The following is a 451,460-nucleotide window of genomic DNA, read 5'->3' on the forward strand; positions in this document are numbered from 1 at the left end:
CGCTGTCGTCGAGGTCGGCGGCGGGGACGGACGTCGCAGTGGAGAGGGAGACGGTGTCTGTGTTCGTGTCGGAGAGCGTCATGGCGCCACCGTAGGGACGCCTCGAGCGCCGGTCACGCCCTCCTGTCACAGGCCGTCATCCGTGCACTCCGCCGCGTCGGGCCGACGAGAGCTCAGCGGCCGCGGCCCCGCTCCCCACTGACCGGCTGTGCGCCGAGGACTCGCGGTTCCAGGTCTCCACCCAGTCCGGCGGCGACGAGGTCCGCGGGCGGTCGCCCGACCAGCTCCAGCACCTCCTGCACGTCGACCGACCCGCCGGAGGCGCGCAGGAAGCGGGCGCGGACGATCGCGTCGGCGATAACGGTGTCGCCGCGGCGGAACACCTGCTCCATGTAGATCCAGCGCTCGTCGTAGCCGATCACGCGGGTGGCGAGCTCGAACCTCTGCCCGAGAGTGAGAGAGCGGCGGTAGGTGATGGTCTGCCCGGCGACCACCGGATACCAGCCGGCGTCGGTGATCCGCTTCCAGAAGCCGGAGCGGAGCATGAGGTCCATGCGGCCCAGATCCATGATGGAGAGGTAGCGGCCGTTGTTCATGTGGCGCCGCACGTCGAGATCGGCGAGGTTCACGCGGAAGCTCGCATGGGAGGTGTCCCAGATGCCGAGCGGGGACTTCGCGCGCACGCGCAGGAAGAACAGCAAAGATGCGGAGGTACATGTTCATGGCGGCTCCCTCCCGGGGCACGTCTCGGCTCGTCGTCGACACCTGATGACCACAGAGTAACGTGCGGTCGTCGTCCCACCGCACCCCAGCCCGCGCGGGCATTCCCCCGGCAGTCCCGCCCAGGGGCGAGAGGCCTCGCGCTACTGTTGTCCGGTGACCTCCAGCTCCACTCGTGCCATCAACGACCGCATCATCTGGGTCGACTGCGAGATGACCGGGCTCGACAAGCGGCGTGATGCGCTGGTCGAGATCGCCGTCCTCGTGACCGACGCCGATCTGAACATCCTCGGGGACGGCGTCGATGTCGTGATCAAGCCCCCGGCCGAGGCGCGCAGGGCATGGATCCCTTCGTGGTGAACATGCACACCGTCTCCGGCCTGCTCGAGGAGCTCGACGGCGGCATGACCCTCGCCGAGGCAGAGGCGCAGTGCCTCGCCTACGTCAAGGAGCACTGCCCCGAGCCGGGGAAGGCGCCGCTGGCGGGCAACAGCGTCGGCACCGACCGCGTGTTCCTGGACCGCGACGTGCCCGAGTTCGCCGGCTGGCTCTCCTATCGCACCATCGACGTCTCGAGCCTGAAGGAGCTGGCCAAGCGCTGGTTCCCGCGGGTGTACTACAACATCCCCGCCAAGCACGGCGGCCACCGCGCGCTCGCCGACATCCGCGAGTCGATCCAGGAGCTGAAGTACTACCGCGAGGTCTTGCTGGTCCCCGAGCCCGGCCCCACCACCGCACAGGCCCAGGAAGCCGCGCGCCGCTTCGAGCGCGCGAGGCCGCCGAGACCGCACAGGCCGCGGCGGCGCCCGCGCCTGCCCCGCACGTGCCCTGGCTCGACCGCGCCTCGCACCGCAGCTGGCTCGAGGCCGAGGCCGACGAGCCGCTCGTCTTCGGCTCCGAGTCGGTGCGGGAGGACGGCGGCTTCGCCTGGCTGGACGAGACCGGCGCCCCGGACCTCTCCCGCCCCTCCGAGCTGTGGATCACCTGCCGGATGACGCACGCCTTCGCGCTCGGCCACCTGCTGGGCCGCCCGGACTTCGGCCGCTTCGCCGACCACGGCATCGCCTCGCTGCGCGGCGTCTTCCACGACGACGAGCACGGCGGCTGGTTCGCCTCGGTCGAGGGCGGCCGCACCGTGGACGACTCCAAGCAGGCCTACGCCCACGCCTTCGTGGTCCTCGCCGCCTCCTCCGCGACCGCCGCCGGCCGGCCCGGTGCGAAGCAGGCTGCTGGACGAGGCGCTCGCGGTGCTCGATACGAAGTTCTTCGACGAGCGCTCCGGGATGAGCGTGGACACCTTCGACCGCAGCTTCTCCGAGTGCGAGGAGTACCGCGGGATCAACGCGAACATGCACACGGTCGAGGCGCCGCTGGCCGCGGCCGACGTGACCGGGCAGCGGCGCTGGCTGGACCGTGCCGTCGGCATCGCGACCCGGGCGATCGACGAGTTCGCGCGCGCCAACGACTGGGCGCCGCCCGAGCACTTCGACGTGGAGTGGTCGCCGCCGCTGGACTACAACCGCGACCAGCCCGCCCACCCGTTCCGCCCCTACGGCGCGACGATCGGGCACTGGATCGAGTGGTCCCGCCTGGTGCTCCAGGCCCGCGCCTCGCTGATCGCGCTGGACGGCGAAGCGCCGGAGTGGATGCTCGAGGCCGCGACCGCCCTGATGGAGAAGTCCGCCGCAGCCTTCGGCGCCGACGGGAAGCCCGGCTGGGTCTACACCGTAGACTGGGACGGCGCGCCCGTCTCCTCCGAGCGGATGCACTGGGTGGCGGCGGAGGCCGTCGCCGCGGCCGCCGTGATGCACCGGGTCACCGGGGATCGCATCTGGGCCGAGCGCTACGAGCAGTGGTGGGAGTACATCTCCACCTACCTGCTCGACCCCGAGGAGGGCTCGTGGTTCCACGAGCTCGACGCCGCGAACGAGCCGCAGGGCGTGACCTGGCCGGGCAAGCCCGACATCTACCACGCGCGCAGTGCGTGCTGATCCCACGCCTGCCGGTCGCACCCGCGCTGTCGGCGGCGGCCGCGCGACGGGCCGCTGGACAGCGACCTCTGAGCAGGTGTCCCCGCCCGTGACATGACGACGCCGCCGGTGCTCGCACCGGCGGCGTCGTCATGTCCGGGGCGGCTCGGGCCGCGCTGATGAAGGACTCGGGGGTCAGCTCCGCTCGAGCCGCTCGACGGCGGCCTCCATGCGCTCGACCTTCCCGTCGAGCTCGCCGTCGTGGCCGGGGCGGATGTCGGCTTTGAGCACGAGCGAGACGCGCGAGCCGTAGCGGCCCGCCTCCTCGGTCGCGCGCCGCACGACCTCCATGACCTCTCCCCACTCCCCCTCGATCTCGGTGAACATCGAGGAGGTGCGGGTGGGCAGGCCGGAGTCGCGCACGACCCGCACCGCGGCGGCGACCGCGTCCTGCACGCTCGCGGCGTCGGCCCCTTCCTCGAGGTCGCGGGCGAGGGCCGGGTCGGAGGGCGTGCCGGTGGGCTGGACGGAGAAGGCGACGATCATGGGGTCAGTGTCTCCCCGCCGACCGCGACAGGACAACGTGGGCCCAGCACGAGCCCGGAGGCCGATGCAATGCGTCTCACACCGCTGGCACCCGCTCACGTGAGGAAACCACCCCGAGGAGCAGGTATGCTTAACTCTCGTTGCAGGCCGTCAGGTCGCACATGGTGGGCGTAGCTCAGTTGGTAGAGCACCGCGTTGTGGTCGCGGTGGTCGCGGGTTCAAGTCCCGTCGTCCACCCCATGTGAAGTCTCGGGACATCGTTCGCAGATGTCTCGGGACATCGTTCACGAAGCAGGGCCCCGGTTTTCTCCGGGGCCCTGCTTCTTCGGCTGGTAGCCGCGGGTGTGGTCGATGGTGAACTCGGCGAGGACGGTTCCGGTGTCGAGGTCGGCGGCGAGGACGTCGTCGTGGTCGTCGTGGTCGATGAGGCGTCGGACGGGTCGTCCTCTGTGGGCGCGGTCGTGGCGCCGAAGCCGTTCATCGACCCGGCCAAGGAACAGCCGAAGGCCGATGTCGCGGCGCTCGCCGGGGAGGCCGCCGCCGGCGGCTGATGCGCTCGAGGCCGCGCCGGCGCCGGGCCTGATCGCCCCGCACGTGTTCACCTTCAACTCCCCGCGGGAGACCGCCGCGTGGTGGCGGGAGCGGGAGCGGCGAGCCTGAGCCCGGAGCCTGACGGGCGCCGGCTCGTCGGCCCGGACGCCGGCCCGGCCCCCGCGGCCTGTCGCGTCCGTCGGCGGCGCGCGTCCACGTCACACCCAGGGCTTGCTGGCAGGATTGGCTCCCCGCACCAGCATCCGCGAGGAGAGTCAACGCATGGACGCAAGCACCGTCACCGCAGGACCCCGCCGAGCGCAGGGTCCGCGAGCTGGTCACCGCGCGCACCGAGGGCCGCATGCCCACCCCGGCGGAGCAGGAGGAGATCACCGGGCGGCCGCGGCAGGTGTACGAGGAGTTCATCGCGCTGCGGATGCACTACCAGTTCGGCATCGACGAGGTGCTGACGAAGGTGGAGATCCTCCGCAAGGAGTTCGAGCAGATGCACGACTACTCCCCCATCGAGCACGTGCGCACCCGGCTGAAGTCGGTGGAGTCGCTGATGGAGAAGGCGCGCGCACCGAGGGCGAGATGACGGTGCGCGCGATCCGCGAGCGGATCCACGACATCGCCGGCATCCGCATCACCACGAGCTTCGTCGCCGACGCCTACTGGATCGCGGACATCCTCGCCGACCAGGGCGATCTCGAGGTTCTCACCGTCAAGGACTACATCGCCTCCCCCAAGCCCAACGGCTACCGCTCCCTGCACCTGATCGTGCAGGTGCCGGTGTACCTGTCCACCCATGTGGAGCAGGTGCCCGTCGAGTCGCAGATCCGCACGATCGCGATGGACTTCTGGGCCAGCACCGAGCACAAGCTCTCCTACAAGTACGAGAAGAACCTGCCGCCCGCGGCGCGCGCCGAGCTCGACGACGCGGCCCGGGTCGCGCACGAGCTCGACCAGCGGATGGAGCGGGCGCGCAGCGAGATCCGCCCGCAGGCCGCGCCCGGCGGGAGCGGCGGCCTGTTCCCCGGCAGGCCCGGCCCGGCCGCGCCGCCGACGGACGGCGACGCGGCCGGCTGAGCCGACTCAGCCGCGGCGCATCCCCTGGCGGAAGGCGCGACGGTACTGCGGCGGGATGATCTCGCCGTCTCCGCGCAGGGCGAGGGCGGCGTCCAGACCCCAGTTCGGCTCGCGCAGGAAGGCGCGGCCCACGCGCACCGCGTCGGCCTGCCCGGTGGCGAGGACGTGCTCGGCCTGGAAGGGGTTATCGAGCATGCCGACCGCGGAGACCGGCACCTCGGTGTGCTCGCGCAGGTGCGCGGCGAGCGGGGTCTGATAGCCGGGGCCGACAGGGATGCTGGTTCCCTCGGGCGCACGGCGTTGCCGCCGGAGGAGACGTCGACCATGTCCACGCCGTGCTCGCCGAGCCAGGTGACGACCTGGGTCGCCTGGTCGAGGCCGAAGCCGCCCTCGACCCACTCGGTCGCCGAGATGCGCACCAGCACCGGCATGCCGGCGGGGACCGCTCCGCGCACCGCGTCCACGACGCGCGCAGGAGGCGCGCGCGGCCGGCGAGCTCGCCTCCGTAGGAGTCGGTGCGATGGTTGCTCAGCGGCGAGAGGAACTCGTGCAGCAGGTAGCCGTGGGCGGCGTGGATCTCGATCATGTCGAAGCCCGCCTCGACGGCGCGCCCGGCGGAGGCGACGAAGGCCTCGACGACCTCATCGATCCCCGCCTCGTCCAGGGCGGTGGGCTCCGTGAGCTGGTCGTAGGCGATCGCGGAGGGGGCCAGGGTCTCCCAGCCGCCGTGGGCACCTGCGATGGAGGCGCCGGGGTGCGGGGTGCCCCACTCGGGCTCGGTGGAGGCCTTGCGCCCGGCGTGGGCGAGCTGGATCCCGGCCGCCGCGCCGAAGGAGTGGATCAGGTCGACGATCGGGCGCGCGCCTCGCGCTGGGCGTCGTCCCACAGGCCGAGGTCCTGCGGGGAGATGCGCCCCTCGGGGACCACGCCGGTGGCCTCGAGGATCACGGCGCCGGCGCCACCGCGGGCGAAGGAGCCGTAGTGCATGAGGTGGTAGTCGGTGGCGACGCCGTCGCCGGCGGCGACGGAGTACTGGCACATGGGCGGCACCCAGATGCGGTTGCGGACGGTGAGGTCGCGCAGGGTGATCGGGGCGAGCAGGTGCTGGGACATGGAGGGGCCTCCGTGGGTCGGGGTCGGTCGGGCCGGCGACGCTCCGTGCGGGGCGCCGAGCGCGGCGACGCCCGCGACGCTAGTGCGGCCCGACATGCGCACGCCAATAGCGGGACCTATGGGAGGTATCCCTCCTCCTATGTCGTGAGGTCATCGGCGCGGCTATCCTCGGCGCTGTGACGACCTCCACTCTCGCCCCCGTCCAGGACCTCAACCTGCTGCGCACCTTCCTCACCGTGCATCGGGCGGGCTCCTTCACCGCGGCGGCCCCCGCGCTCGGGCTCACCCAGCCCACTGTCACGGCACAGATTCGCGAGCCTCGAGGAGCGGCTGGGGCGCCAGCTCTTCCAGCGCCTGCCGCGCGGGGTGGAGCCCACAGCTTTCGCCCGGGAGCTCGCCGAGCGGATCTCCGGGCCGCTGGACGATCTCGACGTGGTCGCGGGCGGGAATTGCGAGCTCGACGGGCGCACCGCCCCGGTGCACCTGGCGGGGCCCCGGAGTCGCTGTGCTCGCACGTCGCGCCCGCGCTCGCACCGCTGGTGGCGGGCGGGGTGCGCGTGCACGTGGCGACCGGGGAGGACGAGGAGCCGCTCGAGCAGGCTGCGGGAGGGCCGGCACGACCTGCTGATCACCGCCCAGCGGCCGCGCGGCCGGGCACTCTCGGTCACGAAGCTCGCGGAGGAGGAGCATCTGCTGGTCGCCGCCCCGGCCTGGGCCGGACGCGTCCAGGCGCGAGGGGAGGGCGTGCCGGTCTGCGCGGCGCTCGAGGCGGTCCCGCTGGTCTCCACGGCCGACGACATGCCCGTGGTGCGCCGGTACTGGCGCACCCACTACGGCAAGCAAGCATCCGGCGGTGGGCCCGGCGCTGACGGTGCCGTCCCTGCACGCAGTGATCGCCGCGGTGCGGGCAGGGGCCGGCTACTCGGTGTCGCCGCGCTCGCTGTGCGCGGCGGACCTCTCCTCGGGATCGCTCGTGCGGCTCGAGGAGCCGGAGCACCCGCGCACCACGACGATGTTGCTCGTGCGGCGCCCCGGCGCCGAGCAGAACTCCGCGACGGGGCAGGTGGCGGAGGCACTGCTGCAGGCGGCTCGGACGGCGGAGCATCCTCGCCTCGCGCCCGCGTGACCGGGGACACCCGGTCCATACTGGGGGCATGACGAGGAACACCGATCGACGACGCGTCCTGATCACCGGAGCGACCGGAGGGATCGGCTCCCACCTGGCCCGCACACTGCCGGATGACTACGAGCTCGTCCTCCACGGGCGTGACCCGGACGAGGCACCGCCGGGGAGGCGCCTGCGCCTCGCCGACCTCGGGGACCTCGAGGAGGTGACGGCGCTCATGGACGGCGTCGACACCGTCGTGCACATGGCCGGCGCCTCCTCGCCGGAGTCGAGCTGGGAGGCGGTGCTCGAGGCCAACATCGTCGGCGTGCGCAACGTGCTCGAGGCGGCGCACCGGGCCGGCGTGCGGCGCGTGGTGCTGGCCTCGTCGAACCATGCCTTCGGGATGTACGACCGCCACGAGCTGTGGCCGGTCTACCCCGACCAGCCGCCGCGGGCGGACTCCCTGTACGGGGTCTCGAAGGTCTTCGGCGAGACCCTCGGCCGTTTCTACCACGACGAGCACGGCCTGGACGTGGTCTGTCTGCGCATCGGCTGGTTCAGCGAGGACCCGCTCGAGGCGGAGGAGGAGATCCTGCGCGCCATGTGGCTCAGCCCCAGGGACTGCACCGAGGTGGTGCGGTGCGCGATCGAGGCGGAGGTCCGCTTCGGGCTCTACTACGCCATCTCCGACAACCCCGACCGCCGCTGGTCGATGACGAACACCCATCTCGAGCTCGGCTACCGTCCCCGAGACGCGTGGACCTCCCTGCCCGGCGCGCGGGAGAACGTCGTCGAGGGAGGCGCCCCGGTGCGGGACTCCTGGCCGCGCGGTTCATGAGCGGCGCCCAGGAGCCGCGCTCCTCCCCGCCCCTCGTCCCTCTCCCCCGCAGGCCGGGTCGGCCGCACACACGGCGATGCCGTCGACATCGGAATCATCCGCGTCGGAGTCCTCGGCGACGGAGCCATCGGCGATGTCGTCATCGGCGATGCCGCCGTCGACGCCGTCGGGCCGCTCGGCGACCGCCGTCCGCGCGGCCCACGGCACACGGGTCGCCGTCGCGCTCCTCGTGCTGGCGGCCCTGCTCACCAGCACCCACACCGCGATCCGGGACGGCTCCCTCGCTCAGCACCTCTCCTTCTTCACGAACCAGTCCAACCTCGCCTTCGCCGTCCTCTTGCTGGCCGGGACCGCGCTGTCCCGGCGACGGCGACCGCCGTGGTGGGACGACCTGCGCGGCGCGGCCGCGTTCTACCTCGTGATGACCGGGACCATCTACGCGCCGCTGGTCGCGCCGCTGGACGAGAGCGCTGCGCTGGGACATCGGCTGGACGGGGATCGTGCTCCACCGTCTCGCCCCGGTCGCGGCGCCGCTGGACTGGCTCCTGACCCCGCGGCGCCGCACCCCGTCGGCCCGGCGGGTCCTGGCATGGCTGGTGTATCCGATCGTGTATCTCGTCGCGACCTGGGCGCGCGGGGCGTGACCGGCTGGTACCCCTACGCCTTCCTCGACCCGACCGCCTCGTCCTGGCCGCAGGTGCTCGCGACGACCGGGGTGGTGCTGGTCGCCTTCCTCCTGTTCGCGGCGCTCGTGCACCTGGCGGAGGCCCGGGCGCGCAGGCAGGAGGTCCCGGCCGGGCCCCCGCAGCGCTCCCTAGGGTGAGGTCAGTCGTGGCCCTCGGCGAGGAGCGAGGCGAGCTGGGCGATGCCGGCGGAGTCGCCCTGGACGGCCACGCGCCGCTCCTCGCCCTCCAGGTGCGCGAGGGCCTGCTCGCGCCCCCAGGCCCACAGGTCCAGCGCCTGCGCGGTGCCGGCGGCGCGGGCCCGCGGCAGGTCGCCGGGAGCCTGCCCCTCGGGCAGGAGGCGGCCGACGGGGGCGTCGAACTCCTTCCCGTCACGGGGCCGGGTCCCGCTCCAGCGGCTGATCTCCAGCATCCGTGCGGTGCCGCCCTCGGGGGCGATCTCGACGACGGCGACGGGGCGCGTCTCGGCCCAGTCGGGGATCCACTCGAAGCCGGCGGGCCACATCACCTCGAGCACATGGGCGAGTCCGTCGGCCGCGACCTGCCGCGGAATCGGGGTGACGGGGCGGCCGGCGGTGAGCTCGGCGTCGACGCGATGGATCGTCGCCTCGTGGGTCTGCATGCGGCGGGTGATCCCCACGCCCTGGACGGCGGGGTACCAGAACCAGGCGGGTTCGTCGTCGGCGCGGGCGGAGAGCTGGGACAGCGGCGCCTCGGTCGCGCTCGCGCGGCGGGCGAGGAGGGCGTCGCGCTCGGCGGGCCGCGCGTCCTTGCCCTCCTCGATCGCCATGACCTGCTCCTCGGTGGTCGCGCCGGACTCGAGGATCGCGGCCCAGAACTCGTGGACCTCGGCGAGGTGCCACAGCAGGTCGTCGGCGGTCCAGCCGGGGCAGGTGGGAACGTTCTGCTCGGGGTCGACGGAGGTGAGGGCGGCGACGGACCGCTCGGTCTCCTCGCGGATGTGGGCGACGGAATCGATGTTCATGGCCCCATCGAAGCATTCCGGGGTGACGAACGACACCCCGTCTCCCCGCCGGGACCTTGAACGCACATACCCCTTGAGGGTATGAATGGAGGTAGTTCGATACCCCTCGAGGGTAGACCCGGATCAGTACGAGGAGAGTTCCATGAGCGCGACCACGATCGACTTCCAGGTCTCCGGCATGACCTGCGGCCACTGCGAGATGTCCGTCCGCGAGGAGGTCGGCGAGGTCCCCGGCGTCACCGGCGTCGAGGTCAGCCATGAGACCGGCCTGCTCCGCGTCGGCTCCGACGCGCCGGTGGACGAGGCCGCCGTGCTCGCCGCCGTCGAGGAGGCCGGCTACTCCGCCGTCCGCGCCTGATGAGCACCAGTAAGGCCCCGCGACCGCTCGACGCCGGCATCGAGCTCGAGATCGGCGGCATGACCTGCGCATCGTGCGCGAACCGCATCGAGCGCAAGCTCAACAAGCTCGACGGCATCAGCGCGTCCGTGAACTACGCGACCGAGAAGGCACGGGTCATGGCGCCGGAGGGCTACGACCCCCAGCGGCTCGTGACCACGGTCGAGCAGGCTGGCTACACCGCCGCCCTCCCCGCCCCGCCGACGGAGCGCGCCGAGTCCGAGGACGAGGAGAAGTCGGAGGATCCCGAGTCGCGCTCCCTGCGCCGGCGCCTGATCGGCGCCGCGCTCCTCACGATCCCGGTGATCGTGCTGTCGATGGTGCCGGCGCCGCAGTTCACGAACTGGCAGTGGCTCGTCCTGACGCTCGCCTCCCCCGTCGTGGTGTGGGCGGCCTGGCCCTTCCACCGCGCCGCCGCGATCAACCTCCGCCACGGCGCCACGACCATGGACACGCTGATCTCCGTCGGCGTGACCGCCGCCTATCTCTGGTCGCTGTACGCACTGTTCCTCGGCACTGCGGGGATGCCGGGGATGACCCATGAGTTCTCGCTGACGATCGGCCGGACCGACGGCGCGGCGAACATCTACCTAGAGGTCGCGGCGGGGGTGACCATGTTCATCCTGCTGGGCCGCTATCTCGAGAAGCGCTCGAAGCGCCAGGCCGGCGCCGCGCGCGCGCCCTGCTGGACATGGGCGCGAAGGACGTCGCCGTGCTGAAGGGCGGCGCCGAGGTGCGCGTGCCCGTCGGCGAGCTCGCCGAGGGCGACCTCTTCGTGGTCCGGCCCGGCGAGAAGATCGCCACCGACGGCGTCGTCGAGCAGGGCGACTCCGCCGTGGACGCCTCGATGCTCACCGGCGAATCCGTGCCTGTCGAGGTGGGCGAGGGCGACGCCGTCACCGGCGCGACCGTCAACGCCGGCGGCCGGCTCGTGGTCCGCGCGACCCGCGTCGGTGCCGACACCCAGCTCGCCCGCATGGCGCAGATGGTGGAGGACGCCCAGTCCGGCAAGGCCGAGATCCAGCGCCTCGCCGACAGGGTCTCGGCCATCTTCGTGCCGATCGTCTTCGTCATCGCACTCGTCGTCCTCGCCGCCTGGTCGCTGACCGGGAACGGCGCCGAGGCCGCCTTCACCGCGGCCGTCGCCGTGCTGATCATCGCCTGCCCCTGCGCGCTCGGCCTCGCCACCCCCACCGCCCTGCTGGTCGGCACCGGCCGCGGCGCCCAGATGGGCATCCTGCTCAAGGGGCCCGAGGTGCTCGAGTCCACCCGCCGCGTCGACACCGTGCCGCTGGACAAGACCGGCACGGTCACCACCGGGAGGATGACCCTCACCGAGGCGGTCGCCGCCCCCGGCACCGATCTCGACGAGCCGCTGCGCCGCGCGGGCGCCGTCGAGGACGCCTCCGAGCACCCGATCGCCCGTGCCATCGCGCAGGGCGCGGCCGCGCAGATCGCGACGGGGGCCGACGGCTCCCTGCCCGAGGTGACCGACTTCGAGAACCTCGCCGGTCGCGGTGTGCGCGGCACGGTCGAGGGCGTCGAGGTCCTCGTCGGCCGGGAGATCCTGCTGGACGGCGCCGCGATGCCCGCCGAGCTCGCCGCCGCGAAGGCCTCCGCGGAGGCCCGCGGCGAGACCGCCGTGGTCGTGGTCTGGGGCGGCGAGGCGCGCGGCGTGCTCGTCGTCGCCGACACCGTCAAGCCCACCAGTGCCGAGGCCATCACCCAGCTGAAGGGCCTCGGGCTCACCCCCGTCTCGCTCACCGGCGACAACCGCGCCGTCGCCGAGCACATCGCGGCCGAGGTCGGGATCGACGAGGTCATCGCCGAGGTCATGCCCGAGGACAAGATCGCCGAGGTCACCCGCCTCCAGGAGCAGGGGAGGATCGTCGCGATGGTCGGCGACGGCGTGAACGACGCCCCGGCGCTCGCCCAGGCCGACCTCGGCCTCGCGATGGGCACCGGGACCGACGTCGCGATCGAGGCCGGGGACATCACCCTGGTGCGCGGCGACCTGCGCTCCGCCGCCGACGCGATCCGCCTGTCCCGTCGTACCCTCTCCACCATCAAGGGCAACCTGTTCTGGGCCTTCGCGTACAACGTCGCGGCCATCCCGCTGGCGGCGCTGGGCCTGCTGAACCCGATGCTCGCCGGAGCCGCGATGGCGTTCTCCAGCGTGTTCGTGGTCGGCAACAGCCTGCGCCTGCGGTCCTTCCGCGACCGTGCACTGGAGACCCCGCAGGCGTCGGCCTCCGCCGCGACCGAGAACCGTCAGAAGGTCGCGGCCTGACCGCCCGCTCCGCTCTCCCCGACCGCCCGCCCCAGGAGGACCCCATGACCACCATCGATCCCACGGCCGCCGCCGACGGCACCGCCGAGGCGGAGGCCCCCTGACGGACGCCGCGGAGGCCGGTGCCGCCGAGGGCCACGAGCACCATCATGGCTACATCTCCGACAAGTCCCGCTATCTCGCGCGCCTGAAGCGGATCGAGGGCCAGGCCCGGGGCCTGCACCGGATGGTCGACGAGGAGAAGTACTGCATCGACATCCTCACGCAGATCTCCGCGCTGAAGAGCGCCCTGGACGGCGTGGCGATGGGCCTTCTGGACGACCACATGCGGCACTGCGTCCTGGACGCGGCCCGCTCCGGCGGCCCCGAGGGCGAGGAGAAGCTCAAGGAGGCCTCTGCCGCGATCGCCCGGCTCGTGCGCTCCTGACAGGACGGCGACGCCGGCGATCAGCACCCGGTCCACGCCCAGGTTCCGGAGCCTCAGGGCGAGGTCGGTCCCGAACCAGGCCTCTCACGGGGTCGGGCTCCCTCCCGTCACGGCGAGGGTCTCCCCGAGCACGTAGCTGGACTCGGAGGAGGTGAGGAAGACGTAGGCGGGCGCGAGCTCGGTGGGCTGGCCGGCGCGGCCCAGCGGCGTGCTCTTGCCGAACTCCGGCGCCGCCTCCTTGGGCTGTCCGTCGGAGACCTGGAGCGGTGTCCAGATCGGGCCCGGCGCGACCGCGTTGACGCGGATGCCGCGCGGGGCGAGCCGCTGGGCGAGCCCCTTGGTGAAGTTGTTGATCGCCGCCTTGGTGGAGGCGTAGTCCACGAGCGTGGGCGAGGGCTCGTAGGCCTGGACCGAGGTCGTGTTCACGATCGTGGAGCCGGCGGGGAGGTGCTTCAGCGCCGCCTTGGTGATGCGGAACATCGCGTGGATGTTGACCGCATACGTGTCCTCCCACTGCTGGTCGTCGATCTCCTCGAGGGACTCGACCGCGATCTGCCGGCCCGCATTGTTCACGAGGGCGTCGAGACCGCCGAGCCCTTCCACCGCGTCCTCGACGAGCCGGCGGCAGAAGTCCGCATCGGTGAGATCGCCGGGCAGCGCAGCACGACGTTGCGCCCTGCCTCCCGGATGACGCCTGCGATGTGCTGGGCGTCCTCCTCCTCCTGGGGGAGGTAGTTCAGGGCGACGTCGGCCCCCTCCCGGGCGAAGGCGATCGCAACCGCAGCGCCGATGCCCGAGTCGGCGCCGGTGATCAGCGCGCGACGGCCCTCGAGGCGGCCGGTGCCGCGATAGGACTTCTCGCCGCGGTCGGTGCCGGGGATCAGCTCGGCATCCAGTCCGGGCTCGGGCTGGTCCTGCTTCGGCGGGGAGATGTCGGGGAAGCGCGTGACGGGATTGGTGAAGGTGAGCTGGTCGGCCATGGGTTCTCCTCGGTATAGCTGACAGTTTCCGCGGCGGTGCGCCGGGAGCGGTTCAGGGGGTCGTCGTCGGGGCGGAGGCGATCGTCGGGTCGAGGACGACCTTGATGCGACCGTCGTGCTTGCGCTGGAAGAGGTCGTAGCCCACGGCCGCCTCCTCCAGAGGAAGCCGGTGGGTGACCAGGTCGCCGACGCCCAGGGGATCCGCGGGGTCCTCGACCAGCGGCGCAGCGCGTCGGTCCAGACCCGCACGTTGCACTGGCCCATGCGCGGCTGGAGCCGCTTGTCGAACATCGTCAGCGGCGGCATGGGGCTGGCCGCGCCGCCGTAGACCCCCGAGAGGGAGACGGTCCCTCCGCGGCGCACGAGGTCGATGGCGGTGTGCAGGGCGGCGAGCCGGTCCACCCCGGCGCGCTCCATGAGCGGTCGCGCGACCGCGTCGGGAAGCTTGCCGGCGAGCGTCTGGGCGAGACCGGCGACCGGACTGCCCTCGGCCTCCATGCCCACGGCGTCGACGACGGCGTCAGGCCCGCGCCCCTGGGTGCGCTCGCGGATCTCGCCCACGGCGTCCTCGTTCAGGTCCAGCACCTCGATGCCGTGACGCTCGGCCATGGCCCGGCGCTCGGGGACGGGATCGATGCCGAACACGCGCGCCCCCAGGTGGCGCCCGATCCGGGCCGACAGCTGGCCGACAGGTCCCAGGCCGATCACCGCGAGGGTGCGGTGCGCCGGGACACCGGCGTACTGCACGGCCTGCCACGCGGTGGGGAGGATGTCGCTGAGGAAGAGGTAGTTGTCGTCGGGCGACTCAGTGCCGACCTTCATCAGACCGTAGTCGGCGTGCGGCACCCGGAGGTGCTCGGCCTGACCACCGGGGACCTGGCCGTAGAGCTTCGAGTAGCCCAGCGGCGCGGCTCCCATGCCGCGCTCGGTCACCTGGGTGGTCTCGCACTGGGAGGGGAGCCCCTGCCCGCACATGGCGCAGTGCCCGCAGGAGATCGTGAAGGGGACGACGACCCGGTCCCCGGGGCGCACCCCGGTCACCTCGGAGCCGACCTCCTCGACGATCCCCATCGGCTCGTGCCCGATCACGTCGCCGGGTGTCATGAACGGTCCGAGGACCGAGTACAGGTGGAGGTCGGAGCCGCAGATCGCGGTCGAGGTGATGCGGACGATCGCGTCGGTGGGTCGCTGGAGGATCGGGTCGGGCACGGTCTCGACGCTCACGTGCTCGGTGCCCTGCCAGGTCACTGCTCTCATGGTCCCGCCTTCCGGTGGTGATCTCGGGGTGTGGTTCCACGCTAGGGGCGCCGTCGGTCCCCGTCCGCAGTGTCGACCGAAAGGACTGCGCAGGCGGCGGCTCGGGAACGGGGGCGATGACGACGTCGTGCACCTTCGAGTCGGGCTCGTCGATCCGGTCGCGGCCGCGGCGATCCGGTCGAGGGTGTCCTGAGTATCCGCGGGGAAGCCGCCCTGGCGACCGGCCAGGGGGCCGTCGCCGCCGCGACGAGCAGCAGCGCCGTGGGCCGTCGGGGACTGGTCATACCCGCGCCTCCCTCTCCTCGTGCACTCCGTGCGCGTCGCCGCGCACCGCTCGTCTCCGCACCGCTGTCCTGTCCCAGGGCGCGACTCGATGACCTCGACCCTACTCAGCGCGGTCCGCGCCGGGCCGTCCGATCGGTCCACGCCTCCGGCCTGCAAGGGCGCCGTGGCCGGTTGACCGTCATGGCGACGGGGCATGGGATGGGACACGCAGGTGCCGTCCTGACGACTGTGCCGCACGACCGATCGACGGACGACCGGAGAGAGGGACGATGATGCACCATGCCGACGGCGGTGGACGGATCACCGGGACGAAGGACAAGAACTGCGACCCGATCTGGTTCGCGGAGCAGTGCCCCTCCAACGCCCTGCGACTGGAGACCTACCGCGCCGACGCGGAGGAGACCGGCGACACCGAGCTCGCCGACCTTTTCGGCAAGGCGCAGAGCGACAGCACGAAGGGTGCGGAGCTCGCCGAGGACCTGCTGGCACGGCGTCTCGGCGCCCGCTGACCCACCCACCCGCGGCGGCCCGCCGCACCCTCCGGAAGGAGGAGCCATGCTCGATCACGCCGACGACGACCTCTCCCTGAGCACGATGCAGACGCTCCTGCTCGAGAGCAACGACATCCAGGGTTTCCTCCAGGACTTCACCGATCTGCTCGCACGGCGCTCTCGCTGGGCGGTCCCGAGCGCTGGTGCGCGGTGAGCCTGCTGAGGGATCGCAAGGCCGCCACCGCGGCCTCCTCGAGCCCTCAGGCCCTCGCGCTCGACGAGCCGCAGAACAGCTTCACCGACGGGCCGTGCATGACCGCGATCCGAGAGAACGCCGTGATCCGGGCGGGCGACCTGCGCGACGACGACCGCTGGCCCGCCTACGCCGCCGCCGGCGCTCGAGCAAGGGGTCAGAGCCGTGCTCGGCCTCCCCTTCCACCTCGGCGACGAGGCGAAGGCCGGCCTGAACGTGTACTCGGCCACGCCCCACGACTTCGACCCGGCCACGATCGAGACGATCGTGCTCCACGTCGAGCAGGCCTCGAGCGCGCTGCGGCTCGCGGTTCGGCAGGCCCTGCACTCCGATGCGGCCCGGGACCTGCGCGCGGCGATGGAGTCCCGCACGGAGATCGACCTCGCGGTGGGGATCCTCATGGGCCGCAACCGGTGCGGCCAGGAGGAGGCCGTCGAGATCCTCAAGACGGCCTCGAACCACCGCAACGTCAAGTCATGCGCGACCTGGCGACGGATCTCATCGCCTCCGTCAGCTCCGCACCCCCGACGACGTCGTTCGAGACGTAGGAGCGGTTCGTCCCCGGGTGGGCTAGGCTCCGGGTGAGGTCTAGCAGGAGGCCTCTCCGCCAGCGTGCACGAAACGGCCTCCTCTCATGCCCCACTCCCTCTCCGTGACGGTCCATGTCGATCTGGACCTCCACGAGGTCGTCCTCTCCATCGCCGGATGCCTCACCGCCAGGACCTACGACTCCGTGCTCTCCGTCGTGGCCCAGGCCCGCGGTCTCGAACCCGCTCCGCGCCTCACCCTGAACCTCCTGGACATGCAAGACATCGACGTCGATGGGCTCCTCCCCCTGCGTCAGGCGATCGACCTCGCCGATCCCGAGCAGGCGGTGCCCCTGAGCATCAAGGCACCTGAGACGCTCCCGTCGTGCCCGCTCAGCTCCGCCGCCCCGAGGGCCGACGGCTCGGACTCGCCGACGCTGCAGCTCCACCGGCGGACCGATGCCTCGGCGACCGCTGGATCCGACGATCCCCGACGGCTCCCGTCCGCCGCGGCGAGCCCGACGATCCTCAAAGAGCGCGCCCGTCGGGGCATCGCACCGCGCAGCAGGCGGGAGGAGATCCTCGCCGGGGCCACCGAGATGTTCGCCGAGCACGGCTATCACGGGGCGAGCCTGCGCGACATCGCCGGCCACATCGGGATCTCCCATCCGGGGCTCATGCACCACTTCCCCTCGAAGGACAGCCTGCTCCACACGGTCATCGACTCCCTCGAGGACCGCACGCAGCGGACCCTCGAGGAGGTCGAGCGGCTGAGCGCCGAGCCGGAGGCGCTCATGCAGGAGCTCGCGGCAACCTGGCACCCGGGGGCCCTGCACGTGCGGTCGCTGGCCACGCTCGCCGCCGAAGCGGTCAGCGGCGATCACCCGGGACGCTTCCGCATGGCGCGGCCGCGACGCGTGCACGAGAACATCTTCGAGCAGTGCTTCACCGCCTACGGCGAGCAGGGGATGCTTGCGCCGGGGCCTCGATCCCGGCTTCGCCGGCAGGGCGCTTGCTCGGACTCGTGCTGAACCTGGCCGTCCGCGAGAAGACGGTGCGGGCGATGCAGGGTCCGACCCATGACGACGGTCCCGTCCAGGAGCTCGCCCGGATGATGCGCTCGTTCCTCTCGAAGGACGTCGTGGGCTGACTCCGTGGGGCCGCGTCGGGCCTCGTCGGGAGCCGCGTGGTCGCCCGCCCCGGGTGGTCCACTCCGAGGGTGTTCCCCGGCGCGGTCCAGCCGGGCTGGTTAGAGTGACCGAGGCCGCTCACTCCGCGAGAAAGTCACCGATGCCTGCACCCTCCGCCCTCACCGCCACCGCCCTGCACGCCGGCTACCCCGGCGAGGTCGTGCTCGAAGGTGTCGACCTCGAGCGCGCGCCGGGCAGGGACCGCTGGGCCTGCTGGGGGCCTCCGGCGCGGGCAAGACCACGCCGCTGGCCACCCTCGCCGGGGAGCACCGCCCCAGCTCCGGCCGTGTCCAGTGGGAGAGCCGGGACGTCTCGCGGTCGCGCGGCAAGGACAAGCGCCGCTTCCGCGCCGCCGTCCGCTTCGTGTCCCAGTACGCGATGACGATCACCGATCCGCGCGAGACCGTCGGCTCCCGCCTCCAGCTCGCCGCGAAGGAGGCCCGCAAGGGCGGCCGCACCCACTCCGTCTCTCCCGCCGAGATGCTCGAGAGCGTCGGGCTCGAGGAGCATTTCCTCCCGCGCACCATGCGCACCCTCTCCGGCGGCGAGATCCAGCGCGTCGCCCTCGCGACCGCGCTGTCGACCAGGCCCGAGCCGCTCGTCCTGGACGAGCCGCTGACCGCCGTGGACCCCAATACCCGCGCCCGCCTCGTCCGCTCCCTCGGCGCGACCATCGACCGCCTCGGCATCGGCGCGCTCATCGCCTCCCACGACATCGAGCCGCTGCGGCGGCTGTGCCCCGAGATCGCGGTGCTCGGCCGGGGCCGGATCCTTGCCCGCGGCCCGCTGGCCGAGGTGCTCGCCGATCCCGAGGACGAGGAGATCCGCGAGCTCGTCGCCGCGCATCCCGTGGCAGTGCAGCGCTTCACCTGAGCGTAGCGTCGCCGGCCCCATGCCCCTGCTCGCTGGCCCTCGTCGACGCCCCTCGCTGTTCCCTCGCTCACAGCACGGCCTCTCGAGTTGGACAGCGGGCGTCGCGGGGGTAAAGTTCCTGTCTGTCGGCGCCATTAGCTCAGTTGGTTAGAGCACTGACTCTTAATCAGCGGGTCCGGGGTTCGAGTCCCTGATGGCGCACCCGAGGAAGAAGCCCCACCGGTCATCCGGTGGGGCTTCTTCGTGTGCCGGAACAGTCCGAGGCCATCGAAGAGGTCGCCCACGGACACATCGAAGTAGTCCGCGACCGCCTCAACCTCGCTGGCCTTCCACATCGCCTCCCCCTTGAGCTTGGCGAAGAAGCGGGTCTTGCCGATCCCGATGATGGGCGCGAGGTCGACGGCGCGCACGCCGCGTCCAGCCGCAAGCGCTCGCACTGCAGCCACGAGGTGTTCACGAGGCTGTTCGCTGATGCCGCGGCGGGATCACCGGACGTGATGACGGCACGCGATTTGGAGCAGACCACCGCCGCGGACCTGGCCCGTGACGAGGTCGCTTACTACCTCTCCTGCCCAGGAGAACGTTCGTGGTGGCGCGTCGCACAGACTCACGATGGCGAGATCGTCGGGCTGGCTATCCCCCCGCCACCCCGACCAACCGAAACGTGGGGTACCTAGCCGTGCTACCACAGCGGCGCGGCCACGGTTACGTAGACGAGATCCTTGAGTACATCACCCGATTCCATATCGGGGATGGAGCTCGACGAATTACCGCGACCACAGATGCGGTCAATACCCCGATGGCGGCGGCGTTCGACCCGGCCCGGTTACAAGCTGGTCGAGGTGCGCATCGACCTGGAGCTGTCCCCGATGCACTGACCGGCGACGACGGCACCCGCCAGCGGGCGAGGACTATTCTTCGCAGACCCCGCGGATCATCCGGTTCGGCGAAGAGTTCGCCGCGTGTCCTATGAATGTTCGATACCTCTCGACAGGCGATCAGCAGGCCAAGAACCTCGAGCTCGCGGTGGGCTAGCCCGTGCAGGTCCTCGCAGGGTGAGAGCACGACGACCAGGCTCAGGTGGCGGGGAGCGTCTTGAGGCATGCCCAGAGCCATGACGCGCAGGTAGCCGCCGGGTTCGGTTGGCGCGGGCAGCAGGAACGAGGTCTGCGGCCCGCCGAGCATCGCGCGGGGCCGCGGCCAGTACTGGCGAGCGGGGGCGTAAGGCGGGGTGGTCGGGCGGCCCGGGCAGGGCCATGACGTCTCGTGACCGGCTGGGCCCTGACCTCATTCCCCAGCATCCGCACCGACCTGCGCAACACCGGCACGAACGTGGTGGACCAAGAGGCGGCACGAGACGGGAACCTGGCCACCAGCCGCTCACCCGATGATCTCTTCCCTCTGTTCCGCCGTGGGAGTACTGTCCAGTCCACCGACGCCGGAAACTGCTCGTGAGCAACCGGGTACGCCACATGGCGAAGGAGAGGGGCTGACTAGCGGCTCGACACCCGGCACCTCGGTACCCGCAACCCTCCTGGAGGCAGGTAGCACATGAGACGAGCAATGGTCATTGTGGTCCTGGCCGGCGCGCCCGCCGGCGGGGTCGTGGCCCGCCGCGCTGTTCAATCGACGCCCGAATTCGCCGGCGAGGAGTCCACGGGGCGCTGGCACAGCGTCACGCTCAACCGCGACCAGGAAGAGGTCATGCCGAACGGGCAGCTGCCCGGTCCGTTGGCGGGATTGGGCGACCTCGTCGACCTCCAGGTCCGGCCGGCCCCCGGCGGAAAGGGCACCGAGCTCGCCGCCCGGGCGCGGGTGCCAGAGCCGACCGGCCCGCGTGCGGCCGCGGGCCCGAGTCAGCGGCCACGATCCGCGCCAGCAGGTCCGGTCGACAGCCAGCACCGGTCGCGGACGCGCCGGCCCTTCGAGGATCTCAGCCCACGTCCCACCTCAGGACAACCAGAAGGAAGTGATCGCGGATGCGACGGATAACGCCGCCGAGCGGGGAGTCCATGCCTGTGCTGGGCCAGGGCACCTGGGGCTGGGGTGAGGACCCCGGCCGCCGCGGCGACGAGGTCGCCGCGCCGCACGCCGGCCTCGAGCTGGGCATGACGCTGGTCGACACCGCCGAGATGTACGCCGACGGCGGCGCGGAGGAGGTGGTCGGTGAAGCATTGGCGGGTCGCCGCGACGAGGCATTCGTGGTCAGCAAGGTCCTTCCGTCCCACGCCTCCCGTTCCGGCACGATCGCGGCCTGCGAACGCGACCTGAAACGCCTGGGCACCGATCGGATCGACCTCTACCTGCTGCACTGGCAGGGCAGGTACCCGCTGGAGGACACCGTCGCGGCTTTCCAACAGCTCGTCGAGGACGGGAAAATCCGTTACTGGGGCGTCAGCAACTTCGACCACCGGGCCCTCGCCGACCTGCAGGACGTGCCGGGCAGCAGCGGGCTGGCCACGGATCAGGTGCTGTACAACCTGTCGCGGCGAGGACCGGAGTACGACCTCCTGCCGTGGTGCGCCGACCACCAGTCGCCGGTCATGGCGTACTCGCCGATCGAGCAGGGCCGCATCCTTCACGACACGACGCTGAACGACGTCGCGGCCCGTCACAGCGTCAGCGCCGCGGCGGCGGCCATCGCCTGGGTCTTCGCGCCGCGACTCGCTCTGCACGATCCCCAAGGCGAGCGACCCAAAGACGTGCGAGACAACGCCACAGCACTGGACGTGGAGCTGACCCGCGAAGACCTGGATGCTCTGGACCGTGCGTTCCCGCCCCCGAGCGGACCGCGACCACTAGAAATGCTGTGACCCTGACCAAGGGGCGCGGCCGGTCGGTCCGGGCGCAGCGCTCCGGAGAGCGCGGCAGCACCGTCGGTGAGGGTGGGAGTTGCCGGGCTTGAAAGGGGATGATTTCGCGGATGTCAGAGAACTCTGAGCCGGACAGCGAGGCCGACGCGCGGGACAAAGGTTCATTCGCCGCTGATCTGGTCGGCCGTCCCTCAGCGGCCGGGACGTGCAACCCTGTGAGCCGGAGATCGGGCGACGTCAGGGCCGAAGGCCAAGCACGATGCCGAGGGCGGCACCGAGCAGGAGGCCTGCTCCGGCGGTGATCAGCACACTGCCGGTGAGGGGCGACGAGGATGCCGATGGACAGCGCGAAGCCGATGATCATTCCGAAGGGCGACCATGTGGCGTCGAAGGGGCGGCGTTTCTGCGGCATCGTCGAACTCTCCAGTTGAGTCCCGCATAGTGGTGTAGCGCGGTGGCCCCGTGATCGTCTCTGACGAGGACGCGGCCACCGTGTGATCCTTCGAGTCAACCTTCCACAGAATCCTCGAACGGAGTCATCACGATGACCGCTCCTCATATTGTCGACCCTCACGGCCTGCTCGGTGAAGCCCTGGCCGAAGCCTCCCCGGATCTGATGCGCACGATGCTGCAAAGGATCATCAACGAGCCGCTGTCCGCGGACGCTGACGCGGTCGCCGGCGCGGAATACGGTCGACCCAGCCCCGAGCGGGTCGCTCAGCGCAACGGCTACCGCCACCGCGACCTCGACACCCGCGTCGGCACGATCGACGTCGCCGTCCCCAAGCTCCGCACCGGCACCTACTTCCCCGAGTGGTCGCTCGAGCGCCGCAAACGCGCCGAATCCGCCCTGATCACCGTGGTCGCGGACTGCTACCTCGCCGGCGTCTCCACCCGCCGAATGGACAAACTCGTCAAGACCCTCGGCATCAACAGCCTCTCGAAGTCCCAGGTCAGCCGCATGGCGGCCGATCTGGACGAGCACGTCGAGCAGTTCCGCCACCGCCCCCTGGACGAGGCCGGGCCGTTCACGTTCGTCTCCGCCGACGCACTGACGATGAAGGTCCGCGAGGGCGGACGAGTCATCAATGCCGTCGTCCTGCTCGCCACCGGCGTCAACGGCGACGGCCACCGCGAAGTCCTCGGCATCCGGGTCGCGACCAGCGAGACCGGCGCGGCCTGGAACAGCTTCTTCGCCGACCTGGTCGCCCGCGGCCTGGGCGGAGTCCGCCTGGTCACCTCCGACGCGCATGCGGGGCTGGTCGAGGCGATCGCCGCTCACCTGCCCGGAGCGTCCTGGCAGCTGGCCGCCGCACCCACTACGCCGCGAATCTGATGAGCATCTGCCCCAAGGGCATGTGGCCAGCCGTGAAAGCGATCTTTGCACAGCGTCTATGACCAGCCCGACGCCGCGGCCGTGAATGCGCAGTTCGAGCGTCTGCTGGACTACGTCGGTGAGAAGCTCCCGGCCGTGGCCGAGCACCTCGATGCCGCCCGCGCAGACGTCCTCGCGTTCACCGCGTTTCCGAAGGATGTGTGGGTCCAGATCTGGTCGAACAACCCCACCGAGCGTCTGAACCGCGAGATCCGCCGCCGCACCGACTCGGTGGGCATCTTCCCCTCCCGCGAGGCGATCGTCCGCCTCGTCGGCGCGGTCCTGGCCGAGCAGACCGATGAATGGGCCGAAGGACGCCGCTACCTCGGCCTCGACGTCCTGGCCCGTTGCCGCCTCACCCTCACCACCAATCCCGTGAACGAGGTGAGCACCGATGCACTTCCCGCGCTGACAGCCTGATCCCTATCGCCGAAGGATCGCTACACCACTTCCGGGGACTTGACCAACTCTCCGTTCTGTCGGCTCTCTGCGACGTGATCGACCTGCCTCCGGACGATGGCCTTCACGCGGTGGGCACAACAGACGAGGAGGCGTGGGGCCGTCGGACATGTGGCGAACTGACGTCCGGTAGAGGCACTGTCCGCGAGCAGTGTCGCAACGTGCGTCACGTCGGCGACCAGAGCGTTCGGGCCGGCTCAGCCTTGTGTCCCTCGACCGTAGGCCGACCGGCGGACGATGCCCAGGCCGTGAACCGAATGGAAGGGCGAGCGGCGGAGAGCCTCCTCCATGCGGCGTCACGCGACCTTCGCACGCCTTCACGCGCCTCTCGGGTGCCAGCACCGTCCGCCCACATCCCTCCCTCCGCACGGAACGGGAACAGCTCGAGGTCGACCATGCGGTGAAAGGTGAGACCGTCGGACCGATGGTGCCGCCCGAGCCACAGAGACCATCGGCGGCGCGGGGACCAGCGCCGGTCCCCTAGACTCGGACCTCCCAAAGGAAGTCAGCGCGAGGGCCGGGGAACGGCCCACAGCGGAGGAGGTCAGCGTGAGGATCGCGGTCACCGGTGCTACCGGAGTGCTCGGTCAGGAGGCCGTCGAGGCGCTCGTCGCCGCCGGGCACGAGGTCACAGGCATCACCCGCCGCGATTCCGGTGTACCGATCGTCGAGGGCCGCGGCGGTGCCGCCGTGGTCGCCGACGTCTTCGACGCGACCGACCTCGCCCGCGCCTTCCGCGGCCATGACGTCGTGATCAACACCCTCGCCCACGTGCCCGTCGGCATGGCGGGCCTGCGCCCGCTCGCCTGGCGCGAGGACGACCGCCTCCACCTCGAGGCCTCCGTCGCGATCGCGAAGGCCGCCGCCGACGCGGGCGTGCGCAAGCTGATCCAGGAGTCCTCCGTCTTCCTCTACCCGGACAACGGCACCGACTGGATCACCGAGGACCAGCCGCTGTCCGTGCGCAACCAGGCGTTCCGCCCCCGGGTGCGGGAGATGCGAGCGGCGGTGGACTTCGCGACCTCCGGCCGCGGCGCCGTGGTCCTGCGCCTCGGCCAGCTGTTCGGCCGCGACCCGCAGACCACCCATGCGCTGAAGGCCACCCGCGAGGGCGACCCGATCCTGCTGGGCAAGCCGGAGAACTACATCACCCTGCTCCACCACACCGATGCCGGTCTCGCCTTCGTCGCCGCGCCGCGGGCCGACAGCGGCTTCTACAACGTCGGCGGCGAGCCGATCACCCGCGGCCGCTGGGCGAAGGATCTCGCGATGGAGGCCGGGGTCGAGACGCCGGCAAAGTTCTACCCCGAGATCACGCAGGCGATCGTCGGCACCCGGCTCGAGGTGCGGCGGCGCTCGCTGCGCGTCTCCTCGGTGCGGTTCATGTCCGAGACCGGATGGCGGCCGACGGTGGGCCCGTCGACGAAGGGCTGGTCGCGCCGCTGAGCGCGCGGGCGCGGTCGTCGGCAGAAGCGCATGGGCAGCAGCGCGATCGCGCGCCGACCAACGCCTGATCCTCCCGCCGACCAGCGCCTGATCGCGCCGTCGCCGACGCCGACCGGACCGACCGCTCAGAGCTCGCGGATCACCTTCGCGGGGCCGCCGACGGCGAGGTCGCGCGCCGGGACGTCGCGGGTGACCACGGACCCCGCCCCGATCACGGAGTCCTCGCCGATGGTCACGCCTGGCATGATGATCGCTCCCCCGCCGATCCAGACGTTGTCGCCGATGGTGATCGGCTCCGCCGCCTCCCAGCCGTCCCGGCGCGGCCCGGGCTCCAGCGGGTGGATCGGGGTGAGCGGCTGGATGTTCGGGCCGAGCTGGCGGCTGCGGCCGATGCGGATGTCCACGACGTCCAGGGCCGTCAGCCCGAAGTTCACGAAGGTGCCCGCCCCGATGTGGAGACGGTCGCCGTAGTCCACCTGCAGCGGCGCGCGCACGTGCGCGCCCTCGCCGAGGGTCCCCAGCGGCTCGCGGAGGATCTCCTGCGCCCCGTCGGGGTCGGCGGGGTACTCACGGCCGAAGCGGTCGGACTCCTCCAGCGCGTGGCGGTACGCGGCCTGGATCTCGGGGTCGTCGGCGCGGTACCAGTCCCCGGCGAGCATCCGCTCGAGCGGGGCGCGGGGGTCGTTCTCGTCGATCTCGAAGCGCTTCATCGTCCCAGGATAGGGAACCTGCGCGGCGCTCAGCGGGGCAGGCGCATGCCGAGGCTGGGGTCCGCGTCGACGAAGCCGAGGGAGCGGTAGAGGCGCTGTCCCGGCGGATCGGCGAGCAGGCTGATGTACGGATGCGGGGGCGCGGCCCGCTCGATCCGGTCGATGAGGTCCTCCATCACGGCCCGCCCGAGGCCGCGACGCTGATGGTCGGGGTCGGTGGCGATGTCGGCGAGGTGGAAGTACCAGGTGCCGTCGCCGAGGGTGCGGCCCATGGCGGCGAGGCCGCCGTCGGCGGTGCGGATCGTGGTCCAGGCCCAGCTGTTCTCGAGTGCGCCGGCCGCCTGCTCCGGGGTGCGGGGGCTGAGCCCCGCGATCTCGCGCAGACGGACGTACTCCTCGCTCCTCGGTGCGGCGTGCTCCAGGCGGTAGCCGTCAGGGAGTGCGGCCGGGCCGGCGGCGCCGGGCCCGTCGTCGGCGCCGGCGGCGGGGCTGTCGGGGTCACGATCGGTCATGGGGCGATCCTGCCAGGTCCGACGGCGATACTGGGACCATGGCCAACTCCCCCGCTCCCCTGCCCGACGACGCCCGCCGCCCCTGCGGGAGCGGTGACGTGCTCGGCGCCTGCCGCGGGCCCGTCGCGCGCGGCGAGCGTCGTGCCCCGACCGCCGTGGCGCTGATGCGCTCGCGGTACACCGCCTTCGCCGTGCGGGACCTGGAGCACCTGCGCGCGCTGGCACCCCACCACCGCCCCCTCGCGGGAGGATCTCGCCGCCTCGCTCGCCGTGGAGGTGCGCTGGCTGCGGCTCGAGATCCACCGGGCCTCGGCCGGCGGGCCCTTCGACGATGCGGGGACGGTGGAGTTCACTGCGATCTCGAAGGGGCCCCACGGCCGGTCCGTGCGAAGACGAGCTCTCCCGCTTCGTGCGCGAGGACGGGATGTGGCTCTACCTCGACGGTCAGGTGGACTGAGCCCCGACCGGACGGTCCGAGCGAGCGCGGACGCGACGGCGCCCCGGACCCGCTCGGGGTCCGGGGCGCCGTCGATGCCTCTCGGCCGGGTGTCAGCGCCGGCGGCGGCGACCTTCTTCTCGGCCCGCTTCGCGGCCTCCTGCAGGATCGCGCCGAGCTCGGCGGCCTGCTTCTCCGCCCCCTTGGAGCGGGGCAGCGAGGACTTCTTCACGGACTTCGCGGCCTTCTTCGCGGAGCGCTCGGTGTCGCGCGTCGCGCTTCCTTCATGGCCGCGGCGACCTTCTCGCCCCGCGTCGGCTCGCGCCGCGAGCGGGCGACCAGCACCGCGATGCCCGCGCCGAGCACGACCACGCCGATGACGCCGCCCACGACCACAGGAAGGGTCGAGTCGGACTTTTCGTCACCGGCGGACGAAAAACCCTTGACCGAGCCGACGAGCTCGTTCTTCCAGCGGGTCACGGCGTTCTTCGGGTTCACGCGGTCGATCAGCTCATCGATGTCGGACGCGAGGTTGTCCTGACGCCGATAGGCCTCGTCGCGCATGTCGTCCAGGCTCTTCTTGTCTGCCACCACTGCCTCCGGGTTGATCAGGGTCTGCTGTGCAGATCGTATCGTGATCGAGGGTACGGGTCGGACGATCAGCCCTTGGTGCGGGCCAGGAAGTCGTCGGCGCCGCCGACGAGCTCCACGTGCCCGGTCTCCACGTCGGCCGTCGCCATCTTCGCGACCTCGGCCGCGAACTCCTCGACCGAGTACAGCTTCCCGGCCGCCTCGCGGCGCCGCTCGAGGGCGCCCGGACGCGCGCGGTCCAGCGGCGTCGCCGTGACGGTGCCCTCGATCATGTCGCCCGAGACGACGACGAAGGTGACGCCCTTATCGCGCATCTCCGGGAGGCGCTCGGTCAGGGCGGTCTCGCCGGCGCGCTTGGAGCGGGCGACCTGCTCGTACTCGGGCATGGTCTCGACGTCGTCGATGAAGTGGGCCTGGTGGCTGGTCACGAACACGACGCGACCGCCCGCGGGCAGATGCGCGAGGCCGGCCTCGAGCGCGGCGACCTGCGCATCGCGGTTCAGGCGCATGGCGTAGTCCTCGCCGAGGTCCTTCTCCATGCCGCCGGACGCGTTCAGCACCAGCAGGTCGAGCCCGCCGAAGCTCTCGATCGCGGCAGACATGAGCGCCTCGAGGCCCTCGGCCGTGGTGAGGTCCGCACCCACGGCGACGGCCTTGCCGCCCGCGGCCTCGATCTCGGCGACGACCTTGTTCGCCCGCGGCGCCTTCTGGCGGTAGTTGATCACGACGTTCGCGCCCTCAGCGGCGAGCGGCTTCGCGGTGGCCGCACCGACCCCGCGCGAGGATCCGGTGACGACGGCGGTCTTGCCTGCGAGGGCGCTCATGGGGAACTCCTGAGAGGTCGGGGATCGGTGTCCGTGAAAGGTGGGGCGCGCTGTGCCGACCGGGACCGGTCCGGGCGTGCGCCTCCGACCGTCCGAGCCTACCGGAGCACGTCGACGAGCCGGTTCGGGCGCACCGCGACGCGCCAGCTAGGCTGGCCCGGCGCGCGAGTGGCGGAATTGGCAGACGCGCTGGATTTAGGTTCCAGTGCCCGAGGGCGTGAGGGTTCGAGTCCCTTCTCGCGCACGCATGCTTCTGGCTGTGACCAGCATCGAAGGGTCACCGTTGGGCCCTTCGGGGGTGAGGTGGGCACGGATTGGGCACATCGCCCCTCCGGGTAGGTCTGTCCTACCCCTCCCCCACCATGGCGGCATGATCATGAAAGACTGGCTCCGAGACCTCGAGCGGGAGATCGACCGACGCGTCACCGCCGCGGCTCGGCGAGGACACCTCGTCACTGCCGACGAGCCGCTCGAGACCCGAGTCGCACCGAACGGCGAGCTCGTCCACTTCTCGATCCGCGGGATCCTCGAGGAGGGCGACGGGTCGCAGGACCCGGGCTGGATGGAACCCGCGTGAGCCACGAGCTCTACCTCGCGCACCAGCGCGCCGTGCAGACGATCCACGGCATCGCGATCCGGTACCGGCTCGCACTCATCGGCCCCCGGATCGATGTCGCCCACTCCGAGCTCGATCCGGCCCTTCCTGAGCATTCGATCCGGGTCCGTGCCGGCGACGACGAGCCGCTGATTGACTCCGCCGACTGGGTCGGACGCCGCGCCGAGCTCGACGCGCACGACCTCGTGTGGTCGCTCGAGCACGTCGACCTCCGCGCCGCCCGGCCCCGGCCTGCGCGCGCCGCTACGACGAGGCGTGGATGGTGGAGGGAGGCGGACCCCGCCCGGCGGTGAGTACGATCGCCCCACTGCACTGCCGACCAGGAGTGAGCATGGACCGAGACAGCCTGATCAAGTACATCAACGCCACCATCGCGAGCGGCGACGCACAGACGTCCGCGCTGGACTACGACGTCGAAGCGATCGCGGACGAGCTCGAGCAGCAAGCTGGGCCTAGCACGGGCGAGAAGGTCGAGGCACCCGTCTTCTGGGCGACGATCCAGAAGCACAAGAAGAACGCATGACCATCACCGCGCCCGGCACGCCGCGCCGGGGAAACCCCGTCGGCATCGCCTCGCTCGCGTTGGGGATCCTGCTTCTCCTCGCCGGTCTCGGCGCCCAGACACTCAGCCCCGCTCTCCCTTTCTTGCTGGAGCGCACCGGCATGTCGTACCAGGCGATCCCTTACCTGTTCGGCATCCCGCAGGCCGTCATCGCCACGATCGCCACCGCGCTCGGCGTCGTCGCGCTTGCCCAACAGCAATCCGTGAGAGCTTCTGGCCAGGTTCGCGGTTGCTCGCGACGCGAACGACGTCGTCACGGAACTCCTGGGGGTAGGGAGCGAGCATGATGCACATCCTTCCCTGCAACGCTTCTCAGCGCCACAGATCATGTGACACCTACCCGCGCATCAGTCCCCCCTGTCGCTGAACCTCGCCCTGCTCGCGGCCGGTGGCTGGTACCTCACCGAACGCGGAGCCCGTCCAGTCGTGGAAGACCTGGGAATCGTCGACGAATGGCGACCGGCCTTCGAGGTCTACGCTCCCGAGCGGTTCACCGGACTCGGGGCGAGGCCACGGTGCTGATCGGTGATTCCCAGATCGAACGGGGCTCTGGTAAGAGGTGCTCGATGCCCCAGTCGCCGTGCGGGGCCAGGGCGGCATGCTCCTCGACGAGGTCACCGCCACGGTGCCCGACACTGTCCACGGCGATGCGGAGCGGGTGATTGTCTGGGCGGGATCGAACGACGTCCTGCACGAGCGGACCACGGACGACGCTGGGCAGGACATAGGCGAGCTCCTCGCGGCCGTCGAGGTCGCCGCCCCGGGCGCCGAGCTGGTCGTTTTCCCTGCCGCCGCTGGAGTGGGGCGACGTCACCGCGACGAACACCGCGCTCGAGGCCGTCACCGAGAGGGCCGGAGCGACTATGCTCGACCTCACCCCCGCTCTCGACGGGCGGCTCGCCTACGACGGCGTGCACCGCACCGGGGCCCGGTACGAGACCGTTGCGGAGGCGCTCGCCGCCCTCTGACCAACGGGCCGCCCGGATCGTCGGCCGGCTGGTCCAGTCTCGTCAGGGTCGACCATGCACGTCCTCGGAGCCCCACGCGATAGCCTCGGCCTGCGACCGCACACGGCTCGAGATCGAGGAGAGCGCCCCATGACCCTGTTCGGGCTCGTCCGCCACGGACAGACGGACTTCAACCTGCAGAACCTCTTCCAGGGGTCCTCGGACATCCCGCTGAACGACACCGGGATCGCGCAGGCTCACGCCGCCTTCGACCGGTCGCCCGCCGTGGACTGGGACGTGGTCATCACCTCGCCGCTGCGCCGCGCCGAGCAGACCGGGCGCATCATCGGCGAGGACCACGGCATCCCCTTCGGCGGCACGGAGCCGCGGCTGGTCGAGATCGACTGGGGCGCGGCCGAGGGACAGCCCGTCGAGGAGATGGAGGCCCGCTATCCGGGTCGTTCGTTCCCGGGCCGCGAGGACCATCAGGCCGTCGCCGACCGCGGCTACGACGCGCTCGAGGACCTCGAGACCCGCTACCCCGGCCAGAAGGTGCTCGCTGGTCGCGCACGGCACCCTGATCCGCTTCCTGCTCTCGGGCATCATCGAGCGCCCGCGCCCTCGATCCCGAACGCGACGCTGTCGCTGATCGAGCTCGAGGACACCACCTGGCGGGTGCGGATGATCGCCGGCGAACAGGTCGACCACGCCGTCGAGGTGCCCACCCGGGCGCAGAACCCCCGCTTCATCGTCGACAAGGCGCGGCTCGCGCCGCACACCACCGCCGGCGCCATGGGCGCCGTCACCACCGCACCGATCCCGGGAGGGAACGCATGAGCGACCGCACCGCCGTGGACTCCGAGGGCTCCTGGTTCGATCCGGAGCGCATCTCCGACCTGCGCCGTCACCTGCCGATCACCTACGTCGACGTGGTGCCGGTGCGCACTGACGTGGACGGGGCCGTGGCCGAGGTGGGGTCGCTGCTCGCGCGCCTCGGGCGCCGGCCAGATCGTGCGTTCGATCGTCTCCGGCCGGGTGCTGATCCACGAGACGCCGCGCGAGGCGATCGCCCGCCACGTCGAGAAGGACCTCGGGACGATGGCGATGCCGCGCGTCCCCGTCTCCCCCGTCCCGTTCACGGTCGCGGAGTACTTCCCCACGCCCGGCGTCTCCCCCTTCCACGACCCGCGCCAGCACGCGATCTCGCTGGCCTACGTGGTCCCGATCGACGGGGAGACCGCCCCGCAGGAGGACGCTCTGGAGCTGTCCTGGTTCGGGGTGGACGAGCCGCTGGGTGACTCCTCCCCGCTCGACGAGATGGACGGTGGCCGCGACCTGCTGGTGCGCCGGGCGCTGGCGTACATGGGCGCCGCCTGAGCGGCATCGTCTGAGCAGCCGCCCGTCCTGGGACCCTGCTCGGCCCCGCTGGCCCCGCCCGGCCTCACTCGAGCCGCGGCCCCCTCGACGTGATCGAGTGGCAGATCTCGACCGGATCAGCTCGATGAATCCGGTCGAGATCTGCCACTCGATGCGCGAGATGATCGCAGCCGCCGCAGCGGACCGCCATGGCGCCGCCGCGGCATCGCCGTGAATCCGCCGAGGGTCGCATCTGGACCGCCATCAGGCAGTCGTGGCGGTCCAGCTGCGCAGCGCTCGGTGTCGGCCAGGGCGGGTCGGGGCCGGGTGGGCCGGCCAGGGTGGGGCCGGTGCCGCCCGGGCCGGGGCCCGGGGCTCAGCCCAGCAGGCGGGCGACGTGCGGGGCGATCGCGCGGAACGCCTTCCCGCGGTGGGAGATCGCGTCCTTCGCCTCGGCGGTGAGCTCGGCGGAGGTGAGCTCCTCGCCATCGGGCAGGAACAGCGGGTCGTAGCCGAAGCCGCCCTCGCCGCGTCGCTCCCGCAGCAGCGTACCGGTCATCTCGCCGCGCTCGACGTGCTCGGCGCCGTCCGGGCCGACGAGCGCCGCCGCGCAGACGAAGCGGGCGCCGCGATGCTCGTCGGGCACGTCGGAGAGCTGGGCGAGCAGCAGGTCGTTGTTCGCCTCGTCGTCGCCGTGACGGCCCGACCAGCGGGCCGAGAAGATGCCCGGGGCGCCGCCGAGCACGTCGACGGCCAGGCCCGAGTCGTCGGCGACGGCGAGCGCGACCCGGTCGCCGACGCGGCGGAGCGGGCCTTCAGCAGGGCGTTCCCCTCGAAGCTCACCTCGTCCTCGACCACATCGGGCGCCGCGATCCCGGCGGAGGAGATCACCTGCTCAGGGGCGAGGCCGGGCACGGCCGCGGCGAGGATCCGCTGCAGCTCGCGGAGCTTCTTCGCGTTGTGGGAGGCGAGGATGACCCGCGCCCCGGCGGGGAAGACCCCGGAGGCGGCGCTCATGCCTGCGCGGCCAGCACGTCGCGCTGGATCTCGGCCAGGCGTGCGCGCCCGGTGGTCGCGAGGTCCAGCAGGGTGCCGAGCTCGGCGCGGTCGAAGGGGGTGCCCTCGGCGGTGCCCTGCACCTCGACGAAGCCTCCGGTGCCGGTGACCACGACGTTCATGTCGGTGTCGGCGGTGACGTCCTCGCGGTACTCGAGGTCCAGCGGCGGCCGTCCCTCGACGATGCCGACGCTGATGGCGCTGACCGTGTCGGTGAGCACCTCGGACGCGGCAGGCAGATCGGTGTGGCGCTTCGCCCAGGAGACCGCATCGGCCAGCGCCACGTAGGCGCCGGTGATCGCGGCGGTGCGGGTGCCGCCGTCGGCCTGGAGCACGTCGCAGTCGAGCTGGATGGTGTTCTCGCCGAGGGCGTCGAGGTCGATCACGGCGCGCAGGGAGCGGCCGATGAGGCGGGAGATCTCGTGGGTGCGCCCGCCGATCTTCCCCTTCACGCTCTCGCGCGGGGAGCGGGTGTTCGTGGCCCGCGGCGGCATCGCGTACTCGGCGGTGACCCAGCCGGAGCCGGAGCCCTTCTTCCACCGCGGCACGCCCTCGGTGAAGGACGCGGTGCACAGCACACGGGTGCGGCCGAACTCGATCAGCGCGCGCCCTCGGCCTGGTCCTGCCAGCCCCGGGTGATGCGCACCTCGGCCTGGTCCTGCCAGCCCCGGGTGATGCGCACCTCCCTGGTCGGGGGTGCGGCCGTCGACGCGGTCGCCGACGAAGGTCTCGGTCTGGGGGCTCACGGGAGCCGCCTCCTCAGTGTGGGTCAGGCGGTCACCTCGAGGATATCGGCCGAGCGGACCATCGTGATCGGGCCCGAGTGGACCTCCTGCGCCTCCGCGAGCGGGATCGCCGGATCGGTCCAGGCCGGGATGTGGGTGAGCGCGAGATGGCCCACCCCGGCGCGGGCGGCGGCCTCCCCGGCGCGGCGCCCGGTCAGGTGCACGCCGGTGAAGCGGTCGTCGCGGCCCTCGATGTAGCCGGCCTCGCACAGGAACAGGTCCGTGCCGCGTGCCAGGTCGTCCAGCGCCTCGCACTCGTCGGTGTCGCCGGAGTAGGCGAGGACGGCGTCGCCCGCGGTGATGCGGAAGCCGTAGGCCTCCACCGGGTGCCGCACGGCGCGGGTCTCGATCGAGAAGGGCCCGATCGTGAAGCGGTGCCCGTCGGAGAGCGGGTGGTGCTCGAACGGGGAGCAGGTCACTCCGTCGGGCACGTTCCCCTCGCGGCTGAGCACCGCGGAGAGCCGGTCCGGCGGCCGGGGCCGGGGCGTGGATCGGCAACTGGCCCAGGTCCGTGCGGGAGTGGTAGGCCCAGAACACCTCGAGACCGGTGAGGTCGAGGTAGTGGTCGGGGTGGAGGTGGGAGATGATCACCGCGTCGAGATCGGCGGGGTCGATCACGCTCTGCAGCGGCCCGAAGGCGCCGGAGCCGAGGTCCATCAGCACCCGCCAGGTGCGTCCCGCCTCGTCCTCGTGCTCGAGGAGGTAGCTGGAGGCGGCACCCTCGGGGCCGGCGAAGCCGCCGCAGCGACCGATGACGTGGACCCTCATGCGCTCACCACCGGCAGCGAGCCGGTCATGTCCAGGGTGGGGCCGAGGAAGCGGCGCGAGAGCGGCCGCGAACTGCTCGCCGCCGCGGCCCTCGGCGGTCTGGGAGAAGACGTGCCGCGGGGAGCGGTCGGTCTCGCGCAGGGCGTCCGCGGCGTGCGGCTGGCGGAACACGTCCAGCGCCGTCTCCTCCGCGGAGGAGACGAGGGTGACGTCCGGACCCATCAGGTAGCTGATAGGACCGGCGAGCATCGGGTAGTGGGTGCGACCGAGCACGAGCGTGTCCACGCCCGCCTCGCGCACCGGAGCGAGGTACTCCTCGGCCACCTCGAGCACCTCCCACCCGCTGACCACGCCGTTCTCGACGAACTCGACGAAGCGGGGGCAGGCCTGGGTGATCAGGTCGAGCTGGGGGGCCGCGGCGAAGGCGTCCTCGTAGGCGCGGGAGGTGACGGTGCCCTGGGTGGCGATCACGCCGACCCTCCCGTTGCGGGTCGCGGCGACGGCGCGGCGCACGGCCGGCTGGATCACCTCGATGACCGGCACGTCGTAGCGTTCGCGCGCATCGCGCGCGACGGCGGCCGACGCGGTGTTGCAGGCGATCACGAGCATCTTCACGCCGTGCTCGACGAGATGGTCCATGATCTCCAGCGCCAGCGAGCGCACCTCGGCGATCGGGCGGGGGCCGTAGGGCCCGTGCTCGGTGTCGCCGATGTAGAGCGACTCCTCCTGCGGCAGCTGATCCAGCACGGCGCGGGCGACCGTCAGGCCGCCCACCCCGGAGTCGAACATCCCGATCGGCGCGTTGTTCATCCCGGCAAGGCTAGTGCGGACAGATGTCCAGGGCAGTGACGGCGCGCTCACTGCGTGCCGTTTCACAGTTCGTCCACACCCGGCACGCGACCGGACGACCCGTCAGTCCAGGGCTCGCAGCAGGCTCTCCTGGAGCCAGCTCAGCGACTCGTACACCGCGATGACGATGTCGGAGCCGACGTGCTCCTCGTCGCCGGTGGAGCCCGCACCCTCGACCCGCTCGCCGATCTGCTGGAGCATCCGGACGGTGTCGAAGTCGCCGTCGCGCCGCAGGCCGAGCCGGTCGGCGAGCACGATCCGCACGTCGTTCAGTGCGCGCAAGCATCGACATCGCCTCGTCCTCGTCCAGGACCACCTCGCTGTGTCCTCCCCGGCCGCGTCGAGGATCCTCATCACGCGGCGGAGGTCGGCGAGCTTCGCGTCGGCCAGATCGCGCTGGCCCAGGCGTCGGTACTCCTCGGCGAGCGCCGGGTCCTCCGACGCCGCGGGGAACAGGCGCCGCACGGCGGAGTCCGAGGGGGTGCGGGCCTCGCGGCCGGCGAACTCGGCCTCGAGCCGGCGCAGCGGGTCCTCGCTCTCGGCGGCGCGGCGCGCCGCGTCCCCGCCCTGGTCGATGCCGAGGTCCCCGCGGATCAGGTCCGCGGTCTCCTGGGCGACCTGAGCGATGATCGCCTTCTCCTCGCCGTCGAGGCGGCAGGCGAGGGAGCCGTCGGGTCGGCGTCGGAACGCATGCGCCATCAGCCCTCCCCCGCCTTCTCGATCGTGGACTGCAGTCCGAAGGAGTGCATGGCCTGCACGTCGGTCTCCGCCTTCTCGCGCGAGCCGCGGGAGACGATCGCGCGGCCCTCCTCGTGGACCTGCATCATCAGCCGCTCGGCGACCACGCGGGAGTACCCGAAGTAGCGGCGGAAGACGAACACGACGTAGCTCATGAGGTTCACCGGGTCGTTCCAGACCACGGTGCACCAGGGGCCCTCGGTCTCGAGCGTGGTGCGCTCCTCCGTCGCGGCATCGGTGCGGGTCCGCGTCCGCGGGTCCGCCCGCGGCAGATCGACCGGCATGCACATCCCTCCTGAGTCTCGCCGCTGCCCGGGGCGCCGGGTGGGCGGCGCACCGAGTCTACGGGGCGCGCCGCCTCCCCTGCCCGCCCGCCACGCACTACGGTGGACACCGTGACTTCCGCCCTGCTCACCGACCTCTACGAGCTGACGATGCTGGAGGCGGCCCGGGATGCGGGGACCGCCTCCCGCCGCGCGTCTTCGAGGTGTTCACCCGCTCCCTGCCCGCCGGGCGCCGCTACGGCGTGCTCGCCGGCACCGGCCGCGTGCTCGACGCGATCGCGGACTTTCGCTTCGACGACGCGGACCTGCGCTACCTCGCCTCCACCGGCGCGCCGCGGGAGGACACCCTCGACCATCTCGCGCGGCACGAGTTCACGGGCGACGTCTTCGGGTACCAGGAGGGTGAGCTGTTCTTCCCGAACTCGCCCGTCTCGCGGATCGAGGGGACCTTCGAGAACGCGGTGATGCTGGAGACGGTCGTGCTCTCGATCCTGAACCACGACAGCGGCGTCGCCTCCGTCGGCTCGCGCATGGTCACCGCCGCGCGAGGCCGTCCCCTGATCGAGATGGGCGGGCGGCGCGTGCACGAGGACGCCGCGATCGCCGCGACCCGCGCCGCGTACCTGGTCGGCTTCGCCTCCACCTCGAGCCTCGCCGCGGGCGCGCACTACCGCATCCCCGCCGCGGGCACCTCCGCGCACGCCTTCACGCCGCTGTTCGACAGCGAGGAGGACGCCTTCCGCGCCCAGCTCACCACCCAGGGCGCCGGCACCACCGTGCTGGTGGACACCTATGACGTGGAGTCCGCGGTGCGCACCGCGGTGGAGATCGCCGGCCCCGGGCTCGGGGCGGTGCGGCTGGACTCCGGCGACCTGGCCGAGCAGGCCGGACGCGTGCGGGAGCCGCTGGACTCGCTCGGCGCGACCTCCACGCGCATCACCGCCACCGGCGACCTCGACGAGCACCGGGTCGAGGAGCTGAAGGATGAGCCGCTGGACGGCTACGGGATCGGCACCCGCCTGGTGACCGGCGGCGGGCACCCCGCCCCCGGCTTCGTGTACAAGCTCGTCGAGCGCGAGGGCGCCGACGGGCAGATGCATCCGGTCGGCAAGCGGTCGACGGACAAGGCGACCCTCGGGGCGGGCAAGGCCGCGTACCGGATGGTCGTCGGCGGGCAGGCCCGGGCGGAGCTGGTGCTCCCGGGCGAGGCGGAGGTCGCGGAGTTCGAGCGGGAGCTGACGGCGGAGCTGATCTCCGGCACGTCCAACCCTGACTGGGCCCGCACCTCGCTGCGTCCGCTGCAGGTGCCGCTGATCGAGGCCGGCGAGGACGTCGCCCCGAAGCGCGCCCCCGCACGGCTCGAGGCCGCCCGCGAGCGCCACGCCGCCTCCCTCGCGGAGCTGGGCCTCTCGGCCGACGACGGGCCCGACGGCGAGATCGCGATCCCGACCCTCACCGACGGCGCGGAGGCCGCCCGCGTCCTGCGCTGAGCGCGCGGGCAGGGTCGGGAGTCGGCAGGGGTCAGCGGCGGCCGACGAACCAGCCGCGCACGATCGAGATCCGCTCCTCGATCTGCTCGGCGCTGGCCTGCGCGACGGCGGGCCCGCCGCGCGCGAGCGCGCGGCGTGTTGTGGACCGAGCCGTGCGGGGTGCCGGACTTCTTCGCCCACGCCGAGACCAGGGAGCTGAGCTCCTTGCGCAGGTCCATGAGGCGGCGGTGGTCGACCACGCCGGGGGTCGTCGGGCGCTGGTCCGCACCGCTCTTCTGGCGTCGGGCCTCTTTGCTGGGCCTGCTGCTGCTGGAGCACGACCCGCATCTGGTCGGCGTCCAGCGGCCCGGGGATGCCGAGGAACTCCTGCTCGTCCTCCGAGCCGATCATGCCGCCGGCGCCGTACTCGCCGCCGTCGAACAGGACCCGGTCGAAGGAGGCCTCCGACTCGAGCGCCTCGAAGCTCATCTCGAGCTGGTCGCTGGCCTGCTCGGGCCGGTTGGCCTGCTCGATCAGCGACTCGTCGAGCCCGGTCTCCTCGTCGCCCGTCCTCGGCCGACGGTCCAGGACGTGGTCGCGCTCCTCCTCCATCGCGGCCGCGTGGGCCATCAGGATCGGGACGGTGGGCAGGAAGACGCTCGCGGTCTCGCCGCGGGTCCGCGAGCGCACGAAGCGGCCCACGGCCTGGGCGAAGAACATCGGGGTGGAGGTCGAGGTGGCGTAGACGCCGACGGACAGGCGCGGCACGTCCACGCCCTCGGACACCATGCGCACCGCGACCATCCAGCGGTCGTCGGAGGCGGAGAAGTCCTCGATCCGCTTGCCGGCGCCCTCGTCGTCCGAGAGCACCACGGTGGGCGCCTGACCGGTGAGGTCGTGGAGGGTCGCGGCGTAGGCGCGGGCGGCCTTCTGGTCGGTGGCGATGACGAGCCCGCCCGCGTCGGGCACATGGCGGCGCACCTCGGTCAGGCGCCGGTCCGCGGCCGAGAGCACGGACTGGATCCACTCCCCCTTGGGGTCCAGGGCGGTGCGCCAGGCCTGCTGGGTGATGTCCTTGGTCTCGAGCGCGCCGAGCTGGGCGGAGACCTCGTCGCCCGTCTTCGTGCGCCAGTGCATACGCCCGGAGTAGGTCATGAACAGCACGGGGCGCACGACGTGATCGCGCGCGCGCCTCGCCGTAGCCGTAGGTGTAGTCCGCCTTCGATCGCGCGAAGCCCTCCGCGTCCTCCTCGTAGGTGACGAAGGGGATCTCGGAGTCGTCCGAGCGGAACGGCGTGCCGGTCAGGGCCAGGCGCCGCGTGGCGGGGTCGAAGGCCTCGCGCACCCCGTCGCCCCAGGTCCGGGAGTCGCCGGCGTGGTGGATCTCGTCGAGGATCACCAGGGTGCGGTCCGCCTCGGTGCGGGCGCGGTGCGGCGCCGGGTGCATGCCGATCTGGGCGTAGGTCACCGCGACGCCCTGGTATTGGTCGCCGTGCGCGCCCTGGGAGTTGGCGAAGTTCGGGTCCAGGGAGATGCCCACGCGCGCGGCCGCGTCGGCCCACTGGGTCTTCAGGTGCTCCGTCGGGGCGACGACGGTGACCCGTCGGACGGTCCCCTCGGAGAGCAGACCCGCCGCGATCTGCGGCGCGAAGGTCGTCTTGCCGGCGCCCGGGGTCGCGACGGCCAGGAAGTCCTTCGGCGCCCGGTTCCGGTACATCTCGAGGGCCTCGGCCTGCCAGGCGCGGAGCTTGGGGACGGTGCCCCAGGCGGCGCGCTCGGGGTAGGCGACGGGGAGCGTCCTCGCCGCCGCCTCGGAGGGCTGGCGGGGGTCGCTCTGGGAGAAGAAGGAGGGAGTGGTGTTCACGGCGTGGACCACCGTACCGCCGGGGACCGACGACCCGCCCACCTGCCCGATGTGAGGAAGTCCGCGGGGACGGCGCGAGGGCGGCGCCGCCTCTCGGCGCACCGCCCTCGCGGCGGATTCCTGCAGGGCAGGGTCTCAGCGGCGACCGCCGAAGAAGCCGCGGAAGCCGCCGCCACGGCCGGAGCCGCCCTTGCCTCCTGTGCCGTCACCGCCGTCGTTCGGCTCGCGGATCCCCTCGTAGATCTCCTTGCACTCCGGGCACACCGGGTACTTCTCGGGGTCGCGGCCGGGCACCCACACCTTGCCGCACAGAGCGATCACGGGCGTGCCGCCGAGCGCTGCCTGGGTGATCTTGTCCTTGCGCACGTAGTGCGCGAACCGGTCGTGGTCGCCGTCGTCGGTGGTCTGCTCCTGCTCCTGCACCTGACGGTCCATGACGGCGGTGGGCGCGGCTCCCGGGTCATCGGAGTAGGGGTCCATGCGGGACGGATCGGACGTGGAGGACATGGAGGTCATGACAGCCTCCCTCGCTTTCTGCCTCGGTCGCGGGCGTGCTCCTCGAAGCCTAGCGGCCCCGCCTCCGCGGGGACAGGACACGACCCTGGGAGACTGCGTCCATGGATGCCGTGGCCGAGTTCTTCCGGAGGATCCCCGTCGAGATCGTGCGGGTCGGCGGCTCCGTGCCGTGGCGGACCGGCCTGCTCGGCCTCGCGCTGGTGCTCAACATCGGCTTCTTCCTGCCGATGTCCCCGGGCGGGATCGGCCTGCCGGGGCTGGACAAGGCCGTGCACCTGCTCCTCTTCGCGGCCACCGTGTTCACCGCCGGACGGGTCCTCGCCCCCGCGCGGCGCTTCCCGATCGGCTGGGTGGTGGTGGCCGCGCTGGTCCACGCCCTGGTGGTCGAGCTCGTCCAGCACGCCGCGATCCCGGGTCGCTCCGGCGACCCGTTGGACGTCCTCTTCGACGTGGTCGGCATCGCGCTCGGCCTCGGGCTGTGGGCCGGCGAGCGGATCGCCGCGCCGCGCCGCCGCCGAGCGCGAGGTGGAGCCGTCGGCCCCGCCGCTCGAGGCGCCCGCAGCGCTGAGGGGCCGTGGATCCCAGCGGCCCCAGCATGCGGCGGGGTCAGCCGTTCAGCGTGATCTCGTCGGCGTAGACCGCCGTCATCGTCCCGGTGATCGTGTCGATGGTGCCGGCCTCCTCGCGGGCGACCCGCTCGACCTCGCTCGCGACCGCCTTGGTCACCCCGTCGTGGAAGACGCTGGGGACGATGTAGGTGGGGTTGAGCTCCTCGGCGCTGACGACGTCGGCCAGGGCGTTCGCCGCGGCCAGCAAGCATCCGGTCGCTGACCCGGGTGGCGTGGGCGTCCAGCGACCCGCGGAACACGCCGGGGAAGGCGAGGACATTGTTGATCTGGTTGGCGAAGTCGCTGCGCCCGGTGGCGACGACCTCGGCGTGCTTGACCGCCTCGGCCGGGTCGATCTCCGGGGTGGGGTTCGCCATCGCGAAGACGACGGCGCGGTCCGCCATCGTCGCGACGTCCTCGGCGGAGAGGATGTTCCCGGCGCTGACGCCGATGAACACGTCGGCGCCTGCGACCGCGTCCTGCAGAGTGCCGGTGAGCTGGCGCGGGTTGGTGACCTCGGCGATCCAGGGCAGACGCCCCTCGAGCTTCTCGCGGTTCTCGTGGATGATGCCGTCGATGTCGGTGACGATGATGTCGCGCGCACCGGCCGCGCGAAGCAGGCGCAGGATCGCGGTGCCCGCGGCGCCGGCGCCGGAGAGCACGATCCGGGCGGTGGAGATGTCCTTCTCCACCACGCGCAGGGCGTTGCGCGGCGCGGCGACGACCACGATCGCGGTGCCGTGCTGGTCGTCGTGGAAGACGGGGATGTCGAGCTCGGCGCGCAGACGGTCCTCGATCTCGAAGCGGCGCGGAGCGGAGATGTCCTCGAGGTTGATACCGGCGAAGACAGGCGCGATCGCCTTGACGTGGTTGACGATGTCGTCGACCGAGTGGGCGTCCAGGCAGATCGGGAACGCGTCGATGTTCGCGAAGCGCTTGAACAGGGCGGCCTTGCCCTCCATCACCGGCATCGCGGCGAGCGGCCCGAGGTCGCCCAGGCCCAGGATCGCGGAGCCGTCGGAGACGACGGCGACGGTGTTGCGCTTGATGGTCAGGCGGCGCGCGTCCTCGGGGTTCTCGGCGATCGCCTTGACCACGCGGGCCACGCCCGGGGTGTAGATCATCGAGAGGTCGTCGCGGTGGCGGATCGGGAGCTTCGACTCGACCGTCAGCTTGCCGCCCAGGTGGGCGAGGAAGGTGCGGTCCGAGACCTTGCCGAGCTCGACGCCCTCGAGCTCCTTGAGCGACTCGACGACCTCCATCGCGTGGTCGTGGCCGCTGGTGAGCACCGTGATGTCCGCCCGCATGCGCTCGGGCCCGGAGGCGGAGACGTCGAGCGCGGTGACCGTCGCCCCGTGTCGCTCGATGCGGCCGGTGATGTCGCTGACCGCTGCGGAGCGCGCCGCGAACTCCAGACGGACGGTGATGGAATAGCTGACGGATGGCATCGGTGACATGGAGCACAGCCTAGCGCGCTCGACCTGCTCGGATCGACCGCGCGACCTGCAGGTAAGGACGGTCGCCCGGAGGGTGCGGCGGCGGCCGTTGCGAGGATGGGGAGTTCTGCCGATGGTGCGATGTCGGGAACCCTGCTTGAGTGTGCGTGGACGGGCAGGCGCCCGTGCGCCGCCGAGCGTCGAGGGGCTGTCCTTCTCCGGGTCACGCCGGCGGTCCAGGGTGCGCAGACTAGTGCGAACGGGGACACGGATGCGTGAGCGGGATGTGCGCCGCACGGGGCGCGGAGTCATCGTCGGCCGTCGTCGGGCGGCGACCCTCGCTCTCGCGACCGTCCTGCTGGCCGGTCGCGGCGGCGACGCTCCCCTTCCCCCGTCGGAGGCGGTCGCGACCTACGAGGCGGTGGCCGAGGACCTCCTCGCCGCCACGACCTCGGTGCGTGCGATGAGCTGGGAGCGGGGCGGGCAGGAGATCCTCGAGCCCGGCGCCGAGGACTGCCGCTACCAGGCGGGGATCTGGCAGGCCGACGGCAATCTCTACCCCGTGCCTGGACAGGGCATGGACTGGGATCCCTGGCGGGAGGCGCTCGACCCCGTCCTCGAGGAGCACGGCTTCTCGTCGCTGGGCCGCGAACGACACAGCGGCGCCGTCACCTGGCTGGAGGCCGACGGCGAGCACGGCGCACGGGTGCGGCTGACCGCCCAGGGCGAGTCGCGGATCACGGACATCCGCGTGGACGCCGAGCCGTGCGAGGACTCCGCCCTCGGGCTCTGACCATCACGACCCGGCGGCTCCTGGTCCAGGACCGCCGGCTGGAACGGGCCTCAGTCGGTGTACGCGGCGACGTCCCCGGCGTACCGGGCCCAGAGCGTCTGCGCGGCGGGGATCTGCTCGGCGTAGCGCTCCGGGTGGGCGGAGATCTGCACGGCCTGCGCGGCCTCGCCCGGCGCCCACTCGTGGTAGTCGGGGGCGAGGTCCATCAGGCCGGGGGCCTCGGAGTGCTCGCCCAGGCCCAGGAACGCGTCGATCGCGCGCTTCTTGTGGCGCACCTCGTCGTAGGTGCCCCAGCCCATCGAGGGGCGTTGCTGGAACAGGCCGCCGGAGTCGAGGTCGACGGCGGGCTCGTAGTTGCGCGACCAGGACTCCACGATCGCGGTCGCGAGGGTGATCGTCGCGGCCCGCTCGTCGAGATCGTGCCCCTTGATCACCGCAATGATGAACTTCGCGTTCTCGACCTGCCACTCGTCCATGGCGTCCAGGAGGAAGCCCTCGCGGGTCTCGGGACGGGTCATGAACTCCTCGGTCCAGACGTCCTCGGCGCGGGCGGGGGCGATGGAGCCGAGCGCGGCGAAGGAGGAGAGGCCGACGGCGCCGGCGAGGAGCAGGTGACGGCGGGAGAGCGCGGCGGACGCGGAGACGGGCATCGGGGTTCCTTCGGTGCGGAGGGCTCCGGGCTCGTCGAGCTCTCGGAGCGGGGCGCTGACAACGTAACGAGGCATCCCGGATCCTGTGAAGGGCACCAGAAGCTCCCGGACAGCGCTACGGCCTGCGGTTTGATCTGCGCATGACCTCGCCATGGAAGTCCGTGGCACGGAGCTCGTCGCGGCGTCGGCCCCGGTCGTGCGCTCTCCTGGACGCCTGTCACCGCGACTCGGCGCGGAGCGAGGAGCGGGCTCGTCGGCCCGTGAGGATCGTTCGGTAAATCTTTCGTAGAACGTCCCGCTGACACCCAGGGAGGGACTCAGGTCACGCGGAGGTCACGGCGTGGAGGCGCCCGTCACCACTCGGGGCGCGCGGCGGCGGGGACGGTCGACGCGCTCAGGCGGTGAGCTCGGCGATCGCCTTACGGATCCGCTTGTCCGAGACGGTCTGCGCCGTGCCGAGGGTCTGCGCGAACAGGCTCACCCGCAGCTCCTCGAGCGACCAGTCGATCTCCTGCACATCGGGCTCGGCGCGGCGACGGGCGGAGAGCTTCTGCTTCTGCGCGGCCCAGTACTGCTCGAGGTCCCCGATCTGCCAGGCGAGCCGCTCGTCCCTGCGCGGGTTCTCCGGCGCCTTCTCCAGGCGGTGCAGATCGGCCTGCAGGTAGCGGGAGAGGTCCCCGAGGTGCGCGATCCCGGTGCGGGAGATGAACCCGTCGCCGAGCAGGGACGCGGCGTGCTCGCGAATCTGCGTGAGATGCGAGAGGACCGCGAGGGAGGTGGCCCGGCCCAGCTCGCGCTGCAGCTTCGCGTTCACGGCGAGCGCGGCGGCGGCGTCCTTCACGGCACCGGCGGCGAGCTCGTCGTGCCTCTGCCGCACGGTCTCCAGCAGCTGCTCGTACTCCGCGCGGGTGCGCACCTGGGCCCGCCCCGCCAGGTGCACGGTCGCGGCACGGGAGGCGTCGGCCAGGAGCGCGGCGGTGGAGGCGTAGTCGGAGCCGGAGACGGCGAGCTTGGTGGGATTGGGCAGGGCGTTCAGCACGCGAGAGAGGTCGGTGCCGATCTCCCGGTCGATCAGCGCGATGACGCCCTCGCGGTGGGCGAGGGCCTGCTCGTCGGCCGCGGCGAGGACGGCGAGGTCGACCCGCTCGAGCCGCCCGTCCTTGCCGCGCCGGGCGACGACGGACGGGTAGCCGGTGACCTTCAGACCGCCGACGGTGGACTCGTGGACGGCCGGCACACCGCCTGCGGGGAAGCTGGGCAGGTCGGTGCGCGCGATCTCGGTGGACTGGTTCGAGACGGTCGTGTCCACGCGCTTCTTCAGCCGCCGCTTCAGCGCCTCGAGGTCATCGCCGGCGCCGACCTCACGGCCCTTGCCGTCCACGACCCGGAAGTGCATCCGCAGGTGGGCGGGCGACTTCGTCAGGTCGAACTCGGGGCCGTACAGCGGCAGGTCCTCGGGCACGCCGGGCAGGGCCACGAGCTCGTCGGCGACCGCCTCGACGAACGCCTCGCCGCCGTCGGGGTCGTCGTCGTGCAGGGTCCCGGCAACGGCCTTGGCCCGTTCAGGGGCGGGGACCAGGTGGCGGCGGATCGGCTTCGGGAGGGAGCGGATCAGCTCGGTGACCAGCTCCTCGCGCATGCCGGGCACGAGCCAGTCGAAGCCGCGCGGTGCGAGGCGGTTCAGCACCGCGAGGGGGATCGTGGCGGTCACGCCGTCGGCGCCCTTCGCCCCGACCTCGCCGAAGGAGTAGCTCAGCGGGAGGGTGATGTCGCCCTGCACCCAGGTGTCGGGGAAGTCGGAGCGGATCGCCTCGGTGACCTCCTCGTCGGCGGCCAGCAGGTCCTGCTCGGTGAGGGTGAGCAGGTCCGGGGTCTCGTGGCGGGCCTTCTTCCACCAGGTGTCGAAGTGTCGGCCGGAGACGACGTGCTTCGGGATCCGCGCGTCGTAGAAGGAGAAGAGCCGCTCGTCGGAGATCAGCAGGTCGCGGCGTCGGGTCTTCGCCTCGAGCTCCTCGAGTCGGGCGATCAGGGCGCGGTTGTCGCGGAAGAAGTGGTGGCGGGTGCGCCAGTCCCCCTCGATCAGGGCGTTCTGGAGGAAAATGTCGCGCGCGGCCTCGGGGTCGATGCGGCCGTAGCCGACGACGCGGTCGGCGACCAGCGGCACGCCGTACAGCGTCACCTTCTCGTGCGCCATGGCGGAGGCGCGCTTGGAGGACCAGTGCGGGGCGGAGTGGGAGCGCTTGACGACGTGCGCACCGGTCTCCTCCGCCCAGGCGGGGTCGATGCGGGCGGCGGTGCGGCCCCACAGCCGGCTGGTCTCCACGAGCTCGGCGACCATGACGTAGTCGGGTCGCTTCTTCGCCAGCGTCGAGCCGGGCCACAGCGCGAAGCGTGCGCCGCGGGCACCGGAGTACTCGCGGGTGCGGTCGTCCAGCAGGCCGACATGGCTGAGCGGACCCCGCCAGCAGCGCCTGGTGGATCGCCTGCGGGCTCGCGTCGTTGTCGTTGCGGGAGAGACCGGCGTCCTTGGCCATGTCCCGCGCCTGGGCGTGCAGGTCCCACCATTCGCGGATGCGGAGGTAGTGGAGGTGCTCGGCGCGCACCTCGCGGCGGAAGGCGCTGGAGGAGAGCGCGTCGCGCCGCTCCTGCAGGTGGTTCCACAGGTTCAGGAAGGAGAGGAAGTCGCTGGTCTCGTCCTCGAAGCGCTTGTGCTTCTCCCTGGCCTGCTTGCTCCTGCCCGAGCGGCCGCTCGCGCGGGTCCTGGATCGACAGGGCCGCGACGATGATCAGCACCTCGCGCGCCGCGCCGAGCCGGCCGGCCTCGATCAGCATCCGCGCCATGCGCGGGTCCAGCGGGAAGCGGGCCAGGGTGCGGCCGACGCGGGTGAGCCGGCGACCGCCCGGTGCGCGCTCGTCGGGCTCGATCGCGCCGAGCTCCTCGAGCAGGCGCACGCCGTCGGTGATCGCGCGGGAGGCCGGCGGCTCGACGAAGGGGAAGGACTCCACGTCGCCGAGGCCGAGGCTCGTCATGAGCAAGACGACGGAGGCGAGGGAGGTGCGCAGGATCTCCGGCTCGGTGAACTCGGGCCGGCCCTCGAAGTCCTCCTCGGAGAAGAGGCGGATCGCGATGCCGGGGGCGGTGCGGCCCGAGCGGCCGGAGCGCTGGTTCGCGCTGGCCTGGGAGATCGGCTCGATCGGGAGGCGCCGCACCTTGGTGCGCTGGGAGTAGCGGGAGATGCGCGCGAGCCCGGAGTCGATGACGTAGGTGATGCCGGGGACGGTCAGGGAGGTTTCGGCGACGTTCGTCGACAGGATGATGCGGCGGTAGGTGCCGGCCTTCGGCGGGGAGAAGATCTTCTGCTGGTCCTGGGCGGAGAGCCGGCCGAACAGGGGCGACACCTCGACGGGCAGGGCGGAGCGGCCGCGGGTGCCGCGTGCGAGATGCTTCTCGAGGGAGTCGGAGATCTCGCGGATCTCGCGCTCGCCGGGGAGGAAGACGAGCATGTCGCCGGGGCCCTCGGCGGCGAGCTCGTCGACCGCGTCGGTGATGGCCTCGGTGAGGTCCCGTTCGATGGAGTGGATGTCCTCGAGCTCGTCGTCCTCGTCGACGTCGGCCTCGAGCACGAGGGGGCGGTAGCGGATCTCCACGGGATAGGTGCGGCCCGAGACCTCGATGATCGGGGCGGGCTCCTTCTCCCCGAGGGCGCGTCGCGGCGAAGTGCTCGGCGAAGCGCTCGGGGTCGATCGTGGCGGAGGTGATGATGACCTTGAGGTCGGGGCGCCGCGGGAGGATCTGGCGGAGGTAGCCGAGGATCACATCGATGTTCAGCGAGCGCTCGTGGGCCTCGTCGATGATGATCGCGTCGTAGCGCTTCAGGAGGCGGTCCCGGCCGATCTCGGCCAGCAGGATGCCGTCGGTCATCAGCTTCAGGCGGGTGCCGCGGGAGGTCTCCTTCGTGAAGCGGACCTGGTAGCCGACGGTCCCCTCGCCGAGCTTCTCCCCCAGCTCGCTCGAGATGCGCTGGGCGACGGAGCGGGCGGCGATGCGTCGCGGCTGGGTGTGGCCGATGATCCGGCCGTCCTGCCCGTAGCCGAGCTCGAGCAAGATCTTCGGGATCTGGGTGGTCTTGCCGGAGCCGGTCGCACCGGCGATGACCACGACCTGGTTCTCCGAGATCGCCTTCTGGATGTCCTCGCGGCGCTGCGAGACGGGCAGGTCTCCCGGGTAGGTGATCCGCGGCCCGGGGGCAGGGGCCCGCTCGGCAGGGTGCGGGGCGGACGGATCGGGGTTCGAGGAGGTCGTGGTCATGGCGGGGCCACTCTACGTGGGCGGCCCCGCCGCCGTCGTGCCGATTCCGGGCCGCGGCGACGGGGCCCACAGCGGGACGACGGGCGCGACCGGGATCATCGCCGACGAACGGACCTCCGGCGCCGGCGCACAGCGGTACCAGCCGCGGCCGTCGCCGCCCGCCCTGCGCGCGGACCGGGAGCCTGTCGACCGTGAACTCCTGCATGTCCGACCGGGTGGAACCAGTGGTGTCCCTGTGCTCGAAGGCGGTGATCGCGATGCCGTCGGCCACGGCGCCCGCCTCAGGAGGGGGCGTCGCGCGGAGTGCTGACCTGGGCGTTGTGCACAACCCAGGGGCGCGTCGTCGCCCACCGGGCAGGATCCGGGGCATGAGATATCGGATCGGCTTCTGGATCGGGCCCGCCCCCGTCGACGACGAGTCGGCGTGCGCGGACCTGCACATGCACCTGCACACCGCCGGGCAGTTCGTCGGCTCGCCCACGCCTCCGCCGCCACCCACTCCTCGGCTCGCGCGCTTCACCGCGGCCGTCCTCGAGGAGTTCCCGGCAGACCTCGCGGACCCCCGGTCCCCGTGGAGGGACGAGGACACCGCGGAGGCCGCGCACGGTCAGACCTTCGCCCCGGTCCTGTTCGGGCCGGACAGGAAGGTGATCGGGCGGCTGACCCAGCTCGCGCACGAGCACGGACTGCAGGCCTTCGACCTCGCCGCCCATCGCCTGCCGCGCCTCGAGGACGTCGTGGAATGGGAGGACGGGCCCTGGATCACGGGCCCGCTCGGCGGCCACTGGGACGAGCCCGAGGCCTTCGCCTGCCGCGGGCCGGAGATCGCCCGGGAGAGGCTGGGCCTCGCTCCTTCAGCCCATGTGCTGGCGGGCACCGGAGAGGACAGCCCCTGAACGGCGTCGGCCGGCGCTCGAAGGCTCCGTTCGGTCCAGCAGGTGCGCGCGACCCCGGTCAGCTCGCGAGCGGCCGCCGCCCGATACGTCCGAGCGAATGCCCCTCGGGATAGACGAGCACGAGTGCGAGCGCCATGCGCACGGCCCAGGCCCGGGCACGTGCCTGCGGCGCCTCCCAGATCGCGTCGTCCTCGATGCCGGTCCAGGCCGCGGAGGTCCGATATGCACCGAGCAGCTCGGTCGCAGACCGGGAGGGGTGGAGCAAAGAGGCCGCCCAGATCGCTCGCCGGGTCGCCGCGGGTGGTGTCGCCCCAGTCGATGAGGGTCACCGCGCGCGGGGAGGTTGGCGACGGGACCACGACGTTGCCCGGATGCGGGTCACCGTGCGACAGCGGCTCGCGGCCCTGCCATTCCTCGGCGTCGATGCCCGCCTGCCATGTCCGAGCGGCGCGGCGCGCGGCGTCCTCGTCGAGACCCGCCCGCTCGAGATCGGTCGCGAAGAACTCGGCGCGATTCACGAGCGGCACGCCGCGCACCGGGTTCCTTCCCACCTCGGGGGCGGGTCCGGAATGGATCGTCGCCAGCATCCGGGCCAGGTCCTCGGCGACCTCCTCCTGCCTCGCGACGTCGGACTCCGCGGCCGTCACCCCGTCGATCCACTCGACCGCGACGGCGTCCTCGGCCGTCGCGATCACGCGCGGCAGGTCCATCGGGAGGGTGGTGCCGAGCCCCCGCAGGCGGCGCAAGACCGTCACCTCCCGACCGAGCGGCTCCCGGGAGATGCGGCGTCGCGCGATCCGCGCACGAGAGGCGCGCCGTCGAGGGTCCCGATCGGCCACAGCACGTTGTCCCAGCCCTCGCCGCGGGGACGCTTCCCGATCGCCCAGCTGATCCGCTCGAGCTCGACGCCCTCCTCGGGCCGCGACCACGCGCAGAGCGACTCCACGCGGCGCAGGTCCACGGGCAGGTCGGCAGGAGGGAGGACGGGGGCGATATCCGGCGTGCCGGTCATCCGCCCACCGTACCGGGCAAGGCCTCGCCCGGACGGGCGTTCTCCGACGTCGCCCGTGGCGGTGGATGCGAAGTCCCCCTGGTCGCTGGACGACGTGGAGCCGCTGGCCGACGCGCTCCTGGTCGGCGTCGGCCCCTCGCGCGACGTCGCGCCAGCGGTCCGCGGCACATCGCCCGGCGACGAGCCCCGGACACGAGAAAGGCCCCCTCCCCCGCGCGTCTGCGCAGGTGAGGGGGCCTTCGTCGGTGAGTGCGATGGTGGAGCCGGCGGGAATCGAACCCGCGTCCGATAGTGCGGAGCCAGGGCTTCTCCGGGCGCAGTCCGTGTTGGCGTTTTCTCAGTCCCGACGATCCCACGGACACGTCGTCGACGGACTCAGTCACTCTGAGATGTTCATCCTTCCCCGGTGACCAGGGTCGGCGCGAGTGGCTCCTTAGATGATGGAACGATCCGGGTCAGGAGCACCCCCGGGGTTCCAGACTGCTAACGCTGATCAGGCGGCGAGAGCGAAGTCAGTGCGCTTGGGTTCGGCACTTATTGGTTTCCAGAGGACGTTAACGAGATGACTCTGGATTCTCGGCCCGCTTCCCCTTGCTGGACAACTACCGTCGAAACCGATCGGCCCCTGGCGTGGGAAGGCATGACTATCGTGACGGCGCTCTGGCCGTCGTCGCACTCACTCTTCGGTTGTCAAACACCCACGTGCGCCCCTCGGGAGGAACGCTGTGGACCAACTCTACCGCGAGTGCCGGGCGATCTGAAGCGGATATCTCTCAGCTCACGGCGAAGTCCGCTCCTCGCCAGGACCGCTCCTGCCTCCTCCTGGCGCGTGCGCCGCGGAGCTGGACCACGGGCCGCACCGGCGGGGAGGATGGGGCGATGAGCGGCTTCGAGGCCGCCGGCACGCGCATCAGCATCGATCCCGAGACCCTGCGCGAGATCGTGCTGGACCCCGCGGCGCTGACCGAGTGGTGCGCGGCGCACCCCACCGATCCTCGAGCCGTGGCGTTCCTGCGGATGCTGGGGAGGCTGGACGAGGCGGCGATCGCGGGCCGTCAGGCGCTCGAGGCGCCGGGGCTCTCCCCGTGATGCGGGCCGTCCGTCGCACTCGGTACGCGCACGTGCCGCAGTGGCAGGGCGCCTTCGTCGCGGCGGAGGAGCAGCTGGACCTCGCCGCCGAGGAGACAGGGCTGGAGGACCCCACCTCCCCCTCGTCCCTCTCAGCGCTCGCCTCCGTGTTCCAGCACCGGGCGAAGTGCAGGTTCGAGCACGCCCTCGCCGAGCGGCCGCGACCAACGGCCCCGGGCGGCGGGGAGGCTGTGGGAGGCGGCGCTCGAGGATGCGGCGGGCGCTGTACATGCGGGAGCGGCTCGGCGTCGCCGCCGAGGACGTCATCGAGTCCAGTCGGCAGACGGTGCGCCGCCTGGAACGGCGTGATGTAGCCGGCTGACCGGCCACCGACTGACGGACCGGCCGATCGGGTCGTCCCCCTCGCGGGGACGATGGCCTCTCAGGCGGTGAGGGCGGCGCTCAGGCGAGCTCGCGGTGGCGCATGGCGCGCCGCGCCTCGCGCAGATCCTGCTTCTCGCGCGGCGTCTGGCGCTTGTCCCATTCCTTCTTGCCGCGGGCCAGACCGATCTTGACCTTCGCGTGGGAGCCGAGGAAGTACATCTCCAGCGGCACGATCGTGAAGCCCTTCTCGCGGGACTTGCTCGCGAGCTTCTCGATCTCCTGCTTGTGCAAGAGCGGCTTGCGCTTGCGGCGGGCGGCGTGATTGGTCCAGGTGCCCTTGACGTACGGGGCGATATGGGCGTTGTCCATCCACACCTCGCCGGCGTCGACGTAGCAGTAGCCGTCGATCAAGGACGCGCCCCGGTCGCGCAGCGACTTCACCTCGGTGCCGGTCAGGACGATGCCGGCCTCCCAGGTCTGGTCGATGAAGTAGTCGTGCGGCGCCCGCTTGTTCGAGGCGATGAGCTTCTTCTGGGGTCCCTCGTTCGCGGCGGCCTGCTTCTTGTCGGCCTTCTTCGCGGACATGGGTCCTCCTTCTCTCCGTCTCCGGATCTTTGCACTGGTGATCGCGGCCGCGATCGGACGTCCCAGCCTACGACGTGGCCGCGCAGGATCGCGACCGGTTTCTCAGCGGGCGCACTCCCGGACGGCCCGGCAGGGCGACGGTCAGAGGAACTTCGCGGGGTTGACCGCGTTGCCGTCCTCATGGGTCTCGAAGTGGAGGTGGCGGCCGGTCGAGGAGCCGGTGGTGCCCACGTAGCCGACGGTCTCCCCCGCCGAGACCTGCGCCCCGACCGGCTTCGCGAAGCCCTGCAGGTGGTGGTAGGAGGTCGTGACCAGGCGACCGTTCATGATGCCGTGGCTGACGATGAGCTTGTTGCCCGCGCCGCTGTTGTGGGTGCGGGCGATGACGCGACCGGAGTGCGCGGCGCCGACGGGCACGCCGCAGGCGACGGGGAAGTCCACCCCGGCGTGCGCCTTCTTCGTGCCGTAGATGGGGTGCACGCGCCAGCCGAAGTTCGAGTTCAGCCGTGCGTTGACGGGGTAGACCCAGCCGCCGCCGGTGTTCGCGGAGCCGGCCACCGGGGCGCTTCCGCCGCTGCTCTTCTGCTGCTGCTGGGCCTTCAGCTTCTCCTCGCGCTCGCGCTCCTGCTTGGCGAGCTCCTCGATCTCGTCGTCGAGGGTGGAGTCGCGGGTCTCGAGGGACCTCTGGTCGCCCTCGTACTTCGTCTTCTTCGCCTCGAGGTCGTCGCGCTGGGTCTTCTGCGTCTCGTACAGCGCGTCGAGCTCGTTCTTCGCCTCGGTCGCCTCCTCCTCGGCGACACGGGTGCGCTCGAGCGCCTCCTCCGCATCGATCTTGAGTCGCTTGATCTCCTCGCGCACGGCCGACAGGCGCTCGGCGGAGTTCTCGGTGACGGACTGGTCCGTGCGCGGCGTGTCCAGGCGGGTGCCCTGGGAAGCCATCGTGATGCGGTAGTTCATCGAGCGGTCCACCGCGTCCTGCGGGGAGCTGTTGCCGACGTACACCGACGAGGGGCTGGGCATCCCGCCGCCCTTGTATGCGGACAGCGCGACCGTGGCGAGCTCGTCGTCGCTGCGGTCGACCTCCTCCTGGCCGGTCTCGACCTCGCCCGAGAGGCGACGCTCCTCCTCCTCGGCCTCGGTGAGGCGCTCGCCGACCTTCCGGTCCTCCTCCTGCGCCTCGCCGAGCGCGACCCGCGCGTCCTCGAGGTCCTGCTGGGCCTGCGGGATCAGCGGCTCGGTCTCCGCGAGCGCGAGATAGGTGTCGGCGAGATCGTCGTTGACGTCGTTCAGCTCGATGCGGAGGTCCTCGAGCCGCTGGTCGACCTCCGCGCGCTCGGCGATCTTGTCGTCCTTGCTGCCCTCGGCGGAGGCCGGGGAGAGAGGACCGGTGAGCATGCCCGCGGCCAGGATCGCGGCGGCGGCGAGGAGGCTCAGGGGGCGGCGCAGACTTCTGGAGGACATGCTCACACCTTCAGGTAGCGGTTGAGGGAGACCACCGACGAGGCGATCGACAGCACGGCGCCGAGCACGACCAGCAGGGGTGCGGCCCAGACGAGGTCCGCGGTGGAGACCGTGATCAGCCGCTCGCCGAGGGTCGGTGCGAGCCAGCCCTGGACGAGATGGTGCAGGCCCAGCCACAGCATCCCCGAGGCGATCAGGCCGCCGATGATCGCGGCGACCGCCCCCTCGAGCAGGAAGGGCAGACGGATGAAGAGGTTCGAGGCGCCCACCAGGCGCATGATCGCGATCTCGCGGCGCCGGCCCGCGACCGACATGCGGATCGTGGTGGCGACCAGCAAGACCGCGGCCACCAGCATCAGCACCGCGAGCCCGAGCGCGAAGAGCGTGGACTGGTTCAGCACGTCGATGAAGGGGGCGAAGGTGCTCAGCAGGTCCGTGACCTCGTCCACGCCGTCGCGGCCCTGGAAGAACTCGACCACGGCGGCGGAGTCGTCGGCGTCGCTGAGGGTGATGTGGAAGGAGACCGGCATGTCCTCGGCGGTGAAGTTCGAGACGAAGGACTCGCCGGCGAACTGCTCCTGGTAGATCGCGAGCGCCTCCTCCTGGTCGCGCTCCTCGACGGAGGCGATGTACGGGGAGAGGACCTCGCCCTCGAGCGCCTCGCGGACCGAGTCGATCTGGGCGTCGGTCGCGGCGCCGCCGGCGCAGGAGGACGCCGTCGAGTGCGGGGAGCACAGGAAGATCGTCACCTGGGACTGCTCGACCAGGGTGGACTTCATGTCCATGATCTGCTTCTGCATCAGCACGCCGGTGCCCACGAAGGTCAGCGACACGGCGGTGACGATCACGACGGAGATGACCATGGCGATGTTCCGCCACAGGCCGGTGAGGATCTCGCCGAGGATGTAGCGGGCCCTCATCGCAGCTCCTCCTGGTCCTGGTCGAAGTCGCCGGTGAAGTCCTCGGACTCGCGCACCCGGCGGGCCTCCCGCTCGTCGATCAGGTCCTCCTCCAGCACGTCCCGCGGGACCGGGCGGTCCTCGGCCGACGGGTCGGCGTCCGACGCGTCGGTGCCGGACGGATCGGTGCCCGCGTCGGCCCGAACGGGCCCGTCGGCCTCGCCGGAGCGGTCGGCTCCGGCGGGGCCGACGTGCTCCTCGGCGCTCTCGCGCTCGGCGGCGGCCGGCTCGGGCGCCCCGTCCCAGTCGGCGACGAGCTCCTCGTCGTCCAGGGGGTGCTCCTCGCGGTGGGTGGAGTCGTCGGGCAGGTTCCCGGAGATCTCGCTGACCGGGGCGGGGGTCTCGTAGCCGCCCTGCTCCTCGTCGCGCACCACCTTGCCGCCGACCATCTCCACGACGCGGCGGCGCATCCGGTCCACGGCGGCGCGGTCATGGGTGGCCATCACGACGGTGGTGCCTCGCTCGTTGATCTCGGCGAGCAGATCCAGGATGCCTTCGGCGGTGGCGGGGTCGAGGTTGCCGGTGGGCTCGTCGGCCAGCAGGATCGAGGGGCGGTTGACGTAGGCGCGCGCGATCGCGACGCGCTGCTGCTCACCGCCGGAGAGCTCGTGCGGGAGCCGCTTGCCCTTGTCCTCCAGGCCCACCATCTCGAGCATCTCGGGGACCAGACGGCGCACCACCTTACGGGGCGTGCCGATCACCGCGAGCGCGAACTCGATGTTCTGGTAGGCGGTCTTCGAGGGCAGCGACCGGAAGTCCTGGAACACCATGCCGATGTCGCGGCGCGGCGCCGGCACCTTCCAGGACGGGATCCGGGAGAGGTCCTTGCCGGCGACGTAGACGGTGCCGCGGGTGGGGGCGACCTCCTTGAGCACCATCCTCATCAGGGTCGACTTGCCCGAGCCGGAGGCGCCGACCAGGAACACGAACTCCCCGCGGGTGAACTCGATGTCGAGGTTCTCCACCGCGGGGTGCTGGCCACGCATGTACGTCTTGGTGACGTCGTCGAAACGGATCACTGCTCGCCTGTCACATCAAGGGGAAAGTCTGGCGCTCCCAGCGTAGGGGCGCACGGTCGTATTTCCACGGCGCTGTGGACAGGGGTCGGGTCAAAACCTGGTCAAGCCCGGGGTGGGACCGGTCACCAGGGCCGGCCGCACGGCAACGGAGTCAGTCCTGCGCCGTCTCGACCGATCTCCTACCGGCTCGTCCCTCGCCAGTACGTCGATCAGTCCTGCGCCGTCTCGACCGATCTCCTACCGGCTCGCCCCTCGCCAGTACGTCGATCAGTCTTGTTTCTTGCCCTGCTCGGCGCGCCAGCGGATGCCCGCGTCGATGAAGCCGCTGATCTCGCCGTCGAAGACGGCGGAGGGGTTGCCCTCCTGGTACTCGGTGCGCAGGTCCTTCACCATCTGGTACGGGTTCAGCACGTAGGAGCGCATCTGGTCGCCCCAGGACGCCTTGACGTCGCCGGCGAGCTCCTTGCGCTCGGCGGCCTCCTCTGCCTTCTTCAGCAGCAGCAGGCGCGACTGCATGACGCGCGCGCCGCGGCGCGGTTCTGGATCTGGGACTTCTCGTCCTGCATCGACACGACGGTGCCGGTGGGCAGGTGGGTCATGCGCACCGCCGAGTCGGTGGTGTTCACCGACTGGCCGCCCGGACCGGAGGAGCGGAACACGTCGATCTTCAGGTCGTTCTCGGGGATCTCGATGTGGTCGGTCGACTCGATCAGCGGGATCACCTCGACCGCGGCGAAGGAGGTCTGGCGGCGGCCCTGGTTGTCGAAGGGGCTGATGCGCACCAGGCGGTGGGTGCCGCCCTCGACGGAGAGGGTTCCGTAGGCGAAGGGGCCGGCGACCTCGAAGGTCACCGACTTCAGCCCCGCCTCCTCGGCGTAGGAGGTGTCCATGACCTTGGTGGAGTAGCCGTTGTTCTCGGCCCAGCGCAGGTACATGCGCATGAGCATCTCGGCGAAGTCCGCGGCGTCCACGCCGCCGGCGCCCGCGCGGATGGTGATCACGGCGTCGCGCTCGTCGTACTCGCCCGACAGCAGCGTGCGCACCTCGAGCTCATCGAGGGTCTTGTGGATGCTGGCCACCTCGGCCTCGGCCTCGGCGAGGGTGTCGGGGTCGTCCTCTTCGGCGGCGAGCTCGACCATCACCTCGAGGTCCTCGATGCGGGAGGCGAGCTCGGAGATGCGGCGCCGCTCGGACTGGGCGTGGGAGAGCGCGGAAGAGACCTTCTGGGCGTTCTCGACGTCGTCCCAGAGGTCCTGGGCGGAGGCCTGCTTCTCCAGGTCCGCGATCTTCTTATCGAGGGCGTCGACGTCCGTCACCTGCTCGATCGAGGACAGGGTCGAGCGGAGCCGGGGGATCTCTTCGGAGAAGTCGATGGAAGCCACGATCGGGGAGTCTACGGCAGAGGGCTCGATGCGGCCTGGGAGTCGCCGAGGAGAGCGGGCAGGGCGCGTCCCATCTCACGGCCCACCTCCTCCAGAAGCGCCTCGCCGCGCGCGATCGCATCGGGCACCTCGGCGGCGCGGGAGACGAGGTCGAAGGCCTGGTCGATCCCGGCGGAGGCGAGCTCCTGCTGATCGAGGGTGACGGCGCCGGCGACGGCGAGGACGGGCAGTCCGGCCGCGGCGGCGCGGCAGGCGACCTCGGCGGGGCCCTTGCCCTGGAGGGTCTGGACGTCGAGCTTCCCCTCCCCCGTCACCACGAGGTCGGCGGTCTCGAGACGGGCGTCGAAGCCGGCGAGCTCGAGGACGACGTCGGCGCCGGAGCGCTGGATCGCCCCGAGCAGCAGCAGGGCGAAGCCGACGCCGCCGGCGGCCCCGGCGCCTTCGGCACGGGCCGTCTCACCGCTCGGGTCCAGCGGCGCCGCGGCGGCGGCGAGGGTGCGATCGGCGGCGGTCACGGCCTCCGGTCCGAGTCCCTTCTGCGGTCCGTAGACGGCGGCCGCCCCGTCGGCGCCGAGCAGGGGGTTGGCGACGTCGTTCGCGGCGATCAGGGAGGCTCCTTCGAGGGCGGCGATCGCCGGTGCGAGGTCGGCGCTCGTCAGAGTCTCGAGGCCAGCGAGGCCGGGGGCGATGTCCTCGCCGTCGGCGGTGAGCAGGCGCGCACCGAGGGCCTGCAGGAGTCCGGCGCCGGCGTCGGTGGAGGCGGCGCCGCCGAGGCCGACGACGATCTCGCTGGCTCCGGCGCGGACGGCGGCGAGGATCAGCTCGCCGAGCCCGCGGGAGGAGGCGTCGCGCGGGGCGAGCTCCTCGCCGGGCAGTGCCTTCAGGCCGACGGCGTCGGCGAGCTCGAGCACGGCGGTGGTGCCCTCGAGCGCCCAGACCGTCTCGCGCGGTGTTCCGGTCGGGCCGGTGATGGTCGCGCGGCCGCGCGGTCGCTCCGGCGGCGAGGGCCGCGTCGACCGTGCCGTCGCCGCCGTCGGCGATCGGGCAGGCGGTGATCTCGGCGTCCGGGGCGGTGGCGGCGATCCCGCGGGTGAGGGCGGTGACGACCTCGGCGGCGGTGAGGGAGCCCTTGAACTTGTCGGGGGCGAGGAGGAGGCGGGTCATGCGGTGCTCGCGATCTGCTCGACGGTGAGCGGCGGGTGGGACATGGCGAAGGCTCGTGCGACGGTGGCGGACGTCATGGCGCTGGCTCGGATCCTACGGACGTGAAGTGGTTGCTGCTCCCCTGCCCGCGACTCGGACTCCCGATGACCTGGGCAAGCCGACGGCATGGCCGGACCGGCGGCACGGTCGAGAGGCCGGCACGAACCGGACGGAGGCGGCTCACCGCGCCCGGGCCTCACCCAGCACGGTCAGCGGGATCGAGGTGCCGGTGCCGCGGGTGAACCAGCCGACCAGCGGAGGGTTCGTGCGGGCGGCGAGGATGACGTGAGCGGTGCCGTCGGCGTCGACCGTGACCGCCTGGATGTGGATGTCTTCGGTGCTGGTGGTGTCGTAGGGATAGGTGCGCAGGTGCTCCTCGGCGGCGTCGCGGGCGGAGCCGGTGTGGATCGCGGGGCCGTCCCCGTCGGAGTAGATCCGGGCGGGATCCACGGCCTGGGAGGCGGCGAGGGCGGCGCTGTCGGCGGCGTGCTGGAGGCCGTTGCGCTCCAGTCGCACCCCGGTGATCGAGGTGCCGACAGCGATCACCATGAGGATCACGACGAGCACCCCGGTGGTCAGGATCGTCATCGAGCCGCGCGCGTCCGCCCACCGCTCCCGCAGGGTCGCGATCGGCCGACCGACACCCGCGGCGAGCGGGGCGGCGGCCGCGCGGAGCAGGAAGGGACGGCGGCGCCGCTCCTGCTCGGGCCCGGACCTCACAGGTCCGCCCGGTACTGGTCGACGGGCACCGCGTGAGAGGCGCCGACCGCGACGGGGCCGGTCTCCCCGAGGATCGGTCCCAGCCCCGGCACGGGGACGGGGATCCGCACCCGTGCGGTGACGACTCCTCCCGCGGTCGCGCAGGGGTCCTCGCTGCAGCTGAGCTCGACGACGTCACCCGGCGGGAGGCCGTGGTCCCCGAGGACCAGCTCCATGTGGCGGGAGGCGCGGGCGGCGGCGCGATCGGGGTCGGGCTCGGTCGCGTGGATGCGCGCGGCGTCGCGGGCGATCGTATCGGCGGCGAAGGCCGCGGCCTGCACGTTGCCGAGGGTGAGCACGAGGTAGAGGGTCGGGATCAGCGGCGCCGCGGCCAGCACCACGAACTCGACCAGGGCATTGCCCCTCTCGTCCTCGAGCCGGTGTCGGAGCCCGTCCGGAGCGGCGGGAAGCAGGAGGCGACGGAGTCCTCTCACCATGCCTCCTCGTCCACGGCCCTGCCCTCGACGCTCAGCGCGCCGGCGGGGCCGATCAGCCCCACTAGCGGGAGCGTCGCGTCGACCTGCACACGGATGGTCCCGTCGTCCTCCTGCACGGCGGTGGCCTCGGCCTCGAGCCCTCGCCCGAAGCGCTCGTCGACGAGCCGCTGCGCCCGTTGGGCGCCGTCCTGAGGGGTCGATCCGGCGAGCGCGGCATGGTGCGCTCCCTGCACGGCGGCGTCGACGAGGGTGTTGCGGGTGTGGACGATCAGCGCCGCCTGGATGACCAGCGGCGCGATCATCACGATCAGCACCGCGACCATCGGGAACTCGGCCACGGCCGCCCCGTCGTCCTCCCGCGGCCGCGCCGCGAGATGCCGTTCCCGTCCGCGCCGACGTCTCGGCCGATCGCGGCAGGGCAGGTCGATCGCCTTCACCGCCGCGGGAGCGGGGGCGCAGGGACGGGGCGGGGCCGGGCGGCGCATCAGCAGAACGGTTCGCGGTGAACGGACGTGGTCAGAGGTCGCCGCCGAGGAAGGGCGCCATCGCGTTCTCGAAGATCTGCACGATCTGGTCGGAGGCGACGGCCCAGAGAGCGACGACGATCCCGGCGGTCATGAGCGTGATCAGCACCCAGCCGGGGACGTCGCCCTGGTCGGAGGCCAGCCGCGCCAGGAGACGGTCGCGGAGACCGGCGCGCTGCGAGGCGGGGCCCGTCGTGCCGGGCTCAAAGCGGTGGTGACGCGGTCGGGTGCGGGTGTGGAGTCGGGTGCGGTGGACGGTCATGTCGGCCTCCTCGGCGGACGGGTCCGGGACAGGTCCCGGGCGGGTGCGGATCGGAGCGGTCGGGGGATCGAGGGACGGAGGACAGGGCGACCCCGGTCGGGGGCGGGATCAGGACGGTCATCGAGAGCGGGATCGAGGGCGGGGCCTCAACCGGGGACGGGCCTGGCGGGCGCTCACAGGGAGATCTCCAGCACTGCGAGGCCGGGGAAGATCGCGAAGAGGATCACCAGCGGCAAGACGAAGAACACCACCGGGACGAGCATCGCGATCTCCCGCTGCCCGGCCATCTCCATGAGGTCGCGCTTGGCGTTCTCGCGGGCGTCCTGCGCCTGGGCGCGGAGCACCTCGGCGAGCGGTGTGCCCCGCTCGATCGCGATCGAGACGCCCTCGCCGAACCGGCTGAGGGACTCCAGCGGGGTGCGCGCTCCGAGCGAGGCGAGGGCCTGCGAGACGCTCGAGCCGGAGCGGATGTCGGCGATCGTCGCGGCGAACTCGTCGGGCGCGCGCGCCCGTCGAGGTCCGGGCGACGCGCTCCATCGCGGCGATCGGGCTCTCGCCCGCGGCGACGGCGAGGGCGAGCAGGTCAGCGACCGTCGGGAACTCGCGCGCCATGCGGGAGGCGCGGCGCTTGATCTCGACTCCCAGCAGGTAGTCGCGCAAGAGCACGCCCAGCGGCGCGCCGAGAGCGACGATGAACAGCCCCAGTACCGCGCTCGCGTCCCGCGGCGACGATCGCGGCGACGGCGAGGGCGATCCCGAGCACGAGGCCGACGGCCCCGAAGACGACCTGCTCGATGCGGAAGGAGTCGGTGGAGGTGCGTCGGCCCGCCAGGCGCAGTCGCCGCTCGAGCCGCTCGGCGCCGCCGGTGAGCCGTTCGAGCAGTCCCAGTCCGCGCGTCGCGACCGGGCGGAAGAGGTTCTCCACGACGATGCGGGCCCGGCTCCTGCTGGTCGGCGCCGCGAACAGGGAGGAGGTCCGCGAGCGGCGCAGGTACGGGTCGACTCGCCGGCCGAGGTCCCGCGTTCGCAGCCAGGGAAGCGCGTGGCGAGCAGGTAGAGGCCGGTGCCGAGCATGAGGCCCAGCAGGATCCCGGCGAGCAGGGACATGCTCATCGCAGCACCCTCTCGTCCTGCGGCGGCTGCGCGATCATCAGCATCACCCGGTAGGCGATCAGCGAGACCACCCCGCCGACCACCACCAGGACCATCCCGGCCGCGGAGTCGTAGGCCTGCGCCGCCTCGGGACGGGTCGACATCAGCGCCAGCACGATCCACGGCGCGACGAGCGCGAGTCGGGCGGCGTTCACGGTCCAGGACTGGCGGGCCTCGAGCTCGGCGCGGGTGCGGGAGTCCTCCCGCAGGAACGCCGAGAGGGTGCGCAGGAGCGAGCCGAGATCCGTGCCGCCGACGTCACGGGTGATCCGCGCAGCGCCTCCACGATCCGGTCGCCGACGGGATCGGCGAGGCGCACCTTGAGCCGGTCGAGGCAGGCGGCAAAATCTCCGCTGGCCTGGTAGTCCAGGGCGAACTCGGAGAACGCGGGCCGAAGCTCCTCGGGTCCCTTCCGGCTCAGCTGCACGAGCGCCTCAGGCAGCGAGAGTCCGGCGCGGATGGCGGAGTTGATGTGGTCGACCGCCTCGGGCCACACCTCCCGCATCGCGGTGGTGCGCCGCCGCGCCGCCGAGCGCAGCACGAGCACCGGCAGAACCGAGCACAGCGACCCGATCGTCAGCGCCGGGACGAGCGCACTGGAGATCGCCCACAGCGCGGCGGCGACCACGAGCCCCAGCCCGGCGCTGAGAGCCGGCACGGCGAAGAGGAGGCACCGAGTCCAGCCCCACCTTGATGAGGTCGTCGCGCAGGCGGTCCATCCCTCGAGAGATTCTGCCGGGGCGCGGGACGGCTCCCTCCTGCTCCCACAGCGACCACCAGATCGACAGCAGTCCGAGCCCGGCGACGAGGCCGAGGAACGCTCCATCCGTCATGCCGCGCTCCTCCCTCCGAGCGGCTCGGCGAGATCGTGACCCGCACGGGCGAAGCGCTCGGCGTGCGGAGGATGACCGTCGCCGCGGACCAGCCGGTCCCCGCGCAGGGAGAAGACGTCGGTCACCTCGATGACCTCCTCCTCGACCCGTCCGCTGAGGCCGACGATCTCGCGCACGCGCCGTCGCCCGTCGGCGAGGATGTCGAGGTGGACGACGAGGTCGATGGCGCTGGCGACGGTGGGGACCACGAAGCGGCTGGAGACGTTCTCCCCAGCCAGCAGCGGCGGCGTGCACAGCTTGGTGACGGCGTCCCGCGCAGAGTTGGCATGGATCGAAGCGAGGCCGGGCAATCCGCTGTTCAGGGCGATCAGCATGTCGAGCGACTCGGCCTCGCGCACCTCGCCGACGATGATGCGGCTGGGCCTCATGCGCAGAGCCTCCTTCACGAGGCGGCGCATCGAGATCTCGCCGGTCCCCTCGAGGTTCGCCTGGCGGGTCTGCATCGCGACCACGTCCCGCAGGGCGAGGTTCAGCTCGAAGACCTCCTCGATCGTCACGACCCGTTCGCGGGCGCCCATCGACTGGGCGAGGCGGCGCAGGAAGGTCGTCTTCCCCGCCCCGGTCGCCCCGCTCGTGATGACGTTCAGGCCGGAGGCGATCGCGGCGTCGAGGAAGTCCGCGGCCTGCTGGTTGAGGGAGCCGAGGGCGACCATGCCTTGCAGGTCGTGGGCGCGGGCGACGAACTTGCGGATGTTGATCGCCCAGTGCGTGCGGGTCACCGAGGGGATGACGACGTGCAGGCGCGACCCGTCCGGCGCGAGCGCGTCGACGAAGGGGCTGGACATGTCCAGGCGGCGGCCGCTGGAGACGAGCATCCGCTCGACGATCCCGCGGACCTCGTCGTCGGTCAGCACGATGGTGGTCAGCTCGCTGCGCCCGTTCCTCGCGACGAACACCTGGGAGGGCGAGTTCAGCCAGATCTCCTCCACGCCCGGGTCATCCAGCATCTCCTGCAGCGGGCCGAAGCCGCCGATCCTCGCGGCGACCTGCGCGACCATGGTGTCGTCGTCGTGCGAAGACGGGCACCTCGCCCGAGGACGAACGACGGTCGTAGTCGGCGACGACCTCCCGGATCAGCGGCTCCAGCTGATCGGCGTGCACGTCCAGGCCACGGCGCCTGATCAGCTCCCGCGACTCGGCCTCGATGATGGTGGCGGCGTCCAACGTCTTCCCTCCCCCAGCCCTACCGCCCGGTCCCTCCACCGCGCGGCGATGTGACGCAGGTCGCGACACGCGTGTCACTCTAAGGGGAAATCACCCGGCTCGCCGCGCCAATCCAGGGAATGTGGACAACTCTCCCCGCCCGCTCCCATGGCAGGATGACAGCAGTCCACGAGCCGACTCTCACCCAGGAGCTTCCCATGGCCGAGACCACCAGCACGGGCGAGGACGCCCCGAAGCTGTCCCGCCCCACCCTGAAGTACATGGCCAAGCGGGTGATCGCCGAGTTCACGCGCGACGGCGGCACCGATCAGGCCGCGAAGCTCACCTACTTCATGGTCCTCTCCATCGCGCCGACGACGCGCTGGCGCTGTTCTCGCTGGCGACCCTGCTCGCTGGCGGGGATCAAGGACCAGATCGCGGGACTGCTGGTGGACCTCGTCAATCAGGCGGCAGGCGGCGGCGAGCTCGGGGCGGAGGATGCGATCGAATCGACCGTGAACTCCCTTCTCGGCTCCGCGACCGGCGGCACGATCGCCCTGATCATCGGTATCGGCACGGCCCTGTGGTCGGCCTCGGCCTATGTGAAGGCCTACGGACGGGTCGCGAACCAGATCTACGAGGTCCCCGAGGGCCGCGGCCCCATCCGCATGAACGGCACCATGCCGCTGCTGACCCTCGCACTGATCCTGGGCATCCTGCTGGTGATGGTCTCGCTGCTGCTCAGCGCCTCCCTGGTCGAAGGTCTCCTCGGCCCGATCGCCTCGAGCATCGGGGCCCAGGGCGTGCTCACCTTCCTGCTGGACTCCTTCCTGCCGATCTGGGCGTTCGCGAAGTGGCCGGTGATCCTGGTGATCGCCTTCGCGCTGATCTCGCTGCTGTACTGGGGCGCGCCGAACATCGACAAGCCCTTCCGCTTCATCTCCCCCGGCGGCGTCTTCGCGATCGTCGGCATCGCGGTCGCGGCAGTGGCGCTGTCGATCTACATGGGCACCGTCGCCGGCTACTCCAGCTACGGCGCGATCGGCGGCATCATGGCCGTGCTGTTCGCGCTGTGGATCATCAACATCGTGATCATCCTCGGCGCCGAGGTCGACGCCGAGTACGAGCGGGCTCGCGAGCTCGAGGCCGGCAAGCCCGCCGAGGACTCCCTGGCGCCGCCGATGCGCGAGTCCTCCGGGGCGGAGAAGGCCGAGGAGAAGCGGGAGGCGATCGTCGACGAGGGCCGCGACATCCGCCTGCGCAATCTCCACCACGACTCCGACGCCTACACCGGCGAGGACGCCCGCCTGACCCCGCGCCACGGCGTGCCGGTGGTCGATGGCGAATCGGAGGCCGACGGGAAGTCCACCGAGAAGGACTCCTGAGATGTGCGGGCGCTTCGCCTTCTTCCAGGAGATCGATCCGCCGCTGGACGATCTGGGGGCCGTCGACCTGGAGGACCCGCGCCTGCGCTCGCGCTGGAACATCCCGCCGACCGCCCCGATCCATGTGGTCACCGAGTCGATCGACAAGGAGACCGGTGAGGTGCTCCGCGCGCTTCGGGTCGCCCGCTGGGGTCTCGTCGCCGCCCTTCGCGAAGGACGAGTCCTTCTCCTCGCGCACCTTCAACGCCCGCCGCGAGACCGTCGGCGAGAAGCCCAGCTTCCGCGGCGCCTCGGCCGGTACCGGGCGATTGTCCCGATGGACGGCTACTACGAGTGGGTGCGCGATGAGAAGGGCAGGCGCAAGCGACCGTACTTCATCGCCCCGGCCGACGGCTCCAGCCTGTACATGGCGGCGCTGGTCTCCTGGTGGAAGGGTCCGGGTGTCCACGAGGGCCCGGCCGCGACCGAGGACGGCGCCTTCCTGCTCTCGACCACGATCATCACCCGCGCGGCCACCGGCGATCTCGCAGGCATCCACGACCGCACCCCCGTGATGTCGCGCCGCGAGGAGGTCGATCCGTGGCTCGACACCGCGATGGACGACCGCCACGCCGCGGCGGAGTGGATCCTCGACGACGCGCACCTGCTGGAGGACGCGACCCTCGAGGTGCGCGAGGTCGACCCGGCCGTCGGAAAGGTCGGCAACGACGGTCCCGAGTCGCTCGAAGGGCCGCAGCGACTGCTGTGACCGCAGCGTCACGGGGCCAGGACCGTCCGGACGCGAGAGCCGCACGTGTGACGGGCCCCGCAGGCACACCGCCCTTCCGTCCGACTGCGGTCTGACGCCGCGGCACCGCCCCGCCCGTACCCTCGGGGACATGACCGGCCCGTCTCCCTCCGCCCCGCCCCCGGAGCCCGCGCCCGCCCCCGGGCGACCGCCGCGCGCCCCCGTGGGCACTCTGGTGCGCGCGGCGGCCAGCACGACCCGTTCCGCTGGATCATCGAGAACCCCGGCACCGTCGACCTCATCGGCTTCGGCACGGCCGCCGCCCTCATGTCGCTGTTCGGCGCCGGCACCGGGGGTGCCGGCTGGTGGATGCTGTTCTCGGTCCCGATGGTGCTCGCGGGGGCGGTCTGCCGCACCCGCCCCCTGCTGGGCGTGATCGTGATCGGCGTGCTCGCCGTCTCCCACGTGCTGGTCGGCATCCCCGTCGTCGCGGGCGACGCGATGACCTTCTACGCCATGTTCTGCGCCGTCGCCTACGGCGGCACGGCTGTGCACCTGATCGGCGTGGCCGCCGGGATGCTCGGGGTGCTCGTCCAGGCGAGCTGGTTCGGGATCGTCGCGGCGTTCGGCGAGTACGGCGACCTCGGCCAGGGCGCCATCACCTTCGTCGGCCTGGGGATCATCGGGACCATCACGATCATCGCGATCTGGGCCCTCGCCAACCTGCAGCGGGCCCGGGTGCGCCAGCTCGCCCTGACCCGCGACCGGGCCGAGCAGGCGGTGCGCGAGCGGGAGCGGCGCACCGCGCTCGCCGTCGCCGACGAGCGCGCCCGCATCGCCCGCGAGATGCACGACGTCGTCGCCCACTCCCTCTCCGTCATCATCGCCCAGGCCGACGGCGGGCGCTTCGTCGCCTCCCAGAAGCCGGAGAAGGCCGTCGAGGTGCTCGGCACCATCGGAGAGACCGGCCGCGCCGCGCTCGCCGACATGCGCTCCCTGCTGGGCGTGCTACGCCAGGAGGACGAGACCAGCTTCGGCCCGCGGCCCGGTCCCGAGCAGGCTGCCCGAGCCGCTCGAGCGCGTCCGCGCCGCGGGCCTCGAGGTCGACCTCGAGTCCGAGGGCTCCCTCGACCAGCTCCCCCCGTCGGTCGGCATGTCCGTGTTCCGCCTGGTGCAGGAGGCGCTGACCAACGTGCTCAAGCATGCCGGGCCCGGCGCGAGCGCCTCCGTGCGCCTGGTCCGAGACGCCGAGGACCTCGTCATCGAGGTCGTCGACGACGGCCAGGGCACCGATCCGACGTCCGACGGACTCGGCCACGGCCTGACCGGGATGCGGGAGCGGATGAGCCTGCTCGGCGGGACGCCGCAGGCCGGGCCGCTCCCCTCCCGCGGCTACCGTGTGCGGGCGACCGTGCCGCCGCCCGCCGACCACGGCACCCCCGGCGAAGCCGACGGCCCCGCCTCCCCCTGCACCACCACCGACCCCGGCACGTCCCCCGGCCCCGCGGCCGACGACCCTCGAGGAGAGACCCCATGACCGAGACCGCCGACCGTCCCCTGCGCGTCGCCCTGGTGGACGACCAGCCGCTGGTGCGCACCGGCTTCGCCATGGTCATCGACTCCCAGGACGACATGGAGGTCGCGGCGCAGGCCACCGACGGCGCCGAGGCCGTGCGCGAGCTGTCCGCCCGCACCGTCGACGTGGTGCTGATGGACGTGCGGATGCCGCGGATGGACGGGATCGAGGCGACCTCGACGCCGCTGGAGCATCTGCCCGTCGAGCGGGCCCCGAAGATCATCGTGCTGACCACCTTCGATCTCGACGAGTACGTGGTCGCCGCGATCCGCGCCGGGGCCAGCGGCTTCCTGCTCAAGGACGCCCAGCCCGAGGACCTCCTCGGCGCGATCCGCACGGTCCACCGCGGCGATGCGGTGATCGCCCCGTCGGCGACCCGCCGGCTCCTGGAGCGGGTGGTCTCCACACCCGAGCCCGCCGAGCAGGACACCTCCGTGCTCGAGGACCTCACCGAGCGCGAGCGCGAGGTGCTCACCCTGATGGGACGGGGCCGTTCGAACCGCGAGATCGGCGCGCGGCTGTTCGTCGCCGAGGCGACGGTGAAGACCCATGTGGGGCGGGTCCTCGCCAAGCTCGGCGCCCGCGACCGGGTCCAGGCCGTGATCATCGCCTTCGAGACCGGGCTGGTCACCCCCGGCGAGCAGTGAGCCGCAGGCACCGCCGGGCCCCGGCTCGCGATGCCCTCCCTCACGCGCCGCACGGCCGGCGGTCGCGGCCGCGTCATCCCTGGGTATGACGGCCTCCCCTCCTCGGTCTCCCCCGGTCCGCGAGGCCGCGACCGGGGGCTGACGACCGCGGGGCCCGCGCTCGGGAAGCATCGGGATCGACATCATGACCCCGTCGCGAAGGACTCCCGATGACCACCGCCGCCCAGGCCGCTCCCCCGCCCTCCGCCGAGACCTCCGGTGACCCTGTCGCGCGCGCGCCCGCGCCGTGACCCGCACCTACGGCGCGGCGCCGGCACCGTCACGGCGCTGGACGCCGTGGACCTCGACATCGCCCGCGGCGCCTCCACCGCGATCATGGGCCCCTCCGGCTCGGGCAAGTCGACGCTGCTGCACGTGCTCGCCGGCCTCGACGAGGTCACCTCCGGCTCGATCGAGCTCGAGGGCACCGAGATCACCTCGCTGCGCGACGACGCCCTGACCCGTCTGCGCCGCGAGCGGATCGGCTTCGTGTTCCAGTCGTTCAACCTGCCGCCGATGCTGACCGCGGAACAGAACATCCTGCTCCCCCTCGAGCTCGCCGGGACCCGCGTGGACCGCGCCTGGCTGGACACCCTCACCTCCGCCTTCGGGATCGCGGACCGGCTCGACCACCTGCCCTCGCAGCTCTCCGGCGGACAGATCCAGCGCGTGGCGATCTCCCGCGCGCTGGTCACCTCCCCGGCCGTGGTCTTCGCCGACGAGCCCACCGGCAACCTCGACTCCCGCACCACCGAGGAGGTGCTGGACTTCCTGCGCCTCTCGGTGGACGAGTTCGGTCAGACCGTCGTGATGGTCACCCACGAGCGCGACGCCGCCGAGCGCGCCGACCGGATCCTCACCCTCGCCGACGGCCGGATCGCCTCCGACGAGGACCTGCGCGGGACCCGCACCGCGCGCTCCGCACCTCAGGGGCAGGAGCGGCGCTGATGGCTCGCTCCACCGTGAAGCTGACCCCGGTGCGCCGCCACCTCGCCGCGGTCGTCACCATCACTCTGTCCTGCGCCTTCGTCGCGATCATGGTGCTGGCCGGGAACCTGATGCAGGCCTCCCTGCGCTCCCAGGCCTCCCAGATGTACGAGGGCGCGGACCTTGAGATCCAGCGCGAGCTGTCCGACGAGGACTGGGCCTCGCAGGAGCCGCTTCCGGCCCCCGAGGTCGAGGGCGCCAAGGCCGTGTGGCCCGCGCCCCGAAGCTATCTCGAGGCGAGCTCGACGAGCGGCGCCGGGTTCTTCGAGGCCACGATGCTCCCGCCCGGCCAGGAGGACTCCCTCGAGGAGGGCTCCGCCGCCGGCACCGAGTCCGAGATCGTGCTCTCCCGCTCCGCCGCCGACGTCCTCGAGGCGGGGATCGGCGACCCGATCACCGTGCAGGGCTCCGGCCCGGCCACGGGCGAGGACCCCGCGCAGGAGGCGGAGCGGACGCTTACCGTCTCCGGCATCGCCGCCGACCCCGCCGGCGCAGTCTTCGGCGGCACCCCGCGCCTGATGCTCCAGGACGTCAACGCCGCCGCCCTGCTCGGACCGACCGCCGGGACGACCACGGACACCTGGCTCGCCACGGTCCCCGACGGCGAGGACCCCGCCGCGGTGGCCGAGGCCGCCTCGGCCACCACCGCCGAGGGGATCACCGTGCGCGGCGTCGAGGAGGCCGAGGAGGAGGCCGCCGGCTCCTTCATGCAGGGCTTCGGAGCACTCGGGATGATCCTCGGCGTGTTCGTGGTGATCGCCCTGTTCACCAGCGCCGTCGTCATCGCGAACACCTTCGCGGTCACGCTCGCGCGCGCGCACCCGCTCCCTCGCGCCGCTGCGCACCCTCGGCGCGACCCGCGCCCAGGTCCGCTCCGTGGTGTCGCGCGAGTCGCTGCTGGTCGGACTGCTCGGCGCGGCGGCCGGCGTGGTCGCCGGGCACCTGCTGGTCCAGGCCGCGCTCGCGGGCGCCGCCGGGCTCGGCTGGCTGAACGGCGTCGCCCCGGTGCCGGTGAGCCTGTGGTCGGTGCCGCTGCCCTTGCTGGCGGGCGTCGCGATCACCGTGCTCGCGAGCCTCGCCCCGATGCGCTCCGCCACCCGGGTCGCGCCGGCGCAGGCGCCGCGCCCGCGACCGCCCGCCGTCACCCGCGGGCTCGGGGTACGCGGCGTGCTGGGCCTGGTGGCCGTGGTGCTCGGCGTGGCCGCGCTCGTCGGCGGCACCGCGCTGGCTCTGAACGGGGTCGCCGCCCTCGGCATCCTCGCCGCGATCGTCGGCGGGGTGCTGAGCTTCACCGGCGTGATGCTCGTGCTCGTCACGCTCACCCGGCCCCTCGCGGCCCTCGCTGCCCGTCTCGGGGCGTCGCTGGGCGGGTCGCCCGCCCGGATCGCCGGGGCGAACGTGGCCCGCAATCCGCGCCGCGCCGCGGCGACGATCGCGGCCCTCCTGATCGGCACCACGCTCATGACGATGATGACCGTCGGCGCCCGCACCGCGGAGGCGACCCTGACCTCGGAGCTCGACTCCCGTCGGCCGATCGACCTGGTCCTGTCCGCGGAGGCGATGCCCGAGGACGCCGCCGAGCAGGTCGCCGCGATCGAGGGCATGGATGCCGCCCACGCCGGGGAGCGCGGGGACGTCGAGGTCGGCGCCGACGAGCCGATGACCCTGTACTCCGCGACCCCGGAGACGGTGCGGGAGGTCTCCCACCGTCCCGAGATGGCCGACGAGCTCGCCGACGGCACCGTGCCGCTCGGCCAGGAGCGGGCCGAGCGCTTCGGGGTCCACGACGGCCAGGTCCTCTCCCTCGTGGGGGCCGACCGCCAGAGCCACGACCTGCGCGTCCAGGTGGACGCGAACCTGCAGATGTCGCTGGTGACCCCGGCGACGCTCGAGCGGCTCCTCGGGGAGGGGACCACCCCGGTCGTGCTCGCGGACTTCGCCGATCCCGGCACCGCCGAGCGCGAGGGGATCGATGTGTTCGAGCTGATCTCCTCGGTCGACGAGCTCTCCGCCTCCGAGGGCTTCGAGGGGGCGAGCAGCGATCCCGGCGGCGCCGAGCGGGAGTCCTATGCGCAGATCCTCGATGTGCTCGCTGGGCATCACCGTGGCGTCGCTCGCGGTCGCCGTGGTCGTCGCCCTGGTCGGGGTCGCGAACACGCTCAGCCTCGGCGTGGTCGAGCGCACCGGGGAGAACGCGCCGCTGCGCGCCCTGGGCACGACGCGCCGGCAGATGCGGGCGATGCTCGGCTGGGAGGGCGTCGTCGCTCGCCGCGGTCGGCGCCGTGCTGGGGCCGCTGATCGGCTCCCTCTACGGCGTGCTGGGGATCATCGCACTGCTCGGCTCGACCTACCCGGTCTCCATCACGATCCCCTGGGACCGCCTCGTGATCGTGCTGGTGCTGGCCCTCGCCGCCGGGGCGCTGGCCTCGGTCCTGCCGGGCCGCGCCGCCGCGCGCACCGCCCCGGCCGCCGCCCTCGCCTCCGCGGAATGAGGCGCTGAGGGCTCACACGGCCGACGGCGCGGGCACGCGCTCAGCGCCGCGGGGCCCGTCGGACGACCGCCGTCCGACGGGCCCCGACCGCTGTCGGAGGCGGATCCGCCCGCACAGCGCGCTCGACGGGCACGAGTCGGTCGCTCCCCGGACGGGCCCGCGCGCCCCGGACGAGGAGCGGCGGAGCGGGAGCGGCCCGGCGGGACTCAGTCCAGGCGCGAGGGCAGCGGCGTGGAGCGCACCAGCCGCGCGAGCACCACGAAGGTCGCGATCGCGAGGACCAGCGCGATCACGCCCTGCCAGACCATGCCGGAGCTGATCATGCCGGCCCCCACCAGAGCCTGGAACATCTGCCAGGTGATCCCGAAGCCGATCCCGAACCGGCCCTTGGCCAGCACGGAGCGGGCGGCGAGGGCGGTGCCCGCGGCGAACAGCGGCAGGAAGATCCCCAGCCCCACCCCGAGTCGGGCCGTCATCCCGCCGCCGGAGGCCGCCACGAAGCAGAACGTGGCCGCGGCCGCCATCACGAGCGTCTCGACGCCGAGCAGCAGCGCGGCCCGCGGGCGGGTGCGCGGACCGGGGTCCTCGGCGTCGGCGGGACGGGTGCTGTCGGGCGCGGTGGGCATGGGGGCACTGTATCCGCCGCGGCTCCCGTGCGATCTCTAGCGCCCGTGACATCTCGAGCGCCTGGTGGCAACGGCTTCGTGCCCGGCATCACCTCCCGATCGCGACTTCTCGCGACGGTGTGGGAAGTGCCACCAGGCCCGGCGGTCCAGGCTCTTGTCGAGGTCGTCAGGAGCCGCAGAGAATGGAGAACGGCTCGTCCCGCCGAGGCCGTCCGGTGCACAGCGCACCCGGCCGAGCGTCGACGGCCGCAGAACCCGAGAACGCCCCACAGGGAGCGACCCTCGCCGCGTCTCGCCCCTGCGGGGGCAGGGCGCGACGTCCTGGAAAGAGAGAGTGACGATGGACTGGCGCCACCGTGCCGAGTGCCTCAACCATGATCCCGAGCTGTTCTTCCCGATCGGGAACACCGGACCGGCGATCACGCAGATCCAGGAGGCGAAGGCGGTGTGCCAGAAGTGCGACGTCATGACGGCGTGCCTCAAGTTCGCCCTCGAGTCCGGTCAGGACTCGGGCGTCTGGGGCGGCCTGTCCGAGGACGAGCGCCGCTCCCTCAAGCGCCGCAACGCGCGCGCCCGCCGCGCCAGCTGACCCCTCGCCTGCGGCGCGCCTCCTCAGCGTCGCAGGCCGCCCCCGGGGCCGTGCCGCGAGCGGCTCCCCGGGCGGCCCCGCGGGCCACCTCCGCAGCAGTGCCGTCGGCCTCCCCCTGGGCCCTCGCCGAGCACCCCGGGGCTCCGTCCCTCCCCCTCAGATCGTGAGCGGGTCGAGGTAGACGTCCACGATCGCGCGGGTCCCGCCCTCGCCTCGGTCCTCCCAGGTGAGCGTGCCGCCGAGTCGCCCCTGCACCAGCGTGAGGGCGATGTTCGTGCCGAGGCCGGTCGGCTTCGCCGCTCCCATGCCGTTGCCGTCGTCCTCGATGCAGATCACCAGATGGGACCCCGTCCGCTCGCTGCGGATCGTGAGCGTCCCGCCGGTCTCGGAGAGCCCGTGCTCGACCGCGTTGGTCGCCAGCTCGGTCACCACCAGGGCGAGCGGCGTCGCCTCCTCGGCGCGGATCGTGCCGACCCGTCCGATCTTCTCCGTGCGCACCTCGACCTGCCCGTCGGTCAGACGCGGGTCGCCCGCCCGGTGCACGGTCGCGCTCGCGGCGTCGACGGCGAGGCGCAGGCACCGGTCGATCACCTCGTCGAAGTGGACCGCCTCCTCCGAGCCCTGCAGCAGCGACTCGTGCACGAGCGCGATCGTGGAGACGCGCCGCATCGCCTCGGCGAGCGCCTCCCTCGCCTCGTCGGTCTTCATCCGCCGCGACTGCATCCGCAGCGGCGCCGCGACGGTCTGGAGGTTGTTCTTCACCCGGTGGTGGACCTCGCGGATCGTCGCGTCCTTGGTGATCAGCTCCCGCTCCCGGCGCCGCGGCTCGGTCACGTCGCGCACCAGGATCACGGCGCCGGTGCGCTTGCCGGCATCGGTCAGCGGCACGGCCCGCAGGGACAGGGTGCCGCCGCGGGCCTGCATGTCAGAGCGCCAGGCCGCCCGCCCCATCAGCACCAGCGGCGGCGACTCGTCCACGGGGCCGCGGGACTGCGGCACCTCGGTGGACAGCTCCGCGAGGGTGGTCCCGGTCATGTCGCCGGCGATCCCGAAGCGGTGGAAGGCGGAGCGGGCGTTCGGGGAGGTCCACTTCACCACTCCCGCCTCGTCGAGCTCGACGACGCCGTCGCCCACGCGGGGCGCGCCGCGGCGGGGCGGGATCGGTGCCCCCTCGATGGGGAACGCGCCGTGCTGGAGCATCGTCAGCAGGCGCGCGCCGAGCCGGCGCTGGTGGGTCTCGTTGTCGCTCGGGTCGTTGTCGGACTCGGGCGCCTCGGCGGCGAGGACGGCCAGGGTGCGGCCGTTCTTGCGGACCGGGACCATCACGCCGGTGGCGCCGCGGCCCTCGCGCTCGATCCGGGTGGGCTCCTCGGAGGGCTCGCCCCCGGCGAGCGACCGGGCGATCTCGGCGCCCTCGGCATCGTCCGCGCCGTCGACCCCGACGGTGCGGACGGTCCCGACGGGATCCTCGTAGTAGACGGTCGATCCGGTCGCCGGGCGGCAGTGCGCGACGGCGAGCGGGCCGTCGTCCTCCGCCAGCCACAGCACGAGGTCGGAGCGCAGCAGATCGGACAGGAGGTTCCAGTCCCCGACGAGGTGCTGGAGCCAGTCCGCCTCCTTCTCGGTGAGGGCACGGTTGTCGGCGAGGAACTTGGACAGGCTCGGCATGGGCCCAGGATATGCGTCGGCCCGGGTGCGAGCGCGAATCGCCCGCCCGGCCTGCTCTAGGCTGACGCGGACATCTCCCGAGGGAAGGACCCCGATGAAGTCGCGTGAGACCCTGCACCTGCCCCTTCCGGCCCGTTCGGCCGCCGCGATGTACGCCGACCCCGAGTACGCGGCGATCCGCCGGGAGACGCTCGGTGCGAACGAGGCGTCCTCGCACATCGAGGGCGATCCCGCCGGGGCGTTCACGGTCACCACCGAGCTGGTGCGCCCACGGACCGGGTCCCGGACATCGTCCGCCCCTTCGTGGGCGCCTCCGTGACGGTGAAGGAGGTCCAGTCCTGGTCCGGTCCCGAGCCCGACGGCTCCCGCACCGGCACGATGCGCCTGGACGTGGTGGGGACCCCTGCCGGCCTGACGGGGACGCCGCGCCTCGCGCCCCTGGACCAGGTGCGCAGCGACGTCGAGATCGACGGGGACCTGGTGGCGAAGGTTCCGCTGCTGGGGTCCAAGATCGAGAAGGCCGCCGTGCCGTACGTGTCCACGGTGTCGCGGGCCGAGGAGCGCTCCGCCGCGGCCTACCGGGACCGCTCGGGCGCCTGAGGCAGGGCGTTCAGCCGGCGGCCTCGGCCCCGTCGAGATAGGCGAGGGCCTCGCGCGCCTCGACGACGTCGAACCACAGCAGGGCGGGGTCGGTGTCGTCGGCCTCGGCCGCGGCGGCGTCGAGCTCGGTGACGTGGAAGCTCGCGATCCGCGCCGAGGCGGGGGTGCCCAGGAGGACGCCGAAGGCTCCTCCGTCGGCGGCGTCGCCGATCGCCGCATCCGGCACGTCCAGGGCGATCACCATCGCGCGCGCGTCGGGGATCCGGCGCCGTAGGCGACGTGGACGGCGTCCTGCGGCGCCTCGTACTCGAGGTCCTCGAGATCCTCGCCGGGGAAGTCCCTCTCGGCCGACGCGGTGACGGCCCAGGCCGCACGTCCCGCCGGGAGCTCGAGGCGAGTGCTCGCGAGCTCGAGGGAGGCACGATCCGTTGCGGTCAGCGGCAGGTAGATCCTCATGCCGTCATCCTCTCACCGGCGGGCACGCTCGAACACGCGCTCCCTCCATCCGCGCGCCGGTGCCGGGGATGCTCCCGCCTCCGACTCTCCGCCGGCTCCGTCGTCCTCGGCGGCGGGGACGAGCATCGAGGCGGCGATGTCGCGCAGCCCGCGGCGCAGGGGCGAACGGGGCGCGGCCTCGCTGAGCGGCGCGCCGTCCCACACGGCAGTGCGGCAGGCGACGGCGTCGTCGGGCAGCAGGTGCAGGGAGTCGACCTGTATGCGGGAGGCGATCAGGTCGCGCGACCGGTCGCCGGGGACCGGCGCACCGACCCGGTTGACGATGACGTGCGGCTCCTGCACGCCGAGCTCCTCGAGGCGGCTGTGGTCCCGCAGCGGCCGAGTAATGCTCACGGGATCGGCGCCGACCACGGCGATCACGGCATCGGCGGCCTCGAGCGTGCTGAGGGCGGCGGAGTTCCGCTGCGGCGCGGCGGTGTCGTAGCTGAGCTCCTCGTCCTCCTCCAGCACGGGGCCGATGTCGGCGATGACGGTCTCGCTGCGGCGACGCGGCGCGTTCCACACCCCGTCCATCGCCCCGCGCCGCGGCTCCGCCCACCGGCCGGGCACGCCGATGCCGGAGAGCAGGCGCAGGTGGGGCCGCACGACGGGCAGGAGCGCGTCGAGGGCCTCCTCGGTGAGGGTGTCGCGGTCGTGGGCGCGGGCGGCGGCGACCAGTCCGGGCGCCTCGTCGAGCACGCCGAGGAGCTGGCTCAGGGAGGGGCCGTAGGTGTCGGCGTCCACGAGCACCGTGCCGTGCCCGGCCAGGGCGGTCTCCGCGGCGAGGTTCGCCGCGATGGTCGAGCGCCCCGGGGCGCCGGTCGGCCCCCACACGGCCACCAGGCGTCCCGCCTCCTGCGCCGGCTCCGCGGCCGCCTCCTGCACCCAGTCGTCGTGCTCCTCCCCGCCGGAGACCGCGTCGGTGACCGCGGCGAGGATCTCGTCGATCGGGGCGTCGGAGCTCAGCACGTGGCGCAGGCCCACGGTGGTGGCCTCGGACTCCTCGCGGGAGCGCGGCCCGATCACCGCGGCGCCCCGGAGCATCGTCGCGACGGCGTCGCGGCTGAGCCCTCGCACGGAGAGGTCCACGAGGACCACGTCCCCGATGCCCGCGGAGACGACCGCGAGGGTCTCGGTGAGATCCGCGCAGCGGCGCACGACGCGCGCGGGGCGGGAGCGGTCCATCGCGAGGTCGTGGACGATGCGGACCTCGTCGCTGCCCGAGGCGCACAGGACGATGTCGATCACGGCGTGACCCCGTGGGCGCCGGGCACCCCGATCACGTCGAGGCGCTCGTCCTGGGAGAGGACCTCGAGCACCGCGGCGAGGTCGTCGGCCGGCACGAGGACCTCCACCGACATCGAGCGCATGCCCAGCGAGCTCCCCTCGTCGATGCGGCGCACCACGGCGTCGGGCACGAGCGGCTCGGCCTCGCCGGTGCCGCCGTCGTCGACCGACGGCGAGGTGTGCCACAGCTCGACGGAGGAGCCCGGCACCACGGACTCGGCGACCGTCGCCTCCACAGGGATCACCACGGGTCGCAGCGGCACGTCCTGGCTCTGCCCCACCGCGGAGACGGGGACCAGCTCCCCCGCCTGGACGGTCTGCGTGGCGACCGCGCCCTCGGGGATCGCCTCGAGGGTCCCGACGTACTGCTCGCGGTGGTCGCCGAGCCGGAGCTCGACGGTGGCGAGGTCGGCGCTCTCCAGCGGATCGCCCGGCACGATCGGACCGCGCGCCACGAGCACGGACGTCGTGGCGGAGAGCCGGGAGACGAGCAGCGCCCCCATCAGCACGCTCGCCAGCACGAGCACGATCCCGACGATCAGCCGAGGATCCTTCCATCTCGGCGCGCGGCCTCATCACCGGTGCAGTGGCCCCCACAGCTGTCCCCCGTCCCCCTCGTCCGTCCCCTGGTTCTCGGCACGCTCGCGGCGCGCCTTCCGGGAGATTACGGCAGTCGGGGCCTGGATGGGGGCGGTCCGCCCCGACTGTGGACAACCGGCACGGCGCGTTCGTCCACAGCTCCCGCCGCCTGTCAGCTCGGGGATGAGAGACTGGGGCGACCCGCTCGTCCCGGACCGGAAGGATCGTCGATGCCGCCACGCTTCGTCCCGCTCTCCGATGTCGCGGAGATGCTGTCGATCTCGGCCTCGCAGGCGTACGCCCTCGTGCGCTCCGGCGAGCTGCGCGCGATCAAGGTGGGCGGCCGAGGCCAGTGGCGGGTCGAGGTCACAGAGCTCGAGTCCTACATCGAGCGGAGCTACCGGCGCACGGAGGCGCTGCTCGAGGAGGAGCGCGCACTCGAGCGCGACGCGTCCGAGGGCCGCCCCTGACCGTCCGGGCAGTGGCCGACGACCGCTCCTGAGCCGGCTCAGGACGTTCCCCGGCCGCCAGTCCTCCACCGTGCCGCACCCGTCCGCCCGGGCCGGCGCCGCACCGGGTCCGCTCAGCGCGGCGAGACCGCGAGCAGGGACGACATGGTCACCGTGAGCCGGGCGGAGCCGGGCACGCCGCTGGACTCCCCCGTCGGCAGCGACAGCACGTCCAGCGCATCCGCGCCGACACCGGCGATCCTGCCGAGCACGGTGCCCGCGGTCGTCTCCAGGCGCACGACGCTGCGGTCCCGTGCGATCTCGCGCAAGACCGACCCCAGCCCCAGCGGCGAGCGCAGCGACTCCTCCGCCGGCCGGGCCCGCGAGGAGAGGCCCTCTACGATGCCGATCGCGGCGAGCGGCACCACGGCGCGCTGAGCGGTGCGGGTCTCGCGCAGCGAGACCCACTCGGCGCCGACCTCCTCCACTGCCCCCGCCAGGCGCGGCCCGATCCGACGTGCAGGGTGAGCTCGCGCCGGCCCGCACCGCGGAGCCGGTCGGCCAGGGTCAGCTGGGCGCGCTCGGCACGCGCGAGATCCTCGGAGACGGCCCGCGGCTCCTCCTGCTCGTGGTGCTCTAACCGTCCCTCGAGGTCCTCGAAGATCCTCTCGAAGCGCATGGGCCCACTGTAGGGCGCGCCGGACGACGGCCGGGCCCGGACGGCACATCGGGGACGAGAACTCGTCCGGGCGGGGACGCGGACCGGTCCGCCGGGACCGGGATCGTCCCACCGGGACCGGGGCGCGTCCTCCGGAAGAGGCGACCTCCCCTCCACAGCCGGCCCGGATCAACACCGCCACCTCGAACAGTTGCGGCCTGCATCACATCGGGCTACCTTTCCTCGTATGCGATCCAATCGCATCAAACTGCATCAAACGACATCATCGGGAAGAACGGCGAACGGGGAGACCGACGCCGCGGAGCATGAGGCGAGGGGAAGGCCATGGGGGACCTGGGACGGGAGCAGGCGGCACAGGGAGCGGGGGCCTCGTCGCTGGGCGCCGTCGCCGCCGCCGGAGGTGCGGTCGCGATGACCAAGGCGGCGAGGACGCTCGGGAGCACCGCTGGCGGCGCTCACGGCGAGGAGCGGCTGATCGGCTGGGTGCTCGTGGGGCTGGCCGGCGCGGGGGCACTGCTGTGCCTGTACCTCGCGCTGATCTGGGGGCTCGCCGCCGCGGTCCTCCTGGCCGGCCCCGCGGGGCGGACCGGCCGCATGCTGCCGCCGGCCCTGCGGGTGCTGGCCCCGCGCCTCGCCCGTCGCGTGAGCATGGGCGCCGCGGTCGCCACCGCCACCACCGGGCTGGTGCTCGGTCCGGCGCTGGCCAGCGAGCGGCTCCAGCTCGAGGAGAGCGCCCCTGCCACGTCCCAGACCTCGCAGGAGCTCCCCGGTGATGAGCCGGCCACGCCGGGGCGCGAGGCGCCCCAGGAGGCCGGAGCCGGGGAGCCCCTCCCCTCCCTCGGCTGGGGCGAGGATCCCGCGACCGCCGCCGAGGAGCCGGCGACGAGCCCTGCCCCGGACGGGGAGAGCGACGAGGCGCCGACGACCGCGCGACCCTCCGACGAGGGCACGCCGCAGGAGACGGGAGCCGAGGGGACCGAAGCGTCAAAGGGGGCGCAGGAGTCGCCGCACTCCGAGAGCCCCGCCGACGAGGCGTCCCCGGACAGCTCCGAGACCCCCGACGGGACAGGTTCCCCGGACGGCTCGGAGGCATCGGACACCCGGGTGGACCCGGCGAAGGACTCCCCCGACGAGCCGCCCGCCGCGGGCTCGACCCCGTCGGCGACCGGGAGCACTCAGCCGTCCGCGGGCGACGACGAGGCCGCGGGCGATGCAGGGGGCGATGCGGACGCACCGCCGCCGAGGACCGTGGTCGTCCAGAAGGGCGACACGCTGTGGTCGCTGACGGACGACGTGCTCGGCCCCGGACCGGACGATCCCGCGCCGCTGGCGGAGGCCTTGCCGCTCGCTGCACGAGCAGAATCGTGACGTGATCGGCGAGGATCCCGATCTGCTGGTCCCCGGCCAGGTGCTCACCGTGCCGGCCTCCCTCGACGAGGAGGCCCGGTCATGAGCACCACCGATCAGCGCCCCGCCGACGCCGCCCTCCGGGCCGCCTCCCGAGCACCCGAGGATCCTCTGATCGTGGAGCAGATGGTCGCACCGGTGGCGCGCCGGGCCGTCGAGATCATCCGGGACATGCGGCCGACGAACGCGCTGTCGCGGCTGGTCACGCCCGAGATCGCGCAGGTCCTGTCGCGTCGGGCGGCGCTGACCCGCCGTCTGCGGGCCTCGACGGGATACGCCCCGCCCCGGCGGCTGCAGGTCACGGGCGTGCGCACCTGCGTGGTCAACGAGCGCACGGTCGAGGCCAGGCGCGCGTCGCGCGCGAGCCGGACCGTGCCCGCTTCCTCGCCATGCGCTGGGAGTCGCGGCACTCCGGATGGAGGGTGACCGTCCTCGAGATCGGCTGAGACCCGAGATCGGAGGAGAAGAGCCCCGGGCCACGTGGCCCGGGGCTCTTCCGTACGACGTCGGCGCGATCAGCCCTTGCGGCGGCGGCCCGAGCGGCGCGCGCCCGGTTCAGGCCGTCGCCCTGCGGAGCGCCCTCGGGCTTGTCCGAGACCGTGTTCGCAGCGGTCCCGTCATCGCCGCGCGCACGGCGACGGCGCTGAGCGCGGGTGAGCGTGCCGGAATCCTGGACGTCGCTGCCCTCGGCGGAGCTGTAGCGCGGCTGGCGCTCGTTCGGCCCGTCATCGAGCCCCTTGGCGCGCAAGCACCACGGAGCTCTCCGCCTTCAGCTGGTTCTCGGCCTCCGCGCCGTCCGCCTCGGCGGAGCCGGTGGCCTCGAGGCCGGCGTGCTCGGAGGTGGTCGCCTCGGCGTCCGCGTCCTTCTCCCCCGTCGCCGCCGACGCAGGCTCCGCCCCGGCCTTCGCGCCGGCACCGGCCTCGACGGCGGCCCCGGCCTTGGCGCCGGTCCGGAGCAGCAGGTCCGAGACGGCCTGGGGGACGACGGGCTTGGCCTTCTCGACCTGGACCTCGAGGTTGTAGACGTAGCCGACCACGTCCTCCTTCACCCCGGCCATCATGTCGTTGAACATGAGGTGGCCCTCGCGCTCGTACTCGATGAGCGGGTCGCGCTGGGCCATGGCGCGCAGTCCGATGCCCTCCTTGAGGTAGTCCATCTCGTAGAGGTGCTCGCGCCAGCGGCGGTCCATCACCGACAGCAAGACACGGCGCTGGAGCTGGTGCGACCCCTCCTCGCCGAGCTCCTCCTCGCGCTTCTCGTAGGCGACCTTCGCATCGGCGAGGATCTCCTGCTTGAGCTCGCTCGCCTCGAGGTTCTCCTTGCCGCCCACCTCGTCGATGACGTCCTGCGGGGTGAGGGAGACGGGATAGGCCGCACGCGCCGCGCCCCACAGCTCCTCGAGGTCGACGTCCTCGCCGGGCTTGCCGGCGGTGTGCGCGTCGACGGTGCCGCCGATGACCTCCTCGATGAAGCGCTCGATGTGCGCATCGAGCTCCTCGCCCTCGAGGATGCGCGCACGCTCCTCGTAGAACTTCTTGCGCCGCTTGGTCAGGACGTCGTCGTACTTCAGGACGTTCTTGCGGATCTCGGCGTTGCGGGACTCGATCGAGTTCTGCGCGCGCTGGATCGCGCCGGAGACCATCCGCCCCGTCAGCGGGATCGACTCGTCCACGCCGCCGCGGGCGAGCAGCGACTCGGCGGCGCCGGAGTTGAACAGGCGCATCAGGTCGTCCTGGAGCGAGAGGTAGAAGCGGGACTCCCCGGGTCGCCCTGTCGGCCGGAGCGGCCGCGCAGCTGGTTGTCGATGCGGCGCGACTCGTGCCGCTCGGTGCCCAGCACGTACAGACCGCCGAGCTCGACGACCTCGTCGTGCTTGCTCGGCGACGGCCTGCTTCGCGCGCTCGATCTCCTCGTCCCAGGCGGCCTCGTAGGCCTCCGGGTCCTCCTCGGCGTCCAGGCCGCGCTTCTCGAGCTCGGCGTGCGCCATGAACTCGACGTTGCCGCCGAGCATGATGTCGGTGCCGCGGCCGGCCATGTTGGTCGCGACGGTGACCGCGCCCTTGGCGCCGGCCATCGCGACGATCGCCGCCTCGCCGGCGTGGTTCTTGGCGTTGAGCACCTCGTGGGCGACGCCCTGGGCGTTCAGCGGCTTCGAGAGGTACTCGGACTTCTCCACGCTGGTGGTGCCCACGAGGACGGGCTGGCCCTTCTCGTGCCGCTCGACGATGTCCTCGACGACCGCGTCGAACTTCGCCTTCTCGGTGCGGTAGATGCGGTCGGCCTGGTCCACGCGCTGCATCGGGCGGTGCGTGGGGATCGGGACCACGCCGAGCTTGTAGGTGTTCATGAACTCGGCGGCCTCGGTCTCGGCCGTGCCGGTCATGCCCGAGAGCTTCTCGTAGAGCTTGAAGTAGTTCTGGAGGGTGATCGTGGCGAGGGTCTGGTTCTCCGCCTTGATCTTCACCCCCTCCTTCGCCTCGATGGCCTGGTGCATGCCCTCGTTGTAGCGGCGGCCGGCGAGGATGCGCCCGGTGTGCTCGTCGACGATCATCACCTCGCCGTTGAGGACCACGTAGTCCTTGTCGCGCTTGAACAGCTCCTTGGCCTTGATGGCGTTGTTCAGGAAGCCGATCAGAGGGGTGTTCAGCGACTCGTAGAGGTTGTCGATGCCGAGGTGGTCCTCGACCTCGTCGATCCCCGACTCGAGCACGCCGACGGTGCGCTTCTTCTCGTCGACCTCGTAGTCGCGGTCGCGGCGCAGGTGGGTGACGACCTTCGCGAACTCGCTGAACCATTTGTTCGCGTCCCCGGAGCCGGGGCCGGAGATGATCAGCGGGGTGCGGGCCTCGTCGATGAGGATCGAGTCGACCTCGTCGACGATCGCGAAGAAGTGGCCGCGCTGGACCCGCTCCTCCGGGGAGAGGGTCATGTTGTCTCGCAGGTAGTCGAAGCCGAACTCGTTGTTCGTGCCGTAGGTGATGTCGGCGGCGTACTGCTCGCGGCGCTCCGCCGGGGTCATCCCTGACTTGATCACGCCGGTGGTCAGGCCCAGGGTGCGGAAGACGCGGCCCATCAGGTCGCTCTGGTAGCCGGCGAGGTAGTCATTGACCGTCACGACGTGCACGCCCTTGCCGGCGAGCGCGTTGAGGTAGGCGGGGAGGGTCGCGACGAGGGTCTTGCCCTCACCGGTCTTCATCTCGGCGATGCGGCCGCGGTGCAGGGCGGCGCCGCCCATGATCTGCACGTCGTAGGGACGCTGGCCGAGGGTGCGGTGCGCGGCCTCGCGCACGGCCGCGAACGCCTCGACCTGGATGTCGTCGAGGCTCTCGCCGTCCTCGAGACGCCGCTTGAAGTGGTCGGTCTCGGCGCGCGGCTCGTCATCGCTGAGCTCCGAGAAGACGTCCTCCGCCTCGCCCACGCGCTTCGCGATGGATTCGAGCCTGCGGACCTCCCGGCCTTCGCCGGCGCGCAGGATCTTGTCGAAGAGGTTGGCCACTCGTGTGCTCCCGTAGATGGTGGGGACGTCCCCATGGACGGCTGATGCCCGACCCATCGTAAGCGTCGTCGCCCGTGGAGGAGAGCACCTGCGGGCCTCCTCACGCACCCGGGCGGCGTCGGGCGGGCCGCGGCGCGGGACCTGCACCGCTCCGCGCGGCGGGTTCAGCTCGCCGCGATCCCGGCGGCGAGGGGGCGCGAGAGCTCCCCCGTCCCCTCCCCGGTGCGCACCTCGACGGCGTCGAGGCCCCGCCAGCGCGCGGCCCGGTCCAGCTCCTCGGCGAGCGCGGCGACGACGCGGTCCGTGCCGGGCCGCCGCCTGGCGGGCAGGTGCGGGAGCGGTTCGGCAAAGACGCCGCGCACCTCCAGCACCCCGCGCTCGCGGTCCGCGCGCAGGTCGGTGCGCGCCGGGATCACGTCCCCGAGCAGGAGGAGCAGGGAGTAGTAGCCGGTGGTGCGGCGCGGGGCGGGGGTGTAGATGCCGATGCGGTACTCGACGTCGAAGAGCCGCTCGAGCCGCGGCCGGTGGAAGACGATCGGATCGAAGGGGCTGACCAGGGCGGTCGTGCGCAGCGGGCTCGGGCCGGGCGCGTCGCGGTGGAGGAGCATGGTGCGGGCCCCTGCGGGGTGGGCGACCTCGACCTCGGTCAGCTCGCCGCGCGCGAGCATCTCGTCGATCGCGGGCCGCACCTGGCCGATCCGGAGGCGGAAGTAGTCGGCGATCGCGCCCGGGTCGGAGACCCCGAGCGAGCGCGTGGCGAGAGCCGTCAGGCGGGCGACCGCCTCCGCCTCGGGGACGGGCGGCTCCTCGCGCGGGGGCGCCGGCGTGTAGAGCCGCTCGAACTGGGAGTTGCGGCCGACGCAGTCCAGCTCCCCGCTGCGGAAGAGGTACTCCACGGCCCACTGGGCGCGGGTGCGCCGCCATCCCCAACCCTCGCCCCGCTCGGTGTCGCCGAGGTGGCGGGAGAGGGCCGCCGCGCTCGCGGGGCCGATCTCGGCCAGCGCCTCGCGGACCTGGGGGAACAGGTGCGGGGAGGTGGTGGCGATCTCGCGGATCACACCCCAGTCCCTCTCGGAGGTGGCGCGGCGACGGAAGTCCAGCAGGGAGTGCACCTCCTCGGTCGTGAACGCGGCCTCGTGGGCGAGGGTCTCGCGGACCAGGCGGGAGCGGCCGGGCCGGGAGGCGCGGTCGAGGACCGCGGGGTCCCAGATCCCGGTGCGGGTGAAGACGGGCAGGTGATGGGCGCGGGCGAAGACGCTCACGGAGTCGATCTGCAGCAGGTGCGTGCGCTCGAGGGTGCGGACGAGGGCACGCCGGCTCGCCGCGACCTGCGGCATCGTCGTCCGGCGCGCCCCGCCCATCCCCTGGGCGCGCGGCGCGATGCGGCGGGCCGCGCTCCAGCTCAGCGCATCGGCCACGGCGCGCTCCGTCCCCCGTGCCCCCGATGCGGTCCTCGGCCGCGCCGCACCCGCCAGCCCCCGCATCGCCCCGAGGGCGGCGGGTGGTGTCCCGGGCGGACGGACGGGCGGGAGGACATCTCCCGATGCCCTCCCGCCCTCTGGAGCAGGTCCCGGATCAGGACGCAGTCTGCTCCCCGTCGAGCTCGATCACGCCGTAGCTCCAGCCCTTGCGGCGGTAGACCACCTTGGGGTTGCCGGACTCGGCGTCGACGAACAGGAAGAAGTCGTGGCCGACGAGCTCCATGTGGTAGAGCGCGTCGTCGACGCTCATGGGCTTGGCGGTGTGCTTCTTCTCGCGGATGATCACGGGGTCGCCGGCCTCGGCCAGGTCGGCCTCGCGGGTCTCGCCGGGCTCGGGGGCCTCGGTGCTCTCGGCGGCCGGTTCATCGGCCGGTCGCAGCGACTCGGGCATCTCCTGGTCCGCGGGCATGGTGCGCAGACTCGCGCCGGTCTCCTGGTGGGCGCGGTCGCGTCCGCGGCGATGGTCCTTGCGCCGGTCACGGGCGCGACGGAGTCGTTCGAGGAGCTTGCCGTAGGCGATGTCGAGCGCGCCGTAGAGGTCGTCGGCACGGGCCTCGGAGCGGATCACCGCGCCGTTCTCGTGCACGGTGAGCTCGACCCGGTCGCTGAGCTCGGCCTGACGGGGGTTCTTCTCCTGCGAGACCTCCACGTCGACGCGCGCGCCGCGGGAGCGAACTGGGTGACCTTGTCGAGCTTCTCGGTGAGATGACGGCGGAAACGATCCGGGACGTCCATGTGACGTCCGACGACATTGATCTCCATGAGTGGTTTCTCCTCCTGTCCGGGTGCGGCCGCTCGGAGCCCGGCCGCGATGGCTCTTGGTCGGGGTGCGCACCTCCTGATCGAGGACTGCTCGCCCATGTGTGGCGAGGAACACCAAGCATGCCACGTTTCCCTCGGTGTTTCCTGGCCATCCATCCCGAGGTTCCCCTCCGTGCGTCTGTGCTCATCCGGGGTTGTCCGCTTCGTCCGATCCGGGGACCCCGGCGGCGGCGTCGGGCATCCGTGCGGAGGCGATCACGACGGCGCCGAGCACCTCGATCCCCTCTGCGTCGAGCGCTTCGTGCATGCCGCGCGGCCTGGACCCGGTCGTGACGACGTCGTCGACGATGATCACGGGCCGGTCCAGGGCGCGGGCGCGTCGCGCCTGCGCCGGATCCAGGCGGATCCTGCGCGACCGTCTCGCCCGTGCGCCCCGTCCCTCCTGTGCGGTGGTCGGGGCGGCGCGCAGGAGCGACCCGCACCCGGCGCCCTCTCGGTCCAGCGCGCGCACGAGCTCCCCGGTGTGGTCCTCCCCGCGTCGCGCAGCCGGGCCGCGGGGCGGGAGGGCACCGGGACGAGGAGCGGCTCGGCGGTCCCCACATGTTCGGCGAGGCTCCGCACCGCGGGGACGAGGCCTTCGGCGAGGGCCCCGCACAGGTGCAAGATCCCGCCGTTCTTCCAGGCCAGCACGAGTCGCTGCAGGGCGCCTCCGTACTCGCCGAGCGCGAGCACGGGCAGCGAGCGCGCTGTGGTCGACTCCCGCGGGGAGGAGCCGACCGTCATGCCGCTGCTCGCGGATCCGCGCGGCGCTGAGCACCTGCGCCGCATCGCAGCAGGCGTCGACCCGCGGCGGCGAGGCCCTCAGCAATGCCGCGCAGTCGGGGCAGAGCCGGGTGCCGTCCTGGCCGCAGGGGCAGCTGCGCGGTGCGACGAGGGAGCAGGTCTGCGCCGCGATCTCCGCGAGCAGGGCGAGCGCTCGCTCGCCGCGCCCCGTCTCCGGGGCCGGCCGCGCCCGATGGGTGGCGCGCTGTGGTGCTCGGCTGTGCATGGCCCGATCCCAGCCGAAGGGCCGGGGTCGCACCAGCGACGGCGTCGCGCGGTGGACGCGGACGCGCTGGGGAGGAACGGTCGACGGCGTCGCCAGGCACGGCGAGCGCAGCGGCTCGGCGACCGGACGGGCGGCTCCGCCTCCGCGGGCGGGGGTTGAGAACAGGAGCAGGGTCGCGGCCGGGCTCAGTAGAAACCGGGGTCGCGTCCGGTCACCTCGACGTTGCGCCAGCCCTCGCCGTCGGTGCGTCGCAGGTTCCCCTCCGCGTCGGCGGCCCAGACCGTCTCGGCCACCACGGAGCCCGTGAGCCGGACGGTGTCCGAGGGCGGGGACGGCGGCGGCTCGATGTCGCCGGAGAGGTCGAGCAGACTGGGCGCGCGGCTGACCGTCGCCGGGATCGGTCCCGAGCACCGCGACGGTGCCCTCGTCGTACCAGCTGACCTGCCGCACGTCGGCGAGGAAGGTGCGCACCAGGATCGGCTCGGTGAGGGCGGAGGGGGTGCCCTCGGCATCCCTCACCACGGCGCACAGCTCGAGCCTGCCGTCCCCCGCCTCGTCGGAGAGCACCAGCATCCGGGTGTCGTCCGGGGCGACGTCCAGGGCGCGCACCTCGCGCTCCGCGAGCCAGGGCGCATCGACTTTCGCGTCGTGCTCGGCGCCCCGTCCGGACAGGGCCAGCGGCGCGCCCGCGCTCGAGCCGACGGAGCTCCACACCCATCCGGCGCCGTCGATCCGGGGCGGGACGAAGCCGGTGCCGGTCGCGGCCTCGCGCAGCGGGACCGAGCCGTCGGTCGAGGCGATCAGCAATTGCGCCCCGTCGAGGTCGCGGGCGGCGGCGAGCACGCCGTCCTGGGCGATCGCCGGGCTGGCGATCTCGAGAGGGGCGAGGTCCGGGACGAGCCGCGGCGGCGGGTCCGCACTGCTGGGATCGGCCAGGGAGATCACGCCGGTGGCGCCGGCGGCGATCGGGCGGTGCCCCGGCAGCGCCCGCTCCACGCGGCCGTCCTCCTCGAGCGACAGCTCCCTCCCGTTCTGCACGAGCCGCACCACGGAGAGGCCGCGCAGCGAGCGCAGCGAGGACTCCAGCTGGGACAGGGCCAGACGTCGTGATTCCTCGGCGAGGCCCGTGATCGCCGGAGGCACCTCGACCTGGGCGGTGCCGTCGGCGCCGCTCTCCACCTCGGCGTCCGGGATGCCGGCGCCGCGGGGGATCTGGTCGCCCACCGCCCCCTCGAGGAAGCCCGCCGGTCCTGCGACGAGGCCTTCGAGCACCGCCGCGGCGCCGCGGCGCGCGGCGACCAGCGGTGGTCGGGCACGAGGTGTCGCTCCCGTGCGTCGAGGAAGTACAGCCGCGCCGGGGAGTAGAGGGTCTCGAAGGCCGCCTCGGAGAGGAAGATCCCGTCGGGCACCTCGCTGAGGCGCCACTGCCCCTCGACCTCCTCCACCGCGACGGCGAGCTCCTGCGGAGTGGGGCCGGCGAGCGCGCGCCGCGGACCCCGCGGGCGTCCACCACGGCGACGGCCTGGAGCCCGAGCACCAGGCGTCCCTCGCTCTCCTCCCGCACCTGCGGCTCCTGGTCGCCGGAGTAGATCGTGATCCGGGCCTCCGGGTCCCAGCTCGCGCTCGCCTCCTCGGTGAGATAGGCGCGGGCGACCGCGAAGTCGTCCTCCGAGCCGACGCCGGCCTGGACGAATCCCGCGAGCACCTCCTGCGCGGTCGCGTCGTCGGCCGGGGGCAGTGCGCGCACGTAGGGCGCTCCGGGACGGGAGCCGCCGGAGAGGGTGCGGCTGTCGATCCCGGAGTCGACGGGGATGCGGGCGCACCCCGCGCCGAGGCCCAGCAGGGCGGCGGCGCCGAGGGCGTGCAGGACGGTGCGGCGGTCGGGGCTCATCGTGCTCCTCCCTCGTTCTCCGCGGCCGGGGCGTCCTCGATCTCGGACTCCTCGGCGGAGGACTCTTCGCCCGTCGCCCCACCTGCGGGGTCCTCCGTGACGGGGTGGTCGAGGTCGGGGCTGTCGAGATCGGGCAGCAGGTCGGGGCCGATGCGGATCTCCCCGGTCGGCGTCGGGGAGACGGCGGCGTCGGCGAGGGCACGGTCGAAGGGCCGCTCGAGCCGCGCGGGGAGCGGACCAGCTCGGTGCCGGGGCGGCGCGGGAGCGTGAGGCGGAAGACCGCGCCCTCGCCCTCCTGACCCCAGGCCTGCGCCCATCCGCCGTGCAGGTTCGCGTCGGAGACGGAGATCGACAGCCCCAGCCCCGTCCCGCCGAGGGTGCGGGCGCGGGAGGGGTCCGCGCGCCAGAACCGGTCGAAGACGCGCCGGGCGTCCTCCGGGGAGATCCCGTGGCCGAAGTCCTGCACCACCACCGCGACGGCGTCCTCGTCGCCCGCGGTCTGGACCAGCACCGGCGCACCGGCCCCGTGCTCGATCGCGTTGGTGAGCAGGTTGCGCAGGATCCGGTCCACCCGGCGCGCGTCGACGACCGCGGTGGTCGATCCCTCGCCGAGCCGCACGTCCAGCAGGCGCCCGCGCGCCCCGGCGAGCGGACGCACGTCCTCGACCGCCTGCGTGACCAGGGCGTTCATATCCTCCCGCAGGGCCTCGAGCTCCGCCGCCCCGGCGTCGAAGCGGGAGATCTCCAGCAGGTCCGCCAGCGGCACCTCGAAGCGCCGCACCTGCGCGGCCAGCGGCTCGGTGGTGCGCTGCGGCTCCCCGGCGGCTCCTCCCGGCGCGAGTCGAGCACCGAGGAGGCCATCCGGATCGTGGTCAGCGGGGTGCGCGGCTCATGGGAGACGTCGGAGACGAACCGCTGCTGGACCCGGGAGAGCTCGGTGAGGTCGTCGACCTTCTGCTCGAGGTCGCGGGCCATGTCGTTGAAGGACACGCCCACCCGCGCGAGCTCATCGGCGCCCGCGACCTCGACACGGCTGGTGAGGTCCCCGGCGGCCATCCGCTCTGCGGCGCGGGCGGCGCGCTTGAGCGGAGTGGTGACCATGCGCGCGATGACGATCGCGATGCCGAGGATGAGGCTCAGCAGCACGAGCCCGCCGCCGAGGATCACCCGCTGGACGAAGGCGAGGGTCTCCTGCTCCTCCTGGAGGGAGTAGATGAGGTAGAGGTCGTAGGAGCCCGCGCCGGGCACCACCACCCGGGTGCCGACGAGCGCCGCGGGCGCGGTCCGCCCGGTCTCGTCCTCCCTCCCGATCGAGCGCCAGGAGACGGCATCGGGTCGCGCGGCGACGGCGGCCGCGAACTCGTCGTCGACCTCGTCGAAGAGGGTCCGGTCGGAGGAGGCGACCGGGAAGACGGTCCCCGTCGTCTCCACCGGCACGAGCGCGACCTCGCGGCGGTCACCGCCTCCCTGCCCGCCCGTGGACTGCACGAACGCGCTGACCGCATCCTGCTGCTGGGTGCTGGTCGCGCCGGAGAGCTGGGCGAGGGACTCCCCAGCTCGTCGCGCACCTCGACCGTCTCCTCGAGGACCCGGTCGCGGCGTCGCTCGTAGAGCCCGTCAGCGATGACGGTGGAGAGATAGGCGCCGACGGCCAGCGGCGCCAGCGTCGACAGCAGCGTGGTGACCAGCACGACCCGCAGCGCGAGGGACCAGTTGCGCGGGTCCGCGGCCTGCCGGAGACGGTCGCGCCGGGGCGCCGGGGGCCGGGCCCCCTCCGGAGCGCTCACCGCGGCGCGGGCACGCTCAGGACCCGCTCCCCGCACGGTAGCCGACCCCGCGCACGGTCACCACGATCGAAGGGTTCTCCGGGTCCTGCTCGACCTTCGAGCGCGGCCGCCGCACGTGCACGTTGACCAGGCGCGTGTCGGCGCTGTGGCGGTATCCCCACACGTCGCGCAGCAAGACGTCACGGGTGAAGACCTGCCAGGGCTTGCGGGCCAGCTGGGTGAGGAGGTCGAACTCGAGCGGGGTGAGGGAGATCAGCTCCCCGTCCCGGCGCACCTCGTGGCCGTCGACGTCGATCGAGAGGTCGCCGATGGTCAGCTCCTCGGTGGTGGGCGGCTCGACGCGGCGCACCCGCGCCTTGATCCGCGCCACCAGCTCCTCGGGCTCGAAGGGCTTGGTGAGATAGTCGTCGGCGCCCGCCTCGAGCCCCTCGACCACGTCGGCGGTGTCGGTGCGGGCGGTGAGCATGATGATCGGGACCCCCGACTCGCGGCGGATCCGGCGGCACACCTCGATGCCGTCCATCCCGGGGAGCATGAGGTCCAGCGGCACGAGGTCGGGGCGCAGGCGCGGGAACGCCTCCAGGGCGGAGGCGCCGTCGGGCGAGGTCGCGACCTCGAAGCCCTTGCCGCGCAGGACGATCCCGACCATCTCGGCGATCGCCTGATCGTCGTCGACCACGAGGATCCGTGAAGGCGTCGTCATGGGGGTCATTGTGCCACCGGACGGGGCCGACGCCGGGGAGCCCGGCCGCCGGGGTGTCCGGGCGGCGACCTCGCGGGCGCCCCGAGCACCGCGCCCCGCCCCACGACGCCCCCTCCCGTGACGCCCGGTCGCCGGAAGACGCCGGGGTGTCGACGTTCGTCGTATCGGCGGCGGGGCCACCCTTCCGTAGGGTCGGCCCCAGCGACCCTGCTCGACCCGGGCCGCCACGGGGACGAGCACCAGAGGATGGAGGAGCACCGATGAGCAGTCCGTGGACCGCCCCCGGGGCGGAGGTCCCGAGCGAGCCGACAGGCCCGGGAGGCTCCGGCGGCCCCGGCGGCTGGGGGCGACCGACCCCCTCCGCGCCCGACGGTCCCGCGGGGCCGGGAGGTCCGGCCCCGACGGGCGCGCCGCGGCGCGAGCTGGTGCAGTCCGTGCCGCTGTTCCCGCCGCGGCCGCTGGGGCTCGGCGAGATCCTCGGCGCGGCCGTGCGTATCTATCGCCTGCGCACCCGTGCGGTGCTCGGCGTCTCCGCCGCGGTGTACGGCGTCGCCTTCGTGCTCATCACCCTGTCCACCGGGGCGGGGATGATGCCGATGATCGGCGACATGCAGGCCGCGATGCAGGATCCCACCGGCTCGAGCGAGGTCCCCTTCACCGGCACCGTCGGCGACATCGTCCTGACCGTGGTCACCAGCGTGATCACGGGCCTCGTCACGATGGTCGCGGCCTCCCTGGTCACGGTCGCCCTGACCCCCCTCGCGCTCGGCGAGGCGACCGGCACGCCGCTCCCGACCTCCGAGATGTGGGCGACGATGCGGCGCCGGGGCCTGCCCGCCCTCGGCGTCAGCCTGCTCATCGCGCTGATGTCGACGATCCTGTTCACCGTGCCCTTCGCGCTCGGGCTGGCGCCGATCCTGATCGTGCAGGAGCCGGGCTGGCTGACGATCCTCCCTATCCTGCTCGGCACGATCGTGGGCCTGCTGGCGATGCTGTGGCTGTGGGCGCGGACCGTGCTGGCGATCCCGGCGCTGGTCCTCGAGGACACGGGCGTGCTCGGCGCGATCCGCCGCGGCTTCGCGCTCACCCGCGGCAGGCGCCTGTGGCGGGTGCTCGGCATCGCGGTGCCGCTGTACGTGCTGTACGGGGTCGTCACGTACACCGTCTCCGGGGTGTTCGGCATGGTCGCCGCCATCGCATACTTTGCGATCCTTCTGGTCAGCGCCGGGGAGGCGGTGGTGCTGGGCGTTGCTCTGCTGACCATCCTCTCGATGCTCGGCACGTATCTGGCGACCTTCCTGCTGGCTCCGTTCCTCTCCGCCGGGTACACCGCGCTGTACGCCGATGTGCGGATGCGCGACGAGGCCTGGGACGTGGAGCTCACCCGCCGGGCCCGTGACGCCTGGGCGGCGGACGGGGCCCGATGATCCCGGCCGCACCGCGGCTCGGCCCCGACGAGGCGCGCGAGCGGATCCTCGAGGAGCTCGCGAAGGACGAGTACGACGACTCCCCCGGCTTCGTCGCCTGGTCGCTCGGCGCGATCGAGGACTGGCTGGCGCACATGGTCGACGGCGTCGACGGGTCCTCGGCCGCGCAGACCGTGATCGCGGTGCTCGCTGGCGCTGGTGCTCGCCGCGGTCGTGGTGCTGGTGCCGCGGCGCACCGGCCTGCTGCGCCGCGCGCCCCGCCCTCGCCGTCGACGCGGCGCTCGACGCCGAGCCGGTGCTCAGCGGGGAGGAGAGCGCGCGGCGCCGCCCGCGACGCGATCGACGCGGGACGCACCGACGACGGGACCGTGCTCGCGCCGCGCGCGCTCGTGCGCGACCTCGAGGAGCGCACCCTGCTGGACGTCGCGACCGGCATGACCGCCCACGAGGCCGCGACCCGTGCGGCGCTCACCTTCCCCGACCTGCGGGGCCGGCTCCAGCGAGGGGCGGACGCCTTCGACACGGCCGCCTACTCGGTGCGGAGCGTCGGGGTGAAGCCGGCCGAGGACATGCCGCGCCTGGCCGAGTACATCGCCGAGACGTCCCCCGACCTCTCCGCGCTCGAGCAGGCCGGGACGGGGACCCCCGTATGAGCGCCCTCGTACCGACCGAGCCCGCCGCGGCCCGCGGCGCGGCGGGGACGGACGCCGCCCCGCCGGGAGCGGGCGCTCCCCGTGGCGCCGTACAGGAGCGGCGACGCCCCTGGCTCGTCGCCGCCGTCGTCCTCGCGGTGATCGCCGCGGTCCTCGTCTCCGTGGCGCGGGGCCTGTACCGCGACGGCCCGCTCGAGCCCGACGCCCCCACCGGTCAGGGCGCGAAGGCCGTTGTCCAGGTGCTCGGCGACCTCGGCGTCGAGGTCGAGACGAGGCGGCACACGGCCGACGCCGCCGAGGACCTCCGAGCGGGCGGGACCGTGCCGCTGACCGCGCCGAAGAGCCTCAGCGGCGAGCGGCTCACGATGCTCTCGGAGGCACGCGAGGAGGGCGGGGGCCGGCTGATCGTGCTCCGGCCCGACTTCGTCGCCCTCTCGTATCTCACCTCCGGCATCATCCCCACCGGTGCTCTTCGCGAGCAGACGCGGGTCGAGGCCGGCGCGGCCTGCGGCGACCTGTCCCACGGCGCCCGCGTGCTGGAGTCGCCCGATGCGGAGGACGCCCTGGACGGGCCCGCCTCTCTGTACACCGCGACCGACGCGGGGGCTTCGACGTGCTTCGAGGCGGAGGGCGGCGCGCTCGTCGCCGAGTCCGACGGGGTGCTCGTGCTCGGCGACCCCGACCTGCTCACCAACGACGGCGTGGGCCGGGCCGACAACTCCGCGCTGGCGCTGAACACCCTGTCCGCCTCCGAGGAGCTGACCTGGTACGTGCCCTCGGCGACGGATCCCCAGGGGGCCTCCTCGCCGTCGCTCGTCGACCATCTGCCCGGGTGGATCGGTCCGGTCGCGGCCTGGCTCGTGCTGGCCGCGGTGCTGGCGCTGATCGCGCTCGGCCGACGCCCCGGCCCCGTGGTGATCGAGCCGCCGCCGGTGACCGTGCGCCCCCAGGAGCTGGTGCTCGGCCGGGCACGGCTCCTGCAGCAGGCCTCGGCCCGCGATGCGGCGGCCGCCTCCCTGCGCGCCGCCGCGGCGGGCCGGCTCGCCGACCGTCTCGGGCGCGCCACGAGTCCGCGCTCGACGGGCTCCTGGCGGCGCTGGCCCCGCACGTCGAGGAGTCCCCGGAGCAGCCTGCGCGCCCTCCTCGGCCCCGCCCCCGTCACCACCGACCGCGACCTCGTGCGCCTCGCCCACGACCTCGACCGTCTCGAGAAGGAGATCGACCGATGACCGACCCCGTCCCGCCGCGTCCCGACGCCCCCGGCGCCGGCGCGCCCCAGCCCTTACCCGCCCCGCAGGGAGACGACCTCCCCGATGCCTCGCCCGCCGCCCCGTCGGCCCCCGTGGTCGACGTCGACACCCGTGCTCAGCCGCAGGGGCTCGCCGCCGAGATCCACAAGGGCGTCGTCGGCCAGGACGCGGCGATCACCAGCCTCGTCGTCGCCCTGCTGTGCCGCGGGCACGTGCGCTCGAGGGCGTGCCGGGCGTCGCGAAGACCCTGCTCGTGCGCTCGCTCGCGGAGGCGCTCGACGTGCGGATGCGCCGCGTGCAGTTCACCCCGGACATGATGCCCGGCGACATCACCGGTTCCCTCGTCTACGACAACTCCACCAGCGACCTCGTCTTCCGCGAGGGTCCGGTGTTCACCAACCTGCTTCGCTGGCCGACGAGATCAACCGCACGCCGCCGAAGACGCAGTCCGCGCCGCTGGAGGCGATGGAGGAGCGGCAGGTGACGATCGACGGGGCGAGCCGCCCCCTGCCCGATCCGTTCCTCGTCGTCGCCACGCAGAATCCGATCGAGTTCGACGGCACCTACACCCTGCCCGAGGCGCGACTGGACCGCTTCCTGCTCAAGGCCGTGATGCCGCCGCCCGAGCGGGAGGTCGAGGTGGACGTCCTGCGCCGCCACGCCGACGGCTTCGACACCACAGATCTCGCCGCCATGGGCCTGCGCGCCGTCGTGGACGTCCCCTCCCTGCACCGCGCCCAGCGAGACGTCGCCCGCGTCGCCGCGGAGGATCCCGTCGTGCAGTACATCGTCGACGTGTGCCGGGCGACGCGCCGCTCCCCCAGCTTCACCCTCGGCGTCTCCCCGCGCGGCGCGATCGCGCCGCTGCGCACCGCCCGCGCCTGGGCGTACCTCTCGGGCCGGGACTTCATCACCCCCGACGATGTGAAGGCCATGGCCCCGGCGACGCTCTCGCACCGCGTGCGGCTGACCACCGAGGCCGAGCTGGAGGGCACCCAGGTCGAGGCCGTGCTCGCCGCGACCCTCGCCTCCGTGCCGGTCCCCCGCTGAGCGCCTCATGAGGATCTCGTTCACCCCGCGCGCGGCCCTGGCCGCCCTGCTCGCGCCGCCCGTGATCGTGCTGTGGCCGCTGTGGTGGGTGGTCCTGATCCTGTTCGCGCTGTGGACGCTCGTGGTCCTCGCCGATGCGCTGGCCGCCCCGGCCCCGCGGCGGATCCGGGTGCGTCGCGAGGCGCCGGCGCAGGTGCGTCTGGGCGGCACCGTCCCCGGGCGCCTGCCTCGCTGACGAACACCACCGCGCGCCGCGCACGGCTCGAGGTGCGCGACGCCTGGAACCCGACCGCGGGCCTCGCCTCCCAGCACAGCCGCCTCGACCTGCCCGGCCAGGAGCGGCGCGCGATCGCCCAGTCCTTCACCCCCACGAGACGCGGCGAGCACAGCTCCCGGCGGCTGCTGATCGGCTCGCTCGGCCCCCTGGGCCTCGCCCGCCGCGCCGCCCGCGTCCCGGCGCCCGGACGGATGCTGGCCCTGCACCCCTTCGGCTCCCGCAAGCACCTCCCCTCCCGCGTGCAGCGGCCGCGGGAGATCGAGGGGCTCGCCGCGATCCACCAGCGGGGACAGGGCACCGAGTTCGACTCCCTGCGCGACTTCGTGGACGGCGACGACGTCCGCTCGATCGACTGGCGGGCGACCGCGCGCCGGCGCGGCGTCGTGGTGCGCACCTGGCGGCCCGAGCGGGACCGTCACGTGCTGATCGTGGTGGACACCTCCCGCACCTCCGCCGGACGGCTCGGCGAGGCGACGCGGCTGGATTCCGCCTTCGACGCGGCGCCGCTGCTGACGGCGCTGGCCGGGCAGGCCGGGGGCCGGGTGGACCTGCTGTGCGTGGACCGGATCCCGCACGTCTCGGTGCTCGGCTCCACCCGCACCAAGGTGCTCCACGACATGGTCGCCGCGACCGCGGCCGTGGAGCCGGCGCTGGTGGAGACGGACTGGGAGCGCGCCGCGGCCGCGATCGAGTCCCGCACCCGCCGCGGCTCCCTCGTCGTGCTGATCACCCCGGTGGAGGCGCAGGTGCTCCACTCCGGGCTGCCGCCGGTCGCGGCGCGCCTTGCCAAGGACCATCCGCTGGTGCTCGCCTCGGTCGCCGATCCCGCGCTCGAGGAGCTCGCCGCCGGTCGCAGGGACCTCGAGTCCGTCTACCGGGCCGCCGCCGCGGAGCGCGCCCGCTCCGAGCGCGCCGGGGTCTCCCATGCGCTCGAGCGGGTGGGTGCCCATGTGGTGGACGCCCCGCCGGACCGGGCCCCGCAGGCTCTCGCCGACGCGTATCTCTCCCTCAAGGCCGCCGGCCGGCTCTGATCCGGCGGGGATCGCGTTCCAGAGGCCACTTCGCCCTCACCGTCACCGTCACCGTCACCGTCACCGTCACCGTCACCGTCACCGTCACCGTCACCGGGAGGATGGTCAGCCACGGGCGCTGGGCGTACTGGTACGTCTATATCGTCGTACTGGTACGCCCAGCGCCACTACGTGACCATGCCGCCGCCGTGTGAGAACGGGACGGGGCGGGGTGAGCCGCTCAGACCGTCCCGGCGATGTCCCGCGGCTCGCGGACGATCAGCCGGTAGGTGTGCCAGTGCTTGGGTCCGGCGAAGGAGCGCCCGTCGTGCTCCTCCTCGTCGAGCGCGAGCACCTCGAGCCCGGTGAGCGGCTCCTCGAGATCCGCTCTGGTCAGGAAGGTGCCGTCCGTCCCCGCCCAGTCGTCCCGGTCGCCGAAGAGGTCCACCGCCAGGACGCCGTGCGGCCTCAGCGCAGAGCGAACGGCTCCCCACAGCCGCGGGAACGCCGCCCGGGGCACGAAGGACAGCGTCGCGCAGGACAGCACGAGGTCCGCGGGAGGGATCGGGAACGGGACGGCGAGGTCCGTCGTGGTGTGGGTGATGTCCAGCGTCCGTGCCATGCGGGCCATCCCGGCCTCGACGCTGACATCCGCGTCGAAGGTGTGCACGCGGAAGCCGCTGTCGGCGAGATGGCGGGCCTCGATTCCGGCACCGCTGCCGAGCTCGACCGCGACGAGCCGGTCATCGGGCGCCGTCCGAAGCGAGCGCCCGGGCTCCTCGAGCACGAGCGCGCGGCGCGCACTGCAAGAGGCCGCACCGCCCGGCCGTCCTGGGCCTCGTTGTAGGCCGCGAAGTCACGGTCGGCGCCGCGCCGCTGCATCCCCCGAGACTAGAGGACGTGCCGTCTCGCCCCGTCGCGCACGGCCACGAGGCCCGAGCGGCGGTGACGGGCGCACGGCCACCAGGCCGCGCGGGCGGCGCACGGCCACGAGGCCGCACCGTCGGTGCTCGGCCACCAGCCCTGGCCGCCGTCACAGGGCTCGGCCCTCAGGCGGCGATCACCGGGCTCCGCGCTCAGGCGGCGGTGGCGACGCGGGAGCCGACGAGCTCCTCGGAGAGGTCGCCGGTGATCCCGGCGCGATGCGCCTGGCGGCCCCGCACGAGCATGTACGCGAGGAACGCCAGCCAGGCCGCGGCGCCGACCGCGATCCGGAGCGCCGGCGGCAGGGAGCTCGGCGTCACGAAGGCCTCGATGAACCCGGCGACCAGCGGCACGGGCACCAGCCCGATCGCGACGGTGACCAGGGAGCGGGCGGCGTGGGAGAGCGCCCACAGTCGCGGCGGCGGGCCGGGGCGCACCCAGGCCCAGAAGGTGCGCGACCCTGCGCCGGCGCCGACCACGATCGCGGTGATCTCCAGCAGGCCGTGCGGGAGGATGAACACGAAGAAGGTGTCCAGTCCCCCGTAGGCGCCCAGCACCCCCGCCGACAGACCGACGTTCAGCCCGTTCTGCAGCAAGATGTAGACCGGCCAGAACCCGGTCACCCCCAGCACCACGGACTGCACCGCGATCCACGCATTGTTCGTCCACACCCGGGCGGCGAAGCCCGAGGCCTCGCCCTCGAAGTAGTAGGCGACGAAATCCCGCTGCGCCAGGGCGCGCTCGCTGCGCCTCCGGCACCACGAGCTCGCGCGCGGTCGCATCCAGGCCGAAGTACAGCCCGGAGACGAGGGAGGAGAGCAGGAAGATCGACGCCGCGAGCGCGACCGTCCAGCGGGCCTGGAACAGCGCCGAGGGGAGGTCCTCCCAGAAGAAGGTGCGCGCGTGCTTCCACAGCGGGACCCGCGCCCCGGTGATCCGCGACCGGGCGCGGTGGACCAGGAGGGAGAGCCGGGAGATCAGCGCGGGATCCGGCACGGTGGAGCGGACCGTGGAGAGGTGGGTGGAGACCTCCTGGTAGAGCGCGAGCGGCTCGTCGATGCCGCCCGCATCGAGGGTGCGGGCGCGGGTGAGCTCCTCGAGACGGTCCCACTGCGGCCGGTGCACGGCGATGAAGGCGTCGGTGTCCACGCAGACAGGGTAGGCGTCGACCTCCCCCGTCCACGGCCGACGAAAGTCGGGGTCGGCCCGGCCGGAAGCCGACGCTCGACGCTGACGGCACCTCCTCGCTCCTGCCAGGATGGGGCCATGGCACTTTCAGGCACTGCGGCGGCCGTCTCCCCCTCGAGCCGCCGCGACGCGCTGATCACCGGCGATGCGGTCCTGCTCGACCTGCGCACCGCCTCCTTCGCGACCCGCATCGTCTCCGCCGTGATCGACGGGGTGCTCGCAGCTGACGCCGCTGATCGGCGGGATCCTGTCGATCGCGTGGTTCGCGGACCGCGCCGCCCTGGACGACGGCTTCCTCGCCGCCGGCATCCTGCTCGCCTCGGTGCTGGCCTACGTCGGCTATCCGGTGCTCAGCGAGTCGCTGCTGCGGGGACGCTCCGTGGGGCGGCTCGTGATGGGCACGCGGGTGGTGCGCGACGACGGCGGCCCGGTGCACGTGCGCCAGAGCGTCGCGCGCGGTGATGGCGATGTTCGAGATCTGGTCGACCACCGGCGCCGTGGCGCTGGTCTGCTCCGTGATCGACCGCCGCTCGCGCCGGATCGGGGACCTGCTGGCCGGGACTATGGTGATCCAGGAGCGCATGCGCACTCATCCCCCGCGCCGCATCGAGGTCCCGCTCTCGCTGCGCGACTGGGCGCAGGCGGCCGACGTGGGCCGGCTCCCGCCGCCGCTGCTGCAGGACATCCGCGCCTTCCTGCCCCGGGCCGGACAGATCAACGCCGAGTCGCGCCATCAGCTCTCGCGGGATCTGCTTGCGCCGTACGCCGCCGCATGTCGCGCCCGCCCCGCCGCCGGGCACTCCGCCGGAGGAGTTCCTCGCCGCGGTGCTCGCCGAGCGCTCACGACGGGACGAGATGCGGATGCGCAGGGCGCAGGAGCGTCAGCAGGAGCTGGCCGCCGAGGTGCGGGCGGTGCCCTTCTCGGCCTGATCAGTCGGCCGACGGCGCCTCGGCGCGACCGGCGATCAGCACCGGGATCCCGCCCTCGACCGCGTGGACGCGCCCGCAGCGGTCGCACTGGAGGGCGGCGTCGACGTCGTGCGGCTCCCCGCCGCAGTCCGGGCGGGCCGCGCGCCGCCCGCACCCAGCCGGGCACGTCGGCGCCGCTCGCCCCGGCCGGGAGGCGCGCGGGAGCGACCTCGGGGGCGGGACCGGGGCCCGTCTCCTCGTCCTCCTCGCCGAGCACGAGCACCCGGATCCGCTCCAGCACCTGCTCCATCGTCGTCCGCTCCTGCGCCTCGACGTTCAGGCGCAGCAGCGACTCGGTCTGCGAGGAGCGCAGCGAGAGCCACCAGCGCTCGGCCGGGGCGAGGTGCTCGTCCCAGTGGTGCACGGAGAGCCCGTCGAGCTCGTCGATCCGCGCGGCGGGCAGCGACTCGGCGTGGGCGCGCACCCGGGCGGTGGCCGCGACCGCGTCGTCGACGGGGAAGTTGTGCTCGCCGCCGCCGGCGTACGGGGAGTGCTCGGCCACCAGCGCGGAGGCGGTGCCGTCGTTCTCCGCGAGCGCGGCGAGGACGTGCGGCGCGGCGAGCATGCCGGAGTCGGCGAAGAAGAAGTCGCGGAAGTAGTAGTGGGCGGAGTGCTCCACCCCGGCCACCGCGTCCTGCTCGGCCATGATCCGCTTGATGCCGGCGTGGCCCACGGGGGTCAGCAGCATCTCGCCGCCCGCCGCCGCGATGACCTCGTGCACGTGGCGGGAGGCGACCGCGTTGACGGCCACGCGGGGGCGCTCCTCCCCGCGGCGCGGGCGCGGGCGATCTCGCGCGAGGCGATCAGCGCCCCGATCGCCGAGGGCGGGACCGGGGTGCCGGTCTCGTCCAGCACGACGCAGCGGTCCGCGTCGCCGTCGAAGGCGAGGCCGAGGTCCGCACCCTCGCGGCGCACCGCCTCCTGCAGATCGCGGAGGTTCTCGGGCCGCAGCGGGTCGGCCGGGTGGTGGGGGAAGGTCCCGTCGAGGCCGAAGTGCGGCTCGATCAGCTCCACCTGCTCGAGCGGGCCGAGCACGGCGGGGGCGGTGAGGCCGGCCATCGCGTCGGCCGCGTCGACCACCACGCGCAGTCGCCGGCCCGCGGGCAGGTCGACCAGACCGTGAAGGGTGCGGGCGTAGTCCTCGAGGGTGTCGATCCGCTCGGAGCGGCCCTCGCCGCGCACGGGGATCTCCCCGGCGGCGAGATACGCCTCGGCGCCCCGGCGCACGTCCTCGAGCCCCGAGTCCCGGCCGACGGGCCGCGCGCCGGGCAGGCACAGCTTCATCCCGTTGTCACGGGCGGGGTTGTGGGAGGCGGTGATCATGAGCCCCGCCGCGCGGTGGAGGCCGGAGGCGCAGTACAGCTGGTCGGTGGAGGACAGGCCGGCGTCGGCGACGATCGCACCGCGGCGCACGGCGCCCTCGATCACGGCGCGGGACAGCTCCCGGGAGCTCAGACGCATGTCGTGGGCGACGATCAGCTCGGGCTCGGCCAGGACGTCAGCGAAGGCGGCGCCGAGCGCGCGGGCGATCTCGGCCGTGAGTCGCTCGCCGGCGACGCCGCGGATGTCGTTCGCCTTGACGATGGCGGACAGGTCGTGGGTCGTCTCAGTCATCGCTGTTCCTGATCACGTGGAGGTGGCGGTCGCGCTCGGCGGGACGGCCGGCGGCGCGGCCGCCGGCGTCGCGGGGATCGTGGCGCCCGGCGCGCGACGTGCCGCGGGGAGCGGCGTCGGGGGTGCCGACCGGGCCATGCGGAGCGGGCGCGACGGGGCCGCGCACGGCATCGGCGAGGGCGACGAGGTCGTCGCTGACGTCCTCGCCGCCGGCGACCCGCAGCGACTCCCAGCCGCGCGGCGGGGTCATGCGGGCGGCGTGCTCGTGGCAGAGGTCGTAGGCATGGGGCTCGCTGAGGCGGGAGAGCGGGCCGAGCACCGCGGTCGAGTCCTGGTACACGAAGGTCAGAGAGCTGACTGCCGGCGCGAGCAGGCGGTCCGGGAGCATTCACGAGCTGGCACGCTCAGCAGTGTACGCAGGTCGCGGACCCGGCGGGCGCGGCGCGCCCGTGGGAGGGGAGGGCGGGGTCCGGCACTGCGGAGGCGGGGCTACAGTGCACGGCATGGACCTCGAACCCGGCCGTGCCCCCGCCCCACGAGGACCGCTCGGCCCGCGTCGCCGCGACCGCCGCGGCCGCGGTCGGCGCTGGGACCTCATCCCCCCGCACCTGCCCGGCCATCGCACGCGCCGGGAGCGCTTCGACGATCTCGTCGCCGATGCGGGGGCCGCGCTCACCGAGCGGTTCCCCCGGCGTCTCGCGCACCTGCAGGTGCTCGTCGAGGAGGTGCCGTCGGCGGATCCGGCGCCCTGGGAGGAGGCCCAGGTGGTGCTGGGCCGAGCGGTGCCGGGCACCCGCGAGCACCCGCCGCGCGTGATCGTCTACCGCCGGCCGCTGGAGACGCGGTGCGTGACCGCGACGGAGCTGGAGATGCTGGTGCGGCAGGTGCTGTCCGAGCAGATCGGCTCGCTGCTCTCGATCGCGCCGGAGGACGTCGACCCGGAGGCCTGGGACCTCTGAGCCGCCGCGGGACCGGCGCGGCGCGCGCACCGATCGACGGGGAGTCAGCCCGGGCGCTCCGCGCGGCTGTCGCGGACGGGCGGCCGCGGAGCGGCTGTCGCGGAGCGGCTGTCTCCGGACCGGGAGCGCCCCTCAGTCGGTGAGGACGACCTGGACGCTGTCGACGTCGCCCGCGTCGGGCAGGACCGGCAGTGTGGAGAGCGAGACGCCGCCCGCCCCGTCGGACTGGCGGCGCGTCCAGCTCGCGTGGACCGCGCCCGGGACCTCGGGCACGATCGACAGGGCCGCGGCGCCCTCCCCGCCGAGGCGGAGCCGCTCGTGGGTGAGAGTGCTGGTCGCGCCTGCGGCGAGGTCCACCGCGATCGGCTCCCCGGCCGCCCCGTCGGCGCCGATCGGGACCACGGAGACCTCCGTGTCCTCGCTCGCGGTCAAGGTGAGCGCGCCGGTCGCGCCCTGCCCCGGCAGGGCGCTGACCGCATGGGTTCCCAGCGCCGGTGCGGGGGCGACGAGCGTGAAGTCCACCGGTGCGCCGACGGTGTCGCCGGGCAGGTCCTTCCCGGTGCGGACGGCGCGCGTGACGGCCTCGAGCGGGCCGTCCGCGGAGACCTGCACCGCGTAGGTGCCGTCGGCGAGCCCCTCGAGGGCGGTGGGCACGACGGCGCCGGCGGGGACCTCGATCTGCGCGGGCGATGCCCCTGAGGCGGCGCCGTCCGCGCCCAGGACCTCGACGTCCGCGGTGACGGTGGAGCCCGAGGGGTTCGAGAGCACGAGGGCGGGCGCGGTCCCGGCGACGTCCACGCCGGGCATGACCAGCTCCTGCGCGGGGGCGGGCAGCGGATCGAGGATCTCGGCGCCGCCGGGGGTCAGCCCGTCCCGCTCGGTGGTCTGCACGTGCAGGGACAGGGGCGCGCCGAGCACGGAGACGTCCACGCCGACCGCGTCCTCCCCCGGCACCACGGACTCCAGCGGCACCCGCTCCTCGTCGCCCGGCGCGACGACGACCTGGTGCGTCCCTCCATCGCCGCGGGCCCGTCGGCGGTGCGCGCCTGGACCGAGGCGGTGGCGGGGCGGTCGGAGGGGTTGGAGAGCACGAGCACGGAGCTGTCCCCGGTCTGCGTGGAGACGCCGAGGAAGGACGCCTCGGTGGTCGGCTCCGCGCGCGGGACATGGACAGGGAGCGGAAGTCCCCGGACGCGGTCCAGGTGCCCTGGACGGCGTCGGCGACGGGACGACCGCCCTCTGAGGTCTGCGCCGTGACCTGGGGTGCGGTGCGCACGTGCCGCAGGGTCTGCACCGCGATCCCGAGATCCGTCGAGGCGGCATCGCCGGACAGCTCCTCGCCCTCGGCGTCCGCGGCCGTGACCGCGGGGGCGGGCACGGCGCCCGCGGCGTCCTGTCGGGTGCTGGATCCGCTCACCTCGCCGAACAGGACGGAGGAGGCGGGCTCTGCCGCGACGGTGCGCAGGGAGACCGACGGGGTAGGCGGGGTGACCGCGAGCGCGGCGTCCCCGCCCGTCTGCGGCGCCTCGTCGGGCACCTGCAGCGGACCGTGGCAGGCGAGGTCGCGGGGGTCGGGGCTCGCCGTGGCCCGTACGTGCTCGGCCGCGGCGGGCTCGCGGTCCGGGGCGAGGGCGAGCGCCCCGCCGGCCAGCGACAGGGGGACGATCGCGGCGACGCCCAGCAGCAGGCGTGCGGGCCGTCCGTGCGCGGTGCGCGCCCGTCCCGCCCCGCGGGCGGTCCCGGTGCGGGCCTCGGCCTCGGCCTCGGAAGCGTGCTCAGCCATACATCTCCTCCGCGGTGCGGGTGCGGACCCGCCAGGGGATCGCGATCAGCGCGGTGGCCGCGGTCGCGCCGTACAGCAGCGAGCCGCCAGAGCGGTCGGGCGGGCTGGTGGCGGTGGATCTCGAGCTCGCCCCCGGCCCCGGCCGGGACGGTGAAGCCCTGCGCCCAGCCGTCGACCTCGACCGCGGCGAGCTCGGTGCCGTCGAGGCTCGCGCGCCAGTCCGTGTCGTGCCGCTCCGAGAGCACGACCATGCGCTCCTCCTCGGCGGGGGCGATCTCGCCCTGCGCGTCCACCACCCCGCTGTCCAGGGCGATCGGCTCCTCGCCGCCGGTGACGACGGCGCGCGGCAGGGCGTCGATCACGCGCCAGGTCCCGCCCTCGGAGCCCTCGGTGACCTTCTCGAGCGGCGGGGAGCTGTCGAGGGCGCTCATCAGCTCGGGCCGGCTCTCGCGGTCCCCGTGGACCACCACGTAGGCGATCGCGGGATGGGCGAGGTCCGTGCCGTCCTGCGCGCCGCCGGAGAGCATCGCCGCCACCTCCTCGCGCGCCGCGGCGGAGGCGGGATCGTCGTCGACGGGCTCGCCGGCCAGCGCCGCCTCGACGTGGCGGGCGTCGACGAGGGCGGAGTGCTGGATCACGGTGTCCTCGCCGTGGACCACGAGGCGGGCGGCGACCGCGCCGTCCTCGGCCTGGTCCAGCACCAGCACCCGGGAGCGGGCCTCGGTGCGGCCCTGGTCGGCGGCGGCCGCGGGCACCTCCCCGCCCTCCACGCGCCCGATCTGCGGCGCGCGGGGAAGCGGCGCCATCCCGCCGACGACGGTGAGCAGGCAGGCCGCGGCGGTGACGGCACCGATCACGGAGGTGAGCAGGCGCCGGAGGCGCGAGTCGCGCTCCTGACGACGGGCGAGGGTGTCGAAGGTCGCCGCGGCGCCGAGAGCGAGGCAGAGCAGGGCCGCGCTGAGCAGGGCGTGCAGCGGCGGGGTCAGCACCTGCCCCTGGCCGACGGAGGTCCCCGTGGAGCGGGCCGCCAGCACGGCGAGCGCGCAGACGGCGGCGGCGAGCAGGCTCAACCGGCCCGCGAGGCCGGCCGCACCGCGCGCAGCAGCGGGGAGACCAGGGCGCCGAGCACCACCGGCGCGACCGGCGGCAGCACCAGGAGTCCGGCGGCGCCCTCGCCGAGCATCCCGGCGAGCGGCGCGGCGAGGTCGGGAGCGACCGGCCAAAGTCCCAGCAGGTCCCGGGCGCTCGCCCCGCCCGCCGTGGCCGGCACGCCGGCGACGGCCAGCAGGGTGCGGGGATGGCCGAGATAGGTGGGCAGGTAGGGCGCGTGGAGCGCCAGCGAGGGCAGCAGCACCCACAGCAGGCGCAGGCGCCGACCGGGCGCGGCGATCGCGACCAGTGCCAGCGCCGGCGCGACGAGCGGCACCAGCACCGGCCGCACCGCCCCGATCACCAGCAGCAGCAGACCGCCCGCGGCGGCCGCGGAGACGGAGGCCTGGGAGACCTTGTGGGACAGGCCGATCGCCCGGCCGATCGCGAGGGCCAGCGACGGCGAGCAGCACGTGCACGGTCAGCGGCGGCCACGCGCCGACGGCGAGGGCGGTCAGGAGCGAAGGGGCGAGCGCCCACACGCAGGCGAGCACGAGGCGGGCACCGACCGCGCGGGTGATCGCGCCGGAGGCCCACCAGGCGGCGACCGCCGCGGCCGGCACCGCGGCGAACACCAGCACCTCGACGAGCAGGGAGCCGCGCGCCGGGCAGGTGCCCGAGCAGGCGCACGAGCGGGTCGCCGGGCCCGCGGTCACCGAGTCCGCCAGGGACCCAGGTCGACCAGGCCGCGGCCCAGCGGTCGGCGGCGGCCTCCGGCACGGCGCGCAGACCCGCGCCGGCGAGCTCGCCGCGGCCGAACAGGCTCCGCAGCGAGAACAGGCCCAGGATCGAGGCGCCGAGCACCACCACCGCGGTCCACACGATGTGACGGCCGTAGTCGGCGTCGTCCAGCCCGTGCCGGGTCCCGGCGATGCCCCAGGTGGTGCGGCGGATCTGGCGGCGACGGTCGTCGTCGGCGAAGAGACGGGTGCCGACGTCGTCGAGCCAGCGCCGCAGGCTCGCACCGCGCGGGAGGTAGAGCGGGGCGAGGCGTCGCCGGGGCACGCGGGCGCGCCGGCGGTCGCGGGCGCCGCGGCGGAGGACGCGCCGCATCCGCGGCAGGGCGGCGAGGACGGCGCGCGGCTCCATCAGCGCGGTGCGCGGCGCGGTCGCCGCGAGCGCCCCCGCCATCCGCAGGAGGGTCTCGAGCGGGAGGAGCAGGAGGGTGAGCGGCGCGTGCAGGAGCGAGCGGTGCTTGAGCACCGTGAGCAGGCGTCCGGTGCGCTGGTCCTGGAGACGCTCGAGGACGGGCCGGGTGGGATGGGGGTGCAGTATCCGGGCGGCGGACTGCACCGCGACCCGCTCCCCGGAGCGCCACACGCGCTGGCACAGGTCGATCTCCGCCCAGGGGGCGGGGAGGTCGGGATCCAGGCCCCCGAGCTCGCGCGCCGTCTGCTCGCGGATCAGCATGCCGGGCGGCGGCACGGCGAGGACGTCCTGGCGCCAGTCGGCCTGTCCCTGGTCGATCTCGCCCGGGTCCACGCCGGTGATGATGCGCCCGCCGTGGGTCAGGGTGATGCCGACGTCGACCAGGGCGTCCGCGGACTCGGCGGTCGGCGGGAGGTCGGCACCCGGCTCGGCATGGCGCACCCGCTTCGCGCCGACCACCGCGGTGGTCGGGCACTGCCGGACGCTCTCGAGCTCGCGCTCGAGCGCGTCGAGGGGGGGATCTCGGGGTCCTCGAGGAACCACAGCCAGCTCTCCGCGGGGGCGCCCTCGGCGCGACCCGCCCGGCGGCCGCTGCGGGGGCCCTCCTCGCGCGACCGCTCGGGCACGAGGGCGAGCGCCTCCGCGCGCTGGGTGCGCTCGCGCTCGAGGGCGTCGACGTCGACGGGGCGGGCACGACGGCCAGCCCGACGCGGGGAGGACTTCGCGGCGGGCGCCGGCGCGTCGACGGGGACGAGGGTGCGCTCGTCGCGCGCCGCGAGAGCGTCGAGGACCTCCTCGACGGCGGCCGCACGGCCGGGGAGCGAGGGATCGGGGCGGGCGGGGACGTCGACGAGACGGTCCACCTCGCCCGCGGCGGTCAGTCTCTCGAGCGCGGCGCGCACGTCCTCGTCGAGATCGGAGGGGACGGCGACGACCACCCGGTCCGGGAGCCGGGTCTGGGTGGTCAGTGCTGCGTGGAGCGCATCGTGGGTTCCCGCGGTCGTCGCCCCGCTCAGCAGGACGACCGCGGTGACATGGCGCTCGTTCACCGGGTCAGGATGTCAGACCACCCGGCGCTTGAGCTTGCGTCGCTCGCGCTCGGAGAGACCGCCCCAGATGCCGAACCGCTCGTCGTTCTCGAGCGCGTACTCGAGGCACTCGGCACGCACCTCGCAGGAGACGCACACCTTCTTCGCCTCGCGGGTCGAGCCGCCCTTCTCGGGGAAGAACGCCTCCGGGTCCGTCTGCGCGCACAGGGCGCGTTCCTGCCAGCTCAGCTCTGCGTCGTCGGAGTCCTGCCCGGCGAGGTCGAGCAGGGACAGCTCTGCACGCGCGTCGTCGTCGACTCGTTCCTCGTCCATGGCCACCACTCCTTCCACTGCTGTGTTGACCTGTCATGACCAGCGAAGGCCTCTTTCGGCCCCTAAAGTACACCGGTGTAGTTATGGTGCGTCAAGCGGCGTCGGCGCGTCGCCGTGCACATCACGGCACCATCAGCGCGCCGTTCCTCGTCCACGACTCCCTCCGCCCGCCGCCGGAGCCTCACCCCGGGAGGTCCTCGTGCCCACCACCCCGCCCGCCGCCCCAGGCCCGCTGACCGTGCTCCCGCTGACCGGGCTCGGCGAAGTGCGCGAGGGCGCGGACCTGCCGGCTCTGCTCGCCGAGGCGCTCTCCCCGCTCGGCCCGCGCGAGGGGGACGTGCTGTGCGTCTCGACGAAGATCGTCTCCAAGGCGCTCGGCCTGCGCGTGGCCCCCGAGGAGCGCGACGCGGCGATCGCCCGCGCGGCCGTGCGCACGGTCGCCCGGCGACTGCACACCCGCGTGGTGACCTCGGTGGTGCAGATCCCCTCGGGACCGGTCATGGCGGCCGCCGGGGTGGACTCCTCGAACGCGCCCGACGGGCCGCCGCTGCTCGCCCGAGGACCCCGACGCCTGCGCGCGGGAGCCGCGCGAGGGCCTGCGCGCGCGACTCGGGCTCGAGCTCGGCGTGGTCCTGACCGACACCTCCTCCCGGATCTGGCGCGTGGGCGTCTCCGACATCGCCCTCGGTGCGGCCGGCGTCGCCTCCCTCGAGGACCTGCGCGGCGGGACCGACGCGGGCGGACGGGCGCTGACGGTGACTGTGCGGAACCTCGCCGACGAGCTCGCCGCCGCCGCCGATCTCGTCAAGGGCAAGGCCAGCGGCGTCCCCGCCGCGCTGGTGCGCGGCGCGGACGGGGCGACCGCCGCGGACGTGCCGGCCCGGGAGCTGTCCCGCACAGGGAGCGAGGACTGGTTCCGCCGCCCGAGCCTGGAGTCGGTGTGGGTCGCCCTCGGCCTCGCCCCCGAGCAGGAGCCCGTCGCGCGGATGTCCCCCGAGCCCGCCGCCGAGCGGATCGCACGGGCGCTCGAGGTCGCCACCCTCCCCGCCCCGGGCACGGCCCGTACCGGGCGCGCGCCACGACGGTCCGGGAACCTTCAGGCGGGGTGCATATCGTGGTGGAGCGCGCGGACGCCTCCACGACATCGCTGATCGACGCCGCGGCTCTCGCCGAGCGGATCCGCACCGCCCTCGGCGCCGAGTCCCTCGGCGAGGCCCTGCCCGAGGTGCCCGTGCGGCTCGTCCCCGACCCCGAGGAGGACCCCCGATGAGCACCGCATCGACCACCGCGACCTCGCTCCTGCTGGCACCGCTCGAGGCGCTGGGTCCGCCGCCGGCGCTCGCCTGGCACGGGGAGGCCTCCCGCATCGAGCTCTCCGGCCATGTCCTCGCCAACTGGGTCATCAAGGCGATCGGGCACCTCCACGACGAGGTCGCGCTCGAGCCGGGTGACGTGGTCGTGCTGGATCTCCCGCCCCACTGGAAGCGGCTCGTGCTCGCCCTCGCGGCCTGGTCACTCGGCGGGGAGGTCGTCACCCTGCCGCGCCGCCTCGCCGGGGACGGGCCGAGGGCCGGTCAGGACGCGCCGGAGGGGACGGAGGATCCGGCGCCGGAGGACGTGACCGCGGAGGCCCTGCCCGAGCGCGTCGAGGATCCCGGCGTGGTGGTCACCGACCGGCCCGGCTCGGCCCTCGCGGGCTCCGCGGACGAGGTGCTGGCCGTCCAGCCCGTCTCCCTCGCGCCGCGCTACGACGGGGAGCTCCCGCCGCTGGTGCGCGACTGGGTGCTCGAGGTGCGCGGCGGCTCCGACCGGCTCTCCGTGCCCCTGCCGGACTGGTCCGGCCCCTCCCCCGCCGCGAGCTCCGAGCGTTCCCCGCGCCTGCTGGTGGAGGGCGACGGGCTGGGCGTCGTGCCGCGGTCGCTCGAGGCCTGGGCCGCGGGCGGCGGCGTCGTCGGCCCCGCCGCCTCGGTGACGGACCATCGCGCCGCCGAGGAGGGCGTCACCGCCCGCGCCTGATCCCTCCCCGCCCGGTGGCGACCGGGCCGGGCGGGTCAGCTCGCGCGGAGGGTGGCGACGGCCCGGCCGGGCTCGCCGTCGAAGATGGTGCGCCCCTTCTGCATCACCACGATGCGGGTGCAGAGCCGCTCGAGCATCTCGAGCTCGTGGGAGACGACGATCATCGTGCGGCCGGCGGCCTGCGGCTCGCGGATCCGCTCGAGGCACTTCTTCTGGAAGGGCTCGTCGCCCACCGAGAGGATCTCGTCGACCAGGAAGATGTCGGGGTCGGTGTGCACCGCGACGGAGAAGGCCAGGCGCAGGAACATGCCCGAGCTGTAGTACTTCACCTCCGTGTCGATGAACTCCTCGATCTCGCTGAACGCGACGATCTCGTCGAAGCGCTCCTCGAGCCGCTCCCGGGACATGCCGAGGATCGCGCCGTTGAGGAACACGTTCTCGCGTCCCGAGAGGTCCGGGTGGAAGCCGGCGCCCACCTCGATCAGCCCGGCGACGCGGCCGCGCAGCAAAGCACCCGGCCGGCATCGGGGAAGAGCACTCCGGAGATCGTCTTGAGCAGGGTCGACTTGCCCGAGCCGTTGAAGCCGATGAGCCCGACGGTCTCGCCGGCGTGGACGGTGAGGTCCACGTCGTCCAGCGCCATGAAGGTGTCGGCGAGCTTCTTGCGGCCGCAGGGCGGAGAACACCAGCTCCTTGAGGGAGCGGTCGTGGCGCAGGGAGAAGCGCTTGGAGACGTGCTCGATGCGCACCATCTCCCGGTCGGTGGGGACCGCCGCGGACTGCGGGACGTCCTCGATCTTCGGGCTCATCGCGGCCCTCCTCTCACAGTTCCTGGGCGAAGCGCCGCTTGGAGCGCTCGAAGACGATCGTGCCGAGCACGAACACCACGGCGGCGATCAGCGGCCCGGCCCACCACAGGCCGAAGGGCTCGCCCGGCGTCACGAGGGTCTCGCTGCCCGGGACGCCGGAGGCGATCTCGTCCACGACCGGGCTCGAGTAGCGCCAGAACGCCGTGTGGAAGAGCCGCACCACGATCGTGAGCGGGTTGAGCTGGTACAGCCACCACCAGATCGTGCCGTCGATCTGCCGCCGCACCATGTCGATGCGGTACAGCACCGGGGACAGCCACGTCGCGACCATGATGATGAGGTCTACGAAGTTCTCCACGTCCCGGAAGGCGGCGTTCAGCGCGGCGGTGAGCATGCCCAGCCCCATGGTGAACACCAGCAGGATGAGCATGCCCAGCAGGAAGGCGACCGCCGCCGTGGGCGAGGGCGACCAGCCGTTGACCAGCGCGCCGATCACGAGCACCAGCGGCTGGGGCAGGAAGTGCACCAGGGCGACGAGCATGCTCGCCCAGGGGAAGAGCTGGTTGGGCATGTAGATCTTCGAGACCAGCGCGGCGTTGCCCGTGATCGAGCGCGTCGCGTTGCCGAACACCTCGCCGAACAGATTCACCACGACGATCCCGCTGAAGAGGTAGACCGCGTAGGCCGGGGTGCCCTTGTTCAGCTCGAGGAACACGCCCATGGCCAGGTAGAAGACCATGAACTGCACGGCCGGCTTGACGTAGCTCCAGACCATGCCGAGCACGTCGCCGCGGTAGCGGACCCGCGCCTCCTTGCGCACCAGCGGCTTCAGCAGGAACCGCTCCAGGAACGGGTTCAACCAGCCGGCGTCCTGCCCCGGGGCGCGCCAGCCCTCGGCCTGCTCGGCGGCGGTCGGGACCCGGCGCGACCGGCCGCCGGACGTCGCCGTCACGCGGAGGTGCTCTCGGACGGCGCGTCGGGGCGCTCGGAGGACTCCTCGACCGCGTCACGGTCGTCGATCCCCGGGCGCACCGGGGCGGGGTTCGCCGCGAAGGTGCGCTCCCAGGCGGGGAAGGACGTGATCTCGTCGGCCGCGGCGCGGTACTCGTCCCGCAGACGGTTCCACTGGCGGTAGAGGTCCAGGTGGGTGCGGGCGGAGCGGGCGAGCATCGTGCGCACCTGCTCGGGCCGGCGCTTGTACCAGGCCACCTTGGTGCCCTCGGCATTGGAGACGACGGCGCTGTCGTAGTGGCTGAGGGTCCACCACTTCGCGTCCTGGTGGGCGACGAGCGCCTGCGGATGGCGACGCGCCTTCTCCGTCGGTCGCGCGAGCGCCTGGCGGCCCATGGCCTTCACGGTCCAGGCGGGCAGCAGCGCACGGTGCGGCGCGGAGAAGGCGCGGCCCTTGTGCGGCGGCTTCGAGACCTGCACGTCCGGGAACGAGTCCGCGTCCGGGCGCGTGACGGAGTCGTCGTGCTCCTGCGCCATCTGCCGCGGCTCGGGCGCCTTGGTGCCGATCTCGTCGTGGAGCACGCCGGGGCCGCGCAAGACGTCCGCCTGGGCGTACAGACGCGCGGCCTGCGTGTAGTACTGCATGGAGAGCAGGTGCTTGACGTCGATGCCCTGGGACTCGGTGAGCACGCGGCCGCCCCGCTCGTAGCCAGAGTGCAGCAGCGCGGTGATGATGCGGTTGCGCTCGTGGAAGTAGATCTGCCAGTCCAGCGCGTCGTTCTTGTCGGTCCAGGTGATGTGCCAGACCGCCGCGCCGGGCAGGGACACGGTCGGGTAGCCGGCCTTCTTCGCGCGCGCCCGTACTCGGCGTCGTCCCACTTGATGAACACCGGCAGGCTGAGCCCGATCTCCCGCACGGTCTCCGTGGGGATCAGGCACGTCCACCAGCCGTTGTAGTCCACGTCCGCGCGACGGTGCAGCCACGGGGTCGAGCGCAGCGGGCCGGCGGCGAAGTCGTGGCCGATGGTGCTCTCCGGGATCGTGACTTTGGGCTGGATCGCCCACGGGTCCACGCTCTCGCCGAAGGCGTGCAAGACGGAGCGGTTGTTCAGGTCGAACATGTGCGCGCCCACCAGCACCGGGGTGCGGGTGAAGTCCGCGAAGGTGAGCATGCGCGCAGCAGCGACTCGGGCTCGATGTCGAGGTCGTCGTCGCTGTTGATCACGTAGGTGGAGGAGCCGTTGGTGGAGGCCTCGTACATGCCGCGGGAGAACCCGCCGGAGCCGCCGATGTTCCCCTGCTCGATGATCCGCGGCTGGTCGCCCATCGCCTCCTGCAGCGGGGCGAGCTCCGCGTGGTCGCGTAGCCGGTCCGAGCCCTGGTCCACCACGTACATGACGTCGAGCTTCTCGCGCAGATCGGGATCCTTGCTGATCAGCGAGATGTTGTCGAGGACGTAGGAGACCTTGTTCATCGTCGTCATGGCGATGGAGAAGGTGCCCTCGGTGCGGGCGTCGGAGGCGTCGGCCGTCCACTCCGCGCCGAGGATCGTCAGCGGTCGCTCCCCGGTGATGACGTCGAACCAGTACCAGCCGCCGTCGCCGAAGGCGGTCAGCGGGAGCGTGAAGCGAGAGGTGCCCTCCGTCTGGACCGAGACCATGTCCTGGCGCTGGATGGCGCCGCGGGCGTTGGAGCGGTAGACGATGATCTGGCCGGAGCCGCGGGTGGAGACCGACAGCGTCACCTCGCGCACCGGGGTCCAGCGCCGCCAGTAGCTGGCCGGGAAGGCGTTGAAGTAGGTGCCGAAGGAGCGCAGCGACTGCTCGGGCACGTACAGGCCGAACCGGGTGCTGAGCTCGTCGATCTTCGGTCGCCCGGTGGTCGGGGCCGGGGCGGCGTTCGCGGAGGAGTTCTCGTGGGACTCCACCGGGGCGCCGCCGAGCCCGAAGGCGGCGGCGTGGGCGCCCGAGCGCGCCGCGTGGGACTCCAGGTACAGGGGGATGACGTCCGGGGCGGGCGAGAGCGGCATGATCAGCCGCTGCAGGACTCGCTGCGGTGCCTGGTCCGCGGCATCGCTCCGGATCGCGCTGGGGGTGGTGCTCACGTCGTGGAACTCCTCGTCGTCCGCGGGGTCAGCCGCGAAGAAGGTCGGGCGCGACTTGTTGTCGGCCATGGACAGGGCGGAGCCGATGGCCATGTGCATGTCGAGGTACTGGTAGGTGCCCAGCCGCCCGCCGAACAGGGTGCGGGGCTCGGCGTCGGCGCGCTTGCGGTACTCGAGCAGGCGCTCGCGATCCGTGCCGGAGCTGATCGGGTAGTACGGCTCGTCCCCGGACTCCGCGAAGCGGGAGTACTCGCGCTGGATGACCGTCGCGTCCTTGGTGTAGTCGCGCTCGGGGTGGAAGTGGCGCGGCTCGATGATGCGAGTGTAGGGCACCTCGGCATCGGCGTAGTTCATGACGGAGGTGCCCTGGAAGTCGCCGACCTCCAGGTGCTCGGTCTCCAGGTCGATGGTGCGCCAGCCGAGCTCGCCGAGCTCGTGGTCGAAGTAGCGGTCCACCGGGCCGGTGTAGACCACGGGGATGTTCCCGCGCACGGCGTCGCGGTTCAGCGGCTGGGAGGTGTCGAAGTAGTCGGTGTCCAGGAGCACCTCGATGTCCGGGTGGTCCGCCATCCGCTCGAGCCACGCGGTGTAGCCCTGGGCGGGCAGGCCCTCGTGGGTGTCGTTGAAGTAGCGGTTGTCGTACGTGTACCGCACCGGGAGGCGGGAGATGATCGAGGCGGGCAGGTCCTTGGGGTCGGTCTGCCACTGCTTGCCGGTGTAGTTCTTGATGAACGCCTCGTAGAGCGGGCGACCGATCAGCGAGATGCCCTTGTCGTTGAGGTTCTCGGGGTCCTTGCCGGCGAACTCCCCGGCCTGCTCGGCGATCAGGGCGCGCGCCTCGTCGGGCGTGTAGGCGGCCTGGAAGAACTGGTTGACGGTGCCGAGGTTGATCGGCATCGGGTACACCACACCCTGATGGGTCGTGTACACCTTGTGCTGGTAGCCGGTGAAGCTCGTGAAGCGGTTGACGTACTCCCACACCCGGTCGTTCGAGGTGTGGAAGAGGTGGGCCCCGTACTTGTGGACCTCGATGCCGGTGACCGGATCGGCCTCGGAGTAGGCGTTGCCGCCGATATGGGAGCGGCGGTCGATGATGGTCACCTTGGCGCCGTGCTCGGCGACCGCGCGCTCGGCGATGGTCAGTCCGAACAGGCCGGAGCCGACGATCAGGAGGTCAGGAGTCGACACAGGGGGTCCTTTCGATGCTGGCGGGTTCTCCGCCGGGGACTCGATCACACTAGCGGAGGCGCGACCGGGGGACGGCTCCCCGCCTCGGCGCGCCGGATCGTGTGGCAGTGGTCATGCGGTGCGGCCGTCGTGCTCGACGAAGCGCCGGTAGGCCAGGCGACGCGCCCATCCCGGGGCGAGGCGGTAGACGCCCCGCTCCCCCACGTTGCGCAGGAAGCCGGTGGGGGTGGTCACGCGGTCCTTCACGAAGCGGCGCCGCAGGCGCAGGTCGCTCGCGAAGAGCCGCCACCCGCCGCGACGGGCGAAGAGGTGCTCGTCCACGCGGTAGTCCACGAGCACGTCCGGGAGGTTCGCCATCCTCGCCCCGCCCAGCATCATCCGCTCCCAGAGCCAGTAGTCCTCCAGCAGCGGCAGGTCGCGGTAGCCGCCGACGGCGAGCACCGTCGAGCGGCGCGAGCACCATCGTGGGGTGGTGGAAGGGGCTGTGCCGCGGGAGATAGGCGGTGATCTCGGCGTGGGTCAGGGGGCGTGTTCGCAGCGGTCCCTCGCCAGGGGCGATGCGGTCGCTGAACTCGCGCATCGCCCCGCCCAGCAGGTCAAGGCCCTCGGCCTGCATCCGCGGGATCTGGAGGGCGAAGCGCTCGGGGCGGCACAGGTCATCGGCGTCGGCGCGGGCGACGAGCTCGTACGGGGAGCTTTCGAGGCCGTCCTGGAGCGCGGCCGCGACGCCGCGATGGGCGCTGTGGCGCGAAGACGGTCGCCGGGCCGTGGGCACCGGCCTCGACACGCTTCACCAGCTCCTCGAGCTCTGGCGTGAGAGGGCCGTCGACCGTGAGGATGAGCAGGTCGGGGCGGAGCCGCTGCCCCTCGGTGGCGGAGACGACGGCCTGCTCGACCCGCTCGCCCCGGTCCTTCCCCCACAGCGGCATGAGCACCGCGAAGGGCTCGGCGCGCTCGGGGCGCCCGGCGGGACGGGCCGGGCGATCGTCGGCAGTCCGGCCGACGGGCCCGTCGCCCCGCGCGTCGCCGACGGGCATGTCGGTCCCTCGGTCGCCGGCGGTCACGGCGGACTGCGCGGGATCGGTCACCGGCCGGCCGCCCGTTCGATCGCGCGGATATCCGCGCGGCCTCGCCGTCCGCGGCGAGCACCGCCGCGGAGGGGCGGGGGCCGCGACGCGCGCCGCGAGCACGCCGCGCGACCCCACGCCGGCCACGTCGCCGCGGTGGCGGGCCAGCACGCCGAGCCAGCCGAGCGCGGTGCGCCCGCCGTGCAAGACCCGCTCGAGGGGGCTGAAGGAGTCGGTGCGCAGCGGCGCCCACAGGCGGTTGCGCACGTCGTAGTAGAAGCGGGCGCCGGGGCTCGTCTGGGCGTTGCCGAAGCGGGCGGTGCGGTGCTCGACGACGGAGGACGGCACCTGCGGCCCGCGGCCGTGCCGCGGCGAGGCGCCCGGTGTGCTCGAAGTCGTCGGACCAGATGAAGTAGTCCGCGTGGGGCAGGCCGAGACGGCGCACGTCCTGACCGTTCAGCAGTGCGGAGACGTAGCTGGCGGTGCGGATGGGGCGGCCGCCGGCACGGGCGGCGTCGCGCTTCTCGCGGGCGCTCGCGCCGAGGCGGGTGCGCTGGGTGTTCATCGGGTGGTCGCGGCCGTCGGTCCACACCGCGCGCGAGCTGAGCACGCTCAGCCGCACCGGCGAGTCGCCGAGGGCGTCCAGCGGCGCGATGAGGGCGCCCGGCCGGGGCACCGTGTCGTCGTCCATCACCCACACCCAGTCCGCGTCGTGGCGCACGAGCGCGCGGGCGATCCCGGCGGCGAAGCCGCCCGCCCCGCCGACGTTGCGGTGCAGGTGGACGACGTCGGCGCCGAGGGGGTGCTCGTCGGCCACCCGGCCGCTGGCGTCGCTGGAGGCGTTGTCGATCACGACGACCGCATCGGGCCGGCGGTCCTGCGCGGCGAGGCCGTCGAGGCACTGGGCGAGCAGCTGCTCGCGGTTGTAGGTGACGACCACGGCGACGACGCGCTCGCTGAGCGCCTCGGGATGGGCGGCGCCCTCGACGTGTCCGGGCCGGCCGGCGGTCTGACGGGTCTCGTCCGCGGGTGCGGTGTCGCTCACTGCGCCTCCTGCTGGGGGTTCCGTGCCGCCTGCGCGGCGCGACCCCAGTGTACGGAGGCGCCGCCTCCCCTCCGCGACGCCCGGGGGACGGAGCTGTGAAGGTTCTCGGGAGGTTCTCCGAATCCTGACCCGCTCCCCCGCGCCCCTCGGGCGAGCCGGACGCCGCGCCCGCTACTCTGGCGAGCGCCGCAGGCCCGGAGCACCCCACCGAGCACTCTCCCCATGCCCGGATCCGATCTGCCGCAGACCGCCGGGGCAGGGTCCCGGCCGGGAAGGAGACCGCTGTGAGCGACCAGCGACCGCCCCGCTCCCCGCGTCCGGGCGGGCCCCGCCGCCCCAGCGGGCACCGCGCCCGCGCCGGAGGCGAGCGCCCGTGCGGTGCCGCGCCGCGCCGACGGCGCCCCCGCTCCGCGCCCCCGCGGCGAGGGCCAGGGGCCCCACCGCTCCTCCGGACACGCGGGCCAGGCCGGAGGCTCCGGCCGCAGAGGCGATGCCGCAGGTCCTGCGCCGACCCGTCCCCTGCCGCGTGTCGAGGGGTCCACGGGTGCCAGCGGTCCCGGGGCGCATCCCGAGGACGCGCGCGCCGGAGCGTGGGGCGAGCGACCCGCAGCCCGTGCACGACGGCCGCGGACACGGCGGCCCTGCCGGGCCCGGCGGTCCGCCGCGCACCCGGCGCCGCCGGTCCCGGATCCCGCGCCCGATGCGGCTCGGCGCGACCCTCGCGGTCTCGCTGCTGGTGATCGTGCTGGGCTGGGGCGCGGGCCTCACCCTCTGGGCGAACAGCCGGATCGAGCACGTCGATGCGCTCTCCGAGGCGGAGAACACGCCCGGGACCACGTATCTCATCGCCGGCTCCGACAAGCGCGACGGCGAGGCCGTGAACGCCGACGGCACCGAGGGCGCCCGTACGGACACGATCATGCTCCTGCACAAGGCGCGGGGCGGGAAGAGCTACTTGATCTCCCTGCCCCGCGACACCCTCGTGGACATCCCCGGGTACGGGGGCTACAAGCTCAACGCCGCCTACTCCTTCGGCGGCGCTCCCCTGCTGGTCGAGACCGTCGAGGAGTTCACGGGGCTGACGATCGACCACTACGTCGAGATCGGCTTCGACGGTGTCTCGCAGGTGGTCGACGCGGTCGGCCACGTGAATCTGTGCATCGACCAGGACGTGGACGACGAGAAGTCGGGGCTGAAGATGACGGAGGGTCGCCACGACGTGGGCGGCGAGCAGGCCCTCGCCTTCGTGCGCGCCCGCTACTTCGACCCGACCGCCGACATCGGCCGCCAGGCCCGCCAGCGGCAGTTCGTCTCCGCGCTGATGGACCGCGCCACCTCCCCCGCCGTGCTCGCTGAACCCGATCACGCAGGTGCGTCTCGCGGGCGCCGGCTCCGGCGCGCTGACCACCAGCGACGGCACCGGCATCGTGGACGTGGCCCGGATGGCGCTGACCGCCCGCTCCGCGATGGGCTCGGGCTCGCTGTCGATCCCGATCGAGGATCCCGAGTACCAGACCAACAACTCCGGCGTCGCGATCCTCACCGACGACGAGGACATCAGGGCGTTCTTCGAGTCGGTGGCCGACGGCACGGCCGAGCCCGAGCCGGCGGAGGGGTGAGCCGAGGGCGCGTGCGAGAGCGCCCTTCACGACGAGGAGCGGCCGACGCCCCAGGGGACGTCGGCCGCTTCCTTGTCATGGGTCCTTGCGGGCCGGGTCCGTGCCCCGTGGGGCGCCGGGCTCAGCGGAAGAGCATGTCGATGACGATGTTCACCGAGTTCAGCACCGCCTGGCCCTTCGAACGGGAGTAGTCGGTGTAGAGAATGTGCACCGGGTGCTCGGCGACGGTGAGCTTGTGGCGGCCGATCTCCTCGACGATCTCGGAGGCGTGCGCCATCCGGTTCTGCTCGATGGTGATCTTCTCGCACGCCTCGCGGCCCAGGACCCGCGACCCGTTGTGGGCGTCGGTGAGCTTCACCCCGGAGGTCAGGTTCGAGTACCAGACCGCCCCGCGCGAAGACCATGCGCTTGATCAGGCCGGGCTTGGTGCGGTCGTCGAGGAAGCGGGAGCCGAGCACGATGTCCACGCCCTCCGCATCCCGCTTGACGATCATCTCCGCGGCGTCGTCGACCTGGTGCGCCCGTCGGCGTCGAAGGTCACGATCTGCCGCATCTGCGGGTCGCGCGCCGCGTAGTCGATGCCGGTCTTCAGCGCCGCGCCCTGGCCCATGTTGTAGGGGTGGCGCACCACGGCGGCCCCGGCCTCCTCGGCGATCCGGGCCGAGCCGTCCGCGCCGCCGTCGTCCACGCAGACCACGAGCGGGTAGCGGGAGCGCAGGTCACGGATCACATCGCCGATGACGACGCCCTCGTTGAACAGCGGCACGACGAACCAGGTGCAGTCGGCCCCGGGCGCGTTCGTGGCGCGCGAGGGGTCAGGGCTGTCCATGGGTTCTCCTCGTGTGACGGAGCATTCGGCGGCCGGGAGGCGCACGCCCGAGGAGGATACCCTGTTGGGGTGGACACTCTGCTCGAAGCGCTCGGCCCTGCCCTCGGGGTGAGCGGGCGCACCTTCATCATCCAGCCGCTGCTGGTGGCGGGGATCGTGGCGATCGTCGCGTGGCTCTTCGTCAAGCGCGGCGCGAAGCGGCTCGCCGTCCGGCGGTCGCTCGTCATCGCCTTCGCCGTCTTCGCGGCGCTGACCGTGCTGTTCCCCACGATGCTCACGCGCGTGGCGCACATGGTGGGGGTGGGGCGCGGCGCCGATCTGCTCCTGTACGCGACGGTCCTGGTGTCGCTGGGCTTCCTGGCCCTCCAGGAGGCGCGGACGAAGAACGCCGAGAAGCGCACCACCTATCTGGCCCGACGGCTCTCCCTCGACGAGGTGGAGCCGGCCGTGCAGTACCGGGAGCGCTCCCTGCGCGAGCACGACGGATGACGGGCACCGCGAGCCTCCTCCTCGTCGTCCTGATCGTCCTCGCCGCCGCGTACGTCCCCGGCTATCTCGCCGTCCGCGCGCTGGCCGGCTCCCGTCTGATCGCCCTCGCGTTCGCGCCGGCGATCGGGACCGCGGTGGCCGGGATCGGCGCGATCATCGCCTCCATGGCGGGGGTGGCCTGGACGCTGCTCCCCTTCGCGGTCCTCTCCGCGCCGCTGGTGCTCCTCGCCCACCTCCTCGCCCGGCGCGGGGTGCGCCTCCCCTCGACGGTGCTCGACGGCCCGTCGCTCGCCCCGCGCCCGCTCGCGGCGCACCTGGGCTGGGCCGGCGCGCTCGTCGCCGGGCTCGCGGTCGCGGTGGTCCCCATCGCGCGGCAGGCCGGCGGCGCCGACGCCGTGCTGGAGCGCTACGACACGCTCTACCACCTCACCGCGCTGACCCACATCCGCGAGACCGGCGACGGCTCGAGCCTCACCCTGAACGCGGTGACCAGCGGACCCGGGCACCGTCCTCCTATCCCGCGGCCTTCCATGACCTGGCCGCGCTGGTGCCCGGCGTCGACATCCCGATCGTGCTGAACGGCTCCGTGCTCGCGCTCGCGGTGGTGCCGTGGGTGGTGGGCCTCGCGCCGCTGGCGCGGACCCTGTTCCCGCAGGTGCGGTGGGCACCGCCCGCCGTCGCGCTGGTCGCCGCGGTGATCCCCGCCAGCCCGCTGAACCTGTGGATCCATCTCTCCCCCGTCCCGAACCTCACCGGCTTCGCCGCCCTGACCGGGGCGCTCGCCGGCGCGGTCGCGCTCTGGCACGCCCTGACCGGCCCGGTGCGCGCCCGGACGGGCCTCGACGAGAACGCCTCGGTCTCCGTCCTGCAGTCGGCGTCCTCCCCCGCCGTGCGCGACGCGCCCGACGGCTCCGCCGACGCGGCCCCGGTGTGGCCTGCGATCGGGGCGGCGCTCGGGGTGGTGGGGTTCTCCGGGATCGGTCTCACGCTCATGCGACCGAACGTCGGGGTGATGGCGCTGATCCTGATCGCGGTGCTGACGATCGTGACGGGGCTTCCCCTGTGGCACACCTGCCGGCGCCTCCTCGCCGTGCCGGTCCTCGCGCTCGCTGCCCGTCGCGGTGCTGACCTACACCCCGCTGGGCGCCCGGGTGACGGGCTTCTCCGGCGGTCTGCAGGTGCCGTGGTGGTCGGCGCTGGGCGAGGTGGGCCTCGGCCTGCTGACGGTGTGGCCGATGGCGTTGGGGACGGTGATCGCGGTGCTGTGGTGGCCGGGCCTGGTCTCCACGTCGCGCGGCCCGCTGCGCTGGCTGGCCGCGGCCTGGATCGTGGTCGCCGTGATGTACCTCGACGCCGCGGTCGACTCGCCGCTGAACCTCTCGGTCCTCTTCTTCCGCGGCCAGGACCGGATCGCGATCCCGCTCGCGATGCTGTCCGCGCCGCTGGTGGTGCCGGGGTCGCAGGCCTGGGCGCGCCTGCTGCGGCGCTCCCTGCCGCTGGGCGGGCCGACCGTCCGTGGCCGCGCCGTGGTCGCGGTGCTGGTCGTGCTCGCGACCCTCGCGGCCCTCGGCTCGGTCCCGCCGCGGCTGGACAACGCCGAGAAGAACCTCGCGGCGGAGTATCCCGGGCGGGGCCGCTTCCTCCAGGCCGACGAGCTCGAGGCCTTCGCCCGCATCGCCCCGGAGCTGGACCCGGACCTGTCGATCCTGGCCAGCCCGTACTCGGGCGCGGCGCACATGTACTCGCTGTACGGGCTGAACGTCCATCTGCCCGTCGCGGGCACGGCGCTGACCGACCAGGACCGCGCCGCGATCGCGGCGGTCCCCTACGCCGACCGGTGGACCTGGCGCGCCGGACCCTCGCGGATGCGGGGATCGGCTACATCTACCAGGAGCGGCGACCCTACCAGTACGACCCCGCCTTCAGCGCGATCGAGCAGGGCGGGGAGTCCCTCGGCACCGTCCTGTTCGAGACGGACCACTCGCGGCTGATCCGGATCGAGTGCGATCCGACGCCGTGACCCCGCCCCGTCGCTGATCCCGACGGAGCGCCGACCCCTGCACGGGGCCTGCCGCCGCCCCGCTCGCCGGCACGGACGGCGAGAGGGCGCCACGGCTCGCAGCCCGTGGCGCCCTCTCCGCATCTGCCGGGCCTCCGTGGGGTCAGCCGGCGACGGCCTTCCGGGTCACCTCGATGACGCGCTCGACGTCCTGGTCGGTCAGGCCCGGGAACATCGGCAGCGAGATCTCGCGGCGGTAGTAGTCCTCCGCCACGGGGCACATCCCGCGCTGGTAGCCGAGGTCCTCGAAGACCGGGTGCCAGTAGGCGGGGATGTAGTTGACCTGCACCCCGATGCCCTGCTCGCGCATGGCCTCGAAGATGGCGCGGCGCCGCTCGGCGGGGACCCGCAGCGGATAGAGGTGCCAGGCGGGCGCCGCCCCTCGGGCACGCCCGGGATGTCGACGCCCTCGAGGTCGCCGAGCGCCTCGTCATAGGCCTTCTTCACCTCGGCGCGGCGGGCCACGAACGCATCGAGGCGTGCGAGCTGGCTCGTGCCGAGCGCGCACAGCACGTCCGGCAGGCGGTAGTTCAGCCCGAAGCTGTGGACCTCCTGGTGCCAGGGGCCCTCGTCGGGATAGCGCCGCACCGCCTTGTCGCGCACCAGGCCGTGGTTCTTGAACGCCCGGGCGCGGGCGGCGAGCTCCGCGTCGGCCGTCACGACGGCACCGCCCTCGGCCGTGGTGAGGTTCTTCGTCGGGAAGAACGAGTAGGTCGTGAGGTCGGCGAGGGAGCCCACCGGGGCGCCGTCCTGGGTGGAGCCGATGGAGTGCGCGGCGTCCTCGAGGAACAGTGCGCCCTGCCGGGAGGCGATCTCGCGCAGGGCCGTGGCGTCGACCGGCACGCCGGCGTAGTCGACGCCCGCGATGACCTTGGTCCGCTCGGTGACCGCGGCCTCGACGGCGGCGGGGTCGAGGTTGCCGGTGGCCGGGTCGACGTCCGCGAACACGATCTTCGCACCGTGCAGGGCGGCGCCCGCGGCGGTCGCGACGAAGGTCAGCGGGGTCGTGACGACCTCGTCGCCGGGCTCGATGCCGGCGGCGGCGTAGGCGACATGCGGCGCGGCGGTGCCGGAGGTGACCGAGACCGCGTGCTCCACGCCCGCGCGCTCCGCGATCGCCGCTTCGAACCGGTCGACCTCGGGGCCCGTGGTCAGCCAGTCGCTGCGCGCGGCGCCGCCTCGACGGCCGCGATGTCGTCGGACTCGATGGACTGACGGCCGTACGGCGCGACCTCAGATCCCTCCCTCGATGATGTCCGCGATCTCCTGCTGGGTGTACCACTGGTCGTTGGAGTCCGAGCGGAAGAAGAACCCGGGCTCGACCGGCACGGCGCCCTCGGGGGCCTTGTAGCCCCAGGTCGCGAGGTCGGGCTGGATGATGAAGTACTTGCCGTCCTCGATGATGACCGCGCGGCGGCCCTCCTCGGGGCTGATCATCTCCTCGTGGAGCTTCTCGCCGGGGCGCAGGCCCACGTCGACCATCTCGGCGCCGGGCACGACGGCCTGTGCGAGGTCGGTGACCTTCATGGAGGGGATGCGCGGCACGAGCGGCTCGCCGCCCTGCATGAGCTCGAAGGTGTCGATGACCATCTGCACGGCCTGCGGCAGGGTGATGAAGAAGCGGGTGCAGGTCATGTCCGTGATCGGCGGCTGGCTTGCCCTCCTCGCCGAGGCGGCGGAAGAAGGGGATGACCGAGCCGCGCGAGCCCATCACGTTGCCGTAGCGCACCACGGCGAAGCGGGTGTCGTAGCTCGCGGCGTAGTGGTTGCCCGTGATGAAGAGCTTGTCGGCGGTGAGCTTGGTGGCGCCGTAGAGGTTGATCGGGCTGGAGGCCTTGTCGGTGGACAGGGCCACGACCTTCTTGACGCCGGCGTCGATGGACGCCTCGATGACGTTCTGGTCGCCGAGGATGTTGGTCTTGACGAACTCGAAGGGGTTGTACTCCGCGGTGTCGACCTGCTTGAGCGCGGCGGCGTGGACGACGTAGTCCACGTCCTTCAGCGCACGGGCGAGGCGGCGCTCGTCGCGGACGTCCCCGAGGAACCAGCGCAGGCGGGGGTCGTTGCCGAACTGGTTGCGGACCTCGTACTGCTTGAGCTCGTCCCGCGAGAAGACGACGACCCGTCGCGGGTTGTGGTTGTCGAGCACCTCACGCAGGAAGGCCTTGCCGAAGGAGCCGGTCCCACCGGTGATGAGGATGGAGGCACCGTTGAGGAGCGACATGCAGATCTCTTTCGTCGACGGGGTTGGGGCGGCGCGCGGGCGACCCAGGACGCGCGTGCCATTATGGCACGGTGACCGATACACGAACCGTCGCAGTGATCCAAGCTCGGACAGGTTCCTCCCGCCTCCCCGGGAAGGTGCTCCGGCCGCTCGGCGGCCGACCGGTCCTGGGGTGGATGGTGCGGGCCGCCCGCGCCGCCAAGGGCATCGAGGACGTGGTGGTGGCGACGTCCACCGCCCCCGGGGACGACGCCGTCGCCGAGCTCGGCGAGGAGCTGGGCGTGCAGGTGGTCCGCGGCAGCGAGGACGACGTCCTCTCCCGCTTCGTGCTCGCCCTGGAGGAGACCGGGGCCGATGCGGTGGTGCGCCTGACCGCGGACTGCCCGCTGGCGGACCCCTCGCTGATCTCCGCCGTGGTGGGGCTGTGGAAGACCGATCCGTCGCTGGACTACACCGCGACCACGCTGGTGCGCACGCCGCCGCGCGGACTGGACGTCGAGCTCGCCTCCCGGGAGGCGCCGCTGACGGCCGATGCGGAGGCCGAGAGCTTCCACCGCACGCACGTCACCTCCTATCTCTACGACTCCAAGCGCTACTTCCGCACCATGGGCCTGGTCGTCCAGCCGGCCGCGAACGACCTGCGGGTGACCCTGGACACCGTCGAGGACGGCGAGATGCTCGACGCGGTCGTCGCCGAGCTGGGGGATCGCGCCCCGGCATGGCACGAGGTGGTGGACCTGCTGCGCTCGCGCCCCGACATCACCCGGATCAACGCGGGCGTGCGCCAGAAGAAGCTGGCCGACGGATGACCCACGTCGCGATCCGGTGCGACGCGACCCCGTCGGGAGGCATCGGCCACCTGGTGCGGGCGCTCTCCGTCGCCGACGCCGCCCGCGCCGCCGGGCACACCGTGGTGGTCGCAGGCTCGATCGAGGCACCGCTCGCCCGGCACCTGCTGGCCGAGTCCGGTCTCGAGGTGACCGCGGCGCCCGAGGACCTCGGGATCCTCGCCGCCGAGCAGGGCGCGAGTGTCGTCCACGTCGACGACTACACGATCGGGGCCGACGCCCGGGACCAGGTGCGCGCGGGCGGCGCGCCGCTGTCCTCGATGGAGGACGGCGCCTTCGGCCGCCGTCCGGCCGACGTCGTCGTCGACTCCACGATCCGCGCCGAGCGGGTCGGCCGCCCCGAGGACGGACGGCGGCGGCGAGGTGCTCCTCGGCATCGCCTACGCCCCGATGCGCGCCGAGGTGCGCGCCGCGCGGGAGAAGCGGGTCGACGAGGACCACGACGTCAGCCGCGGCGCCCGGGTGCTGATCGTCATGGGCGGCACCGACGCGACCGGCGCCGCCGGGACCCTCGCCGCCGTCTGCGCCGCGGCAGAGGGCGTCGCGCACGTGAGCGTCATCGCGCCCGAGCACGGCTGGGACGCGGTCCGGGCCGAGGCCGGGGAGGACGTCGAGTCGCTCGCCCCCTCCCCCGCCTTCCTCGAGCGGGCGAGCGCGGCGGACCTCGTGGTCAGCGCCGCGGGCACCACGGCCTGGGAGCTGGCCTGCATCGGGGTGCCGAGCCTGCTGGTCGCGGTGGTGGAGAACCAGCGCGCTGGCTACGAGGCCGCCCTTGCCGAGCGGATCGCCCGCGGGCTCGGCACCCTCGAGCAGGTGCGCACCGACCGCCCTGCGGCGACCGCGGAGGTGCAGCGGGCGATCGCGGACCTGCGCGCGATGCGCGCTGGACCTTGGTTGGGCGGGAGAAGGTCGACGGTCACGGCGCGGAGCGGATCGTCGCCGCCTGGGACGCGGCGCTCGCGCGCCGGATCGGAGCGGCGGAGACGCCGGTCGCGGCGCGTCCCGCGACCCCGTCGGACTCGCCGCCGCTGCTGCGCTGGCGCAACGACCCGGAGACCCGGAAGGTCTCCCGCGACTCCGCCCCGGTGCCGTGGCAGTCCCACTCCACCTGGTACGCGCGGACCCTGGAGAACCCGTCCCGCGAGCTGTACGTCGTCGAGCGGGGCGGCGCGCCCGTCGGCACCGTGCGCTTCGACGCGCTGGAGGAGGCGCCCGCGGGCGAGGAGTGGGAGGTGTCCATCACCCTCGCCCCCGAGGCGCGCGGCCACGGGCTCTCCCGTCCGGTGCTCGCCGCCGGCGAGGCGGCCTTCGGGGCGCGTCACCCCGGCGCCGTCGTCGTCGCCGCGATCCTTCCCGACAACCTGCCGTCCCAGCGGCTGTTCGCCGGGGCCGGCTACGTGCTCGATCCGGACCGCGACGACGGCGAGTTCGACGTGCTGGTCAGACGAGATCCCAGCTGAGCGGCGTTCCGCGCTCGACGTCCTTCGCGAAGGTGCGGCCGAGGACCACGTCGAGATAGCGCGGCTCGAGCCCGCCCGCGGGGCGGATCGAGCGGACGTTCTCCGCGGTGATCTCCTCTCCGGCACGCACGTCCTTCACCACGAACAGCGAGCGGCGCAGGCGCTGGGACTCGGCCTCGGACGTCGTCGGGCCGACGTGCACCTCGCCGAGCGCGAGCCAGGCCGCGTAGGACTCGTCGACCAGGGCCTTCAGCTCCTCGGGCTCGAGGGAGAAATCGGAGTCTACGCCGCCGTCGGCGCGGCGCGCGTGACGTGCTTCTCGAGGATCGCGGCGCCGAAGGCGACGGCCGCGACGCTCACGCCGATGCCCTTGGTGTGGTCGGAGAGGCCGCCGACGACCTTCCAGGTGTCGGCGAGCACCGGGATGGTGCGCAGGTTCGACGCCTCGGCGGTCGCCGGGTAGGAGGAGGTGCGACCGAGCACGGCGATCTGCTCGTTGCCCTCGGCGCGAAGGGTCTTGACGGCGAGGTCCACGTCGCCGGCATCGGCGGCGCCGGTGGAGAGGATCACCGGCTTGCCGGTGCGGGCCACCTTGCGCGCAGCAGCGGGATGTCGCCGATCTCGAGCGACGCGATCTTGTAGACCTGGGCGCCGAGGTCCTCCAGCAGGTCGACGGCCGTGTCGTCGAAGGGGCTGGAGAACGGGATCATGCCGTGCTCGCGGGCGCGGGCGAAGATCGCCTCGTGCCACTCCCACGGGGTGTGCGCCTCCTGGTAGAGGCTGTAGAGGTTCCGTCCGCCCCACAGGCCGTGGCTGTCGGTGATGCGGAAGGCGGGGCCGTCGGCATCGATGGTGATCGTGTCCGCCGTGTAGGTCTGGAGCTTGATCGCCGGGGCGCCGGTCTCCGCGATCGCGTCGACGATCGCGAGGGCGCGACCGAGGTCGCCGTTGTGGTTGCCGGACATCTCCGCGGCTACGAAGGGGGCATGGGTCTCGCCGACCTGGAGGTCGCCGATCCGCAGGGACTTGGGGGTACCGTTCTGGCTGAAGGACATGCGCCGATCGTACTGGAGCAGGTGGCGGCGCCCGCCCGTCAGCTGTGCAGGGTCTCGCGGACGAGACGCTCCAGCCGGGTCCGGCACTCCGCGAGGACGAGGTCGACGCACTCCTGGTAGGGGGCGGTGAAGTCGATCCAGGGCGGGGCGATGATCGTCGAGTTGCGGGAGAGCTGGTCGACGGATGTCCTGCCGCCCGCCGTGCGGTAGAGGTAGTTCTCCGGCGAGAAGCCGAGCGACCAGGTCGGGGTGCCGACGGCGGCGGCGAGCTCCATCGGGACCGTGCTGATGCCGATCACGAGGTCCATGGAGGCGACGTGCGCCGCGAGCCCCTCGAGGTCGTCGAAGAGGTCGACGCCATGGATCTGCCGGATCCCGTGCTCCTCCAGAGAGGCCCTCTCCGCGTCGTCGGTCGCGTGCTGGATCGACCAGAACTCGACCCCGTCCACGTCCAGCAGCGGGGTGAGCCGCTCGAGGCCGATGTACATCATCCGCCGGGTGCCGCCGGAGAAGTGGCTCCTCCACACCAGGCCCACCTTGAGCCTCCCCTCGGCGCGCGGCACGGCCCGGGCGGGATCCGGGACGAGATAGGCGCCGATGTCCTGGCGCGGGAGCACGCCGGCGAAGCGGTTGAAGGTGAGGTTCTGGCCGTAGGTGACGTGGTCGGCGACCTCGACGTAGGGGTCGCAGTGGGCGGGCAGGTGGCTGGCGAGGATGAAGTCGCTGTACCGGCCGTCGTAGACGGGGTTCAGGTGGCCGCGGATCCGACGGGCGACGTCGACGAACTCGATCGTGGGGAAGCTCCGCTCGAGCAGGGTCCGCGCCGCGGGTCGCAGGTGGCGGTGACCCGGTAGCGCGCGGCGAGCTCGCCGAGGTGCGCGCGCCGCGGATCTCGTCGCCCACTCCGTCGTCGGTGATGAGGAAGAGGGAGGAGCCGGGATCCTCGGGCGGCGGCGCGGCGTTCAGGAACCTCTCCCCGAGGTCGCGCTCGAGGATCCGCCACGGCGGCGCGGTGCGGCGCACGCTCCAGGCCTTCAGGTACTGGCCCGTGAGCATGAGGGTGGTCCCCTGGTCGCGGTCGCCGCGGCGGATCCCGGCGCGGCCGGCGCTGGCGCCGCCGTAGCCGATCTCGTTCCGGAGGTCGATGACGGTGCGGTCGCCGTCCAGGCGGGCGTAGACGAGCCGGAGCCCGGTCGCCGCGACGGTGTAGGTCGGGTCCTCGACGAGGACGGAGTGGAGCAGGTCCGCGGCGTCTCGGTGCTCGCCCCGCTCCATCGCGATCAGCCCGCGGCCGCGCGGGCGCCGAGCATCGTCTCCGGCACGCCGCGGAGGGTGGGGACCAGTGCGTCGAGCCCGGGCAGGAGGTCCTTCACGGTGAGCACGCGCAGGAGAGAGTCGCGGGTGTGCACGTCCATGGCGTCGAAGCGGGAGGTCGTCGCCTCGAGGCACGCTTCGTAGAAGTCCTGGTGCGCGGGACTCTGCCCCCGCAGGTCGTGGGCGAGGGCGAGCACGCCCGGCATGCCGCGGTGCTCGGCGGGGACGGCGTCGAGGTCCGCGACGAGGGCGCCCGAGTCGAAGCGCGCGGCGCGGCCTCGGCGACGGCGCGGTCGCGCGGCCCGTGCTCGGACAGCCGCCGCTCGAGGAGGGTGCGGGCGGTGTCCGCGTGCCCGTGGGTGACGAGGTCGTGGACGTAGCGGAGGTTGTCCTTCCAGCGGAAGGGATCCTCGTCCCCGCCGGCGAAGAAGTCCCTCACGTCGATCTTCTCGAACCCGGCCGTGCGGAGGCGGAACTCGCGGAAGCGCAGGTCCCGGAGGGTGGCGCCGGGGGCACGTGAGCCGCCCTCGGAGGTGCGCGGCGTGCGGAGCGCCGCTACCTTCTCGGCGGTGGGGAGACCCGAGAGCTGGATCCACTCGGCGAGCCTCACACGCTGGGCCGGGGTGAGGTCCCGATCGGCGAGGGAGCCGAGATGCGGGGCCAGGAGCTGGTCGGCGCGCGCCCCTCCTGGCCGCTGAGCAGGGTGACGCCGACGAAGCACTCGTCCAGCAGGTCCAGCTCGTCCGTGTCGATCCCGTCCAGCGGCCGCGGCGGCGGAGCGGAAGTTCCTCATCCGTGCGAGATGGCGGGCCCCGGTCAGGACGATGTCCGGGTCGGTCCCCGGGTCGTTCGCCGCGACGAGCGCGCGGCGCTCCGAGAGATCGAGCAGCGGTCTCACGACACGGGTGAGCTTGCGGAACACGGCACCACCTGGGATTCGGGTCGAGCACCGATCGGCTCGTCACTGAGCCTTATCCTATCCGGGTGATCCGCGTGTCACCTGCGAGATCGGAGGCCCGGCCGTGGGTCCGCGGGCAGCGACGCACCCCCGGACGGAGCCGCCCCTCAGGCGGTCCCGAAGATGTCGTGCCGGCTGGCGGGGACCTCGTAGGGGACGAGGTCGTGCGGCGAGGTCGCGAGGCGGAACAGGTCCGACTCGACGTCCTGCAGGGTCTCCTCGTGGCCCGGCACCGGGATCACGAAGGTCGGGCGACCGAGCGCCGCGGACTCCCACAGCGAGGTGGAGAACGTACCCACCGCCATCGCGGAGCGCGTGATGGTGGTCAGCGTGTCCTCCTCGGCGATGTCCACGGCCTCCTCGAGGCCGGCGGCGGCGAGCTCGCGCCCGATGATGGTCCGCTGCGCGGGATGCGGGGCGATCACGACACGCATCTCCGGCCGCTCGCGGACGAGCTCCTGCACGAAGGCGAGGATCCGCCGCGAGCACCCGCGGCTGGGAGACCACGCAGACGTCCCAGCGCTTCTCCACGGTCGAGGGGCTCTCGATCGCAGCGGTGAGCTCCTCCTGCTGGCGCGGCACCACCACGTGCTCGTCGTAGACATTGGTGCGCTCGGCCCAGAAGTCCGACCAGGCGTAGAAGCGGGTCGCGCCGTAGCGGGGCTTCTGCCCGAACCAGAACGACGGGGCATAGTGGCTGGTCAGCGCGTACTGGATGTCCGAGACCCGCGCCCCGGAGCGGCTCGCGGCCGCTGCGATCCCCGCCCACCAGTGGCTGGAGGCGATCAGCACCTCCTCCGGTCGCACCCGCTCGAACACGGGCGTGAAGAACTCCCGCTCCGCGAGGAACTTCACCAGGCGGTTGCGCAGGTGATCGCCGAGGTCCACCCGGATCCCGAGCGCCTCGCTCAGCGCGGCCTCGAAGGGGCGCGCATCGACCTCGGGCACGCGGAGGTGGGACCAGCGCCGGCGCCAGTCCTTCTTCCACTGCGTGAACTCCGCGAAGGGGTAGACCATGTTCGTCTCGTCCACGTCCGGATAGCCGTCGGCGCCCGGGCGCACCACGAACAGAGACGCGTCGTCGACGAACGGGGCAGTGCGGTAGCCGCTCTGACCGCGCCGCGCGTAGTCGAACACGACCCGGTCGGCCCGAGGAGCCTTCGACAGGCGCTTGCTGCCGAGGTACTCGTCCCGCACGTCGCCGCCGACGGCGGGCGCCGCGCCCCAGAAGCCGGCGGCCTCGGCCAGCTGGATCACCAGTGCCGAGCGTCCGAGCTCCCACAGGTGCACGCCGTCGGCCGTGGTGATCTCGAACAGGCCGTGCTTCCGCTCGGCCTCGCAGAGGCGCTCGAACATCTCGCCGTAGGACCACGGCGGGCTCACGCGTCGGCGCGAGGCGCCGTCGCGCGCCTCCACCCAGTCGTACTCACCGCGCACCGAGACCGTGGGGCGCTCGGCGGTGCCGGCGTTGCGGACCTGCACCCCCCGGTCTGGTTGATCGGCGTCCCGAAGCTGTCCACACCGGCGGTGACCGGGTACCACGGATGGCGCGGGATCTCGCGTCGGGTGGGAGCCGCCGGCGCCCGGGACAGGCCGGAGAGGATGCGCATCGTCGAGGCCGCGGCGCTCGGGCCGATGTCCAGCGGCGGGGTGAGGATCGAACGGGCGTCGACGGTCCCGCCGGCGGAGGTCTCGTCCTCGAGGTCGAGGTCCGCGGACTGGCCGAGCGGGGCCTCGCCCTCGGTGGGGTTCGCCGAGGGCTGCGAGAGCGTCGCCCCCTCGGCGCCGGCGAGCTCGCGCCGAGCCCGCATCCGAGTGCCGACCGTGGTGGCGACGTCGCGCGCCTTCCACACGACGTCCCGCGGAGCCCGCATGGCGAGATGAGCCAGTGCGGTCGGGGCGTGCGGCGGGAGCGTCCCGCCGGAGGTCCCGAAGATCGCGTCCTGCGCCGCGGGCCGTCCGGCGCCGTATCGGGCGTCGCGGCGCAGATGGGCCAGCACGACGAGCTCGTGCTGGGCGGTGGTGCTGGCGAGATAGTGCCGGTCCCCGGAGCCGGGGGCGGTGGTGTACGAGATCACCACGGGGGCGGAGGCCTCGAACTCGATCCGGGTCGTACCGCGCTGGGTCCGCACCTTGGCGGCCCGGGTCTGGAGGCCGTCGTCGACCTGCACGTCGTGCGACCCGACGAGCGAGGTGACGGTGAGCTGGTGGAGGCGTCCGCCGCGGGTGCGGCGCGCGCGATGCTCGATCTCTTCGGTCCCGATCGGCTCCTTCCCGTCGGTGGCGAACACGTTCGCGAGGTCGAGCGGCGCGTCGTGCGGGCCGAAGAACTCGCGGTACTGCTCGACGACTGCCGAGGGGGCGAACCGCTCGTCGTAGCGCTCCCGTGCGCGTCGCCCGAAGCGCTCCCGCGGCGCCGCGTCCGCGGCGACCTCGCCGAGCCGTGCCGCGAGCCGCTCGACGTCGCCGAGGGGGACGATGTATCCGCTGGCGCCGTCCTCGATCGCCTCACGCGGTCCGAAGTCGAAGTCGTAGGAGACGGTGGGGCGTCCCTGGTACATCGCCTCCAGCAGGGGATACGGAAAGCCTTCGGAGAGCGAGGACATCAGCACGATGTCCGCGGTGGAGTAGACGTCGTGCTCGGTGCCGAAGCCGGGCATGTGCACGCGGCCGCCGAGGTCGAGGGAGTCCACGAGCTCGCGGACGGCGACGTAGTAGGGGTTGTTGCGGTTGATGTTCCCCCACAGCGTGAGGTGGACGGACTCGTCCTCGATCAGGGACAGCGCCCGCACCGCGTCGAGCTGGTTCTTGCGGTGCTGGAAGGAGGCGGGCAGGGCGATGTTCACGCCCTCGTGCTCGACGCGCTGGATCGCCCCGGGACCCTCCCCGGGGAAGTTCGGGATGAACACCACGTCCTCGTCGGCGAAGGTCGGGATGAACTGCTGGCGCAGTCCGTCGGCGACCGTCTGCGCCGGTCGATGACGTCGCGGGTCGCCATCAGCGGGTCCCAGAGCTCGCCATGGTGGAGGTAGTCGCCATGGATCTGGAGGACGGTGCGGGGGCGGCGTGCGTCCCCGCCGAGCGCGTGCTGGAAAGCGAGGGCCTGCACCGGGGCGGTGAACACGATCGTGTCCTCCTCCGTGAGCGCGTCGTTGAGCTCCCGGAGGGCGGCCAGCTCGTTGGCCGTGAACTCGTAGTGCGCCGCGCCGAGGTCGCCGGTGAGCTCGGGGTGCGCGTTGCGGTGCGAGCAGACGGCCGCCGTCGGCCGGAAGCGCACGCGGCGTGTAGGCGGGGACCTCGAGGTCCAGCGGCCACACCGGGAGCATCCGGCTCGCGATGTCGCCGGTGCCGAGGAAGCCCAGCACCGCCACCGCGTATCCCGCCGCACTCAGCCCGTTGCCCAGCTGGACGACGGACTTGTGGTAGCCGGTGGGTCCGGCGACCTCGTTGGTGCAGATCACGATCATTCGGGCGACAACCTTCCTCAGGTCACGGGGTCAGGGGAGAGTGCTCCACGGGGTCACCGTGCGGGGACGAGCGGCTCCGGCAGGAGGGCGTCGCGCGAGGGGAGGCGCGGGAGCCGGCCGGGCAGATGGCTGAGCGGGTGGCGCAGGAACACCAGAGGGGACTGTCCGGAGCCGGCGTCCTGCGCGCCCTCGGTCCGCTCCACGAGGCCGAGCACCGCGCCCGCCTTCCGCAGCGGGGCACCGCCCCAGTAGCTGAGGAACGGTCCGGCGGTGCTGCGATCCCAGCCGAGCGCCGCCCGCGGCGCCGCCGGGGACAGCAGGTGCTCGTGGCCGAGCTCCGCCAGGGCGACGGCGCGCCGGGTCGCGTCCTCGACGGTGTCGTCGTGGAACTCGGGCCACAGCTCGCGCGTGCGACGGGAGACCTCGGTGCCGAGGGAGCCGATGGCGAGGTCGCCTCCGTAGATCGCGGTGGGCGTGCCCTCGGCGGCGGCGTAGACCACTGCGGTGGAGAGCTGGTTGGACACGACGCGCCGCGCCCCGCGGACGAGGCGGAGGATCCGGCCGAGGAACTGCGGGTCGCGCCGCTCCCCCGCGCTGACGACGCGGTGGCCGTGCTCGCTCCAGACCTGCACCTTCTCCGGGCGATCGAGGTCCTCGGGGTGGAGGCAGACGAGGGAGGGGCCGTCGCGCTCGGCGAGCTCGCGAGCGAGGTCCGCGTCGTCGTGCTGGAGCTTGACGAGGCGGGTGTCGTGGACGGGGAAGGCGACGGTCGCACCGAGAGCGGCCACGGACTCGTCGGCCGTCAGCGCGCTGAGGTACAGGAAGGGCGCCCCGATCGGCGTGGTGAGGAAGGGGTCCTCGGCGGGCTCCCAGCCCCGCGCCCGGTGGCTCCACACCAGACGGCGGGAGGTGCGGGGAAGGCGCGCGAAGTCGGAGAAGTGCACCAGCGAGGGCGAGCGGACGGTCCAGCCGTGCTGGAGGAGCCCGTGGAGGTGGCGGACGGAGTCGAGCCCCGCGTGGAGGGCGAGGGCGGCGCTGTGCCCGTAGTAGTGGTTCTGGATGTCCATGGGCTCAGCCGAAGATGTCGTGTCGGGAGGCGGGGACCTCGTAGGGGACGAGGTCGTGCGCGGTGCGCGCGAGGCGGAACAGGCCCGACTCGACGTCCTGGAGGGTCTCCTCGAAACCCGGCACCTCGATCACATAGGTCGGGCGACCCAGTGCCGCGGACTCCCACAGAGAGGTGGAGAACGTGCCGACCGCCATGACCGACCTCGTGATCGTGGTCAGCGTGTCCTCCTCGGCGATGTCGACCGACCCCTCGAGCCCGCTCGCAGCGAGCTCCTGCCCGATGATCTCGCGCGCGCGGGATGCGGGGCGATCACGACACGCGGCTCGGGGCGCTCCGCCACCAGCTCCTGCACGAAGGTCAGGATCCGCCGCGACACCCGCGGTCGCGAGATGACGCAGACGTCCCAGCGCTTCTCCTCCGTGCTGGGGGCCTCGATCGCGGCGGTCAGCTCCGGTCGCTGCCGGGGGACGACGACGTGCTCGTCGTAGACATTGGTGCGCTCGGCCCAGAAGTCCGACCAGGCGTAGAAGCGGGTCGCGCCGTAGTGCGGCTTCTGCCCGAACCAGAAGGAGGGGGCGTAGTGGCTGGTCAGCGCGTACTGGATATCGGAGACCCGCGCCCCCGAGCGAGCAGCGGCGGCGCCGATGCCGGCCCACCAGTGGCTGGAGGCGATCAGCACCTCCTCCGGCCGCACGCGCTCGAACACGGGCGTGAAGAACTCCCGCTCCGCGAGGAACTTCGCGAGGCGGTTGCGCAGGTGGTCGCCGAGGTCGATGCGGATCCCGAGCGCCTGGGTCAGCGCGGCCTCGAAGGGGCGCGCATCGACCTCGGGCACGCGGAGGTGGGACCAGCGCTGTCGCCAGTCCTTCTTCCACTGCGTGAACTCCGCGAAGGGGTAGACCATGTTCGTCTCGTCCACGTCCGGATAGCCGTCGGCGCCCGGTCGCACCACGAACAGAGACGCGTCGTCGACGAACGGGGCAGTGCGGTAGCCGCTCTGACCGCGCCGCACGTAGTCGAAGACGACGGTGTCCGCGGACGGCGCGGTGGTGAGCCGCTTGCCGCCGGTGTAGACGTCCTGGACGGTGCCCTGCGCGGCGGCGAGGGGTCCCCACAGGCCGGCGGCCTCGGCCAGCTGGATCACGAGCGCCGAGCGGCCGAGCTCCCACAGGTGCACGCCGTCGGCCGTGGTGATGTCGAACAGGCCGTGCTCGCGCTCGGCGGCGCAGAACCGCTCGAACATCTCGCCGTAGGACCAGGGCGGGGTGATCCGTCGGCGGGAGGCGCCGTCGCGCGCTCGAGCCAGTCGTACTCGCCCTGGATGCGGACCGTGGGCCGCTTCTCGGTGCCGGCGTTGGTCACCTGGACGCCGCCGCCGGAGTTGATCGGGGCGCCGAAGGAGTCGACGCCGCCGGTGACGGGGAACCAGGGGTGGCGGGGGATCTCGCGGTGGGTCGGCGCGGGTTCGGTGACCGCGACCGCCTTGACGAGCATCGAGGCGGCGGTGGAGGCGTAGGTCCTCGCGACCCGGCCGACGGAGCCCATCGCCTGGGCGGGGAGCCCGACGGCCTTCCCGAGGCCGCCGAGGGTCCCCGCGGAGCCGCCGCTCGAGCTGGCGGGGGCCGACGTGCCGGCCGGCGCGTCCGCCGATGCGTCGGGGGCCGACGGGGCGGCCGGTGCGTGGGCCGCGGTCGCCGGCGCCTCGGTCGTCGGGGTCCCGGCGTCGGGCCCGGGCTGTGCCTCGGCCGACGGGTCGGGAGCGGACGTCGACTCCCCGCCTCCTGCGCCGTGCGCTCGGGCGACCCGCCGGCAGGCGGCGTCGCGTCGCCCGAGGGCTTCGCGCCCCGGAGCGCAGGCAGGGAGGGCATGAGCTGGCGCGGCTTCCAGGTCACGGCGTCGACGCCCTGCGCCCCGAACTCGGCCAGGTCCGCCGGGGTGGTGCGCCAGGAGACGTGCTTCGCCCCGCCGCGCGAGGCGAGGAGCGAGTCGTCGACCGGCGGCGTGCCGTCGCCGTAGTCCGCGTCGCGGCGCAGACGGGGCAGGACGGGGAGCGTCCCGCCGTTCGCGGGGCCGGCGAGGTAACGGCGGTCGGTGCCGCCGGGGACCGTGCTGAAGGAGACGACGCCGCGGCTCCCGACGGGGAACTCGATCACGGTGGTCCCGCCCACGCGGCGCACCGCGGGGCGGAGTATGCGTTCGCCGTCGTCCACCTGGACGTCGTGCAGGACCGTGTCGGAGCGCACGGTGACCTGGTGCGACCGGCGCAGTCCGGAGCGCGTGACGCGGTGGCTGATCGCGCTCGCGGGCACAGGCTCCCCGCCGTCGGTCGAGAACACGGCCGAGAGGTCGAGGAGCGGCCCGGGGGCGGGCCGAGCACGGCGCCGTACTTCGCCACGACCGCCTCGGCGGAGAAGCGCTCGTCGAAGATCTCGCGGGCTCGTCGGCCGAAGCGCTCGCGCAGCCTGCGCGTCCGCGACCAGCTCGTCGAGCCGGGCGACCAGGGCGTCCACGTCGCCGACGGGGACGATGAATCCGCTGGCGCCGTCCTCGACCGCGTCCCGCGGCCCGAACTCGTAGTCGTAGGTGACGGTGGGCAGTCGGTGGTAGGCGGCCTCGAGGAGCGGGTACCCGAACCCCTCGGACAGCGAGGTCATCAGCACGATGTCCGCGCTGGAGTAGACGTCCTGCTCGGTGCCGAAGCCGGGGATCGAGACCCGGTCCCGCGGCCCGAGCGAGTCGATCAGCTCGTTCACCGCGATGAAGTAGGGGTTCAGCGGGCTGATGTTGCCCCACAGGGTCAGGTGCACCGAGTCGTCCTCGAGCCGGGACAGGGCCCGGATCGCGTCGAGCTGGTTCTTGCGGTGCTGGAACGAGGCCGGCGAAGACGATCTCGACGCCGGTCCGGGGCTTGCGCACCACCTGCGCGGGATGGTGGATGTTGGGGATGCACACCACGTCGGCGGCGTCGAAGCGCGAGGCGAACTGCTCGTTCAGCCCCTCGGCGACTGTCTGCACGCGATCGATGGATTCCCGCGCCTCGTCCACCAGCGCCCAGAGCTCGTCGTGGTGGCGGTAGTCGCCGTGCACCTGCAGCAAGGTGCGGGGGCGTCGCTCCTGGCCGGAGAGGGCGTGATGGAAGGCGAGGGCGTGCAGCGGTGTCGTGAAGATCACGGTGTCCTCGGACGTGAGCTCCTCGTTGAGCTGGCGCAGGGCGGCGAGCTGGTCGGCGGTGTAGGCGTAGGGCGTCGAGTAGACGCGCCCGGTGAGGACCGGGTGGACGTTCTCGGCGAGCAGGCGGCCGCCCTGGGCAGGCGCGTCTGGAGCACGTAGGCGGGTATCTCGGGGTCCAGCGGCCAGCGCGGCATGGCGAGCTCGGCGCCGTCCCCCGTCCCCAGGAAGCTCAGGACCGCCAGCGGGTATCCCCCATGATGCAGGGCGTTCGCGGTCTCGACCACGGACTTGTGGTAGCCGGTGGGGCCGGACAGCTCGTTGACGCAGATCAGGATCATGGTCCGCGCAGTGTATCCACGCGGTCCCGCTCAGATCCGGTTCTTGCGAAGTGCCGCGAGCGACCCGGTGACCAAGTGCACGGCGGCGCTCGGCACGGACAGCCGCTCCTGGCCGCGCAAAGACCTGCCACACGGCGCGGATCGCACGGATGCGGTCGGAGGAATGGGAGTCCTCCTGCGCGGCGCGGTAGAGCGCGAGCGGCTCGTCGATCCCGGCGGCGGTGCCGCCCTCGCGCAGGATGCTCAGCCACAGCGCGTAGTCCTCGGCGCCGGGGACGTCCGGCATCGTCACCGGTCCCGTGCGCTCGAGGTCGACCACGGCGGTGAGGTTGCCGATCACGTTGCGGCGCGCAGACCCTCGCGGGTGAGTCGCGTGGGGACGTGCACGACGCGGCCCTCGGGCACGAAGTCCGCGCCGGTGCCCGCGAAGTCGGCCGGCACGCGGTGGTAGCCGCAGTACAGAAGTGACGCACCGCTCGTCCGGGCGAGATCGAGCCGCCGCTCCAGCTTCTCGGGGAGCCACAGGTCGTCGGCGTCACAGAAGGCGAGGAACCGGCCGGTGCCGCCGGCGATGCCGGAGTTCCTGGCCGCGGCCGGGCCGCCGCTGCGCTCCCGGCGGATGATCCGCACCCGCGCATCACTCTCCGCGAGCTCCTCGGCGATGCGCACCGTGTCGTCCGTGGAGGCGTCGTCGACCACCACCAGCTCGAGGGAGCGGAAGGTCTGATCGAGTACGCTTGTCACCGATCGACGCAGGGTCCGCGCACCGTTGAACACCGGCATCACGACCGTCACCAGCGGGAGCGGATCCTTTGCGGTAGTCACGACGCACGATCATACCGACGCCCGAGGACGGCCCAGCCCGCCGCGCCCGTCCGGCTAGAGGAGAACGAACTTGGCAGATCAGAAGGCGGAGGTACCGCTCGCTCCGCGCCTGACATCCGCAGAGTCAGAAGCGCTCGCCGCGCGGGCGGGACTGGACGAGATGGGGGTCCGGCCGCCGCTGGGCCGCTACATCAAGCAGGTCTGGCGGCGGCGCTCGTTCATCTGGAACCTCTCCGCGTCCCGCGCGTACTCCCGCAACCAGGGCTCGTACCTGGGTCAGGCCTGGGCGATCCTGCGCCCCGTGCTCGACGCGGCCGTGTACGTGATCATCTTCGGCTTCCTGTTCCACTCGAGCGCGCCCGGCATCGAGAATCGGGCGGCGTTCATCACCATCGGCACGTTCACCTACTCCCTGTTCCAGACCTCGGTGATGTCGGGCCTGAACTCGGTGCCCACGAACCTGCGACTGATCAGATCGCACAAGTTCCCGCGCGCGGTGGTGCCGCTCGCGACGGTGATGACCGAGACCGTGCTGTTCGCCCCGATCCTGGTGGCGATGATGGCGGTCGTGCTGGTGACCGGCGTCGCGCCGGGCATGGGCGTGGTCGTGCCGACCTGGTCCTGGCTGTCTGCTCCCCTTCGCGGCCGTCGTCGCTCGCGGTGTTCTCCGCCGGCGTCGCCATGTTCTTCGCGCGCCTGGGCGCGCGCGCCCCGGACATCGCCAACGCCATGCCCTTCATCCTGACGCTGGGCCGCTACGCCTCCGGCGCCATGTTCCTGATCTCGGCGATGGTCCCCGACGAGCTCTGGCTGAAGCCGCTCCTCGCCGCACCAGCCGGTCGCGATCTACCTGGAGCTGTTCCGTGCGGCGTTCGGCAACGAGCCGCTGATCCCGATGACACCGGGCCTCTGGCTCGAGGCCACCGCCTGGGCGGTGGGCGTCTTCGCCATCGGATTCCTGTACTTCTGGCGCGCAGAGGAGACCTACGGTCGTGACTGAGGACATCGATTTCGAGATCGACCCCGAGAACCTCCCGGACCGCGTGGACCGCGACAAGCCGCTGGGCGCCCCGTCGGTGGTGGTCGACGACCTGCACATCACGTACCGCGTGTTCGGCGCCCGCCGCGGCGGGACCACCAAGCGGCGCGCCTCGCTGTGGGACAAGATGGTCAGCCTCGGCCGCCCCGACACCGGCCCGATCACCGAGGTGCCGGCCGTGCGCGGCGTGTCCTTCGTGGCCCATCACGGCGAGTCGATCGGCATCCTGGGCACCAACGGCTCGGGCAAGTCGACCCTGCTGCGGGCCGTGGCGGGGCTCGCTGCCGCCGTCCTCGGGCCGGGTCTTCACCTCCGCCGAGCCGGAGCCGCTGGGCGTGAACGCGGCGATGCTCCCCGCCTCACGGGCGAGCGCAACATCATGATCGGCGGTCTCGCCCTCGGGCTGAGCACGAAGGAGGTCAAGGAGAACATCCCGAGCGTGGCGGAATTCGCCGAGCTCGGCGACTTCCTGTACCTGCCGATGACGTCCTACTCCTCCGGCATGGCCTCGCGCCTGCGGTTCGCGATCTCGACGATCCGCACCCCGGAGATCCTCATGATCGACGAGGCCCTCGCCACCGGCGATGCCTCGTTCCGCAAGAAGAGCACCGCCCGGATCGAGGAGATCCGCGGACAGGCCGGCACCGTGTTCTTCGTGTCGCACTCGCTCGCCTCCGTGCGGGCGATGTGCACGCGCGCGCTCTGGATCGACAAGGGCGTGCTGGTGGCCGACGGCGACGTCGACGAGGTCGCGGACCTGTACCACGCCTACGTGGAAGGCCGCACCGACGCCTCCTCCGGCGCGAAGCTGAAGTAACGGCCGAAGGGCACGGCCCCGTGAGGGCCGCCCCTGCGAACGGCGGGCCGGGCGATCTCTCGCCCGGCCCGCCGTTCGTCGTGGGGCCGCCGGTCAGCGGCCCGCGGAGCTCACCGCGAGGCGCGCGCGCCTCGCCCTTGGCCATCGCGATCCCGCGCGGCTCCTCCTGGAAGGCGACCATCCGCTCGCGCGGCTGCGCCGCGTGCTCGTCCCCGCCCGCGGCGAGGATCCGCGCGGCGAGCGGCCCGGCGTTGCGGGCCCCGCCGATGGACACGGTCGCGACCGGCACCCCGGCCGGCATCTGCACGATGGAGAGCAGGGAGTCCATGCCGTCGAGGTGCTTCAGCGGCACCGGCACGCCGATCACGGGCAGCGGGGTGAGGGAGGCGAGCATGCCGGGCAGGTGCGCGGCGCCGCCGGCGCCGGCGATCAGCGCGCGCAGGCCGCGCTCGGCGGCGCCGCGGCCGTAGGCGACCATGTCCTCGGGCATGCGGTGGGCGGAGACCACGTCGACCTCCACCTCGATCCCGAACTCGGCGAGCGCCTCCTCCGCAGCGCGCATCACCGGATAGTCGGAGTCGGAGCCCATCACGATCCCGACCAGGGGCGGGATGCGGCGTCGGCGGTCATCGGGGATCTCCCTCGGGGGTGGGGGCGGTGGGCTCGGCGGCCGCGCCCGGGCCGTCGATGATCAGTCGCTCGGCGCGGTGAGCGCGGGCGAGCAGGTCCTCGGCGTCGTCGCCGAGCAGGGTGACATGGCCGATCTTCCGACCGGGGCGCACCGACTTGCCGTACAGGTGGACCTTCAGCCGCGGCTCCTCGGCGAGGGCCACGGCGGTGCCGGGGGCGAGGTCCTCGGCGCCGCCGCCGAGGAGGTTGACCATCACGGCCACGGGGGCGAGCGGCGCGGTCGCGCCGAGGGGGAGGTCGGCGACGGCGCGGAGGTCTTCGCTCGAACTGGCCGGTGACGGCGCCGTCCATGGACCAGTGGCCGGTGTTGTGGGGGCGCATGGCGAGCTCGTTGACGAGCACCGGGCCGTCCGCCGTCTCGAAGAGCTCGACGGCGAGCATCCCTGTGACGTCGAGGTCCTCGGCGATCGCGAGGGCGAGGGCCTGGATGCGCTCCTGGGCGGCGGCGTCGAGGCCCGGCGCGGGGGCGACGACCTCGTAGCAGACCCCGTCCTTCTGGAGCGACTGCACCACGGGATAGGCGACGGCCTCTCCCCCGGGACGGCGCGCGACCTGGGCGGAGAGCTCGCGGGTGAAGGGGACGAGCTCCTCGGCGAGCGGCTCGCCGTGGGTCTCGAGCCAGTCCGCGGCCTCCTCGACGGCCGAGACGATCCTCACCCCGTGGGCGTCGTAGCCGCCGCGCGGCGTCTTCACCACGAGCCGGCCGCCGGCATCGTCGAGCGCCTGCTCGAGCGCTGCGAGGCTCCCGATCCGCCACCAGCGGGGGCAGGGGTGTCCGAGCGCGGTGAGCCGCTCGCGCATGACGAGCTTGTCCTGGGCGTGGACGAGGGCGCCGGGTCCGGGGCGCACGGCGGCGAGCCCCTCCCCGCGATCCCTTCGAGGATCGCGGTGGGCACGTGCTCGTGGTCGAAGGTGAGCGCGTCGACGCCGTCGGCGAGGCCTCGCACCGCCTGCTCGTCGTCGTGCCGGCACAGCCGCACGGTCGCGGCGACGGCGGCGGCGCTCTCGTCCGGAGCGGTCGCGAGCACCTCGAGGTCGAGACCCAGCTCGATCGCGGGGCCGAGCATCATGCGGGCCAGCTGACCTGCTCCGACCACCCCGATCCGACGGGCGGGAGCTTCCTCGAAAGCGGCGGGCTGAGCGGGGCGGGGCGGGTTCGCAGACACGGCCGCCAGTGTACTGAGGTCAGGCGCGGGGCCGGGGGCGGCGCCGCACCACGGACCCCTGCGGGAGGGAGTCGAGGTCGTCGCCGCCGGCGGCATGGCGGCCGCCGGAGACGCCGCTGGGGGTCATGTCCGCGCGCTGGCCGCGGGGCCGTCGCCCGGCCTTCTCACGGCGGCCCGGCTCCCCGTCGGACTGCGCCCCGTGCTCGTCCTCCGGCTCCTCGCCGGGAGCGGAGATGAGGAAGACGCCGAAGGTGGCGGGGTTCTCGGTGAGCGGCTCGAGGCGGCCGCCGTCGTCCTCGACGAGGGTGCGGGCGAGGGCGAGCCCGACCCCGGTGCCGCCCGAGGAGCGGCCGGAGACCGAGCGCTCGAAGATCCGTGCGCCGAGCTCCGGGTCGATGCCGCCGCCCTCGTCGGTGACCTCCACGACGGTGGAGTGGTCGTTGCGCCGCACCTTCACGCAGGTGCGCCCGCCGCCGTGGGTGAGCGCGTTCTCGATGAGGGTGGCGATCACCTGGGTGAGCGGACCGGTCGAGCCCCACACGGCGGCGCGCGCGGCACCTGGATGTGCGACTCACGGCCGGCGCGGCGGTAGGCCGGGGACCACTCCTCGCTCTGCTGGGTGAGCACGGTGCTGAGCTCGACCACGCCGGGGGTGCGTCGCTGGGAGGAGCGGGGAGCGTTGATGAGGTCGTGGACCACCTCGGTGAGGCGGTCGATCTGCTCGAGCGAGATCCGGGCCTCGTCACGCACCCACTCCTCGGTGCTGGTCGCGAGGATCTCGTCCAGCCGCATCGAGAGCGCGGTCAGCGGGGTGCGCGGCTGGTGGGAGGCGTCGGAGGCGAGGCGGGACTCGGCCTCGAGGCGCTCGTTGAGCATCGCGCCGGAGCGGGCGAGCTCGATCGCGACCTCGTCGATCTCCGCGATGCCGGAGGGTCGCCAGGGCCGCGGGCGCGGCCGGAGCCGATCTCCTCGGCGCGCCGGGCCAGACGGGCCAGCGGCAGGGAGATGCGCTGGGCCTGCCACAGCGCGACCGACACGCCGATCGAGAGGGCCGACAGGCCGGCGACCGTGATCAGCACCCAGGCGCTCGCGGTGTGGGCCCGCACGTCGGACTGCGGGATGAACACGGTGATCAGTCGCCCCGAGGCACCGGTGGTGCTCCGCTTGACCGGGTCGTCGCCGGGAGGATCACCGGCCGTGGTGGTCTCCCCCTCGAAGACGACGGTGACGGCGATGTTGAGATCGGTCTGCTCGTCGACCCGTCGCTGCAGGAGCGCCTCGTCGATCGTCCCCTCCTCCTGGAGACGGGTCTCGGTGTCGATGCGCACCTGGTCCAGGATCAGGTTCGCCTGGTTGGCGAGGTTCTGGTTCGCCAGCTGCAGCCACGAGATGCCCAGCGGGATGCCGAGCATCAGCACGACGAGGACCACCGTGATGAGGGTGGCCTGCGGCGACGCGCCGCCGCACGGGTCAGCTCTCCGTGCCGGTCTCGAAGCGGAAGCCGACTCCCCTCACCGTGGTGATCCGCCGGGGGTCCGTGGCGTCGTCACCCAGCTTGCGGCGCAGCCACACGAGATGTGCATGTCGAGGGTCTTGGTGGAGCCCCACCACTCCGCGCCCCAGACCTCGCGCATGAGGTCGTCGCGGGTGACGACGTCGCCGGACTCGCGCACGAGCACGGTGAGCAGGTCGTACTCCTTCGCGGAGAGGCTGAGCTCCTCCCCGTCGGCGTAGGCGCGACGGGCGGAGACGTCGAGGGTGACGCCGTTGACGTCGTAGTTGTCGCCGGACTCCTCGGTCGCCTGGGAGCGCCGCATGAGGGCGCGGATCCGCGCCTGCGGCTCGCCGAGGCGGAAGGGCTTGGTGACGTAGTCGTCGGCTCCCGCGTCCAGGCCCACCACCGCGTCGACCTCGTCGGCCCGGGCGGTGAGGATCAGGATCGGCGACTCGAGCCCGCCCTTGCGCAGGCGCCGCGCGACCTCGAGGCCGTCGAGATCGGGCAGGCCCAGATCCAGGATGACCAGGTCGATCGGGTCCGGTCCGGCGGCGATCCCGAGCGCGTCCATCCCTCGGGAGGCGCGCGTGACGGTGTATCCCTCCCGGTCCAGGGCCCGGGAGAGCGGTTCAGCGATGGCCGAGTCGTCCTCGACGAGAAGCAGTCGTGTCACGTCAGCCATAGTACGTCCCGCCTCAGAGCCCGAGATCCAGAGGGGCGGAGCCGGCGCGGCTCATCTCCTGCACCGTCACCGTGCCGATGCCGTGGAGGTCGACCTCCTCGCCCTCCCCGAGGGCGAAGCCCCCGGGCGCCGCCTGCGTGATCGCGGAGGCGGTGTCGGCGTCCACGAGCACGGCCCCCGGCCGGGCGACGGACTCCATCCGGGCGGCGAGGTTAACGGTGGGTCCGAACACGTCCCCGTAGCGGGAGAACATCGAGCCCCAGGAGAGGCCGACCCGCACGGGCGGGAGGTCGGGATCGGCGCCGATGGTCTCGGAGAGGCTGACCGCGATCTGGGCGCCGTCCTCCGGCGTGTCGGCCAGGAACATGATCTCGTCGCCGACGGTCTTGACCACGCGCCCGCCGCCGACGGAGATGATGTCGCGGCTGAGCGACTCGAAGCGGCCGACCATGTCGGCGAGCGCGTGCCGGGCATGTCCTGGGCCAGGCGCGTGAACTGGACGAGGTCCGCGAAGCCGACGGCCCGGTGCGGCGGGAACAGCTCGTCGGTGTCGCGGTGGAGCACCTCGCCGCCGGCGCGAGCGGCGTAGGCGGCGAGCTGGCGCCGGAAGGTGAACATGACCTGGGACTCGAAGGTCTCCAGCGGCTCGGGGATCTCGTCGAGCATCTGCTGGCGGGCCCGGGCGTCGTCGAGCCCGTCGGCGTGCTTGGCCTCGTCGACCAGCGCCTCGGTGATCCACATCGCGAGGCGTCCCATGTGGAAGCCCATGCCGCGGGAGATGCTCGCGAAGGCGCGCTCGGAGAGCACCCCGTCCTCGACGATCGCGGCGAGGTCGCCGATCGCCTGGGCGTCCTCGTCGGTGAACACCACGGTGTCCTCGTCCACGGGCATGAAGCCGAGGGAGCGCCAGTACACGGAGGTGAGGCGCTCGGCGATCCCGTGTCGCTCGGCGAGGTCCCGGCGCGAGTACTTGCGCGGCCCCTGCAGGAGCACCTTCTCGAGCGCGCCGACGCTGCGACGCACGGAGGAGAAGCGGCGGTTGAGGTCGAGGATCTCCTGCTCGTCGAGGGCGGTGAGCTCCGCGTCCTCCGCGGAGAGGTCCGGGAGCTCCTGGGTCTGCGTCGACACCACGTCGACGGTCCCGGTGGGGATGCGGGTCTCGAGGGTGTCGTCCGCACCCTCGAACGCCTCGCGCTCCCCTCGCTCGTCCATCCCGTCGGTCACAGCGCGGTCCCTCGCTTCCGAATGCCCGGCTTCTCCATGCCTGCTCCTGCTCGTGTGCTCGTGGTCGATGTGGGGGCGCGCCCGGGCCGCGGGGTCAGGGCGCCGCGGGCCGCAGATGCCGCACGTCGCCGACGTCGACGGCGATCCGCCCCTCCCCGTCCGCGCGGTCGAGCACGAGTCGCCCGTGCTCGTCGACGTCCAGGACGGTGCCGCGCAGGGCAGGGTCGACGTCCGCTCCCGCCGCGGCCTCCCCCAGGGGGTCGACCCTCACCGTCCGCCCCAGTGTGAGGCAGGTCATAGTGTAGCGGTCCCGGGTGCCAGCCGCGCCACCGTCTCTCCTGGGCGGACTCGAGCGCAGCGAGCTCCTCGTCGAGCGCGGCGACGAGCGCCTCCTCGAGCGCCTCCCGCAGTCTCCGGTCCTCCGCCGGGCCCGGGTCGGGGCGGAGACCGCCCTCCCCGCGCGACCAGGCGGCACCGGGCACCGGCTCGCCGTCCTCGTCGAGAACGGGGCCGCGGAGGTTCAGTCCGATGCCGAGCAGCAGGTCCTCGCCGCCGCGCGCCTCGACGAGGATCCCGCCGAGCTTGCGGCCGTCGGCGGTGTGGAGGTCGTTGGGCCACTTCAGGCCGATCGGCCGCTCGCCGACCGCGGCGGGCACCACCCGCCCGAGGGCGGCGACGGCGGCGAGCCCCGCGGCCAGCGGGAACCAGCCGCGCCGGGCGGGGTCGAGGGAGGTGCGATGGGCGAAGGTGAGGGCGAGGCTCGCCCCGTCCGGGCTCGCGAAGGCGCGTCCGAGACGGCCCCGCCCGGAGGTCTGCCGCGTCGCGGTGACGGCGAAGGGCGGCGCGTCCCCGGCGCGCAGGAGTGCGGAGGCCTCGTCCTGGGTCGAGCGGACCGCGCCCAGGCGGTGGATCCGCGGCAACACGGTGCCCGTTCCCTCCGCGGAGGTGTCGGGCAGTGCGCGGACGTCCATGCGCTCCTCCTCCTGCGAGACCTGCGTGACGGATCGCTCCATCCTTGCGCCGCCCACTGCATCGTTCCTGGGAGCGGCGTGGACGGATGCTCCGCGCCGGGCGTGCCGCCCCGGCCGGGGTCGGCCGCCGTCGGACCTGCGTAGCGTAGTATCCCGGTGTTCGAATCCCCCACAGCTTCAGGCGGCCGCAGTGCCGTCGCAGGAGGTCCCGTGACCGACGCCCCGCGGCCGCTCACCACCGCTCAGCGACTCGAGGACCTGCGCGAGCGGGATTCCGCGGCGGTCTCCGCCGCGGACGACCTCGCCGTCCAGAAGCGGCATGCGCGGGGCAAGAAGACCGCCCGCGAGCGGATCGCGGACCTCCTGGACGACGGCTCGTTCGTGGAGACCGACCGCTTCGTGCGCCATCAGGCCAGCGGCTTCGGCATCGACGCCAAGCGCCCCGACGGCGACGGCATCGTCACCGGCTACGGCACCATCGACGGCCGCCAGGTGTGCGTGTACTCGCAGGACTTCACCGTCTTCGGCGGCTCGCTCGGCGAGGCCCACGGCCGCAAGATCCAGAAGATCCAGGACCTCGCGCGCGCGCACCGGCGTGCCGATCATCGGGATCCTCGACGGCGGCGGCGCCCGCATCCAGGAGGGCGTCGCGTCGCTGGCGATGTTCGCCGGGATCTTCAAGCGCAACACCCGCGCCTCGGGCGTCATCCCGCAGATCTCCCTGATCATGGGCCCGGCCGCGGGCGGCGCCGTGTACTCCCCCGCGCTGACCGACATCATCGTGATGGTCGAGAAGACCTCCCACATGTTCATCACCGGCCCGGACGTGATCCGCACGGTCACGGGCGAGGACGTCGGCTTCGAGGAGCTCGGCGGGGCGCGCACCCACTCCAGCCGCTCGGGCGTGGCCCACTACATGGCGCCGGACGAGGCCGAGGCGATCGAGTACGTCAAGGACCTGCTCAGCTACCTGCCGGCCAACACCCTCACCCCCGCCCCGGCCTTCCCGGTGCAGGTCGAGGAGAGCCCGAACGCGGCGGACGCCGCGCTCGACTCCCTCGTGCCGGACTCCCCCAACCAGCCCTACGACATGCTCACGGTCTCGCGCACGGTGCTCGACGACGAGGAGTTCCTCGAGGTGCGACCCCTGTTCGCGCGCAACGTGGTGGTGGGCTTCGGTCGCATCGAGGGGCACAGCGTCGGCATCATCGCCAACCAGCCCTCGCACCTGGCCGGCACCCTCGACATCGACGCCTCCGAGAAGGCGGCCCGCTTCGTGCGCCTGTGCGACGCGAACAACATCCCGGTGCTGACCTTCGTGGACGTGCCCGGCTTCCTGCCCGGCACCGACCAGGAGTACGGCGGCATCATCCGTCGCGGCGCGAAGTCGCTGTACGCCTACGCCGAGGCGACGGTGCCGCTGATCACCGTGATCACCCGCAAGGCCTACGGCGGCGCCTACATCGTGATGGGCTCCAAGGAGCTCGGCGCGGACATCAATCTCGCCTGGCCCACCGCGCAGATCGCGGTGATGGGATCCCAGGGCGCGGTGAACATCCTCCACCGCGGCGACCTGAAGCGAGTCGCCGAGGAGGGCGGGGACGTCGCCGCCGAGCGCCGGCGCTACGAGGCCGAGTACGAGGAGCAGTTCGCGACCCCGTACACCGCGGCCGAGCGCGGCTGGATCGACGGCGTCATCCGCCCGGCCGAGACCCGCGTCGAGATCACCCGGTCGCTGCGCGCGCGCGCACCAAGCGCGACTCGCTGCCCACCAAGAAGCACGGGAACATCCCGCTGTGAGCGCCGGGACGAGGACCGTCGCGAGCGCGGCCGAGGCCGCGCAGGGGGCCGGGGCGTCCGGCAGTGCAGTCACCCCGTCCGACGTGCGCCTGGTGGCGGGCCGGCTCGCGCCCGACGAGCTCGCCGCGATCGCCGTGGTCGTCTCCGCGATGAGCGTCACCAGCCGGCTCGAGGCGGAGGAGCGCTCCCTGGCCGACGGCGTCGGCGGCGCGAGCGCCTGGAGCTCCCCGGTGCACACCCACGTCGGCGGCCACACCGAGCGGCTCCGTCCCTCGAGCACCTGCTGGACCTTCACCGACCGCTGACCCGGCGACCCCGTCGGTCGGCCCGGAGCGCCGCCCTGCCGGCCCCGGCCCGTGAGGCCTGCCGCACGACCTAGACTGCGGCACATGTCCTCCCCGACCCCGGCCCGCAACCCCTCCGCCCTGGACGCGCTCGCCGACAGCTACGTCGACGACCTCGCCGCGCAGGACCCCTTCCTCGCCACCGAGCTCGGCATCGCCGGGCACGACGGGGAGGTGACCGACTACTCCCCCGCCGCGGTCGCCGCACGGGAGGACCTCGCACGCGAGTCGCTCGCCGCGATCGCCGAGGTGCCCGACGCCGATGACGTCGACGCCGTCACACGCGCCGCCCTCTCCGAGCGGCTCGGCCTCGACCTCGAGCGCGCCGAGCGGCGCCTGGACATCGCCGCCGTCAACAACCTCGCCTCGGTGCCGCAGTCCCGCGACGTGCTCGACCAGATGCCCACCGACACCGCCGAGGACTGGGAGGTGCTCGCCGAGCGGATGGCCGGCTTCCCCCGTGCGCTCGGCGGCTGGGCCGAGTCCCTGCGCGAGGCCGCGGCCGCCGGCACCGTCTCGGCGCGCCGCCAGCCGCTGCTCGGCGCGGAGCAGGCGCGCGGCTACGCGGCCGACGGCGGCTTCTTCGATGCCTTCGCGGGCGAGGCCATCGGCACCGAGGCGCAGAAGGCGCAGGTGCGCGCGTCGGCCGAACAGGCCCGCACTGCCTATCGCGAGATCGCGGGCGTGCTCGAGTCGCTGGTGCCGCAGGCGCCGGAGGCCGACGCGGTGGGCCGGGACGCCTACCAGCTCCACTCCCGCACCTTCCTCGGCACCGAGATCGATCTCGAGGAGACCTACGCCTGGGGCGTGGAGGAGCCGCGCGCGATCATCGCCGAGCAGGAGCAGGTCGCCGCGCGGCTGAACGAGCGCTACGCCACCGGCGGCGGCGGCTCCGTCGCCGCCGCGAGGCAGGCGCTCAGCGCCGACCCGGCCCGGTCGCTGCACGGCACCGACGCCCTGCAGGCGTGGATGCAGCAGCTCTCCGACTCCGCGATCCGCGACCTCGCCGGCACCCACTTCGACATCCCCGAGCCGCCGCACCGCCTCGAGTGCCGCATCGCCCGCACCGGCTCCGGCGGCATCTACTACACCGGCCCCAGCGAGGACCTCACGAGGCCCGGCCGCATGTGGTGGGACGTCCCCGCCGGGACCGAGGAGTTCCGCACCTGGGAGCAGACCACGACCGTCTACCACGAGGGCGTGCCCGGCCATCACCTGCAGGTGGGCATCCAGACCCTGCAGGCCGACACCCTGAACCGCTGGCGCGCGATGCTGTGCTGGGTCTCCGGGCACGGAGAGGGCTGGGCGCTGTACGCCGAGCGGCTGATGGAGCGACTGGGCTATCTCGAGGACGACGGCGACCGGATGGGCATGCTGGACGCCCAGCGCCTGCGCGCCGGGCGGGTGGTGCTCGACATCGGCCTGCACCTGGGCCTCGCGATGCCGACCGGTCTGCCGGGCGCCGACGGCGGCGCCTGGGACGAGCGCACCGCCTGGGAGTTCATGACCGAGAACTGGGGCGTGGAGGAGGCCGAGCGCCGCTTCGAGCTGAACCGCTATCTGGGCTGGCCCGGCCAGGCCCCCTCCTACAAGCTCGGCCAGCGCACATGGGAGCGGCTGCGCGCGAGCGCGCCACCGCGGCCGACTCCTCCCCCGCCGCGGTGCGGGACTTCCACAGCCGCGCGCTCGAGCTGGGCAGTCTGCCCCTGTCGGTGCTGGAGGGTGCGCTGTGAGCGCCGCCGCGCACGACCCGTCGGCCGGAGCGGCGAACGCTCCGAGCGCCGACCCGATGCTCGACCCGTCGGCCGACGCGGAGGAGCACGAGCCGCCGCTCCTGCTCGCCTCCGCCTCCGCCGGACGCCGCGCGACCCTCGCCGCGGCCGGCATCGAGCACCGGACCCTGCCGGTCGACCTCGACGAGGACGGGATCCTCGCCGCGGCCCGCGAGGCCGCCGGCGACGCCCCTCTCGCCCCCGCCGAGGAGGTGCTCGCTGCTGGCCCGTGAGAAGGCGCTCGCGGCGACCGCGCGCAGCGAGGGCGGCTACGTGGTGCTCGGCGGCGACTCGATGCTGGAGATCGACGGCGAGGTCGTCGGCAAGCCCCACGAGCCGGCACGGGCCGCGGCGCGCTGGCGCGCGATGCGGGGACGGACCGGGGTGTCGCACTCGGGCCACTGGATCGTGGACGACCGCGATCCGGAGGACGGCGGCACCGGGGCGACCTTCGGCGCGACCGCATCCTGCGCCCTGACCTTCGCGGACCTCTCCGACGAGGAGATCGACGCCTATGTCGCCACCGGCGAGCCGCTCGGCGTCGCCGGCGGCTTCACGATCGACGGCCGCGGCGGCCCCTTCGTCGACTCCGTCGAGGGCGACCCGCACGCGGTGGTGGGGCTCTCTCGCCGCCGCGCTGCGCCGCCTGCTCGCCGACATCGGCCCGGGGATCCACGAGCTGTGGGCACCGGCCGGCGGCGGGTCCGAGGACGACGCCGCGCCGGGCGGCGACCCCGCGCCCGGCCCCGACGAGCCCGACCGGTCACGGCCTGCCGCTGACTGAGCATCCGCGGTACTACACTCGACCTCTGCTGCACTCCCCGGAAGGAACCTCCGCCTCATGGCCCCTCGACCCGCCAAGCCCCGCCCCCTGTCCACGGTGCTCATCGCCAACCGTGGGGAGATCGCGGTGCGCGTCGCCCGGGCCTGCAAGGACGCCGGCCTCCGGTCGATCGCTGTGTACGCCGACCCGGACCGCGACGCGCCGCACACCGTGATCGCCGACGAGGCGTACGCGCTCGGCGGCGACACCGCGGCGAGCTCCTATCTCGTCGTCGACAAGATCCTCGACATCGCCAAGCGCTCCGGCGCCGATGCGATCCACCCCGGCTACGGCTTCCTCTCCGAGCGCGCCGACTTCGCCCAGGCCGTGATCGACGCGGGCCTGACCTGGATCGGCCCGCCGCCCGAGGCGATCGAGAAGCTGGGCGACAAGGTCTCCGCCCGCCACATCGCCCAGAAGGCCGGGGCCCCGCTGGTCGCCGGCACCAAGGACCCGGTCAAGAACTCCGACGAGGTCGTCGACTTCGCCCGCGAGCACGGCCTGCCGATCGCGATCAAGGCGGCCTTCGGCGGCGGCGGGCGCGGCCTGAAGGTCGCCCGCGAGGAGTCCGAGGTGCGCGAGCTGTTCGACTCCGCGGTGCGTGAGGCCGTCGCCGCCTTCGGCCGAGGCGAGTGCTTCGTGGAGCAGTTCCTCGACTCGCCCCGCCACGTCGAGACCCAGTGCCTGGCCGACATGCACGGCAACGTGCAGGTCGTCTCCACCCGCGACTGCTCCCTGCGGCGCCGCCACCAGAAGCTCGTCGAGGAGGCGCCCGCGCCCTTCCTCACCTCCCAGCGGCGCGCCCAGCTGGTCTCCTCCTCCAAGGCGATCCTGCGCGAGGCCGGCTACGTCGGCGCCGGCACCTGCGAGTTCCTCGTCGGCAAGGACGGCACCATCTCCTTCCTCGAGGTCAACACCCGCCTCCAGGTCGAGCACCCCGTGACCGAGGAGGTCGCGGGCGTGGACCTCGTGCGCGAGCAGCCTGCGCATCGCGGCCGGGGAGCGGGTCAGCGAGGAGGACCCCGTCTCGCGCGGGCACTCCTTCGAGTTCCGCATCAACGGCGAGGACCCCGGCCGCGGATTCATGCCCGCTCCGGGCCGCATCCAGCGCTACGACGTGCCCTCCGGCCCGGGCGTGCGGATCGAGTCGGGCGTGCGCGCCGGCGACGAGGTCTCCGGCGCCTTCGACTCGATGCTCGCCAAGCTCGTCGTCACCGGCGCGACCCGGCAGGAGGCGATCGAGCGCTCCCGCCGCGCCCTGGCCGAGTTCCGCATCGACGGCATCCCCACCGTCTTCGCCCTTCCACCGCGCGGTGATGGAGGACCCGGCCTTCACCCCGGAGGACGCCGAGGAGCCCTTCTCGGTGCACACCACCTGGATCGAGACCGAGTTCGCCGGTGACCTGCCCGCCGCGCCGGCGCCGGCGCGACCGGAGGAGCCCGAGGACCGCGAGTCCGTGGTCGTCGAGGTCGACGGGCGCCGCGTCGAGATCAGCCTGCCCGCCTCCCTGCGCGCCCCGCAGGCCGCGGTGCGCCAGCGCCGCAAGCGCCAGCACCGCGGTGCCGGCGAGGGCGCCGCGGGCGGCAACGGCGTGGCCGCGCCGATGCAGGGCACGATCGTGAAGGTCGCCGTCGAGGAGGGCCAGACCGTCGCCGACGGCGATGTGCTGGTGGTGCTCGAGGCGATGAAGATGGAGCGACCCATCACCGCTTCCCGCTCCGGCGTGGTCAAGGGCCTGAACGCCGAGATCGGCGCGACCGTCTCCGCCGGCGCGGTGCTCTGCTCGATCGAGGACTGACCCGGCTCGGTCGCCACCAGCCGGCCCCCGCACAATTCTGCGCTCTGTGCGTGACCTCAGCACCGGAGAGGCGTCGAGGTCACGCACAGAGCGCTTTTGTGTGCGAGGCGCACTGGCTCGGCGGGTCCGGGGCGCATCGTGTGCACGGCACCCTGATCGCCCGGCTCAGGCACCGGTGGCGAGCACCTTCCGCCGCGCCACCTCGGCGAGGGAGCCGGTCAGCGAGGGATAGACGGTGGAGGTGCCCGCGAGTCGCTCCGCGGTGAGGCGGTGCGCGACGGCGAGCGTGTAGGGGAGGATCAGCTCGCTCGCCCGCGGCGCGACCACCACGGCGCCGAGCACCGTGTGGGAGTCGGGGCGCACCAGGAGCTTCACGAAGCCCTCGTCGATGCCGTGCATCTTCGCGCGCGGGTTCGTCTCCAGGCCCAGCATCAGCACGTCGGCCCGCACCCGGCCGGAGGCGACCTCCTGTTCGCTCACGCCGACCACCGCGATCTCGGGGCTGGTGAAGATCGCGGAGGAGACCTGCGCGGCGATCAGCGGGGAGACCGCCTCGCCGAGGGCGTGGTGCATCGCGATCCGGCCCTGCATCGCGGCGACCGAGGCGAGAGGGTACACGCCGGTGCAGTCCCCCGCGGCGTAGATGCCCCGCACGGAGGTGCGCGAGACCCGGTCGGTCTCGATGTGGCCGCTCTCGCGCACCCGCACCCCGGCGGTGAACAGTCCCAGGTCGGAGGTCCAGGGGACCCCGCCGAGGGCCATCAGCGCGTGGGCGCCCTCGATCTCCTCGCCCGAGGTGAGGGTGATGACGACCCCGTCGGCCGTGCGCCGCGCCCCGGCGGCCCGGGAGCGGGAGCGGACGGTGACGCCGCGGCGCGCGAAGGCGTCCTCGAGCACGTCGGCGGCGTCGGCGTCGGTGCCCGGCGCGACCTTCTCGCGCGAGGAGACGAGGGTGACCTCGCTGCCGAGGGCGCGGTAGGCGCTGGCGAACTCGGCGCCGGTCACGCCCGAGCCGACCACGATCAGGTGCTCGGGCGCTCCTGCAGCGAGTACAGCTGGGTCCAGTTCAGGATCCGCTCGCCGTCGAAGGGTGCGGTCCCGAGCTCCCGGGGGCGGGCGCCGACGGCCAGGAGGATCACGTCGGCCTCGAGCACGCGGGTCTCCCCGTCGGCGCCGCTCACCTCGACCCGGTCCGGGCCGTCGAGGCGGCCGCGCCCGTCGAGCACCTCGACCCCGGCCGCGACGAGGCTCTGGCGGATGTCGGCGGACTGGGCGTCGGCGAGTCGGCGCACGCGTGTGTTGACCGCGTGGAGGTCGACGTCGAGGGTCTCGGCGGTGGGGGCGGCGCCGTCGTCGGCGTCCCGGATCCCGAGCTCCCGGGAGCCGGCGACGAGGTCGAGCACCTCGGCGGTCGCGATGAGGGTCTTGGACGGCACCACGTCGGTGAGCACGGCCGCGCCGCCCACGCCGCGGTCCGCGACCAGGGTGGTGCGGGCGCCCTGGCGGGCGGCCGTGAGCGCGGCCTCGTAGCCGCCGGGCCCTCCACCGATGATCACCACCTGCACGTCGTCCCCGGTGCGGGGCACTCGGCGGGGATCGGCGGGGATGGCAGTGCTCGGGTCGCTCACCCCGCCATCATCCCAAGGACATGTGACGTCGGGGGCGGTTTCCGGGAGGCCGCCCGAGCGGGCTTCGCACCGCCCCCTCCCTGCGCTACCTTCGGTCCATGACTGCATCGAGCACCGATCCGTACCAGCTCGCCCGCGACGCCGCCGCCGCGATCGCCGAGGCCAGCTCCGTCCCCTCCCACGACCTCGCCCTGGTGCTCGGCTCGGGCTGGTCCGGCGCCGCGGACCTCCTCGGCGAGACCGTCTGGCAGGCCGACGCGACCTCCATCCCCGGCTTCCGCCCGCCGGCCGTCGCCGGCCACGTCGGCACGCCGCGCTCGATCCGCGTGGAGGGCACCGGCGCGCGGGCACTCGTGCTCGGGGCCCGCACCCACTTCTACGAGGGCGCGGGAGTGGACGCGGTCGTGCACGGCGTGCGCACCGCCGCCGCGACCGGCGCGCGCACGATGGTGCTGACCAACGGTCGCGGCGGCATCGACCCGTCCTGGCGTCCGGGCACGCCGGTGCTGATCAGCGACCAGATCAACTTCACCGGCGCGACCCCGCTGGTGGGCGCGAACTTCGTGGACCTCACCGATCTGTACACCCCGGCGCGCGCGCGATCGCGAAGGAGGTCGACCCCTCCCTCGACGAGGGCGTGTACATGCAGTTCTCCGGCCCCACCTACGAGACCCCTGCCGAGGTGCAGATGGCGAAGACCATCGGCGCGCACCTCGTGGGCATGTCCACCGCGCTCGAGGCGATCGCCGCGCGCGAGGCCGGCCTGGACGTGCTGGGCATCTCGCTGGTCACGAACCTCGCCGCCGGAATCTCCGGGGAGGCGCTCAGCCACGAGGAGGTGCTCGAGGCGGGCCGGGAGGCCGGGCCCCGCATCTCCCGCCTGCTCGCCGAGACGGTGCGCCGCATCACCGCGGGATCGGCCGACGGCGCGGGCGCCCCGGCAGGGGCCGACGGGGGCGCGGCATGAGCCCCGATGCGGCTCCCACGCCCGGCTCTGCCGACGGGGCAGGCGGCGCCGCCCTGGACGCCGAGTCGCGCGCCCGGGTCGCCGACTGGATCGATGACGACCCCGACCCGGTGACCCGGGCCGTGCTCGAGAACCTCCTGGAGCAGGCGGACGCCGGCGACGCCGCCGCCGCCGAGGAGGTCCGCGACGCCTTCTCCGGCGATCTCGAGTTCGGCACCGCCGGGCTGCGCGGCCGCATGGCCCCGGGCCCGCACCGAATGAACCTCGCCGTGGTCTCCCGCGCCGCGCGCGGCCTGGCCGACCATCTCACCGGCGATCTCGGCCTCGCGGAGCCGCTGGTGGTGATCGGCTTCGACGCCCGTCACCGCTCGGAGGACTTCGCGCGCGCCTCGGCGGAGATCATGACGGCGGCCGGTCGCCGGGTGCATCTGCTGGAGCGGTTCGGCCCGACCCCGCTGATCGCCTTCGCGGTGCGGCACCTGGGCGCCGACGCGGGCATCGTGGTCACCGCCTCCCACAACCCGCCCGCGGACAACGGCTACAAGGTCTACCTCGGCGGCCGCGCCTCCGCGCCCGAGGGGCAGGGCGTGCAGATCGTGCCGCCCTCGGACGCGCAGATCGCCGCCCGCATCGCCGCCGTCGGCCCCGTGCGGGAGATCCCCGCGCCGCGGGCTGGGAGGTGCTCGGCGAGGAGTCGCGCGAGGGCTATCTCGCGGCGATCTGCGCGCCGCCGGACCCGGAGGGGCCGCGCGAGGTGCGGATCGTGCACACCGCGATGCACGGCGTGGGCACCGAGACGGCGCTCGCGGCCCTGCACCGCACCGGCTTCGCCGAGGTGCACCCGGTCGCGAAGCAGGCCGATCCGGACCCCGACTTCCCCACCGTCGCCTTCCCGAACCCGGAGGAGCCCGGCGCGATCGACCTCGCCCTCGAGCTCGCCCGCACCCTCGAGGCCGACGTGGTCATCGCGAACGACCCCGATGCGGATCGCTGCGCCGCCGCCGTGCTCGACCCGCACCTGGGCGACTGGCGGATGCTCACGGGCGACGAGCTCGGCGTGCCGCTGGGCGACCACCTGATTCGCCGCCACGGCTATGCGGGGACGGTCGCGAACTCGGTCGTCTCCAGCCGCTGGCTGGGACGGATCGCGCAGGCGGCGGGGCTCGAGGCCGCGACGACGCTCACCGGCTTCAAGTGGATCGCCCGTGCGCCCGGGATCGTCTTCGGCTACGAGGAGGCGATCGGCTACTGCGTGCGGCCCGAGGTGGTGCGCGACAAGGACGGCCTCTCCGCCGCGCTGATGGTCGCCGAGATGGCGGCGCTCGCCCGCGCCCAGGGCACCACCCTGGTCGGACGCCTGGACGAGCTCGCCCGCGAGCACGGACTCTTCGCGACCTCGCAGCTCTCGCTGCGGGTCACGGAGCTCGCCGAGCGGGACGTGATGATGGCGCGAGCGCGCGCCGAGCCGCCCGCCGCGCTCGCGGGCAGCGAGGTGAGCGACGTGCAGGACCTCGCCGAGGGCTCGGCGGAGACCACCGGCCTCCCCGCGACCGACGGAGTCTCGCTCGCCACCGCCGACGACGCGCGCGTGATCGTCCGCCCCTCCGGCACGGAGCCCAAGCTCAAGTGCTACATCGAGGTGCGCGAGGAGGTCCCCGCCGGGGCCGACGAGGCGGCGCTGGGCGAGGTGCGCCGTGCGGCCTCGACGCACCTCGAGGAGATCACCGAGGACATGCGCCGCGCGCTCACCGGAGCCTGAGCCGGCCTCGCGTCCGCCCCGGAGGACGGGGCGGACGCGGCTCCGCGCGGGAGCGGTGCGGCGCCCGACCGGCCCGGCGTCCGAGCGGTCCGCCCGACGCGGCTCAGCCCCGCACGCGCCGCCGTACCCTGCGGGCGGAGGCCAGGGAGGCGGCCGCGACGATCAGGGCGAGCGCGGTGACGACGCCCGCGGCCACCAGCGACCAGCCGACGGGGAAGCCCGCGAATGTGACGATCTCGGTGACCGTGTAGGTCGGCACGACGTGGTCCGCCTCCGGGTCCGGGCCGAAGGTGAAGTCCTCGGTGAAGGATCCGGGCTCGCCGGAGATGTCGAACTCGGTGACGATCCGATGGCGGGTCTCGTCCTCGATGCCGTCCGCGGCCTCTCGCGCCGCGGTGCCGGTCAGCTCGCGCGCCGTCGGATCGCTCCAGTCCCACTCCCACAGGGTCGGGTCGGCGATCCACGGCCGCTGGACGCGGCGCCCGTCGACGGAGCCGTCGGTGCGGCTGCATCGGCTGGTCGGAGAGCACGAACAGCGAGAGGCTCTGGCGGCGCGTCGCGGCTTGGGAGAAGCGCATCGGGTAGATGAGCTCGTCGCTCGGGAAGTCGATCCGGAGCGGCTCCATCTCGCCGCCGAGCTCGGCGTCGGCGGCGTAGCGCACCGCGGTGAACACCCAGCCCTCCTCGGCGTACGGGTCCAGCGGCACGGAGACGGAGTCGGTCACCTCGTAGCCGTTCTCGTCGAGCCAGGTCCGCACCGAGTCGGCGCCGCCCTCGAGCACAGCGACGTCGTAGTCCCCCACCCGGGACTGCTCGTGCACTGTGACGCCCGTACCTCCCGTCGGAGCGCGCCCTCCGGCGCCCCGGACCCCGCGAGGAAGGGATTGTCGCCCCACAGGTCGTACTCGACCTCCTCGCGCGGCGCGGTCGCCGTCTGCATCTCGCGCGGCGTGCCGGAGGAGGCGGCGCTCACCTCCGGCACGGACGGGGTGGGCATCAGCAGGGTCGACCCGGTGCGCGTGCCATCCAGGGCCAGGCCCATGATGATCGTCTCGACCCCGTCGTCCAGGGACAGGATCGCCGACTCCCGCAAGACACCGGCGTCGGTGCGCTGGTCGACGGGGTCGAAGAATACCCCGCAGGCACAGGCCCCGGCCGGGTTCGCTGCGCCCAGCAGGAGCTGGGCGAGCACGAGCATCCCCGTCAGCGCAACGGCGAGGAGCCGCCGTCGGCCCCGCCCCAGCGCATCGAGCAGTCGTAGGTCGTCGGTCATCACGCTCCCCCTCGTGGCCCCCTCCCTCGCACCCCACGACGCGCAGGTCATGCTCCCGGGCCGGCCGGCGGACGCCCGCCCGCTCGCCGGCCCGGATCCGGCTCGGAGCCGGGCCGCTCAGTACCCAGCGCCGGTGCCGCCCTCGAGGATGGTCTTCGAGGAGGACAGGCCCAGCCGGCTCGCGCCCGCGGCGACCATGGCCTCGGCGGCCTCGCGGGTGCGGATCCCGCCGGAGGCCTTGACGCCGAGGCGGTCGCCGACGGTCTCGCGCATGAGCGCGACGGCGTGCTCGGAGGCGCCGCCGGCGGGGTGGAAGCCGGTGGAGGTCTTCACGAAGTCGGCGCCGGCGCGCTCGGCGGCCTGGCACACGGCGACGATCTGCTCGTCGTCCAGGGCGGCGGACTCGATGATGACCTTGAGCGGCACCGGGGCCTTCGCGACATCGCGGACGGCACGGATCTCGTGCTCGACCTGCTCGTACTCCCCGGCGCGGGCGAGGCCCACGTTGATCACCATGTCGATCTCGTCGGCGCCCTTGGCGACGGACTCGCGCGCCTCGAAGGCCTTCACCTCGGCGCTGTGCTGGCCGGAGGGGAAGCCGCAGACGGTCGCGACCTTCACGGAGGTCTCGACCGGGAGCATCGAGGGCGAGACGCAGATCGAGTAGGTGCCGAGCGCCTCGGCCTCGCGGGCGAGGGCGTCGACGTCGGCGCGGGCGGCCTCGGGCTTGAGCAGGGTGTGGTCGATGAGCTGGGCGAGCTGGGCGTTCTCGAGTGCGGTCATGTCCGGAATCCTCCCATGAGCGTGCTCGTGATCGACACCTCGCCACCACCTATCCACCTATCTGATAGGTTGTCCGGCATCCGGTGCGATGCGGCTCCCCGCTCCTCGCGCCCAGACCGTATGAAGGAGTACCCGTCGATGACGACGTCCCCCAGCTCGACGCCGAGCGGATCCCCCGCCTCCCCGGAGCCGAGCCCCGACCTCCCCACCCGCACCGTGCTCGCCAAGGGCGTGGACCCCTACGTGGTCGACGGCTCCCAGATCGCCGATCCGCCCATCACCCTGCGCGGCCGACTGAAGTTCCTCGGCCCCGGCATGATCACCTCCGCGGCCGTCGTCGGCTCCGGTGAGCTGTTGACCGCGACCGCCCTCGGCGCGACCGTCGGCTTCATCTCGCTGTGGCTCGTGCTGGTCTCCACCTTCCTCAAGGTGTGGGTCCAGATCGAGCTGGCCCGCTGGTCCATCTCCACCGGCCGCACCGCGGTCGACGGCTACGACGACGTGCCCCCGCGGCTGGGCAGGCGCGGCTGGATCTCCTGGCTGCGCAGCCGCTGATGATCCTGCAGTTCTTCATCGGGCAGGCCGGCGTGATCAGCGCCTCCGCCTTCGCCTTCTCGAGCCTGATGCCGATCGGCGGCGAGCCCTACTCGTTGCTGTCCATCGGCGTCTGGGTCGCGCCGCTGGTGGTCGTCGCGATCGCCATCCACTCGCTGAACCGCTACGCCGTGGTCGAGCGGATCTCCACCGTGCTGGTGTCGCTGGTGACGCTCTTCGCGATCGTGATGGTGTTCCTCCTGCAGGGCACCGAGTTCGCGTGGAGCGCCGGAGACCTCGCCGGCGGCATGCGCTTCCAGCTCGCGGCCGGGGCGATCGGCGTCGCGATCGCGATGTTCGGCATGACCGGCGTCGGCGCGGGCGAGACCACCGCCTACACCTACTGGGTCGTCGAGAAGGGCTACGCCACCTGGACCGGCCCCAACGACGGCTCCGAGGGCTGGGTCTCCCGCGCCAGGGGCTGGATCTCCGTGATGAAGGTCGACGCGTGGGTCTCATGGGTCATCTACACCGCCTCCACCGCCGCGTTCTACATCCTCGGCGCCGCCGTCTTTGCACCCGCAGGGTTTGGTGCCCGAGGGCAACGAGGTGATGGTGACCATCTCCTCGATCTTCGACTCCGCCGTGGGCACCTGGGGCGGCGTGCTCTTCCTCATCGGCGCGGGCCTCGCGCTGTTCAAGACGGTCCTCGCCAACGTCCCCAGCCTCAGCCGCATCTCCGGCCAGACCCTCGCCGTCTTCGGCGCGTACGACTGGAACGACCAGGCCGCGCGCGACCGCTGGCGGCGCGTGATCATGATCGTCCTGCCGATCGGCTGGGGCCTGCTGGGCACGATCGCCTCCTCCCCGCTGCTGCTGGTCATCATCGCCGGCATCCTCAACGCCGTGTACCTCATCGGCGCGGCGATCGCGACGGTGTTCCTGGCCCGCACGCAGACCGACCCGCGGATCCGCGACGGCCGCCCCACCGAGATCATGCTGTGGATCTCCGCCGCGGCGATCATCGCCGTGGGAGTGATCGGGCTCGTCAATGCCTTCTGAGCAGGCCCCGTCCTCCGAGCAGGCCCCGCCTTCCGAACAGACCCGCGCCGCGGGCCTCGGCGACTCCGCCTGGCGCTATCTCACCTCCCCCGTGGACCCGTCGGACCAGGCGCTGAGCCGCGAGACCCTCGTGGGCCGGGCACGGCAGGCCGTGCTCGACCTGATCGACGACGAGGGCCTGGACGCCGGGGACCCGCTCCCCTCGGCCGGGGCGCTCGCGGAGCGCTTCGCGGTCTCCAAGGCCGTGGTGCGCGAGGCGCTCAGCGCCCTGGACGCGCTCGGCATCGTGGAGATCTCCAACGGCCGCGCCGCCCGGGTGCGCCCGACCGACAGCTCCCTAATGCGCTTCTCGCTCTCGCGCACGATCCGCACCGCCCCCGGCGAGGGCTTCGCCACCCTCATGGATCTGCGCTCCCCGCTGGAGGTGCGCGCCGCCGCCCTCGCCGCCCGCCGACTCGGCGCGGCGGGCCCGTCGGCCGACGGGGCCGGCGCGCGCGCCGGCTGCTGGAGGAGATGGGCGAGGCGCTCGGCGACTCCGAGGCCTACCCCCGCCTGGACATGCGACTGCACGCCGAGATCGCCCGCCTCGCCGACAGCCCCGCCCTCCACGGCGTGCTCGACGCGGTCAGCGCCCCGCTGTTCCGCGCCATGCGCGAGCCGCGCGTGACCCGCGAGGCGCGCGGGCTCGTCGGCGCCGAGCACGCCGAGCACGTCCGCATCGTCGAGGCGATCCTCGCCGGCGACGAGGACGCGGCGAGCGCCGCCATGGCGGAGCACATGCGCGCCGTCGAGGCCGTGGAGCGCTCCCCGCGCCCAGGGATCCTCGCCGAGCCCGGCCTGACCGGACGAGACGAGTCCCCCCTTCACCTCCTACCCCGTCCCCCCGGACGCCCACGGCGAGCGCCGCCGCGAGCATCCGCATCGAAAGGACTGACCATGCGCTCTCTCGAGATCCATGCCCCCTGCGACCTCCGCCTCGTCGAGAAGGAGCCGACCGCCCCGGGCCCCGGCCAGGTGCGCCTCGCCGTCGAGTACGGCGGCATCTGCGGCTCCGACCTCGGCTACTGGAAGACCGGCGTCTCCGGCACCGCGGTGATGAAGCGCCCCTTCGTGCTGGGCCATGAGATCTCCGGCCGCATCGAGGAGCTCGGCGAGGGCGTCAGCGGCCTCGCCGTCGGCCAGGGCGTCACCGTGCACCCCGCCCGCACCCGCTCCCCGCTACCGGAGGAGCTGGTGGGTCGGGAGAACCTCCACCCGGATCTGACCTACTTCGGCTCCGCCGCGCAGGACCCGCACACCGACGGCGCCTTCGCCCAGTCCCTCACCGTGGACGCGGACCAGATCGTGCCGCCGCCGGAGGGGCTGTCCACCCGCCGCGCCGTGCTCGCCGAGCCGCTGGGCGTGGCGATGCACGCTGTCACCCGTGCCGGCGACCTCACCGGCAAGCACGTGCTGGTCAGCGGTCGCGGACCCGTGGGCCTGCTGGTCGTGCTCGCTGCCCGCGCCGCGGGCGCCGCGCACATCACGGCCGTCGACCTCGCCGAGGCCGCCCGCGAGCGCGTTCTCGCGCTCGGGGCCGACGAGGCGGTGGGGTCCACCGACGGCATGGACCAGCGGATCGCCGTGGCCTTCGAGGCCTCCGGCGCCCCCGCCTCCCTCGACGGGATCATGCGCAACATCGCCCGCGCCGCGATCGTGGTGCAGGTCGGGAACCTGCCCCCGACCCCGGTCAGCGTGAGCCTCGGTCCAGTGGTCTCCAAGGAGCTCGAGTACCGCGGCACCTACCGGTTCGTCGCCGAGATCGAGCAGGCGGTCCAGGCTGCTCGCGCGCAGCGAGGTCGCCGAGCAGGTGATCAGCGACGAGTTCGCGCTCGAGGACGCGCAGGCCGCCTTCGAGGCCGCCGCCGGCCGCGGCTCGAGCAAGGTCGTGCTCACCTTCGCCTGACGGCCGTGCCGCACCGTCCGCGGGCCCGTCGACACCTCGTCGGCGGGCTCGCGGCGCTCGAGCGGCCGTAGAATCGTATTCCATGACCGGCCCTTTCGCGCTACCCCGTCCCCCGCGTCGCATCGTCATCGTCGCCGGCCCCTCGGGCAGCGGCAAGGGCGTGATGTCGCACCGCGCGGGCCTGCCCACGGTGCCGCTGGACGAGTTCTACCGCGACCACGACGATCCCTCCCTCCCCCACCGCTTCGGGATCGTGGACTGGGACGACCCGGCCTCCTGGAACGCGGGCGCCGCCCTCGAGGCGCTCGTCGCCCTCGCCCATGACGGGGTCGCCGAGGTGCCCGTCTACTCGATCCCCCTCTCCCGCCGCACCGGCACCGCGACCCTGCATGCCGAGGACGCCGAGCCGCTGATCGCCGAGGGGATCTTCGCCGCGCGACTCATCGCGCCGCGCGCGGCAGATGGGGCCGCTGGCCGACGCGATCGTGCTGCAGCGCCCCACCCCCGTGGTGTTCACGCGCGCCTGTTCCGGGACCTGCGCGAGGGCCGCAAGCCCCCGCTGACCCTGCTGCGACGCGGCTGGGGGCTGGCCCGGGACCAGCGCGGCGACCTCGAGCGCTGGAAGGCGGAGGGGATGCGCCCGGTGGGACTGCGCGAGGGCACGCGACTGCTGCGGCGTCTCACCTCCTTCGCCGCGGCCGAGCGGCGCCAGCGACCGGCCGCGGACGGCGCCGGGACGGTCCTCGAGATCACCGCGGTCGCCTTCCTGCGCGAGGGCGAGGACGGGGCCGAGCCGCTCGCGGTGCGCAAGCGCGGCACCGGCTCCTACATGCAGGTGGGCGGCAAGCTCGAGCCGGGCGAGTCGGCGCTCGAGGCGGCGGTGCGCGAGGTGGAGGAGGAGCTCGGCGTGCGGGTCGATCCGGCAGGTCTCTCCCCGCTCGGCGACTTCGAGGCCGTCGCCGCCAACGAGCCGAGCACGCGCGTGCGCTCGACCGTCTTCGTCTGTCAGCAGTCCCTCCCGGAACCGCTGGAGGTGCGGGCCGAGCTCGCCGACCACCGCTGGTTCCCGCTGTCCGGGGCGCCGGCGGGCGTGCGGCTCGCCCCGCTGATGACCGAGCACATCCTCCCGGCGCCGCGCGGCTCCTGAGGCAACGGGCTTCGGAGGCCGCGGCCGGGCACGAGACCTGGCACTCTGCGCGAAGGGAGCCTCGTTCCGGCGCATCGTCACGTCCCGACGGCGCCGGACAGGCGCGGCGCCCTGTCGAGCAGGTGAGGCCGGGACGGGCCCGCCCGGGTCAGGCGATCCGGTCCCGCACGATCCTCCGCTCGGGCATGGCGGTGCCGGGCGCGGCGAGGGTCCAGGAGCCCTCGAGCGCCTCGAGGGCCCGTCCGATCCGCTCGGGGGTGTCGGTGTGGAGGCGGGCGAGCACGTCCCCGGCCCGCACCTCCTCTCCCAGGTGCTTCTCGATCTCGACGCCGGCGGCGGCCTGCACGGCCTCGCCGGGGCGGGAGCGGCCCGCGCCCAGGCGCCAGGCCGCCACGCCCACGCCCATCGCGTCCAGCCCCGTGACCACGCCGTCCTCCGTGGCGCGCGGCTCCTCGACGTGCTCCGCGGTGGGCGGCGGCGCGTCCGCGTCGCCGCCCTGGGCGGCGATCATGGCGCGCCAGGTGTCCATGGCGCGACCGTCGGCCAGCGCGGCCTCGACGTCGGCGTCCTGGACGCCGGCGGCCTCGAGCATCTCGCGGGCCAGCGCCACGGTCAGCTCGACCACGTCGGCCGGCCCGCCGCCGGCGAGCACCTCGAGGGACTCGCGCACCTCGAGGCCGTTGCCGGCGGTGCGGCCCAGCGGCGCGGACATGTCGGTGAGCAGGGCGACGGTGCGCACCCCCGCATCGGTGCCGAGGTCGACCATGGTGCGGGCGAGCTCGCGGGCGTCGGCCTCGTCCTTCATGAAGGCGCCGGCGCCGGTCTTCACGTCCAGGGTGAGCGCGGCGGTGCCCTCGGCGATCTTCTTGGACATGATCGAGGAGGCGATCAGCGGGATCGCCTCGACGGTGCCGGTGACGTCGCGCAGGGCGTAGAGCTTCTTGTCCGCGGGCGCCAGGCCCGAGCCGGCCGCGCAGATGACGGCGCCGACGTCCGCCAGCTGGCGCATCATCTCGTCGTTGCTGAGCGAGGCGCGCCAGCCGGGGATCGCCTCGAGCTTGTCGAGGGTGCCGCCGGTGTGGCCGAGCCCGCGCCCGGACAGCTGGGGCACGGCGACGCCGAAGGAGGCGACCAGCGGCGCGAGCGGCAGGGTGATCTTGTCGCCGACGCCGCCGGTGGAGTGCTTGTCGGTGGTGGGCTTGGCGAGGGAGGAGAAGTCCATCCGCTCGCCGCTGGCGATCATGGCGGCGGTCCAGCGGGCGATCTCGCCCCGCTCCATGCCGTTGAGGAACACGGCCATGGCGAGGGCGGCCATCTGCTCCTCGGCGACGACGCCGCGGGTGTACGCGTCGATGACCCAGTCGATCTGCTCGGGGCTGAGCCGCCGCGGTCGCGCTTGGTGCGGATGACCTCGACGGCGTCGAAGGGCTCGACGGCGGGGCGGGAGATCTGGTCGGTCATGGCGTGCTCCTGGGGTGGTGGAGGGCGGCAGGGATCAGCGAGCGGGGCGAGCGGCCGGGATCGGCGCGGCCGGAGTCAGAGGGCGATGTCAGCGGGCGAGGTCGGAGGGGCCGAAGGCCTGCGGCGAGACCTCGGCCATCGTGCGCGGCCCCTCGGGGGTGAGGATCACGAGGTCGGCGCCGGCGTGCTCGGACAGCAAGCTGGCGGCGGCGCCCGCAGGGCATGACCACTCCGCGCTCGTCGCGGGCGAGGGACTCGTCGCCGCCGACGCACACGAAGCGGTGCGGCTTCCCGCCGCCGCCGGCGATGAGGTCGCTGATCAGCCCGCACTCGGCGCACAGCGTCACGCCGTAGCCGGCGTTCTCCACGTTGCGCCGCGCGACGAGGCGGCCGTCCTCGGCGAGCGCGGCGGCGCCCACCCGGAAGCGGGAGTACGGGGTAAAGGCGCGCTCGGCGATCGCACGGGCCTCGGCCAGGAGGCTCTCGAAATCGGCAGGGGCGGTCGGCGCCGGGGGCGCGGGGTCGTTCGCGGTCATGTGCTCGATGCTCTCACTGCGGGGGCTCGGGAGGGGAGGAACGCGCCGCCCCGGGAGGGCGGAGCGCGACATGCGGCGCCGCTCCCCGGGGCGACGGGACTCGATGCGGGACGCCGCGCCCCGGAGACGACGGGACGCGGCGGCGCTGTGCCGCCCGGCGGGGCGGCGGGAGCTCACTGCTTGACGTAGGGTCGCCCGTTCGCGGCGGGGACCCGCACCCTGCCCACCACGCCCGCGACCGCGAACAGCGCGACCACGTACGGGAGCATGAGCAGGAAGTCGCCGGGGATGGAGACCCCGCCCTCGGCGGCGGACATGGTGCCCAGGCGCGCTGGAGCGAGTCCGCGAAGGCGAAGGTCAGCGCCGCCAGCGGCGCGCCGACGGGGTGGTAGCGGCCCAGGATCATCGCGGCCAGCGCGATGTAGCCCTTGCCCGCGCTCATCTCCTCGCCGAAGGCGACGCCGGTGCCGATGGTGAGGGTCGCACCGCCCAGGCCCGCCACGGCGGCGCCGAGCAAGACGTTCTTCCAGCGGGTGAGGTTCACGGCGATGCCGACGGTGTCCGCGGCTTTGGGGTGCTCGCCGACGGCGCGCACGCGCAGCCCCCAGCGGGTGCGGAAGAGCGCGACGGTCAGGCCCGCGACGATGATCCACATGAGATAGACGAGGATGTTCTGCTCGAACAGGACCCTCCCGATCACGGGGAGGTCGGCCAGGACCGGGACCCGCAGGGTGGGCAGGCGCGCGGCGGCGCGTTGAACAGCCCGGGGTTGTCCCGCATCACGGTGCCGAAGAAGAACGAGGTCACGCCGATGGCGAGGACGTTCAGGACGACGCCGACGATGATCTGCTGGACCTGGTAGCCGACCGCGAAGAGCGCCAGCAGCCGCACCCATGATCAGGGCGACCAGCGGGGCGGCGAGCAGTCCCAGCCACACGTTCCCGGTGAGGGAGCCGACCAGCGTCGCGCCGAAGGCGCCGAACAGCGACTGTCCCTCGATCGCGATGTTGATGACGCCCGCGCGCTCGGAGAGCACCCCGGACAGCGCCCCGAAGGCGAGCGGCACGGCCAGCACGATCGTGCCCTGCAGCAGCGTGGTCACGTCGAGGGAGCGCTGGGAGATCACCCAGGTCATGAAGGCGAGGACCCAGGCGACGGCGAACACGGCGATCAGCGCGATGCGCACGCCGCGGGAGGGGCGGGCCTGGCGCGCCTGGAGGACCCAGAGCCCGGCCGACGCGGCGAGCGCGAGCACCGACAGGACGATCGCCCCGCCCTGCGAGGGCAGGGTGACGCGCTCGGGGACGAGGCCGAGGGGGTTCAGGTCGGTCTCGCGGGCGAGCGCGTACACCGACTCGGCGCCGGGCAGGCCGCGCGGCCCGAAGAACACCAGCGCGATCAGACCGAGCACGGTGGTGGTGGCGGGCAGGTGCCACCAGCCGGCGGGGCGGGAGTCGTCCAGGCGCTTCTCGACGACGGAGTCGTCGGCGACGACCACGGGGGCGGTGCTCATCGGTGGTCCTCCTGCGCATCGGTGGTGTCCTCGCCGCGCTCGGGCGCGGGGGCGGTCCCGTCGGACGGATCCTGTCGGGCGTGCGTGCCGGTCCCGGAGGCGCCGGTCGGCGGCGCGTCGCCGGGCGGCGCTCCCCGTCGACGGGCACGTCGGCGCGGTGGGCGCCGCCGGAGGAGCTTTCGTCGGACCCGTCCGCGGCGGGGCCGTCGGCCGTCGCGCCGCCGGTGCCGGAGGCGGTCGAGGCACCGGCGGCGGCGCCGACCGTCGCGGGGACCTCGACGGCGCGGGTGCGGCGGGCGCGGCGCGCCCCGGCGCCGGGGTGGTCGATGCGGCGCAGGCCGATCAGGGTGCGCACCAGCGGCGGCGCGGCGATGAAGAGCACCACGAGCACCTGGATGACCTGCACGAGGTCCAACGGCACGCCCTGGTTGGTCTCCATGAAGCGCCCGCCCGTGGACAGGGCCGCGAAGAGCAGGCCGGCGAGCACGATGCCCACGGGGCCGGAGCGGCCCAGCGGCCGCGACCGTGATCGCGTCGAAGCCGATGTTGCCGGCGACGCCCTCGGTGAGGCGGCGCTCGGTGCCCAGCACGTGCACGGCCCCGGCGAGGCCCACCAGGGCGCCCGCGACGGCGAGGACCAGGAAGGCGGTGCGGGCCGGGGAGATGCCGGCGACGCGGGCGGCGCGCGGGTTCGAGCCGACGGCCCGGAAGTGGAAGCCGAGGGTGGAACGGCTCATCAGCCACCACAGCAAGACGGCGGCGCCAGCGGCGAGGAACAGGCCGGCGTGGAGACGGAACCCGCCGCCGAGCAGCAGCGGCAGGGTCGCGTTCTCCCCCACCGACGGGGAAGTGGGCTGGGACTGGTTCGCGCCGGTGAACGCGGTGGTCTTCAGCGCGAAGAACAGCAGGTAGGTCGCGATCCAGTTCAGCATGATCGTGCTGATGACCTCGTTGGCGCCGAAGCGTGCCTTGAGGAAGCCGGCGATCCCGCCCCACACGCCGCCGGCGAGCACGCCGGCGAGCAGTGCGACCAGCAGGTGCAAGACGACGGGGAGCTGGACCGCGAAGCCGACGTAGCCGGCGGCCATCGCGCCGACGATCAGCTGGCCGGTGCCGCCGATGTTGAACAGGCCCGCGCGGAAGCTGACGGCCATGCCGGCCGCGGCGATGATCAGCGGGGTCGCGACGGTGAGGGTCTCGGTCAGGGGGCGCGACCCGGCGGCGAGCGCGGGGAAGAGCACGTAGGTGCCGGAGCCGCCGGCCTCGCGCACGTCCTCCGCGACGCGGGAGAAGCCCGGCCCGTCGAAGACGGCGCCGCGGAACATCGCGCCGTAGGCGTGGGTGACGGACTGCCAGATCGCGGTGAGCGCGTCGGAGGGGCGGGCGAAGAAGTAGCCGAGGGTGGTGCGGACCTCCTCGTCGGCGATGACGATCAGCACCGAGCCGATGAGGAAGGCGAACACGAAGCTCATCACGACCACCAGCAGGTCGCTGCGCGCGATCGACTGGAGGGTGCGGGCCAGCGCCGTCTCGGCGCGCTCCTCGGGCGGCGGGGCGTCGGCGGCGCCCGCGCCGACGCCGGGCGCGGAGCCGGCGGCGCCGGTCTCGGAGAGGGTGCTCATCACGCGATGTCTCCTTCGTCGGCGAGCTGGCTGTCGGTGGTGCGGGCGCCGGCGGCCACGGCCTCGCGGGCGGCATCGGCGGTGTAGCCGGCCATCATCAGGCCGAGCACGTCGCGGTCCTCGTCGCCGGGGACGATGCCGAGGATGCGGCCGCGGTACATCACGGCGATGCGGTCGGCGAGCTGGGTGACCTCGTCGAGCTCGGTCGAGACGATCACGACGGGCGTGCCCTTGTCGCGCTCGTCGAGGATGCGGCGGTGGAGGAACTCGATCGAGCCGACGTCCACGCCGCGGGTGGGCTGGGAGGCGATCAGGAGCGCCAGTTCGCGGTTCAGCGCGCGGGCCATGACGATCTTCTGCTGATTGCCGCCGGACAGCGTGGACGCGGCCGATGCCGCCGATCCGGTGCGGATGTCGAACTCCGGGATCAGCTTCTTCGCGTTCTCGGCGATGGCCTTCAGCGACATCGACACCGCCGTGCCGAAGGGGGCGCGGTCGTGCTGGTCCAGCACGAGGTTCTCGGCGACGGAGAAGTCCGAGACCAGCGCGTCGTGGGTGCGGTCCTCGGGGACGAAGCCGACGCCCGCGTCGAGGATCTGCTTGGTGGAGCGGCCCACCAGCCGCCTCCCCTCGAGGCGAGCAGAGCCGGCGACGCTGTCCTGCAGGCCCAGCGGCGCCTCGGTGAGCTCGGTCTGGCCGTTGCCCTGGACCCCGGCGATGCCGAGCACCTCCCCGTGGCGCACCTCGAAGGAGACACCGTCGAGGGTGCGGGTGCCGGCCTCGTCGGTGACGCGGAGGTCCTCGACCTCGAGCGCGATCTCGCCCGGGACGGCGGGAGCCTTGTCCTGGGCGAGGGAGACCTGGCGGCCGACCATCAGGGAGGCGAGCTCGGCCTGGTCGGCCGAGGGGTCGGCCTCGCCGACCACCTTGCCGCGGCGGATCACGGTGATCCGGTCGGAGACGGCCTTGACCTCGCGGAGCTTGTGGGTGATGAAGACGATCGAGGTGCCCTCGTCACGCGCCTGGCGCATGATCGCCATCAGCTCGTCGGTCTCGTACGGGGTGAGCACGGCGGTGGGCTCGTCCAGCACGAGCACCTCGGCGCGACGGCTGAGGGCCTTGATGATCTCGACGCGCCGCTGGGCGCCGACGGGGAGGTCCTCGACGAGCGCATCGGGGTCGAGGTCGAAGCCGAAGCGTGCGGAGATCTCGCGCACCAGCTTGCGGGCGGCGGCGAGGTCCAGGAGGCCGCCGCGGGTGGGCTCGTTGCCCAGCACCATGTTCTCGGCGACCGTGAAGACGGGCACGAGCATGAAGTGCTGGTGCACCATGCCGATGCCGGCGGCCATCGCGTCGCCCGGGTCGGAGAAGCTGACGGGGCGGTCGTCCAGGAGGATCTGGCCGCCGTCAGGGCGGTACAGCCCGTACAGCACGTTCATCAGGGTGGACTTGCCCGCGCCGTTCTCCCCCAGCAGGGAGTGGATCTCCCCCGGCTCGACGACCAGGTCGATCGCGTCGTTGGCCACGAAGGTCCCGAAGGTCTTCGTGATGCCGCGCAGTTCGAGCTTCACAGCACTCGCTTCCGTCGGTGCCGGCCGAGCCGCTCGGCCGTGCGGTGTGGGACATGGGACGCGGTCCCCGCCCTCGGGGCGGGGACCGCGCTCATGACGGGGCTCAGGCGCCCGCGGGCGAGGCCTCGGACTCGACGACGACCGTGCCGTCGATGATCTCCTGCGTGAGGGTCTCGATCTCGCCGCTCAGCTCGGCGGGGACCTCGTCCTCGAAGTCGTGGAAGGGCGCCAGCCCGACGCCGCCGTTCTCGAGGGTGCCGACGTACGGGGTCGCGTCGTACTCGCCCTCCGCGGCGCCGCCGATCACGTCCTCGACGCCGGTGGTCATCTCCTTCATGACGGAGGTGAGGATCGTGGCCTGCGCCTCGGGGTCGGCGGAGTTGGTCTCGTAGCCGTCGGCGTCGACCCAGATCACCTTGCGGTCCTCGCCCTCCTTCGCGGCGGCGAGGGTACCGGCGCCCACGGGGCCGGCGACCGGCATGACGATGTCGGCGCCCGCGCTGTAGAACTCGTCGGAGACGGCCTTGCCCTTGGTCTGGTCCTCGAAGTCGCCCGTGAAGGAGCCCTCCTGGCTCTCCTTGTTCCAGCCGAGGGCCTCGACCTCGGTGCCGTGGGTCTCGTTGTAGTGGGCGACGCCGTCCACGAAGCCGTCCATGAAGATGGTCACGGTGGGGATGTTGACCCCGCCGTAGGTGGCGACCTTGCCGGTCTCGGTCGTGCCCGCGGCGAGGTAGCCGGCGAGGAAGGCGGCCTGGGCGGTGTCGAACTCGAGGGGCTTGACGTTCTCGAGCTCGATCGGGTTCCCGTCGGCGTCCTGCGCGGTCGAGTCGACGATCGCGAAGTCCGTGTCGGGGTTGGCCTGAGCGGCCTTGCCGGTCGCGGGGGCGAGCAGGAAGCCGACCGTGATGATCAGGTCGCAGCCCTCGGTGACCATGTTGTTGATGTTGGGCTCGAAGTCCGAGACGGTGGTCGACTCGGCGGTCTGCTTCTGGATGCCGAGGTCCTTCTCGGCATTGAGCAGGCCGTTGTAGCTGGACTCGTTGAAGGACTTGTCGTCCCAGCCGCCCGCGTCGGAGACCATGCAGGCCTTGTAGTCGCTCGCGGCGCCGCCGCCGGAGGAGTCGCCGCCACCGGCCGTCTCCTCCGGGGCGCCGCCGCAGGCGGCGAGGGTGAGAGCCCCGGCGCCGGCGAGGGCGAGGGCACGCGTGATGCTCTTCATGGATGGTTCCTCCGGTGGGAGTGCGAGGGGCCGGGAGCGCCCCGAGGGTCCGGGCGACGTCGCTGTCGCAGTGCGATTGGACGATAGCCCCGCCGCACGCATCGTGAGCACGACGTGAGCCTCCGCGCGCGAACCGTTATGAAATCGACGCGGAGGTGTCGCGCGGGTGAACGTCCACGCGGAGGCGGGCGGGGCGCCGTCGCCCGGCAGGCGGCCCGTCCGACGGGCTCGGAGCGGCCCTGCCGGCCGACGGGATCAGACGGCCTGCAGGTCCCGCGCGCACGCAGGCGGCGGCGAGCACGCTCGCCCCGATCCCGATCGCGCGCTCGTCGATCATGAGGTCGCCCATGTGGAGGTCGTAGGTGCGCCCGCCGGGGGTGCGGGTGCCGAGGCGGGCGAGCGCCCCGGGCACCTTCTCGAGGTACCAGGCGAAGTCCTCGCCGCCGAGGGACTGGGCGGTGGGGTCGAGGTTCTCCCGGCCGAGCACCCCGCGCACCGCGGCGGCGAGCACCTCGACGCTCGCGGGGCTGTTGGAGACCGGCGGCACCCCGCGGTCGTGGGAGACGCGCGCCTCGACGCCCCAGGGGCGCACGAGATCGGCCAGGACCTCCTCGAGCGGCTCCTCGGCCCGGTCCCAGGCCTCGTGGTCCAGGCGGCGCAGGGTGCCCTCGAGCGTGCCGGCGCTGGGGATCGCATTGAAGGCGGAGCCGGCGTGGATCGAGCCCCAGGTGAGGTTCACGCCGGAGCGCGGGTCCATGCGCCGCGTGAGCGCGGCCGGCGACTGCGTCGCGATCGAGCCGAGCGCGTAGACGAGGTCCTGGGTGAGATGGGGGCGGGAGGTGTGGCCGCCCGCGCCGCGCACCTGGATCCGCACCGGATCGGTGGCGGAGGTGATCGGGCCGGACTTCAGGCCCACGTGGCCGACGTCGACGCCGGGGTCGCAGTGCAGGGCGAGGATCGAGTCGACGCCGTCCAGGACGTCCTGCCCGATCAGCTCGAGCGCGCCGCAGGGGTGCATCTCCTCGGCGGGCTGGAACACCAGGCGCACGCCGCGGCGCGCCGCGCCCTCCTCGGCCACCCGCACCAGCGCGGTCGCCGCGCCGAGCACGGCGCTCATGTGCACGTCGTGGCCGCAGGCGTGGGAGACGCCCTCGACGACGGAGCGGTAGGGGACGGTGCTGAGCTCGGGGATCCCGAGCGCGTCCATGTCCGCCCCGCGACCCCATCAGCTCCAGAGACGGGTCCGCGCCGGGGATGTCGCAGATCAGACCGGTGGCGGCCATGCGTTTCGGCGCGAGCCCGAGCGCGGTGAGTCGCTCGGCGATGAAGTCGGTGGTGGCGTGCTCCTGGTGGGAGAGCTCGGGGTGGCGGTGGAGGTGGCGGCGCACCTCGCGCAGGGCGTCGCCGCGCTCGGCGACGGTGCGGGCGATCAGCCCCTCCGGTCCGAGCATCGCACGCCGCTGCGAGGTCCCGACCAGCGTCTGCTGCGACTGCTCCACGCGTTCGCTCCTGTCCTGTCCTGTCATCGACCGCCCTGTCGGCCGTGCGCCTCCCACGGCGATGCGCGTCCGGCGTCACGGGTCAACGCGCCGGCCCCGCCCCTGCTCGTCGAGCCGGCCGACGAGCCGCTGGAGGGCCTGCGCCTTCTCGTCGGCGAGCACCAGCGGCGCATCCTCGGTGTCGACGATGCTGACGCCCTCGAGCCCGACCAGGGCGATGTGGCGATCCGTGGAACCGTACACCGTGGCGCGGGAGGAGAGCGCATCGACGCTCGCGCTTCCCACCACATGGACCTCGGTGCCGTCCTCGCCGCGGCGCACCTCGCCCTCGCGCTCGCGGAGCTGGCGGGCGAGCGCCGCGAAGTCGCCGACGTCGTCCCAGTCGAACTCCGCCGGGACCACCGCGACCCTCCCCTGCGCGGCGAGCGGCTCGGCGAGGGCGTGGTCGATCGCGATCGCGATCATCGTGGGCCAGACGCGCTCGAGCACCGCCTCCTCCTCGGCGCCGCCGTGCGCGGCCGCGATCTCGCGTGCGCCGGCGGCGAGGGCGGGGATCTGGACGGCGAGCTCGTCGAGCGGCACCGAGGCGCGCACCACGAACATGCCGGCGTTCCAGCGCAGTCCCGCGGCGACGAAGGCCTCGGCCCGCTCGCGGTCGGGCTTCTCGACGAAGCGCACGACGGGCTCCGCGCCGACGGCGCGCAGGCGCGCGGAGAGCGCGGGGTCCGCTCCCCGTCGCCCGCGGACTCGATGTAGCCGAAGCCGGTCGACGGCGAGGTGGGGGCGATGCCGAGGGTGACGAGGAGGCCGAGCTCGGCGGCGTCCCGCGCGGCGGTGACGGCGCGGGCGAAGGCGGCCCCGTCCTCGATGAGGTGGTCGGCGGCGAAGGAGCCGATCACGGCGTCCGGCGACTCGCGCTCCACGTGCGCGGCCGCGAGCGCGATCGCAGGCATGGAGTTGCGGGCCGAGGGCTCTGCGAGGACATGCACGTCCCCGTCGAGCCGCTCGCGCACCGCTGCGGCGTGGGCGCGGCCGGTGACGACGATCGGGGGCCGGTCCGCTAGGGGCGCGAGGCGGTCGACGGTGAGCTGGAGCAGGGAGCGGCCCTGCCCGGTGAGGTCCAGCAGGAACTTCGGGCGGGCGCGGCGTGAGAGCGGCCACAGTCTGGTGCCGGAGCCTCCTGCGGGCACCACGGGAACGAAGGGTGCTTCGGGCATGAACCCAGCGTATCCAGCCTCCGACGGGCCCCTTCGGACCGTCCGCCGACGCGGCCGGGGCGGACCTGCCTGCCCCCTGCCTGGTGCTACGCTGAACCTGCCCCTGTCGGGGGCGATGATGATGTCGCCGTGTCGCGAAACGGCCGCCCGAGGGCGCCGAGCGCTGCAACGGCCGCGGGGACCTCGGTCCCCGAGGTCCCGCGCCGCGCGCCGCGGAGCACCGTCGAGCTCCCGGCGACATATCGACGCTTCTGGAGGAACTCCGTGGCTTCCGCCCAATCCGGGACGCTCTATCGCGGACGCGAGGGCATGTGGTCCTGGGTCGCCCACCGCATCTCAGGAATGGCGATCTTCCTGTTCCTGCTCGTGCACGTCCTGGACACCGCGCTCGTGCGCGTCTCGCCCGAGGCGTACAACGAGGTCATCGGCCACTACAAGACGGTCGTCTTCGGCCTCGGCGAGGTCGGCCTGGTCGGCGCCGTGCTCTTCCACGCGCTCAACGGCCTGCGCATCATCCTCGTGGACTTCTGGTCCAAGGGGACCGTGCACCAGCGCAAGCTCTTCTGGGGCGTCGTGATCGTGTGGGCCGTCCTGATGGCCGGCTTCCTCCCCCGCCACCTCATGCACATGTTCGGAGCGTGATCCCCATGTCGACCTCCACCACCTCGATCCCGGATCCCTCCACCCGCTACCGCCGCACCGGGCGGCGCGGCCTGAACGCCGAGATGCTCTCGTGGATGTTCATGCGCGGCTCCGGCGCGCCGCTGGTCATCCTCGTCTTCGGCCACCTCTTCGTGAACCTGTGGCTCGGCGACGGCGTCAAGGGCATCGACTTCGCCTTCGTCGGCGGCAAGTGGTCCTCCCCTTCTGGCAGGTCTGGGACCTGCTGATGCTGTGGCTGGGCCTCATCCACGGCGGCAACGGCGTGCGCACGATCATCAACGACTACGCCCGCGGCGACCGCACCCGCATGGTCCTCAAGGCCCTGCTGTACTTCGCGGTCGTCGTCACGATCGTGCTGGGCACGCTGGTGATCTTCACCTTCGATCCCTGCCCCGTCGGCGCCGAGCCGAGCCTGCTGCCCTCCTTCTGCGAGGGCTGACGCCCCCGGGGCGGCCGGACCCCCGGCCGCCCCTCCCTCCTCACGCACTTCACGGTCTTCCCGGAACGGAGCTGTCACCCGACATGCAGACCCATAACTACGATGTGGTGATCGTCGGCGCCGGCGGCGCCGGGATGCGCGCGGCGCTGGAGTCCTCCAAGCGCGCCCGCACCGCGGTCGTCACCAAGCTCTATCCCACGCGCTCCCACACCGGCGCGGCGCAGGGCGGCATGTGCGCGGCTCTCGCCAACGTCGAGGAGGACAACTGGGAGTGGCACACCTACGACACCGTCAAGGGCGGCGACTACCTGGTGGACCAGGACGCCGCCGAGGTCATGGCCAAGGAGGCCATCGACGCGGTGCTCGACCTGGAGAAGATGGGCCTGCCCTTCAACCGCACCCCGGAGGGGCGCATCGACCAGCGCCGCTTCGGCGGGCACACCCGTGAGCACGGCGAGGCGCCCGTGCGCCGCGCCTGCTACGCCGCGGACCGCACCGGCCACATGATCCTCCAGACCCTCTACCAGAACTGCGTGAAGCAAAGAGGTGGAGTTCTTCAACGAGTACTACGTGCTCGATGTGCTGATGACCGGCGATCCCCGCTCTGACGAGGGGGTGCGCGCCTCCGGCGTGGTCACCTACGAGCTCGCCACCGGCGAGATCCACGTCTTCCGCGCGAAGTCGGTCGTGTTCGCCTCCGGCGGCTTCGGCAAGATCTTCAAGACCACCTCGAACGCCCACACCCTCACCGGTGACGGCCCCGCGATGGCGTTCCGCCGCGGCATCCCGCTGGAGGACATGGAGTTCTTCCAGTTCCACCCGACGGGCCTGGCGGGCCTCGGCATCCTGCTGTCGGAGGCGGCGCGCGGCGAGGGCGGCATCCTGCGCAACAGCGATATGGAGCGCTTCATGGAGCGCTACGCCCCGACGCTGAAGGACCTCGCCCCCGTGACGTGGTCGCCCGCGCGATGGCGAACGAGGTGCGCGAGGGCCGCGGCGCCGGCCCGAACAAGGACTACGTCTACCTCGACCTCACCCACCTCGAGCCCGCGCACATCGACGCGAAGCTCCCGGACATCACCGAGTTCGCGCGCACCTACCTGGGCGTGGAGCCGTACACCGAGCCGGTGCCGGTCTTCCCGACCGCGCACTACGGCATGGGCGGCATCCCCACGAACATCCGCGGCGAGGTCCTCGCCAACGCGACCGACGTGATCCCCGGCCTGTACGCCGCCGGCGAGACCGCGTGCGTGTCCGTGCACGGCGGCAACCGCCTGGGCACCAACTCGCTGCTGGACATCAACGTCTTCGGGCGCCGCGCCGGCATCGCCGCCGCGGAGCACGCCGCGGAGGTCGACCTGCCCGAGTCGCCCGAGGGCGTGGAGACCCCGACCGTCGAGCCGCTCGAGCGCCTGCGCGACCGGCCCGCGACCGAGGACCGCATCGCGAACATCCGCACCGATCTGCAGGAGCTGATGGACGCCAACGTCCAGGTGTTCCGCACCGAGGAGACCTGCCGCACGGCGCTGGCCGGCATCAAGGACCTCAAGAAGCGCTACGAGACGGTCGCGATCCAGGACAAGGGCCGCCGCTACAACCTGGACCTGATGGAGGCGGTGGAGCTCGGCTTCCTGCTCGACCTGGCCGAGATCGTGGCGCTCGGCGCGCTCAACCGCAAGGAGTCCCGCGGCGGCCACTTCCGCGAGGACTTCGAGAAGCGCGACGACGTCAACTACCTCGAGCACACCATGGCCTACCGCACCCTGCCGGGTGAGGAGGGCGTCGAGGGCACCCCGATCCGTCTGGGCACCAAGCCCGTCGTGATCACCCGCTACGAGCCGAAGGAGCGCACGTTCTGATGACTGCCGTCGCCGAGAAGCCCCAGGCCGAGCCCGATGCCGGTGCGGTCCCCTCGTTCGAGGTGACGCGCGCATCGCACGCTTCACCCCCGAGGACGACAAGGGCGTCCACTGGGAGGACTTCACCGTCACGATGCACGGCACCGACCGTGTGCTCGACGCCCTGCACGAGATCAAGTGGCACGTGGACGGCTCGCTGACCTTCCGCCGCTCGTGCGCCCACGGCGTCTGCGGCTCGGACGCGATGCGGATCAACGGCCGCAACCGTCTGGCCTGCAAGACGCTCCTGAAGGACCTCGACATCTCGAAGCCGATCACGGTCGAGCCGATCAAGGGCCTGCCGGTGGAGAAGGACCTCATCGTGGACATGGAGCCGTTCTTCGACTCCTACAAGGAGGTCATGCCGTTCCTGGTCGCGGGCGGTCAGGAGCCCAGCCGCGAGCGGTCGCAGTCCGCGGAGCGCCGCGAGCGCTTCGACGACACCACCAAGTGCATCCTCTGCGCCGCGTGCACCTCGTCCTGCCCCGTGTTCTGGACCGACGGGCAGTACTTCGGCCCGGCCGCGATCGTGAACGCCCACCGCTTCATCTTCGACTCGCGCGACGACGCGGGCGAGCAGCGCCTGGAGATCCTGAACTCCAAGGAGGGCGTGTGGCGGCCGCCGCACCACCTTCAACTGCACCGAGGCGTGCCCGCGCGGCATCCAGGTGACCAAGGCGATCGCCGAGGTGAAGCAGGCCGTGATCCGCGGCCGCGTCTGATCCCGCGCTCAGCATGACGACAGGGGCTCCTCCGCCGCGGCGGAGGAGCCCCTGTCGTCATCGGGGCGGTCAGCCGCGGGCGGCGAGCACCTCGCGCGACCTGGCGGCGAAGGCGGCGGGGTCGCCCGGATGGGACGGGTCGCCGACGGCGAAGCCGCCGTGGTCACCTGGGAAGACGAGCGGCTCGGTGCCGAGCGCCTCGGCGAGGGCGCGCGTGGTGCGGGCGGTGATCGCCTCCCCGTCTGCTCCCCCGTGGCGAGGACCAGACGGTCCCCCGCGGAGTGCGCGCCTCGAGATCGGGCTGGTAGGAGGTCACGGGCGCGCTCGTCCCGGACAGCAGCGGGTCCTCCCGTGTGCCGTCGTCCTGGACGGGCAGGCCGAACCGGGCGGGATTGGGCAGGGGCTGGGCGAAGAACTCCTCGGTGAACTCGCCCTGCCACATGCTCATGGCGAGGAAGGCGGCGAGCCCCGCGCCCCAGCCGCGCTCCTGATAGGCACGGCCGACGGCATCGTTCGCGCGCTCGGCGAGCTCCGCATCGGGCAGGACGCCCATGATGGGCGGCTCGTGGGCGACGACCTGGCTGACGTCCTCGGGATGCGCCGCGAGCAGGGCGAGCGCGGCGACGGCGCCGCCGCCGCTGGCGAACATCTGCACCGGTGCGCCGAGATCCGTGATCAGGGCGTGGAGGTCCTCCGCCTGCAGGGACGGGTCGTTCAGGGCGCGCCGTCGCTGCGGGTGCTCCGGCCGAGTCCGCGCGGGTCGTAGGCGACGACGGTGCGGTCCGGGAGCTCGGCGATCAGGTCGGCGAAGCCGTCGGCGGTCATGGGCTGGCCGATGACCAGCGACACCTCGCCGCCGTCGGCCGGGGGCGCGGGCCGTGCACGTCGTGGACGATCTCGGCGTCGGGCAGGGACAGGGTGCGGGTGTCCATGGGCACAGCGTAGGACCGTGCCCGGACGAGCAGAAGGGCGATCGGCGACAGGTTCGGCCCGCGGCCCGCGGTGCCGTCCGCGCCTGCGCGCGGTCTCGAGCGCGGGGCGGCCCGGGTGCCGTCGGCCGGGAGAGGGAGGCCGCGCCGACGGCGCCCGGTGCGGGCTCAGGAGTAGGTGACCACCAGCGGTGCGTGGTCGGACCAGCGGGTGTCGTAGCTGGGGGCGCGATCCACCTGCGCGGCGGTCGCCTTCTCGCCGAGCGCCGGGGTGGTCAGCTGGTAGTCGATGCGCCAGCCGGAGTCGTTGTCGAAGGCCTTGCCGCGCTGGGACCACCAGGTGTAGGGGCCGGGCACGTCGCCGGCGAGGCGGCGCTGGACGTCCACCCAGTCGCCCTCGACCAGCAGGCGGTCGAGATAGGCGCGCTCCTCGGGCAGGAAGCCGGCGGACTTCAGGTTGCCCTTCCAGTTCTTGATGTCGTTGTTGGCATGGGCGATGTTGAGGTCTCCGGTGAGGACCACGTGACGGCCGTCGGCGCGCGGCGCGTCCAGGCGCTCCATCGCCACGTCGAGGAAGGCGTACTTGTCGGTCATGGTCTGCGGCTTCTCGGTGTTGCCGGAGTGCATGTAGCAGGAGATGACGGTGAGGCCGGTGCCGTCGCCGAGCGGGTCCTCGAGGTCGGCCTCGAGCCAGCGGCCGGTGTGGGTGGGCTCGGTCAGGCCCGGCAGGCCGCGGCGGACGCCCTCGAGGTCGATGCTCGCCAGCGAGGTGCGGGCGGCGATCGCGACGCCGTTGCGGCCCTTGAGCTCGGAGGCCTCGCCGACGATGGTCCAGTCCTCCCCCACCAGATCGGCGAGCGGCTCCTCCGGCGCCCGCACCTCCTGCAGGGTGATGACGTCGGCCGCGGTGGTCGCGAGCCAGTCGGCCATCCCCTTGCGGGCCGCGGCCCGCAGGCCGTTGACGTTGACGGTGGCGAGGGTGAAAGTCATGCCGACCAGTATGTCAGCGGGGCCGGACGGCCGCGACGCGGGGACGACTGGGCGGGCGGCTCTGCCCGCCTCGCCGGGGTCTCAGGCCTCGATGCCGGCGGCGTGCTCGGCCGCCTCGACGACGTTGTTGACCAGCAGCGCGCGGGTCATGGGGCCGACACCGCCGGGGTTGGGGCTGATCCACGAGGCGACCTCGGCGACGGCCGGGTCCACGTCGCCCACGAGCTTCGCCTTCCCGCCCTCGGGGTCCTCCTGGCGGGAGACGCCGACGTCGAGCACGATCGCGCCGGGCTTGACGTCCTCGGGCCGGACCAGGTGGGCGACGCCCGCGGCGGCGACGATCACGTCGGCGCGGCGCAGGTGCGCGGGGAGGTCCGTCGTGCCGGTGTGGGTGAGGGTGACGGTCGCATTGATGGCGCGGCGGGTCATCAGCGCGCCGATCGAGCGGCCGACGGTGACGCCGCGGCCGATCACGACCACGTCCTTGCCCTTGAGGTCGAGGTCGTGCCGCATGAGCAGCTCGATCACGGCCCGGGGCGTGCAGGGCAGCGGGGTGCGGATGGGCGAGTAGGCGTTGAGGACCAGGCGTCCGAGGTTCGTGGGGTGGAGGCCGTCGGCGTCCTTGGCGGGCTCGATCCGCTCGAGGATCGCGTCGGTGTCGATGTGCTTCGGCGCCGGCGGCTGGACGATGTAGCCGGTGCAGGCGGGGTCGGCGTTGAGCTCGTCGACGACCGCCTCGACCTCCTCCTGGGTGGCGTCGGCCGGGAGGTGCTTCTGGATCGAGTTCAGGCCGATCTGCTCGCTGTCGCGGTGCTTGCCGCGCACATAGGCCGCGCCGCCCGGATCATCGCCGACCAGCACGGTCGCGAGCCCGGGACGCGGGTGACCGGCATCGACCAGACGGGTCACGCGCTCGGCGAGCTCCTGCTTGATCGCCTTCGCGGTGGCCTTGCCGTCGAGGATCTGGGCGGTCATGGCGCTCTCCTTCGATGAGGGGTCTCGGTGAGGTGGTCGGTGGGGTGGGCCCGGGAGGCCCGCCCGAGGGAACCGGTGCCCCGGTCGGGGCGGTCCCGCCCCGGGCACCGGCGGGCTGATGCGGGACGGGCGGGGTGCGGGCACCGCGGCCTCCGGACCCCGCCCGCGGGGATCAGTACTGCTGCGGCTCGGGGTAGAGCGGCTTGGACTCGGCGAGCTTCGCGGTGCGGGCCCTGAGCGACTCGACGTCGGCCCCGCCGGTCAGCGCCAGCGCGATCACGTCGGCGACCTCGGTGAACTCCGCCGCGCCGAAGCCGCGGGTGGCGAGCGCCGGGGTGCCGATGCGCAGGCCCGAGGTGACCCGCGGCGGGCGCGGGTCGTTGGGGACCGCGTTGCGGTTCACGGTGATGCCGGCCTCGTGCAGGCGGTCCTCCGCCTGCTGGCCGTCCAGCTCGGAGTCGACGAGGTCCACGAGCACCAGGTGCACGTCGGTGCCGCCGGAGATGACCTTGACGCCTGCCGCCTTGGTGTCCTCCTGCTGGAGGCGGTCGGCGAGGATCTGCGCACCCTCGAGGGTGCGGGCCTGGCGGTCCTTGAAGTCCTCCGAGGCGGCGATCTTCAGTGCCACGGCCTTCGCGGCGACGACGTGCATGAGCGGGCCGCCCTGCTGGCCGGGGAACACTGCCGAGTCGATCTTCTTCGCCCACTTCTCCTTGCACAGGATCATGCCGGAGCGAGGGCCGCCGATGGTCTTGTGGATGGTGGTGGAGACGACATCCGCGTAGGGCACGGGGCTGGGGTGCAGGCCCGCCGCGACGAGGCCCGCGAAGTGCGCCATGTCGACCCACAGCGCGGCCCCGACCTCGTCGGCGATCTCGCGGAAGCGGGGGAAGTCGAGCTGGCGCGTGTAGGCGGACCAGCCTGCGACGATGACCTTGGGCCGCTCGGCGATCGCGAGCTCGCGCACCTTGTCCATGTCGATCAGGCCCGTGCCCGGCTCGGTCTCGTACGCGACGATGTCGTAGAGACGGCCGGAGAAGTTGATCTTCATGCCGTGGGTGAGGTGGCCGCCGTGGGCGAGCGAGAGGCCCATGAGCTTGTCGCCCGGGCGGGCGAGGGCGTGCATCACCGCGGCGTTCGCGGTCGCGCCCGAGTGCGGCTGGACGTTCGCGTGCTCGGCACCGAACAGGGCCTTCGCGCGGTCGATCGCGATCTGCTCCGCGACGTCGACCTCCTCGCAGCCTCCGTAGTAGCGCTTGCCGGGGTAGCCCTCGGCGTACTTGTTGGTCAGGACCGAGCCCTGCACCTGCAGGACCGAGCGGGGGACGAAGTTCTCCGACGCGATCATCTCGAGCGTGCCCTGCTGTCGGGCCAGCTCGCGGTCGAGCACCTGGGCGATCTCGGGATCGATGTCGGCGACAGACTTGTCGAGGACGTTCACGTGGCCTCCTGTGGGGGTCTGAGGGGGCGGCGAGCGACCGTCGCTTCCATCCTAGGCCGGGAGCCGCGGCGGGGCCGCCTCCATCCAGGGATCGGCGCCCGTCCCGTGCGGAACGGACGCCGAGCGGTCTCCTCCCCGCTCAGAGGTCCAGGCCGAGGCGCACAGGTTCCGGCTCCAGACGGATCCCGTAGCGCTCCTCGACCCGCTGCTGGACGTCGTGGGCGAGGGCGACGAGGTCCTCGCTGGAGGCGCCGCCGCGGTTGGTCAGCGCGAGGGAGTGCTTGGTGGAGACCGAGGCCCGCTCCCCCACCGCATGGCCGCGCTCGATCCCGGAGTGGCTGATGAGCCAGGCGGCGCTGGTCTTCACCCTGCCCTCGCCCGCGTCGTAGCGCGGCGCCTGCTCGGGCAGGGCCGCGGCGTCCTCCGCGGAGAGGATCGGGTTGGTGAAGAAGGAGCCGGCGCTCCAGGTGTCGTGATCGGCGGCGTCCAGGACCATGCCCTTGCCGCCGCGCACGCGCAAGACCGCCTCGCGCACCCGGCTCATCGGCACCCGGTCCCCCACCTCGACGCCGAGCTCCGCGGCGAGCGCGCGTAGCGGATCGGGGCGGAGAGGGAGCCGAGCGTGTGCTGGAAGGTCACCGAGAGCACCACGTAGCGGCCGGTCGCCGACGGGACGGGTCCGCTGTACCGGGTGCGCTTGAAGACGCTGTCGCGATAGGCGAAGCCGCAGTCGGCGGCGAAGAAGGTGCGCACGGCCCCCTTCTCGCGGTCCCAGGTGCGCACGCGGGAGATCGTCGAGGCGACCTCCTGGCCGTAGGCGCCGACGTTCTGGATCGGAGTCGCGCCGACGGTGCCGGGGATGCCGGAGAGCGCCTCGATGCCGACCATCTCGCGGGCGATCGCATAGCGCACGGCCCGGTCCCAGTTCACGCCCGCGAAGTACTCGGCGATCGCCCCTCCGCAGGTGGGGTCCAGCGGGGTGAGCTCGGCCGGGTCCACGGGGATGCCGTCGGGCTCGCCGGAAGCGCCGACCTCGCAGGTCGCATCCAGCAGCGGCGGGTCCTCGGGGTCGCGCAGCAGCACCACGGTGCCCTCGAAGGGCTCGTCGGAGGCGACGAGGTTCGAGCCGCCGCCGAGGACGAGCAGCGGCTCCCCGCCTCGTCCGCGGCGGAGACCGCGGCGATCACCTCGTCGGCGGTGCGGGCCTCGACGAGGTTCCGGATCTCCCCACCGATGCGGAGGGTGGTCAGGTCGGCGAGCCTCATGCCGCTCCTGCCGCGTCGGCCTCGACGTCCTGCGTGCGGCGCGGCGGCGCGAGGGTCGCGCGGGCGCGCCCCAGCACCTTCTCCCCGTCGACGACGGCGGCGAGGTCGACGCGAGCGGTGCCCGCGGACTCGTCGATCGCGCCGACGGTCGCGACGACTTCGAGCGCCACCTCGCCGGTGGCGGGCACGGGCACCATGCCGGTGAATCGGGTGGAGTAGGCGGTGATCAGGGTCGGGTCGCCGACGGCCTCGAGCAGGCCGGTGATGGCCGTGCCCATGGTGAGCATGCCGTGGGCGATGACGCCGGGCGACCCGGCCTGCTCGGCGACGACGTCGTTGTAGTGGATCGGGTTGAAGTCGCCGGAGGCACCGGCGTAGCGGACCAGCGCGTCGCGGTCGAGCGTGTGGGCGGTGCGGGAGAGCTCGTCGCCGACGGACAGCGCGGCGAGGTCGAGCGGGCGGGCGTCGGGGGTGGGGCTGGTGGTCATCGGTGCTCCTGGTGTGGCGTCTGCGGCAGGGCCGCGAGGGGCGAGGGCGTCGGGGCGCCGCGGGGGAGGCGGCGAGCTCAGTCCCCGCGCACGACGAGCATGCCGCGCACGGCGGCGACCTCGGCGCCGTCCTCGTCGGCGAGGTCGACACAGGTGGTGACCATGGCGTGCCCTCCGGCGGCGCGGACCGACTCGACGGTGAGGGTCGGCACGAGGCGGTCGCCGGCGACGACGGGACGGTGCAGGGTGAAGGACTCCTCGCCGTGGACCACGCGGGAGAAGTCGATGCCGGCGGCGGGGTCCTCGACGTACTGCGCCTCGGTGGCCTGGGCGAGGGAGACGAGGAACGTGGGCGGCGCCACGACGTCGGCGTGCCCGGCGGCGCGGGCGGCCTCGGGATCGGTGTGCGCTGGCGAGGGGGCGCCGGTGGCGCGGGCGAACTCGACGATCTTCGCGGCCGAGACGGTGTGCACGGGGCCCGCCGGGTAGGTGCGGCCGGCGAAGGCAGGATCGGGGCTGGTGGTCACTGTGTCTCCCGAGGTCGGGTCGGCGCGGGGCCGACGGATGCGGTCTCCCCGATCATCTCACCGCCCCCGCTCCCCTGCGGTCCGGCCCGCGCGAGGCACGGGGGCCGGACATGACGAAGGCCACCCGGCGCGCCGGGTGGCCTTCGTGGATGCCGCGGCGGGACCGCTCAGCGGGTCTCGCGGTGCGCCGTCTGCTTGCCGCAGGTCGGGCAGAACTTCGAGAGCTCCAGTCGATCCGGGGTGTTGCGACGGTTCTTCTTGGTGATGTAGTTGCGCGCCTTGCATTCGACACACGCCATGGTGATCTTGGGACGCACGTCAGAGCTCTTGCTCGCCACGGTTCGCCTCTTTCGTCCGGGTGACGCACCCGGCGGTGCGCCTCGTGGGTCCCCGTGCTCGGGGGATGTGGAATCTGCACTCCGGTGGGGACCGGTGTGGTACCGAGGGCGGGGATCGAACCCGCGACCTCACGATTATGAGTCGTGCGCTCTAACCGTCTGAGCTACCCCGGCGTGACCGATGAAACGGCCCGATCTCGAATGAGACCGGGCCGCCGCATCCATCAGAGCCCTGAAAGGGAATCGAACCCTTGACCTTCTCCTTACCATGGAGACGCTCTGCCGACTGAGCTATCAGGGCAACCCGGTGAACCTTACCCGCCTCGTTGCCCGTAGGCAATTCGAGGGGCGGCCCCCGTGCTTCGGATCACAGGGATCCTCCGCGTGGCAGATGAGGGATTCGAACCCCCGTAGGCAATGCCAGCTGATTTACAGTCAGCTCCCTTTGGCCGCTCGGGTAATCTGCCGCAACCCTCTCCCGCCACCCGCCGGACTCTCGTCCTGCGGCCGCCGGAAGCGGACTCGGAACAGCATAGCGGGGTCCCGGCCGCGGCGCGAACCCAGAAGGGGTCCTCGGAGCATGAGAGGCGTCACAGCGGTCCTGCCGCTGGTCGCAGCCCCTCTGCGGCGGTCCCTCGGAGACCGGCAAGCACTCCCGGACCCGGCATGGGACGATCACTGGACAGACCCGCCCGTTCGACGTGGTGGCGGCCCGCGCGGGCCGCCCGGAGGAGGACCCGATGGCCGATTCATCGTTCGACATCGTCAGCAAGCTCGACCGCCAGGAGGTCGACAACGCCGTGAACCAGGCCGTGAAGGAGGTCGGCCAGCGCTACGACTTCCGGAACACCGGCGCCTCGATCACCCTCGGCGGCGACGAGATCGTGATGACCGCCAACGCCGAGGAGCGCGTGCTCGCGGTGCTGGACGTGCCGCAGTCCAAGCTGATCCGCCGCGGCATCTCGCTCAAGGCGCTCGACGTGGGCGAGCCCAAGCAGTCCGGCAAGGAGGTGCGCCTGGCGGCCTCACTCAAGGAGGGCATCTCCACCGAGGACGCGAAGAAGATCGCCAAGATCATCCGGGACGAGGGCCCAAAGGGCGTCAAGGCACAGATCCAGGGCGACGAGTCGCGCGTCTCCTCCAAGAGCCGTGACGACCTCCAGTCCGTCATCACCCTGCTCAAGGGCAAGGACCTCGAGGTCGCGCCGCAGTTCATCAACTACCGCTGACCTCCGGGCGCCCAGCCGTCGCTGAGCCCCGCCTCGTCGCACCCCCGCTCCCGCACCGCCGGGACGGGGGTGCCGCGCGTCCAGGCACTGGCGGTTCCTCCCTCACCCGCGCCGCGCTGGAGATATTCGGATCTCCGCGCGCGGATCTCGCGCGGCGCGGATCCGTCGAGGGAAGGGAGCGATGACCAGCGGCACGATCCTGGTGATCGGGGCGACCGCAGGGGTCGGCCGCCACGTGGTGAGGTGCGCGGTCGAGGCAGGACTGCACCCGCGGACCCTCGTGCGCAAGACGGAGCGGGCCGCCCGGTCGCTCCCCGCGGAGACGGAGCTCGTCGCCGGCGAGGCGAGGATGCCCGTGGACATGGCGCGCGCCCTCGAGGGAGTGGACGGAGTGATCCTCGGCCTCGGCTCGCACGGCGCGCCGGGCGAGGCGGAGGCCGTGGACCACGGGATCGTCCGCGTGCTCGTCGAGTGCCTCCTCGCCTCCGGGCACCCGGTGCGGGTGGGACCGAGGAGCAGGGCCCGGAGCGGCGCTGGACCCCGGGCATGACGAAGGCCCCGCCCCCACCACGACGGGGGGACGGGGCCTGCGCGACGAAGAACCGGTCAGCTCACTGCTGGTTCGAGGTGGTGTCCTGCTCCTCGGCGTGGTTCGTCAGCTCATCGCCCTTGGCCGTGAACGCCTCGACCAGGCTGTTCACCGGACCGTTCACGAACGAGTTCCACGCCTCGACATACGCGTCGTAGTCCGGACCGACCCACTCCACCGACGTCACCAGGCGCGTCACCTCGTCGACCTTCTCGACGACCTGCTCGCCCGCCTTGAGGACCTCCTGAGCGACCTCGCGCCCCTCCTCCGGATTCATACCCTTGAAAGCCATCACAAACCCCTTTCGCCCCGATCCCGGAGCAGATCACTGCTGAAGAAAGAAAAACCTAGAAGCCGAGAGAACCCAGCAGATCAGGAAGAAGCCTCACGCCGCCGCTGAGCGTTCTTCTTCGCACGCTCAGCGAACTCGCCCAGGCGCGTCACGACATCCTGGACCAGACCACCCAGAGTCCCCTCGAACTCCGACACGTACTTGTCACGGTCCTCACCGGTCCAGTCGAAATCCGTCACACGACCCTGCACCGTCGTGTAGATGGTGTTGACATCCTCGCCGGACGTCTCCGCCGTGGTGCCCATCTGCTCCACAGCCTCAGGGTTCATACCCTTCTTCATGGTGTCCTCCACATCGTCGAAAGAATCAGATCCCCACCCACCGAACCGGACCTCCGCGACCCCCAAGGCCACGTCCTCGATCCCTGTCCCCCAGGTGATGCCACCACCCTAGAACCACCCACCACACCCTGGCGATGGGGACAACTCCCCATCCCCCTCCCCATCCGCCCGGCAGCCCGTCCTCGCAGGTCAGCGACGAACAACGGTCGCATCGTACTGTGGACAGCGCCGGCGGCTCCCCTTGCGTGGCGCAGGGAGCCCGGGCGCGGCTGTCGCGTGCCCGGGCATGACGAAGGCCCCGCCCCCACCACGACGGGGGGACGGGGCCTGCGCGACGAAGAACCGGTCAGCTCACTGCTGGTTCGAGGTGGTGTCCTGCTCCTCGGCGTGGTTCGTCAGCTCATCGCCCTTGGCCGTGAACGCCTCGACCAGGCTGTTCACCGGACCGTTCACGAACGAGTTCCACGCCTCGACATACGCGTCGTAGTCCGGACCGACCCACTCCACCGACGTCACCAGGCGCGTCACCTCGTCGACCTTCTCGACGACCTGCTCGCCCGCCTTGAGGACCTCCTGAGCGACCTCGCGCCCCTCCTCCGGATTCATACCCTTGAAAGCCATCACAAACCCCTTTCGCCCCGATCCCGGAGCAGATCACTGCTGAAGAAAGAAAAACCTAGAAGCCGAGAGAACCCAGCAGATCAGGAAGAAGCCTCACGCCGCTGCTGAGCGTTCTTCTTCGCACGCTCAGCGAACTCGCCCAGTCGCGTCACGACATCCTGGACCAGACCACCCAGAGTCCCCTCGAACTCCGACACGTACTTGTCACGGTCCTCACCGGTCCAGTCGAAATCCGTCACACGACCCTGCACCGTCGTGTAGATGGTGTTGACATCCTCGCCGGACGTCTCCGCCGTGGTGCCCATCTGCTCCACAGCCTCAGGGTTCATACCCTTCTTCATGGTGTCCTCCACATCGTCGAAAGAATCAGATCCCCACCCACCGAACCGGACCTCCGCGACCCCCAAGGCCACGTCCTCGATCCCTGTCCCCCAGGTGATGCCACCACCCTAGAACCACCCACCACACCTTGGCGATGGGGACAACTCCCCAGGCAGAGGTCCCCGTGCACCGCTCCCCACGCGACGCCTCGTGGCACCTCGCCGGACCGTCGCCTCGCCGTCGCCTCGCGAGGACCTCGACAGGGTCGGCCGGACGACCTCGCCCCGGCACGGCCGGAGGGCGCCGGCCACGGTGGCCGGCGCCCTCCGGGGACGATGCGGTGTCGGTGTCAGTCCAGGCTCAGGCGCAGGGAGTCCTGGATGGCGCGGACGGTCTCGATCTCCTCGTCGGCGCTCTCCGCCCCGCAGGCGCCCACGATCTCGAGCACATCGGCGGCCACGCCCCCGCGGTCGATCACGGCGTAGCGCGCGGCCTGCACCACGGTCGGGCGGCCGGGCTGGGTGTAGCCGTACTCGCTCGCGATCCAGGTCGTGCCCTCGATCTCGATCTCCCCGGTGCCGAGCTCCTCGAGCTCGGGCAGGGAGGACTTGCGGCCGCTCGAGGCCGGCGCGCGCCGCCTCGAGGGTGAACTCCGGTCCGAAGCGCCGCACGGTCACGACCACGTTCGCGCGGAAGCGCCCGTCGACGCGGGGCTGGGCGACGGCGAGTCGCACTCCCGGGACCGTGAGCGGCTCCCAGTCCTCCGGCACCTCGACCCGGACCCGAGGGGGCGCAGGGAAGTCGGCGCTCGGATACTCGATGCTCTTCACGGTGCTGTGCTCCATTCGTCCCCCTGGCACGGTCGGCGACAAAGATACCAGGCAGGCGAGAGGCCCGAGCGGTGCTCCGCCCGGGCCTCTCCCCACCCCTGTCGCCATCCGTGACGGCGCGGTCCTGCACCGCCTCAGCTGGAGGTGGCCTCCTGCTCGGCGGCGTTGCGGTCGGCGGTGTCGCCGAGCTCGTTGACCGCGTTCATGATCTGCTGCAGCGCGGGGACCATCTCCCCGGACCACTGGCCGCGGAAGCGATCCGCGTCGGGGCCGGTCCAGTCCACGTCCTCCAGGCCCCGGGTGAGCTCCTGCTCGATCCGCGTGATCTCCTCGGCCGCATCGCGCGCCTGGCCGGACATCCGCTTGACCTCGTCGACGTTCATACCCTTCGTGGCGTTCACGATGCGGGTTCCCCTTCCTGTTCACCGGCTCGTGCGCCCCCTGCGGTGCACCGGGCCTCCTGCGTGCTCGACAGCCCTCACTGTAGGGCGATCCGCCGGAGGCGACCATGGGGAGGAGTCCCCATGGGGACGGAGCACCCCTCCGGACGCGTCGCGAGGGCCTCCGGGACGGGCTCGACTCCCCTCCCCGTCGGCCCCCGAGAGCGGCCCTCAGCCCGACGTGATCTGCGCGACCTGCGGCTTCATCGCCCGACCGCTGTAGACGAGGAAGCCGCGGCCGGCCGGGAAGTCGGCCCGACGGATCCTCCCCAGTCCGGTGCCGAGCAGCGAGTCGCCGTCCATGTCGCTGGGCTGGAGCAGCGACCCGCGCCGTCCGGCCTTGAACGGCTGGGCGAGGACGTAGGCCTGGGACCACGAGGCGGACTCGTTCTCGCCCACCACGAACTGGCCCTCACGGGTGCTGGCGCGGATGAGCTTGTCGAGGTCGTTCTCCACGCCGGTGCCGGTGAAGTCGGCGACCCCGTCGATGAACAGGGCCAGGCGCCCCTCCCCCACCGAGCCGGACTCGATCGTCTGGCGGAGCTGGCCGGCGAGCTCGCGCACGGTGTCCGGATCGGAGGCCTCCACGTCCCAGACGGGCGACCCGGTCAGCGGGGTGCGGCGCGAGGAGAAGCGGACCAGGCGCATGGGGTTCTCCATCGCCTTGAGGCCGGTGGCGATGGTGAGCATCGCGGTGGTGCGACCCGATCCCATGGGGCCGGTGACCATGAAGGCGCCGCGCGGCTCGTAGGTGATCTCGGCGAGGGTCTCGTCGGCCAGGCCGAGGACGGGCCGGCCGCCGACGACGGGGCGGAGCGTCGAGAGCTCGACCCGCTCGGGCAGGCGCTCGATGGTGGGCGCCTCGGGCACTCCGGCGCGCCGCATCGCCTGGGCGAGCTTGGCGACCTCGCGGGACTGGATCGCGACGTTCGAGTCGCCGCCGTGCACCGCGATCTGCATCTCGTGGCCGTCGAGGATGGAGCGTCCCGGGGGCGAGGTGCCGTCCAGGACGTCCTTGGGCTCGCCGAAGGCCGAGTAGTCGTCGGCACTGGCCATGCGGTGGATGAGGCGGCGCTGGATCGAGGAGCCGAGCGAGGTGGGGATCGCGTTGGGACGGTCGCCGGTGACGATGACGTGCACGCCCACCTGGCGGCCGTCGGTCGCGATCTGCACGAAGGTGGTGAACCACTTCGAGAGGTTCGAGTAGTCGTAGGCCTCGCGGAAGGCGGCCATGCCGTCGACCAGCAGCAAGACGCGGGGCGTGTCGGACTTCCCGGTCAGCTCCCGGTACTCGGCCACGGACCCGGCGCGATGCTTCGCGAACTCGCGGGCGCGGTCGTCGATCATCTCCCGCAGGGTGCGCAGCAGGCGGATCACGCGCTCCTCGTCGTCGCCCGCGATGATCGAGCCGACGTGCGGGAGGTCCTCGAGCATGGTCAGTCCCGAGGCGCCGAAGTCGAGCCCGTACACGTGGACGGGGCCGCCGCGCACCGTCGAGGCGGCGGAGATCGCGATGGTGCGCGGCGTGGTCGACTTGCCGGAGCCGCCGGTGCCGTAGATCGCCATGTTGCCGTCGCGATCGGGATAGTAGGAGACGGTCGGCTGGGACTGCTCCTCGGGCACGTCCATGACCCCCAGCAGCGACTCCTCGTCGGTGCGGCGCGTGGGCAGGCGCGAGAGGTCGTAGGCGTCGGCCAGCTCGGACAGCCACGGCTTGCGGGGCGCGGGCACGCCGGCGCGCTCGGCGGCGGCCTTCACCGTCGCGACGACGCGGGAGATGTCGTTGGGGCCGGGGTCCTTGACCTCCTTGGTCGGCGGGGAGGGGATGTCCCACTGCTCGCCGGTGCCGAAGTCCTTCTCGACGATGTCGATGCGTGCTCTCTCGGGCTCGTGGGTGGTCCACCCTCCCGCGTAGCCGGTCTGGAAGGTCGCGATGCGGCCGGGGCCGGTCTTCGCAGCGGCGCGGCCGGGGATGCCGGGGTCGAAGTGGGCGGCCATCTTGTCGCCGAGGATGTCCTTGGAGTCGGCCTCGTCGGCCATGCGCGGCGCGATGCGGAGGTTCGTGTTGGCGCGCAGGTTGTCCTTGATGACGCCGGCGGGCCGCCGCGTCGCGAGGATCAGGTGCAGGCCCAGGGAGCGGCCTCGTGCGGCGACGTCCACGACGCCGTCGACGAACTCGGGGATCTCCTTCGCCAGCGCCGCGAACTCGTCGACGATGATGATCAGGCTGGGCGGGGTCTCGGGGTCACCGGTCCGCTCGAGGGAGACGAGGTCCTTGGCCTTCTTCCGGTTCAGCAGGTGCTCGCGATGGTGCGGCGCTCCGCCCGCAGCGAGGTGAGCGCGCGTCGCACCAGGTGCTGGGAGAGGTCGGTGACCAGGCCCACGGTGTGCGGCAGGTCGACGGCGTCGGCGAAGGCGGCGCCGCCCTTGTAGTCCACGAACAGGAAGGTGACCCGGTCGGGGCTGTGCGCGGTGGCCATGCCCATCACCCAGGCCTGCAGGAACTCGGACTTGCCGGCGCCGGTGGTGCCGCCGACGAGGGCGTGGGGACCGTTGGTGCGCAGGTCGAGGTGGAAGGCGTCCTGGCCGTTGTGGCCGATGAGTCCGCGGAGGTTCGCGTCGTGCTTGCGGCGCTGGGGCTCGGAGCCGTCGCGCGGGGTGAGGGAGTTGTTCTCCTTCCACCGCTCGATGATGTGGTCGGGGTCCTCGGCCATCGCCATGCCGCCGAGCTTGAGATAGGAGATCGCGCGGGGGAGGTCGGAGTCGTCGTCGACGGGCACGCCCGCGTCGACGACGGGCGCGAGGTGGCGGGCCACGCCGGCCGCGACGTCGACGGAGACGGTCTCGACGGTGACGGGGTAGAACCGCTCCCCCACCCGCACGTGCCCGGCGCTCGCGCCCTCGATCGACTCGTCCACGGACACGTAGGTGCGGCAGGCCGCGGGCGGCGCGGCGATGTTCGCGGCGCACCAGATCACGTGCACGCCGACGTCGGGGCCGCGCTCGGCGATGCGCACCAGGCGCGCCCGGTCCACGGGGGCGTCGTCCTCGATGATCACCACCAGGCTAGGGGTGATCGGCTCCGGCGGGACCTGCGGCTCCTCGGTGACGTCGACGGTCATCGGGGTGCGCAGGGCGGGCGGCGCATCGCCGGCGCGGCGCTCGATCAGCTCCTCGATCCGCGAGAGGAGGGAGGTGCCGCGACCGGGGGTGTCGGCGAGGTGGTCGCCGGGCAGCGGGGAGTGCGGGCTGGAGGTGTGCGGCGACCACTTCAGCCACTGCCACATGTCGCGGCTGGAGCGGGAGGTGATCGCGGCCAGCGCGATCTCCGCCGGGGAGTGGAGGGCGAAGAGCTGGGTGACGATGCCGCGGGCGACCCCGTCGGCCTCCTCGCCGCCGCCGGCGACGCCGAGGTTGCCCGCGTACCTCAGCTCCGCGACCACCGGCACGCCGGCGATCATCTTGTACTCCTCGTGCATGTCGTCGAGCATGTCGTAGTACTTCGGGATGGCATCGTTCTCGCCGGGCATGTCGATGCCCACCCGGGACTCCGCGATGCCCAGTCCCAGGCGCACGGTGCCGAAGGCGTTGTGCTCGGGGCGATGCGTCCACAGCAGGCGCCCGAGGCGGAAGGCGGCGTCGACGGTGTCCGCGGCCGAGGGCGCCTCGACCAGGCGCACCGCCCGCTCGAGGTCCTGGGCTGCGGTGACGCGGCGCTTGAGGGAGGCGAGTCCCTCCTCGAAGTTCGCGATCTGCCGCTCGAGCATCTTCTTCTGCTGGAACTTGCGGTTGAGATACCCGGCCGTCGCCATCATCGGCATCATGAACACGAACATGAGCGAGAAGGGGTCGCGGGTCAGCGAGAACATGAAGCCGCCCATGAGGAGCGGGGCGAACATCATGAAGATCGGGAAGAACTGGGGGTTGGGCTCCTTCGGCGGCGTCGGCGCCTTCAGCGGCCGGTAGGGGAAGCGCGGCACCACGCGCGGGGACCGGTTGAACTCGACCACCGGGGAGCTGGGGGCGGTGCCGCCGAGGCGGTGCAGGAGGATCACCGAGAAGGTGGTCCCGCCGATCAGCACCGTGTCCGAGGGGCCGATCACGGCGCGCTGGACCTGCTCGCCGCCGATCACCACGCCGTTGGAGGAGTGCAGGTCGACGATCTCGATGGTGTCGCCCACGTTGATGCGGGCGTGGCGCTTGGAGAGCATCGGGTCGGCGATGCGGATGTCGAGATCGCCCTCGCGCCCGATCACGCTGGACCCCGAGGGCAGCGGGTACTCGCGTCCCGACTCGGGGCCGGAGAGGACGCGCATCAGCGCGACCGCGGCGCCGCGGGACTCGGAGCGGGTGGCGTACTCGCTCGAGGAGCGGGCGATGGAGACGATGTCGCCGGAGCGCAGACCGGCCTGGATCAGGTCGATCGAGCGGTCCAGGGAGCGCACGCCGTTCGCGCCGGGTCCGGCACCGGGGTCCTGGACCTGGAGGGTCAGCCCGTCGGGCGGCTCGACCTCGCTGCGCAGCGGGTCGGCGAGGTACAGGGCGTTCGCGACGTCGGCGACGGTCGCGGTCGCGTCCGCGGTCACCTCCAGATCGGTCAGCCGGTCCTCGGGCCTGCGCGCGGCGTGAGCTTGATGCGCATCTGGTCTCCTCCCCCTGGCGGGCCCCTCGCCCGCCGTCCTGATCCCCGTCTCGGGGATCGGCTCCGTCCGTCCAGCTCGATCCCCGGCGGGGCGGCCTACTCGTCGTCCTCGTCCTGGGACTGGTCCAGCGGCGGCAGGTCCTCGCTCGTCACCAGCCGTGAGAAGACGGCGTGCTCGACGAGGCGGGCTCGTCGGTTGGAGGCGAGCTTGCCGGGCCCGCCGCGCGCCCTCGGACCCCGAGCCGGTCGAGCTTGTCGCAGACGTTGTCGAGCTTGCGGTTGAACTTCGTCAGCCGCCAGCCCAAGCGCTCGGAGGCCTGCGCCGAGGTGGGCACCGAGCTCATGCCGGAGCCCTCGCGGGTGAGCATCGGCTCGGCGAGCGCGAGGATCAGCGGCTTCTGGCTCGGGGTCAGCTGGACGGAGCCGACGGTGGTCTCCCCTGCCGGGTCGTCGGGGCCGGCGATCCGCGCGAACTCCGGGGACTCCGCGTGCACGGACAGGTCGTAGGTGGTGGGGCCGGCGGTGAAGACCACCTTGGTCACGTCGAAGACGAGCGGGATGCGCGCGCCGGGCGCGAGCCACGCCTGCATCGAGCCGGTGCCGTCGGTGATCGTCGCCGAGAGCCGCGCCCCGATGTTCACCAGCCACCACATCGACTCGACCTGCACGATCGTCAGGAAGCGTCGGTGGAGGAAGGGGTTGTCCTCGTCGATCGTGAGGTCCGCCTCGCGACCGATCGTGAGCTCTTCCCCGTCCTCGACGCGGTACCACTCGCCGCAGAACTCGACCGAGATCGTCGATGCCATGGTCACTGCTCTCCTGTGTGTCGGTTCCGGTGGGCGCGCGCCGCGGCGGAGCGCGTCTCGCCGTGCGAAGCGCTCTCCCCGTCGGCGGACGTCGGGGTCGTGGTCGTCGAGACCGTCAGGGCCGTGATCGTCGTGGCCGTGATCGTCGAGTCATCACCCATTGAGGCACATATCCGCCGCCTCGCTGGCCTGCCCGTTGGGGTTGACGGTCCTGACGGTCAGGCACCGCTCCGCCAGCTGGGGCGGGATCTCGATCACGACCGAGTTGCGGCCGTGGACCTCGTGCCGCACGGCGTAGCGGTCGTAGTTCGCGGGCAGGTCCTGCCACTGCACGATGAAGTGATCCTCCTGGGCGAAGTTCTCGGGCGCTCCCAGGCGACCTTCACCCGACCGGTCCGTCCGCCCTCCTGCTCGGGGGCGACGACCTGCGCTCGAGGCCGCGAGGCGCGCCCGGGGCCTCCTCCGGCGCCTCGGGCACGTTGATGTCCGTGGTCGCGATCGGGTCGGGCTCCTCCACGAAGAAGTGGCGCACGCCGAGGGTCGCCCCGACGCCGAGCAGGATCACGAGCACCGCGGCGAGGGTGACGAACGGCCAGGCGGGGGTGCGTGGCCTCTCGGGCTCCGGCTCCCGGTGCTCGGAGGCCAGCGACGCACGCCCGACGGATCCGGCGGGCGCCCCGGCGGGGCGCGCATCGTGGACTCCGAGGCGTCGGCGGCCGACGGCGCCGAGGCGCCCGACCAGCTCGCCGGGCCCGCCGCGGCGGGTGCGGCGCCGAGCGCCGGGGCGACCCCGGCGTAGGGGTCCATGCGCCGACGGCCGCCGGGGCTGGTGCCCGTCTCGGGGTCGACGGTGGCGACCTTCCGGATCCGGGTGTGCTCGACGAGCTCGTCGTCCTCGCCGTCGTGAGCGGGGGCGGCGCCCCGGTCGTCCAGCACGTCCATCTGGGTGACCGGGAGCGAGAGCGAGAGCTCCACCTGCTGCGGCGCACGGCCGAAGGCCAGCGCGGTGTCGTAGCGGCCGGCGGGGTCCTTCGCCATCGCGATGGACAGCGCCCGGTTCAGCTCCGGGGGCACGTCGGGCCGGTTCAGGGCCGGCGGCGGCTCGGTCACGATCCGCTGGATCAGGTCGGTGGCGGTGTTGCGCGCCCGCGCCGTTCGAAGGGCGTCTGCCCGGCCAGCAGCGAGTACACGCTCGCGGCGAGGGAGAACACGTCGCTGCGCACGTCGGCGCGCGGCGGATCCGCGAAGAACTCGGGCGGCGACCAGGGGATCGACATGCCCTGGGAATCCTCGACGTCCTCACCCTGCCCGGCGGCGATGGAGATGCCGAAGTCGGTGAGAGCGGGCCGGTTGTAGTCGGTGACCAGGATGTTCGCGGGCTTGATGTCGCGGTGGAGGATCCCGGCGCGGTGCGCGGTCTCCACGGCGCCGGCGATCTGCACACCCACGCGCGCCTCGGCGACGGTGATCCGCTCCTTGCGGAAGCGGACGCCGTAGTTCGGGCGCGAGCAGTACTCCATCACGATGTAGGGACGGTGGTCCCCGGAGACCTCGGCCTGGTGGATCGTGACGATCGAGGGGTGGGTCGACATCTGGGCCATGACGTTGGCCTCGGAGTCGAACTGATGGCGCACGGAGTCGTCGAGCACCGTGGACAGCAAGCACCTTGATCGCGACGCGGCGCCGCGGCCGTGCCTGGCGGTACAGGAACACGTCCGCGAACCCGCCCGAGCCGAGCGGCTTCTCGTACTCGTAGCCGGCCAGGCGCGGCGGTGCCGAGGGCGGTCTCGAGCTCATGACTTCTCCCCGTACGTCAGGTGCACTTCATCCCCCAGGTCCAGCAGGTCTCCGTCGTGGAGCACCACGCCCTCGCGGGCGCGCGCCCGCGGCGGCTCGTAGCCCTCGCGGTGCAACGTGGTGCCGTTGGTGGTGCCGAGGTCGAGTGCGACCACGTGCCATCCCTCGAGCCTCAGCTCGAGGTGCGAGCGGGAGATGTCCTGCTGCGGGCTCGGCACCGTGATCAGTCGCGGCACATCGCGCCGCTGACGCGGGACGCCCGGGGGCGCCGGCCGATGACGGCGGTGCGGTCGAGCACGAACCCCTCCCCCGTGCTCACCGCGACGGCGCCCAGCGGCGGGCGTGCGACGGTGCGGGTGGGGCCGCTGAGCGGCGCGGCGCAGAGCCGGCACGCCGACCTCTCCGGCGAGTTCGCGTGGCCGTTCGCGCACACCAGCCCCGGCAGCCGCCACGGCGGCGCCGCCCGAGCCGCGGGTAGCGGGCCGTGCGGGCCCGCCCTGCGCGACAGGGGCGTGCGGGGCGGACGGCCCAGCGACCGGCGCCGGGACGGGCCGAGGCGCGGGCCCCTGAGCCGGCGGCGGCTGCGGCGCTCGGCGCGACGGGATGCGGGGCGCTCGCATGGCGTCCTCCGACGCCGGGGGCGTGCGGCGGTCGCTGTCCCGGGCGCCCGGTATGACCGGAGGCGCCGGGCCGACCGTGGGGGGCCGGGGCACCGTTCTGGCCGGGCCCGGCGACCTGGCCGGGCCGCCCGTGCTGGCCCGGCCGGCCGTAAGGGGTCTGCTGTCCGTGAGGAGGTTGCTGGGGGTAAGGGGTCTGCTGTCCGTGAGGAGGTCGCTGGGGGTAAGGGGCCTGCTGTCCGTGAGGAGTCCGCTGGTGCGACGGACCGGGGCGTCCGTGGTCATTCTGCTGGCCGTGCCGGTCCTGCGCGCCGTGTCGGTCGTCGGCGCTCTGCGCACCCTGCATCGGGGCCCCGGGCCCGGAGACCTGTGCGTACCTGTCTGCGCCCGTGCCCTGGGGAGCGTCGGGCCGGGTCGGCGCCGGACGCGAGCCGGTGTTCGGGGCGGGCGGACGCTCGGCCATGTGGACCTGCGGATATGCCGGCGGTGCGCTCTGCGGTTGCGCGGCGCGACGTGCAGCGGCCTGCGCGATCTCCGGCGCGGTCCGTCCCACGCCCGGTACCCAGTCGATGAAGTCGCCGGCGCCGGTGGTGTGCTCGGCGACGGGGGCCTCCTCGGTCTCGTCGTCCGCGTCGGTGCTCGGGATCCGGGTCTCGGAGGGGAAGTCGCCGTCCGCCGCGACGACGTCCGCGCTGGGGTCGGAGGCGATCTGCTCGTGCTCGGCCTCCTCGCTCTCCTCGCCGGCGCGGCGCACGGCGGCGTCCTCGATGCGGCGGAAGACGGTCTTGCCGAAGAGGTCGTCGTAAGCGCCGGAGTTCTCGAGGTCGCCCGTGGAGGGGGCGGGACGGCGCGGCGCGGGCGCCGGGGCGCGTCGGACGGGCGTGGGCGTCGGTCCGTCCTCCTCCGGTCCTTCTCCGCCGTCGATCGGAGCGATCAGAGTCGGCGGCGACTCGAGCTGGTTCTCCATGGGCGGCTCGGGCGTGGGCACCGAGGGCGAGGCGGGGCGCGCCGGGGAGGCCGCCGGTGCGGCGGAGGGCGGAGGCGTGGCCGGTGCGGGAGCGGCTTCGGGTGCCGGCTGTGCGGGCGCCGGGTGAGAGCCCTGTGACGTCGCGGCCTCCTCGGAGGAGGGCTCGACCGGTTGCGCGGTCGCCTGCTCGGCGGCGCGCGGAGCAGGTGCCGCGGCGGCGGCCGGGGGCGCGGTGCGCCGACGGTCGAAGAGCGATGTGCTCACGAGTCGTCGCTTCGCGGGCGCGGTCCGCGTTCCGGCGACGGACTGCGAGGCCGAGCCCGTCGTCGCGGTCTCCGTCCTCGCTCCGGTCGCCTCGGCCGGCGCGTCGTCGGCCGGTGCCGACCCCGACGGCGCGGCCGGCGCAGGCGCGGCGGCCGGGGCAGGCGTCGCCGCGGGCTGAGCGGACTCCTCCGCGGGTGCCGACGGTTCGGCGGCGGGACCGGCGGTCGACTGCACGGGCGCGGCCGGAGCGGGGACCGGAGTCGCCGCCGGAGCCGGGGCGGGAGCCGACGCCGGTGCCGTCGATGCGGCCGGGGCGTCGTTCCCGAAGAGGCCCGCGAAGAGGTTCGGTCCCGAGGACACCTCCTCCGCGGCCGCGGGGCGCGAGGAGGACGCGGAGGATCCGCCGCGGGACAGCGACGGCGGCATCTCGCCCGGTTTGCGGGTGGCGACGGAAGGCTTGCGGATCGACGAGGCGCTCGAGCCGGACCCTGCGGTCGTCGAGGGCTTCGAGGGCGTGGGCGCCGGACGCTCCGCGCGTCGCTTCTTCGCTTCCTCCGTCTCGATCGAGCGGCCGTCCTTCTCCACCTGCTCGGCGAGCGCGGCGCGGTCGGCCTCCTCGAGCTGGGCGGGGTCGACGGTCATGTGCACGAAGCCGCGCACGGGCACGATGCCCGAGACCACGCGCGGCGCGCCGACGGGCTCCTCGGGCGGGAGGTCGCCGAAGGCCACCCGGCGCACCCCCTCGAAGGAGCTGATCACCAGCGGCCGCTCCTCGGTGCCGACGACCATCTGCGCCCCTGCGGTCGTGTAGACGGCCAGGGGCGTGGAGCCCTTCACCCCGACCGTCGCGCTCTGCCCGTCATGGACGCCGAACAGCGGCGCGGTGAGCTTGTCCGCGCCGCCCAGATCACCGGCCTCGACCAGCTGATCGACGAACTCCTCGGCCTCGGGGCGCCGTCCCAGCACCTCCCAGGCCGCCTCCGTCACCTGCTTGCGCGCCCGGGGACGAGCACCACCCAGCGGTCCTCGCGCACCACGAGGGTCGCCGGGCCCTGTCGGGTCCAGGTGCCGAGGCCGAGCAGGGGAGGCCGCGGCGGACGCGGTGTCCTCGCTCGTCATGCCCGGCCCTCACCGTCCGCGAGGGGGCGCGGGAGCGTGTCCTCGTCGACCTCGAACTCGTCCTTTGCGGGAGAGGTGCCGCCGGCGGCGTCCTCGGAGGCGCCGGGTCGCCCCAGCACCTCGACCGCTTCGACGATCACCACGGAGATGTTGTCGTGCCCGCCGCCGTCCAGCGCGCGGCGCACCAGGTCCTCGGCGATGGTGCGCACGTCGGTGGGGCGGCGAAGATCCGCTCGATCGACGCGTCGTCGACCTCGCCGGTGAGCCCGTCGGAGCAGATCAGCATCCGGTCGCCGACCTCGGCCGGGATCAGCCAGTAGTCGGGATCCGACTCGGGCCCGGCGCCGAGCGCCCGGGTGACCATGTGCCGGTAGGGGTGGATCCGCGCCTGCTCGGCCGAGATCTGCCCGCGGTCCATCAGCTCCTGGACCACCGAATGGTCCACGCTGACCTGCTCGAAGATCTCCCCCGAGAGGCGGTACACCCGGGAGTCGCCCAGGTTCATCACGACCCAGTAGCCGATCCCGTCCAGCACCATCGTCGCGACCAGCGCGACCGTGGTGCCGGCGCCGAGGGTCGACTCGCCGCCGAGCTCGCCGATGCGCACCGACGCGGTGTGCGGCGCGTCGCCGAGCCGCTCGACGGTGACGTTCTGCTGGAGCGTCAGCTTCTCGAACTCCTCGACCGCGATCGCGCTGGCGACCTCGCCCGCGTTGTGCCCTCCCATCCCGTCGGCGACGAGATGGATCGGCGTGGCGGTCAGGAGGCTGTCCTCGTTCGTCGCCCGGACGTGGCCGACGTGGGTGGCCGAGGCGGAGACGACGCGGACGGTGCCTTCGAGGTCCGGGTCGGAGAGGGAGCGGTCGATCACTGCACCCTCTCCACGGACAGGGTCCGGTCCCCGAGGGTGAGGCGGGCCCCGGCCGGGAGGACCGTGGGGGTCTCCGGCACGAGGTTCTCACGGGAGCCGTCCACGCGCAGGATCGTCGAGCCGTTGGTGGAGCCGAGGTCGGTCACCAGCGGCTCCTCCCCCGTGCCGTCGATGCGCAGGTGGATCTTGGAGACGGAGCGGGTGTCGTCCTTCATCACGAAGAGCACCTCGCCGGAGGGCGAGGAGGGGTTGCGTCCGACCACCACGGCCTTCTCGACGATGCGCTCGGCGCCGTCGTCGGTGGTCAGCCGCACCTTCTTCACGGGCGGGAGCTGGGCGGGCGAGATGCGGGTCGCCTCGAGGTCGCCGAGGTCCTCGGGCACGGACATGCGCGTCGCCTCGTCCACGCCGTCGTCGCCCCAGGCATCACCGGTGACGTCGCTCGGGGCGTCGCCGCCGTGCGCGGCCGCGTCCTGGCCCGGCGCGGCCGGGGCCTGGTCCGCCGAGGCCGCGGGAGGCGGTCCCCAGGCGGCCGGTGAGGAGTCGACCGCTCCCGGGGCGGGAGCGGGCGTCGGGGCCGCAGCGGGCTCCGGCGCGGGAGCCGGGGAGCCCCACTGCGGGGCGGGGGCGTCTCCGCCCTGGTCCCAGCTCTGCGGCCGCTCCGGGGCCGACGGCTCGCCCCACGAGGGTCGCGCGGGGGCCGACGGCTGGTCCCACGAGGACTGGCCCGGTGCGGAGGGCTGGTCCCAGGAGGACTGCGAGGGCGCCGAGGGGAACGGCTCGACGGGCGGCGGGGCCCAGCCGCCGTCGGAGGCGGGTCGCTGGGGTGCCGGGGACGGGGAGCCCCAGGACGCGGCGGGAGCCTCGGCGGCGGAGGCCGCCGAGCCGCCCGGGGCGTACGGGCTCGGGGCGCCCTGCGCGGGCCCCTGCGCGCCGTCGACGGGCTGGACCGGGGAGGCGCCCTGGTCTCGCCATGCCGCACCGGGCTCGGAGAGCAGGTTCTCGTGCGTGGACACCGCGACGGACGGCGCGCCGAGGTAGTGCTCGGCGCCCGCGCGCTCGAAGTCGTCGGGGCGGGGCTGGAGAGGGTTGCGTCCGGCCTTGATGTCCGCGACGACCGAGTCGATCGCCCGGTCGTGGAAGCCGCGCAGCGCCTTGCGCGGGTCGAAGAAGATCGACAGCGCCATCAGCGGCGGGAACAGCGCATATACGGCCCAGCGTCCGAGCGCGCGCACGAAGCCGAGCGCCCCGCCCTCGCTCAGGCGGGTCACGCGCAGGCCCAGGATCAGCTTGCCCAGGGTGAAGCCCTTGGCGCCGACCAGCCAGATCATCACCAGGTGGTACGCGGCCGGCGGCGCGGTCCCCACGCCGATGAGGATCATCGAGGTGGTGCTCGCGCTCTGCGAGGTGATGATCAGGATGAAGCCGATCAGGAACGGGACCGTCACGAGCGTGGCGATCACCGTGTCGATCAGCGCGGCGAGGAAGCGCTTGACCGGGGTGGCCGGGGCGCGGCCGTCCAGCGGCGGCTCGAAGGACGCCGCGGCGGGAGCGCCCTCCGGAGCGGCGCCCGGCGCAGTGCCCGGGGCGGCGCTCGGCCCGGAGGCCGACGCACCGGGCCCGCCGGGCATGCCGGCACCCTGCCCGGGCGGAGACGTCGCGGGCTGGTTCATCGGTGGTCGCGTGACCATCACCCGATCGTACTGTTCCTCGCTCCGCGGCGCGGTCGCTCCCGGCTGGGGCGGGCGGAGGGAGTCGGCCGTGATGAGCTCGATCCCCTCGTCCTCCTGGTCGGACCGCTCCTGCCCCTGCTCCGCCCGGGTGCGGGGCTTGGGCGGCGCCGACCAGGCGCCGGGCGCGTCGGTGGCCCGCTTCTCGTAGGGCGAGGCCTGGTAGCGCGCACCGCACTCGCCGCAGATCGCGGCCCCTTCGGACAGCAGGCGTCCCGCAGGTGCCGCAGTATCTGGTCTGGTTCATGAGGAACGGCCCTTTCGCCTGATGGTCCGCCAGAGGGACGGCGCGGTCGTGCCGCGCACCGAGGAGCGGCGTCGCCGCGGCGCTTCCGTGCGTTTCTGCGCCTTCGACCGAGCGCGGGCGTTGACCCGTCGGCGCCGGTTCTCGCGCCGTCGCTCGGCCGCGCCGCGGCGGAAGGAGCGCAGGGAGAGCGCGATGCGGAGCCGACGATGCCACGGCAGGGCGGCGGTGGCGCCGCGCGCGCCGCCATCACCTGGTCCCAGTACTCCTCCGCCGCGGCGTCGGGCAGGTCGTCCGGGCCGAACACGGCCCGGTCCGCGCGGGCGGCCAGCGTGGACGCCCCGAGCTGGGGGACGTCGGCCTGGAGCTGTGCGGCGATCTCCGCCCGGGTCATCAGCGGATCAGGAGCCCTGCCCATGTCGGTGAGGAGGTCCAGGATCTCCTGCCAGCCGCCGTCGACGCGGGCCGGCAGGGTCTCGAGCGCGCGACGGCGTCGGCGCCGCACCGTCTTGGCGATGATCACCGCGGCGGCGAACAGGCCCAGCGGCACGAACGGGAGCAGGCCGAGGCCCAGGTACACGACCCACGAGGCGGTCTCGTCGGTCGGGTCCTCGTCGTCGTCGGTGTCGTCGCTCATCGCGCCGGGCGGCGGGCTCGGCGGCTCGGCCGGGGGCGGCGGCGGTCGCGCGACCTGCGGCGCGGCTTCTCCACCTCCTTGGGCCGCGGCTCCGTGGGGTCCTCGTCCTCATCGGGGGCGGGATCGAAGCGCACCCAGCCGATGTCCTCGAAGGCGACTTCCACCCAGGCGGTGACGTCGTCGCCGGTGATGGAGACGGTCCCCTCCTGGCCCTCGGGCACCTCGAAGCCCATCACCACGCGGGCGGGCATGTCGAGCGAGCGGGCCAGCACGGCGGTCAGCGCCGCGTACTGCTCCTCGTCGCCGATGCGGCCCATCGGCTGGGCGTCGGGGGTGTCCTCGTCGAAGCCGACCTCCTCGAGCATCGCCCGGAGCCGGCTGTAGCCGTGGCCGGAGAGCGAGGCGGTGTCGTCCTCCAGGCCGTGGGAGTAGTAGGCTTCCTCCTTGACCGAGCGGGAGAGGTTCTGGAAGCGCTCGTAGTCGGAGTCGGAGGAGCCCGCCCACTCCTCGGCGAGCGCGGTCATCTCCTCCGCCGGCTCGTTGTCCGGCAGGGTGATGTCCGCGAACGTCGCGGCGTTCTCTTGCTCCGCGGTGGGCTCCGTGTACGGCTCGTAGGACAGCTCGTAGGTGTCCCCCGCCTGCACCCCGAGCGCGTTGACCGCGGTCTGCGAGGGCTGGTTGAGGAAGAGGTTCTCGGTGGTGGCGCTCGCGCGGCCCTGGTCCATCCCCTCGAGGTCGATGCGGTTGGTCCGCTCGCCGACGGTGGGCATCCACACGCCGCGGTACGCGCCGATCGTCACGGAGGAGACCTGCTGCTGCCCGGTGCCCTCCTCGAGGTCGACGCCGGGGGCGGTGCGCAGGAAGGCCCCGGAGGGGCTGTCCTTCTGCCTGCTGGAGGCGACGTTGTAGACCTGCAGGTCGTACTGGTCCATCGTGGCCAGGCGGATCTGGTCGCCGCTGCTCACGCCGGTGATGGTGAACAGCTCCTCCTCGCGCTGGTCCTTGAGGTAGCCGCGGAACTCGGTCAGCGGGGAGACGTACTGGCGCGGGTCGAAGGGCGGGGTGATCCGGTCGCGCTGGGCGTAGCGGATGGTGCCCTCGGGCGGGTCCAGCAGGGGGCTCGCCGCGAAGGCGCCGCCGGCGGCGATCGCCATGATCACGGCGCCGCCGATCACGCGGCGTCGCAGCACCGGGTTCTTCCAGGAGCCGGGGCGGACGGTGTCTGAGATGATCGTGGACTCGGCGCCCGCCAGGCGGCCGCTCTCGAAGCGCCAGGTCAGCCAGCCGACGGACAGCACGGCGTAGAGCACGCCGCGCGGCACCGGCCAGAACGCCTGGTCCGTGCCGAAGAAGATGCTCGTCGCGACCATCACCAGCGGGAACAGCCAGGCCAGGACGTAGAGGCGGGTGCGCATCACGACGGTCATCGCCGCCAGCGACAGCAGCAAGATGCTGATCCACACCACCGCCAGCACGCCCTGGGCGACGCCGACGGGCGGGGCGACGGTCAGCAGCGACTTCCAGCTCGTCACCGGCGCCTTCAGCGGCTCGAGCAGCGATCCCGGGGTGGGGACGATGCCCCAGAGCGCCCGGGTGGGGGCGGCGAACATCGAGCCGAACAGGAAGTACACCCCGAGCACGAGGGCGGTGATCCGCAGCGGCCCCCAGCGCCAGCGGGCGCCGATCAGGGCGATCAGGGTGCCGAGCACGAGCGCCATGATCCCGGTGACCAGGTACTGCGCTCCCCCGTAGACGTGCTGGAAGCCGAGCGGCGCGAGGACGAACAGCGCGCCGAGCACGGCGAGGTCGATCGCGAGGCGCTTCGCGGGGACGGACGAGAAGTAGCTGGGGCGGCGCGCGGGACGCGCGGGCGCGGTCATCGGCCCACCGCCCTCAGGGCGCGGGCGAGGGTGTCGAGGGAGCCGAGGGTGACGACGTCGAGCGAGCCGATCGCCGATCGCTGCACCTCGGCGTCCTCCACGCAGCGGATCGCCACGGCCATCACTCCGATCGGAAGCTGGTTGGCGGCGGCGTTGAGCTCGCGCGCCGTGGTGTGGGGACCGACCACCATCATCACCGCGGAGGCGTTGGGGGCGAGGTCGGATGCCTTCTGCCCCAGCTCGTGGAAGGAGATCCGCTCCCCAGCCGCTCGACCAGCGTGTAGTCGTCCATCATCGGGCGGAAGGAGGCGGTGCGCTGGCGGGCGTCGAAGGTGAAGGGCGTCAGCTCCTTCTCCTCCCGGAAGGTCTGGGCGGAGATCGAGGCGGCCACGGACACGGCCAGCTCGAACTCCTCCTCGCTCGCGTAGTGCTCGGCGAGGTTGTCGAGCGCGACCACGACGTGGGAGCGGCGGGTCTCCTCGAACTGGCGGACCATGAGCTTCCCGGTGCGGGCGGTGGTGCGCCAGTGGACGTGGCGGCGGTCGTCGCCGGGGGTGTAGTCGCGGCGCGTGGAAGGCGATGTCGGAGCTGGAGAGGTCCGAGGAGGGCGTGCCCTCGAGGTCGCGGAGGAAGCCGCTGGCGGCCTCGTCGAGGCGGACCGTGCGCGGGTGGACGAACAGCTCCTGCTCCTTCGCCCAGGTGACCTGGCGGCGCATGAGGGAGAGCGGGTCGTCGCGCACGGAGCGCACGGGGCCGACGACCAGCACGGCGCGGCGCTTGGTGGGGACGGCGAAGAGCTCCTCGTGGCTCTGCGCGGCCGCGAGCCGCGGCACCAGGAACTGGGCGGTCGCCTGGCCGACGGCCAGCTCGATCCGCGAGGGGAGGATGTCGCGCTGGGTGGGGTTCATGACCTCGACCCGGCCGACGGCCCGGGTGCCGACGACGACCCGGTGGGTCTGCAGGTCGAGGGTGACCTTGTAGTTCGCCTTGCCCAGCACGAACAGCGCCGCGATCACGAGGGGGACCGTGAGCGCGAGCGCGACCACGTTCAGCTCGGTGACGTGCAGGGTCAGGCCTGCGATCCAGCACGCGGCGGCGACGCCGGCCACGGCCCATCCCACCGGGGAGACGACGTCGAGCACGGGGTGGATGCGCCGCATCCACAGCTCGACGACGCGGTCCCGCAGACCGGCCCAGCCGGTGCTCGCGGGGGCATCGCCTTGGGTGGTCTCCTCGGCCGGGCCGGTCTGCCCCTCACGGGCACGCTTCGCGGCCGCGCGCGCCCTGCGGCGCTCGCGACGGGATCCGGCACGGGACTCGGCCGCGGCGGCGCGACGGCGCTTCTTCGCCTCGGCCTTGGCCGACTTCGCGTCGGCGGTGTCGGTGGGGACGGAGGAGGGCTGGGAGCTCATGCCGTCTGCTGGCGCGCCTGGGGAGGCGCCACCTCGCTGAGGATCTTCGTCATGACGGACTTCGCGGTGGTGCCCGCGAACTCGGCCTCGGGGTCGAGCACGAAGCGGTGCGCCCACACGGGCTCCACGAGCGCCTTGACGTCGTCGGGGATCACGTAGTGGCGGCCGTTGACGGCGGCCCACACCTTGACGGTGCGCATGAGGGCGAGGGCGCCGCGGATGGAGACGCCGACGCGGACCTCGGGTGCGAGGCGGGTCTCCTCCATCAGGCGCGAGACGTACTCGAGCACCGCCGGGTCCACGTGCACGGTGGAGGCGAGCTGGGTCATGTCGTTGACGGCCTGCAGGGAGATGCGCGGGGTGAGCCGCTGGAGCGGTCGCGCAGGGCGGAGCCCTGGAGGATCTGCACGCTCGAGGCGTGGTCCGGGTAGCCGATCGAGGTCTTCATCAGGAAGCGGTCCAGTCGCGCCTCGGGGAGGCGGTAGGTGCCGGCCTGCTCGATCGGGTTCTGGGTCGCGATCACCATGAAGGGGTTGCCGACCTCGTGGGTGACGCCGTCGACGGTGACGCGGCCCTCCTCCATCACCTCGAGCATCGCCGACTGGGTCTTGGGCGAGGCGCGGTTGATCTCGTCGGCGAGCACGACATTGGCGAAGACGGGGCCCTTGTGGAACTCGAAGGACTTCGTGTTCTGGTCGTAGATCGTCACGCCGGTGACGTCGGAGGGCAGCAGGTCCGGGGTGAACTGGATGCGGGTGCCGGTGCCCTGCACGGTCGCCGCGATGGAGCGGGCGAGGGAGGTCTTGCCGGTGCCCGGCGCGTCCTCGAGCGAAGACATGGCCGGGGGCCATCATCGCGGTCAGCACGAGGCGGACCACCTCGTTCTTGCCGAGGACGGCCTGACCCACGCTCTGGACGAGCTTGTCGAAGGTGTCGGCGAACCAGCGGGCCTGTTCGGGGGTCATGCTCATGAGGAGGAGCCTGCTTTCGATGTGAGGAGAGCGGTATTCGGTGAGCGGGACGGGGTGGTCAGCTCACCCGTACGAGTGGACACCGGCGGACTTGCCGTTGACGAACACCTCGAACTTGTTGTCGGGGTAGCCGTACAGGAAGTTGTAGCCAGCACCGGAAGAGGAGTAGTTGCCGTTGGCATCGGCCGTGATCCGCATCTTGGTGGCGCCGTTGACCGTCCACGGGCCCCCGGCGTAGGAGGCCGACGGAAGCGTGTTCACGGACATGTCATAGGCCTTGCCAGGCTCGAGATTGGAGAGCCGAATGTCGACCTGCTTGCAGTACGGCCCGTCGCAGACGTTGTTGTTCTGCATCGCACCCCACCCGACTCCGGACTTGGGGTTCGGAGGGGTGTAGGTCTGCGCCTTCTGCGTGTGGACGACGGTGTCGCTGACGAGGCCCTTGCTGTTCTTGACCCGAGCCTCGATCTTGACGTTGCCCTTGGACTTCACCTGGTAGGTCTTGGAGAAGGAGGTGCCCGAGTCCTGCCAGCCGCCGCCGTTGATGCGGACCTGGAGGGTCTTGCCGCCGGCACCGCCATCGCCGCCGCTCGCGTTGGCCTTCACCGTAACCGGGCGCCTGTTGCCGTCGGTGCATTTGCCGTTGGACCCGCTGACGGTCGGGTTCGCCGGCTTGGTGTAGGGCTTGACGCCGTTGGACTGGCTCGAGGGCTCGCTGATGCCGCCGTCGGCGGCGAAGCCGTTGCGCGCCTCGACGGTGAACTTGTACGAGGTGCCGTTCTTCAAACCCGTGATGTTCGCCGTCGTCGCCGAGGCGTCGACGGTCTTCGAGCCGCCGTTCCAGCGCACCACGTACTTGGTGACCGTGGTGCCGTTGCCGTTGGCCGCCTTCCAGCTGACGGTCGCGCGGCCGTTCGGGCCGTCGCCCTCGCCCTCGCTCGGCAGGGACGCCTTCACCCCGGTGGGCGCATCGGGCTTCGACCACGGAGTCACCGCGTTCGACGCCTTCGAGGAGCCGGTGCCGGTGCCGACGGAGTTCACGCCGGTGATGGTGAAGGTGTGCTTGCTGTCGCGGTCGAGGTCGCGGAAGGACGCCTTGGTGGTCCCGCCGTCGACGGTCTGGCTCGCGCCGGAGGAGGACTTCACGACGTACTGCGTGATCGGCTCGCCGTTCGCCTCGGCATCCGTCATCGCCGGCCACGTCACGTCCACCGCGCCGCCGAGCGCGGTGTTGACCCGTTCGGCCGACGGGGTGCCGCTCGGGGCCTTGGGCTTGCCGGCCGGGTGCTCTGCCGAGGACCACTCCGACCACTCCGAGGGCTCGTCGGCCAGGTTCGAGGCCCGCACCCGGAAGCGGTAGTCGACGCCGTTGGTCAGCCCCGAGAACACCGTCTGGGGTCGCCGCCCTCGACGGTCTGGGAGGAGATCCCCTGGCCGCTGGTGTCCTGGACCTGCACCTCGTAGCTCTGGATCGCGGAGCCGCGGTTCTCCGGCGCGGACCAGCCCACGGTCAGCCGCTGATCGCCGCGCTCCGCCCGCGGGGCGCCCGGCTTCTCCGGGCGCACATCGGGGCGGGCCACGGCCGAGGGCACCGACGGATCCGAGTCGCCGACGTCGTTGGTCGCCACGACCTGGAAGGTGTACTCCGTGTCGTTGGTCAGGCCCGTGATCGTGCAGGACGTCGAGGCGCACTGCTGCGACACGGAGCCTCCGGTCGCCGAGGTGACCATGTACCCGGTGATCGGCGCGCCGTTGTCGGCACCCGCGTCGAAGTTCAGCTCGACGAACCCGTCGCCGATCTCCCCGATGCGCGGCGCGGAGGGCGGCTCGGGCTTGCCGCGCACCACGGTCCGGATCTCGCCGGTGACGTGGCGGTCCGGGTCGCCGGTGTCGTCCTCGACGGTGTACTGCGCGCTGAGGATGCCGTGGAAGGACTCGTCCGGGGTGATCGAGACCTTGTCGCCCTTGACCTCGACGGTGCCGTCGCCGGCGGTGAGGCCGGCGCTGAGCGGCTCCCGGTCCCCGCCGGGGAAGGGGTTGGAGTCGTTCTCGAGCACTGCGAGGTCCTTGGTGGTGCCCGCATCGATCGTGGCCTCGTCCATCACGGTGGTGAGCAGAGGCCGCGGCGAGCCGCCGACGGTGACCTGCACGGAGGACTCCACCGGATCGTTCGTCCCGTCGGAGACGGTCACCGGCACCTCGAGCACTGTGCCCTTGGGTGCCTTCGGCGTCGCGGTCGCGGTGAAGACCGAGCCCTCGACCGACACGTCGATCTCCGGGTTCTCGGTGTACTTCCCGAGGGCGAAGGTGAACGTGTCGTCATCGGGGTCGTCCACTCCGGGCGCGAGGTCGACCGTGGCCTGGCCCTCTCCCTGCGCAACCTCGAGCAACCGCGCCCTGGAAGGTCGGCGGGAGGTTCTCGTCCTCGGGCGCGACCTCGACGGGGATCGCGAGCGTCGCGGTGGCCGCGGTCGCGTCCCCCACCGCACCGTCCGTGACCTCGACGCTGATGGTGTCCTTGCCGGAGAAGTCCGCGGCCGGGCGGTAGTTCAGCGTCGTCTCGTTCTCGACGAGCTCGCCGCCGTCGCCGTGGCCTGCCGTCACGAGCGACGGGTCGGTGATCTGCACGCCCTCCGCGCCCGGACGCACCCGCACGTTTTCGGGATCGGCGAGGTCGATCTTCGCCTCGGCGCCGGCCTGCACCGTCACCGGCTCGCCCACCCAGACGGGGGCCTGTTTCGCGGTGCCGGGCACCCACACGTAGCCGGCCGAGGCCTGGTCGTCCCGGTCGGTGATGATGTAGCGGATCCGCTGCTGCTCCTCCTGGGGCACGATCTTCAGCGTCCCGTCCTCGCGCGACTCCACGCCCTGGTAGGAGCCGTCGAGCGCGACCTCGAGGGCGTTGGTGCCGCCGTCGGGATCGGAGTCGTTGGCGAGCACGTCGACCTCGACGTGGTCCTTCTTCGGATCCAGGACCTCCTCGACCGGCACGAAGTCGTCGACCGCGACCGGGGAGAGCAGCGGCGCGTTCGCGGCGACCTTGACGGTCGCGGTCGCGCTGGACTTCAGTCGCCCGTCGGTCGCCGAGTACAGCACCGTGTGGGTGCCCTCCTCGGCCGGGGTGGTGACGGTGACGAGGTTGTCCTCCGTCCCCTCCGGCGGCTCGACGTACTCGATGTCCGTCATCGGCTTCACGTCGCCGCGCACGATGCCGAGCGCGTCGCCCTCGGGGTCGGTGTCGTTGTCGAGCACCGGGATCTGCACCTCGCGGTCCGGGCGCACCTCGACGGTGTCGTCGACCGCGTAGGGGGCCTGGTTGCGATCGGTGGGCGCGGCGATGCCGACGAGCACCTCCGCGGTGCCGATCGCGCCGTGGCGATCCATCACCTGGTAGCGGAAGCGGTCCGTGCCGACCGAGTCCTCGAGCGGCACGTACTCGATCCACTCGCCGTTCGCGCTGGTGATCTCGCCGAGGGTGGGCATGGGGCTCGCCGCGCCGGTGAGCATCACGGAGTCGCCGTCGGGATCGATGCCGGTGGTCTGGACGGGGATCCGCACCGGGGTGCCCGCGACCGCGCGGGCGGTGAGGTTCTCCGGACGCGGCGGGGTGTTCTCCGCGTCCCGCGGCACGATGGTGATGTAGGCGAGGGCGGAGCCGGTGCGGCCCGTCTCGTCGACCACCTCGTACTGCACGACGGCCTCGCCCGTCGCGTCGTCGTCCGCGCGGAAGCGCAAGATGTCCTGGTGCGGCTCGGTGTTGCCCAGTGCATCGGCGCGTGAGGTGTCGAGGTTCGTACCGAGGTGGAGGTCGGAGACCGTGGGCGAGACGTCGTTGGCGGTGACGTCGATGTTGACCATGTCCCCGGCGCGCACGACGGTGCGGTCCGGGACGGCCTCCGGGTTCGCGAACTGCGTGTCCGTGTTCACGACCATCATCCGGATGGTGCCCGTCGAGGTGCCGGCCGAGTTCGAGACCTCGTAGGTGATCGGGACCGGCTCGGAGGAGACGGTCGCGCCGGGCTCCGCCTCGACCCGCACCAGGTGGTGGTCGACGACGGTGGCCTTCAGGCCGTCGCCCCCGGGGACCTCGAGGGAGTTCGCGACCAGCACCCCGCCGGTGGGGTCCACATCGTTCTCCAACGGGTCCACGAGCGTGTCGGTGCCGGTGGTGACCGTGCCGAGGTCGTCGACGGCGACGGGCTGGAGGTTCTCCGCCTCCGGCTCGACCACGTCGATGCGCATCAGTCCCAGGGAGGTGGTGCCGCCGCCGCTCGCCCCGACCGTGTACTCCAGGTAGTGGGTGCCGGGACCGGCACCGGTGACGTCGACGCTCCCGGCGTCCAGGGCCGGATCGACCTCCAGCCCCTCGGACTCGCCGACGCTGATCAGCTCGAGCTCGCCGCCGTTGGGGTTGAGATCATTGACCAGCGGCTTGAGCGTTGTGGTGCGTCCGGAGACGATGCTGACGTGGTCGGCGGTGGTGATCGGCGGGAGGTCGCTGTCGGTCACCGACTCGATCTGGATCGTCCCCTCCCCGTCTCGCCGTTCTCGTCGCGGAAGGTGAGCTGGACCTGCTTCGTGCCCGGCGAGAGGCCGGCGTCGTTGAAGGCGATCTTCCCGTCGGGGGTGAAGGTGACGAGGTCCTCCGGCGGGACCGTGGCGTTGGAGAGGTAGAAGGCGTCGCCGTCGGGGTCCTCCCAGTACGGCAGGATGTTGAAGCTGATCTCCTGGCCGGAGCGGACCTGGACCTTGGTCATCGTCTCTTCGGCGGCCTGCGGGGCGGAGTTCTCCCCTCCTGGCGCACCTCGAGGGTCACGGTGGCGGTGTCCTTGCCGCCGCGCCCGTCGTCGACGGCGTAGGTGAACGTCTGGGTGCCGGAGGCGTCGTCGGCGACCTGGATCTGGAGCCGCGTGCCGCCCGTGATCGGGGTGACGTGCCCGGCGGCCGGTCGCTTCCCCTCCACGGCGACGGTGAGCACATCGCCGTCGGGGTCGACGTCGTTGCGCGTGACGGGGAGGACCACGTTCTGACCGGGCCGCACGCCGAAGGTGTCGTCGTTGGCCGTCGGGGGCCGGTTCTCCTCCTCGCGCTCGGCCGCGACGTTCTCGATCGTGGTGGTGAGGGTCTCCTTCTCCTTCTCCTTCGACTGGTCGGTCTGGATGTCCTGGTTGATGACCCAGTCGTCGACCAGCTGCATCGAGTCCATGATCTCCCAGGACAGACCGAACTTCTGGTCGTTGAGCACGACCAGGTCGCGGTTCTGCCGCAGGGAGAGGTCCGCCCCGGCCTTCGCCTCGGGGATGACGTCCTTTACGGGCTCCTGGCCCTCGCAGGCGCGGACGTAGCGCAGGGACCCGCCCCAGGCGCCGTAGGCGCGACCGTCGACCTGCGCCGGCTCGATGACCTCGGAGCCGGTGCCGCCTGCGGCGATCGACTCCGCCTTCCCGCCGTCGAGGGGGATCAGCGAGATCGTGTCCGCGGTGGACAGGACGACGTTCTCGGAGGCGGGGCCGGCTTGCTGGATTTCGCCGACCTCGAGGGAGGAGATGCCGTAGTCCTCGAGCGGGTAGTCCTTCATCTCGGTGCCGAGGCGCGCGATGCGGTTCTCGCGGTCCATGATCACCGGCACGTCGCCGACGACGGTGAGCTCGACGTGCGCGGCGTCGCTCGAGACCCCGCCGGCGATGAACGGCTTGTCCGCCTTCGTGTCCCGGGTGGACGGTGTACGGGGGTAGCGCAGGAGCTCATCGCCGTTCAGGACATACACGTCGCCTCTCATGGAGACGGCGACGGGAGGCGCGCCGTTGCCGGTCTCGAGGACCGGCTCGACGGAGGCGGGGCTGAACGCGGCGGCTTCGTCCGGGGAGAGGATCCAGACCCGGCCGTCGGGCGCGGCGATGACGACGCGGTCCCCGCCGATGCGGACGGTGGATTCGGGGGGCGACTCGACGAGGCCCGCACGGGAGGCGGCCGCGGTGTTGATGGGGGTCATGCCGCGCGGCCCGGTCTCGAAGACGTGGTAGCCGGACTGGATGATGTCGAGGTCCTGGCCGGTGGAGGAGATGCGGGCGTCGAGCTCGCCCGCGTCGACGTTCAGGCGGCCGATCAGGCCGCGGTCGCCGTTGCTGACCCAGACGCCGCCGTCGGAGACCTCGACCTCCGAGGAGGACAGGCCGTCGTAGTTCACGGCGAAGCCGGTGAGGACGAGCGCCACCACTGACAGGACGGCCGTGGACACGACCGTGGTACGCCGACCGCGGCGCCTCTTCGGTCCAGCGCTGACTGACATGGTGGTACCCCCAGAAGACGTGCAGACTCCTCGCGCACGCCCGGCCTCGACCGGTCGCTCTCACTGAGGAGAAGACCCCCGCGGTCGACGTGGTCGCGCACGACAACGGACAGAGTACCGGTCCCCCGCGCGACGTTCTACGGTCGCCCGGTCACGTTCCGTCCCCGTGCAGGTCAGGCGGAGGGAACGGTCGCCGACCTCACGAGGAGCTCAGCGACGGCGCTCGACGAGCGTGCGGGTGAAGGTCTGCGCAGCGCCTCGGGGACGGGTCCCCGCGGCGACTCGCCGAGGATCTCGACGGCCTCATCGGCGGTGCGCTGGGCGAGCCGGCGCGTCTCCTCGAGCGCCTCGTCCTCGCGCAGCAGCTCCACGAGCTCGCCCAGCGCGGTGTCGTCGCTGAGATCGCTGTCGAGCCTGCGCAGGATCTCGAGGTCGCGCGCGTCCCGCCGCTCGGCCGCCCGGCGACGGACGAGGAGGGTGGGCATGGTGGGCACGCCCTCACGCAGGTCGATGCCCGGGGTCTTCCCGCTCGCGGCGGCGTCGCTCTCGAGGTCCAGCACGTCGTCCGCGAGCTGGAAGGCGACCCCGACCTTCTCGCCGTAGCGGCGCATGACGTCGTCGGAGCCCTCGGGGGCCCCGGCGAGGGAGGCGCCGAGGTCGCCGGCGAGGGCGAGCAGCGAGGCCGTCTTGTCGGAGAGGACGGAGATGTAGTGGGCGAAGGGGTCGTCCCCCTCGGCAGGACCGACGGTCTCGTGCGGCTGGCCGAGGCACAGCCTCTCGAAGGTCTCGGAGTGCATCCGCACGGCCTCGCGACCGATGCGGGCGCTCAGCGCGCTTGCTCGCGCGAAGAGGAAGTCCCCCGTGAGGATCGCGACGTTGTTGCCCCACAGCGAGTGGGCGCTGTCGGTGCCCCGGCGGGTGGGCGCCGAGTCCATCACGTCGTCGTGGTACAGGCTGGCCAGGTGGGTCAGCTCGACGAGGATCGCCGCGTCCTGCACGCCCTCGGCATCGACGTCCCCGAGGGACGCCGCCAGGAGCACAAGCATCGGCCGCACGCGCTTGCCGCCGGCGTCCATCAGGTGGCGAGCGGTCCAGCGCACCATGTCGTCGGAGCTCGCGACGGCATCGCGCGACCCGTGCTCGATGGTGCCCAGGCGCTCGACGATGCTCGTCGCAAGCTGATCATCGATGTCGGGCACACCCGGCGCTGTGGACGGCATGTCTCTCCTGGGGATCGAACCGGTCCCGAGGAGCGGGGCCGGAGTGCGGACTGCGCTCCCGGACAGGAGCGACACGACAGCCGAGTCTACCGGGGAGGCAGGGGCCCTGAGCCGACGTACGGCCCCGAGGTGACCGGCAGAACTGCGGAGCGCTCCGCCGAGGGGATTGCAGGGATCACCCGCTCGACCGGGCCCTCCCGGAGCCGGAGACGCCATGGGCCGGCGCCACCCCCGAGCGCGACATGACCTCTGACCAGCCCTTGCAGAGCGGCCCCGCCCTTGCCGTCCTGGTCGCTCCCCAATTCCGGGCATGAAAAAAGGGAGTGGAGGAGGCGAACACCCGCAAGGGGTTCAAGCACTCCTCCACTCCCAGTGAAGATGTCCGGCGGCGACCTACTCTCCCACACCCTCCCGAGTGCAGTACCATCGGCGCGATCGAGCTTAGCTTCCGGGTTCGGAATGGAACCGGGCGTTTCCTCGACGCTATGACCGCCGTAACACGATGAGACACAACCAGCCACCCACCCACACCAAAAAGGTGCCGGCAAAGCAGGGTTGTTCCCCAAGAACCGCACAGTGGACGCGAACACACACAGCAAACAACAAGCACAAAGAATGTTGTTGTAAGTCATCGGCCATTAGTACCAGTCAGCTCCACACATTACTGTGCTTCCACATCTGGCCTATCAACCCAGTCATCTACTGGGGGCCTCACACACCTCAAGGGTGCAAGGATATCTCATCTCGAAGCAGGCTTCCCGCTTAGATGCTTTCAGCGGTTATCCCTTCCCGACGTAGCCAACCAGCCATGCCCTTGGCAGAACAACTGGCACACCAGAGGTCAGTCCATCCCGGTCCTCTCGTACTAGGGACAGGACTTCTCAAATATCCAACGCGCGCGCTGGATAGGGACCGAACTGTCTCACGACGTTCTAAACCCAGCTCGCGTACCGCTTTAATAGGCGAACAGCCTAACCCTTGGGACCAACTCCAGCCCCAGGATGCGACGAGCCGACATCGAGGTGCCAAACCATGCCGTCGATATGAGCTCTTGGGCAAGATCAGCCTGTTATCCCCGGGGTACCTTTTATCCGTTGAGCGACACCCATTCCACAATGAGGTGCCGGATCACTAGTTCCTGCTTTCGCACCTGCCCGACATGTCTGTCTCGCAGTCAAGCTCCCTTGTGCACTTACACTCAACACCTGATTGCCAACCAGGCTGAGGGAACCTTTGAGCGCCTCCGTTACTCTTTAGGAGGCAACCGCCCCAGTTAAACTACCCATCAGACACTGTCCCTGATCCGGATCACGGACCGAGGTTAGGAATCCAGAACGACCAGAGTGGTATTTCAACGACGACTCCACACTCACTGGCGTGAATGCTTCCCAGTCTCCCACCTATCCTACACAAGCCGTCCCGAACACCAATATCAAACTATAGTAAAGGTCCCGGGGTCTTTCCGTCCTGTTGCGCGTAACGAGCATCTTTACTCGTAATGCAATTTCGCCGAGTTCGCGGTTGAGACAGTGGAGAAGTCGTTACGCCATTCGTGCAGGTCGGAACTTACCCGACAAGGAATTTCGCTACCTTAGGATGGTTATAGTTACCACCGCCGTTTACTGGGGCTTAAATTCTCAGCTTCGAACTCCGAAGAGCTCTAACCGGTCCTCTTAACCTTCCAGCACCGGGCAGGCGTCAGTCCGTATACAGCGTCTTACGACTTCGCACGGACCTGTGTTTTTAGTAAACAGTCGCTTCTCCCTGGTCTCTGCGGCCCTCTCCGCTCTCACGGATCGGGCCCCCCTTCTCCCGAAGTTACGGGGGCATTTTGCCGAGTTCCTTAACCACGATTCTCTCGAACGCCTCGGTATTCTCTACCTGATCACCTGAGTCGGTTTAGGGTACGGGCGACCGTATTCGTCACGCCGGAACTTTTCTAGGCAGTACAGGATCACTCACCTACGCCCATACGGGATCCCCATCACGTCTCACCCTCATGGCCCCAGCATTACCCGGGGCCGGGTCGCACGCTTAGACGGACTATTCCATTAAGTCCGCGGAAGCTACCTCTCTGCGTCATCCCACGCGCTGACCTACTACGACCTTGGTTCCCAGCCTCACCACCATCCACACCCCGAAGGGTGCGGTGACAGCTCGGGTGGTTAGCATCAGCCGCCTCGGTATGGGTCCTCCTACGATCGGTTCGGGAATATCAACCCGATGTCCATCGACTACGCCTGTCGGCCTCGCCTTAGGTCCCGACTAACCCAGGGCGGATAAACCTGGCCCTGGAACCCTTGATCAATCGGCGGACGGGTTTCTCACCCGTCTTTCGCTACTCATGCCTGCATTCTCACTCGTACAGCCTCCACCACTGGGTTCCCCCGCGGCTTCACCGGCTGTACGACGCTCCCCTACCCACCCAGGACCAAATCCTGAGTGACACAGCTTCGGCGGTGTGCTTGAGCCCCGCTACATTGTCGGCGCAGAATCACTTGACCAGTGAGCTATTACGCACTCTTTCAAGGGTGGTCGCTTCTAAGCCAACCTCCTGGTTGTCTCAGCAACTCCACATCCTTTTCCACTTAGCACACGCTTAGGGGCCTTAGCTGATGTTCTGGGCTGTTTCCCTCTCGACCATGAAGCTTATCCCCCACAGTCTCACTGTCGCGCTCTCACGTACCGGCATTCGGAGTTTGGCTAAGGTCAGTAACCCGGTGGGGCCCATCGCCTATCCAGTGCTCTACCTCCGGCACGAAACACGCAACGCCGCACCTAAATGCATTTCGGGGAGAACCAGCTATCACGAAGTTTGATTGGCCTTTCACCCCTATCCACAGGTCATCCCCTCCATTTTCAACTGAAGTGGGTTCGCGCCTCCACGCGGTCTTACCCGCGCTTCACACTGCCCATGGATAGATCACTTCGCTTCGGGTCTAGAGCCGGCGACTGAACGCCCCGTTCAGACTCGCTTTCGCTACGGCTACCCCACACGGGTTAACCTCGCCACCGACCACTAACTCGCAGGCTCATTCTTCAAAAGGCACGCCGTCACCCCTCAAGGCTCCGACGGATTGTAAGCACACGGTTTCAGGTACTATTTCACTCCCCTCCCGGGGTGCTTTTCACCTTTCCCTCACGGTACTTGTCCGCTATCGGTCACAAGGTAGTATTCAGGCTTACCAGGTGGTCCTGGCAGATTCACACCGGATTTCACGGGCCCGGTGCTACTCGGGAACAGCGTCACGCCACGCACTGGTTTCGTCTACGGGGGTCACACCCTCTACGCCACCGCACTCACCACGGCTTCGACTACCACTGCGCGTACACGTCGCAAGGCCGGCAGACCCCACAGACACGTCCCACAACCCCTGACCTGCAACCCCTGCCGGGTATCACACAGACCAGGTTTAGCCTCCTCCGCTTTCGCTCGCCACTACTCACGGAATCACTATTTGTTTTCTCTTCCTGCGGGTACTGAGATGTTTCACTTCCCCGCGTTCCCTCCACACTGCCTATACATTCAGCGGCGGGTACCACGACATGACTCGTGGTGGGTTTCCCCATTCGGACATCCTCGGATCACAGTTCGGTTGTCAACTCCCCGAGGCTTAACGCAGACTCCCACGTCCTTCGTCGGCTCCTTGTGCCAAGGCATCCACCGTGCGCCCTTTAAAACTTACGGCAACACAAAGACACTTTGCGCTTAAAAATTGCTTACAAGATGCTCGCGTCCACTATACAGTTCTCAAGAAACAACCCCACACCCACCACCACCATCCAACGGACAGTCATGACCGGGGGGACCAGCCACACACCCCCCACAAACGGGGGCGCGTGCGACCTCACAACCCAATAGCGTGTCTCCACCTCGAACCCGATGCCCTCACACGTTCCATCCCGAAGGAGTACTAGCGATCAGCGCAACAGATGAAGTGCCCATCCATCGATGTTCCACCCTTGAGCAACCACCCGCCTGACACTCGCAGACGACGATGGCCACCAATATTGGTGATGCTCCTTAGAAAGGAGGTGATCCAGCCGCACCTTCCGGTACGGCTACCTTGTTACGACTTAGTCCCAATCACCGATCCCACCTTCGACAGCTCCCTCACGAGGATGGGCCACTGGCTTCGGGTGTTACCGACTTTCGTGACTTGACGGGCGGTGTGTACAAGGCCCGGGAACGTATTCACCGCGCTGTTGCTGATCTGCGATTACTAGCGACTCCGACTTCATGGGGTCGAGTTGCAGACCCCAATCCGAACTGAGGCCGGCTTTTTGGGATTCGCTCCACCTCACAGTTTCGCAACCCATTGTACCGACCATTGTAGCATGCTTGAAGCCCAAGACATAAGGGGCATGATGATTTGACGTCGTCCCCACCTTCCTCCGAGTTGACCCCGGCAGTCTCCTATGAGTCCCCACCATCACGTGCTGGCAACATAGAACAAGGGTTGCGCTCGTTGCGGGACTTAACCCAACATCTCACGACACGAGCTGACGACAACCATGCACCACCTGTGCACCAGTCCAAAGAAAGCCACATCTCTGCATGACCGTCCAGTGCATGTCAAGCCTTGGTAAGGTTCTTCGCGTTGCATCGAATTAATCAGCATGCTCCGCCGCTTGTGCGGGCCCCCGTCAATTCCTTTGAGTTTTAGCCTTGCGGCCGTACTCCCCAGGCGGGGCACTTAATGCGTTAGCTACGGCGCGGAAAACGTGGAATGTCCCCCACACCTAGTGCCCAACGTTTACGGCATGGACTACCAGGGTATCTAATCCTGTTCGCTACCCATGCTTTCGCTTCTCAGTGTCAGTAATGGCCCAGAGACCTGCCTTCGCCATCGGTGTTCTTCCTGATATCTGCGCATTTCACCGCTACACCAGGAGTTCCAGTCTCCCCTACCACACTCTAGCCTGCCCGTACCCACCGCACGCCCGAGGTTGAGCCTCGGGTTTTCACGGCAGACGCGACAAGCCACCTACAAGCTCTTTACGCCCAATAATTCCGGACAACGCTTGCGCCCTACGTATTACCGCGGTCGCTGGCACGTAGTTAGCCGGCGCTTCTTCTGCAGGTACCGTCACTCTCGCTTCTTCCCTACTGAAAGGGGTTTACAACCCGAAGGCCGTCATCCCCCACGCGGCGTCGCTGCATCAGGCTTTCGCCCATTGTGCAATATTCCCCACTGTCGCCTCCCGTAGGAGTCTGGGCCGTGTCTCAGTCCCAGTGTGGCCGGTCGCCCTCTCAGGCCGGCTACCCGTCATCGTCTTGGTGAGCCATCACCTCACCAACAAACTGATAGGCCGCGAGTCCATCCCCCACCGATAAATCTTTCCAGCACCCACCATGCGATGAGTGCTCGTATCCGGTATTAGCCACGATTTCCCGAGGTTATCCCGAAGTGGGGGGCAGGTTACTCACGTGTTACTCACCCGTTCGCCACTAATCAGGTGGTGCAAGCACCACCGTCATCGTTCGACTTGCATGTGTTAAGCACGCCGCCAGCGTTCGTCCTGAGCCAGGATCAAACTCTCCATGAAAATCATGAAAAACTATAAACCTGACAAAATAAACAAACAACCAGCATTTAACTGCTGTATCATCCGTTATAATCTGCCATTCAAAATAATGGCATCGATAAACAGACACGCTATTGAGATATCAAGCAACACGCGCACATCGTCGAGTCCCCGCTTCCGCGGTTCATCTCTGAGGCTCGTTGCCGGTGGGTGATCCCGTCGACGACTCCTACTCGCTTCGTCGTCCCGGCGCGAGTCACTACTTTAGCAGTTCTTCGCGGCCAGGTCCAACTCCGCTCCGCGTGGTCCCGGTCACCTCCGAATCGCGGTGCGATCCGTCCGTGTCCGAGTCACGGCCGCTGGTCCGATCTCTCGTCCCGGCGGGCCCGCAGTGAGTCCCAGTCGCTCCGTTCCTCGCTCCTCCCAGGGGAGGCTCTCGGCCCTTCGCGTCTGCGTCCTCGCTGCTGACAAGAAAGAACATTACGGGTCCCGCGAGGGGCCGTCAAGCCGCTCCGTTCAGCCTCCGTTCACCCTGCAGAACTGGTATTTGCGCAGGTCAGCAGTACTTTGCTCGACTGGGAAAGCGCTCGTTCACCCGAATGTGACCCACGCTTGAGAGAGGGGTCACCGGTCCTTATCGTCAGGTTGACAAGCAAGCTCGTCGGCGGTTAATCGCGTGCCGCGGACGGTCGCTCCGGAGAGCCCGTGGGTCCAGCATTCCGGTACGCCCCCGGATGCGCACCGAGCCCCGCCTCTCGACTGTGCGTCGACTGGCGGGGCTCGGTGGGGCGGCGGCGGGATCCGCGCCGGCGTGTCGACACGGGGAGTCGACACGCCGGACCGGTCAATCGAGGCGGTGCACCATCGCGGCGTTCTTGCGACCGCGACGCGAGGAGCCTCGCCCCCGGCGGCGCGTCGAGCTCTCCGACCTCCCGTGCGAGGTCGTCGGCGGAGATCCTCTCCCCGTTCACGGAGAGCCCTCCCCGTCGGCGTCCCGACGGGCCGCGCCCTTGGACTGCGCGATGCCGGCGCTGACGAACGCGTCCACCAGCGGCGTGGTCGCGGAGACCTCCGCCCCGGGCGACTCACGGGCGATGGCGAGGACGGTCTGCTCGTCCAGCGCACGCACGTCCCCGCGGCCGAAGAGGACGGAGGCCGCGGCCTTCGCCTGCTCGGTGGCCTGAGCCCCGTGGACCATGGTGGTGAGCTCGTCGGCCAGAGCCCTCTGCGCGGCGCGCTCGTGCGAGGCCGTCTCGGTGGCGTGCTCCAGCTCCGCGATCTCCTCCTGACTGCGGAAGGTGAAGAAGCGCAGGTACTTGACGACGTCCGCGTCGGCCGCGTTGAGCCAGAACTGGTGGAACGCGTAGGGGCTGGTGAGCTCCGCGTCCAGCCACACCGCGCCGCCCTCGCTCTTGCCGAACTTGGTGCCGTCGGCCTTGGTGACCAGCGGAGTGGTCAGCGCATGTACCTCGTGCCCCTCCACCTTGTGGATGAGGTCGACCCCGGAGAGGAGGTTGCCCCACTGGTCGTTGCCCCCGTACTGCAGGGACACCCCGTGCCGGCGATGCGGCTCGAGGTAGTCGATGCCCTGCAGGACCTGGTAGCTGAACTCCGTGTAGCTGATGCCCTCATCGCTCTGGAGACGGCGGGCGACGGTGTCCTTCGCGAGCATCGTGCCCATGCGGTAGTGCTTGCCAATGTCCCGCAGGAAGTCGAGCGCGCTCATCTGCCCGATCCAGTCGAGGTTGTTCACCATGGTCACGCCGAACTCCCCCTCGAGGTCGAGGAAGCGGGAGATCTGGCCGCGCAGGCTCTCGACCCAGGTCGCGACGATCTCGGCGTCGTTGAGCACGCGTTCGCCGGACATGCGGGGGTCGCCGATCAGGCCGGTCGCCCCGCCCACGAGGGCGAAGGGGCGGTGGCCGGCCAGGCGCAGTCGACGCATCGTGAGCACCTGGGTCAGGTGGCCGACGTGCAGGGACGCGGCGGTCGGGTCGAAGCCGCAATAGAGGCTGATCGGTCCGTCCGCCAGAGCGCTTCCGAGCGCCTCGCGCCCGGTGGTCTGCACGACGAGTCCTCGCCAGGCGAGCTCGTCCAGGACGGAATGCATCGATCGTTTCCTCTCGGTGGTGCGGTGCGGCGCCCGGTCGGGGCCACGGTCATTGTCCCCCACCCACGGGGCGGGGTGCCACGCGATATCGCGCGCGGACGCGCCGCGGCGACCACGAAGGGGACGTGAGCGGCAGGCGGCCTGCCATGGGACAGGTCCCAGCGCCGTTCACGTCCCCCTCATGGACGGAGCCGACGACGGCCGACGCGCCGTCGAGCCGAGGACGGCCGCGCGGGGCCCGGCTCAGGACGCGGCGCGGTCCCGGGTGAACGAGCGCAGACCGGCCACCTGGTCGGCCGCGGCGTCGGTCTGCTCGGCCACCCGCACCGGGGCGGTGCCGCCCTTCGCATCACGGGAGGCGATGGAGCCCTCGACGGAGAGCACCTCCCGGACCGAGGGGTCGAGGTGCTCGGAGATCCCGGCGAGCTCGTCGTCGGTGAGGTCCCACAGCTCCTTGTCCTGCTCCTCGGCGACCTTCACGCAGGCACCGGAGATCTCGTGCGCGACCCGGAACGGGACGCCGCGGCGCACGAGGTGGTCGGCGATGTCGGTGGCGAGGGAGAAGCCCTGCGGGGCCAGCTCCGCCATCCGCTCCGTGTGGAAGGTCAGCGTCGCCATCATCCCGGTGAAGGCCGGGAGCACGAGGTCGAGCGAGTCGACCTGGTCGAAGACCGGCTCCTTGTCCTCCTGCAGGTCGCGGTTGTACGCCAGCGGCGGCGCCTTGAGCGTGGTCAGCGGCCCCACCAGGTCGCCCACCACGCGCCCGGCCTTGCCACGGGCGAGCTCGGCGATGTCGGGGTTCTTCTTCTGCGGCATGATCGAGGAGCCGGTGGAGTAGGAGTCGTCCAGGGTGATGAACGAGAACTCCTTCGTGTTCCACAGGATGACCTCCTCGGCGAGGCGCGAGAGGTCGATGCCGATCATCGCCAGCACGAAGGAGAACTCCGCCGTCAGGTCCCGCGAGGCGGTCCCGTCGATCGAGTTCCACACCGAGTCGCCGAACCCGAGCTCGCGGGCGACGGCCTGCGGGTCCAGGCCCAGGCTCGAGCCCGCCAGGGCACCCGAGCCGTACGGGGAGGAGTCCGCTCGGGCGTCCAGGTCCCGCGGCCGCTCCACGTCCCGCAGCAGCGGCCAGGCATGGGCCAGCAGATGGTGGCTGAGCAGCAGCGGCTGGGCGTGCTGGAGGTGGGTGCGCCCCGGCATGGGCGCGCCGTGCACCTCGCGGGCGCGGGCCACGAGCACGTCGACGAGGTCCAGGACCTGATCGCCGACCGCACGGGCCTGGTCGCGGATGAACAGGCGGATGAGGGTCGCGATCTGGTCGTTGCGGGAGCGGCCGGCCCGCGGCTTGCCGCCGAGGTCCTTCCCCGCCCGCTCGATCAGGCCGCGCTCGAGGGCGGTGTGCACGTCCTCGTCCTCGGGCGCCGCGGCGAAGGCGCCGGAGGCGACGTCGGCCGCGAGGCGGCCCAGCGCGTCCTGCATCCCGGCGAGCTCCTCGTCGGTCAGCGGCCGCGGCGGCATGGAGCACGTTCGCGTGCGCCTTCGAGCCGCGCAGGTCGTACTGGGCCAGCCGCCAGTCGAAGTGCGTGGACACGGACAACAGCCGCCAGCGCGGCCGCCGGACCGGAGCCGAAGCGTCCGCCCCACAGCGCGGCACTCTCCTGCGCGGCCGACGCGTCGGCCCCGGGACCGACGGCGCCCGTCGGCTCCCCGTGCGAGTTCGTCGAGGGGGCGTCGCTCATGCCTGGTCCTCGGCGGCGTCGAGGTCCTCGCCGTTGCCGAGCGCCACGTCGCGGGCCGCGGCCTGCTTGGCGGCGAGGCCGTAGATGTCGATGAAGCCGCGGGCGCTGGCCTGGTCGAAGGTGTCGCCCTCGTCGTAGGTGGCGAGGTTGAAGTCGTACAGGCCGGTCTCGGAGCGGCGCCCGGTGACGGTGGCGCGGCCGCCGTGCAGGGTCATGCGGATGTCGCCGTTGACGTAGCGCTGGGTGTCCTCGATGAAGGCGTCGAGCGACTTCTTCAGCGGGGAGAACCACTGGCCGTCGTAGACCATCTCGGTCCAGCGGTCGCCGACCTGGCGCTTGAAGCGGGCCTGCTCGCGCTCGAGGGTCACGCGCTCGAGCTCCTGGTGGGCGGTGATCAGCGTCATCGCGCCCGGCGCCTCGTAGACCTCGCGGGACTTGATGCCCACCAGGCGGTCCTCGACGATGTCGATCCGGCCGATGCCCTGGGCGCCGGCGCGGCGGTTGAGCTCCTGGATCGCCTCGAGCGGGGTGACGGCGCGGCCGTCGATCGCGACGGGGACGCCCTGCGCGAAGGAGATGACGACCTCGTCGGCGACCGGCGGGAAGGCCGGGTCGTCGGTGTAGGAGAAGACGTCCTTGGTGGGCTCGTTCCAGATGTCCTCGAGGAAGCCGGTCTCGATCGCGCGGCCCCAGACGTTCTGGTCGATGGAGAAGGGGTTGTGCTTGGTGGTCGCGATCGGCAGGCCCTTGCGCTCGGCGTACTCGATCGCCTTGTCGCGGGTCAGCGCGAGGTCGCGCACGGGGGCGATGCACTTGAGCTCGGGGGCGAGGGAGGTGATCGAGACCTCGAAGCGCACCTGGTCGTTGCCCTTGCCGGTGCGACCGTGGGCGACGGTGGTGGCGCCGTACTTCTTCGCGGCCTTGACCAGGTGCTTGGTGATCACGGGGCGGGAGATCGCCGAGACGTTCGGGTAGGCGTCCATGTACAGCGAGTTCGCCTTGAGGGCGGGCATGCAGTACTCGTTCGCGAACTCGTCCCGGGCGTCGGCGACGTAGGCCTCGACGGCGCCGCAGTCCAGGGCGCGCTGGCGGATGACCTCGAGGTCCTCGCCGCCCTGGCCCACGTCGACCGCGCAGGCGATGACGTCGGCGCCGGTGGCGTCGTGGATCCAGCCGATGGCGACGGAGGTGTCGAGTCCGCCGGAGTAGGCGAGGACGATCTTCTCGGTCATGAGGGGTGCTCCTAGGTCGTGGGGGTTCAGTGGTGGTCGGGGTGATGCCGCGATGGCCGGGGCGGGCCGTGCGGCGGCGGGACGGGCGCGGGGCCCGGTCCCTGGGTCCGGAGGTGGGCGAGGTCAGGGTCTGCGAGGTCAGGGTGCCGTGGTCGTCCCGGCGGGGGCCGAGGGGCGGACCTGCCCGGTGCGCGCCGTCACGGCGCCTCGCCGCCCTCGTCGAGGGCGCCGAGCTCGCGCCGGCCCTCGGCCAGGTCGAGGAGCCGCTCGGCGAGGCGCTCACCGCCGGCGGGGTCCCGGGAGACCAGCAGGACGGTGTCGTCCCCGGCGATGGTACCGAGCACGTCGGGCATGACGGAGCGGTCCATCGCGGAGGCGAGGTACTGGGCGCCGCCGGGCGGGGTGCGCACGACGACGAGGTTCCCGCTCGCCTCGGCGGAGACGAGCGGCCCCTCGGCCAGCCGCGGCAGGCGCGCCTCGAGCGGCTCGCCCTCGGCGCCGACGGGACGGGCGGTGCCGCCCTCGGGCGGGAGGCGGTAGACGAGGCTCCCGGCGGAGCCGCGGACCTTCTCGGCCTGCGGCTCGACGAGGTCCCGCGAGAGGGTCGCCTGGGTGACCTCGATCCCCTCCGCGGTCAGCGGCTGCGCGAGCTGCGACTGGGAGGAGACCTCCTCGTGGGTCAGCGGCTGCACGATGCGCCGCTGGCGCGAGGTCTTGGTCTGCGCGAGGGCGCGCCGGGAGTCGCTCATGCGCGCTCCCGGGCGCCGGGGGTGCGCACGTGCGCGACGGCGTGGGCGGCGGTGCTCTCGTCGGGGTGCTCGAGCAGACCAGGTCAGCAGGGCCTTCTGGGCGTGGAGGCGGTTCTCCGCCTCGTCCCACACCACGGAGGCGGGGCCGTCGATGACCTCGGCGGTGACCTCCTTGCCGCGATAGGCGGGCAGGCAGTGCAGGAAGATCCCGCCGGAGAGCGCCATCAGCTCGGAGGTGACCTGGAAGGGGGCGAAGGTCTCCTCGCCGCGGCCGTCCTCGCCCTCCTGGCCCATGGAGACCCAGGTGTCGGTGATCACGGCGGTGGCGCCGGCGACCGCCTCGCGCGGGTCGTCGGTGACGAGCACCGCGCCGCCGGTCGACGCGGCGATCTCCTCGGCGCGGGCGACGATCCCGGGGTCGGGGCGGTGGGAGGCGGGCGAGGCGATCCGCACGTCCATCCCGGCGGTGACGCCGCCGAGCAGGTAGGAGTGGGCCATGTTGTTCGCGCCGTCGCCGAGATAGGCGAGGGAGCGCCCGGCGAGCGCGGCGTCGCCGTCGGCCAGTCCCCCGGTGTGCTGGGCGATGGTCTGGAGATCGGCGAGGATCTGGCAGGGGTGGAACTCGTCGGTCAGCGCGTTGACCACGGGCACGGTCGCGTGGGTTGCCATCTCCTCGATCCGCTCCTGGCCGAAGGTGCGCCACACGATCGCGGAGACCATGCGCGTGAGCACCTCGGTGGTGTCGGCGACGGACTCGCCGCGACCCAGCTGGCTGGAGCCCGCGTCGATCACCAGCGGTCGCCGCCGAGCTCGGCGATGCCGGTGGCGAAGGAGACGCGGGTGCGGGTGGAGGCCTTGTCGAACATGACCGCGACGGTGCGCGGTCCCTCCAGGGGGCGCTTGGCGAAACGGTCGCCGGCGAGCTCGAGGGCGAGGGCCAGGACCTCCTTCTGCTCCGCGGGGCTCAGGTCGTCGTCGCGCAGGAAGTGGCGGGGCATGTCAGGACCTCTTCTCGTCGGTGGTGGAGGCGGCGGCCTGCTCGGCGGCGTCGAGCAGGGCGGGCGGCGCCTCGACGAAGGAGCCGAGCTCCTCGTCGGTGATGATCAGCGGCGGGGCGAGTCGCAGGGTGCTCGGGTTCGCGGCGTTGAGGATGAAGCCGTGCTCGAGGGCGGCGGCGACGACCTGCGGCGCGATCGGGGCGGCGAGGGTGATCCCCTGCGCAGCAGTCCCGCGCCGCGCACGCCCGTGATCCGCGGATCGCGCCCGGCGAGCTCGAGGATCCGGGCCTGCAGGCGCGTGCCGAGGGTGCGGGCCTTCCCGAGCAGGCCGTCCTCGGCGAGGGTGCCGAGCACGGCGAGGGACACGGCCGCGCCCAGCGGGTTGCCTCCGAAGGTGGTGCCGTGCTGGCCGGGGCTCAGCAGGCCGGTGGCGTGCTCGCCGAAGGTGAGCACGGCACCGATGGGGAAGCCGCCGCCGAGGCCCTTGGCCAGCGTCATCACGTCGGGCTGCGGCCCCTCGATCGCCTGGTGGGCGAACCACTCCCCCGTCCGCCCGACGCCGGTCTGGACCTCGTCGAGGATCAGCAGGGCGCCGTGGCGGGCGGTGAGCTCGCGGGCCGCGCGGAGGTACTCCTCCGTCAGCGGCGGACTCCGGCCTCGCCCTGGATGGGCTCGAGCACGAGCGCGGCGACGTCCCCCGGGGCGAGGGCCGCCTCGAGCGCGGCCACGTCGTCGGCGGGCAGGAACTCGACCCCGCCGGGCGGCGGCTCGAAGGGGGCGCGGTAGGCCTCCTTGTGGGTGAGGGCGAGCGCGCCCATGGTGCGGCCGTGGAAGCTCCTCTCGAGCGCGAGGATCCGGGGCCGGCCGGTGCGGCGGGCGATCTTGAAGGCCGCCTCGTTGGACTCGGTGCCGGAGTTCGTGAAGAACACGCCCGAGCCCTCGGGGGCCTTCGACAGCTGCAGCAGGCGCTCGGCGAGCTCGATCTGGGTGGGGGTGGCGAAGAAGTTCGAGACGTGCACGAGGGTGCCCGCCTGCTTCGTCATCGCGGCGACCACGTCGGGGTGGGCGTGGCCGAGAGCGTTGACGGCGATCCCGCCGAGGAGGTCGAGGTACTCCTTCCCGTCGGCGTCCCACACGTGCGTGCCCTCGCCGCGCACGAGCACGCGCCGCGGGGTGCCGAACACGCCGATCATGGAGCGGGAGTAGCGGCCGGCGAGCTCCTGGGCGCCCTGCGGGGTCGTGCCTTGCGCCGTCGTGTCCTGCGTCTGCGTCTCAGACATAGTCGTCCCTCCTGACCATCGTGCCCACGCCCTTGTCGGTGAAGACCTCCAGCGGCACGGCGTGCTCGATCCTGCCGTCGGTCATGGCCGCGGTGCGCACCCCGGAGTCCACCGCGTCCAGCAGCGACCCGGCCTTGGGGATCATCCCGGCGGTGAGGCCGGGCGGCATCTCCCGCGGCTCGCTCGCGGAGATCTCGGGGATCAGCGAGTCGCGGTCCGGCCAGTCGCGGTAGAGGCCCTCGACGTCGGTGAGCACCACGAGCTTCTCGGCGTCCAGGCCGGCGGCGAGCGCGGCGGCGGCGAGGTCGGCGTTGATGTTCAGGACCGCGCCGGTGGGGCGGCCGTCCTCGTCGGTCTCGGGCGCGATCGAGGAGACCACCGGGATCCGTCCGGCGTCCAGGAGGTCTTGGATCGACTCGGGCCGCACCTCGGTGACCTCGCCGACGTTGCCGAGGTCGACCTCCTGGCCGTCGACGACGGTGCCGCGGCGGCGGGCGGCGAACAGCCGCGCGTCCTCGCCGGACATGCCGATCGCGTAGGGGCCGTGGCTGTTGATCAGGCCGACGAGCTCGCGGCCCACCTGGCCCACCAGCACCATCCGCACCACGTCCATGGTGTCCTCGTCCGTCACGCGCGACCCGCCGCGGAACTCGGACTCTATGCCGACGCGGCCCAGCATCGCGTTGATCTGGGGGCCGCCGCCGTGGACGACGACGACGTGGATGCCGGCGTGGCGCATGAACACCATGTCGGCGGCGAAGGCGCGGCGCAGGTCGTCGTCGATCATGGCGTTGCCGCCGTACTTGACCACGACGATCTTGCCGCGGAAGCCGCTGCATCCAGGGCGCGCCTCGATGAGGATCTCGGACTTCGCATGCGCCGCGGCCTGGGCCGGAGTGAGGTCGGCCAGCGGGTTCTTGGAGGGCGCGGCGGACGGCTTCGATGTGGTCATGAGGAGTAGGCGCTGTTCTCTTCGACGTAGTCGTGGGTGAGGTCGTTCGTCCAGATGTCCGCGCTCGCGGAGCCCGCGCCGAGGTCCACCTCGATGAGGGTCTCGCGCGGGGTCATGTCGACCTCGGAGCGGTCGCGGTGGGCACCGCCGCCGCGGCACACCTCCACGCCGTTGACGGTGACCGAGAGGTCCTCGACGGCGAAGGGGGCGACGGCCTCGGGCACGCGGCCGGCCGCCGCCACGATCCGGCCCCAGTTGGGGTCGTTGCCGAAGATCGCGGCCTTGACCAGGTTGGATCGGGCGATCTCGCGGGCCACGGCCTCGGCGGCGTCCTCGGCGGTGGCGGAGCGGACCACGACGTGCACGTCGTGGCTGGCGCCCTCGGCGTCGGCGACGAGCTGGCGGGCGAGGTCCGCGCTGACCGTGCGCACCGCCTCGGTGAGCTCCTGGACGCCCAGGGTCACGCCGCTCGCTCCGGAGGCCAGCAGGATGACGGTGTCGTTGGTGGACATGCAGGCGTCGGAGTCGACGCGGTCGAAGGTGGTGCGGGTCGCGCCGCGCGGCGCCTCCTCGGCGGTGGCGGCGTCGACGTCGGCGTCGGTGGTGAGGACGACGAGCATGGTCGCCAGCCGCGGGGCGAGCATGCCGGCGCCCTTCGCGATGCCGCCCACGATGACGCCGGAGGGGGAGCGTGACCTCGGCCGTCTTGGGGACGGAGTCGGTGGTCATGATGGCGCGGGAGGCGGAGGCGTCGGCCTCCTCCCCGGCGTCGAGCCGGTCGACCGCCGAGGTGACGCCGGCCAGCGGCGGCTCCATCGGCGACCGCTCACCGATCAGGCCGGTGGAGCACACGAGCACGTCCTGGGCCGCGATGTCGAGGAGGTCGGCGAGGTGCTCGGCGGTGCGGTGGGTGTCCTGGAACCCCTCGGGCCCGGTGCAGGCGTTGGCGCCGCCGGAGTTCAGGACCACGGCGCGGGCCCGGCCGTCGGCGACGGCCCGGCGGGACCAGATCACGGGCGCGGCCTGGACGCGGTTGGCGGTGAACACGGCGGCGGCGACGTCGCGCGGGCCGTCGTTGAGGACGAGGGCGAGGTCCTCCTTGGGGGCGGCCTTGATGCCGGCGGCGAGGCCGACGGCGCGGAAGCCGCGGGGGCGGGTGATCGACACGGGGTCTCCTGGGAGCGTGGGGCGAGGGGCGCGGTGGGTGGGGCTCGGACGGGCGCGCCGGCCGACCGACGGGAGCCGACGGGCCGGCGGAGCCCGGCGGGCGAGGGTCAGGGGGCGAGCGCGGTGCGGCTGAGCCCGGTCGCCTCGGGCAGGCCGAGGGCGAGGTTCATCGACTGGAGCGCGGCGCCGGCCGTGCCCTTGACGAGGTTGTCGATCGCGGAGATGACGGTGGCCTGGCCGCGCGGGCGTCGACGGCGGCGCCGATGCGGATCGTGTTCGCGCCGGCGACCTGCCCGGTCGCGGGGGCAGCGCCCTCGGGCAGGACGGTCACGAAGTGCTCGCCGGCGTAGTCGTGCTCGAGGGCGGCGAGGAGATCGGCGGTGGTGGTGCCCTCGGCGACCGGGGCGGTGCACACGGCGAGGATCCCGCGGCTCATCGGGACGAGCACCGGGGTGAAGCCGAGGCGGGCGTCCTCGCGGCCGGTGGCACGGCGGAGGTTCTGCGACACCTCGGGGACGTGGCGGTGGGTGCCGCCGACGGCGTAGGGCGCGGCGGTGCCGGAGGCCTCGGAGAACAGCAGGTGCCGCTTGGCGGCGCGGCCGGCGCCGGAGTAGCCGACGGGCAGGACCGCGCTGAGCGCGCCGGCGTCCAGCGGCTCGGCGCGCAGCAGCGGGGCGAGGGCGAGGGTCACGGCGGTCGCGTTGCGGCCGGGCACGGCGATCTCACGGGCGGTGCGCAGGCTGCTCGCGCTGGCGGGTGCCGTCGGCCAGCGGCGCTCGGGCATGCCGTAGGTCCAGGTGCCGGAGTGCTCGCTGCGGTAGTAGGCCTCCCACTCCTCGGCGCTCTCGAGCCGGTGGTCGGCGCCGAGGTCGAGCACGAGCACGTCCGGGTCCTCGGCGCGCAGGGCGGCGGCGATCTGCCCCGACTGGCCGTGCGGGAGGGCGAGGACCACGACGTCGTGGCCGCGCAGGGTCTCCACGCCCGTCTCCTGCGGCACGGGGTCGTGGCCGAGGTCGATGTGCGGGGCGACCTCGGAGAGCCTCTTGCCGGCGCTGGAGTGCGCGGTCACGGTCGCGACCTCGACGCCGGGGTGGCCGGCGAGCAGGCGCAGGGTCTCCCCGCCGGCGTAGCCGGAGGCGCCGACGACGGCGACGCGCGGACGTCGCGCGGCCTGCCCGGTCGTCGTGACGGGGGCGGTGGCGGCGCTCTCGGACGTCATGTCGGAAGTATATACAGCGCTCTGCATGATCAGCCAATGGAGGCGTGGAGTGTTCACGTGATGGACGGCGGGGTGCCCAGCGGCGAGGTCACGGGCCAGCCCCTTCTCCCTGCGGCCGGGCCCGACCGGGCACCTCGCAGCGCCTCAGCGCCGCGGGCGGCGGAGGAACGGGATGACGGGCAGGCCGACGCGAGCGCCCCTGCTCGCCTGGACGGTGCCGACGATCGCGTAGATCAGCCGCATCAGCCCGAGCACGAAGTAGAGGATCAGCATGGTGACCATGACGGCCTCCATCGCCGGATGGAACAGCACGCCGTCGCCCGTGGACTCCCCGGTGAGCACTCCGAGCGCGAGCGAGAGGGCCATCAGCACGGGCCAGCACAGCTGGGTGAGGCCCCAGTTCGCGGCGCGCACGCCGTTCTCCGCGGCGAGGCCGCCGTGGCGGCGCTGTCGGAGGCCGACGACGAGCCGCGTGATCCCGGCGACGAGCACGTTCGCGAACGGGATCGGGACGTAGGCGAGGAAGCCGAGCGCCCAGGCGATCGTGCCGCGCGGCTCGGGTCGCACCGCCGCGTACGACGGCACCGGCCCGGCGGCGGACTCGGGGTGCGGAGCTGCGCGGCCAGGGTCTCCGTGAGGTGTGGTCACGGCCACACCCTATCCAGACCGGAACCTCCCCCGTCGGGCCGACGGCGAGCGCCGTGCGTCTGAGGACGCGTCGCGGACGCAGCAGGGACCCCGCTCGGTCGAGCGGGGCCCCTCCCCTGCATGGTGGTCGCTGCGCGCCTCGTCGGCGCCGCGGCCGCTCAGGCCCGCAAGCACGCCGCCGACGGCGGACTGGACCGCGGCGATGATCCGCCGGCGGGTCTCGCCGATCTGCTCGGCGGTCAGCGTGCCCTCGCCGGAGCGGAGCCGGATCGCGAAGGCGAGGGACTTCTTCCTCCCCGATCTGCTCGCCGGTGAACACGTCGAACAGGTGGACGCGCTCGGCGAGGTCGCCGGCGCCCACCACGATCGCGGCCTCGACGGCGCTCGCAGGCACGGACTCCTCCACCACGAAGGCGAAGTCCTCCTTCGCCGGCGGGTAGGTGGGCACCGGCACGGCGCGCACCACGGCGGGGGCGGCGGCGATCACGGCCTCGAGGTCGAGCTCGAAGGCGGCCGAGCGGGCCGGCAGGTCGAACTCCTTCAGCACGGCGGGGTGCGGCTCGCCGGCGGCGCCGACCACGCGGCTGTCCCCGTCGGCCGTGTGGACGCGCAGCTCGGCGGCGCGGCCCGGGTGGAAGGGCGCATGCTCGGTCTGGCGCACCTCAAGCTCGGCGCCGACGGCGGCGGCCGCGCGGCGGGCGAGGTCGAGCGCATCGGTCCAGCCCCATGGCGCGGGCTCGCCCTGCCAGGAGTCGGGGCCGGAGGCGCCGCCGACGACCGCGGCGAGCGCCCCGGTCTGCGCGGGCGGCGCGGCGAGGATCGCCTCGAGCTCCTGGTCGCTCGGACGCCGCGCGGCGGCGGGCACCGGGGCGGCGCCCTGTCCCCCGCGGGCGCGGAACACGGAGCCGCGCTGGAAGATCGCGACCGACTCCTCGCCGCGGCCGAGGTTGCGGCGCGCGGTGGGCAGGAGGCTCTGCAGCGGCTCGGTGCGCAGCAGCGGCTCGTCCTCGGAGAGCGGGTTGAGGATCCGCACGGCCTCGCGGCGCGCGTCGTCCGTCCCGTAGCGGAGCCGGTCGTGCACGGAGCCGGCGACGAACGGGGCGGAGTTCACCTCGACCAGGCCCGCCTCGGCGAGCGCGCGGCGGGCGGCGCGGCGGCCGCGCTGGGCGACCGTCAGGCCGCGCCCGCCCGGCGCCGTCGGCGGCGACCGAGGGGATCTCGGCGTAGCCGACCAGGCGCGCGATCTCCTCGACGAGGTCCTCGCGGATCGTGAGGTCGGGACGCCACGACGGCGGGGTGACCAGCAGGCCGTCCTCGCCCTCGCGCGCGACGGTGCGGCCGATCGCCTCGAGGGAGGAGGTCACCTGCTCGTCGGTGTAGGCGATGCCGACGACGCGCTCGGCGTCGTGCAGGTCCGCGCTGATCGGGGCGGGTGCGGGGACCGAGCCCTCGTCGGTGACGCGGGCGGAGACGGTGCCGCCGCCGTGCTCGACGATCAGCTGGGCGGCGCGGTGCGCGGCGATCAGCGGGAGCCGCGGGTCCACGCCGCGCTCGAAGCGCTTGGACGCCTCGGAGGGCAGGCGGTGGCGGCGGGCGGTGCGGGCCACGGTGACGGGGTCGAAGGTCGCGGCCTCGAGCACGACGCTCGTGGTCGTGCCGGAGACCTCGGTGTCCTCGCCGCCCATGACGCCGGCGAGTCCGAGCACGCGGTCGCCCGCGCCGCCGGCGTCGGTGATCAGCAGGTCCTCGGGGTCGAGGGTGCGCTCGACGTCGTCGAGCGTGGTGAGCTCCTCGCCCTTGCGGGCGCGGCGCACGGTGATGGGGCCGACGAGCTTCTCGGCGTCGTAGGCGTGCAGCGGCTGGCCCAGGTCGAGCATCACGTAGTTGGTGACGTCGACGATCAGGGAGATCGGGCGCATGCCGGCGAGGGTGAGGCGGCGGGCCATCCAGCGCGGGGTCGGCGCGGCGGGGTCCACGCCCTCGACCTCGAGCGCGACGAAGCGGGTGCGACCCTCGGCGCCGTTCAGCGGCGCCTCGTCCCGCGCCTGGACGGGCACTCCCCGGCCTGCGTCGCGGTGATCGCGACCTCGGACGCGGGGTCGGTGAAGGCGACGCCGGTGGCGTGGCCGTACTCGCGCGCCACGCCCCGCATCGAGAAGCAGTAGCCGCGGTCCGGGGTCACGTTGATCTCGACGACCTCGTCCGCGAGGCCCAGCGCCGCGATCGCATCGTCGCCCGGCTCGGCGGTGAGGCCGCGTGCGTGGCCGCGGCCGAGCGCGATGATGCCGTCCTCGCCGTCGGGGTCCGGACCCAGGCCCAGTTCCTCGCCGGAGCAGATCATGCCGTCGGAGGTGTGGCCGTAAGTCTTCCGCGCGGCGATCGCGAAGTCGCCGGGCGCGACGGTACCGGGGAGGAGACCACGACGAGATCCCCCTCGACGAAGTTGTGCGCGCCGCAGATGATGCCGCGGCTCGGACGCTCCTCGCCGGGCTGCGGGTCCTTGGGATCGTCGGCGTCCTCGTTGTGCTCGGGGCCGACGTCCACGCGCACCCAGTTGATGGTCTTGCCGTTCTTCTGCGGCTCCTTGACGAGCTCGAGCACGCGGCCGACCACGAGCGGGCCGGTCACCTGCGCGCCGAAGATCGCCTCTTCCTCGAGGCCGACGCGGGAGAGGTCGGTGGCGACCTCGAGCGCGGAGGCGGTCGCGGGGAGCTCGACGTGCTCGCCGAGCCAGGTCAGGGGAATGCGCGGCATCTCAGATCTCCGTCCCGTAGTGCTGGGAGAAGCGGACGTCGCCCTCCACCATGTCCCGCATGTCCGCCACGCCGTTGCGCGCGATGAGGATGCGCTCGATGCCGAGGCCGAAGGCGAAGCCCTGGTACTCCTCGGGGTCCACCCCGGCGGCGCGCGCGACGTTCGGGTGGACCATGCCGCGACCGCCCATCTCGATCCAGCCGGTGCCGCCGCAGACGCGGCAGTCCGGGTCCGCGTCGTGCTCGAGGCCGAGCCGTGCCTCGCAGGCGAAGCAGCGGAAGTCCATCTCGGCGCTGGGCTCGGTGAAGGGGAAGTGGTTGGGGCGCAGGCGGGTGATCGGCGCGCCGCCGAAGAGGTGCGCGGCGAGCGCGTCGAGGGTGCCGACGAGGTTCGCCATGGTCAGACCCTTGTCGATCGCGAGGCCCTCGACCTGGTTGAACATGGGCGAGTGGGTCGCGTCGATCTCGTCGGCCCGGTAGACGGTGCCGGGACACGCGATGTACAGCGGGGCGCCGCGCTCGAGCATCGCGCGGATCTGCACCGGGGAGGTCTGGGTGCGCAGCAAGCATCCCGGAGTTCTCGGGCGCGAGGTAGAGCGTGTCCTGCAGCGAGCGCGAGGGGTGCTCCGCATCGGCGTTCAGCGCGTCGAAGTTCAGCCAGGAGGACTCCGCCTCGGGGCCCTCGGCGATCTCCCAGCCGATCCCGACGAAGAAGTCCTCGATCCGCTCGGTGAGGGTCCACAGCGGGTGCGCGGCGCCGCGCGGCCGACGGTCCGTCGGCGCGTCATGTCGACGGTCTCCGCGGCGAGCGCGGCCTCCTCCTCGGCGGCCGCGAGCTCGGCCTGGCGCGCGGCGAGCTCCTTCTGCACCCGTCCCTTGCCCTGGCCGACGAGCTTGCCGGCGGCGGCCTTCTGGTCCTTGGGCAGGTCCTTGATGGCGCGGTTCGCGGAGGTCAGCACGCTGGCGTCGCCGACGTGCTCGATGCGCACCTGCTTGAGGGCGGCGGTGTCGGGGGCCGCGGCGATCGCGGCGAGCGCGGCGTCGACGGCGGCGGTGATCGACTGCTCGTCGATCGAGGGCCCGCCGGGCGCGGGGGATGTCTCGGACACGGGGTTCGCTTTCGTCCTGGAGTGCTCGGGGATGCGCGCGCCGGGACGCGCGCACCGCGGACCATTCTAGGAGAGGCCGCGCCGCCGGGGCGCCGGGCAGGGGAGCGGCCCCCATGTCCCTCTGACACCCGGGAACCGGACGACGCATCCGGCGCGACACGGATAGGCTGGCCAGGACCCCGTTCCCTCGAAGGAGGCCAGCATGTCCTGGACCGTGAAGGGCGTCGTCGCCCTCGCAGAGAAGAAGCCCGCCGAGCTCGTGGACATCGTGATCCCCGATCCCGGCCCCCACGACGTCGTCGTCGACATCGAGGCGACCGGCGTGTGCCACACCGACCTCGCCTATCGCGACGGCGGCATCAACGACGAGTTCCCGTTCCTGCTGGGCCATGAGTCCGCAGGCCGCGTCTCCGCGATCGGCGAGGACGTCACCCACGTCGAGATCGGCGACTACGTCGTGCTGAACTGGCGCGCCGTGTGCGGCGAGTGCCGCGCCTGCAAGAAGGGCGTGCAGCAGTACTGCTTCGACACCCACAACGCCTCCAAGCCCATGACGCTGACCGACGGCACCGAGCTCACCGCCGCCCTCGGCATCGGCTCCTTCTCGGAGAAGACCCTGGTCCACGAGGGCCAGTGCACGAAGGTCTCCGAGGACGCCCCGGCCGAGGTCGCCGGCCTGCTGGGTCGCGGCGTGATGGCCGGCATCGGCGCGGCGATCAACACCGGCCAGGTCCAGCGCGGCGAGTCGCTCGCCGTGATCGGCCTGGGCGGCGTGGGCTGTGCCGCGATCGCGGGCGCGCAGCTCGCCGGCGCCACCACGATCATCGGCCTCGACGTCGACGAGAAGAAGCTCGCGGCCGCCGAGAAGCTCGGCGCCACGCACACCCTGTGCACCAAGGACCTCTCGCCGCAAAGCAGGTCGCGGAGAAGGTGCAGGAGCTCACCGGCGGCTTCGGCGCGGACGTCGTCGTCGACGCGGTCGGCATCCCGCAGACCTACGAGACCGCGTTCTACGCCCGTGACCTCGCCGGCCGCGTGGTCCTCGTCGGCGTTCCCCGCCCGGGCGTCGAGATCACGCTTCCCATGCTCGACGTGTTCGGTCGCGGCGGTGCGCTGAAGTCCTCCTGGTACGGCGACTGCCTCCCCGAGCGGGACTTCCCCTATCTCACCGACCTGTTCCTGCAGGGCCGTCTGCCGCTGGACCGCTTCGTCACCGGCCGCACCGATCTCGCCGGCACGGACGCGGCGCTGGACGGCCTGCACGACGGCGCGAACCTGCGCACCGTGGTGGAGGTGGCCAAGTGACCGCGCGGCTGGACCATGCCGTCACCTCGGGGACGTTCTCCCTGGACGGCGAGACCCACGAGGTCGACAACAACGTGTGGGTGCTCGGCGACGACGAGCAGTGCGTGGTCTTCGACGCCCCGCACGACGTCGAGAAGGTCGAGGAGCTCGTCGGGAACCGCGAGTGCGTGGGCATCCTGCTCACCCACGCGCACGACGACCACGTGCGCTTCGCCCCGGAGCTCTCCGAGGCGCTCGAGGCCCCGATCCTGCTGAACCCCGCCGACCGCGAGGTCTGGCGCCTCACCCACGGCGACCTGCCCTGGGACGACGACGTCGCCGAAGGGGACATGTTCTCGATCGCGGGCGTGAACCTCGAGGCGCCGCACACCCCGGGCCACTCCCCCGGCTCGACCTGCTACTACTCCGAGGAGCTGGGCGCGGTGTTCACCGGGGACACCCTGTTCCAGGGCGGCCCCGGTGCGACCGGCCGCTCCTTCTCCTCGCGGGAGACGATCGAGCAGTCGATCCGCGAGCGGCTGTTCCAGCTCCCGGACGACACCGTGGTGCACACCGGCCATGGCCCGGACACCACGATCGGTGCGGAGAAGAAGGCGGCGCAGGGCGACTGGCTCTGAGCGAGCTCTCGATCCGGACGACGCCCGAGCGCCGCGTGCCCTGAGGCGTCGCATCGCTCGCTGACACCGGCGGCGGTCCTCCACGGAGGGCCGCCGCCGGTGTCTGTCGCGTCCCTGCACACGACGCTCGCGACACGCAGTCTCCGCAGGTCAGATCCCCTTCAGGGTTATCCACACACCTTTCGACTGTCGGGGCGAATCGATAGAATCGGTCATATGTCCCGGAGGTGAGGAGCACCCCCGAGGTGACCGCGAGGAGGCGGTGAGGATGGGCGAGTTCGAGGCCGACGCCGAACCGCTGCTGCTCGCACCGCCGAGCCCCGAGGCGGCCTCCGCCCTGTCCCGTGTCCGGGCCCGTCGGCGCCGACGCCGCCGTGCGACCCGCGAGCACATCTCGCGCATCGGCGAGCATCGAGCGCCGGAGACGGCCGAGCCGCTCGAGCAGCTGTGGGACGGCGGCGCCGAGGACTCGCGCCGGCTGGCCCGGAGGTTCCGCGCGATCGTCGGGGCGACCCACGACCCGCTCTCCCCGAGGAGCTCCCCCGCGAGGCGCGCGCGATGGAGGAGCCGCACCTCTCCCTCGCCCTGCGGTGCACCCGCGCGCAGGCGCGCTCGGCCATCCGCGAGGCGCACCGCGTGGCCACGTTGCTCCCCCTGTGCTTCGCACGGCTCTCCCGCGGCGAGCTCCCCGCGCCGTGGTTCGAGAAGTCGCTGGAACGCACGGGGAGCCTCGAGGACGATGCCCTCCGGCGGCTCGACGTCGAGCTCTCCCGCACCGACCTCTCCGTCTCCCCCGAGGTCTTCTCGCGGATCCTCGGCCATCTCCTCGCCGCCGCGGTCGCGCGCAGCGAGGAGCCGGAGCACGCCCGACCCGAGAACCGCCGCCGGGTGGTCCTGGACCCGCCCCGGCCCGACGGCACCGGTCGCCTGCGCATCATCGGTCCGATCCCGGAGATCCTCGACCTGTCTCGACGCCTGGATCTCGCGGCTCATGCTGTCCGTGACGGTCAGCGCCGAGCCTTCGAGCAGGGCACCCCGCGCCGGTCGATCCGGGAGGCGAGATCGAGGCCAGCCGCCTGATCCCCTCCCTCGCCCGCACCCGCTACAACGTGCTGATGAGCTCGGCCCTCGCCACGGGCGACGCCGCACCTCCTCCACCCCAGGTCCGCGTCAACGTGACGGTTCCGGTCATGACCCTCCTGGGGCAGTCGGACGCTCCCGGCATGCTCGACGGCACCATCCCGCTTCCCGCCCGGATGGCCCGCGAGCTCGCCGGGCACGAGAGCACCTGGTACCGGGTCCTCACGGATCCGACGTCAGGCCTCTTCCTCCCCGCCCCGGCGCAGCGCTACCGGCCCACCGCCGAGATGCGCGCGCACCTGCTGCTGCGCCATCCCACCTGCGCGGTGCCCGGTCGCGGCCGCCCCTCCTCGATGCTGTCCGAGACGGATCACCTCGAGGAGTACGACCACGGCGACCCGTCCGCCGGCGGCACGACCGACGCGGAGAACCTGCACGAGCTCTGCCGCGAGCACCACCGGCTGAAGACGCTGGGCCTGCTGGACCCGGTGCGCGACGACCTCGAGGGCACGACCTGGTGGGAGAGCCCCGGACTGATGATGGCCCGGCAGGAGGACGGCCGGGATCTCGCCACCGCCCAGGTCGTCGATGAGATGACCGCCGCCTGGGAGCAAGACGAGCACCTCCGACACCTGCGGGCCGAGGCGGCCGCGCGCCGACGATGGGTGCGGGAACAGGGCCTCTCCCCCGGCGACCTGGTCACCGGGCCGGATGGCGAGGACGACTGGTGGGTCGGGCACGACGGGGACCTGCATCCGCCCGGCGAACCGCCGCCGTACTGACCGATGCGGGGATTCGGCTCACCGTGAGTCAGCTCCCGGCGCATGTGGCGTGCATCACATTCTGGCTCCGAGGTCTGGAGTGTGCCGTTCCGGCACAGTGTGTGCTCCTTGTCGACAGCAGTCCTCGACTCCCCGACGGAGGCGCACGATGGATATCGACAAGGCAGAGAGCTCCACCGCGTCAGAGAGCACCACCACCGAGCAGATCATCGACCAGATGGGCGGAGCCTCGGGGCTCGTCCTCTCGACCGTGCCCGTCATCGCCCTGATAGTGGCGCACCTGTTCCTCCCGCTGATGCCCACGCTCGCCGTCGCGCTCGGCGCGGGAGCCGTGCTGTTCGTGATCCGCCTGGCCCGCGGCGAGAAGGTGCCCTCGGCGATCGGCGACCTGCTCGGCGTGGCCGTGGCCGCCGCGCTCGTGATCTGGACCGGTTCGGTCCGGGACTTCTTCGTCATCGGCATCTGGGCCGCCCTGGCGATCTTCCTCCCCACCGCGATCTCCGTCATGGCGAGGCGCCCCCTGACCGGCATGATCTGGAACGCCGTGCACGGCGGTGAGCACGCCTGGCGGGAGGACCGACCCACCTACCGTGCGCACGTCATCGCCACCTCGGCCATCGCCGTCGCCCATCTCGCGAAGTTCGTCGTGCAGCAGTGGCTGTACGTCGCGGAGAGCATCACCGCTCTGGGCATCGCGGACACCCTCATGGGAGCTCCACTGACCATCGCGCTCGCCCTCGTCGTGGTGTGGGCGTTCCGCCGCGACACCACGCGGATGCGCGCCGCCGAGGCACGTCATGCGGAGACCGCCACGGGCGACCTGATCGACGGAAGGAACCTCTGATGCCCACCACCTCGATGCCCACCGCTGCGACCCTCACCATCGAAGACCTCCTGCGGCCGCCGGAGCGTTCGGGGATCACGATCTCCCCGGACGGGACCCGGCTCGCCCACCTGGCCATGTGGCACGAGCGGCTCAACATCTGGGTCGAGGAGATCGACGCCGACGCCCCGGCTCACTGCGTCACCGCCGACGACTCCCGCTCCATCACCCGGTACCTCTGGGCCGACGACTCCCGCCGCCTGCTCTACCAGCAGGACAGCGACGGCGACGAGAACTGGCACGTCTTCCGCATCGACCTCGACCAGCCCGGCGCCCCCGCGGTGGACCTCACCCCCTACCCCGGTGCCACGGCCCAGGGCCTCGAGCTCCGACAGGGGCGCCCCGGCCACGCCACCGTGCGCCTGAACGCCGACAGCCCCACAGAGTTCGATCTCTACGACCTCGAGATCGCCACCGGCGCCCTCACCCGGCTCGCTCCCAGCCCCGGGGAGGGGAGCACCTGGATGCTCGTCGGCGACGAGCTCCTGCGCAGGAGCATGCGAGCGGACGGAACCTGGGAGCTCTGGCGGGGCGAGTCGCTCGTCGCCGCCTTCGACGGAGACGCCTACCCGATGGACGTCCACCCCTTCGAGGCCGCGCCGGACGAGTCGGCCATCTGGTTCGGCTCCTATCAGGGCACCGACCACCTGCATCCGGCCCGCCTCGACCTGGCCACCGGGGAGGAGACGATGATCCATCACCACCCCCACGCCGATCTGGACACCCGGTCCCTGGTCTTCCCGAACCTGCCATCCCCACTGATCCGCCACCGGCGCACCGGTGAGTCGCTGGGGTTGCGCTATCGCGGGATACGGATGCACACCGTCTCCCTCGACCCGCACTTCGCGGAGGTCCTCGAGGCGGTGGCGGCGCTGTGCGACGGAGACATCGGCGGGATCACCAGCGACGTCGACGAACAGCGGTGGGTGGTGTCGTTCGTGCACGACCGCGATCCGCAGACCTGGCTCTACGACCACCGGACCGGCCGCGCCCGGCTCCTGGCGCGGAGCCTGGAGCACCTGGACGTCGACCAGCTCGCCCCCGTCGAGAGCATCGAGATCACGGCCCGCGACGGTCTGCGACTGCCCGCCTATCTCACGCTCCCCGCCCACGTGCGGCCGCAGGACCTGCCCCTGGTCCTGATGCCCCACGGCGGACCCTGGGCACGGGACTGGTGGAGGTTCGACTCCATCGTCCAGCTCTGGGCGAATCGTGGGTACGCCGTGCTGCAGCCCCAGTTCCGCGGCTCCGCCGGCTTCGGACGCAGGCACATGGAGGCAGGCGTGGGCGAGTTCGCCGGACGTATGCACGAGGATCTCCTCAACGCCGTCGACTGGGCGGTCGACCAGGGCTTCGCGGACCCTGCGCGGGTCGGCGTGTTCGGCGGCTCCTACGGCGGCTATGCCGCGCTCGTGGGCCTCGCGTTCACCCCGGAGCGGTTCGCGGCGGCGGTGGAGTACGTGGGGGTCTCCGACCTCGTCGACTACCTGCGCTCCCTGCCCGAGTACGCGCGAGCAGGCCTCGTGAACAACTGGTACCGCTACGCAGGCGACCCGTCGGACCCCGAGCAGGCCGCCGACCTGAGGGCCCGCTCGCCGATCACCCGGATCGCGGACATCCGCTCACCGCTGATGGTGGTGCAGGGCGCCAACGATGTGCGGGTGAGACGGGCGAACTCCGACCGGATCGTCGCCGGGCCGCGGGAGCAGGGGAACGAGGTGGAGTACCTGGTCTTCGACGACGAGGGGCACTTCATCCTCAACCCGGAGAACGTGCTGGCGCTGTACCGCGCGGCGGACGAGTTCTTCGCGCGACACCTGGCGAAGGTGCCCGCCGCCGCCCAGGACGCTTGAGCGTCCCTCATTCGGCGGACAGCGGCTCGTGGCACCTGACCAGCACTCGCAGCTGGGCGGGTGAGTACAGCTCGGCGAGGGCCTCGCCGATGCTCCGCGTCCCCAGGGAGCGCGAGGTGCCCTCGCCGAAACCGGGATCGTCCAGCTCGGGGGCGGCGGCGAGGCCATCACGGACCGCGTCCGCCATCCGTGCCGCGACGTCCTCGCGCATCTCGGCCGACGCCTCCTCCGGCAGGTTCTCGAAGTCGGCCAGGACCTGGGAGTCGGGGATGGACTCTCCCACGCGCCGCCACGCCTGGAGCGAATCCTCGTCGAGCACGCGGGAGAGGACGGTGAGGAAGTCTCCGTCCGTGCGCCGGTCGTCCCGCTGGACATCTCCCACGCGCCGGGCACCTCGAGGAGCTGGGTGATCTCGCCCCTGACCTTGACCAGCCGGTCGATCTCCGCGGTGGTCTCCGAGGCCAGGGCCTCCAGGACCTCCCGGTAGCTGTCGGTGGAGGGATCCAGGGTGGGGATCTCCGCGAGCGGCACGCCCAGGTCGACCAGCCGCCTGATGTGCATCAGCTGGATCAGGTGCCGGACCCCGTAGTGCTTGTACCCGTTCGACGAGCGGGGCGGCTCGGGCAGCAGGCCCTCGTCGTGGTAGTGCCGCACCGCGCGCAGCGACGTCCCTGCGAGCTCGGCGAGCTCCCGTGTGCTCCACGCCATCGGTCGACTCTTCCCGTCGCTCAGTTCCCCACTCACGCCGCCCCGGGGATGCCACCACGCTAGAGGACGCACCGGGTTGATCGTGCCACCATGGCGTCATGCGCGCACCCATGCCTTCTGCACCCTGGAAGAGAGCCGTCATCCGCGGAGTCATGACCGCTGTGCTGGCGCTCGCCCTCAGGGCCGTGCTGGACGGCGGGGTGACGGGGCCGGCGATTACGTTCGCGGTGCTATTCGGTCTTGTCTTTGCGCTCGTCACAGCAGCATTCGAACGAGCAGACCGCTCACCAGCCGGCCGCCCGGACGGCGAGTAGGCTCGAGCGATTCAGCCGTCCCGGCGCTCACCGGCGCCGTCCGGCGCGCTGTCCGCCGGGCTGTCCGCACCTGCGGCGGGCGCGGGTGCGCCGCCTCCCCCGCGCAGGCTCTCGAGATAGGCGTTGTACGCGGCGAGCTCGGCGCCGCCGTCCCGCTCGGCCTTGCGGTCGTACTGCCGGGCCCGTCGGTCCTCGGACTTCATCCACAGCACCGCCACGATGATCGCGTACCCGACCGTCGGCACCTCGGAGATCGCCCACATGATCGAGGCGCCCCGCTCCTGGATCAGCATCAGCCGGTCGGGGCCGTACATCCCCAGCTCCGAGTACCAGCCCTCCGCGACCAGCCAGGTCGCCGAGTACAGCGCGATCCCGAAGAAGGCGTGGAACGCGAGGGTCACCAGCGGCGTGATCAGCTTCAGCACCGGATTGATCGGCTTGGTGGAGGGGTCGATGCCGATCAGCACCCAGGCGAAGAGATAGCCCGAGGCGAGGAAGTGCACCGTCATCAGCACATGGCCGAGATGGTTGTACATCGCCAGCTCGAACAGCGGGGTGAAGTAGAAGATCACCAGCGAGCCGGCGAAGATCAGCCCGGCCACCGGCGGGGAGGAGATCAGCCGCGAGTAGCCCGAGTGCAGGGCGGCCAGCACCCACTCGCGCACCCCGCGGGACCCGTCGGTGCGGGGCGAAGTGGCGCGGGACAGCATCGTCACCGGCGCGCCGAGCACCCACAGCGGCGGCACGATCATCATCATCGCCATGTGCTGGACCATGTGGGCGTCGAAGCGGAACTTCCCCCAGGCCGCCGCGCCGCCGGAGATCACCCAGGCGAAGGCGAGGCGACCGGCGAGGAAGGCGAGGGTGCGATGCCACGGCCAGTCGTCGCCGCGCCGTGCCAGGCGCACCGCCCCGGTCAGATACAGCCCCGCCATCACCACGGCGAGGGCGATCGCGATCCAGTCCGGCTGGACGACGGTGAACATCGTCGTGGGCGAGAACTCCTGCTCGGGCGGGAGGAAGCCCGCCAGCGAGAGCACCTTCAGGTCGCCGCTGGCGGGGACCGACTGCGGCACGGGCGGGGCGGAGCGGCCCAGCGCGATCGACGCCCCGATCACGGCGGCCATCAGCACGCCCTCGGTGAGGGCGAGGTGGCGGAAGCGGAGCCGCTCGCCGAGCCGTGCGCGCTGGAGGGCGCCGAGCACGGCGAGGACGACGAGACCGAGCGCCTTGGCGAGCACGACCCGGCCGTAACCGGTCGTGACCAGATCCCCCCAGCCCGACAGACGGATCCCGGCGCTGATCAGGCCGCTGAGCGCCAGCGAGACCACCGCGGCCAGGGCCCAGGGCGAGTAGCGGCGGACCACGACGCCGAGCACCTCGTCGTCCATCCGCCCGGCGAGCGGCGCGATGGCCAGGAGCCCGCCCGCCCAGACGGTGACGGCGACGAGGTGCGCGCCATGGCGTTGACGGCGTTGATGTGGTCCAGGCTCGCCCCGGCATGCCCCACCAGTCCCAGCGACAGCGTGCCGAGGCCTGCGAAGGCGAGCCCCCAGCAGGCCAGCACGGTGGATCGGGCGAGGGCGTAGGCGAGGGTCGCGAGGGCGGCGAGCACGGCGACGAGCATCTGCAGTCGGCCGAGCGCCCCGCCCATCGCGACGTCCCAGACGTTCAGCGCGGTGCCGGCACCGGTCGCCTCGAGCCCGCCGAGCGGGATCTGGGCGAGCGCGGCGAGGGTCCACAGCAGCGCTCCGGCGGCGGCGAGGCGCACGGCGCGGCGGCGCAGCGGGTCCAGCACCGTCGCCTCGCGGCGCGAGGGGCCGGGCAGCAGGAGCACGGCGGTCGCGCCCGCGCCGACGGCGAGGAGCAGGCCGAGGTGGTGCGCGCGCGCACGACGGGCGACCCGAAGGTCACCAGCGGCGAGGCGGGCACGAGGGTCGCCGGGGACAGCGCCCCGGTGGCGAGCATGCCGAGCCCCGCGGCGAGCAGGGCCAGCAGGAGCAGGAGGGGGACCGCGGCGGCGCCGAGGGCGCGGCCGGGGCCGCGGCGGCGCGCGGGGGCGGTCTCCGCGACGGGCGCGCTCATGCCCCGGCCCGCCGTCGGCGGAGGGTCTCGAAGAGGCAGACGGTCGCGGCGGTGTGCACGTTCAGCGACTCCGCGTGGCCGGCCAGCGGGATCCGCACGGTCAGCGGAGCGGCGGCGAGGGTCTCCTCGTCGAGCCCGTGCGCCTCGTTGCCGAGGATCCACGCGATCCGGTCCGGCAGGTCGACGTCGAACAGCTCGGAGTCCGCGTAGCCGCTGGTCGCGGCGGCGGTGATGTCACGGGCGGCGAGCGCCTCGAGCAGGGACCCGCTCTCGGCGCCGGTGAGGACGGGGAGGTGGAAGAGCCCGCCGACGCTCGCCCGCACGGCCTTCGGCGAGTACGGGTCGGCGCTGGTGCGGGTCAGCAAGACGAGGTCGGCGCCGGCGGCGTCCGCGGTGCGGATCAGGGTGCCGACGTTCCCAGGGTCGCGGACCTCGTGGAGCACGACCACTGTGAGCGGCCCGTCATCGGGCGGCGCCTCCAGCGCGGCGGTCGCGGCGTCCGGGTCCTCGGCGGGCAGGGCCCCGACGGCGACGACGCCCTGCGGGGAGACGAGCGCTCCCGGGGCGCCCGTGCCGACGGAGCCGGCGGGACCGGACCCGCCGTCGGCGGTCGCGTCGGCCGGGCCGCTCTCGCGGACCATGGCGCGCAGGATCTGCTCGTCGACGAGGCGGGCCGGGACCCCCGCCTCGCGGGCGAGGCGCTCGAGCTCGGGGTGCGCCTCGGCGGCGCGCTCGGTGAGGTGCACCTCGAGGGCCAGGTCGGGCCGATGCCCGAGGAGGGAGCGCGCGGCCTGCGGCCCCTCGACGCGGAAGCGTCCCTGCTTGCGACGCGCCGAGCGCCCGGTCAGCGCCGCCACCTTCCGCACCCGCTCGGAGCGGGGGAGGTGATCGGGGACTGATCCGGGCGCTCGGTCATCGCTGGACGGGCAGCGATGTCAGGCCGCGGGGGCGTTGACGTCCTTGGGGAGGGCGTTCTTGGCGACCTCGACCAGGGCGGCGAAAGCCGGCGCGTCGTTGACGGCGAGCTCGGCGAGCATGCGACGGTCCACCTCGACACCCGCGAGGCCGAGGCCCTGGATGAAGCGGTTGTAGGTCAGGCCGTTGGCGCGGGACGCCGCGTTGATGCGCTGGATCCAGAGCTGACGGAAGTCGCCCTTGCGCTTCTTGCGGTCGCGGAAGTTGTAGGTCTGCGAGTGCGGCACCTGCTCCTTCGCCTTGCGGTACAGGCGCGAGCGCTGGCCGCGGTAGCCGCTGGCCTGCTCGAGGATCTCCCGACGCTTCTTCTGGGCGTTGACCGCCCGCTTCACGCGTGCCACGTGATACTCCTTCGATCGTAAGTTCAGGGTCGCGGGAGCCGTGCTCCCGCGTGGGCGATCAGCGGCCCAGCGGCTTCTTCATGCGCTTGGCATCGGCCTTGGACACATCGGTGTCGGAGCCCAGACGGCGCTTGCGGGTGGAGGACTTGTGCTCCAGGAGGTGGCGAGCGTTCGCCTTCTCCCGCATGAGCTTGCCCGAGCCGGTGACGCGGACGCGCTTCTTGGTACCCGAGTGGGTCTTGTTCTTCGGCATTGGCCTGTTTCTCCTTGTGACGTTCTCAGGACTCGGCGCCGGCCTCGGCCTCGGGCGCGGACTCGTCGTCCTTGCCGCGGGCCGCTACCTTCTCGGCGTCGGTCTTGCGCTTGCGGGCCTCGGCCATGGCCTGGGCCTTCTTCTTGTGAGGCCCGAAGACCATCACCATGTTGCGGCCGTCCTGCCGCGGGTGGGACTCGACGAAGCCGTACTCCGAGACGTCCTCCGCCATGCGCCGCAGGAGCTTGACGCCCCGCTCGGGACGGGACTGCTCACGGCCGCGGAAGCGGATGATGACCTTCACCTTGTCGCCGCCGTCGAGGAACTTCTCAACGTTGCGACGCTTGGTCTCGTAGTCGTGCGTGTCGATCTTCAGGCCCATCCGGATTTCCTTCTGGACCGTGTTCGCCTGGTTCTTCCGAGCCTCGCGGGCCTTCAGGTTGGCTTCGTACTTGTACTTGCCGTAATCCATGAGCCGCGCGACGGGCGGGTTCGCACCCGGTGCGACCTCGACCAGGTCGAGGTCTGCTTCCTGGGCGAGACGCAGGGCGTCCTCGACACGGACCTCACCGACCTGCTCGCCGTTGGGACCGACCAGGAGGACCTTGGGGACCCTGATCTGACCGTTGATGCGCTGTTCGCTGATGTTGGCTCCTCACCTTGTTTCGAGTCGGAAGACGACGAAGGCCCCCGCAGTCATGCGGAGGCCCAAGGTGCGAGCGCTGCGACGGCGGTCGGGCGCGACGGCCCGCTCGCCGGACGATGACGCCCGACTGCGATACTGACCCAGCGGCTGGACGCCACGAGGTGGGAAGGGACTCCACTTGAGGAACGTATGACGAGGGTTTCGACCTGTTCCAGTCGTCTATCCTACCAGGAGTACGACGGACGTCCAGGTGATGTGCGTCGCGCCGCCAGGCCGCGATCAGCGAGGAGTACAGGTGCACACCGACCGCGAGGCGTCCGAGCAGGACGACCGGCCAGCGCTCCGCACTGACCCCGCCCCCGCGGAGCCGGCCGGCACCCCGGAGCCGCCCGCCCCGCAGGGCCCCGTGGACGCCTCCCACGAGTACGGCTACGGGAACGACGAAGAGCTCCCGGCCCCGGGCGGCGGCGAGCCCGCCGAGCCCGCCCAGCAGACCGAAGGCCCGGACGACCTCTCCGAGACCGAGCGCCGCTCCGTCACCGGCGTCCAAGGCGTCACCGCTCCCCGCGCGATCTTGCGCCCGGTGCCCGAGGGGTTCCCGACCCCTCCCCGCTCCCGGCCGTCCCGAACCGTCGGCCCGCCAAAGTACAGGACCCCGACGAGGCGAAGGGCTCCCGCCGCGGTCTGCTCATCGGCGCGATCGTCCTCGTCGCCGTGCTGGTCCTCGCCATAGCCGTCGGCGGGGGGATCCTCGCCTTCCGCGCCCTCGGCTCCGACGACCCGGGCGACTCCGATCCGTCGGCGCCCGCCGGGACCGCCGCCCCGCAGGACGGGGCCTCCGGCGGCGGCGCGACGATCGGCGAGATCCGGATGACCACGGTGAGCACCGAAGCGGGCGTGCGCGGCGTCGGCGACCGCTCCGACCCGGTCGAGCCGGAGGGCGAGTTCGTCATCGCCACCGTCGAGATCGACAACCAGGGAGACCGGGCGGTGCCGCTCACCCCGGAGTCGATCTCGCTGGAGTCCGCCGACGGCGCCACCCACCCGCTCGACCTCGACGCGAGCCGCGTGCACATCGCCGACAGCAAGAGGCCCACCCAGATCCCGGGCGGCGGCGGCGGCACCGTCCACCTGGTCTTCGACGTGCCGATCGGCACCGAGCCCTCCGCGATCCTCGTCGACCTCGGCGGGGGCACGAGCGGCTCCCTGCCCCTGGCCGACTGAGCCGCTCCCCCCGCCCGCCGCGGACCACCACCCCCGCACCGCGTCCGACCCGGACGCGGACCGAGAACGAAGGACCCCCAGTGACCGAGCACTCCCACGACAGCACCCCGCACGCGCACGACGCCGCACACAGCCACGACGCCCCGCACAGCCACGACGAGGGGATCAGCGCCGACGAGTCGCGCGACATCGCCGAGGTCTCCTCGGTCGAGATCATCACCTCCGCCTGCGTGCACCTGATGAGCGCCGCGGCGGTGAAGGTGGGCCTCGCCGAGGACGAGGAGACCGGGCAGTACCAGGACCTCGCCGAGGCGCGGAAGCTGATCACCGCCCTCGCGGGCCTGGTCACCGCCGCCGCTCCCGAGATCGGCAACGAGCACGCCCGCTCGCTGCGCGACGGTCTGCGCTCCCTTCAGCTCGCCTTCGCCGAGGCCCTGCCCTTCCCCGACGAGCCGGGCAAGGCGCCGGGCGAGAAGTACACCGGCCGGGTCTCCTGACGAGGTCGGGCCGCGGCGTCGCGGGCCGGGTCGCGGCTCCGGCTCCGGCACCAGCACCGGCTCCGGTTCAGGAGCCGAGCACGAGCCGCATCGAGCTGATCCGCTCGGCGACGAGCTGCGAGCCCCCGAGGCCCTGCGTCACCAGCTGGACCACCGCGGAGACCTGCTCCGCGGTCAGCCCCGGGGCGCGGCCGCAGGTGGAGATCCACCTCGGCGCGCTCGCCGGCGCGGGCCGCGAGGCCAAGCACGGCGGGCGAGGCGGAGGTCCCGACCCGCTCGAGCTCCGCGGCGAGCTCGCCGTCCTCGTGCGGCGGGATCCACTCGCGCCCCTGCGCGAGCGCCCACAGCACCGAGCGCGGCGGCAGCACGGGGCCGCCCTCGGCCTCGGGCGTCGCGGCGTCCAGCAGCGGCGCGGTGCGGCCCTCCTGGACCGCGGCCTGCGCCGCCTGCGGCGCGACCACGGGCACGGGCCGGGCGTCTCCGCGCCAGGCGGAGAGCTGGTCGACGGAGGTGAACAGCGGCGGCACCGTCGTCCCGTCGGGCGCGGTGATCGAGACCATCGCCATGTCGGCGCCGTTGTCGCCGGTGAGGCCGTGGGCGGTGGCGCCCGTCTCGGTCGCGACCGCCATGATCGGCACCAGCACCCGGGAGGTCGCGAGCGCGGCGACGAGCGCGCGTCGGTGCGGGTCCCGGCCCGCCCGGTGCGCCCGCGCGCCTCGGCGAGGTGCGCCGGCGTCGCGCCGTCGTCGCCGGGGAACGGGCTGACGGTGTAGTCGCGGCCCTCCCAGGTAACGCCCGCGGTGTCGGTCAGCGGGGACTTCTCGCGGAAGTGGGAGGGCAGGGACCGACGGGCCCGTTCGCCGGGGGCGGCGTCCGGGCCCGTCGGGCCGTGGTCCTCGTTCCGCGAGGTGTTATCGGAGGTCACGGGCGTCCCGCGACGTCGAGTGCCTCGCCCATCGTGAAGGCCTGCGCATACAGCGCCTTGCCCACGATCGCGCCCTCGACCCCGACGGGGACCAGCTCGCGCGCGGCGCGCGCAGGTCGTCGAGGGAGGAGATGCCGCCGGAGGCGACGACCTTCGCGTCGGTGCGCTCGCAGACCTGGGCGAGCAGGTCCACGTTCGGGCCCTGGAGCGTGCCGTCCTTGGTGACGTCGGTGACGACGTAGCGCTGGCGACCGGCGGCGTCGAGACGCTCGAGGGTCTCCCACAGGTCGCCGCCCTCGCGGGTCCAGCCGCGCGCGGCGAGGGTGGTGCCGCGCACGTCGAGGCCGACCGCGATGCGGTCGCCGTGCTCGGCGATGATGTCGGCCGTCCACTCGGGGTTCTCGAGGGCGGCGGTGCCGAGGTTCACGCGGCGGCGCCGGTGGCGAGCGCCGCGGCGAGGGACTCGTCGTCGCGGATCCCGCCGGAGAGCTCGACGTTCATGTCCACGGCGGCGACGACCTCGGCGAGCAGGGAGGCGTTGGAGCCGCGGCCGAAGGCGGCGTCGAGGTCGACCAGGTGCGACCAGTTCGCGCCGCCCTCCTGGAAGGCCAGTGCGGCGTCCAGCGGCGCGCCGTAGCCGGTCTCGGTACCGGCCTCGCCCTGGACGAGGCGGACGGCCTGGCCTCCCTGCACGTCGACGGCGGGGAGCGGCTCGAGCACGGGAGCGGTCATGGGGGTCCTCCTGGGACTGAGGGTGTGGTGCCCGGTCGGGCGCGGGGACGGACGGGGTGGGGAGGCGTGCTCAGCCGCTCTGGATGCGCCAGAAGGAGATGCCCAGGCACACGAGGCCGAGCACGGCCAGTCCCGCGATCGCCCACCAGGGCTTCTTCGAGCGGTAGAAGGACCAGGCGCCGCCGAGGAGCATCCCGCCGGCGAAGAGCATCAGGAACGCGAGGATCATGCGTCCTGCTCCCGGTCGCGGCGCGGCAGGGTGCCCAGCCAGTTCGCGAGCAGGCGGGCGCCGGCCGCGCCGGACTTCTCGGGGTGGAACTGGGTGGCGCTGAGCGCCCCGTTCTCGACGGCGGCGACGAAGCGGTCCTGCTCGTGCTGGGCCCAGGTCACCTGCGGCGCCTTGAGCGGGCCGGTGTCCTCCAGCTCCCAGCCGCGGGCGGCGTAGGAGTGGACGAAGTAGAACCGCTCCTGCTCGATCCCGGCGAACAGCGCGCGCCGGGCGCGGGCTCGACGGTGTTCCAGCCCATGTGGGGCACGACCTCGGCCTGGAGATGGGTGACCTCGCCCGGCCACTGGCCGAGTCCGCGGGTGCGCTCGCCGTGCTCGGTGCCGGCCTCGAACATCGCCTGCAGGCCCACGCAGATGCCGAGCACCGGCAGGCCGCCGGCCAGGCGGCGCTCGATGATCCGGTCGCCGCCGACGGCGAGGATCTGCGCGAGGGTCGCGGAGTAGGCGCCGACGCCGGGGACGACAAGCCCGTCGGCCGCGAGGGCGCGCTCGCGGTCCGCGGTGAGCTCGACCTCGGCGCCCGCGGCCTCGAGGGCGCGGACGACGGAGCGGACGTTGCCGGAGCCGTGGTCGAGGACGACCACGCGCGGCGCGGGACCCGGCGCTCCGGCGGTGGCCGCTGCGTCCGCGGGGCTCGCGGCGGCCGACGACGCGGGCTCGGTCGCGCTCACGGGCGCTTCCTCCCGCCGGAGGAGATCCACTCCAGCGCCTCGGCCCGGGTGAGCGAGGCGGGGTCGAGGCCCTCGCCGAGCTCGTCGAGCGAGGTCGTGCCCAGCAGCGGCTCCTCGACGAGGTCGTCGACGGCGCCGAGCACGATCGCGGGCGAGATGTCCTCGCCGCGCTCGCCGTTCTTGTACCGGGTCGCGGTCATGCGGTCGCCGCGGCGCCAGAAGACCACGATGCCGTTGCGGCGCAGGGCGGTGGAGGTGATCGCGGCGAGGTCGTGCGCCGCCGCCTCGGACAGCGGGCCGACGGCGACCGCGCCGGTGGCGGTGTCGAAGGTGCGGGAGTCGGTGGGGATGTCGATCCCGTCGGTGCGCGCCTCGCGGCCCAGCCGGATCACGCCGGCGAGCGCCTTCGCGGTCGCGACGGAGGTCGCGACCACGGCGATCGTGGGGACCTCGTCCTCCTCGGGCGCGGCCGAGGCGTCGGACAGGACGTCCTCGACGGTCAGCGACGCGTCGTCGAGGGAGAGCCCCTCGGTGAGGCGGGCGAACTCGGCGTCGATGTCCTCGGGCTCGGGCCCGCGGCCGGTGGTGTCGTCGGTGCTCACAGCGCTCCCTTGGTGGACGGCACGCCGAGGACCCGGTCGTCGGGGGCGCAGGCGGCGCGCGGCGCCCGGGCGAGCGCCTTGAACTGCGCCTCGACGATGTGGTGCGGGTCGCGGCCCTCGATCACCCGGATGTGCAGGCAGATCGCGGCGTGGTGGGCGAGGGACTCGAAGACGTGACGGGTCAGCGAGCCGGTGAAGTGCCCGCCGATGAGGTGGGTGGCCTGGCCCTCGCTCTCCCCGGAGTGGACGCAGTAGGGGCGGCCGGAGAGATCCACGACGGCCTGGGCGAGCGCCTCGTCCAGCGGGACCAGCGCGTCGCCGAAGCGGGTGATGCCGTGCTTGTCGCCGAGCGCCTCGCGCGCCGCCTGGCCGAGCACGATCGCGGTGTCCTCGACGGTGTGGTGGGCGTCGATGTGGGTGTCGCCCGTCGCCCGCACGGTGAGATCGAAGCGGGCGTGGGTGCCCAGGGCCGTGAGCATGTGGTCGAAGAAGGGCACGGAGGTGGAGATGTCCACCTGGCCGGTGCCGTCGATGTCGAGGCTGACCTCGACGGAGGACTCCCGGGTGGTGCGGGAGAGGGTCGCGGTGCGCGACGGGCGGGCGGTCTCGGTCATCGGGGGTCGGCCTCCTCGAGGGCGGTGCGGAATGCGGTGTTGTCCTCGGGGGTGCCCACGCTGACGCGGAGCCAGCCGGCCGGCCCGACGGCGCGGATCAGCACGTCGCGCTCCAGGAGGGCCTGGAACACGTCGTCGCGGTCGGCGAAGGCGCGGAAGAGGACGAAGTTGGCGTCGGACGGAGCGACCTCGTGACCGCGACCGGCGAGATGGGCGGCGAGCGCGTCGCGCTCGGTGCGCAGCGAGCGCGACCTTCCCCAGCGGCTCCTCCCGGTGGGCGAGGGCGGTGCGGGCCACCGCCTGGGTGAGGGCGGAGAGGTGGTAGGGCAGACGCACCACGCGCACGGTGTCGACGATCACGGGATCGGCGACGAGATAGCCGAGGCGGGCGCCGGCGAGCGCGAAGGCCTTGGACATGGTGCGGGCCACGACGAGGTTCGGGTGCTCGGCCAGGAGGGTGAGGGCGCTGGGCACCCCGTCGCGGCGGAACTCGCCGTAGGCCTCGTCGACCACGAGCGACCCGCGGGCGGGCTCGAGCGCGCGGGCGGCGGCGCGGGCGACGTCGAGGTCGAGCGCCGTGCCGGTGGGGTTGTTCGGCGAGGTGAGCACCACGATCGAGGGCCGGTGCTCGGCGATCGCGGCGGTGACCGTCTCCGCGGTGAGCGCGAAGTCGGGAGCAGGGCCCCGCTCGGCGGTGACCCAGGCGGTAAAGGTGTCGCGCGCGTACTCGGGGTACATCGAGTAGTGCGGCGTGAAGCCGAGCGCCGTGCGGCCGGGGCCGCCGTAGGCGAGCATCAGCTGGTGCATGACCTCGTTGGAACCGTTCGCGGCCCAGACCGCCTCGGCCGGCGGGGCGGGCACGCCGGACTCCTCGGCGAGGTACTCCCCCAGCTCGCGGCGCAGGTCCAGCGCCTCCCGGTCCGGGTAGCGGTTCAGGCCCGCCGCGGCCTGCGCGGCGGCGGCGCCGATCGCGGCGGCGAGCTCCTCCGAGGGGCCGTAGGGGTTCTCGTTCACGTTCAGCGCATGCGCGACCGGGAGCCGCGGCGCGCCGTAGGGGGCGGCTCCGGCGATGCCGTCACGGGGGACGGGCAGGACCGAGGGCTCACGGGTCGGGACAGGCGAGGCGGACATGGCACTCATCGTAGTTGGCGTCGCGGGGGCAGGTCCCCCCGGTCCGCGTCGCGGCCCCGGGGCCGGCGTCGACGTGACGTGGCTCATCGTCATCTCGCCCCGCATCCCGCCTCGGTCCTCCCGGGGCCTTCGCTCGGTGAGCTCCACCCCGCGCCCCAGTACCCTGGCGGGATGTTCCGTTCCCTGGGTGCCCTCGTCGGCGACCTGCTGGTCGTCATCCTCTTCGTCGCCATCGGCTTCGTGCGGCACGGCACGCCCCTGACCACCGAGAACATCTTCCTGGTGGGGTGGCCCTTCGCCGTCGGCGCGTTGCTCGGCCATCTCGCGATCCGCGCCTGGCGCGCCCCGTTCCGGATCTGGCCGCACGGACTCTTCGTGTGGGCGATCACCCTCGCGACCGGGATGGCGGTCCGCACCCTGTTCGGGGCGGGCACCGAGGTGTCCTTCCTCATCGTCACCGCGATCGTGCTGGCGGTCGGGATGCTGGGCTGGCGCGCGATCGCGCTGTGGCTCACCCGGGGCGAGCGTGCCGCGGAGCGCCGCGCCGCCGTCGAGGAGACCCCGACGGGCGCCGACCGGACTACCGACGCCGACCGGACTACCGACGCCGGCTGAGCTCAGCCCTCGAAGCGCACGTCGATCGCGGTGCCGTGGGCGGGCGACCCCTCGGCGCGGGCGAGCGTGGTCGCCGCCTCGCGCGCGCCGGCGAGCGCGTCGCGCTCGTAGCGGACCACGTGGATGCCGCGCAGGAAGGTCTGCACCCCGAGCCCGCCGGTGAAGCGGGAGGTGCCGCCCGTCGGCAAGACGTGGTTGGAGCCCGCGGCGTAGTCGCCGAGGCTGACGGGGCTGTGGGGGCCGACGAAGACGGCGCCGGCGTTGGTCACGCGTGCGGCGACCTCGTCGGCCCCGGCCGTCTGGATCTCGAGGTGCTCGGCACCGTAGGCGTCCACGACCGCGAGGCCCTGGGCGAGGTCCGCGACGAGCACGGCGCCGCTCTGCGGTCCGCGCGGCCGCCTCCTCGATCCGCTCCCGGTGGAAGGCGGCGGAAACCTGCGCGGCGAGCGCCGCCTCGACGGCCTCGACCAGTGCCTCGGACGGCGTGACCAGCACGCTCGCGGCCATCGGGTCGTGCTCGGCCTGGGAGATGAGGTCCGCGGCGACGAAGGCGGGATCGGCGGTGTCGTCGGCGAGGATCGCGATCTCGGTGGGGCCGGCCTCGGCGTCGATGCCGACCTTCCCGCGCACGAGGCGCTTGGCGGCGGCGACGTAGACGTTGCCGGGTCCGGTGACGAGGTCCACGCCCTCGAGCCCGTCGCCGTCGCCGAGGTCCTCCGCGCCGTGGGCGAGCGGCGCGATCGCCTGGGCGCCGCCGGCGGCGAGCACCTCGGTGACTCCGAGCGGCGCGCAGGCGGCGAGGATCGTGGGGTGGGGCAGGCCGCCGAACTCCTTCTGCGGCGGGGAGGCGAGCACGATCTGCTCGACCCCGGCGGCCTGGGCGGGCACCACGTTCATCACCACGGAGCTGGGCGCACGGCGCGGCCGCCCGGCACGTACAGGCCGACGCGGCGCACCGGGACCCAGCGCTGGGTGACGGTGCCTCCGGGCACCACCTCGACGGTCTCGGCAGGACGGACCTGGGCGGCGTCGACCGCGCGCACCCGGGCGATCGACTCCTCGAGCGCGGAGCGGATCTGCGGGTCGAGCTCCGCGAGGGCGCGCTCCAGCTCCGCGGCGGGGACCCGCAGATGCGCGGGACGGATCCCGTCGAAGCGCTCGGAGGCCTCGAGCACCGCCTCGGCGCCGCGGGCGGCGACGTCCTCGACCACGGGGCGCACGGCCTCGGCGGCCGCGGCGACGTCGAGCTCCGCGCGCGGCAGAGCGGCGGTGAGCTGGGCGGCGCTCAGGCCGCGGGCGCGCAGGTCGGTGACGGTGAGGAAGGCGTCGGCGGGGGACATGGGGTCAGTCTAGGAGCGGTCACCCGGCGTCGGCCGTGGTGCCCACCACGGGACGGGCCGAGGGTTCCCGCCGAGGCGCGGACCGCGCAGTAGGGTGCACGGGTGCTCGTCGCCTTCCTCCTCACCCTCGTCGCCGGCGGCGCCACCTCGATCGGCGCCGCTCTCGGCGTGCTCGGCCGCGGGACCGGGCCGAGGTTCCTCGCCGGCGGGCTGGGCCTGTCGGCCGGCGTCATGCTCTACGTCTCCTTCGTCGAGTCGCTGCCCGAGGGCGCCCGGGTGCTCTCCGGCGGCGCGCCCCCGACCGGGCGCGGCACGGCGCTGGCGACCCTCTCCTTCTTCGTCGGGATCGCGCTGATCGCCGTGCTCGACCGGCTCGTCCCCCGCGCCGTCAGCCCGCACGAGTTCGCCGGCCGCATGGACGGCGACCACGGACGGTCCGAGGTGCGCGAGCCCGACGAGCGGCTCGAGGACCGGGCGCGCGCGCCCGCCTGCTGCGAACCGGCGCGATCACCGCCGCGGCCCTGGCCCTGCACAACGTGCCCGAGGGCTTCGCGACCTTCGTCGCCGCGCCGCAGGCCCCCGAGGTCGCGATCCCCGTGGTCGCCGCGATCGCCCTGCACAACATCCCCGAGGGCCTCGCCGTCGCCGTGCCCGTGCGCCGCGCGACCGGCTCGCGCAGCAAGGCGTTCTGGCTGGCGACGATGACGGGGCTCGCCGAGCCCGTCGGCGCCGTGATCGGCTACCTGCTGCTCGCCCCCGTGCTCACCGGCGACGCGATGGGCGCGATCCTGGCCGGCGTGGCCGGGGTGATGGTGTTCGTGTCCCTGGACGAGCCGCTGCCCGCCGCGGAGGAGACCGGGGAGCACCACACGGTCATCTACTCGCTGATCGCCGGCATGGCCGTCATGGCGGTGACCCTGCTGGTGCTGTGACGCTCCGGTAGGTTCTGAGCGGGGACCACGGGGAGGGGGACACGATGACGACCAGGACAGCCAGGGGGCTCGCGCGCCCGGGACGGATCGCCGCCGCCGCAGGGGCGCTCGCGCTCGCCGCCTCCCTCGTCGCCTGCGATGCGCGCCCGGACCGCTCGGCGGCGAGGACCCCTCGAGCCCGGCGGCGACCGCGGCCCCGATGGACCCCGAGCAGGTGGCCGGCGCCGAGACCGTCCCGGTGGATCCCGCCTGGCTGTGCGAGCCCGGCACGGCGGAGGACCCCCTGCCCTCCCGCGACGCGGGGACGCTGACCCCCACGAGCGTGCAGGCGGAGGGCAACGAGGTGATGATCACCGGCGACCTCGCCCTCGCAGCCGACGCCGCCTACGGCGGGCTCGCCCCGAGGCCGTGATCGTGCCCGCGCACCCCGCGGACCGCGGCGCGCCGGCCGAGGGGTACGGGCACGCGCTCGGCGTCGACGGCGCCCCGGCTCCGCCGATGGTGGTGCGGGCCCGGGTCGAGACGACCACCGAGGGCCCCGCACCCTCCACCGTCACCGCCCGGCTCGTGCTCGGCACCTGCGACGACGCCCCGCTGCCCGACGGGCGGCACCTGCTGCGCCTGTCCGGCGCGGGCCCGGAGGGCTCCGGCCGCGCCGCACAGCGCAGCGGCTGGGAGGCGAGCGCCGACGTGCTGCTGGACGTGGTCGACGGCCGCCTGCGGGCCGTTCCCGGCGCAGTCACGGCGGAGGACGGCGAGACCCCCGCGGACCTCTCCTCCCTCGGTCGCGGCCGCGGGCTCGCCCCCGTCGGCGACGGCGCCGGGCTGAGCGTCACCGCCGCCGACCCCTCCCCCGCCGTCCATGCCGAGGCGGGCGAGGACGAGGCGGGCGCGGGCGCGACCGCGCAGGTCACCGCCGCCTCCGAGGACCACGGCACCCTGCCCCTGATGACCGGGATCGTGGTGACCCGCCCCGGGGACGGCGTCATCGTCGCCGGGGCCCGGAACGCCGGCGAGCATCCCGCTGCAGTGGATGGACGGCGAGGGGGTGAGCACCGCGGAGACCGCCTGGACCACGCACGGCACCTGCCACGGCGCCCTCTCCCCCGGCGACTACCGCGCCCACGCCTTCGCCGTCACGGTCGACGCCGAGGGCGCCACCCACGTCGTGCTCTCCGACCCCTGGGACCTCGAGGTGCTCGAGGGCGCCGAGCCCGAGGACGGCTGAGCGCCGCGGCGACTCGCCGCCTCTCCGCCTCGCCGCCGCGGCGGCTCGCCTCCTCGTCGGCCGTTCTCTCGTCCCGTCGGCCGCCCCGTCGATCCACCGGCCGCCCGGGACTGCGCCCCGCACCCCGCTCACGTACCGTGGGGGCGTCCGGTTCGGCGGACGGCCGTGCCCGCCGTCGAAGAATTCTTGACGTCAAGATAGTCTTGGCCCGAGATCCATGACGCATCGACCCGAGGGAGCCCCGCGACACATGGCGCGCATCATCTACACCCACACCGACGAGGCACCGATGCTGGCGACCGCCTCGTTCCTGCCGATCCTCGACGCCTTCTCCGACACCGCCGGGATCGAGGTCACCACCCGTGACATCTCCCTGGCCGGACGCATCGTCGCGGCGTTCTCGGACCTCCTGCCCGAGGAGCGGCGGGAGGCCGACGCGCTCGCCGAGCTGGGCGAGCTCGCGAAGACGCCCGAGGCGAACATCATCAAGTCGCCCAACATCTCGGCCTCCGTGCCGCGCCTGAAGGCCGCGCTCGCCGAGCTGGGCGAGCTCGCGAAGACGCCCGAGGCGAACATCATCAAGTCGCCCAACATCTCGGCCTCCGTGCCGCGGCTGAAGGCCGCGATCGCCGAGCCGCAGGGCCAGGGCATCGCCCTGCCGGAGTACCCCGACAACCCCGAGACCGACGAGGAGAAGGACGTCCGCGCCCGCTACGACTCGGTCAAGGGCTCGGCCGTCAACCCCGTCCTGCGCGAGGGCAACTCCGACCGCCGCGCCCCCGCCGCGGTGAAGAACTTCGCCAAGAAGCACCCCCACCGCATGGGCGAGTGGAGCAAGGACTCCAGGACCTCGGTCGCGACGATGGGCGCGGACGACTTCCGCTCCAACGAGCAGTCCGTGGTGATGGACGCCGAGGACACCCTCTCGATCGTGCACGTCGCCGCCGACGGCACGGAGACCGTGCTCAAGCCGTCCGTGCCGGTGCTGGCCGGCGAGGTCGTCGACTCCACCGTCATGCGGGTCGCGGCGCTGGAGACCTTCCTGCGCGAGCAGATCGCCGCGGCGAAGGAGCAGGGCGTGCTCTTCTCCCTGCACCTCAAGGCCACGATGATGAAGGTCTCCGACCCGATCCTCTTCGGCCACGCGGTCCGCGCCTTCTTCCCCACCCTGTTCGCCCAGTACGGCGGCGTGCTCGCCGAGGCGGGCCTGTCCCCGAACAACGGGCTCGGCGGCCTGCTCGCCGGGATCGACGAGCTCGACGAGTCGGTGCGGGAGGGCGCCCGCGCCGCGATCGACCAGGACCTCGCCGCGGGCCCCGATCTCGCGATGGTGAACTCCCACAAGGGCATCACGAACCTCCACGTCCCCTCCGACGTCATCATCGACGCCTCCATGCCGGCGATGATCCGCACCTCGGGCCACATGTGGAACAAGGACGACGCCGAGCAGGACACCCTCGCGGTGATCCCCGACTCCTCCTACGCGGGCGTCTACTCCGCGACCATCGAGGACTGCCAGACCAACGGCGCCTTCGACCCCACCACCATGGGCACCGTCCCCAACGTCGGCCTCATGGCACAGAAGGCCGAGGAGTACGGCTCCCACGACAAGACCTTCGAGATCGCGGCCGACGGGCGCGTCGAGGTGCGCGACTCCTCCGGTGCGGCGCTGATGACCCACGAGGTCGCCGCCGGCGACGTGTTCCGCGCCTGCCAGGCCAAGGACGCGCCGATCCGCGACTGGGTGCGGCTCGCCGTGCGCCGCTCGCGCCAGTCCGGGATGCCGGCCGTGTTCTGGCTGGACGAGACCCGCGCCCACGACCGCAACCTCATCGCCAAGGTCGAGAAGTACCTGGCCGAGGAGGACACCGAGGGTCTGGACCTCCGGATCCTGAATCCCGTCGAGGCGACGAAGCACACCCTGGCCCGCGTCCGCGCCGGCGAGGACACCATCTCCGTCACCGGCAACGTCTTTGCGCGACTACCTCACCGACCTCTTCCCCATCATGGAGCTCGGCACGAGCGCCAAGATGCTCTCGGTGGTGCCGCTGATGAACGGCGGCGGCCTGTTCGAGACCGGTGCCGGCGGCTCCGCGCCCAAGCACGTCCAGCGGCTCATCGAGGAGAACTACCTGCGCTGGGACTCTCTCGGCGAGTTCCTGGCACTGGCCGAGTCCCTGCGCCACCTCTCCCACACCGCGGACAACGCCCGCGCCGCGGTGCTGGCCGACGCGCTGGACCGTGCGACCGAGACCCTGCTGAACGAGGGGAAGTCCCCGCGCGCAGGCTCGGCTCGATCGACAACCGCGGCGACCATTTCTACCTCGCGATGTACTGGGCGCAGGAGCTGGCGAAGCAGACCGAGGACGCGGAGCTCGCCACCGCCTTCGGCCCCATCGCGAAGGAGCTCACCGACGGCGAGGAGACCATCGCCGCGGAGCCGCTCGCGGTGCAGGGCGAGCCCGCGGACATCGGCGGCTACTACCGTCCCGACCCGGAGAAGACCGGCGCGGTGATGCGCCCGTCGGCGACCTTCAACCGCATTCTCGAGGAGATCTCCGCGGCGCTGTGACCGCGGCGCGCTCCTGACAGGGGCCGGGGCCGATCACCGTGCGGTGATCCGCCCCGGCCCTTCCTTGTGCCGAGCCCGCTGCGCCGCAGTCCCCCGGCGCTCCGTATCCTGGTCCCGCCAGCTCCCGCGTCCGAAGGACTCCCACCGTGCCCGTCATCCCCTCCCCCGTCGACGGCGTCGACCTGCGCTATGACGTCTCCGGGGACGGGCCGCCGCTGGTGCCGCTGCACGGCTCGGTGCTCTCCCGTGCGATCTGGCGGGGACTCGGCTATCTCGGGCCGCTGACGGCCGAGCACACCGTGCTCCGGGTGGACCTGCGCGGCCACGGCGGCTCCGGGAAGCCCCACGACCCCGCGGCGTACACGCAGGAGGTCCTCGTGCAGGACCTCCTCGCCGTGCTCGAGGCCGAGGGAATCGGCCGTGCGGCGCTCATGGGCTACTCCCTCGGCGCGCGCATCGCGCTGAGCACGACGCTGGCGCATCCGGGGCTGGTCACGCGCCTGGTGAGCCTCGGCGGCTCGGCCTCCGCGCGCGGGGCGCGGTGGACTCGGTGTTCTTCCCGGGCGTGATCGACGCGGTCCGCGAGCAGGGGATGGAGTCGTTCTGCGCCGGGCAGGGGCTGGGGCCGGAGGTCACCTCGCGCCGTGCCCGCGCCACGCGCACCGCCTTCCTCGCCGCGGACCACGAGGCGGTCGCGGCGCTACTCGCCGCGACCGACGCCACCGCCGCCGTTCCGGACGAGGCGCTCGCCTCCTGCACCGTGCCGGCCCTGTGGATGGCCGGCGATGCGGACCATCCCCGCCACGAGGAGTCCGCGCGGGCCGCCGCGCTGATGCCGGACGCGGAGTTCGTGTCCCTGCCCGGCCGGGACCACGGCGGCACCCTGTCCCCGCCGGACGAGATGCTCGAGCGGGTGTCGCCCTTCCTGCGCTGAGACCGAAGGCTCAGAGCACCTCACGCAGCAGCGCCGCCAGCGCGACCACAACGATCACGCCGCGCGGCGCCCACTCGGGCAGACGCTTCGCCAGGTGCGCGCCGAAGAAGCCGCCCAGCAGCGAGCCCACCGCGATCGCGGCGCTCGCGGCCCACACCACCTGCGCGTCGACCAGGAAGAAGGCGATCGAGTAGATCAGCGCCGCGGCGAGGTTCACGCACAGGCTCAGCAGGTTCTTGACGCTGTTGACCGAGCCCATCGACCGTCCGGTGAAGACGCCGAGGATCCCCAGGTACAGCACTCCCTGCGCGGCGGTGAAGTAGCCGCCGTAGACGGAGGCCGCACCGATCGAGCCGACCAGCGCCGGGGAGCGCAGCGGGCGCGCTCGGAACCGTCCGCCGACGCGCCCGCATCGGTCGCCCCCTCGGTCCCCGCCCCGTCGGCCGCGGAGCGGTGCTCGGCGCGCTTCTCCGAGCGGGAGCGCAGCGCGGTGGTCAGCGGCTTCTGCAGGACCACGAGCGCGAGGGCGACGACGATCAGCACGGGCACGACCACGTCGAGCGCCTCGGCAGGGGAGGTCAGCAGCAGCGGCGCGCCCGCGCTCGCACCGAGCAGAGCGGTGAGCACCAGCGGCGTGAGATGGCGTCGCTCCTCGGAGATCTCGCGGCGATAGCCGAGCACGGAGCCGACGGTGGAGAAGAACATCCCCACCGTGTTCGTGCGGACCGCGACGCCGGGCGGGAGGCCCACCGCCATCAGCACCGGGAGGGTGAGGAGGGAGCCGGATCCCACCGCCGCGTTGATGGCGCCGGCGACCACGCCCATGACGAGCAGGACGAGAAGGGAGAGGGGTTCCACGAGGGACGACCCTAGTCCTCCTCCGCCGTCCGCGACGGGCGGTCCACGGGACTCAGGCGCCCGGGAGCGACCAGTCGTTCGGGGAGAACAGCTCCACGTGCATCCGCTCCTCGTCGGCCCCGGCGGCGAGCAGCTGCTCGCGGGCGCCGCGCAGGAACGCGGCCGCCGCCGCAGAGGTAGATCTCCGCACCCTCGGGCAGGTGCTCGCACGTGATCGTCATCCGGCCCGCATGCGCCGAGAGGCGGGGGTCCGTCCGGCCCGCGAGCGGGTCCTCGCCGAGCTCGCCGGAGAACCACAGCCGGGCGCGGGAGCCGCTGTGCTCGGGCAGGGAGGCGACGGTGTCCAGCGGCTCGGGCAGGTGCGCGGCGTCGGCCGCGTCGCCGTCGGCGTGCGAGACGACCACCTCGCGCGCGCTGTCGACCGCGGCGAGATGGCGCAACATCCCCAGCATCGGGGTGATCCCGATGCCCGCCGAGACCAGCACGAGGGGCGAGGTCGCCTGCGCGTCGAGGACCAGGTCGCCGGCGGGGAGGGTCACCTGCAGCTCGTCGCCCTCGTGGAGGGTGCGGTGCAGGTGCGAGGAGACCTCGCCGACCGGGTCCCCGTCCTCGCGCCGCACCGAGATCCGCCAGCGTCCCCGGCCGGGGGCGTCGGAGAGCGAGTACTGACGCAGCTGCCTCGCCCCGTCGGCCAGGCGCACGCCGACGCTGATGTACTGGCCGGGCAGGAAGTCGGCGAGCGGCTCGTCCCCCTCGGGTGCGGCCAGCTCGAAGCTCGCCACGCTCGAGCTCTCCTCGATCCGGCGGATGACGCGGGCGGTGCGGAACACGTCGCCCGGGGTCACCTGCGCCTCGGCGTACAGCCCGTGCTCGAAGGCGATGAGCGTGCGGGCCATGTGCCAGTAGACGGCGTCCCACGCGGCGGCCACGTCCCCGGTGACCACGTCGGCGCCGAGCACCTCGACGATCGCGGCCATCAGGTGCTCGTGGACGATCTCGTACTGGTCCTCGGTGATGCCGAGGGAGACGTGCTTGTGCCCGATCCGGGACAGCGGCGCGGCGGGGCTCGGCCCGTCCGGGGCGACCAGCAGGGTCGCATAGGTCGCGACGGAGGCGGCGAGCGCCTTCTGCTGGGCGCCCTGGGCCTGGTTGCCGCGGTTGAAGGTGTCGCGCAGCGGCTCGGGGTGCGCGGCGAACATCCGCCCGTAGAACACCGGGGCGATCTCCTCGATGTGCTCCCCGACGAGCGGGAGGGTCTCCCGCACGATCTGCTCGTGAGCGGGTTCGAGCCGCTCCTCGATGTCGAGCCGCGGATGGAGGATCGAGGCGGTCGCCACGGACATGGCAGGTCCTTCCTGGACGGGACGGGGCTGTCGGCCGTCTGCCGTCGACGGCCTGCTCGTCCACGTTAGGGGCGCGTTGACAGGAAGCGTCCGGACCTTCGTCCCCGTCGACGGGGGCGGGATCAGCCGGCAGGGGCGGGGCCATCGGTCTCAGCCGGCGAGGTCCTGCAGGCACCTCCTGCAAGCACCTGGGCGTGGTTGTGCTCGACGTCCTTCGCGGCGAACAGCAAGCACGAGGGTGTCCGCCCCGTCCTCCTCCGCCCGGTACAGCGGCGCCTGGGCGGCCTCGCCCTCCTCCAGCTCGCGGCGGTAGCGGGCGGAGAACTCCTCGAAGTCCAGCTCCCCGCCGTGGAAGGCCCTGCGGAGCTCGGAGCTCGGGGCGACGTCCTTGTCCCACTCGTCGTGGACGAGGCGCTCCTTCTTCACGCCGCGCGGCCACAGCCGGTCCACCAGCACGCGGCGCTCGCCGTCGGCGGGGCCGTCGTCGTCCAGCAGGTCGTGGACGCGCTCGAGGGAGATGGTGAGGGCGGACATGGCGGGCTCCTTCCGTCGATCGGCCCCCGGGGATCGGTGGGGTGGCCGGTGCGCAGGGGCCGGGGTGCGCGGGGCCGGGAAGCACAGGACCCGGCGCGCGACGAGCGGTCGCGGCCGGGTCCGGCGGGGCGGGCGGTCTCAGGCGAGCACGGCCGCGGCGGCGTCGTAGTCGGGCTCCTCGGAGACCTCGGCGACCTGCTCGGTGTACAGAACCGTGCCGTCGACGTCGGCGATGACGACCGCACGGGAGAGCAGACCCGCGAGCGGCCCGTCCTTCATGGTCACGCCGAAGTCCTCGCCGAAGGAGGAGCGGAAGGCGGAGCCGGTGACCACGTTCTCGATGCCCTCGGCGCCGCAGAAGCGGGCCTGCGCGAAGGGCAGGTCCTTCGAGACGCAGACGACGACGGTGTTCTCGAAGCCGGCGGCGAGCTCGTTGAACTTCCGCACGGACATGGCGCAGGTGCCGGTGTCCAGGGACGGGAAGATGTTCAGCACGACGCGCTTGCCGGCGAGGTCCGCGCCGGAGACGGCGCCGAGGTCCTGGCCCACGAGCTCGAAGGCCGGCGGCGCCGAGCCCTTCGCGGGCGACTCGCCGACGGTGGTCACGGGTTCGTTCTTGAAGGTGATGGAAGCCATGGCTCCATCATCGGCCTGCGAGCGTGCGGACACAAGCCGAGGTCACGGGCCCGGGCGGGCTCAGTCCGACTCGCCCTGCCCCATCGTCTCGCGCGCCGGTCGATCTCCGCCAGGACGTCGAAGTCCGCCGTCGGCCACTGCGGGTCGATGTCCGTCAGCGCATCGATCAGCGGCTCGCTGCACGGCGATCCGCGCGTACCACTTGGGGTCGGCGGGGATCACGTGCCAGGGCGCACCGACGGTGGAGGTGGCGCGCGCCGCCTTGGTGTACGCGTCCATGTAGTCGTCCCAGTGCTGGCGCTCGTCGACGTCGGCGGGGTTGTACTTCCAGTGCTTGTCCGGGCGCTCGAGCCGCTCCATCAGCCTCGATCCCTGCTCCTCGTAGGAGATGTGGAGCATGACCTTCACGACCGTGGTACCGGCCGCGGCGAGCTCCCGCTCGAAGGCGTTGATCGCCGTGTATCGCGAGCGGATCTCCTTCGAGTCGGCCCAGCCGTGGACGCGGTGGATCAGCACGTCCTCGTACTGCGAGCGGTCGAACACGCCGATCGTCCCCGGAGCCGGGGCGTGCGGGCGGATCCGCCACAGGAAGTCGTGCTTCTTCTCCTCCGCCGTCGGGGCCTTGAACGCGGTGATCTCCACGCCCTGCGGATCGACGCTCCCTACGACGTGGCGCATGATCCCGCCCTTGCCGGAGGTGTCCATGCCCTGCACGATCAGCGAAGACGGAGCGACCCTCGCCGTTGCCGTGGTAGGCGGCGTAGAGCCGCTCCTGGAGCTCGTCGAGCTCCGCATCGCGGGCGAGCAGGAACTCCTTGCCGTCGGCCTTCTTGCCGGAGAAGCCGGGCGTGGCGCGCGGGTCGAAGTCCTGCACGTCACCCTTCCAGTCGTTCGCGATCGGGAACCCACGGGGCGCCTCCTGCCCGGACCCGTCGGACTTCTTCTTCGAGGACTTCTTCTTCGAGTTCGCCATGTGGAGGAGCGTAGCGGTCGGGGCGCACCACAGGGGTTCGTTCAGAACCGCCAGCGACAGGACCGGCGGATCCGCGGCGTCGAGACGCGGTTCCTCAGAGGCCCGGGTCCACGTCTCGGCGAAGAGGCGACTCAGTCGTCGACGCGGACCTCGCCCGTCTCGACGTCCACCTCGACCTCCACGTCGCCGCCGCCGCTGCGGTCGATGTCGATCGTGTAGTGGATGCGGCCGTCGTCGGAGGAGAGGTCCCAGCCGGAGACCCGGCCCGGCTCCTTCCCGAGCGCGATCTCGAACGCCTCGGCGTAGGGCATCGGGGAGGTCACGTCGACGGCCGGGTCCTGGTCGTCGTCATCGTCCTGGTCGTGCTCGATGACCTCGCCGCTGGTCGCGTCGATGTCGAGGTCGTGCTGGCGGCCGCCGTCGACGATCTCGAGCTCCCACTCCCACACGTCGTCGTCATGGTCGATCTCGATCTGCACCGGCTCGCCGCCGCCGGCGGCGCCGAGGCCGATCTCGACGGCCTTCTCCGCGGTGATCGGCGGCTGCTCGGTGGCGAGGTCGGCGTCCTCGGGCGGCGCCGCGGCACCGGCCGCCGGGGCCTCTCCCCCGTCGTCGCTCGCCGCGCCGTCGTCGGAGGCGCCGTCGTCGGAGGCGGTGTCGTCGTCGGCGGTGGTGCTAGCGTCCTCCTGCTCGGAAGCGCCGGGGCCCTCGACGGCAGGGGCCTCGTCGCTTCCGGAGTCGGCGCCGCACCCGGCGGCAAGGCCGAGCACGAGGGCCGAGAGGGCGAGGGAGCGGACAGTGCCGCGGGAACGGACGGAGGTGCGGGTCATGGGGTCGGCCTTCCTGAGATCGGCCGGCGGATCGAGTCCGCCGCTCTGCGTATGACCTCAGGCTATGCCGTCGGGCGACGCTCCCGACGGTTCCTGAGCACCTTCTCATCGGACCCTCATCGAGTGCTCATCGGTCGGTCAGGACGGTGCCGCGCCCTCTTGCGCCCGTCGCGATGCCCCGGCACGCCGTCCAGGGCCCGAAGGTCCCTTCCCACCCTCTTGCTCCGGCCATACGGTGGCCGTATCGGCGCCGAGCCGGTCCATGGCACGGCACCTCAGGTCCCAGGATCATCAGGCACGTCAGGAAGGCACCATGACCACCTCTCCCGCATGGCCCAGCACCCCCGCCTCCGCCCCCTCCGACACCGACCTCGAGCGGCTCGACGCCTGGTGGCGCGCCGCGAACTACCTCTCGGTCGGCCAGATCTATCTCAAGGACAACCCGCTGCTGCGCAGACCCCTGCGGCGCGAGCACGTCAAGCCGCGACTGCTCGGACACTGGGGCACCACCCCGGGCCTGACCTTCCTCTACGCCCACGCGAACCGGGCCATCGCCCAGCGCGGGCTGAACGCCATGTACATCACCGGCCCCGGGCACGGCGGCCCCGGCCTCGTCGCCGCGTCCTACCTCGAGGGCACCTACTCCGAGGTGTACCACGCGGTGAGCGAGGACGAGGAGGGGATGAAGCGCCTGTTCACGCAGTTCTCCTTCCCCGGCGGGATCCCCTCGCACGTCGCCCCGGAGACGCCCGGCTCGATCCACGAGGGCGGCGAGCTCGGCTACGCCCTCTCCCACGCCTACGGCGCCATGTTCGACAACCCCGACCAGATCGCGTTCACCGTGGTCGGCGACGGCGAGGCGGAGACCGGGCCGCTGGCCACCTCCTGGCACTCCAACAAGTTCCTCAACCCCCAGCAGGACGGGGTGGTGTCGCCGATCCTGCACCTGAACGGGTACAAGATCGCGAACCCGACTGTGCTTGCCCGGATCGGCGACGACGAGCTCGAGGCGCTGATGCGCGGCTACGGGCACGAGCCGCTCCTCTTCACCGGCGGCTTCGACGACGAGGATCCGCTCGAGACCCACCGCCGCTTCGCCGAGGTGCTCGATACGGCCCTCGACAGGATCGCGGAGATCAAGGCGCAGGCCGCGGAGGACGCCGAGGCCGGCCGCGAGACCGAGCGCCCCGCCTGGCCGATGATCGAGCCGCGCACCCCGAAGGGCTGGACCGGCCCGAAGGAGATCGACGGCCAGCAGGCCGAGGGATCCTGGCGCTCGCACCAGGTGCCGCTGGCCAGCGCCCGGGACACCGACGAGCACCTCGCCGAGCTCGACGCGTGGTCGCGCTCCTACCACCCCGAGGAGCTCTTCGACGAGAGCGGGACGCTGGTCGAGGACGTCGCCTCCGCCGCCCCGACAGGCACGCGCGCATGTCAGCGAACCCGTCGACCAACGGCGGCTCCGTGCTCACCCCGCGCGCCTGCCCGACTTCCGCGAGTACGGCGTCGACGTGCCCGCGCCCGGCGGCTCCGTCTCCGAGGCGACGCGGGTGCTGGGCACCTGGTCGCGGGACGTGGTGCGCGAGAACCCCTCGACCTTCCGCATCTTCGGGCCCGACGAGACCGCCTCGAACCGGCTCCAGACCGTCTACGAGGTCACCGACAAGCAGTGGAACGCGGACTTCGAGGAGCATGACCGCTCGGAGCACCTCGCCCGGGCGGGACGGGTGATGGAGATGCTCTCGGAGCACCAGTGCCAGGGCTGGCTCGAGGGCTACCTGCTCACCGGGCGGCACGGCATGTTCTCCTCCTACGAGGCGTTCATCCACATCGTCGACTCGATGGTCAACCAGCACGCGAAGTGGCTGAAGGTGACCAACGAGCTCGAGTGGCGCCGACCGATCGCCTCGCTGAACTACCTGCTGAGCTCGCACGTGTGGCGTCAGGACCACAACGGCTTCTCCCACCAGGACCCCGGCTTCATCGACCACATGGTCAACAAGAAGGCCGAGATCGTGCGGGTCTACCTGCCGCCGGACGCGAACACGTCGCTGTCCACCTACGACCACTGCCTGCGCTCGAAGCAGTACGTGAACGTGGTCGTGGCGGGGAAGCGACCGAACCCGAACTGGCTGACGATGGACGAGGCGGTCGTGCACTGCACGCGGGGCCTCGGCATCTGGGACTGGGCCGGGACCGAGCGACCGGGCGAGGAGCCGGACGTGGTGCTCGCCGCGGCCGGCGACATCCCCACCATCGAGGTGCTCGCCGCGGCGAAGATCCTGCGCGAGGAGATCCCCGACCTGCGGGTGCGGGTGGTCAACGTGGTGGACCTGATGCGGTCGCAGGACGAGTCCGAGCACCCGCACGGGCTCTCGCAGAAGGACTTCGACGGGTACTTCGGGGAGGACGTCCCGGTGGTGTTCGCCTATCACGGCTATCCGTGGCTGATCCACCGCCTCGCCTACCGCCATGACCGGCATTCCCGCATCCATGTGCGCGGCTACAAGGAGGAGGGCACCACCACCACGCCCTTCGACATGCTGATGCTCAACGACACCGACCGCTACCACCTGGTGATGGACGTGATCGACCGCGTCGACGGGCTGGGAACGCGATTCGCCGGACTGCGCCAGCGCATGGTCGATGCCCGGGTCCGCGCCCGGGCCCACGCCTATGAGCACGGCGAGGACGCCCCGGACATCACCGCCTGGCAGTGGGGCGACGGCGGCGACGCGGTCTCGAACGAGCTGGAGGACACCGGCGGCGACAACGAGTGACCCCGTCCTGTCCCGGCCCACGGGCCGGGACGGGGCCCGGTGTCGAGTCGGGCTCAAGGGCCGGGCGTTCGGGGTCAGGGACGTGGGTCGTTGCCCGAGGGCCCGCCGAGCGCGAGACGCGCCCGGCGACGGGGCGGTTCCCGGCCCGTACTCTTGTCGCAACGGGCGCCGCGGCGCACCAGCGAGGCGAGGAGAGCGGGAAGCGGGGGCGATGAGCGAGCCGGAGCAGGACCAGGATCAGGGCGCCGACGCAGGCGTCGACGGCGCGGAGCGGATCCGCCGGATCGTGCGCGTGCGCGGACGGGTCCAGGGCGTGGGCTTCCGGATGGACGCCGCCAGGGAGGCGGCGCGACTCGGCGCCGCCGGGACCGTGCGCAACCTGTGGGACGGCACCGTCGAGGCGGACGTCGAGGGTGCGCCGGAGGTGGTCGAGGCCATGCTCGACCACCTCCGGCAGGGGCCTTCCAGCGCCCGCGTCGACGGGATCGACGTGCGCCGCGAGACGCCGCGCGGCCAGACGGGCTTCCGGATCAGCGGCTGAGGGAGGCGAAGGCCTCGCCGATCTCCTGCTCGCCGTCGTTGAAGGTCACGAACTTCCCGACGGATCCGGGCTCGGCGAGCGCAGCGACGATCGCGCGCGCGACGTTGCCGCGCGAGACCGTGCCGGACTCCGAGGCGGCGGTGTCGATGCGACCGGTCGGCTCCTCGAGGGTGAGGCCCGAGGGACCGAGGATCGTCCAGTCCAGTCCCGTGCCGCGCAGATGCTCGTCGGCCCGGGCCTTCGCCTCGGCGTAGGTGTGGAACGAGTCGTCCTCGGGCACGCCGTGGTCGAGCGAGGCGCCGAAGTAACTGACCATCACATAGCGGGTGGCGCCGACGCGCTCGGCGGCGTCCATCGAGGCGACCGCCGCGTCGTGGTCGACCGCACGGGTGCGCTCGGGGGCCCCGCCGCCGGCGCCCGCGGTCCACACCACGGCGTCCTTCCCGCGCAGGAGCTCGTCCCAGCCCCTCTCGTCGAGGGTCTCGATGTCAGCGAGCACGGCCCTCGCGCCCGTCGCCTCGACCTCGCCTGCCTGCTCGGGGTTGCGGATCACGGAGTGCACCGTGTGACCGGCCTCGACCAGCGCGGGGCCGCGAGCAGCGGCGCGACCTTTCCATGTCCTCCGATGAGTGCGATATCCATACCCCCACCCTGTCACTTGCGCGGCGGCGCGTCGAGGGGCGGTCACGGATGTTCGCCGCAAGGGGAAGGCGGGACGACCTCGTGCCGAGGCGCTGACGGGCGCCGGGCCGTGGGCGGGACCGGACTCGTGCCGTGATCATGGCCCTGCCGAGCGGTCCGTGACTCCTGCGCCGTTATCCTGAGCCCGGTCGCGCCCGCGGCCGACTCCTCGGAAGAAGGACTCTCATGTCCGGTGGACTCGCCGCCCTGCTCGACGACGTCGCCGCGCTCGCGCGCCTCGCGGCGGCCAGCGCCGACGACGTCGCCGCCGCCTCCGCGAAGGCCGGCTCCAAGGCGATCGGCGTCGTGATCGACGATGCCGCGGTGACGCCGCAGTACGTCCAGGGGATCAAGCCCAACCGGGAGCCGCCGATCATCTGGCGGATCACCAAGGGCTCGCTGCGCAACAAGCTCGTCTTCATCCTGCCGGTCCTGCTCGCTGCTGAGCGTGTTCGCCCCCTGGTCGCTCACCCCGATCCTCATGCTCGGCGGCCTGTACCTCAGCTTCGAGGGCGCCGAGAAGGTCTGGGAGCTGGTGCGCGGGAAGCCCAAGGAGGCGCCTGCGAGCACCAAGGGCGCCGGGGCGGAGGACAAGGTCGTCTCGGGCGCGGTGCGCACCGACCTGATCCTCTCGGCCGAGATCATGGTGATCTCGATGAACTCGGTGGACACCGACAGCCTGTGGACGCGCGCCGCGGTGCTCGTGGTGATCGCGATCGGCATCACCGCGCTGGTCTACGGCGCCGTGGGCCTGCTGGTGAAGATGGACGACATCGGCCTGGCGATGGCCATGGACGAGGACTCCTCCGAGGGAAAGAAGCGCTTCGGTCGCGGCCTGGTGGGCGCGATGCCGCGGGTCATGGACGTGATCAGCTACGTCGGCATGGTCGCGATGCTGTGGGTGGGCGGCCACATCCTGCTGGTCGGCACCCATGAGCTCGGCCTCGCCCAGCCCTACGGCCTGGTGCACCATCTCGAGGGCCTGGTCGCGGGGGTCGCCGGCGTCGGCGCGCCGCTCGCCTGGCTGGTCAACACCTTCTTCTCCTTCGTGTTCGGCCTGATCATCGGCGGGATCCTCGCCGTGATCGTGCACTTCCTGCCCTTCGGCCACCACGGCGGCGGCGAGGAGCACGGCGAGGGCGCAGGGCACGCCGCGGCCGAAGGTCGCGGCACCGCCGACGCGCACGATGATGGGACGGGCCGCGGTCAGGAGCCCGCCGGCGATTCGACGGAGCCGCCGGCCGCCCGCTGAGCGTCCCGCCTCTCGACCCCTCCGCCCCGCCCGCTCCGACATCCGGCGCCGCGTCGTCCCTCCACGGGGCGGCGCGGCGCCGCGCATGCTTGCCGGGCCGCGCCGGCTGTGCGACGGTGGGCCACCTCCGTCCCCGACCGAGGAGCTCAGCGCCGTGCATCCCTGACCCCGCACAGCCCGGCCCGGAACCACGATCGGGTCAGGTTCTGAGCCATTCTCGATGCCGAAGTGGCTCAGAACCTGACCCGAATCGTCTCAGGCGCGCCCGCGGAGGGTGCAGGTCGCTGCGCTCAGCCCACCGACGGGGTGACGGGCGGCTCGGCCGACCAGGGGAAGACGATCCACTCGTCGGTCCGGCGCCAGACGAAGTCCGGGTCCACGACCGAGCGGGGCTTGCCGTAGATGACGGCGCCGCGGGCGTCGGCGCCCATCTCGCGCATCAGGTCGAGCACGAGCGCGAGGGTGCGGCCGGAGTCTGCGACGTCGTCGACGACCAGCAGGCGCTTGCCCTTGATCGACTCGGTGTCGAGCATGGGGGCGAGCAAGACCGGATCGGGCAGGGTCTCGTGCACGTCGGTGTAGAACTCGACGTTGATCGCGTCGGAGAGCTTCACGCCCAGCGCATAGGAGAGCGCCCCGGCCGGGAGCAGACCGCCACGTGCCACGGCGATGATGATCTCCGGCTCGAAGTCGGAGTCGGCGATCGTCTGGGCCAGCTCGCGCGAGGCGGTGCCGAACAGCTCCCAGGTCAGCACCTCCTTCTCTACGAGGTCGGAGGAATCGGCGTGGTAGGCCTGGGTCATCGGGTCACAGCTCCTGTGGATGGGCGGCGCGGAGTGCTCCGATGGTAGCGGCCCGCCCGCCCCGCGCCTCCCTCGCTGCGGCGCGGGGATGGCCGATGCCTCAGTCCCGTCCCGCGCACCGGGCGCTCCCCGCCCCGCGGGCCCTGCGCCGCCGCCGCGCCGCCGCCGGTCCGGCGCCTCAGCTCCGCCCGGTGTCTCCGCCCGTTCGCCGAGCGCGCCCTTCGCCGTCCTCGGGAGCCTCCTCCAGCGAGCTCTCCGCGGAATCGTCCCCCGCGGCGTCGTCCGCCCCGGGGTCCACGGCGTCGCCGGCCCCAGGGTCCGCGCCCTCGTCCTCGTCGGGCAGCGGGTTCCCGTCGGCGTCGAGGTAGACACCCCGCTCGTAGTCGTAGTCGATCGGGTTGCCGTCCTCGTCGGTGCGGGCGTACCACTCGGTGACCCCGGGGGCGGTGGAGTCGAACCCGCCGCCGGTGGCGTACTCGCTGTCCGGGGCGGTCGGCTCGATCGCGAGGGCGAAGTGATCGCCGTACTCCGCCACGCCCGCCCTGACCGCGTTCTCGACCGCGGCGTCCTGGTAGTGCTCACGGATGGTCATCGGGTCGTTGCGCGGCTCCTTGACCAGCGCGACCGCCATCAGCACCAGCACCACGGCGAAGGGCAGGGCCGAGACGACGATGAGGTTCTGCAGGCCCTGCAGGGCGTTCTGCCCGCCGAACAGCAGGATCACCATGGCGATGCCCGCCATGCACAGCGCCCAGAACGCGGTGATGAGGCGGTTCGGGGCGGGGTTGCCCTTCTGGGACAGCTGCGAGTTCACCAGCGAGGCGGAGTCGGCGGAGGTGATGAAGAAGATCGCGAGCATCACGACCACCACGGCGGAGATGATGCCGGCGCCGGGCGACTGGTCCACGACCGCGAAGAAGATCTCCTGCGGGGCGGGGAGCGACTCGATCGTCCCGTCAGGCGCGATCGCGCCATCGGGGTCGGCGATGCCGACGGCGTTCCCGGCGGCGTCGAGCTCGCTGGCCCGGCGCTGCAGCCAGGTCGCGGTGCCGCCGAGGACGGCGAAGGCGAGCACGATGATCGAGGAGGGGATCAGCAAGACGCCGAGCACGAACTGTCGGATGGTGCGGCCGCGGGAGATCTTCGCGGTGAACACGCCGACGAAGGGCGCCCAGCTGACCCACCACGCCCAGTAGAAGGTGGTCCAGCTCGAGAGGAAGGTCTGCATGTCCGCGCCCTCGGACATGTTCGCCCCGAGCATGTCCGGCAGGGTGCCGAAGTACTCGGTGATCGCTCCGGGGATGATGTTCATCAGGAACACGGCGGGGCCGACGGCGAAGATGAACACGGCCAGCACGAGGGCGAGCGCCATGTTGATGTTCGACAGCCAGCGGATGCCGCGCGCGACCCCGGAGACCGCCGAGGCGATCGCGCCGAGGGCCAGCACGCCGATGATCACCATGGCGAGCGCCGTGCCCGCGGGCGGCGACCCGCCGACGATCTCCACGCCCCGGGCGATCTGGAGGGCGCCGATTCCGAGGGAGGCGGCGGTGCCGAAGAGGGTCGCGATGATCGCGAGCGCGTCGATGACGCGGCTGGCGGGCGAGGAGGAGTCCCCGCCCCAGAGCCCGGCGACGATCGCGCTCATCAACGGCACCCGCCCGCGGCGGAAGGAGATGTAGGCGACGGCGAGGCCGACGATCGCGTAGATCGCCCAGGCGTTGATCCCCCAGTGCGGCGCGGACTGCGCGATCGCGCCCTTCATCGCGGCGATCGAGCCGGCGTCGTAGGGGGCGCCGGGGCGCGGGGAGAGGTAGTAGGTCAGCGGCTCGAAGGGTCCGAAGAAGATGATGCCGATGCCGATGCCGGCGCCGAAGAGCATCGCCGCCCAGGAGGCGGTGCCGTACTCGGGCTTCTCCCCGTCCAGGCCCAGCGGGATCCTGCCGTAGCGGGACAGGGCGATCACCAGCAGCAGGATCACCATGCCGATGGCGAGGACGTTGAAGACCCAGCCGAGGTTGTGCATCACCCAGGTCAGCGCCGCGCCGGAGATGTCGAAGACCTGCTGCGGGGCGAGCACGCCCCAGGCGACGAAGCCGATGATCACGGCGCCCACCACGCCGACGATGACCTTGTCGATCCCGTAGCGGACCTTCTGGTCCTCCACGGAGACGCCCGGCACCAGCGCCGGATGGATGCTGTGGGGGTAGTTCACCTCGTCGAGTAAGCGCTTGGCCTGGTCGCGCCTGGTGAAGTGGCGCACCCGCCGCTCGGCGGCGTACTCGTCGGCGGCCTACGCGGTCTGGCTCGCGCGCTGGCTCGCACGCGGCGTCTGGTCCGGCGGGGTCATCGTTTCTCCTGGGAGTGGACGGCTCGCTCACTCTAGAGGCGCTCTCGCCCCTTGCCCGACCCACCTCACCCCATCCACAGAAACAAAGGCGCTTCCACTGTTGTTCTCTGTGGTTTTCGGGCGTATGGTGCTCTCATCCCGCCGGGCCGTCCGCGGCCCCGCACCGCGACGGCCCCCGTCCGACCTCCGACGAAGCAGGTGCCCCATGTACGCCCGTGAACGCCGGCGCCGCATCCTCGAGATGCTCGAGGCGAGCGGCCGCGTGACCGTCACTGAGCTCGCGGTCGACTTCGACGTCACCACCGAGACGGTGCGCCGCGACCTCGACCAGCTCGCCGCCGAGCGGTCGCTCGTGCGGGTCCACGGCGGGGCCGTGCCTCCGAGCACCGCCGAGGTCGAGCCCGACCTCGAGGCCCGCCGCACCACCAATGTCGCAGCCAAGCGCCGCATCGCCCGCGCCGCCGCCAGCCTGCGCGCCCGGCGATCCCCGCGCCGCGGTGATGCTCGATGCGGGCACCACGGTCGGCGAGCTCATCCCGCACCTCAGCGGCCGGCGCGGCCCCGTGATCACCCATGCCCCGGCGATCGCGCAGGGCGCCCTCGTGCACACCGATCTCGAGGTGCACGTCTTCGCCGGGGCGGGTCCGCCCCACCACCCAGGCCGCCGTCGGCGCCGGGACCGTCGAGGCGGTGGGCCTGCTGCATCCCGAGCTCGTCGTGCTGGGCTGCAACGGCTTCGACCCCTCCGGCTTCACCACCCCGGATCCCGACGAGGCGGCGGTGAAGTCCGCGATGGCCCGCTGCGCGGCACGACGCGTCGTGCTCGCGGACTCCTCGAAGGCCGGCACGCGTCATCTGGTCACCTTCGCGACGACCGCCGGGATCGACGCCCTGGTCACCGACGACGGCCTGCCCGCCGAGCTCGCCGCCGAGCTCGAGGAGGCCGGGATCGAGGTGCTGACCGCATGATCATCACCTTCACCGCGAACCCCTCCCTCGACCGCACCGTCGACCTCGGCGGCCCCCTGGTCCCCGGCGGCGTGCACCGCATCCGCGCCGACGGTCTCCAGCCCGGCGGCAAGGGGATCAACGTCGCGCTGGGCGTGCACCGCGCCGGGGGCCGCCCGTGATTGCCGTCCTCCCCGCCGCGCCGCAGGATGCGCCGCTGGACCTGCTCGAGGCCGAGGGCCTCCCCCACCGGGCGAGCCCCATCGCGGGCCGCGTGCGCACGAACCTCACCGTGCTCTCCACCCCGGAGACCACCACGAAGCTCAACGAGCCCGGCGCGACGCTGGACCGGGCCGAGGTCGCCGCCCTCGAGGAGTCGCTGCTGGCCGTCGCCGGCCCCGGGGACAGCGTCATGCTCTCCGGCTCCCTCGCGCCCGGCCTGCCGGCGGACGAGTACGTGCGCCTCGTCGTCGCGGCGCGGGAGCGCGGCGCGCAGGTGGGCGTGGACACCTCCGACGCCCCGCTCGCCGCGCTCGCCGCCGCGCTGGACCGCGCCGCCCCCGACTTCCTCAAGCCCAACGCCGAGGAGCTCGGCCAGATCCTCGACGCGGACGGTGCGGCGCTCGAGGCCGAGGCGGCCGCGGGACGGCTCGACCCCGTCGCGGAGGCCGCGCTGGACCTGCACCGCCGCGGCGTCGGCGCGGTGCTCGTGACCCTCGGCGGGGCCGGCGGCCTCCTCGCGACCGAAGGGGCGGCCTGGTACTGCCCGGTCCCGCCCGGGCCCGTCGTCTCCACCGTCGGCGCGGGCGACTCCGCGACCGCCGGCTATCTCATCGCGCGCGCGCTCGAGGAGGCCCCGGCCGACCGGCTCGCGCGCGCCCTCGCCTACGGCACGGCCGCGGTCGGCCTGCCCGGCACCACCATCCCCCGTCCCGACCAGGTGCGGATCGACGCCTCCACCATCGTCCGACTCTGACCCGCTCCACCCGCCCCGCCAGGGTGCCCGTTCAAAGGAGAACCCCCATGTCCGCTGCGCTGATGACCCCCGAGCTGGTGAGGCTCGACGTCGCCCCGCCCGGGGACAAACACGCCGTGATCGGCATGATGGCCGATATCGTCGCCGCGACCGGCCGCGCCGAGCGCGACGGCCTCGAGGCCGGTCTGCTGAAGCGCGAGGAGTCCTTCGCGACCGGCATGCCCGGCGGCTTCGCGATCCCCCACTGCCGCACCGAGGCCGTCCACGAGGCGGCACTCGCGCTCGTGCGGCTGAGCGAGCCGGTGGACTTCGGCTCCGCCGACGGCCCGGCCGATCTGATCATCGCGATCACCGCGCCCGCCGGCACCGACGACCAGCACCTGAAGCTCCTCGCCCAGCTCTCCCGCGCCCTGATCCGCCCGGAGTTCCTCGCCGCGCCGCGCGGGCGTCCACCCCCGAGGAGGTCTCCGCGCTCGTGATGGACGTGGTCGCCCCCGAGGAGGCGGGGACCGACGCGCAGGCCGCCGGCGCCGCGACGTCCGAGGAGCCCGCCGACGCAGCGGTCGGGACGGGCGCCGCCCCGACCGCCGCTCAGACCTCCGGCTCCGCCTCGGCGAGCGCCGCCTCGGCGAGCGCCGCCGCGTCGAGCACCGCCACGTCGGACGAGGCGTCGGCGGACGCCCCGGTGCCGCTGGCGATCACCTCATGCCCCACCGGGATCGCCCACACCTACATGGCCGCCGAGTCCCTGGAGAACGCCGCGAAGGACAAGGGGATCGAGCCGCACGTGGAGACCCAGGGCTCCGGCGGCATCACCCCGTTCACCGACGAGCAGATCGCTCGTGCGAGCGCCCTGATCGTCGCCGCGGACGTGAACATCTCCGGCCGGGAGCGCTTCGCGGGCCTGCCCCTCGTGGAGCACCCCGTCAAGCGGGCGATCTCCCACGGCGGGGAGATGATCGACGAGGCGGTCGCCGCGGCCTCCGATCCGTCGGCCCGCCGTGTGCAGGCCGGCGCCGCGACCTCGGAGAAGGCGGAGAGCGGCACATCCCAGTCCTGGCCCCGCCGGATCCAGGGCGCCGTGATGACGGGCGTGTCCTACATGATCCCCTTCGTCGCCGCGGGCGGCCTGCTGATGGCGCTCGGCTTCCTCGTCGCGGGCTTCGACGTCGCCTTCGTCGCCCAGGACGTCGCGACCGGGTTCTCGCTGTCCTCGCTGCCCGGGCACCAGGAGTACGAGGGCGCGACCGGCATGGCGCAGACCGAGCGCGCGGGCCTCGCCCTCTACCTCGGCGCGGTGCTGTTCACGCTCGGGAACCTCGGCATGGGCTTCCTCGTCGCGGCACTGTCGGGCTACATCGCCTTCGGCCTCGCCGGCCGGCCCGGCATCGCGCCCGGCTTCATCGGCGGCGCCGTGTCGGTGGCCGTGGGCGCCGGCTTCCTCGGCGGTCTCATCACGGGCCTGCTCGCGGGCCTGATCGCGCTGTGGTTCACCACCCTCACCCCGCCCCGCTGGCTCGCCGGGCTGATGCCGGTGGTGATCACCCCGCTGGTGACCACATTCGTGGTCGGCGGGCTGATGCTCGCTGTTCCTGGGCCGCCCGCTCGCCGCCCTCATGACCGCGCCGCAGGACGGGCTGACGGGCATGTCCGGCTCCTCCGCCGTCGCGCTCGGCGTGATCATCGGGCTGATGATGTGCCTCGACCTGGGCGGGCCCGTGAACAAGGCGGCGTACCTCTTCGCGACCGCGGGACTGTCCCAGGGCACCGAAGCCGCGTTCGAGATCATGGCCGCCGTGATGGGCGCCGGCATGGTGCCGCCGCTGGCGATGGCGCTGTCCACCCTGGTGCGGCGCCGCCTCTACTCCCCCGTGGAGCGGGAGAACGGGACGACGGCCTGGTCGCTGGGCGCGGCGTTCATCTCCGAGGGCGCGATCCCCTTCGCCGCCGCGGACCCCCTGCGCGTGATCCCTTCGATGATGACCGGCGGCGCGGTCACCGGCGCGCTCATCATGGCGTTCGGCGTCGGCTCGCAGGCACCGCACGGCGGCATCTTCGTCGCCTTCGCGATCAGCCCGGTGTGGGGCTTCGTGCTCGCGCCGCTGGCAGGCACGGTGGTCGCCGCAGCGCTCGTGACGCCGCTCAAGGAGATCGGCCGCGCCGCCAGGGCGCCGCCGCCTGAGAGGAACCGCCCCCAGACGTGCAGGAGCGCCCCGCCTCGGCGGGGCGCTTCCGTATGCTCTGCCCGTGCGCCCCGACGACGGGGCGGGGCCGAGCGACCACGAGGAGAGCCGACGATGCATCTGGACCGCCCCGGCCCGGGCCCCGACGACCCGCTCCTCGCCGCCCCTGCGATCGGGCACATGCCCGCCTACGGCGGCGCGCACCTCGCGATGCTGGTGCTCCTCGCCCTCGCCGCCGTCGTCCTGGTGCGCTGGGCCCGCCGCGGCGAGAGCGCCCGGGTGGACCGGGCGCCGCGGGTCGCGGGCTGGGCGCCGCTGGCGAACTCCGCGGCCTGGACGGCATGGGGGTTCATGCCCTGGGCGTGGAACCTCGAGGAGTCCCTGCCGCCGCACTACTCCGACGCGCCGCGGTTCCTGGTCCCGATCGCCCTGATCACGCAGGCGCGCTGGGCGGTGGTGGTGTGCTGGTTCTGGGGGCTGACGCTGAACATGCAGTCGGTGCTCACCCCGGACCTGAACTACTTCGTGTGGGTGCCGCTGGAGTTCGCGGAGTACTGGATCGCGCACGGCGCCGGAGTGCTCGCCCCGGTGGTGCTGGTGTGGGGGCTGGGCTACCGGCCCACCTGGCGCGGGTACGGGATCGCCTACGCGGCGACGCCGCTGTGGGCGGGGATCGCCATCACCGGCAACACCCTCACCGGCGCGAACTACGGCTACCTGAACCGGGCGCCGGCCGGGCCGAGCATCCTGGACCTGCTGGGGCCGTGGCCGCAGTACCTGCTGGTCGAGGCCGTGCTGATCGCCGCGGTGTGGGCGGCGATGACCCTGCCGTGGGTGCTGATCGACCGCCGCGCGGGCACCCCGCTCTCGGGGCGAGGAGGTCTCGTGCGGCGGCCGGTGCCCGATCAGGCGAGCGGCTCGAGCTCCGCCAGCCGCAGCGGGCCCTCGGAGGTCGTCACCACCAGGCGGTGATGCAGGCACGGCCGCGGGGAGGCGATCTCGAAGGGGCGGGTCTGGCGTCGCCACTCGAAGCGCGCGCGGAGCGGGCGTCGAGCACCTCCCAGCTCTGGCCGTCGTCCGAGCCCTCCAGCCGCCACGCGATCGGGTCCCCGCCCGTCTCCGCGGAGGAGGTGAGGGTGAGGAAGCGGGCCTGCATCGGCTCGCCGAGCTCGGGCAGGTCGAGCACGGCGCTCGCCGTCTCCAGCACGAGCTCGGTGCGGGCGTCGTCGTCCAGCGGCGGCGCGAGGGGTCCGCGGCGAAGAGGTCCCACAGCGGTCGCGGCCGCTGCCCCGGCGCGGTCGGCGAGGGAGGGATCGTGCCCCAGTCGCCGGGCTCCGCGCCGAGCTCGACCTCGATCTCGCCGCGGAGATCCGCGTGGTCGATCCACGAGTCCGCGTGCTCCGCGCCGCGCACCCGCATCCCGGTGATGCACACGTCCTCGGCACCGGCCGGCGCCCCGCCCGTGCCGTGCGCGGTGAGGGTGAAGCCCTCCCGGCCCAGCGGCCGCACCCGCACCGTCTCGAACAGCGGCGCGACCAGGTGATAGCGGCCCGTGCCGAGCCGCAGCGGGTACAGCCCCAGCGCCGCCAGCAGCCACCAGGCGCTCATCTCGCCGTTGTCCTCGTCGCCGGGATACCCCTGCCCGATCTGCTCGCCGACGAAGAGGCGCCGCCGCACCTCGCGGACGATCCGGGAGGCCTCCTCCGGCGCTCCCACGTGGTGGAACAGGAAAGGGATGTGATGGGCGGGCTGGTTGGAGAACCCGAACTGGCCCATCCGCACCGCCCGCGCCTCGACCATCTCGTGGATGGTGGTGTCGTAGGTGCCGCGGCGGTCGGCGCGCTCGGGCGTGTCCAGGTACTGCTCGAGCCGGCCGCGCAGGATGTCGCGGCCGCCGTGCAGGGCGGCGAGGCCCTCGGGGTCGTGCGGGGCGTGGAAGGCGAAGGTCCAGCCGTTGGCCTCCGTGAAGTCCCCTCCCCACTCCAGCGGGTCGAACTCCTCGGCCGGGACGGCGAAGGCCCCGTCGGAGCGTCGGCCGCGGAAGAACTCCGTCGTCCGATCGAACAGCAGGGCATAGTTCGCGCGCGCGCGGCGAGATAGGCGGACTCGCCGCGCGGCCGCTCGGCGCGGAGCCGGTCCCCCTCGGCCTCGGCCCGCCCGGCGAGCGGCGCCGCCTGCGCGGCGATGCCGGCGTCGTTGATGTGCGCCTCGAGGCTCCAGGAGACGCTCTCCCCCACCTCGGCGTCGGTGGCGACGTAGCCGCGGAACACGGCGGTCTCCCCGCCCTTGCGGCCCACCTCGGGCGCGCGGCGGGGCGACGGTCGCATTGCGCGCCGCGGCCTCGTAGGTCGCCTGCGGATCGGGCAGCGGCACGCCCTTGACCTGCAGGTCCGCGAAGGCGATGTCGCTGCTGGTGCCGGTCATGCAGTCGGCATAGCCGGGTGAGGACCAGCGGGCGATCCAGCCGCCCTCGCGGTGTCGCTGCACGAAGCCGTCGGCGAGCTCCGCGGCGAGCTCGGGGTAGAGCAGGGCGTAGGCGGGCCAGGCGGTGCGATAGGTGTCCCAGAAGCCGTGGTCGACGTACATCTGCCCCGGCACCGTCTCGGCGTTGGTGCGGGTGTCGGTCGCCGCGCCGCGCACGGGCGCGACGGGGCTCGCGTGGACGGGCTCGACCACCTCGGCGGTGCCGCGGTTCTCCCAGTGGGAGGACGGGTAGAGGTTCAGGCGGTAGAGGTCGCCGTACAGGGTGCGGCGCGCGGGGCGGTCGCGCCGGGCGCCTCGAGCACCTGCAGGCGGCGGGTCCACAGGGCGTGGGCCTCCTCGCGGACCTGCTCCAGGGTGCGTCCGGCGAGCTCGAGCGCAAAGGTGCGCTGTGCCTGGTCCTGGCCGAGCAGGCTCGTCACCAGACGAACCGTGATGGTGCGGGTGCCGGGCGCGAAGCTGAGCACGCCGCCTCCGCTGTCGCCCTCCGCGCGGCCGACGCGCACGGGGGCGGGTCGCACCTCGGCGAGCACGAACATGCGCGTCGCCCCGTCGGCCCGGTCGTACCCCTCCCGGGGCGAGGAGTCGATCCAGCCCTGGACCCGCCCGTCGAAGACGGCGCCGGCGGCGTCGAGGCGGCTGTGCGTATCCACGCCCTCGAGCAGGAGGTGGCCGGGCCCGGAGTCCTCCGGCAGGGAGATCTCGCAGACGGCGCCGTGGTCGGTGGGCGCCAGCCGCATCCCGATCCCGCCCTCGAGGGCGACGGCATAGAGGTCGGGGCGGGCGGTCTCGTCCGCGTGGGAGAAGGCGCGCTCGCGCGCGGCCGGGCTCGCGTCCGGGCTCTCGCCCAGCGGCGGCATCAGCACCAGCTGGTGGCGATCGCCCATCCAGGGGCTCGGCTGGTGGGTGAGGGACAGGCCCTGGAGATGGGTGCGGTGGTGCTGGTAGATCCAGCGGCGGGTGCGGGCGTCGGTCGCGGGGGTGAACTTCGCGAAGCCGTTGGGCAGGGCGGTGATCGGCAGGGTGTTCCCGCGCGAGAACTCGAAGGCCGAGCGGGTGCCACGCCGGGTGTCGACCCAGGCGACGGGGTCCTCGAGCGGCGGGTCCGCGGGCGGCACGGCGAGGGAGGGGCCATCGATCCACCCGTGCAGCGGGGCGGGCGGCGCGGCCTCCCCGGGCTCGGACTCGAGGTCCTCGAGGAGATCGGCCTCGTGGTCCTCGGGCACATCGACCTCGACCAGCACCTCCTCGATCCGGCGGCCGACGAGCGCCTCGAGCCCCACCTGGACGTCGTTCCACTGGTCGGCGTAGAGGATCCTCGCCTCGCCGAGCCCGCGGGCGGTGGCGAGGGAGCCGTGCTGGTCGCGGGGCTCGTGCTGCGAGAGGCGGGAGCCGTCGTCGAGGACGAGGTCGAGCGCGACATGGGTCGCGCCCCAGCTCAGCTCCTCGTCCAGGACCGGGTGCACGAACCAGCGCAGCACCTCGCCGGGCGCGATGGTGCGGCCGACGATCCCCGCCGCTCCGGCCTCGGCGGGCGGCGCCTGCTCGGCGCGCTCCCCCGCCACGGCCGCGTAGCGCACGGCGGTGATCGGCTCGGGCTCCCCGCCCGGGCGGGCGGGGCGCGGGGAGCCGACGGGTGCATGGTCCGGGGTGAGGATCATCGTGCCAGCGTAGCGAGACGGGGAGTCAGGACGGGTGAGGCGTGCGCGGGCGGGACGACGGGAGCGGGCACGCGCGGAGGGTGGACTGGGAGGTCGACGAGGGCGCCGAGCCGCTCACCTGAGCCGGCGCGGCTCCCGCGCGGCGGGATCGCGGTGGGCGCGGCGGCCGCGCCCGGTAGGACTCCCCGCCGCCCACCTGCGCGGCGGTCGCGCGCCGGGCGTCGGCCCCGTCGTCGACCAGGCGGATGTGGAAGGCGGCGTCCGCGCCGCACACCGTGCACACCGCGGTGAGCTTCACGACCTCCTCGGCCCGCGCCATCAGCTCCGGCGGCTGGGGAGAAGGGCTCGCCGTCGTAGGTGAGGCACAGCCCGGCGACGGCGACGTCGATCCCGGCGTCGAGCAGCCTGCTCGAGCACCGGCACGAGGGCGGGACCGAAGAACTGCGCCTCGTCGAGCGCGAGCGGCTCGACCCGGCCCTCGGCGCCCTCGGGCGCGGCCAGCGGCTCCTGCGGCGCCTCCGGGTCCTCGAGCATCCGGGCGGGCGTGCTACGGCCCAGATGGGTGCTGAGCCGGTCCGCGCCGCCGCGGTCGTCGAGGCTGTGGCCGACCACCTCGACGCGCCGACCCGCCAGGCGCGCCCGGTGCACGCGCCGCAGCGGCTCCTCGGTCTTGCCCGCGAACATCGGGCCCGCGATCACCTGCAGTCGTCCTGCCTCCATGGGGCGCATGGGAGCACAGTACGACCGCCGGCCGACATACAGTGCCGGGATGAGCATCCGTCGCCCCTCCCCGCTCGGCGGCCGACGTCCCTCCCGGGACGAGCTGACCGACTTCGCGACCCCCGACCCCGACGCGATCGACGACGTCGCCGGACCCGCGGCGGGGCGAGGACCTGCGCCTGCTGATCGTCGGCATCAACCCGGGGCTGTGGACCGCGGCCGTGAACGCCCCCTTCGCCCGGCCCGGGAACCGCTTCTGGCCCTCCCTGCACCGCGCCGGCCTCACCTCCCGCCTCGTGGACGCCTCCCGGGGCCTGGACCCCGAGGACGAGCAGGACCTCCGCACCCGCGGCATCGGGATCACGAACCTGATCGGCCGTGCGACCGTGCGCGCCGACGAGCTGGGCCGCGAGGAGCCGCGCGCGTCCGGCCGCCGCCTCGTCGAGCGGCTCGAGACGCCGCGTCCCCGCACGGTCGCGATCGCCGGGATCACCGCCTTCCGCACCGCCTACGCCCTGCCCCGCGCCCGGCTCGGCCGGCAGGACCCCGCCGAGGTCGAGGGCTGGCCGGCCGGGATCGACCTCCACGTCGTCCCCCAGCCCTCCGGCCTGAACGCCCACGCGACGATCGCCTCCCTCGCCGACGACTGGCGCGTCGTGGCGGCCGCCGCGGGTGTCCGTCACATGGACGAGAGCTGACGGGCGCCTGACAGGACGCGGTCGCGGAGCGAACGTGCTGGTCGCTCGCCGGGCCGCCCCGAGCCGATGTCCTACAGTGCCTCCAGGCCCCGGCGCGTGCGCCGTAACATCCCGAGACTGGAGGAGAAACGGTGAGCGAGCACCGAGCGCCCCGACAACCCCGATGACCACAAGCGGTTCTCCCTCGGCGAGGACTGGATCGCGACGCTCGTGGGGCTCGTCCTGTTCGGCGCCTGCATGGCCGGGCTGATCTCCTCGGAGCTGATCCCGTGAGCGCGACGGAGCGGACCACCGACGGCGCCGCGGCCGAGGCCTCCGCCCCCTCCCCCGCCCCGGCCCCGCGCGCCGCGCTCGGCTGGACCGTCGCGGGCCTCATGATCGTGGTGGCCCTGGCCTGGCTGGTCTCGGTGCTCACCGATGCGGTCCCCGAGCTCACCGAGGGCACCGCCGTCGGGAAGGTCGCGAAGTCGATCGAGTACCCGGTCTACGCGATCGCGCTCGGCTTCCTCGGCAACGCGGTGCTGTCCCTGACCGGTGTGCGCCGTCGCATGGCCGCGGCCTTCCGCACCGAGCTGTTCATCAAGGTGGGCCTGGTGCCGCTGGGCGCGAGCGTGAACTTCGCGATCGTGGTGCGCGCGGCGGGTCCCGCCGTGCTCCAGGCGATCCTGCTGATCACCGTAGTCTTCGCGTTCACCTGGTGGTTCGCCGGGCCGCTCGGGCTGGACGACAGGTCGCGGGCCCTGCTCGCCTCCGCCCTGTCGATCTGCGGGGTCTCCGCCGCCGTCGCGGCCGCCGGCGCCGTGGAGGCGAAGAAGGAGCGACTCGCCTACACCGCCACCCTCGTGATCGTCTTCGCCGTGCCCTCGATCTTCCTGCTGCCCTGGCTCGCGGATCTGATGGGGCTGTCCCCCGCGGTCACCGGCGCCTGGATCGGCGGCAACATCGACACCACCGCCGCGGTGACGGCCGCGGGCGCGGTCGCCGGCGAGCGGCCGCTGCAGATCGCCTCGATCGTGAAGGTCACGCAGAACGCGCCGCTGGGCATCGTCGCCGTCTCGCTGACGCTGTACTTCTCCTTCAGGGTCGCCCCCGCCGCCGGCCGGGCCGTCGCCGGCTCCGGCACGCGCCGCGTGGGAGATCGCCGCTCGCTGGCGATGCTCTGGGAGCGGTTCCCGAAGTTCGTGCTCGGCTTCCTGCTCGCCTCGGTCGTGGCGACGGTGCTCGCGGAGTCCCTCCCCGAGGCCGTCCTCGAGCCGCGGCTGGACGCCGCCAAGGAGCCGCAGACCTGGGCGCTGACCCTCGCCTTCGTCTCGATCGGCCTCGAGTTCAACGCCTCGAGCATCAGGGAGTCCGGCTGGAAGCCGATCGTCGTGTTCGCGGCGGCGACCGTCGTGAACCTCGTCGTCGGCCTGGGCCTGGCGCTCGCTGCTCTTCCGCGGCTTCACCTTCTGACCGCCCCGCGGGACGGGAGCCGGAGCGGGCCCCACGCAGGGCAGCGACCCCCTCGGCCCGAACCCGCTTGCGATGCCGGACCCCGCGTGCCAGGGTTGAACGGACCCAGGCGGGGCGAAGAGGCCGAGCTGGGAGCACGGTCGTCCCCGCACGTCGAGCACCTGGAGGTCCACTGTGAAACTGCCCTGGCTCACGCCCGTCCTCGAAGCGACCGGCCCCGTCGTCTCGGTCCACCTCGACACCACCCGGACCGACCCCCATGCCGCCGGCGAGCTCGAGGCCCGCTGGGGGCGGATGCGCTCCACCCTCGCGGCCGACGGCGCCCCGCAGGCGGCGCTCGCGCAGATCGAGGAGACGGTGCTCAGCCCCTCCACCCTCGGCGGACGTCAGGGCCGCTCCGTCTTCGCGAACGATGACGGGATCCTCGTGGACCGGGTGCTTCCGGCGCCTCCGCTGCAGGAGTCGGCCCACCGGGGCGAGTTCCCGCGGCCTCTCCGCCGCCGCGCTGCGGCTGATCCCCTTCGCCGTGCGACAGCCGCTGGTGGTCGTGGACCGGGCCGGTGCCGACCTGCACCTGCGAGCGCCGGAGAACCCGTCGATCGCCCACGGCCCGAACGGTCTGGGAGAGGACGCGACCGTCGAGGGCGGGCACGACGTCCTCCACAAGGCGAGCGTCGGAGGCGGGCCCCAGCACGGCTGGCGAGCCGACAACTTCGAGGCCCGCGTCGAGGACTCCTGGGAGCGCAATGCCGACGCGGTCGCCGAGGCCGTCGAGCGCGCGGCGCGCGAGCACCGCGTGGACATGGTGATGCTCAGCGGCGACGTGCGCGCGATGGGACTGCTGCGCGAGGCGCTGGGTCGTGAGACCAGCGAGCGGCTCCTGGAGGTCCCCGGCGGCGACCGCGGTGCCGCGCTGGACCGCGGCCCCTTCCGCGAGGCGCTCACCCGCGCCACCGAGGAGTTCATCGCCGCCCGGCGGCCGGGACCTCGAGGGCCGCTTCCGCGAGAGCCAGGCGCGCGACGGCGCCTCGGTCGGCGGCGCGACCGAGGTCGCCCAGGCGATCGGCCGCGGCCAGGTCGAGGAGCTGGTGTTCGTCACCGGCGGCGAGCCCGCCGGGATCGAGGAGCCGCTGCGCACGGCCCTGGCCATCGACGCCTCGGTCTCCGCCCTGCAGGAGGACGCGCTCGGGATCCCCGAGGGCGTCGGCGCGTCGCTCCGCTGGAAGGACGAGGCCACCCCGTCCAACAGCATCGGATCGATGTCCGGGGACCGCGCCCGCGAGTGAGCTGCGAGAGCGGGCGTCGCCGGCCGACGGGCAAGCCGTCCCCGACGGCAGGCCCCGCCTCCCGCACGGACGGTCCGCGCCGTCCGGGCCCCGCTTCCGGGCTCGACCGATCGGTCCCCGACCTCGACATCGGCCCGCTGTGCCACAGCATGGACGTGCCGGTCATCTCCGGCACGACGACCGCTCCGAGCGGAGATCGCAGACGCACGACGGAGAAGGAGGAGCAGTCATGCCCGAGGCATGGAACGAGAAGCGCGAACGCCAGTACCAGCACATCAAGGACGGCCAGCTCGACAAGGGCGTCCCCGAGGACGAGGCCGAGGAGATCGCGGCCCGCACCGTGAACAAGACCCGCGCCCAGCAGGGCGAGTCCGAGGAGGCCAGCCGGACCTCGCTCGAGGACAAGTCCCCGTCCGAGCGGGGCGGCGAGCGCTCGCACAGCGGCGCGAAGGGACGCACGAAGGAGCGACTGTACGAGGACGCCCGCCGGCAGGGGGTCGAGGGCCGCTCGACGATGACCAAGGACGAGCTGGAGGACGCACTCGAGGACCGCTGACCGCCCGAGGGTGACAGCCCGAGGGCGAGAGCTCGGTCGCAGAACTCCCCCGCACCCGCGAGCGACTTTCGGGAGCTTCTCAGGGACGCCGTCTACGCTCGCGGACGGCAACGGGGGAGTATCCGCCACGCCGCGCACGTCACCACGGGGACCGCCGAACGGGCCCCCGGGCGCGGCGGCCCACCGGCACAGGCCGGAGGGTGGAGAGACCCGGGTCCACCTCGCGACCCGGAAGGTCCTCCATGACCGTCTCCCCCTGATCTGGGCCGTCACCATCATCGTGGTGCTCGGGCTCCTCGCCTTCGACTACATCTTCCATGTGCGCAAGGCGCACATCCCCACCCTGCGCGAAGCGGCCGTGTGGTCCGCGCTCTACGTCGGCATCGCGCTCGCCTTCGGCGTGCTCGTCCTCGTCTTCGGCGGCGTCGACATGGGCACCGAGTACTTCGCCGGGTACGTCACCGAGAAGGCCCTCTCGGTCGACAACCTCTTCGTCTTCCTGATCATCATCGCCGGCTTCTCCGTGCCCCGAGAGGACCAGCAGAAGGTCTCGCTGTTCGGCATCACCTTCGCGATCATCGCCCGCTCGGGCATGATCGCCCTCGGCGCCGCCGCGATCGACAACTTCTCCTGGGCCTTCTACCTCTTCGGCGCGATCCTGCTCTACACGGCGATCAAGATGATCGTGGACGAGCTGAAGGAGGACTCCCACGAGGACTCCGAGGGCGTCTTCGTACGCCTGGTGAAGAAGGTCCTGCCCGCGACCGACGAGTACGACGGCGACAAGTTCTTCACCATCGAGAACGGCAAGCGCGTCCTCACCCCGATCTCGCTGGTCATGATCGCGATCGGCGCGACCGACATCCTCTTCGCGCTCGACTCGATCCCGGCGATCTTCGGCCTCACCCAGAACACCTACATCGTGTTCACCGCGACCGTGTTCTCCCTGCTGGGCCTGCGTCAGCTGTACTTCCTCATCGACGGGTCGCTCGACCGCCTGGTCTACCTCTCCTACGGCCTGTCGATCATCCTCGCCTTCATCGGCGTGAAGCTCGTCGTGCACGCGCGCACGAGAACGAGCTGGGCTTCATCAACGGCGGCGAGGCCGTGCACGCGATCCCGGAGATCACCACCGCCTTCTCGCTCAGCGTGATCATCGGCGTCCTCACGGTCACGGTCCTCGCCTCCCTGCTGTCCCCGAAGGGACGGGCGCAGGCCGCGGTGAACAACGCCCATCACGAGGCCCGCGCCTATCTCGAGATGACCTACCGCTCCTTCGAGGAGCGGCGGGACGCGATGTACGAGAAGATGCTCGCCCACGAGAAGATCGTCGACGGCCTGCCCGCGAAGTACGAGGACATCGTCGTGGCCGAGCGCGGCGTGCGCGAGCTCCTCGCCGACGCCCACCGCGTGCACGAGGCGCGGCTCGCCTTCAACGAGCGGGGCGAGCGCTCCGACGAGCGACCGGACGGCCTGCTGGTCACCCACCCCGACGGCACCGTCGCGACCGATCCCGGCGGCACGGTGATCACCCTCGCCGAGGAGAAGGAGCCGCGGGAGACCAAGGAGGCCAAGCGCCGCGCCCGCGAGCAGGCGCGCGCCGAGCACGCCGAGGCGCGCAGGGGCTGAGCGGGTCCCGACGGGCCGGACGGCCCCGCCGTGCCGCCCCCGGCCGGCCAGCCCACCGGGCGACTTCCGACAGCCGGGCGCCCCCGCCCGGCCGGCATCCCGCGGCTCGCCGCCCGTCGGCCCTCAGGACCATGGTCGGTCACGGGCGCTGGGCGTCACGATGTGGCTATATCACCGCATCGTGACGCCCAGCGCCATCTCTCGGCCGTCGTCCAGCCCGCTCGCGGCGCCCGAGCACGCCGAGCACGAGCAAGACCTGCGCCGCGACATAGGTCGCCATCACCCACACCTCGTGCACCGGGAGGGTGAGCACGTCGAAGGTGTTCAGGGCAATGAGGGAATCGGAGACCACGAACACCGCTCCCCCGATCCCGCCGCGCACGCCGAGACCGGTGGCGAGCACCGCCATCGCGCAGATCGCCGCGGCGTAGACCACCAGCGCGGGCAGCGAGCACCCCGGCCGACGGGGCGCACAGGCCCACGATCACCACCGCCGCGGCGAGATAGGGGCGACACCGCGGCAGGGCGCGCGAGCAGCGAGCCTCCCCGCGGCGGCCACAGCGCGAGCGCGTAGACGATCTGGGCGAGCAGGAAGGCGCCGAGCATGGCGAGGAACTGCGCCTGCCCGTCGAGGAACCGCGGCAGGGTGTCCCCCGCCCACGAGAGCACGAGCCCCAGCGCGACGAGGCGGACCAGCCGACCGCGCGGCGGCTCCGTCCCGGCCAGCGGCGCGCCGAGCGAGCAGCGGCATCAGGAGCGGCTGGGTCACTTCCGCGACGGGTCCGCCGCCGCGCGGCTGCGCTCCGAGATGCGCCGCCGTGACCAGGGCGAGCGCGAGAAGCGCGCCCGGGTCGCGGCGCCGACGCCTCCTCGCATCCCGCGCATGGCCCGAGCCTACGCGGGCAGGCGTCGCGGCCGGCGCGCACCGGACGGGCGCACCGTCGGCCGGGAAAGCAGATGACGGCGCGTCCGGGACCGGGCAGACTGCCGGGATGACCGAGACCTCTCCCTCGAGCCCGTCGTCGGCCACGGACGACGCCAGGACTCCCCCGCCAGCCGACCTCGAGCGGCTCCTCGCCCTCGCCGCCGATCACGGGCTCGACCTCGTCGGCGACTCGCTGCGCACCGAGGAGATCGGCCTCGACTTCCGCGTCGCCTTCGCCCGGGCACGGGACGGCCAGGACTGGGTCGCGCGCATCCCCCGTCGTGCCGAGGTGCCGTCCCGCGCCGCGGTCGAGGGCCGGCCGCTCGCCCACCTCTCCCCGCACCTGGACGTCGCGATCCCCGACTGGCGGATCAGCACGGAGCGCCTGATCGCCTATCCCCTCCTGCCCGGCACCCCGGGGCTGACCGTCGACCCCGACGGCACGGTCCGGTGGCACCTGGACATGGCCTCGACCGAGTACGCCCGCACCCTCGGCATCTTCCTCGCCCAGCTCCACGCGGTGGACCCGGTCGCGGCCGCCGCCACCGGGATCCCGTCCCGCACTCCGGAGCAGGTCCGCGACACCTGGCGCGAGGACCTCGCCCGCGTCGCCGAGGCCTTCCCGATCGCACCCGCGCCGCGGGAGCGCTGGGAGGCGTGGCTGGCGGAGGACTCCTTCTGGTCGGACCGCGGCGTGCTCACCCACGGCGAGGTCTACCCGGGCCACACCCTCGTAGAGGGCGAGCGGCTCAGCGCAGTGCTGGACTGGACCACCGCGTCCGTCGGCGATCCGGCGCGGGACTTCATGTTCCACCGCGCGAGCGCTCCCCGGAGGCCTTCGCGGCGACGATCGCCGCCTACGAGGCCGGCGGCGGCACCGTCCACCCGCGGCTCGGGGAGCACGCCGAGGAGATGTTCTCCGCCTCCCCGCTCGCCTACGGGCTCTATGCGCTGGAGACCGGTGCGGAGGAGCACCGCGCCGCGGCGGCGGCCGCGCTCGACCCTCCGGACGCCGACTGAGGCGGGCGCGAGAGAGGCCGCCAGGACGGGGCGCCGGGGCCGAGCCGACCGGCCCGGCCGCCGCGAGGCCGACGGGCCGCCCGCCGTCGGCTGACCGCGCGGCGGACTGACTCTGTGAAGGGCGCCACAGGACGCGCCATGACTCACACCATGCCGCTCCGAACAGGAAGCCCACCGCGTCACCGCAGGTCAGAGACGCGCAGAACCTGCCTCGGCGAGTCATGCCCTCGAACCGGAAGAGTAAAACCCCGGTCAGTTCCGGGGCCGGGTCCTTGCCGCGAGGGGGCGGTGAGCCCCTACGGTGGCCGACGTCCGAAGAGGTCGAGCCGCGCCCGCCCGGGGCCGCCGACCGCCCACGACCTGAGAGGACGTCCCCTTGTCCAAGCACAGCACCCACGCCCAGCGCACTTCCCGCGCCGCCACCCTCCGCCGCGGCCTCAGCCGCTCGGCCGTCGCCGTCGCCGGCGGCGCCGTCGTCGCCTCCGGCATGATCGCCGCGACCACCACCTCCGCCTCGGCCGCCACCGGCTGGGACGAGGTCGCCGCCTGCGAGTCCGGCGGAAACTGGTCCATCAACACCGGCAACGGCTACTACGGCGGCCTGCAGTTCTCCCAGCAGACCTGGGAGGGCTTCGGCGGCACCGAGTACGCCTCGACCGCCGACCAGGCCTCGAAGAGCCAGCAGATCGCGGTCGCCGAGCGCGTCCTGGCCGTGCAGGGCAAGGGCGCCTGGCCCACCTGCGGCGTCTCGATCAACGGCGGTTCCGACACCTCGGGCGCCCCCACGGCCGAGGAGCAGGAGGAGGCCCCCGAGCAGGAGCAAAGAGGCCCCGGCCGAGGAGCAGGAGCAGCAGCAGGCTCCCGAGCCCCGCGAGTCCGACCAGCAGGCGAACCGCTCCACCGAGCGCGAGAGCACCGAGCCCCAGGGCGACTGGAGCTGCGACGGTGACGGCATCGCCGACAACTGCGACGAGAACGGCTTCACCAAGGAGACCGAGAAGAAGCAGGAGGAGCCGAAGCGAGCAGGAGGCCCCGGCCGAGGAGGCCGCCCCGGCCCCGCAGGCGTCCAAGGGCGAGCCCGGCTCCAAGGCCACCGGCGACCTCTCCGTCGCCGGCACCCTCGAGGTCGACGGCAAGATGGGCCCGAAGACCATCACCGCCCTCCAGGACTGGCTGGGCGTCGAGCAGACCGGCGAGATGGACGAGGAGACCACCCTCGCCCTGCAGGCCTGGGCCAAGACCTCGCAGGACGGCGTGATCGGCGAGGACACCGTCGCGGGCCTCCAGCACGAGGTCGGCGCCGCCCAGAACGGCTCCGACGAGATCGACGGGGACACCGTCGAGGTCCTGCAGGCCTTCCTGAACCTCTACTGATCCCCTCAGCGGCCGCGCCCCCGACGGGGCGATGACCGCCTGCGGCTCCGCCGCACCCTCCCGGACGGCCGGATCGCCCCTCGTGGGCGGCCCGGCCGTCCGTCGTTCCCGTGTCAGCGCCTCCGGGACTCCTCGGCGAGAGTCGCCGAGCGCACCGCCTCTCGGCGGACCTGAAGCGACTGCCGGCCGCCACCGGCAACCGTTGACAACCGAACGAGCAGACCCGGCCCACGCCCCGCCATACGACCGACGTCTTCACCGCTGCAGCGACACCCCGGCAGAAGAAGGACATCAGGCCGTTCAGCGGGCCCCGGCGAGCGCAACGACGCGACCGTGTACGGCATGTACTCCTGGTCCCGCAAGCTCGGCCAGGCGATCGCCGGCGGTCTCGTCTACCCGCTGAGCACGAAGCGGGTCGACGAGAACGTCGCGATCCTCGAGGAGCGTCACGCGGCGGCCGCCGCCTCGGCCTCCGAGCAGGCCTGATCCCCGTGCGACGACGGCCCCGGTCACAGGTCCGCCGACGCACATAGGCTCGACGGAGACGGAGAGCGCGTTCCTCCCGCCCTCCCTCCCCTCGCTCCTCGGTCCCACCAGATCCACCCGCATCCCCTCCCGGGAGCGCGTCACCACCACAGAACGGAGACACCATGTCGGAGAAGAACGTCCGCCTCGGCATCATCGGATTCGGCGCTCAGGGCGGCATGTACGCCGGCCTCCTGGCCGACGGGAAGATCGCGGGCATGACGCTCGGCGCCATCGCCGACACCGATCCCGCGAAGAAGGACGCCGCCGCGGAGAAGCACGCGGGCACCCCCTTCTACGACGACTACGTCGAGATGCTGGACTCCGGGGACGTCGACGCCGTGGTCACCACCGTGCCGCATTACCTCCACCCCGAGATGACGATAACCGCGATCGGCAAGGGCATCCACACACTCACCGAGAAGCCCGCAGGCGTCTACACCAAACAGGTCGAGGAGATGAACGCCTTCGCGGCCGACCATCCCGAGACCACCTTCGCCATCATGTTCAACCAGCGCACCAACCCCGTCTACACCGACCTCAAGGCGCTGATCGACTCCGGCGAGCTCGGCAGGCGCGCCACACCTCCTGGATCATCACGTCGTGGTGGCGCCCGCAGGGCTACTACGACCAGTCCGAGTGGCGCGCGACCTGGGGCGGCGAGGGCGGCGGCGTGCTCGTCAACCAGGCTCCCCACCAGCTTGACCTGTGGCAGTGGCTCGCCGGTACTCCGAAGAAGGTCTTCGCGAAGCTCGCCTTCGGCTTCCAGCGCGACATCGCCACCGAGGACGAGGTCAACGCGCTCGTCGACTTCGGCGAGGGCGTCACCGGTCATTTCATGACCTCGACCAACGACATCATCGGCACCGACCGCCTCGAGCCGCTGTTCGACGAGGGCAAGGTCGTCGTCGACAAGTCGAACAAGGTCACCGTCTACCGCCTGTCGGAGGACGAGCGCGACCTCAGCGACAAGATGACCATGGAGGACGTGGCCAAGCTGTTCCGCGGCGAGATGGACGCCTCCTCGCTGTACACCGTCGAGGAGAGGACCTACGAGTCGGCCTGGGGCCAGCAAGACATCGACGTCCTGACCAACTTCGCCGCTCACGTCAACGACGGCACCCCGCTGATCGCCGACGGCGCCGAGGGCATCAACGGCGTCCGCCTGGCCTCCGGCATGCGGCTGTCGGCCTGGACCGGTCGCGAGATCGACCTGGTCGACTACCCGGCCGAGGAGTACCTCTCCGAGCTGAACAAGCGCATCGAGGAGGAGGGGAAGTTCCCCACCCGCTCCTGAGCGCTCTCCGTGCGGCCCGGCGCCGACCTCTCGTCGGCCCGGGCCGCGCCCGCATCCCCACCGCCATCGCACTCTTCGAAGGAGAACACCCATGCCCGTCCTCGGACTCCAGCTCATGATGCTCAAGGACCAGATCAACGAGAAGGGGATGTACGAGGTCCTGCGCCAGGTGCGCGAGCTCGACATCGACGCCGTCGAGGTCTCCCAGGTGGAGATGACCGACGAGCTCATCGATGACCTCGTGCGCGGCAAGGCTGACCTCGGCATCGAGACCGCCGCGATGAGCGTCTCGATCGCCCCGGGCGGCAACGGCTTCGCGCTCGAGACCGAGTTCGACCGCGCCGTCGAGGCGTGCGAGAGGACCGGTGCGCGCTTCCTGCGCATCGGCATGATGCCGTTCTCGGCGATGACCTCGAAGAAGGCGGCCGAGGACTGGGCGGCCTCCGTCGAGCCCTATGCGGCCCGCCTCGCCGCGAAGGGCATCACGCTCTGCTACCACAACCACCACGTGGACCTCATCCAGTTCGACGGCGAGCGGATCTTCGACATCGTGCGCCGCGTCGCCCCCTCGTTGCTGTTCGAGGTGGACCTGCACTGGGTCCAGCGCGGCGGCATGGCTCCGCTGGACATGCTCGAGGCCTATTCCGGCACTTGCAAGCTCATCCACGTCAAGGACTTCCGCGTCGCGCCGATGCCCGAGGACGCCGTGAGGCGCTTCGACGCCGGCGAGATGGACATGAAGGAGTTCTACGGGACCTTCCTCTCCCTCGGACAGTTCGCCGAGGTGGGCCAGGGCAACATGAACTGGCCCGCGCGCTGCCCGCCGCGGAGAAGGCCGGTGCCGAGTACTTCCTCATCGAGCAGGACGACACCTACGGCCGCGACCCGATCGACTGCATCCGCGAGTCCCGCGAGTACCTGAGGTCCATCGGCTACTGAGCCCCGCCAGCAGAACCGGGACTCCAGGAGTACGCCGTGGCGCTGAGCTCCGCACCGTGCCGCCTGAGTCCCCTTCCCGCCGCCACCCCCGGGCCCGACGCCCGCCGACCGTCCCGCACGGTCCGGCGGGCGTCGTCGTCCTCCGGGATCCCCCGGTCTTCCAGAACCCCCTTGCGCTTGACGTCACGTCAAGCGGAAAGATCGTGATCGCACCGAAGGAGACCGACGAGAGGAGGAGCCATGGAGTCGCCCCAGCACTCGGCCCCGGAGTGGTCGATCCAGGAGATCGTCCGCAGCACCGGCGTCACCAGCCGCACCCTGCGCCACTACCAGCAGGTGGGCCTGCTCGCCCCGAGCCGCACCGGCCACGGCGGGCAGCGGTTCTACGACGGCGCGTCGCTGCGCGCCTGCAGCGGATCCTCGTCCTGCGCGAGCTGGGGCTCGGGCTTCCCGAGATCGGCCGCGTGCTCGACGAGCAGGTCGAGACGGTCTCCGCGCCGCGGGCGCATGCCGCGCGGCTCGAGAGGGAGCAGGAGCGCCTGTCCCGCATCGTCGCCTCGGTGCAGTCCACGATCCGGATTCTCGAGACAGGAGGAGAGCTCATGACGGACACGATGTTCGACGGATTCGACCACACGCAAGACCGCGAGGAGGTCGAGGAGAGGTGGGGCGAGCAGGCCTACGCCGATTCCGACCGATGGTGGCGCTCGTTGAGCGACGCCGAGAAGGAGGGCTTCCGCGAGGAGGTCGACGCCCTGGGGGCAGGCTTCGCCGACACCTCGGCGCGCGAGCCGCCCGCGGAGCACGAGGAAGTCCAGGCGCTGGCGGCTCGGCTGTACACCTGGATCAGCGCGGGCTGGGGCGGGAAGCGGCCCGGCGCCGAGGCCTTCGTCGGGATCGGCGACATGTACGTCGCCGATCCCCGCTTCGGGGCGACCTTCACCGTCGACGGACGGCCCTTCGCCGAGCACGTCCGCGACGCGATGACGGTCTACGCGCTCGAGCACCTCGAGTGATGACCCGCCCGCAGGGGCCCGGACGCCGAGAGCCGTGCGGGCCCCTGCGTCGTCCTGCCGCGGCAGGCACCGAGCGGGGCGAGCTCCGCGGGACCGGCACAGCCGGCGCCGCCCGCACCGTTACCATTTCGTGATTCGCCCCACGCCGTCGGCGCTGTGACCGGCTTCCTGGACGCCGCCGGAACGCGGCATCGGGGTTCGGGGCGTACCGTCGCCCGGGCCAACGATCCCCAGGAGGCACAGTGAAGGTCCGAAGCACCTCAGCCCTGCGGCGCACCCTCGCCGCGCTCACGCTCACCGCCGCGCTCGGTCTGACCGCCGCGTGCGGCGGCGGGCAGGACGATGCCTCGCAGGCGTCCGACGGCGGCGGGCAGGCGGCACCGGCCGCCTCCGACGGCGGCGGCGCGGCCGACGACCCGCAGGCCCAGGAGGCCGACGTCTCCGACGTGCCCGAGGTCGTCGCGACCGTCAACGGCACGGAGATCACCAAGGACGACTTCGTCCAGACCTACCAGTCCCAGTACCAGCAGATGGCGATGCAGCAGCAGGCCGGCGGGCAGGCACCCGACGAGGAGCGGCTGAAGACCCAGGTCGCCGAGCGGCTCGTGAACAACGAGTCGCTGCGCCAGGGGGCCGAGGACGCGGACATCAAGGCCAGCGACAAGGACATCGACACCACCCTCGACGAGATCGCGAAGCAGAGCGGTCTGGGCTCGGGGGACGAGGTGGTCAGCGCCCTCGAGCAAGCAGGGCATCTCCGCGGAGCAGGTCCGCCAGGACGCCGCCTCGCAGTTCGCCATCACGACCTACATCGAGCAGGAGGCCGACATCGCCGAGCCGAGCGACGAGGAGCTGAAGGCCCAGTACGACGCGTTGGTCGAGCAGCAGTCCGCCGCCGGCGGCTCCGCCGAGGAGGTCCCCTCCTTCGAGGAGATGAAGGACCAGCTCGCCCAGCAGGCCACCATGCAGCGAGCAGAACGAGGCCGCCACCGAGATCGCCGGGAAGCCGCGCGAGTCAGGGGACGTCACGATCAACGTCTGACACCTCGCCGGGCCGACCGTCCCCTGCTCCGCCCGCACTCCCGGCGCACCTGCCCCGGCTCCGCCCCGCGGTCCGGCCCCCTGCGCCGCCCCGCACCCCGGCCCCCTGCGCCGCCCCGCACCCCGGCCCCCTGCGCCGCCCGCACCCCACCGGGCCGGCCGTTCGCCGGTGCGGAAGCGACACGCACAACGAGAGGCAGATCTCGACCGGCATCTCTCCTCGATACCGGTCGAGATCTGCCTCTCGATTCCTGAAGGATCCCGGCGGGGCGGCCCGCCGGGACCCGTCCGCTCCGGATCAGACGGTGCCGGCGCGGAGCGACTCGGCGATGTGCTCGGCCTGACGGATCGCGAGCGCCACGATCGTCAGCGTCGGGTTCGCCGCGGCACCGGTCGTGAACTGCGAGCCGTCCGAGACGAACAGGTTCGGCACGTCGTGCGCCCGCCCGAAGCGATCCACCACACCGTCCTCCGGCCGCTCGCTCATCCGGCAGGTGCCCAGGTTGTGCGTGGAGGGGTACGGGGTGGTGCGATGCGTGCCCACCGCCCCCACGGCCTCGTACAGCGCCTCGCCGCGGGAGTAGGCGTGCTCGCGCATCGCGAGGTCGTTGGGGTGATCGTCGAAGTGGACGTGCGCGACCGGCAGTCCGTGCTGGTCCGTGACGGTGGGGTCGAGCGTGACGGCGTTGGACTCCTGGGGCATGTCCTCCCCCACCAGCCAGCGACCGGCGGTGTTCTCGTAGGCGTCCAGCAGACGGGTGAAGCTCGGCCCCCAGGAGCCGGGCTCGACGAAGGTCGCCATGAAGGCGGGCCCCAGAGAGATGGTCTGGATGTAGTAGCCGCCGGCGAAGCCGCGGGAGGGGTCGTGCACGGACTCGTCGCTGATGCTTCCGGCCATCGTCTCGCCCCGGTACATGTGCACCGGCTTGTCGAACTGCGCGTACACGCCGCCGGTCATGTGGCGCATGTAGTTGCGGCCCACGAGGCCGGAGGAGTTCGCGAGCCCGTCGGGGAACAGCGACGAGGAGCTCAGGTGCGGCGAGGCGCGGCGTCTCGATCGCGTTGCCGGCGACGCACACGAGCTTCGCCGCCTGGCGGTGCAGGTTGCCCTCGGCGTCGAGGTAGAGCACCGCGTCGACCCGTCCCGTCCGGTCGTGCAGGATCTGCGCGACGTGGGAGTCGGGCCGCAGGTCGAGCTTGCCCGTCTCGAGGGCGCGCGGGATCTCGCGCACCATCGTCGACCACTTCGCGCCGCTCTTGTCGCCCTGGAAGTTGAAGCCGTCCTGGATCGAAGCGGGTCGGCCGTCATAGGGCTCGGCGTTGGTGCCGTAGGGCCCGGTGGCGTAGTGGCGGTAGCCGAGCTTCTCGGCGCCGGCGGCGAGGACCTTGTAATTGTTGTTCGCCGGCGGCGGCGGCCGGCCCCCGCGGTGGGTGGAGCCGATCGCGTCCTCGGCGCGGGTGTAGTACGGCTCGAGCTCCTCGTAGCTCAGCGGCCAGTCCATCAGGCTCGCGCCGTCGACCCGGCCGTAGGTGCCGCGGGTGCGGAACTCGTGCGGCTTGAAGCGCGGGGTCGCCCCGGACCAGTGGGTGGTGGTGCCGCCGACGGCCTTGACGATCCAGGCCGGCAGGTTCGGGAAGTCCTTCGCGATGCGCCAGCCGCCGGAGGTGGTGCGGGTGTCGGCCCACGCCATCTGGTCGAAGGCGGCCCATTCGAGGTTCATGTAGTCCTCGCCGCGCAGGTACGGGCCGGCCTCGAGCAAGACGCACTCGATGCCCGCCTTGGTCAGCTCGTAGGCGAGGGTGCCGCCGCCGGCGCCCGACCCGATGATGACGACGGCCTCGGTGGAGTGGTCGATCTCGCTCATGCCTCGTCGCCCCTTCGTCCCGCGGCCGGTGCGTCCGGCGCGCGCCCTGCTCTGTCCTGCCGGGACGGCGGCGCCCCGGACGCTCTTCGTGGTCGCCCCGCGGGGGAGATCGGAGACGACCTCCTCCAGCGGCTCCCCGTCGTACTCCTCGATCCGCGGATCCGGCGCGCCAGTCCAGATCGTCGAAGCCGCGGTGGAGGTAGCCGCCCTTCTCGAAGGAGGGGCCCTCGTAGCCGATCACCTCCCAGACCTCCTCGTCCTCGTAGAGGCTGACCACCACGGTCTGCCGCACGAAGCCGAAGAAGGTCGTGTGCTGGATGCGCAGCAGCAGCGGCGCGCCTCCTCGGGGCTCAGCTCGGCGAAGCGGCCGTCCGCGAGGGCCTCGAGGGAGTCGAGGCCGTGGGCGAGCTTGACCCGCATCCACGCGCTCTCCTCCGCGGCGCAGCGGACGGTGTCCGCGGCCCGCCGGTAGGCCGAGTCCGGCACGCGCTCGTGCGGGAACGCGGCCTTGATCAGGGCGGTGAGCGTCGCCTCCGCCTCGTCGGTCCCTTCGATCTCGTTCACGGCCTCGTCGCCGTCCGGTGCGCTCATGGCGTCTCCTTCCCACTGCATCTTCGTCAGTGACCTGGGGCACACGATAGGCAGGGGTCGCGGCGAGCGCACAGCGCAGTTATCACCGGGCGAGAACGCCGACGGGTGCCGCGGTCAGTGGGTCTGCGCCCCCAGACGATAGGCGCGCCCGGCGCGGGAGGCGCAGGCCCGCACCCGGTCCTCGACGTGGCGGAGGCGCCCCTCGTAGGCGGCGACCGGCGCGGAGACCGCGACGGTGCCCAGCGGCATCCCGTCGTCGGCCTTGATCGTCGCGGCGAGGGCGCTGGAGCCGGGCACGAACTCCTGATGCTCCCAGGCGATGCCGCGCTCGGCGATCTCGGCGAGCTGGCGGCGCAGCCTCCGCCGGGTCTAGGAGGGTGCGGTCGGTGTGGGCACGCAGCGGCCCTGCCAGGTACTCCTCCTGCTCGTCGGGAGCGAGGCAGGCGAGCCCCGCCTTCCCGAAGGCGGTCGCGTGCGGGCTCTCGTGGAAGCCGAAGCCGAGCGGGGACAGCCGCGGAGCCTGCGGCGAGTCGGAGACGTGCACGACGACGAAGTCGGTGCCGCGGTGGATCGCGAGATAGGCGGCCATGCCCAGGTCACGATGCATGGCGTGGACCTCCTCGCGCACAGAGCGCGGGATGCCGAGATCGTCATGGAGGCCGACGGCCAGGCGGTGCGGCTTGTAGCCCAGCGCGAAGCGCTTCTCCGTGCGCAGGTGCACGAGGTACTCGGAGCGGATCAGCTCCTGCGCGATCCGGTACACCGTGGGCAGCGGGATCGAGGTCGCCTCGGAGATCCCCCGAGCGGTGTGTTGCTGCCGTGCTCCGCCACCGCCTCCAGCACCGCGATCGCCCGGGCGACCTGGCCGCCCTGGTCCTGGGCTGATCGGCCTGTGTCGTTCGAGGTCATCGTCGTCCTCCTTCCGGCGACCATTGTGCCTGAGCTCTGCTTCTTGCCCTGCGAGAATCGAGGTTCCCCGCGCGTGCCGGATACGGCAGGCTGGTCCCGTCACCTCTCAGAAAGGACCCGACGATGATCCTCATCAACGTGAAGTTCCCTGTGAAGCCCGAGTTCGCCGACCGCTGGCCCGAGATCGCGAGCGAGTTCACCGAGAACACGCTCGCCGAGCCGGGCAACCTGTGGTTCGAGTGGTCGCGCGGCCGTCAAGGATCCCAACACCTACGTGCTCATCGAGGCGTTCACCGACGAGGGCGCCGGCCCGCACGTGGACTCCCCGCACTTCAAGAAGATGCAGGAGGAGTTCCCGCAGTACCTCACGGCGACGCCGCAGATCATCTCCCACCAGATCGACAGCGACGGCTGGGGCCCGATGGGCGAGATCTCCGTCGACTGACAGCGGCGCGAGCTGGCGTCGGAGCGGCAGGCCCTGCGCTTCGGGAGGCTCGCCCGTCGCCACGACGGGCCGACGCGGGGGCGTCCACCGGGCGGTGGGCGCCCCCGCCGCGTCGTCCTGCCGAATGCTCCCGCCCGTCACCCCTCATCCCGGTCATCGCCCTGCCCGTCACACGCCGCTCACGGTGAGCATCAGGCCCCTCGCCGACCGCGAGCCGGGCAAGCGCGGCGATGACGAGGCCCACCTACCGACGGCCTCGGCGAGGGCAGGTGGTCGTCGGGCGAAGCACCCGGGAGCGAGGGAGGCGATCGGCTCGTCGACGCGCACGAGGAGGGAGGGAGGCCACCGCTCCATCGAGCGATGAGCGCGGCCGGATGAGGCATGCACCTCCCTCCCCAGACCTTGCACTCAGTGCAAATTTCGACCTACTGTGCTGGAGGCGGTCGAGACCGCCGACCGCGTCGAGCGGGGACGAGCAGAGAGGGGCCAGGTGGCGACCCGGACGAGAGAGGTGCCCGCCGTGAGCGGCGAGACGGACGGCAGGACGGCAGGCTCCGAGGGCGCGGCCCCGGCGCGTGTGAACCCGAACATTGTGATGGCGGTCTGTCGCTCGCCGGCGCCTTCGTCATCATCCTCAACCAGACGCCGCTGAACACTGCAGGCCGCCGGCGTTCATGGCGGACTTCGATATCACCGCGAATGCCGCCCAGTGGGTGACCACGCTGTTCATGCTGGTCAACGGGATCATGATCCCCGCGACGGCGTTCCTGATCCAGAAGTTCTCCACCCGCACGATGTTCTTCGCGGCGATGGGCATCTTCGCGCTGGGCACGCTCATCTGCGCGGTCGCGCCGGTGTACGCGGTGCTCCTGGTGGGCCGCGTGGTGCAGGCCGCCAGCGGCGGCATGATCATGCCGCTGATGCAGACGATCCTCTTCGCGATCTTCCCGATCCACCGTCGCGGCACAGCGATGGGCACCTTCGGCCTCGTGATCTCCTTCGCCCCGGCGATCGGCCCGACCCTGTCGGGCTTCATCGTGGACCACTGGTCCTGGCGGGTGCTGTTCGTGATGATGTCGCCGATCACGCTCGGCGCGCTGGTCTTCGCCCATCTCACGCGCGCAATGTCACCGAGCAGACCGATCCCCGCCTCGATGTGCTCTCCCTGATCCTGTCGACCTTCGGCTTCGGCGGCCTGCTGTTCGGATTCTCCGCGGCGGGCACCTCCGGCTGGGCGAGCGCGCAGGTGATCGCGCCGCTGGCCGTCGGGGTGGTCGCGCTGGTGTGGTTCGTGCGGCGTCAGCCGCGGATCGAGGAGCCGCTGCTGCAGCTGCGGGTCCTGCGCACTCCGATGTTCACCCTCGGCACCGTGCTGGGCATGCTGGTGTTCATGGCGATGATCGGCGGCATGCTGATGATCCCGCTGTTCATGCAGAACATGAGCGACTTCTCCGCGATGGAGTCGGGGATGGTGCTCGCTGCCGGGCGCGGTCGTCATGGGCGTCATGTCCCCGGTGACGGGCCGGATCTTCGACCGCTTCGGAGCCCGGGTGCTCGCGATCGTCGGCTTCGCGCCGCTGGCGTCGATGAGCCTGCTGCTGGCACGGCTCACCCCGGAGACCTCCTTCGCCTACATCGCGATCGTCAACGCGGTGCGGATGCTGGGCACTGCGATGGTGATCATGCCGGTCACCACGGCGGCGCTGAACCAGCGCCGCGGCGCCTCATCCCCCACGGCGCCGCCGTGAACAACACCCTGCGCCAGATCGCCGCCTCGGTCGGCACTGCCGTGCTGGTCACCGTGATGACGGTCGCCGCGCTGGACCCGGCCGAGCACGGGGTCGAGGGCCAGATCCACGGCGTCGACGTCGCGTTCGACGTCTCCGCAGGGATCGCCGCGCTGGGCCTCGTCGGGGCGTTCTTCCTGCGCAACTCGAAGCCGGCCGAGGTCCCCGGCCCCGAGAGCTGATCCCGGCCCTCCGGCTCACCGCTCTGCGCTCCCTCCCCCGCGACCCCGTCGACCCGTCCCGGTCGGCGGGGTCGCCCTCCCCGGCCGTCCGCGTCGCCGCAGGTCCGATGAACGAGCTCCCGTCGGCCAGGCCGTCCGACGGGCCGCCGCCGTAGACTCTCGAGGGTGACGCCGCTCACAACGCCCCTGCCGGAGGCCGCGCTGGCCTCCGTGGTGGAGCTCGCCCGGGACCGGGCGCCCTCGCTGCAGGTCGCCGATCTCGCCGATGCGGCCGGCTACAGCCCCTTCCACTTCTCGCGGCTGTTCAGCGCGCGGCTCGGGATCGGCCCCGGCCAGTACCTGATCGCCCTGCGCGTCGGACGGGCGAAGGAGCCGCTGCTGGCGGACGACGCCGCGGTCATCGACGTGGCCTGCGAGGTGGGCTTCGACTCCCTGTCGAGCTTCGGCCGCCGCTTCCGCAAGCACCGTCGGCGTCACCCCGGGGCGCTGCGCCGCCTCGCGCAGACGGTCGCCGATGCTCCCCCGCGCCCCTTCACGATGCGCGTCCGCATCCTCTGGGCGCCCGGGCAGTGCGGGCGGTGCTGGAGCTCCCCGAGGGCGCGGACCGGCGCGGCGATCCCTCGATCTGGGTGGGCTGGTACCCGCGGCCTGCGCCGATCGGCCTGCCGGCCTCGGGCGTGCTCGTCACGGGCGTCGACCACGTCGACCTCCCCCTGTGCGCGGGCGCCCCGTTCCTGCTCGCCTTCGCGGTGCCGCCGCACGCCGATCCGCTGGACCTGCTCGCACCGCGGGCGCCGATGGTCGCGGCGCACCCTGCGCCGCTGACAGGTCCCGGGGAGGTGACGCTCCGCTTCGGGACCTCCGCGGCGGGCGGGAGCGTGCCGATGCTCTCCGCGGCCGCCGGCGCCGCGCCCCGCCTGATCCCGCGGCGCCGCGGCGGCGCGGACTGCGCATGATCGGACGCACCTCCGCCCCGCCCCCGCCCTAGCGTGGGAACCCCGGCCGGACCGGCCGCGGCCGCCGCAAGGACCACGACCACAGGAGGAACCATGACCCGCAGCACCGGCACCACCACCTGGCTCGATCTCTCCGCCCAGGACCTCTCCGCCGTGATGCCCTTCTACTCCGGTCTGTTCGGCTGGGAGGTCGAGGGCCTCGGCGAGGAGTTCGGCGGCTATCGGATCCTCCGCAACGACGGGAAGCTCGTCGGCGGCGCGATGTCCGTGGCGGGGATGACCTGCCCCGAGGGCGACCCCCTGCCGTCCGAGTGGGGCGTCTACCTCACCGTCGACGACGTCGACGCCCGCGTCGCCAGGGCCCGCGAGGCGGGCGGCGGCGTCGTCGTCCCCGCCGATGACATCGGCGACTCCGGCCGCATGGCCGTGGCCCTCGACTCCGTCGGCGCCCCCATCGGGATGTGGCGACCGAAGCGGCTCGAGGGCTACGAGTTCACCGGGAGACCCGGCTCCCCCGTCTGGTTCGAGCTGATGACCCACCGCTACGACGACGCCGCCGCCTTCTACACCGCGGTGTTCGACGCCGAGCTGGTGCCGATGGGCGAGGAGATGGACGAGGGCGAGGACGACTTCCGCTACGCGACCAACGGCTCCGGCGAGAGCGCGAGCTGGGGCCTCTGCGATGCGGCGGGGATGATGCCCGAGGAGGCCATGGGCTGGCGCGTCTACTTCGGCGTCGAGAGCACCGAGCAGGCGCTCGCGAAGGTGCCGGAGCTCGGCGGGAGCGTGCTCGACGGCCCGATCGACTCGCCCTTCGGACGGATCACCACCATCGCGGATCCCGAGGGGGCGAGCTTCCAGATCAGCGCAATGAGCGAGGCGACGACGGAGGGCTGACCCACCTCGCTGACCTGCCACTATGACGCCGCATGACGGTCGGGTCCCAGGACGTGGGCCCGGCCGTGCGCGGGCGCGGCACGCGTCCTAGAGTCAGGAGCATGCTGACCGATTCCGCGCTCCGTGAGGCCTTCTCCCACTTCCCGCAGGGAGTGGTGCTGGTCGCCGCCGAGATCGACGGCGTGCGCCACGGACTCGTCGCCTCGACCTTCACGGTCGGGGTCTCCCTCGAGCCACCCCTGGTCTCCGTCGCGGTGCGAAGACAGCTCGCGCACGTGGCCAGCGCTGCGCGAGCACGGGCATCTCGGGGTCACGGTGCTCGGCGATCGCCAGCGCGGCGTCACCCGCCAGCTCGCGGGCCCAGACCGGGAGCGTCGCTTCGAAGGCCTGGACGTGGAGGCCGACGAGCACGGCGCGCTGGTGTCGCAGGACGCCCCCGCCTGGATGACGGTGCGGGTCCACGACGAGGTGCGCGCGGGCGATCACGACCTCGCGCCGCTCGAGGTCCTCGCGATCGACAGCTCCCCGACCGCCGAGGCGATGGTGTTCCACCGCGGCCGCTTCAAGGGGCTCGTCGAGGGCGACATCGCCTGCTGAGCCCCGGGGAGCGTGAGACGCGTCTCAGAGCGCCGGATTCCTGTGAGGAGTACGCCTCGGTCACTCCCATCTGTCGGACCGCTGTCCGACAATTGAATAAGACCGCATTCCGGACGGTCGAGCAATCCCCCGTCGGGCCCTGAGCGCCCGAGCGGATCCTGGCTTCCGAGGAAGGACCCTCCATGCAGTTCACCCGTGCCCTCGCGGTCGCCTTCGGCGACTGGCTCGAGCGCGAGCAGATCCGCCGCGCCATCCTCGCGGAGCGTCCCGAGCTCGACGGGGTCCTGCATCTGGACCCGGAGCGTCCAATGCTGCGGATCCCGGGCGTGGAGCGCGGTGCGGTGATCGTGGCCCGGCTCGACGAGGAGGGCGGGGCAACCTGGCTGGTGGGTGTCGCGGGCGCCGCCGAGCCGGTGCCGCACGAGGCCTCCTCCCCCGATGAGGCGGCGCGGATCGCGCTCGACGTGCTCGAGCCCTGCCCGCTCGCGGGCTGACGGGGACTCAGAGCTCGGTGACCGCGCCGCCCTCCACCTGCCACCGCCGGTCGATGCGCACGGTCTCGAGCATGCGCCGGTCGTGCGTGACCAGCAGCAGCGTTCCCGTGTAGCTCTCGAGCGCCTGCTCGAGCCGCTCGATGGCAGGCAGATCCAGGTGGTTGGTCGGTTCGTCGAGCACCAGCAGGTTCACGCCGCGGGCCTGGAGCAGGGCGAGCGCCGCACGGGTCCGCTCGCCCGGGGACAGCTCGGCGCAGGGCCGACCCACGTGGTCCGCGCGCAGGCCGAACTTGGCCAGCAGGGTGCGCACGTCCGCAGGGGTCATCTCCGGCGAGCAGCGCCCCGGCCGCGTCGGCCAGCGGCGCCTCGTCGGCCAGCAGGGAGCGTGCCTGGTCGATCTCGCCGATCCGCACGTTCGCGCCGAGCGAGGCCGCGCCCTCGTCGGGCTCGATCCTGCCCAGCAGCGGCTGCAGCAGGGTCGACTTCCCGGCGCCGTTGGGGCCGGTGATGCCGATGCGGTCACCGGCGTCGACCTGGAGGGAGAGCGGCCCCAGCGTGAAGGCGCCCCGGCCCAGGTGCACCGCGGCGCCCGCGAGGGTGGCGACGACGTCGCCGGAGCGGGGCGCGGCCCCGATCGTGAACTGGAGCCGCCACTCCTTGCGCGGCTCCTCGACCTCCTCGAGCCGCGCGATCCGGCTCTCCATCTGCCGCACCTTCCGCGCCTGCTTCTCGCTGGACTCGGTCTGGGCGCGTCGGCGGATCCGGTCGTTGTCCGGCGCCTTGCGCATCGCGTTGCGGACGCCCTGGCTGGACCATTCGCGCTGGGTGCGGGCGCGGTCGACGAGGTCGGCCTTCTTCTGCGCGAACTCCTCGTAGCGCTCGCGGGCATGGCGTCGCACCGTGGAGCGCTCCTCGAGATAGGCCTCGTAGCCGCCGCCGTAGAGACGGTGGGAGTGCTGGGCGAGGTCCAGCTCGAGCACCTCGGTGACGCAGCGGGCGAGGAACTCGCGGTCGTGGCTGACCAGCACCACCCCGCCGCGGAGGCCTTGGACGAAGGCCTCGAGCCGGTCGAGGCCGTCGAGGTCGAGGTCGTTGGTGGGCTCGTCCAGCGGCACCAGGTCGAAGCGGGAGAGCAGCAGCGCGGCGAGTCCCACCCGGGCGGCCTGGCCGCCGGAGAGGGAGGTCATCGCTACCTGCTCCGCCTCTCCCGGGCCGATCGGCAGGCCGAGATCGGCGAGCACGACGGGCAGGCGCTCCTCGAGGTCGGCCGCGCCGCTGGCGAGCCAGCGGTCCAGCGCCGCGGCGTAGACGTCGGACGGGTCGGGGCCGCCGGGCGGGGCGTCGTGCTCGAGGGCGGTGGCGGCGGCATCCAGGTCGGCGGTGGCCCGGGCGCGGCCCGTGCGTCGGGCGACGTACCCGGCGACGCTCTCCCCGGGGGTCCGCTCGTGCTCCTGCGGGAGCCAGCCCACGAAGGCGTCCGACGGGGAGAGGGTCAGTCCGCCCTGTCGCGGGGCGGCGGCTCCTGCGAGGAGGCGCAGCGAGCGTCGACTTCCCGGCGCCGTTCGCGCCGACCACGCCGATCACGTCCCCGGGGGCGACGGTGAGGTCGAGGCCGTCGAAGAGGATGCGGTGGCCGTACCCTCCGGCGAGGTCATGGGCGACGAGGGTGGCGGTCATCCCGGCATTCTCGCACCCGTCGGCCCGTCGGCCCGTCGGCCCGTCGGCCCGTCGGCTCGTCGGACGGTCCGCACGTCCTGGCCATCGACGTCGCCGTATGACGGCGTGCGTCGGCCACCCTGGCCCGGCGGACGAGCGGCCCCTAGGGTCGGTCATCACCAACCGTGAGGATCGACAGAAGGACACCTATGACCACGCTCGCCGAGCTCCGCTCCCGCTTCGCCCCCGTCATCGAGTCGATCGCCGAGGGCGCCCTGGAGCGCGAACGCGGCAGGCTCCTCCCCCACGCCGCGGTGCGTGCCCTGGCCGAGGCCGGCTTCGGGACCGTGCGGTCGCCGGTCGAGGCAGGCGGCCTGGGCGCCACTTTCGGGCGCCTGGCCTCGCTGCTGGTGGACCTCGCCGCCGCGGACCCGAACCTGCCCCAGATCTGGCGCGGGCACATCGCCTTCGTCGAGGACCTCCTGATCACACCGCACGCCGAATTCCGGCAGCGATGGGCTGCGACGGATCGCCGACGGGGCGGTGATCGGGAACGCCTGGTCGGAGATCGGCTCCGTGGAGCGAGGCTCCCAGGGCACGAAGGTCGCGGTCGAGGGCGAGCACGCCGAGGTGACGGGCCGGAAGTTCTACACCACCGGCTCCTACTTCGCCGACTACTCGGACACCCTGGTCGAGGCGGCCGACGGGTCCCAGCACATCGCCGTGGTGCCGTTGGTCCAGGCCGCGGTCACGCGCAGCGACGACTGGGACGGGTTCGGGCAGAAGCTCACCGGGACCGGCACGGTCGTCTACGACCGCGCGCGGCTCGACGCCCAGGACGTCATCCCCTTCGAGGACCGGTTCGGCTACCAGACCGCCGTGTACCAGCTGGTGCTGATCGCCGTGCACGCAGGGATCGCCGCGGCAGTGCGCGAGGACGCCACGGCGCCCGTCCACGCCTGAGTCAGTCGCCCTGCGCGTCGACGGCCTCGAGGTCGTCCTCGGTCTCGAGCGCTGATCGCGGCGCGCGCCCTTGCCCTCGCCGCACCTGCCCACCCCGAGTTCCGGGCCGCATCCCCTCGGACGGACCACCCATGCGCTCCGCCCAGGACATGACCTATGCCTGCGGCGAGTGGCTCGAATGCGACAGCGACCGACGCGCTCTCATCGAGGCACGGCCCGACATCGCCTCCGGGACGGTGCTCGATCCGCAACGACCGATGCGCGCATCCTCCGCCCGGAGGGCGATGTCGTGGTCCGCTCCACGGGGCTCGGTCCCCGTCGGGCGCTCCGGCACCCGTGGCAGGCGCTCCCCGGCGTCAGAGGAGGATCGACAGCAGCAGGCTCCAGACGCAGATCACCACGAGCATGCCGAGGCTGGGGGCGATCGCTTTGCGGGTGATCTCGCCCTCGCGCCCTGACAGTCCCACCGCGCCGGCCGCGATCGCGATCGACTGCGGCGAGATCACCTTGGCGGTGGTGCCGCCGGCGGTGTTGGCGGCCACGAGCAGCGACGGGTCCACCCCGATGTTGCCCGCGGTCGCGGTCTGCAGCGGTCCGAACAGGGTGTTGTTGTTGACCACCGAGCCGGTGAGGAACACGCCGATCCATCCGATCACCGGGGCGAGCAGCGGGAACACCGGGCCGACGGCCGCCAGGGCGTAGCCCATCGTGGAGGAGCCACCAGAGTGGTTGGCGATGTTCGCGAGCATCAGGATCACCGCGATCAGCACGATCGCCATGCCCAGGCTCCGCACCGTCCCCACCAGCTCGCCGAGCACCTCCCGCAGGGTCACCTGCGGGGTGGTGAGGAAGGAGACGATCACGGCCAGCAGGATCGCGGTGCCGGTGGCACCGAGCAGCGAAAGGGTCCAGGTCGTCTCGACCACCGTCCCGTCGGCCGTGGCGATGTGACCGGTCAGCCCCGGCGCGGGACCGCAATGGTGGTTCCGCCGAGCGCGCCGGTGGTGAACAGCTCCTCCACCGGGGGCAGGGACCACAGCAGGATGAACGCCGAGAGGATGTAGAAGGGGCTCCATGCCACGACCACCTCGTTGAAGCTGTGGGCGCGCGGCACGGGCACCGGTGCGTCGTCCTCGCGGTGGATCCGCTCCGGGGCCCAGGCTCGGGCGACGGCGAACACGGCGACCATCCCCGCCAGGCCCGCACCGATGTCGGCGAGCTCCGGGCCGATGAACCACAGCACCCCGGCCTGCACGCCGCTGAACGCGAGCGAGACCACCAGGGTCATCGGGAAGGTCTCCCGCAGTCCACGCACCCCGTCCATGACCATGACCAGCAGGAAGGGCACCACCAGGGTCAGCGGGCGCAGGATCACCACCATCATGCGGGAGAGGTCCATCACCTCCATCCCGGTCACCTGAGCGCCCACCAGCACGGGGATGCCGATCGCGCCATAGGCGCCCGCTCCGACGTTCGCGATCAGGGAGAGCACCGCCGCGCGCATCGGGGCGAAGCCGAGCCGCACCAGCGGCGCCGCGCAGATCGCGATCGGCACCCCGAACCCTGCGACGCCCTCGAGGAAGGCCCCGAAGGCGAAGCTGATCAGCGACACCTGGATGCGCTGGTCGGCCGAGACCGCGCCGATCGAGTCGCGGATGATGTCGAAACGGCCCGAGAGCACCGCCAGGCGGTACAGCCACACAGCCATCACGATGATGTACGCGATCGGCCAGAGTGCCGTGAGCGACCCCGAGAGCCCGGCGCCGGCGACTGCGGTGGCGGGCATGCCGTAGGCGATCAGCGCGACGAGCACCTCGACGGCCAGGGCGATCAGGCCCGAGAGCACCCCGGAGAGCTTCAGCACCACCATCAGCAGGAGGAAGACGAAGATGGGGAGGGCGGCCGCGAGGGCCGAGAGGAGGAGGTTGTCGAGCGGGTCGAGGGTCTGGGTCCACATGAGAGGTCTCCGAGGTCGTGCCGGAGCGGGCGCTCCGGCGGTGACGCGGTCAGGGACGAGGCCCCCGACATCCCGGGGATGTCGGGGGCCTCGACTCTGAAGCTCCCGGGGAGGCCCGCGTGACCTCCCGAGCCTGGTGCGTCAGCCGCGCAGGCTGGCGGCGACGGCTTCGAGCGCATCGGCGCTGGAGCGCGGCTTCTCGAGCTCCGGCGCGTCGAACGGCGTCTCGCGGATCGGTCGGGCGCCGAACGAGCCGACGATGCTCGGCACGGACAGGGCCACCCCATCGATGCCGTGGAAGTCCTCGAGCACGGTGGAGACGTTCAGCACCGCGTTCTCGTCCTTGAGGACCGCCTCGACGATGCGCGCGCTGGACAGGCCGATCGCGTAGTTCGTCGCCCCCTTGCCCTGGATCACCTTGTAGGCGGCGTCCCGCACGTCCACGGCGATCCGGTCGAGCTCCTCGAGCGTGAACCGCTGTGCGCCGTCCTCCGCCCGCCACTCGAGGATCGGCACGGAGTGGATGCGGGCGGCGGACCACAACGGGAACTCGGTGTCGCCGTGCTCGCCGACGATCTGGGCGTGGACGGAGGTGGGCGCCACCCCGGTGCGTCGCGCGATCTCCCAGCGCAGGCGCGAGGTGTCCAGCACGGTGCCGGAGGCGAACACCCTTTCGGCCGGCAGGCCGGAGGCTTCGTGGGCGAGCATGGTGAGGACGTCGCAGGGGTTCGTGACGATCACGAAGACCGCGTTCGGTGCGACCTCGAGGGTGCGGCGCATGATGTCCCCGACGATCTTCGCGTTGGTCGCGGCGAGCTCGATGCGGGTCTGTCCGGGCTTCTGCTTGGCGCCGGCGGTGATCACCACGACATGGGAGCCCTCGGCGACGCCGATGTCGGAGCCACCGATGATGTCGCTGGCACGGGTGAACAGGGTGCCGTGGGCGAGGTCGAGCACCTCGGCCTCGGTCTTCGCGGCGTCGATGTCGTACAGGGCGACGTGGCGGGCGGAGCCGCGGATGAGCGAGGCGTAGGCGACGCTGGAGCCGACGGCGCCGGCCCCGATGACGGTGAGCTTCGAATTCTCGATCATGCGTCGACCTTAGTTCCGGCGCCCCGAGCGCTCCAGGGCCCGAAGTCCTGTCTCGTGGGATCTCATGGACGCCCTGACGCGGCGGCCGGGAGTTCGGGCGCGCCCCGATGGCCCTCCTGCGCGCGCGTACGGATCTCAGCCCTCCGCAGGGCGGATCCCGAGCTCCTCGGCATGGGTGCTGACGGTGCCGGCGAGTGCGAGGTCGCGGGAGGTCACCCCGCCCACGTCGTGGCTCGAGAGGGTCACGGTGACCTCGGGATAGGTCAGGAGGATGTCGGGATGGTGATTCGCCGCCTCGGCGGAGACGCCGACACGGTTCACGAACGCGAGCCCGGTCGCGAAGTCGCCGGTGTCGAAGCGTGCGGTGAGGGCTTCGCCCTCCTGGTGCCAGCCGGTGAGCCCGGCGTCGGCGATCTGCTCGGGGGTCAGGGTCTGCTTCGGATCAGCCATGGCCCCATCGTGCCCCGTCCGCGGCCCGACGGCCAGACCCTCGGCGCGGCACACTGGGGACATGGAAGACCTGCAAGTGGATCCCGGACCGGGCGCACCCCACGGCCTGCGCATCCCCGCCGCGGAGCTGGTCGAGCAGTTCTCCCATGCCTCCGGGCCGGGCGGTCAGGGAGTGAACACCGCCGACTCGCGGGTGCGGCTGAGCCTGGACCTCGCCGCCACCTCGGCCCTGGACGAGGTCCAGCGTGCCCGCGTGCTCGAACGTCTCGCGACCCGCACCGCCGGCAGGGTCCTCACCGTCACCGCCTCCGAACAGCGCTCGCAGCACCGGAACCGTCGGGCGGCGCGCGAGCGGCTCGCCGCGCCGCTGCGCGAGGCTGTCGCCCCGGAGGTGCCGCGTCGGGCGACCCGGCCGACGGCCGGCTCCCGCCGCCGACGCCTCGCCGCCAAGCGTCGCCGCGCCGACCTCAAGCAGACCCGCAGGCCGCCGCGGGGCGAATGAGCGGCAGGCGGGCCCTGGGGGCCGGGCCCCGACTGCCCGGCGGGACCTTCGCTCGCAGACCGATCAGCCCGGACATGGGCATTCGCCCGTCCGCGCCCCGGTCAGCGCATACCCTCGCACCATGATCCGTCAGCTCATCGCGCGCCTGTTCTGGGCGGTGTCGCCGTGGAGGCTCGTCGTCGAGCGCGTCCCGGACCGGCCCACGCTCTTCGTCGGCGCCCCGCACACCTCCAACTGGGACTTCGTGTTCATGCTGGGGATCGCCTGGCGGTCGCGGATCAAGCCGCGCTGGCTGGGCAAGCACGACCTGTTCACCGGCTGGAAGGGACCGGTGATGCGAACGCTCGGCGGCATCCCGGTGGACCGCCGCGACCCCGCCAAGGTGGTCGACGAGGTCATCGCCCTGGTCCGCACCGGCACGGTGTTCGGGCTGGTCATCACCCCGGACGGCACACGCGGGGAGCACACGCACTGGAAGTCCGGCTTCTACCGGATCGCGCGCGCGACGGGGCTCCCGCTCACCCTCGGCTTCGTGGACCGCACCACCATGACCAGCGGACTCGGCCCGATCATGGAGGTCACCGGGGACGTGCGCGCCGACATGGACCGCATCCGCGCCTTCTTCGCCGACAAGGCCGGCTTCGCCCCCGAGCGGCGGGTCGAGCCGAGGCTGAGCGAGGAGGACCTGCCCGAGGCGGACTGAGCGGCGGCGCCTGCTACGCGGGCGCGACCAGATCCACCCCTCGACCAGGGCGGTCTCCCGCGGCGGGTCCGGCGGCGGGACGGCACGGCCGCGGGCGACCTCCCGGGCCATCAGCGCGGCGATCACCGCGTCCAGGACGTCGTCCACCTCCACGCAGGCGGCGTCGTGGCCGGCCCAGTCCAGCGGCGGGAACCTCTCCTCGAGCGCCTCGACCAGTCCGCGGCGCGCCGCGCGCCCGCCCGTGCCCTTGTAGCCGCGATGCGGCAGGCCCCACCGCCGAAGGGCCGCCGCGGGATACACCTCGCAGATCCGTCCGTTCCCGTCGCGCGCGACGTCGATCCCCCTCCTCCCGCGCCCGCGCCTCGATCCCGGCCCAGCGCGCCGCGGGATGGGCGATGCGGTCCGTGGAGACGCTCAGCGGAGTCAGGCCCGTGCGGGCGTGGACGGCACGGTCGGTCTCCCGCATCGCCAGTCCTCGACGCCACTCGTCCCCGGTCGACCCGGGCGGCGCGAGGGTCCCGGTCGCCTGGGCGGCGAGCGGCTCGACGAAGCCTCGCGGCCAGCCGACCGGCACATCGACCCCGACCTTCCCCGCTTCGCGCACCCTCTGCGCGATGAGGGCGTCGTCGACTCCGGTGCGCGCCTCCTCGAGCACGAGCACGCCGGAGGCCGGATCCTCCTCACGCAAAGACCGCGAGCCCGGTGCGACGATTCTGGGCGGCCAGATCGAGGCCGACATAGCGCGTGGGCATCCGCCCAGAATAGGGACCTCGCCCGTACTCTCGAGGGGTGACCGAGCCCACGCCGCACCGCCCCGTCCTCCGCCTGACGAGGCGGGGTCGCCTCGTGCGCACAGCGCTCGTGCCGCTGGTCGTGATCGCGCTGGTGCTGCTGCTCGTCTCGCTCGTGCGCGGGGCGGGCAGGTCGACGGACCAGCAGGACGGCGGCACGGCCGCGGAGACCGCGGCCCCGGAGCATGAGGAGACGCCCGCCGCCTCCGACGGGGGCGGCGGGAGCACGGCGGAGGGGACCCCCGAGGCGGAGTCCCCGGAGTCGGGCGGTGACGTGGAGATGGTGCGCAGCGGGACCGTCGGCCCCGGGACCTGGACCGTCGCCGCCGCGGCGGGCGACGCGCCGACCGCGGGCGTCGTCGCGCACCTACGCGGTGCGCGTCGAGGACGGGATCGGCGTCGATGCCGAGGAGGCCGCAGAGGAGATCGCCGCCGTGCTCGCCGACGAGCGCGGCTGGCAGGGCCCGGCCGACGTCGTCTTCCACCGGGTCGCGGACCCGGCGGAGGCGGAGTTCACGATCTCGATCGGCTCCCCGCCCACGGTCGACGAGATGTGCCTGCCGGCGAGGACAGGCGGGCTGTGGAGCCGCCGGATCGGGCCCGAGGTGGCGCTGAACTCCGACCGCTGGCCGCACGCGACCCCCACCTACGACGACCTCGCCGAGTACCGCGCGTACATGATCAACCACGAGGTGGGGCACTTCCTCGCCCTCGGCCACGCGAGTCGCCCGGCCGAGGGCGCACCCGCCCCGGTCATGCTCCAGCAGTCCATCGACCTGCAGGGATGCACGCCGAACGCCTGGCCCGCCGGCGACGAGGACTGACAGGACCGGGCCGCAGCAGAGCCGGGCCCGGGAGCCGCGGCCCGGTCCCCGCCGCCCGGGTCCCGCCCGGCGCAGGAGCGGGAACCCCGCGTCGAGGACGGGGGCCAGCCCCAGTGCCGAGAGGCCGCGACCGCGCCTAGCCTCGATCTCATGAACTCCATCTTCGCGACCCTCCGCGGCTTCCGATTCCGCCGCGGCCCCCAGCGCATCCTCGGCGGCATCGCCGGCGGCCTCGCCGAGCTCACCGGGCTGAACGTGTGGCTCATGCGCCTGCTCGTGCTCGCCTCCTTCCTGCTGCCCGTGCTCGGCGTCGGCGCGTATCTCGCGGTGTGGTCGCTGACCCCCTGGCAGGACGGCACGATCCCGCTCGAGCGTCTGCTCGACCGCGGCTGATCACCGGGGAGCGTCGCTGGCTACGATGAGCGCACCGCGCCCCAGGGCGCCCTGCTCCGGAAGGTCCTCGATGCCCGATCGCTCCCGTCCCCTGCGCCGCCTCGGCTTCCTCACCATCGGCCTGTTCGATCCGGCCGATCCCGCGGTCGGGCACGAGTCGACCCTGTCTCTCATCGAGCTCGGCGAGGGGCTCGGCCTCGACAGCGCCTGGCCGCGCCACCGACATCTGCAGTTCGGGATCTCCTCCCCGATCGCGGTGATGGCCGCGGCGAGCCAGCGCACCTCCCGGATCGAGCTGGGCACCGCGGTGACGCCGCTGGGCTGGGAGAACCCGCGCGCCTCGCGGAGGACCTCGCGACCGTCGACGTGCTCTCCGGCGGCCGGATCAATCCCGGCGTCAGCGTCGGCACCCCGATGCAGTACGACACCGTCAAGGATGCCCTCTACCCGGACACCGCCGAGGTCGAGGACTTCTCCAAGACCAGGGTGGAGCGTCTCGCGGGTCTGCTCGCCGGCGAGCGGGTGCGGGAGCTGGAGGGGAAGCAGGGCGTGGTCGAGGAGTACTCCTCCCGCGTCGAGCCCCACTCCCCCGGTCTGCGCGAGCGGCTCTGGTACGGCGCCGGGTCCCTCGACTCCGCTGTCTGGGCCGGGGAGCACGGCCTGCACCTGCTCTCCTCCAGCGTCCTCTTCCCCGGTCCCGACGAGGAGCCGGACTTCGCCGCGGTCCAGGCCGCGCAGATCCGCGCCTTCCGTGCCGCGGGCGGCACCCGCGCCTCGCAGGGCCTGGTCGTGATCCCCACCGACTCGGCGTCGGCCGAGCAGGCGGAGCGCTACCGCGCCTATGCCGCCGAGCGCCTCCCGCGCACCCGCACCCCGCAGGGTCCGCGCCGGATGATGTTCGCCCCGGACCTGGTGGGCACGAGCGAGGAGATCGCCGAGCAGCTGTGGGCGCACGAGGGCTTCCGCGAGGTCGACGAGGTCGCCTTCGCGCTCCCCTTCAGCTTCTCCCACGAGGACTACGTGCAGATCCTCACCGACATCGCCACCCGGCTCGGACCGGCGCTCGGCTGGTCCCCGGAGAGCGCCTGAGGGCCGACGAGCCCGATGGCACGCCGTGCCGCGTCCCGTCGGCCGCTCCTCCGGTCGCCTCGGCCCGCCGCCGGCCCTCCGGCTCAGTCCCCGGTCCCGCCGAGTTGCTCGGCGAGCATGCCCAGGATCCCGCTCGGGCCGCGCAGGTAGGTCAGGCGGTAGACGTCCTCGTAGGTCGCCACGCCCCGCACGGGACGGCGACCGTGACGCGCCGCGATCTCGAGCGCCGCGTCGAGATCCTCGACCCGGAAGGCGACGCGGTGCATGCCGATCTCGTGCGGGCGCGTCGGGGCGGTCTCGATCGCCTCGGGGTGGAGGTACTCGAACAGCTCCAGTCGCCCGCTCCCGTCGGGCAGTCCGAGCGACGCGATCCGCGCGTGGTTGTCGTCCAGCCCCACGGCGGTCGACGCCCATTCGCCCTGCACGGTGTCGGTCCCGAGCACGGTCAGGCCCAGGTCGGTGAAGAAGGCGATCGCCTCCTCGAGATCACGCACCGCGATCCCGACGTTCTCCATGTGGATGCTCATGCCGCGCACGATAGACCCGCCCCTCCGCGGCGGGCAGGGCCCGCAGTGCGCAGGATCGGACCTACCTGCGGCGGCGCCACGGCTCTACTGTGAGCGCACGACGGGCCGCCGGCCCGCACCGACCCGCAGCACCGACACTGCAGGAGGACAGCCCCATGACCACCATCGGCACCTGTCTCTGGTTCGACGGCCGCATCGACGAGGCCGCCGAGTTCTACGTCTCCCTCGTCGAGGACTCCCGGATCCTCCAGCGCACCGTCTACGAGGCCGGCGGCGGCCCGCCGGACGGTCCCGATATGACCGGTCAGGCGCTCACCGTCGACCTGGTGCTCGGCGGGGTGCCGTACACGCCGCTGAACGGCGGGCCCGCCTTCCCGCTGTCGGAGGCGGTCTCGATCATGCTCACCGTCGAGTCGCAGGAGGAGGTCGACCGGCTGTGGGAGGCGCTGATCGCCGACGGCGGCGCGGAGTCGCAGTGCGGCTGGTGCCGTGACCGGTTCGGCCTGTCCTGGCAGGTGATCCCGCGGCGGCTGAACGAGTCGCTGCAGGGCCCGCACGCCGAGGCGGTGACGCGCGAGATGATGACGCAGACGAAGCTCGACGTCGCCCGGCTCGAGGCCGCCGCCGGCTGAGCGGACCGCACCGCCCGACAGCAGGCGGGACGCCCGCGCCGCCCGGCGACAGGGCCTTCCGACCTGCGGGCGGGCCGACCGAGCCGTGAGACCCGCGCCGGCGTTTCGCCCTCGCGTCCGACCGAGGAGCACGATGGAGGCATGCCCTCCCCCGTCGCCCCCGCCGCACCGTCCCCCCGGCGGCGCCCTGGCTCGCCGCCGCCGCGGTGATCTTGCTGTGGGCGTCCTCCTTCATCGTCATCCGCTTCTCCGGTGCGCACCTCTCCCCCGGCGCGATGACGCCGCTGCGGATGGTGACCGCGGTGCTGGTGATGCTCCCGCTCGAGCTGACCGGGCGGGTGCGGACGCCGCGGAACGGCAGGATGTGGGCCGGGGTGCTCGCCTGGGGCGTGGCCTGGTTCTGCGTGTACTCGGTGGTGCTCAACGCCTCGGAGCTGTTCCTGGATCCCGCGACCGCCGCGATGCTCGTGAATCTCGCGCCGCTGATCGTGGCCGTCGCCTCCGGCGTGCCGCTCGGCGAGGGACTGTCCCTGCGGTCGCTCGTCGGCGTCGTGATCGCGCTGTGCGGGATCGGGCTGATCACCCTGGCCACCTCGACCGGGCACGTGGAGGGACCGGGGCTCGTGCTCGGGCCGCTCGCGGCCGTGCTCTACGCCGGCGTGCGTGCTGGGGCAGAAGCCGCCGCTGGCCCACATCGACTCGACCTCGATGACCGTCGTCGGGATGACGGCGGGGATGCTGGCCTGCCTGCCCTTCGCCCCGCGGCTCGTCGCGGAGCTGAGCCGTGCCCCGGCCTCGGCGATCGCGGCGGTGGTGTACATGGGCGTGTCGCCCACCGCGGCCGCCTTCCTGCTGTGGGGCTACGCCCTCACCCACACGCCGGCCGGGGTGCTCACCTCCTCCTCCCTGATCGTCCCCGCGATCACGGTGGTGCTCGCCTGGACGATCCTCGGCGAGGTGCCGCCGCCGCTCGCCGCGCTCGGCGGCGTGCTGTGCCTGGCCGGCGCCGCGGTCGCGATCCTGCCCGCGATGCTCGCGTCCCTGCGCTCCCGGACGTGAGCGCGGCCACCCTCCTCGCCTGCCCGACGGCGCGCGCGGGCCGGGGGGCGCACGGACATCGCAGGACGAGGAAGTCCACCTGCCGCCTCACTGCGCAGGTCAGGGCGATCCCGGGACGATCCCGGCAATCCCGCGCAGTCGCCTGACTGGTTCCTCACGAATCGTCCCGGGAACTGGAGCATCCGACAATCCGTTCCTAGAGTCATGCTCGGTCGGCGGCCAGGGACAGCGTCCGCGCAGGAGCAGCGGTCCTCGCTCGCCGAGCCGGATCTCCCCGTCGGATCGCTCGTGCCGCGAGCGGTCCTGTCCCGAGCGTCGACCGAGAGGATCGTGATGGCCGAGGCCCCGCCCGCCCCCAGCGCACAGAAGGAGGGAGGTGCTCGGCCCGCGCACTCCCGCGTGAACCTGCCGGTCTTCGTCGGCACCTCCGTGATCATCGTGGCGTTCGTGCTGTTCGCCGCGATCTGGCCCGGAGCCGCCGAGACCGCGATCTTCGGCTCGATGGCATGGATCGCGACGAACTTCGGCTGGTACTACGTCCTGACCGCCGCGATCGTGGTCGTCTTCGTCGTCGCTCGTGGCGCTCTCCCGCGTGGGCCGCACCCGGATGGGCCCGGACCACTCCGTGCCGAAGTACAACCTCTTCACCTGGGCGGCGATGCTGTTCGCCGCCGGCATCGGCGTGGACCTGATGTTCTTCGGCATCTCGGGCCCGGCCACCAACATCCTCACCCCGCCCGATGCGCCGGCGGGCTCCGACGAGGCCGCCCGGATGGCGACGATCTGGACGATCTTCCACTACGGCATCCCCGGCTGGGCGATGTACGCGCTGATGGGCATGGCCTTCGGCCTGTTCGCCTATCGCTACCACCTGCCGCTGTCGATCCGCTCGGCGCTCGCACCGATCTTCGGCCGGCGCATCCACGGCGCCGTCGGCCATGTCGCCGAGATCGGCTCGACGATCGGCACGATCTTCGGGATCTCCGTCTCCCTCGGCATCGGCGTGGTGTTCCTGAACTACGGGCTCTCCGCCCTGTTCGGGATCCCGAACTCGATCGCGGTGCAGATCGCTCTGATGGCGCTCGCGGTCGGCATCACGATCGTCTCGACCGTCTCCGGCGTCGACAAGGGCATCCGTCGCCTCTCCGAGCTCAACGTCTCGCTGGCGATCGCACTGATGCTGTGGGTGCTCTTCTCCGGGCAGACCCACCAGCCGCTCAACGCCCTCGTCCAGAACATCGGCGACTTCTTCTCCCGCTTCCCCGGGATGATGATGAACACCTTCGCCTACACCGACGGCGCCGCCGACTACCCCTCCGACCAGTGGATGGCGGACTGGACCCTGTTCTTCTGGGCGTGGTGGATCGCCTGGGCGCCCTTCGTGAGCCTGTTCCTGGCGCGCATCTCCCGTGGCCGCACCCTTCGCGAGTTCGTCGTCGGCGTGTCGCTGATCCCCTTCTCGTTCATCCTGCTGTGGGTGTCGATCTTCGGGAACGCCGCGCTGAGCTTCGCAGGCGACGGAGACTTCCTCGACCTCGCCGTGAACCAGCCCGAGTCCGGCTTCTTCAACCTGCTCGAGCAGTACCCGGGTGCGCTCTTCACCGTCTCGCTCGCCGTGGTGACGGGATTGTTCTTCTACGTCACCTCCGCGGACTCCGGCTCGCTGGTGATGGCGAACATGACCTCGAAGGCCTCCAGCACGGACTCCGACGGCCCGCCCTGGGCGCGGATCGTATGGGCCGTGATCACCGGCGCGCTCACCCTCGTGATGCTCTTCATCGACGGGGTGTACACCCTCCAGGCCGCGACCGTGGTGGTGGGCCTGCCGCTGTCGATCCTGGTGTACCTGGTGATGCTCAGCCTGTGGAAGGTGTCGCGCACCGAGCAGATGGACCTCGACGCCCGCACCGCGGCCCTGCCCGGCGTGCTCACCTCCCGGGTGCGCGGCGGCGAGTCCCACGACCGCGTCCCGTGGTGGCAGCGCGCCTGCGGGGCCGCATGTCCTACGCCGACGAGGGCAGGGCCCGCGCCTTCGTGGCGGAGGTCGCGACCCCCGCCGTCGAGGAGGTCGCCTCGGAGCCGCGCGCCCTCGGCGCGGACGTCTCCTGCCATCGCGGCGAACATCCCGACCACGGCGTGCCGTACATCGACCTGGTCGTCTCGTTCCCTCATGCCGAGGACTTCAAGTATCAGGCCTACCCGGTCGCGTACTCGGTGCCGAGCTTCGCCGCGAACCTCTCCACCGTGCGGGACGTCTACTACCGCATCGAGATCTTCTCGCGCACCGGCTCCCGCGGACGCGACATCATGGGGTACACGAAGGAGCAGGTCATCAGCGACGTCCTGGACGCCTACGACGCTCACATCATGTACCTGACGATGAGCGACGAGATCGGCACCGCCACCGGCACGATCCCTGTCACCGCCCCGGACACCTGGGACGACGCCGACCACGTCGACGCCGAGCCCGAGGGCGCCCAGGGGGAGGACCACCGGTCCGATGCGACCCAGCCCGACCAGCCCACCGACCCCGCCACCGCGCGGACGACGAAGGAGAACCATGACTGAGAGCCCCGCGACCCTGTTCATCGACGGCGCCTGGGTGCCGTCCTCCACCGGTGAGACCCGCACGATCACCTGTCCGGCCGACGGCACCGAGGTGGGCGTGGTCTCCGAGGCCGGCGCCGAGGACGTCGAGCGCGCGATCCTCGCCGCCCGCGCCGCCTTCGAGCGCGGCGAGTGGTCCGGCACCCCGGCCGCCCGGCGCGGCGACTTCCTCTTTGCGCGTCGCGGACCGCCTGGCTGAGCGGAAGGACGAGTTCGCCAGCGCCGAGGCGCAGGACACCGGCAAGCGTCTGGTCGAGGCCGAGGGCGACATGGACGACATCGCCTCCTGCTTCCGCTACTTCGGGAAGATCGCCGACCAGGACCCGGGCCGTCTGGTCGACGCGGGCGATGCCTCGGTGATCTCCCGCGTGGTCCGCGAGCCCGTCGGCGTGTGCGGCATGATCACGCCGTGGAACTTCCCGCCGCTGCAGGCCGCGTGGAAGATCGCGCCCGCCCTCGCGGCCGGCAACGCCTTCGTGATCAAGCCCGCCGAGCTCACCCCGCACACCGCGATCCTGATGATGGAGGTGCTCGACGAGCTCGGGCTCCCCAAGGGCGTGGCGAACCTGGTGCTCGGCGACGGCGGCACCGTCGGCGCCCCGCTGTCCTCCCACCCGGAGATCGACCTGGTCTCCTTCACGGGCGGCCTGGTCACCGGGCGGAAGATCGCCGAGTCCGCTGCGAAGGGCATCAAGAAGGTCGCCCTCGAGCTCGGCGGGAAGAACCCCAACGTCGTCTTCGCCGACGCGGACTACGAGGCGGCGCTCGACAACGCGCTGAACGCCGGCTTCCTCGACTCGGGCCTGGTGTGCTCGGCGGGCACGCGTCTGATCATCCACGAGTCCATCGCCGAGCGATTCGTCGACGACCTCGTCGCCCGCGCCGAGGGCATCGTCATGGGCGGCCCCTTCGACGAGAGCGCGGAGACCGGTCCGCTGATCTCGAAGGCCCACCGCGAGAAGGTCACCGACTACGTGAAGCGCGGCGTCGAGGCCGGGGCGCGGGCGCGCACCGGCGGCCACTGGGGCGGCCCCGAGCACGAGAAGGGCTTCTTCTACGCCCCGACGGTGCTGGACCGCGCACCCGGGACAACCCTGCCGTGATCGAGGAGGGCTTCGGCCCGGTGATCACGGTGGAGACCTTCTCCACCGAGCAGGAGGCGATCGAGATCGCCAACCACACCGAGTACGGCCTGGCCGGCGCGGTGTGGACCTCCGACGCGGGCACCGCGAACCGGGTCTCGCGCGCCGCGCCACGGCACGATCTGGATCAACGACTACCACCCCTACCTGCCGCAGGCGGAGTGGGGCGGCTTCAAGATGTCCGGGTTCGGCCGCGAGCTCGGCGCCACGGGTCTCGAGGAGTACACCGAGGCCAAGCACATCTACCAGAACACCGAGCCGGCCGTCTCCGGCTGGTTCCCCCGCAAGGGCTGACCGCCCCCGCGCCGTCCCGCGCGGCACCGTGCGGGACGGCGCGCCTCGCCCCACCCCTCTCAGCAGGAAGCAGAAGAGATGACCCAGAAGGACCTCACGTCCGAGAACCCCATCGTCGAGTACGACTACATCGTGGTCGGCGGCGGCTCCGCCGGAGCCGTCGTCGCCGCACGCCTCAGCGAGGACCCGAGCCTCGAGGTGGCGCCGCTCGAGGCCGGCCCGCACGACCTCGACCACGAGGAGGTGCCGCAGCTGAAGCGCTGGCCGGAGCCGCTGGAGTCGGGGCTGGACTGGGACTACCCGATCGAGCCGCAGGAGAACGGCAACTCCTACATGCGCCATGCGCGCGCGAAGGTGCTCGGCGGTCGCTCCTCCCACAACTCCTGCATCGCCTTCCACCCGCCGGCGGAGGACATGGACCTGTGGGAGCAGTCGGGCGCCGAGGGCTGGGGCTCGAAGGACATGATCCCGCTCATCGAGCGGCTCGAGAACAACCGCGACCGCGAGGGCGCCGGCCACGGCGACGCGGGCCCCGTCGAGCTGATGGACGCCCCGGCCGACGACAAGCTCGGCATCGCCCTGCTGGACGCCTGCGAGCAGGCCGGGATCCCCCGCGCCCGCTTCAACGACTTCTCCACCGTCGTCAACGGCGCGAACTGGTTCCAGGTCAACCGCCAGGCCGACGGCACCCGCGCCTCCTCCTCCGTCTCCTACCTCCACCCGATCCGGGACCGGGAGAACCTGCACGTCCTCACCGGGCACCAGGTCATGCAGGTCCTCTTCGACGAGGACCAGCGGGCCACGGGCGTGGAGTACATCGACAACGCCTTCGACCGCTCCTCGATCATGCACGCCCGCAAGGAGGTCATTCTCTCCGCCGGCGCGATCGACTCGCCGAAGTCGCTGATGCTCTCGGGGATCGGCCCCGCCGACCACCTTCGCGAGGTGGGCATCGAGGTGCGCGTGGACTCCCCCGGCGTCGGCTCGAACCTGCAGGACCACCCCGAGGCGGTCATCTCCTGGGAGTCGACGCAGAAGATGACGCGCGAGTCCACCCAGTGGTGGGAGATCGGGATCTTCACCCCCACAGAGGAGGGTCTGGACCTGCCGGACCTGATGATGCACTACGGCTCGGTGCCCTTCGACATGCACACCCGCCGCCAGGGCTACCCCACCTCCCCGGAGTCCTTCGCCCTGACCCCGAACATCACCCACGCCCGCTCCCGCGGCACGGTGCGCCTGCGCACGATCGACTACCGCGACAAGCCGAAGGTCGATCCGCGCTACTTCACCGACGAGGAGGGCCACGACATGCGCGTGGCCGTCGCGGGCATCCGCAAGGCCCGCAAGATCGTCGCCCAGTCCGGGATGGACGCCTACCGCGGCCGGGAGCTGTTCCCGGGCGAGGACGTGCAGAGCGACGAGGAGATCGCCGACTACGTCGCGAAGACGCACAACACCGTCTACCACCCGGCCGGGACGGTGCGGATGGGCGCGGCCGACGACGAGATGTCGCCGCTGGACCCGCAGCTGCGGGTCAAGGGCGTCACGGGCCTGCGGGTCGTGGACGGCTCGGTCATGCCGCGCCTGGTCGCGGTGAACCCCAACATCACCACGATGCTGATCGGCGAGCGCGCCTCCGACCTGATCCGCGAGCAGCAGGCCTGACCCGCCCCCACGGGGCCTGATCCGCGCACTCCGCGAGGCCGTGCCCCCTCCGCGAGACCGTGCCCCGAGACCGCGCCGGGCAGGGCCGTCCATCGGCCCTGCCCGGCGTTGCAGCACCCGCACCGCGATTCGCTTCCCCCACTCCCCACGAACGGAGACCTTGTGAACACCGAGGACGACCCCCACCAGAGAACGGAGCAGACCCACCGCTCCGCGCCGCGACGTCGAGCCGCCCGCCGCTCGGACAAGCTGGCGACCTTCGACTACGCACGCCCCAAGTACCCCCACAACATCCACCCCGCCCTCGTGCCCGGCATCGCCATCGACGAGCAGCGCCGCCGCTACAGCATCGACAAGTTCGTCCTCGCCGTGGCCGGGGTCCTCGCCGTCGGATTCGTGATCTGGGGCATCGTCGCCACGGACAGCGTCAGCGTGGTCGCGAACGCGGCCTACGGCTGGGTGATGGAGCACCTGGGGTGGCTGTTCAACGCCGTCGCCACCATCGTGCTGGTGACCATGCTGGTCCTGGCCTTCACCCGCTACGGCAAGATCCCGCTGGGCAAGGACGATGAGCGTCCCGAGTTCTCGACCTTCAGCTGGGTGGCGATGCTGTTCGCCGCCGGGCTCGGCATCGGCGTGATGTTCTGGGGCCCCTCGGAGCCGCTGACCTACTTCCTGTCCCCGCCGCCGCTGACGGATGAGCCGGAGTCCACCGGAGCCATGCACCGGGCCCTGGCGCAGACCTACTTCCACTGGGGCTTCCACGCCTGGGCGATCTACGCGCTGGTGGGCGGTGCGGTCGCCTACTCCGCATACCGACGCGGCCGCACCCTGCTGATGTCCTCCGTGTTCGAGCGCTTCTTCGGCAAGAAGCGCTCCGAGGGCTGGGCCGGCCAGCTGGTGGACATCTTCGCGATCATCGCCACCCTGTTCGGCACCGCCGCCGCCCTGGGCATCGCCGCCCTGCAGATCGGCGAGGGCGTCGTCATCGTCTCCGGCGTCTCCGAGCTGACCAACACGGTGCTGGTGCTGATCATCGCCGTGCTCTCGATCGGCTTCGTGATCTCGGCGGTCTCGGGCGTCTCCCGCGGCATCCGCTACCTCTCCAACACCAACATCGTGCTGACGATCGGCTTCGCCGGGCTGATCTTCCTGCTCGGCCCCACGCTGCTCGCTGAACCTGGTGCCCTCCGGGGTCATGGAGTACTTCAACTCGATGATGGAGATGATGGGGCGCTCGGCCTCCTGGGGCCAGGACACGCTCGACTTCCAGTCCGCCTGGACCGTCTACTACTGGGCCTGGTGGATCTCCTGGTCGCCCTTCGTCGGCATCTTCATCGCCCGCATCTCCCGCGGGCGCACGATCCGGCAGTTCATCCTGGGCGTCATCTTCATCCCCTCCGCGTCGCTCTTCGTGGCCTACGGCGTGATGGGCGGCACCGCCATCTCCATGTACCGCGACGGGAAGCTCGGGGAGATCGACACGGTCAACCCGGCCCAGGTGCTCTTCGACATGGTGGAGAACCTGCCGTTCTCGCAGTTCATGCCGCCGCTGATCATGGCGATCCTGGCGATCTTCTTCATCACCGCCGCGGACTCCGCCTCGGTGGTGATGGGCATCCTCACCACGCGCGGCGACCAGAACCCGCCCAAGCCGGTGGTGGTGTTCTGGGGCATGGTGATGGGCGGCATCGCCCTGGTGATGCTGCTGCTGGGCGACGAGTCCGCGCCGCAGGGCCTGCAGTCGCTGGTGATCATCACCGCGGTGCCCTTCGCGATCATCGTTCTGCTGCTGATCATCGCCTGGTTCCGGGAGCTGAACACCGATCCGCGCACGCGCGCGCGACAAGTACGCGGACACCGCCCTGCGCAACGCCGTCGTGACGGGCGTGGACAAGTACGACGACGACTTCGAGCTCCAGGTGGTCCCCTCCGAGCCCGGGACCGGTGCCGGAGCGGGCGTCGAGTCCACGCACTCCGACTACACCGACTGGTACCGCCGCACCGATGCGGACGGCAAGCCTGTGGGCTACGACTTCGAGACCGACACCTGGGCCGACGGCTGGGAGCCGGAGAACGCCGACGACGACGGCGCAGACACCGACCGCGCGGACGCCGTCAGCGCCGGCTCCGCCGCCGCCGACCCCGACGACTCCGCCGCCGGCGACGCCGACACCGACACGAGGAGGAGCGAGTCATGACATTGACCAGACCGAACATCGTCCTGATCCAGGCGGACCAGATGGCCGCGCAGGCCCTCGGCGCCTACGGCGATCGGGCCGCACGCACACCGCACATGGACCAGCTGGCCGCCGAGGGGGCCGTCTACGACCCGACGTACTGAAACGCGCCGCTGTGCTCCCCTCCCGGGGTGCAGATCACGGCCTCGAAGGGCGGGCGGAACCGGGTGATGCGCAGTCCGGGGCGCTCCCGCACCTGTGCGGCGAACAGTGGGTCCGCGCCGAGGTGCGCATCGACCGGGTCGAGGTCCGCGTCGAGGTCGAAGAAGTGCGCGGTGCGGCGCTCCGTCCCCGCCATCATGCCTCCCCGGGGATCGGGTCGTTCCGGGTCGGGGCCCGTCCTAGAAGAGTCGCTCGGCGCGGCGCGTTCGGCGGGCTCCTCGAGCTCGAGCAGGGTGCGCTTCCGCTCGAGCCCGCCCGCGTAGCCGGTGAGGGAGCCGTCGGCGCCGACCACGCGATGGCAGGGCACGAGGATGCTCAGCGGGTTCCGTCCCACGCACTGGCCGACGCGCTGGGCGAGACCGCGGGAGCCGAGCCGTTCGGCGAGCGCGCCGTAGGTGGTCGTGGCGCCGTAGGGGATCTCGCACAGCGGCGCCCACACCCGTTCGGAGAAGTCGTCCCCGCCGGTGCGCGGCGGCAGGTCGAACTCCCGCCGCTCGCCCGCGAGGTACTCGGTCAGCTGGTCACGGGCTCGGGCCAGCGGCGGATCGGCGTCCGGCTCGACCTCGACGCCGAGCTGTTCGGCCGTCGGCGGATGCCAGTGCCCGGGGAAGTACAGCCCGGTCAGCGCCTTCCCGTCGGCCGAGAGGCTCAGGTCGCCGAGGGCGGTCGGGAGCGTGGTGTGGCGGGGGCCATCCATGGGGGTCTCCTCTGCTCTGTCACCACGTAGTCGTCCCGGCGGGGGCGGATGTGAGGTCGCAGGGCCTCGACCCCGAATCGCGCCGCGGGAGCCGTCGTCCTCTGGTCGTGCGTCGCGCCGTGAAGGCCGCCCGGAATGTCGCCCGTCGCGGGGCGTGCGCCCTGGTCCGTCGCAGGCGAGAATCGTCCCATGAAGTTCACGATCCCGCTCACCATCGCCCTGCCCCGGCGCCGCGTGCTCGAGTCGCTCTCGGACCCCGCGCATCATCCCTCCTGGTCGCGCGGACTCGTCGCCCATGAGCTGGTCGAGGGGCGGGAGGGGCACGTCGGCGCGATCTCCCGCGTCGAGATGCGCTCCGGATCGAGCACGATGGAGGCGCGGGAGACGATCACCCGGCGCGATCCCGAGCGGCTCGAGGATCTCCCCGCCGACGTGGTGGTCCACTACGAGCGGGAGCTCGTCGCCGAGGGGATGTGGTCCGCGGCGAAGGAGCATCTGCACGACCTCGGCGACGGCACCACGCTGTGGGAGAGCGAGAACGAGTACCGCTTCTCCGCGGCGCCGATGCGGTCGCTCGCCCCGCTGATGCGCGGCACCTTCCGGAAGCAGACCCTCGCCCACATGGAGGACTTCCGGGCCTTCGCCGAGCACGGCACGGACGTGCGCGGGGAGGAGGGGCGACCGAGCTGAGAGCCGGAACGACCGCCGCGGTCGCCCCCCTTGCCGCCGCCTCGGCCCACCGGGCCGGCACCTCCGGCGCGAACGGGCTCAGCGGGCGCCGGAGGTGTCCTGGCTGAAGGTGTTCCACCACCGATCCCCGCGCTTCTGCCAGAGCGAGGTGATGAAGAACGTCTCCGCGTGACCTGCTCGCCCGGGGCGCGGGCATCGGCGCGGTAGCTCAGCAGCACGGCGTCCTCCCACACCCGCAGCGGCCGTGCCTCGGACAGCGCGAAGGACTCGGTGATCGGCCCGTCGGCCAGCTGGTCGAGATGGCGCTCGAGGTCGTTGAACCCGCCGGCGTCCACGCCGAGGAAGTCACCCGGCAGCAGCTCCCGTTCGGCCGCGGCGTCCCCCGTGACCTGCGCCTGCCACACCTGCTCCTCGAGCGCGAGGAAGAACTGCACGTCGTCGGGTTCCATGCGCTCATCGTGGCACGCACCCGTCCGGAGTACGCTCGCAGGGGCGGACCGGGGGCGGCGCGCCGCGGCAGGACCGAGATCGCACAGGGGGCGGGGATGGCACGAGCGGACGTGGAGAAGCGCTGGAACGAGTTCCACCGCACGGGCCTCCTGACGGTGCGGGTCAGCCCCCTCAAGATCGTGGCCATGACGCTGGCGAGCCTCGTCATGGCGATCATCCTCGCGCCGCTGGCCCTCGCCTTCTTCCTCGACGACGGCGCGACCGCGCTCAAGGGCTGGATCGGCGTGCTCTTCGTGCCGCTTCTTCCTCGTGATCGCCGTCCTCGAGGCGAGGAAGCTGGCGCGGAAGGACCAGCTGGCCGTGAGCCGTCACGGGATCACGATCTCCGCACACCGGCGGGGCGAACGCGCCCGCGAGATGGGACTGCGCTGGGAGGAGATGACGCACGTCGAGCTCTACCGCGGCTCCCCGCAGTCCCCCAGCGACAACGTCCGGATCCACCTCGCTCACGGCGCCGGGGCGACGGTGGAGGGGGACGTCAGCCGCGGCTACCTCAACCTTTTCGACGGCTTCGCAATGTCGAAGCGGGATCTCGCCGAGCCGCTGGAGGCGATTCGGGCCTACCTGGTGGCACAGCGGTAGCTCGGCGCGCTCGCCGTCCGTCGGCCCAGCCCTTCAGCCCTCCGTCACGCGATCGGCGAAGGCGAGGATCTCCTGCACCACGTCCTCGCGGGTGGTGGGCTCGTTGTGGACCTCGTGGCGCACGCCCGGGTAGACGCGGGTGCGCACGTCGGTGCGGCCGGCCTCGTGCAGACGGTTGGCGACGTGGAGCGCACCCTCGCCGTAGTTCGCCACCGGGTCCTGGTCGCCGGCGAGGATCAGCACGGGCAGTCCCGCAGGCAGGTCGGAGTAGAACGCCTCGGAATTCGCCCGGTCGTAGACGTCCACGAAGCCCTGGAGGAAGCGGGCGCTCATGGGGGCACCGAAGTTGTTGAGGGGGTCGCGGCCGTGGTCGGCGACGACGTCCTCGTCGAGCGCGACCCAGGCGGTGGGCCCGGCGCTCTCGCCGAAGCGGTCGAGGAACCCGTCGAAGAGCTGGCCGACGAACTCCTCGGGGACGGGCTCTGCTCGCTGCGCACCGGTGGCGAGGGCGGCGAGCGCCTCGCGGTCGATGCTCGCCTCGATCCCTCGCATCTGCGCCGCGATCCCGCCGAGCACCAGACCGGCGAGCCGCGCCTGCGGTGCGGTCGCGACCACGCGCGCGATCATCAAGCCCCAGCTGTGGCCGTAGAGGACGTGCGGCAGACCCGGCAGGATCTCACGGGCACGAGCCTGGAGCGCGAGCTCGTCCTCGACGACGACGCGCGCCGCCTCGTCCCCGGCGTCCGCCCAGATCCCCGAGCGCATCGCGGTCGCGCCGTGGCCTGCGTGGTCGCCCGCGAGGACGGCGAAGCCATCGTCGACGAGGGCGCTGATCACATGCAGGTAGCGGCGGGAGTGCTCGCCGAGCCCGTGGACGATCTGCACGATCCCGCGCGGTGCGACCGCGGGCACGTGCGACCACGCCTGGATCTCGTCGCGACCGTTCGCGGAGGGGAAGGTGATCTCGTGCAGGGCCATGGGGTCTCCTCGTGCCGGGGCGCCGCGCCTCTGCGCACGGCCGTGGCCAGCCTAGCCGTGGAGGGTCCGCGCCCTCGTCAGTTGATGATCTCGGCGGCCGGTCCCCGCCGTCGGCGTGTCCCACGTGATCCCCCGAGGCGCCCCCTCATCGGCGCACGAGCGGTCGCTCGGAGCGCGGCATCTCGGCCCCGCGGCGACGACGGCCGACGAGGGGTCCCGCACGCGCCGTCGCCGTCATCCGCCCAGGTGGCGGCGCAGGTGGCCGCCCGTGAGGCTGTCGTCGTCGGCGGCGATCTGCTCGGGGGTGCCGCGGGCGACGAGGCGGCCGCCCGCGGCGCCTCCGCCCGGTCCCATGTCGATCACACAGTCGGCGTTGGCGATCAGGTCGAGGTCATGCTCGATGACCAGGACGGTCGCGCCGTTGTCGACGAGCCGGTCCAGGACGTGCACGAGGGTGCGCACGTCCAGCGGGTGCAGGCCGACGCTCGGCTCGTCGAAGACGAACACGGCGTCGCGCTGGGTGCGGCCCATCTGCCCGGCGAGCTTGAGGCGGCGCGCCTCGCCGCCCGAGAGGGCCGGGGTGTCCTCGCCCAGGGTGAGATAGCCGAGCCCAAGGTCGACCAGGGTCTCGAGGGTGCGGCGGACGGCGCGGACGTCGCCGACGAGCTCGATCGCCTCGGCGACGGTGGCGGAGAGCAGGCCGGGCAGGGTCACGTTTCCTCGCCGGATCTCCTCGGCCTCGGGGGCGTAGCGGTCGCCCTCGCAGTCGGGGCAGTCGATGTCGACGTCGGGCAGGAACTGCACGTCGAGCTCGATGCGGCCCGTGCCCTCGCAGCGGGGACAGCGCAGGGAGCCGGTGTTGTAGGAGAAGTCGCCCATGGTCAGTCCGCGCTCCTGCGCGGCCGGGGTGCGGGCGAACTCGCGGCGCAGGGGGTCCAGCACGCCCGAGTAGGTGGCGACGGTCGAGCGGACGTTCACGCCGATCGGGGTCGCGTCGATGCGGTGGACATGCCGGACCCCGTCGGCCTCGAGCGCACGGACATGATCGGGCAGGTCGCGGCCCTCGCTGCTCGCGCGCAGGGCGGGCACGAGAGTCTCGAGCACCAGGGTGGTCTTGCCCGAGCCGGAGACGCCGGTGACCGCGGTGAGCCGGCCTCGGGGGACGCGGACGTCGAGCTCCCTCACGGTGTGCGGCGGGGCGCTCTCCAGGCGGATCGCGCCGTGCGCGAAGACGTCCTGCTCGGCGGCGCGCTCGCGGACGACGATCTCCTCGCGGCCGTCGAGGAACGGGCCGAGCCGGGAGGCGGGGTCGGCGCTGATCGCGTCGACGGGACCCTGGGCGATGACGGTGCCGCCGTCGCCGCCCGCGCCGGGGCCGATCTCGAGGATCTCGTCGGCCTCGCGCGCAGCGCGCACGTCGTGGTCGACCATGAGCACGGAGTTGCCGTCCGCCAGCAGGTCGCCGATCAGCTCGACGAGTCCGTCGATGTTCGAGGGGTGCATGCCGATGCTGGGCTCGTCGAGCACGTAGAGGACGCCGGTGGTGCGGTTGCGGACGGCGCGGGCGAGCTGGGCGCGCTGGCGCTCCCCGGTGGAGAGGGTGGTGCCGGCGCGGTCCAGGGAGAGGTAGCCGAGCCCGAGGTGGACGAGGCGCTCGGCCATCTGCAGGAACTGGTCGACGAGGCCCCGCGCCATCGGGTGCATCTCGGAGGAGGGGCTCGATGATCCTCGGCGCCCAGTCCAGGAGCTCGTCGAGCGTCATCGCAGAGGCGACGGCGAGGTCCTTCCCGTCGATCTCGGGTTCCCGCGCCGCGGGCGAGAGCCGCGTGCCCTCGCAGGCGGGGCAGGTGCGCTCGACCAGGAAGCGGGAGACGCGGGCGAGACGCTTCTCGTCGTGGGCGCGGCGCGGCTCCTCGGTGACCGTGAGGCGGGCGTTGCGGAAGGTGAAGTCGAGGTCGTGGGCGCCCTTCTTCGAGCGGATCGTGATCTCCTTCTTCTCCTCGGGACCGTCCAGGACGATGTCCTTCTCCCAGTCCTCGAGGTCCCGCCAGGGCACGTCGGTGCGCACCCCGAACTCGCGGGCGATGTCCGGTCGCACCTTCCAGCCGAACATGTTCCAGGGCTTCACGGCGCCCTCGTCGAGGGTCTTCGACGGGTCCGGGACCAGGGCGTCGTCGTCGACCTCGCGCACGATCCCGGTGCCCTCGCAGGCGGGACAGGCGCCCTCGGAGTTGAAGGCGAGCGCTTCGGCGCCGGGCGGGTCCACGTCCGCTCCGCACTCCGGGCAGGGATAGGGCTCCTCGGCGGCGACCAGCAGCGAGGGCGGGACGCGGTGCCCGTTCGGGCAGAGGTGGGAGGCCAGGCGCGAGTACATCAGTCGCAGCACGTTCAGCGGCTCGGTGGAGGTGCCGAAGGTGGAGCGGACGCTCGGCACCCCGGGCCGCTGGCGCGCGCGAGCGCGGCGGGGACGTGCACGACCTCGTCGACGTCCGCGCGCGGGGCCTGCGCCATGCGTCGGCGGGTGTAGGTCGACAGCGCCTCGACGTAGCGGCGGGAGCCCTCGGCGTAGACCACGCCCATGGCGAGGGAGGACTTGCCGGAGCCGGAGACGCCGGCGATCGCGACCAGGCGGTCCAGCGGGATGTCGACGTCGAGGCCGCGGAGGTTGTGCACGCGCGCTCCGCGCACCTCGATGTGGTCGGGTCGCTGCGGCTTCGCTGTGCTCATGGCCCCACGGTAGTCGCGTCTTTGCGGGGACGACGACAGGGCCGGGCGGTGACCGCCGGGCTCGCCCGGAGTTCATCGTCGGGCCACGGTCTCGTCACCCTGGCGGAGTTCACTGCCGGCATGGACAGCTTCCGCTCCCCTGCCCGTCGCACCCTCCTCAAGGGCGGCGCCGCGGGCTCCCTCGCCGCCGCGGTCCCCGCCGTCACCCCGCCCGCCGCCTCCGCCCGTCCCGCGCCCTCCCGCCCTGCCGCCGCCCGTCTGACCCTGCCCTCCGGCCTGCAGACCGGCGACGTCACCATGGACTCCGCCGTGCTCTGGTCCCGCGCCTCGGGCGAGGGCCGGCTCCACGCGGTCCTGCACGCCCTGGACCGTGAGGGCCGTCGCCTCACCTCCTCCTCGAGGGGCCGCGGGAAGGGCCACGGCCGGGACGGCGAGCCGATCGTGCGCGCGGCCCCTGGGCTACCGAGCGGACCGACTTCACCGCCCGGATCAGCGCCAGGGGCCTCCCTCCGACACGCAGTACGAGGTCGAGCTGTTCTTCGAGGACGAGAACGGGAAACGGGGCGAGGTCGGCGTCGGCCGCTTCGGGACCGCACCCGGGCACCGCTCCGACGGGGCGCAGTCCTTCGTCTGGACGGCCGACACCGCCGGCCAGGGCTACGGCATCAACCCCGACGTCGGCGGCATGTTCGGCTACGAGGCGATGCGCGCCGTGGAGCCCGACTTCTTCCTCCACGCCGGGGACACGATCTACGCCGACGGCCCGATCGAGGAGAGCATCGAGGAGCCCGACGGCACGATCTGGCGCAACCTGGTCACCGACGAGGTCACGAAGGTGGCCGAGACCCTGCGGGAGTTCCGCGGCCGCCACAGCTACAACCTGAGGGACGAGAACGTCCGCGCGCTGTACGCCGAGGTCCCGGTCATCGCCACCTGGGACGACCACGAGACCACCAACAACTGGTGGCCCGGCGAGGTGCTGGAGGACGACCGCTACAGCGTCGTCGATGTGGACACCCTTGCCGCCCGCGGCCGACGCGCCTGGCAGGAGTACCAGCCGATCGCCGACGTCCGCTCGCTGAAGCCCGGCACCGGCTTCGAGCCGGAGCGGATCTACCGGAAGATCTCCCGCGGTCCGGCGCTGGACGTGTTCGTGCTCGACATGCGCACGCACAAGGGCGAGAACACCGATGGGAGGGAGCCGCGCGCCACGTCGATGCTCGGCGAGGAGCGGCTGCAGGTGGGCGCTGAAGGGTCTGCGTCGCTCACAGGCGACCTGGAAGGTGATCCTCGCGGATCTGCCGCTGGGGATCGTGGTGCCCGACGGCGAGGGCCAGGAGTCGATCGCCAACGCCGAGGACGGCGCGCCCCTGGGCCGTGAGCTGGAGCTCGCGCGCCTGCTGTCGGGGATCAAGTCCCAGCGCACCCGCAACGTCGTCTTCCTCACCGGCGACGTCCACTACTGCGCCGCGCACCACTATTCCCCCGAGCGGGCCGCGTTCACCGACTTCGACCCGTTGTGGGAGTTCGTGGCCGGGCCGATCAACGCCGGCTCCTTCGGCCCCAACGAGATGGACGGCACCTTCGGCCCCGAGGTCGACTTCCAGAAGGCCGGCCCCGCGATGGGCTCCCCGCGCGACGGGAAGGGCCAGTTCTTCGGCCGGGTGGAGATCGCGCCCGACGGAGAGGAGTTCACCGTCGAGCTGATCGATGCGACCGGCGAGGTGCAGTACACCCGCACGCTGACGCCGCGGCCCGCGCTGAGGGCCGGCGCCCGACGATCACGTCGGGCGCCCGAAGCGCCGAGGATGCTCAGCGCGTCCGGGGCTCCCGGGCGTCGCTCAGCGCGCGCGCGCTTGGCGGCCTTGTTGATCGCGCGGCGTCCGGCGCGCTTGCCCACGGCCTCGGGGCCCTGCTTGACGGCCCGGGCGTCTCCCTGGGCCCTTCGCAGCTTCCACAACCAGTTCAGCATTCTCACCCTCCTCGGGTGTCGGGGTCCTCGACCCTACGCGGCCTCGCGGCATGACGACACCGTCCCAGCGTGCGAGCCGATCGTGGGGGTGCGTGGGCCCGGCCGGATCTCCGGCTCACCCTCGGTGGTCGTCCGGGTCGGCGCCCGTCGCAAGGGTCGCCGGCGGCTCGCGCCAGGTGAGTCGCACCGGACCGGGCGTCGACCGGAGCGCCTCAGCGAGGTCCTCGGTCGCGTCCAGGAGCGAGTCGAACCCGTCCTCCCTCGCGGAGTCCAGGACGATCACCCACCCATCCCCGTCGACCCGCGGCGCGGTCTCGGCGGAGAACCCGCCTCAGAAGTGGACGCGGACGCCGTCCGGGACGGAGTCGTCCAGGACCTGCGTGAGGGGTGCGAGAAATCGTTCCACCGCACGCTCCGCCGCTGGCCCGGTGATAGTCGCCTCGACCTGCACGGACGTGTCCACCTCGAAGGGCCAGTCCTGGAGCTACCCGATGGTGGGCATGAAGGAGGGGATCTCGGCGTCCTCGTCCCCGCGACCCTCCGGACTCGACCGGGCCGAGGAGTCATCCGCCGAGGTCGGATCGTCCGCGCTCCCGGCCACCGTGACGACGTAGTCGCGTGCGATCACCGAGGTGGCCGCGAACCAGGCGCTCGAGCGGACGCGCGCCTGGTGCGCGTCGAATGCGGAACGGTCCACGAACTGCTCGGAGACGCTCCAGACCAGCGGGTCCTCGGTCGGCTCGACTGCGAAGCGGAGGCACCCGGGCTCTGCCAGGGTGAGGGCGACGTGCTCGGGCAGGTGCGGGATGCTCGCCCGGTGCGCGACGAGGTCGCGTCGGTCGACGTGGAGGCCCCGCATCGTCGCGTCGATCTCCTCCGGACTGCTCAGCAGGATCGGGTCCAGGAGCGCGGCGGCGGCCTGCTCGTCCCAGTCCTCGCGGATCCCGGCCTCGTAGCACAGGGGCAGCGAGCACGGCCTGCAGCGGCGACGTGCCGACGCAGGCTGGCGCGGCGCCGTCAGGTGCTCCTCGCGGAGCGGGACGGTGACGAGGCGCGGGTCGTGGAGCGCGTCCGCGCCTCCGACGACCTCGAGGCGGGAGCGAGGACTCGACGGCGCCGACGTGAAGGCGGGCGAGATCCTCGCGTGGTTGAAGGAGGAGCACGACCGCCCCGGAGCTGGACGCTCTGCTCGGGCCGTACCGCCGTCGCCCGGCTGACGGGGATAACGAACAGCCGCGCCGCTCAGTCGTCCTCGATCGTGAACTCCCCGGAGGCATCGGTGAACAGAGCGGTCTGCCCGGCGCGCGCGGTGCGGAGGAACTCCGCGACGAAGGGGAACCGCTCCGCGAAGGTGCCCGCCGCCCAGACCTCGTGGTGGGCGGCATCGTCCATGTACTCCTCGGACTCGAGGCCGGTGACCGACTGCAGGTCCTGCCCCGTGAAGGTCACCCAGCGCGGCGGGTGCTCGGCGTGCGGCTTCGAGAGGAACACCGGCATGGAAGAGGCTCTGCGCCGAAGGCGTCGAAGACATGGGTCGGGAAGGCGGGATGCGCGCTCATCGCCTCCGCCTCGCAGTGCGTTGCCGCGCTGTCACGGATTCAGAGAGATCGGCCGGCTCGCGTGAGCGCTCCGGGCCGGCGTCGGCCGCGAGGAGGATCAGCCTCCTCCGGCACTCGATCGACGCATGCGGGCGACGAGATCGTCCAGCCAGGCGCCCACGCTCTGCCGTGCCTCCGGGGTGTCCGGGTACCGGCACCGCAGGTGGATGCCGGAGGTGTCGGTGACGAACCACAGCATCACCCCGTCGGTGCGGATGCCGGCGCTGATGTACTGGGCTTCCAGGCCCTGGTTGTCGATCGTCACCGGCAGGCGACGCATGTCCAGCCACGACACGGCCAGCATCCCCGGCGCCTCGGGCATGCCGCCCCATGGCGTCATGAGCTCGGCGAGCGGATGGGAGCCGAGCCGCGCCGCCTCCTTGAGCGCGGCGGCGCAGGCCGACGGGTCGGGATCGCCGGACTCCAGCACCGAGTTCGTGATGAACCAGCCGACGGAGTCGTGCCAGCGCTGCTCGTAGCGGCTGTGCACCGGGAACACGGCTCGCAGCGCCGTGCCCGCCAGGTCCCGGGTGGTGCTCGTCATCGCGGAGATCGTCAGGGCGAGGGTCGAGACCCCCTCCTGCCGCGCCCGCTCGGAATAGGCCGCCAGAGCGTCGGCGTCGAGCACGTCCCGGACGACGACCCGCTCGGCATGGGCCAGCGGAGCTCCCAGCGGCGCGGGAAACGGGGCATCGCACCGCCGCCCGCGTCGATGACCTCGTGCCAGCGCCGCTGAACTTCCTCCGGCGCCGGGGGACGGTCCTGGAGAGCCTGCGTGTGCTCGACGAAGGCAGGCACGTGCGCCGGTGCGGGGACCTCGCCCCGCTGGATCCTGTCGAGGGCGGCCAGCAGGTCTCGGACGATGACCAGCATCGACCACATGTCCACGTGGGAGTGGTCGGCGGCGACCACGAGCGTGGGCCCGTCGGACGTCTCGATCATGCACAGCCGGTGCGAGGGTCGCGAGAGCGGTCGGCAGTGCGCGTCCAGGACGTCCTGCGGCGCGGAGCTCATCGACTGCCCTGGCGCGACCTCGTGCTCGACCCAGGTCCCGGGACCGTACGTGACCTGGTGCAGCGATGGGGGCGAATCTCCATGGTCCACGAAGACGGTGCGCAGGGTGCCGTGGGTCCGCACCACCGCCGTCCACGCGGCGGCGAGCTCGTCATGTTCGAGGGGGCCGGGCGGCCGGAAGGCGAGAGCCATCCAGGACCCGGGCCGGTCCCCGAGCCGCACGTGCCGCGCCTGGTCGAAGGAGATCGGCAGAGACCGTCCGGGCGCCGACGCCTCGAGATCGATGCCGAGCAGAGGCCCGAACGGCGACCGCAAGTGGGAGACGTGCGTGAGCCGCATGGCGCTACTATAGGCGCGACCAGCGCAGATGCAGAGGCGGCGATCAGATGCACAGGATCGAGGTCCCCGGAGCGCAGATCGCCTGGGCTTTCAGCGACGAGTCCGGCCCGCCTGTGGTCCAGTCGCACGGGCTCACCTCGAGCCGATCCCGCGATCGGTCGCTGGATCTCGATCTCGGGCGCGGGCTCTCCGACACGCGACTGCCGCGCTACGACGCGCGCGGGCACGGACACTCCACCGGCCGTCCGGTCCCGGAGGACTATCTGTGGCCCACCCTCGCCGAGGACCTGCTCGCACCTGCTCGAGGTGTGGTTCCCCGGCGAGCAGGTGCACGGCGTGGGCCCCTCCATGGGAGCGGGCACGCCGCTCCACGCGGCGGTACGGGAGCCCGACCGCTTCAGCGGGTTCACCCTCTGCTCCCGCCGACCGCCTGGGCGACGAGGGCGGCGCGGGCCGAGGAGTACCGGAGGGCCGCCACGTTCCTCGAGGCGCACGGCGTCGAGCGCGTGCTCGCGGCCGACGCCGCGGCCCCGCGTCCGCCGGCGGCACCAGGCCGCCCCGACACGGTGCCTCATGTCGCGGCGGATCTCCTGCCCGCCGTCTATCGCGGTGCGGCGCTCAGCGACCTCCCGGCGCCGGAGCAGATCGCGGGTCTCGCCCAGCCGACCACGGTGCTCGCCTGGATCGGCGACCCGGGTCACCCGGTCTCGACCGCCGAGGCGCTGGTCTCGCTCATGCCGAACGCCGCGCCGCAGGTCGCCTCGACGCCCGAGGAGGTGCGACGGTGGCCGGCCGTGCTCGCCGCCGACATCGCACGGTCGCCCAACCCCCCTGGTGCGCTCACAGACCGATGAGCAGGGGCAGGGTGTCGAACTCGGGTGCCGGATCCACCCGCGACCGGCCGTAGGTCTCGACGTCGATGCGCCGCCCGTCGATGAGGAACTTGCCGCGCTCGGTGAGCGCCCATTCCGCGACGGCCGCGGCCGGGCGGCGGGTGAGGCCGCGTCCTCGCGCGCGGTGCGTCATCCAGTACCAGAACCAGCCGCTGCGGTTCTCCTCGTCGACCGTGACGCCGATGAGCCCGATCAGCTCGTCGGCTCCGACGATCGCCCAGGCCTCGTGCGGCGAGCCCGCCTCGAGCAGGCGCGCGACATACCGCTCGGCCCCCTCCGCAGTGGTCACGTTCCCCTGGCGGGCCATGTCGCCGGCCGAGGCGAACGCCTCGTGCACCGCCGCGGCGTCGGACATGCGGAGCCGTCGCAGCGCCACGGTCTCCCTGCGGACCTCACCGGTGCGGTGCGGCTCGATCCCGTCAGAGTCAGCCATCGTCCTCCGCCTCGGGCCGCACCGCGACCAGGCCGACGTCGATCCCCGCGTGCTGGATGACGCGGGTGTGCGCCGGGGTGAACGAGTCGAGGAATCGCCGCCGCACACGCTCCGGGTCGTAGCGCCCCAGGCGCTCAAGATCCGGCCGCATGACTACCGCACGGAGCTCGGCCATCCAGGCCGCATCGTCGACGCCGCTCGGTCGAACGCTCCGCTGCTGTGTCACGCGACGAGACCAGCCGCCTGCCGGCCGCACAGTCCGGCAGGGCCGGCACCGGGGATCGGGCCGCCGGGCGACATGGAAGGGGCCCTCCCCCGTGATTGATGGACAGAGGCTGACGCGGACCTCGACCGCGCAGCTAGGCTGGAGGGATGGCGACAGTTCTCCTCGTGCGGCACGGTCGCACCACAGCCAATGCGACAGGACTGCTGGCAGGGCGGACCCCCGGTGTCGCCCTGGACGCCCACGGACGGGACCAGGCGGCGCGGACCGGGGACAGGATCGCGGCGGTGCCCGTGGCCGGCGTGGTCTCCAGCCCCCTCGATCGCTGCCTGGAGACCGCCCGGGCCATCGTCGATCGGCAGACAGGCGCTCCGCCCTCGTCGGTCGACGACGAGCTCACGGAGTGCGACTACGGGCAGTGGCAGGGCCGACGGCTCGACGAGCTCGCGAAGGAGGACCTGTGGCGGACCGTGCAGTCGCATCCCTCCGCGGTCGTCTTCCCCGGCGGCGAGTCCATGACGGGGATGCAGGCCAGGGCGGTGGCGGCGATCCGACGCCATGATGCGGAGATCGAGGCCGAGCACGGTCCGGGGGCGGTGTGGGTGGCGGTGAGCCACGGCGACATCATCAAGTCGGTCCTGGCCGATGCGCTCGGCATGCACCTGGACATGTTCCAGCGGCTCGAGGCGGGACCCGCCTCGGTGTCGATCGTGAGCTACGGCGCGAGCAGGCCGAGGGTCCTGGCGAGCAACACCGACTCCGGCGACCTGTCCTGGCTCGCGGAAGGCGCCCGCGCCGGCGACGCCGCGGTGGGCGGCGGTGCGGGAGCTCCCGCCGCCGACGGCCCGACGCCTAGGATCGTCCCATGACCGACGTGCCCGCCCATGTTCATGAGTTCGACTGGCCGGACCGGGTCGTCATCGGGACGATCGGACGTCCCGGGGCCCGGACCTTCTACCTGCAGGCGCGCACGGGCGCGCAGATCGTGAGCATCGCCCTCGAGAAGGAGCAGTCGGCCCTGCTCGCGCAGAAGATCGACGAGGTCCTCGACCAGCTCCGCGAGGTCGAGGGCAACCGCTGGAGCGTGCCCACCAGCACTCCCGTCGAGCTCGTCGACAACGATCCGCTCGAGACCGTCCAGGAGCAGTTCCGCGCCGGCACCATCGGCATCGGCTGGGACCCCACCACGGCGCAGGTGATCATCGAGGCGCATCCGCTCCCCGCCGACGATGAGCTCGACGAGGGGCTCGCAGAGGACGCGTTCGCGGAGGACTCCTTCGCCGAGGACTCCGAGATGCTCGCGTGTGAAGATGCCCGTCGGCACCGCGAGGGCGTTCACCCAGCGCACCCGCGAGGTCGTGGACGCCGGTCGTCCCCTGTGCACGCTCTGCGGCCATCCCATCGACCCCGATGGCCACACCTGCATCATCCCCGAGTCCTGATGTCCCAGGCTGACCTGGTGACCGCCGAGCTGACGCTCACCGGTCGCCTCGCGACGGCGTCGAACGCGACGTTCCTGGGCGAGCATCGGCGACGATGCGGTCGTGTACAAGCCGGTGGCGGGCGAGGCCCCTCTCTGGGACTTCCCCGGCGGGACCCTGGCCCGCCGGGAAGTGGCCTCCTTCCTGGTCTCCGAGGCCCTCGGCTGGGACGTCGTGCCGCGCACCTGGGCGCGCGACGGCCCGTTCGGCGAGGGGATGGTGCGGCTCTGGCAGGAGCGGGACCCCGATCAGAGCCCCGTGGACCTCGTCGCGGCGGACCAGGTGCCCGACACCGGCTGGCGGGCCGTCCTCGAGGGCGAGGACCAGGACGGACAGCGGATCATCCTGGTCCACGAGGACACGCCCGTGCCGCGGCGCATGGCGGTGTTCGACGTGATCGTCAACAATGCCGACCGCAAGGGCGACCACGTCCTGGCCATGGAGGGCGGGCATCGCTTCGGCGTCGACCACGGCCTCACCTTCCACCACGAGGACAAGCGCGCACCGTCCTGTGGGGCTGGCTGGGCGAGCCGCTGAACGACGAGGAAATGGACGGCACCGGTCGCGTCGCCGACGGACTGGACGGCGAGCTCGGAGGGCGCCTCGCGGACCTGCTCAGCGCCGAGGAGCTCGCGGCGCTGGCCGCACGATGCGACCGACTGCGGGCGGATGGGCTCTTCCCGGCGCCGGGCGGCGAGATGCCGGCGGTGCCGTGGCCGCTGTTCTGAGCGCGGCCACGCCCTCCGACGAGACCCCCAGGCACCGAGCGACTGCGCCGACCGCGTGTCACGTAGTCGGCGTCATCACCTCGACACGGTTGCCGAGGCCGTCGCGCGCATGGAGGCGGACGTACCCCTCGTAGGTGTCCCGCTCCGCCCAGGAGAGCTCGTAGCCGGGGTGTTCGATGCGTGCGACCGTCGCCTCGAGCTCGATGAGAGTGCCGAGGACGAGACCGGGATGAGCCTTCTCGGCCGGATGGAACGCGTCGTCCACGCCGAGATGGAGTTCGGCGGTGACCACGTTGCCGTCGAAGGCACGGAAACAGCATCCGCCCCGTCCGACGAGCGACGGCGGATTGGTCACCTCGTGCGACCCGAGCACCGCACGATAGAAGCGGCGAGCGTCATCCTCTCCGCCGCGAGGGATGGAGATCTGGACGTGATGGAGCCTGATCGCCGCCTACGTTTTATCTTGACGCCAAGATACCCCTAGCATCGAGGCCGTCACCGCACGCCGAGCCCGGTGACGAGAAGATCCGCGACCTCATCGGCAGTCCGTTCGCCTGTGTCGATCTCCGCCACGGCATCGGACCACGCCGCATAGTCGGAACGCCTGCGATGCACGTCCGCCCAGGTCGGTTCACCGACGGGCGCAAGCCCTCGATCCCTGCCATGGAGCCTCCGTCGATGCTCCTGCGCATCCGAGATCGGGACGTGCACGAACTCCATGTCTGCACCTGTTCGTGCCGCGGCAAGACGCCAGGTCTGCCGAGCCTCGTCACTGTCGTTCACCGCGTCGACGACGACATCGTGGCCGAGCCGCAGGTTCAGCTCGGCCATCGCACGCGTCGCCTCGTAGGCGGCGACCCCGACCGCCCAGCCTCGTGGCAGACCACAGGCGAGGATCGAGTCCTCGACCGCGTCGATGGACAGGTGGACCGACCCGGTGCGCGCAGCGACGATCTCGGCGACGCTCGTCTTCCCGACCCCCGGGAGACCGGAGAGCACGACGAGGCGAGCGCTCGGTGGAACCGGGAGACCTGCACGCACCTCTGAGGATCCCATCTGTTGGATCGTACGCCGCGTGAGGCGGCGGCTCCTCGACCCCATCGACCGCACGCGCGCACGACGCCCGGTCCGTCGGACGCTCGGCGGAGGGCACCGGCCCAGCGGACTTCACCGTCGGTGAGGTCGTCGGTCGCCGACAGACCGGCGGCATCGGCAACTCGTGTCGACGCCTCACGATCCGGATGACTATGCGCGATCACCCCACGAACGCCTTGATCTGCGCGCCTGTCGCGCCGTCGAAATCTCGCGTGGCACCGACGCAGGCGTCGGACCGGAACCGGATCACACGTTGAACCGGAACTCCACCACGTGTCCACACGTAGGGCAGTCTGCCGGAACCACCCTCTGCGCATTCACCCGTCACCGGGTGCGCGGCATGGGACCGTGCCGCAAGGACCTCGGCCACGACCAGGACTATAAGGACTAGGACTGGTGCGACGACGGCGATCCCCGACCACCACCCTCGCGGGCCCCAAGCAGGCGACTCGACTACCGGCTGTCCGCCAACGAGCGACGGGGCGTGGGCCGCGGCGAAGCGCCCCCACATCCGTCCGACCCGGCCTTCGATTAACACAGCTTGTATCGACACGAAGCTTGCGCGCCAGGTGCTCCCGCAAAGCTCAATGCGGCCGTGCTTTGCTAGCACTATGAACGGCGAACACCCCGAACAGAGACCTCCGATCGACGCGCCGATCACCTCTTCGAGCGAAGATGACCTCGGGCGTGCACCGGTCGCGCACGACTTCGCGGAGTCGATCCGGGAGCTCGACGCGAGCCAGGGACTCGTGGTTGGCATCTTGGGGCCTTGGGGACACGGAAAGAGCTCGTTCATCAACCTGATGCGCGAACAGTTTGCGACCGCGCCCGCTCTCACGGTCGTCGACTTCAACCCTTGGATGTTCTCCGGCTCGAACCAGCTCGTCAACTTCTTCTTCACTGAGATCGCAGCGGAGCTCAACGTTCAAAGCAAGAGCCGCTTCGGGAAGACTGCGGACTGGCTCGCTCAATACGCCAGCATCCTCAAACCTGTGTCTCAGTTCATTCCGTTTCCGGGTGCGGCGGCTGTAGGTGAGGCCACCGCGGCCGCGCTCGGCGGACTTGCTGAGACAACGAACGCAGAGCGCAGTGCCAAGAAGGTACGGGAAGAGATCACGAAGGAACTCGCCTTACTCGCGCAACCTATCGTCGTCGTCATTGACGACATCGACCGCCTCACCACTCTCGAGATCCGCGAGATCTTCAAACTCGTCCGCTTGACGGCGAGCTTTCCAAATATTATTTACGTGCTTGCCTTTGACAGAGAACGCGTGGAACAGGCCCTCACCGAAGATGGCATACCCGGACGGGCTTACCTCGAGAAAATCGTCCAGTTGAGCTTCGATGTTCCACATGCACCAGAGAAGCTACTTCGGTCCCAAGTTTTCGAAGAACTGAATCGCATCCTCGCCCCCGTTACGGACGCTACACTCGACGAAAGTCGATGGAGTGACGTCTACTGGGAAGTGATCGATCCGCTATTCTCGAACATGCGTGACGTTACGCGTTACGCGATCTCCGCCAGGTCGACGATCAGGAGCCTCGGCGTTGAAGTCGATCTGGTCGATCTTCTCGCAATGGAGGCACTTCGCGTCTTCCGTCCTGAATTCACCCATCAACTATCGAAGCTTCGAAGTGAACTCACGAGCACACGGGAGATCATGGGACGCAAGGACGACCGTGCTCAGAAGGCCATCACTGCACTCCTCGCTAAGTTCCCCGAGGACGATGAAGTTGTTCGGGCGCTATTCAATCGCGTATTCCCCGCCGCGGTGCAATACGTCGGGAACAACCACTTTGGGCCTGACTGGCTAAGTGCCTGGCGAACCGCACACCGGATGGCCCACATCGACTTCCTCAACCTCTATTTAGACCGAGTCGCACCCGACGAACTCGTCGCGTTTCGAAGCGCCGAACAGGCCCTTGAGTTTCTCAGCGACGGCGTAGCTCTCAAGGGGTACCTGACCGATTTGGACCCTAAGCGGCTCGAATCCGTCCTCGAAGGTCTCACCTCATTAGAAACAAGATTTACGACCGAAATGGTCGTCCCGGGATCAATCACGCTTCTGAACCTCATCGACACCATTCCCGAGAACGAGGTGCGAGGCTTCTTCGATATCGGAAGCCCCAAGATCTCTGTTGGCCGCGTTATACTTCGGCTCCTCCGCCGCGTCGGAGATGAGGCAGAGCGAGAAGCATTAGTCTCACAAATCCTTGACGGCATCGAAACGTACTCATCCCAGCTCGATCTTATCCACAGCGTGGGCTATCGCGAAGGCGTGGGGCTCAAACTCGTCAGTGAAGCGTTTGCGGCTCGGATTCATGAGCAGTTTGTTGCTCGACTTCAGCGAACCCCACCAGCCGAGCCGTGGCGTGAATGGGATGCCTGGCGCATCTACAATGCCGTCCAAACAGCAACAGGCGAAGTACCTCTGGCATCAAGTGACGATCCCGCTCTGCTACGAGCAGTACTCCACTCGCTTAAGTCCACTGCGCGATCACAATCGATGGGCTCTCGACAGGTCAGATCTGAAGATCGTCTCGCCTGGGAGATTCTCGTCGAGCTATTCGAATCTGAAGTTACAATCGAAGAGGCTGTGAGCAACGTTCGTGCCAACCTGGGTGACGACAATGTTCTTCAACTCACGGACAAATACCTATCGGGCTGGCGGCCAGAGAGCTTCTAGACAACACAAGGCATACCGATGGGATCGGTCTTTCCTAAGTCGCCAGCTGAACCTATCAAAACAGAAGTCGGGTTGCGGAATACTTAGACATTAAATCTAAATTCCACCGAGCTCCGGCACGGAGCAACCTCTGGAGAGAAACCATTGCCTCGGACGGTCGGCCCGCGGGCACGACGGACAGCCCACCCCGGACCGCGGCGCTCTCGGAGTCACGACTCCCGTCCCGCACGGCGGACGCGAGGGATGATCTCGACGTCGATGACCAGCACCGTGCAGAAGAGCCCAAGACCGAGAGTGAGCCAGCCGATCCCCCATGCGTCGTCCTCGTCCTCCACACGCGGGCCGACGCCGCTTTTCCCTGGGAACACCCAGCCGACGGTGTACGCCGGGTCCAGCGACAGGACCAGCCCCCATCCGATGAGCATGAGCCACACCGCACACGATGCCACCTGCACGACCAGCATCGGCGTCACCGCGGACCGCGGCAGAAGCAATAGAACCGGACCCGTCGAACCTACCAACGTCAGAGCAAGCACAGGCGACGAACACGCCCCAGATTCCCCTTGCAAAGGCCATCGCGCACCCGCCGACCACCAGCGCCGCCGTGACAGCGACGATCGCCCAGTGCTTCCTCGCGAGATGCATCTGCATCCACCTCGATCGCCCGGGAACCACTCACGCACCACCGCTCATCGAAGGGTTAGACGTTGAAGCGGAACTCCACCACGTCACCGTCGCGCATGACGTACTCCTTGCCCTCCATGCGCACCCAGCCCTTGGCCTTGGCCTCGGCCATCGAGCCAGCCTCGATCAGCTGGTCGAAAGAGACGATCTCGGCCTTGATGAAGCCGCGCTCGAAGTCGGTGTGGATGACGCCGGCGGCCTGCGGGGCGGTCGCTCCCTTCGGGATGGTCCAGGCGCGGGACTCCTTGGGACCGGCGGTGAGGTAGGTCTGCAGGCCCAGGGTGTCGAAGCCGACGCGCGCCAGCTGGTCGAGGCCCGACTCCTCCTGGCCGGTGCTCTCGAGCATCTCGGCGGCCTCGTCGGCGTCGAGCTCGATGAGCTCGGACTCGAACTTGGCGTCGAGGAAAATCGCCTCGGCGGGGGCGACGAGCTCGCGCAGGCTGCGCTGCATGGCGGTGTCGGCGAGGCCGTCCTCGTCGGTGTTGAAGACGTAGATGAAGGGCTTCGCGGTCATCAGCTGCGGCTCGCGCGGCTGGGCGACGTCGATGCCGGCGTCCTTCGCACCCTGGTAGAGGGTCCTGCCGGTCTCCAGCAGGGCTTTGGCCTTGGTGACGTTCTCGAGCACGGCGGCGTCGATGAGGCCGCGCTTGGTGTCCTTCTCCAGGCGGCGCATCGAGTTCTCGATGGTCTGGAGGTCGGCGAGGATCAGCTCGGTGGTGATGGTCTCCATGTCGCCGGCGGCGTCGGTGGAGCCCTCCACGCGGGTCACGTCGGGGTCGGAGAACGCGCGGGTGACCTGGCAGATCGCCTCGGCCTCGCGGATGTTGGCGAGGAACTTGTTGCCCAGGCCCTCGCCCTCGCTCGCGCCCTTGACGATCCCGGCGATGTCCACGAAGGACACCGTCGCCGGCAGCAGCTTCTGGGCGCCGAAGATCTCGGCGAGCTGCGCCAGGCGCGGATCGGGGCGCGGGACCACGCCGACGTTGGGGTCGATCGTCGCGAACGGGTAGTTCGCCGCGAGGACCTCCGCGCGGGTCAGAGCGTTGAACAGGGTGGACTTGCCGACATTGGGCGACCCGACGATTCCGATAGTAAGAGCCACGGGAGATGAGTCTACGAGGCACGGGCGCTCCGGCAACGCCCTCGGACAGTGAGATCGCGGACCCTGCCCCGCACAGGGCCGCTCCCGGCCGTCTCGACGCCCGAGTCGCCGTCATGGTCCACCGGCGAGCAATCACCCGACAGCCGCCGCCGGACGGCCTCGGGGGCCCGCCGGCGCGCGGCCGACGGGACCCCGGAGAGTCGCCCTCAGTACGCGACGGTGAAGCGGGTGCGGCGGTGGGCCGGGGTCTCGATCTCGTCGACCAGTGCGACGGCGAGATCCTGGCCGGAGAGGTTGGAGTCGCCGTTCTCGTCGGTCAGCAGCACGTCGCCGCCGACGCGGTAGGCGCCGGTGCGCTCACCCGGGGCGAAGGAGCCGAAGCCGCCGGCGGGGCTGACGAAGAACCAGTCCAGCCCCTCCTCGGCGCCGCGGAGGTCCTGCAGGACGGCGTCGAGCACGCGCGGCTCCTCGGCGAACTCCTTGGGGAACTCGGGGGTGTCCACGAGCTTCGGGCCGCCCTCGGCGACCAGCAGCGAGCCCGCCCCGCCGATCACGCCGAGCCGCACGCCCTTCTCGCGGGCGAGACGGGCGACGGACGCGATCAGGGCGCGGAAGGCCTCGAGGTCGGCCATGTCGCCGCGGGGCGAGAGAGCGGAGACGACGACGTCGGCGCCGTCGAGCGCCTCGGCGAGGAAGGACTCCTCGCGCACGTCGCCGGCGCGGTGGGTGACCCCGGCGGGAACCTGCTCGGGGGCGGTGCGGCTGAGGGCGAGGACGTCGTGGCCGCGGGAGGCGGCCTCCTGCGCGAGATGGCCTCCCGCGTAGCCGGTGCCGCCGAGGATCACGATGCGAGCCATAGGAGCTCTCCTTCCGCGCCCGCGCGCGGGGCGGCGCTGCGAGGCACCGTCAAGGGTGCCGTCTCGATGAGGGATCCACTGTGAAGCATGGACCTGCATGCTCACTGTAGGTAACCTTCTCTCTGCGGGGAAGTAGGCACTTCGCGGTAACCCCTCGCCGCCGTCGGCCCCCTCCCCTATCGAGCCCCAGCCCGCCGGGCCGTCGGCCTTTCACCCATAGCCCGTCCGCCGCCGTTGCCGCCCTCGAGGAGACCGCCCGATGTCCGCCCTGCGCCCCTACGATCCCTTCGCGCGCGACTGCCCCTCGCGCCGTCTCCTCGACCGCATCGGCGACCGCTGGACGGTGCTGTTGATCTCCGCGCTCGAGGGCGGACCGAGGCGCTTCTCCGAGGCGCTGCGCACGGTCGACGGCATCTCCCAGAAGATGCTCACCCAGACCCTGCGCTCCCTCGAGGCCGACGGGCTCGTCTCGCGCACCGTCCACCCCGAGATCCCGCCGCGCGTCGAGTACCAGCTGACAGAGCTGGGGCGTTCGCTGCTCGAGCCGCTCGGGGCGCTGATCAGCTGGGCGACCGACCACATGGGCGAGGTGCAGACCTCCCGGGACGCCGTTTCCGCAACCGCCTGACCGCGCGCCGGGCGCCCGGGTCCGCTCAGCTGTCCCACCCCCGTGATGTGCTGATCCCATGAGCGGAACCACGATGCTCCTGCTGGGTCTCGTCCTCGGCGTCGTCGCTCGGCGCGGCCGTGACGTTCCTCGTCGGCGCGCGAGCGCATGCGCTCCGCGCTGACGCAGAACCGCGCGGGCGAGGACTCGGCCGATCGCCTCTCGCGCCTGGCCGACGAGCGCCACGAGCGGGACGTCGCCCGGCGCGACGCCGCCGAGGAGGAGCGCGAGGCCGAGGCGCAGCGCACCCTCGCGCCGCTGACCGCGACCCTCGCCCAGCTCGAGCGGAACCTGGCCCGCTCCGAAGCGGCGCGCGCCGAGGCCGAGGGCGCGCGCGCAATCACCTCGGCGAGCTGGGGCGTCGGGCGCAGTCCCTCGAGCAGGGCACCACCGCACTCACGGGCGCGGCTGCGCGCCCGACCTCGCGCGGCCGCTGGGGCGAGGTGCGGCTGCGCCGGATCGTCGAGGTCGCGGGCATGCTCGAGCACGTGGACTTCTCCGAGCAGATCGGAGGGACGCGGGCCGATGGGGAGAAGGGACAGCGCCCCGACCTCGTCGTCCACCTCTCGGGCGAGCGCACCCTGGTCGTGGACGCGAAGGCGCCGATGGACGCCTATCTCGACGCGGTCGAGGAGCAGGACCCGAAGCGGGCCCGCGTCCGGCGCACCGCGCATGCCCGGGCGCTGCGCCATCACGTGGACCAGATCGCGGGCAAGGCCTACTGGAAGGCGCTCGGAGACACCCCGGAGTTCACGGTGCTGTTCGTGCCGAGCGACGGGGTGCTCGCCGCCGCGCTCGAGTCCGCGCCGGATCTGCTCGAGCACGGCTTCGCGAAGGACGTCGTGATCGCCTCCCCCGCCACGCTCATGGCGCCGCTGCGCACGGTCGCGCACACCTGGCGCACGGACTCCCTGAACCGCGACGCCCGCGAGGTGCTCGAGGCAGGTCGCGAGCCGCACCACCGGCTCGGGACGTTCACCTCCCATCTGGGGAAGGTGGGGCGGTCGCTGGACTCCTCCGTCGCCGCGTTCAACGAGGCCGTCGGCTCGCTGCAGTCGAGGGTGATGGTGACCGCGCGGAAGTTCGAGGACCTGGGCCTCGCCGGCACCGCGGTCGAGGACGTCGAGCGGCTCACGCGCCGTGCCCGCACCCTCGAGGAGGACGAGATCGCGCGGCTCGCGAGCCCTGAGCGAGGGGTCGAGAGCCGCGAGGACCGCTCGGCCGGCTGATCCGGGCCGGCGGCGGCTTCGTCGTCGGCGCGGCTGGACCGGCGCCACCAGGACGCGCCCGGGCCGCGGGGTCGCTCGCGTGCCGCCTCTCGAACGGTCAGCGCCCCCGGCGCACCAGCACCACGGCGCCGATCACGATCGCGGCCAGCAAGACACCGCCGCCGAGACCTCCGAGCACGGCCCACACCACCGGCGGCACGGAGAAGCCGCTGCGCTCGTCCTCGGTCGGCGGGTCCTCGAGCTCCGGCGCACCCCCGCATCCGAGGCGCCGCCCGCGTCGGAGGCTCCCCCGCCGTCCGAGGCCCGGGGAGCCGAGCCGGGGTCCGCGGCGGAGCGGTCCTCCACCGCGCCCTGCCCGCTCAGCTCCGGCCCCTCGGCGGGCTCGCCCACCGCATCGAGGTCGAGCACGTAGGGCACCTCGAACAGGCGCGCGCCGAGTAGTCGGAGGGGACCACGGCGAGCTGGAGGTAGTAGTCCCCGGCGAGGAAGGAGGTGCGGGCCTCGGTGCCGCCGTCCTCGCGGTTGCGGAAATGGATCGGGGAGGCCTGGTTGACCTGCAGGGTGGTCTTCGGCGCGGCCTTCGTCGAGATCCCGGTCGCCTCGCCCGAGGCCGACGGCGGCACCACGAGGTACACGTCGTCCCTCAGCGGCGAGTACAGCCGGGCCTGCGGCGTCAGCCCCATCCCATCGGGCACCTCGAACTCGCCGAGCGCGATCGCCGCGCGGACCTGCTGGCCGTACTGAGCCGGGATGCGGAAGAACTGCACCTCGCCGGGGATGATCGTGCCGCGCATCGGCCCGTCGAGGTCCTCCACGGCGGAGGCGAAGGAGAACGCGGGCTGGATCTGCTCACCGTCGGTCGCAACGGCGACCGGCTCCTGCGGGCGCACGTACTTCGCGGCGGGAGGCAGGCCGTCCAGCGCCACCTTCTCCTCCGCGAAGAACTGCGGCTCGACCGGCACCGCCTCCGCGAGCGCCGGGTCACCGGTGCGCTCGACCTCGAGGATCACCGTGCCGTCGGCGTCCTCCCCGAAGCAGGTGAGGTTCGCGGTCTCCCCCAGGCGCGGGGTCGCGACGGCCGCGGTGATCGGCCCCCGGCCGAGGTCGGCCTCCGCGCGGGCCTGGACCTCGCCGATGCGGCAGTCGAGCCCGTCGGCGGAGCTGGTGGCCAGGCGCGGCTGGGCGAGGCCGCTGGCGTCCCCGTCCCCGCCGGGCGGCACCATCGTCGCGGTGAGGTGCGCGATCTCGCCCTCGGCGAGCCGCAGGCGGTAGAAGCGGGAGAAGCCCTCGCCGTCGTCGATCGCGGCGGCCGCCGTGCTCGAGCACGTCGAGGAACGAGCCGGGCGCGAGATCCACGGCGGTCTCGGGGCTGGTCCCGCCGGTGATCGGTCGCCCCTGGGTGGCGTACCCCTGGATCGCGCGGGTCATCTTCACCAGCGGCTCGTCGCGCAGGGTCTCGGCGTCGGTGGCGTCGGCGAAGGTGCCGCCGGTCGCCTCGGCGATGCAGGCCAGCTCGTCGCGGGCATCCTGCTCGGCCTTGAAGCCGATCGTGTGGATGCGCATCTCGGGGTGCTTCTGCGCGAGATCGGCGGCGACCTCGCAGGGCGGCGGGCCGCCGCACTCGTCGATCCCGTCGGAGACCAGCACGATCGAGCGCATCTCCGCCTCCGGAAGCTCGGCCGCGGCCTTCGTCAGGGACAGGCCGATCGGGGTGTACCCGGAGGGTCGCACGCCCTCGATCGCGCCGAGCGAGCGCCTGGCGGTCCAGGCCCTCTGGCGTCACCAGGGTCTTCACGTCCTGGCGGCCGGCCTCCTGGCTCGCCGCGGTCGCGGGATCGGAGTTGCCGTAGGTCATCAGGCCCACGCTCGCGTCCTCGGGCGAGCATCGGCACGAGGGTGCTCAGCGCCTCCTTGGCCACGTCCATGCGGGCGCGGCCGCCGACGTCGTCGGCCCGCATCGAGCCCGAGCCGTCCACCACCAGCATCGACGGTGCGGTGCGGCCGGTGTTGTAGCCCTTGGCGCGGGCCTGCGGCAGACCGGCCGGGGCCAGCACGGCGAGGGCGGCGAGCAGGGTCGCCAGGAGCGCGAGTGACAGCGGGCGGGCGGCCGTGCGTGGGATCACCGGACCATCATGCCGAATCCCGGCGGCTCCCGCCGGTCGTCTCCGCAGCGCGGTGACCGTCGGGTCAGGACTCGGCGGTGGCGCGATCCCCGGTGGGCTTGGTGCGGCGGTCGGACTCGCCGCGGCTCTTCATCTCCTGGCGCGGCTCGCGCGGCAGGGAGAACATGAGGTCCTCGGTGGCGGTGCGCACGGGCTTCACATCGCCGAAGCCGCGCTCGGAGAGCTCGGTGGAGGCTCCTGGACCAGCACGTCCGGCACGGAGGCGCCGGAGGTCACGCCCACGCTCTCCACGCCCTCGAACCACTCCTCGCGCGGCTCGGAGACGCTGTCGATGCGGTGGGAGGCCTTCGCCCCGGCCTCGAGCGCGACCTCCATCAGGCGCACGGAGTTCGAGGAGTTCGGGGAGCCGACGACGAGGACGAGGTCCGCGTCGGGGGCGATCTTCTTGATCGCGACCTGGCGGTTCTGGGTCGCGTAGCAGATGTCGTCGCTGGGCGGCGCCTGCAGGGTGGGGAAGCGCTCCTTGAGGCGGTCCACGGTCTCCATCGTCTCGTCGACGCTGAGGGTGGTCTGCGAGAGCCACACGACCTTCTCGGGGTCGCGCACGGTGACCTTGTCGACGTCCTCGGGGCCGTTCACGATCTGCACGTGCTCCGGCGCCTCGCCGGCGGTGCCCTCGACCTCCTCGTGGCCCACGTGGCCCACCAGCAGGATGTCGTAGTCCTGGCGGGCGAAGCGCACCGCCTCCTTGTGGACCTTGGTGACCAGGGGGCAGGTCGCGTCGATGGTGCGGAGATTGCGCTCCCCCGCCATCTCGCGGACCTTCGGGGAGATGCCGTGGGCGGAGAAGATCACGAGCGCGCCCTCGGGCACCTCGTCGACCTCCTCGACGAAGACGGCGCCCTTCTCCGTCAGGCGGTCCACGACGAACTTGTTGTGCACGATCTCGTGACGGACGTAGACGGTCTCGTCATAGTGCTCGAGGGCGCGCTCGACGGCGACGACGGCACGATCGACGCCCGCGCAGTACCCGCGGGGCTCGGCAAGGAGGACGGTTCCGGTGCTCACGCCTCCCATCGTAGGAGGCCCGCGCCTGAAGCGGCAGGTCGTGGGGCAAGAGTCACCAACCCTCCACAGGACGTGGACATCCACAGCCGCCGTCTTCCGGTCCGCGAGATGTCGGCCGGTCGTGGAAGAGTGGACCCCATGACGCAGACGACCCCCGATCCGGGTGGGGCGGGCGAGGCCGCCGAGGTGACCGGCGCCCCGGCCGCCGGGGCCCGCCCGCCGCTCACCGCGACCGCCGCGCAGACCACGGCGGAGAACCCGTGGCCGCGCGGCGGCTGTCCGTGAAGGTCGGCGAGTACGTCGCGCGCATGTCCCCGCTGTGGGTCGAGGGCGAGATCGTGCGGCTGAACCGTCGGCCGGGCGCGGGGCTGAGCTTCATGACCCTGCGCGACATCGACGTGGACATGTCCTTCTCGGTGCCAGTGCGCGAGCACGTGCGCGCGCCCTGCCGGTCGAGCCGGTGCCCGGCGCGCGCGTGGTCGTGCACGCCAGGCCCAGCTTCTGGACCAAGCGCGGCGACCTCCAGCTCGAGGCCGACGACATCCGCCCCGTCGGGCTCGGCGAGCCGCTGGCCCGGCTCGAGCGGCTCAAGCGGGTCCTCGCCGCGGAGGGCCTGTTCGCCGCCGCGCGGAAGAAGCCGCTTCCCTTCCTGCCGCGCGTGGTGGGGCTGATCTGCGGGCGGGAGTCCGCCGCGGAGCGCGACGTGGTCGTCAACGCCCGTCGCCGCTGGCCCGCCGTGCAGTTCGAGATCCGCGAGGTCGCGGTGCAGGGCACGAAGGCGGTGCGGGAAGTGTCCGCGGCGTTGAAGGAGCTCGACACCCGCGAGGACGTGGACGTCATCATCATCTCGCGCGGCGGCGGCTCCCTCGAGGACCTGCTCCCCTTCTCCGACGAGCGACTCACCCGCCTGGTCGCCGGCGCCGACACCCCGATCGTCTCTGCGATCGGACACGAAGTGGACACCCCGCTGATCGACCTCGCCGCCGACGTCCGCGCCTCCACCCCCACCGATGCGGCCAAGCGCGTCGTGCCCGACATCCAGGCCGAGCTCGAGCGGCTGGACCTGGGGCGCACGCGCCTGCGCGCCGCGATCCGCGCCCGCATCGAGCGGGAACAGTCGGGGCTGGACGCCATGCGCTCGCGGCCGGTGCTCGAGAACCCCTCCAGCATCCTCGCCGGCCGCGCCGACGAGATCCGCTCCCGCATCTCACTGGCCCGCACCCTGATCGGCTCGCGCCTGGACCGGGCGGCCGACGAGGTCTCCCACCTCGGCAGGCAGGTGCGGGCCCTGAGCCCGCTGGCGACCCTCGAGCGCGGCTACGCCGTGGTGCAGACGGCCGACGGCACGATCATCCGCGCCCCCGAGCAGAGCGAGGTCGGCGAGGCGCTGTCGGTGCGGGTCGCCGGCGGCCGGTTCGGCGCCCTGCACGTGGACACCGACCCCTACACCCCGCCTGCCCCGCAGGCACCGACCGACGACCGGGCCCGCCCCGAGCAGGACCGGACCGAGAACGACGAGGAGACCGCATGAGCACGCCCGATGCCCCGGAGAACGAACTGACTGCCGACGAAGGCGCTCCCGGCACCCCGGGCACCGCGCCCGTCACCCCGGCCGGGGACGAGAAGGCCCTCCCCGCCGATATCGCCGAGCTGTCCTACGAGGCGGCCCGCGACCAGCTCGTCGAGGTGGTGCGCCGCCTCGAGTCCGGGCAGGGCGGGCTCGAGGACTCGATCGCGCTGTGGGAGCGCGGCGAGATGCTCGCCCGTCGCTGCCAGCAGTGGCTGGACGGGGCCCGCGAGCGGCTCGAGGACGCCGTGGCCGCGCGGCGCGAGGAGGACGGCGCCGAGCGCTGAACGGCCGTCAGCCGACCGCGGCGAGCGCCTCGTCCATGAGTCGCTCGAGCTCGGCCTGATCGGCCGCCCCGTGGACGAGGATCCCGAATCGCTCGCCCTGGCAGGCGATGCCGGTCTGCTCCGCGTCGTCCCCGCCGCCGAGCACCTGGCATTCGGCGCCCCGGCGGCTCGTCTGCTCGGTGACGGTCGCGCCGGGCATCTCGGCCGACAGCAGCGACGCGCTGACCTCGGTATCCTCGGCCAGGGTCACGAGATCCCCGCCCGGCGCGGTGTACTGCACGGTCCAGCGCGGGCTCTGCCCGTCGGTGAAGCGCGCCGAGCGCACCTGCCAGTCCTCGCCGGTCGCGGGCACGGCGACGGGGAAGTCGGCCACGTCCTGGGCGCGTTCGGCGGTCGCGGCGACGTCCACCTCGGAGTTCTCCAGCGGCTCGCGCTCGAGGTCGCTGCCCACCCCGAAGAAGCCCACCGCCAGCACGATCACCACGACCATGGTCAGCACGATCGCCCAGACGATGTTGCGCGGCGACCGTGTTCTGCTTGGTCGGCGCTGGTACGCGGACTTCGGCCGCTCGCCGGGGCGACTCATCAGCGCCGGTCACCTCGGCCCGTGTGCCGTCGGCCCCGGCGCTCTCGGCCCGCGCGCCCTCGGATGCATCGCTCGGCGCCGCGCGCGCCGTCGGACCCAGCGCTCGGTGCTCGCTGCGCCGTCGGCCCTCGTGCGACCGGCGCCCTCGCTGTCGGCCCTCGTGCGACCGGCGGCCTCGCGGTCGACCCCCGTGCGCACAGGGCCGCCCTCACCGTCGGCGGGGCTCGCGGTGCGGTCGGGGCTCTCGGACTGGGCATCGTGCATGCGGGCCATTGTCCCCGCCCGCGCCGCCCTCCGCCTCCCGGGGTGATCCGGGCCACGGCACCCCTCCCCGCTCGTGTCGCCCGCGCCCTGGAAACCTGCGATGATCGAAGCGTGACCGCGAGAATCCTGATCGCCGGAGAAGCCCTCACCGACATCGTCGTCGACGCCGACGGCGGTCGTCGCGAGCACCCCGGCGGATCCCCCTGAACGTGGCCGTCGCCCTGGCGCGACTCGGCCACGATGCCCATCTGCTCACCGCGATCGGCGACGACGCCCGAGGCGACGCGATCCGCGCCCACCTCGAGGAGTCCGGCGTGCGACTCACGCCCGCCTCGGTCGGACCCGGCCGCACCTCGACCGCCGAGGCCGTGCTGGATGCGCACGGCGCCGCGACCTACACCTTCGACCTCGCCTGGGACCCGGACACCGCCGGGCGCCCGCGGCGCCGGACGCCGTGCACACCTCCTCCATCGCCGCCGTGCTCGAGCCGGGGGCCACGACGCTCTCCGCCCTCGCGCGCGCGCCCGCGGGTCCTCGACGATCAGCTACGACCCCAACGCGCGCCCCACCCTGATGGGCGCGCCGGAGGACGTCCGCGCCCGGATCGAGGAGAACATCGCGCTGTCCGACGTCGTCAAGGCGTCCGACGAGGACGTGGCCTGGCTGTACGGCACCGAGGACGTCGAGGACGTCGCCGCCTCGTGGCGCGACCTCGGCCCGTCCCTCACCGTGCTGACCCGAGGCGGCGACGGCGCGGTCGCGTTCTCCGCCAGCGGGCGCGTGCAGGTCGCGCCGGTGCGGGTCGAGGTGGTCGACACCGTCGGCGCCGGCGACACCTTCTCCGCCGGGATCCTCGACGCGCTGGCCGACAAGGGCCTGCTCGGCGCGGACCGTCGCGAGATGCTCGCCGCGATCCCGTCGGACGATCTCGCGACCGTGCTCCGACGTGCCGCCGCGCTCTCGGCGATCACCGTCTCGCGCGCCGGCGCGAACCCGCCCTGGAGCCACGAGCTCACCTGACCCGCCCCGCCCGGGGCACCGCTGCGCGGGCACGCCGACCCAGCCCGCCTCCCCTCCACCGGCCCGGGACCGCCCGAGGACCGGATCCGACCACCCGACAGAGAAGACGAACAGGAAGGCCCGTCGATGAACCAGTCCACCCCCGCGGCCGCGGCAGAGCGACTACCGCATCGAGCACGACACCATGGGAGAGGTGCGCGTGCCCGTCTCGGCGCTGTACCGCGCCCAGACCCAGCGTGCGGTCGAGAACTTCCCGATCTCCGGGCAGGGCCTCGAGCCCGCCCACATCCACGCTCTCGCCCAGGTCAAGAAGGCCGCCGCCCGTGCGAACAAGGAGCTCGGGGTGCTGGACGGCACCATCGCCGACGCGATCGTCGCCGCGGCCGACGCGGTCATCGCCGGCGAGCACGACGACCAGTTCCCGGTGGACACCTACCAGACCGGCTCGGGCACCAGCTCGAACATGAACATGAACGAGGTCCTGGCGACCCTCGCCACCAGCGCGGGCACCGAGACCCACCCCAACGACCACGTCAACTGCTCCCAGTCCAGCAACGACGTGTTCCCCACCTCCGTGCACGTCGCCGTGACCGCCGGCGTCGTCGAGCACCTGCTGCCCTCCCTCGCCCACCTCGCCGAGGCGCTCGAGAAGAAGGCCGAGGCGTGGAAGGACGTCGTCAAGTCCGGCCGCACCCATCTGATGGACGCCACCCCCGTCACCCTCGGCCAGGAGTTCGGCGGCTACGCGGCCTCGATCCGCTACGGCATCGAGCGCATCGAGGCGGCGCGCCCCGCACCGCAGAGGTCCCCCAGGGCGGCACCGCCGTCGGCACCGGCATCAACACCCCGATCGGGTTCCCGCAGAAGGTCATCGCGAACCTCGTCGACCAGACCGGCCTGCCCCTGACCGAGGCGCGCAACCACTTCGAGGCGCAGTCGAACCGCGACGGCCTGGTGGAGATGTCCGGTGCGGCGCGCACCATCGCCGTCTCCCTCACGAAGATCTGCAACGACCTGCGCTGGATGGGCTCCGGCCCCAACACCGGCCTCGGCGAGATCGCGATCCCCGACCTGCGACCCGGCTCCTCCATCATGCCCGGCAAGGTCAACCCCGTCATCCCCGAGGCCGTGCTGATGGTGTGCGCGAAGATCGTCGGCAACGACGCGGCCATCGCCTGGGGCGGTTCGCAGGGCGCCTTCGAGCTGAACGTGCAGATCCCGCTGATGGGCACGAGCCTGCTGGAGTCGATCCGCTTGCTCGCCAACGCCTCCACGGTGCTGGCCGACAAGACCGTCGACGGGCTCACCGCGAACGAGGAGAAGGCCCGCTTCTACGCAGAGGCCTCCCCCTCGATCGTCACCCCGCTGAACAAGCTGATCGGCTACGAGTCCGCCGCGAAGATCGCCAAGCACGCCGTCGCAGAGCGCATCTCCGTGCGCGAGGCCGTGATCGCGCTCGGCTTCGTCGAGCGCGGCGAGCTCACCGAGGAGCGACTCGACAGCGCACTGGACGTCCTCTCGATGACCGCGCCGAAGGCCTGATCCGGCCGTCCGGGTCGGCCCACGGGCTGATCTGCCCGCCGGAGTACTGAGCCGTCGCCGGGGACGGGACCCTCGCCGGGGGCCTGGACCCTCGCCGGGGGCCTGGACCCTCGCCGGGAGCCTGAGCCGTCGCCGGGGGCCTGGACCCTCGCCGGGGACGGGACGAATGTGACGCGTCGTGGCTATATCGCCACGACGTGTCATATTCGTCCCGTCCCGTCATCCCGACTGAGCCATGTCACCAGTGCGCTCACCCCGCGCGCCCGCACCGGGAGCGACCGGCGATGATCACGCCGACGGAGCATCTCCAGCGGCATCGCGGATGTCCTCGGCCATTCCAGAAAGACCTGTTCCCAGGTCAGACGGGTGACCCGATAGCCGCGCGAGGAGAGCGCCAGGTCGCGCCGCCGGTCCTCCCGGTACTGCGCGGGGTCGTCGTGGAATCGCCGGCTGTCGCATTCGATCACCCAGTTCGTGCCGATCAGCAGATCCACCCTCACGTCTGGCGGCAGCTGAGCCTGGCTGCGCACCCGCTCCCGGCGCTCCTCGAGCCACCAGCCAACAGCGGTCTCGGTCCCGGACTGCGCGTCGGCGCGGACTCGTACCAGAGGGTGTCGCTTCCGCTGAGGCGACCCTGCGAGAAGGCGATCCAGGTCCTCCGTGCTGAGGCATCGCTTGTTCAGCGCGGACTCGATGAGGATCGCCGCGTTCACCGTGGACTGGCGGCGCGCCGCGTGATCGAGGGTGCGGACGATGTCGGGGACAGGGTCCTGACTCCCCCAGCCACGAAGGCTCGGCGCGTGCAGGATCAGAGGATGCGTCGCAGGGGCCGGCTGTCCTGCTCCTGAGACGGGGATCGGCACGAGCTCGCCCGACCCCGCGTCACGCCGGCGCCTGATCTGCGCCAGGCGAGGGGCATCTGGTGGAGCTTCGACGCTCCGTGGCCGGTATGCGTGCACACCCACTGCCATCGGGACCCACAGACCATGCGGCGCGGCCGCGTCGAGACAGGTCGGTCGGACCCCGAGCTTCAGCAGGGCGAGGAGGTCCTCCGGTGCTTCCTCGGTCACGTACCACTGGCCCACGGAACGGATCTTCCCGCGCGCAGGAGAGCACTGCGCCGATCGGGATCAGGCTCGACCTCCGCCAGCCCCTTCCTGTGCACGACTCCTCGAACCCTCATGCGGAGATCCCAGCATCTCTGCGGAACGGTCCGTTGGAGTCGCCGGCTCTGTGGAGAAGTCACCGCTGGGGAGGAGACGTCAACGGCGCTCCCGAGCGCCGACGGGACGGTGGTGACACGACGTGGCCATATGACCAGAGCGTGTCACCACCGTCCCGTCCGCTGCAGTGCAGACCTCACCCGTCCGCCCAGTCAGCGGTTCCTCGCCCCGCGCCGTGCCGCCCGACAGAGCCTCGGCCTCGACATTCAGCGCCGGCACCCCGCCCCGCCCCTCAGGGGATCGGCTCGTCCAGCACGTGGGTGACGAGCTCTGCGACCTTCGACCGCTCGGAGCGCTGCAAGGTGATGTGCGCGAAGAGCTCCTTCTCCTTGAGCGCCTCGACCACGGAGGCGATCCCGTCGTAGCGCCCGATGCGGAGGTTGTCGCGCTGGGCGATGTCGTGGGTGAGGACCACGCGGGAGTTCTGACCGATGCGGGAGAGCATGGTCAGCAAGACGTTGCGCTCGAGGGACTGCGCCTCGTCGACGATCACGAAGGCGTCGTGGAGGGAGCGGCCGCGGATGTGGGTCAGCGGGAGCACCTCGAGCATGCCGCGGGAGAGCACCTCGTCGATGACGTTCTGGGAGACCATCGAGCCGAGCGTGTCGAACACGGCCTGACCCCAGGGGCCCATCTTCTCGCTCTGGTCGCCGGGGAGATAGCCGAGTTCCTGCCCGCCCACGGCGAACAGTGGCCGGAACACCATGATCTTCCGCTGGGTGCGACGCTCGAGCACGGCCTCGAGACCTGCGCAGAGGGCGAGGGCGCTCTTGCCGGTGCCGGCGCGGCCGCCGAGGGAGACGATGCCGATGGACTCGTCCTGGAGCAGGTCGATCGCGACGCGCCGCTCGGCGGAGCGGCCGGCGACCCCGAACACGGTCTGGTCCCCTTGCACGAGCCGCACCTGCTTGTCGCGCGTGACGCGGCCGAGCGCCGAGCCGCGCGGGCTCGTGATCGTCAGGCCGGTGTGCACGGGGTGGTGGGCGATCCCGGGCACCTCGACGACCTGGCCGTCGTAGAGGTCGGTCATGGTCTGCTCGTCCACGGAGGTGGTGACCATGCCGGTGTAGCCGCGGTCGCGGGCGAGCTCGGCCCGGTACTCCTCGGCGTGGATGCCGGAGGCGCTGGCCTTGATGCGCATCGGCAGGTCCTTCGACACCAGCACCACGTTCTTGCCCTCGAGCTGGAGGTTCTTCGCGACGGCGAGGATGCGGGTGTCGTTGTCGCCGAGGCGGAAGCCGTCGGGCAGCGAGGCGGTGTTCATGTGGTTCAGCTCGACGTGCACGTGGCCGCCGTCCTTGCCGATCGGGAGCGGCACGGAGAGGTTCCCGTGCGGCTCGCGCAGGTCGTCGAGGATGCGCGGCGCCTGACGGGCGAAGTAGCCGAGGTCAGGGTGGTGGCGCTTGGCCTCGAGCTCGGTGACCACGACGATCGGCGCGACGATGTCGTGCTCGGCGAAGCGGTGCAGCGAGAGCGGGTCCGAGAGCAAGACAGAGGTGTCCAGCACGTAGGTGATCACCCCCGTCTCGATCTCGGCGAGCATCTGCTGGGCGGCGCCGGGCCGGAGCGAGGGGACCACGGGGGCGTCGTCGGGGTTCGCGGCGCCGATCACCGCCGTCCCGCCGTCCGGTCCGGGCGAGAAGGCGCCGCCGAAGGCGGTCGTCGTCTCGCGGGCAGTGGTCGTCTCGTCCATGGGAGCCTCCCGGAATCTCGCGGATGCCTGGACCATAGCCCTCGCTGCACCCGCCGTCGGGCGAGTCCCGCGGGCAGCGGACACGACGTTCACCCGATCGTCATCGGGAGTTCTGCGGCTCCCGATGAGGGCCAGTGTGCCACCGCTCACAGCGGTGAGCGGGGAGCGTCGACGGGTGGGTGCGTCGCACTCGGGCGGCCGACGGCCCTGCGGCATGCGCGCCGTCGGCACCGAGGAGGCCCGGCCGGCGGGATGCCGGAGGGCGCGCCGGCCTCGCCGTGCCCCGCGGCGAGCACGGGCCGGCGGGGCCGCGGCGACGGTCTCAGGCGCCGTAGCGGCGCTCGCGTCGGCAGTAGTCGCGCAGGGCGCGCAGCAGGTCGATGCGACGGAACCCGGGCCAGTAGGTCTCGCAGAACCAGTACTCGGAATGCACCGACTGCCAGAGCAGGAAGCCGGAGAGACGCCGCTCGCCGGAGGTGCGGATGATGAGGTCGGGGTCGGGCTGGCCGCGCGTGTAGAGGTGCTCGGCGATCGCGCCGACGCTGATCCCCTCAGCGATCTCCTCGATGCCCTTGCCCTGCGCGCCGAGGTCCCGCACCAGCTCACGCACCGCGTGGACGATCTCCTCTCGGCCGCCGTAGCCGATCGCGACGTTGACGGTCAGGCGGGCCTCGGGCGAGGTCTCCTGCTGCAGGCGGGCGATCCCCTCGCGCATCTCCTCGGGGAGGGAGTCGGCGCCGCCGGTCAGGCGCACGCAGTAGCCGGCATCGGTGATCTGCTCGATGGTGGAGGTGATGATCTCGTACAGGGCGACGAGCTCTTCCGGCGGGCGCCGGAGGTTGTCGGTGGAGAGCATCCACACGGTCACCAGCGGGATGCCGAGGTCCTCGCACCAGGAGAGGAACTCGACGATCTTCGCGGCGCCGGCGCGATGGCCCTGGGCGGTGGACTCCCCCGCGGCCTTCGCCCAGCGGCGGTTCCCGTCGACGATCACGCCGAGGTCTCGCGGGAGGTCGAAGGACTCGAGCTCCCTGGACAGCCTGCGCTCGTACACGCGGTACAGCGACCCGTCGGCAACCATGCTCGCCTTCGTCCCCTCGTCGTGCCCGCCCGGCGGCTGGGCCCCGGGGGCGCGCCGGGTGCGGCGCGCGCGTCCATTATCGACGACGGCGGGAGCGCCGCCCGACGATCGGGGGGAATCCGCACGAGACGGTCACAAGACCCCCGTACCGAACCTACGGTTGCGTAGGTTACGGTGTGCCCATGACCCCCGGACCCCATGACGAGGCCGCCGCGAGCGGCTCCGGCCGCACCCCGCGCGACGCCGACGAGTCCCCCGCCACCCCCGGCGGCGCCCCGACGCTCCAGGACCCCGCGCCCCGCGAGATCGCCGAGGCCGTGGCCGGCGGCGGCGGCACCACCGAGCCGCGCGACGAGGACCTGCCCACGGCGGAGAACTTCCCCTTCGCGCCGCGCACCCTGACCCGGGCGATGGCACGGCGCGCCACCCAGCTCGGCCTCCAGTCGCCCAAGCCGCGTCTGCGCGGGATGCCGCACCTGATCGCCTTCCCGACCACGCTCGTGCTCGGGCCGCTGCTGGTCGCCGTCGGCCAGACCCTGACGATCCGCCTGGCCTGCGCGGTGTTCGTGCTGACGGCCGGGATGCTGTTCGGGATCAGCGCGGTCTACCACCGCGGCACGTGGTCCCCGCGCGACGCGATCATCCTGCGCCGCTTCGACCACGCGAACATCTTCCTGATCATCGCCGGCACCTACACCCCGATCGCCGCGGCGGCTGCTGGCCCCGCGCCAGGCGCTCACGCGCTCGGCATCGCCTGGGGCGGCGCACTGGTCGGGGTGTGCTTCCGGATCTTCTGGACCGGTGCACCGCGCTGGCTGTACGTCCCCGCCTATGTCGCCCTCGGCTGGGTGGCGGTGTTCTACATGCCGCAGCTGCACGCGGGCGGCGGCTGGCCGGTGGTGATCCTCTTGCTCGCGGGCGGGCTCGCCTACACGGCGGGCGCGGTGATGTACGCGCTGAAGCGGCCGAACCCCCTCCCCGCCTGGTTCGGCTTCCACGAGATCTTCCACGCGGGCACCCTGATCGGCTTCGGTCGCCACTTCGCCGCCGTCGCCGCGGCGGTGCTCTGAGGAGAGCCGCTCCCCGAGCGGCGCGCGCTCAGCGGCGCTCGTCACCCTCGGGCGCGTCATCGTCCGACGGGTCCGAGGAGTCCGACGGCCCCGCAGGGTCCGTCGGCTCCGCAGAGTCCTCGGGCTCTGCGTCCGGCGTGGCGTCCGCGCCGTCGGCCTGCGCCTCCTCGGCACCCTCGCCGTCGGCGGCCCCTCCGTCTGCGGAGTCGCCCGCGGCCTGCTCGCGCTCGGCCGCCTCGGCCTCCTCGCGCTCGAGCCGCGCCTGGCGCTCCTCGACCCGAGCCCTGGCCTGCACCCGTCGGACGCGCCGCGTCATGTCGATCAGGAGGCGGCGACGACGACCACCGCGAGCACGAAGGTCGCGAGGAAGCCGGGCAGGCCCGGGGAGACGGTGACGGAGTTGAACTCCTCGCCGTCCGACGGGCTCGGCGCGGCCTGGAGCACGGCGCCGACGGCCGGGAGCACGCCCGCTCCGACGAGGCCTGCCCCGCTCACGGGCGGGCCTCCACGGTCTCGTGGCGGAGCCCGGCGAACAGGTCCCGCTCGGGCGACTTCACACCGATCCTGGAGATGTGCGGCTCGTAGTCCTCGGTGCCCCAGGCCGCGATCTCCGCGTCGTGCGAGATGCGGAAGAAGGGCCCCTCGGGGTCGACCTGGGTGGCGTGGGCGCGCGGCGCGTCGTCGCGGATCCCGAGATAGTCGCGCACGTCGATGCGGGTGGTGAGCGACCGGTCGTGGCTCTCGTCGTAGTGCTGGAGCATCTGGTCGAGCTCCTCGTTGGGGGTGCCCTCGGCGCGCAGGTGACGGCTCACGGCGGCGAAGCGCTGACGGTGGAAGCCGTTGATGTAGTACAGCTTCGCGACCTCCCAGGGCTCGCCGAGCTCGGGCGCGAAGTCAGGGTCCGCGGCGAGGTCGAAGGCCGCCACGGAGATGCGGTTGACCTGGATGTGGTCGGGGTGCGGGTAGCCGCCGTTCTCGTCATAGGTGGTCATCACGTGCGGGCGCAGGCGGCGCACCGCCTCGACCAGCGGACGGGCCGCCTCCTCGACGGGGAGGGTCGCGAAGCTCCCGGCCGGCGACGGCGGCGGCGGGTCCCCCTCGGGCAGTCCCGAGTCGACGAAGCCGAGCCACTCGTGGTCCACGCCCAGGATCTCCTTCGCCCGCTCCATCTCGCGGCGGCGGATCCCGGGCAGGCTCTCGGGGGTGATCCCCGGATCGTCGCGGAGGCGGGGGTTCAGCACGTCGCCGCGCTCTCCGCCGGTCGCGGTGAGCACCGTGACCTGCACTCCCTCGCGTGCGTAGCGTGCGGTCGACCCGGCACCCTTGGACGACTCGTCGTCGGGGTGCGCATGGACGGCCACCATCCGCAGGGACTCATCGGGGGCGGGCGACTGGACGGTCACGGGACTCCTCGGAGACGACGGGCGGGGCACTGCCCCGGTGCGGTTCACGCGCGCGACCGACACGGCCCGCGACACCTGCACCAGCGCCCGATCGTACGCCACCCCTCCGCGAGCGCGCAGGGCGCGGGTCGCCTCCTCGCCGCGGACGTGACCGGTCCCTCGCTCCCTCCCCCCGCGCTCCCGGACCGCTCCCGGGGAGGGTCTGGGAGACTGGGCGCATGGACGATGCCGAGGAGCTCCACCGCCAGCGCTACGGCGGACCGCTCGTCTCCCCCGCACCGCGAAGATCCTGGTCGCCGTCGCCGGCGCGGTGTTCGTCGCGATCGTGATCGTGGTGGGGCTCTTCGTCGCGCGCGAGGAGGTCCGCTACGACGTCCTGGCCTACGACCATCTGGCCGCCGACCGCATCGGCGTGGACTTCGTGGTGACGATGGCGCCCGGCACCGAGGCGACCTGCCGGATCCAGGCGATGAACGAGGGGCGCGCACAGGTCGGCTTCGTCGAGACCACGATCCCGGCGCAGACCGAGCGCCGCACCGCGCACCACGTCGAGATCTCCACCCAGGGTGAGGCGGTCTCCGCCGAGGTCGTCGGTCGCACCGTCGGCTGACCCCGCGCCGACCGGAGGACCGTTCCCGCGGATTTCACGATGCGCGTAAAACGTCCACCGGTCCCGGGAAATGCACAGCGCGCCGTGTAATGTTGCCCGGAACCGGCGAACGACCGGTCATCATCACCCGCACACGGGGCGCATGAGGACATGTGCCCCGTGATTCGCGTATTGGGGGTCTTCGTCCCCGTGCGCTTCACCGAGGACGACAGGAGTGAACCCATGAGCGACCAGCCGAATGGCGCCTGGCTCACCCAGGACGCGTACGACCGCCTGGCCAAGGAGCTCGCCGAGCTCGAGGGCCCGGGCCGCACCGAGATCGCCGAGCGCATCGCCGCGGCTCGCGACGAGGGCGACCTCAAGGAGAACGGCGGATATCACGCCGCCCGCGAGGAGCAGGGGAAGATGGAGGCGCGCATCGCGGACCTCCAGCGTCTGCTGAAGAACGCCGTGGTCGGGGAGTCCCCGAAGGACGACGGCGTCGTCGAGCCCGGAATGGTCGTGGCCATCTCGATGGCCGGCAAGGAGCGCACCTTCCTGCTGGGCAACCGCGAGATCGCCGACGGCGACGACGACCTGGAGGTCTACTCCATCGAGTCGCCGCTGGGCGCCGCGATCCACGGCTCGAAGGTCGGCGACACCGTCGACTACACCGCGCCGACCGGGAAGTCCTTCCCGATCGAGATCCTCCGCGCCAAGCCGTACTCGGCCTGAGCCGCGCGCCCCACGGGGCGAGGGGGCACTGCCCGAACCGACGAGAGAGCCCCTTCCGGCAGCGCCGGAAGGGGCTCTCTCACACTGCGAGCGGGGTCAGTCCCGCTCGTCCTCCGCGCGGTGACGCGGAGCGGGCGGCTGGGCCGACGCCCCGTCCACCTGGTCGGTCGAGGGTGCCCGGGAAGCAGTCGTCCCGGGCGCGTCAGCGGGGTGAGCGCCGGCCGCACCGGCGTCCTGCGCGTCCGTCCCGTCGGCGGCGTGCGCGCCGGTCCCCGTCGCCGACGCGCCGTCCTCCGTCGCGGTCCGGCGCTCGGCGGCGGGGACGGTGCCGAGCATCGCCAGGTCCGCCGCGGCTCCCTCGTCGGCCGACGTCCGCGCGCCTCGGAGTCCGCGCCGACCTCGGCCAGCTGGTGCGCGGGCACGCCGGAGCCGAGCGCCGCGAAGTGCTCGGCGCTGGCCTTGTCGTGGCCGAGCTCGGGGCTCGGGTCCCGGCCCACCACGTACAGCAGCGTCGCGTTGACGAAGGCGATCAGCGGGATCGCGAACAGCGCGCCCGGGATCCCGGCGATCATCGCGCCGAGGGCAACGCCGAGGAACACGCCGAGGGGGTGGATCTCCACGGCCTTGCCCATCAGGAAGGGCTGGAGCACGTTGCCCTCGAGCCGCTGCACGGCGAGCACGACCGCGAGCATGATCAGCGCGCCGACCCAGCCGTTCAGCACCAGCACCAGCGGCACGGCGATCGCGCCGGAGGCGATCGCGCCGACCAGCGGGATGAAGCTGAACAGGAACACCAGCGACCAGATCGGCACCGCGTAGGAGCCCAGGCTCAGCGCGACCATGCCGATCGCGATGCCGGTCGCGTCGACCGCGGCCACCAGCACCTGCGTGCGCACGTAGGCCGACAGCGCCTTCCAGCCGCGGCGGAACGCCTCGTGGGTGGGCACGCGGGCGGCGGGCGGCGCGAGGCCGACGGACCAGCGCCAGATCCCGCCCCCGCCATGGAGCACGAAGAACAGCGTGAACAGGGCGACGACGATCCCGGTGCCGATGTTGCCGAGCGCGGCGGCGGTGGTGACCGCGCCGCTGACCAGCTGGCCAGAGTACTGCTGCAGGCTGCTCGAGCCCTTCCTGGAGGGCGGAGTCGATCATCGGGGTGTCGATCTGGAAGGTGCTCTGCACCCACTCCAGCGACGCCTGGAAGCCCTGCACCGCGCGGGTCTGGATGTCGTCCCACTGAGCGATCAGGCGCCGCCCGGCGAGGGTGAACATCCCCGCGATCACGAGCAGCAGGCCCAGCGGCGCGATGCCGCTGGCCGCGGCGCGGCCCAGGAAGGTGTAGCGGGTAAGGATCTTGACCACGGGCTGGAGCGGCGCGGCGAGCAGGATCGCGATGAGCACGGGGATCACGATGGTCGTGACCCGGGTGAGCCCCCACAGCAGCGGCGCGCCGGCGGCGACGATCACGAGCAGTCGCCACGACCATGACGCGGCCCGGCGCACACCGATCGGGATCTCCTGGACCTCGGGGGCGAGACCCGGGTCCCCGGGGGCGGGGCGCGGATTCGACATGGGGCTCCTTCCGTTCGAGCCACGGTGGCTCATCGGCATCCTAGTCACCGCCTCCCTCTCCTCCGGCACTGCCAGCACCTTCGACGGCGGCTCGATCCCGGTTCGACCGATGCTCTGCCGCGGTCGAGCACCGACGAAGGTCGTGGTCCCGCCCGCCGTGGGAAGGGATCGTCGCGGACGGACCGGCCGATAGCGTGACCGCATGCACAGCAACCCCTCCCTCCCCTCCCCTCCTCCCGTCCCGGGGACCGCCCCGGAGGCGGGAGGGACCTCGGCGCCGCCCCCGGTCCACCCCTCCGGGACCGCCGAGGCGCCTGGCCCTCTCGCCGGTGCCGCCGCCCCGGTCTCCGCCGAGGCCTCGGTCCCGAGCTCGACCGCGCTGTCGATCCGCGGGGCGCGCAAGTCCTTCTCCGGCACCGAAGTGGTGCACGGCCTTTCCCTGGACGTGCCGCAGGGCTCGTTCTACGGGATCGTCGGTCCCAACGGCGCCGGCAAGACCACCACCCTGTCGATGGCGACGGGCCTGCGCGGCCCGACGACGGCACCGCGCACGTGCTCGGCCACGACATGTGGGCCGAGCCGCAGGCGGCCAAGGCGCGCCTCGGCGTCCTCGCCGATGGGTCGCGCACCTTCGACCGGCTCACCGGACGGGAGCTTCTGACCTACGTCGGCCTGCTCCGCGGGATGGAGCCGGCCGTGGTCGAGGAGCGGATGGAGTCGCTGCTGACCGCGCTCGACCTCGCGGGCGAGGACGGGAAGCTGGTCGTGGACTACTCCGCCGGCATGACCAAGAAGATCCTGCTGGCGAGCGCCCTCTCGCACGCGCCGCGCCTGCTGGTGCTCGACGAGCCGCTCGAGGCCGTCGATCCGGTCTCCGCGCAGGTGATCCGCACGATCCTCACCGCGTATGTCGAGGGCGGCGGCACGGTCGTGCTCTCCAGCCACGTGATGGAGCTGGTCGAGGGGCTGTGCGGCCACGTCGCGATCATCGCCGAGGGGCGGCTGATGGCCGACGGCACCCTCGACCAGGTGAGACAGGGCGGCGACCTCGTGCAGACCTTCATCGACCTCGTCGGCGGCGGGGACGTCGCGGAGGGGAGCCTGTCGTGGCTGGAGTCCTGAGCACCGAGCACGCACGGACCGCGGCCGCGCAGGACGTGCGCCACGGCGAGATCCGCGGACGCGACCTGGTGCGCCTGCGGCTGAAGCTGAAGTGGACGCTGTGGAAGCGGTCCTATCGCAAGAACGTCGGCAAGATCATCGGCACCTCGATCGGGGTGCTCTACGGCCTGGGCGGCCTGGCCATGCTGGTCTTCCTGTTCCTGGGCACCACGCTGTGGGCCGGGGAGGGAGAGCTGTTCCCGCAGATCGTGCGCGGCCTCGGCGCCGTCACCGTGCCGCTGTGGTTCCTGATCCCCGTCCTCGCCTTCGGGATCGACGACACCCTGGATCCGCGTTCGTTCGCCCTCTTCCCCCGCGGCGCGAGGGAGCGCAGCCGGGGATGTTCGCGGCGGCCGCGCTGAGCCTGCCGAGCCTCTTCACCCTGCTCGCGCTCGCGATCGCCACCGCCTTCGAGTCGCTGTGGCTGGTGCTGTTCGGGCAGGGCGCCGGGTGGGTCGTGCTCGGCGCCCTCGCGCTGATCCCCGCGAACCTCGCCGGCCTCGCGCTGTGCCTGCTCGCCGCCGCGGGCCTGGTTCGCGCACTCCGCCGCCCGGGCCTCGAGCCGCAAGGGCCGGGAGCTCGGCGGGATCTTCGGCTTCCTGGGGATGTTCGTGGCGATCTACGCCTTCTCGCTCTCCGCCCAGCGCATCGAGGACCTCGACATGCTCTGGGTGCGCGAGCAGCGCCGGTGGCGACCGAGGTGCTCGCCTGGATGCCGCTCGGTGCGCTGTTCTCCGTGCCGATGGATCTCGCCGAGGGCCGTGTGCTCGCGGCGCTCGCTGCGCGCCCTGATCGGCGCGGCGACGATCGTGCTGGTCTGGCTGTGGTGGAGGCGCTCGATCGATCTGTCGATGACCTCGGCGCTGACCGGGGACGCCTCCTCCGGCCAGGCGAAGGTCTCCCCGCTGGTGCCGCGCTTCGTGCCGGCCGGTCCCTTCGGCGCCGTGATGGGCAAGTCCCTGCGCTACTGGCGACGGGACACCCGCTATCTCGCCGCCCTCGGCATCTACCCCGTGGTGATCGTGTTCTTCGTGGCGATGGGGCTCATGGTCCCCGAGGCCCGGACGTTGATGCTGGGCATGGCCGTGTTCATGTGCGCGATGACGGGGCTGAGCATCTCCAACGAGATCGGCTTCGACGGACCGTCCGGCTGGGTCAACATCGTCGCCGGCGCCCCTGCCCGCGCCAACCTGCTGGGCCGCATCGCGGCGATGGCGGTGCTGATGATCCCCGCGGTCGTGGTGATCACCGTCGCTTGGCGCCTGCCGCTGCTGTACGGACTGCCGGAGCTGATCCCCATGACCGTGCTCGGCTCGCTCGGCGCGATGATCTCCGGCTGGGGCACCTCGATGGTGGTGGGCGTCTTGCTGCCCTACCCGAGCTCTGCCCCGGGCACCAACCCGATGAAGGACAAGTCCGCCTCGAGCTCGAACGCCATGCTCTCGATGGCGATCTCGATGGTGACGGTGTTCGTGCCGATGCGCCGCCGCTGGGTCTCGGCATCTGGGGCGCGATCGCGGGGAACCTGGCGCTGATCACCGGGGCCGGCGTGCTGGCGATCGTGATCGGCGTGGCGGTCTTGCTGATCGGTCTGCGCATCGCGACGGTCCGCCTGGACGCGCGCTACCCGGACATCTTCCAGAAGGTCCGCGACCACGTCTGAGCCGGGCCCCACCAGCCCGGGCGCCGGGCCCCTGCCCGGTCCCGCTCCGGCCAGCCGCATGTCAGCTCTGCCCACCCTGACCCGACCGGCCGCGCACACTTCTGCGCTCTGTGCGTCACCTCGACCCCGTAGGGGAGCTGAGGTCACGCACAGAGCGCAGTTGTCTGCACCATCGCCCGGACATGCCAAGGCGTGGCCGGGCAGATCAGGCCGTCGGCCGGGGTCGGGCGCCTGACCTGCGCCGGAGTGGAACGGCAGGGTCAGGCCGACGGGCCGCCGGGGGCGGCGAGGTCGCGCTCCATGACCAGGGCGTCGATGCGTCGGCCGCGGATCCGGTAGTAGCCGCGGCGCCGTCCGATCTCGCGATATCCCGCGGCGGCGTAGACGGCGCGGGCGCGGGTGTTGTCCTCGCGGACCTCGAGCGGCATCCGCTCGGCGCCGCCGTCCCGGGCCTGCTGCTCGCACCAGGCGAGCAGGGCGCGACCGATACCCTCCCCCTCCCGGCGGGTGCCGATCGTGTGGAGGTCGGCGAGGTCGCCGGCGAGCATGATGCCGGCATAGCCGAGCGGCGCACCGCCGACGGCCGCGGCGGCAGGGGCCCGGTCGATGCCGAGGGACCGGCCATCGGGGCGCGGAGCGGATCGGCGCGGCGAGCCGACCCGTCGGCGCCGGTGTGCGGCCTGGCGGTGCTGGTGTCCGGCCCGTCACCGCCGGTGGTCGACGATGCGGCCGCGCCCTCGACCGCGACGACGTAGCGGCGGTCGGGATGCTCGATCTCCTCGGCGAGCTGGAACACACTCCAGGCCTCGTCGGGAAACAGCTCGAGCTCGGCGAAGGCGATCTCCTCGACGTCCTCGAGGGTCGCGGGGCGCAATGACCAGGTCGCGCCGGCCGTGCCGTCGGCCCCGTCGGGTGCTGTCACCTCAGCGGCCGAGCGCGCTCTTGCGCGCGGTGGGCTTCGCGGCGTCGGGCTCGCGCAGGTACATCGGCTCGGTGCTGGTGAGGTCCTCACCGCGGGCGGCGAGGGCGGAGGCGGCCAGCAGCAGGTGCCCGGCGTCGACGTGCTCGAGCTCGGCGGTGGCGGGCAGCGGCTCGGGGTAGAGCGCGGTGCCGGAGCCGACGAGCAGGTCGCGACCGGTCAGCTCCGCGGCGACCTCGGCCGGGGCGTCGACGGCCGGCTCCGCGATCCGGAGGATCTCGCCGCCGGCCTCGCGGCGATAGCGGGCGTGGTAGACCTCGCGGCGGCGCGCGTCCAGCGCCACGCCGACGGTGACAGGGCCGCGCTCGGCGGGCACGGCGGCGAGCGCCTCGTGGGCGAGCGCGTCGAGGGAGCTCAGCCCGTGCAGGGGCACGCCGAGCACGGAGGCGATCGAACGGGCGGAGACGAGCCCCACGCGCAGGCCGGTGAAGGGGCCCGGGCCGCGGCCGACGACCACGCCGGTCAGCTCTCCGCGGGTGACGCCGGCGACCTGCAGGGTCTCCTCGACCAGGGCGAGCGGCACCTCGTCGTGGTGGCGGGAGCGGTGGTCGGAGCGGACGGCGAGGATCTCGAGCGCGGCGCCCGATCCGTCTGCGGAGCCGGCGGACGGGGCGGCGGCTCCCGCGGCCAGCTCGCCGCGCGCGACGGCGACGCTCACCGCGCCCGAGGTGTCGATTCCCAGCGGCATCAGCGCTCTCCCTCGGCGGTGTCGGTGGTCGGGCGGGCGGAGGCCGGCCCGTCGGCGGTCGAGGCGGTGGAACCCGGCCCGTCGGCCGTGGTGGTCGACGCGGCGGTCGGCCCGGACTCGGCGGGCTCCGCCGTGCCGTCCAGCCCGGCCACCGCGGCGAGCGCGGCCTCGAGGGCGGCGATCGCGGCGCCGTCCCAGCGGGGGCCGCGCGGGGTGAGCCGCGGCGTGCGGGGCTCGTCCGGGTCCAGCGGGTCGTCGACCCGGTCGGGACGCTCGAGCTCGACCAGCGGCACCGAGTCGGCGAGGTGCTCGACCCGGTCCCTGCCCCACTCCACGACGGTCACGGCGCGGTCGAGATCGGCCTCGAGGTCGAGGTCGTCGATCTCGCCCTCGCCGCCGAGGCGGTAGGCGTCCACGTGCACGAGGTCGGGGCCGCCTGCGAGGTTCGGGTGGACCCGCTCGATCACGAAGGTGGGCGAGGCGACGGGGCCGCGCACGCCGAGGCCGGCGCCGAGCCCCTGGGTGAAGGTGGTCTTGCCGGCGCCGAGCGGTCCGTCGAGGACCAGCAGGTCGCCGGGCCGCGCGACGTCGGCGAGCGCGCCGGCGAGAGCGCGGGTGCCGTCCGCATCGCGGGTGCGCGAGACGAGGGCGCCGTCGGGCTCCCCCGCCGTGCCGCTCGCGCCGCCGGGAGCGCTGGTCCTGCCGGGGCCGGTCCTGTCCGCGGCGCTCATGCGCGCACCTCCCGGGTGACGCGTCCGGAGACGGAGGTCAGCACCTCGTAGGGGATGGTCTCCGCGGCGCGGGCCCAGTGGTCCGCGGTCGGGGCGGAGGGGGCGTCGGGCTCTCCGCCCGCATCGCCGAACAGGACCACCTCGTCTCCGGCGCGGGCGGTGGTCTCGGGGCCGAGATCCACCACGATCTGGTCCATGCTGATACGGCCCACCTGGGGGACGCGGCGGTCCCCGCTCTGGGTGCGCACGAGCACGTCGATGCTGTCCGAGGCGGTGCGGTGGAGGCCATCGGCGTAGCCGATCGGCACCAGGCCCAGGGTCGTGGAGCGGCTGGTGCGGTGCATTCGGCCGTAGCCGACGCTGTGCCCCTCGGGCACCTCCTTGACCAGCGCGAGCCGGCTGGAGAGGGTCATCGCGGGACGCGACGGCACGTCGGCCGGGACCGGCGGATAGCCGTACAGCGCGATGCCGGGACGCACGATGTCGCGGTGCAGGTCGGGGCGGGTGAGGGTCGCGGCGGAGTTCGCCATGTCTTCGCAGCGGGATCGGTCCCACCTCGTCCTCGAGCGCCTCGCAGGCCGAGTCGAACAGCTCCGCCTGCTGATCGGTGGCGGGGCCCTCGGGATCCTCCGCGCTGGTCAGATGGGTCCAGGCGGCGGTGAGCTGGAGGAAGTCGTCGTCGCGGATCGCGACGCCCATCTCCCGGACCTGCCAGGGCGGCACGCCGTTGCGGCCCATGCCGGTGTCGAGCTTGAGGTGGACGCGGGCGCGGCGGTCAGCCTCGCGGGCGGCCGCGGCGACGAGCTGCAGCATCTCCAGGGAGCCGACGGCCACGTCGACGCCGGAGCGCGAGCACCTCGGGCGGCACGATCCGCGCGGTGTGCGGCTCGTACAGCCAGGTGAGGATCTGCGCGTCGAGGTCCGCGCGGGCCAGCGCCAGGGCGCTGGCGGGGTGGGCGACACCCAGCCAGGTCGCGCCGCCCTCGAGCGCGGCCCGGGCGGCGGTGAGCATGCCGTGCCCGTAGCCGTCGGCCTTCACGACCGCCATCAGCGCCGTCTGCTCCTCGAGGAGGGTCCCCAGCGCCCGCGTGTTCTGCGTGATCGCGGAGGGGTCGATCACCGCCCGGTTGGGCACGTGCCGTGGGTCCTCGGCAGGGATCGGGATGGTCATCGGGCTCCTCGGTTCAGGTCCTGGGCGTCCGCCAGGATAGTCCCGATGGCCTCCGGCAGAGAGTCCGCGACGTCGAGGGCGACCAGGGGGTGCAGTCCGTCACGCGAGGCGAGGCGCCCGGCGCGGCCGTGCAGCGGCGCCGCGAGCGCGGCGGCGTCAGGGCCGGGCAGGCCCGCGGCGAGCAGGGTGCCCAGCACCCCGGCGAGCACGTCGCCGGTGCCGGCGGTCGCGAGCTGGGGCGTGGCGTCGTCCTGGGAGCGCAGCGGCCCGCCGTCCCCGGGGGCGACGAGGGTGATCGCGCCCTTGAGCGACGGCACGGTCGCGCCCGTCGCGGCGGCGAGCGCGTGAGCGAGCTCGGGGGCGGGCAGATCCGGGTCGACGTCGAGGCGGCGGGCGAGGCGCTCGGCCTCGCCGCGGTGCGGGGTGAGCACCACATCGGGGGCGAAGCGGGCACCGGGGCCGATCGCCCCGAGCGCGCCCGCGTCGAGCACGCCCCGGCGCGGCGCGGCCGACGGCACGTCCATCTGCCCGGCCAGCGGCGCGACGCCCCGGCGCACGCGCGGGTCGTCGCTGGGCAGGCCGGGGCCGATCACGACGGCATGGGTGCGGGCGAGGGTCTCGTCGTCCAGCACCCGGCCACCGGCGCGACCGGGGCCGACAGGATGGCCGACGGTCTCGGGACGGGCCCGCATCACCAGGTCGAGCACGGCCTGCGGGGCGAGGCAGCGGACCATGCCCGCCCCGGTGCGGGCGGCGCCGGAGACGGCGAGGACCGCGGCGCCGGGATACTGCTCGCCGCCGGCGGCGAGGGCGACCACGCCGCGGCGGTACTTGGTGGAGTCTCGGCCCGGGCGCGGCAGGAGGGCGCGCACGTCGGCGTCCTCGAGCCGCTCGACCGCCGCACGGGCGGGGAGGTGCTCGTCCAGGCCGAGAGCCACCAGGTGCACGGTCCCGGCGAGCTCGGCGCCGCCGGGCAGCAGCAGTCCCGCCTTCACGGCGCCGAAGGTGACGGTCTCCCGGGCCCGGAGCGCCTCGGGGGCGGCCTGCCCGGTGGTGGCGTCGACGAAGCTCGGCAGGTCCGCGGCGAGGACGGGCACGCCGCTGTCCCGCACCGCCTCGAGCAGGGGAAGGAGCTCAGCGGGCGCCTCGGGGCGACCGCCGATCCCGAGGATCGCGTCGATCACCAGGTCGGCGCCGCTGAGGAGGCGGGCGAGGCGCTCCTCGTCGAGACCCGCGAGGGGGTGGAGGGCCCCGCCCGCCGTCTCCAGCGCAGCGGCCCCCTCCTCGTGGCGGCGCGGGGCGGTGGTGATCGCGTCGGCGGCCAGGGAGTGCTCGCGGCGCAGGATCGCGGCGGCGTGGAGGCCGTCGCCGCCGTTGGAGCCCGCCCCGGCCAGGACCAGCACCTGCGGGGCGAAGGGCGCCGAGCGCAGGTGGTGGACGGCGCGCTCGGCCAGCGCCGCGGCGGCCCGGAGCATGAGCGGCTCCCCCGCCTCGAGCAGGGGCCGCTCGGCCTCGCGGACCGCCTCGGCGCCGTGGGCCCGCAAGCATCACAGGCTCCTCGGGGCGGAGGCGCGCTCGGCGACGACGATCGCGGTCGCGATCGCGCCGTCGTGCGAGAGGGAGAGGTGTAGGTGCTCGACGTCCTGCCGCTCGGCGGCAGCGAGGGTCGCGCCCCGCAGACGCAGGTGGGGGCGCCGGCCGGCGGCGCGCTCGACGGTCACGTCCTGCCAGGAGAAGTCGCCGGGCGCGCCGAGGGCCTTGCCCACCGCCTCCTTCGCGGCGACCCGCGCCGCGCGCGAGGCCGGCGAGAGCTCCCGCTCCCCCGGGGTCAGGAGACGGTCCAGCAGGGCGGGGGTGCGGGAGATCATCGCATCCAGGCGCGGGATGTCCACGACGTCCACTCCGACGCCGACGATCGTCCCGTCCTCCCGCGGCGCGAACGCCCGGCCCCCGAAGGTCTCGTCGGGGCCGGGCGTCGGGGTCGCGGTGGGAAAGGTGCTCACAGGGGCAGTATCACACCACCGGCCGCTTCGCGGGGCGGGGCGGCCGGTGGTCGACGGCGCGAGGCGCCCGGAGAGGTGCTCCTGCGCAAGCGGAGAGGCCCGTCGGACGCGCGATCCCGACGGGCGCGCTCACCCGACGGGACAGCTCATCCGAGGCGGCGGGTCACTCGACGGTGACGGACTTCGCGAGGTTGCGGGGCTGGTCCACGTCCAGGCCCTTCGCGGTCGCGAGCTCGCAGGAGAAGATCTGCAGCGGGATCACGGTCAGCGGCGCCGCGAAGAGGGTGCGCGTGGCGGGCACGCGGATCACCTCGTCGGCGTAGGGCGGCACCGCGTCGTCGCCCTCCTCGGCGATCACCAGGGTGCGCGCGCCGCGGGCGCGCACCTCCTGGATGTTGGAGACGACCTTGGAGTGCAGGGAGTGGCGGCCGCGCGGGGAGGGCACGATGACGAACACCGGTCGCCCCTCCTCGACCAGGGCGATCGGGCCGTGCTTGAGCTCGCCGGCGGCGAAGCCCTCGGCGTGGATGTAGGCGATCTCCTTGAGCTTGAGCGCGCCCTCCATCGCGGTCGGGTAACCCACGTGACGTCCCAGGAAGAGCACGCTGGTGACGTCCTTCATGTCCTTCGCGAGTCTGCTCGACCTGCGCGGAGCTGTCCAGGACCTGCTGGATCTGCGCGGGGATCTGCTCGAGATCCTCCATCAGCGCCGCGATCTCGTCGGGGAAGAGGTTGCCGCGCACCTGGGCGAGGAACAGGCCCAGCAGGTAGCTCGCGACGATCTGGCCGAGGTACGCCTTGGTCGAGGCGACCGCGATCTCGGGGCCGACGTGCAGGTACAGCGCCGCGTCGGACTCGCGCGGGATGGTGGAGCCGCGGGTGTTGCACAGCGCGATCACCTTCGCGCCCTGCTCGCGGGCGTGGCGCACCGCCATCAGGGTGTCCATCGTCTCGCCGGACTGGGAGATCGCGACGACCAGGGTCTTCTCGGTGACGACCGGGTCGCGGTAGCGGAACTCGTGGGCGAGCTCGACCTCGGTGGGGATGCGGCACCAGTGCTCGATCGCGTACTTCGCGACGGCGCCGGCGTTCGCGGCGGTGCCGCAGGCGATCACGACGATCTTGTCGATGCCGCGCAGACTCGAGGGGTCGATCTCCATCTCGTCGAGCCGCAGGGTGCCGTTCTCGAGGCGGCCGCGAAGGGTGTCGGCGACGGCGCCCGACTGCTCGTGGATCTCCTTGGCCATGAAGGAGTCGTAGCCGCCCTTCTGCGCGGCCGCGGCGTCCCACTCGATGGTGTAGCGCTTGGCGTCGGTGACCTCGTTGCCGTCGAAGTCGACGATCGCGACCGAGTCGGCGGAGACGGTGACGACCTGGTCCTGGCCGATCTCGAGCGCCTCCTTGGTGGAGTCGACGAAGGCGGCGACGTCGGAGCCGAGGAAGTTCTCGCCCTCGCCGAGGCCGACGACCAGCGGGGAGTTGCGGCGAGCGGCGACGACGACGTCCGGCGCGTCGCGATGGACGGCCAGGAGCGTGAAGGCGCCCTCAAGGTTCGCCGCGGTGCGGCGCATCGCCTCGGTGAGGTCTCCGGCGGCCTCCATCTCGCGGGCGACCAGGTGCGCGGCGGCCTCGGAATCGGTCTCGGAGGAGAAGGTGAAGCCGTCGGCCTCGAGCTCGGCGCGCGCCGCGGCGAAGTTCTCGATGATGCCGTTGTGGACCAGGGCGAGCTCGCCGTCACGGCCGCCGAGGTGGGGGTGGGCGTTGCCGTCCGTCGGGCCGCCGTGGGTGGCCCAGCGGGTGTGCGCGATGGCGACGTGCCCCGTGGACTCCGCGGAGCCCTCGAGCGCCTCGCGGAGGTTCGCGAGCTTGCCGGCCCGCTTGGTCACGCGCACGGCGCCGTCGTCCAGGACGGCGACGCCCGCGGAGTCGTAGCCGCGGTACTCGAGGCGGGCGAGGCCCTGAAGGGCCACGTCCACGGGACGGGAGAAGGGTCTTCGCGGCACGGGGGCCTGCGTATCCGACGATTCCACACATGCCGCTCACCGTAGCTTTCCGCATCCCGCACGACGCCGTGCACGCAGGATCCGAGCGAGTCGTTCCTCACCTCGCAGCCCCTCACCGCGCAGGCGTGGCCGAGCATGCACGGGACCGATCAGAAACGCGCAGACGGTCGCACGGGCGCGCTGGTCACCCCGCCGCGTCCTCTGCATCCGGTCGTGCCGTCGGCCAAGGCCGAGCAGGGCGACGGGCTCTGCCGGCGCGGGCGCCGGGCCCTGCCGGGGCCGCCGCCTGGAGCGGCTCCGCCCGGCGGGTCGACGCACCGCAGCACGGCTCGGCGCCGGAATGCTGGAAGAATCTCCCGCATGAAGGCGGCATCGGCGCACGCCACGGTCACCCCGTTCGAGGAGATCCTGCGAGAGGACTGGGCCCGGCTCTCCCAGCAGACCCCGCCGCCGCTGAGCGAGGAGGACGTGGACCGCCTGCGGGGCCTCGGCGACCGGGTGGACCTCTCCGAGGTCGACGCCGTCTACCGCCCCATCTCGCGCCTGCTGAACATCCAGGTCGCGGCCGCGCAGTCGCTGCGACGGGCGCGGGAGGAGTTCCTGGACCAGCGCCAGCGGCCGCACCCCGTACATCATCGGCGTAGCCGGCTCGGTGGCCGTGGGCAAGTCGACCACCGCGCGACTGCTGCGCGAGCTCATGGCCCGCTGGCCCGAGACCCCGCGCGTGCGGCTCGTGACCACCGACGGCTTCCTGTACCCCAACCGGGTGCTCGAGTCGCGCGGGATCATGCGGCGCAAGGGCTTCCCGGAGAGCTACGACCGGCGCCGTCTCTTGCGCTTCGTGGCGGACGTGAAGGCCGGGCAGGAGCGGGTCGAGGCGCCGGTCTACTCCCACCTGACCTACGACATCCTGGAGGACGAGAAGGTCGTGGTGGAAGCGACCGGACGTGCTCATCGTCGAGGGCCTGAACGTGCTCCAGCCCGCCCGGCCCCGCCGCGACGGGCGGCTCGGCATGGCCGTCTCGGACTTCTTCGACTTCTCCATCTACGTCGACGCGCGGGCCGAGGACGTCCAGCGCTGGTACGTGGATCGCTTCCTCGCGCCGCGCCGCACCGCGTTCTCCGACCCGCGCTCCTACTTCCGCCGCTACGCCGACCTCACCGACGAGGAGGCCGCGGCGACCGCGCAGCGGATCTGGAGCTCGATCAACGGCCCGAACCTCGCCGAGAACGTGATCCCCACCCGCGGCCGTGCCGACCTCGTGTTGCGCAAGGACGGCCAGCACCGGGTCCACTCGGTGTCGCTGCGGAAGGTCTGAGTCCGCGGGGGCCAGGGACGTGCGCGTCGGCCCCGCCCCGGGCGGGGCTCAGAGGCCGACGCGCTCGCGGACCACGACAGCGAGGCGCTCGGCCACGGCGGTGGCCTGCGCGTCGGTGGGGGCCTCGACCATCACGCGCACGACGGGCTCGGTGCCGGAGGGGCGCAGCGAGCACCCGGCCGGTCTCCCCGAGCTCCTTCTCCGCCGCCGCGATCGCGTCGCCGACGCGGCGGTCGATGGTGGCCTTGGCCTTGTCGACGTCCTTGACATTGATCAGCGCCTGCGGCATGCGGCTCATCACGGACTTGAGCTCCCCGGCGGTGCGGCCGGTCTCGGCGATGCGCTGGAGCAGGTGGAGGGCGGTGAGCTCGCCGTCGCCCGTGGTGGCGTGCTCGGCGATGATCACGTGGCCGGACTGCTCGCCGCCGATGGAGAAGCCGCCGAGGTTCATCTCCTCGAGCACGTAGCGGTCGCCGACGGCGGTCTGCCCCAGCACGATCCCGTGCTCCTTCATGGCGAGCTTGAGGCCGAGGTTGCTCATGACGGTGACGACCAGGGTGTCCTCGTGGAGCTTGCCGCGCTCCTTGAGGTCCAGGGCCAGGATCGCCATGATCTGGTCGCCGTCGATGATCTCCCCCGCCGCATCGACGGCGAGGCAGCGGTCGGCGTCGCCGTCGAAGGCCACGCCGATGTCGGCGCCGTGTTCGCGCACCGCGGCCTGCGCGGCTCGAGGTGGGTGGAGCCGACGCCGTCGTTGATCAGACCGCCGTCGGAGCAGTCGCCGATCACGTGCACGGTCGCGCCGGCGCGGCGCGGCGCCTCGGGGCCGGAGATCGCGGCGGCGCCGTTGGCGCAGTCGACGACGACGGTGAGTCCCTCGAGGGAGCGGTCCAGGGTGCCTACGAGGTGGGTCACGTACTCCTCGATCGCGCCCTCGTAGCGGGTGATGGTGCCGACGTCGGTGCCCTGCGGGCGCTCCCACTGCTCCCCGAGGCGGGCCTCGATCGCATCCTCGACCTCGTCGGGCGACTTGGTGCCGCCGCGGGCGAAGAACTTGATGCCGTTGTCGGGGGCGGGGTTGTGGGAGGCGGAGATCATCACGCCGAGGTCCGCGCCCGTGGACTGCACGAGATAGGCGAGGCCCGGCGTGGGCGGCACCTCGGCGTCGAGCACGTCCACGCCCGCGGAGGCGAGGCCGGCGCTGACCGCGGCGGCGAGGAAGTGCCCCGAGGGACGCGTGTCGCGGGCGACGATCGCGCGGGGGCGGGTGCCGCCGAAGGCGCCGAGCGTGCCGAGCACGTGCGCCGCGCCCACGGACAGCTCGACCGCGAGCTCCGCGGTGATGTCGTCGTTGGCGCGTCCGCGCACTCCGTCGGTGCCGAAGAGTCGTGCCACGGGGGTCTCCTAGGAAGTGTCGGGGGTGGTGTTGCTCCCGGGTCGGGATCGACGGGGCCGACGGGCTCGTCGATGCCGCGGCGACCGGGAGGACGCTGTGAGACTACCCGCTGAGGGTCGTGATTCCGGTGAGATCCCTCGTGCGCGGGGTGCGGCGCGGGTTACGTTGGCGGGATGTCCCCAACGGTCCTGCTCCCTCGACTGCTGCCCTCCGCGATCAGCCACCACGTGGGCGATCGCACGGCGGGCAGGAGCCTCGCCGCCGCGCGCGGCGGGAGCGTGGGCGCCGTGGACTGGGACGAGGCGAGCTCGACCCTGTCGGCCCAGGTCACGGACACCGACGGCGCCCGGCATCACACCGAGGCGGTCCTGACCGAGTACGAGGAGGACGCCGTCTCCCGCCGCTTCCAGACCCCGGGGCCGGGGGGCTGTGGCGACCGCTCTCCTCGCGCTGCGACTGTTCGGTGGGCGAGGCATGTCTGCACGTCGGAGCGCTGCTGTACCGGACCAACGACCTCGCCGTCCGCGCCGCGCGGGAGGAGCCGCCCGCGGAGTGGCGCACAGTGTTGCGTCCCCTGCTGAGCTCCCGCGCCTCTTCCGCGCGGTCCGGGACCGTCGCGAAGCCGCTCGCGCCGCGGGTGGATCTCGAGGCGGCCACCTCGGGCACCGGCACCTCCCGCCACCACCGCGAGGTCGCCACGCCCGCGCATCTCGCCGCCGGCGCCGATCTCTGGCTGGGCCTGCGCCCCGTGACCCGCGGGCGCAAGGGCCTGTGGATCAAGGGCGACCTCTCCTGGCGCGGCTTCGAGTTCCGCCTCGCGGGCCGCGAGTACGACCCCGCCCAGGGCGAGGCGCTGACCAGGATCTTCGCGGCCGCCTCGGTGGAGCGCTCCTACACCTCCGGCGCAGTCGACCACCTGTGGCTGAACACCATCACCTCGCCCCTGCTGTGGCAGGCGCTCGCCCATGCGCTGGACGCGGGGGTCGAGGCGCTGCCCGGCGGCGGCCTGGCCGCGATCTCGCTCGCGCGCGACGGTGAGGCGGGTCTGGACCTGCGGGCGGTCGGCGCCGGCGCGGCCGACGAGACCGCCGACGGAGCCGCCGACGGCGGGGAGCCGTCCGCCGACGAGGACCCCTCGGGCACCTCCGCGGACGGGGGCGCCCCGGACGACCCCTCCGCCGGGCACTCCCCGCCGACGCCCAGGTGGAGAGCTCCACCGGCGCCCTCGAGGTCGCGCCGCGCTTCGCGATCGACGGCCTCGAGACGGAGCACGGCCGGCCGCTCGGCGGCGCCGGGGTGCTCGAGGCGCTCCCCGCGGACGAGGAGCCGCTCACCGCCCGCATCGCCCCGCTGCCCGCCGCAGTGCCGCGCGACCTGCGCACCCTCCTGCACCGTCGGGAGCCGGCGCGCGTCCCCGCCGCGGACCGCGAGGCGTTCCTCGAGGTCGCCTACCCGAAGCGCGCGCGCTGAGCCCCATGACCAGCCTCGACGGCGGCGTCGTCGCCCTGCCGGCGGCCCGTCGGCCCGCCCTCCACCTCGAGGCCGCCTACGCCGACGGGGACCGGCTCGCCCTGCGCTGGTCCTGGCGCTACCACGACCCGGACCGGCGCCTGCCGATCGACCAGCGCCAGGGCGCGCACCGCGACACCGTCCACGAGGACGCGGTGATCGCCGAGGCCATGACCCTGTGGCCCCACCAGCCCAGCGACGCCGCCCAGCTCCTCTCCGGCGTGGACACCGCCGAGTTCACCGCCCACGTGCTCGATGCGCTGGACGCCCTGGACCATGTGGAGGTCGAGGTCACCGGCACCCGCCACGCCTACCGCGAGCTCGACGGTGCCCCGCAGGTGCGGATCACCCAGCACGCCTCCCCCGGCAAGAACGACTGGTTCGACCTCGGCTTCGACATCACCGTCGAGGGCCGGCAGATCCCCTTCCCGAGCCTGTTCGTGGCGCTCGCCCGCGGCCGGGACAAACTGCTGATGCCGGACAAGACCTACTTCTCCCTGGACCACCCCGCCTTCGACGCGCGCGCGAGCTGATCCGCGAGGGCGAGGCGCTCGCGGAATGGGAGCCCGAGGTCCAGCGGATCTCGAAGTACCAAGTCGACATGTGGGACGAGCTCGCCGACATCGCCGACCAGACCGAGGCGAGCGCGGAGTGGACCGCGGTCGTCGACCCGCGCGCACCCTCGAGCACCGTCCCGCGCCGCCGCGCCCCGCGGCCTGCAGGCGGAGCGCGCGGCCCTATCAGCGTGAGGGCTTCGCGTGGCTGGCCATGCTGTTCGACCAGGGGCTCGGCGGGGTGCTCGCCGACGACATGGGCCTGGGCAAGACGGTGCAGACCCTCGCCCTGATCGCCCATGCCCGCGAGCAGTCCCCGTCGGCCCCGCCCTTCCTCGTCGTCGCCCCCGCCTCGGTGCCGCCGGTGTGGCGCCGTGAGGCCGAGCGCTTCGCGCCGGGGCGCGCGTGCGGGTGCTCGAGGGCACCTCCGCCTCCCGCGGCCGCGCCGCCGAGGAGGACCTCGAGGGCGTGGACCTGGTGGTGACCAGCTATGCGGTGCTGCGACTGGACGAGGAGCTGTTCGCCTCCCGCCGATTCCAGGGCTTCGTGCTGGACGAGGCGCAGTTCGTGAAGAACCGCCGCTCCCGCACGCACCTGGCGGCGAAGCGGGTGCGCGCCGGCATGCGCCTCGCGATCACGGGCACCCCGATGGAGAACTCCCTGGACGACCTGTGGGCGATCCTCGACCTGGTCGCGCCGGGCCTGCTCGGCACCGCGATCGGGTTCCGCAAGCGCTTCACGCTCCCGATCGCGACCGGCGAGGCGCCGCAGCGGATGGAGCGACTGCGCCGTCGGATCCGCCCCTTCCTCGCGCGCCGCACCAAGGAGCTCGTCGCGAAGGAGGCGCCGGAGAAGCACGAGGAGGTGCTCACGGTGACACTGTCGCCGCGAAGACCGCGCCGTCTACGACTCGGTGCTGCAGCGCGAGCGGAAGAAGGTGCTGGGCCTGATCGACACGGACCTGGACCGCTCCCGCTTCATCGTCTTCCGCTCCCTGACCCTGCTGCGGATGCTGGCGCTGGACCCCTCGCTGGTGGAAGCGGAGGAGTACGCGGACGTGCCCAGCTCCAAGCTCGAGGCGCTCTTCGACCGGCTCGAGGAGGTCATCGGCGACGGGCACCGGGTGCCGCTGTTCAGCCAGTTCACGACCTATCTCGACCGGGTCGCGGGCGAGCTCTCCGCGCGCGGGATCGACTTCGCGCATCTGGACGGCTCGACCCGGGACCGCGATGCGGCCGTCAGCGGCTTCCGCGAGGGGGACGCACCGGTGTTCCTGATCTCCCTGAAGGCGGGCGGCTTCGGCCTCACCCTCACCGAGGCGGACTACGTCTTCCTGCTGGACCCGTGGTGGAACCCGGCGGCGGAGAACCAGGCCGTGGACCGCGCCCATCGCATCGGACAGGACCGCCAGGTGATGGTGTACCGGATGATCGCCGAGGACACGATCGAGGAGAAGGTCCTCGCGCCGCAGCGCCGCAAGGCCGAGCTGTTCGACTCGCTCACCGACGGCGGGGAGGCCTTCCGCTCGGCCGTCACCGCGGAGGACCTGCGCGAGTCGCTGAGCTGACGAGCCGGCGCTGAGCGCCCCGCCGAGCTCGGGCGGGTTTCGCGGTCCGGGTCCCGACGGCCCCGGCCCTGGTCCGATTCCGAACCTGGCCCCTGCCGCGCCCGGCCAGCCGAGGTCGACTCCTGGCGCATGGCGTACCGGTACGGCGATATAGGCGTACTGGTACGCCATACGCCACCACCTGACCACCCCCGCCCCGGCGACCGACTCCACCACCGACCTCGCTCCCGGCACGCCGCGATGCCTCGCCCGCGAACCGCCCTGGACGCGACGATGCCCCCGACCCGGAGGTCGAGGGCATCGTGCGTACTGCGCAGGTGGGGCGGAGCGCCGCTCCGCGCCGATCAGCGCTTGGAGTACTGCGGCGCCTTGCGGGCCTTCTTGAGGCCTGCCTTCTTGCGCTCGATGATGCGCGCGTCGCGACGGAGGAAGCCGGCCTTCTTGAGGGTCGGGCGGTTGTGCTCCTCGTCGATCTGGTTCAGCGCGCGGGCGACGCCGAGGCGCACGGCCCCGGCCTGGCCGGACGGGCCGCCGCCGTTGAGGCGCACGATCACGTCGAAGCGGCCCTGGAGCTCGAGGACCGTGAACGGGTCGTTGACCTCCTGCTGGTGCGGCTTGTTCGGGAAGTAGTTCTCGAGCGAGCGGCCGTTGATGGTCCACTGGCCGGAGCCGGGGACCAGGCGGACACGGGCGATCGCACGCTTGCGACGGCCGGTGCCGTAGCCGGGGGCGGTGGCCGACTGGCCGGTGCCGACGGCGGCCTCGCCGGTCGACTCGGTGGTGAAGCTCGAGGGGGCCGACTCGTCGGTCACGGCCTCGAGGGACTCGGGGGTGGTCTCAGTCACGGTTCTCCTTGGTTCTTCCGTGCGGCAGGGCGGAGTGGCGGGAGCCCCCGCTTACTGCGCCACCTGGTCGATGGTGAAGGGGACGGGTCGCTGAGCGCTGTGGGGGTGCTCGGAACCCGAGTAGATCTTGAGCTTCTTGATCTGCTGATCAGCGAGCTTGTTCTTGGGGAGCATGCCGCGGATGGCCTTCTCCACTGCCTTCTCGGGATTCTTCTCGAGGAGCTCGGAGTAGGGGACGCCGCGGAGGCCGCCCGGGTAGCCGGAATGGCGGTAGGCGAGCTTCGCCTCACGCTTGTTGCCGGTCAGCGCGACCTTGTCGGCGTTGATGATGATGACGAAGTCGCCCGCATCCACATGGGGTGCGAAGACCGGCTTGTGCTTCCCCCGCAGGAGCTGGGCGACCTGGGAAGCGAGCCGGCCGAGGACGACATCCGTTGCGTCGATGACGTACCAGGAACGCTCGACATCGCCGGGCTTCGGGGTGAACGTACGCACTCGTGCCTTCTTCTCTCGTGGTGGTGCCAGGTCGGCAGGACGCCGTCCGGGCACGGTTCGAATGGACCGTGGGCACGCTTCCTTCGGGTAAAAGCATGGCCCCTGTGGCTGTACCCGGCCCGCTCCGCTGACCATGCGACGGCGGGCCTGGATGTGGGTGAGATCCCGATCGCGCCGCACCGTGAGAGAACGGCGCCGGAGTCGGGCACACATCGAGGCACAACGACCGCTCATCCTACGGGCCGCGCGGAGGGAGCGTCAACGCAGGACGTGGCCGGGGAGTGTGATCTCCGACCGGTCTCGCGGCGGCCCGCTCGCGCCCGCCGGTGGGTGCTCGCTCGCGGCCGGCCGCGGCCGCTCGTGGCCGGCCGCGGCCGCTCGCGCCCGAGCGCTCACTCCGCGACGGCGACGTCCTCGACCGCGCGGCGGCGCGCGGAGGGTGCGCGTGCGGGCGGCCCAGGCGGCGAGCTCCTCGTCGGGCGGATAGGCGACGTGGTCGAGGGTCAGGCCCTGCGGCGGGCAGAGCGGGGCGGCGCCGGCCCCGTCCCGGGTCGAGGACTCGCGGGTGCGGGCGGCGAGGACCTCGGCGGGCCAGCTCTCGGGGCGCCGCCCCTCTCCCACCCCGAGCGCCGCGCCGACGAGGGAGCGGACCATGTGGTGGCAGAACGCGTCGGCGACGACGGTCGCGACGATCAGGCCCTCGTCGGCCCGCCCCTCTCCGGGCCGCTCCCAGCGCAGCTCCCGCGGCTCGCGCACCGTGGTCGCGCCCTCGCGCGGGCGGCAGTAGGAGAGGAAGTCGTGCTCGCCCAGCGGCGGCTCGCTCGCCCGCGCCATCGCCTGCACGTCCAGCGGCCGACGGTGGCGCGGCGACGTCTCGTCGCAGCGGGTCGTGGGCGGCGGGGCCGTCGGAGATCCGGTAGCGGTAGCGGCGCCACAGCGCCCCGAAGCGGGCGTCGAACTCGGAGGTGACCTCGCGGGCGACGTGGACGACGACGTCGTCCGGCGACACCCCGGCCAGGCGCGTGACGAGCGCCTCGGCGGGGCGCGGTCGGAGCGTCCGGGGATCGTGGCGAGCACGTCGCGGGGCAGGTCGAGGTGGCAGACCTGGCCGCGGGCGTGGACGCCGGCGTCGGTGCGGCCGGCGACGGTGACCCTCGTGGGCACGCGCGCGATGCGTGAGAGGGCGGCCTCGAGCTCGCCCTGGACGGTGCGCTGACCGGGCTGGGCGGCCCAGCCGTGGAAGTCGGTGCCGTCGTAGGAGAGGTCCAGGGCGCGACCGTGCGGTGGCGGGGGCGGGATCCGGGATCTCTGCGGGCATGCGCTCGATCGTAACGGCGGCCCCGGTCCTCCGCAGTGCGGGCACCTCATCGGGATCGGCACGGCGCTGGTTACGCTGGCCCGCGTGAAGATCCTCGTCATCGGCTCCGGAGGCCGCGAGCATGCGATCATCCGTCGCCTCGCCGCCGACCGCCCTGCCCCCGAGCCGCACGCCGCCCCCGGCAATCCCGGGATCGCGCGGCTCGCGACCTGCCACGACGTCGCCGTCGCGGACCTCGCCGGCCAGGTGCTCCTGGCCGACGAGCCGCGGCCCGACCTGGTGGTGATCGGCCCGGAGGCACCGCTGGTCGCGGGTGCCGCGGATCGCCTGCGCGAGGCCGGGCACACCGTGTTCGGCCCCTCCGCCGAGGCCGCGAACCTCGAGGGATCCAAGTCCTGGGCGAAGGAGATCATGGCCGCGGCGGGCGTGCCGACCGCCGCCTCCGTCACGGTCACCGCGCCCGAGCGACTCGACGCGGGCCTGGACCGCGTGAATCCGCTGGGCGATGTGCCCTTCGTGGTCAAGGCCGACGGTCTCGCCGCCGGCAAGGGCGTCGTGGTCACCCCCGCCCGGGACGTCGCCGTGGCGCATGCCGAGACCGTGCTCGCCTCGGGCGGCCAGGTCGTGCTCGAGGAGTACCTCGACGGCCCCGAGGTGTCGCTGTTCTGCGTGAGCGACGGCACGCGGGTCCTGCCGCTGGCCCCCGCGCAGGACTTCAAGCGCGCGCTCGACGGCGACGAGGGCCCCAACACCGGCGGCATGGGCGCCTACTCCCCGCTTCCCTGGGCCCCCGAGGGCCTGGCCCGGGAGGTCGTGACCGCCGTCGCCCAGCCCACGATCGACGAGCTCGCCGCCCGCGGCATCCCCTTCTCCGGGATCCTGTACTGCGGGCTCGCCCTCACCTCCCGCGGCCTGCGCGTGGTGGAGTTCAACGCCCGCTTCGGCGATCCCGAGACCCAGGTGGTCCTCGAGCGCCTCGCCTCCCCCTTCGCGCCGCTGCTGCTGGCCGCCGCGCAGGGCGACCTCTCCGACGTCGGCGCCCCCGAGTGGGTCGAGGGCGCCGCGGTGACGGTGGTGGTGGCCTCGGCCGGCTATCCCGTCTCCGCGCAGATCGGTGATCCGATCACCGGGATCGAGGAGGCCGAGCGCCTCGGCGCGCACGTGATCCACGCGGGCACCGCTCTGGATGCCGACGGGAGGCTGGTCAGCGCCGGCGGCCGGGTCCTGACGGTGGTCGGCGCCGGCGCGGACCTCACGGTCGCCCGTGAGCTCGCCCTCGCCGGCGCTCGCGCGATCGAGCTCGAGGGCTCCCACCACCGCGGCGACATCGCCCTCGCCGCCGCCACCGCCGAGGGGAGCATGAGCGCATGAGCACCGTCTCCTCCTCCGATGCGCCGCTGATCGAGGCCCCGGACCTGCCGGGCTGGGACCACGTCGTCTCCGGCAAGGTGCGCGAGCTGTACGTCCCCGCCGGCGCGGATCCCGCGACCGCCGAGGAGGTGCTGGTGCTGGCGACCGACCGCATCAGCGCCTACGACCACTCGCTCCAGCCGGGGATCCCGGACAAGGGCCGCCTGCTCACCGGGATCAGCCTGTTCTGGTTCGAGCGGCTCGCGGACCTCGTCCCCCACCATGTGCTCTCCGCGGTCGACGTGCCGGAGCAGGTGGCCGGGCGGGCGGCGCGGCCGCCGCGGCCTGGACATGGTGCCGCTGGAGTGCATCGCCCGCGGCTACCTGACGGGCTCGGGCCTGGCCGACTACCGGGCCGGCGGCTCGGTGGGCGGGCACGTGGCGCCGTCCGGGCTGGTGGAGGCCTCGCGCCTGGACCCGGCGCTGTTCACCCCGTCGACGAAGGCGGAGGCCGGGGCGCACGACGAGAACATCACCGTCGCCCAGGCCCGGGACCTGCTCGGGGCGGAGCTGACCGAGCGGCTCGAGCGGATGACCCTCGCGGTCTACGAGCGGGCGCGCTCCCTCGCCGGGGAGCGCGGGATCGTGCTGGCGGACACGAAGCTCGAGTTCGGCCGCTCCCGCACCGACGGCACGCTGGTGCTCGGTGACGAGGTGCTCACCCCCGACTCCTCCCGCTTCTGGTCCGCGGACACCTACCAGGAGGGCCGCGTCCAGCCGAGCCTGGACAAGCAGTTCGTGCGCGACTGGCTCACCTCTCCCCGCCTCCGGCTGGTCGAAGGGCTCGGACACCCCGCCGCCCGAGTCGCCCGCCGAGGTGGTCGCCCAGACCCGTGCCCGCTACGTCGAGGCCTACGAGCGTCTGACCGGCACGAGCTTCTGAGGCGCCCGTCCGGCCCTTCGCTCAGCCGGCGAGGACCAGCACCGCGGCGACCGCGAGCACGACCCCGACCACGAGCGCGCCGTCGGCCCGGGTGAGCGCGGCGGTGCGCCACTGCGTGCGCTCCCCCGTGCCCAGGCCCCGGCTCTCGAGCGCGAAGGCGATCCTGGTCGAGGAGCGGATCGCGTCGACGAGCGGCGCGAAGGCGCATCGCGCCATCGTCCGCGGCCCGAGCCGGGCGGGGTTTCCGTCGGCCGACGCGGGCCGGCGCGGCCGGTGGGCGCGGGTGATCGTCGTCCAGCGCCGCGGCAGGTCCTCGAGGAGGCGCTGGCCGGCCAGGAGCGCGAGCGCGATGCGGGCCGGGAGACGGGCATGGGTGCGCAGGCTGGTCATGGTGCGGCCGGGGTCGCTCGCGCGCACGACGGCGACCGCGCCGAGCCCGATCACCAGCGCCCGCGGCGCGAGCGCGGCACCGAGCACGATCCCCTCGCTGGTCACGCGCACGGGAAGGTCGGGCCACGGCTCGTGGCCGGGTCGGCTGAGCACGTTGACCATGAACACCCCGGCCGCGAACAGCACGAACGGCGCCTGCGCACGGGCGAGCGCGAGCGGGCCGAGGCGGAGCCCGAGCATCGTCCCCGCGGCCAGCGGCGCGTAGAGCACCAGCGGCGGCGCGGGGTCGGTGAGCGTGATGCAGACGATGCTGAGCGCCGTGAGCAGGCCGAGCGGCACGGTCGGATCGCGCCTCGCGAGCGGGGCCCGCGGCAGGGCGGGCGGGTCGAGCGCCGTCCGCGGCGCCGGGTCGTCAGCGTGTGCGGAGCCCGGCCGGTCCGCGACCCGCGGCCCGGCCCGGCGCAGCGGCGCGTCATCCGCCAGCAGGTCGCTCGGGGCGAGGGGGCCGACGAGCCGTCCGTCCGCGATCACCACGACCTCGTCCGCGACCTCGAGGCTCCGCAGGTCGTGGGTGGTCATGACCACGCCGCGTCCCGCCTCGGCCGCCTCCCGCAGGAGGGCGAGGACGGCCTCGTGCGCGGCGCGGTCCAGGCCGTAGCCGGGCTCGTCGGCCAGGAGCACCGGGCGGTCGGCGAGCGCATCGCGCCGAGGGAGAGGCGGCGCTGCTGCCCGCCGGAGAGGCGGTAGGGGCTCTGCGCCGCGTGGTCGGCGAGGTCGAGGCGCTCGAGCATCGCGCGCCGCACGTCGTGCGAGGCCCCGCTCGCGGAGAGCTCGTCCTCGACGGTGTCGGCGACGAACTGGGACTCGGGCCGCTGGAGGACGAGGCCCGCCGCCGCGCCCTCGAGCGTCCCGGCACGCAGGGGGTCCAGCCGGGAGAGGGCGCCGAGGAGCGTGGACTTCCCGGCGCCGTTGCGGCCGACGACCGCGAGCAGACGCCCGGCGCGGATCTCGAGGTCCGCGGCGGTGAGCACGGCATCCTCGCCCCGACCCGACGGGCCGGGCGGGCCGAGCGTCGCGCCCCGGAGATGGAGCAAGCACCTCCGAGCGAGGTGTCGCGGACGCCGAGGGCACGGAGACGGCGGATCCAGCCGGTTCAGCAGATCCAGCGGGCTCGGCCGGCCACGACCCGCCGATCCGCTCCTCGATCTCGCGCGGCGACCAGCACCCCTGCTCCCGCAGGGCGCGTCCGTGGGCGGTGAGCACCTCCCGCGTCGGCCCGTCGGCGAGCACCCGGCCGGAGCGATCCAGCGCCACGGTCCGCGCGGGGAGCCCGTCCAGGCCCCGCTCCCCCGCCCATTCGTCGAGACGGTGCTCGACCAGCAGCAGCCGCGCGACCGGTCTGATCCGTCGCGGCGTCGACGGCGCCCCGCACCGCGGCCACGCCCTCGGCGTCGAGCATGGCGGTGGGCTCGTCGAGCAGGAGCAGACGGGGCCGCGCGGCGATCGCGGCGGCGAGCGAGGCCCGCTGCAGCCGCCCGCCGGAGAGCGTCGCGGCGGAGCGGTGCGCGAGCTCGCCCACGCCCATCGCGCTGAGAACCTCGTGGACCCGCGGCCCGATCCGCTCCGGAGGCGTGCAGGCGCTCTCGAGCGGGAGCGCGACGTCGTCGGCGATCAGCGGGAGGCAGACCCCGTCGACCGGGTCCTGGCCGAGATGGCCGAGCACGGGTGCGGTCGCGAGGACCCCGCCCGCCACCGGGTCGATCACGCCCGCACCCTCGGCGACGCCATCGGCCGCACCGACGGCCGTGCCTCCGGCCGTGCCGTCGGCCGGGTCCCCGGCCGTGCCGTCGAACAGACGCACCGTTCCGGTGACCCGACCGCGCTGATGGGACGGGATCGCCCCGGCGAGCACCCGCAGCAGGGTCGACTTGCCCGAGCCGGACGGTCCCAGCAGCGAGCACCTGCTCGCCCGCACGGATCTCCCCGCTCCAGGGGCCGACACCGGCCCTCGAGGGCGACACCGCCTCGAGCCCCTCGGCCACCAGAACCCGGGGATCCCCGGCGGTGACCGGGGACCGGACCGGGCTCTGCTCCTGCACCGGGGCCGCTCCCGCGGCGTGCGCCTCAGCGGACACGGCGCTCGGGGATCGGTGCCGCGTCCGCGGCGCCGATCGCGAAGTCGGCGAGCACGCCGGTGCGCTCGAGCGCGCGGACGATCACCTTCGCCAGCAGTCCGCCGAGCACGATCCCGGACAGCACCTGCACGCCGAGCCGGAGCGCGAGCAGGTCCTGGCCGTACCAGCCCATCCGGTACGCGGTCCAGAAGAACACCAGACCCGCGCCGAGCGCGCCGGAGGCGGCGAACACGCCCCAGCCGAAGCGGCGATAGCGGGTCAGGGCGAAGGGCGACTCGGAGCCGATCCCCTGCGCCGCCGCGGAGAGCAGCGAGCAGGGGGCCGACGGGGTCGCCGAGGAAGACCACCTCGATGATCGCGGCGAGCATCTCGGCGAGGATCCCCACGCCCGGGCGGCGCAGGATCGCGATCGCGACCGGCGCCACCAGCGACCAGGAGCCGAACACGAGGTGCTGGGCGAGGTCCCCGGCCGGGCCCATCGCGATCGCCAGGCCGTTCCAGGCCTGCACGAACACCCAGTACAGGAACCCGAACACGACGCCGAGCACCACCACGAGCACGAGCTCGCGCAGGCTCAGCGGGGTGCGGCGACGGGACGTGCCGGCAGAGGCGGTCGCGCCGACGTCGGCGGGCGCCGCGTCGGGAGCGGCGGACTCGTGCGCGGGCGCGGCGGTGCCGTGCTCCTCGGTCATCGCGCATCCTCCCGGCCCTCGTCGTCGCCGCCCGGTGCGTCGGCGCCCGCCGCGAGCTCCCGCACCTCGTGCGAGGGGCTGTTCAGCGAGAGGGTGAGGTGGCTGGTGACGTGCTGGACGCCGCGGCCGACGAGCGACCAGCCGGCGAGCGCGGTCGCGATCACGTCGCCGGCGTCGCCCTCGAGCCGGGTGACGAAGTGCTCGGAGCCGCGGAAGGTGCCGAGGTCCTTCGCATGCTCGATCGCGGCGTAGATGTCGCGCATGTGATCGGGGGCGGTGCCGTCGACGGCGACCTCGTCGGCCAGCGGGTACAGGGCCCACTCGGCGCTCGCGAAGCGACCGGTGCGGCGCGGGCGCGGCACCTCGGTCGCGCGGGGGCCCGCGCCGCCGGGCGACTCGCAGGCCACCTCGCCGGGGCGACCGCGCGAGAGGAGCACGGAGAGGGTCGCGTGGTGACCGGTGCGGGCGAGGGCCTCGGCCAGGTCGATCAGGGCGCGCTGGAGGTGGGTCTCGTGGCCGCCGAGATAGGTCGAGACGTCCCCGGTCTCGTGCACGAGGCCGGTGAGGTCCAGCCGGGAGAGCGCATCGGTGAGGATCCTGGCGTAGTCCTCGCTCATCACGGCGGCGGTGACGCGGGCGCCGACGCCGAAGCCGAGCGGGGTCGCGGTCGGGTCGTCGACGGTCGCGGCAGACTCGGCGGACACGCCGGGCGTCCAGGCGGCGTCCTCGGTCGCGGAGGAGGTGCGGGCGGGCGATGAGGTCACAGTCCATGCCTTTCGTACGGGCACGGGCGCGCGGCGACGATCGCTCGGCGGAGCTCCCTGCGCCGGCATGATCCGGATCAGGTTCTACGGTCGGAGTTCGAGTACTCCCTCTCAGCCCGGCCTACCGGACTCCCGTGCACGCCCCACACCCTACCGGTCCCGCCCGGCGCACGCCCCTCGTGTCCAGCGCTGCTGTCAGCGGGTCGTCTGCGGATCCTCGACGAGGGGGACGAAGAGATAGGCGCCGTGCTCGCTCACGGTGACCCCCTCGCCGTGACGCTCCAGGCGCGGCATCCGCTCGCGCACGGGGATCACCATCACGCCGCCGTCCGCGAGGCGCGCGACGAGGCTCTCCGGCACGGCGTCGGCCTGCGCGGAGACGAGGATCCGGTCGTACGGCGCGTCCTGCGGCGCGCCGAGCACGCCGGGGTGCGCGAGACGGATCTCGGCATCCGCCGTCCCCGCGTCCGCTGTCCCGGCGAGCGCGGCCCGGGCCGGACCGATCAGCTCGGCGCGCCGCTCGACGCCGATCACCCTCCCCTCCGGTCCGCACAGCCGGGCCAGCGGCGCCGTCGTCCACCCCGATCCCGCGCCGAGGTCGAGCACTCGCTGCCCCGGTCGCACGTCGAGCAGGGCGAGCATGTTCCGCACCGTCGTGGGCTGGGAGTTCGTCTGGTCGTGACCGATCGGCAGGGGCCGGTCCTCGCCGGCGAGCCCCCGCGGCTCCTCGGGGAGGAACCGTCGCCGGTCGGTCGCCGCGAGCGCCTCCTCGAGGCGGCGCTCGCCGCCGGCCCGGTGCGACATGTCGCCGTCAGCTCCGGGCGACCTCGACGACGCCGTCCTCCGGCCAGTCCCTCACCTCGGTGCCCTCGGGGGCGAGGTTCGTGGCCTGGCGCAGGTAGATCGGTCGTCCGAGGTCGCTCGCGACCGCGTCGTGGACGGGCAGGGCGAGTCGCGGGCCGACGGCGCGGAGGAACTCGATGGTCTCGGACATCTTCGACCAGGGCGCCGTGACGGCGAAGGCGAGGACGTCGATGCCGTGGAACTCGGGGACCGGCTCGAGGGAGTCCCCGGTGATGCCGAGCCGCGGCCCGTCCCCGGCGGACAGGACGATCCCGCAGTTCCCGATCCGTGGGATGTCGGGGTGGATGATCGCGTGGCGTCCGCCGACGGCCTCGAGCCGGAGCGACGGGTGGTCGCCGACGGGTGTGAAGCGGTGCGCCTCCCCGGCCGCGAGCGGGATCACCCGCTCCTGCGCGACGAGGGGTCCGCCGCTCCCCTCGCCGGCGCCGTCGTCGGAGGCATCGGCGGCGGTGAGCATCCGGGCGGTCTCCGGCTCGGCGATCACCTCGGCGTCGGACGCGGCGGCGAGCACCTCGCCCAGCGGCGCGGGGTCGACGTGGTCGGGGTGCTGATGGGTGATCACCACGGCGTCGAGGCCCGCGAGCTCCTCGGCGCCCAGGCCCCGCACCGCGTCGGCGCTGAAGCCGCCCGGATCCACGAGCAGGCGTCGCCCGGCGGTCTCCACGAGCAGGCAGGAATGGACGAGGTGGCGGATCTTCATCGGGTCCTCCCGGGAATCGAGGTCGCGTGCCTCGAACCTAGTCCCCCTCGGCCGGGACGTGCCAGGGCGGAGGGGGTCGTCCGGTCGGGAGGCACCGCCGTGGGCGCCCCGTCGGCACGGCCGCGTTCCTCGGTACGATGGGATTCTCGGGCCGTGCCCGAGCACCAGCCCCCGGCACGCCGCCGCGCGCGCCACACGTCCCCTCAGGAGTGCCCCCATGCCACGTGTCGTGGTCCACGTCATGCCGAAGCCGGAGATCCTCGACCCGCAGGGCAAGGCGGTCGCCGCCGCGGCGCCCCGTCTGGGCTTCGAGGGCATCGCCTCGGTGCGCCAGGGCAAGCGGTTCGAGCTCGAGGTCGAGGGCGAGGTCACCGACGAGGTGCTCGCCTCCCTGCGCGAGGCCGCCGAGACCCTGCTGTCGAACCCGGTGATCGAGGACGTCGTCTCGATCGACGTGGAGGACCCCTCCGCGAAGGGCGCGGCCTGATGCGCATCGGTGTGGTGACCTTCCCCGGCACGCTCGACGACCGCGACGCGCGCGCGCCGTGCGGCTCGGCGGCGCCGAGCCGGTCGCGCTGTGGCACGGCGATGACTCGCTGCACGAGGTCGACGCGGTCGTGCGCGCCCGGCGGCTTCTCCTACGGCGACTACCTGCGCGCGGGGGCGATCAGCCGCTTCGCCCCCGTGATGGACAAGGTGGTCGACGCCGCGAACGGCGGCATGCCCGTCCTCGGCATCTGCAACGGCTTCCAGATCCTCTGCGAGACGCATCTGCGCCCGGCGCGATGATCAAGAACGCGCATCGCGCGTTCATCTGCCGCGACCAGCCGCTGGCCGTGGAGAACAACCGCACCGCCTGGACCTCCGGCTACGAGGCCGGCCAGGTCATCCGGGTGCCGCTGAAGAACCAGGACGGCCAGTACGTGGCCGACGAGCGCACCCTGGCCCAGCTCGAGGACGAGGGCCGTGTGGTCTTCCGCTACGCCGCCGGTGCCACCCACGGCCCGGCCGGCTTCGAGCAGAACCCCAACGGCTCGCGCCACGACATCGCGGGCGTCACCAACGCCGCGGGGAACGTCGTGGGTCTCATGCCGCACCCGGAGCACGCGGTCGAGCCCGGCTTCGGGCCCGACGAGCCCGGCGCGGGCACCCGCACCGGCACCGACGGACTGACCATGTTCAGCTCGGTCGCGCGCGCCTGGTGGCCTGAGCGGCGACATCGCCTCGCCGTCCCCGAGGCCCGGTCACGGCGACCTCCTCCCCGGGAGCGGCCTGCGCTGTCAGGCCCTGACCGCGCTCAGCACCGTGAAGCGGCGGTCGCGGGCGCGCTGGCGGACGGCACCGAAGCGGGCCTCGAGCTCGGGCCGGTAGCGCAGGTGGGAGTTGTGCACGAACCACAGCGCCCGCCGGGGCGCGGCACGCGGGCCGCGGCGTCGAGGAGGCCCTGGACGAGCGTCGCGTCGACCACGGTGCCGTCGTGGAAGGGCGGGTTCAGCGGCACCAGGTCGGCGCTCGCCTCCTCGCACCGGGAGAGCGAGACGTCCCAGGTCACCTCCACCCCTTCGCGGTCCAGTCCGGTGGCGGCGAGGGTCGCGCGGGTCGAGGCGACCGCATCGGCGTCGTCGTCGCTGCCGAGCACCCGCATCCCCAGCGCGCGGCGGCGAGATACGCGGTGAGCAGACCGTTGCCGCGGCCGAGGTCGACCGCGAGGGGCAGGTCGCCGGCGTCCCCGTCCGCGCGGGCCATCGCGTTCTCCCCGGCTCCGTCCTCTGCGGCGGTGCCGGACCGCTCGTCTCCCGTCGCGAGCTCCCCGCCGACGACCGCTCGATCGAGCGCCTCGAGCGGCAGGAGGGAGCCGGCGTCGGCCCGGGCCCCGCCGAACACGCCGCCGAGGCCGCGCAGTGCGAGCGCCTGCACCTGACCGCGCACCGCGATGCGCGCCTCACCGGTCGCGGGTCGCGCGGCGTCGACGTCGGCGCGCGGGCCGGAGGCGACGAGGGCGCGGGACTTGCCCAGTCCGCGCGAGCCGCGCACCTCGGAGAACACGGCGGCGAGGGTGTCGTTCTGGGAATGGGTCATGTGCTTGACGCGGCCGCCGGCGACGAGGGTGAGGTCGTCCCGCCCGCGCGCTCCGCGACGACCGCGAGGCGTCGGGCGAGGTCCTCGAGCGCGGCGAGGGACTTCGGCAGACGGGCCAGCGCGAGATGCGCCTCGGCCCCGGCCGCGAACTCCTCGAGCGGGGCGGGCTCCGCATCCGTCGGCAAGACGAGGCGCCCGGCCTCGAGCGAACCGGGCAGCAGCGCGGCGAGCGCGTCGGTCTCCGCGCGGGAGCTGGTCCAGGACAGGACCCGCGCGCCGGGGCGGTCGGAGAGGAGCTCGAGCGCCTCGGCGGTGAGCACACCGGTCGTATCCCCGATCACGAGCATGTCGCAGGGGCGACCGATCTCGCCGTGCTCCTGGGCGGCGCGCAGGATCACCCGCTCAGTCTGGTCGGGGGCGGGGAGCTCGTCGGTCGGCTCGGGCTGGGCAGCGGTGCTGGTCATGAGGTCTCTCGTGCAGTGGGATGGAGGGCAGGGACGTCGGGTGCAGGGCGGGCCGTGCGGCGTTCCTCGGGGGCGGGGGCGCGGCCCTCGCGTCGGTCTCAGGCGGGCATGCCCCGCCGTCCGCGCGAGCGCAGGCGCCCGCCGGGCGCCTCGGGGCGGGCGGCGCGGCGGGGGTGTGCGGGGCGAAGGGGCCGAACTGCTCGTCGTCCTCGGCGAGTCCCCCGCGCTCACGGGCGCTCTGCGCGATCGGGGCGTTCTCGAGTGCGAGCTCGACGCCGATCTCGGCCTGGTAGCGGGCGCGGAACGCCTCGATCTCCTCGTGGGAGCGGCCCACGAAGTTCCACCACATGATGATGTCCTCGCCCAGGGGCTCGCCGGAGAGCAAGCATCAGGCGGAGGTCCTCGTCGCCGGTCACCTCGATCTCGAGGTGGTCGACGTCGTCGGGCAGGACCATCAGCTCGCGCGGCGCGACATCGGCGCGCAGCGACCGGGCCGACGACTCGTCGTTCGTTCCGCCCGTCGCAGGTCCCGTCCCGCGGGCCGTCGTGAGCCGCGCGGTGCCGCGGTCCACGAGCACGCCGTGCTCGTGGCCCGGGTCGAGGTCGAGCCGCGGCGTGCTCCCGCCACGCGGCTCGAGCTGGGCCATGCCGAGGTCCGTGTCGGTGACGACGGGGCTCGCGTCCTCGAGCAGGTCCCCGTCGCCGTCCACGCCGTGCGGCGTCCCGAGGCCCACGCGGGCGCGGGCCGTGCCGGTCGCGACCTCCGTCGGGGTGTGGACGAGGAACTCCTGCTCGCGGAAGCGGGTCCGGTCCGGCAGGGCGTACCAGAGCTGGACGCCGTGCGGCACGGTGGTGTCGTTCGCGGAGAACTCCGAGTGGGTGATGCCGGAGCCGGCGACCATGAGGTCCACGTCGCCGGGCCGCACCAGGGCGTGGGCGCCGATCGAGTCGCGGTGGGTGATCGCCCCGTCGAACAGCCAGGACACGGTCGCGAGCCCGGTGTGCGGGTGGCGGGCCACGCGCATCCCGTCGGTCGCGGAGACGTCGTCGGGACCGAAGTGGTCCACGAAGCACCAGGCGCCGATGAGGGAGGTGCGCCGGGCGGGCAGGGTGCGGTGCACGGTCATGCCGCGCGGTCCGCCGAGCGGGACCTCACGCGGCTCCAGCAAGACGAAGTCCTCGAAGGTGGTCATGGTCCGAGTCTAGGCGGCGGGGTGGTCCGCACGGCCGGCCCTGTCCCGGCTGTCGACCGCACCCCTACGCTGTGTCCATGTCGCCGCCGACCTCGCCCGCCGTCCGACTGCTCGAGTCCGCGATCGATGCGGGGACCGTGCCCGGCGGGATCATCGCGCACGGGCGGGATCCCGAGCCCGTCGCCCGCGGGGCGGTCGCGCCCGGGGGTGCGGCGTTCCCGGCCGACGCGATCGTGCGCATCCAGTCGATGACCAAGGCGATCCAGGCCGTCGCGGCGGCGCGCCTGGTCGAACGGGGCGTGCTCGCGCTCGACTCCCCGGTCGTTCCCTGGCTCCCCGAGCTCGCCGCCCCGCGCGTGCTCCCCCGTCCTGACGCCGACCTCGACCAGGCCGTCCCCTCCCCCACCGAGATCACGCTCCGTCATCTGCTGACCTGCACCTCCGGGCTCGGGATCGCGACCGCGGAGGGTCCTCTGCAGCGGGCGATGGCGGAGTCCGGCCTCGAGGCGGGCTCGGCGCCGTGGACCCTCGCGGCCGACGAATGGCTCGCGGCGCTCGGCGCGCCGCCGCTGGCGGGCGAGCCCGGTCGGGTGTGGCGCTACCACCACTCCTTCTCCGTGCTCGGGATCCTGCTCTCCCGGGTGACCGGATCGCCGCTGGACGCGCACCTGCGCGCGGACCTGCTGGATCCGCTCGGGATGGTCGACACCGGCTCCTTCGTGCCCGCGGCGCAGAGTCACAGACTGCCGCCCGCCTTCACCGTCGAGGACGGCGAGCCGGCGGAGACGACCGATCAGGTGCCCTCGTCCGTCAAGCGGCCCGACTCGTTCTACCCCGGCTTCTGGGACGGGACGGGCTGGGGCTTCGGCGTCTGCGTCGTCACGGACGGGGAGCATCGCGGCCGCTGGCGATGGTCGGGCGGCTTCGGCACGGACTTCTTCGTCGACGCCGACGGGACGATCGGGTCGCTGCTCGCGCAGGTCGAGATCGGCGAGCATCTGATGCCGCTGCTCGAGGCGTTCCAGGACCTGCCGACGCCGCCGAACTGAGTCGGGCCCGACCTCTCGCCTGCGGCTCAGCCCTCCCGCGCCTCCAGCTCCGCGATAAGCCGCGCCGGAGCGACGGTGCGATAGGACTCCTCGATCAGCTCGGCGAGCTCGACGAGGTCGGTCGCCTCGTCCAGGTCGATGCCGAGCCAGCCCGACGGCCCGAGATAGGCGGGCACGTAGCTGCGGGGCTCCTCGGCGAGCGCGGCCCGTTCCCGGGGCGGGAGGTGCAAGATCACGGACTGCTCATGAAGAACCCACTCCCCGTCGACCTTGAGGGATCCGCCGTAGTAGCAGTGCACCTTCACGGTGTGGAAGGCGGGCCGACCGTGGCTGATCTTCTCCCTTGCCCCTGGCAGGGCGAGGGCGATCTCCCGGACGCGCTCGAGCCACGGATCGTCGTCGTCGAACATCTGCGGATGCGCCATGGAGAGATCCTCCGCCCTCCTGCGACCCGAGGGAAGGGATTTCCGGGAGCGGCCTCTGTCGCGCCGGGGAGCATGGTGGGATGGGCTCATGGACACCGCGCCCTTCGTCGTCCTCCTGCTCTTGGCGCTGATCGATCTCGTCCTCGCGGCCTGGTTCATCGGCCAGGGCCTTCGAGCCGGGGCGAACTCCGCCGAGGGCAGGCCCCGACTGCTGGTGGGGAGCATGCTGATCCCGGGCGCGCTCCTCATCGCCGGCCTCGCGTTCGCCCTGTTCGGGCCGCTGGGCTGACGAATTCCAGCGCCCCGAGAGCCCGGCGCTCTCCGCTTGTCGCACGATACGGGCGTCACCGGTCCGAGTCCGCACCGACGGGCGGCGCCCGCTGCCCCGACCGGTCGGCGGCCGGATCACGAGCGTCCGTGCCTCCGTAGGCTGACCCCATGGCACTCTCCCTCCTGGTCGACTGCGACACCGGCATCGACGACGCGATCGCCCTGACCTATCTCGCCTGCCGTGACGACGCGGAGATCGCCGGGATCGTCTCGACCGGCGGGAACGTCCCGGCCGCGACCGTGCACCGCAACAACCTCGCGCTCTCGGAGCCGCTGGGCCTGGACGCACCGGTCGCCCTCGGCGCGGACCGTCCGCTGGTCGAGCCGCCGATGTTCGCCGACGACACCCACGGCCCGGGTGGGCTCGGCCACGCCGTGTCGCCCGAGGCCGCGCGCGCGGAGCATCCCCGCACGGGGGCGCGGCTGTGGGTGGACCTGGCGCGGGAACGGCCCGGGGAGCTCGTCGGCCTGGTCCTCGGCCCGCACACGAATCTCGCACTCGCCCTCGAGATCGAGCCGGAGTCGCCGCGGTCGCTGCGCCGGTCGCGCACGTGATGGGCGGTGCGATCAACCATCGCGGCAACACCGGTGCGACCAGCGAGTGGAACATCGCGGTGGACCCGGAGGCGGCGCGCGCGTGCTCGCGGCCTTCGCCTCGGCGCCGCAGCCGCCGGTGCTGGGCGCGCCGCAGGCGACCGAGCAGATCGTCTTCACCGGGGCGGAGCTCGAGCGGCTCGAGGCCCTCGCCGCCCGCTCGGCGCGACCGGTCGCGCGGATCCTCGCCGATGCGGTGCGCTTCTACTTCGAGTTCCATCAGGCTGACGGCTTCGGCTGGACCGCGCACGTGCACGATCCGCTGGTCACCGCCCATGCCCTGACCGGCGAGTTCGCGAGCACTCGGCCGCTCCCCGTGGACGTCGAGCTCGCAGGGACGCTCACCCGTGGCCAGACCGTCGGCGACGAGCTGGGGCGATGGGGTCGGGGACCGACGGTTGAGCCGCTCGACGAGGTCCGGCCCGCCGAGTTCGTCGAGCACCTGCTGGGGACGCTCGAGGCCGGGCTGGGCTGAAGGTGCCGACGGCTCGGTCTCAGGCCGCGTCCTGCTCCGGTGGCCGTGCGCGTGAGCCAGTGGGCGGCAGGACCACGAGGTAGTCCACCCGGGCCGCTCTTCTCCCTGCGGGAGGATCCGGCCGCGCTGTGCCCCGCGGTCGCGACGTCGTGGGCTCTGCGTCGGGAGCGGACCCTTCGCCGAGAGACCGCGCGTCCTCGGGACGCACCTCGGAAGCCCGCACCTCGCCGTCCTCCTCCACTGCCTCCACTGCACGGAGCTCCGGCGGCGCGAGGAGTCGGTGCACCGGGGTGAGCCCGTCTTGGTCGGGCTCCGCGGCGGCTCTCTCGTCGACGTCCGGGACCGCCGGTGTCTTTCCCGCCTTCCGCAGCGCCGTGCCGACGGGATCGAAGTTCACGCCGCGCCGCCTTGCGGTCTGTCCGTAGCGGGTCGTCCATTCGACGGTGCGTCGTGTGCCGTCCTCGTCGGTGACCACGCGGGCTGTCGCGCCCGCCGCCTCCTTCTGGTTGTCGGCGGCGCAGAGCCCGTTGCCGTTGTCGAGGCTCGTCGGCCCGCCCTGCGACCAGGGGACGATGTGGTCGATCTGCCGGATGCTCGCGTCGCAGTGCGGAGCGCGGCAGGTCTGGTGCGCGTAGCGGATGAGGCGGCCGAGGCCGGTGGGGAACGCCCGCGCCCGGGACTCCACGGCGACGAGTCGCCCGTCCTCCGCGTCCTGGAGGAGCTTCCGCAGGGCGAGGACGACCTCGGGGTCCGGGTGCTCGAGCGCGCGCGGCGATCTCCTCGCGGATGTGCACGTACGGGACCGCGCCGAGGCCCTCCACGGTCGCGGGGTCGGCATGGCCGGGCGCGAGCAGGGAGCGGTCGGTGATGATCACGCCGATGTCGACCACGGGCGCTCACCTCCCTCGCCGCGGCCGAGGACCGTGTCGGCGAGGAGATCGGCCATGATCTGCTGGTGACCGCGCCGGTCACCGTCGGCCCGCGACCTCTCGGCGGCCACCGACAGCGTCTTGCGTATCCGCGCGGCGTCGAGGCCGGGCAGATGCGCGGTCAGCGTCGCCATGCCGTGCCGTCCGCGGCGCACGGTGACGTCGCGCGCTCCCGGCGCGCCACGCGATGACGCGCGGCCGCACCCTCGGGGTCCAGTGCGTGGAGGATCCTCGTGGCCTCGTCGCCCCATTCCCCCGGTCCGCAGTCCTCGAGGTCCGCGAGATGCGCGCCGAGGATCCGGTCCACCTGCTCCCGCGCGCGGGCGTCGCCGGCCCCATCGCCCGTCCGACCTGGTGAGTCGCGGCGGGCATCGCCTGCCCCTGGGCGAGGGCCCGCGCACGCGCGGCATCGAGCGGACCAGCCGCCTGCACGAGGCCATGCTCTGCCCCGCGGCCGATGTGGACTTCTTCAGCGCGGCTGCAGCCTCTGCACGAGCGACCCTCTGCGCCTGCCGGGGCGTCTCCCCGCGCTCCAGGCTGTCGGCGGCGACCGCCGCCTCGAGACGGACGAGGGCACGCGCCTCGATCGCCGCCACCGCGCCGGAGAGCTTCCGCAGCTCCGTCAGCAGGGCGATCGTCCGCTGCGCGTCGAGCGCCTCGAGAACGGCCGATCCCCGCTCCCCGAGCCGTGCGAGAGCCGCCTCGGCCAGGACGACGTCGATGCCGTCGACGACGAGCTCCTCGACCCCCGCGACGAGGCTCGGCGTGCCACCGGGCCGACGGGACTCCCCGTCGGACTCCGGAGGCTCGACGGCCCCACTGCGCGAATCGAATGACATGCGTGTATTTTCGCATGTATGTTCGACGAACGAAAGAGCTGCGCCATCACTACTGATCAGTAGTCTGGAATTGTGGACAACCATCCTGTGTGGAGGAGGCAGAACGCTCACGCACTTCACAGCTCCGGGACCGAGCGCCGCGATCAGACCGAAGCGACAGACATGGCCAGCACGACACCGTTTCGAACACCGCCTGTCTCCTGTTCGCGTTGTCGACGGATCACCGCTCGAAGATTCAGCAGGAGCCCCGACAGCGAGAGCGGCGGTGGTCGACGGGAGCATCCCGTCGACCACCGCCTCTACAGACTCCGAGGCCGAGGCCTCCGGTCCCTCAGGGGCTCGCCCCCGCCCTGCCCACCGCTCACAGGATGAGCGGCGAGGGCACCGCCGAGACCGTCCTGACCCCGCCCCGTCTACCGCTCGAGCGTCGTCACCTCGACCTCGAAGCGGCCGCCGCGGCCCCTTCTCCCCGCGGGCGGGCTTCCAGCCCACGCACCGTGCGGTCCCGGCCGATGGATCGTCCTCGAAGGCGACGAGCACGGAGCCGGGCAGCGTGACCGGGGCGTCGAAGCTGACGTCCCAGCGCAGCGGCTTCGACAGGTCCACCCTCGCGTCGGTGAAGGCGCGCGAGGCGGTGTACATCCCGTGCGCGATCGCCGAGGGGAAGCCGAAGGCCTTTGCGGTGACGGCGGAGAGGTGGATCGGGTTCACGTCGCCGGAGACCGCGCCGTAGCGCCGTCCGGTGTCCGCACCGAGCACCCAGCGGCCCGTCGGATGCGGCGGTTCGAAGTCGCGCCGCGACCGCGCGTCGTCCGACGGCGCGGTGCCCGAGGGCTCCGCCGCGACCGGCTTCCCGCCCTTGACGAGATAGGTGGAGACGTCGGTGGCGATGATCTCGCCGTCCTCGCCGAGGATCGTCGAGACCGCCTCGAAGGTGCGGCCCTTGCGGTGCGGGCGTAGGTCCCGCACCCGGCACTCGACGTCCACGAGATCGTCCACCTTCACGGGCCGGTGCTGGAGCACCTGGTTGCGCAGGTGGACGAGGCCCAGCAGCGGGAAGGGGAAGTCGCGCCGGGCCATGAGCGCGAGCGAGACCGGGAAGGCGAGCACGTGCAAGACGCCGGGGTGGACCAGGTCCGTCGCGGGACCGCCCATCAGGTGGTCGAAGTCGCGGGCGCGCTCGGCGTCGATCCGCACCTTCCTCACCCGGTAGGCGATGTTCGGCGGCGTCTCCGCGCCGCCGGCCGAACCGCCCTTTCCACTCTTCCCGCGCTTCCCGCCGAGGCGGGAGCGGGGGTCGAGCGCGGCGGCGTAGATCGCGGGGAACGAGGGGACGTCGGAGAGGTCCTTGACCTGCTCCGGCGCGTTCTCGGCGTGCGCCGCGGCGCCCTGCCCCGCCCTCACTTGCCCACCATGTTCTGGCCGCACACGCGCAGGGTCTCGCCCTGCACGCCGCCCGCCTCGTCGCTCGCGAGGAAGGCGATCGCCTCGGCGACGTCGACGGGCAGGCCGCCCTGCTGCAGCGAGTTCACGCGCCGGGCGACCTCGCGGGTCAGCGGCGGAATCTTCGCGGTCATCTCGGTCTCGATGAAGCCGGGCGCGACCGCGTTCGCGGTGCCGCCGAGCGGGGCGAGACGACCCGAGAGCGCGTCGACGAAGGCCATCACGCCCGCCTTGGACGCGGCGTAGTTGGTCTGGCCGCGGTTGCCGGCGATGCCGCTGGTGGAGGCGAGCGAGACGATGCGCGGCGCGCGCCGAGCACGTCCCCGGCCTCGAGCAGGGCCTCGGTGAGCGCGATCTGGCTGGTGATGTTCACCGCGAGCACCGGGTCCCAGCGGTCCGGGGTCATGTTGGCGAACAGCTTGTCCCGGGTGATGCCGGCGTTGAGCACCAGCACGTCGAGGGTCAGCCCCTTCTCACGCAGGAACTCGACCACGCGGCGCCCGGCGTCGGCCGAGGTGACGTCGAGCTGGAGCGGGATCGCGCGCGCTCGTTGGCCAGGCGCGCGAGCTCGGTGCCCGCGCCGGGGACGTCGAGCACCACGAGCCGTGCGCCGTCGGCCGCGAGGGTGCGGGCGATCGCCGCGCCGATGCCGCGCGCGGCCCCGGTGACCAGCGCCGTGCGCCCGGCGAGCGGGAGCGAGGCGTTCTCGGTCGTCGCCGCCCGCCTCGGTGGAGACGGTCAGCGGCTGACCGGTGATGAAGGCGGCGCGGGCGGAGAGGAAGAAGCGCGGCGCGCCGACGGCGCCGGGGGCGTCGACACCGACCCCGTCTGCCAGCAGGATGCCGTTGGCGGTCGCACCGCCGCGCATCTCGTGCGCGACCGAGCGCAGGAACCCCTCGACACCGCCGCGGGCGGCATCGCGCGCAGGCTCCTCGCCCGTCGCCGGGCGGGAGATCGTCACCAGGCGCGCGCCCGGTGCGAGGGCGCGCATCGCGCCGGCGAGCGGGAGCAGCAGCGGCCCGAGCTCCGCGGGCGCGGAGAGCTCGTCGGCCACGACGATCACCGAGCCGATCGAGCGCAGGCCCTCGACACGGCGGCGCACGTCGACGCCGCCCTCGAGGAGTCGGTGGGCGACCGCGTCGGCGCCGGCCGAGGCGCCGAGCACGACGACGGGGCCGAGCACGGGCTCGGGGCGGTCCTCCCGGCGCAGGAGCCGGGAGGGGCGGGGCAGGCCCAGCCGCTTGGCGAGCATGCCGCCGGGGGCGGAGCGGATGAAGCGGGTGTAGGCGTCGGCCATGGGGACCTCCGTGAAGGGTCGGGGTGTCAGTCGGTGACGGACTCGAGCGGCATGACCGTGCCCTGGCCGGCGGCGGCGCAGACCGAGATCAGGCCGCGCTGGACCTGGCCGGTCTCCTTCGCCCGCTCGTGCAGGAGCTTGGCGAGGGTCGCGACGAGGCGGCCGCCGGTCGCGGCGAAGGGGTGGCCGGCGGCGAGGGAGGAGCCGGTGATGTTCAGCCGCGAGCGGTCGATCGCGCCGAGCGGCGCGGAGCGGCCCAGGCGCTCGCGGCAGAACTCCTCGGACTCCCAGGCCTTGAGCGTGGTCAGCACGGTGGAGGCGAAGGCCTCGTGGATCTCGTAGAGGTCGAGGTCCTGCAGGGCCAGGCCGTTCGCGTCTAGCGGCTCGGGGACCGCGTAGGCGGGGGCCATGAGCAGGCCCTCGTCGCCGTGGGCGAAGTCGACGGCGGCGCGCGCGCGCGTCGACCACGCGGGCGAGCGGGGTGAGGCCGCGCTCGGCGACCCACTCGGCGGCGCCCAGCAAGACGGAGGAGGCGCCGTCGGAGAGCGGGGTGGAGTTGCCGGCGGTCATCGTCGGCTCCGCGACCTGCGGCGACTTCACGCCGAAGACGGGCTTGAGGGTGCCGAGCTTCTCCAGGGTCGAGTCGGCACGCAGGTTCTGGTCGCGGGCGAGGCCGCGGTAGCCGGTGACGAGGTCGTCGAGGAACCCGGCGTCGTAGGCGGCGGCGAGGTTCTTGTGGGAGGCGAGCGCGAGCTCGTCCTGGGCCTCGCGGGTGATGCCCCACTGCGCGGTGGTCAGCGCCTGGTGCTCGCCCATGGACAGGCCCGTGCGGGGCTCGCCGTTGCGGGGAGGGACCGGGGCGAGGTCCGCGGGGCGGATCGCGGAGAGCGCCTTGACGCGCCGCATCGCGGTCCTCGCCGCGAAGGCGCGGTGGAGGATGCGGCGCAGGCGCGGGGTGACCTCGATCGGCGAGTCGGAGGCGGAGTCGACGCCGCACGCGATCGCGGAGTCGATCTGGCCCAGGCGGATCCGGTTGGAGACGTGCAGGACGGTCTCGAGGCTGGTCGCGCAGGCCTTGGACATGTCGACGGCGGGGGTGCGGGGGTCCAGCGGCGTGCCCAGCGCGCTCTCGCGGGTGAGGTTGAGGTCGCCGGCGAGCTTCAGCACGGCGCCGCCGGCGACCTCGCCGAGCTTCTCGCCCTGGAGCGAGTAGCGGGCGACGAGGCCCTCGAGCGCGGCGGTGAGCAGGTCCTGGTTGGAGATCCCGGCGTAGGGCCCGCCGGAGCGGGCGAACGGGATCCGGTTGCCGCCGAGGATCAGCGCATCGCGCGGGGAGTCGGTGGGGGTCACTGTGGGGCACCTCTTCGTGGTCACGGGGACGGATCGTCGGAAAGGACTTTACATAGAACCGTCGGTACTTGATACCCTAGGTTCTGTGAATGCGACGACGCAAGCCCCCGTGGACGGGCGCTCAGCCCGCTGGGCCCAGCACCGAGAGCAGCGACGTGCCGAGTCGCTGGACGTGGCTCGGCATCTGATCCACGAGCGCGGCCCCGACGTGACGATGGAGGACATCGCCGCGGCCTCGGGCACCTCGAAGTCCATCGTCTACCGGTACTTCGAGGACAAGTCCCACCTCCAGCGCGACCTGGGCCGCAAGCATCCTCCAGGCGATGCACGACAAGCCGCTCGCGGAGATGCGCGTGCTCGAGGAGCGGATGGGCCGCGAGCCCGCGCCCGAGGAGCGCATCCACGCGATGATCCGCGCCTACGTCGCGACCGCGCGGCGCTCCCCCGGCGTGTACCGCTTCGTCACCCGCCCCAGCGACGGGCTGAACCACTTCCTCGACTCCGTGACCCGCATCATCACGACCTTCCTCCCCGCCGGGACCCCCTCGCCGCAGATCTGGGCGACCGGCGCGGTGGGCTTCGTCGAACGGGCCGTGGACACCTGGATGAACGACCTCGAGGCCGCCGACGGCGCCTCGACCACCCTCACCTCCGATCAGCTCGTGACCCACCTGGTCACCTGGCTCATGAAGGGACTGCACGCATGACCGCCGAGACCTCCACCACCACATCCGCCCCCGCGCCCACCGCCGCGAGAGCCGCCGACGCCGCCGCGAGCCCCACGCCGACCGGCCCGATCCCGGTCCCCGCCGACGGCGCCCCCGCCTCGACGTCGAGATGGTCTCCGAGAGGCGCCGCTGGGCGCCTGGGCCGACGCTCGGCGCGACGCCCGCGAGCGGGCGGCCCGCCCCGAGATGCACCGCCCGATCGACGCGAGCGTCGCCGAGCACCGGGAGCGGGTCTTCGGCCAGCTCCGGACCCTCGCCGAGGAAGAGGTCTCGGCGCCGATGCTCCCCGAGCACCTCGGCGGCCCGAACGACAACGGCGCCAACGTCGCCGCCTTCGAGGAGCTGGTCGTCGCCGACCCGTCCCTCCAGATCAAGGCCGGCGTGCAGTGGGGGCTGTTCACCTCCGCGATCGTGCGGCTGGGCGACGAGGAGCAAGAGAAGGCCTGGGTGCCGGGCGCCATGAACCTCGAGACCCCCGGCGCTTTCGCGATGACCGAGATCGGGCACGGCTCCGACGTGCAGTCCCTCGCCACCACGGCGACCTTCGACCCCGAGGGCGGCGAGGACGGCGAGTGGGTCATCAACACCCCCTTCCGCGCCGCGTGGAAGGACTACCTCGGCAACGCCGCGATCCACGCGAGGGCCGCCACGGTCTTCGCGCGCCTGATCACGAACGGCGTCGACCACGGCGTGCACTGCTTCTACGTGCCGGTGCGCGATGCGCAGGGGAACCTCCTGCCCGGCGTGCAGAGCGAGGACGATGGCGAGAAGGGCGGCCTGAACGGCATCGACAACGGTCGCCTCGCCTTCGACCACGTGCGCGTCCCGCGCCGCAACCTGCTGAACCGCTACGGGGACGTCGCCGCGGACGGCACCTACTCCTCCCCCATCGACTCCCCCGGGCGGCGCTTCTTCACGATGATCGGCACGCTCGTGCAGGGCCGCGTCTCGCTCGACGGCTCCGCGATCCGCGCCTCGCAGCTCGCGCCGCACATCGCGATCACCTACGCCACCCAGCGCCGCCAGTTCACCGCCGCCGACCCGACGCGCGAGACCGTGCTGATGGACTACCAGGCGCATCTGCACCGCCTCTCGCCGAAGCTCGCCGCGACCTACGCGGGCGCCTTCGCGCACGAGCAGGCTCGCTGCACGCCTTCGACGACGTGTTCTCCGGCCGCGGCGACACCCCCGAGGGCCGCGAGGACCTCGAGACCCTCGCCGCGACGCTCAAGCCGACCTCCACCTGGCTCGCCCTGGACACCATCCAGGAGTGCCGCGAGGCCTGCGGCGGCTCCGGCTTCATGGCCGAGAACCAGCTCGTCGGGCTCCACCAGGACCTCGACGTGTACGCGACCTTCGAGGGCGACAACACGATCCTGCTGCAGCTGGTCGCCAAGCGGCCGCTGTCGGACTACACCTCCGAGCTGAAGAACGTGGACCGCGCCGGGATCGGCCGTTTCATCTCCCAACGCGCCGAGGTGCTCGCCAAGCGCCACACCCCCTGGGCCCGCCTCGGCCAGAGCGTGAGCGACCGCGGCAACGCGCGCCGCGCCTTCGACTCGATGCGCGGCGCCGAGTTCCAGGAGGAGATGCTCGCCGACCGCGCCAGGATCAAGGTCGAGGAGGTCGCCCTCGCCCTGCGCAAGACCGCGAGGATGAGCCCGGCCGACGCCGCCGCCGAGGTCAACAAGCACCAGGTCGAGATGCTCGACGCCGCCCGCGCGCACGCCGATCTCGTGCGCTGGCGGGCGTTCACCGCCGGGATCGAGGCGCTCGAGGACGAGGGCTCGAAGGCGGTGCTCACCGACGTCCGGGACCTGTTCGGCCTCACCGCGATCAACGACGACCTCGCCTGGTTCCTGCTCAGCGGGATGATCTCCACCCAGCGCGGCCGCCAGATCGAGGGTGACCTGCGCCGACTGCTGTGGCGCCTGCGCCCGCACGTGCTGGACCTGGTCGCGGCCTTCGACATCCGGCCCGGCCACGTGCGCGCGCCGATCGCGCTCGGCGGGGAGCAGGAGCGCCAGGACGAGGCCGCCGCGTACTTCCGCGCGCGGCGGGCGAGCAGCGACGCGCCCGTGAGCGAGAAGGCGGCGCGCGATGCGGAGAAGCGGGCGCGCCGCGGCCAGGGGAGGAAGGGCTCCTCGCGCTGACGCCCCGAGCGCTGACGGTCAGAGCGCTGACAGGCCGAACGCCGAGCGCCTGACCAGCACGGGCCGGGAGAGCGGCCGACGGGACGAGGTCCCCGTCGGCCGCTCTTCCCGTGCGCGCCGCCCTGCCGGATGCCGTTCCGGTCTCACTCCCGGTCTCAGCGCTCGCCCCGGGCGCCCCTGCCGTCCGTGTCGCTCGTAGACTGGGGACACCCTGCGCCGGGCCGCGAGGCCCGCCGCTCCCCCAGCCCTCGTGACGAACGGACCCGACCCCGCGATGACCGCTGAGACCACTCCCACCTCCCCCCACGGCCACGCCGCGGAGTCCGACACCGTCGAGAACGCCTCCGCGACGCCGGACCAGGTGCGACCGTATGCGGAGCTCGGGCTGAAGGACGACGAGTACGCGAGCATCCGCGCGATCCTGGGCCGTCGCCCCACCAACGCCGAGCTCGCCATGTACTCGGTCATGTGGTCCGAGCACTGCTCCTACAAGTCCTCGAAGAAGCACCTGCGCACCTTCGGGAAGCACACCACCGACGCGATGCGCGAGAAGCCGCTGGTGGGCATGGGCGAGGACGCCGGCGTCGTCGACATCGGCGGCGGCTGGGCGGTGACCTTCAAGGTCGAGTCCCACAACCACCCCTCCTACGTCGAGCCGTACCAGGGCGCCGCGACCGGCGTGGGCGGCATCGTGCGCGACATCATCTCGATGGGCGCCCGGCCCGTCGCAGTCATGGACCAGCCGCGCTTCGGCGCGATCGACCACCCCGACACCGCCCGGGTGGTCCACGGCGTGGTCGCCGGCGTGGGCGGCTACGGCAATTCCCTCGGCCTGCCGAACATCGGCGGCGAGACCGTATTCGACGCCTCCTACCAGACCAACCCGCTGGTCAACGCGCTCGCAGTGGGCATGATGCGCCACGAGGACATCCGCTCCGGCGCCGCGACCGGCGCGGGCAACAAGGTGGTCCTCTTCGGCGCCCGCACCGGCGGGGACGGGATCGGCGGCGCCTCCATCCTCGCCTCGGAGACCTTCGAGGAGGACGGGCCGCTGAAGCGGCCGAGCGTCCAGGTGGGCGATCCCTTCATGGAGAAGGTCCTCATCGAGTCGCCTCGAGCTGTATGCGGCCGGCACCGTCGCGGCCATCCAGGACCTCGGCGCCGCGGGCATCTCCTGCGCGACCTCCGAGCTCGCCGCCAACGGCGGCTCCGGCATGCACATCCACCTCGAGGAGGTGTCGCTGCGTGACCCGACCCTCACCGCCGGGGAGATCCTCATGAGCGAGTCGCAGGAGCGCATGATGGCGGTCGTCCCGCCGGAGAAGCTCGAGGAGTTCCAGGCGATCGCCGCGGAGTGGGACGTCGAGGCGGCCGTGATCGGCGAGGTCACCGGCGACGGCCGCCTCACCATCGACCACCACGGCGAGCGGATCGTGGACGTGGACCCGGCGACCGTCGCGATCGACTCCCCCGTCTACGACCGTCCCTACGCCCGCCCCGACTGGCAGGACGCCCTCCAGGCCGACCGCGCCGAGGCCCTCCCCCGCCCCGAGGGCGCCGAGGAGATCCTCGCGCAGATCCGCACGCTGATCGCCTCCCCGAACCTCGCCTCCCCGGGCTGGGTCACCGACCAGTACGACCGCTACGTCGGCGGGAACACGGCGCTGGCCATGCCCGACGACGCCGGCGTTCTCCGCATCGACGAGGAGTCCGGACGCGGCATCGCGCTCGCGACCGACGCGAACGGCCGCTACACCAAGCTCGATCCCCGCACCGGCGCGCAGATCGCCCTGGCCGAGGCGTACCGCAACGTCGCGACCGCCGGGGCGACGCCGCTGGCGATCACGGACTGCCTGAACTTCGGCTCGCCCGAGGACCCGGGCCCCATGTGGCGCCTGGTCGAGGCGATCGGCGGGCTCGCCGAGGCCTGCGAGACCCTCGAGGTGCCCGTCACCGGCGGCAACGTCTCCCTGTACAACTCCACCGGCGAGCCGGGCCTGATCGACTCCGCGATCCACCCCACCCCCGTGGTGGGCGTGCTGGGCGTGTTCGAGGACGTCTCGCGCCGCGTCCCCTCCGGCTGGCAGGACGAGGGCCAGGCGGTGCCGCTGCTGGGCACGACCCGCGAGGAGCTCTCCGGCTCCGCCTGGTCCGACGTCATCCACCAGCACCTCGGCGGTACGCCCCCGCAGGTCGACCTCGAGGCCGAGCGCACGCTCGCCCGCGTGCTCGTCGCCTCTTCCGAACAGGGCCTCGCCGCCTCCGCGCACGACCTCTCCGACGGCGGTCTCGTCCAGGCGCTCGTCGAGTCGACGACCCGCTTCGGCACGGGAGCCCGCGTCGCCCTCGACGGGCTCCTCGAGCGGGACGGCGTCGACCTCCCCACCGCCCTGTTCTCCGAGTCGCAGGCCCGCGCCCTGGTCGCGGTCCCGGCCGAGGCCGAGGAGCGCTTCCTCGCCCTCGCCGCCGAGCACGGGGTGCCCGCGCTCGCGATCGGCACCACCGGCGGCGGCGCCCTGGAGATCGAGGGGCTGGGAGCCTTCGGCATCGGGGAGCCGCGGGAGCCGCGCGAGGGCACCCTGCCGCGCTACTTCGGCTGAGCGAAAGCGGCTGAGCCGCTACGACGACGGGGCGCGCGAGCCGAGAGCTCGCGCGCGCCGTCGCCCATCCGTCGGTTTCGTCTGCGGCTCAGGCGTCGCTCAGCCGAGCACGCCCTGGAAGCGGGTGAGCGGCGCGGCCAGACGCTCGTGGTTCACCGGATCGCCGGGCTTGAAGGAGCGACCCCAGCCGGCGGAGATGCCGGTGTCCGCCATCCAGGCGATTTCGGTCGCGTACGACGAGCTCTTCGACACGTCCGAGAACTCGTAGGCCCGCGCCGGCGACCACTTCGGGCTCCCGGCCCCGCGGTGCAGGAAGCGGGAGAGCTCGTCACGACGCACCGCGGCCGACGGACGGAAGTCGCCGTCCGAGAAAGGCTCGAGGATCCCCTTCGAATGCGCCCACGTGACCTCGCGGTACTGCGCGTGCCGCGGGGTGATGTCGGAGAACGGGGAGCGCGTGGGCGGCGTGAAGCTCGGCGATCCCAGGAGCCGGTACAGGTAGGTGATCGCCTGGTTGCGCGTGGTCGCGTCCTTGACCCGGAACTTCCGCCCCGACCAGCCGGGGATGATCCCCTGCTCGCGCAGGTCGTGAATCTCCAGGAAGTACTGGTGGGTGACGGGGACGTCAACGAAGTAGGGGGTGACGAAGCGGTTGCGCCCGTTCTCCCGCACCGCCATCCCCTTGTCGAAGCGGCGCGTGTGGCGATCACCGGCGCTGACGTGGTCCTCCAGCGGCCTGCCCCAGGACGGCCGCCAGCGCGGCGGATCGAGTCGGTGGTGGTCGCCGCCCGTGCCGAGAGGCCCGGGCCGGACACGATGAGGCCCTCGGAGAGCCGGGTGATCGTGTGGTCGCCCTCCTTCTGCGCCGAGGTCAGCACCGTGCCCAGCGTCGAGGCGCCGCCGTGGTCCGCGAAGGCGCGCAGATGGAAGCGCCACCCGGAGTCGATCCGGGTCTGGATCCCCCAGCGCAGGTCGTCCATCGCGCTGTAGAGGGCGTCGCCGGGGCACGAGGTCGTGTTCACGTCACGGTGCCCGAAGAACCTCGGCAGGCTCACCGTGGTGCCGCGCTTCCAGCGGGTGCCGTCCACGCCGACAGTCCAGGAGCTCTTCGCCTTCACGTCGTCGAGGAAGGTGGACAGCGGCTTCCAGGCGGCCACCCGCATCACGGCCTCCCGCGCCTCGGTGCTGGCCTTGAGCGAGGAATGGTCGCCCATCACGGAGATGCCGAAGGCGCCGGTGTTGAACCCCAGGGCGTGGGCGCCGTTCACGTTGCGCGTGAGGCCGCCGTGCCGCCCCTCGTAGATCTGCCCGTAGCGATCCACCAGCACGTTGTACCCGATGTCCGCCCAGCCCAGCACGCGCACGTGATAGTCGAAGATGCCGCGGATCTGCTGAGCGGCCTGGGACCGCGAGTAGTTGTTGGTCCCGGCGGTGTGGTGCGGCACCACGGACTTCAGGGCGGAGCTCGTGGAGGTCGAGCGGGTCGCGCTCTCCGTCGCGCCCCACTGCGCCCGGGTGATCATCGGCGGCGCGCCGGGGATCCCGAGTTCCTTCGGGGCCAGCGCCATCGGCTGGAACGGACCCCGGGCAGGCACCGCTGCGCCCTGGACTCCGGCGCCGCCGACGCCGCCTCCCGCGCCGCCGGTGTCGGAGGGCTCGCCACCACCGCCGTCGGAGGGGTATGCCCCGCCCCCGTCGGAGGGGCCCGCCCCGCCGCCGTCGGAGGGAGCAGGCGCGGAGCCGGGCCGCTCGTCCTCGCCGGTCTCCTCGGTGGCGGCGGTCTCCTCGGCGCGCCGCTGCGGGGTCTCCTGCGGCGCGGTCGGCTCGGCCGACGCGCTCGCGACCTCCTCGCCATCGCGTTCGCGCGCGACATCGTCGGCCGGGATCCCGCCCTCGTCCAGCGCCATCGGGGCCTGCTTGGGATCCTCGGGGAAGTCGATGAGATGGACGTACAGGCCCTCGGTCGCGTCCGCGCCGTCCAGCTCGCCGATCACCTCGACCTCGGTGACGTCGGCGAAGAACACCGGCTCCGTGCCGGCGCTGCGCACCCCGGTGTCGAGGTCGACGGCGACCTCGAGCTCGTGCCAGGGACTCCAGGCCCCGTCGACCTGCAGGCCGCGCGCCGAGACGGCCGGCTCGACGTCCCCCTCGTCCCAGGTGATGCCGACCAGCGCCGCAGGGTGACCCACCACCCTGCGGACCTGGCGCCCATCGCGCTCCACGAGCTCCGCCTCCCGCGGCGCGATGGTGGTGGTGCGCGGCTCGGCCGCGCGTCGGCCGGTGCCGCCCTGCGCGGGCGGCTGGTCCTCGTGGGCGCCGTCGGGGTCCGGCTCCCCCTCGGCGCGGGCGACCCCCGTGGCCAGCATCGCAGCGCCGGCCAGCGCCGATCCCGCGAACAGCGAACGGCGGCCCAGGGAGGAGCCGGCGGGTGGGGCGTCTCCGCCCCGCCGCCCGAGGACCGGGGCGGACGGTGCGGGGAGGGCGGGGTGCGACGACGAGGAGGAAGGGTGTCGCGTCATGGTGGGGTCACTCCGGAGGATGAGGAACGGGACGCCGGCCATGCCTGCGAAGTGCGGGACCTGCCCGGCCTCACCGCCGCACGACGACTGCACACACCGTACTGCACCGCCCCCTGCCTCTCGAGGTCCCGTCGGCGGTGAGCAACGCCAGCGGCCCCGGACGGGAGTCGGCGCGGCCTCGGCGACGCTGCGGAGGGGCGCGGACGACGACGAGGGCGGACCGTCGGGATTCCTCCCGTCGGTCCGCCCTCGTGATCAGGCGGGATCAGACGCCGCTCAGGCGTCGTCCTCCCCGGCCGTCGCGGCCTCCTCGCGCCGCGGTGCGGTGCTCTCCTCGGCGGCGGGCTTCTCGTCGGCCTTGGACGCGTTCTTCGCGGCGCCCTCGGCCTCCTTCACCACGGACTGCTTCGCGGAGTACTCCTCCGTGACCAGCTCGATGACGGCCATCGGGGCGTTGTCGCCCTTGCGGGGGCCGACCTTGGTGATGCGGGTGTAGCCGCCGGGACGCTCGGAGAAGGTCGGAGCGATCTCCTCGAAGAGCTCGTAGACGACGCCCTTGTCACGGACGGTCTGCATCACGCGGCGACGGGAGGCGAGGTCGCCCTTCTTCGCCTGGGTGATCAGACGCTCCGCGTGGGGGCGGAGGCGCTTGGCCTTGGTCTCGGTGGTGGTGATCCGGCCGTGACGGAACAGCTCGGTGGCGAGGCCCGCGATGATCATCCGCTCGTGCGCGGGGGATCCGCCGAGGCGCGCGCCCTTGGTGGGTGCAGGCATGGTCGTTCTCCTTGGTGGAAGTGAAGGTCAGTACTGGTCGCCGAAGTCGTCGGAGTAGGAGTCCAGGGCAGCGGGGTCGAACCCGGCCGGGGAGTCCTTCAGCGACAGCCCGAGCTCGGCGAGCTTCGCCTTGACCTCGTCGATGGACTTCTGTCCGAAGTTGCGGATGTCGAGCAGGTCCGCCTCGGAGCGGGCGGTCAGCTCGCCGACGGTGTGGACGCCCTCGCGCATCAGGCAGTTGTACGAGCGGACCGTGAGGTTCAGGTCGTTGATCGGCAGGGCCAGATCAGCGGCCATCGCCTGGTCGGTGGGCGAGGGGCCGATCTCGATGCCCTCCGCCTCCTGGTTCAGCTCGTGGGCCAGGCCGAACAGCTCGACCAGGGTCTTGCCCGCCGAGGCCACCGCGTCGCGGGGGCTGATGGCCGGCTTGGTCTCGACGTCGACGATGAGCTTGTCGAAGTCGGTGCGCCGCTCGACACGGGTCGCCTCGACCTTGTAGGTCACCTTCAGCACGGGCGAGTAGATCGAGTCGACCGGGACCCGGCCGATCTCTCCGTCGACGCCCTTGTTCTGCGCGGCGGAGACGTAGCCGCGGCCGCGCTCGACGATCAGCTCGACCTCCAGGCGGCCCTTCTCGTTGAGGGTCGCGATGTGCAGGTCGGGGTTGTGGATCTCCACGCCGGCCGGCGGGGTGATGTCGGCGGCGGTGACGCGGCCGGCCTCCTCGCGGCGCAGGTACATCACGACCGGCTCGTCGTTCTCCGAGGAGACGACGAGGTTCTTGATGTTGAGGATGACCTCGGTGATGTCCTCCTTGACGCCGGGGACGGTGCTGAACTCGTGCAAGACGCCGTCGATGCGGATCGAGGTGACCGCGGCGCCGGGGATGGAGGACAGCAGGGTGCGGCGCAGGGAGTTGCCGAGGGTGTAGCCGAAGCCCGGCTCGAGCGGCTCGATGACGAACCGGGAGCGGTTGTCCGACACGACCTCTTCGGTCAGCGTGGGGCGCTGTGCAATGAGCACTGTGGATCCTTTCGGCGAGCGTCCGCCATATGACGCTCAGAAGGGGGCGGTGGGCCTGGAAGACGGGGATGACCCGCGAGGGGTCCGGGGACGCCGGGCGCGGGAGACCCCGCCCGACACGGTCGACCGTGACGAGCGGGGCGTCCCGTCGTCACGGTCGACGGGATCAGACGCGGCGGCGCTTGGCCGGACGGGTGCCGTTGTGCGGGCGCGGGGTGACGTCCTGGATCGAGCCCACCTCGAGGCCGGTCGCGGTGAGCGAGCGGATCGCGGTCTCGCGGCCCGAGCCCGGGCCCTTCACGAAGACGTCGACCTTCTTCAGGCCGTGCTCCTGCGCCTGGCGCGCGGCGGCCTCGGCGGCCATCTGCGCGGCGTACGGGGTCGACTTGCGCGAGCCCTTGAAGCCCACCTGGCCGGCGGAGGCCCAGGAGATGACGGCGCCGGTCGGGTCCGTGATGGACACGATGGTGTTGTTGAACGTGCTCTTGATGTGGGCCTGGCCGTTGACGATGTTCTTCTTGTCCTTGCGGCGCGGCTTGCGCGCGGCGGCCTGACGGGTCTTGGTTGCCATGCGGCAGAACTCCTCTGGTGGTGTGGGGGTGCGCCGGTTCCCTCAGCGGCGCGAAGTGACTGCGGGCTCCGGGACGGAGCCGGGCGGCCGATCAGCGGAAGCCGCGGATCAGCGAGCCTTCTTCTTGCCGGCGACCGTGCGCTTCGGACCCTTGCGGGTGCGCGCGTTGGTCTTCGTGCGCTGACCGTGGACGGGCAGGCCGCGGCGGTGGCGCGGCCCTGGTAGTCGCCGATCTCGACCTTGCGGCGGATGTCGGCGGCCACCTCGCGGCGGAGGTCGCCCTCGACCATGTAGTTCGCCTCGATGTGATCGCGGAGCTGGACGAGCTCCTCGTCGCTCACCTCACGGACGCGCTTGTCACCGGAGACGCCGGTCGCGGCGAGGGTCTCCTGGGCGCGCGTGCGTCCCATGCCGAAGATGTACGTCAGGGCGACCTCGAGGCGCTTCTCGCGCGGAAGGTCCACTCCCACCAGACGTGCCATGTGCAGATTCTCCTACTGTCTCGGAGGCCTGAGCCGACACCTCGCCGGGACTGTCTCCCCGACGCCGCGGCCTCCGTCCTGCGGGTGACCGGCCGATGCCGGTGGTGTCGTCTCTTCACTTGTGTGGTGCCCGCGATGCGGGCGCGATGCCCCGCGCGCGGGGCGTGCCGCCTGACGGCGGCTGTCACGGCAGGAGCCGGGACGGGCGGATCGTTCCGCTCAGCCCTGGCGCCGCTTGTGACGGGGGTTCGAGCAGATGACCATGACGCGCGAGTGGCGACGGATCACCTTGCAGTTGTCACAGATCGGCTTGACGCTCGGCTTGACCTTCATAGCTTTCCTTCTCCCGGGACGATCACTTGTAGCGGTAGACGATGCGGCCCCGGTCGAGGTCATAGGGGCTCAGCTCGACGACCACACGGTCCTCGGGAAGGATGCGGATGTAGTGCTGGCGCATCTTTCCGGAGATGTGCGCGAGCACCATGTGCCCGTTGTCGAGCTCGACGCGGAAGCGCGCGTTCGCGAGCGCCTCCGTGACCGTGCCCTCGACCTCGATCACTCCGTCCTTCTTCGCCATGCCTCCCCAATCTCCCGCCTCCGGCGAAGCCGGGGCCGAGTTCCGCGTACTTGGTTCCTGGTTCCCCAGGCCCTGCACACCGACCGTCGGGTGACGGTACGGTGATCGACGAGGGTGGCGCCGAGGCGGCGCGTCGGCCTCGCCCTGCGGCCTCGAGGACCTGCCGGACGGACGGCACGACGGGACTGCACGAGCACACGTTCGCACGCGCGATCGGAGCACACCCGATGGACCAGCCTACACGCGAGGTCCGGATTCGGCGAGGGCCGACGCGATGATGCCCATCACGTCGGCCCCGCTCCCCCTCCGCGCCCGTCGACGGGACGACCCCGCACCGGGCGGACGGAGCCTGCCGGCTCAGGCCGCGAGGGGATCGGGCGCGGCGACGACCCCGCGCCGGGCGAGCTCGGCCGCTCCCCCGTCGCCGGCGGTCAGCACCAGCGGCCCCTGCTCGGTCACGGCGACCGAGTGCTCGGCGTGGGCGGCGCGGCCGCCGCAGGTGGCGCGGACTGTCCACTCGTCGTCCTCGAGCTCCCAGTTCCCCTGGCCCTGGATCAGCATCGGCTCGATCGCGACGCACAGGCCCGGGCGCACCTTCGGTCCGCGGGAGCGGACCCGGTAGTTCATGACATCGGGCGCCTGGTGCATCGCGGTGCCGATGCCGTGGCCGCCGAAGCCCTCGAGGTGGGAGAGGGACTCCCCCGCCGCCTGCTCGACGTAGTCCTCGATCGTGGCGCCGACGTCGCCCACGCGCTCGGCGGTGGCGAGCGCCGCGATCCCGGCCCAGAGCGCCTCCTCGGTGATCCGCACCAGGTCCTCGTCGCCGACCGAGCGGGCCCGGCCGACGATGTGGGTACGGGCCGCGTCCGAGTGCCAGCCGTCGATGATCAGGCCCCCGTCGATGGAGACGACGTCCCCCTCCTCGAGGGGGCGGGCGTCGGGGATGCCGTGGACCACCACGTCGTTGACGCTGATGCAGAGCGTGGCCGGGTAGCCCTGGTAGCCCAGGAAGTTCGGTGTCGCCCCCGCGTCGCGGATCATCGTGTGGGCGAGGGAGTCGAGCTCGTCCGTGGTGATCCCGGGGCGGATCTCTGACTCGAGCATGTCGTGGACGCGGTGCAGGAGGTGACCGCTGCGCCGCATCACCGCGATCTGCTCGGGCGTCTTCCACTCCACCCGTTCGGGCAGGAGGCTCATCGGGCGCCGAGGGCCTCGCGCGCCGCAGCGGTGACCTCGTCGATCGGGGCCATGCCGTCCACGCGGCGCACCAGGCCGCGCCGCTCGTAGACGTCGATCAGCGGGGCGGTCTGCTCGGCGTAGACCTCGAGGCGGCGTCGGATCGTCTCCTCGGTGTCGTCGCTGCGGCCCTGCTCGGCGCCGCGCGCCAGCAGGCGCCGCGACGACCTCCTCCTGCTCGACCACGAGCAGCAGCACGAGGTCCAGCGGGGTGCCGAGCTCGGCGAGCATGCCGTCGAGCGCCTCGACCTGGTCGAGGGTGCGGGGATACCCGTCCAGCAGGAAGCCGTCCCGGGCGTCGGCCTCGGCCAGTCGCGAGCGGACCATGTCGTTGGTGACGGAGTCCGGGACGTACTCGCCCTTGTCCATGTAGGACTTCGCGAGGACGCCGAGCTCGGTCTGCCCCGAGACGTTCGCGCGGAAGATGTCGCCGGTGGAGATCGCGGGGATCGAGAGCTCCTCCGCGATGCGCACGGCCTGGGTGCCCTTGCCCGCTCCGGGCGGGCCGACGATCAGCAGGCGACGGGCGGGGGCGGTCGAGCCGTTCGAGGCGGTGGGGGTGGTCACCGGAGAATCCCTTCGTAGTGGTGCTCGCTGGAGCTTCGCGTCGATCTGCTTGACGGTGTCCAGTCCCACGCCGATCACGATCAGGAGGGAGACGCCGCCCAGCGGGAAGTCCTGCGAGGTGCCGAGGTAGAACAGCGCGACCAGCGGGATCAGGCAGATCACCGCGAGATAGACGGCGCCGCCGCTCTGGATGCGGTTGATGACGTAGCGCAGGTAACGCTCGGTGGGCTTGCCCGCGCGCACGTTGGGGACGAAGCCGCCGTACTTCTTCATGTTGTCGGCGATCTCCTCCGCGTTGAAGGTGATCGAGACGTAGAAGAACGCGAAGAAGACGATCAGCGCCACGTAGACCACCGCGTAGATCCACGAGAAGGACTGGCCGAGGACGAGGTGCGAGTTGATCCACTGCACCCATCCGGCCGACGGGTCGCCGAAGGAGGCGGCCATCTGCGGCGCGCGAGGATCGAGGAGGCGAAGATGACGGGGATGACGCCGGCCTGGTTGACCTTGATCGGGATGTAGGTCGAGGTGCCGCCGTACATGCGCCGCCCCACCATGCGCTTGGCGTACTGCACGGGGATGCGGCGCTGGGACTGCTCGACGAAGACCATGCCGACCATGATCAGCAGGCCCACGAGCATCACCAGGGAGAAGGTGATCCAGCCCTTGAGTCGCCAGACCTGCCCGAAGGCGGAGGGGAAGCTCGCCGCGATGGACGAGAAGATCATCAGCGACATGCCGTTGCCGACGCCGCGCTCGGTGATCATCTCGCCCATGAACATGATCAGGACGGTGCCGACGGTCATGGTCATCACCATGAGCAAGCAGGGTCGGGATCGACTGGTCGGGGACGAGCTCGAGGGTGCGACCGACGAAGAAGTTGCCCGATCGCACCAGCGTGATGATCGTGGTGGCCTGGAGGACGCCCAGGCCGATCGTGAGATAGCGGGTGTACTGGGTGAGCTTGGCGGTGCCGGAGGCGCCCTCCTTGTGGAGTGCCTCGAACCGCGGGATCACCACGCGCAGGAGCCGCACGATGATCGAGGCGGTGATGTACGGCATCACGCCGAGGGAGAAGATGGACAGCCGCAGCGCCGCGCCGCCGGAGAACATGTTGACCATGCCCAGCACGTTGGCGCCCTGGCCCGAGGCGGCCTGGTCCGCGCACATCATGACGTTGGTGGCGTCGAATCCCGGGGTGGGGATGAAGACGCCGAGTCGATAGACGGCGATCAGACCGAGCGTGAAGAGGATCTTCGCCCTCAGCTCGGGGGTGCGCGCGCGCGCACGAACGAGTTCACCTGATTCCCTCCTGGAGGTCCTGGGACGGGGCCGAGGCGGTGGTCGGCCGTCCTGCGGCCGCGTGGTGCACGCGGACTCTCGGACCGGCCCTGGAATGACGACAGGGCACCGCGGCTCAGATTAAGTCTGTGCCGCGGTGCCCGTCAAAAAGATGTCACGCGGTGGTGACGGACCCGCCGGCCGCCGCGATCTTCTGCTCCGCCGAGGCGGAGAACTTCTGAGCGGTGATGTCGAGCTTGACGCTCACCTCGCCCTGGCCCAGCACCTTCACGGGCTGGTTCTTGCGGACAGCGCCCTTGGCGACGAGGTCCTCGACCGTGACGGTGCCGCCCTCGGGGAACAGCTCCTGCAGGGTCGACAGGTTCACGACCTGGTACTCGACGCGGAAGGGGTTGGTGAAGCCGCGAAGCTTCGGCGACCGCATGTGCGGCGGCATCTGCCCGCCCTCGAAGCCGACGGGCACCTGGTAGCGGGCCTTGGTGCCCTTGGTGCCGCGACCGGCCGTCTTGCCCTTCGAAGCCTCACCACGGCCGACGCGGGTGCGCGCGGTCTTGGAACCGGGCGCGGGGCGCAGGTCGTGGAGCTTCAAAGGGGTTGCTGCGTTCTGGTCCTCGATGCTCATGAGATTCACTCCACCTCTTCGAACGTCACCAGGTGGGTGACGGTGCGGATCATGCCGCGGATCTCGGGGCGGTCTTCCTTCACCACCGTGTCACCGATGCGCTTGAGGCCGAGGCCGCGCAGGGTGGCTCGCTGGCTCTGGGTGCCGCCGATCTCGGAACGGGTCTGGGTGACCTTGATCTGCATCACGCACCCACCTTCTCGGCACGGGCCGCGGCGCGGCCCTCGGCCTGGGCCCGCAGGAGCGCCGCCGGGGCGACGTCCTCGACCGCGAGACCGCGACGTGCGGCCACGGCCTCCGGCTCCTCGAGCCGCTTGAGGGCGTCGACGGTGGCTCGCACGATGTTGATCGCGTTGGTCGAGCCGAGCGACTTGGAGAGCACGTCGTGCACTCCGGCGCACTCGAGCACGGCGCGGACCGGACCGCCGGCGATCACGCCGGTGCCGGGGGCGGCCGGACGCGCAGGACGACGCCCGCCGCATCCTCGCCCTGGACCGGGTGCACGACGGTGCCCTGGACGCGCGGGACGCGGAAGAAGTTCTTCTTCGCCTCCTCTACGCCCTTGGAGATCGCCGCCGGCACCTCCTTGGCCTTGCCGTAGCCGACGCCGACGGTCCCGTCGCCGTCGCCGACCACCACGAGTGCGGTGAAGGCGAAGCGACGGCCGCCCTTGACGACCTTGGAGACGCGGTTGATGCTCACGACGCGCTCGAGGAACGCCGACTTCTCGGCGTCCTGACCGCGACCGCGACCACCCTGACGGCCGCCGCGGTCGCCACCCTGACGGCCGCCGCGATCGTTGTTGTTGCTGGTGTTGTCGTCCCGTCGGCCGGAGGCCGCGGGACCGTTGCTACGCCGCTGTGCGCCCATATTCAGATCCTCTTCTCGTCCTGTGTCCGGGCGGCGGTCACAGCGCCAGGCCGGCCTCGCGGGCGCCGTCGGCGACGGCGGCCACGCGGCCGTGGTACTTGTTGCCACCGCGGTCGAAGACGACCGCGTCGATGCCGGCGGCCTTGGCGCGCTCGGCGACCAGGGTGCCGACGGTGCGGGCCTTGTCCGACTTCGTCGCCTCGGCGCCGCGGAGGTCCGCCTCCATGGTGGAGGCCGACGCGATGGTCTTGCCGAGGGAGTCGTCGACGACCTGCACGAAGACGTGACGCGACGAACGGGTGACCACCAGGCGCGGACGCTGGGCGGTGCCGATGACGCGGCGACGGACGCGGAGGTGGCGACGACCGCGCGAGCGCAGCCTTGCTGCCGCGGTTGCCCTTGGTGTGCTTGAGTGCGTAACCCATGGTCACTTACCAGCCTTTCCGGCCTTGCGGAGCACGACCTCGTCGGCGTACCGCACGCCCTTGCCCTTGTAGGGCTCCGGCGGACGGATCCCGCGGATCTTCGCGGCCACGTGCCCGACCTGTCTGCTTCGAGATGCCGCTGACCGAGAACTTGGTCGGCGACTCGACGGCGAAGGTGATGCCCTCGGGCGCCTTCACCGTGACGGGGTGGGAGAAGCCGAGGGCGAACTCGAGGTCCGTGCCCTTCGCGACGACGCGGTAGCCCGTGCCGACGATCTCCAGCTTCTTCGTGAAGCCCTCGGTGACGCCGAGGACGATGTTGTTGATGAGCGTGCGGGTCAGACCGTGCGCGCACGGTTCTCCTGCTCGTCATCGGGACGCGAGACGACGATGTTGCCCTCGTCGTCGCGCGCGACGGTCAGGGGCGCGGGCACCTCATGGGTGAACTCGCCCTTGGGGCCGGTCACCGTGACGGTGCGGTCCTCGATGGTGACGTTCTGGACAGAGGCCGGCACTGCGACCGGCAGGCGTCCGATGCGGGACATAGCTAGTGGTCTCCTCTCCCGCTCACCAGATGTAGGCGAGGACTTCCCCACCCACACCCTTCTTGGCGACCTGCTTGTCGGTCAGGAGGCCGGAGGACGTGGACAGGATCGCCACGCCCAGTCCGCCGAGGACCTTGGGCAGGTTGGTGGACTTCGCGTACACGCGCAGGCCCGGCTTCGAGATGCGGCGGATCCCGGAGATGGCACGCTCGCGGCTGTCGGAGTACTTGAGCTCGAGGACGAGCGACTTGCCCACCTCGGCCTCCTCCTCGCGCCAGCCGAGAATGTAGCCCTCTGCCTTCAGGATGTCCGCGATGCGGGCCTTGAGCTTCGAATACGGCATGGACGCGGTCTCGTGGTACGCCCCGGAGGCGTTCCTGATCCGCGTGAGCATGTCCGCGATCGGGTCGGTCATGGTCATGTCTGTTGCTTCTTCCTCACCTGGTTTCCCCTACGCCCCGTGACGGGGCCGTGGGACCTGTGGCGGTAGTCCTTACCAGCCGCTCTTGGTGACGCCGGGGAGCTCTCCGCGGTGAGCCATCTCGCGCAGGCACACACGGCAGAGGCCGAACTTGCGGTAGACCGAGTGGGGCCGACCGCAGCGCTGGCACCGGGTGTAGGCGCGCACCGCGAACTTCGGCTTGCGCTCCGACTTCTTGATCAGGGCTGTCTTCGCCATATCAGTTCTCCTCCTTGAAGGGGAAGCCGAGCGGCTTGAGCGGCCGCGCGCCCCTCGTCGTCGGTCTTCGCGGTGGTGACGACCGTGATGTCCATGCCGCGGACGCGGTCGATCTTGTCCTGGTCGATCTCGTGGAACATGACCTGCTCCGTGAGACCGAAGGTGTAGTTGCCGTTGCCGTCGAAGTGCTTCGGCGAGAGGCCGCGGAAGTCGCGGATTCGCGGGAGCGCGGTCGAGAGCAGACGGTCCAGGAACTCCCACATGCGGGCGTTGCGCGGCGTGACGTGCGCACCGATCGGCATGCCCTCACGCGCCTTGAACTGCGCGATGGACTTGCGAGCCTTGGTGACCTGGGGCTTCTGGCCGGTGATGGCGGCGAGGTCCTTGATGGCGCCGTCGATGACCTTCGAGTCGCGTGCGGCGTCGCCGACGCCCATGTTCACGACGATCTTGGTCAGGCCGGGCACCAGCATGACGTTCTCGTAGCCGAACTGCTCGGTCAGTCGCGCCTTGATGGTGTCGTTGTACTTCGTCTTCAGGCGCGGGGTGGGCGCCTGGGTGGCGGTCTCGCTCATCAGATGTCCTTCCCGGAGCGCTTGGCGAAGCGGACGCGCACCTGCTTGGTGCGGCCGTTCTCGAGCTCGACGGTCTCGACGCGGTAGCCGATCTTGGTCGGCTTGTTGTCCTCCGGGTCGACCAGGGCCACGTTGGAGACGTGGATGGGGGCCTCGCGCCGCTCGATGCCGCCCGCGCCGCCGGCCTGGTTCGGCTTGACGTGATGGGTGCGGCGGTTGATGCCCTCGACCAGCACGCGCTGGGTATCGGGGAACACCTGCAGGACGCGCCCCTGCTTGCCCTTGTCGCCGGCCTCGAGGCCACGTGCGGCGGCCTTGTCGGCGTCGCTCGTGCGGCCCGTGATGACCTGGACGAGATCGCCCTTCTTGATCTTCATCTTTGCCATGTCACAGCACCTCCGGTGCCAGCGAGACGATCTTCATGAAGCGCTTGTCGCGCGGCTCGCGGCCGACGGGGCCGAAGATGCGAGTACCGCGCGGCTCGCCGTCGGTCTTGAGGATGACCGCCGCGTTCTCGTCGAAGCGGATGTAGGAGCCGTCGATGCGACGGACCTCCTTGGACGTGCGGACGACGACCGCCTTGACGACGTCGCCCTTCTTGACGTTGCCACCGGGGATGGCGTCCTTGACGGTCGCCACGATGGTGTCGCCGATGCTGGCGTAACGGCGACCGGAGCCACCGAGAACACGGATGCAGAGAATCTCCTTGGCACCCGTGTTGTCGGCGACCTTCAGTCGCGACTCCTGCTGAATCACTCGTTCTCCTATCGTCTCACCGGTTCTCTTCCGACCCGCGGGAGCGGGCCGGCCGAGCCTGGCGGAACGGAATATGGACCTTGCTCGGCGCCGCCATGGACGCCGCCGCGCCGGGACGTCGCCGCCGACGGGTCCCGGGCACCAAAAACCCTCTGCCGGACTCAGGCACTGGCGTGGTGAACGCGCGGCGTTCGCCTCTCGTGCGAGGTCTCCGGCGAGGACGGATCGGGTGTCCCGGATCCTGTCGCGGAATCGGGCACCACCACCATGGGGCGGGGCGCAGTCCTCCGGCAACCGCTCAAGACTACGCTCCGCCCCCGGAACTGTCACCCCTGCGGGGCGGGCTCCCTCGTGTGTGCTTGCTCTCCTGCGTCCGGGAGGCGTCCTCACCCCCTCCGGCGATCCGGCCCCCGGACCTGGAGCATGGTGCCGGCACCCGGCAGAGGCGTAGGTTTCTCCCCATGATCGACATCGATGTGGCCAGACGGCTCCGAGACGCGGGGCCGCCCTGGGAACCGGCCGACGGGGACCTCTTCGCGATCGACAACGCGCCGCTGCGCGAGGAGGCGTTCATGCTCTCCTCGATGGTGGTGGAGGTGGGCCGAGGGCACACCGGCACCCGCGTCCTGCGCTTCAACGGCACCACCGAATGGGCGCTGGACTCCGTGGAGCAGGACGAGGCGGTGTGGTCGCCGCGGGAGGACCAGGCGCGCGAGGCGCTCGGCGCCGCCTTCTCCGCGCCGCGGCGGAGGGAGGACGGCGGATTCGTCGTGGAGTCGCGCGACGGGGACGGGGAGCCGCGCGAGGTCACCGCCCCGAAGGCCGAGGACGCTCTGGCCGGTGCGCTCCTGGTGCACCTCGTCGGCCCTCCGGGCTGAGCCCCGGATGCGACAGAAGGGCCGGCCCTCCCCGTGGGGAGGACCGGCCCTTCTCAGTGCGCCGGGCGGTCACGCGGACCGACGGCGGATCACTTGGCGCGCTCGAGGATCTCGACCAGCCGCCACCGCTTGGACGCGGAGAGCGGGCGGGTCTCCATGACGAGGACGCGATCGCCGATGCCGGCGGTGTTCTCCTCGTCGTGGGCCTTGAACTTGCTCGTCTTGGTCGTGACCTTGCCGTAGCGGGCGTGCTTCACACGCTCCTCGACCTCGACCACGATCGTCTTGTCCATCTTGTCGGAGACCACGTAGCCGCGCAGGGTCTTGCGGTAGGGACGCTCGGCGGTCGACGCCTGCGCACCCTCCTTCGCGAGATCCTCGACGGCCGGGGTCACGGCCTGGTTGTTCTCAGTCATCTCAGTTCCTCGCTCCGGGGTCACTCGGCGGCGCCGGGCGCCTGACGGATGCCCAGCTCGCGCTCGCGCAGGATCGTGTAGATCCGTGCGATGTCCTTCTTGACGGACCGCAGACGGCCGGAGCTCTCGAGCTGACCGGTGGCGTTCTGGAAACGGAGCTTGAACAGCTCGTCCTTCGCCTTCGCCAGTTCCTCGGCCAGCTTGGAGTCGTCCAGCTTGTCGAGTTCATCGGCGGTGAGCTTGGTCGCTGCCATCAGATGTCACCACTCTCTCGGCTCAGGATGCGGCACTTCATGGGGAGCTTGTGCATCGCCAGGCGCAGAGCCTCGCGAGCCACCTCCTCCTCGACGCCGGCGACCTCGAACATGACGCGTCCCGGCTTGATGTTGGCGATCCACCACTCGACCGAGCCCTTGCCGGAGCCCATGCGGACCTCGGCAGGCTTCTTGGTGAGCGGACGATCGGGGTAGATGTTGATGAACACCTTGCCGCCACGCTTCATGTAGCGGGTCATGGCGATACGAGCCGCCTCGATCTGACGGTTGGTGACGTACGCCGGCGCGAGCGCCTGGATGCCGTACTCACCGAATGCCAGATCGGTGCCGCCCTTGGCCATGCCGGCGCGGGTCGGGTGGTGCCGCTTGCGGTGCTTGGTCCTGCGAGGGATCAGCATGTCGCTCAGGCCTCCGTTCCGGGTCGCTGCGCGGGAGCCGCGGCCTGCTCGGCGGGAGCAGCGGTCTGCGAGGCAGACTCGTTGTTCTCACGACGGGCAGCGGCGTTGCGCTCGTTGCGACGACCGCGCGGGCGCTCGGCACGCGGGCCGCGTCCGCCGGAGCGGGGACCCTGCGAGGCGGCCTGCTGGGCCGCGAGCTCCTTGGCGGTGACGTCGCCCTTGTAGATCCAGACCTTCACGCCGATGCGGCCGAAGGCGGTGCGGGCCTCGTAGAAGCCGTAGTCGATGTTCGCACGGAGGGTGTGCAGCGGCACGCGCCCCTCGCGGTAGAACTCGTTGCGGCTCATCTCGGCGCCGCCGAGGCGGCCGGAGACGGCCACTCGGATGCCCTTCGCGCCGGCGCGGCGCGCGGACTGCATGCCCTTGCGCATCGCACGACGGAAGGAGACGCGGGCGGCGAGCCGCTCGGCGATGCCCTGGGCGACCAGCTGAGCATCGGCCTCGGGGTTCTTGACCTCGAGGATGTTCAGCTGGATCTGCTTGCCGGTGAGCTTCTCCAGCTCGCCGCGCAGACGCTCGGCCTCCGCCCCGCGACGCCCGATGACGATGCCCGGGCGGGCGGTGTGGAGATCGACGCGGACGCGATCGCGGGTGCGCTCGATCTCGACCTTGGAGATGCCGGCGCGCTCGAGCCCCTCGGACATGAGCTTGCGGATCGCGACGTCTTCCTTCACGTAGTCGCGGTACCGCTGCCCCTCCTTCGAGGAGTCGGCGAACCACCGGTCGCTGTGCTCCGTGGTGATCCCGAGGCGGAACCCGTTCGGATTGACCTTCTGGCCCATTCGGGACTCCTTACTTGTTCACGGGAGCGACCACCACGGTGACGTGGCTGGTGCGCTTCTTGATCTGGAAGGCACGACCCTGAGCACGCGGCTGGAACCGCTTCATGGTCGGACCCTCGTCGACGAATGCGGCGGACACGACGAGCTCGCGCTCGTCGAAGCGCTCCCCCGCCTGGTCTGCCTTCACCCGCGCGTTGGCGATCGCGGACTCCACGAGCTTCAGGACGGGCTCGCTGGCGGCCTGCGGGGCGAACCGCAGGGTGTCCAGGGCCTCGGCCGTGCTCTTGCCACGAATCAGGTCCACAACGCGGCGAGCCTTCATGGGCGACATGCGGAGGTACCGCACCTGCGCCTTGGCTTCCATTGCTTCCTGCTTTCTCTCGAGTTCGAGAAGTGCAGTCGCTGCTGACGTCATGTCAGCGACGACGGCCCTTCTTGTCGTCCTTCTCGTGGCCCTTGAAAGTCCGCGTGGGGGCGAACTCGCCGAGCTTGTGGCCGACCATCGACTCGGTGACGAACACCGAGACGTGCTTGCGACCGTCGTGCACTGCGAAGGTGTGGCCGAGGAAGTCCGGGGTGATCACCGAACGACGCGACCAGGTCTTGATGAGGTTCTTGGTGCCCTTCTCGTTCTGGGCGTCCACCTTCTTCTGAAGGTGGTCGTCCACGAACGGGCCCTTGGAAATACTGCGAGGCATGTGCGGTTCTCCCTATCAGCGCTTCTTGCCGGTCCGACGACGGCGCACGATGAGCTTGTCGCTCTCCTTGCCCGGCTTTCGGGTACGGCCCTCGGGCTGACCCCAGGGCGACACCGGATGACGACCACCCGAGGTGCGGCCCTCGCCACCACCATGGGGGTGATCGACGGGGTTCATGACCACACCGCGGACGTGGGGGCGCTTGCCCTTCCACCGCATGCGGCCGGCCTTGCCCCAGTTGATGTTGGACTGCTCGGCGTTGCCGACCTCGCCGATGGTGGCGCGGCGCTGGGCGTCGACGTTCCGGATCTCGCCGGAGGGCATACGCGGCTGGGCGTACGGGCCCTCCTTGGCGACGAGTCGCACGGAGGCGCCGGCGGAGCGGGCGATCTTCGCGCCGCCGCCGGGGCGGAGCTCGATCGCGTGCACCACGGTGCCGAGCGGGATGTTCTTGAGCGGCAGGTTGTTGCCGGGCTTGATGTCGGCGCCGACGCCGTTCTCGATCCAGTCGCCCTGACGCGCCTTGGCCGGCGCGAGGATGTAGCGCTTCTCGCCGTCCAGGTAGTGCAGCAGCGCGATGCGCGCGGTGCGGTTGGGGTCGTACTCGATGTGAGCGACCTTGGCCTTGACGCCGTCCTTGTCGTGACGGCGGAAGTCGATCACGCGGTAGGCCCGCTTGTGGCCGCCGCCCCGGTGACGGGAGGTGATACGACCGTTGCTGTTGCGGCCGCCGGACTTGGACAGCGGGCGCACCAGGGACTTCTCCGGCGTGGACCGGGTGACCTCGACGAAGTCGGCGCCACTCGAGCCGCGACGACCGGGAGTGGTCGGCTTGCTCTTACGAATTGCCATGTGGGTTTCCCTCAGACTCTCTGCTCCTCGGAGATCGGCCGCCTCAGGCGACCGACCCTCCGAAGATGTCGATGGCTCCGTCGGTCAGGGTCACGATGGCGCGCTTGGTGTCCTTGCGCTTGCCCATCCCGAAGCGCGTGCGACGCGCCTTGCCCTGACGGTTGATCGTGTTCACCGAGGAGACCTTGACGTCGAAGATCTTCTCGACGGCGATCTTGATCTCGGTCTTGTTGGCGTCGGCGACCACCACGAAGGTGTACTTGCCCTCGTCCATCAGCCCGTAGCTCTTCTCGGAGACCACCGGGGCCAGCAGGACGTCGCGGGGATCCTTGTTCTGCGCGCTCACTTGGCGGCCTCCTCATCGGACGAGGCGGACTCCTTGACCGCGTTCACGAACCCGGCGGCCTTGGCGGCCTCCGGAGTCGCGAACCAGACCTCGGCCTTGGTGCGGCCGTACCACGGGGAGTCCGGGGTGTGGAACTTCATCGAGCCCTGGTTGCCCTTGATGTCGAAGCCCTCGGGGGCGGAGCCGTCGGCCAGCGGGGCCGCGGAGCCCTCGCCGAACGGAGCGTCCTGGGCAACGACAGACGCGGCGGCGGCGGCGGGAGCCGACGAGCCGGCCTTCGCCGCGGCGAAGATCGAGGTGGGCAGGGTCAGGGAGGCCTGGGCCACGAAGTCCTCGAGCGCATCGGCGGTGAAGACCACGTCGTCGGAGAGCATGACGTCGTAGGTGTTCACCTGGTCCGCGTACAGGACGTGGGCGGCAGGCAGATTGCGGGTGCTCAGGGCGCCCAGGTCGTCGTCACGACGCACGACCACCAGCAGGTGGCGACGGTCGGAGACGTGCGACAGGGTGACCTTCGCAGCCTTGGTGGAGGCGGACTCGCCCGCGAGGAGCGAGGAGACGACGTGCACGCGGCCGTTGCGGGCCCGGTCCGAGAGGGCACCGCGCAGGGCGGCGGCCTTCATCTTCTTCGGGGTGCGCTGGGAGTAGTCGCGCGGGACGGGACCGTGGACGGTGCCGCCGCCGGTGAACTGCGGGGCGCGGAGCGAGCCCTGACGGGCGCGGCCGGTGCCCTTCTGCTTCCAGGGCTTCTTGCCGCCGCCGCGCACCTCGGCGCGGGTCTTGGCCTTGTGGGTGCCCTGTCGGGCCGCCGCCTGCTGGGCGACGACGACCTGGTGGATCAGGGCCACGTTGGTCTGGACGTCGAAGATCGACGCAGGCGACTCGACGGTGCCGGACTTCTTGCCGGCCGGGTCGAGCACGTCGACGGTCAGATTCGCTGCCATCGGGCTCAGGCCTCCTTCGCGGGAGTCTTGACAGCCGAGCGGACCAGCACGAGGCCGCCCTTGGGGCCGGGGACGGCACCCTTGACGAGCACGAGGCCCTTCTCGACGTCGACCGCGTGAACGGTCAGGTTCTGGACACTGGTGCGGTCGCCGCCCATGCGGCCAGCCATGCGCTGGCCCTTGAACACGCGACCGGGGGTGGAGGCGCCGCCGATGGAGCCGGGCTTGCGGTGGTTGCGGTGCTGGCCGTGCGTGGCGCTGACGCCCGCGAAGCCGTGACGCTTCATGACACCCGCGGTGCCCTTGCCCTTGGAGGTGCCCACGACGTCGACCTTCTGGCCCGCGGCGAAGATCGACGCGTCGATCTCCTGGCCGAGGGAGTAGTCGGCGGCGTCGGAGGTGCGCGGCTCGACGAGGTGGCGGCGCGGGGTCACGCCGGCCTTCTCGAAGTGGCCCTTGAGCGGCTTCGACACCTTGCGGGGGTCGATCTGCCCGAAGGCGATCTGGACCGCGTCGTAGCCGTCGGTCTCGACGGAGCGGACCTGGGTGACGACATTCGCGCCGGTCTGCACGACGGTCACGGGCACGAGCTTGCCGTTCTCGTCCCAGACCTGGGTCATGCCGAGCTTGGTGCCGAGCACGCCCGCGACGGGGGTGGCCTTCTGGCCGGTCAGTTCGTTGCTCATCTCCACCACCCTCAGAGCTTGATCTCGATGTTGACGTCCGCCGGCAGGTCGAGGCGCATGAGCGAGTCCACGGCCTTGGGCGTGGGGTCGACGATGTCGATCAGTCGCTTGTGCGTGCGCATCTCGAAGTGCTCACGGGAGTCCTTGTACTTGTGGGGCGACCGGATCACGACGAACACGTTCTTCTCGGTCGGCGGCGGCACCGGGCCCACCACAGTCGCGCCCGCGGAGGTCACCGTGTCGACGATCTTGCGCGCCGAGCTGTCGATCACCTCGTGGTCGTACGACTTGAGCCGGATGCGGATCTTCTGTCCCGCCATGGCGTCCTGTCTCTCTTCTTCGTCTGGCATGGATGCGGCCTCTCCCCGGTACCCGAGGACGGGCGTGTCGGCCTGTACGGGGCGCAAAAGCCCAGCACGGGACCGCCGAGGATCGGTCGCTTCTGCGTCGGATCCCTACCTCTGATGCGCACTCCGCACGATGGTGCGGTTCGCATCCTCGGGACGGACCTCATCCGGTGATCATTCGCCGAGGTGGACCTCGGAGAACGGAACCGGGCATGTCGGCCCGCGCAGACAACTCGAACAGTCTGCCAGACGAGCGCACAGGCCCACAAGGGAGAGTGTCGTGCACCCCGTCACAACGGGGGCCCGGGCGGCCGCGCCTGAAGTCGCGGCGGCGGCGACGGCCGCGGGCGCGGGCCGCGGGGATGGTTCTCCGGCCACGATGCCGGTCCCGACGCGACGGAGGGCCTGGACCACCGTACGGCATCCGTGCCGCCGGGGTCCCGGCCCTCCGCTCCTCGTCGCTCCCCAACGCCGCGGGCCGGGGCGAGCGGGGTGCTCCTACTTGTTCGTGCTGGGGCCGAGCCCGCCCTGGAGCTGGCGCTGGAAGATCACGTAGACGATCAGCACCGGCAGGATCGTGATCGTCACCGAGGCGAACATCGCACCCCAGTCCGATTCGTAGCCCTGTTTGCGCCTGGAGGCTCTTCAATCCCTGGGCGAGGACGTACTTGTCCTCGTCGGTGTTCAGCACCACCGGCAGGAGGTACTGGTTCCACAGCCCCAGGAAGTTGAAGATCGTGACGCTCATCAGGCCGGGGGTGGCCAGCGGCACCATGATCTGGAAGAAGGTGCGGAAGTCCCCGGCGCCGTCGATCGCGGCGGCCTCGGCGATCTCCTCCGGCAGCCGCCGGAAGAAGGCGTAGAGGAAGAACACCGTGAACGGCGGCGCGAAGCCGACGTAGGCGAGGATCAGCCCGATGTACGTGCCGCGCAGGCCCATGTTCATCAGCACGAAGAACAGCGGGACGACGGCGAGGAAGATCGGGAACGTGAGCCCCGCGATCATCCCGTAGTAGATGATCCGACGGCCCGGGAACTCGAAGCGCGCCAGGACGTACGCGCACATCGCGCCGAGCAAGATCACCAGGAACAGCGCACCGCCGACGACGATGAGCGTGTTCAGGAAGTAGCGGCCGATCCCGGCCTCGGTCCAGGCGGTGATGAAGTTGTCGAGGTTCCACTCGCTCGGCATCGAGAACGGCGAGGTGAGGATCTCGCGGGACGTCTTGAACGAGCTGTAGACGGTCCACAGCAGCGGCAAGACCACCGCGAGGGTCCACATGATCAGCACCACGTGGGCGACGCCGGCGAAGGCGCGGTCGCCGCGGGCGCGGCGCGGCCGACGGGGCTCGATCCGGCGCGTGCCGCCATCCTCTGCGGAGGCGGTGGTGTCGAGGGGCGGAGCCTGGGTCATGCGTCCTCCTTCGACCGGTCGCCGAACAGCACGATGACGGCCATCAGCATCGTCACCAGCGCCAGCACCACGCCCATCGCCGAGGCGAGGCCGAACTGCGAGCGCGCGAAGGCGGTCTCGTAGAGATAGCGGGAGACCACCTCGGTGCCGCGGGCGGTGCCTCCCGACGGGGTCATCACCGAGACGTAGACGAACATGTCCAGTGCCATGATCCCCATGTAGACCACCGCCGTGGAGACGTTCTCCCGGATCTGAGGGAGCACGACCTGTGCCGCGAGGCGGACACGGCCGCGCCCGTCGAGCCGGGCGGCCTCGATGATCTCCGAGGGGATCGCCTTGATCGCGGCGACGAACAGGACCATGTAGAAGCCGACGAGCGACCACACCACGGCCAGGATGATCGCGCCGAGGGCGAAGCGGGGATCGCCGAGCCAGGCGGTGCCGACCAGCGGGACATCCGCGCCGAGGGCGTTCAGCGACCTCAGCGGGAGGTTCAGCAGGCCGTTGAGCAGGCCTCCGTTCGGGGAGTAGATGAAGGCGAAGAGGATGCCGATCACGACGGCCGGCGAGACGTAGGGGAAGAAGCTCACCACGCGATAGATGTTCGAGCCGCGGATGCCGTGGATCTCGCCCTTGGTGTCCCCACCGATCGTGACCATGACGGCCAGGACGAAGGCCAGGGTGATGGTCACGGCGGGCAGGATGATCATCAGCAGCAGGTTGTTGCGCGCGCCTTGAGGTAGACCGGGTCGGTGAAGATCCGGACGTAGTTGTCCAGGCCGATGAAGTCGGCGTTCCCGCTGACCCCCTTCCAGTCGGTGAGGGAGTAGTAGAACGCCTGCAGGAAGGGCGAGACGACGAAGACGATGTAGACCAGCAACGGGAGGCCGAGGAAGACGGCGAAGAAGAGCAGACGCGACGGCGCGGGGCGCCGGCCGCGCCGCACGCGGGGAGCATGCGGCGCGTCCGACGGACCGGTGAGCGTCGAGGTCGGGAGACTCATCCCTCGACGTCGAACTTCTCGATGCTGTCGTCCTCCCGCACCCGGTCGAGGACGGCCTGGGAGCGCTCACGCACCTCGTCGGCCTTGATCCCGCCGCTGAGGAACTCGTTCCAGATCGGCTTGAAGTCCGGCCCGAGGCCGTACCAGTCCGTGAAGTTCCAGGTGAAGACGTTCTCGCCCGCGGCCTGGATCATCTCGTTCGCGGAGGCCAGCGCCGTGGAGCCGAAGGCGTCCTCGGGCACGGAGTCCTTCACGATCGTGGTGGAGGAGGTGACCTTCGCGAAGTTCTGCGCCTGCTCCTTGGAGAGCATCACGCGCAGGAACTCAAGGCCGCCGGCGCCGTTCTTCGCCTGGGCCGGGACCTGGAAGGGCTCGCCCGCGGTGCCGTGGATGGCCTCGGCCGGCATCGCGCCGTCCGCGCTCAGCAGCGGCTCGGGGCGACCGGTCATCGCGAAGTCGTCGGGGGTGACGCCCTTCTGCTCGTTCTCGATCCACGAGCCGGAGGGGTACATCACAGCCTTCCCGGTGACCCACTGCGCCTGGGCCTCGGTGTGCTTGATACCGGCGCCGCCGGGCAGGAAGAAGTCCGCCGCGACCGCCTCGCCGATGGCGTCGATCGCCTGCACGACGGCGTCCTGCTCGTACGCTCCCGCATCGAGGGAGTCGAGCGCCGTGGCGACCTCCTTGCCGCCCTGCTTGACCGCCATCGCGATCGCCATGGTGTGGTAGTAGTCCGCGGCGTTCTGACCGCCGAAGGCGAAGAGCGAGAGCCCCTCCCCGCGGCGTTCTCGCCGATGGTCATGACGTCGTCCCAGGTGACCGGGGCGCTCCAGCCCTTCTCCTCGAACTGCTTGGCGGAATACCACAGCGCGAACACCGTGTACACGTAGTTCAGGGAGTAGAGCTTGCCGGAGTAGGTGCCGGGCTCGAGCGCACCGGGCAGGAGGGACTCCTCGATCGTGCCGCCGTCGATCGAGGGCGCCTTGATGAGCTCGTCGAGCGTGGCGAGTCGCCCCTCGGAGATGAGCGCCGCGGAGTTCATCGCCTGCGCGCCGGAGTTGTCGAAGAGGTCCGGCGGCTCGCCCGCGACGAAGCGGGGCTGGAGCTCGGGCTGGATGTCGACGGTCGAGCTGACGGTGACCTCGATGCCGTCGTGCGGCTCGGACATCGCCGTGCCGGCGTCCTCGGCGTACTGGTCGCCGTAGCCGCCGTTGAAGATGACGACCTCGACGGGCTGGGAGGGGTCGACGCCGAAGGGGTTCTCGTCGCTGACCTCGCCGCCGCCCTCGGCGACGCCGCCGCCGTCGGAGCCGCCGTCCTCGTCGCCGCCGCCACCGGTCGCGCAGGCGGCCAGGGCGCCGGCGCCGACGCCCGCACCGGCCAGCGCGAGGAAGCGCCGGCGGGATGCCGCGAGACGGTCGAGGGGGGTCAGCGGCAGGTTCGTGCTGTCACTGGAAGTGTCCATGGGATCTCTTTCGTCGTTGAAAGGGGCGGGTTCGCCATGCCGAGCGCGCACCCGAGGGTGTCGTGGCCCACATGCTACGCCGCAGTATGTCCAGAGCCCGACCGAATCCGCCCCGGGCGCGTCACGTTTTCATATACCCGGTCAGAAGCTCCCCGTCGGGGCGCGGCGGCGTCCGGTGAGAGGGGCCGGGGGCGCCGTCCGCCTGACACGGCCACGAGCACCCCGCCGTGTTCAGGGATCGCCCCGGGAGCGCTCAGGCGGATCCGGAACCGGGGGGCTACCGTGACCCCCATGAGTCAGAGTCCCTATGCCCGTCAGAGCCCCTCGGCGTCGTCCCCGCTGACCGCGCGCCTCTACGACCTCGAGTATCCGCGGTCCCTCGGCGTGTACAGCACCTACCAGGAGGTGCAGTCGGTGGTCGACACCCTCGCCGATCACGAGTTCCCGGTGCAGTCCACGCTGATCGTCGGCACGGATCTGAAGCTCATGGAGCGGGTCACCGGCCGGCGCACCTGGCCGAAGGTGATCGGTCAGGGCATCCTGTCCGGGCTGTGGATGGGCCTGTTCCTGGGGTCGCTGTTCATGCTGATCACGCCGGGTGATCTGATGATCGTCCTGTCGAGCGTCCTGATGGGCATCGTGTTCTTCACCGTGTGGTCCGTGATCGGCTATGCGATGACCGGCGGGAAGCGGGATTTCACCTCGATGACCTCGACGATCCCCATGCAGTACGAGCCGCTGGTCGAGCACAAGCACGCGGACCAGGCTCGGCGGATCCTCGCGGAGTCCGGTGCCGGGCCGGCCGTGGCCCCCTCCCCGCGACCGCTCCGCAGGCATCGCCGCAGGCGAGCGGACGCTTCGGCGCCCTGCCCCGACGCAGGGCGGCGGGCAGTACGGCGCTCCCGCACCCACGCAGGGCGGCGGGCAGTACGGCTCCCCGGCCGGGCGGCCGCGGTCCCGGGTACGGCGCACCCGGCCCGCAGCAGAGCGGGTTCTCTGCGCAGGGTCAGTCCGGGCAGCAGGGTGTCGGCCCGCGGCACGGCGCGGCACCGCAGCAGGGGTTCGGCGCCGCTCCCGAGCCCGGGAGCGGCGCGGACCAGGCCGGTGCGCCGCCGCGCCCGCACCGCCCGAGCTTCGGGCAACCGGCCGGCACCCCGCGGCGCGAGGACGCCCAGGCGGACGGCGTGCAGGACGGGACGGCGACCGGGGACCACCGGGAGCCCGGCACCGCGCCGCAGGATGGCGGCGCGAAGCAGGACGGCGCCGCGCCGCAGGACGGCACGACGCCGGAGCGCTGAGCCTCCCGACGCACCGCATCTCCAGAGCCCCCGGTCGACGATCCGTCGGCCGGGGGCTCTCCCGTCCCCCGTCTCCGGACCACGGGTCTCCGTCTCCGGACCACGGGATCCTGCCTGTCCCTCCCGGGGACGCCGGAGAGGCGCACCGTCGCCCCAGCTCGCCACCGTCCAGCCCGGCCCTCGCCCTGCCTGAGACTCCACTCGCTCCAGCCCGGACCTCGGCCTGCGGCGATCTCCGTCCCGCCTCGACGGAGCATCGTCCAGGGACTACTGCGCCGTCGGCCGGACGAGGGACGACCACATGGTCGTGCCCGCCCCGAATGCCGTCCGGAGATGCGAGAAGGCCCCGCACCGGCGAACCGGTGCGGGGCCTTCTCTGCGCGGTGCCCCCGAGGGGGCGAGCCACATCGGCGGGGTCTCCCCGCTCAGATCACTTGTTGATCTTGGTGACGCGGCCGGAGCCCACGGTGCGGCCACCCTCACGGATGGCGAAGCCGAGGCCCTCCTCCATGGCGATGGGCTGGATCAGCTCCACCGACATCTCGGTGTTGTCGCCGGGCATGACCATCTCGGTGCCCTCGGGCAGCGTGATGACGCCGGTGACGTCGGTGGTCCGGAAGTAGAACTGCGGACGGTAGTTCGAGTAGAACGGGTTGTGACGGCCGCCCTCGTCCTTGGACAGGATGTAGACCTGCGCCTCGAACTCGGTGTGCGGGGTGATGGTGCCGGGCTTGGCCACGACCTGGCCGCGCTCGACGTCCTCGCGCTTGGTGCCGCGGAGCAAAGCAGGCCGCAGTTCTCGCCGGCCCACGCCTCGTCCATCTGCTTGTGGAACATCTCGATGCCGGTGACCGTGGTCTTCTGGGGCGCACGGATGCCGAGGATCTCGATCTCGGAGTTGATCGCGAGCTTGCCGCGGTCGACCTTGCCGGTGACGACGGTGCCACGACCCTGGATCGTGAAGACGTCCTCGATCGGCATGAGGAAGGGCTGGTCGAGGTCGCGGACCGGGTCCGGGATCTTCTCGTCCACGGCCTCCATGAGGTCCTCGACGGACTTGACCCACTTGGGATCGCCCTCGAGCGCCTTCAGCGCGGAGACCTGGATGACCGGCGCGTCCTCGTCGAAGCCCTGGGAGCCCAGCATCTCGCGGACCTCCATCTCGACGAGCTCGAGGATCTCCTCGTCCTCGACCATGTCGGACTTGTTGAGGGCGGCGAGCAGGTAGGGAACGCCGACCTGCTTCGCGAGCAAGACGTGCTCACGGGTCTGGGCCATCGGGCCGTCGGTGGCGGCGACCACGAGGATGGCGCCGTCCATCTGCGCCGCACCGGTGATCATGTTCTTCACGTAGTCGGCGTGGCCGGGCGCGTCGACGTGCGCGTAGTGGCGCTTGTCGGTCTCGTACTCGATGTGCGAGACGTTGATCGTGATGCCGCGCTTCGCTTCTCCTCGGGCGCGTTGTCGATCTGGTCGAAGTCACGCTTGACGTTGACCTCGGGGAACTTGTCGTACAGAACCTTCGAGATCGCGGCGCTCAGCGTGGTCTTGCCGTGGTCGACGTGACCGATCGTGCCGATGTTGACGTGCGGCTTGGTCCGCTCGAACTTGGCCTTGGCCATTGTGGTGTCCTCCTAGGACTTTCTCGTGGTACTTCTGGATCGGGATCGGATCCCCTCCCCGAGAGGAGGGGGTCCGAGGAAGCGGGGGAACAGGAGAAGGAGCCTACCTGCTCCCCCGGCCTCTCACTCGCCCCGGGTCTTCGCGACGATCTCGTCCGCGATGCTGGACGGGACCTCCGCGTAGCTGTGGAACTGCATCGTGTACATCGCACGACCCTGGGTCTTGGACCGCAGGTCGCCGACGTAGCCGAACATCTCCGACAGCGGGACGAGAGCACGGACGATCTTGACCCCGCTCGCGTCCTCCATCGACTGCACCTGCCCGCGACGCGAGTTCAGGTCGCCGATGACATCTCCCATGTACTCCTCCGGAGTACGGACCTCGACGTCCATGAGCGGCTCGAGGATGACCGGTCGCGCCTTGCGCAGGGCCTCCTTGGCGGCCATGGAGCCGGCGATCTTGAAGGCCATCTCCGAGGAGTCGACGTCGTGGTACGCGCCGTCGATCAGGGAGGCCTTCACGTTCACGACCGGGTAGCCGGCGAGGATGCCGGACTGCAGGGCGTCCTGGATGCCCGCGTCCACGCTCGGGATGTACTCGCGCGGGATGCGGCCGCCGGTGACCTTGTTCTCGAACTCGTAGAACACGCCGTCCTCGGCATCGGTCAGCGGACCGAAGGTGATCTGCACCTTCGCGAACTGGCCGGAGCCGCCGGTCTGCTTCTTGTGGGTGAAGTCGTACTTCTCCACGACGCGCTTGATCGTCTCGCGGTAGGCGACCTGCGGCTTGCCGATGTTCGCCTCGACGTTGAACTCGCGACGCATGCGGTCCACGAGGACGTCGAGGTGCGGCTCGCCCATGCCGCGGATGACCGTCTGGCCGGTCTCCTCGTCGAGCTCTACCTGGAAGGTCGGGTCCTCCTTGGCGAGCTTCTGGATGGCGACGCCGAGCTTCTCCTGGTCACTCTTGGTCTTCGGCTCGATGGCCACCGAGATCACGGGCTCCGGGAAGCTCATGGACTCCAGCTGGATCGGGTTCGCCGGATCGGTCAGGGTGTCACCGGTGGTGGTGTCCTTCAGGCCGATGAACGCGTAGATGTGGCCGGCGAAGGCCTCGTCCACGGGGTTCTCCTTGTTGGAGTGCATCTGGAAGAGCTTGCCGACGCGCTCCTTCTTGCCGGTGGTGGCGTTGAGGATCTGCTCGCCCTGCTTGACCTGGCCCGAGTAGACGCGGACGTAGGTCAGCGATCCGAAGAACGGGTGCGCGGCGACCTTGAACGCGAGGGCCGAGAAGGGCGCGTCCCAGTCCGCGGCGCGGGTCAGCTCGACCGACTCGTCGCCCGGCTTGTGGCCGACCATGTCGGGAACGTCGAGCGGCGAGGGCAGGTAGTCGACGACACCGTTGAGCATGGGCTGGACGCCCTTGTTCTTGAAAGCGGTGCCGCAGAAGACGGGGTAGGCCTCGGAGTTGACGGTCAGGCGGCGGATGCCGGCCTTGAGCTCGTCGACGCTGAGGTCGCCCTCCTCGAGGTACTTGTCCATGAGCTCCTCGGAGCTCTCGGCCACGTCCTCGACGAGCTTGCTGCGGTACTCCTCGACCGTCTCCCGGAGGTCCTCCGGGATCGGGATCTCGCGCCGCCACTGGCCGAGCGAGGGATCACCCTTCTTCGAGTTGATCGCGGCCATGTCCTCCTCGAGCGTCTCGGGCCAGTCGTAGGCCTTCATCTCGACGAGGTCGACCACACCGGTGAAGTCGTTCTCCGCACCGATCGGGACCTGCATGACCAGCGGCTTCGCACCGAGGCGCTCGACGATCGTCTTCACGGTGAAGAAGAAGTCGGCACCCAGCTTGTCCATCTTGTTGACGAAGCAGATGCGCGGGACGTCGTACTTGTCGGCCTGGCGCCAGACGGTCTCCGACTGGGGCTCCACGCCCTCCTTGCCGTCGAACACAGCGACGGCGCCGTCGAGCACGCGGAGCGAGCGCTCCACCTCGACCGTGAAGTCGACGTGCCCGGGGGTGTCGATGATGTTGATCTGGTTGTCGTGCCAGTAGCAGGTCGTCGCGGCCGACGTGATCGTGATGCCGCGCTCCTTCTCCTGCTCCATCCAGTCCATCGTGCCGGCGCCGTCGTGGGTCTCGCCCATCTTGTAGTTCACGCCGGTGTAGAAGAGGATGCGCTCGGTCGTGGTGGTCTTGCCGGCATCGATGTGAGCCATGATGCCGATGTTGCGGACCTTGTTCAGGTCGCTGAGCACTTCGAGTGCCACGGGCTTGTGCCTTTCTGGAGAACGGGTCTTTGCAGGAGCCGCCGGACGGCGATCGGTGGGGCCCACCCGCGAGGGCGGACCCCACCGTGCTCTCACCAGCGGTAGTGAGCGAAGGCGCGGTTCGACTCGGCCATCTTGTGAGTGTCCTCGCGGCGCTTCACAGCGGCACCGAGGCCGTTGGAGGCGTCGAGGATCTCGTTCATCAGACGCTCGGTCATGGTGTTCTCGCGGCGGGCGCGGGAGTAGCTGACCAGCCAGCGCAGCGCCAGCGTGGTCGAGCGACCGGGCTTGACCTCGATCGGGACCTGGTAGGTCGCACCGCCGACGCGGCGGGAGCGGACCTCGAGCGACGGACGGATGTTGTCCAGCGCCTTCTTCAGGGTCACGACCGGGTCCTGGCCGTTCTTCTCACGGGCGCCCTCGAGCGCACCGTAGACGATCCCCTCGGCGACGGTCTTCTTGCCGTCCAGGAGGATCTTGTTGATGAGCTGGGTGACGATCGGCGAGCCGTAGACCGGGTCGACGACGAGCTGGCGCTTGGGAGCGGGGCCCTTACGAGGCATTACTTCTTCTCCTTCTTCGCGCCGTAGCGGGAGCGCGCCTGCTGGCGGCCCTTGACGGCCTGGGTGTCCAGGGCGCCTCGCACGATCTTGTAGCGAACACCGGGCAGGTCCTTCACACGGCCGCCGCGGACGAGCACGATCGAGTGCTCCTGCAGGTTGTGACCCTCGCCGGGGATGTAGGCGGTGACCTCGAGGCCGGTCGACAGCTTCACACGCGCGATCTTGCGCGGCGCGGAGTTCGGCTTCTTGGGGGTCTGGGTGTAAACGCGCGTGCAGACACCGCGGCGCTGGGGCGAACCCTTGAGCGCAGGCGTCTTCGAGGCGGACGACCGGGCGTCCCGCCCCTTGCGCACCAACTGCTGAATAGTGGGCACAGCTTCTCTTCCTGTTCGGCCATCGGGACTGTTCGTCCCGCTGGATCGACTTCTTCGACCGTTCGCACGGCCGGCGACCCGATCCGCCGCTCCCTCGGCCCGGGAGCTCGGCGGTTCGACCCGCCCGTCAGGTGATGGCACCTGCCGGGCGTCCTGGAGGACCGTGATCGGTGCCCACGGGCGGCGGCCGGGCCAGGCCGACTTCCCGCTTTCGGGCACGCCGCGAGGATCCGCTCCTCGCGGGGGACGCCTCCCGCCGACTCCGAGGAGCGGCGGGTCTGTCCCGGTCACGACCAGAGGGCACTCCGGACGCGGTCTCGATTCTACTGAGACGCGCACGACGGGGTCAAAGCTTCGCGTCCCATCCGACGCAGATCACATGACGGCATGTGGCCGGGAACTTGCACCGAGGTGAAGCGGCAGGGTATGGGCCCGGAACGCGACGAGCGCGCCGCAGATGCGGCGCGCTCGTCGCTCGAGAGGGTGGAGATCAGTCGCGCTCTCGCGCTGATCTCCTACCGATCGTTCCTCGCAGTACGTCGATCAGCGGCTCTCCCGCGCTGATCTCCTACCGCTCGTTCCTCGCAGTACGTCGATCAGCGGCGCTCTCGCGCTCATCTCCTACCGCTCGTTCCTCGCAGTACGTCGATCAGCGGATGCCGAGCTTCGAGGTGCAGGACGGCCAGGCGCCCCAGCCCTGGTTCGCCTGGACCTTCTTGGCGATGTCGATCTCTCGCTCGCGGGTGGCGAGGTCGGCGCGGGGCGCGTACTTGTCACCGCCGTAGGCCTTCCAGGTCTGGTTGTTGAACTGGATGCCGCCGTAGTAGCCGTTGCCGGTGTTGATCGACCAGTTGCCGCCGGACTCGCACTGGGCGAGGCGGTCCCACACGCCGCCGGATGCGGCGGCGGGGGCGGAGGCTCCGGTGTTGCCGGACTCCGAGGACTTCTCCTCGGTGGACTCGGTGGACTCGCGCTCGGAGCCGCGGTTCGACTTGGTGTCGGACTCGCGCCGCTCGGTCTTCGGCGCCTCCTGGGCGGCGGGAGCGGCCTGCTCCTCCTCGACCTCGGGCTCGGGCTCGGGCTCGGGCTCGGGGGCAGGCTTGGTGCCCTTGGCGACGACCTCGGTGACGGGCTCGGAGACGACCTCCTCCGAGACGAGCTCGGACTCGGTGACCTCGCCGTCCACGACGGTGTCGGTGTAGACCTTCTCGGTGGAGCCGGCCTTGCCCTCGGTGGTGGTCTTGGTGGTGCCCTCGGCGAGGGAGTCGTCCTCGACGGTCTTCGTCTCGAAGGGGATCTCCTCGGTCTCCGTGCGCTCCTTCTCGCGGACGCGGTGGACCTCGTGGGTCGCGCCGTCCTCGAGGACGGTGTCGAGCGGGACGTCGGAGGTGTCGGTGTCCTCGATATCGCCGAGGACCTTCTTCATCGCCTCGCCCACGGTGAGGGCGGTGACCTCGAAGGTGTCCTGGCCGTACTGGCCGACGAAGGTGACGGTCTTGCGGGTCACCACGGAGACCTCGCCGCCCGCGTCCTCGAGGAGGAGGTCTCGGGGGCGGGGCTGATCGCGGCGCCCTCGGCCGTGTACTCGGTCTCCGCCAGCGCGTCGGCGACGGTGTCACCGGTGGTCAGCGGCTCCTGCTCCTCGCCGTCGATGGAGACGGTGACGGGGGTGCGCTGGACGACCTGGATGTCCATGCCGTCGGTGACGAGCTCCTCGAGGCCCGGGGTCACGAGGTCGGTGTCCTTGACCTCGATGCCCTGGGCGGCGAGCAGGTCGCCGACGGTGGGCTGGGAGAAGATGCGGACCGCGGTCTCCTCGCCGTAGGCGGTGATCTGGGCCTCGTTCGACATCGCGAAGGCGGTACCGCCGCCGCCGACGGCCACCACGCACACGGTCGCCGCACCGACGATCCACGGAGTCTTCTTCACTGTTCCACCTTTTCCCTGCCGCGTCCGCGGCCTTCACGTGTCGTTCCCTGAGCGTCGGATCCCGCAGGGCGGGATCTGCGGCTCCGGCACGCGCACACCCCCGCGGGCGCGGGTCGGTCTTTGCAGGAAAGGTCGCGTGGGAACTGCCGGGTGCCACTCTTCCGTTCTTCTCCACGTGACGTAAGGGGTGAAACCGGACTTTGGGCTGGGGCCCACGAGGCCTTTACCCTCTCGTGAACCTCCGCGTCCGACAGATCACGCCGGGCCCGGTCAGACGCCACTTCGGCGCGACGCAGGCCACTCCCCGCCCTCCCGACGGACCCGCGGAGGGCGTCTCCTCCGCAGGACGCCCCCAGAACGCCCGCAGGGCTGGGAATGCCGCGGGGCGGCCCCACCGTGTGGTGGGACCGCCCCGCGGCGTTCTCGGTCAGAGGGCGCTCAGCACCCGCTCACCGCTGCTCCGCTCACCGGAAGTCGGTGCGGAAGGGATCGGCGTAGTCGATGTCGTCCAGGTTGACCGCGCCGGTCTGGCCGAAGCCGGAGAAGTCCAGCTCGTCGTAGCCCGGCACCTGGTACATCTGCGCCTTCGCCTCGTCGGTGGGCTCGACCGCGATGCGGCGGAACCGCGACAGGCCGGTGCCCGCCGGGATGAGCTTGCCGATGATGACGTTCTCCTTGAGCCCCATGAGCTGATCGCTCTTGCGGTTCAGGGCGGCCTCGGTGAGCACCCGGGTGGTCTCCTGGAAGGAGGCCGCCGAGAGCCACGACTCGGTCGCGAGCGACGCCTTGGTGATGCCCATCAGCTCCGGACGACCCGAGGCCGGCTGACCGCCCTCGGAGAGGACCCGACGGTTCTCCCGCTCGAAGGTGACGCGCTCGGCGAAGTCGCCCGGCGACAGATCGGTGTCGCCGGACTCGATGACCGTCACGCGACGGAGCATCTGGCGCACGATGACCTCGATGTGCTTGGCGTGGATGTCCACGCCCTGGGAGATGTACACCTTCTGCACCTCGTCCACGAGGTGCTCGCTGCACCTTGCGGGGGCCGAGGATGCGCAAGACCTGCTTGGGATCGACGGAGCCCTGGGTGAGCTGCTGGCCGACCTCGATGTGGTCGCCGTCGGCGATCAGCAGGGTCACGCGCTTGGAGACGGTGTAGGTGACCTCGTCCGAGCCGTCGTCCGGCGTGACCGTGATACGGCGGCGCTTGTCGTTCTCCTCGATCGCGGCGCGACCGGAGAACTCGGAGATCGGCGCGAAGCCGGCCGGGGTGCGGGCCTCGAACAGCTCCTGCACACGCGGCAGACCGTGCGTGATGTCGCCGTCGGCGCTGGCCACACCACCGGAGTGGAAGGTACGCATGGTCAGCTGCGTGCCGGGCTCGCCGATGGACTGGGCCGCGACGATGCCGACGGCCTCGCCGATGTCGACCAGCTGGCCGGTCGCGAGCGACTTGCCGTAGCACTGGGCGCAGGTGCCCACCGCCGAGTCGCAGGTCAGCACGGAGCGGATCTTCACCTCGCGCACGCCCGCCTCGACGAGGCGCTCGATGACCACGTCGCCGAGCTCGGTGCCCGCCGGCGCCGCCTCGGTGCCGTCGGCGCCGATCGCGGCGGTCGCGAGGACACGGCCGTAGACCGTGGACTCCGCGTGCTCGTGCGTGCGCGAGACGCCGGCCTCCTCGACCGCGATCGGGAGCACGAGGCCCTTGGTGGTGCCGCAGTCGTCCTCGCGGACGATGACGTCCTGGGAGACGTCCACCAGACGACGGGTCAGGTAGCCCGACTGGGCGGTCTTCAGCGCCGTGTCCGCCAGGCCCTTGCGGGAGCCGTGCGAGGCGACGAAGTACTCCAGGACCGAGAGCCCCTCCTTGTAGTTGGAGAGGATCGGGCGCGGGATGATCTCGCCCTTCGGGTTGGTGACCAGGCCGCGCATGCCGGCGATCTGGCGGATCTGCATCCAGTTGCCTCGGGCGCCGGAGTCCACCATGCGGTAGATGGTGTTGGTCGACTCGAAGTTCGCCCGCATCGCCTGGTCGACCTCGTTGGTCGCCTCGGTCCAGATGTCGATGAGCTCCGCGTTGCGCTCGGACTCGGAGATGAGGCCGAGGTCGCGGTTCTCCTGGACCTGGGCGGCCTTCGTCTCGTGCTTCGCGATGATCTCCGCCTTGCCGGGCGGGGTCACCACGTCGGACAGCGCGAAGGACGCGCCCGAGCGGGTGGACCACGAGAAGCCGTAGGCCTTCAGCGCGTCGAGGGACGCCGCGACCTGGCCCTTGTCGTAGCGCTCGGCGAGGGCGTTGACGATCCCGCCCAGGCGCTTCTTGCCGACCTGGCCCTGCACGAAGGGGAAGTCCTCCGGCGGCGTCTCGTTGAAGTGCACCGCGCCAAGGGTGGTGGTGAGGGTGATCGCGTCGCCCTCGGTCCAGCCCTCGGGGGCCTCCCAGTCGCTCGGCGGGACGATGTCCTCGAAGCGGAGGGAGACGGGCGCGTTCAGGTGCGACTCACCGCGGTCGAAGGCCATGATCGCCTCGGCCACGGAGGAGAAGGAGCGACCCGCGCCCTCGACGTCCTCGCGCACCGTGGTGATGTGGTACAGGCCGATGATCATGTCCTGCGCGGGCATGGTGACCGGACGGCCGTCGGACGGCTTGAGGATGTTGTTCGAGGACAGCATCAGGATGCGGGCCTCGGCCTGCGCCTCCGCCGACAGCGGCAGGTGCACGGCCATCTGGTCGCCGTCGAAGTCCGCGTTGAAGGCGGCGCACACCAGCGGGTGCAGGTGGATCGCCTTGCCCTCGACGAGCGCGGCTCGAACGCCTGGATGCCCAGGCGGTGCAGGGTCGGCGCACGGTTCAGCGGCACCGGGTGCTCGGTGATGACCTCCTCGAGCACGTCCCAGACCTCGGGGCGGGCGCGCTCGACCATGCGCTTGGCGGCCTTGACGTTCTGGGCGTGGCTGAGCTCGACCAGGCGCTTCATCACGAAGGGCTTGAACAGCTCCAGCGCCATGCCCTTGGGCAGACCGCACTGGTGCGGCTTCAGCCGCGGGCCGTTGACGATCACGGAGCGGGCGGAGTAGTCCACGCGCTTGCCCAGCAGGTTCTGGCGGAAGCGGCCCTGCTTGCCCTTGAGCATGTCGGAGAGCGACTTCAGCGGACGGTTGCCGGGGCCCGTGACCGGGCGGCCGCGACGGCCGTTGTCGAACAGCGAGTCGACCGACTCCTGCAAAGATGCGCTTCTCGTTGTTCACGATGATCTCGGGGGCGCCGAGATCCAGCGACCGCTTGAGGCGGTTGTTGCGGTTGATCACGCGACGGTACAGGTCGTTGAGGTCGGAGGTCGCGAAGCGGCCGCCGTCCAGCCGCACCATCGGGCGCAGGTCCGGCGGGATGACCGGGACCGCGTCCAGCACCATGCCGACGGGCGAGTTGGTGGTGGTGAGGAAGGCGGAGACGACCTTGAGGCGCTTGAGCGCACGGGCCTTCTTCTGCCCCTTGCCGGTGGCGATGACCTCACGGAGCGTCTCCGCCTCGGCCTCGAGGTCGAAGTCGGAGAGACGACGCTGGATCGCCTCGGCGCCCATGCCGCCCTCGAAGTAGGTGCCGTAGCGCGGCTTCATCGCGCGGTAGAGTCGCTCGTCGCCCTCGAGGTCGGCGACCTTGAGGGTCTTGAAGCGCTCCCACACGCGGGTGATGCGGTCGACCTCGGCGTCGTACTTCTTGCGGATCTGGGCCTGCTCGCGCTCGGAGGAGTCGCGGACCTTGCGCTTCGCGTCGGCCTTGGCACCCTCCTCCTCGAGCTGGGCGAGGTCCTTCTCCGCGGTGACGGCGCGCTGGTTGATCGCGGCGTCGCGCTCGTTCTCGAGCTCCTTGACCTCGAGGTCGAAGCGGGCCTGCAGATCGGGCATGTCGTCGTGGCGAGCCTGCTCGTCCACGTCGGTGATCATGTACGCCGCGAAGTAGATGATCTTCTCGAGATCCTTCGGGGCCAGGTCCAGCAGGTAGCCGAGTCGGCTCGGCACGCCCTTGAAGTACCAGATGTGGGTGACAGGGGCCGCGAGCTCCACGTGGCCCATGCGCTCACGGCGCACGGAGGACTTGGTGACCTCCACGCCGCGGCGCTCGCAGACGATGCCCTTGAAGCGGACGCGCTTGTACTTGCCGCAGTAGCACTCCCAGTCCCGGGTGGGACCGAAGATGCGCTCGCAGAACAGGCCGTCCATCTCGGGCTTCAGGGTGCGGTAGTTGATGGTCTCGGGCTTCTTGACCTCGCCGTGGGACCAGCCGCGGATGTCATCGGCGGTCGCGAGGCCGATGCGCGACTCATCGAAGGTGTTGACGTCGAGCACAGGTGTCCTTCTCTCGATCGGAAGTCGTGGTGTCTGAGGGAACGGGGGTCGAGGGCGGGGCCGGGAGGCTCGTCGGCGGCGCGGGGCGGCCGACGGGACCTCCCGGTCCCCCGTCCGTCAGACCTCTTCGATGGAGCCGACGCCCTCGTGGGGCCGGCGGGACAGGTCGATGCCGAGCTCCTCCGCGGCGCGGAAGACCTCCTCGTCGCTCTCCTGGACCTCCTGGGCGGTGCCGTCGCTGGACAGCACCTCCACGTTCAGGCACAGCGACTGCATCTCCTTGAGCAGGACGCGGAAGGACTCCGGGATACCGGGCTCGGGGATGTTCTCGCCCTTGACGATCGCCTCGTACACCTTCACGCGGCCCGAGATGTCGTCGGACTTGATGGTCAGCGGCTCCTGCAGGGCGTAGGCGGCGCCGTAGGCCTCCAGGGCCCACACCTCCATCTCGCCGAAGCGCTGGCCGCCGAACTGGGCCTTACCGCCCAGCGGGCGCTGCGTGATCATCGAGTACGGACCGGTCGAGCGGGCGTGCGGCTTGTCGTCCACCAGGTGGTGGAGCTTCAGCATGTACATGTAGCCCACGGAGATCGGGTCCGGGAACGGCTCGCCGGAGCGGCCGTCGAACAGCCGCGCCTTGCCGTTCTCCTTGACCAT

396 protein-coding genes, 6 tRNA genes, 3 rRNA genes, 1 other RNA gene, 129 pseudogenes and 1 riboswitch (2 of these 536 running past the window's edge) are annotated in these 451,460 nt (G+C 72.4%); of the genes and pseudogenes, 207 read left to right on the forward strand and 328 right to left on the reverse strand.

Translation table 11 applies throughout. The features are described from left to right. Positions 1-82 carry the 5' portion of an OsmC family protein gene (locus WKH84_RS05380; protein WP_341855912.1) on the reverse strand. Its footprint begins 518 nt before the window's first position, so 82 of the gene's 600 nt are visible here — the first part of the coding sequence; the start codon lies at positions 80-82; its stop codon lies beyond the left edge, outside the window. Between the two features lie 91 nt (positions 83-173). Then, complete coding sequence (locus WKH84_RS05385; protein WP_341855913.1) at positions 174-701, reverse strand: acyl-CoA thioesterase; 528 nt, start codon at positions 699-701, stop codon at positions 174-176. Between the two features lie 232 nt (positions 702-933). Between WKH84_RS05385 and orn the strand changes: the two are divergent. Both orn and WKH84_RS05395 read left to right on the forward strand, forming a co-directional pair. Beyond that, positions 934-1,478: pseudogene (orn, locus tag WKH84_RS05390) on the forward strand (oligoribonuclease); the annotation flags it as partial. A gap of 146 nt (positions 1,479-1,624) precedes the next feature. Then, positions 1,625-2,711: pseudogene (locus tag WKH84_RS05395) on the forward strand (AGE family epimerase/isomerase). A gap of 174 nt (positions 2,712-2,885) precedes the next feature. On the opposite strand, the gene WKH84_RS05400 reads toward WKH84_RS05395, so the two are convergent. Further along, positions 2,886-3,236 (reverse strand): thiamine-binding protein, encoded by a 351-nt coding sequence (locus tag WKH84_RS05400; protein WP_341855914.1) that lies wholly within the window; start codon positions 3,234-3,236, stop codon positions 2,886-2,888. Between the two features lie 164 nt (positions 3,237-3,400). Between WKH84_RS05400 and WKH84_RS05405 the strand changes: the two genes are divergently transcribed. The 5 genes from WKH84_RS05405 (at position 3,401) to WKH84_RS05425 (ending at position 4,856) form a co-directional block, all read left to right on the forward strand. After that, positions 3,401-3,476: transfer RNA gene (locus tag WKH84_RS05405), tRNA-His, on the forward strand. 167 nt (positions 3,477-3,643) lie between these two features. Beyond that, on the forward strand, positions 3,644-3,787 hold the full coding sequence (locus WKH84_RS05410; RefSeq protein WP_341855915.1) for a hypothetical protein: 144 nt from the start codon (positions 3,644-3,646) through the stop codon (positions 3,785-3,787). Continuing rightward, positions 3,747-3,896, forward strand: a complete 150-nt coding sequence (locus WKH84_RS05415; RefSeq protein ID WP_341855916.1) for a hypothetical protein — start codon at positions 3,747-3,749, stop codon at positions 3,894-3,896. Before WKH84_RS05410 ends, WKH84_RS05415 begins: the two co-directional genes overlap by 41 nt. 232 nt (positions 3,897-4,128) lie before the next feature. Further along, the gene (locus tag WKH84_RS05420) at positions 4,129-4,365 is read left to right on the forward strand and encodes a hypothetical protein (protein ID WP_341855917.1); all 237 of its coding nucleotides are present in this window, start codon (positions 4,129-4,131) and stop codon (positions 4,363-4,365) included. Beyond that, positions 4,362-4,856 carry a hypothetical protein gene (locus WKH84_RS05425; protein WP_341855918.1) on the forward strand — a complete coding sequence of 165 codons (495 nt, stop codon included), beginning with the start codon at positions 4,362-4,364 and terminating at the stop codon, positions 4,854-4,856. Before WKH84_RS05420 ends, WKH84_RS05425 begins: the two co-directional genes overlap by 4 nt. A gap of 6 nt (positions 4,857-4,862) precedes the next feature. On the opposite strand, the gene WKH84_RS05430 is transcribed toward WKH84_RS05425, so the two are convergent. Genes WKH84_RS05430 through WKH84_RS05440 form a run of 3 tightly spaced genes read right to left on the reverse strand, consistent with a single transcriptional unit; the run spans position 4,863 to position 5,969 of the window. Then, entirely contained in the window at positions 4,863-5,051 is a 189-nt protein-coding gene (locus WKH84_RS05430) for a hypothetical protein (RefSeq protein WP_341855919.1), read from the reverse strand. Beyond that, the gene (locus tag WKH84_RS05435; protein ID WP_341855920.1) at positions 5,041-5,742 is read right to left on the reverse strand and encodes a hypothetical protein; all 702 of its coding nucleotides are present in this window, start codon (positions 5,740-5,742) and stop codon (positions 5,041-5,043) included. Before WKH84_RS05435 ends, WKH84_RS05430 begins: the two co-directional genes overlap by 11 nt. Beyond that, entirely contained in the window at positions 5,697-5,969 is a 273-nt protein-coding gene (locus tag WKH84_RS05440) for a hypothetical protein (protein ID WP_341855921.1), read from the reverse strand. Before WKH84_RS05440 ends, WKH84_RS05435 begins: the two co-directional genes overlap by 46 nt. A gap of 176 nt (positions 5,970-6,145) precedes the next feature. Here WKH84_RS05440 and WKH84_RS05445 point away from each other — a divergent pair, with 176 nt between their 5' ends. From WKH84_RS05445 to WKH84_RS05455, 3 genes are read left to right on the forward strand one after another with little or no spacing between them, the layout of a single operon-like run. Continuing rightward, the gene (locus tag WKH84_RS05445) at positions 6,146-6,838 is read left to right on the forward strand and encodes a LysR family transcriptional regulator (protein ID WP_341855922.1); all 693 of its coding nucleotides are present in this window, start codon (positions 6,146-6,148) and stop codon (positions 6,836-6,838) included. After that, on the forward strand, positions 6,823-7,095 hold the full coding sequence (locus tag WKH84_RS05450) for a LysR substrate-binding domain-containing protein (protein WP_341855923.1): 273 nt from the start codon (positions 6,823-6,825) through the stop codon (positions 7,093-7,095). The genes WKH84_RS05445 and WKH84_RS05450 overlap by 16 nt, the downstream gene beginning before the upstream one ends. Positions 7,096-7,123: 28 nt before the next feature. After that, positions 7,124-7,915, forward strand: coding sequence for an NAD(P)-dependent oxidoreductase (locus tag WKH84_RS05455; protein WP_341855924.1), 792 nt, complete (start codon positions 7,124-7,126; stop codon positions 7,913-7,915). On the opposite strand, the gene WKH84_RS05460 is transcribed toward WKH84_RS05455, so the two are convergent. After that, complete coding sequence (locus WKH84_RS05460) at positions 7,910-8,164, reverse strand: hypothetical protein (protein WP_341855925.1); 255 nt, start codon at positions 8,162-8,164, stop codon at positions 7,910-7,912. The genes WKH84_RS05455 and WKH84_RS05460 overlap by 6 nt on opposite strands. On the opposite strand from WKH84_RS05460, the gene WKH84_RS05465 reads away from it, so the two are divergent. Further along, positions 8,145-8,738, forward strand: coding sequence for a hypothetical protein (locus tag WKH84_RS05465; protein WP_341855926.1), 594 nt, complete (start codon positions 8,145-8,147; stop codon positions 8,736-8,738). The two genes, WKH84_RS05460 and WKH84_RS05465, sit on opposite strands and share 20 nt — an antisense overlap. 2 nt (positions 8,739-8,740) lie before the next feature. Here WKH84_RS05465 and WKH84_RS05470 read toward each other — a convergent pair whose 3' ends face one another. After that, the gene (locus WKH84_RS05470) at positions 8,741-9,583 is read right to left on the reverse strand and encodes a maleylpyruvate isomerase family mycothiol-dependent enzyme (RefSeq protein ID WP_341855927.1); all 843 of its coding nucleotides are present in this window, start codon (positions 9,581-9,583) and stop codon (positions 8,741-8,743) included. Positions 9,584-9,725: 142 nt separating this feature from the next. Here WKH84_RS05470 and WKH84_RS05475 point away from each other — a divergent pair, with 142 nt between their 5' ends. The 3 genes and pseudogenes from WKH84_RS05475 (at position 9,726) to WKH84_RS05485 (ending at position 12,697) form a co-directional block, all read left to right on the forward strand. After that, positions 9,726-9,941 (forward strand): heavy-metal-associated domain-containing protein, encoded by a 216-nt coding sequence (locus tag WKH84_RS05475; RefSeq protein WP_341855928.1) that lies wholly within the window; start codon positions 9,726-9,728, stop codon positions 9,939-9,941. After that, positions 9,941-12,270: pseudogene (locus WKH84_RS05480) on the forward strand (heavy metal translocating P-type ATPase). The gene WKH84_RS05475 and the pseudogene WKH84_RS05480 overlap by 1 nt, the downstream one beginning before the upstream one ends. Positions 12,271-12,370: 100 nt before the next feature. Continuing rightward, positions 12,371-12,697 carry a metal-sensitive transcriptional regulator gene (locus WKH84_RS05485; protein WP_341856781.1) on the forward strand — a complete coding sequence of 109 codons (327 nt, stop codon included), beginning with the start codon at positions 12,371-12,373 and terminating at the stop codon, positions 12,695-12,697. A gap of 84 nt (positions 12,698-12,781) precedes the next feature. On the opposite strand, the pseudogene WKH84_RS05490 reads toward WKH84_RS05485, so the two are convergent. Next, positions 12,782-13,677 (reverse strand): annotated as a pseudogene (locus WKH84_RS05490) (SDR family oxidoreductase). A 52-nt stretch (positions 13,678-13,729) separates the two neighbouring features. Further along, a pseudogene (locus tag WKH84_RS05495) lies at positions 13,730-14,934 on the reverse strand (alcohol dehydrogenase catalytic domain-containing protein). A gap of 554 nt (positions 14,935-15,488) precedes the next feature. On the opposite strand from WKH84_RS05495, the gene WKH84_RS05500 reads away from it, so the two are divergent. The 12 genes and pseudogenes from WKH84_RS05500 (at position 15,489) to WKH84_RS05555 (ending at position 24,646) form a co-directional block, all read left to right on the forward strand. Beyond that, positions 15,489-15,728, forward strand: a complete 240-nt coding sequence (locus WKH84_RS05500; RefSeq protein WP_341855929.1) for a hypothetical protein — start codon at positions 15,489-15,491, stop codon at positions 15,726-15,728. Positions 15,729-15,774: 46 nt separating this feature from the next. After that, a complete protein-coding gene (locus tag WKH84_RS05505; protein ID WP_341855930.1) occupies positions 15,775-15,924 on the forward strand; it encodes a hypothetical protein in 150 nt (49 codons plus the stop codon). Between the two features lie 204 nt (positions 15,925-16,128). Continuing rightward, positions 16,129-16,548: an ANTAR domain-containing protein gene (locus WKH84_RS05510; RefSeq protein WP_341855931.1), complete on the forward strand. Its 420-nt coding sequence runs from the start codon at positions 16,129-16,131 to the stop codon at positions 16,546-16,548. Between the two features lie 49 nt (positions 16,549-16,597). Continuing rightward, positions 16,598-17,521, forward strand: coding sequence for a TetR/AcrR family transcriptional regulator (locus tag WKH84_RS05515; RefSeq protein WP_341855932.1), 924 nt, complete (start codon positions 16,598-16,600; stop codon positions 17,519-17,521). Next, positions 17,515-17,640 carry a hypothetical protein gene (locus WKH84_RS05520; protein ID WP_341855933.1) on the forward strand — a complete coding sequence of 42 codons (126 nt, stop codon included), beginning with the start codon at positions 17,515-17,517 and terminating at the stop codon, positions 17,638-17,640. Before WKH84_RS05515 ends, WKH84_RS05520 begins: the two co-directional genes overlap by 7 nt. Positions 17,641-17,926: 286 nt before the next feature. After that, positions 17,927-18,553, forward strand: coding sequence for an ATP-binding cassette domain-containing protein (locus WKH84_RS05525; protein WP_341856782.1), 627 nt, complete (start codon positions 17,927-17,929; stop codon positions 18,551-18,553). A 128-nt stretch (positions 18,554-18,681) separates the two neighbouring features. After that, a tRNA-Lys gene (locus tag WKH84_RS05530) sits at positions 18,682-18,754 on the forward strand. A 44-nt stretch (positions 18,755-18,798) separates the two neighbouring features. Further along, entirely contained in the window at positions 18,799-19,230 is a 432-nt protein-coding gene (locus WKH84_RS05535; RefSeq protein WP_341855934.1) for a hypothetical protein, read from the forward strand. A 592-nt stretch (positions 19,231-19,822) separates the two neighbouring features. Continuing rightward, a pseudogene (locus tag WKH84_RS05540) lies at positions 19,823-20,008 on the forward strand (DJ-1/PfpI family protein); the annotation flags it as partial. 557 nt (positions 20,009-20,565) lie between these two features. Then, positions 20,566-21,366, forward strand: a complete 801-nt coding sequence (locus tag WKH84_RS05545; protein ID WP_341855935.1) for an aldo/keto reductase — start codon at positions 20,566-20,568, stop codon at positions 21,364-21,366. Between the two features lie 544 nt (positions 21,367-21,910). Further along, positions 21,911-23,161: pseudogene (locus WKH84_RS05550) on the forward strand (IS256 family transposase). A gap of 588 nt (positions 23,162-23,749) precedes the next feature. Further along, the gene (locus tag WKH84_RS05555; protein WP_341855936.1) at positions 23,750-24,646 is read left to right on the forward strand and encodes an NAD(P)-dependent oxidoreductase; all 897 of its coding nucleotides are present in this window, start codon (positions 23,750-23,752) and stop codon (positions 24,644-24,646) included. Between the two features lie 125 nt (positions 24,647-24,771). On the opposite strand, the gene WKH84_RS05560 is transcribed toward WKH84_RS05555, so the two are convergent. The 5 genes from WKH84_RS05560 to WKH84_RS05580 form a co-directional block, all read right to left on the reverse strand. Continuing rightward, positions 24,772-25,356 (reverse strand): sugar O-acetyltransferase, encoded by a 585-nt coding sequence (locus tag WKH84_RS05560; RefSeq protein WP_341855937.1) that lies wholly within the window; start codon positions 25,354-25,356, stop codon positions 24,772-24,774. A 29-nt stretch (positions 25,357-25,385) separates the two neighbouring features. Continuing rightward, the gene (locus WKH84_RS05565; RefSeq protein WP_341855938.1) at positions 25,386-25,868 is read right to left on the reverse strand and encodes a GNAT family N-acetyltransferase; all 483 of its coding nucleotides are present in this window, start codon (positions 25,866-25,868) and stop codon (positions 25,386-25,388) included. Continuing rightward, positions 25,865-26,536 carry a hypothetical protein gene (locus WKH84_RS05570; protein ID WP_341855939.1) on the reverse strand — a complete coding sequence of 224 codons (672 nt, stop codon included), beginning with the start codon at positions 26,534-26,536 and terminating at the stop codon, positions 25,865-25,867. Before WKH84_RS05570 ends, WKH84_RS05565 begins: the two co-directional genes overlap by 4 nt. Continuing rightward, on the reverse strand, positions 26,533-26,895 hold the full coding sequence (locus WKH84_RS05575) for a hypothetical protein (RefSeq protein ID WP_341855940.1): 363 nt from the start codon (positions 26,893-26,895) through the stop codon (positions 26,533-26,535). Before WKH84_RS05575 ends, WKH84_RS05570 begins: the two co-directional genes overlap by 4 nt. A gap of 68 nt (positions 26,896-26,963) precedes the next feature. Beyond that, positions 26,964-27,719, reverse strand: coding sequence for an SDR family oxidoreductase (locus WKH84_RS05580; RefSeq protein ID WP_341855941.1), 756 nt, complete (start codon positions 27,717-27,719; stop codon positions 26,964-26,966). Between the two features lie 162 nt (positions 27,720-27,881). Between WKH84_RS05580 and WKH84_RS05585 the strand changes: the two genes are divergently transcribed. From WKH84_RS05585 to WKH84_RS05605, 5 genes are all read left to right on the forward strand, one after another. Further along, a tRNA-Leu gene (locus WKH84_RS05585) sits at positions 27,882-27,963 on the forward strand. Positions 27,964-28,089: 126 nt separating this feature from the next. After that, positions 28,090-28,296: a hypothetical protein gene (locus WKH84_RS05590; RefSeq protein ID WP_341855942.1), complete on the forward strand. Its 207-nt coding sequence runs from the start codon at positions 28,090-28,092 to the stop codon at positions 28,294-28,296. After that, positions 28,293-28,628, forward strand: coding sequence for a hypothetical protein (locus WKH84_RS05595; RefSeq protein ID WP_341855943.1), 336 nt, complete (start codon positions 28,293-28,295; stop codon positions 28,626-28,628). Before WKH84_RS05590 ends, WKH84_RS05595 begins: the two co-directional genes overlap by 4 nt. Positions 28,629-28,666: 38 nt before the next feature. Beyond that, a complete protein-coding gene (locus tag WKH84_RS05600) occupies positions 28,667-28,858 on the forward strand; it encodes a hypothetical protein (protein ID WP_341855944.1) in 192 nt (63 codons plus the stop codon). After that, entirely contained in the window at positions 28,855-29,184 is a 330-nt protein-coding gene (locus WKH84_RS05605; protein ID WP_341855945.1) for a hypothetical protein, read from the forward strand. The genes WKH84_RS05600 and WKH84_RS05605 overlap by 4 nt, the downstream gene beginning before the upstream one ends. Before the next feature lie 203 nt (positions 29,185-29,387). On the opposite strand, the gene WKH84_RS05610 is transcribed toward WKH84_RS05605, so the two are convergent. Next, positions 29,388-29,741: a hypothetical protein gene (locus WKH84_RS05610; RefSeq protein WP_341855946.1), complete on the reverse strand. Its 354-nt coding sequence runs from the start codon at positions 29,739-29,741 to the stop codon at positions 29,388-29,390. Between the two features lie 253 nt (positions 29,742-29,994). On the opposite strand from WKH84_RS05610, the gene WKH84_RS05615 reads away from it, so the two are divergent. Together WKH84_RS05615 and WKH84_RS05620 are read left to right on the forward strand one after the other, a co-directional pair. Beyond that, positions 29,995-30,681 carry a histidine phosphatase family protein gene (locus WKH84_RS05615; protein ID WP_341855947.1) on the forward strand — a complete coding sequence of 229 codons (687 nt, stop codon included), beginning with the start codon at positions 29,995-29,997 and terminating at the stop codon, positions 30,679-30,681. Beyond that, a pseudogene (locus tag WKH84_RS05620) lies at positions 30,678-31,221 on the forward strand (DUF4916 domain-containing protein). The gene WKH84_RS05615 and the pseudogene WKH84_RS05620 overlap by 4 nt, the downstream one beginning before the upstream one ends. Positions 31,222-31,576: 355 nt before the next feature. On the opposite strand, the pseudogene rdgB reads toward WKH84_RS05620, so the two are convergent. The 7 genes and pseudogenes from rdgB to clpS form a co-directional block, all read right to left on the reverse strand. Further along, positions 31,577-32,217 (reverse strand): annotated as a pseudogene (rdgB, locus tag WKH84_RS05625) (RdgB/HAM1 family non-canonical purine NTP pyrophosphatase). Continuing rightward, positions 32,214-32,938: pseudogene (gene rph / locus WKH84_RS05630) on the reverse strand (ribonuclease PH). Before rph ends, rdgB begins: the two co-directional pseudogenes overlap by 4 nt. An 87-nt stretch (positions 32,939-33,025) precedes the next feature. Further along, positions 33,026-33,493 (reverse strand): MBL fold metallo-hydrolase, encoded by a 468-nt coding sequence (locus WKH84_RS05635; protein WP_341855948.1) that lies wholly within the window; start codon positions 33,491-33,493, stop codon positions 33,026-33,028. Continuing rightward, positions 33,483-33,809 (reverse strand): annotated as a pseudogene (locus WKH84_RS05640) (MBL fold metallo-hydrolase); the annotation flags it as partial. The pseudogene WKH84_RS05640 and the gene WKH84_RS05635, both read right to left, overlap by 11 nt. Beyond that, a pseudogene (gene murI / locus WKH84_RS05645) lies at positions 33,806-34,619 on the reverse strand (glutamate racemase). The pseudogenes murI and WKH84_RS05640, both read right to left, overlap by 4 nt. Before the next feature lie 102 nt (positions 34,620-34,721). Then, positions 34,722-35,357: a DUF2017 family protein gene (locus WKH84_RS05650; RefSeq protein ID WP_341855949.1), complete on the reverse strand. Its 636-nt coding sequence runs from the start codon at positions 35,355-35,357 to the stop codon at positions 34,722-34,724. Next, positions 35,357-35,680, reverse strand: a complete 324-nt coding sequence (gene clpS, locus WKH84_RS05655; protein ID WP_341855950.1) for an ATP-dependent Clp protease adapter ClpS — start codon at positions 35,678-35,680, stop codon at positions 35,357-35,359. Before clpS ends, WKH84_RS05650 begins: the two co-directional genes overlap by 1 nt. Before the next feature lie 111 nt (positions 35,681-35,791). Here clpS and WKH84_RS05660 point away from each other — a divergent pair. Continuing rightward, positions 35,792-37,170: pseudogene (locus tag WKH84_RS05660) on the forward strand (nicotinate phosphoribosyltransferase). 31 nt (positions 37,171-37,201) lie between these two features. On the opposite strand, the pseudogene WKH84_RS05665 reads toward WKH84_RS05660, so the two are convergent. Then, a pseudogene (locus tag WKH84_RS05665) lies at positions 37,202-39,013 on the reverse strand (DEAD/DEAH box helicase). Between the two features lie 135 nt (positions 39,014-39,148). Then, entirely contained in the window at positions 39,149-39,520 is a 372-nt protein-coding gene (locus WKH84_RS05670) for a DUF3039 domain-containing protein (protein WP_341856783.1), read from the reverse strand. 236 nt (positions 39,521-39,756) lie between these two features. Here WKH84_RS05670 and WKH84_RS05675 point away from each other — a divergent pair, with 236 nt between their 5' ends. Next, the gene (locus WKH84_RS05675) at positions 39,757-40,152 is read left to right on the forward strand and encodes a VanZ family protein (RefSeq protein WP_341856784.1); all 396 of its coding nucleotides are present in this window, start codon (positions 39,757-39,759) and stop codon (positions 40,150-40,152) included. Here WKH84_RS05675 and WKH84_RS05680 read toward each other — a convergent pair. Next, positions 40,136-41,594: pseudogene (locus WKH84_RS05680) on the reverse strand (NAD-dependent malic enzyme). The gene WKH84_RS05675 and the pseudogene WKH84_RS05680 sit on opposite strands and share 17 nt — an antisense overlap. Positions 41,595-41,844: 250 nt before the next feature. Between WKH84_RS05680 and WKH84_RS05685 the strand changes: the two are divergent. Continuing rightward, the gene (locus tag WKH84_RS05685; protein ID WP_341855951.1) at positions 41,845-42,366 is read left to right on the forward strand and encodes a hypothetical protein; all 522 of its coding nucleotides are present in this window, start codon (positions 41,845-41,847) and stop codon (positions 42,364-42,366) included. Positions 42,367-42,416: 50 nt separating this feature from the next. Here the strand turns inward: WKH84_RS05685 and WKH84_RS05690 are convergent, their stop codons facing one another. Together WKH84_RS05690 and hrpA are read right to left on the reverse strand one after the other, a co-directional pair. Next, positions 42,417-43,016, reverse strand: a complete 600-nt coding sequence (locus tag WKH84_RS05690) for a hypothetical protein (protein WP_341855952.1) — start codon at positions 43,014-43,016, stop codon at positions 42,417-42,419. Positions 43,017-43,410: 394 nt separating this feature from the next. Next, positions 43,411-47,175 (reverse strand): annotated as a pseudogene (gene hrpA / locus WKH84_RS05695) (ATP-dependent RNA helicase HrpA). 518 nt (positions 47,176-47,693) lie between these two features. Between hrpA and WKH84_RS05700 the strand changes: the two are divergent. Beyond that, a complete protein-coding gene (locus WKH84_RS05700) occupies positions 47,694-48,221 on the forward strand; it encodes a hypothetical protein (protein WP_341857068.1) in 528 nt (175 codons plus the stop codon). A gap of 58 nt (positions 48,222-48,279) precedes the next feature. Here the strand turns inward: WKH84_RS05700 and WKH84_RS05705 are convergent, their stop codons facing one another. The 4 genes and pseudogenes from WKH84_RS05705 to ssrA all read right to left on the reverse strand — a co-directional run bounded on the left by WKH84_RS05705 (position 48,280) and on the right by ssrA (position 49,859). Next, positions 48,280-48,486: a hypothetical protein gene (locus WKH84_RS05705; protein ID WP_341857069.1), complete on the reverse strand. Its 207-nt coding sequence runs from the start codon at positions 48,484-48,486 to the stop codon at positions 48,280-48,282. Between the two features lie 58 nt (positions 48,487-48,544). After that, positions 48,545-49,060: pseudogene (locus tag WKH84_RS05710) on the reverse strand (phosphotransferase); the annotation flags it as partial. Further along, positions 48,973-49,233 carry a hypothetical protein gene (locus WKH84_RS05715; protein ID WP_341855953.1) on the reverse strand — a complete coding sequence of 87 codons (261 nt, stop codon included), beginning with the start codon at positions 49,231-49,233 and terminating at the stop codon, positions 48,973-48,975. The pseudogene WKH84_RS05710 and the gene WKH84_RS05715, both read right to left, overlap by 88 nt. Before the next feature lie 255 nt (positions 49,234-49,488). Then, positions 49,489-49,859: a transfer-messenger RNA gene (gene ssrA / locus WKH84_RS05720) on the reverse strand. 253 nt (positions 49,860-50,112) lie between these two features. On the opposite strand from ssrA, the gene WKH84_RS05725 reads away from it, so the two are divergent. Together WKH84_RS05725 and WKH84_RS05730 are read left to right on the forward strand one after the other, a co-directional pair. After that, positions 50,113-50,322 (forward strand): hypothetical protein, encoded by a 210-nt coding sequence (locus WKH84_RS05725; protein ID WP_341855954.1) that lies wholly within the window; start codon positions 50,113-50,115, stop codon positions 50,320-50,322. A 32-nt stretch (positions 50,323-50,354) separates the two neighbouring features. After that, on the forward strand, positions 50,355-50,675 hold the full coding sequence (locus WKH84_RS05730) for a hypothetical protein (protein WP_341855955.1): 321 nt from the start codon (positions 50,355-50,357) through the stop codon (positions 50,673-50,675). Positions 50,676-50,763: 88 nt separating this feature from the next. Here WKH84_RS05730 and smpB read toward each other — a convergent pair whose 3' ends face one another. The 15 genes and pseudogenes from smpB to WKH84_RS05805 all read right to left on the reverse strand — a co-directional run bounded on the left by smpB (position 50,764) and on the right by WKH84_RS05805 (position 62,485). Continuing rightward, positions 50,764-51,270, reverse strand: a complete 507-nt coding sequence (gene smpB, locus WKH84_RS05735; RefSeq protein ID WP_341855956.1) for an SsrA-binding protein SmpB — start codon at positions 51,268-51,270, stop codon at positions 50,764-50,766. A 141-nt stretch (positions 51,271-51,411) separates the two neighbouring features. Then, positions 51,412-52,731, reverse strand: coding sequence for a peptidoglycan DD-metalloendopeptidase family protein (locus tag WKH84_RS05740; protein ID WP_341855957.1), 1,320 nt, complete (start codon positions 52,729-52,731; stop codon positions 51,412-51,414). 2 nt (positions 52,732-52,733) lie between these two features. Next, positions 52,734-53,651: a permease-like cell division protein FtsX gene (gene ftsX / locus WKH84_RS05745; protein WP_341855958.1), complete on the reverse strand. Its 918-nt coding sequence runs from the start codon at positions 53,649-53,651 to the stop codon at positions 52,734-52,736. Continuing rightward, complete coding sequence (locus tag WKH84_RS05750) at positions 53,648-54,709, reverse strand: ATP-binding cassette domain-containing protein (RefSeq protein WP_341855959.1); 1,062 nt, start codon at positions 54,707-54,709, stop codon at positions 53,648-53,650. Before WKH84_RS05750 ends, ftsX begins: the two co-directional genes overlap by 4 nt. A 267-nt stretch (positions 54,710-54,976) precedes the next feature. Beyond that, positions 54,977-56,091, reverse strand: a protein-coding gene (prfB, locus tag WKH84_RS05755; protein WP_341855960.1) for a peptide chain release factor 2 whose coding sequence is annotated in 2 segments (ribosomal slippage) — positions 54,977-55,233 and positions 55,233-56,091 — 1,116 coding nt in all. Because the reading frame shifts where the segments join, the coding sequence is not laid out codon by codon here. A gap of 11 nt (positions 56,092-56,102) precedes the next feature. Beyond that, entirely contained in the window at positions 56,103-57,062 is a 960-nt protein-coding gene (locus tag WKH84_RS05760) for a glycerate kinase (RefSeq protein WP_341856785.1), read from the reverse strand. 76 nt (positions 57,063-57,138) lie between these two features. Beyond that, a pseudogene (locus WKH84_RS05765) lies at positions 57,139-57,255 on the reverse strand (glycerate kinase); the annotation flags it as partial. Positions 57,256-57,474: 219 nt separating this feature from the next. Beyond that, positions 57,475-58,014 (reverse strand): pilus assembly protein TadG-related protein, encoded by a 540-nt coding sequence (locus WKH84_RS05770; protein ID WP_341855961.1) that lies wholly within the window; start codon positions 58,012-58,014, stop codon positions 57,475-57,477. Next, on the reverse strand, positions 58,011-58,490 hold the full coding sequence (locus tag WKH84_RS05775; RefSeq protein WP_341855962.1) for a hypothetical protein: 480 nt from the start codon (positions 58,488-58,490) through the stop codon (positions 58,011-58,013). The genes WKH84_RS05770 and WKH84_RS05775 overlap by 4 nt, the downstream gene beginning before the upstream one ends. Further along, entirely contained in the window at positions 58,484-58,975 is a 492-nt protein-coding gene (locus tag WKH84_RS05780) for a TadE family protein (protein WP_341855963.1), read from the reverse strand. The genes WKH84_RS05775 and WKH84_RS05780 overlap by 7 nt, the downstream gene beginning before the upstream one ends. 31 nt (positions 58,976-59,006) lie before the next feature. After that, a complete protein-coding gene (locus WKH84_RS05785; RefSeq protein WP_341855964.1) occupies positions 59,007-59,276 on the reverse strand; it encodes a hypothetical protein in 270 nt (89 codons plus the stop codon). 173 nt (positions 59,277-59,449) lie between these two features. After that, positions 59,450-59,863: a type II secretion system F family protein gene (locus tag WKH84_RS05790; RefSeq protein WP_341856786.1), complete on the reverse strand. Its 414-nt coding sequence runs from the start codon at positions 59,861-59,863 to the stop codon at positions 59,450-59,452. Then, positions 59,860-60,201 (reverse strand): hypothetical protein, encoded by a 342-nt coding sequence (locus WKH84_RS05795; protein WP_341855965.1) that lies wholly within the window; start codon positions 60,199-60,201, stop codon positions 59,860-59,862. The genes WKH84_RS05790 and WKH84_RS05795 overlap by 4 nt, the downstream gene beginning before the upstream one ends. Before the next feature lie 184 nt (positions 60,202-60,385). Continuing rightward, positions 60,386-61,261: pseudogene (locus WKH84_RS05800) on the reverse strand (type II secretion system F family protein). Further along, positions 61,258-62,485: pseudogene (locus WKH84_RS05805) on the reverse strand (ATPase, T2SS/T4P/T4SS family). The pseudogenes WKH84_RS05800 and WKH84_RS05805 overlap by 4 nt, the downstream one beginning before the upstream one ends. Before the next feature lie 197 nt (positions 62,486-62,682). Between WKH84_RS05805 and WKH84_RS05810 the strand changes: the two are divergent. The 10 genes and pseudogenes from WKH84_RS05810 (at position 62,683) to WKH84_RS05855 (ending at position 70,317) form a co-directional block, all read left to right on the forward strand. Continuing rightward, on the forward strand, positions 62,683-63,849 hold the full coding sequence (locus WKH84_RS05810) for a YihY/virulence factor BrkB family protein (RefSeq protein ID WP_341855966.1): 1,167 nt from the start codon (positions 62,683-62,685) through the stop codon (positions 63,847-63,849). A gap of 1 nt (position 63,850) precedes the next feature. Beyond that, positions 63,851-64,597 (forward strand): SOS response-associated peptidase, encoded by a 747-nt coding sequence (locus WKH84_RS05815; RefSeq protein WP_341855967.1) that lies wholly within the window; start codon positions 63,851-63,853, stop codon positions 64,595-64,597. An 825-nt stretch (positions 64,598-65,422) separates the two neighbouring features. Next, positions 65,423-65,539, forward strand: a pseudogene (locus WKH84_RS05820) (histidine kinase dimerization/phosphoacceptor domain-containing protein); the annotation flags it as partial. Positions 65,540-65,729: 190 nt separating this feature from the next. Beyond that, positions 65,730-66,113, forward strand: a complete 384-nt coding sequence (locus WKH84_RS05825; protein WP_341856787.1) for an ATP-binding protein — start codon at positions 65,730-65,732, stop codon at positions 66,111-66,113. Next, positions 66,110-66,799: a response regulator transcription factor gene (locus tag WKH84_RS05830; protein ID WP_341856788.1), complete on the forward strand. Its 690-nt coding sequence runs from the start codon at positions 66,110-66,112 to the stop codon at positions 66,797-66,799. Before WKH84_RS05825 ends, WKH84_RS05830 begins: the two co-directional genes overlap by 4 nt. A 258-nt stretch (positions 66,800-67,057) precedes the next feature. Next, a complete protein-coding gene (locus WKH84_RS05835; protein WP_341855968.1) occupies positions 67,058-67,786 on the forward strand; it encodes an ABC transporter ATP-binding protein in 729 nt (242 codons plus the stop codon). Between the two features lie 89 nt (positions 67,787-67,875). Then, positions 67,876-68,403, forward strand: a pseudogene (locus WKH84_RS05840) (ABC transporter permease); the annotation flags it as partial. Between the two features lie 259 nt (positions 68,404-68,662). Next, a pseudogene (locus WKH84_RS05845) lies at positions 68,663-68,869 on the forward strand (ABC transporter permease); the annotation flags it as partial. 1,039 nt (positions 68,870-69,908) lie between these two features. Further along, positions 69,909-70,025, forward strand: a pseudogene (locus tag WKH84_RS05850) (hypothetical protein); the annotation flags it as partial. Positions 70,026-70,107: 82 nt separating this feature from the next. After that, positions 70,108-70,317, forward strand: a complete 210-nt coding sequence (locus tag WKH84_RS05855) for a hypothetical protein (protein ID WP_341857070.1) — start codon at positions 70,108-70,110, stop codon at positions 70,315-70,317. Positions 70,318-70,523: 206 nt separating this feature from the next. Here the strand turns inward: WKH84_RS05855 and WKH84_RS05860 are convergent, their stop codons facing one another. Then, positions 70,524-70,943, reverse strand: coding sequence for a hypothetical protein (locus WKH84_RS05860; RefSeq protein ID WP_341855969.1), 420 nt, complete (start codon positions 70,941-70,943; stop codon positions 70,524-70,526). Between the two features lie 340 nt (positions 70,944-71,283). Between WKH84_RS05860 and WKH84_RS05865 the strand changes: the two genes are divergently transcribed. Then, positions 71,284-71,532, forward strand: coding sequence for a WhiB family transcriptional regulator (locus tag WKH84_RS05865; protein WP_010549779.1), 249 nt, complete (start codon positions 71,284-71,286; stop codon positions 71,530-71,532). A 156-nt stretch (positions 71,533-71,688) separates the two neighbouring features. On the opposite strand, the gene WKH84_RS05870 is transcribed toward WKH84_RS05865, so the two are convergent. Continuing rightward, complete coding sequence (locus tag WKH84_RS05870) at positions 71,689-73,200, reverse strand: histidine kinase N-terminal domain-containing protein (RefSeq protein ID WP_341855970.1); 1,512 nt, start codon at positions 73,198-73,200, stop codon at positions 71,689-71,691. 94 nt (positions 73,201-73,294) lie between these two features. Between WKH84_RS05870 and WKH84_RS05875 the strand changes: the two genes are divergently transcribed. Beyond that, a complete protein-coding gene (locus WKH84_RS05875; protein WP_341855971.1) occupies positions 73,295-73,519 on the forward strand; it encodes a hypothetical protein in 225 nt (74 codons plus the stop codon). After that, the gene (locus WKH84_RS05880; RefSeq protein ID WP_341856789.1) at positions 73,489-73,800 is read left to right on the forward strand and encodes a DUF2505 domain-containing protein; all 312 of its coding nucleotides are present in this window, start codon (positions 73,489-73,491) and stop codon (positions 73,798-73,800) included. Before WKH84_RS05875 ends, WKH84_RS05880 begins: the two co-directional genes overlap by 31 nt. Positions 73,801-73,810: 10 nt before the next feature. Here WKH84_RS05880 and WKH84_RS05885 read toward each other — a convergent pair whose 3' ends face one another. The 4 genes from WKH84_RS05885 to WKH84_RS05900 are packed head-to-tail and all read right to left on the reverse strand — an operon-like array spanning position 73,811 to position 76,109. Further along, the gene (locus tag WKH84_RS05885) at positions 73,811-74,044 is read right to left on the reverse strand and encodes a hypothetical protein (protein ID WP_341855972.1); all 234 of its coding nucleotides are present in this window, start codon (positions 74,042-74,044) and stop codon (positions 73,811-73,813) included. Beyond that, positions 74,038-74,256 carry a hypothetical protein gene (locus WKH84_RS05890; protein WP_341855973.1) on the reverse strand — a complete coding sequence of 73 codons (219 nt, stop codon included), beginning with the start codon at positions 74,254-74,256 and terminating at the stop codon, positions 74,038-74,040. The genes WKH84_RS05885 and WKH84_RS05890 overlap by 7 nt, the downstream gene beginning before the upstream one ends. Before the next feature lie 12 nt (positions 74,257-74,268). Next, a complete protein-coding gene (locus WKH84_RS05895; protein ID WP_341855974.1) occupies positions 74,269-75,543 on the reverse strand; it encodes a P-loop NTPase in 1,275 nt (424 codons plus the stop codon). Next, positions 75,540-76,109 carry an SAF domain-containing protein gene (locus tag WKH84_RS05900; protein WP_341855975.1) on the reverse strand — a complete coding sequence of 190 codons (570 nt, stop codon included), beginning with the start codon at positions 76,107-76,109 and terminating at the stop codon, positions 75,540-75,542. Before WKH84_RS05900 ends, WKH84_RS05895 begins: the two co-directional genes overlap by 4 nt. 282 nt (positions 76,110-76,391) lie before the next feature. On the opposite strand from WKH84_RS05900, the gene WKH84_RS05905 reads away from it, so the two are divergent. Further along, positions 76,392-76,631, forward strand: coding sequence for a helix-turn-helix domain-containing protein (locus tag WKH84_RS05905; RefSeq protein ID WP_341855976.1), 240 nt, complete (start codon positions 76,392-76,394; stop codon positions 76,629-76,631). 113 nt (positions 76,632-76,744) lie between these two features. Here the strand turns inward: WKH84_RS05905 and WKH84_RS05910 are convergent, their stop codons facing one another. Further along, positions 76,745-77,098 carry a hypothetical protein gene (locus WKH84_RS05910; RefSeq protein WP_341855977.1) on the reverse strand — a complete coding sequence of 118 codons (354 nt, stop codon included), beginning with the start codon at positions 77,096-77,098 and terminating at the stop codon, positions 76,745-76,747. A gap of 29 nt (positions 77,099-77,127) precedes the next feature. On the opposite strand from WKH84_RS05910, the gene WKH84_RS05915 reads away from it, so the two are divergent. From WKH84_RS05915 to WKH84_RS05925, 3 genes are all read left to right on the forward strand, one after another. Beyond that, positions 77,128-77,250, forward strand: a complete 123-nt coding sequence (locus WKH84_RS05915; RefSeq protein WP_341855978.1) for a hypothetical protein — start codon at positions 77,128-77,130, stop codon at positions 77,248-77,250. 363 nt (positions 77,251-77,613) lie between these two features. After that, positions 77,614-78,657 (forward strand): hypothetical protein, encoded by a 1,044-nt coding sequence (locus WKH84_RS05920; RefSeq protein WP_341855979.1) that lies wholly within the window; start codon positions 77,614-77,616, stop codon positions 78,655-78,657. Positions 78,658-78,738: 81 nt separating this feature from the next. After that, a complete protein-coding gene (locus WKH84_RS05925; RefSeq protein WP_341855980.1) occupies positions 78,739-79,122 on the forward strand; it encodes an Rv3235 family protein in 384 nt (127 codons plus the stop codon). Between the two features lie 299 nt (positions 79,123-79,421). On the opposite strand, the gene secA is transcribed toward WKH84_RS05925, so the two are convergent. From secA to mtrA, 7 genes and pseudogenes are all read right to left on the reverse strand, one after another. After that, positions 79,422-82,193 carry a preprotein translocase subunit SecA gene (gene secA, locus WKH84_RS05930; protein WP_341855981.1) on the reverse strand — a complete coding sequence of 924 codons (2,772 nt, stop codon included), beginning with the start codon at positions 82,191-82,193 and terminating at the stop codon, positions 79,422-79,424. Positions 82,194-82,357: 164 nt separating this feature from the next. Next, complete coding sequence (locus WKH84_RS05935) at positions 82,358-83,611, reverse strand: crosslink repair DNA glycosylase YcaQ family protein (protein ID WP_341855982.1); 1,254 nt, start codon at positions 83,609-83,611, stop codon at positions 82,358-82,360. A 157-nt stretch (positions 83,612-83,768) separates the two neighbouring features. Continuing rightward, positions 83,769-84,436 (reverse strand): annotated as a pseudogene (gene raiA, locus WKH84_RS05940) (ribosome-associated translation inhibitor RaiA). A 184-nt stretch (positions 84,437-84,620) separates the two neighbouring features. After that, on the reverse strand, positions 84,621-86,534 hold the full coding sequence (locus WKH84_RS05945; protein ID WP_341856790.1) for an LpqB family beta-propeller domain-containing protein: 1,914 nt from the start codon (positions 86,532-86,534) through the stop codon (positions 84,621-84,623). Then, positions 86,426-88,156, reverse strand: coding sequence for an ATP-binding protein (locus WKH84_RS05950; RefSeq protein WP_341855983.1), 1,731 nt, complete (start codon positions 88,154-88,156; stop codon positions 86,426-86,428). Before WKH84_RS05950 ends, WKH84_RS05945 begins: the two co-directional genes overlap by 109 nt. Beyond that, entirely contained in the window at positions 88,063-88,863 is an 801-nt protein-coding gene (locus tag WKH84_RS05955; RefSeq protein WP_341855984.1) for a HAMP domain-containing protein, read from the reverse strand. The genes WKH84_RS05950 and WKH84_RS05955 overlap by 94 nt, the downstream gene beginning before the upstream one ends. Positions 88,864-89,178: 315 nt before the next feature. Next, a complete protein-coding gene (gene mtrA / locus WKH84_RS05960) occupies positions 89,179-89,874 on the reverse strand; it encodes an MtrAB system response regulator MtrA (RefSeq protein ID WP_341855985.1) in 696 nt (231 codons plus the stop codon). A 251-nt stretch (positions 89,875-90,125) separates the two neighbouring features. Between mtrA and WKH84_RS05965 the strand changes: the two genes are divergently transcribed. From WKH84_RS05965 to WKH84_RS05990, 6 genes and pseudogenes are all read left to right on the forward strand, one after another. Beyond that, positions 90,126-91,292 carry a glycerophosphoryl diester phosphodiesterase membrane domain-containing protein gene (locus WKH84_RS05965; protein WP_341855986.1) on the forward strand — a complete coding sequence of 389 codons (1,167 nt, stop codon included), beginning with the start codon at positions 90,126-90,128 and terminating at the stop codon, positions 91,290-91,292. After that, positions 91,289-91,945 carry a DUF4129 domain-containing protein gene (locus tag WKH84_RS05970; RefSeq protein ID WP_341855987.1) on the forward strand — a complete coding sequence of 219 codons (657 nt, stop codon included), beginning with the start codon at positions 91,289-91,291 and terminating at the stop codon, positions 91,943-91,945. Before WKH84_RS05965 ends, WKH84_RS05970 begins: the two co-directional genes overlap by 4 nt. Next, a complete protein-coding gene (locus WKH84_RS05975; RefSeq protein WP_341855988.1) occupies positions 91,942-93,174 on the forward strand; it encodes a DUF4350 domain-containing protein in 1,233 nt (410 codons plus the stop codon). Before WKH84_RS05970 ends, WKH84_RS05975 begins: the two co-directional genes overlap by 4 nt. After that, positions 93,171-94,245 (forward strand): annotated as a pseudogene (locus WKH84_RS05980) (MoxR family ATPase). Before WKH84_RS05975 ends, WKH84_RS05980 begins: the two are co-directional and overlap by 4 nt. Before the next feature lie 7 nt (positions 94,246-94,252). Continuing rightward, entirely contained in the window at positions 94,253-94,480 is a 228-nt protein-coding gene (locus WKH84_RS05985) for a hypothetical protein (protein ID WP_341855989.1), read from the forward strand. A gap of 32 nt (positions 94,481-94,512) precedes the next feature. Beyond that, complete coding sequence (locus WKH84_RS05990; protein ID WP_341855990.1) at positions 94,513-95,553, forward strand: DUF58 domain-containing protein; 1,041 nt, start codon at positions 94,513-94,515, stop codon at positions 95,551-95,553. A 220-nt stretch (positions 95,554-95,773) separates the two neighbouring features. On the opposite strand, the gene WKH84_RS05995 is transcribed toward WKH84_RS05990, so the two are convergent. Together WKH84_RS05995 and WKH84_RS06000 are read right to left on the reverse strand one after the other, a co-directional pair. Then, positions 95,774-96,319, reverse strand: coding sequence for a class I SAM-dependent methyltransferase (locus tag WKH84_RS05995; protein WP_341855991.1), 546 nt, complete (start codon positions 96,317-96,319; stop codon positions 95,774-95,776). 289 nt (positions 96,320-96,608) lie between these two features. Then, positions 96,609-97,238, reverse strand: coding sequence for a stage II sporulation protein M (locus WKH84_RS06000; RefSeq protein ID WP_341855992.1), 630 nt, complete (start codon positions 97,236-97,238; stop codon positions 96,609-96,611). A 728-nt stretch (positions 97,239-97,966) separates the two neighbouring features. On the opposite strand from WKH84_RS06000, the pseudogene WKH84_RS06005 reads away from it, so the two are divergent. Beyond that, a pseudogene (locus WKH84_RS06005) lies at positions 97,967-98,041 on the forward strand (hypothetical protein); the annotation flags it as partial. A gap of 336 nt (positions 98,042-98,377) precedes the next feature. On the opposite strand, the gene WKH84_RS06010 reads toward WKH84_RS06005, so the two are convergent. The 3 genes from WKH84_RS06010 to WKH84_RS06020 are packed head-to-tail and all read right to left on the reverse strand — an operon-like array spanning position 98,378 to position 100,615. Beyond that, positions 98,378-99,364 carry a hypothetical protein gene (locus WKH84_RS06010; protein WP_341855993.1) on the reverse strand — a complete coding sequence of 329 codons (987 nt, stop codon included), beginning with the start codon at positions 99,362-99,364 and terminating at the stop codon, positions 98,378-98,380. Next, positions 99,292-100,227 carry a hypothetical protein gene (locus WKH84_RS06015; protein ID WP_341855994.1) on the reverse strand — a complete coding sequence of 312 codons (936 nt, stop codon included), beginning with the start codon at positions 100,225-100,227 and terminating at the stop codon, positions 99,292-99,294. Before WKH84_RS06015 ends, WKH84_RS06010 begins: the two co-directional genes overlap by 73 nt. Then, positions 100,220-100,615: a DUF3499 family protein gene (locus WKH84_RS06020; protein WP_341855995.1), complete on the reverse strand. Its 396-nt coding sequence runs from the start codon at positions 100,613-100,615 to the stop codon at positions 100,220-100,222. Before WKH84_RS06020 ends, WKH84_RS06015 begins: the two co-directional genes overlap by 8 nt. Positions 100,616-100,730: 115 nt before the next feature. Here WKH84_RS06020 and WKH84_RS06025 point away from each other — a divergent pair, with 115 nt between their 5' ends. After that, positions 100,731-101,186 (forward strand): metallopeptidase family protein, encoded by a 456-nt coding sequence (locus WKH84_RS06025; RefSeq protein WP_259881598.1) that lies wholly within the window; start codon positions 100,731-100,733, stop codon positions 101,184-101,186. 132 nt (positions 101,187-101,318) lie between these two features. Here WKH84_RS06025 and WKH84_RS06030 read toward each other — a convergent pair whose 3' ends face one another. From WKH84_RS06030 to WKH84_RS06065, 8 genes are all read right to left on the reverse strand, one after another. Continuing rightward, positions 101,319-102,158: a DUF5719 family protein gene (locus WKH84_RS06030; protein WP_341855996.1), complete on the reverse strand. Its 840-nt coding sequence runs from the start codon at positions 102,156-102,158 to the stop codon at positions 101,319-101,321. Further along, positions 102,050-102,283, reverse strand: coding sequence for a hypothetical protein (locus WKH84_RS06035; RefSeq protein ID WP_341855997.1), 234 nt, complete (start codon positions 102,281-102,283; stop codon positions 102,050-102,052). Before WKH84_RS06035 ends, WKH84_RS06030 begins: the two co-directional genes overlap by 109 nt. Positions 102,284-102,599: 316 nt before the next feature. Further along, complete coding sequence (locus WKH84_RS06040) at positions 102,600-104,039, reverse strand: hypothetical protein (RefSeq protein WP_341855998.1); 1,440 nt, start codon at positions 104,037-104,039, stop codon at positions 102,600-102,602. Continuing rightward, complete coding sequence (locus tag WKH84_RS06045; protein WP_341855999.1) at positions 104,036-104,422, reverse strand: hypothetical protein; 387 nt, start codon at positions 104,420-104,422, stop codon at positions 104,036-104,038. Before WKH84_RS06045 ends, WKH84_RS06040 begins: the two co-directional genes overlap by 4 nt. Continuing rightward, positions 104,419-105,726, reverse strand: coding sequence for a hypothetical protein (locus WKH84_RS06050; protein WP_341856000.1), 1,308 nt, complete (start codon positions 105,724-105,726; stop codon positions 104,419-104,421). Before WKH84_RS06050 ends, WKH84_RS06045 begins: the two co-directional genes overlap by 4 nt. After that, positions 105,627-106,316 (reverse strand): hypothetical protein, encoded by a 690-nt coding sequence (locus tag WKH84_RS06055; protein ID WP_341856001.1) that lies wholly within the window; start codon positions 106,314-106,316, stop codon positions 105,627-105,629. Before WKH84_RS06055 ends, WKH84_RS06050 begins: the two co-directional genes overlap by 100 nt. 12 nt (positions 106,317-106,328) lie before the next feature. Beyond that, positions 106,329-106,628, reverse strand: coding sequence for a WhiB family transcriptional regulator (locus WKH84_RS06060; protein ID WP_010549808.1), 300 nt, complete (start codon positions 106,626-106,628; stop codon positions 106,329-106,331). 181 nt (positions 106,629-106,809) lie between these two features. Continuing rightward, positions 106,810-107,082: a hypothetical protein gene (locus WKH84_RS06065; RefSeq protein ID WP_341856002.1), complete on the reverse strand. Its 273-nt coding sequence runs from the start codon at positions 107,080-107,082 to the stop codon at positions 106,810-106,812. Positions 107,083-107,224: 142 nt separating this feature from the next. On the opposite strand from WKH84_RS06065, the gene WKH84_RS06070 reads away from it, so the two are divergent. From WKH84_RS06070 to WKH84_RS06080, 3 genes are read left to right on the forward strand one after another with little or no spacing between them, the layout of a single operon-like run. Then, the gene (locus WKH84_RS06070) at positions 107,225-107,779 is read left to right on the forward strand and encodes a coenzyme F420-0:L-glutamate ligase (RefSeq protein WP_341856791.1); all 555 of its coding nucleotides are present in this window, start codon (positions 107,225-107,227) and stop codon (positions 107,777-107,779) included. Further along, positions 107,743-107,898: a hypothetical protein gene (locus WKH84_RS06075; RefSeq protein WP_341856003.1), complete on the forward strand. Its 156-nt coding sequence runs from the start codon at positions 107,743-107,745 to the stop codon at positions 107,896-107,898. The genes WKH84_RS06070 and WKH84_RS06075 overlap by 37 nt, the downstream gene beginning before the upstream one ends. Next, positions 107,895-108,644, forward strand: a complete 750-nt coding sequence (locus tag WKH84_RS06080) for a TIGR03089 family protein (protein WP_341856004.1) — start codon at positions 107,895-107,897, stop codon at positions 108,642-108,644. The genes WKH84_RS06075 and WKH84_RS06080 overlap by 4 nt, the downstream gene beginning before the upstream one ends. 35 nt (positions 108,645-108,679) lie before the next feature. Here WKH84_RS06080 and WKH84_RS06085 read toward each other — a convergent pair. The 9 genes and pseudogenes from WKH84_RS06085 to WKH84_RS06125 all read right to left on the reverse strand — a co-directional run. Continuing rightward, positions 108,680-109,453 (reverse strand): annotated as a pseudogene (locus WKH84_RS06085) (ABC transporter ATP-binding protein). Positions 109,454-109,466: 13 nt separating this feature from the next. Beyond that, positions 109,467-110,405, reverse strand: coding sequence for an ABC transporter permease (locus WKH84_RS06090; RefSeq protein WP_341856005.1), 939 nt, complete (start codon positions 110,403-110,405; stop codon positions 109,467-109,469). Beyond that, positions 110,402-111,388 carry a hypothetical protein gene (locus tag WKH84_RS06095; protein ID WP_341856006.1) on the reverse strand — a complete coding sequence of 329 codons (987 nt, stop codon included), beginning with the start codon at positions 111,386-111,388 and terminating at the stop codon, positions 110,402-110,404. The genes WKH84_RS06090 and WKH84_RS06095 overlap by 4 nt, the downstream gene beginning before the upstream one ends. A 124-nt stretch (positions 111,389-111,512) precedes the next feature. Further along, the gene (locus WKH84_RS06100) at positions 111,513-112,577 is read right to left on the reverse strand and encodes a hypothetical protein (protein ID WP_341856792.1); all 1,065 of its coding nucleotides are present in this window, start codon (positions 112,575-112,577) and stop codon (positions 111,513-111,515) included. Beyond that, a pseudogene (gene glf, locus WKH84_RS06105) lies at positions 112,563-113,696 on the reverse strand (UDP-galactopyranose mutase); the annotation flags it as partial. The gene WKH84_RS06100 and the pseudogene glf, both read right to left, overlap by 15 nt. Positions 113,697-113,807: 111 nt before the next feature. After that, the gene (locus tag WKH84_RS06110; protein ID WP_341857071.1) at positions 113,808-114,137 is read right to left on the reverse strand and encodes a hypothetical protein; all 330 of its coding nucleotides are present in this window, start codon (positions 114,135-114,137) and stop codon (positions 113,808-113,810) included. Positions 114,138-114,213: 76 nt separating this feature from the next. Next, positions 114,214-114,471, reverse strand: a pseudogene (locus WKH84_RS06115) (glycosyltransferase); the annotation flags it as partial. Continuing rightward, complete coding sequence (locus tag WKH84_RS06120; RefSeq protein ID WP_341857072.1) at positions 114,353-115,111, reverse strand: hypothetical protein; 759 nt, start codon at positions 115,109-115,111, stop codon at positions 114,353-114,355. The gene WKH84_RS06120 and the pseudogene WKH84_RS06115, both read right to left, overlap by 119 nt. Before the next feature lie 73 nt (positions 115,112-115,184). Continuing rightward, positions 115,185-115,808: pseudogene (locus WKH84_RS06125) on the reverse strand (glycosyltransferase); the annotation flags it as partial. Positions 115,809-116,421: 613 nt separating this feature from the next. Between WKH84_RS06125 and WKH84_RS06130 the strand changes: the two are divergent. Beyond that, complete coding sequence (locus WKH84_RS06130) at positions 116,422-117,618, forward strand: LCP family protein (protein ID WP_341856007.1); 1,197 nt, start codon at positions 116,422-116,424, stop codon at positions 117,616-117,618. Here the strand turns inward: WKH84_RS06130 and WKH84_RS06135 are convergent. Next, positions 117,549-118,256: pseudogene (locus tag WKH84_RS06135) on the reverse strand (glycosyltransferase family 2 protein). The gene WKH84_RS06130 and the pseudogene WKH84_RS06135 overlap by 70 nt on opposite strands. A gap of 69 nt (positions 118,257-118,325) precedes the next feature. Between WKH84_RS06135 and WKH84_RS06140 the strand changes: the two are divergent. From WKH84_RS06140 to WKH84_RS06150, 3 genes and pseudogenes are all read left to right on the forward strand, one after another. Then, positions 118,326-118,745, forward strand: coding sequence for a DUF2304 domain-containing protein (locus WKH84_RS06140; RefSeq protein ID WP_341856008.1), 420 nt, complete (start codon positions 118,326-118,328; stop codon positions 118,743-118,745). Further along, positions 118,742-119,754, forward strand: a pseudogene (locus WKH84_RS06145) (DUF6541 family protein); the annotation flags it as partial. The gene WKH84_RS06140 and the pseudogene WKH84_RS06145, both read left to right, overlap by 4 nt. 112 nt (positions 119,755-119,866) lie before the next feature. Then, positions 119,867-120,736 carry a DUF6541 family protein gene (locus WKH84_RS06150; protein WP_341856793.1) on the forward strand — a complete coding sequence of 290 codons (870 nt, stop codon included), beginning with the start codon at positions 119,867-119,869 and terminating at the stop codon, positions 120,734-120,736. A gap of 171 nt (positions 120,737-120,907) precedes the next feature. Here WKH84_RS06150 and WKH84_RS06155 read toward each other — a convergent pair whose 3' ends face one another. The 4 genes and pseudogenes from WKH84_RS06155 to WKH84_RS06170 form a co-directional block, all read right to left on the reverse strand. Further along, entirely contained in the window at positions 120,908-121,156 is a 249-nt protein-coding gene (locus tag WKH84_RS06155) for a DegT/DnrJ/EryC1/StrS family aminotransferase (RefSeq protein WP_341856794.1), read from the reverse strand. A gap of 92 nt (positions 121,157-121,248) precedes the next feature. After that, positions 121,249-121,959, reverse strand: a pseudogene (locus tag WKH84_RS06160) (DegT/DnrJ/EryC1/StrS family aminotransferase); the annotation flags it as partial. 78 nt (positions 121,960-122,037) lie between these two features. Beyond that, complete coding sequence (locus tag WKH84_RS06165; RefSeq protein ID WP_341856009.1) at positions 122,038-122,439, reverse strand: polysaccharide biosynthesis protein; 402 nt, start codon at positions 122,437-122,439, stop codon at positions 122,038-122,040. Between the two features lie 76 nt (positions 122,440-122,515). Continuing rightward, a pseudogene (locus tag WKH84_RS06170) lies at positions 122,516-123,028 on the reverse strand (polysaccharide biosynthesis protein); the annotation flags it as partial. A gap of 71 nt (positions 123,029-123,099) precedes the next feature. Here WKH84_RS06170 and WKH84_RS06175 point away from each other — a divergent pair. Further along, the gene (locus WKH84_RS06175) at positions 123,100-123,837 is read left to right on the forward strand and encodes a glycosyltransferase family protein (protein WP_341856010.1); all 738 of its coding nucleotides are present in this window, start codon (positions 123,100-123,102) and stop codon (positions 123,835-123,837) included. Then, complete coding sequence (locus tag WKH84_RS06180; RefSeq protein ID WP_341856011.1) at positions 123,834-125,336, forward strand: bifunctional UDP-2,4-diacetamido-2,4,6-trideoxy-beta-L-altropyranose hydrolase/GNAT family N-acetyltransferase; 1,503 nt, start codon at positions 123,834-123,836, stop codon at positions 125,334-125,336. Before WKH84_RS06175 ends, WKH84_RS06180 begins: the two co-directional genes overlap by 4 nt. Here WKH84_RS06180 and WKH84_RS06185 read toward each other — a convergent pair. The 13 genes from WKH84_RS06185 to WKH84_RS06245 form a co-directional block, all read right to left on the reverse strand. After that, a complete protein-coding gene (locus WKH84_RS06185; protein WP_341856012.1) occupies positions 125,317-125,538 on the reverse strand; it encodes an SAF domain-containing protein in 222 nt (73 codons plus the stop codon). The genes WKH84_RS06180 and WKH84_RS06185 overlap by 20 nt on opposite strands. A gap of 80 nt (positions 125,539-125,618) precedes the next feature. Continuing rightward, the gene (locus WKH84_RS06190; RefSeq protein WP_341856013.1) at positions 125,619-125,927 is read right to left on the reverse strand and encodes an N-acetylneuraminate synthase family protein; all 309 of its coding nucleotides are present in this window, start codon (positions 125,925-125,927) and stop codon (positions 125,619-125,621) included. Then, positions 125,903-126,391, reverse strand: a complete 489-nt coding sequence (locus WKH84_RS06195; RefSeq protein WP_341856014.1) for an N-acetylneuraminate synthase family protein — start codon at positions 126,389-126,391, stop codon at positions 125,903-125,905. The genes WKH84_RS06190 and WKH84_RS06195 overlap by 25 nt, the downstream gene beginning before the upstream one ends. A 38-nt stretch (positions 126,392-126,429) precedes the next feature. Further along, positions 126,430-127,008, reverse strand: coding sequence for a hypothetical protein (locus tag WKH84_RS06200; protein WP_341856015.1), 579 nt, complete (start codon positions 127,006-127,008; stop codon positions 126,430-126,432). Positions 127,009-127,760: 752 nt separating this feature from the next. Then, on the reverse strand, positions 127,761-128,603 hold the full coding sequence (locus WKH84_RS06205; RefSeq protein WP_341856016.1) for a hypothetical protein: 843 nt from the start codon (positions 128,601-128,603) through the stop codon (positions 127,761-127,763). A gap of 78 nt (positions 128,604-128,681) precedes the next feature. Then, complete coding sequence (locus WKH84_RS06210; protein WP_341856017.1) at positions 128,682-130,145, reverse strand: hypothetical protein; 1,464 nt, start codon at positions 130,143-130,145, stop codon at positions 128,682-128,684. Continuing rightward, positions 130,043-132,130: a glycosyltransferase gene (locus WKH84_RS06215; RefSeq protein ID WP_341856018.1), complete on the reverse strand. Its 2,088-nt coding sequence runs from the start codon at positions 132,128-132,130 to the stop codon at positions 130,043-130,045. The genes WKH84_RS06210 and WKH84_RS06215 overlap by 103 nt, the downstream gene beginning before the upstream one ends. Before the next feature lie 53 nt (positions 132,131-132,183). Further along, the gene (locus WKH84_RS06220; RefSeq protein WP_341856019.1) at positions 132,184-133,197 is read right to left on the reverse strand and encodes a hypothetical protein; all 1,014 of its coding nucleotides are present in this window, start codon (positions 133,195-133,197) and stop codon (positions 132,184-132,186) included. Positions 133,198-133,201: 4 nt separating this feature from the next. Beyond that, the gene (locus WKH84_RS06225) at positions 133,202-133,393 is read right to left on the reverse strand and encodes a hypothetical protein (RefSeq protein ID WP_341856020.1); all 192 of its coding nucleotides are present in this window, start codon (positions 133,391-133,393) and stop codon (positions 133,202-133,204) included. A 20-nt stretch (positions 133,394-133,413) separates the two neighbouring features. Beyond that, positions 133,414-134,442 carry a hypothetical protein gene (locus tag WKH84_RS06230; RefSeq protein WP_341856021.1) on the reverse strand — a complete coding sequence of 343 codons (1,029 nt, stop codon included), beginning with the start codon at positions 134,440-134,442 and terminating at the stop codon, positions 133,414-133,416. 115 nt (positions 134,443-134,557) lie between these two features. Beyond that, complete coding sequence (locus WKH84_RS06235; RefSeq protein WP_341856795.1) at positions 134,558-136,129, reverse strand: glycosyltransferase; 1,572 nt, start codon at positions 136,127-136,129, stop codon at positions 134,558-134,560. A 237-nt stretch (positions 136,130-136,366) separates the two neighbouring features. Further along, complete coding sequence (locus WKH84_RS06240) at positions 136,367-136,708, reverse strand: hypothetical protein (protein ID WP_341856022.1); 342 nt, start codon at positions 136,706-136,708, stop codon at positions 136,367-136,369. Between the two features lie 336 nt (positions 136,709-137,044). After that, positions 137,045-137,503 (reverse strand): glycosyltransferase family 2 protein, encoded by a 459-nt coding sequence (locus WKH84_RS06245; RefSeq protein WP_341856023.1) that lies wholly within the window; start codon positions 137,501-137,503, stop codon positions 137,045-137,047. Between the two features lie 190 nt (positions 137,504-137,693). On the opposite strand from WKH84_RS06245, the gene WKH84_RS06250 reads away from it, so the two are divergent. After that, positions 137,694-138,278, forward strand: a complete 585-nt coding sequence (locus WKH84_RS06250; protein WP_341856024.1) for a hypothetical protein — start codon at positions 137,694-137,696, stop codon at positions 138,276-138,278. Positions 138,279-138,525: 247 nt separating this feature from the next. Next, the gene (locus tag WKH84_RS06255) at positions 138,526-139,389 is read left to right on the forward strand and encodes an ABC transporter ATP-binding protein (RefSeq protein ID WP_341856025.1); all 864 of its coding nucleotides are present in this window, start codon (positions 138,526-138,528) and stop codon (positions 139,387-139,389) included. Between the two features lie 130 nt (positions 139,390-139,519). Here WKH84_RS06255 and purE read toward each other — a convergent pair. The 8 genes and pseudogenes from purE to WKH84_RS06295 form a co-directional block, all read right to left on the reverse strand. Further along, positions 139,520-139,978 (reverse strand): annotated as a pseudogene (gene purE, locus WKH84_RS06260) (5-(carboxyamino)imidazole ribonucleotide mutase); the annotation flags it as partial. Between the two features lie 37 nt (positions 139,979-140,015). Beyond that, positions 140,016-141,149 (reverse strand): annotated as a pseudogene (locus WKH84_RS06265) (5-(carboxyamino)imidazole ribonucleotide synthase). Positions 141,150-141,264: 115 nt separating this feature from the next. After that, positions 141,265-141,756 (reverse strand): ATP-binding protein, encoded by a 492-nt coding sequence (locus WKH84_RS06270; RefSeq protein WP_341856026.1) that lies wholly within the window; start codon positions 141,754-141,756, stop codon positions 141,265-141,267. Then, on the reverse strand, positions 141,753-142,121 hold the full coding sequence (locus WKH84_RS06275; protein ID WP_341856027.1) for a histidine kinase dimerization/phospho-acceptor domain-containing protein: 369 nt from the start codon (positions 142,119-142,121) through the stop codon (positions 141,753-141,755). Before WKH84_RS06275 ends, WKH84_RS06270 begins: the two co-directional genes overlap by 4 nt. Further along, on the reverse strand, positions 142,049-142,675 hold the full coding sequence (locus WKH84_RS06280) for a hypothetical protein (protein WP_341856028.1): 627 nt from the start codon (positions 142,673-142,675) through the stop codon (positions 142,049-142,051). The genes WKH84_RS06275 and WKH84_RS06280 overlap by 73 nt, the downstream gene beginning before the upstream one ends. A gap of 40 nt (positions 142,676-142,715) precedes the next feature. Continuing rightward, a pseudogene (locus tag WKH84_RS06285) lies at positions 142,716-143,413 on the reverse strand (response regulator transcription factor). Positions 143,414-143,435: 22 nt separating this feature from the next. Continuing rightward, entirely contained in the window at positions 143,436-143,873 is a 438-nt protein-coding gene (locus WKH84_RS06290; protein ID WP_341856029.1) for an adenylate/guanylate cyclase domain-containing protein, read from the reverse strand. 769 nt (positions 143,874-144,642) lie between these two features. Further along, positions 144,643-145,617, reverse strand: a complete 975-nt coding sequence (locus WKH84_RS06295) for a biotin--[acetyl-CoA-carboxylase] ligase (protein ID WP_341856030.1) — start codon at positions 145,615-145,617, stop codon at positions 144,643-144,645. A 210-nt stretch (positions 145,618-145,827) separates the two neighbouring features. Between WKH84_RS06295 and WKH84_RS06300 the strand changes: the two are divergent. The 5 genes and pseudogenes from WKH84_RS06300 (at position 145,828) to WKH84_RS06320 (ending at position 152,155) form a co-directional block, all read left to right on the forward strand. Then, positions 145,828-147,417, forward strand: a pseudogene (locus WKH84_RS06300) (acyl-CoA carboxylase subunit beta). Continuing rightward, the gene (locus tag WKH84_RS06305; RefSeq protein ID WP_263311703.1) at positions 147,414-147,722 is read left to right on the forward strand and encodes a hypothetical protein; all 309 of its coding nucleotides are present in this window, start codon (positions 147,414-147,416) and stop codon (positions 147,720-147,722) included. The pseudogene WKH84_RS06300 and the gene WKH84_RS06305 overlap by 4 nt, the downstream one beginning before the upstream one ends. Positions 147,723-147,806: 84 nt before the next feature. Continuing rightward, positions 147,807-149,333: pseudogene (locus WKH84_RS06310) on the forward strand (DUF885 domain-containing protein); the annotation flags it as partial. Between the two features lie 217 nt (positions 149,334-149,550). Next, a pseudogene (locus WKH84_RS06315) lies at positions 149,551-150,317 on the forward strand (Maf family protein). Positions 150,318-150,374: 57 nt separating this feature from the next. Continuing rightward, positions 150,375-152,155 (forward strand): annotated as a pseudogene (locus WKH84_RS06320) (biotin carboxylase N-terminal domain-containing protein). 165 nt (positions 152,156-152,320) lie between these two features. Here the strand turns inward: WKH84_RS06320 and WKH84_RS06325 are convergent. After that, a pseudogene (locus WKH84_RS06325) lies at positions 152,321-153,741 on the reverse strand (NAD(P)H-quinone dehydrogenase). Positions 153,742-153,881: 140 nt separating this feature from the next. Between WKH84_RS06325 and WKH84_RS06330 the strand changes: the two are divergent. The 4 genes and pseudogenes from WKH84_RS06330 (at position 153,882) to WKH84_RS06345 (ending at position 156,509) form a co-directional block, all read left to right on the forward strand. After that, positions 153,882-154,750: pseudogene (locus WKH84_RS06330) on the forward strand (purine-nucleoside phosphorylase). A gap of 257 nt (positions 154,751-155,007) precedes the next feature. Continuing rightward, a pseudogene (locus WKH84_RS06335) lies at positions 155,008-155,268 on the forward strand (phospho-sugar mutase); the annotation flags it as partial. 257 nt (positions 155,269-155,525) lie between these two features. Next, a pseudogene (locus WKH84_RS06340) lies at positions 155,526-155,693 on the forward strand (hypothetical protein); the annotation flags it as partial. A 90-nt stretch (positions 155,694-155,783) separates the two neighbouring features. Beyond that, positions 155,784-156,509 (forward strand): hypothetical protein, encoded by a 726-nt coding sequence (locus WKH84_RS06345; protein ID WP_341856796.1) that lies wholly within the window; start codon positions 155,784-155,786, stop codon positions 156,507-156,509. A 103-nt stretch (positions 156,510-156,612) separates the two neighbouring features. Here WKH84_RS06345 and WKH84_RS06350 read toward each other — a convergent pair whose 3' ends face one another. The 3 genes from WKH84_RS06350 to deoC all read right to left on the reverse strand — a co-directional run bounded on the left by WKH84_RS06350 (position 156,613) and on the right by deoC (position 158,565). After that, positions 156,613-156,768: a hypothetical protein gene (locus WKH84_RS06350; protein ID WP_341856031.1), complete on the reverse strand. Its 156-nt coding sequence runs from the start codon at positions 156,766-156,768 to the stop codon at positions 156,613-156,615. 462 nt (positions 156,769-157,230) lie between these two features. Next, on the reverse strand, positions 157,231-157,782 hold the full coding sequence (locus WKH84_RS06355) for a DUF2330 domain-containing protein (protein ID WP_341856797.1): 552 nt from the start codon (positions 157,780-157,782) through the stop codon (positions 157,231-157,233). Between the two features lie 117 nt (positions 157,783-157,899). After that, entirely contained in the window at positions 157,900-158,565 is a 666-nt protein-coding gene (gene deoC / locus WKH84_RS06360; RefSeq protein WP_341856032.1) for a deoxyribose-phosphate aldolase, read from the reverse strand. 15 nt (positions 158,566-158,580) lie between these two features. Here deoC and WKH84_RS06365 point away from each other — a divergent pair, with 15 nt between their 5' ends. Further along, the gene (locus WKH84_RS06365) at positions 158,581-159,120 is read left to right on the forward strand and encodes an Nramp family divalent metal transporter (RefSeq protein ID WP_341856033.1); all 540 of its coding nucleotides are present in this window, start codon (positions 158,581-158,583) and stop codon (positions 159,118-159,120) included. A gap of 163 nt (positions 159,121-159,283) precedes the next feature. Here WKH84_RS06365 and WKH84_RS06370 read toward each other — a convergent pair whose 3' ends face one another. Next, positions 159,284-159,490: a hypothetical protein gene (locus WKH84_RS06370; protein WP_341856034.1), complete on the reverse strand. Its 207-nt coding sequence runs from the start codon at positions 159,488-159,490 to the stop codon at positions 159,284-159,286. 218 nt (positions 159,491-159,708) lie between these two features. Here WKH84_RS06370 and WKH84_RS06375 point away from each other — a divergent pair, with 218 nt between their 5' ends. The 4 genes and pseudogenes from WKH84_RS06375 (at position 159,709) to WKH84_RS06390 (ending at position 163,253) form a co-directional block, all read left to right on the forward strand. Beyond that, positions 159,709-160,161, forward strand: coding sequence for a hypothetical protein (locus WKH84_RS06375; RefSeq protein WP_341856035.1), 453 nt, complete (start codon positions 159,709-159,711; stop codon positions 160,159-160,161). Next, positions 160,151-160,468 (forward strand): annotated as a pseudogene (locus tag WKH84_RS06380) (GntR family transcriptional regulator); the annotation flags it as partial. The gene WKH84_RS06375 and the pseudogene WKH84_RS06380, both read left to right, overlap by 11 nt. A gap of 206 nt (positions 160,469-160,674) precedes the next feature. Then, positions 160,675-162,177: an alcohol dehydrogenase catalytic domain-containing protein gene (locus WKH84_RS06385; protein ID WP_341856036.1), complete on the forward strand. Its 1,503-nt coding sequence runs from the start codon at positions 160,675-160,677 to the stop codon at positions 162,175-162,177. Between the two features lie 11 nt (positions 162,178-162,188). Then, positions 162,189-163,253 (forward strand): NUDIX domain-containing protein, encoded by a 1,065-nt coding sequence (locus tag WKH84_RS06390; RefSeq protein WP_341856037.1) that lies wholly within the window; start codon positions 162,189-162,191, stop codon positions 163,251-163,253. A gap of 148 nt (positions 163,254-163,401) precedes the next feature. Here the strand turns inward: WKH84_RS06390 and WKH84_RS06395 are convergent. The 9 genes and pseudogenes from WKH84_RS06395 to WKH84_RS06435 form a co-directional block, all read right to left on the reverse strand. Next, positions 163,402-164,714, reverse strand: a pseudogene (locus tag WKH84_RS06395) (thymidine phosphorylase). Between the two features lie 88 nt (positions 164,715-164,802). Next, positions 164,803-165,250 (reverse strand): annotated as a pseudogene (locus WKH84_RS06400) (cytidine deaminase). A 13-nt stretch (positions 165,251-165,263) separates the two neighbouring features. Further along, positions 165,264-166,763 (reverse strand): ABC transporter permease, encoded by a 1,500-nt coding sequence (locus WKH84_RS06405; protein WP_341856038.1) that lies wholly within the window; start codon positions 166,761-166,763, stop codon positions 165,264-165,266. After that, the gene (locus WKH84_RS06410; RefSeq protein WP_341856039.1) at positions 166,760-168,385 is read right to left on the reverse strand and encodes an ABC transporter permease; all 1,626 of its coding nucleotides are present in this window, start codon (positions 168,383-168,385) and stop codon (positions 166,760-166,762) included. Before WKH84_RS06410 ends, WKH84_RS06405 begins: the two co-directional genes overlap by 4 nt. Continuing rightward, positions 168,385-169,956 carry an ABC transporter ATP-binding protein gene (locus WKH84_RS06415; RefSeq protein ID WP_341856040.1) on the reverse strand — a complete coding sequence of 524 codons (1,572 nt, stop codon included), beginning with the start codon at positions 169,954-169,956 and terminating at the stop codon, positions 168,385-168,387. Before WKH84_RS06415 ends, WKH84_RS06410 begins: the two co-directional genes overlap by 1 nt. 103 nt (positions 169,957-170,059) lie before the next feature. Further along, positions 170,060-171,175 carry a BMP family ABC transporter substrate-binding protein gene (locus WKH84_RS06420; protein WP_341856041.1) on the reverse strand — a complete coding sequence of 372 codons (1,116 nt, stop codon included), beginning with the start codon at positions 171,173-171,175 and terminating at the stop codon, positions 170,060-170,062. Positions 171,176-171,311: 136 nt separating this feature from the next. Next, on the reverse strand, positions 171,312-172,382 hold the full coding sequence (locus WKH84_RS06425) for an amidohydrolase (protein WP_341856042.1): 1,071 nt from the start codon (positions 172,380-172,382) through the stop codon (positions 171,312-171,314). A 367-nt stretch (positions 172,383-172,749) separates the two neighbouring features. Beyond that, on the reverse strand, positions 172,750-173,352 hold the full coding sequence (locus tag WKH84_RS06430; protein ID WP_341856043.1) for a sugar phosphate nucleotidyltransferase: 603 nt from the start codon (positions 173,350-173,352) through the stop codon (positions 172,750-172,752). A gap of 116 nt (positions 173,353-173,468) precedes the next feature. Further along, a pseudogene (locus tag WKH84_RS06435) lies at positions 173,469-173,891 on the reverse strand (sugar phosphate nucleotidyltransferase); the annotation flags it as partial. 264 nt (positions 173,892-174,155) lie between these two features. On the opposite strand from WKH84_RS06435, the gene sdhC reads away from it, so the two are divergent. The 4 genes and pseudogenes from sdhC (at position 174,156) to WKH84_RS06455 (ending at position 177,613) form a co-directional block, all read left to right on the forward strand. Then, entirely contained in the window at positions 174,156-174,533 is a 378-nt protein-coding gene (sdhC, locus tag WKH84_RS06440; protein ID WP_010549860.1) for a succinate dehydrogenase, cytochrome b556 subunit, read from the forward strand. Between the two features lie 5 nt (positions 174,534-174,538). Continuing rightward, positions 174,539-174,993, forward strand: a pseudogene (locus WKH84_RS06445) (succinate dehydrogenase hydrophobic membrane anchor subunit). A gap of 83 nt (positions 174,994-175,076) precedes the next feature. Further along, positions 175,077-176,852: pseudogene (gene sdhA / locus WKH84_RS06450) on the forward strand (succinate dehydrogenase flavoprotein subunit). After that, positions 176,852-177,613 (forward strand): annotated as a pseudogene (locus tag WKH84_RS06455) (succinate dehydrogenase iron-sulfur subunit). Before sdhA ends, WKH84_RS06455 begins: the two co-directional pseudogenes overlap by 1 nt. Before the next feature lie 163 nt (positions 177,614-177,776). Here the strand turns inward: WKH84_RS06455 and WKH84_RS06460 are convergent. The 11 genes and pseudogenes from WKH84_RS06460 to WKH84_RS06510 all read right to left on the reverse strand — a co-directional run bounded on the left by WKH84_RS06460 (position 177,777) and on the right by WKH84_RS06510 (position 185,033). Then, positions 177,777-178,268: a hypothetical protein gene (locus WKH84_RS06460; protein WP_341856044.1), complete on the reverse strand. Its 492-nt coding sequence runs from the start codon at positions 178,266-178,268 to the stop codon at positions 177,777-177,779. A 442-nt stretch (positions 178,269-178,710) separates the two neighbouring features. Beyond that, positions 178,711-179,532: an exodeoxyribonuclease III gene (locus WKH84_RS06465; RefSeq protein WP_341856045.1), complete on the reverse strand. Its 822-nt coding sequence runs from the start codon at positions 179,530-179,532 to the stop codon at positions 178,711-178,713. An 81-nt stretch (positions 179,533-179,613) separates the two neighbouring features. Next, entirely contained in the window at positions 179,614-180,507 is an 894-nt protein-coding gene (locus WKH84_RS06470) for a bifunctional methylenetetrahydrofolate dehydrogenase/methenyltetrahydrofolate cyclohydrolase (protein ID WP_341856046.1), read from the reverse strand. A gap of 172 nt (positions 180,508-180,679) precedes the next feature. After that, positions 180,680-181,948: a serine hydroxymethyltransferase gene (gene glyA / locus WKH84_RS06475; RefSeq protein ID WP_341856047.1), complete on the reverse strand. Its 1,269-nt coding sequence runs from the start codon at positions 181,946-181,948 to the stop codon at positions 180,680-180,682. Between the two features lie 139 nt (positions 181,949-182,087). Continuing rightward, a pseudogene (locus WKH84_RS06480) lies at positions 182,088-183,213 on the reverse strand (UDP-N-acetylmuramate dehydrogenase). Next, complete coding sequence (locus WKH84_RS06485; RefSeq protein WP_341856048.1) at positions 183,210-183,701, reverse strand: MaoC/PaaZ C-terminal domain-containing protein; 492 nt, start codon at positions 183,699-183,701, stop codon at positions 183,210-183,212. Before WKH84_RS06485 ends, WKH84_RS06480 begins: the two are co-directional and overlap by 4 nt. Positions 183,702-183,778: 77 nt before the next feature. After that, positions 183,779-184,228, reverse strand: coding sequence for a MaoC family dehydratase N-terminal domain-containing protein (locus WKH84_RS06490; RefSeq protein ID WP_341856049.1), 450 nt, complete (start codon positions 184,226-184,228; stop codon positions 183,779-183,781). A gap of 167 nt (positions 184,229-184,395) precedes the next feature. Next, positions 184,396-184,566, reverse strand: a complete 171-nt coding sequence (gene rpmG / locus WKH84_RS06495) for a 50S ribosomal protein L33 (protein WP_308738694.1) — start codon at positions 184,564-184,566, stop codon at positions 184,396-184,398. Between the two features lie 97 nt (positions 184,567-184,663). Next, positions 184,664-184,740, reverse strand: a tRNA-Met gene (locus WKH84_RS06500). Positions 184,741-184,794: 54 nt separating this feature from the next. Beyond that, a tRNA-Thr gene (locus tag WKH84_RS06505) sits at positions 184,795-184,867 on the reverse strand. 84 nt (positions 184,868-184,951) lie between these two features. Beyond that, positions 184,952-185,033: transfer RNA gene (locus tag WKH84_RS06510), tRNA-Tyr, on the reverse strand. A 273-nt stretch (positions 185,034-185,306) separates the two neighbouring features. Between WKH84_RS06510 and WKH84_RS06515 the strand changes: the two genes are divergently transcribed. Both WKH84_RS06515 and WKH84_RS06520 read left to right on the forward strand, forming a co-directional pair. Next, positions 185,307-185,795, forward strand: coding sequence for a YajQ family cyclic di-GMP-binding protein (locus tag WKH84_RS06515; protein WP_341856050.1), 489 nt, complete (start codon positions 185,307-185,309; stop codon positions 185,793-185,795). Between the two features lie 181 nt (positions 185,796-185,976). Then, the gene (locus WKH84_RS06520; protein ID WP_341856051.1) at positions 185,977-186,345 is read left to right on the forward strand and encodes an NAD(P)H-binding protein; all 369 of its coding nucleotides are present in this window, start codon (positions 185,977-185,979) and stop codon (positions 186,343-186,345) included. Between the two features lie 61 nt (positions 186,346-186,406). Here the strand turns inward: WKH84_RS06520 and WKH84_RS06525 are convergent, their stop codons facing one another. The 40 genes and pseudogenes from WKH84_RS06525 to WKH84_RS06720 all read right to left on the reverse strand — a co-directional run bounded on the left by WKH84_RS06525 (position 186,407) and on the right by WKH84_RS06720 (position 232,321). Next, the gene (locus tag WKH84_RS06525) at positions 186,407-186,676 is read right to left on the reverse strand and encodes a hypothetical protein (RefSeq protein WP_126988287.1); all 270 of its coding nucleotides are present in this window, start codon (positions 186,674-186,676) and stop codon (positions 186,407-186,409) included. Positions 186,677-186,756: 80 nt separating this feature from the next. Continuing rightward, positions 186,757-187,089, reverse strand: a complete 333-nt coding sequence (locus WKH84_RS06530) for a hypothetical protein (protein ID WP_341856052.1) — start codon at positions 187,087-187,089, stop codon at positions 186,757-186,759. Between the two features lie 279 nt (positions 187,090-187,368). Beyond that, positions 187,369-187,638, reverse strand: a complete 270-nt coding sequence (locus WKH84_RS06535) for a hypothetical protein (protein ID WP_126988287.1) — start codon at positions 187,636-187,638, stop codon at positions 187,369-187,371. Positions 187,639-187,718: 80 nt separating this feature from the next. Beyond that, positions 187,719-188,051 (reverse strand): hypothetical protein, encoded by a 333-nt coding sequence (locus WKH84_RS06540; RefSeq protein ID WP_341856053.1) that lies wholly within the window; start codon positions 188,049-188,051, stop codon positions 187,719-187,721. A gap of 257 nt (positions 188,052-188,308) precedes the next feature. After that, positions 188,309-188,437, reverse strand: a complete 129-nt coding sequence (locus tag WKH84_RS06545) for a hypothetical protein (RefSeq protein WP_341856054.1) — start codon at positions 188,435-188,437, stop codon at positions 188,309-188,311. 486 nt (positions 188,438-188,923) lie between these two features. Next, on the reverse strand, positions 188,924-189,190 hold the full coding sequence (locus WKH84_RS06550; protein WP_341856055.1) for a WXG100 family type VII secretion target: 267 nt from the start codon (positions 189,188-189,190) through the stop codon (positions 188,924-188,926). A 210-nt stretch (positions 189,191-189,400) separates the two neighbouring features. Beyond that, positions 189,401-193,871, reverse strand: a pseudogene (locus WKH84_RS06555) (FtsK/SpoIIIE domain-containing protein). A gap of 96 nt (positions 193,872-193,967) precedes the next feature. Continuing rightward, positions 193,968-194,677 (reverse strand): annotated as a pseudogene (locus tag WKH84_RS06560) (hypothetical protein). 153 nt (positions 194,678-194,830) lie between these two features. Beyond that, positions 194,831-195,010, reverse strand: coding sequence for a hypothetical protein (locus tag WKH84_RS06565; protein WP_341856056.1), 180 nt, complete (start codon positions 195,008-195,010; stop codon positions 194,831-194,833). Positions 195,011-195,059: 49 nt separating this feature from the next. Beyond that, the gene (locus WKH84_RS06570) at positions 195,060-195,248 is read right to left on the reverse strand and encodes a hypothetical protein (RefSeq protein WP_341856057.1); all 189 of its coding nucleotides are present in this window, start codon (positions 195,246-195,248) and stop codon (positions 195,060-195,062) included. Beyond that, the gene (locus tag WKH84_RS06575) at positions 195,239-195,787 is read right to left on the reverse strand and encodes a hypothetical protein (RefSeq protein WP_341856058.1); all 549 of its coding nucleotides are present in this window, start codon (positions 195,785-195,787) and stop codon (positions 195,239-195,241) included. Before WKH84_RS06575 ends, WKH84_RS06570 begins: the two co-directional genes overlap by 10 nt. 11 nt (positions 195,788-195,798) lie before the next feature. Further along, positions 195,799-196,326, reverse strand: a complete 528-nt coding sequence (locus tag WKH84_RS06580) for a serine/threonine-protein kinase (protein WP_341856059.1) — start codon at positions 196,324-196,326, stop codon at positions 195,799-195,801. A gap of 144 nt (positions 196,327-196,470) precedes the next feature. Next, positions 196,471-196,692: an FHA domain-containing protein gene (locus tag WKH84_RS06585; RefSeq protein WP_341856060.1), complete on the reverse strand. Its 222-nt coding sequence runs from the start codon at positions 196,690-196,692 to the stop codon at positions 196,471-196,473. A 97-nt stretch (positions 196,693-196,789) separates the two neighbouring features. After that, complete coding sequence (locus tag WKH84_RS06590) at positions 196,790-199,441, reverse strand: hypothetical protein (RefSeq protein ID WP_341856061.1); 2,652 nt, start codon at positions 199,439-199,441, stop codon at positions 196,790-196,792. Beyond that, the gene (locus WKH84_RS06595) at positions 199,438-199,626 is read right to left on the reverse strand and encodes a hypothetical protein (RefSeq protein ID WP_341856062.1); all 189 of its coding nucleotides are present in this window, start codon (positions 199,624-199,626) and stop codon (positions 199,438-199,440) included. The genes WKH84_RS06590 and WKH84_RS06595 overlap by 4 nt, the downstream gene beginning before the upstream one ends. After that, entirely contained in the window at positions 199,578-200,312 is a 735-nt protein-coding gene (locus WKH84_RS06600) for a protein phosphatase 2C domain-containing protein (RefSeq protein ID WP_341856063.1), read from the reverse strand. Before WKH84_RS06600 ends, WKH84_RS06595 begins: the two co-directional genes overlap by 49 nt. After that, a complete protein-coding gene (locus WKH84_RS06605; RefSeq protein WP_341856064.1) occupies positions 200,309-202,003 on the reverse strand; it encodes an RDD family protein in 1,695 nt (564 codons plus the stop codon). The genes WKH84_RS06600 and WKH84_RS06605 overlap by 4 nt, the downstream gene beginning before the upstream one ends. Then, positions 202,003-202,923, reverse strand: coding sequence for a hypothetical protein (locus WKH84_RS06610; protein ID WP_341856065.1), 921 nt, complete (start codon positions 202,921-202,923; stop codon positions 202,003-202,005). Before WKH84_RS06610 ends, WKH84_RS06605 begins: the two co-directional genes overlap by 1 nt. Next, the gene (locus WKH84_RS06615; protein ID WP_341856066.1) at positions 202,920-204,803 is read right to left on the reverse strand and encodes a transglutaminase domain-containing protein; all 1,884 of its coding nucleotides are present in this window, start codon (positions 204,801-204,803) and stop codon (positions 202,920-202,922) included. The genes WKH84_RS06610 and WKH84_RS06615 overlap by 4 nt, the downstream gene beginning before the upstream one ends. A 193-nt stretch (positions 204,804-204,996) precedes the next feature. Continuing rightward, positions 204,997-205,311, reverse strand: a pseudogene (locus WKH84_RS06620) (DUF58 domain-containing protein); the annotation flags it as partial. Positions 205,312-206,211: 900 nt separating this feature from the next. Beyond that, a pseudogene (locus tag WKH84_RS06625) lies at positions 206,212-207,186 on the reverse strand (MoxR family ATPase). Positions 207,187-207,249: 63 nt separating this feature from the next. After that, the gene (locus WKH84_RS06630; RefSeq protein ID WP_341856067.1) at positions 207,250-208,575 is read right to left on the reverse strand and encodes a fibronectin type III domain-containing protein; all 1,326 of its coding nucleotides are present in this window, start codon (positions 208,573-208,575) and stop codon (positions 207,250-207,252) included. Further along, positions 208,560-209,522: a fibronectin type III domain-containing protein gene (locus WKH84_RS06635; protein WP_341856068.1), complete on the reverse strand. Its 963-nt coding sequence runs from the start codon at positions 209,520-209,522 to the stop codon at positions 208,560-208,562. Before WKH84_RS06635 ends, WKH84_RS06630 begins: the two co-directional genes overlap by 16 nt. After that, complete coding sequence (locus WKH84_RS06640) at positions 209,506-211,695, reverse strand: Ig-like domain-containing protein (protein ID WP_341856069.1); 2,190 nt, start codon at positions 211,693-211,695, stop codon at positions 209,506-209,508. Before WKH84_RS06640 ends, WKH84_RS06635 begins: the two co-directional genes overlap by 17 nt. After that, a complete protein-coding gene (locus WKH84_RS06645; protein WP_341856070.1) occupies positions 211,692-211,943 on the reverse strand; it encodes a hypothetical protein in 252 nt (83 codons plus the stop codon). The genes WKH84_RS06640 and WKH84_RS06645 overlap by 4 nt, the downstream gene beginning before the upstream one ends. Beyond that, positions 211,940-213,424 (reverse strand): Ig-like domain-containing protein, encoded by a 1,485-nt coding sequence (locus WKH84_RS06650; protein WP_341856071.1) that lies wholly within the window; start codon positions 213,422-213,424, stop codon positions 211,940-211,942. Before WKH84_RS06650 ends, WKH84_RS06645 begins: the two co-directional genes overlap by 4 nt. A gap of 224 nt (positions 213,425-213,648) precedes the next feature. Beyond that, positions 213,649-214,695 (reverse strand): polyprenyl synthetase family protein, encoded by a 1,047-nt coding sequence (locus WKH84_RS06655; RefSeq protein ID WP_341856072.1) that lies wholly within the window; start codon positions 214,693-214,695, stop codon positions 213,649-213,651. 380 nt (positions 214,696-215,075) lie between these two features. After that, positions 215,076-215,192, reverse strand: a 5S ribosomal RNA gene (gene rrf, locus WKH84_RS06660). A 122-nt stretch (positions 215,193-215,314) separates the two neighbouring features. After that, a 23S ribosomal RNA gene (locus WKH84_RS06665) occupies positions 215,315-218,383 on the reverse strand. A gap of 340 nt (positions 218,384-218,723) precedes the next feature. Beyond that, a 16S ribosomal RNA gene (locus WKH84_RS06670) occupies positions 218,724-220,245 on the reverse strand. The 16S, 23S and 5S rRNA genes sit together here, the layout of an rRNA operon. 823 nt (positions 220,246-221,068) lie before the next feature. Continuing rightward, a pseudogene (gene tyrS, locus WKH84_RS06675) lies at positions 221,069-222,334 on the reverse strand (tyrosine--tRNA ligase). Between the two features lie 243 nt (positions 222,335-222,577). Continuing rightward, a pseudogene (argH, locus tag WKH84_RS06680) lies at positions 222,578-224,076 on the reverse strand (argininosuccinate lyase). Further along, positions 224,073-225,308, reverse strand: coding sequence for an argininosuccinate synthase (locus WKH84_RS06685; protein ID WP_341856073.1), 1,236 nt, complete (start codon positions 225,306-225,308; stop codon positions 224,073-224,075). The pseudogene argH and the gene WKH84_RS06685 overlap by 4 nt, the downstream one beginning before the upstream one ends. Positions 225,309-225,505: 197 nt before the next feature. Next, positions 225,506-226,057, reverse strand: a complete 552-nt coding sequence (locus WKH84_RS06690) for an arginine repressor (RefSeq protein WP_341856798.1) — start codon at positions 226,055-226,057, stop codon at positions 225,506-225,508. Positions 226,058-226,135: 78 nt separating this feature from the next. Continuing rightward, positions 226,136-227,055, reverse strand: a pseudogene (gene argF, locus WKH84_RS06695) (ornithine carbamoyltransferase); the annotation flags it as partial. 1 nt (position 227,056) lies between these two features. Next, a pseudogene (locus WKH84_RS06700) lies at positions 227,057-228,335 on the reverse strand (acetylornithine transaminase). Beyond that, on the reverse strand, positions 228,328-229,287 hold the full coding sequence (gene argB / locus WKH84_RS06705) for an acetylglutamate kinase (RefSeq protein ID WP_341856074.1): 960 nt from the start codon (positions 229,285-229,287) through the stop codon (positions 228,328-228,330). Before argB ends, WKH84_RS06700 begins: the two are co-directional and overlap by 8 nt. Then, positions 229,284-230,454 (reverse strand): annotated as a pseudogene (argJ, locus tag WKH84_RS06710) (bifunctional glutamate N-acetyltransferase/amino-acid acetyltransferase ArgJ). The gene argB and the pseudogene argJ overlap by 4 nt, the downstream one beginning before the upstream one ends. A gap of 107 nt (positions 230,455-230,561) precedes the next feature. Further along, positions 230,562-231,673 (reverse strand): annotated as a pseudogene (gene argC / locus WKH84_RS06715) (N-acetyl-gamma-glutamyl-phosphate reductase). Between the two features lie 144 nt (positions 231,674-231,817). Then, the gene (locus WKH84_RS06720; protein ID WP_341856075.1) at positions 231,818-232,321 is read right to left on the reverse strand and encodes a hypothetical protein; all 504 of its coding nucleotides are present in this window, start codon (positions 232,319-232,321) and stop codon (positions 231,818-231,820) included. A gap of 120 nt (positions 232,322-232,441) precedes the next feature. Here WKH84_RS06720 and WKH84_RS06725 point away from each other — a divergent pair, with 120 nt between their 5' ends. Then, complete coding sequence (locus WKH84_RS06725; protein WP_341856076.1) at positions 232,442-232,636, forward strand: hypothetical protein; 195 nt, start codon at positions 232,442-232,444, stop codon at positions 232,634-232,636. A 31-nt stretch (positions 232,637-232,667) separates the two neighbouring features. On the opposite strand, the pseudogene WKH84_RS06730 reads toward WKH84_RS06725, so the two are convergent. The 5 genes and pseudogenes from WKH84_RS06730 to pheS form a co-directional block, all read right to left on the reverse strand. After that, positions 232,668-233,498, reverse strand: a pseudogene (locus WKH84_RS06730) (phenylalanine--tRNA ligase subunit beta); the annotation flags it as partial. Positions 233,499-233,604: 106 nt separating this feature from the next. After that, positions 233,605-234,267, reverse strand: a pseudogene (locus WKH84_RS06735) (phenylalanine--tRNA ligase beta subunit-related protein); the annotation flags it as partial. A gap of 77 nt (positions 234,268-234,344) precedes the next feature. Beyond that, positions 234,345-234,662 (reverse strand): hypothetical protein, encoded by a 318-nt coding sequence (locus WKH84_RS06740; protein WP_341856077.1) that lies wholly within the window; start codon positions 234,660-234,662, stop codon positions 234,345-234,347. Beyond that, the gene (locus tag WKH84_RS06745) at positions 234,659-235,075 is read right to left on the reverse strand and encodes a hypothetical protein (protein ID WP_341856078.1); all 417 of its coding nucleotides are present in this window, start codon (positions 235,073-235,075) and stop codon (positions 234,659-234,661) included. Before WKH84_RS06745 ends, WKH84_RS06740 begins: the two co-directional genes overlap by 4 nt. Before the next feature lies 1 nt (position 235,076). Next, positions 235,077-236,183: pseudogene (pheS, locus tag WKH84_RS06750) on the reverse strand (phenylalanine--tRNA ligase subunit alpha). Positions 236,184-236,385: 202 nt separating this feature from the next. Here pheS and WKH84_RS06755 point away from each other — a divergent pair. The 6 genes and pseudogenes from WKH84_RS06755 (at position 236,386) to WKH84_RS06780 (ending at position 242,703) form a co-directional block, all read left to right on the forward strand. After that, positions 236,386-237,488: pseudogene (locus WKH84_RS06755) on the forward strand (S-(hydroxymethyl)mycothiol dehydrogenase). Then, positions 237,485-238,105: an MBL fold metallo-hydrolase gene (locus tag WKH84_RS06760; protein ID WP_341856079.1), complete on the forward strand. Its 621-nt coding sequence runs from the start codon at positions 237,485-237,487 to the stop codon at positions 238,103-238,105. Before WKH84_RS06755 ends, WKH84_RS06760 begins: the two are co-directional and overlap by 4 nt. Before the next feature lie 558 nt (positions 238,106-238,663). Continuing rightward, a complete protein-coding gene (locus WKH84_RS06765) occupies positions 238,664-239,185 on the forward strand; it encodes a DUF222 domain-containing protein (protein WP_341856080.1) in 522 nt (173 codons plus the stop codon). Between the two features lie 35 nt (positions 239,186-239,220). Beyond that, entirely contained in the window at positions 239,221-239,967 is a 747-nt protein-coding gene (locus WKH84_RS06770) for an HNH endonuclease signature motif containing protein (protein ID WP_341856081.1), read from the forward strand. 148 nt (positions 239,968-240,115) lie between these two features. Continuing rightward, positions 240,116-240,811 carry a DUF3159 domain-containing protein gene (locus tag WKH84_RS06775; protein WP_341856082.1) on the forward strand — a complete coding sequence of 232 codons (696 nt, stop codon included), beginning with the start codon at positions 240,116-240,118 and terminating at the stop codon, positions 240,809-240,811. Further along, a complete protein-coding gene (locus tag WKH84_RS06780) occupies positions 240,811-242,703 on the forward strand; it encodes a S9 family peptidase (RefSeq protein WP_341856083.1) in 1,893 nt (630 codons plus the stop codon). Before WKH84_RS06775 ends, WKH84_RS06780 begins: the two co-directional genes overlap by 1 nt. Positions 242,704-242,710: 7 nt before the next feature. Here WKH84_RS06780 and WKH84_RS06785 read toward each other — a convergent pair whose 3' ends face one another. The 8 genes from WKH84_RS06785 to infC all read right to left on the reverse strand — a co-directional run bounded on the left by WKH84_RS06785 (position 242,711) and on the right by infC (position 248,025). Next, a complete protein-coding gene (locus tag WKH84_RS06785) occupies positions 242,711-243,085 on the reverse strand; it encodes a hypothetical protein (RefSeq protein WP_341856084.1) in 375 nt (124 codons plus the stop codon). Positions 243,086-243,736: 651 nt separating this feature from the next. Continuing rightward, entirely contained in the window at positions 243,737-245,104 is a 1,368-nt protein-coding gene (locus WKH84_RS06790; protein ID WP_341856085.1) for a bifunctional copper resistance protein CopD/cytochrome c oxidase assembly protein, read from the reverse strand. After that, positions 245,029-245,496, reverse strand: coding sequence for a hypothetical protein (locus tag WKH84_RS06795; protein ID WP_341856086.1), 468 nt, complete (start codon positions 245,494-245,496; stop codon positions 245,029-245,031). Before WKH84_RS06795 ends, WKH84_RS06790 begins: the two co-directional genes overlap by 76 nt. Beyond that, positions 245,397-245,810 (reverse strand): hypothetical protein, encoded by a 414-nt coding sequence (locus tag WKH84_RS06800; protein ID WP_341856087.1) that lies wholly within the window; start codon positions 245,808-245,810, stop codon positions 245,397-245,399. The genes WKH84_RS06795 and WKH84_RS06800 overlap by 100 nt, the downstream gene beginning before the upstream one ends. Continuing rightward, positions 245,807-246,676: an RNA methyltransferase gene (locus WKH84_RS06805; protein WP_341856088.1), complete on the reverse strand. Its 870-nt coding sequence runs from the start codon at positions 246,674-246,676 to the stop codon at positions 245,807-245,809. The genes WKH84_RS06800 and WKH84_RS06805 overlap by 4 nt, the downstream gene beginning before the upstream one ends. A 69-nt stretch (positions 246,677-246,745) precedes the next feature. Further along, a complete protein-coding gene (gene rplT, locus WKH84_RS06810) occupies positions 246,746-247,126 on the reverse strand; it encodes a 50S ribosomal protein L20 (RefSeq protein WP_341856089.1) in 381 nt (126 codons plus the stop codon). A 58-nt stretch (positions 247,127-247,184) separates the two neighbouring features. Then, complete coding sequence (gene rpmI / locus WKH84_RS06815) at positions 247,185-247,379, reverse strand: 50S ribosomal protein L35 (protein WP_341856090.1); 195 nt, start codon at positions 247,377-247,379, stop codon at positions 247,185-247,187. Between the two features lie 25 nt (positions 247,380-247,404). Continuing rightward, positions 247,405-248,025, reverse strand: coding sequence for a translation initiation factor IF-3 (infC, locus tag WKH84_RS06820; RefSeq protein ID WP_341856799.1), 621 nt, complete (start codon positions 248,023-248,025; stop codon positions 247,405-247,407). A gap of 295 nt (positions 248,026-248,320) precedes the next feature. Here infC and WKH84_RS06825 point away from each other — a divergent pair, with 295 nt between their 5' ends. The 3 genes from WKH84_RS06825 to WKH84_RS06835 all read left to right on the forward strand — a co-directional run bounded on the left by WKH84_RS06825 (position 248,321) and on the right by WKH84_RS06835 (position 249,746). Continuing rightward, complete coding sequence (locus tag WKH84_RS06825; RefSeq protein ID WP_341856091.1) at positions 248,321-248,758, forward strand: hypothetical protein; 438 nt, start codon at positions 248,321-248,323, stop codon at positions 248,756-248,758. Next, the gene (locus WKH84_RS06830) at positions 248,740-249,249 is read left to right on the forward strand and encodes a DUF4352 domain-containing protein (RefSeq protein ID WP_341856092.1); all 510 of its coding nucleotides are present in this window, start codon (positions 248,740-248,742) and stop codon (positions 249,247-249,249) included. The genes WKH84_RS06825 and WKH84_RS06830 overlap by 19 nt, the downstream gene beginning before the upstream one ends. Positions 249,250-249,413: 164 nt before the next feature. Next, positions 249,414-249,746, forward strand: coding sequence for a DUF1844 domain-containing protein (locus WKH84_RS06835; RefSeq protein WP_341856800.1), 333 nt, complete (start codon positions 249,414-249,416; stop codon positions 249,744-249,746). Here WKH84_RS06835 and WKH84_RS06840 read toward each other — a convergent pair. The 7 genes and pseudogenes from WKH84_RS06840 to WKH84_RS06870 all read right to left on the reverse strand — a co-directional run bounded on the left by WKH84_RS06840 (position 249,662) and on the right by WKH84_RS06870 (position 254,709). Next, positions 249,662-250,534 carry an SseB family protein gene (locus WKH84_RS06840; RefSeq protein ID WP_341856801.1) on the reverse strand — a complete coding sequence of 291 codons (873 nt, stop codon included), beginning with the start codon at positions 250,532-250,534 and terminating at the stop codon, positions 249,662-249,664. The two genes, WKH84_RS06835 and WKH84_RS06840, sit on opposite strands and share 85 nt — an antisense overlap. A 133-nt stretch (positions 250,535-250,667) precedes the next feature. Then, a pseudogene (gene priA / locus WKH84_RS06845) lies at positions 250,668-251,403 on the reverse strand (bifunctional 1-(5-phosphoribosyl)-5-((5-phosphoribosylamino)methylideneamino)imidazole-4-carboxamide isomerase/phosphoribosylanthranilate isomerase PriA). Between the two features lie 70 nt (positions 251,404-251,473). Next, positions 251,474-251,632, reverse strand: a complete 159-nt coding sequence (locus tag WKH84_RS06850; protein ID WP_010550150.1) for a hypothetical protein — start codon at positions 251,630-251,632, stop codon at positions 251,474-251,476. Continuing rightward, positions 251,629-252,275, reverse strand: a pseudogene (gene hisH / locus WKH84_RS06855) (imidazole glycerol phosphate synthase subunit HisH). Before hisH ends, WKH84_RS06850 begins: the two are co-directional and overlap by 4 nt. A gap of 83 nt (positions 252,276-252,358) precedes the next feature. Beyond that, positions 252,359-252,964, reverse strand: coding sequence for a hypothetical protein (locus WKH84_RS06860; RefSeq protein ID WP_341856093.1), 606 nt, complete (start codon positions 252,962-252,964; stop codon positions 252,359-252,361). Continuing rightward, a complete protein-coding gene (gene hisB / locus WKH84_RS06865) occupies positions 252,961-253,578 on the reverse strand; it encodes an imidazoleglycerol-phosphate dehydratase HisB (RefSeq protein WP_341856094.1) in 618 nt (205 codons plus the stop codon). Before hisB ends, WKH84_RS06860 begins: the two co-directional genes overlap by 4 nt. Continuing rightward, positions 253,575-254,709, reverse strand: a pseudogene (locus WKH84_RS06870) (histidinol-phosphate transaminase). The gene hisB and the pseudogene WKH84_RS06870 overlap by 4 nt, the downstream one beginning before the upstream one ends. Positions 254,710-254,880: 171 nt before the next feature. Here WKH84_RS06870 and WKH84_RS06875 point away from each other — a divergent pair. Then, entirely contained in the window at positions 254,881-255,324 is a 444-nt protein-coding gene (locus WKH84_RS06875; RefSeq protein ID WP_341856095.1) for a DUF3054 domain-containing protein, read from the forward strand. Between the two features lie 2 nt (positions 255,325-255,326). Here WKH84_RS06875 and hisD read toward each other — a convergent pair. Further along, positions 255,327-256,664: pseudogene (gene hisD / locus WKH84_RS06880) on the reverse strand (histidinol dehydrogenase). 536 nt (positions 256,665-257,200) lie between these two features. Between hisD and WKH84_RS06885 the strand changes: the two are divergent. From WKH84_RS06885 to WKH84_RS06910, 6 genes and pseudogenes are all read left to right on the forward strand, one after another. Beyond that, positions 257,201-257,596, forward strand: coding sequence for a ZIP family metal transporter (locus WKH84_RS06885; RefSeq protein WP_341856096.1), 396 nt, complete (start codon positions 257,201-257,203; stop codon positions 257,594-257,596). Positions 257,597-257,795: 199 nt separating this feature from the next. Next, positions 257,796-258,008 carry a hypothetical protein gene (locus tag WKH84_RS06890; RefSeq protein WP_341856097.1) on the forward strand — a complete coding sequence of 71 codons (213 nt, stop codon included), beginning with the start codon at positions 257,796-257,798 and terminating at the stop codon, positions 258,006-258,008. Between the two features lie 2 nt (positions 258,009-258,010). Then, on the forward strand, positions 258,011-259,045 hold the full coding sequence (locus tag WKH84_RS06895) for a hypothetical protein (protein WP_341856098.1): 1,035 nt from the start codon (positions 258,011-258,013) through the stop codon (positions 259,043-259,045). A 29-nt stretch (positions 259,046-259,074) separates the two neighbouring features. Next, positions 259,075-261,396, forward strand: a pseudogene (locus WKH84_RS06900) (NADP-dependent isocitrate dehydrogenase). Between the two features lie 146 nt (positions 261,397-261,542). Continuing rightward, positions 261,543-261,965 carry an alpha/beta fold hydrolase gene (locus tag WKH84_RS06905; protein ID WP_341856099.1) on the forward strand — a complete coding sequence of 141 codons (423 nt, stop codon included), beginning with the start codon at positions 261,543-261,545 and terminating at the stop codon, positions 261,963-261,965. After that, complete coding sequence (locus WKH84_RS06910) at positions 261,947-262,330, forward strand: hypothetical protein (RefSeq protein WP_341856100.1); 384 nt, start codon at positions 261,947-261,949, stop codon at positions 262,328-262,330. The genes WKH84_RS06905 and WKH84_RS06910 overlap by 19 nt, the downstream gene beginning before the upstream one ends. A gap of 10 nt (positions 262,331-262,340) precedes the next feature. Here WKH84_RS06910 and WKH84_RS06915 read toward each other — a convergent pair whose 3' ends face one another. The 7 genes and pseudogenes from WKH84_RS06915 to WKH84_RS06945 all read right to left on the reverse strand — a co-directional run bounded on the left by WKH84_RS06915 (position 262,341) and on the right by WKH84_RS06945 (position 267,504). Next, positions 262,341-262,706, reverse strand: coding sequence for a sulfite exporter TauE/SafE family protein (locus tag WKH84_RS06915; RefSeq protein WP_341856802.1), 366 nt, complete (start codon positions 262,704-262,706; stop codon positions 262,341-262,343). 155 nt (positions 262,707-262,861) lie between these two features. Beyond that, positions 262,862-263,155: pseudogene (locus tag WKH84_RS06920) on the reverse strand (TSUP family transporter); the annotation flags it as partial. 44 nt (positions 263,156-263,199) lie between these two features. Next, a complete protein-coding gene (locus WKH84_RS06925; protein WP_341856101.1) occupies positions 263,200-264,531 on the reverse strand; it encodes a globin domain-containing protein in 1,332 nt (443 codons plus the stop codon). A 150-nt stretch (positions 264,532-264,681) separates the two neighbouring features. Then, positions 264,682-265,065, reverse strand: coding sequence for a DUF488 family protein (locus tag WKH84_RS06930; RefSeq protein WP_341856102.1), 384 nt, complete (start codon positions 265,063-265,065; stop codon positions 264,682-264,684). A gap of 138 nt (positions 265,066-265,203) precedes the next feature. Further along, positions 265,204-265,701, reverse strand: a complete 498-nt coding sequence (gene tpx / locus WKH84_RS06935; protein WP_341856103.1) for a thiol peroxidase — start codon at positions 265,699-265,701, stop codon at positions 265,204-265,206. Next, positions 265,668-266,674 (reverse strand): annotated as a pseudogene (locus tag WKH84_RS06940) (PPK2 family polyphosphate kinase). Before WKH84_RS06940 ends, tpx begins: the two are co-directional and overlap by 34 nt. A 131-nt stretch (positions 266,675-266,805) precedes the next feature. Continuing rightward, entirely contained in the window at positions 266,806-267,504 is a 699-nt protein-coding gene (locus tag WKH84_RS06945) for a PepSY domain-containing protein (RefSeq protein WP_341856104.1), read from the reverse strand. 313 nt (positions 267,505-267,817) lie between these two features. Between WKH84_RS06945 and WKH84_RS06950 the strand changes: the two are divergent. Together WKH84_RS06950 and WKH84_RS06955 are read left to right on the forward strand one after the other, a co-directional pair. Continuing rightward, a pseudogene (locus WKH84_RS06950) lies at positions 267,818-270,284 on the forward strand (phosphoketolase family protein). Positions 270,285-270,495: 211 nt separating this feature from the next. Beyond that, a complete protein-coding gene (locus WKH84_RS06955; protein ID WP_263311511.1) occupies positions 270,496-270,825 on the forward strand; it encodes an acylphosphatase in 330 nt (109 codons plus the stop codon). On the opposite strand, the pseudogene WKH84_RS06960 reads toward WKH84_RS06955, so the two are convergent. Continuing rightward, positions 270,815-271,467: pseudogene (locus WKH84_RS06960) on the reverse strand (SDR family oxidoreductase). The gene WKH84_RS06955 and the pseudogene WKH84_RS06960 overlap by 11 nt on opposite strands. Positions 271,468-271,692: 225 nt before the next feature. On the opposite strand from WKH84_RS06960, the pseudogene WKH84_RS06965 reads away from it, so the two are divergent. Next, a pseudogene (locus WKH84_RS06965) lies at positions 271,693-272,758 on the forward strand (DUF808 domain-containing protein). A 290-nt stretch (positions 272,759-273,048) separates the two neighbouring features. Here the strand turns inward: WKH84_RS06965 and WKH84_RS06970 are convergent. Both WKH84_RS06970 and WKH84_RS06975 read right to left on the reverse strand, forming a co-directional pair. Then, positions 273,049-273,561 carry a phosphoribosyltransferase gene (locus tag WKH84_RS06970; RefSeq protein ID WP_341856105.1) on the reverse strand — a complete coding sequence of 171 codons (513 nt, stop codon included), beginning with the start codon at positions 273,559-273,561 and terminating at the stop codon, positions 273,049-273,051. Between the two features lie 178 nt (positions 273,562-273,739). Beyond that, entirely contained in the window at positions 273,740-275,824 is a 2,085-nt protein-coding gene (locus WKH84_RS06975) for a BCCT family transporter (protein WP_341856106.1), read from the reverse strand. Positions 275,825-276,152: 328 nt separating this feature from the next. Between WKH84_RS06975 and WKH84_RS06980 the strand changes: the two are divergent. The 8 genes and pseudogenes from WKH84_RS06980 to WKH84_RS07015 form a co-directional block, all read left to right on the forward strand. Then, positions 276,153-276,233 (forward strand): annotated as a pseudogene (locus tag WKH84_RS06980) (DeoR family transcriptional regulator); the annotation flags it as partial. Between the two features lie 251 nt (positions 276,234-276,484). Continuing rightward, entirely contained in the window at positions 276,485-276,880 is a 396-nt protein-coding gene (locus WKH84_RS06985; RefSeq protein WP_341856107.1) for a hypothetical protein, read from the forward strand. Next, entirely contained in the window at positions 276,877-277,041 is a 165-nt protein-coding gene (locus WKH84_RS06990) for a hypothetical protein (protein ID WP_341856108.1), read from the forward strand. Before WKH84_RS06985 ends, WKH84_RS06990 begins: the two co-directional genes overlap by 4 nt. Further along, a complete protein-coding gene (locus WKH84_RS06995; RefSeq protein WP_341856109.1) occupies positions 277,038-277,835 on the forward strand; it encodes a PfkB family carbohydrate kinase in 798 nt (265 codons plus the stop codon). Before WKH84_RS06990 ends, WKH84_RS06995 begins: the two co-directional genes overlap by 4 nt. 47 nt (positions 277,836-277,882) lie before the next feature. Continuing rightward, positions 277,883-278,314 (forward strand): PTS sugar transporter subunit IIA, encoded by a 432-nt coding sequence (locus tag WKH84_RS07000; protein ID WP_341856110.1) that lies wholly within the window; start codon positions 277,883-277,885, stop codon positions 278,312-278,314. 254 nt (positions 278,315-278,568) lie between these two features. Continuing rightward, positions 278,569-278,733 (forward strand): annotated as a pseudogene (locus WKH84_RS07005) (hypothetical protein); the annotation flags it as partial. Positions 278,734-279,481: 748 nt separating this feature from the next. After that, positions 279,482-279,913: pseudogene (locus tag WKH84_RS07010) on the forward strand (fructose-specific PTS transporter subunit EIIC); the annotation flags it as partial. Between the two features lie 219 nt (positions 279,914-280,132). Continuing rightward, a complete protein-coding gene (locus tag WKH84_RS07015; protein WP_341856803.1) occupies positions 280,133-280,990 on the forward strand; it encodes a TIGR02206 family membrane protein in 858 nt (285 codons plus the stop codon). Here the strand turns inward: WKH84_RS07015 and WKH84_RS07020 are convergent. From WKH84_RS07020 to WKH84_RS07040, 5 genes and pseudogenes are all read right to left on the reverse strand, one after another. Next, positions 280,974-281,288 carry a hypothetical protein gene (locus WKH84_RS07020; RefSeq protein WP_341856111.1) on the reverse strand — a complete coding sequence of 105 codons (315 nt, stop codon included), beginning with the start codon at positions 281,286-281,288 and terminating at the stop codon, positions 280,974-280,976. The genes WKH84_RS07015 and WKH84_RS07020 overlap by 17 nt on opposite strands. Positions 281,289-281,416: 128 nt before the next feature. Then, positions 281,417-282,823: pseudogene (locus WKH84_RS07025) on the reverse strand (glycoside hydrolase domain-containing protein); the annotation flags it as partial. After that, positions 282,739-284,160 (reverse strand): hypothetical protein, encoded by a 1,422-nt coding sequence (locus WKH84_RS07030; RefSeq protein ID WP_341856112.1) that lies wholly within the window; start codon positions 284,158-284,160, stop codon positions 282,739-282,741. The gene WKH84_RS07030 and the pseudogene WKH84_RS07025, both read right to left, overlap by 85 nt. Before the next feature lie 25 nt (positions 284,161-284,185). After that, positions 284,186-284,479: a hypothetical protein gene (locus tag WKH84_RS07035; protein ID WP_341856113.1), complete on the reverse strand. Its 294-nt coding sequence runs from the start codon at positions 284,477-284,479 to the stop codon at positions 284,186-284,188. Then, positions 284,479-284,889 (reverse strand): hypothetical protein, encoded by a 411-nt coding sequence (locus WKH84_RS07040; RefSeq protein ID WP_341856114.1) that lies wholly within the window; start codon positions 284,887-284,889, stop codon positions 284,479-284,481. The genes WKH84_RS07035 and WKH84_RS07040 overlap by 1 nt, the downstream gene beginning before the upstream one ends. 212 nt (positions 284,890-285,101) lie before the next feature. Between WKH84_RS07040 and WKH84_RS07045 the strand changes: the two genes are divergently transcribed. The 5 genes and pseudogenes from WKH84_RS07045 to WKH84_RS07065 all read left to right on the forward strand — a co-directional run bounded on the left by WKH84_RS07045 (position 285,102) and on the right by WKH84_RS07065 (position 290,501). Further along, entirely contained in the window at positions 285,102-285,578 is a 477-nt protein-coding gene (locus WKH84_RS07045; RefSeq protein ID WP_341856115.1) for a mismatch-specific DNA-glycosylase, read from the forward strand. A 269-nt stretch (positions 285,579-285,847) separates the two neighbouring features. After that, positions 285,848-287,446 (forward strand): putative sulfate exporter family transporter, encoded by a 1,599-nt coding sequence (locus WKH84_RS07050; RefSeq protein ID WP_341856116.1) that lies wholly within the window; start codon positions 285,848-285,850, stop codon positions 287,444-287,446. Further along, complete coding sequence (locus WKH84_RS07055; RefSeq protein ID WP_341856117.1) at positions 287,443-288,660, forward strand: Vms1/Ankzf1 family peptidyl-tRNA hydrolase; 1,218 nt, start codon at positions 287,443-287,445, stop codon at positions 288,658-288,660. The genes WKH84_RS07050 and WKH84_RS07055 overlap by 4 nt, the downstream gene beginning before the upstream one ends. Then, positions 288,546-288,872 carry a plasmid stabilization protein gene (locus tag WKH84_RS07060; RefSeq protein WP_341856118.1) on the forward strand — a complete coding sequence of 109 codons (327 nt, stop codon included), beginning with the start codon at positions 288,546-288,548 and terminating at the stop codon, positions 288,870-288,872. Before WKH84_RS07055 ends, WKH84_RS07060 begins: the two co-directional genes overlap by 115 nt. Positions 288,873-289,128: 256 nt before the next feature. Beyond that, positions 289,129-290,501, forward strand: a pseudogene (locus WKH84_RS07065) (TerC family protein). 166 nt (positions 290,502-290,667) lie between these two features. Here WKH84_RS07065 and WKH84_RS07070 read toward each other — a convergent pair. Together WKH84_RS07070 and WKH84_RS07075 are read right to left on the reverse strand one after the other, a co-directional pair. Beyond that, the gene (locus WKH84_RS07070; protein ID WP_341856119.1) at positions 290,668-290,937 is read right to left on the reverse strand and encodes a lysoplasmalogenase family protein; all 270 of its coding nucleotides are present in this window, start codon (positions 290,935-290,937) and stop codon (positions 290,668-290,670) included. Between the two features lie 48 nt (positions 290,938-290,985). Then, entirely contained in the window at positions 290,986-291,270 is a 285-nt protein-coding gene (locus tag WKH84_RS07075) for a hypothetical protein (RefSeq protein ID WP_341856120.1), read from the reverse strand. Positions 291,271-291,493: 223 nt separating this feature from the next. On the opposite strand from WKH84_RS07075, the pseudogene mphO reads away from it, so the two are divergent. The 10 genes and pseudogenes from mphO to WKH84_RS07125 all read left to right on the forward strand — a co-directional run bounded on the left by mphO (position 291,494) and on the right by WKH84_RS07125 (position 298,982). Then, positions 291,494-292,446 (forward strand): annotated as a pseudogene (gene mphO / locus WKH84_RS07080) (macrolide 2'-phosphotransferase MphO). 376 nt (positions 292,447-292,822) lie between these two features. After that, complete coding sequence (locus WKH84_RS07085; RefSeq protein WP_341856121.1) at positions 292,823-293,395, forward strand: transglycosylase family protein; 573 nt, start codon at positions 292,823-292,825, stop codon at positions 293,393-293,395. Then, the gene (locus WKH84_RS07090; RefSeq protein WP_341856122.1) at positions 293,392-293,820 is read left to right on the forward strand and encodes a hypothetical protein; all 429 of its coding nucleotides are present in this window, start codon (positions 293,392-293,394) and stop codon (positions 293,818-293,820) included. The genes WKH84_RS07085 and WKH84_RS07090 overlap by 4 nt, the downstream gene beginning before the upstream one ends. Positions 293,821-294,153: 333 nt before the next feature. After that, positions 294,154-294,306, forward strand: coding sequence for a hypothetical protein (locus WKH84_RS07095; RefSeq protein WP_341856123.1), 153 nt, complete (start codon positions 294,154-294,156; stop codon positions 294,304-294,306). A 218-nt stretch (positions 294,307-294,524) separates the two neighbouring features. Next, positions 294,525-294,770 (forward strand): annotated as a pseudogene (locus tag WKH84_RS07100) (Gfo/Idh/MocA family oxidoreductase); the annotation flags it as partial. A 170-nt stretch (positions 294,771-294,940) separates the two neighbouring features. Then, positions 294,941-295,642 carry a Gfo/Idh/MocA family oxidoreductase gene (locus tag WKH84_RS07105; RefSeq protein ID WP_341856804.1) on the forward strand — a complete coding sequence of 234 codons (702 nt, stop codon included), beginning with the start codon at positions 294,941-294,943 and terminating at the stop codon, positions 295,640-295,642. Between the two features lie 91 nt (positions 295,643-295,733). Next, complete coding sequence (locus WKH84_RS07110) at positions 295,734-296,564, forward strand: TIM barrel protein (protein WP_341856124.1); 831 nt, start codon at positions 295,734-295,736, stop codon at positions 296,562-296,564. Between the two features lie 257 nt (positions 296,565-296,821). Continuing rightward, positions 296,822-297,187 carry a MerR family DNA-binding transcriptional regulator gene (locus WKH84_RS07115; protein ID WP_341856125.1) on the forward strand — a complete coding sequence of 122 codons (366 nt, stop codon included), beginning with the start codon at positions 296,822-296,824 and terminating at the stop codon, positions 297,185-297,187. An 8-nt stretch (positions 297,188-297,195) separates the two neighbouring features. Beyond that, positions 297,196-297,597, forward strand: a complete 402-nt coding sequence (locus tag WKH84_RS07120) for a TipAS antibiotic-recognition domain-containing protein (protein WP_341856805.1) — start codon at positions 297,196-297,198, stop codon at positions 297,595-297,597. A gap of 242 nt (positions 297,598-297,839) precedes the next feature. Then, positions 297,840-298,982, forward strand: coding sequence for a SurA N-terminal domain-containing protein (locus WKH84_RS07125; RefSeq protein ID WP_341856126.1), 1,143 nt, complete (start codon positions 297,840-297,842; stop codon positions 298,980-298,982). Here WKH84_RS07125 and WKH84_RS07130 read toward each other — a convergent pair. The 4 genes and pseudogenes from WKH84_RS07130 to WKH84_RS07145 form a co-directional block, all read right to left on the reverse strand. Further along, positions 298,937-300,503, reverse strand: a pseudogene (locus WKH84_RS07130) (GMC family oxidoreductase). The gene WKH84_RS07125 and the pseudogene WKH84_RS07130 sit on opposite strands and share 46 nt — an antisense overlap. Positions 300,504-300,740: 237 nt before the next feature. Next, entirely contained in the window at positions 300,741-301,094 is a 354-nt protein-coding gene (locus WKH84_RS07135; protein WP_341856127.1) for a hypothetical protein, read from the reverse strand. Between the two features lie 114 nt (positions 301,095-301,208). Then, positions 301,209-301,451, reverse strand: coding sequence for an IclR family transcriptional regulator C-terminal domain-containing protein (locus tag WKH84_RS07140; RefSeq protein WP_341856806.1), 243 nt, complete (start codon positions 301,449-301,451; stop codon positions 301,209-301,211). 381 nt (positions 301,452-301,832) lie between these two features. Beyond that, a complete protein-coding gene (locus WKH84_RS07145) occupies positions 301,833-302,003 on the reverse strand; it encodes a hypothetical protein (protein ID WP_341856128.1) in 171 nt (56 codons plus the stop codon). Between the two features lie 123 nt (positions 302,004-302,126). Here WKH84_RS07145 and WKH84_RS07150 point away from each other — a divergent pair. The 8 genes and pseudogenes from WKH84_RS07150 to WKH84_RS07185 all read left to right on the forward strand — a co-directional run bounded on the left by WKH84_RS07150 (position 302,127) and on the right by WKH84_RS07185 (position 307,361). After that, a pseudogene (locus WKH84_RS07150) lies at positions 302,127-302,448 on the forward strand (putative quinol monooxygenase). A 674-nt stretch (positions 302,449-303,122) separates the two neighbouring features. Next, positions 303,123-303,617: an MFS transporter gene (locus tag WKH84_RS07155; RefSeq protein ID WP_341856129.1), complete on the forward strand. Its 495-nt coding sequence runs from the start codon at positions 303,123-303,125 to the stop codon at positions 303,615-303,617. Continuing rightward, entirely contained in the window at positions 303,605-304,417 is an 813-nt protein-coding gene (locus WKH84_RS07160; protein WP_341856130.1) for a hypothetical protein, read from the forward strand. The genes WKH84_RS07155 and WKH84_RS07160 overlap by 13 nt, the downstream gene beginning before the upstream one ends. Before the next feature lie 165 nt (positions 304,418-304,582). After that, positions 304,583-305,242, forward strand: coding sequence for a helix-turn-helix transcriptional regulator (locus tag WKH84_RS07165; protein WP_341856131.1), 660 nt, complete (start codon positions 304,583-304,585; stop codon positions 305,240-305,242). Between the two features lie 224 nt (positions 305,243-305,466). Next, positions 305,467-306,270 (forward strand): VOC family protein, encoded by an 804-nt coding sequence (locus tag WKH84_RS07170; protein ID WP_341856132.1) that lies wholly within the window; start codon positions 305,467-305,469, stop codon positions 306,268-306,270. Between the two features lie 101 nt (positions 306,271-306,371). After that, positions 306,372-306,467 (forward strand): annotated as a pseudogene (locus tag WKH84_RS07175) (flavin reductase); the annotation flags it as partial. Positions 306,468-306,585: 118 nt separating this feature from the next. Continuing rightward, complete coding sequence (locus WKH84_RS07180) at positions 306,586-306,867, forward strand: flavin reductase family protein (protein ID WP_341856133.1); 282 nt, start codon at positions 306,586-306,588, stop codon at positions 306,865-306,867. 182 nt (positions 306,868-307,049) lie between these two features. After that, positions 307,050-307,361: a hypothetical protein gene (locus WKH84_RS07185; RefSeq protein WP_341856134.1), complete on the forward strand. Its 312-nt coding sequence runs from the start codon at positions 307,050-307,052 to the stop codon at positions 307,359-307,361. Between the two features lie 7 nt (positions 307,362-307,368). Here WKH84_RS07185 and WKH84_RS07190 read toward each other — a convergent pair. Then, positions 307,369-309,038 (reverse strand): annotated as a pseudogene (locus WKH84_RS07190) (ABC-F family ATP-binding cassette domain-containing protein). Positions 309,039-309,560: 522 nt separating this feature from the next. Between WKH84_RS07190 and WKH84_RS07195 the strand changes: the two are divergent. Then, positions 309,561-309,980 carry a hypothetical protein gene (locus tag WKH84_RS07195; protein ID WP_341856135.1) on the forward strand — a complete coding sequence of 140 codons (420 nt, stop codon included), beginning with the start codon at positions 309,561-309,563 and terminating at the stop codon, positions 309,978-309,980. Between the two features lies 1 nt (position 309,981). Here WKH84_RS07195 and WKH84_RS07200 read toward each other — a convergent pair whose 3' ends face one another. From WKH84_RS07200 to WKH84_RS07220, 5 genes are all read right to left on the reverse strand, one after another. After that, entirely contained in the window at positions 309,982-310,131 is a 150-nt protein-coding gene (locus tag WKH84_RS07200; RefSeq protein WP_341856136.1) for a hypothetical protein, read from the reverse strand. 205 nt (positions 310,132-310,336) lie between these two features. Then, entirely contained in the window at positions 310,337-310,906 is a 570-nt protein-coding gene (locus WKH84_RS07205) for an L-lactate permease (RefSeq protein WP_341856137.1), read from the reverse strand. 29 nt (positions 310,907-310,935) lie between these two features. Further along, positions 310,936-311,937, reverse strand: coding sequence for an L-lactate permease (locus WKH84_RS07210; RefSeq protein WP_341856138.1), 1,002 nt, complete (start codon positions 311,935-311,937; stop codon positions 310,936-310,938). 141 nt (positions 311,938-312,078) lie between these two features. Further along, positions 312,079-313,029, reverse strand: a complete 951-nt coding sequence (locus tag WKH84_RS07215; protein WP_341856139.1) for an L-lactate dehydrogenase — start codon at positions 313,027-313,029, stop codon at positions 312,079-312,081. Positions 313,030-313,164: 135 nt separating this feature from the next. Beyond that, entirely contained in the window at positions 313,165-313,479 is a 315-nt protein-coding gene (locus WKH84_RS07220) for a 4a-hydroxytetrahydrobiopterin dehydratase (protein ID WP_308738781.1), read from the reverse strand. Positions 313,480-313,540: 61 nt separating this feature from the next. Between WKH84_RS07220 and arfB the strand changes: the two genes are divergently transcribed. Together arfB and WKH84_RS07230 are read left to right on the forward strand one after the other, a co-directional pair. Continuing rightward, positions 313,541-313,981, forward strand: coding sequence for an alternative ribosome rescue aminoacyl-tRNA hydrolase ArfB (gene arfB, locus WKH84_RS07225; protein ID WP_341856140.1), 441 nt, complete (start codon positions 313,541-313,543; stop codon positions 313,979-313,981). Positions 313,982-314,102: 121 nt separating this feature from the next. Beyond that, entirely contained in the window at positions 314,103-314,684 is a 582-nt protein-coding gene (locus tag WKH84_RS07230) for a 1-acyl-sn-glycerol-3-phosphate acyltransferase (protein ID WP_341856141.1), read from the forward strand. Positions 314,685-314,801: 117 nt separating this feature from the next. Here WKH84_RS07230 and WKH84_RS07235 read toward each other — a convergent pair. After that, positions 314,802-314,984, reverse strand: a pseudogene (locus WKH84_RS07235) (DUF429 domain-containing protein); the annotation flags it as partial. Between the two features lie 760 nt (positions 314,985-315,744). On the opposite strand from WKH84_RS07235, the gene WKH84_RS07240 reads away from it, so the two are divergent. From WKH84_RS07240 to WKH84_RS07250, 3 genes and pseudogenes are all read left to right on the forward strand, one after another. Next, positions 315,745-316,299, forward strand: a complete 555-nt coding sequence (locus WKH84_RS07240; RefSeq protein ID WP_341856142.1) for a DUF3152 domain-containing protein — start codon at positions 315,745-315,747, stop codon at positions 316,297-316,299. 150 nt (positions 316,300-316,449) lie between these two features. Next, a complete protein-coding gene (locus WKH84_RS07245; RefSeq protein ID WP_341856143.1) occupies positions 316,450-316,692 on the forward strand; it encodes a PspC domain-containing protein in 243 nt (80 codons plus the stop codon). A gap of 70 nt (positions 316,693-316,762) precedes the next feature. Beyond that, positions 316,763-317,781: pseudogene (locus tag WKH84_RS07250) on the forward strand (LLM class flavin-dependent oxidoreductase). A gap of 83 nt (positions 317,782-317,864) precedes the next feature. On the opposite strand, the gene WKH84_RS07255 reads toward WKH84_RS07250, so the two are convergent. Beyond that, on the reverse strand, positions 317,865-318,308 hold the full coding sequence (locus WKH84_RS07255) for a VOC family protein (protein WP_341856144.1): 444 nt from the start codon (positions 318,306-318,308) through the stop codon (positions 317,865-317,867). A gap of 155 nt (positions 318,309-318,463) precedes the next feature. Between WKH84_RS07255 and WKH84_RS07260 the strand changes: the two genes are divergently transcribed. The 12 genes and pseudogenes from WKH84_RS07260 to WKH84_RS07315 all read left to right on the forward strand — a co-directional run bounded on the left by WKH84_RS07260 (position 318,464) and on the right by WKH84_RS07315 (position 328,054). Further along, positions 318,464-318,940: a VOC family protein gene (locus tag WKH84_RS07260; protein WP_341856145.1), complete on the forward strand. Its 477-nt coding sequence runs from the start codon at positions 318,464-318,466 to the stop codon at positions 318,938-318,940. 206 nt (positions 318,941-319,146) lie between these two features. Continuing rightward, positions 319,147-319,464 (forward strand): annotated as a pseudogene (locus tag WKH84_RS07265) (DMT family transporter); the annotation flags it as partial. A 211-nt stretch (positions 319,465-319,675) separates the two neighbouring features. After that, complete coding sequence (locus tag WKH84_RS07270) at positions 319,676-319,999, forward strand: DMT family transporter (RefSeq protein ID WP_341856807.1); 324 nt, start codon at positions 319,676-319,678, stop codon at positions 319,997-319,999. Positions 320,000-320,576: 577 nt separating this feature from the next. After that, entirely contained in the window at positions 320,577-322,376 is a 1,800-nt protein-coding gene (locus WKH84_RS07275; RefSeq protein WP_341856146.1) for a BCCT family transporter, read from the forward strand. A 2-nt stretch (positions 322,377-322,378) separates the two neighbouring features. Then, a complete protein-coding gene (locus tag WKH84_RS07280) occupies positions 322,379-322,567 on the forward strand; it encodes a hypothetical protein (protein WP_341856147.1) in 189 nt (62 codons plus the stop codon). After that, complete coding sequence (locus WKH84_RS07285; protein WP_341856148.1) at positions 322,560-322,805, forward strand: aldehyde dehydrogenase family protein; 246 nt, start codon at positions 322,560-322,562, stop codon at positions 322,803-322,805. The genes WKH84_RS07280 and WKH84_RS07285 overlap by 8 nt, the downstream gene beginning before the upstream one ends. Beyond that, a pseudogene (locus WKH84_RS07290) lies at positions 322,780-324,042 on the forward strand (aldehyde dehydrogenase family protein). The gene WKH84_RS07285 and the pseudogene WKH84_RS07290 overlap by 26 nt, the downstream one beginning before the upstream one ends. A gap of 78 nt (positions 324,043-324,120) precedes the next feature. Next, complete coding sequence (locus WKH84_RS07295) at positions 324,121-325,710, forward strand: GMC family oxidoreductase N-terminal domain-containing protein (protein ID WP_341856149.1); 1,590 nt, start codon at positions 324,121-324,123, stop codon at positions 325,708-325,710. A 396-nt stretch (positions 325,711-326,106) separates the two neighbouring features. Continuing rightward, positions 326,107-326,823 (forward strand): annotated as a pseudogene (locus tag WKH84_RS07300) (BCCT family transporter); the annotation flags it as partial. Positions 326,824-326,938: 115 nt separating this feature from the next. Further along, positions 326,939-327,475 (forward strand): annotated as a pseudogene (locus WKH84_RS07305) (BCCT family transporter); the annotation flags it as partial. A 115-nt stretch (positions 327,476-327,590) separates the two neighbouring features. Further along, on the forward strand, positions 327,591-327,911 hold the full coding sequence (locus WKH84_RS07310) for a hypothetical protein (RefSeq protein ID WP_341856150.1): 321 nt from the start codon (positions 327,591-327,593) through the stop codon (positions 327,909-327,911). After that, the gene (locus tag WKH84_RS07315) at positions 327,908-328,054 is read left to right on the forward strand and encodes a sulfatase-like hydrolase/transferase (RefSeq protein WP_341857073.1); all 147 of its coding nucleotides are present in this window, start codon (positions 327,908-327,910) and stop codon (positions 328,052-328,054) included. Before WKH84_RS07310 ends, WKH84_RS07315 begins: the two co-directional genes overlap by 4 nt. Here WKH84_RS07315 and WKH84_RS07320 read toward each other — a convergent pair. Then, entirely contained in the window at positions 328,036-328,809 is a 774-nt protein-coding gene (locus WKH84_RS07320; RefSeq protein ID WP_341856151.1) for a methylated-DNA--[protein]-cysteine S-methyltransferase, read from the reverse strand. The genes WKH84_RS07315 and WKH84_RS07320 overlap by 19 nt on opposite strands. A gap of 189 nt (positions 328,810-328,998) precedes the next feature. Here WKH84_RS07320 and WKH84_RS07325 point away from each other — a divergent pair, with 189 nt between their 5' ends. Both WKH84_RS07325 and WKH84_RS07330 read left to right on the forward strand, forming a co-directional pair. Further along, complete coding sequence (locus WKH84_RS07325; RefSeq protein ID WP_341856152.1) at positions 328,999-329,499, forward strand: SRPBCC family protein; 501 nt, start codon at positions 328,999-329,001, stop codon at positions 329,497-329,499. Positions 329,500-330,258: 759 nt separating this feature from the next. Further along, entirely contained in the window at positions 330,259-330,591 is a 333-nt protein-coding gene (locus WKH84_RS07330; protein WP_341856153.1) for a hypothetical protein, read from the forward strand. Between the two features lie 33 nt (positions 330,592-330,624). Here the strand turns inward: WKH84_RS07330 and WKH84_RS07335 are convergent, their stop codons facing one another. The 4 genes and pseudogenes from WKH84_RS07335 to WKH84_RS07350 all read right to left on the reverse strand — a co-directional run bounded on the left by WKH84_RS07335 (position 330,625) and on the right by WKH84_RS07350 (position 334,296). Next, positions 330,625-331,569, reverse strand: a complete 945-nt coding sequence (locus WKH84_RS07335; protein ID WP_341856154.1) for an alpha/beta fold hydrolase — start codon at positions 331,567-331,569, stop codon at positions 330,625-330,627. Positions 331,570-331,803: 234 nt separating this feature from the next. Next, positions 331,804-333,264, reverse strand: a complete 1,461-nt coding sequence (locus tag WKH84_RS07340; protein WP_341856155.1) for a hypothetical protein — start codon at positions 333,262-333,264, stop codon at positions 331,804-331,806. 322 nt (positions 333,265-333,586) lie between these two features. Further along, a pseudogene (locus tag WKH84_RS07345) lies at positions 333,587-333,943 on the reverse strand (excinuclease ABC subunit UvrA); the annotation flags it as partial. Between the two features lie 14 nt (positions 333,944-333,957). Continuing rightward, positions 333,958-334,296 carry a hypothetical protein gene (locus tag WKH84_RS07350; protein ID WP_341856156.1) on the reverse strand — a complete coding sequence of 113 codons (339 nt, stop codon included), beginning with the start codon at positions 334,294-334,296 and terminating at the stop codon, positions 333,958-333,960. 120 nt (positions 334,297-334,416) lie between these two features. Between WKH84_RS07350 and WKH84_RS07355 the strand changes: the two are divergent. Then, positions 334,417-336,047: pseudogene (locus tag WKH84_RS07355) on the forward strand (alkaline phosphatase D family protein); the annotation flags it as partial. A 336-nt stretch (positions 336,048-336,383) separates the two neighbouring features. On the opposite strand, the gene WKH84_RS07360 reads toward WKH84_RS07355, so the two are convergent. From WKH84_RS07360 to WKH84_RS07380, 5 genes are all read right to left on the reverse strand, one after another. Next, complete coding sequence (locus WKH84_RS07360) at positions 336,384-336,551, reverse strand: hypothetical protein (protein WP_341857074.1); 168 nt, start codon at positions 336,549-336,551, stop codon at positions 336,384-336,386. 201 nt (positions 336,552-336,752) lie between these two features. After that, the gene (locus WKH84_RS07365; RefSeq protein WP_341856808.1) at positions 336,753-337,514 is read right to left on the reverse strand and encodes a DUF6357 family protein; all 762 of its coding nucleotides are present in this window, start codon (positions 337,512-337,514) and stop codon (positions 336,753-336,755) included. Continuing rightward, positions 337,511-337,765, reverse strand: coding sequence for a hypothetical protein (locus tag WKH84_RS07370; protein WP_341857075.1), 255 nt, complete (start codon positions 337,763-337,765; stop codon positions 337,511-337,513). Before WKH84_RS07370 ends, WKH84_RS07365 begins: the two co-directional genes overlap by 4 nt. A 159-nt stretch (positions 337,766-337,924) precedes the next feature. After that, the gene (locus WKH84_RS07375) at positions 337,925-338,494 is read right to left on the reverse strand and encodes a hypothetical protein (protein ID WP_341857076.1); all 570 of its coding nucleotides are present in this window, start codon (positions 338,492-338,494) and stop codon (positions 337,925-337,927) included. Continuing rightward, on the reverse strand, positions 338,422-339,219 hold the full coding sequence (locus tag WKH84_RS07380) for a condensation domain-containing protein (RefSeq protein ID WP_341856157.1): 798 nt from the start codon (positions 339,217-339,219) through the stop codon (positions 338,422-338,424). The genes WKH84_RS07375 and WKH84_RS07380 overlap by 73 nt, the downstream gene beginning before the upstream one ends. A gap of 47 nt (positions 339,220-339,266) precedes the next feature. Between WKH84_RS07380 and WKH84_RS07385 the strand changes: the two genes are divergently transcribed. After that, complete coding sequence (locus WKH84_RS07385; protein ID WP_341856158.1) at positions 339,267-340,073, forward strand: alpha/beta hydrolase; 807 nt, start codon at positions 339,267-339,269, stop codon at positions 340,071-340,073. On the opposite strand, the gene WKH84_RS07390 is transcribed toward WKH84_RS07385, so the two are convergent. Both WKH84_RS07390 and WKH84_RS07395 read right to left on the reverse strand, forming a co-directional pair. Further along, positions 340,060-340,545, reverse strand: coding sequence for a GNAT family N-acetyltransferase (locus tag WKH84_RS07390; protein ID WP_341856159.1), 486 nt, complete (start codon positions 340,543-340,545; stop codon positions 340,060-340,062). The two genes, WKH84_RS07385 and WKH84_RS07390, sit on opposite strands and share 14 nt — an antisense overlap. Beyond that, positions 340,538-340,720, reverse strand: a complete 183-nt coding sequence (locus tag WKH84_RS07395) for a hypothetical protein (RefSeq protein WP_341856160.1) — start codon at positions 340,718-340,720, stop codon at positions 340,538-340,540. The genes WKH84_RS07390 and WKH84_RS07395 overlap by 8 nt, the downstream gene beginning before the upstream one ends. Positions 340,721-340,917: 197 nt before the next feature. Here WKH84_RS07395 and WKH84_RS07400 point away from each other — a divergent pair, with 197 nt between their 5' ends. From WKH84_RS07400 to WKH84_RS07410, 3 genes and pseudogenes are all read left to right on the forward strand, one after another. After that, positions 340,918-341,637, forward strand: a complete 720-nt coding sequence (locus WKH84_RS07400; RefSeq protein ID WP_341856161.1) for a histidine phosphatase family protein — start codon at positions 340,918-340,920, stop codon at positions 341,635-341,637. Between the two features lie 5 nt (positions 341,638-341,642). Next, positions 341,643-342,210, forward strand: a pseudogene (locus WKH84_RS07405) (DUF3090 domain-containing protein). After that, a pseudogene (locus WKH84_RS07410) lies at positions 342,210-342,977 on the forward strand (SCO1664 family protein). The pseudogenes WKH84_RS07405 and WKH84_RS07410 overlap by 1 nt, the downstream one beginning before the upstream one ends. Before the next feature lie 58 nt (positions 342,978-343,035). Here the strand turns inward: WKH84_RS07410 and WKH84_RS07415 are convergent. After that, positions 343,036-343,422, reverse strand: a complete 387-nt coding sequence (locus WKH84_RS07415) for a VOC family protein (protein WP_341856809.1) — start codon at positions 343,420-343,422, stop codon at positions 343,036-343,038. Positions 343,423-343,472: 50 nt separating this feature from the next. Next, on the reverse strand, positions 343,473-343,931 hold the full coding sequence (locus tag WKH84_RS07420) for an AAA family ATPase (protein WP_341856810.1): 459 nt from the start codon (positions 343,929-343,931) through the stop codon (positions 343,473-343,475). Between WKH84_RS07420 and WKH84_RS07425 the strand changes: the two genes are divergently transcribed. Further along, positions 343,902-344,024, forward strand: a complete 123-nt coding sequence (locus tag WKH84_RS07425; protein WP_341857077.1) for a hypothetical protein — start codon at positions 343,902-343,904, stop codon at positions 344,022-344,024. The genes WKH84_RS07420 and WKH84_RS07425 overlap by 30 nt on opposite strands. A 659-nt stretch (positions 344,025-344,683) precedes the next feature. Beyond that, complete coding sequence (locus tag WKH84_RS07430) at positions 344,684-346,759, forward strand: P-loop NTPase fold protein (RefSeq protein ID WP_341856162.1); 2,076 nt, start codon at positions 344,684-344,686, stop codon at positions 346,757-346,759. 209 nt (positions 346,760-346,968) lie between these two features. Here WKH84_RS07430 and WKH84_RS07435 read toward each other — a convergent pair whose 3' ends face one another. The 3 genes from WKH84_RS07435 to WKH84_RS07445 all read right to left on the reverse strand — a co-directional run bounded on the left by WKH84_RS07435 (position 346,969) and on the right by WKH84_RS07445 (position 349,402). After that, positions 346,969-347,223, reverse strand: a complete 255-nt coding sequence (locus WKH84_RS07435; RefSeq protein ID WP_341856163.1) for a hypothetical protein — start codon at positions 347,221-347,223, stop codon at positions 346,969-346,971. Between the two features lie 236 nt (positions 347,224-347,459). Then, the gene (gene ychF, locus WKH84_RS07440; RefSeq protein ID WP_341856164.1) at positions 347,460-348,545 is read right to left on the reverse strand and encodes a redox-regulated ATPase YchF; all 1,086 of its coding nucleotides are present in this window, start codon (positions 348,543-348,545) and stop codon (positions 347,460-347,462) included. 206 nt (positions 348,546-348,751) lie between these two features. Further along, positions 348,752-349,402 carry an NAD(P)H-binding protein gene (locus WKH84_RS07445; RefSeq protein WP_308738814.1) on the reverse strand — a complete coding sequence of 217 codons (651 nt, stop codon included), beginning with the start codon at positions 349,400-349,402 and terminating at the stop codon, positions 348,752-348,754. Between the two features lie 259 nt (positions 349,403-349,661). Between WKH84_RS07445 and WKH84_RS07450 the strand changes: the two genes are divergently transcribed. Together WKH84_RS07450 and WKH84_RS07455 are read left to right on the forward strand one after the other, a co-directional pair. Next, complete coding sequence (locus WKH84_RS07450) at positions 349,662-350,030, forward strand: helix-turn-helix domain-containing protein (protein ID WP_341856165.1); 369 nt, start codon at positions 349,662-349,664, stop codon at positions 350,028-350,030. Positions 350,031-350,149: 119 nt separating this feature from the next. Further along, positions 350,150-351,298: a DNA recombination protein RmuC gene (locus WKH84_RS07455; protein ID WP_341856166.1), complete on the forward strand. Its 1,149-nt coding sequence runs from the start codon at positions 350,150-350,152 to the stop codon at positions 351,296-351,298. Between the two features lie 359 nt (positions 351,299-351,657). Here the strand turns inward: WKH84_RS07455 and WKH84_RS07460 are convergent, their stop codons facing one another. The 4 genes and pseudogenes from WKH84_RS07460 to WKH84_RS07475 form a co-directional block, all read right to left on the reverse strand. After that, entirely contained in the window at positions 351,658-352,308 is a 651-nt protein-coding gene (locus tag WKH84_RS07460; protein ID WP_341856167.1) for a hypothetical protein, read from the reverse strand. After that, positions 352,280-353,029, reverse strand: coding sequence for a hypothetical protein (locus tag WKH84_RS07465; RefSeq protein ID WP_341856168.1), 750 nt, complete (start codon positions 353,027-353,029; stop codon positions 352,280-352,282). The genes WKH84_RS07460 and WKH84_RS07465 overlap by 29 nt, the downstream gene beginning before the upstream one ends. Next, complete coding sequence (locus WKH84_RS07470; RefSeq protein ID WP_341856169.1) at positions 352,990-353,421, reverse strand: VWA domain-containing protein; 432 nt, start codon at positions 353,419-353,421, stop codon at positions 352,990-352,992. The genes WKH84_RS07465 and WKH84_RS07470 overlap by 40 nt, the downstream gene beginning before the upstream one ends. 64 nt (positions 353,422-353,485) lie before the next feature. Further along, a pseudogene (locus WKH84_RS07475) lies at positions 353,486-354,498 on the reverse strand (4-hydroxy-3-methylbut-2-enyl diphosphate reductase). Between the two features lie 129 nt (positions 354,499-354,627). On the opposite strand from WKH84_RS07475, the pseudogene xseA reads away from it, so the two are divergent. Further along, a pseudogene (gene xseA / locus WKH84_RS07480) lies at positions 354,628-356,020 on the forward strand (exodeoxyribonuclease VII large subunit). Further along, positions 356,017-356,343 carry an exodeoxyribonuclease VII small subunit gene (locus tag WKH84_RS07485; RefSeq protein WP_133676072.1) on the forward strand — a complete coding sequence of 109 codons (327 nt, stop codon included), beginning with the start codon at positions 356,017-356,019 and terminating at the stop codon, positions 356,341-356,343. Before xseA ends, WKH84_RS07485 begins: the two are co-directional and overlap by 4 nt. 7 nt (positions 356,344-356,350) lie before the next feature. Here WKH84_RS07485 and WKH84_RS07490 read toward each other — a convergent pair whose 3' ends face one another. After that, positions 356,351-356,929, reverse strand: coding sequence for a DUF4245 family protein (locus WKH84_RS07490; protein ID WP_341856170.1), 579 nt, complete (start codon positions 356,927-356,929; stop codon positions 356,351-356,353). Between the two features lie 473 nt (positions 356,930-357,402). Here WKH84_RS07490 and WKH84_RS07495 point away from each other — a divergent pair. The 3 genes and pseudogenes from WKH84_RS07495 to WKH84_RS07505 all read left to right on the forward strand — a co-directional run. Further along, positions 357,403-357,537 (forward strand): annotated as a pseudogene (locus WKH84_RS07495) (PfkB family carbohydrate kinase); the annotation flags it as partial. Positions 357,538-357,568: 31 nt separating this feature from the next. Continuing rightward, the gene (locus WKH84_RS07500) at positions 357,569-358,213 is read left to right on the forward strand and encodes a PfkB family carbohydrate kinase (protein WP_341856171.1); all 645 of its coding nucleotides are present in this window, start codon (positions 357,569-357,571) and stop codon (positions 358,211-358,213) included. A gap of 126 nt (positions 358,214-358,339) precedes the next feature. Further along, positions 358,340-359,755, forward strand: a pseudogene (locus WKH84_RS07505) (class II fumarate hydratase). 200 nt (positions 359,756-359,955) lie between these two features. On the opposite strand, the gene WKH84_RS07510 reads toward WKH84_RS07505, so the two are convergent. The 3 genes from WKH84_RS07510 to uppS all read right to left on the reverse strand — a co-directional run bounded on the left by WKH84_RS07510 (position 359,956) and on the right by uppS (position 363,752). Next, a complete protein-coding gene (locus WKH84_RS07510) occupies positions 359,956-360,840 on the reverse strand; it encodes a hypothetical protein (protein ID WP_341856172.1) in 885 nt (294 codons plus the stop codon). Positions 360,841-361,210: 370 nt separating this feature from the next. Next, positions 361,211-362,521 (reverse strand): PhoH family protein, encoded by a 1,311-nt coding sequence (locus tag WKH84_RS07515; protein WP_341856811.1) that lies wholly within the window; start codon positions 362,519-362,521, stop codon positions 361,211-361,213. 472 nt (positions 362,522-362,993) lie between these two features. Then, positions 362,994-363,752, reverse strand: coding sequence for a polyprenyl diphosphate synthase (gene uppS / locus WKH84_RS07520; RefSeq protein WP_341856173.1), 759 nt, complete (start codon positions 363,750-363,752; stop codon positions 362,994-362,996). Between the two features lie 182 nt (positions 363,753-363,934). Between uppS and WKH84_RS07525 the strand changes: the two genes are divergently transcribed. Further along, positions 363,935-364,822, forward strand: a complete 888-nt coding sequence (locus WKH84_RS07525) for a hemolysin III family protein (RefSeq protein ID WP_341856174.1) — start codon at positions 363,935-363,937, stop codon at positions 364,820-364,822. A gap of 28 nt (positions 364,823-364,850) precedes the next feature. Here WKH84_RS07525 and WKH84_RS07530 read toward each other — a convergent pair whose 3' ends face one another. Genes WKH84_RS07530 through mca form a run of 3 tightly spaced genes read right to left on the reverse strand, consistent with a single transcriptional unit; the run spans position 364,851 to position 366,225 of the window. After that, on the reverse strand, positions 364,851-365,138 hold the full coding sequence (locus WKH84_RS07530; RefSeq protein ID WP_341856175.1) for a hypothetical protein: 288 nt from the start codon (positions 365,136-365,138) through the stop codon (positions 364,851-364,853). 5 nt (positions 365,139-365,143) lie between these two features. After that, a complete protein-coding gene (locus WKH84_RS07535; RefSeq protein WP_341856176.1) occupies positions 365,144-365,317 on the reverse strand; it encodes a hypothetical protein in 174 nt (57 codons plus the stop codon). Then, entirely contained in the window at positions 365,314-366,225 is a 912-nt protein-coding gene (mca, locus tag WKH84_RS07540) for a mycothiol conjugate amidase Mca (RefSeq protein WP_341856177.1), read from the reverse strand. Before mca ends, WKH84_RS07535 begins: the two co-directional genes overlap by 4 nt. Before the next feature lie 310 nt (positions 366,226-366,535). Between mca and WKH84_RS07545 the strand changes: the two genes are divergently transcribed. Next, a complete protein-coding gene (locus tag WKH84_RS07545; protein ID WP_341856178.1) occupies positions 366,536-366,835 on the forward strand; it encodes a DUF4307 domain-containing protein in 300 nt (99 codons plus the stop codon). 222 nt (positions 366,836-367,057) lie between these two features. Then, on the forward strand, positions 367,058-367,549 hold the full coding sequence (greA, locus tag WKH84_RS07550; protein WP_341856179.1) for a transcription elongation factor GreA: 492 nt from the start codon (positions 367,058-367,060) through the stop codon (positions 367,547-367,549). On the opposite strand, the gene WKH84_RS07555 is transcribed toward greA, so the two are convergent. Further along, positions 367,483-368,664, reverse strand: coding sequence for an AI-2E family transporter (locus tag WKH84_RS07555; protein ID WP_341856812.1), 1,182 nt, complete (start codon positions 368,662-368,664; stop codon positions 367,483-367,485). The two genes, greA and WKH84_RS07555, sit on opposite strands and share 67 nt — an antisense overlap. Here WKH84_RS07555 and WKH84_RS07560 point away from each other — a divergent pair. From WKH84_RS07560 to WKH84_RS07575, 4 genes and pseudogenes are all read left to right on the forward strand, one after another. Next, the gene (locus WKH84_RS07560) at positions 368,570-369,037 is read left to right on the forward strand and encodes a hypothetical protein (RefSeq protein ID WP_341856180.1); all 468 of its coding nucleotides are present in this window, start codon (positions 368,570-368,572) and stop codon (positions 369,035-369,037) included. The genes WKH84_RS07555 and WKH84_RS07560 overlap by 95 nt on opposite strands. Positions 369,038-369,323: 286 nt before the next feature. Continuing rightward, positions 369,324-370,243 (forward strand): annotated as a pseudogene (locus WKH84_RS07565) (ABC transporter ATP-binding protein). After that, positions 370,228-370,644: a hypothetical protein gene (locus WKH84_RS07570; protein WP_341856181.1), complete on the forward strand. Its 417-nt coding sequence runs from the start codon at positions 370,228-370,230 to the stop codon at positions 370,642-370,644. Before WKH84_RS07565 ends, WKH84_RS07570 begins: the two are co-directional and overlap by 16 nt. Positions 370,645-370,887: 243 nt before the next feature. Further along, the gene (locus tag WKH84_RS07575) at positions 370,888-371,817 is read left to right on the forward strand and encodes a hypothetical protein (RefSeq protein WP_341856182.1); all 930 of its coding nucleotides are present in this window, start codon (positions 370,888-370,890) and stop codon (positions 371,815-371,817) included. A gap of 388 nt (positions 371,818-372,205) precedes the next feature. Here WKH84_RS07575 and WKH84_RS07580 read toward each other — a convergent pair whose 3' ends face one another. From WKH84_RS07580 to glmS, 9 genes and pseudogenes are all read right to left on the reverse strand, one after another. Continuing rightward, a complete protein-coding gene (locus WKH84_RS07580) occupies positions 372,206-372,493 on the reverse strand; it encodes a GNAT family N-acetyltransferase (protein WP_341856183.1) in 288 nt (95 codons plus the stop codon). Positions 372,494-372,868: 375 nt separating this feature from the next. Continuing rightward, a complete protein-coding gene (tsaB, locus tag WKH84_RS07585; RefSeq protein ID WP_341856184.1) occupies positions 372,869-373,612 on the reverse strand; it encodes a tRNA (adenosine(37)-N6)-threonylcarbamoyltransferase complex dimerization subunit type 1 TsaB in 744 nt (247 codons plus the stop codon). Continuing rightward, a complete protein-coding gene (gene tsaE, locus WKH84_RS07590; protein WP_341856813.1) occupies positions 373,612-374,343 on the reverse strand; it encodes a tRNA (adenosine(37)-N6)-threonylcarbamoyltransferase complex ATPase subunit type 1 TsaE in 732 nt (243 codons plus the stop codon). The genes tsaB and tsaE overlap by 1 nt, the downstream gene beginning before the upstream one ends. Beyond that, a complete protein-coding gene (locus tag WKH84_RS07595; protein ID WP_341856814.1) occupies positions 374,340-374,873 on the reverse strand; it encodes an alanine racemase C-terminal domain-containing protein in 534 nt (177 codons plus the stop codon). Before WKH84_RS07595 ends, tsaE begins: the two co-directional genes overlap by 4 nt. Positions 374,874-374,943: 70 nt before the next feature. Continuing rightward, positions 374,944-375,156: pseudogene (locus WKH84_RS07600) on the reverse strand (alanine racemase); the annotation flags it as partial. Continuing rightward, positions 375,119-375,514, reverse strand: coding sequence for an alanine racemase (locus tag WKH84_RS07605; RefSeq protein WP_341856185.1), 396 nt, complete (start codon positions 375,512-375,514; stop codon positions 375,119-375,121). The gene WKH84_RS07605 and the pseudogene WKH84_RS07600, both read right to left, overlap by 38 nt. Beyond that, complete coding sequence (locus tag WKH84_RS07610; protein ID WP_341856186.1) at positions 375,511-377,058, reverse strand: NAD(P)H-hydrate dehydratase; 1,548 nt, start codon at positions 377,056-377,058, stop codon at positions 375,511-375,513. Before WKH84_RS07610 ends, WKH84_RS07605 begins: the two co-directional genes overlap by 4 nt. A 3-nt stretch (positions 377,059-377,061) precedes the next feature. Beyond that, positions 377,062-377,517 carry a holo-ACP synthase gene (locus WKH84_RS07615; protein ID WP_010550270.1) on the reverse strand — a complete coding sequence of 152 codons (456 nt, stop codon included), beginning with the start codon at positions 377,515-377,517 and terminating at the stop codon, positions 377,062-377,064. Between the two features lie 163 nt (positions 377,518-377,680). Continuing rightward, positions 377,681-379,551, reverse strand: a pseudogene (gene glmS, locus WKH84_RS07620) (glutamine--fructose-6-phosphate transaminase (isomerizing)). 329 nt (positions 379,552-379,880) lie between these two features. Between glmS and coaA the strand changes: the two are divergent. After that, a pseudogene (coaA, locus tag WKH84_RS07625) lies at positions 379,881-380,839 on the forward strand (type I pantothenate kinase). 48 nt (positions 380,840-380,887) lie between these two features. Here the strand turns inward: coaA and glmM are convergent. Continuing rightward, positions 380,888-382,234 (reverse strand): annotated as a pseudogene (glmM, locus tag WKH84_RS07630) (phosphoglucosamine mutase). 1,204 nt (positions 382,235-383,438) lie between these two features. Here glmM and WKH84_RS07635 point away from each other — a divergent pair. The 5 genes and pseudogenes from WKH84_RS07635 (at position 383,439) to WKH84_RS07655 (ending at position 385,865) form a co-directional block, all read left to right on the forward strand. Beyond that, positions 383,439-383,705: a hypothetical protein gene (locus WKH84_RS07635; RefSeq protein ID WP_341856187.1), complete on the forward strand. Its 267-nt coding sequence runs from the start codon at positions 383,439-383,441 to the stop codon at positions 383,703-383,705. 5 nt (positions 383,706-383,710) lie between these two features. Further along, the gene (locus WKH84_RS07640) at positions 383,711-384,277 is read left to right on the forward strand and encodes a hypothetical protein (protein WP_341856188.1); all 567 of its coding nucleotides are present in this window, start codon (positions 383,711-383,713) and stop codon (positions 384,275-384,277) included. A gap of 235 nt (positions 384,278-384,512) precedes the next feature. Next, positions 384,513-384,782, forward strand: coding sequence for an SNF2-related protein (locus tag WKH84_RS07645; protein ID WP_341856189.1), 270 nt, complete (start codon positions 384,513-384,515; stop codon positions 384,780-384,782). Between the two features lie 11 nt (positions 384,783-384,793). Continuing rightward, a pseudogene (locus WKH84_RS07650) lies at positions 384,794-385,126 on the forward strand (SNF2-related protein); the annotation flags it as partial. An 85-nt stretch (positions 385,127-385,211) separates the two neighbouring features. Then, on the forward strand, positions 385,212-385,865 hold the full coding sequence (locus WKH84_RS07655) for a C-terminal helicase domain-containing protein (protein WP_341856190.1): 654 nt from the start codon (positions 385,212-385,214) through the stop codon (positions 385,863-385,865). Between the two features lie 344 nt (positions 385,866-386,209). Here the strand turns inward: WKH84_RS07655 and rpsI are convergent, their stop codons facing one another. From rpsI to truA, 3 genes and pseudogenes are all read right to left on the reverse strand, one after another. Next, positions 386,210-386,710, reverse strand: coding sequence for a 30S ribosomal protein S9 (gene rpsI, locus WKH84_RS07660; RefSeq protein WP_341856191.1), 501 nt, complete (start codon positions 386,708-386,710; stop codon positions 386,210-386,212). Positions 386,711-386,761: 51 nt separating this feature from the next. Next, complete coding sequence (gene rplM, locus WKH84_RS07665; protein ID WP_341856192.1) at positions 386,762-387,205, reverse strand: 50S ribosomal protein L13; 444 nt, start codon at positions 387,203-387,205, stop codon at positions 386,762-386,764. 432 nt (positions 387,206-387,637) lie between these two features. Beyond that, a pseudogene (gene truA, locus WKH84_RS07670) lies at positions 387,638-388,504 on the reverse strand (tRNA pseudouridine(38-40) synthase TruA); the annotation flags it as partial. A 103-nt stretch (positions 388,505-388,607) separates the two neighbouring features. Here truA and purD point away from each other — a divergent pair. Then, positions 388,608-389,894, forward strand: coding sequence for a phosphoribosylamine--glycine ligase (purD, locus tag WKH84_RS07675; protein ID WP_341856193.1), 1,287 nt, complete (start codon positions 388,608-388,610; stop codon positions 389,892-389,894). Then, positions 389,891-390,816: pseudogene (locus WKH84_RS07680) on the forward strand (phosphoribosylaminoimidazolesuccinocarboxamide synthase). The gene purD and the pseudogene WKH84_RS07680 overlap by 4 nt, the downstream one beginning before the upstream one ends. A gap of 21 nt (positions 390,817-390,837) precedes the next feature. On the opposite strand, the gene WKH84_RS07685 reads toward WKH84_RS07680, so the two are convergent. The 8 genes and pseudogenes from WKH84_RS07685 to WKH84_RS07720 form a co-directional block, all read right to left on the reverse strand. Beyond that, complete coding sequence (locus tag WKH84_RS07685) at positions 390,838-391,887, reverse strand: CbiQ family ECF transporter T component (protein WP_341856194.1); 1,050 nt, start codon at positions 391,885-391,887, stop codon at positions 390,838-390,840. Then, the gene (locus tag WKH84_RS07690; protein ID WP_341856195.1) at positions 391,782-392,300 is read right to left on the reverse strand and encodes an ATP-binding cassette domain-containing protein; all 519 of its coding nucleotides are present in this window, start codon (positions 392,298-392,300) and stop codon (positions 391,782-391,784) included. The genes WKH84_RS07685 and WKH84_RS07690 overlap by 106 nt, the downstream gene beginning before the upstream one ends. Positions 392,301-392,359: 59 nt before the next feature. After that, on the reverse strand, positions 392,360-392,791 hold the full coding sequence (locus WKH84_RS07695) for an ATP-binding cassette domain-containing protein (RefSeq protein WP_341856815.1): 432 nt from the start codon (positions 392,789-392,791) through the stop codon (positions 392,360-392,362). Positions 392,792-393,330: 539 nt separating this feature from the next. Next, on the reverse strand, positions 393,331-393,651 hold the full coding sequence (locus WKH84_RS07700; protein ID WP_341856816.1) for an ECF transporter S component: 321 nt from the start codon (positions 393,649-393,651) through the stop codon (positions 393,331-393,333). Positions 393,652-393,715: 64 nt separating this feature from the next. Further along, a pseudogene (locus WKH84_RS07705) lies at positions 393,716-394,033 on the reverse strand (ECF transporter S component); the annotation flags it as partial. Then, positions 394,030-394,797: a YkoF family thiamine/hydroxymethylpyrimidine-binding protein gene (locus WKH84_RS07710; RefSeq protein ID WP_341856196.1), complete on the reverse strand. Its 768-nt coding sequence runs from the start codon at positions 394,795-394,797 to the stop codon at positions 394,030-394,032. The pseudogene WKH84_RS07705 and the gene WKH84_RS07710, both read right to left, overlap by 4 nt. Before the next feature lie 37 nt (positions 394,798-394,834). Beyond that, a riboswitch (TPP riboswitch) is annotated at positions 394,835-394,943 on the reverse strand. 49 nt (positions 394,944-394,992) lie between these two features. Beyond that, positions 394,993-395,601: a protein-L-isoaspartate carboxylmethyltransferase gene (locus tag WKH84_RS07715; protein ID WP_341856197.1), complete on the reverse strand. Its 609-nt coding sequence runs from the start codon at positions 395,599-395,601 to the stop codon at positions 394,993-394,995. A gap of 7 nt (positions 395,602-395,608) precedes the next feature. After that, positions 395,609-396,361 (reverse strand): MBL fold metallo-hydrolase, encoded by a 753-nt coding sequence (locus WKH84_RS07720; protein WP_341856198.1) that lies wholly within the window; start codon positions 396,359-396,361, stop codon positions 395,609-395,611. A 217-nt stretch (positions 396,362-396,578) separates the two neighbouring features. On the opposite strand from WKH84_RS07720, the gene purS reads away from it, so the two are divergent. Continuing rightward, a complete protein-coding gene (purS, locus tag WKH84_RS07725; protein WP_341856199.1) occupies positions 396,579-396,848 on the forward strand; it encodes a phosphoribosylformylglycinamidine synthase subunit PurS in 270 nt (89 codons plus the stop codon). Continuing rightward, a pseudogene (gene purQ, locus WKH84_RS07730) lies at positions 396,848-397,551 on the forward strand (phosphoribosylformylglycinamidine synthase subunit PurQ); the annotation flags it as partial. The gene purS and the pseudogene purQ, both read left to right, overlap by 1 nt. Positions 397,552-397,658: 107 nt before the next feature. On the opposite strand, the gene WKH84_RS07735 reads toward purQ, so the two are convergent. The 5 genes and pseudogenes from WKH84_RS07735 to WKH84_RS07755 all read right to left on the reverse strand — a co-directional run bounded on the left by WKH84_RS07735 (position 397,659) and on the right by WKH84_RS07755 (position 400,097). After that, positions 397,659-398,006: a methyltransferase gene (locus WKH84_RS07735; protein WP_341856817.1), complete on the reverse strand. Its 348-nt coding sequence runs from the start codon at positions 398,004-398,006 to the stop codon at positions 397,659-397,661. Then, positions 397,910-398,440, reverse strand: coding sequence for a hypothetical protein (locus tag WKH84_RS07740; protein WP_341856200.1), 531 nt, complete (start codon positions 398,438-398,440; stop codon positions 397,910-397,912). The genes WKH84_RS07735 and WKH84_RS07740 overlap by 97 nt, the downstream gene beginning before the upstream one ends. Beyond that, positions 398,437-398,904: a hypothetical protein gene (locus WKH84_RS07745; protein ID WP_341856201.1), complete on the reverse strand. Its 468-nt coding sequence runs from the start codon at positions 398,902-398,904 to the stop codon at positions 398,437-398,439. The genes WKH84_RS07740 and WKH84_RS07745 overlap by 4 nt, the downstream gene beginning before the upstream one ends. Then, positions 398,843-399,241 (reverse strand): annotated as a pseudogene (locus WKH84_RS07750) (hypothetical protein); the annotation flags it as partial. The pseudogene WKH84_RS07750 and the gene WKH84_RS07745, both read right to left, overlap by 62 nt. Continuing rightward, a complete protein-coding gene (locus WKH84_RS07755) occupies positions 399,132-400,097 on the reverse strand; it encodes a pirin family protein (protein ID WP_341856202.1) in 966 nt (321 codons plus the stop codon). The gene WKH84_RS07755 and the pseudogene WKH84_RS07750, both read right to left, overlap by 110 nt. A 77-nt stretch (positions 400,098-400,174) precedes the next feature. Here WKH84_RS07755 and WKH84_RS07760 point away from each other — a divergent pair, with 77 nt between their 5' ends. Beyond that, positions 400,175-401,146: a serine hydrolase domain-containing protein gene (locus WKH84_RS07760; protein ID WP_341856203.1), complete on the forward strand. Its 972-nt coding sequence runs from the start codon at positions 400,175-400,177 to the stop codon at positions 401,144-401,146. 26 nt (positions 401,147-401,172) lie between these two features. Here WKH84_RS07760 and WKH84_RS07765 read toward each other — a convergent pair whose 3' ends face one another. Beyond that, positions 401,173-401,571 (reverse strand): MmcQ/YjbR family DNA-binding protein, encoded by a 399-nt coding sequence (locus WKH84_RS07765; protein WP_341856204.1) that lies wholly within the window; start codon positions 401,569-401,571, stop codon positions 401,173-401,175. 88 nt (positions 401,572-401,659) lie between these two features. Between WKH84_RS07765 and WKH84_RS07770 the strand changes: the two genes are divergently transcribed. From WKH84_RS07770 to WKH84_RS07785, 4 genes and pseudogenes are all read left to right on the forward strand, one after another. Beyond that, the gene (locus WKH84_RS07770) at positions 401,660-401,860 is read left to right on the forward strand and encodes a hypothetical protein (RefSeq protein WP_341856205.1); all 201 of its coding nucleotides are present in this window, start codon (positions 401,660-401,662) and stop codon (positions 401,858-401,860) included. Positions 401,861-402,009: 149 nt separating this feature from the next. Continuing rightward, positions 402,010-402,456, forward strand: a complete 447-nt coding sequence (locus WKH84_RS07775) for a nucleoside hydrolase (protein ID WP_341856206.1) — start codon at positions 402,010-402,012, stop codon at positions 402,454-402,456. After that, positions 402,456-402,499, forward strand: a pseudogene (locus WKH84_RS07780) (hypothetical protein); the annotation flags it as partial. The gene WKH84_RS07775 and the pseudogene WKH84_RS07780, both read left to right, overlap by 1 nt. A 39-nt stretch (positions 402,500-402,538) precedes the next feature. Continuing rightward, positions 402,539-402,970: a nucleoside hydrolase gene (locus WKH84_RS07785; RefSeq protein ID WP_341856207.1), complete on the forward strand. Its 432-nt coding sequence runs from the start codon at positions 402,539-402,541 to the stop codon at positions 402,968-402,970. 19 nt (positions 402,971-402,989) lie between these two features. Here WKH84_RS07785 and WKH84_RS07790 read toward each other — a convergent pair whose 3' ends face one another. The 4 genes and pseudogenes from WKH84_RS07790 to WKH84_RS07805 form a co-directional block, all read right to left on the reverse strand. Beyond that, positions 402,990-403,808: an HNH endonuclease signature motif containing protein gene (locus WKH84_RS07790; RefSeq protein WP_341856208.1), complete on the reverse strand. Its 819-nt coding sequence runs from the start codon at positions 403,806-403,808 to the stop codon at positions 402,990-402,992. A gap of 33 nt (positions 403,809-403,841) precedes the next feature. After that, positions 403,842-406,142 carry a MaoC/PaaZ C-terminal domain-containing protein gene (locus WKH84_RS07795; RefSeq protein WP_341856209.1) on the reverse strand — a complete coding sequence of 767 codons (2,301 nt, stop codon included), beginning with the start codon at positions 406,140-406,142 and terminating at the stop codon, positions 403,842-403,844. Continuing rightward, positions 406,139-407,478 (reverse strand): annotated as a pseudogene (locus WKH84_RS07800) (3-oxoacyl-ACP reductase). Before WKH84_RS07800 ends, WKH84_RS07795 begins: the two are co-directional and overlap by 4 nt. A gap of 26 nt (positions 407,479-407,504) precedes the next feature. Beyond that, positions 407,505-408,828: pseudogene (locus WKH84_RS07805) on the reverse strand (acetyl-CoA C-acetyltransferase). Positions 408,829-409,151: 323 nt separating this feature from the next. Between WKH84_RS07805 and WKH84_RS07810 the strand changes: the two are divergent. The 3 genes and pseudogenes from WKH84_RS07810 to purL all read left to right on the forward strand — a co-directional run bounded on the left by WKH84_RS07810 (position 409,152) and on the right by purL (position 414,309). After that, positions 409,152-409,535 carry a hypothetical protein gene (locus WKH84_RS07810; protein WP_341856210.1) on the forward strand — a complete coding sequence of 128 codons (384 nt, stop codon included), beginning with the start codon at positions 409,152-409,154 and terminating at the stop codon, positions 409,533-409,535. 150 nt (positions 409,536-409,685) lie between these two features. Then, positions 409,686-411,709 (forward strand): annotated as a pseudogene (locus tag WKH84_RS07815) (acyl-CoA dehydrogenase). 274 nt (positions 411,710-411,983) lie between these two features. Further along, positions 411,984-414,309 (forward strand): annotated as a pseudogene (purL, locus tag WKH84_RS07820) (phosphoribosylformylglycinamidine synthase subunit PurL). Positions 414,310-414,461: 152 nt separating this feature from the next. Here purL and WKH84_RS07825 read toward each other — a convergent pair. From WKH84_RS07825 to rplN, 20 genes and pseudogenes are all read right to left on the reverse strand, one after another. Continuing rightward, complete coding sequence (locus tag WKH84_RS07825) at positions 414,462-416,870, reverse strand: N-acetylmuramoyl-L-alanine amidase (protein ID WP_341856211.1); 2,409 nt, start codon at positions 416,868-416,870, stop codon at positions 414,462-414,464. 234 nt (positions 416,871-417,104) lie between these two features. Beyond that, positions 417,105-417,602 carry a 50S ribosomal protein L17 gene (gene rplQ, locus WKH84_RS07830; protein WP_341856212.1) on the reverse strand — a complete coding sequence of 166 codons (498 nt, stop codon included), beginning with the start codon at positions 417,600-417,602 and terminating at the stop codon, positions 417,105-417,107. Between the two features lie 27 nt (positions 417,603-417,629). Beyond that, positions 417,630-418,625 carry a DNA-directed RNA polymerase subunit alpha gene (locus WKH84_RS07835; protein WP_341856213.1) on the reverse strand — a complete coding sequence of 332 codons (996 nt, stop codon included), beginning with the start codon at positions 418,623-418,625 and terminating at the stop codon, positions 417,630-417,632. A 166-nt stretch (positions 418,626-418,791) separates the two neighbouring features. Continuing rightward, positions 418,792-419,196: a 30S ribosomal protein S11 gene (gene rpsK / locus WKH84_RS07840; protein ID WP_341856214.1), complete on the reverse strand. Its 405-nt coding sequence runs from the start codon at positions 419,194-419,196 to the stop codon at positions 418,792-418,794. A 108-nt stretch (positions 419,197-419,304) separates the two neighbouring features. Beyond that, positions 419,305-419,678: pseudogene (gene rpsM, locus WKH84_RS07845) on the reverse strand (30S ribosomal protein S13). A 219-nt stretch (positions 419,679-419,897) separates the two neighbouring features. Beyond that, positions 419,898-420,011, reverse strand: coding sequence for a 50S ribosomal protein L36 (gene rpmJ / locus WKH84_RS07850; protein ID WP_341856215.1), 114 nt, complete (start codon positions 420,009-420,011; stop codon positions 419,898-419,900). Between the two features lie 22 nt (positions 420,012-420,033). Beyond that, a complete protein-coding gene (infA, locus tag WKH84_RS07855; protein ID WP_010550308.1) occupies positions 420,034-420,255 on the reverse strand; it encodes a translation initiation factor IF-1 in 222 nt (73 codons plus the stop codon). 357 nt (positions 420,256-420,612) lie between these two features. After that, a complete protein-coding gene (gene map / locus WKH84_RS07860) occupies positions 420,613-421,452 on the reverse strand; it encodes a type I methionyl aminopeptidase (RefSeq protein ID WP_341856216.1) in 840 nt (279 codons plus the stop codon). After that, positions 421,449-422,058: pseudogene (locus WKH84_RS07865) on the reverse strand (adenylate kinase). Before WKH84_RS07865 ends, map begins: the two are co-directional and overlap by 4 nt. Next, positions 422,055-423,324 (reverse strand): annotated as a pseudogene (gene secY / locus WKH84_RS07870) (preprotein translocase subunit SecY). Before secY ends, WKH84_RS07865 begins: the two co-directional pseudogenes overlap by 4 nt. A gap of 190 nt (positions 423,325-423,514) precedes the next feature. Further along, complete coding sequence (rplO, locus tag WKH84_RS07875) at positions 423,515-423,982, reverse strand: 50S ribosomal protein L15 (protein WP_341856217.1); 468 nt, start codon at positions 423,980-423,982, stop codon at positions 423,515-423,517. Between the two features lie 5 nt (positions 423,983-423,987). Further along, positions 423,988-424,170, reverse strand: a complete 183-nt coding sequence (rpmD, locus tag WKH84_RS07880; RefSeq protein ID WP_053917125.1) for a 50S ribosomal protein L30 — start codon at positions 424,168-424,170, stop codon at positions 423,988-423,990. Beyond that, positions 424,167-424,852 (reverse strand): annotated as a pseudogene (gene rpsE, locus WKH84_RS07885) (30S ribosomal protein S5). The gene rpmD and the pseudogene rpsE overlap by 4 nt, the downstream one beginning before the upstream one ends. A 37-nt stretch (positions 424,853-424,889) precedes the next feature. Then, a complete protein-coding gene (rplR, locus tag WKH84_RS07890; RefSeq protein ID WP_341856818.1) occupies positions 424,890-425,231 on the reverse strand; it encodes a 50S ribosomal protein L18 in 342 nt (113 codons plus the stop codon). 48 nt (positions 425,232-425,279) lie between these two features. Further along, positions 425,280-425,822, reverse strand: a pseudogene (gene rplF / locus WKH84_RS07895) (50S ribosomal protein L6). Positions 425,823-425,844: 22 nt separating this feature from the next. After that, the gene (gene rpsH / locus WKH84_RS07900; protein ID WP_341856218.1) at positions 425,845-426,243 is read right to left on the reverse strand and encodes a 30S ribosomal protein S8; all 399 of its coding nucleotides are present in this window, start codon (positions 426,241-426,243) and stop codon (positions 425,845-425,847) included. A gap of 72 nt (positions 426,244-426,315) precedes the next feature. After that, the gene (locus WKH84_RS07905; RefSeq protein WP_341856219.1) at positions 426,316-426,501 is read right to left on the reverse strand and encodes a type Z 30S ribosomal protein S14; all 186 of its coding nucleotides are present in this window, start codon (positions 426,499-426,501) and stop codon (positions 426,316-426,318) included. 1 nt (position 426,502) lies between these two features. Continuing rightward, positions 426,503-427,076, reverse strand: a pseudogene (gene rplE, locus WKH84_RS07910) (50S ribosomal protein L5). After that, positions 427,076-427,462, reverse strand: coding sequence for a 50S ribosomal protein L24 (rplX, locus tag WKH84_RS07915; RefSeq protein WP_341856220.1), 387 nt, complete (start codon positions 427,460-427,462; stop codon positions 427,076-427,078). Before rplX ends, rplE begins: the two are co-directional and overlap by 1 nt. 1 nt (position 427,463) lies before the next feature. Further along, positions 427,464-427,832 (reverse strand): 50S ribosomal protein L14, encoded by a 369-nt coding sequence (gene rplN / locus WKH84_RS07920; protein ID WP_341856221.1) that lies wholly within the window; start codon positions 427,830-427,832, stop codon positions 427,464-427,466. Positions 427,833-428,293: 461 nt separating this feature from the next. Here rplN and WKH84_RS07925 point away from each other — a divergent pair, with 461 nt between their 5' ends. Continuing rightward, positions 428,294-428,710 carry a hypothetical protein gene (locus tag WKH84_RS07925; protein ID WP_341856222.1) on the forward strand — a complete coding sequence of 139 codons (417 nt, stop codon included), beginning with the start codon at positions 428,294-428,296 and terminating at the stop codon, positions 428,708-428,710. 89 nt (positions 428,711-428,799) lie between these two features. On the opposite strand, the gene rpsQ is transcribed toward WKH84_RS07925, so the two are convergent. From rpsQ to WKH84_RS08005, 16 genes and pseudogenes are all read right to left on the reverse strand, one after another. Then, positions 428,800-429,126, reverse strand: coding sequence for a 30S ribosomal protein S17 (rpsQ, locus tag WKH84_RS07930; protein WP_341856223.1), 327 nt, complete (start codon positions 429,124-429,126; stop codon positions 428,800-428,802). Between the two features lie 20 nt (positions 429,127-429,146). Continuing rightward, on the reverse strand, positions 429,147-429,380 hold the full coding sequence (gene rpmC / locus WKH84_RS07935) for a 50S ribosomal protein L29 (RefSeq protein WP_010550325.1): 234 nt from the start codon (positions 429,378-429,380) through the stop codon (positions 429,147-429,149). Beyond that, entirely contained in the window at positions 429,380-429,799 is a 420-nt protein-coding gene (rplP, locus tag WKH84_RS07940; protein WP_341856224.1) for a 50S ribosomal protein L16, read from the reverse strand. Before rplP ends, rpmC begins: the two co-directional genes overlap by 1 nt. A gap of 5 nt (positions 429,800-429,804) precedes the next feature. Continuing rightward, complete coding sequence (gene rpsC / locus WKH84_RS07945; RefSeq protein ID WP_341856225.1) at positions 429,805-430,641, reverse strand: 30S ribosomal protein S3; 837 nt, start codon at positions 430,639-430,641, stop codon at positions 429,805-429,807. A 10-nt stretch (positions 430,642-430,651) separates the two neighbouring features. Beyond that, positions 430,652-431,005 carry a 50S ribosomal protein L22 gene (rplV, locus tag WKH84_RS07950; RefSeq protein WP_010550328.1) on the reverse strand — a complete coding sequence of 118 codons (354 nt, stop codon included), beginning with the start codon at positions 431,003-431,005 and terminating at the stop codon, positions 430,652-430,654. A 52-nt stretch (positions 431,006-431,057) separates the two neighbouring features. Continuing rightward, positions 431,058-431,339 (reverse strand): 30S ribosomal protein S19, encoded by a 282-nt coding sequence (rpsS, locus tag WKH84_RS07955; protein WP_010550329.1) that lies wholly within the window; start codon positions 431,337-431,339, stop codon positions 431,058-431,060. A gap of 15 nt (positions 431,340-431,354) precedes the next feature. Beyond that, positions 431,355-432,191 (reverse strand): 50S ribosomal protein L2, encoded by an 837-nt coding sequence (gene rplB, locus WKH84_RS07960; RefSeq protein ID WP_341856226.1) that lies wholly within the window; start codon positions 432,189-432,191, stop codon positions 431,355-431,357. A gap of 43 nt (positions 432,192-432,234) precedes the next feature. Then, positions 432,235-432,537 carry a 50S ribosomal protein L23 gene (rplW, locus tag WKH84_RS07965; RefSeq protein WP_341856227.1) on the reverse strand — a complete coding sequence of 101 codons (303 nt, stop codon included), beginning with the start codon at positions 432,535-432,537 and terminating at the stop codon, positions 432,235-432,237. After that, positions 432,534-433,481 carry a 50S ribosomal protein L4 gene (rplD, locus tag WKH84_RS07970; RefSeq protein ID WP_341856228.1) on the reverse strand — a complete coding sequence of 316 codons (948 nt, stop codon included), beginning with the start codon at positions 433,479-433,481 and terminating at the stop codon, positions 432,534-432,536. The genes rplW and rplD overlap by 4 nt, the downstream gene beginning before the upstream one ends. Before the next feature lie 5 nt (positions 433,482-433,486). Next, a complete protein-coding gene (gene rplC, locus WKH84_RS07975; RefSeq protein WP_341856229.1) occupies positions 433,487-434,167 on the reverse strand; it encodes a 50S ribosomal protein L3 in 681 nt (226 codons plus the stop codon). A gap of 11 nt (positions 434,168-434,178) precedes the next feature. Then, positions 434,179-434,487, reverse strand: coding sequence for a 30S ribosomal protein S10 (gene rpsJ / locus WKH84_RS07980; RefSeq protein ID WP_341856230.1), 309 nt, complete (start codon positions 434,485-434,487; stop codon positions 434,179-434,181). A gap of 525 nt (positions 434,488-435,012) precedes the next feature. Beyond that, positions 435,013-435,928: pseudogene (locus tag WKH84_RS07985) on the reverse strand (carbohydrate ABC transporter permease). After that, entirely contained in the window at positions 435,925-436,638 is a 714-nt protein-coding gene (locus tag WKH84_RS07990) for a sugar ABC transporter permease (protein WP_341856231.1), read from the reverse strand. Before WKH84_RS07990 ends, WKH84_RS07985 begins: the two are co-directional and overlap by 4 nt. Then, positions 436,638-436,931, reverse strand: coding sequence for a hypothetical protein (locus WKH84_RS07995; RefSeq protein WP_341856232.1), 294 nt, complete (start codon positions 436,929-436,931; stop codon positions 436,638-436,640). Before WKH84_RS07995 ends, WKH84_RS07990 begins: the two co-directional genes overlap by 1 nt. Continuing rightward, positions 436,928-437,650 (reverse strand): extracellular solute-binding protein, encoded by a 723-nt coding sequence (locus tag WKH84_RS08000; RefSeq protein ID WP_341856233.1) that lies wholly within the window; start codon positions 437,648-437,650, stop codon positions 436,928-436,930. The genes WKH84_RS07995 and WKH84_RS08000 overlap by 4 nt, the downstream gene beginning before the upstream one ends. A gap of 113 nt (positions 437,651-437,763) precedes the next feature. Next, positions 437,764-438,396: pseudogene (locus WKH84_RS08005) on the reverse strand (carbohydrate ABC transporter, N-acetylglucosamine/diacetylchitobiose-binding protein); the annotation flags it as partial. 291 nt (positions 438,397-438,687) lie between these two features. Here WKH84_RS08005 and WKH84_RS08010 point away from each other — a divergent pair. Next, positions 438,688-439,887 (forward strand): general stress protein, encoded by a 1,200-nt coding sequence (locus WKH84_RS08010; protein WP_341856234.1) that lies wholly within the window; start codon positions 438,688-438,690, stop codon positions 439,885-439,887. 237 nt (positions 439,888-440,124) lie between these two features. Here WKH84_RS08010 and tuf read toward each other — a convergent pair. From tuf to rpoB, 8 genes and pseudogenes are all read right to left on the reverse strand, one after another. Then, positions 440,125-441,316: pseudogene (tuf, locus tag WKH84_RS08015) on the reverse strand (elongation factor Tu). A 123-nt stretch (positions 441,317-441,439) separates the two neighbouring features. Then, positions 441,440-443,587 (reverse strand): elongation factor G, encoded by a 2,148-nt coding sequence (fusA, locus tag WKH84_RS08020; RefSeq protein ID WP_341856235.1) that lies wholly within the window; start codon positions 443,585-443,587, stop codon positions 441,440-441,442. 92 nt (positions 443,588-443,679) lie between these two features. Then, complete coding sequence (rpsG, locus tag WKH84_RS08025; RefSeq protein ID WP_010550341.1) at positions 443,680-444,150, reverse strand: 30S ribosomal protein S7; 471 nt, start codon at positions 444,148-444,150, stop codon at positions 443,680-443,682. Further along, positions 444,150-444,524 carry a 30S ribosomal protein S12 gene (gene rpsL, locus WKH84_RS08030; RefSeq protein WP_341856236.1) on the reverse strand — a complete coding sequence of 125 codons (375 nt, stop codon included), beginning with the start codon at positions 444,522-444,524 and terminating at the stop codon, positions 444,150-444,152. Before rpsL ends, rpsG begins: the two co-directional genes overlap by 1 nt. A gap of 649 nt (positions 444,525-445,173) precedes the next feature. Next, complete coding sequence (locus WKH84_RS08035) at positions 445,174-446,031, reverse strand: transglycosylase family protein (protein WP_341856237.1); 858 nt, start codon at positions 446,029-446,031, stop codon at positions 445,174-445,176. Continuing rightward, a complete protein-coding gene (locus WKH84_RS08040) occupies positions 446,028-446,453 on the reverse strand; it encodes a ubiquitin-like domain-containing protein (RefSeq protein ID WP_341856238.1) in 426 nt (141 codons plus the stop codon). Before WKH84_RS08040 ends, WKH84_RS08035 begins: the two co-directional genes overlap by 4 nt. 464 nt (positions 446,454-446,917) lie before the next feature. Then, a pseudogene (locus WKH84_RS08045) lies at positions 446,918-450,803 on the reverse strand (DNA-directed RNA polymerase subunit beta'). Between the two features lie 117 nt (positions 450,804-450,920). Next, positions 450,921-451,460, reverse strand: partial view of a DNA-directed RNA polymerase subunit beta gene (gene rpoB / locus WKH84_RS08050; RefSeq protein WP_341856239.1) — the end only. Its footprint extends 2,949 nt past the window's final position; 540 of the gene's 3,489 nt are visible here — the last part of the coding sequence; the start codon falls outside the window, past its right edge; it ends in the stop codon at positions 450,921-450,923.

Origin of the sequence: Brachybacterium sp. GPGPB12, from assembly GCF_038396325.1 — a bacterium.
Taxonomy (GTDB): Bacteria; Actinomycetota; Actinomycetes; order Actinomycetales; family Dermabacteraceae; genus Brachybacterium; species Brachybacterium conglomeratum.

Bases quoted from the DNA above. Each gene is read 5' to 3' on its own strand.
- rplX (WP_341856220.1), bottom strand. From the start codon at position 427,462: ATGGCAAAGATGAAGATCAAGAAGGGCGATCTCGTCCAGGTCATCACG.
- WKH84_RS06690 (WP_341856798.1), bottom strand. From the start codon at position 226,057: ATGAGCGACTCCCGGCGCGCCCTCGCGCAGACCAAGACCTCGCGCCAG.
- WKH84_RS06220 (WP_341856019.1), bottom strand. From the start codon at position 133,197: ATGGACATCCAGAACCACTACTACGGGCACAGCGCCGCCCTCGCCCTC.
- WKH84_RS07295 (WP_341856149.1), top strand. From the start codon at position 324,121: ATGACCCAGAAGGACCTCACGTCCGAGAACCCCATCGTCGAGTACGAC.
- WKH84_RS05785 (WP_341855964.1), bottom strand. From the start codon at position 59,276: ATGACCGTCCACCGCACCCGACTCCACACCCGCACCCGACCGCGTCAC.
- tsaB (WP_341856184.1), bottom strand. From the start codon at position 373,612: ATGCCGCTGGGAATCGACACCTCGGGCGCGGTGAGCGTCGCCGTCGCG.
- WKH84_RS07720 (WP_341856198.1), bottom strand. From the start codon at position 396,361: ATGAAGATCCGCCACCTCGTCCATTCCTGCCTGCTCGTGGAGACCGCC.
- WKH84_RS07645 (WP_341856189.1), top strand. From the start codon at position 384,513: ATGCTGTTCGACCAGGGGCTCGGCGGGGTGCTCGCCGACGACATGGGC.
- WKH84_RS07030 (WP_341856112.1), bottom strand. From the start codon at position 284,160: ATGATCCTCACCCCGGACCATGCACCCGTCGGCTCCCCGCGCCCCGCC.
- WKH84_RS07210 (WP_341856138.1), bottom strand. From the start codon at position 311,937: ATGTGGACCCAGACCCTCGACCCGCTCGACAACCTCCTCCTCTCGGCC.
- WKH84_RS07500 (WP_341856171.1), top strand. From the start codon at position 357,569: ATGCGCACGGCGCCGCGACCTACACCTTCGACCTCGCCTGGGACCCGG.
- WKH84_RS05985 (WP_341855989.1), top strand. From the start codon at position 94,253: ATGAGGATCTCGTTCACCCCGCGCGCGGCCCTGGCCGCCCTGCTCGCG.
- WKH84_RS06195 (WP_341856014.1), bottom strand. From the start codon at position 126,391: ATGTCCTTCAGCCAGAACGGTACCCCCAAGTCCCTGCGGATCGGCGAC.
- WKH84_RS05970 (WP_341855987.1), top strand. From the start codon at position 91,289: ATGATCCCGGCCGCACCGCGGCTCGGCCCCGACGAGGCGCGCGAGCGG.
- rpsH (WP_341856218.1), bottom strand. From the start codon at position 426,243: ATGACCATGACCGACCCGATCGCGGACATGCTCACGCGGATCAGGAAC.
- WKH84_RS07580 (WP_341856183.1), bottom strand. From the start codon at position 372,493: ATGCTCGCCGGCGACCTCGCCGACCTCCACACGATCGGCACCCGCCGG.
- WKH84_RS07040 (WP_341856114.1), bottom strand. From the start codon at position 284,889: ATGCGCCCCATGGAGGCAGGACGACTGCAGGTGATCGCGGGCCCGATG.
- WKH84_RS06925 (WP_341856101.1), bottom strand. From the start codon at position 264,531: ATGTCCGTGGCGACCGCCTCGATCCTCCATCCGCGGCTCGACATCGAG.
- WKH84_RS05780 (WP_341855963.1), bottom strand. From the start codon at position 58,975: ATGCGCCGCCCGGCCCCGCCCCGTCCCTGCGCCCCCGCTCCCGCGGCG.
- rpmI (WP_341856090.1), bottom strand. From the start codon at position 247,379: ATGCCGAAGAACAAGACCCACTCGGGTACCAAGAAGCGCGTCCGCGTC.
- WKH84_RS05440 (WP_341855921.1), bottom strand. From the start codon at position 5,969: ATGTCCCAGCACCTGCTCGCCCCGATCACCCTGCGCGACCTCACCGTC.
- WKH84_RS07350 (WP_341856156.1), bottom strand. From the start codon at position 334,296: ATGAGCACAGCGAAGCCGCAGCGACCCGACCACATCGAGGTGCGCGGA.
- WKH84_RS06970 (WP_341856105.1), bottom strand. From the start codon at position 273,561: ATGACCCAGGCCTACCACGCCGATTCCTCCGACCTCGTAGAGAAGGAG.
- rpsC (WP_341856225.1), bottom strand. From the start codon at position 430,641: ATGGGCCAGAAGGTCAATCCGAACGGGTTCCGCCTCGGGATCACCACG.
- rpmC (WP_010550325.1), bottom strand. From the start codon at position 429,380: ATGGCAGCGACCAAGCTCACCGCCGATGAACTCGACAAGCTGGACGAC.
- WKH84_RS07595 (WP_341856814.1), bottom strand. From the start codon at position 374,873: ATGGCGAACTCCGCCGCGACCCTCACCCGCCCCGACCTGCACCGCGAC.
- WKH84_RS05455 (WP_341855924.1), top strand. From the start codon at position 7,124: ATGACGAGGAACACCGATCGACGACGCGTCCTGATCACCGGAGCGACC.
- WKH84_RS06485 (WP_341856048.1), bottom strand. From the start codon at position 183,701: ATGACCACCAGCCCCACCCCCGACGCCCGCCCGCTCGACCTCGCCGCG.
- clpS (WP_341855950.1), bottom strand. From the start codon at position 35,680: ATGCCGGTCGATCTGCCGCGGGCGGACCCGCGGACGCGGACCCGCACC.
- WKH84_RS05740 (WP_341855957.1), bottom strand. From the start codon at position 52,731: ATGTCCTCCAGAAGTCTGCGCCGCCCCCTGAGCCTCCTCGCCGCCGCC.
- WKH84_RS05875 (WP_341855971.1), top strand. From the start codon at position 73,295: ATGAAGTCGCGTGAGACCCTGCACCTGCCCCTTCCGGCCCGTTCGGCC.
- WKH84_RS06275 (WP_341856027.1), bottom strand. From the start codon at position 142,121: ATGCTCAACGAGCGCCTCGAGGCCGAGTCCCGCCTCGCCTCCGACGCC.
- WKH84_RS06770 (WP_341856081.1), top strand. From the start codon at position 239,221: ATGAGCTCGGCCCTCGCCACGGGCGACGCCGCACCTCCTCCACCCCAG.
- WKH84_RS06410 (WP_341856039.1), bottom strand. From the start codon at position 168,385: ATGAGCACCCTCTCCGAGACCGGCGCCGCCGGCTCCGCGCCCGGCGTC.
- WKH84_RS05700 (WP_341857068.1), top strand. From the start codon at position 47,694: ATGAGATATCGGATCGGCTTCTGGATCGGGCCCGCCCCCGTCGACGAC.
- WKH84_RS07320 (WP_341856151.1), bottom strand. From the start codon at position 328,809: ATGGATGGCCCCCGCCACACCACGCTCCCGACCGCCCTCGGCGACCTG.
- rplB (WP_341856226.1), bottom strand. From the start codon at position 432,191: ATGGCAATTCGTAAGAGCAAGCCGACCACTCCCGGTCGTCGCGGCTCG.
- WKH84_RS05825 (WP_341856787.1), top strand. From the start codon at position 65,730: ATGTCCGTGTTCCGCCTGGTGCAGGAGGCGCTGACCAACGTGCTCAAG.
- WKH84_RS07215 (WP_341856139.1), bottom strand. From the start codon at position 313,029: ATGATCGAGAATTCGAAGCTCACCGTCATCGGGGCCGGCGCCGTCGGC.
- WKH84_RS06100 (WP_341856792.1), bottom strand. From the start codon at position 112,577: ATGGCCGACAACAAGTCGCGCCCGACCTTCTTCGCGGCTGACCCCGCG.
- WKH84_RS07280 (WP_341856147.1), top strand. From the start codon at position 322,379: ATGAGCGACGAGATCGGCACCGCCACCGGCACGATCCCTGTCACCGCC.
- WKH84_RS07135 (WP_341856127.1), bottom strand. From the start codon at position 301,094: ATGAGCGCACCGGACGGCGACGAGGCCGTGAACGAGATCGAAGGGACC.
- WKH84_RS07015 (WP_341856803.1), top strand. From the start codon at position 280,133: ATGCATCTGGACCGCCCCGGCCCGGGCCCCGACGACCCGCTCCTCGCC.
- WKH84_RS05420 (WP_341855917.1), top strand. From the start codon at position 4,129: ATGCCCACCCCGGCGGAGCAGGAGGAGATCACCGGGCGGCCGCGGCAG.
- WKH84_RS06780 (WP_341856083.1), top strand. From the start codon at position 240,811: ATGCCCACCACCTCGATGCCCACCGCTGCGACCCTCACCATCGAAGAC.
- WKH84_RS06390 (WP_341856037.1), top strand. From the start codon at position 162,189: ATGACCGGCCCTTTCGCGCTACCCCGTCCCCCGCGTCGCATCGTCATC.
- WKH84_RS06295 (WP_341856030.1), bottom strand. From the start codon at position 145,617: ATGGACGTCCGCGCACTGCCCGACACCTCCGCGGAGGGAACGGGCACC.
- WKH84_RS07640 (WP_341856188.1), top strand. From the start codon at position 383,711: ATGACCAGCCTCGACGGCGGCGTCGTCGCCCTGCCGGCGGCCCGTCGG.
- WKH84_RS05725 (WP_341855954.1), top strand. From the start codon at position 50,113: ATGAGCGGCTTCGAGGCCGCCGGCACGCGCATCAGCATCGATCCCGAG.
- WKH84_RS07525 (WP_341856174.1), top strand. From the start codon at position 363,935: ATGACCCCCGGACCCCATGACGAGGCCGCCGCGAGCGGCTCCGGCCGC.
- WKH84_RS05685 (WP_341855951.1), top strand. From the start codon at position 41,845: ATGCGTGAGCGGGATGTGCGCCGCACGGGGCGCGGAGTCATCGTCGGC.
- WKH84_RS07260 (WP_341856145.1), top strand. From the start codon at position 318,464: ATGACCACCATCGGCACCTGTCTCTGGTTCGACGGCCGCATCGACGAG.
- WKH84_RS07825 (WP_341856211.1), bottom strand. From the start codon at position 416,870: ATGGCCGGCGTCCCGTTCCTCATCCTCCGGAGTGACCCCACCATGACG.
- rplO (WP_341856217.1), bottom strand. From the start codon at position 423,982: ATGAGCATCGAGGACCAGAACGCAGCAACCCCTTTGAAGCTCCACGAC.
- WKH84_RS06425 (WP_341856042.1), bottom strand. From the start codon at position 172,382: ATGGACGCGCTCGGGATCCCCGAGCTCAGCACCGTCCCCTACCGCTCC.
- rpsG (WP_010550341.1), bottom strand. From the start codon at position 444,150: ATGCCTCGTAAGGGCCCCGCTCCCAAGCGCCAGCTCGTCGTCGACCCG.
- WKH84_RS06465 (WP_341856045.1), bottom strand. From the start codon at position 179,532: ATGACTTTCACCCTCGCCACCGTCAACGTCAACGGCCTGCGGGCCGCG.
- WKH84_RS07755 (WP_341856202.1), bottom strand. From the start codon at position 400,097: ATGACCACCTTCGAGGACTTCGTCTTGCTGGAGCCGCGTGAGGTCCCG.
- WKH84_RS07515 (WP_341856811.1), bottom strand. From the start codon at position 362,521: ATGCTCGCCGAGATCGAGACGGGGGTGATCACCTACGTGCTGGACACC.
- WKH84_RS07245 (WP_341856143.1), top strand. From the start codon at position 316,450: ATGAACTCCATCTTCGCGACCCTCCGCGGCTTCCGATTCCGCCGCGGC.
- WKH84_RS05815 (WP_341855967.1), top strand. From the start codon at position 63,851: ATGTGCGGGCGCTTCGCCTTCTTCCAGGAGATCGATCCGCCGCTGGAC.
- WKH84_RS06215 (WP_341856018.1), bottom strand. From the start codon at position 132,130: ATGATCGTGATCTGCACCAACGAGGTCGCCGGACCCACCGGCTACCAC.
- WKH84_RS06615 (WP_341856066.1), bottom strand. From the start codon at position 204,803: ATGACCGCGCCCGCGCGTCCCGCGCGCCGCCCCAGCTACTTCTCGTCC.
- WKH84_RS07385 (WP_341856158.1), top strand. From the start codon at position 339,267: ATGCACAGGATCGAGGTCCCCGGAGCGCAGATCGCCTGGGCTTTCAGC.
- WKH84_RS06240 (WP_341856022.1), bottom strand. From the start codon at position 136,708: ATGATCCTGATCTGCGTCAACGAGCTGTCCGGCCCCACCGGCTACCAC.
- WKH84_RS07695 (WP_341856815.1), bottom strand. From the start codon at position 392,791: ATGGGCGTGGGCGAGCTCGCGCACCGCTCCGCCGCGACGCTCTCCGGC.
- WKH84_RS08010 (WP_341856234.1), top strand. From the start codon at position 438,688: ATGAGTCAGAGTCCCTATGCCCGTCAGAGCCCCTCGGCGTCGTCCCCG.
- map (WP_341856216.1), bottom strand. From the start codon at position 421,452: ATGAGCCTCCTGCCCGAACGGGTGGAGTGGAAGACGCCCGAGCAGATC.
- WKH84_RS06745 (WP_341856078.1), bottom strand. From the start codon at position 235,075: ATGCCGCGCATTCCCCTGACCTGGCTCGGCGAGCACGTCGAGCTCCCC.
- WKH84_RS05810 (WP_341855966.1), top strand. From the start codon at position 62,683: ATGGCCGAGACCACCAGCACGGGCGAGGACGCCCCGAAGCTGTCCCGC.
- WKH84_RS06590 (WP_341856061.1), bottom strand. From the start codon at position 199,441: ATGACGAGCGAGGACACCGCGTCCGCCGCGGCCTCCCCTGCTCGGCCT.
- WKH84_RS07490 (WP_341856170.1), bottom strand. From the start codon at position 356,929: ATGAGTCGCCCCGGCGAGCGGCCGAAGTCCGCGTACCAGCGCCGACCA.
- rplP (WP_341856224.1), bottom strand. From the start codon at position 429,799: ATGCTGATCCCTCGCAGGACCAAGCACCGCAAGCGGCACCACCCGACC.
- WKH84_RS05925 (WP_341855980.1), top strand. From the start codon at position 78,739: ATGAGCACCACCGATCAGCGCCCCGCCGACGCCGCCCTCCGGGCCGCC.
- WKH84_RS07435 (WP_341856163.1), bottom strand. From the start codon at position 347,223: ATGCTGGTCGTGCAGGTGGCATCGTGTGCGGTGTGGCTCATGCTCATC.
- WKH84_RS06765 (WP_341856080.1), top strand. From the start codon at position 238,664: ATGGAGGAGCCGCACCTCTCCCTCGCCCTGCGGTGCACCCGCGCGCAG.
- WKH84_RS07395 (WP_341856160.1), bottom strand. From the start codon at position 340,720: ATGGCCGAGCTCCGTGCGGTAGTCATGCGGCCGGATCTTGAGCGCCTG.
- WKH84_RS07745 (WP_341856201.1), bottom strand. From the start codon at position 398,904: ATGACCAGCACCGCTGCCCAGCCCGAGCCGACCGACGAGCTCCCCGCC.
- argB (WP_341856074.1), bottom strand. From the start codon at position 229,287: ATGACCACATCGAAGCCGTCCGCCGCGCCCTCCAAGAACCCGCTGGCC.
- WKH84_RS07925 (WP_341856222.1), top strand. From the start codon at position 428,294: ATGATCGACATCGATGTGGCCAGACGGCTCCGAGACGCGGGGCCGCCC.
- WKH84_RS07115 (WP_341856125.1), top strand. From the start codon at position 296,822: ATGGAGTCGCCCCAGCACTCGGCCCCGGAGTGGTCGATCCAGGAGATC.
- WKH84_RS07765 (WP_341856204.1), bottom strand. From the start codon at position 401,571: ATGGCGCATCCGCAGATGTTCGACGACGACGATCCGTGGCTCGAGCGC.
- WKH84_RS06775 (WP_341856082.1), top strand. From the start codon at position 240,116: ATGGATATCGACAAGGCAGAGAGCTCCACCGCGTCAGAGAGCACCACC.
- WKH84_RS07055 (WP_341856117.1), top strand. From the start codon at position 287,443: ATGACGGGATCCTCGTGGACCGGGTGCTTCCGGCGCCTCCGCTGCAGG.
- WKH84_RS07120 (WP_341856805.1), top strand. From the start codon at position 297,196: ATGTTCGACGGATTCGACCACACGCAAGACCGCGAGGAGGTCGAGGAG.
- WKH84_RS05545 (WP_341855935.1), top strand. From the start codon at position 20,566: ATGCCTGTGCTGGGCCAGGGCACCTGGGGCTGGGGTGAGGACCCCGGC.
- WKH84_RS07170 (WP_341856132.1), top strand. From the start codon at position 305,467: ATGACCCGCAGCACCGGCACCACCACCTGGCTCGATCTCTCCGCCCAG.
- WKH84_RS06385 (WP_341856036.1), top strand. From the start codon at position 160,675: ATGGGCGAGGCGCTCGGCGACTCCGAGGCCTACCCCCGCCTGGACATG.
- WKH84_RS06525 (WP_126988287.1), bottom strand. From the start codon at position 186,676: ATGGCTTTCAAGGGTATGAATCCGGAGGAGGGGCGCGAGGTCGCTCAG.
- tpx (WP_341856103.1), bottom strand. From the start codon at position 265,701: ATGGCTTCCATCACCTTCAAGAACGAACCCGTGACCACCGTCGGCGAG.
- arfB (WP_341856140.1), top strand. From the start codon at position 313,541: ATGGAAGACCTGCAAGTGGATCCCGGACCGGGCGCACCCCACGGCCTG.
- WKH84_RS05600 (WP_341855944.1), top strand. From the start codon at position 28,667: ATGGACCGAGACAGCCTGATCAAGTACATCAACGCCACCATCGCGAGC.
- WKH84_RS05560 (WP_341855937.1), bottom strand. From the start codon at position 25,356: ATGAAGCGCTTCGAGATCGACGAGAACGACCCCCGCGCCCCGCTCGAG.
- WKH84_RS07445 (WP_308738814.1), bottom strand. From the start codon at position 349,402: ATGGCTCGCATCGTGATCCTCGGCGGCACCGGCTACGCGGGAGGCCAT.
- tsaE (WP_341856813.1), bottom strand. From the start codon at position 374,343: ATGAGCGCCGCGGACAGGACCGGCCCCGGCAGGACCAGCGCTCCCGGC.
- WKH84_RS05830 (WP_341856788.1), top strand. From the start codon at position 66,110: ATGACCGAGACCGCCGACCGTCCCCTGCGCGTCGCCCTGGTGGACGAC.
- WKH84_RS06365 (WP_341856033.1), top strand. From the start codon at position 158,581: ATGAGCGTGCTCGTGATCGACACCTCGCCACCACCTATCCACCTATCT.
- WKH84_RS06930 (WP_341856102.1), bottom strand. From the start codon at position 265,065: ATGTCCGCCCTCACCATCTCCCTCGAGCGCGTCCACGACCTGCTGGAC.
- WKH84_RS07715 (WP_341856197.1), bottom strand. From the start codon at position 395,601: ATGTCGCACCGGGCCGGCGGCGAGCGCCGCCTCGAGGAGGCGCTCGCG.
- deoC (WP_341856032.1), bottom strand. From the start codon at position 158,565: ATGACCGCACTCGAGAACGCCCAGCTCGCCCAGCTCATCGACCACACC.
- WKH84_RS06080 (WP_341856004.1), top strand. From the start codon at position 107,895: ATGAGCACCGCATCGACCACCGCGACCTCGCTCCTGCTGGCACCGCTC.
- WKH84_RS07905 (WP_341856219.1), bottom strand. From the start codon at position 426,501: ATGGCGAAGACAGCCCTGATCAAGAAGTCGGAGCGCAAGCCGAAGTTC.
- WKH84_RS06420 (WP_341856041.1), bottom strand. From the start codon at position 171,175: ATGAAGAGCATCACGCGTGCCCTCGCCCTCGCCGGCGCCGGGGCTCTC.
- smpB (WP_341855956.1), bottom strand. From the start codon at position 51,270: ATGTCCGCGAAGAAGGCCGACAAGAAGCAGGCCGCCGCGAACGAGGGA.
- greA (WP_341856179.1), top strand. From the start codon at position 367,058: ATGAGCGACCAGCCGAATGGCGCCTGGCTCACCCAGGACGCGTACGAC.
- WKH84_RS07605 (WP_341856185.1), bottom strand. From the start codon at position 375,514: ATGACCATCCCGATCCCTGCCGAGGACCCACGGCACGTGCCCAACCGG.
- WKH84_RS07380 (WP_341856157.1), bottom strand. From the start codon at position 339,219: ATGCGGCTCACGCACGTCTCCCACTTGCGGTCGCCGTTCGGGCCTCTG.
- WKH84_RS06470 (WP_341856046.1), bottom strand. From the start codon at position 180,507: ATGACCGCCCAGATCCTCGACGGCAAGGCCACCGCGAAGGCGATCAAG.
- WKH84_RS06955 (WP_263311511.1), top strand. From the start codon at position 270,496: ATGAGCGAGCCGGAGCAGGACCAGGATCAGGGCGCCGACGCAGGCGTC.
- WKH84_RS05865 (WP_010549779.1), top strand. From the start codon at position 71,284: ATGGACTGGCGCCACCGTGCCGAGTGCCTCAACCATGATCCCGAGCTG.
- WKH84_RS05580 (WP_341855941.1), bottom strand. From the start codon at position 27,719: ATGAGCGCCCTCGCAGGCAAGACCGCCGTCGTCACCGGATCCTCGCGC.
- WKH84_RS07145 (WP_341856128.1), bottom strand. From the start codon at position 302,003: ATGACCTCGAACGACACAGGCCGATCAGCCCAGGACCAGGGCGGCCAG.
- WKH84_RS07400 (WP_341856161.1), top strand. From the start codon at position 340,918: ATGGCGACAGTTCTCCTCGTGCGGCACGGTCGCACCACAGCCAATGCG.
- WKH84_RS07220 (WP_308738781.1), bottom strand. From the start codon at position 313,479: ATGGCTGATCCGAAGCAGACCCTGACCCCCGAGCAGATCGCCGACGCC.
- WKH84_RS06060 (WP_010549808.1), bottom strand. From the start codon at position 106,628: ATGGACGAGGAACGAGTCGACGACGACGCGCGTGCAGAGCTGTCCCTG.
- WKH84_RS06225 (WP_341856020.1), bottom strand. From the start codon at position 133,393: ATGGCGGTCGGCACGTTCTCCACCTCTCTGTGGGAGTCCGCGGCACTG.
- WKH84_RS05565 (WP_341855938.1), bottom strand. From the start codon at position 25,868: ATGACCGATCGTGACCCCGACAGCCCCGCCGCCGGCGCCGACGACGGG.
- WKH84_RS07775 (WP_341856206.1), top strand. From the start codon at position 402,010: ATGGCACTCTCCCTCCTGGTCGACTGCGACACCGGCATCGACGACGCG.
- WKH84_RS07430 (WP_341856162.1), top strand. From the start codon at position 344,684: ATGAACGGCGAACACCCCGAACAGAGACCTCCGATCGACGCGCCGATC.
- WKH84_RS07155 (WP_341856129.1), top strand. From the start codon at position 303,123: ATGGCGGACTTCGATATCACCGCGAATGCCGCCCAGTGGGTGACCACG.
- WKH84_RS07790 (WP_341856208.1), bottom strand. From the start codon at position 403,808: ATGCCGACCCCGCGACCGTGGAGGGCCTCGGCGCGGTCCCGTACGTGC.
- WKH84_RS05885 (WP_341855972.1), bottom strand. From the start codon at position 74,044: ATGGTGATCGCCCTGGACGTGCCGGATGCGGCGATCGGCGACGCCGCC.
- WKH84_RS06655 (WP_341856072.1), bottom strand. From the start codon at position 214,695: ATGCCGTCCACAGCGCCGGGTGTGCCCGACATCGATGATCAGCTTGCG.
- mtrA (WP_341855985.1), bottom strand. From the start codon at position 89,874: ATGACCCCCATGACGACGCCTTCACGGATCCTCGTGGTCGACGACGAT.
- WKH84_RS05715 (WP_341855953.1), bottom strand. From the start codon at position 49,233: ATGACCGGCACGCCGGATATCGCCCCCGTCCTCCCTCCTGCCGACCTG.
- WKH84_RS07285 (WP_341856148.1), top strand. From the start codon at position 322,560: ATGACTGAGAGCCCCGCGACCCTGTTCATCGACGGCGCCTGGGTGCCG.
- WKH84_RS05650 (WP_341855949.1), bottom strand. From the start codon at position 35,357: ATGGCGCATGCGTTCCGACGCCGACCCGACGGCTCCCTCGCCTGCCGC.
- WKH84_RS05965 (WP_341855986.1), top strand. From the start codon at position 90,126: ATGAGCAGTCCGTGGACCGCCCCCGGGGCGGAGGTCCCGAGCGAGCCG.
- WKH84_RS06355 (WP_341856797.1), bottom strand. From the start codon at position 157,782: ATGACCGACGACCTACGACTGCTCGATGCGCTGGGGCGGGGCCGACGG.
- infA (WP_010550308.1), bottom strand. From the start codon at position 420,255: ATGGCGAAGAAGGACGGAGTGATCGAGGTCGAGGGCACGGTCACGGAG.
- WKH84_RS05670 (WP_341856783.1), bottom strand. From the start codon at position 39,520: ATGTCCTCCACGTCCGATCCGTCCCGCATGGACCCCTACTCCGATGAC.
- WKH84_RS06645 (WP_341856070.1), bottom strand. From the start codon at position 211,943: ATGACCAAGGTCCAGGTCCGCTCCGGCCAGGAGATCAGCTTCAACATC.
- WKH84_RS06250 (WP_341856024.1), top strand. From the start codon at position 137,694: ATGGGGGTCCGGCCGCCGCTGGGCCGCTACATCAAGCAGGTCTGGCGG.
- WKH84_RS07325 (WP_341856152.1), top strand. From the start codon at position 328,999: ATGAAGTTCACGATCCCGCTCACCATCGCCCTGCCCCGGCGCCGCGTG.
- WKH84_RS07450 (WP_341856165.1), top strand. From the start codon at position 349,662: ATGTCCGCCCTGCGCCCCTACGATCCCTTCGCGCGCGACTGCCCCTCG.
- WKH84_RS06800 (WP_341856087.1), bottom strand. From the start codon at position 245,810: ATGAGCGCGCCCGTCGCGGAGACCGCCCCCGCGCGCCGCCGCGGCCCC.
- WKH84_RS05975 (WP_341855988.1), top strand. From the start codon at position 91,942: ATGAGCGCCCTCGTACCGACCGAGCCCGCCGCGGCCCGCGGCGCGGCG.
- WKH84_RS07270 (WP_341856807.1), top strand. From the start codon at position 319,676: ATGCTGGCCTGCCTGCCCTTCGCCCCGCGGCTCGTCGCGGAGCTGAGC.
- WKH84_RS05475 (WP_341855928.1), top strand. From the start codon at position 9,726: ATGAGCGCGACCACGATCGACTTCCAGGTCTCCGGCATGACCTGCGGC.
- WKH84_RS05500 (WP_341855929.1), top strand. From the start codon at position 15,489: ATGATGCACCATGCCGACGGCGGTGGACGGATCACCGGGACGAAGGAC.
- WKH84_RS06020 (WP_341855995.1), bottom strand. From the start codon at position 100,615: ATGCTCCCGGACCGCCTGCTCGCGCCGGCAGTCAGCTCTCTGACCTTC.
- WKH84_RS07230 (WP_341856141.1), top strand. From the start codon at position 314,103: ATGATCCGTCAGCTCATCGCGCGCCTGTTCTGGGCGGTGTCGCCGTGG.
- WKH84_RS06520 (WP_341856051.1), top strand. From the start codon at position 185,977: ATGACCAGCGGCACGATCCTGGTGATCGGGGCGACCGCAGGGGTCGGC.
- WKH84_RS06000 (WP_341855992.1), bottom strand. From the start codon at position 97,238: ATGCGACCGCGCGCGAGCTCGTGGTGCCGGAGGCGCAGCGAGCGCGCC.
- WKH84_RS06180 (WP_341856011.1), top strand. From the start codon at position 123,834: ATGACCCACGTCGCGATCCGGTGCGACGCGACCCCGTCGGGAGGCATC.
- WKH84_RS06875 (WP_341856095.1), top strand. From the start codon at position 254,881: ATGTTCCGTTCCCTGGGTGCCCTCGTCGGCGACCTGCTGGTCGTCATC.
- rpmJ (WP_341856215.1), bottom strand. From the start codon at position 420,011: ATGAAGGTCAAGCCGAGCGTCAAGCCGATCTGTGACAACTGCAAGGTG.
- WKH84_RS06850 (WP_010550150.1), bottom strand. From the start codon at position 251,632: ATGATCCTCGCGTTCCTGATGCTCTTCGCCGGCGGGATGCTCCTCGGC.
- WKH84_RS07530 (WP_341856175.1), bottom strand. From the start codon at position 365,138: ATGACGCGGCGCGTCCGACGGGTGCAGGCCAGGGCTCGGGTCGAGGAG.
- WKH84_RS06405 (WP_341856038.1), bottom strand. From the start codon at position 166,763: ATGAGCACCGCCCCCGTGGTCGTCGCCGACGACTCCGTCGTCGAGAAG.
- rpsQ (WP_341856223.1), bottom strand. From the start codon at position 429,126: ATGACTGAGAACAACCAGGCCGTGACCCCGGCCGTCGAGGATCTCGCG.
- WKH84_RS05505 (WP_341855930.1), top strand. From the start codon at position 15,775: ATGCTCGATCACGCCGACGACGACCTCTCCCTGAGCACGATGCAGACG.
- WKH84_RS07740 (WP_341856200.1), bottom strand. From the start codon at position 398,440: ATGACCCATTCCCAGAACGACACCCTCGCCGCCGTGTTCTCCGAGGTG.
- WKH84_RS07485 (WP_133676072.1), top strand. From the start codon at position 356,017: ATGAGCACGCCCGATGCCCCGGAGAACGAACTGACTGCCGACGAAGGC.
- WKH84_RS07035 (WP_341856113.1), bottom strand. From the start codon at position 284,479: ATGGCGCGGGCCGAGGAGGTCGTGAAGCTCACCGCGGTGTGCACGGTG.
- WKH84_RS06890 (WP_341856097.1), top strand. From the start codon at position 257,796: ATGGACCCCGAGCAGGTGGCCGGCGCCGAGACCGTCCCGGTGGATCCC.
- WKH84_RS06345 (WP_341856796.1), top strand. From the start codon at position 155,784: ATGCTCACGGGCGACGAGCTCGGCGTGCCGCTGGGCGACCACCTGATT.
- WKH84_RS07060 (WP_341856118.1), top strand. From the start codon at position 288,546: ATGCCCGAGGCATGGAACGAGAAGCGCGAACGCCAGTACCAGCACATC.
- WKH84_RS06990 (WP_341856108.1), top strand. From the start codon at position 276,877: ATGATCATCACCTTCACCGCGAACCCCTCCCTCGACCGCACCGTCGAC.
- WKH84_RS07990 (WP_341856231.1), bottom strand. From the start codon at position 436,638: ATGATCATCCTGCCCGCCGTGACCATCACCCTGGCCTTCGTCCTGGCC.
- WKH84_RS05870 (WP_341855970.1), bottom strand. From the start codon at position 73,200: ATGCCGAGCCTGTCCAAGTTCCTCGCCGACAACCGTGCCCTCACCGAG.
- rplD (WP_341856228.1), bottom strand. From the start codon at position 433,481: ATGGCAGCGAATCTGACCGTCGACGTGCTCGACCCGGCCGGCAAGAAG.
- WKH84_RS07575 (WP_341856182.1), top strand. From the start codon at position 370,888: ATGTTCGTGGCGATCTACGCCTTCTCGCTCTCCGCCCAGCGCATCGAG.
- WKH84_RS05590 (WP_341855942.1), top strand. From the start codon at position 28,090: ATGATCATGAAAGACTGGCTCCGAGACCTCGAGCGGGAGATCGACCGA.
- WKH84_RS06025 (WP_259881598.1), top strand. From the start codon at position 100,731: ATGGACCTCGAACCCGGCCGTGCCCCCGCCCCACGAGGACCGCTCGGC.
- WKH84_RS05605 (WP_341855945.1), top strand. From the start codon at position 28,855: ATGACCATCACCGCGCCCGGCACGCCGCGCCGGGGAAACCCCGTCGGC.
- rpsJ (WP_341856230.1), bottom strand. From the start codon at position 434,487: ATGGCGGGACAGAAGATCCGCATCCGGCTCAAGTCGTACGACCACGAG.
- WKH84_RS07185 (WP_341856134.1), top strand. From the start codon at position 307,050: ATGCAGTTCACCCGTGCCCTCGCGGTCGCCTTCGGCGACTGGCTCGAG.
- WKH84_RS07315 (WP_341857073.1), top strand. From the start codon at position 327,908: ATGACATTGACCAGACCGAACATCGTCCTGATCCAGGCGGACCAGATG.
- WKH84_RS05675 (WP_341856784.1), top strand. From the start codon at position 39,757: ATGTCCCCGGGCGGGATCGGCCTGCCGGGGCTGGACAAGGCCGTGCAC.
- WKH84_RS06685 (WP_341856073.1), bottom strand. From the start codon at position 225,308: ATGACCGAGAAGATCGTCCTCGCCTACTCCGGCGGACTCGACACCTCC.
- WKH84_RS05400 (WP_341855914.1), bottom strand. From the start codon at position 3,236: ATGATCGTCGCCTTCTCCGTCCAGCCCACCGGCACGCCCTCCGACCCG.
- WKH84_RS07000 (WP_341856110.1), top strand. From the start codon at position 277,883: ATGTCCGCTGCGCTGATGACCCCCGAGCTGGTGAGGCTCGACGTCGCC.
- WKH84_RS07810 (WP_341856210.1), top strand. From the start codon at position 409,152: ATGCACGACAAGCCGCTCGCGGAGATGCGCGTGCTCGAGGAGCGGATG.
- WKH84_RS05615 (WP_341855947.1), top strand. From the start codon at position 29,995: ATGACCCTGTTCGGGCTCGTCCGCCACGGACAGACGGACTTCAACCTG.
- hisB (WP_341856094.1), bottom strand. From the start codon at position 253,578: ATGACCGAGACCGCCCGCCCGTCGCGCACCGCGACCCTCTCCCGCACC.
- WKH84_RS05905 (WP_341855976.1), top strand. From the start codon at position 76,392: ATGCCGCCACGCTTCGTCCCGCTCTCCGATGTCGCGGAGATGCTGTCG.
- WKH84_RS05690 (WP_341855952.1), bottom strand. From the start codon at position 43,016: ATGCCCGTCTCCGCGTCCGCCGCGCTCTCCCGCCGTCACCTGCTCCTC.
- WKH84_RS06535 (WP_126988287.1), bottom strand. From the start codon at position 187,638: ATGGCTTTCAAGGGTATGAATCCGGAGGAGGGGCGCGAGGTCGCTCAG.
- WKH84_RS07735 (WP_341856817.1), bottom strand. From the start codon at position 398,006: ATGCGGGTGCTCGGCAGCGACGACGACGCCGATGCGGTCGCCTCGACC.
- WKH84_RS05430 (WP_341855919.1), bottom strand. From the start codon at position 5,051: ATGCTCGATAACCCCTTCCAGGCCGAGCACGTCCTCGCCACCGGGCAG.
- WKH84_RS07770 (WP_341856205.1), top strand. From the start codon at position 401,660: ATGGACACCGCGCCCTTCGTCGTCCTCCTGCTCTTGGCGCTGATCGAT.
- rpsS (WP_010550329.1), bottom strand. From the start codon at position 431,339: ATGCCTCGCAGTATTTCCAAGGGCCCGTTCGTGGACGACCACCTTCAG.
- WKH84_RS06985 (WP_341856107.1), top strand. From the start codon at position 276,485: ATGCCCCGGCGATCGCGCAGGGCGCCCTCGTGCACACCGATCTCGAGG.
- WKH84_RS07760 (WP_341856203.1), top strand. From the start codon at position 400,175: ATGTCGCCGCCGACCTCGCCCGCCGTCCGACTGCTCGAGTCCGCGATC.
- WKH84_RS05415 (WP_341855916.1), top strand. From the start codon at position 3,747: ATGTCGCGGCGCTCGCCGGGGAGGCCGCCGCCGGCGGCTGATGCGCTC.
- purS (WP_341856199.1), top strand. From the start codon at position 396,579: ATGCCACGTGTCGTGGTCCACGTCATGCCGAAGCCGGAGATCCTCGAC.
- WKH84_RS06725 (WP_341856076.1), top strand. From the start codon at position 232,442: ATGGTGGTCGCTGCGCGCCTCGTCGGCGCCGCGGCCGCTCAGGCCCGC.
- WKH84_RS06740 (WP_341856077.1), bottom strand. From the start codon at position 234,662: ATGATCTGCTCCGGCGAGGAACTGGGCCTGGGTCCGGACCCCGACGGC.
- WKH84_RS05470 (WP_341855927.1), bottom strand. From the start codon at position 9,583: ATGAACATCGATTCCGTCGCCCACATCCGCGAGGAGACCGAGCGGTCC.
- WKH84_RS06290 (WP_341856029.1), bottom strand. From the start codon at position 143,873: ATGGTCGGCCGCTTCGAGTCGCTCAGCCGCGACATCATCTCCGTCGGC.
- uppS (WP_341856173.1), bottom strand. From the start codon at position 363,752: ATGGTTGCCGACGGGTCGCTGTACCGCGTGTACGAGCGCAGGCTGTCC.
- WKH84_RS05515 (WP_341855932.1), top strand. From the start codon at position 16,598: ATGCCCCACTCCCTCTCCGTGACGGTCCATGTCGATCTGGACCTCCAC.
- WKH84_RS07200 (WP_341856136.1), bottom strand. From the start codon at position 310,131: ATGTCCTGGGCGGAGCGCATGGGTGGTCCGTCCGAGGGGATGCGGCCC.
- WKH84_RS06230 (WP_341856021.1), bottom strand. From the start codon at position 134,442: ATGTTCGAGCGGTTCTGCGCCGCCGAGCGCGAGCACGGCCTGTTCGAC.
- WKH84_RS06610 (WP_341856065.1), bottom strand. From the start codon at position 202,923: ATGAGCGACGACACCGACGACGACGAGGACCCGACCGACGAGACCGCC.
- WKH84_RS05890 (WP_341855973.1), bottom strand. From the start codon at position 74,256: ATGAGGATCTACCTGCCGCTGACCGCAACGGATCGTGCCTCCCTCGAG.
- WKH84_RS07995 (WP_341856232.1), bottom strand. From the start codon at position 436,931: ATGAGTCTCCCGACCTCGACGCTCACCGGTCCGTCGGACGCGCCGCAT.
- rplC (WP_341856229.1), bottom strand. From the start codon at position 434,167: ATGAGCAACGAACTGACCGGCCAGAAGGCCACCCCCGTCGCGGGCGTG.
- WKH84_RS07340 (WP_341856155.1), bottom strand. From the start codon at position 333,264: ATGGCGCGGGGCCTCGTCGACCAGTTCCTGCAGATGGCCGAGCGCCTC.
- ftsX (WP_341855958.1), bottom strand. From the start codon at position 53,651: ATGAGGGCCCGCTACATCCTCGGCGAGATCCTCACCGGCCTGTGGCGG.
- WKH84_RS06515 (WP_341856050.1), top strand. From the start codon at position 185,307: ATGGCCGATTCATCGTTCGACATCGTCAGCAAGCTCGACCGCCAGGAG.
- WKH84_RS05920 (WP_341855979.1), top strand. From the start codon at position 77,614: ATGGGGGACCTGGGACGGGAGCAGGCGGCACAGGGAGCGGGGGCCTCG.
- rplV (WP_010550328.1), bottom strand. From the start codon at position 431,005: ATGGAAGCCAAGGCGCAGGTGCGGTACCTCCGCATGTCGCCCATGAAG.
- WKH84_RS06015 (WP_341855994.1), bottom strand. From the start codon at position 100,227: ATGACTGAGACGACCCACGACCTGTCCGCCATCGTCAAGGCGAACGAC.
- WKH84_RS05775 (WP_341855962.1), bottom strand. From the start codon at position 58,490: ATGGTGAGAGGACTCCGTCGCCTCCTGCTTCCCGCCGCTCCGGACGGG.
- WKH84_RS07390 (WP_341856159.1), bottom strand. From the start codon at position 340,545: ATGGCTGACTCTGACGGGATCGAGCCGCACCGCACCGGTGAGGTCCGC.
- WKH84_RS07335 (WP_341856154.1), bottom strand. From the start codon at position 331,569: ATGGCCCTGCACGAGATCACCTTCCCCTCCGCGAACGGTCGCGACGAG.
- WKH84_RS06945 (WP_341856104.1), bottom strand. From the start codon at position 267,504: ATGACCCGCACCTCCGTCCGTTCCCGCGGCACTGTCCGCTCCCTCGCC.
- WKH84_RS06165 (WP_341856009.1), bottom strand. From the start codon at position 122,439: ATGACCTGCACCCGCTTCTTCATCACCCTGCCGCAGGCCGTGCAGATG.
- WKH84_RS05860 (WP_341855969.1), bottom strand. From the start codon at position 70,943: ATGCCCACCGCGCCCGACAGCACCCGTCCCGCCGACGCCGAGGACCCC.
- rplQ (WP_341856212.1), bottom strand. From the start codon at position 417,602: ATGCCTGCACCCACCAAGGGCGCGCGCCTCGGCGGATCCCCCGCGCAC.
- WKH84_RS07255 (WP_341856144.1), bottom strand. From the start codon at position 318,308: ATGAGCATCCACATGGAGAACGTCGGGATCGCGGTGCGTGATCTCGAG.
- WKH84_RS08000 (WP_341856233.1), bottom strand. From the start codon at position 437,650: ATGGCGATCGCGATGGCGGTCAAGCAGGGCGGCAAGGAGGTCGCCACG.
- WKH84_RS06605 (WP_341856064.1), bottom strand. From the start codon at position 202,003: ATGGTCACGCGACCACCGATGAACCAGCCCGCGACGTCTCCGCCCGGG.
- WKH84_RS07370 (WP_341857075.1), bottom strand. From the start codon at position 337,765: ATGCCGGTGTTCCTCTCGAAGCCGCACGCCGAGCACCCGCCGCGCTGG.
- WKH84_RS07110 (WP_341856124.1), top strand. From the start codon at position 295,734: ATGCCCGTCCTCGGACTCCAGCTCATGATGCTCAAGGACCAGATCAAC.
- rpsK (WP_341856214.1), bottom strand. From the start codon at position 419,196: ATGGCAACCAAGACCCGTCAGGCCGCCGCGCGCAAGCCGCGCCGCAAG.
- WKH84_RS05425 (WP_341855918.1), top strand. From the start codon at position 4,362: ATGACGGTGCGCGCGATCCGCGAGCGGATCCACGACATCGCCGGCATC.